329 protein-coding genes, 7 tRNA genes, 4 pseudogenes and 1 other annotated feature (1 of these 341 running past the window's edge) are annotated in these 340,835 nt (G+C 28.7%); of the genes and pseudogenes, 108 read left to right on the forward strand and 232 right to left on the reverse strand.

Features of this window, described 5'->3' with window-relative positions; genetic code table 11:
• From BQ5450_RS00125 to BQ5450_RS00185, 16 genes and pseudogenes are all read left to right on the forward strand, one after another.
• Positions 1-110: the 3' end of an ArsR/SmtB family transcription factor gene (locus BQ5450_RS00125; protein ID WP_071125585.1), read on the forward strand. The gene continues 202 nt to the left of window position 1, outside the view; only the last 110 of its 312 coding nucleotides appear in the window; the start codon falls outside the window, past its left edge; it ends in the stop codon at positions 108-110.
• Between the two features lie 62 nt (positions 111-172).
• Positions 173-1,221 (forward strand): annotated as a pseudogene (arsB, locus tag BQ5450_RS00130) (ACR3 family arsenite efflux transporter).
• A 26-nt stretch (positions 1,222-1,247) separates the two neighbouring features.
• Positions 1,248-2,243: a permease gene (locus BQ5450_RS00135; protein WP_071125586.1), complete on the forward strand. Its 996-nt coding sequence runs from the start codon at positions 1,248-1,250 to the stop codon at positions 2,241-2,243.
• Positions 2,244-2,327: 84 nt separating this feature from the next.
• Positions 2,328-2,729: a thioredoxin family protein gene (locus BQ5450_RS00140; protein ID WP_010242482.1), complete on the forward strand. Its 402-nt coding sequence runs from the start codon at positions 2,328-2,330 to the stop codon at positions 2,727-2,729.
• 1 nt (position 2,730) lies between these two features.
• Positions 2,731-3,153 (forward strand): arsenate reductase ArsC, encoded by a 423-nt coding sequence (locus BQ5450_RS00145; protein WP_010242481.1) that lies wholly within the window; start codon positions 2,731-2,733, stop codon positions 3,151-3,153.
• A gap of 826 nt (positions 3,154-3,979) precedes the next feature.
• Complete coding sequence (locus BQ5450_RS00150) at positions 3,980-4,363, forward strand: hypothetical protein (RefSeq protein ID WP_010242480.1); 384 nt, start codon at positions 3,980-3,982, stop codon at positions 4,361-4,363.
• A 142-nt stretch (positions 4,364-4,505) separates the two neighbouring features.
• Entirely contained in the window at positions 4,506-5,483 is a 978-nt protein-coding gene (locus BQ5450_RS00155) for a choloylglycine hydrolase family protein (RefSeq protein ID WP_071125587.1), read from the forward strand.
• Positions 5,484-5,964: 481 nt separating this feature from the next.
• Positions 5,965-6,426, forward strand: a complete 462-nt coding sequence (locus BQ5450_RS00160; protein ID WP_071125588.1) for a flavodoxin — start codon at positions 5,965-5,967, stop codon at positions 6,424-6,426.
• 279 nt (positions 6,427-6,705) lie between these two features.
• Positions 6,706-7,077 carry a helix-turn-helix domain-containing protein gene (locus BQ5450_RS00165; RefSeq protein ID WP_010242474.1) on the forward strand — a complete coding sequence of 124 codons (372 nt, stop codon included), beginning with the start codon at positions 6,706-6,708 and terminating at the stop codon, positions 7,075-7,077.
• Between the two features lie 2 nt (positions 7,078-7,079).
• On the forward strand, positions 7,080-7,439 hold the full coding sequence (locus BQ5450_RS09220; RefSeq protein ID WP_234346967.1) for a hypothetical protein: 360 nt from the start codon (positions 7,080-7,082) through the stop codon (positions 7,437-7,439).
• Positions 7,440-7,481: 42 nt separating this feature from the next.
• A complete protein-coding gene (locus BQ5450_RS09225) occupies positions 7,482-7,865 on the forward strand; it encodes an ImmA/IrrE family metallo-endopeptidase (protein ID WP_234346979.1) in 384 nt (127 codons plus the stop codon).
• Positions 7,866-7,937: 72 nt separating this feature from the next.
• Positions 7,938-8,102 (forward strand): hypothetical protein, encoded by a 165-nt coding sequence (locus BQ5450_RS09080; RefSeq protein WP_002834910.1) that lies wholly within the window; start codon positions 7,938-7,940, stop codon positions 8,100-8,102.
• A 333-nt stretch (positions 8,103-8,435) separates the two neighbouring features.
• Positions 8,436-8,954 (forward strand): sigma-70 family RNA polymerase sigma factor, encoded by a 519-nt coding sequence (locus BQ5450_RS00175; protein ID WP_071125589.1) that lies wholly within the window; start codon positions 8,436-8,438, stop codon positions 8,952-8,954.
• Positions 8,942-9,103, forward strand: a complete 162-nt coding sequence (locus tag BQ5450_RS09020; RefSeq protein WP_158309957.1) for a hypothetical protein — start codon at positions 8,942-8,944, stop codon at positions 9,101-9,103. Before BQ5450_RS00175 ends, BQ5450_RS09020 begins: the two co-directional genes overlap by 13 nt.
• A gap of 516 nt (positions 9,104-9,619) precedes the next feature.
• Positions 9,620-9,790, forward strand: coding sequence for a hypothetical protein (locus BQ5450_RS09085; RefSeq protein ID WP_199820629.1), 171 nt, complete (start codon positions 9,620-9,622; stop codon positions 9,788-9,790).
• 84 nt (positions 9,791-9,874) lie between these two features.
• Complete coding sequence (locus tag BQ5450_RS00185; protein ID WP_071125755.1) at positions 9,875-11,251, forward strand: aldehyde dehydrogenase; 1,377 nt, start codon at positions 9,875-9,877, stop codon at positions 11,249-11,251.
• A 131-nt stretch (positions 11,252-11,382) separates the two neighbouring features.
• On the opposite strand, the gene BQ5450_RS00190 is transcribed toward BQ5450_RS00185, so the two are convergent.
• From BQ5450_RS00190 to BQ5450_RS00200, 3 genes are read right to left on the reverse strand one after another with little or no spacing between them, the layout of a single operon-like run.
• Entirely contained in the window at positions 11,383-12,099 is a 717-nt protein-coding gene (locus BQ5450_RS00190; protein ID WP_071125590.1) for an ABC transporter permease, read from the reverse strand.
• Between the two features lie 10 nt (positions 12,100-12,109).
• Positions 12,110-12,865, reverse strand: coding sequence for an ABC-2 family transporter permease (locus BQ5450_RS00195; RefSeq protein WP_071125591.1), 756 nt, complete (start codon positions 12,863-12,865; stop codon positions 12,110-12,112).
• Positions 12,866-12,872: 7 nt separating this feature from the next.
• Positions 12,873-13,766 carry an ABC transporter ATP-binding protein gene (locus BQ5450_RS00200; RefSeq protein WP_071125592.1) on the reverse strand — a complete coding sequence of 298 codons (894 nt, stop codon included), beginning with the start codon at positions 13,764-13,766 and terminating at the stop codon, positions 12,873-12,875.
• A gap of 136 nt (positions 13,767-13,902) precedes the next feature.
• On the opposite strand from BQ5450_RS00200, the gene BQ5450_RS00205 reads away from it, so the two are divergent.
• Positions 13,903-14,598 (forward strand): response regulator transcription factor, encoded by a 696-nt coding sequence (locus BQ5450_RS00205; protein WP_071125593.1) that lies wholly within the window; start codon positions 13,903-13,905, stop codon positions 14,596-14,598.
• Between the two features lie 4 nt (positions 14,599-14,602).
• On the forward strand, positions 14,603-15,898 hold the full coding sequence (locus BQ5450_RS00210) for a sensor histidine kinase (protein WP_071125594.1): 1,296 nt from the start codon (positions 14,603-14,605) through the stop codon (positions 15,896-15,898).
• 120 nt (positions 15,899-16,018) lie between these two features.
• Here BQ5450_RS00210 and BQ5450_RS00215 read toward each other — a convergent pair whose 3' ends face one another.
• Entirely contained in the window at positions 16,019-16,549 is a 531-nt protein-coding gene (locus tag BQ5450_RS00215) for a hypothetical protein (protein ID WP_071125595.1), read from the reverse strand.
• A 471-nt stretch (positions 16,550-17,020) separates the two neighbouring features.
• Here BQ5450_RS00215 and BQ5450_RS00220 point away from each other — a divergent pair, with 471 nt between their 5' ends.
• The 9 genes from BQ5450_RS00220 to BQ5450_RS00260 are packed head-to-tail and all read left to right on the forward strand — an operon-like array spanning position 17,021 to position 25,255.
• Entirely contained in the window at positions 17,021-17,746 is a 726-nt protein-coding gene (locus tag BQ5450_RS00220; protein WP_010242447.1) for a YebC/PmpR family DNA-binding transcriptional regulator, read from the forward strand.
• A complete protein-coding gene (gene deoC / locus BQ5450_RS00225) occupies positions 17,746-18,405 on the forward strand; it encodes a deoxyribose-phosphate aldolase (RefSeq protein WP_071125596.1) in 660 nt (219 codons plus the stop codon). Before BQ5450_RS00220 ends, deoC begins: the two co-directional genes overlap by 1 nt.
• Positions 18,402-19,163: a prolipoprotein diacylglyceryl transferase gene (lgt, locus tag BQ5450_RS00230; RefSeq protein ID WP_010242445.1), complete on the forward strand. Its 762-nt coding sequence runs from the start codon at positions 18,402-18,404 to the stop codon at positions 19,161-19,163. The genes deoC and lgt overlap by 4 nt, the downstream gene beginning before the upstream one ends.
• A gap of 40 nt (positions 19,164-19,203) precedes the next feature.
• Positions 19,204-19,815, forward strand: coding sequence for an epoxyqueuosine reductase QueH (locus tag BQ5450_RS00235; protein ID WP_071125597.1), 612 nt, complete (start codon positions 19,204-19,206; stop codon positions 19,813-19,815).
• The gene (locus BQ5450_RS00240) at positions 19,812-20,996 is read left to right on the forward strand and encodes a CapA family protein (RefSeq protein ID WP_071125598.1); all 1,185 of its coding nucleotides are present in this window, start codon (positions 19,812-19,814) and stop codon (positions 20,994-20,996) included. Before BQ5450_RS00235 ends, BQ5450_RS00240 begins: the two co-directional genes overlap by 4 nt.
• Positions 20,993-21,682, forward strand: a complete 690-nt coding sequence (locus tag BQ5450_RS00245) for a tRNA1(Val) (adenine(37)-N6)-methyltransferase (protein WP_071125599.1) — start codon at positions 20,993-20,995, stop codon at positions 21,680-21,682. Before BQ5450_RS00240 ends, BQ5450_RS00245 begins: the two co-directional genes overlap by 4 nt.
• Complete coding sequence (gene rsmI, locus BQ5450_RS00250) at positions 21,679-22,473, forward strand: 16S rRNA (cytidine(1402)-2'-O)-methyltransferase (RefSeq protein WP_071125600.1); 795 nt, start codon at positions 21,679-21,681, stop codon at positions 22,471-22,473. The genes BQ5450_RS00245 and rsmI overlap by 4 nt, the downstream gene beginning before the upstream one ends.
• The gene (locus BQ5450_RS00255; protein ID WP_071125601.1) at positions 22,470-23,414 is read left to right on the forward strand and encodes a DNA double-strand break repair nuclease NurA; all 945 of its coding nucleotides are present in this window, start codon (positions 22,470-22,472) and stop codon (positions 23,412-23,414) included. The genes rsmI and BQ5450_RS00255 overlap by 4 nt, the downstream gene beginning before the upstream one ends.
• A gap of 8 nt (positions 23,415-23,422) precedes the next feature.
• Complete coding sequence (locus tag BQ5450_RS00260) at positions 23,423-25,255, forward strand: ATP-binding protein (protein ID WP_071125602.1); 1,833 nt, start codon at positions 23,423-23,425, stop codon at positions 25,253-25,255.
• Positions 25,256-25,304: 49 nt separating this feature from the next.
• Here the strand turns inward: BQ5450_RS00260 and BQ5450_RS00265 are convergent, their stop codons facing one another.
• Complete coding sequence (locus tag BQ5450_RS00265) at positions 25,305-25,604, reverse strand: GIY-YIG nuclease family protein (protein ID WP_010242435.1); 300 nt, start codon at positions 25,602-25,604, stop codon at positions 25,305-25,307.
• A 1-nt stretch (position 25,605) separates the two neighbouring features.
• On the reverse strand, positions 25,606-26,211 hold the full coding sequence (locus BQ5450_RS00270; protein WP_071125603.1) for a RecX family transcriptional regulator: 606 nt from the start codon (positions 26,209-26,211) through the stop codon (positions 25,606-25,608).
• Positions 26,212-26,328: 117 nt separating this feature from the next.
• On the opposite strand from BQ5450_RS00270, the gene BQ5450_RS00275 reads away from it, so the two are divergent.
• From BQ5450_RS00275 to BQ5450_RS00480, 42 genes are all read left to right on the forward strand, one after another.
• The gene (locus BQ5450_RS00275; protein WP_010242431.1) at positions 26,329-26,769 is read left to right on the forward strand and encodes an FHA domain-containing protein; all 441 of its coding nucleotides are present in this window, start codon (positions 26,329-26,331) and stop codon (positions 26,767-26,769) included.
• 4 nt (positions 26,770-26,773) lie between these two features.
• Positions 26,774-28,042: an FtsW/RodA/SpoVE family cell cycle protein gene (locus BQ5450_RS00280; protein ID WP_071125604.1), complete on the forward strand. Its 1,269-nt coding sequence runs from the start codon at positions 26,774-26,776 to the stop codon at positions 28,040-28,042.
• Positions 28,032-29,474, forward strand: coding sequence for a peptidoglycan D,D-transpeptidase FtsI family protein (locus BQ5450_RS00285; RefSeq protein WP_010242427.1), 1,443 nt, complete (start codon positions 28,032-28,034; stop codon positions 29,472-29,474). Before BQ5450_RS00280 ends, BQ5450_RS00285 begins: the two co-directional genes overlap by 11 nt.
• 4 nt (positions 29,475-29,478) lie before the next feature.
• Positions 29,479-30,180 carry a 2-C-methyl-D-erythritol 4-phosphate cytidylyltransferase gene (gene ispD / locus BQ5450_RS00290; RefSeq protein WP_010242426.1) on the forward strand — a complete coding sequence of 234 codons (702 nt, stop codon included), beginning with the start codon at positions 29,479-29,481 and terminating at the stop codon, positions 30,178-30,180.
• Positions 30,177-30,653: a 2-C-methyl-D-erythritol 2,4-cyclodiphosphate synthase gene (gene ispF, locus BQ5450_RS00295; protein ID WP_010242425.1), complete on the forward strand. Its 477-nt coding sequence runs from the start codon at positions 30,177-30,179 to the stop codon at positions 30,651-30,653. The genes ispD and ispF overlap by 4 nt, the downstream gene beginning before the upstream one ends.
• On the forward strand, positions 30,654-31,307 hold the full coding sequence (gene fsa / locus BQ5450_RS00300) for a fructose-6-phosphate aldolase (protein ID WP_010242424.1): 654 nt from the start codon (positions 30,654-30,656) through the stop codon (positions 31,305-31,307).
• A 1-nt stretch (position 31,308) separates the two neighbouring features.
• Complete coding sequence (glpX, locus tag BQ5450_RS00305) at positions 31,309-32,274, forward strand: class II fructose-bisphosphatase (protein WP_010242423.1); 966 nt, start codon at positions 31,309-31,311, stop codon at positions 32,272-32,274.
• Between the two features lie 2 nt (positions 32,275-32,276).
• Positions 32,277-33,713, forward strand: a complete 1,437-nt coding sequence (gene rho, locus BQ5450_RS00310) for a transcription termination factor Rho (RefSeq protein WP_026038558.1) — start codon at positions 32,277-32,279, stop codon at positions 33,711-33,713.
• Positions 33,714-33,861: 148 nt separating this feature from the next.
• Positions 33,862-34,065 (forward strand): 50S ribosomal protein L31, encoded by a 204-nt coding sequence (rpmE, locus tag BQ5450_RS00315; protein WP_010242421.1) that lies wholly within the window; start codon positions 33,862-33,864, stop codon positions 34,063-34,065.
• 42 nt (positions 34,066-34,107) lie between these two features.
• On the forward strand, positions 34,108-34,938 hold the full coding sequence (gene prmC / locus BQ5450_RS00320) for a peptide chain release factor N(5)-glutamine methyltransferase (protein ID WP_010242419.1): 831 nt from the start codon (positions 34,108-34,110) through the stop codon (positions 34,936-34,938).
• A gap of 8 nt (positions 34,939-34,946) precedes the next feature.
• Positions 34,947-36,014: a peptide chain release factor 1 gene (gene prfA / locus BQ5450_RS00325; protein ID WP_010242417.1), complete on the forward strand. Its 1,068-nt coding sequence runs from the start codon at positions 34,947-34,949 to the stop codon at positions 36,012-36,014.
• A 110-nt stretch (positions 36,015-36,124) separates the two neighbouring features.
• On the forward strand, positions 36,125-36,667 hold the full coding sequence (locus tag BQ5450_RS00330; RefSeq protein WP_010242416.1) for a rubrerythrin family protein: 543 nt from the start codon (positions 36,125-36,127) through the stop codon (positions 36,665-36,667).
• A 430-nt stretch (positions 36,668-37,097) separates the two neighbouring features.
• Entirely contained in the window at positions 37,098-37,886 is a 789-nt protein-coding gene (gene rpsB, locus BQ5450_RS00335; protein WP_010242414.1) for a 30S ribosomal protein S2, read from the forward strand.
• 72 nt (positions 37,887-37,958) lie between these two features.
• Positions 37,959-38,603 carry a translation elongation factor Ts gene (tsf, locus tag BQ5450_RS00340; protein ID WP_071125605.1) on the forward strand — a complete coding sequence of 215 codons (645 nt, stop codon included), beginning with the start codon at positions 37,959-37,961 and terminating at the stop codon, positions 38,601-38,603.
• A 17-nt stretch (positions 38,604-38,620) separates the two neighbouring features.
• Entirely contained in the window at positions 38,621-39,325 is a 705-nt protein-coding gene (pyrH, locus tag BQ5450_RS00345; RefSeq protein ID WP_071125606.1) for a UMP kinase, read from the forward strand.
• A 9-nt stretch (positions 39,326-39,334) separates the two neighbouring features.
• Positions 39,335-39,892: a ribosome recycling factor gene (gene frr / locus BQ5450_RS00350; RefSeq protein ID WP_010242410.1), complete on the forward strand. Its 558-nt coding sequence runs from the start codon at positions 39,335-39,337 to the stop codon at positions 39,890-39,892.
• A 46-nt stretch (positions 39,893-39,938) separates the two neighbouring features.
• Positions 39,939-40,664, forward strand: a complete 726-nt coding sequence (locus BQ5450_RS00355; protein ID WP_010242409.1) for an undecaprenyl pyrophosphate synthase — start codon at positions 39,939-39,941, stop codon at positions 40,662-40,664.
• 1 nt (position 40,665) lies between these two features.
• Complete coding sequence (locus BQ5450_RS00360) at positions 40,666-41,448, forward strand: phosphatidate cytidylyltransferase (RefSeq protein ID WP_071125607.1); 783 nt, start codon at positions 40,666-40,668, stop codon at positions 41,446-41,448.
• Between the two features lie 10 nt (positions 41,449-41,458).
• Positions 41,459-42,469, forward strand: a complete 1,011-nt coding sequence (rseP, locus tag BQ5450_RS00365) for an RIP metalloprotease RseP (protein WP_071125608.1) — start codon at positions 41,459-41,461, stop codon at positions 42,467-42,469.
• On the forward strand, positions 42,466-43,521 hold the full coding sequence (ispG, locus tag BQ5450_RS00370) for a flavodoxin-dependent (E)-4-hydroxy-3-methylbut-2-enyl-diphosphate synthase (protein WP_083379657.1): 1,056 nt from the start codon (positions 42,466-42,468) through the stop codon (positions 43,519-43,521). The genes rseP and ispG overlap by 4 nt, the downstream gene beginning before the upstream one ends.
• A gap of 4 nt (positions 43,522-43,525) precedes the next feature.
• Positions 43,526-47,773 carry a PolC-type DNA polymerase III gene (locus BQ5450_RS00375; protein ID WP_199820633.1) on the forward strand — a complete coding sequence of 1,416 codons (4,248 nt, stop codon included), beginning with the start codon at positions 43,526-43,528 and terminating at the stop codon, positions 47,771-47,773.
• Positions 47,774-47,875: 102 nt separating this feature from the next.
• Positions 47,876-48,337: a ribosome maturation factor RimP gene (locus tag BQ5450_RS00380; RefSeq protein WP_010242403.1), complete on the forward strand. Its 462-nt coding sequence runs from the start codon at positions 47,876-47,878 to the stop codon at positions 48,335-48,337.
• An 11-nt stretch (positions 48,338-48,348) separates the two neighbouring features.
• Positions 48,349-49,602 carry a transcription termination factor NusA gene (gene nusA / locus BQ5450_RS00385; RefSeq protein WP_010242402.1) on the forward strand — a complete coding sequence of 418 codons (1,254 nt, stop codon included), beginning with the start codon at positions 48,349-48,351 and terminating at the stop codon, positions 49,600-49,602.
• 25 nt (positions 49,603-49,627) lie between these two features.
• Positions 49,628-49,891 carry an RNase P modulator RnpM gene (gene rnpM, locus BQ5450_RS00390; RefSeq protein WP_010242401.1) on the forward strand — a complete coding sequence of 88 codons (264 nt, stop codon included), beginning with the start codon at positions 49,628-49,630 and terminating at the stop codon, positions 49,889-49,891.
• Positions 49,892-49,916: 25 nt separating this feature from the next.
• Positions 49,917-52,160 carry a translation initiation factor IF-2 gene (infB, locus tag BQ5450_RS00395; protein ID WP_071125609.1) on the forward strand — a complete coding sequence of 748 codons (2,244 nt, stop codon included), beginning with the start codon at positions 49,917-49,919 and terminating at the stop codon, positions 52,158-52,160.
• Positions 52,160-52,513: a 30S ribosome-binding factor RbfA gene (gene rbfA, locus BQ5450_RS00400; protein WP_071125610.1), complete on the forward strand. Its 354-nt coding sequence runs from the start codon at positions 52,160-52,162 to the stop codon at positions 52,511-52,513. The genes infB and rbfA overlap by 1 nt, the downstream gene beginning before the upstream one ends.
• Positions 52,506-53,483, forward strand: a complete 978-nt coding sequence (locus BQ5450_RS00405; protein ID WP_071125759.1) for a DHH family phosphoesterase — start codon at positions 52,506-52,508, stop codon at positions 53,481-53,483. The genes rbfA and BQ5450_RS00405 overlap by 8 nt, the downstream gene beginning before the upstream one ends.
• Positions 53,480-54,367 (forward strand): tRNA pseudouridine(55) synthase TruB, encoded by an 888-nt coding sequence (gene truB, locus BQ5450_RS00410; RefSeq protein ID WP_010242397.1) that lies wholly within the window; start codon positions 53,480-53,482, stop codon positions 54,365-54,367. The genes BQ5450_RS00405 and truB overlap by 4 nt, the downstream gene beginning before the upstream one ends.
• Positions 54,364-55,272 (forward strand): bifunctional riboflavin kinase/FAD synthetase, encoded by a 909-nt coding sequence (locus BQ5450_RS00415; RefSeq protein ID WP_071125611.1) that lies wholly within the window; start codon positions 54,364-54,366, stop codon positions 55,270-55,272. Before truB ends, BQ5450_RS00415 begins: the two co-directional genes overlap by 4 nt.
• A 113-nt stretch (positions 55,273-55,385) precedes the next feature.
• Complete coding sequence (gene rpsO, locus BQ5450_RS00420) at positions 55,386-55,652, forward strand: 30S ribosomal protein S15 (protein ID WP_010242395.1); 267 nt, start codon at positions 55,386-55,388, stop codon at positions 55,650-55,652.
• Between the two features lie 43 nt (positions 55,653-55,695).
• On the forward strand, positions 55,696-57,804 hold the full coding sequence (locus BQ5450_RS00425) for a polyribonucleotide nucleotidyltransferase (protein WP_071125612.1): 2,109 nt from the start codon (positions 55,696-55,698) through the stop codon (positions 57,802-57,804).
• Positions 57,805-57,861: 57 nt separating this feature from the next.
• Positions 57,862-58,293, forward strand: coding sequence for a dUTP diphosphatase (gene dut / locus BQ5450_RS00430; protein ID WP_071125613.1), 432 nt, complete (start codon positions 57,862-57,864; stop codon positions 58,291-58,293).
• 39 nt (positions 58,294-58,332) lie between these two features.
• Positions 58,333-60,687 carry an FtsK/SpoIIIE family DNA translocase gene (locus BQ5450_RS00435; RefSeq protein WP_071125614.1) on the forward strand — a complete coding sequence of 785 codons (2,355 nt, stop codon included), beginning with the start codon at positions 58,333-58,335 and terminating at the stop codon, positions 60,685-60,687.
• Positions 60,680-61,996, forward strand: coding sequence for a 30S ribosomal protein S12 methylthiotransferase RimO (rimO, locus tag BQ5450_RS00440; RefSeq protein WP_010242388.1), 1,317 nt, complete (start codon positions 60,680-60,682; stop codon positions 61,994-61,996). Before BQ5450_RS00435 ends, rimO begins: the two co-directional genes overlap by 8 nt.
• Positions 61,993-62,526: a CDP-diacylglycerol--glycerol-3-phosphate 3-phosphatidyltransferase gene (gene pgsA, locus BQ5450_RS00445; RefSeq protein WP_010242386.1), complete on the forward strand. Its 534-nt coding sequence runs from the start codon at positions 61,993-61,995 to the stop codon at positions 62,524-62,526. The genes rimO and pgsA overlap by 4 nt, the downstream gene beginning before the upstream one ends.
• Positions 62,527-62,534: 8 nt before the next feature.
• Positions 62,535-63,767, forward strand: coding sequence for a competence/damage-inducible protein A (locus BQ5450_RS00450; protein ID WP_071125615.1), 1,233 nt, complete (start codon positions 62,535-62,537; stop codon positions 63,765-63,767).
• A gap of 2 nt (positions 63,768-63,769) precedes the next feature.
• Positions 63,770-64,837, forward strand: a complete 1,068-nt coding sequence (recA, locus tag BQ5450_RS00455) for a recombinase RecA (protein ID WP_071125616.1) — start codon at positions 63,770-63,772, stop codon at positions 64,835-64,837.
• Positions 64,838-64,848: 11 nt separating this feature from the next.
• Positions 64,849-65,823, forward strand: coding sequence for a metallophosphoesterase family protein (locus BQ5450_RS00460; protein ID WP_010242380.1), 975 nt, complete (start codon positions 64,849-64,851; stop codon positions 65,821-65,823).
• Positions 65,823-67,274, forward strand: a complete 1,452-nt coding sequence (locus BQ5450_RS00465; RefSeq protein ID WP_071125617.1) for an AAA family ATPase — start codon at positions 65,823-65,825, stop codon at positions 67,272-67,274. Before BQ5450_RS00460 ends, BQ5450_RS00465 begins: the two co-directional genes overlap by 1 nt.
• Positions 67,275-67,508 carry a hypothetical protein gene (locus BQ5450_RS00470; protein WP_010242374.1) on the forward strand — a complete coding sequence of 78 codons (234 nt, stop codon included), beginning with the start codon at positions 67,275-67,277 and terminating at the stop codon, positions 67,506-67,508.
• Positions 67,509-67,513: 5 nt separating this feature from the next.
• Positions 67,514-68,164, forward strand: coding sequence for an ATPase (locus BQ5450_RS00475; protein WP_010242372.1), 651 nt, complete (start codon positions 67,514-67,516; stop codon positions 68,162-68,164).
• A 103-nt stretch (positions 68,165-68,267) separates the two neighbouring features.
• Positions 68,268-68,579 (forward strand): YerC/YecD family TrpR-related protein, encoded by a 312-nt coding sequence (locus BQ5450_RS00480; RefSeq protein WP_010242370.1) that lies wholly within the window; start codon positions 68,268-68,270, stop codon positions 68,577-68,579.
• 21 nt (positions 68,580-68,600) lie between these two features.
• Here the strand turns inward: BQ5450_RS00480 and BQ5450_RS00485 are convergent, their stop codons facing one another.
• The 5 genes from BQ5450_RS00485 to BQ5450_RS00505 form a co-directional block, all read right to left on the reverse strand.
• Entirely contained in the window at positions 68,601-70,319 is a 1,719-nt protein-coding gene (locus BQ5450_RS00485; protein ID WP_071125618.1) for an Rqc2 family fibronectin-binding protein, read from the reverse strand.
• Positions 70,320-70,811: 492 nt separating this feature from the next.
• Positions 70,812-71,450: a copper amine oxidase N-terminal domain-containing protein gene (locus BQ5450_RS00490; RefSeq protein WP_071125619.1), complete on the reverse strand. Its 639-nt coding sequence runs from the start codon at positions 71,448-71,450 to the stop codon at positions 70,812-70,814.
• Between the two features lie 18 nt (positions 71,451-71,468).
• Positions 71,469-72,440, reverse strand: coding sequence for a tyrosine recombinase XerC (locus BQ5450_RS00495; RefSeq protein ID WP_071125620.1), 972 nt, complete (start codon positions 72,438-72,440; stop codon positions 71,469-71,471).
• A 52-nt stretch (positions 72,441-72,492) separates the two neighbouring features.
• The gene (gene rny / locus BQ5450_RS00500; RefSeq protein WP_010242362.1) at positions 72,493-74,028 is read right to left on the reverse strand and encodes a ribonuclease Y; all 1,536 of its coding nucleotides are present in this window, start codon (positions 74,026-74,028) and stop codon (positions 72,493-72,495) included.
• A 123-nt stretch (positions 74,029-74,151) separates the two neighbouring features.
• A complete protein-coding gene (locus BQ5450_RS00505; RefSeq protein WP_071125621.1) occupies positions 74,152-74,448 on the reverse strand; it encodes a LysM peptidoglycan-binding domain-containing protein in 297 nt (98 codons plus the stop codon).
• Positions 74,449-74,650: 202 nt separating this feature from the next.
• Between BQ5450_RS00505 and lexA the strand changes: the two genes are divergently transcribed.
• Complete coding sequence (lexA, locus tag BQ5450_RS00510; protein ID WP_071125622.1) at positions 74,651-75,271, forward strand: transcriptional repressor LexA; 621 nt, start codon at positions 74,651-74,653, stop codon at positions 75,269-75,271.
• Between the two features lie 150 nt (positions 75,272-75,421).
• Here lexA and BQ5450_RS00515 read toward each other — a convergent pair whose 3' ends face one another.
• The 15 genes from BQ5450_RS00515 to der form a co-directional block, all read right to left on the reverse strand.
• Complete coding sequence (locus BQ5450_RS00515; protein WP_071125623.1) at positions 75,422-76,708, reverse strand: methionine gamma-lyase family protein; 1,287 nt, start codon at positions 76,706-76,708, stop codon at positions 75,422-75,424.
• 94 nt (positions 76,709-76,802) lie between these two features.
• Positions 76,803-77,714: a tRNA (adenosine(37)-N6)-dimethylallyltransferase MiaA gene (gene miaA, locus BQ5450_RS00520; RefSeq protein ID WP_071125624.1), complete on the reverse strand. Its 912-nt coding sequence runs from the start codon at positions 77,712-77,714 to the stop codon at positions 76,803-76,805.
• 1 nt (position 77,715) lies between these two features.
• Complete coding sequence (gene mutL / locus BQ5450_RS00525; RefSeq protein ID WP_010242357.1) at positions 77,716-79,590, reverse strand: DNA mismatch repair endonuclease MutL; 1,875 nt, start codon at positions 79,588-79,590, stop codon at positions 77,716-77,718.
• Positions 79,587-82,205 carry a DNA mismatch repair protein MutS gene (gene mutS / locus BQ5450_RS00530; protein ID WP_316054580.1) on the reverse strand — a complete coding sequence of 873 codons (2,619 nt, stop codon included), beginning with the start codon at positions 82,203-82,205 and terminating at the stop codon, positions 79,587-79,589. The genes mutL and mutS overlap by 4 nt, the downstream gene beginning before the upstream one ends.
• Complete coding sequence (gene miaB, locus BQ5450_RS00535) at positions 82,186-83,586, reverse strand: tRNA (N6-isopentenyl adenosine(37)-C2)-methylthiotransferase MiaB (protein WP_010242353.1); 1,401 nt, start codon at positions 83,584-83,586, stop codon at positions 82,186-82,188. Before miaB ends, mutS begins: the two co-directional genes overlap by 20 nt.
• An 80-nt stretch (positions 83,587-83,666) precedes the next feature.
• Positions 83,667-85,043, reverse strand: coding sequence for an NAD(P)/FAD-dependent oxidoreductase (locus tag BQ5450_RS00540; protein ID WP_071125625.1), 1,377 nt, complete (start codon positions 85,041-85,043; stop codon positions 83,667-83,669).
• A 1-nt stretch (position 85,044) separates the two neighbouring features.
• A complete protein-coding gene (locus BQ5450_RS00545) occupies positions 85,045-85,947 on the reverse strand; it encodes an RluA family pseudouridine synthase (protein WP_071125626.1) in 903 nt (300 codons plus the stop codon).
• A gap of 3 nt (positions 85,948-85,950) precedes the next feature.
• Entirely contained in the window at positions 85,951-86,406 is a 456-nt protein-coding gene (gene lspA / locus BQ5450_RS00550) for a signal peptidase II (protein ID WP_010242350.1), read from the reverse strand.
• 9 nt (positions 86,407-86,415) lie between these two features.
• Positions 86,416-87,198: a YlmH family RNA-binding protein gene (locus BQ5450_RS00555; RefSeq protein WP_071125627.1), complete on the reverse strand. Its 783-nt coding sequence runs from the start codon at positions 87,196-87,198 to the stop codon at positions 86,416-86,418.
• Positions 87,192-87,641, reverse strand: coding sequence for a cell division protein SepF (locus BQ5450_RS00560; protein WP_010242348.1), 450 nt, complete (start codon positions 87,639-87,641; stop codon positions 87,192-87,194). Before BQ5450_RS00560 ends, BQ5450_RS00555 begins: the two co-directional genes overlap by 7 nt.
• A gap of 9 nt (positions 87,642-87,650) precedes the next feature.
• Entirely contained in the window at positions 87,651-88,361 is a 711-nt protein-coding gene (locus BQ5450_RS00565; protein ID WP_010242347.1) for a YggS family pyridoxal phosphate-dependent enzyme, read from the reverse strand.
• A 9-nt stretch (positions 88,362-88,370) separates the two neighbouring features.
• Positions 88,371-89,636 (reverse strand): biotin/lipoyl attachment domain-containing protein, encoded by a 1,266-nt coding sequence (locus tag BQ5450_RS00570; protein WP_071125628.1) that lies wholly within the window; start codon positions 89,634-89,636, stop codon positions 88,371-88,373.
• Positions 89,637-89,687: 51 nt separating this feature from the next.
• Positions 89,688-90,695, reverse strand: coding sequence for an NAD(P)H-dependent glycerol-3-phosphate dehydrogenase (locus BQ5450_RS00575; RefSeq protein WP_010242345.1), 1,008 nt, complete (start codon positions 90,693-90,695; stop codon positions 89,688-89,690).
• A complete protein-coding gene (plsY, locus tag BQ5450_RS00580; RefSeq protein WP_071125629.1) occupies positions 90,692-91,282 on the reverse strand; it encodes a glycerol-3-phosphate 1-O-acyltransferase PlsY in 591 nt (196 codons plus the stop codon). Before plsY ends, BQ5450_RS00575 begins: the two co-directional genes overlap by 4 nt.
• On the reverse strand, positions 91,279-92,619 hold the full coding sequence (gene der / locus BQ5450_RS00585) for a ribosome biogenesis GTPase Der (protein WP_071125630.1): 1,341 nt from the start codon (positions 92,617-92,619) through the stop codon (positions 91,279-91,281). The genes plsY and der overlap by 4 nt, the downstream gene beginning before the upstream one ends.
• Positions 92,620-92,726: 107 nt before the next feature.
• Between der and BQ5450_RS00590 the strand changes: the two genes are divergently transcribed.
• Entirely contained in the window at positions 92,727-93,506 is a 780-nt protein-coding gene (locus BQ5450_RS00590; RefSeq protein WP_071125631.1) for a threonine/serine exporter family protein, read from the forward strand.
• On the forward strand, positions 93,503-93,949 hold the full coding sequence (locus BQ5450_RS00595; RefSeq protein ID WP_010242336.1) for a threonine/serine exporter family protein: 447 nt from the start codon (positions 93,503-93,505) through the stop codon (positions 93,947-93,949). The genes BQ5450_RS00590 and BQ5450_RS00595 overlap by 4 nt, the downstream gene beginning before the upstream one ends.
• Before the next feature lie 42 nt (positions 93,950-93,991).
• On the opposite strand, the gene BQ5450_RS00600 is transcribed toward BQ5450_RS00595, so the two are convergent.
• From BQ5450_RS00600 to BQ5450_RS00655, 12 genes are all read right to left on the reverse strand, one after another.
• Positions 93,992-95,143, reverse strand: coding sequence for a TraB/GumN family protein (locus BQ5450_RS00600; RefSeq protein WP_026038549.1), 1,152 nt, complete (start codon positions 95,141-95,143; stop codon positions 93,992-93,994).
• 26 nt (positions 95,144-95,169) lie between these two features.
• On the reverse strand, positions 95,170-96,141 hold the full coding sequence (locus BQ5450_RS00605; RefSeq protein ID WP_071125632.1) for a hypothetical protein: 972 nt from the start codon (positions 96,139-96,141) through the stop codon (positions 95,170-95,172).
• Entirely contained in the window at positions 96,125-96,952 is an 828-nt protein-coding gene (locus BQ5450_RS00610) for a hypothetical protein (protein ID WP_071125633.1), read from the reverse strand. Before BQ5450_RS00610 ends, BQ5450_RS00605 begins: the two co-directional genes overlap by 17 nt.
• Positions 96,953-96,959: 7 nt before the next feature.
• A complete protein-coding gene (locus BQ5450_RS00615; RefSeq protein ID WP_010242332.1) occupies positions 96,960-97,382 on the reverse strand; it encodes a SoxR reducing system RseC family protein in 423 nt (140 codons plus the stop codon).
• An 11-nt stretch (positions 97,383-97,393) separates the two neighbouring features.
• On the reverse strand, positions 97,394-99,175 hold the full coding sequence (aspS, locus tag BQ5450_RS00620; protein WP_071125634.1) for an aspartate--tRNA ligase: 1,782 nt from the start codon (positions 99,173-99,175) through the stop codon (positions 97,394-97,396).
• A gap of 148 nt (positions 99,176-99,323) precedes the next feature.
• Positions 99,324-100,859: a Mur ligase family protein gene (locus BQ5450_RS00625; RefSeq protein WP_071125635.1), complete on the reverse strand. Its 1,536-nt coding sequence runs from the start codon at positions 100,857-100,859 to the stop codon at positions 99,324-99,326.
• 2 nt (positions 100,860-100,861) lie between these two features.
• Positions 100,862-102,190 carry a coproporphyrinogen dehydrogenase HemZ gene (gene hemZ / locus BQ5450_RS00630; RefSeq protein ID WP_010242329.1) on the reverse strand — a complete coding sequence of 443 codons (1,329 nt, stop codon included), beginning with the start codon at positions 102,188-102,190 and terminating at the stop codon, positions 100,862-100,864.
• Positions 102,187-102,813: an MBL fold metallo-hydrolase gene (locus tag BQ5450_RS00635; RefSeq protein ID WP_010242328.1), complete on the reverse strand. Its 627-nt coding sequence runs from the start codon at positions 102,811-102,813 to the stop codon at positions 102,187-102,189. Before BQ5450_RS00635 ends, hemZ begins: the two co-directional genes overlap by 4 nt.
• 7 nt (positions 102,814-102,820) lie before the next feature.
• On the reverse strand, positions 102,821-103,270 hold the full coding sequence (dtd, locus tag BQ5450_RS00640) for a D-aminoacyl-tRNA deacylase (RefSeq protein WP_071125636.1): 450 nt from the start codon (positions 103,268-103,270) through the stop codon (positions 102,821-102,823).
• Between the two features lie 4 nt (positions 103,271-103,274).
• Positions 103,275-105,422: a RelA/SpoT family protein gene (locus BQ5450_RS00645; RefSeq protein ID WP_010242324.1), complete on the reverse strand. Its 2,148-nt coding sequence runs from the start codon at positions 105,420-105,422 to the stop codon at positions 103,275-103,277.
• On the reverse strand, positions 105,406-107,196 hold the full coding sequence (recJ, locus tag BQ5450_RS00650; RefSeq protein ID WP_010242322.1) for a single-stranded-DNA-specific exonuclease RecJ: 1,791 nt from the start codon (positions 107,194-107,196) through the stop codon (positions 105,406-105,408). Before recJ ends, BQ5450_RS00645 begins: the two co-directional genes overlap by 17 nt.
• 186 nt (positions 107,197-107,382) lie before the next feature.
• Positions 107,383-111,522, reverse strand: coding sequence for a CehA/McbA family metallohydrolase (locus tag BQ5450_RS00655; RefSeq protein ID WP_071125637.1), 4,140 nt, complete (start codon positions 111,520-111,522; stop codon positions 107,383-107,385).
• 280 nt (positions 111,523-111,802) lie between these two features.
• Here BQ5450_RS00655 and BQ5450_RS00660 point away from each other — a divergent pair, with 280 nt between their 5' ends.
• Positions 111,803-112,033, forward strand: a complete 231-nt coding sequence (locus BQ5450_RS00660) for a hypothetical protein (protein WP_071125638.1) — start codon at positions 111,803-111,805, stop codon at positions 112,031-112,033.
• 29 nt (positions 112,034-112,062) lie between these two features.
• Here BQ5450_RS00660 and BQ5450_RS00665 read toward each other — a convergent pair whose 3' ends face one another.
• From BQ5450_RS00665 to crcB, 43 genes are all read right to left on the reverse strand, one after another.
• Positions 112,063-112,338 (reverse strand): hypothetical protein, encoded by a 276-nt coding sequence (locus BQ5450_RS00665; RefSeq protein ID WP_071125639.1) that lies wholly within the window; start codon positions 112,336-112,338, stop codon positions 112,063-112,065.
• A gap of 6 nt (positions 112,339-112,344) precedes the next feature.
• Positions 112,345-112,611, reverse strand: a complete 267-nt coding sequence (locus BQ5450_RS00670) for a hypothetical protein (RefSeq protein ID WP_071125640.1) — start codon at positions 112,609-112,611, stop codon at positions 112,345-112,347.
• Positions 112,612-112,750: 139 nt separating this feature from the next.
• On the reverse strand, positions 112,751-114,103 hold the full coding sequence (gene scfB / locus BQ5450_RS00675) for a thioether cross-link-forming SCIFF peptide maturase (RefSeq protein WP_071125641.1): 1,353 nt from the start codon (positions 114,101-114,103) through the stop codon (positions 112,751-112,753).
• A 50-nt stretch (positions 114,104-114,153) separates the two neighbouring features.
• Entirely contained in the window at positions 114,154-114,300 is a 147-nt protein-coding gene (gene scfA / locus BQ5450_RS00680) for a six-cysteine ranthipeptide SCIFF (RefSeq protein WP_010242317.1), read from the reverse strand.
• Positions 114,301-114,308: 8 nt separating this feature from the next.
• Positions 114,309-114,608 (reverse strand): preprotein translocase subunit YajC, encoded by a 300-nt coding sequence (gene yajC, locus BQ5450_RS00685; RefSeq protein WP_010242314.1) that lies wholly within the window; start codon positions 114,606-114,608, stop codon positions 114,309-114,311.
• Positions 114,609-114,677: 69 nt separating this feature from the next.
• Positions 114,678-115,790 (reverse strand): tRNA guanosine(34) transglycosylase Tgt, encoded by a 1,113-nt coding sequence (gene tgt / locus BQ5450_RS00690; RefSeq protein ID WP_010242312.1) that lies wholly within the window; start codon positions 115,788-115,790, stop codon positions 114,678-114,680.
• A gap of 5 nt (positions 115,791-115,795) precedes the next feature.
• Positions 115,796-116,815 (reverse strand): tRNA preQ1(34) S-adenosylmethionine ribosyltransferase-isomerase QueA, encoded by a 1,020-nt coding sequence (gene queA / locus BQ5450_RS00695; protein ID WP_071125642.1) that lies wholly within the window; start codon positions 116,813-116,815, stop codon positions 115,796-115,798.
• Positions 116,816-116,827: 12 nt separating this feature from the next.
• Positions 116,828-117,949, reverse strand: coding sequence for a SpoIID/LytB domain-containing protein (locus BQ5450_RS00700; protein WP_010242308.1), 1,122 nt, complete (start codon positions 117,947-117,949; stop codon positions 116,828-116,830).
• A 1-nt stretch (position 117,950) separates the two neighbouring features.
• The gene (gene ruvB, locus BQ5450_RS00705; protein ID WP_071125643.1) at positions 117,951-118,952 is read right to left on the reverse strand and encodes a Holliday junction branch migration DNA helicase RuvB; all 1,002 of its coding nucleotides are present in this window, start codon (positions 118,950-118,952) and stop codon (positions 117,951-117,953) included.
• Between the two features lie 4 nt (positions 118,953-118,956).
• A complete protein-coding gene (gene ruvA / locus BQ5450_RS00710) occupies positions 118,957-119,541 on the reverse strand; it encodes a Holliday junction branch migration protein RuvA (RefSeq protein ID WP_010242304.1) in 585 nt (194 codons plus the stop codon).
• A complete protein-coding gene (gene ruvC / locus BQ5450_RS00715; RefSeq protein ID WP_026038547.1) occupies positions 119,541-120,035 on the reverse strand; it encodes a crossover junction endodeoxyribonuclease RuvC in 495 nt (164 codons plus the stop codon). Before ruvC ends, ruvA begins: the two co-directional genes overlap by 1 nt.
• Before the next feature lie 38 nt (positions 120,036-120,073).
• Positions 120,074-120,835, reverse strand: coding sequence for a hypothetical protein (locus tag BQ5450_RS00720; RefSeq protein ID WP_071125644.1), 762 nt, complete (start codon positions 120,833-120,835; stop codon positions 120,074-120,076).
• 83 nt (positions 120,836-120,918) lie between these two features.
• The gene (asnA, locus tag BQ5450_RS00725) at positions 120,919-121,914 is read right to left on the reverse strand and encodes an aspartate--ammonia ligase (protein WP_010242298.1); all 996 of its coding nucleotides are present in this window, start codon (positions 121,912-121,914) and stop codon (positions 120,919-120,921) included.
• Between the two features lie 56 nt (positions 121,915-121,970).
• The gene (locus BQ5450_RS00730; protein ID WP_010242297.1) at positions 121,971-122,621 is read right to left on the reverse strand and encodes a zinc dependent phospholipase C family protein; all 651 of its coding nucleotides are present in this window, start codon (positions 122,619-122,621) and stop codon (positions 121,971-121,973) included.
• A 57-nt stretch (positions 122,622-122,678) separates the two neighbouring features.
• Positions 122,679-124,319, reverse strand: a complete 1,641-nt coding sequence (locus tag BQ5450_RS00735; protein ID WP_010242295.1) for a glycosyl hydrolase family 18 protein — start codon at positions 124,317-124,319, stop codon at positions 122,679-122,681.
• Between the two features lie 71 nt (positions 124,320-124,390).
• Positions 124,391-124,738, reverse strand: coding sequence for a 50S ribosomal protein L19 (gene rplS / locus BQ5450_RS00740; RefSeq protein ID WP_010242293.1), 348 nt, complete (start codon positions 124,736-124,738; stop codon positions 124,391-124,393).
• Positions 124,725-125,468 (reverse strand): tRNA (guanosine(37)-N1)-methyltransferase TrmD, encoded by a 744-nt coding sequence (trmD, locus tag BQ5450_RS00745; RefSeq protein WP_071125645.1) that lies wholly within the window; start codon positions 125,466-125,468, stop codon positions 124,725-124,727. The genes rplS and trmD overlap by 14 nt, the downstream gene beginning before the upstream one ends.
• Positions 125,465-125,968 carry a ribosome maturation factor RimM gene (gene rimM / locus BQ5450_RS00750; RefSeq protein ID WP_010242291.1) on the reverse strand — a complete coding sequence of 168 codons (504 nt, stop codon included), beginning with the start codon at positions 125,966-125,968 and terminating at the stop codon, positions 125,465-125,467. Before rimM ends, trmD begins: the two co-directional genes overlap by 4 nt.
• Positions 125,955-126,188 (reverse strand): KH domain-containing protein, encoded by a 234-nt coding sequence (locus tag BQ5450_RS00755; protein ID WP_010242290.1) that lies wholly within the window; start codon positions 126,186-126,188, stop codon positions 125,955-125,957. The genes rimM and BQ5450_RS00755 overlap by 14 nt, the downstream gene beginning before the upstream one ends.
• Positions 126,189-126,209: 21 nt before the next feature.
• Positions 126,210-126,509 carry a 30S ribosomal protein S16 gene (gene rpsP / locus BQ5450_RS00760; RefSeq protein ID WP_010242288.1) on the reverse strand — a complete coding sequence of 100 codons (300 nt, stop codon included), beginning with the start codon at positions 126,507-126,509 and terminating at the stop codon, positions 126,210-126,212.
• A 49-nt stretch (positions 126,510-126,558) separates the two neighbouring features.
• Entirely contained in the window at positions 126,559-127,896 is a 1,338-nt protein-coding gene (gene ffh / locus BQ5450_RS00765; protein ID WP_071125646.1) for a signal recognition particle protein, read from the reverse strand.
• A gap of 11 nt (positions 127,897-127,907) precedes the next feature.
• Positions 127,908-128,264, reverse strand: coding sequence for a YlxM family DNA-binding protein (ylxM, locus tag BQ5450_RS00770; protein WP_010242284.1), 357 nt, complete (start codon positions 128,262-128,264; stop codon positions 127,908-127,910).
• Positions 128,265-128,443: 179 nt separating this feature from the next.
• Positions 128,444-129,940 (reverse strand): signal recognition particle-docking protein FtsY, encoded by a 1,497-nt coding sequence (ftsY, locus tag BQ5450_RS00775; RefSeq protein WP_071125647.1) that lies wholly within the window; start codon positions 129,938-129,940, stop codon positions 128,444-128,446.
• 9 nt (positions 129,941-129,949) lie between these two features.
• Positions 129,950-133,471, reverse strand: a complete 3,522-nt coding sequence (smc, locus tag BQ5450_RS00780) for a chromosome segregation protein SMC (protein WP_071125648.1) — start codon at positions 133,469-133,471, stop codon at positions 129,950-129,952.
• Positions 133,472-133,475: 4 nt separating this feature from the next.
• On the reverse strand, positions 133,476-134,525 hold the full coding sequence (locus BQ5450_RS00785) for an elongator complex protein 3 (protein ID WP_071125649.1): 1,050 nt from the start codon (positions 134,523-134,525) through the stop codon (positions 133,476-133,478).
• Positions 134,518-135,216: a ribonuclease III gene (gene rnc / locus BQ5450_RS00790; protein WP_071125650.1), complete on the reverse strand. Its 699-nt coding sequence runs from the start codon at positions 135,214-135,216 to the stop codon at positions 134,518-134,520. The genes BQ5450_RS00785 and rnc overlap by 8 nt, the downstream gene beginning before the upstream one ends.
• A 4-nt stretch (positions 135,217-135,220) precedes the next feature.
• Positions 135,221-135,448, reverse strand: a complete 228-nt coding sequence (gene acpP / locus BQ5450_RS00795) for an acyl carrier protein (RefSeq protein WP_010242275.1) — start codon at positions 135,446-135,448, stop codon at positions 135,221-135,223.
• Positions 135,445-136,431 (reverse strand): phosphate acyltransferase PlsX, encoded by a 987-nt coding sequence (gene plsX / locus BQ5450_RS00800; protein ID WP_071125651.1) that lies wholly within the window; start codon positions 136,429-136,431, stop codon positions 135,445-135,447. Before plsX ends, acpP begins: the two co-directional genes overlap by 4 nt.
• A 182-nt stretch (positions 136,432-136,613) precedes the next feature.
• Positions 136,614-140,147: a pyruvate:ferredoxin (flavodoxin) oxidoreductase gene (nifJ, locus tag BQ5450_RS00805; protein ID WP_010242271.1), complete on the reverse strand. Its 3,534-nt coding sequence runs from the start codon at positions 140,145-140,147 to the stop codon at positions 136,614-136,616.
• A 205-nt stretch (positions 140,148-140,352) separates the two neighbouring features.
• Entirely contained in the window at positions 140,353-141,276 is a 924-nt protein-coding gene (hprK, locus tag BQ5450_RS00810) for an HPr(Ser) kinase/phosphatase (RefSeq protein WP_010242268.1), read from the reverse strand.
• Positions 141,266-143,128 carry an excinuclease ABC subunit UvrC gene (uvrC, locus tag BQ5450_RS00815; RefSeq protein ID WP_010242266.1) on the reverse strand — a complete coding sequence of 621 codons (1,863 nt, stop codon included), beginning with the start codon at positions 143,126-143,128 and terminating at the stop codon, positions 141,266-141,268. Before uvrC ends, hprK begins: the two co-directional genes overlap by 11 nt.
• Entirely contained in the window at positions 143,129-144,889 is a 1,761-nt protein-coding gene (locus BQ5450_RS00820) for an aminopeptidase P family protein (RefSeq protein ID WP_083379660.1), read from the reverse strand.
• Between the two features lie 105 nt (positions 144,890-144,994).
• A complete protein-coding gene (locus BQ5450_RS00825) occupies positions 144,995-145,225 on the reverse strand; it encodes a hypothetical protein (RefSeq protein WP_083379662.1) in 231 nt (76 codons plus the stop codon).
• A gap of 493 nt (positions 145,226-145,718) precedes the next feature.
• Entirely contained in the window at positions 145,719-145,943 is a 225-nt protein-coding gene (locus BQ5450_RS00835; protein ID WP_071125654.1) for a hypothetical protein, read from the reverse strand.
• 101 nt (positions 145,944-146,044) lie between these two features.
• Positions 146,045-146,218 (reverse strand): hypothetical protein, encoded by a 174-nt coding sequence (locus BQ5450_RS09025; RefSeq protein WP_159052460.1) that lies wholly within the window; start codon positions 146,216-146,218, stop codon positions 146,045-146,047.
• Between the two features lie 53 nt (positions 146,219-146,271).
• A complete protein-coding gene (locus BQ5450_RS00840; RefSeq protein WP_108720818.1) occupies positions 146,272-146,796 on the reverse strand; it encodes a phospholipase A2 family protein in 525 nt (174 codons plus the stop codon).
• Between the two features lie 17 nt (positions 146,797-146,813).
• Positions 146,814-147,158: a TlpA family protein disulfide reductase gene (locus tag BQ5450_RS00845; protein WP_071125656.1), complete on the reverse strand. Its 345-nt coding sequence runs from the start codon at positions 147,156-147,158 to the stop codon at positions 146,814-146,816.
• A gap of 24 nt (positions 147,159-147,182) precedes the next feature.
• Positions 147,183-147,458, reverse strand: coding sequence for a stalk domain-containing protein (locus BQ5450_RS09415; RefSeq protein ID WP_083379675.1), 276 nt, complete (start codon positions 147,456-147,458; stop codon positions 147,183-147,185).
• A gap of 131 nt (positions 147,459-147,589) precedes the next feature.
• On the reverse strand, positions 147,590-148,963 hold the full coding sequence (locus BQ5450_RS00850) for a M56 family metallopeptidase (protein ID WP_010242257.1): 1,374 nt from the start codon (positions 148,961-148,963) through the stop codon (positions 147,590-147,592).
• Positions 148,960-149,343: a BlaI/MecI/CopY family transcriptional regulator gene (locus BQ5450_RS00855; protein WP_071125657.1), complete on the reverse strand. Its 384-nt coding sequence runs from the start codon at positions 149,341-149,343 to the stop codon at positions 148,960-148,962. Before BQ5450_RS00855 ends, BQ5450_RS00850 begins: the two co-directional genes overlap by 4 nt.
• A 150-nt stretch (positions 149,344-149,493) precedes the next feature.
• Positions 149,494-151,575, reverse strand: coding sequence for a sensor histidine kinase (locus BQ5450_RS00860; protein ID WP_234346968.1), 2,082 nt, complete (start codon positions 151,573-151,575; stop codon positions 149,494-149,496).
• Positions 151,572-152,270, reverse strand: a complete 699-nt coding sequence (locus BQ5450_RS00865) for a response regulator transcription factor (protein WP_071125658.1) — start codon at positions 152,268-152,270, stop codon at positions 151,572-151,574. The genes BQ5450_RS00860 and BQ5450_RS00865 overlap by 4 nt, the downstream gene beginning before the upstream one ends.
• 77 nt (positions 152,271-152,347) lie before the next feature.
• The gene (gene crcB / locus BQ5450_RS00870) at positions 152,348-152,710 is read right to left on the reverse strand and encodes a fluoride efflux transporter CrcB (protein WP_010242252.1); all 363 of its coding nucleotides are present in this window, start codon (positions 152,708-152,710) and stop codon (positions 152,348-152,350) included.
• 133 nt (positions 152,711-152,843) lie between these two features.
• On the opposite strand from crcB, the gene BQ5450_RS09230 reads away from it, so the two are divergent.
• The 3 genes from BQ5450_RS09230 to alr all read left to right on the forward strand — a co-directional run bounded on the left by BQ5450_RS09230 (position 152,844) and on the right by alr (position 154,410).
• A complete protein-coding gene (locus BQ5450_RS09230; protein WP_234346969.1) occupies positions 152,844-152,999 on the forward strand; it encodes a solute carrier family 23 protein in 156 nt (51 codons plus the stop codon).
• Between the two features lie 28 nt (positions 153,000-153,027).
• Entirely contained in the window at positions 153,028-153,150 is a 123-nt protein-coding gene (locus tag BQ5450_RS09345) for a hypothetical protein (RefSeq protein WP_010242248.1), read from the forward strand.
• A gap of 102 nt (positions 153,151-153,252) precedes the next feature.
• A complete protein-coding gene (gene alr / locus BQ5450_RS00875) occupies positions 153,253-154,410 on the forward strand; it encodes an alanine racemase (protein ID WP_010242246.1) in 1,158 nt (385 codons plus the stop codon).
• Between the two features lie 105 nt (positions 154,411-154,515).
• Here the strand turns inward: alr and spoVG are convergent, their stop codons facing one another.
• Entirely contained in the window at positions 154,516-154,836 is a 321-nt protein-coding gene (spoVG, locus tag BQ5450_RS00880) for a septation regulator SpoVG (RefSeq protein WP_071125659.1), read from the reverse strand.
• A gap of 163 nt (positions 154,837-154,999) precedes the next feature.
• Between spoVG and murC the strand changes: the two genes are divergently transcribed.
• Positions 155,000-156,382 carry a UDP-N-acetylmuramate--L-alanine ligase gene (gene murC, locus BQ5450_RS00885; protein WP_010242242.1) on the forward strand — a complete coding sequence of 461 codons (1,383 nt, stop codon included), beginning with the start codon at positions 155,000-155,002 and terminating at the stop codon, positions 156,380-156,382.
• 134 nt (positions 156,383-156,516) lie between these two features.
• On the opposite strand, the gene BQ5450_RS00890 is transcribed toward murC, so the two are convergent.
• The 7 genes from BQ5450_RS00890 to BQ5450_RS00920 all read right to left on the reverse strand — a co-directional run bounded on the left by BQ5450_RS00890 (position 156,517) and on the right by BQ5450_RS00920 (position 165,499).
• Positions 156,517-158,790 carry a stalk domain-containing protein gene (locus tag BQ5450_RS00890; protein WP_071125660.1) on the reverse strand — a complete coding sequence of 758 codons (2,274 nt, stop codon included), beginning with the start codon at positions 158,788-158,790 and terminating at the stop codon, positions 156,517-156,519.
• 163 nt (positions 158,791-158,953) lie between these two features.
• Positions 158,954-160,045, reverse strand: coding sequence for a PIN/TRAM domain-containing protein (locus BQ5450_RS00895; RefSeq protein ID WP_026038546.1), 1,092 nt, complete (start codon positions 160,043-160,045; stop codon positions 158,954-158,956).
• A gap of 33 nt (positions 160,046-160,078) precedes the next feature.
• Positions 160,079-160,561 (reverse strand): CarD family transcriptional regulator, encoded by a 483-nt coding sequence (locus tag BQ5450_RS00900; RefSeq protein ID WP_010242236.1) that lies wholly within the window; start codon positions 160,559-160,561, stop codon positions 160,079-160,081.
• 258 nt (positions 160,562-160,819) lie between these two features.
• Positions 160,820-163,303: an ABC transporter permease gene (locus BQ5450_RS00905; RefSeq protein ID WP_071125661.1), complete on the reverse strand. Its 2,484-nt coding sequence runs from the start codon at positions 163,301-163,303 to the stop codon at positions 160,820-160,822.
• The gene (locus tag BQ5450_RS00910) at positions 163,300-163,956 is read right to left on the reverse strand and encodes an ABC transporter ATP-binding protein (protein WP_010242231.1); all 657 of its coding nucleotides are present in this window, start codon (positions 163,954-163,956) and stop codon (positions 163,300-163,302) included. The genes BQ5450_RS00905 and BQ5450_RS00910 overlap by 4 nt, the downstream gene beginning before the upstream one ends.
• Before the next feature lie 83 nt (positions 163,957-164,039).
• A complete protein-coding gene (locus tag BQ5450_RS00915) occupies positions 164,040-164,912 on the reverse strand; it encodes a sensor histidine kinase (RefSeq protein WP_071125662.1) in 873 nt (290 codons plus the stop codon).
• Positions 164,900-165,499, reverse strand: coding sequence for a response regulator transcription factor (locus BQ5450_RS00920; protein ID WP_324609458.1), 600 nt, complete (start codon positions 165,497-165,499; stop codon positions 164,900-164,902). Before BQ5450_RS00920 ends, BQ5450_RS00915 begins: the two co-directional genes overlap by 13 nt.
• A gap of 170 nt (positions 165,500-165,669) precedes the next feature.
• Positions 165,670-165,911, forward strand: a binding site (T-box leader).
• A gap of 106 nt (positions 165,912-166,017) precedes the next feature.
• Between BQ5450_RS00920 and BQ5450_RS00925 the strand changes: the two genes are divergently transcribed.
• A complete protein-coding gene (locus BQ5450_RS00925; RefSeq protein WP_071125663.1) occupies positions 166,018-167,298 on the forward strand; it encodes an O-acetylhomoserine aminocarboxypropyltransferase/cysteine synthase family protein in 1,281 nt (426 codons plus the stop codon).
• 186 nt (positions 167,299-167,484) lie between these two features.
• Here the strand turns inward: BQ5450_RS00925 and BQ5450_RS00930 are convergent, their stop codons facing one another.
• Entirely contained in the window at positions 167,485-168,714 is a 1,230-nt protein-coding gene (locus BQ5450_RS00930; protein WP_010242225.1) for a YkvI family membrane protein, read from the reverse strand.
• Between the two features lie 120 nt (positions 168,715-168,834).
• Positions 168,835-170,112, reverse strand: coding sequence for a bifunctional folylpolyglutamate synthase/dihydrofolate synthase (locus BQ5450_RS00935; protein WP_071125664.1), 1,278 nt, complete (start codon positions 170,110-170,112; stop codon positions 168,835-168,837).
• A 121-nt stretch (positions 170,113-170,233) separates the two neighbouring features.
• Between BQ5450_RS00935 and brnQ the strand changes: the two genes are divergently transcribed.
• Complete coding sequence (gene brnQ / locus BQ5450_RS00940; RefSeq protein ID WP_010242222.1) at positions 170,234-171,532, forward strand: branched-chain amino acid transport system II carrier protein; 1,299 nt, start codon at positions 170,234-170,236, stop codon at positions 171,530-171,532.
• 58 nt (positions 171,533-171,590) lie between these two features.
• On the opposite strand, the gene radA is transcribed toward brnQ, so the two are convergent.
• The 6 genes from radA to fusA all read right to left on the reverse strand — a co-directional run bounded on the left by radA (position 171,591) and on the right by fusA (position 179,671).
• Complete coding sequence (gene radA / locus BQ5450_RS00945; protein WP_010242220.1) at positions 171,591-172,952, reverse strand: DNA repair protein RadA; 1,362 nt, start codon at positions 172,950-172,952, stop codon at positions 171,591-171,593.
• A complete protein-coding gene (locus tag BQ5450_RS00950) occupies positions 172,921-175,389 on the reverse strand; it encodes an ATP-dependent Clp protease ATP-binding subunit (RefSeq protein ID WP_071125665.1) in 2,469 nt (822 codons plus the stop codon). Before BQ5450_RS00950 ends, radA begins: the two co-directional genes overlap by 32 nt.
• Complete coding sequence (locus tag BQ5450_RS00955; protein ID WP_010242217.1) at positions 175,386-176,366, reverse strand: ATP--guanido phosphotransferase; 981 nt, start codon at positions 176,364-176,366, stop codon at positions 175,386-175,388. Before BQ5450_RS00955 ends, BQ5450_RS00950 begins: the two co-directional genes overlap by 4 nt.
• Positions 176,359-176,865 (reverse strand): UvrB/UvrC motif-containing protein, encoded by a 507-nt coding sequence (locus tag BQ5450_RS00960; protein WP_071125666.1) that lies wholly within the window; start codon positions 176,863-176,865, stop codon positions 176,359-176,361. The genes BQ5450_RS00955 and BQ5450_RS00960 overlap by 8 nt, the downstream gene beginning before the upstream one ends.
• An 11-nt stretch (positions 176,866-176,876) precedes the next feature.
• Entirely contained in the window at positions 176,877-177,329 is a 453-nt protein-coding gene (locus BQ5450_RS00965) for a CtsR family transcriptional regulator (protein WP_071125667.1), read from the reverse strand.
• 281 nt (positions 177,330-177,610) lie between these two features.
• Positions 177,611-179,671 (reverse strand): elongation factor G, encoded by a 2,061-nt coding sequence (gene fusA / locus BQ5450_RS00970; protein ID WP_071125668.1) that lies wholly within the window; start codon positions 179,669-179,671, stop codon positions 177,611-177,613.
• A 148-nt stretch (positions 179,672-179,819) separates the two neighbouring features.
• Here fusA and BQ5450_RS00975 point away from each other — a divergent pair, with 148 nt between their 5' ends.
• Positions 179,820-180,464: a DUF655 domain-containing protein gene (locus BQ5450_RS00975; protein ID WP_071125669.1), complete on the forward strand. Its 645-nt coding sequence runs from the start codon at positions 179,820-179,822 to the stop codon at positions 180,462-180,464.
• Positions 180,465-180,543: 79 nt separating this feature from the next.
• Here the strand turns inward: BQ5450_RS00975 and BQ5450_RS00980 are convergent, their stop codons facing one another.
• The 41 genes from BQ5450_RS00980 to BQ5450_RS08845 all read right to left on the reverse strand — a co-directional run bounded on the left by BQ5450_RS00980 (position 180,544) and on the right by BQ5450_RS08845 (position 217,283).
• Positions 180,544-180,879, reverse strand: coding sequence for a cytochrome C biosynthesis protein (locus tag BQ5450_RS00980; protein ID WP_071125670.1), 336 nt, complete (start codon positions 180,877-180,879; stop codon positions 180,544-180,546).
• Positions 180,880-180,891: 12 nt separating this feature from the next.
• Complete coding sequence (locus tag BQ5450_RS00985) at positions 180,892-182,316, reverse strand: hypothetical protein (RefSeq protein WP_071125671.1); 1,425 nt, start codon at positions 182,314-182,316, stop codon at positions 180,892-180,894.
• Positions 182,309-183,730 (reverse strand): sensor histidine kinase, encoded by a 1,422-nt coding sequence (locus BQ5450_RS00990; protein ID WP_010242204.1) that lies wholly within the window; start codon positions 183,728-183,730, stop codon positions 182,309-182,311. The genes BQ5450_RS00985 and BQ5450_RS00990 overlap by 8 nt, the downstream gene beginning before the upstream one ends.
• A 13-nt stretch (positions 183,731-183,743) precedes the next feature.
• The gene (locus tag BQ5450_RS00995; protein ID WP_071125672.1) at positions 183,744-184,427 is read right to left on the reverse strand and encodes a response regulator transcription factor; all 684 of its coding nucleotides are present in this window, start codon (positions 184,425-184,427) and stop codon (positions 183,744-183,746) included.
• A 66-nt stretch (positions 184,428-184,493) separates the two neighbouring features.
• Positions 184,494-185,939, reverse strand: coding sequence for an IMP dehydrogenase (gene guaB, locus BQ5450_RS01000; RefSeq protein ID WP_071125673.1), 1,446 nt, complete (start codon positions 185,937-185,939; stop codon positions 184,494-184,496).
• A 27-nt stretch (positions 185,940-185,966) separates the two neighbouring features.
• The gene (locus BQ5450_RS01005; protein WP_071125674.1) at positions 185,967-186,908 is read right to left on the reverse strand and encodes a CdaR family protein; all 942 of its coding nucleotides are present in this window, start codon (positions 186,906-186,908) and stop codon (positions 185,967-185,969) included.
• Complete coding sequence (cdaA, locus tag BQ5450_RS01010) at positions 186,889-187,719, reverse strand: diadenylate cyclase CdaA (RefSeq protein WP_071125675.1); 831 nt, start codon at positions 187,717-187,719, stop codon at positions 186,889-186,891. Before cdaA ends, BQ5450_RS01005 begins: the two co-directional genes overlap by 20 nt.
• Before the next feature lies 1 nt (position 187,720).
• Entirely contained in the window at positions 187,721-188,281 is a 561-nt protein-coding gene (locus BQ5450_RS01015) for a DUF5317 domain-containing protein (RefSeq protein WP_083379664.1), read from the reverse strand.
• 114 nt (positions 188,282-188,395) lie between these two features.
• Positions 188,396-190,507: a bifunctional 4-hydroxy-3-methylbut-2-enyl diphosphate reductase/30S ribosomal protein S1 gene (locus BQ5450_RS01020; RefSeq protein WP_071125676.1), complete on the reverse strand. Its 2,112-nt coding sequence runs from the start codon at positions 190,505-190,507 to the stop codon at positions 188,396-188,398.
• Positions 190,492-191,079 (reverse strand): lysophospholipid acyltransferase family protein, encoded by a 588-nt coding sequence (locus BQ5450_RS01025; RefSeq protein WP_010242186.1) that lies wholly within the window; start codon positions 191,077-191,079, stop codon positions 190,492-190,494. Before BQ5450_RS01025 ends, BQ5450_RS01020 begins: the two co-directional genes overlap by 16 nt.
• Positions 191,080-191,085: 6 nt before the next feature.
• Entirely contained in the window at positions 191,086-191,706 is a 621-nt protein-coding gene (gene cmk / locus BQ5450_RS01030) for a (d)CMP kinase (protein ID WP_010242184.1), read from the reverse strand.
• Positions 191,707-191,790: 84 nt separating this feature from the next.
• Positions 191,791-192,981 carry a BaiN/RdsA family NAD(P)/FAD-dependent oxidoreductase gene (locus BQ5450_RS01035; RefSeq protein WP_010242181.1) on the reverse strand — a complete coding sequence of 397 codons (1,191 nt, stop codon included), beginning with the start codon at positions 192,979-192,981 and terminating at the stop codon, positions 191,791-191,793.
• 4 nt (positions 192,982-192,985) lie between these two features.
• Positions 192,986-193,531 carry a tRNA 5-(aminomethyl)-2-thiouridylate-methyltransferase MnmM gene (locus BQ5450_RS01040; protein ID WP_010242178.1) on the reverse strand — a complete coding sequence of 182 codons (546 nt, stop codon included), beginning with the start codon at positions 193,529-193,531 and terminating at the stop codon, positions 192,986-192,988.
• Positions 193,528-194,235, reverse strand: coding sequence for a pseudouridine synthase (locus BQ5450_RS01045; protein WP_010242176.1), 708 nt, complete (start codon positions 194,233-194,235; stop codon positions 193,528-193,530). Before BQ5450_RS01045 ends, BQ5450_RS01040 begins: the two co-directional genes overlap by 4 nt.
• Positions 194,232-194,777 carry an SMC-Scp complex subunit ScpB gene (gene scpB / locus BQ5450_RS01050; RefSeq protein ID WP_234346971.1) on the reverse strand — a complete coding sequence of 182 codons (546 nt, stop codon included), beginning with the start codon at positions 194,775-194,777 and terminating at the stop codon, positions 194,232-194,234. The genes BQ5450_RS01045 and scpB overlap by 4 nt, the downstream gene beginning before the upstream one ends.
• Positions 194,728-195,474 carry a segregation and condensation protein A gene (locus BQ5450_RS01055; RefSeq protein WP_010242172.1) on the reverse strand — a complete coding sequence of 249 codons (747 nt, stop codon included), beginning with the start codon at positions 195,472-195,474 and terminating at the stop codon, positions 194,728-194,730. Before BQ5450_RS01055 ends, scpB begins: the two co-directional genes overlap by 50 nt.
• Positions 195,453-196,085: a site-2 protease family protein gene (locus tag BQ5450_RS01060; RefSeq protein WP_010242170.1), complete on the reverse strand. Its 633-nt coding sequence runs from the start codon at positions 196,083-196,085 to the stop codon at positions 195,453-195,455. The genes BQ5450_RS01055 and BQ5450_RS01060 overlap by 22 nt, the downstream gene beginning before the upstream one ends.
• Position 196,086: 1 nt before the next feature.
• The gene (locus BQ5450_RS01065) at positions 196,087-197,388 is read right to left on the reverse strand and encodes a pyrimidine-nucleoside phosphorylase (protein WP_071125677.1); all 1,302 of its coding nucleotides are present in this window, start codon (positions 197,386-197,388) and stop codon (positions 196,087-196,089) included.
• Positions 197,385-198,188 (reverse strand): purine-nucleoside phosphorylase, encoded by an 804-nt coding sequence (locus BQ5450_RS01070; protein ID WP_010242168.1) that lies wholly within the window; start codon positions 198,186-198,188, stop codon positions 197,385-197,387. The genes BQ5450_RS01065 and BQ5450_RS01070 overlap by 4 nt, the downstream gene beginning before the upstream one ends.
• Positions 198,181-198,726, reverse strand: coding sequence for an NUDIX hydrolase (locus BQ5450_RS01075; protein ID WP_071125678.1), 546 nt, complete (start codon positions 198,724-198,726; stop codon positions 198,181-198,183). The genes BQ5450_RS01070 and BQ5450_RS01075 overlap by 8 nt, the downstream gene beginning before the upstream one ends.
• Positions 198,727-200,388 (reverse strand): DNA repair protein RecN, encoded by a 1,662-nt coding sequence (recN, locus tag BQ5450_RS01080; protein ID WP_071125679.1) that lies wholly within the window; start codon positions 200,386-200,388, stop codon positions 198,727-198,729.
• A gap of 7 nt (positions 200,389-200,395) precedes the next feature.
• Positions 200,396-201,196 carry a TlyA family RNA methyltransferase gene (locus BQ5450_RS01085; protein WP_071125680.1) on the reverse strand — a complete coding sequence of 267 codons (801 nt, stop codon included), beginning with the start codon at positions 201,194-201,196 and terminating at the stop codon, positions 200,396-200,398.
• Positions 201,196-202,053: a polyprenyl synthetase family protein gene (locus BQ5450_RS01090; protein WP_010242164.1), complete on the reverse strand. Its 858-nt coding sequence runs from the start codon at positions 202,051-202,053 to the stop codon at positions 201,196-201,198. Before BQ5450_RS01090 ends, BQ5450_RS01085 begins: the two co-directional genes overlap by 1 nt.
• The gene (gene xseB, locus BQ5450_RS01095) at positions 202,037-202,261 is read right to left on the reverse strand and encodes an exodeoxyribonuclease VII small subunit (protein ID WP_010242163.1); all 225 of its coding nucleotides are present in this window, start codon (positions 202,259-202,261) and stop codon (positions 202,037-202,039) included. Before xseB ends, BQ5450_RS01090 begins: the two co-directional genes overlap by 17 nt.
• A complete protein-coding gene (gene xseA, locus BQ5450_RS01100) occupies positions 202,262-203,713 on the reverse strand; it encodes an exodeoxyribonuclease VII large subunit (protein ID WP_071125681.1) in 1,452 nt (483 codons plus the stop codon).
• A gap of 1 nt (position 203,714) precedes the next feature.
• Entirely contained in the window at positions 203,715-204,113 is a 399-nt protein-coding gene (gene nusB, locus BQ5450_RS01105; RefSeq protein WP_010242159.1) for a transcription antitermination factor NusB, read from the reverse strand.
• Entirely contained in the window at positions 204,110-204,496 is a 387-nt protein-coding gene (locus BQ5450_RS01110) for an Asp23/Gls24 family envelope stress response protein (RefSeq protein ID WP_010242157.1), read from the reverse strand. The genes nusB and BQ5450_RS01110 overlap by 4 nt, the downstream gene beginning before the upstream one ends.
• A gap of 274 nt (positions 204,497-204,770) precedes the next feature.
• Positions 204,771-205,139 (reverse strand): transposase, encoded by a 369-nt coding sequence (locus BQ5450_RS09235; RefSeq protein WP_234346972.1) that lies wholly within the window; start codon positions 205,137-205,139, stop codon positions 204,771-204,773.
• A 775-nt stretch (positions 205,140-205,914) separates the two neighbouring features.
• Positions 205,915-206,607, reverse strand: coding sequence for a hypothetical protein (locus BQ5450_RS01125; RefSeq protein ID WP_071125682.1), 693 nt, complete (start codon positions 206,605-206,607; stop codon positions 205,915-205,917).
• Between the two features lie 553 nt (positions 206,608-207,160).
• Positions 207,161-207,892, reverse strand: coding sequence for a tRNA pseudouridine(38-40) synthase TruA (truA, locus tag BQ5450_RS01130; RefSeq protein WP_071125683.1), 732 nt, complete (start codon positions 207,890-207,892; stop codon positions 207,161-207,163).
• Positions 207,889-208,686 carry an energy-coupling factor transporter transmembrane component T family protein gene (locus tag BQ5450_RS01135; RefSeq protein ID WP_071125684.1) on the reverse strand — a complete coding sequence of 266 codons (798 nt, stop codon included), beginning with the start codon at positions 208,684-208,686 and terminating at the stop codon, positions 207,889-207,891. Before BQ5450_RS01135 ends, truA begins: the two co-directional genes overlap by 4 nt.
• Positions 208,679-209,545, reverse strand: coding sequence for an energy-coupling factor transporter ATPase (locus BQ5450_RS01140; RefSeq protein WP_010242143.1), 867 nt, complete (start codon positions 209,543-209,545; stop codon positions 208,679-208,681). The genes BQ5450_RS01135 and BQ5450_RS01140 overlap by 8 nt, the downstream gene beginning before the upstream one ends.
• Positions 209,536-210,360: an energy-coupling factor transporter ATPase gene (locus BQ5450_RS01145; RefSeq protein ID WP_010242141.1), complete on the reverse strand. Its 825-nt coding sequence runs from the start codon at positions 210,358-210,360 to the stop codon at positions 209,536-209,538. The genes BQ5450_RS01140 and BQ5450_RS01145 overlap by 10 nt, the downstream gene beginning before the upstream one ends.
• Positions 210,361-210,415: 55 nt before the next feature.
• Complete coding sequence (locus tag BQ5450_RS01150) at positions 210,416-211,018, reverse strand: DNA-3-methyladenine glycosylase (protein WP_026038543.1); 603 nt, start codon at positions 211,016-211,018, stop codon at positions 210,416-210,418.
• On the reverse strand, positions 211,005-211,172 hold the full coding sequence (locus tag BQ5450_RS09240) for a YkvA family protein (RefSeq protein ID WP_234346973.1): 168 nt from the start codon (positions 211,170-211,172) through the stop codon (positions 211,005-211,007). The genes BQ5450_RS01150 and BQ5450_RS09240 overlap by 14 nt, the downstream gene beginning before the upstream one ends.
• Positions 211,172-211,387 carry a hypothetical protein gene (locus BQ5450_RS09245; protein WP_234346974.1) on the reverse strand — a complete coding sequence of 72 codons (216 nt, stop codon included), beginning with the start codon at positions 211,385-211,387 and terminating at the stop codon, positions 211,172-211,174. The genes BQ5450_RS09240 and BQ5450_RS09245 overlap by 1 nt, the downstream gene beginning before the upstream one ends.
• A 50-nt stretch (positions 211,388-211,437) precedes the next feature.
• Positions 211,438-212,067, reverse strand: coding sequence for an orotate phosphoribosyltransferase (pyrE, locus tag BQ5450_RS01160; protein WP_071125685.1), 630 nt, complete (start codon positions 212,065-212,067; stop codon positions 211,438-211,440).
• Positions 212,067-212,771: an orotidine-5'-phosphate decarboxylase gene (gene pyrF, locus BQ5450_RS01165; RefSeq protein WP_010242133.1), complete on the reverse strand. Its 705-nt coding sequence runs from the start codon at positions 212,769-212,771 to the stop codon at positions 212,067-212,069. Before pyrF ends, pyrE begins: the two co-directional genes overlap by 1 nt.
• A 7-nt stretch (positions 212,772-212,778) precedes the next feature.
• A complete protein-coding gene (prfB, locus tag BQ5450_RS01170) occupies positions 212,779-213,894 on the reverse strand; it encodes a peptide chain release factor 2 (protein WP_071125686.1) in 1,116 nt (371 codons plus the stop codon).
• A gap of 198 nt (positions 213,895-214,092) precedes the next feature.
• Positions 214,093-215,334, reverse strand: coding sequence for an FprA family A-type flavoprotein (locus tag BQ5450_RS01175; protein ID WP_071125687.1), 1,242 nt, complete (start codon positions 215,332-215,334; stop codon positions 214,093-214,095).
• A gap of 11 nt (positions 215,335-215,345) precedes the next feature.
• Positions 215,346-217,283, reverse strand: coding sequence for an acyl-CoA dehydrogenase family protein (locus BQ5450_RS08845; protein WP_083379666.1), 1,938 nt, complete (start codon positions 217,281-217,283; stop codon positions 215,346-215,348).
• A 310-nt stretch (positions 217,284-217,593) separates the two neighbouring features.
• Here BQ5450_RS08845 and BQ5450_RS01185 point away from each other — a divergent pair, with 310 nt between their 5' ends.
• Positions 217,594-218,175, forward strand: coding sequence for a nitroreductase family protein (locus BQ5450_RS01185; protein ID WP_010242128.1), 582 nt, complete (start codon positions 217,594-217,596; stop codon positions 218,173-218,175).
• Positions 218,175-219,194: a PTS sugar transporter subunit IIC gene (locus tag BQ5450_RS01190; RefSeq protein ID WP_071125688.1), complete on the forward strand. Its 1,020-nt coding sequence runs from the start codon at positions 218,175-218,177 to the stop codon at positions 219,192-219,194. Before BQ5450_RS01185 ends, BQ5450_RS01190 begins: the two co-directional genes overlap by 1 nt.
• A 419-nt stretch (positions 219,195-219,613) precedes the next feature.
• Here the strand turns inward: BQ5450_RS01190 and BQ5450_RS01195 are convergent, their stop codons facing one another.
• The 4 genes from BQ5450_RS01195 to BQ5450_RS01210 all read right to left on the reverse strand — a co-directional run bounded on the left by BQ5450_RS01195 (position 219,614) and on the right by BQ5450_RS01210 (position 225,048).
• Positions 219,614-219,880, reverse strand: coding sequence for a GNAT family N-acetyltransferase (locus tag BQ5450_RS01195; protein ID WP_071125689.1), 267 nt, complete (start codon positions 219,878-219,880; stop codon positions 219,614-219,616).
• 76 nt (positions 219,881-219,956) lie between these two features.
• The gene (locus BQ5450_RS01200) at positions 219,957-222,383 is read right to left on the reverse strand and encodes a phage tail tape measure protein (RefSeq protein ID WP_071125690.1); all 2,427 of its coding nucleotides are present in this window, start codon (positions 222,381-222,383) and stop codon (positions 219,957-219,959) included.
• A 14-nt stretch (positions 222,384-222,397) separates the two neighbouring features.
• Positions 222,398-224,452, reverse strand: a complete 2,055-nt coding sequence (locus BQ5450_RS01205) for an efflux RND transporter permease subunit (protein WP_010242122.1) — start codon at positions 224,450-224,452, stop codon at positions 222,398-222,400.
• Complete coding sequence (locus tag BQ5450_RS01210) at positions 224,449-225,048, reverse strand: TetR/AcrR family transcriptional regulator (RefSeq protein WP_071125691.1); 600 nt, start codon at positions 225,046-225,048, stop codon at positions 224,449-224,451. The genes BQ5450_RS01205 and BQ5450_RS01210 overlap by 4 nt, the downstream gene beginning before the upstream one ends.
• Positions 225,049-225,356: 308 nt before the next feature.
• Here BQ5450_RS01210 and BQ5450_RS01215 point away from each other — a divergent pair, with 308 nt between their 5' ends.
• Positions 225,357-226,223, forward strand: coding sequence for a DUF4300 family protein (locus tag BQ5450_RS01215; protein WP_071125692.1), 867 nt, complete (start codon positions 225,357-225,359; stop codon positions 226,221-226,223).
• A gap of 120 nt (positions 226,224-226,343) precedes the next feature.
• Here BQ5450_RS01215 and BQ5450_RS01220 read toward each other — a convergent pair whose 3' ends face one another.
• The 12 genes from BQ5450_RS01220 to BQ5450_RS01275 all read right to left on the reverse strand — a co-directional run bounded on the left by BQ5450_RS01220 (position 226,344) and on the right by BQ5450_RS01275 (position 241,468).
• The gene (locus BQ5450_RS01220) at positions 226,344-227,090 is read right to left on the reverse strand and encodes a gamma-glutamyl-gamma-aminobutyrate hydrolase family protein (RefSeq protein ID WP_071125693.1); all 747 of its coding nucleotides are present in this window, start codon (positions 227,088-227,090) and stop codon (positions 226,344-226,346) included.
• Between the two features lie 88 nt (positions 227,091-227,178).
• Positions 227,179-227,841 carry a YoaK family protein gene (locus tag BQ5450_RS01225; protein WP_071125764.1) on the reverse strand — a complete coding sequence of 221 codons (663 nt, stop codon included), beginning with the start codon at positions 227,839-227,841 and terminating at the stop codon, positions 227,179-227,181.
• A gap of 87 nt (positions 227,842-227,928) precedes the next feature.
• Entirely contained in the window at positions 227,929-229,173 is a 1,245-nt protein-coding gene (gene purD / locus BQ5450_RS01230) for a phosphoribosylamine--glycine ligase (RefSeq protein WP_071125694.1), read from the reverse strand.
• A gap of 8 nt (positions 229,174-229,181) precedes the next feature.
• Positions 229,182-230,693: a bifunctional phosphoribosylaminoimidazolecarboxamide formyltransferase/IMP cyclohydrolase gene (gene purH, locus BQ5450_RS01235; protein ID WP_071125695.1), complete on the reverse strand. Its 1,512-nt coding sequence runs from the start codon at positions 230,691-230,693 to the stop codon at positions 229,182-229,184.
• 1 nt (position 230,694) lies between these two features.
• Positions 230,695-231,297, reverse strand: coding sequence for a phosphoribosylglycinamide formyltransferase (purN, locus tag BQ5450_RS01240; protein WP_234346975.1), 603 nt, complete (start codon positions 231,295-231,297; stop codon positions 230,695-230,697).
• Positions 231,281-232,312 carry a phosphoribosylformylglycinamidine cyclo-ligase gene (gene purM / locus BQ5450_RS01245; protein ID WP_071125697.1) on the reverse strand — a complete coding sequence of 344 codons (1,032 nt, stop codon included), beginning with the start codon at positions 232,310-232,312 and terminating at the stop codon, positions 231,281-231,283. The genes purN and purM overlap by 17 nt, the downstream gene beginning before the upstream one ends.
• A gap of 11 nt (positions 232,313-232,323) precedes the next feature.
• Positions 232,324-232,800 carry a 5-(carboxyamino)imidazole ribonucleotide mutase gene (purE, locus tag BQ5450_RS01250; protein WP_071125698.1) on the reverse strand — a complete coding sequence of 159 codons (477 nt, stop codon included), beginning with the start codon at positions 232,798-232,800 and terminating at the stop codon, positions 232,324-232,326.
• A 9-nt stretch (positions 232,801-232,809) separates the two neighbouring features.
• Entirely contained in the window at positions 232,810-233,490 is a 681-nt protein-coding gene (locus BQ5450_RS01255) for a phosphoribosylaminoimidazolesuccinocarboxamide synthase (RefSeq protein WP_071125699.1), read from the reverse strand.
• A 461-nt stretch (positions 233,491-233,951) separates the two neighbouring features.
• Positions 233,952-235,184 carry a CAMP factor family pore-forming toxin gene (locus tag BQ5450_RS01260; protein ID WP_010242100.1) on the reverse strand — a complete coding sequence of 411 codons (1,233 nt, stop codon included), beginning with the start codon at positions 235,182-235,184 and terminating at the stop codon, positions 233,952-233,954.
• A 182-nt stretch (positions 235,185-235,366) separates the two neighbouring features.
• Positions 235,367-237,508, reverse strand: a complete 2,142-nt coding sequence (gene ppk1, locus BQ5450_RS01265; RefSeq protein WP_083379670.1) for a polyphosphate kinase 1 — start codon at positions 237,506-237,508, stop codon at positions 235,367-235,369.
• Entirely contained in the window at positions 237,486-238,403 is a 918-nt protein-coding gene (locus tag BQ5450_RS01270) for a Ppx/GppA phosphatase family protein (protein ID WP_071125701.1), read from the reverse strand. The genes ppk1 and BQ5450_RS01270 overlap by 23 nt, the downstream gene beginning before the upstream one ends.
• 173 nt (positions 238,404-238,576) lie before the next feature.
• Positions 238,577-241,468: an insulinase family protein gene (locus tag BQ5450_RS01275; protein ID WP_071125702.1), complete on the reverse strand. Its 2,892-nt coding sequence runs from the start codon at positions 241,466-241,468 to the stop codon at positions 238,577-238,579.
• 115 nt (positions 241,469-241,583) lie between these two features.
• On the opposite strand from BQ5450_RS01275, the gene BQ5450_RS01280 reads away from it, so the two are divergent.
• On the forward strand, positions 241,584-243,122 hold the full coding sequence (locus BQ5450_RS01280) for an oleate hydratase (RefSeq protein ID WP_010242092.1): 1,539 nt from the start codon (positions 241,584-241,586) through the stop codon (positions 243,120-243,122).
• Between the two features lie 43 nt (positions 243,123-243,165).
• Here BQ5450_RS01280 and tsaD read toward each other — a convergent pair whose 3' ends face one another.
• The 7 genes from tsaD to BQ5450_RS01315 all read right to left on the reverse strand — a co-directional run bounded on the left by tsaD (position 243,166) and on the right by BQ5450_RS01315 (position 249,064).
• Positions 243,166-244,164, reverse strand: coding sequence for a tRNA (adenosine(37)-N6)-threonylcarbamoyltransferase complex transferase subunit TsaD (tsaD, locus tag BQ5450_RS01285; RefSeq protein WP_071125703.1), 999 nt, complete (start codon positions 244,162-244,164; stop codon positions 243,166-243,168).
• Between the two features lie 4 nt (positions 244,165-244,168).
• Positions 244,169-244,603: a ribosomal protein S18-alanine N-acetyltransferase gene (gene rimI / locus BQ5450_RS01290; RefSeq protein ID WP_010242088.1), complete on the reverse strand. Its 435-nt coding sequence runs from the start codon at positions 244,601-244,603 to the stop codon at positions 244,169-244,171.
• Positions 244,575-245,249 carry a tRNA (adenosine(37)-N6)-threonylcarbamoyltransferase complex dimerization subunit type 1 TsaB gene (gene tsaB, locus BQ5450_RS01295; RefSeq protein WP_010242086.1) on the reverse strand — a complete coding sequence of 225 codons (675 nt, stop codon included), beginning with the start codon at positions 245,247-245,249 and terminating at the stop codon, positions 244,575-244,577. Before tsaB ends, rimI begins: the two co-directional genes overlap by 29 nt.
• Positions 245,230-245,688, reverse strand: coding sequence for a tRNA (adenosine(37)-N6)-threonylcarbamoyltransferase complex ATPase subunit type 1 TsaE (tsaE, locus tag BQ5450_RS01300; protein WP_010242084.1), 459 nt, complete (start codon positions 245,686-245,688; stop codon positions 245,230-245,232). The genes tsaB and tsaE overlap by 20 nt, the downstream gene beginning before the upstream one ends.
• Positions 245,672-246,205: a nitroreductase family protein gene (locus BQ5450_RS01305; RefSeq protein ID WP_010242082.1), complete on the reverse strand. Its 534-nt coding sequence runs from the start codon at positions 246,203-246,205 to the stop codon at positions 245,672-245,674. Before BQ5450_RS01305 ends, tsaE begins: the two co-directional genes overlap by 17 nt.
• Before the next feature lie 82 nt (positions 246,206-246,287).
• Positions 246,288-248,531, reverse strand: a complete 2,244-nt coding sequence (locus BQ5450_RS01310; protein ID WP_071125704.1) for a DUF3160 domain-containing protein — start codon at positions 248,529-248,531, stop codon at positions 246,288-246,290.
• A complete protein-coding gene (locus BQ5450_RS01315; protein WP_010242074.1) occupies positions 248,522-249,064 on the reverse strand; it encodes a hypothetical protein in 543 nt (180 codons plus the stop codon). Before BQ5450_RS01315 ends, BQ5450_RS01310 begins: the two co-directional genes overlap by 10 nt.
• A gap of 154 nt (positions 249,065-249,218) precedes the next feature.
• Here BQ5450_RS01315 and BQ5450_RS01320 point away from each other — a divergent pair, with 154 nt between their 5' ends.
• Complete coding sequence (locus tag BQ5450_RS01320) at positions 249,219-249,791, forward strand: xanthine phosphoribosyltransferase (RefSeq protein ID WP_071125705.1); 573 nt, start codon at positions 249,219-249,221, stop codon at positions 249,789-249,791.
• Between the two features lie 51 nt (positions 249,792-249,842).
• Here BQ5450_RS01320 and BQ5450_RS01325 read toward each other — a convergent pair whose 3' ends face one another.
• From BQ5450_RS01325 to BQ5450_RS01345, 5 genes are read right to left on the reverse strand one after another with little or no spacing between them, the layout of a single operon-like run.
• Positions 249,843-250,964, reverse strand: a complete 1,122-nt coding sequence (locus BQ5450_RS01325; RefSeq protein WP_010242068.1) for a toxic anion resistance protein — start codon at positions 250,962-250,964, stop codon at positions 249,843-249,845.
• A gap of 2 nt (positions 250,965-250,966) precedes the next feature.
• Complete coding sequence (locus tag BQ5450_RS01330) at positions 250,967-252,100, reverse strand: 5-bromo-4-chloroindolyl phosphate hydrolysis family protein (protein ID WP_010242067.1); 1,134 nt, start codon at positions 252,098-252,100, stop codon at positions 250,967-250,969.
• Positions 252,101-252,108: 8 nt separating this feature from the next.
• Positions 252,109-252,942, reverse strand: a complete 834-nt coding sequence (locus BQ5450_RS01335) for a DegV family protein (protein ID WP_010242064.1) — start codon at positions 252,940-252,942, stop codon at positions 252,109-252,111.
• A gap of 4 nt (positions 252,943-252,946) precedes the next feature.
• Positions 252,947-254,293 (reverse strand): phosphoglucosamine mutase, encoded by a 1,347-nt coding sequence (glmM, locus tag BQ5450_RS01340; protein WP_071125706.1) that lies wholly within the window; start codon positions 254,291-254,293, stop codon positions 252,947-252,949.
• 4 nt (positions 254,294-254,297) lie between these two features.
• Positions 254,298-255,620, reverse strand: coding sequence for a CCA tRNA nucleotidyltransferase (locus BQ5450_RS01345; protein ID WP_071125707.1), 1,323 nt, complete (start codon positions 255,618-255,620; stop codon positions 254,298-254,300).
• A 100-nt stretch (positions 255,621-255,720) separates the two neighbouring features.
• Between BQ5450_RS01345 and BQ5450_RS01350 the strand changes: the two genes are divergently transcribed.
• Together BQ5450_RS01350 and BQ5450_RS01355 are read left to right on the forward strand one after the other, a co-directional pair.
• The gene (locus BQ5450_RS01350; RefSeq protein ID WP_010242057.1) at positions 255,721-256,227 is read left to right on the forward strand and encodes a hypothetical protein; all 507 of its coding nucleotides are present in this window, start codon (positions 255,721-255,723) and stop codon (positions 256,225-256,227) included.
• An 11-nt stretch (positions 256,228-256,238) separates the two neighbouring features.
• Complete coding sequence (locus tag BQ5450_RS01355; RefSeq protein WP_071125708.1) at positions 256,239-257,177, forward strand: copper amine oxidase N-terminal domain-containing protein; 939 nt, start codon at positions 256,239-256,241, stop codon at positions 257,175-257,177.
• Positions 257,178-257,228: 51 nt separating this feature from the next.
• Here BQ5450_RS01355 and BQ5450_RS01360 read toward each other — a convergent pair whose 3' ends face one another.
• From BQ5450_RS01360 to BQ5450_RS01370, 3 genes are all read right to left on the reverse strand, one after another.
• Positions 257,229-261,506 carry a 2-hydroxyacyl-CoA dehydratase gene (locus tag BQ5450_RS01360; protein WP_071125709.1) on the reverse strand — a complete coding sequence of 1,426 codons (4,278 nt, stop codon included), beginning with the start codon at positions 261,504-261,506 and terminating at the stop codon, positions 257,229-257,231.
• A 319-nt stretch (positions 261,507-261,825) separates the two neighbouring features.
• Positions 261,826-261,996 (reverse strand): 4Fe-4S ferredoxin, encoded by a 171-nt coding sequence (locus BQ5450_RS01365; RefSeq protein ID WP_010242051.1) that lies wholly within the window; start codon positions 261,994-261,996, stop codon positions 261,826-261,828.
• Positions 261,997-262,262: 266 nt separating this feature from the next.
• Entirely contained in the window at positions 262,263-264,338 is a 2,076-nt protein-coding gene (locus BQ5450_RS01370) for a heavy metal translocating P-type ATPase (protein ID WP_071125710.1), read from the reverse strand.
• A 235-nt stretch (positions 264,339-264,573) separates the two neighbouring features.
• Between BQ5450_RS01370 and BQ5450_RS01375 the strand changes: the two genes are divergently transcribed.
• The 3 genes from BQ5450_RS01375 (at position 264,574) to BQ5450_RS01385 (ending at position 264,832) form a co-directional block, all read left to right on the forward strand.
• A tRNA-Ser gene (locus BQ5450_RS01375) sits at positions 264,574-264,665 on the forward strand.
• Between the two features lie 7 nt (positions 264,666-264,672).
• Positions 264,673-264,749, forward strand: a tRNA-Ile gene (locus BQ5450_RS01380).
• A 7-nt stretch (positions 264,750-264,756) separates the two neighbouring features.
• Positions 264,757-264,832: transfer RNA gene (locus BQ5450_RS01385), tRNA-Phe, on the forward strand.
• Between the two features lie 70 nt (positions 264,833-264,902).
• On the opposite strand, the gene BQ5450_RS01390 is transcribed toward BQ5450_RS01385, so the two are convergent.
• A complete protein-coding gene (locus BQ5450_RS01390) occupies positions 264,903-265,427 on the reverse strand; it encodes a cysteine hydrolase family protein (protein ID WP_010242046.1) in 525 nt (174 codons plus the stop codon).
• Between the two features lie 80 nt (positions 265,428-265,507).
• Here BQ5450_RS01390 and sfsA point away from each other — a divergent pair, with 80 nt between their 5' ends.
• Both sfsA and BQ5450_RS01400 read left to right on the forward strand, forming a co-directional pair.
• A complete protein-coding gene (sfsA, locus tag BQ5450_RS01395; protein ID WP_071125711.1) occupies positions 265,508-266,224 on the forward strand; it encodes a DNA/RNA nuclease SfsA in 717 nt (238 codons plus the stop codon).
• Positions 266,197-266,700 carry a GNAT family N-acetyltransferase gene (locus tag BQ5450_RS01400; RefSeq protein ID WP_010242042.1) on the forward strand — a complete coding sequence of 168 codons (504 nt, stop codon included), beginning with the start codon at positions 266,197-266,199 and terminating at the stop codon, positions 266,698-266,700. Before sfsA ends, BQ5450_RS01400 begins: the two co-directional genes overlap by 28 nt.
• Before the next feature lie 119 nt (positions 266,701-266,819).
• On the opposite strand, the gene mgtE is transcribed toward BQ5450_RS01400, so the two are convergent.
• Both mgtE and BQ5450_RS01410 read right to left on the reverse strand, forming a co-directional pair.
• Positions 266,820-268,157 carry a magnesium transporter gene (gene mgtE / locus BQ5450_RS01405; protein WP_010242041.1) on the reverse strand — a complete coding sequence of 446 codons (1,338 nt, stop codon included), beginning with the start codon at positions 268,155-268,157 and terminating at the stop codon, positions 266,820-266,822.
• Positions 268,144-270,000: an ATP-dependent helicase gene (locus tag BQ5450_RS01410; RefSeq protein ID WP_071125712.1), complete on the reverse strand. Its 1,857-nt coding sequence runs from the start codon at positions 269,998-270,000 to the stop codon at positions 268,144-268,146. The genes mgtE and BQ5450_RS01410 overlap by 14 nt, the downstream gene beginning before the upstream one ends.
• Positions 270,001-270,110: 110 nt before the next feature.
• Between BQ5450_RS01410 and BQ5450_RS01415 the strand changes: the two genes are divergently transcribed.
• A complete protein-coding gene (locus BQ5450_RS01415; RefSeq protein WP_010242039.1) occupies positions 270,111-270,905 on the forward strand; it encodes a nitroreductase family protein in 795 nt (264 codons plus the stop codon).
• A 399-nt stretch (positions 270,906-271,304) separates the two neighbouring features.
• Here BQ5450_RS01415 and BQ5450_RS09480 read toward each other — a convergent pair.
• The 3 genes and pseudogenes from BQ5450_RS09480 to BQ5450_RS01425 form a co-directional block, all read right to left on the reverse strand.
• Positions 271,305-271,444 (reverse strand): annotated as a pseudogene (locus BQ5450_RS09480) (IS256 family transposase); the annotation flags it as partial.
• Between the two features lie 5 nt (positions 271,445-271,449).
• A complete protein-coding gene (locus BQ5450_RS01420) occupies positions 271,450-272,490 on the reverse strand; it encodes a s-methyl-5-thioribose-1-phosphate isomerase (RefSeq protein WP_071125765.1) in 1,041 nt (346 codons plus the stop codon).
• A gap of 1 nt (position 272,491) precedes the next feature.
• Positions 272,492-273,322, reverse strand: a complete 831-nt coding sequence (locus tag BQ5450_RS01425; protein ID WP_071125713.1) for a purine-nucleoside phosphorylase — start codon at positions 273,320-273,322, stop codon at positions 272,492-272,494.
• Positions 273,323-273,424: 102 nt separating this feature from the next.
• On the opposite strand from BQ5450_RS01425, the gene BQ5450_RS01430 reads away from it, so the two are divergent.
• Positions 273,425-274,012 (forward strand): class II aldolase/adducin family protein, encoded by a 588-nt coding sequence (locus BQ5450_RS01430; RefSeq protein WP_071125714.1) that lies wholly within the window; start codon positions 273,425-273,427, stop codon positions 274,010-274,012.
• 97 nt (positions 274,013-274,109) lie between these two features.
• On the opposite strand, the gene phaC is transcribed toward BQ5450_RS01430, so the two are convergent.
• The 5 genes from phaC to BQ5450_RS01455 all read right to left on the reverse strand — a co-directional run bounded on the left by phaC (position 274,110) and on the right by BQ5450_RS01455 (position 278,324).
• A complete protein-coding gene (gene phaC / locus BQ5450_RS01435) occupies positions 274,110-275,180 on the reverse strand; it encodes a class III poly(R)-hydroxyalkanoic acid synthase subunit PhaC (RefSeq protein WP_010242031.1) in 1,071 nt (356 codons plus the stop codon).
• Between the two features lie 15 nt (positions 275,181-275,195).
• Positions 275,196-276,257 carry a poly(R)-hydroxyalkanoic acid synthase subunit PhaE gene (locus BQ5450_RS01440; RefSeq protein ID WP_010242029.1) on the reverse strand — a complete coding sequence of 354 codons (1,062 nt, stop codon included), beginning with the start codon at positions 276,255-276,257 and terminating at the stop codon, positions 275,196-275,198.
• A gap of 119 nt (positions 276,258-276,376) precedes the next feature.
• Positions 276,377-277,042: a hypothetical protein gene (locus BQ5450_RS01445; protein WP_071125715.1), complete on the reverse strand. Its 666-nt coding sequence runs from the start codon at positions 277,040-277,042 to the stop codon at positions 276,377-276,379.
• Between the two features lie 257 nt (positions 277,043-277,299).
• Positions 277,300-277,887 (reverse strand): DUF3793 family protein, encoded by a 588-nt coding sequence (locus tag BQ5450_RS01450; protein WP_071125716.1) that lies wholly within the window; start codon positions 277,885-277,887, stop codon positions 277,300-277,302.
• Between the two features lie 8 nt (positions 277,888-277,895).
• Positions 277,896-278,324 carry a flavodoxin gene (locus BQ5450_RS01455; RefSeq protein WP_010242020.1) on the reverse strand — a complete coding sequence of 143 codons (429 nt, stop codon included), beginning with the start codon at positions 278,322-278,324 and terminating at the stop codon, positions 277,896-277,898.
• Positions 278,325-278,573: 249 nt separating this feature from the next.
• Between BQ5450_RS01455 and gltS the strand changes: the two genes are divergently transcribed.
• Positions 278,574-279,803, forward strand: coding sequence for a sodium/glutamate symporter (gene gltS / locus BQ5450_RS01460; RefSeq protein ID WP_071125717.1), 1,230 nt, complete (start codon positions 278,574-278,576; stop codon positions 279,801-279,803).
• 107 nt (positions 279,804-279,910) lie between these two features.
• Here gltS and BQ5450_RS01465 read toward each other — a convergent pair whose 3' ends face one another.
• Positions 279,911-281,116 (reverse strand): dicarboxylate/amino acid:cation symporter, encoded by a 1,206-nt coding sequence (locus tag BQ5450_RS01465; protein WP_010242016.1) that lies wholly within the window; start codon positions 281,114-281,116, stop codon positions 279,911-279,913.
• Positions 281,117-281,493: 377 nt separating this feature from the next.
• On the opposite strand from BQ5450_RS01465, the gene amaP reads away from it, so the two are divergent.
• From amaP to BQ5450_RS01480, 3 genes are read left to right on the forward strand one after another with little or no spacing between them, the layout of a single operon-like run.
• On the forward strand, positions 281,494-282,042 hold the full coding sequence (gene amaP, locus BQ5450_RS01470) for an alkaline shock response membrane anchor protein AmaP (protein ID WP_010242013.1): 549 nt from the start codon (positions 281,494-281,496) through the stop codon (positions 282,040-282,042).
• 9 nt (positions 282,043-282,051) lie between these two features.
• Entirely contained in the window at positions 282,052-282,387 is a 336-nt protein-coding gene (locus BQ5450_RS01475) for a DUF2273 domain-containing protein (RefSeq protein WP_071125718.1), read from the forward strand.
• 28 nt (positions 282,388-282,415) lie between these two features.
• The gene (locus BQ5450_RS01480; RefSeq protein ID WP_071125719.1) at positions 282,416-282,997 is read left to right on the forward strand and encodes an Asp23/Gls24 family envelope stress response protein; all 582 of its coding nucleotides are present in this window, start codon (positions 282,416-282,418) and stop codon (positions 282,995-282,997) included.
• Between the two features lie 430 nt (positions 282,998-283,427).
• Here the strand turns inward: BQ5450_RS01480 and BQ5450_RS01485 are convergent, their stop codons facing one another.
• From BQ5450_RS01485 to BQ5450_RS01520, 8 genes are all read right to left on the reverse strand, one after another.
• The gene (locus tag BQ5450_RS01485; protein WP_010244664.1) at positions 283,428-285,149 is read right to left on the reverse strand and encodes an ABC transporter ATP-binding protein; all 1,722 of its coding nucleotides are present in this window, start codon (positions 285,147-285,149) and stop codon (positions 283,428-283,430) included.
• Complete coding sequence (locus BQ5450_RS01490) at positions 285,146-286,891, reverse strand: ABC transporter ATP-binding protein (RefSeq protein ID WP_071125720.1); 1,746 nt, start codon at positions 286,889-286,891, stop codon at positions 285,146-285,148. Before BQ5450_RS01490 ends, BQ5450_RS01485 begins: the two co-directional genes overlap by 4 nt.
• A gap of 338 nt (positions 286,892-287,229) precedes the next feature.
• The gene (locus tag BQ5450_RS01495) at positions 287,230-287,670 is read right to left on the reverse strand and encodes an ATP synthase subunit B family protein (protein WP_010244669.1); all 441 of its coding nucleotides are present in this window, start codon (positions 287,668-287,670) and stop codon (positions 287,230-287,232) included.
• Positions 287,667-288,152: a pantetheine-phosphate adenylyltransferase gene (gene coaD, locus BQ5450_RS01500; RefSeq protein ID WP_010244672.1), complete on the reverse strand. Its 486-nt coding sequence runs from the start codon at positions 288,150-288,152 to the stop codon at positions 287,667-287,669. Before coaD ends, BQ5450_RS01495 begins: the two co-directional genes overlap by 4 nt.
• Positions 288,130-288,696 (reverse strand): 16S rRNA (guanine(966)-N(2))-methyltransferase RsmD, encoded by a 567-nt coding sequence (gene rsmD, locus BQ5450_RS01505; protein WP_071125721.1) that lies wholly within the window; start codon positions 288,694-288,696, stop codon positions 288,130-288,132. Before rsmD ends, coaD begins: the two co-directional genes overlap by 23 nt.
• Before the next feature lie 53 nt (positions 288,697-288,749).
• Positions 288,750-290,783: an ATP-dependent DNA helicase RecG gene (gene recG, locus BQ5450_RS01510; RefSeq protein ID WP_071125722.1), complete on the reverse strand. Its 2,034-nt coding sequence runs from the start codon at positions 290,781-290,783 to the stop codon at positions 288,750-288,752.
• A gap of 47 nt (positions 290,784-290,830) precedes the next feature.
• Positions 290,831-292,495 (reverse strand): fatty acid kinase ATP-binding subunit FakA, encoded by a 1,665-nt coding sequence (locus tag BQ5450_RS01515; RefSeq protein ID WP_071125723.1) that lies wholly within the window; start codon positions 292,493-292,495, stop codon positions 290,831-290,833.
• 13 nt (positions 292,496-292,508) lie between these two features.
• Positions 292,509-292,862 (reverse strand): Asp23/Gls24 family envelope stress response protein, encoded by a 354-nt coding sequence (locus BQ5450_RS01520; protein ID WP_010244685.1) that lies wholly within the window; start codon positions 292,860-292,862, stop codon positions 292,509-292,511.
• 180 nt (positions 292,863-293,042) lie between these two features.
• Here BQ5450_RS01520 and rpmB point away from each other — a divergent pair, with 180 nt between their 5' ends.
• Complete coding sequence (rpmB, locus tag BQ5450_RS01525; RefSeq protein WP_071125724.1) at positions 293,043-293,234, forward strand: 50S ribosomal protein L28; 192 nt, start codon at positions 293,043-293,045, stop codon at positions 293,232-293,234.
• Positions 293,235-293,411: 177 nt separating this feature from the next.
• Here rpmB and BQ5450_RS01530 read toward each other — a convergent pair whose 3' ends face one another.
• From BQ5450_RS01530 to nrdR, 19 genes are all read right to left on the reverse strand, one after another.
• A complete protein-coding gene (locus BQ5450_RS01530) occupies positions 293,412-294,050 on the reverse strand; it encodes a thiamine diphosphokinase (RefSeq protein ID WP_010244690.1) in 639 nt (212 codons plus the stop codon).
• The gene (rpe, locus tag BQ5450_RS01535; RefSeq protein WP_071125725.1) at positions 294,047-294,691 is read right to left on the reverse strand and encodes a ribulose-phosphate 3-epimerase; all 645 of its coding nucleotides are present in this window, start codon (positions 294,689-294,691) and stop codon (positions 294,047-294,049) included. Before rpe ends, BQ5450_RS01530 begins: the two co-directional genes overlap by 4 nt.
• On the reverse strand, positions 294,691-295,545 hold the full coding sequence (gene rsgA / locus BQ5450_RS01540; protein WP_071125726.1) for a ribosome small subunit-dependent GTPase A: 855 nt from the start codon (positions 295,543-295,545) through the stop codon (positions 294,691-294,693). The genes rpe and rsgA overlap by 1 nt, the downstream gene beginning before the upstream one ends.
• Positions 295,545-297,521 carry a Stk1 family PASTA domain-containing Ser/Thr kinase gene (gene pknB, locus BQ5450_RS01545; RefSeq protein ID WP_071125727.1) on the reverse strand — a complete coding sequence of 659 codons (1,977 nt, stop codon included), beginning with the start codon at positions 297,519-297,521 and terminating at the stop codon, positions 295,545-295,547. Before pknB ends, rsgA begins: the two co-directional genes overlap by 1 nt.
• A 7-nt stretch (positions 297,522-297,528) precedes the next feature.
• Complete coding sequence (locus BQ5450_RS01550; RefSeq protein ID WP_010244701.1) at positions 297,529-298,245, reverse strand: Stp1/IreP family PP2C-type Ser/Thr phosphatase; 717 nt, start codon at positions 298,243-298,245, stop codon at positions 297,529-297,531.
• The gene (rlmN, locus tag BQ5450_RS01555) at positions 298,245-299,264 is read right to left on the reverse strand and encodes a dual-specificity RNA methyltransferase RlmN (protein ID WP_010244705.1); all 1,020 of its coding nucleotides are present in this window, start codon (positions 299,262-299,264) and stop codon (positions 298,245-298,247) included. The genes BQ5450_RS01550 and rlmN overlap by 1 nt, the downstream gene beginning before the upstream one ends.
• Positions 299,265-299,358: 94 nt before the next feature.
• Positions 299,359-300,657, reverse strand: coding sequence for a 16S rRNA (cytosine(967)-C(5))-methyltransferase RsmB (gene rsmB, locus BQ5450_RS01560; protein ID WP_071125728.1), 1,299 nt, complete (start codon positions 300,655-300,657; stop codon positions 299,359-299,361).
• Complete coding sequence (locus tag BQ5450_RS01565; protein ID WP_071125729.1) at positions 300,657-301,346, reverse strand: zinc metallopeptidase; 690 nt, start codon at positions 301,344-301,346, stop codon at positions 300,657-300,659. The genes rsmB and BQ5450_RS01565 overlap by 1 nt, the downstream gene beginning before the upstream one ends.
• Positions 301,346-302,269 (reverse strand): methionyl-tRNA formyltransferase, encoded by a 924-nt coding sequence (fmt, locus tag BQ5450_RS01570; RefSeq protein ID WP_071125730.1) that lies wholly within the window; start codon positions 302,267-302,269, stop codon positions 301,346-301,348. Before fmt ends, BQ5450_RS01565 begins: the two co-directional genes overlap by 1 nt.
• Positions 302,269-302,748 (reverse strand): peptide deformylase, encoded by a 480-nt coding sequence (def, locus tag BQ5450_RS01575; RefSeq protein WP_071125731.1) that lies wholly within the window; start codon positions 302,746-302,748, stop codon positions 302,269-302,271. Before def ends, fmt begins: the two co-directional genes overlap by 1 nt.
• A gap of 8 nt (positions 302,749-302,756) precedes the next feature.
• Positions 302,757-305,096, reverse strand: coding sequence for a primosomal protein N' (priA, locus tag BQ5450_RS01580; RefSeq protein ID WP_071125732.1), 2,340 nt, complete (start codon positions 305,094-305,096; stop codon positions 302,757-302,759).
• A gap of 29 nt (positions 305,097-305,125) precedes the next feature.
• Positions 305,126-306,319, reverse strand: a complete 1,194-nt coding sequence (gene coaBC / locus BQ5450_RS01585; RefSeq protein ID WP_071125733.1) for a bifunctional phosphopantothenoylcysteine decarboxylase/phosphopantothenate--cysteine ligase CoaBC — start codon at positions 306,317-306,319, stop codon at positions 305,126-305,128.
• Position 306,320: 1 nt separating this feature from the next.
• Entirely contained in the window at positions 306,321-306,623 is a 303-nt protein-coding gene (gene rpoZ / locus BQ5450_RS01590; protein WP_010244727.1) for a DNA-directed RNA polymerase subunit omega, read from the reverse strand.
• Positions 306,620-307,240, reverse strand: a complete 621-nt coding sequence (gene gmk / locus BQ5450_RS01595; RefSeq protein WP_010244730.1) for a guanylate kinase — start codon at positions 307,238-307,240, stop codon at positions 306,620-306,622. The genes rpoZ and gmk overlap by 4 nt, the downstream gene beginning before the upstream one ends.
• A gap of 28 nt (positions 307,241-307,268) precedes the next feature.
• Positions 307,269-308,144, reverse strand: a complete 876-nt coding sequence (locus BQ5450_RS01600) for a YicC/YloC family endoribonuclease (RefSeq protein WP_071125734.1) — start codon at positions 308,142-308,144, stop codon at positions 307,269-307,271.
• Positions 308,145-308,194: 50 nt separating this feature from the next.
• Positions 308,195-310,606, reverse strand: a complete 2,412-nt coding sequence (gene leuS, locus BQ5450_RS01605; RefSeq protein WP_071125735.1) for a leucine--tRNA ligase — start codon at positions 310,604-310,606, stop codon at positions 308,195-308,197.
• Between the two features lie 8 nt (positions 310,607-310,614).
• Complete coding sequence (gene asnS / locus BQ5450_RS01610) at positions 310,615-312,003, reverse strand: asparagine--tRNA ligase (RefSeq protein ID WP_071125736.1); 1,389 nt, start codon at positions 312,001-312,003, stop codon at positions 310,615-310,617.
• 75 nt (positions 312,004-312,078) lie between these two features.
• Entirely contained in the window at positions 312,079-313,380 is a 1,302-nt protein-coding gene (locus BQ5450_RS01615) for a replication-associated recombination protein A (protein ID WP_010244740.1), read from the reverse strand.
• Between the two features lies 1 nt (position 313,381).
• Positions 313,382-313,840 carry a transcriptional regulator NrdR gene (nrdR, locus tag BQ5450_RS01620; protein WP_071125737.1) on the reverse strand — a complete coding sequence of 153 codons (459 nt, stop codon included), beginning with the start codon at positions 313,838-313,840 and terminating at the stop codon, positions 313,382-313,384.
• Positions 313,841-314,048: 208 nt separating this feature from the next.
• On the opposite strand from nrdR, the pseudogene BQ5450_RS09485 reads away from it, so the two are divergent.
• The 7 genes and pseudogenes from BQ5450_RS09485 to BQ5450_RS09425 all read left to right on the forward strand — a co-directional run.
• Positions 314,049-314,844 (forward strand): annotated as a pseudogene (locus BQ5450_RS09485) (IS30 family transposase); the annotation flags it as partial.
• 186 nt (positions 314,845-315,030) lie between these two features.
• Positions 315,031-315,927, forward strand: a complete 897-nt coding sequence (locus tag BQ5450_RS01635) for a dihydrodipicolinate synthase family protein (protein WP_071125740.1) — start codon at positions 315,031-315,033, stop codon at positions 315,925-315,927.
• A gap of 230 nt (positions 315,928-316,157) precedes the next feature.
• A complete protein-coding gene (locus tag BQ5450_RS01640) occupies positions 316,158-316,472 on the forward strand; it encodes a hypothetical protein (protein WP_071125741.1) in 315 nt (104 codons plus the stop codon).
• Positions 316,473-316,513: 41 nt separating this feature from the next.
• A complete protein-coding gene (locus BQ5450_RS09420; protein ID WP_407674881.1) occupies positions 316,514-316,660 on the forward strand; it encodes a transposase family protein in 147 nt (48 codons plus the stop codon).
• Between the two features lie 250 nt (positions 316,661-316,910).
• Positions 316,911-318,086, forward strand: a pseudogene (locus BQ5450_RS09490) (IS110 family RNA-guided transposase).
• A 179-nt stretch (positions 318,087-318,265) separates the two neighbouring features.
• On the forward strand, positions 318,266-318,766 hold the full coding sequence (locus BQ5450_RS01650; protein WP_071125742.1) for a transposase: 501 nt from the start codon (positions 318,266-318,268) through the stop codon (positions 318,764-318,766).
• 8 nt (positions 318,767-318,774) lie between these two features.
• Complete coding sequence (locus tag BQ5450_RS09425; protein WP_159052462.1) at positions 318,775-318,948, forward strand: transposase; 174 nt, start codon at positions 318,775-318,777, stop codon at positions 318,946-318,948.
• Positions 318,949-319,082: 134 nt separating this feature from the next.
• On the opposite strand, the gene BQ5450_RS01655 is transcribed toward BQ5450_RS09425, so the two are convergent.
• The 16 genes from BQ5450_RS01655 to BQ5450_RS01730 form a co-directional block, all read right to left on the reverse strand.
• Positions 319,083-320,000, reverse strand: a complete 918-nt coding sequence (locus BQ5450_RS01655; RefSeq protein ID WP_010247481.1) for an RnfABCDGE type electron transport complex subunit B — start codon at positions 319,998-320,000, stop codon at positions 319,083-319,085.
• A 9-nt stretch (positions 320,001-320,009) separates the two neighbouring features.
• On the reverse strand, positions 320,010-320,588 hold the full coding sequence (gene rsxA / locus BQ5450_RS01660) for an electron transport complex subunit RsxA (protein WP_010247477.1): 579 nt from the start codon (positions 320,586-320,588) through the stop codon (positions 320,010-320,012).
• Positions 320,588-321,184: an electron transport complex subunit RsxE gene (gene rsxE / locus BQ5450_RS01665; RefSeq protein WP_010247475.1), complete on the reverse strand. Its 597-nt coding sequence runs from the start codon at positions 321,182-321,184 to the stop codon at positions 320,588-320,590. The genes rsxA and rsxE overlap by 1 nt, the downstream gene beginning before the upstream one ends.
• A 10-nt stretch (positions 321,185-321,194) precedes the next feature.
• Positions 321,195-321,779, reverse strand: a complete 585-nt coding sequence (locus tag BQ5450_RS01670; RefSeq protein WP_071125743.1) for an RnfABCDGE type electron transport complex subunit G — start codon at positions 321,777-321,779, stop codon at positions 321,195-321,197.
• Positions 321,780-322,763: an RnfABCDGE type electron transport complex subunit D gene (locus BQ5450_RS01675; protein WP_071125744.1), complete on the reverse strand. Its 984-nt coding sequence runs from the start codon at positions 322,761-322,763 to the stop codon at positions 321,780-321,782. It abuts the gene before it with no gap.
• Between the two features lie 12 nt (positions 322,764-322,775).
• On the reverse strand, positions 322,776-324,110 hold the full coding sequence (gene rsxC, locus BQ5450_RS01680; RefSeq protein ID WP_071125745.1) for an electron transport complex subunit RsxC: 1,335 nt from the start codon (positions 324,108-324,110) through the stop codon (positions 322,776-322,778).
• Positions 324,111-324,426: 316 nt separating this feature from the next.
• On the reverse strand, positions 324,427-325,386 hold the full coding sequence (locus tag BQ5450_RS01685) for an ABC transporter permease (protein WP_071125746.1): 960 nt from the start codon (positions 325,384-325,386) through the stop codon (positions 324,427-324,429).
• Positions 325,379-326,506: an ABC transporter permease gene (locus BQ5450_RS01690; protein ID WP_010247464.1), complete on the reverse strand. Its 1,128-nt coding sequence runs from the start codon at positions 326,504-326,506 to the stop codon at positions 325,379-325,381. The genes BQ5450_RS01685 and BQ5450_RS01690 overlap by 8 nt, the downstream gene beginning before the upstream one ends.
• Complete coding sequence (locus BQ5450_RS01695) at positions 326,493-328,025, reverse strand: ABC transporter ATP-binding protein (RefSeq protein ID WP_010247462.1); 1,533 nt, start codon at positions 328,023-328,025, stop codon at positions 326,493-326,495. The genes BQ5450_RS01690 and BQ5450_RS01695 overlap by 14 nt, the downstream gene beginning before the upstream one ends.
• 119 nt (positions 328,026-328,144) lie before the next feature.
• On the reverse strand, positions 328,145-329,242 hold the full coding sequence (locus tag BQ5450_RS01700) for a BMP family lipoprotein (protein WP_010247459.1): 1,098 nt from the start codon (positions 329,240-329,242) through the stop codon (positions 328,145-328,147).
• A gap of 139 nt (positions 329,243-329,381) precedes the next feature.
• A complete protein-coding gene (locus tag BQ5450_RS01705) occupies positions 329,382-330,410 on the reverse strand; it encodes a hypothetical protein (RefSeq protein WP_010247457.1) in 1,029 nt (342 codons plus the stop codon).
• Positions 330,411-330,493: 83 nt separating this feature from the next.
• Positions 330,494-331,537: an ABC transporter substrate-binding protein gene (locus BQ5450_RS01710; RefSeq protein WP_071125747.1), complete on the reverse strand. Its 1,044-nt coding sequence runs from the start codon at positions 331,535-331,537 to the stop codon at positions 330,494-330,496.
• Positions 331,534-332,319, reverse strand: coding sequence for an ABC transporter permease (locus BQ5450_RS01715; protein ID WP_071125748.1), 786 nt, complete (start codon positions 332,317-332,319; stop codon positions 331,534-331,536). The genes BQ5450_RS01710 and BQ5450_RS01715 overlap by 4 nt, the downstream gene beginning before the upstream one ends.
• Entirely contained in the window at positions 332,316-333,152 is an 837-nt protein-coding gene (locus BQ5450_RS01720) for an ABC transporter permease (RefSeq protein ID WP_071125749.1), read from the reverse strand. The genes BQ5450_RS01715 and BQ5450_RS01720 overlap by 4 nt, the downstream gene beginning before the upstream one ends.
• Positions 333,149-334,183 carry an ABC transporter ATP-binding protein gene (locus BQ5450_RS01725; RefSeq protein ID WP_071125750.1) on the reverse strand — a complete coding sequence of 345 codons (1,035 nt, stop codon included), beginning with the start codon at positions 334,181-334,183 and terminating at the stop codon, positions 333,149-333,151. Before BQ5450_RS01725 ends, BQ5450_RS01720 begins: the two co-directional genes overlap by 4 nt.
• A 10-nt stretch (positions 334,184-334,193) precedes the next feature.
• Entirely contained in the window at positions 334,194-334,733 is a 540-nt protein-coding gene (locus tag BQ5450_RS01730; protein WP_010247443.1) for a type II toxin-antitoxin system RelB family anti-toxin, read from the reverse strand.
• 200 nt (positions 334,734-334,933) lie between these two features.
• Here BQ5450_RS01730 and BQ5450_RS01735 point away from each other — a divergent pair, with 200 nt between their 5' ends.
• Positions 334,934-335,635: a heparan-alpha-glucosaminide N-acetyltransferase gene (locus BQ5450_RS01735; protein ID WP_010247440.1), complete on the forward strand. Its 702-nt coding sequence runs from the start codon at positions 334,934-334,936 to the stop codon at positions 335,633-335,635.
• A 1-nt stretch (position 335,636) separates the two neighbouring features.
• Here BQ5450_RS01735 and BQ5450_RS09355 read toward each other — a convergent pair whose 3' ends face one another.
• Genes BQ5450_RS09355 through BQ5450_RS01755 form a run of 4 tightly spaced genes read right to left on the reverse strand, consistent with a single transcriptional unit; the run spans position 335,637 to position 339,350 of the window.
• Positions 335,637-336,446 carry a TPM domain-containing protein gene (locus BQ5450_RS09355; protein ID WP_071125751.1) on the reverse strand — a complete coding sequence of 270 codons (810 nt, stop codon included), beginning with the start codon at positions 336,444-336,446 and terminating at the stop codon, positions 335,637-335,639.
• A gap of 9 nt (positions 336,447-336,455) precedes the next feature.
• Positions 336,456-337,025, reverse strand: a complete 570-nt coding sequence (locus tag BQ5450_RS01745; RefSeq protein WP_010247434.1) for a LemA family protein — start codon at positions 337,023-337,025, stop codon at positions 336,456-336,458.
• Complete coding sequence (thiI, locus tag BQ5450_RS01750) at positions 337,009-338,196, reverse strand: tRNA uracil 4-sulfurtransferase ThiI (protein ID WP_071125752.1); 1,188 nt, start codon at positions 338,194-338,196, stop codon at positions 337,009-337,011. Before thiI ends, BQ5450_RS01745 begins: the two co-directional genes overlap by 17 nt.
• An 8-nt stretch (positions 338,197-338,204) precedes the next feature.
• The gene (locus BQ5450_RS01755; RefSeq protein ID WP_071125753.1) at positions 338,205-339,350 is read right to left on the reverse strand and encodes a cysteine desulfurase family protein; all 1,146 of its coding nucleotides are present in this window, start codon (positions 339,348-339,350) and stop codon (positions 338,205-338,207) included.
• A gap of 122 nt (positions 339,351-339,472) precedes the next feature.
• Between BQ5450_RS01755 and BQ5450_RS01760 the strand changes: the two genes are divergently transcribed.
• The gene (locus BQ5450_RS01760) at positions 339,473-340,384 is read left to right on the forward strand and encodes a ribonuclease H-like domain-containing protein (RefSeq protein WP_071125754.1); all 912 of its coding nucleotides are present in this window, start codon (positions 339,473-339,475) and stop codon (positions 340,382-340,384) included.
• 40 nt (positions 340,385-340,424) lie between these two features.
• On the opposite strand, the gene BQ5450_RS01765 is transcribed toward BQ5450_RS01760, so the two are convergent.
• The 4 genes from BQ5450_RS01765 to BQ5450_RS01780 form a co-directional block, all read right to left on the reverse strand.
• Positions 340,425-340,511 (reverse strand) — tRNA-Leu (locus BQ5450_RS01765).
• Positions 340,512-340,553: 42 nt separating this feature from the next.
• Positions 340,554-340,630 (reverse strand) — tRNA-Arg (locus BQ5450_RS01770).
• A gap of 7 nt (positions 340,631-340,637) precedes the next feature.
• Positions 340,638-340,712 (reverse strand) — tRNA-Gly (locus BQ5450_RS01775).
• A gap of 23 nt (positions 340,713-340,735) precedes the next feature.
• Positions 340,736-340,821 (reverse strand) — tRNA-Tyr (locus BQ5450_RS01780).
• Between the last annotated feature and the right edge of the window lie 14 nt (positions 340,822-340,835).

Below are 340,835 nucleotides of genomic sequence, written 5' to 3' on the forward strand. Positions count from 1 at the left end.
AAAATATATACTACATTGCCAATGAGAAGACTTTGAAGGAGATGCAATCTGACTTAAAGGAAATATTTGATAGCGGAGAGGAATGTATTTGTCACACTTGGACGAAGTAAATTTTTCTGTACAACACATAGAAACATTTAAATGTGTCTATACTAAAGGAGGTAGAAGAACATTGGAAAAAAATAAGAATAAAGAAATTAATGTATTTCAAAAATACCTGAGCTTATGGGTATTATTTTGCATGATTGTGGGGGTACTTATAGGAAAATATATACCTATAATCCCGTCTGCTTTAGGCAGAATGCAAATTGCAGGCATATCTGTGCCGATAGCAATATTAATTTGGATTATGATTTATCCAATGATGATGAAAGTAGATTTTCAAAGTATAAAAAGAGTTAGAGAAAATCCAAAAGGTCTATTTGTAACATGGGCTGTTAATTGGCTAATAAAACCATTTACTATGTTTGGAATAGCTTATTTGTTTTTCTTTATTATATTTAAAAATATCATTCCTAATGATTTGGCCAATGATTATTTAGCGGGGCTGTTTTGCTTGGAGCTGCGCCATGTACTGCGATGGTTTTTGTGTGGTCGACTCTTACAAAGGGTGACCCTGCTTACACTGTGGTTCAAGTAGCCACAAATGATTTAATTATTTTACTTGCTTTTGTACCTATCGTGAAGTTTTTATTAGGCGTATCTAATGTTGTAGTACCCTATAGCACCTTATTTATTAGTGTGTTTTTATTTGTTGCTATTCCATTATTAGGAGGTGCCATCACAAGGAAAATAGTAATTGATAAAAGAGGAAAGGATTATTTTGAAAAAGAATTTTTAAGTAAATTTGACGGAATGACAATAGTTGGACTACTATTGACCCTAATCATTATATTTTCTTCACAAGCAAATGTAATTTTAGAAAACCCATTTCATATTTTATTGATAGCTATTCCACTTACCCTTCAAACATTCCTAATTTTTGCTATAGCCTATGGCTTAAGCAAAAAAGTAGGTTTACCCTTTGAAATAGCTGCACCAGCAGGCATGATTGGAGCTTCAAATTTCTTTGAATTAGCTGTAGCTGTTGCAATAGCAATATTTGGTATAGATTCACCAGTTGCATTAGCTTGCACTGTAGGTGTTCTTACTGAAGTACCAGTTATGTTATTCTTAGTAAATATTGCCAATAATACCAAACACTGGTTTTTAGAAAATTAAGAATCTTAAGTTTAAGGAGGTTAGAGATGGGCAGTTTTATTCAAGATCAAATTCTAGGCATGAAATGGCTCAATAAATTGATAGAAGAAGGATTGACAAATCTTGGCCTTGATATGACTTCAAAACTTGGAGGAAGCTTACAATTTTTCATCTATGATGTTATAAAAATTACAATATTACTTTGCGTGTTGATTTTTATCATTTCTTATATACAAAGCTATTTTCCACCTGAAAGAAGTAAAAAAATTCTGGGACGTTTTGATGGCTTAGGGGCAAATATTATATCTGCTTTGCTAGGCACTGTAACACCTTTTTGTTCATGCTCTTCAATCCCAATATTCATGGGCTTTACAAGTGCTGGGTTGCCTATTGGAGTGAGTTTTTCATTTTTAATATCGTCTCCAATGGTTGATTTGGGTAGCCTTATTTTACTTATGAGTATATTTGGTGCCAAAATAGCCATAGCATATGTAGTCCTAGGGCTAATTATTGCTGTAATTGGTGGTAGCCTCATCGAAAAGATGCATATGGAAAGGTATGTAGAAGATTTTATAAAAAATGCAAGTCAAGTTGATATTAGCTCTCCAAGCTTAACATTAAAAGACAGGGTTGATTTTTCTAAAACGCAAGTTAGTGACACGTTCAAAAAAGTTTTCCCTTATATTTTAGTAGGTGTGGGCATAGGGTCATTGATCCACAATTGGATTCCTCAAACTTGGGTGGAAAATATCTTAGGCAGCAAGAATCCATTTGGAGTGGTTTTGGCAACTATTGTCGGAGTACCAATGTATGCTGATATTTTTGGAACGATACCAATAGCAGAAGCTCTATTGGCAAAAGGCGCCCAACTGGGAACTGTCCTATCTTTTATGATGGCAGTAACAACACTAAGCCTACCATCATTGATTATGTTAAAAAAAGCAGTTAAACCAAAGCTTTTATTTCTATTCATAGGAATTTGTATTTTTGGGATCATTGTTGTAGGATACTTGTTTAACATTTTTAGCCCGATTTTAATTTAATGGGCAAGTAAAATGAGACGATTAGGTAGAAAGCAAAAATATATTCTGTTGTGAAAACAATAGGTATGGATTAAGGAGGAAAAAATGAGATTATTTGGTAAGAAAGAAAAAAGAGAGAACGATTGTACTTGTGGCGGCAATTGTGAACCTGTTAATAATAAGGAAGTTAAAGAAACAAGTTGTTGTGATGTAAATTATTCGTCAGAGAATATAGAAAAAGCAGAAGAAAAGAAAAAAGAGCAGGGGATAAAGATACTAGGTTCTGGTTGCTCGAAATGCCTTGCTTTAGAAAAATCAGCCAGGGAAGCCCTCGCTGAACTTAATGTTGAAGAAAATATAGACCACATTACAGACTTTTCTCAAATCGCAAGTTATGGAGTTATGTCTACTCCGGCATTAGTTATAAACGGAAAAGTTGTATCCTATGGCAAAGTTTTAAACAAGGATGAAGTGAAAGATTTATTAGAAAGGAATGGTATAAATTAAAATGAGAAAAGCAAAAGTTGCATTTATATGTGTGCATAATTCCTGTAGAAGCCAAATTGCAGAAGCCTTAGGGAAAAAATATGCTTCAGACGTCTTTGACTCCTATTCAGCTGGAACACAAATAAAAAACCAGATAAATCAAGATGCGGTCAGATTAATGAAAGATATATACAATATTGATATGGAGAAAACTCAATATTCAAAGCTGATTTCTGACCTGCCAGATATTGATATATCCATTACTATGGGATGTGATGTAGTCTGTCCGATTGTAGAAAATCGATATACAGAGGACTGGAATTTAGAAGATCCAACAGGTCAAGATGATGCGTTTTTTAGGAAAGTTATATCTAAAATAGAAAAAAATATTAAGGATTTAAGCCTTAGAATTAAGAAAAATGAAATTAGTTTGAATGAAAAATAGAAGTTGATTTTTGAATAAACCAATAATTATTTTTTAATAGTTATAATTCCTATCTGGTAGAGAGTTATCATTCCAATGCCGGTAGGAAGAGATAGCTTTTTACATATATTCAATTGTCAAATGAATCTAGACAGAATAGGCTAAACTTATAAACTCTTCCAAAGATGTTTTATTGTTCAATAATATCTTCTTTACGCACAATTTTAAAGTCTGTTTGCTTTGCTAAGCCATCTTTTCTTAAGACCCATTTGAATTTTCCTTAAAATGAAAAGCATAGGATGTTTTTAGAAGTTTCTCAAAAGGGAGTAAAGAAGAAAACAACTTCTTTTAATTCACGATCTATTTCATGAAGGCATAAATTTCTTCAAAACGACACCCAGCTTTATATACATCTTCTTCCTCATTAGAAAATGTATTATCTAAAAATAGAGTTTTATAGCCATTGGGTGAGGTTAAATAATTAACTTGTGATAAAATAATCTTCACATCTTCTGGATGATTGATGTCTAAACCTCTAGTTGATCGTATTCCAATTTCTTCTTCATATTTTATAACAGAACGATCTATTCATTTAAGGTTCTGTAGAAATAAAATTTGTAAGCATGGAAACGACAAAGATATTTAGAGTGGTTTATAATAAAGTAATGAATGGACATATTCCCACATACGAGGCTTCCTTAAAATATTAAATTTTATCCATACTGACCACTCAAGCCACGTGGAGACTGTAGTATTGATGTCAAGAAAATAGAATAGCAAGCTATAAAATTGTTGAAATCAATGGCTTTTAGGATTTTAGAAGAAATATTAAAAGCCATTTTTCTACATGATGTATTTATCTAATAATCCATTTTTAATAGAAGATAAAATTAATTATAGTAAATCAAAGTATAAAGTAATTCCTAGAAAGAGTTTAAATACTTGGATTGATAAATCTGAAGATAATAAAATTTATTTATTTTATGGAAGAGTGAAACTTGAAGTAGAAGAAATAAATGGTAAAGGGTACTACAATTTATTAATTAAAGTTAGAAAAAATAAAGGCTGGAAAGATAAGATAAAAGTATTTAGAGCTAAAATAAAAGACAATATCGATATTGATATAATATATGATATTGCAATATTTGGACGTGTAGAATTCTATAAAGATTATCCACAAATTAAAACGGAAAAATTAAATTCAATTAAATTTAGAATAAGTTCTATTTAGTTATTTTTATATCTTAATAAATATTTCCCTTTGACATAAATTTTTTATTATGTGAATATATTATTAACACTTAAAGGTTACCGTAACCAATATGATAAAATTTATCATAAAGGATTGTAATAACATTTTTTAGGGGGAATAAATGTATCACTCAAGATGGCGAAATAGTCATAAAGAAGCTGGCTATAAGTATGGAGGTATGCTCTACAAGAACGGAAAGAACATTGATTTTGACAAACTATTAGATGAAGAAAAACTAAATTATGGAAGAGGAGTTTATACTATTTATGAAAAGTATTTTCCGAAAATAATTGAAGAAATTAGAGGATTTGCAGAGGGATTAAAGCAAGATTTTGATAAAGTATTTGCTTTTTTAACCAGCATGTATGTTTTTACATATGAAAATTATTGTTCGTGTATAGGTATTTCAAATGACAATGGAATATTCGTAGCTAGGAATAGTGACTTTGATAAGTCTATTGGGAAATTGACTGATAGTGCATTCTATAAGTTGGATAAGGGATATTCATTTATTGCTAATACTACTGCTATGATTCAAATGGAAGATGGAATGAATGAGAAGGGACTTGCATGTGGACTAACTTTTGTATATCCAACAGTAAAAGATCTTGGCTTTAACGCTGGATTTCTAATAAGATATATTTTAGAAAAATGTGCTACAGTAGATCAAGCGAAAAAGTTTTTGGAAGAAGTAGAAGTAGGGTCATCGCAGAATATTATAGTTGCTGATGCAAAAGGAGGCGTGCTTTTAGCTGAACTTAATTCAGAGAATAAATATTTTAAAATAATCTCAGAGGGAGCCTTATTTAGAACTAATCATTTTGTATTCGAAGGTATGCAATCTTTTAAATGTAATTTACAAGATGATATTAAATCACATATTAGATTTGATACTTTAATAAAAGAAGACTATAAAAATTATTCACTAGAAGAGATAAAAAAACTGCTAAGTGGGAAATATGGGTTTATGTGTCAATATGATAAGAATTTATCTTTTGATACTATATGGTCCTCAATTTATGATATAAACAATAAAAAAATATATAGATGTGAAGGAAATCCAAGTAAGAAGAGATTTGAAATTGATAAGAGGTGGTAGTAAGATTTGACATGTTTCTGAATATTTACCAATTCAAAAAGCCCCATGATATGTTGCCAATACGAGGAAAATGCTAAAAAAGCCTATGATATGTTTGTTAAAACGTAAAAAGGAGCTTTTTATCCATAGTGACGACTCGAGGCAGGTTTCATGCAAAGATTTCCCAAGAGAAGCGAACGAATAGGGAGCTTCGATTGGCAGAAATCGACTGCTGAAAGCGTAGTATTGATGTCAAGAAAATAGAATAACAAGCTATAAAACTGTTGAAATCAATGGCTTTTAGGATTTTAAAAGAAATCTTAGAAGCCATTTTTCTATTTGGAAAACTCTCTGTGGAAACAGTTCAAGTGTAGATTATTGCAGGGTGTGTAGACACTATGTATGTTTTAGAGGGAGTGAACAGGATAGATAATATCAGGCTACTTATCATATAATAAAAATGATATAATAGTAATTAAGTTGAATTAAGGAGGTAATTATAATGAGTCCTTTAGTTGTATATTATTCATATTCAGGAACAACAAGAAGATTAGCAGAAGATATTGCGTTGATTATTGATGGAGATTTGAGAGAGCTGAAGCCACAAAAGCCTTATTCATTCTCATATAATACAGCTGTAAAAGAAGCGAGAGAAGAAATTGAAAAAGGATATTGCCCACCTCTTATTCAAGGGGCGGAAACTATTGAAAATGCAGAGGTGATTTTCATTGGTTCTCCTAATTGGTTTAAAACTTTTGCCCCACCCGTGCTATCGTTTTTAAGAACGGTTGATTTAAGTGGAAAGACAATTATTCCGTTTTGCACGCATGGCGGAGGTGGTTTTGGGAGAATGATTGAAGATTACAAAAAGGAATGTAAGAATTCAATTATTAAAGATGGAATAGCGTTAAAAGGAGATTACAGTTTTGATGAACTAAAAACATGGTTAGATAGTAATTTATGAATCCCAGTTTTTAAACTCAAATAACCAAATAAAAGATACAAGATACAATTCATGAAGCAGTAAATCAAATCGGTTTACTGTTTTTTCTTGCCTAAAAGTTAAAATACCTTACAGAAAAAAGCGTCTATAAATATAAAAAGGTACTTGACAAAACGCTTCTTGTGTAGACAGAATAGATATTTATAGAGAGAGTGAACAGTAGGGCTTGACACATCAATTAATAAGTTGTAAAATATAAATAAGTTAGCAGATTAGCTAATAAAGTAATGGGAGGTAATCATGAACAATCACGAACTGACTTTTGGGAATTTTATTTCTCAGAAGAGAAAGGATTTAAGAATCACCTTAAAGGATATGGCGGACAGGCTTAATATTTCCTCACCGTATCTAAGCGATGTAGAGAAAGGAAAAAGAGATTCTTTTGACTTAGAGAGGTTGAATCAAATTGCTAAAATATTAAACTTAGATGAAGAAGAATCATCCATTATGATGGATTTAGCTGGAAAGCAAAGAAATACGGTGGCACCTGATTTGCCAGAGTATATTTTAAAAACTAAAGGCTTAAGCGTAGCTTTGAGAAAGGCTAGAGACTTAGATGTTAAAGAAGAAGAGTGGATAAAATTCATTGAAGAAATTGAAAAAGAGAGGTAGGCATGTATCAATATAACTTCAACAAATCAAGTACAGGTGCTCCATTTATCACTTTAGATCAAATTGAATCACTGACTGAGAATATTCTCAACAAATATTGTCCATCTTCAATTGAGAATTTTGAAGCAGTAGATATTGAAGGACTGGCAGAATTTGATTTAGGGTTTAATGTTGAATATGCCTACTTATCTCATAACGGATGCTATGCAGGGATGATGGTCTTTAATGATGACCAAGTAATACGAACAATGAAAAGCCTAATGCCAAATGTTGAAACTGGACAATGGGAACTAGAATATCTTACAGATAGAGCCAATACTATTCTAATAGATAAGCAATTAGATAATCCAAGAGATAAATGATTTAGAAGATTTACCCTAGCTCATGAATGTGGACATGGAGTAATCCATCCGTGTGTATTCTATAGAGATCCAAACCAACTATCTTTTTTTAATGAAGAAGAAAAGCCTGCTTCGCTAGCTTGTCGAACTGGCGATGTTAATAAGAAGAAAAATAAGCGTTGGGGATTTATGGATACAATAGAATGGCAGGCGAATACATTTGCTTCTTGTCTTTTGATGAATAAAAAAGCGATTATAAAGTATTTATACTATCTAGGTTATGATAAGCACATTAAGGATGAAACTTATCTATTTGATTTCATCATGAAAGTATCAGAGCAATTCCAAGTATCAAAAACAGCAGCATTAGTTCGATTAAAAGTATTAGGCTATGCACCTAATGACTTTGAATTAACAAAAGAACTATATAACGAATTTAGTTTTTAAAATATAGCTTAGCTATATTTTTTTAAGAAAGAAATTATCAAAGAAGCTAACAAGAAAAGATAAGGAGGTATTATGGAACAAATGGCATGTCCAGTCTGTAAAAAGAGATTTTTTGATGTATCAAGAATTCCTCTAGAGAAAATAGAGATAGCAGCAAAATGTCCACATTGTGGGAAAATCTCAACACTGGAAATATCAAACAAAAATAAGAAAAAACCATACCGAGCAAAGAAGTAAATGTAACTATCAAATAGCCGGATGAGTATTCAAAAGGAAACTCATCTGGCTATTTTTATATTAAGGAGGTGATCCTATAGAAATAAGAAACAAAGAAGAAAAAAGAGTCTGTGATATTAGTGAAGACAAGAAAAAGCTAACTATCAGGCGAGGTAAAAGTACAACCATAGCCTATGTAGTTAAAGGCGAAATTAAAATTTTAAATAAGTAAAAGATATCCGCAAGAACGCTAGACGGCAGTCGGAAAACCAAACCATGGTTTTCTATTGCCGTCTTTTTTGTTTTTACGGATGGCCTTCTTGCGGATCTAGAGATTTTGCAAGGAGGCAAAAGATGGCAAAGAAAAGATATTTAGAAATAAATGGCAAAGAAATCGAAGTTAGTGAAGAAGTCTACAAAGAATATATGAAACCAATCTGGAGAGAAAAAAAGAGAATCCAAAGAGCTTATAAGAATTTAGAAGAGCTACAGGATAAAGAAAGAATTAAAACAGTGGCTGAGAAAAATGGAAACTATGTCCAAGCAGGAAGTTCAGAAACAGGCTTTGTCGAAACAAAAGAATATGGTCTTCCCTTATCCCTTGATGTTGCTGAAGAAGAATACGACTTTGAAGTAACTAGCGTTAAAAATACTGAGGACATAGTAACGTACAAACTTCTAGAAGAAGCATTCTTAGAAGTCATTAGTGAATTTTCTGAAAGAGATAAAAAAGTTCTAAAACTACTTTTTCTCTACGAAATGAAAGAAAGAGAAGTCGCAGAAGTAGTAGGAATATCCCAAAAAACAGTTAATAACATCAAAAATAAGCATTTACCAAAGATTCAAGAGAAATTGAGACCTTGGAAAAAATAATTACTCAAAAACTTACTGGATGTCCTAAGGAATATGAGGGAAGAAGTCTTACCCAAATACAAATAGGATGTCCTAAGAAGTATGAGGATATACAACTTACTCAAAATGAAGGCAAATGTCCTAAGGAGTATGAGAGGAGGGAAAAGTAGAAATGAAAAGAATTTTTATAAGTTTTGATATTGAAGATGAAGCTTAAGAAACTTATTAAGAGGGCACTCTCGAAATCCTAATAGTAACATTGAATTTGTGGGTATGTCTGTCAAGCAACCTTGGAATTCTATGTGAAAACAAATTGCAGAACACGAATTAAAGGTTGTGATGGAATGATTTCTATAATTACAAAAAATTCTAAAAATGCATCAGGGCAAATTTGGAAAATGAATTGTGTCAAACAAGAGGCAAGGCGTAACAATAATGACAGCTAGTAATAGAACTTGTTTATATTACATAGTTTTTTAGATAAAAGACTGATACTAACACTAATTGATTTATTTAACAATGTAGGCTATTCTGTATATGTAGATTGGATAAATGACAAAAATTTGGGTAGAAATAATGTATCACCTAAAACGGCTAATGTTATTAAAAATAGAATATCTAATTGTAAAGACTTATCTTATATCGCCACTAGAAATATTGTTAATTCAAAATGATGCCCGTGGGAATTGGGTTTAGCAGATGGTATGTTAAATGGAAAATCATGTATACTACCAGTAATGGAAGAACCTAGTACTTTTAAAGGTCTTGAATATTTAGGTCTTTATCCATACATAGAATATGAAAAAATAAGTGGAAAGAGTACTTGTGAGTTTCTGGGTTATAGATCAAGACTATAGTAGTAGATATGCTTCTCTAAAGAGATGGCTAAATGGAGCTGCACTAGAAAGACATTAAAAACAATAAAGGAAGATATAATAGTGATGAGAAATGAAAGTATAAATCTAAAAAATATAGTTGAAATGCAGAGAAATTTTTTTAATACAAATAAGACAAAGTCAATTGAATATAGAATAAAAATGTTAAAAAGACTAGAAAAAGTAATTAAAGATAATGAAGAGATTATTTTTTCTGCATTATATGAAGATCTTTCAAAGTCAAAGGCAGAATCTTACATGACTGAAATTGCAATGGTTTATAGTGAAATTCACTATATATTAAAAAATATTAAAAGATGGAGCAAACCAAAAAGGGTAAGAGGTTCAAAAAGTACATTCCCTGCTAGAAATTATATTTATAGTGAACCTTATGGTGTTGTGCTTATTATCTCTCCATGGAATTATCCTTTTAATCTTACGATTGCTCCATTAATAGATGCTATAGCAGCAGGAAATTGTGCAATCATAAAATGTTCTGAATATAGTATAAATACTTCTAAAGTAATTGAAAAAATTATAAAAGATACTTTTGATGAAAGTTATATTTATTGTTTAAATCCAAATTTTGATCATGATGAATTACTTAATCAGAAATACGATTATATTTTTTTCACAGGAAGTGCTAGAGTGGGAAAAATTATAATGCGTGAGGCAAGTTATAATTTAACTCCAGTTTCTTTGGAACTTGGAGGGAAAAGTCCTTGCATTATTGATGAAACTGCAGATATAAATCTTGCAGCAAAGAGAATTACATGGGGCAAGTTGCTAAATGCTGGTCAAACTTGCGTGGCAATAGATTATGTAGTGGTGCACAGAAATGTTAAAGATGAGTTTATAAGTGCTCTTCGAAAAGAAATAAAAACTAGGTATCCTGATGTTTTAAATAATAAGGACTATCCAAAGATTATTAATGAGCGTCATTATGAAAGACTAGTTAATCTCATAAAAACAGATAAAGATATAATTGGTGGCAATAAAAATGATAAAGATCAAAAGATTGAACCTACGATTTTTCCTAATTCAGATTTCGATCATGAGATTATGAAAGAAGAAATTTTTGGACCATTATTGCCAATAATAGAATATGATGATATAAATGAAGTAATTGATATTATAAAATCTCGCGAAAAACCTTTGGCCTGTTATATATTTTCACAAGAAAAAGAAAATTCCAATTACATTATTAATAGACTTTCCTTTGGAGGAGGTTGCGTAAATGATGTTATTATTCATCTTACAAATCCTAATATGCCTTTTGGTGGTGTAGGTTACAGTGGGATTGGTTTTTATCATGGTAAATATGGATTTGAAACTTTTAGTCACAAGAAATCAGTGGTTAAAAATACAAGATTTTTGGATATTTCATTTAGATATGCCCCATTTAATGATAAAAAATTAAAGAAAATAAAAAGAATAATGTAATTAATATTTTCCATAATGAGAATTTAAAAGGTAATTAAAAAAATTTAGCATATAAAATTATTTATGCTAAATTTTTTACCTATATTCATAATGAACTTATTTATAAAAATTAAATATGATAATTTCTAGACTTAATCTTCATATTGTAAAGACTTTTGAGATAATCTTAAAAATATTGTAACTTCAAGAATTCCAAAAACAAATATTTTTATTGCTTCACTAAAATTTAATATTTCAAAATTGTTCATTTTAATACCTAGATTGCTTAGGGCAAAAATATTTTGAAGTAAAGGGAAAATATTTTGAGCACGCATTGCAAATCCTGCAATCGAAATCATGACAGATATAAGTACACTTATACCTAGGGATTTTATTTTTATATTTACAAAGGACATTATTATAATTATTGGGATAGAGAATAAAATACTCAAAATAATATAATAAATATATAAATTTAAATTAATTTCTTTAAATCCACAAATAAATTTACCAAAAATTATAAATAAAAATAAAAAGTAAAACTGTGCAATGGCAATTAATATAAATGATATAAATGCCTTTGATATTATAAATTTTATATTTTTTATTGGACAAATCCTTATTAATTTAAGTCCTGCTTTATGCTCTACTGACCACAACGTCGAAACTATAATTGCTATAAGTGGCGTTAAGAAAAACATAAAGTAAAATAGTGAAACTTGTGTCCACAAACTTTTCCAACTATTGGTCAAAAGTTCTCTATTTCCCATAAAATTTATTAATCCAAAGATATTTGCCAAAAGTGGAATTACTAGAATTGTTATCAAAAGATTTGTTACTTTTAATTTTTTCATTTCAATTTTTAACATAAATTTCTCCTTATATTTCTTTATTTAGAATGTATTTTTTATTCTTGATTAAATAAATTACACTTATTGATAAATAAATAAAGCTTATTAATATAGTAAAGTAATTAATATTATATGGCATTTGAATAAAACCAGAGCCATTTTTAATGTAATTTATATTCAACAATGTAGAAAAAAGTGCAAAGGGATTTATTTGCGACAATAAATTTGAAGTAAACATACAGATTATCCCTGACATAGCTCCAATAATTGAAAAGAATAAAGAAAAATAAACTTTTTTACTTCTCATTTCAATTATTATAAAAATTGAAATCATAGATAGATTTATAAATAGTTCACTTAAAAAATAAATAATTATTCTTTTAGTAATTTCAGAATTTATAATAAAGTCATTGTTTTGATAAGAAAGAGTTATTATAATTATCCATTCAACGATTTGCAGTATAAAAAATTTAAAGCTCAAATTTTTAAATTTATTCACTAAAATAGTTGGTATTTTTAATCCAAGGGATAGTTGTAAGTCCCACATATTATTTTTTTCTTCAATTTCTATTACTTTTTTCACAACAGATGAAATAATAATCGGATTAATAATCAAAGCTGTGGCAAAGTATGAATCAAGCAAACTAAAAAGTGGGTATTTTAAATAAAAAAAATCACTGTCTAAATAAACCATGAGTATAGCAAAGAGATGTATTGCAAAAACAATTAGTAAAATAAAATTAATTCCCAAATTTTTGCTTTTTTTAATTTCTAAATTTTTCATAACACACCTACTTATTTGTTTCTTTTATAAATAATTTTTCTAGACTTTCTTTTTCTTCTTCAATCCTATAAATATCAACATAATTATTCAAATATTTTATAATCTTGGCAACTTCTTCTTTAGTCTTGTTGCCAAGGACTAATTTATTCCCAATAATATTTGATGAGTCTATTCTAAGTATTTTGCTAGCTTTAATATTATCAGAAGTTTTTATGACAATTACAGGGGGATGAAGCTTCCTATAATTTTCAAGAGATCCATTGTAAATTAAGTTTCCATTTTTTAAAATTCCAATATGAGTTGATATTTTTTCTATTTCATCGAGTATGTGAGATGAAATCAATATACTTGTATTTGAATTTTTGACAATTGATTTAAATAAATTTCTCATTTCCTCTATTCCTTGAGGGTCGAGTCCATTTATTGGTTCATCTAAGATTAAAAATTTTGGATTGCCAATTAGTGCTATGGCTATTCCAAGTCTTTGTTTCATTCCAAGAGAATATTCCCGAACTTTTTTATTTATGTAGTTTGATAACCCTACATCATTTAAAATATTTTTTATTTCTTTTTTATCAATTCCTTTTAACTCACAAACTATATCTAGGTTTTCACAAGCAGTTAAATGATCGTAAAAAGAGGGGTTTTCTATTAGAGAACCAAGATTTTTATTCATTTCTTTTTGATTCTTTTCAGTAATATTTTTTCCATACAGATTTATAGTTCCAGAATCCCTTTTTATAAGTCCCAAAATAGATTTCATAAGAGTGGATTTACCAGCTCCATTTGGTCCTATTAATCCATAAATTGATTTTTCTTCAATTTCTAGACTAATATTATTTAAAACACAATTTTCACCATAAAATTTTTTTAAATTTTCAATTTCTAAAACTTTTGTCATAATTTTCTCCTCTCTCTGTAATAACTTAATTATAAAAAATTGATATAACATTTAGATTTTTAATAGATTACTTTTACATCACAAAAAGTGTTTTTTCATTTTATTATGTTAAAATGGATTTGAAAGGGGATACAAAATGACTTCCTATAAATATGTGAATTTATTAATATTAGATGATGAAATAGATTTGTTAAATAGTATGTATAACTTTTTAAAAAAGAAAGGTTTTGGAAAAGTTTTGGTGGCAAAAAATATAAAAGAGGCAAAATTTAAACTGGAAAATAATAGAGTTGATCTTATGATTTTAGATATAATGCTGCCTGATGGAAGTGGTTTTGATTTTTTAAAAGAAATAAGAAAAAATTCTAAACTTCCTGTAATTGTTCTTTCTGCACTAGATGGTATAGAGGATAAAAAGGAAGGATTTAGTTTAGAAGCAGATGATTACATAGTAAAACCTTTTTTGACAGAAGATTTATTGTGGAGAATAGAGGCAGTTCTTAGAAGAACTTACAAAAAATACAGTGATAATAAATTGATATTAGATGGATTAATTTTTGATAAAGAGAAAGGCATATTAATTAGAGATGGAGAAGAAATTCCACTCACAGCTAAACAATTTAAAATTTTAGATTATCTGTCTGAAAATATAAATAAAATTGTATCAATTGACCAAATTATAGATAGGTGTTGGGAAGATTCCTTTGGATATGAAAATACACTTATAACTCATATTTATAGATTGAGAGAAAAACTAGAAGAAGATCCTTCAAATCCTAAAATACTTATAACAGTAAAAGGATTGGGCTATAAATTAATTGGAAAAGAGTAGCAAAATGCTTAATTATTTTTTTAAAAGATTAAAGAAAATTATTTGTTTTGTATTAATTTTAATTATATTAATGGTCATCACTATTTTTGGGATATTTTATGCAAGTTTTAAATACTCTTCAGAATATAAAAATCCATCTCATGTATATGAATATATTAAAAATAATAAAATTCATAATATATATTTAACAAAAGACAATTGTAAATTTTTAAAACAAAATGATATATGGGCAGTTAGAATAAATAAAAGTGGGAATGTAGTCGAAAACTACAATAAGCCAAGAGAAGTAAAATATAATTTTGAAATTACTGATGTGGCAAAATTTACGAGATATTATTTAAATGACTATCCAGTTTTTACTTTTATTGCAGGAGACGGTCTTATGGTATTAGGTTATCCAAAAAATTCTTTGGATAAGCTGCCTTCTAATTATTATAATTATGAAAAAATAAAATCCTATATTTTTATATTAATAATTGGTTTTTTTGCATTTTTAGCTGTAATATATTTATTCTATATTTATGAGATAAAAAAGATTTTCAAAAGTTTAGATCCTCTGCAAAAGTCTATTAATAAAATTTTTGATGAAGATTATATATTTTTAGAAGAAAAGGGAGAATTAGAAAATATTTCTAGAACTATAAATGAGGCGAATAGTAATTTTTTAAAATTAAAAAACAGTCAGTCTAGTTGGTTAAGAGGAATTAGTCACGATATAAGGACACCTCTTACAAAATTATCTTGGGGATTAGAAGATATAAAAAATAGTGAAAATAGTAAAGAAATAGATAAGATGAATAAAGAAATATTAAAGATAAGTAAATTAATTGAAGATCTAAATTTGACAAAAAGTTTAGAAACTTTAAGTACAAATAATTTCACAGAAAAAGATCCAATTTATACAATAAGAAAACTACTAGTCACAAAATTAAATGAAAATCCCAGTAAAGAGATTGTATTTACAAATAAATTAAATAGAAATGCAAAAATAAAAATGGACGAGCATTTATTTTACAGAATGCTTGAAAATATTTTGGAAAACAGCATAAAGTATTCAACGGAAAAGACTTTTATAACTTATGAAATTTTAAATCACAAATTGATTATATCAATTCGTGATGAAATAGGTGTAATTCCTGAAAATGTTATAAGAAGATTGTATGAAGAAAATTTATCAGAAGTTAAAATTCATGGTATGGGTCTTTTTATTTCAAAACAAATATGCAAGCTTCATTGCGGAAAAATGGAAATAAAAAATTTATATCCTGGAGTTGAAGTTGTTTTTTTATTTACGATTTAATAAAACTCATTATTGTATTTTCTTTCAATAAAAAGCTAACTATTATAAGTTTTAATCTAAAATACTTATAATAGTTAGCTTAATTTGACATAAAGATTTTTAGCTACTGGCTAAATTAATTTATTCGTAAATTGTAATGCTAGTTACAAAACCATCTTTTACTTCAATATTTATGGCATAACCCAAATCTTTTATTTGATTATAATGTTTAAGAAATTCATCTTCTGAGTAAATTTCTGGGTTAATTGAAGCTCCTACAACTTTATATATTGTGTTATTGTTTGTAGTGAAAAAGTGGGCTCTATTAGCTAACATTTTGTCTACATTTGTTGATTCAGGATTTTTATTATAATCTAAAGTTCCTTTCACAACTAATACATCAGCATATTTAGTTATATCGTAGATTGATGGGCTTTGGAATTCTTTATCTCTCATTCCATTATTCTTAGCGAGAATTTGAGAGAAGTATGACCCATTGGCTTTTTGTAAGCATTTTTCGTCAGAAGTAGGGAAAGTCTTGGATTCAATATTAACCATTTGGTTGATATCTGATTTCCAATTATTCTCACTAGAGGCATTTACTGTACCAACACCAATTCCACATACTAATCCTGTTACTAAAAGTATTTTGTTTAAATTTTTGATGTTCATTGTATCCTCCTAAATTATATTTATATTCTTCTCCTAACATTAAATTCGTAGATTGGAAGAATTTGTTTTGGAGTATATTTTATTTCAAACTAGATAAAGTTTTAATATAAATTTTAAATATATTAATTTTAAATATATTATCGAGAATATTTTAAAATTTATAACCTTTTGAAATAATCTATTAACTCCGCAATTATTTTACTTCAGAAATAAAGTTTAATCAAGTACAAATTATTGTGTAAGTTAATATAACAAAAAGTTTTAAAACTCTGTTTTATATAAATAATTTTGATTGATTTTTTATTGGTAATATAAATTTCTATTATGAAATTGTTAATTTTTTCTATACTTAAGTTATAAATTTTAGTTATAAGAGAGTAATGGACTTCGCTTTCTATTGACGATTTATAAAGATTTGTAATATAATAATAAATATACTAAAAATAGCGATTTATATAGAAAGGTGATTAAATGTCAGGACATTCTAAATGGAATAATATTAAAAATAAAAAAGGTAAAGAAGATGCAAAAAAAGGTAAAATTTTTACTAAACTTGCAAGACAAATAACTGTGGCTGCTAAGGAAGGTGGACTTGATCCAGATTATAATCCTTCTCTTAAAGTTGCAATTGATAAAGCGAAGGCTGAAAATATGCCTAATGATAATATTGACAGAGCAATTGCAAAAGCTGGCGGCGGAGATAATGATGATAATTTTGAAGAAATCGTATATGAAGGTTATGGTCCAGGTGGAGTTGCTGTTATGGTAAATTGTCTTACTGATAATAGAAATAGAACTGCACCAGAGGTTAGACATATTTTTGATAAGTATAGCGGTAATTTAGGACAGCCCGGTTGTGTTTCTTTTATGTTTGACAAAAAAGGATCTCTAGGTGTTTTAAAGGAAGGACTTGATGAAGACGAATTTACTTTAATTGCAATTGATGCAGGTGCAGAAGATGTAATTGATAGAGGAGAAGCTTTCGAAATAATAACAGAACCAGAAGATTATCATAATGTTAGAAAGACTTTAGAAGAATCTGGCCGTTCTTTTGTTGAATCTGATATAACTTTTATTCCTCAAACAACAACTGAACTTACAGATGAAGATGATATTAAAAATATGGATAAATTAATTGATGCACTTGAAGATAATGATGATGTGACAGATGTATATACTTCTTGGGAGAGAGATTAATGGAAATTAATAGAATTATTGATCATACTTTATTAAAACCTGGATCTACTGAAGAACAAGTTGAAAAACTTGTTAAAGAAGCAATAAAATGTAATTTTTATTCCGTTTGTGTAAATCCTATTTGGGTTAAAAAATGTTCAGAGATGTTAAAGGTCACTGAAGTTAAAGTATGTACTGTTATTGGTTTTCCTCTTGGAGCAAATACAAGGGAAACTAAAATTTTTGAAACAAAAAATGCAATTGAAAATGGTGCAAATGAAATTGATATGGTTATAAATATTGGTTTTATTAAATCTAAAAAATATTCTGAAGTGGAAGAAGAAATTTCTGAAATTGCAAAAATTTGCCACAAAAATAATGCAATTTTAAAAGTTATTTTAGAAACTTGTCTTTTAAGTAAAGAAGAAATTGTAAAAGCATGTGAAATTTCTGAAAATTCTGGTGCAGATTTTGTAAAAACTTCTACTGGATTTTCAGATTCAGGTGCAGATAAAGAAGATGTGGCTTTAATGAAAAAGTCTGTTTCTGATAAAGTAAGAGTTAAAGCAAGTGGCGGAATTAGAGATTATAAAAAAGCGATGGAAATGGTTGAAAGTGGAGCTGACAGACTTGGAGTTTCAGCTGGAGTTGAAATTTATGAAAAGAGTAAATCAATATGAGAATAAATCCTGTGGCTTTTAACCTTTTTGGTTTAGAAGTTAGATGGTATGGAATCTTAATAGGTATTGGAGTTTTGTTGGCTGGAGTAGTCATTGAAAAAATGGCTGCGAAAAAAAATTACAAAGATGGTCTTTACAAGGATATTGTAAATGATATTTGTATTTTTGCTGTTTTAATTGGCGTATTAGGGGCGAGATTATATTATGTTGCCTTTGAGTGGAATTATTATAAGGAGCATCTCAATGAAATTTTTGCTATAAGAAATGGAGGTCTTGCTATTTATGGCGGAATAATAGCGGGTGGTCTTGCTATATATTTTTTTAGTAAAAAGAAAAAAATAAAATTTTTGACTTTAGCAGATTGTGTTGCTCCAGGACTTGCACTTGCTCAATCAATTGGTAGATGGGGAAATTATATTAATGGAGAAGCTCATGGTGGCGTTACAGATGTTCCTTGGGCAATTCTTGTCAATGGACAAAGAGTTCATCCAACATTTTTTTATGAATCTGCGGTGAATTTTTTCATATTTCTATTTTTATACTTTTATTTATCAAAAAGGCAGAAGTATGATGGACAGCTTTTTGCTTTTTATACTATTGTATATGGTATTGCAAGATTTTTTATTGAAGGAATGCGAACAGATTCTCTTTATATGGGGACATTTAGAGTTTCGCAAATTGTGAGTATTGGAATTATAATTATAGGAATTATAATTAGTGTAATTGGTAGAAAAAATTTACAAAAAAATAATAATTAAACTTGGACTAGGAAACTAGTCTAATTTTTTAGGTGATATTTTGAATAAAATTAATTACAATTTGGAAATGGAAAAAATAATAAAAAATATTGATATAAAAGATAGACCGAAGCTCTTATTACATTCTTGTTGCGGGCCTTGTTCTTCTGCAGTTCTGGAAAGGATAAACAAATTTTTTGATATAGATGTTTTTTATTATAATCCCAATATAAATAGTGAAAGGGAATTTTATAGACGAGCTAATGAACAAATAGAACTTGTTAAGAATTTAAATTTAGATTATAAAATTTCTGTTGAAGTTGTAGAATATAATCACAATGAGTTTTTAGATTATATAAAAGGTCTTGAAAAATATAAAGAGGGTGGAGCTAGATGTTTTAAATGCTATAAAGAAAGGCTAGAAAAAACAGCAGAATATGCTTCTAAAAATAATTATGATTACTTCACTACAACTTTATCAATATCACCACATAAAGACTCGCAAATAATAAATAGAATTGGGGAATTTGTTTCTAAAGAATACAATGTAAAATATCTATTTTCAGATTTTAAAAAGAAAAATGGATTTAAAAGATCAGTGGAACTTACAGATAAATTTAATATGTATAGACAAAATTATTGCGGATGTGAATTTAGTAGGGGTGAAGATTGAAAAATTTAAAAAATATTTCTATAGCCGTATCTGTACTATTGTTGGGAGTTTTTTTGTTTGTTTTCAATGAAAATAATTTTGATTTTGAAATGAATTCAGATAAGAGTCATATTGATAAATCTAATAAAAGTGAAGAATTAAAAAATGAAATAAAAGAAAACAAATCAGAAGTAGAAATTTTTGCTATGGGAGATATGATTTTCCATCAGCCAATTGTGAAAAATTATAAAACAGAAAATTCTTTTGATTTTACTCCTATTTTTCAAAATATTTCAGAAGATATAAATGAAGCGGATATTGCCATTGCCAATTTTGAAGGTTCTGTAAATTCAAATAGAGCGCTTTCAGGATTTCCACTTTTCAATTTTCCTAAAGAGAGTATATCTTCTCTTAAAAATGTAGGATTTGATGTTTTGTCGACTGCAAACAATCACTGTCTTGACACAGGTATTGATGGATTAGCTGAAACTATATCTGTTATAAATGAAAATAATATGAAATCTTTTGGAACTTTTACTGAGGACATTGACAAAGGAATTGTTGTGGAAGAAAAAGGAATAAAAATTGGACTTATTTCTTTTACTGATACTTTAAATGGTATGGATTCTTTAATGATAGGTAAAGAATATTCTGTAAATAATTTCTCACAAGATGTAGAATCGGATATTAAAAAATTAAAAGATAAATCTGATATTGTAATAGTATATCCTCATTGGGGAAATGAATATCAACTTGTTCCAAATGAAAGGCAAATTTATTTAAAAGAAAAATTACAAGAATATGGAGCAGATATAATTTTGGGATCGCATCCTCATGTTCTTCAAAAATATGAGGTTGAAGAAAAAAATAACAAAAAATACTTTACAATTTATTCTATGGGCAATGCTCTTTCTAATCAAAGAGTTGAAAATCTGAAAAAAAGTGGCGTTGACACAGGTGCAATTGTCAAATTAATTATAGAAAAGGACAATAACACAAAAGATACAAATATAAAATCTTATGGTGTCTATCCTACTTATGTAGATAGATATAGAAAAAATGGGAAACTAAACTACGACATAATAAAACTTGAAGATGTAGTTGAAGGCGGGAAATTAAACAAAGTTACAAGACCAGAATTAAAAAATGTTGCGGATAAAAAACTTAGCGATGCTTTAAGAGTATTAAAAGGAGAAATATGAAAAAAGATATAGTTCCTGGAACTAATTATGTTATTTTTCAAAATGAAGATGAATTTAAGTATACAACTGATTCACTAATACTTTCTTCTTTTGTAAAAAGTGGAAAAAAGTCAATCGATTTAGGTTGTGGAACTGGAATTTTATCTCTTAGAGTTATAGATAGGTTTGAAAAAGTTTATTCTGTAGATATAAATAAAAATGTTATTTGTAGCTTTCAGAAGTCTATTAAAGAAAATAATCTTGAAGAAAAAATAAAAATTATTGAAGAGGATATTTTTAATCTAAAAAATATTTATGAAACTAATTGTTTTGATTCAGTTATTTTTAATCCACCCTATTATAATTACGAAAATATTAAGTTTAATACAATGTCTGCAAAACATTTTTTTGATATGGAAAAGGGACTTTATATAATTAATTATATTTTGAAAAATTCTGGAAAACTCTATTTGATTTATCCTACATATAGACTGGCAGAGATTATTTACAAAATTAATAAAAGTGGTCTTTTTGTGAAAGATATTGTAAATATACATGGAAATAAAAATAAAAAAGCAAAGTCATCTATAATTATTGCAAAAAAACAAGCAAGTTTTGGGAATGATTTTAGAGATTTTTATATAAGAGATGGAAAAAATTATACACTCGAAATGGAAAGAGTTTATAGAAATGAGGTAATACTTTGATTTATTTTTGTCCAACTCCTATTGGAAATTTAGGAGATATAACCTTAAGGACTTTAGACATTTTAAAATCTGTTGATATAATCTTCGCTGAAGATAAGAGAGTTACTATAAAACTTTTAAATCACTTTGGTATAAAAAAAGAACTTAGAACTTACCACAAATTTAACGAAGTTGAGGTGTCTCAAAAGATTATTAAAGAGATTAAAGACAAAGATATAGCAATAGTAACTGATGCAGGGATGCCTGGGATAAGTGATCCTGGAGAAGTTCTTGTAAAAAAATTGATAGAGGAAGATATTGATTTTAGAGTTCTTCCTGGCTCAAATGCAGCTCTTACTGCTTTAGTTTTATCTGGACTAGATACAGAACATTTTCTTTTTTATGGTTTTACTTCAAGCAAATCTTCTGCAAGAAAAAAAGAATTTGAAAATTTAAAAAATTTAAAATTTACTATGATTTTTTATGAAGCACCTCATAGGATAAAAGATTTTTTAAAAGATGTTTATGAAATTTTTGGAAATAGAAATATTTCTATATCAAGAGAAATTACGAAAGTTTTTGAAGAAACAATTAGGTCGAATACATCTGAGATTTTGGGAAAAGAAATAACTGAAAAAGGTGAATTTGTAATCGTATTAGAGGGGAGTAATGAAGAAGTTACTTATGATATAAAAAAACTTTTGTTAGAAGAAATTAATAAGGGAACAAAAAAGTCCCAAGCTGTAAAAGAAATTTCTAAAAAACATAATATTCCTAAAAATGAAGTTTACAAGGAGAGTTTAGATCTATGAATAATATACCTGAACTTGAAGAACAAATAAAAAGTGTAAATTTAAATTTAAAAGGTAAATATGATTTTGTATTTAAAATAAATAATTCAAATTTTAGAGAAAAATTAAATTTAAATGTTGGTAAGATTATAAAAATGAAGAAATTTGAAAAAAAAGATTTGATAAAATATAAAAAGACTGTGGGAGTAGATGGTTCTAATAATATATCTGGTGGTGCGTTCCCACATTTCATCGAGATATTTCAAGGTCTTGCCAAGTCCACAGATGGGAATGAAGTTTATAAAACAAGAGTATACACACCTACTTTAAATGAGAGATATGGTGAAAAAAATTTATCTCAAGAATTTTTGGCAAAGATAGAAATAGAAACAGCCTTGGAATATATAGATAAGTATGATCTTGACTATTTAATGATGGATGGAGGATTCATTAGATATAAAATACATTGTCTTGATTTATTTAAAGAACTTAGAGAAGTTTGTGAAGAAAAAAATATTGTTCTTTTTGGAGTAATAAAAGACATAAAGACAAATGTAATAGCTAGAAGTCTTAATTTTGATAAAAGTATTTATGATAGAGAAATTCTATTTAATAGACTTGGACTTGGAGAGGCACTTTTAATTAGAAATGAAATTAATAAAAAATATATAGAAAATGATTTGGGAGAAGGGTTCTCATCGGCTTTTATGCGAACGTCAAAATTTCCTGGAGCAATAGGTGCTGATATTCTAGATACACAAGAAAAATATTTTGAAGAAGTTTGCAGTTTAATTTATACTTTAACACCGATGTCTTCTCGTGGAGTTCCACTTTGGCTTGATATTGTAGATAAGGAAGTAAAAATAACTGATGAAATTTTGAAAATGCTTTTGGAAGAATATTTAGATAGGGATATTTATGAAAGATTTTTTATTTCTGAGAGAGATAAAAGGACTTTGTAGGAGGAAAAATGAAGGTACTTGGAGTTACAACAACTAGAGAAGTATACATTGGATCAAAAGAAAAAAATTTTAGAAATAATGAATTTTTAATAGTCGAAGATCCAGTTCAAGGGGATATTATCGGAGAAATTGTGGATTCAAAAACTTTTAATAGATTCATTCCTCTTGATATTGGTGGAGATTTTGTAGACAGTGATGTACTTACTTCACTTGGATCTATGGGTTATAATGTTGGAGATGAAACAGTTTATGTTGCAAAGCTTAGATTTTTCGAAGAACTTTTGTATCCACCTATTACGGGAAGTGATTTGAGAACGCCAGAGTTTCATGAAATAAAAAACTTTTTGATTGATACATTGCCAAATAATTCCTTAATTTTAGGGTCAATTAAAAATACAGATAATATTGCAAGTGACATGGATGATATCTACAAAAACTTGTTTCAAACTTTTGAAAATAATAAATTTTTAAAACAAAGAGAACTTCCTTATCTATTTGATTATAAGTCAATGCATCAATACCCTCATATTGGAGTTTTTGGAGGATCTGGAAGTGGAAAGTCCTTTGGACTTAGAGTCATTTTAGAAGAGCTTATGGAAATGGAAGTCCCTACCATTGTAATGGACCCTCATTATGAGATGGACTTTTCAAATAATTCAGAAATTTCAGAAAAAAATTATAATGATAAATTTAAATGTCTTGAAATAGGAATAAACACAGGCATAAAATTTCAGGAGCTTCAAAATAGAGATTTGAAAAATCTTTTGAATGCAGCGTCTCCTTTGACAGATTCAATGAAAAATGTAATTGATGTTATGTTGTCTAAAGGAGCAAGTTTTGATTCTTTTAAAAATAAATTGGAAATGCTTTTGGAAGGTCAAGAAATTGGTTCAAGAGATAAAATAATTTCAGAAATTGCATCAGAACCTGATCCATCCAAACAAAAAAAACTTGAAAAAGTTTTAGATGTCTATGATAGATATGATAAAACATGCAATTCTATGAGTGTGCGTGGAGTTTTGTGGAGACTTATTAATTTACAAAACGAAGGGATTTTTTCTCATAATATAGATGAACTTTTAGATTTATTGAAGAGAAAAAAACTTGTAGTGTTGCAAGGCTCAACTAGGATGATTAATGTATTTTCAACTTATTTACTGGCAAAATTATATTATTTAAGAAAAGAATACAGAGATGAATTAAATAGAAATAATACGAAGGTAGATTATTTTCCTCCTTTTGTAATTATAACTGATGAAGCACATAATTTTGCTCCTAAGGGTTTTGATACACCTTCAAAAAGTATTTTGAGAGAAATTTCTCAAGAGGGAAGGAAATATGGAGTATTTTTAATTCTTGCTACTCAAAGACCTACTTTACTAGATGAAACAATTACAGCTCAGTTGAATACAAAATTAATCTTTAGAACAGTAAGGGCATCTGACATCGATACTATAAAAGAAGAAACAGATCTTTCTGTTGATGAAACAAAAAGACTACCGTATTTAAGTTCAGGGGATGTGTTTGTATCATCAGCTAAAAAGGGGAGGACTTCTTTTGTCAGAATCAGAGCGGCAAACACAGTTTCACCTCATACAGAAAATCCTTTTGATGAACTTACAAGCCATGATAATAAGGAATTTGAAGAGTTTTTTATAAATATAAAAGATTTTCTGCCAATTGATACTTCTAATTTAAATTCAATTTTAATTAATTATAATAAAAAAACTGGAGAAAATTTGTCTTATGATGATATGAAAAATAAATTAGAAGAAGTTTGCAATAGAGAATATATTGAAAAAGAAGAAACTTTTTTAGGTGAAATGTATAAAATTAAATAAAAAAATAAGACTGATCCATTAGAAATTTGGATCAGTTTTTTAGTAATATTTATAAGTTTTCTTTTCTTCTTTTATAATTATCATATAAGTTTTGAAGCTTTAAAGTTTTATTTATGATTTTTATTTTTGTACTTCGTTTAAGCGTTTTTATAAAATATTCTTTTTTTAGAGCATCAGATTTGTCTTTACATTTTTCAGTAAAAACCATTTTTACAGGAAGTCTTGAAGAAGTATATTTTGATGCTTTCCCACTACTGTGAGATTTTAATCTTTTTTCTAAATCATTTGTATAGCCTGTATAAAAAGTTTTGTCGCTACATTCTAAAATATATACATAAGAATCTTTCATTTTAATACACCAAATAATTTTCAATTGCAAGATTTATAATTTCAAATTCAAAACCTCGCCCTTGAAGGTACTTTTTTGCAGAATTTATTTTTTTTAAATCCTTTTCGTCTTTTTCTATTTTTTTCTCTAAGAGATTAAGAGCATTTTCAAGCTCTAACTTATAATCGTAATCAGACATAATATCCTCTATAATATCATTTTTTATTCCCTTAGATTTAAGCATATATATTGTTTTTATTTTTCCATATTTTTTAAGATTTTGAGAATCTTTAATATATCTTGTAGCATAATCCTTGTCATTTAGATATTTTTTTTCTTTTAATATTGGAATTATTAAGTCAATAATATCTTGAGAGATTTCTTTTTTATAAAGATGATCAACTAGTTGTTTTTCTGTTTTATTTCTCTGTAAAAATTTATAAGATAAAAAAAGAGCTTGTGATTTTGCATCTTCAAATTTTAAAATTTCATAAAAATCATCTGGTACTTCTTGTCCTTTGTATAATCCAAATTTAACTAATGTGTCTTCAGAAATATATAAATCTCTAGAATTATCAAAAGTAATATGAAATTTTTTCTTTTCAAAACTAATATTTGATACAATCATTTTATCACCAAATTCATTCTAACATAAAAGTGCTATATTTATCGAGTCTAACAAAATGTGGAAAATTAATATCAAAAAGTATATAATTATATAGAGTTTAAAAGTGAGAGGTGTTATATGTTTGAATTAATCTCCCAAATATTGAGATATATATTTATAATTTTAATCTATCTTTTTATATTTAGTATTTTAAGACTTATGTATCTTGATATAAAAAACATTACAAACAGAGGGGATTCTCTTGATGATGCTTATTTAAAAGTAGTAAATAGACTTGACTCTTTGAATTTTAAGATGCAGGAATATTATGTTATAGATGATAATATGACTCTTGGAAGAAGTTCAAAAAATGATATTGTAATAAAGGATAAATTTGTTAGTAAAAATCATTTAAAAATTATTGTGAAAAACCAAGGATATTATATTGAGGACTTGGGTTCTGCAAATGGAACTTTTTTAAATGGTATGCAAGTTGATCCAAATGAATTAATTGAACTTCAAAATAATGATAAAATTGGTGTAGGTTTTATTCAATTTATATTTGTAGATAAAAGGTGAAATTGTGTTTGATGTTATTTTAAAAAATCGCAAGCCTAGAAATCTTCTTTTAATTTTTGAAATTTTAAGTATTTTACTTTTGTTTTCTTATAACAATAATAATGTAGACAGATACATAGTTATTTTATTTGTGGGCTTGATTTTAATTGTTTATATTTCCAATTTAGTTTTGGGAAAAGTTTCTTCTGGAGATAACTATATATTTTTAATAGTGTCTATGCTTCTAAGTTTAGGTATTATTACAATTTACAGGCTTTCTCCAAAACTTGGACTAAGACAACTTATTTGGGTATTGGCAGGTATATTAGTATTTTATTTAACTTATTTCGCAATAAGAGCTATGAGAAGACTTGAATATATGACAGGACTTTATTTAGGACTTTCTATTATTTTTTTTATAATTACTCTTATTTTTGCACCAGATAAATACGGATCAAAAAACTGGATTGAACTTTCTGAAGGAGTGACAATTCAGCTTTCAGAATTTACAAAAATCTTAATTATATTTTTAATTGCTTCTTTTTACACAACTTTCCAAACAAGACTTAAAAAATTAAATTATAAGCACACTTCATATTACTTAATGGCAGTAATATATATTTTTGTGGGATTTTTGTTTATACAAAGAGATCTTGGAACTGCTGTTATTTTTGTTGCAATTTATACTTTAATTCAATATGTATATGATGAAGATAGGACTTCTCTTTTAGTAAATATTGGTCTTATGTTAATAGGAGGAGTTGCAGGTTATTTTTTATTTTCACATGTTAGAAATAGAGTTGATATATGGCTTAATCCTTGGACGGCAGATAAAGTTATAAATAGTGCAAGACAAATTGTGCAGTCTCTTTTTGGGATTGGTGAAGGTGGATTTTTTGGACAAGGGATTGGTCTAGGTTATCCTAAACAAATTACACTTGCACATTCAGATGTGATTTTTTCTGCAATTTGTGAAGAAATGGGAATACTAACAGGTATAGGAATTATTATGCTTTATATGCTATTAGTGTATAGAGCGATAAAAATTGCACTAAATCAAGAATATTTATTTTATAGAATTTTAGCTCTTTCTGTTGCAATTTTATTTACAGTTCAAGTATTTTTAAATGTAGGGGGAGTAATAAAACTTATTCCTATGACAGGGCTTACACTTCCTTTTGTTTCTTATGGAGGTAGCTCAATGATTTCAAGTTTTATTGCACTTGGAATTCTTCAAGTAACAAGTGAAGATTTGTCCTATAAGTATGATAGGGGAATTGATAATGAAGAATAAAGACAATAAAAGAATTTTAGTCCTTCTGGTTTTTTTAATAATTTTGTTAGTTGCACCAATTGTATATTTAACTTATTTTACAGTTTTTAAAGCAGAGGATATAATTAACCATCCTGCTAATAGAAGAAGTGAACTTAGGGAAAATTCTGTAAAAAGAGGCACTATCTATGATAGAAATCATGAAGTTTTAGCATATTCTAATGGAGAAAAATATAATTATCACAGAATATATAACTATCCTGTTATTTATTCTCATATAATTGGATATTCTGACAAAATAGTAGATAAGTATGGACTTGAAAAAGAAATGAATAACTATTTAGTTGGAAAAGAAGGTTCAAAATTTTTAAAAACAATGAAATCTGTTGTAAATAAAAATTATGATCCATATACTGGTGATGATGTAACACTTACTACTGATACTAATTTACAGGAAAAAACTAGATTAGTATTGTCTAATAAATCTGATAAGGGATCAGTCGTCATTATGAATCCAAAAACTGGAGAAATTCTTTCTATGGTTTCTCTTCCAGATTTTAATTCACAAAATATTGCAAAAGATATGCAGTCTATTAATGAGGCAAATAATGGAGCTCTCTTTAATAGTTCAACTAAGGGGAAATTTGCTCCAGGTTCTGTTTATAAGATAATAACTACTACTGCAATTTTAGAATCAGGTATTTCACAAAAATACACTGATGAAGGTGTTGAAAAAATTGATAATGGTCGTGAATTTAGAAATGCAGGAAATAAAACCTATGGAAGAGTGGATTTAAAAAAGGCTTTTACAAATTCTCTAAACACTTATTTCGTAAGAAAATCTGTTGATATGGGCATCGATGTAATGGCTGAAGTGTCAGAGAGATATATGGTAAATAAAAAAGTTGATTTTGAGCTTCCACTTGAAACATCAACTTGGGACTATAAGAGAAATGGATTTGATAGAACTGCCCTTGGAGCAGCAGGAATTGGCCATGATACTCTTTTGGTTACACCACTTGAAATGTGCATGGTAGCATCTACAATTGCAAATGATGGTGTTATGATGCAACCGCATATTGTAAAAAGAGTTGATTCTTCTGATGGGAAAAATGTTCTTAGAAATACTCCAACTGTTTTAAGTGAAGTAACATCAAAAGAAAATGCAGACCAAATAACAAAATATATGATAAATGTAGTTAATAATGGTACTGGAACTGAAGCTTATGTATCAGGGATAAAGGTTGCAGGTAAAACTGGTACAGCTCAACTTGATCTTAAAGAAGGAACTAACAATGCTTGGTTTGTTGGATTTGCCCCAGCAGATGATCCGCAAGTTGCCATAGCTGTTGTAATTCCTAATATTAAAGATTATGGTTCACAAGCTGCGGCACCAATTGCTGGAGAGTTACTTAAGTATGCAGTTAATAATTTACAAATTGAAGAAGAGTGATTAGATGTTTAATGGTAAATTTGTAACAGCTTTTGTAGCTGCAGCTGGTATGGGCAAAAGAATGAATATGGGAATAAATAAACAGTTTCTGACTATTGATAAAGTTCCTATTCTAGCACATACAATAAAAAAAATAGAAAAATCTAAATATGTAGACTTTTTACTTCTAATTGTAAAAAAAAGTGATTTACCTTATGTTTATGATATTATTGAAAAACATAAAATAAATATAAATTATGCAATAGTATATGGTGGCAAAGAGAGGCAAGATTCTATAAATAATGGTCTTCTAAATATGCCGAAAAAAACTGATATAGTATTGACTCACGATGGAGCAAGGCCATTTGTTTCAGTAGAAAAAATTGATGAAGCCATAGAAAATGTAATGGAAACTGGGGCCTGTGTGCTTGCAAATCCCGTAAAAGATACTATTAAAGTTTCAACTGATGGAAAACTTGTCGATTACACTCCTAATAGAGATAAGTTATGGCAAGTTCAAACTCCTCAAGTTTTTAAAAAAGAAATACTAATTCATGCGTATAAACAAGCATATACTGAAGGTTATTATGGAACAGACGACTGTTCTCTTGTCGAAAAAACAGGCGTAAAAGTAAAACTTATTTATAATTCTTATGACAATATAAAAATTACAACTAGAGAAGATTTATCTATTGCAAATATACTTATTAAGAAGGTGAAAAGTTGAGAATAGGGATAGGATATGATGTCCATAAGTTAGTCGAAAATAGGAAGTTAATAATAGGTGGAGTTAATATTCCTTATGTAAAAGGTCTTTTAGGCCATTCAGATGCAGATGTATTGATTCACGCAATAATGGATTCTATATTAGGAGCTCTTGCACTTAAAGATATAGGTTACCATTTTCCAGATAGTGACAATGAATATAAAAATATTGATTCAAAAATATTATTAAAAAGAGTTTTTAAAATTATGAAAGAAAATAATTTTAAAATAGGAAATATTGATTCGGTAATTGCTTGTGAAAAACCAAAATTAGCACCATACATTGACTCAATGAGAAAAGTAATCGCAGACATTTTAAATACTGATGTAGAAAATATTTCAATAAAAGCAACAACAACAGAAAAAATGGGTTTTGTAGGAAGAGAAGAAGGAATATCTGCTGAAGCTATTTGTTTACTTGAAAGGGATGATTAGATGAAGTTTTTTATTGATACTGCTGATATTGAAGAAATTAGAGAAATTAATTCATGGGGAGTTATTTCTGGAGTAACGACAAATCCAAGTTTAATAGCAAAAAATGGCGGAATATTTGAGGATGTTATTGAAGAAATTACAAAAATTGTAGATGGAGATATTTCAGCTGAAGTTATATCAACAGATTTAGATGGAATATTAAGAGAAGCAAGGAAACTTTCCAAAATTTCGAAAAATATTGTAGTTAAAATTCCAATGATTGAAGAGGGACTAAAAGCTGTTAAAATTTTGAAAGAAGAAGGCATAAGAACTAATGTGACCCTTGTTTTTTCCCTTTCTCAAGCAATTTTAGCGGCAAATGCTGGAGCAACTTATGTCAGTCCCTTTATGGGAAGACTTGACGATATAGGTGATTCAGGAATAAAATTAGTAGAAGATATTTCTGAGGTATTTAAAAATTATAATTATGAAACAAAAATTATTGCAGCAAGTATTCGTCATATTAATCATGTAGAACTTGTTGCAAAAAGTGGTGCTGACATCGCTACTATTCCATATAGAATTTTTAAAGAAATGATAAAACATAATTTGACAGATAGTGGACTTGAAAGATTTTTAGAAGATTTTAAAAATGTAAAGACAAAGGAGATATAGTATGGACAGAAATTTGGCATTAAATTTAGCAAGAGTAACTGAAGCAGCAGCACTTTCAGCTGGAAAGTGGTTAGGAAAAGGCGACAAGAATGCAGCTGATGGTGCTGCAGTTGATGCAATGAGAAGAATGTTTGATACGGTGGACATTGACGGAACTGTTGTTATTGGAGAAGGAGAAATCGATGAAGCTCCAATGCTTTATATTGGAGAAAAAATCGGCACTAAAGTTGGAGAAGAACAAGTAGATATAGCAGTAGATCCAATTGATGGGACAAACTCGATTGCAAATGGAATGGATAATTCTATTGCAGTTTTAGCAGTAGCTCCAAAGGGATGTTTACTTAATGCTCCGGATATATATATGGACAAAATTGCTTGTGGTCCTAAAGCAAAAGGACTTATCAAATTAGATGATTCTCCTACTGAAAATATTAAAAGAGTGGCAAGGGCTTTAAATAAAAATATTGATGATATAGTTGTAGCGGTGCTTGATAGACCTAGACATGAAGAATTAATTAAAGAAATAATTTCTATTGGTGCAAGAGTTAAAAAGGTGTCTGATGGAGATGTTGTAACAGCAATAGAAACTTGTTATGAAGATTCAGGAGTTGATCTTGTAATAGGTCGTGGCGGGGCTCCTGAAGGGGTAATTGCAGCAGCAGCTTTAAAATGTTTAGGTGGAGATTTCCAAGGAAGACTTCATCCAACTGATGAAAAACAAGAACAAAGATGTAGAGATTTAGATTCTGATTTAAATAAAATTTATTCTATTGAAGATTTAGTAAAGGGAAATGAAGTTATTTTCTCTGTAACGGGGATTACTTCTGGAGAGATTCTTGAGGGGGTTAAATATTATGGAGATAATAAAGCTAAGACAGATACATTAGTACTTAGACTTCCAAGTGGAACACAAAGATTTATAAAATCTATTCATTCTTTAGATATGAAACCAGATTATGCAAAATGATTATGAGTAATAATAATGAACTTAAAAATAAATCAAAAGAAGATTTAATAAGAATTTCTAAATCTTTAGGGTTAAAAAATGCAGATAGTTATGATTTAGAAGATTTAAAACATTATATTGTTAGAGGAGAATTACCTGAAAAAAATTTGAAAGATAAACCTGTAAATAGTTTAAAAGTTTCTGAACTTAGAAAAATTGCTAAAGAATATGGAATTGAAAAATCATATAATTTAAAAAAAGATGAATTAATAGAACAAATTGAAGCACAAAGAGAAAGTGAGAAAATTAAGAATTTAGATCTTTCAAAAAATGCAGAGGAAACTCTTGAAAACATGGAGGATAAAAATTATGTAAGCGGAATATTGGAGCTTCATCAAGATGGCTATGGGTTTTTAAGGACTATTAATTATCTTCCAAGCGAAGAAGATATTTATGTATCTCCATCACAAATTAGAAAATTTAAACTTAGAAATGGCGATGAAATACTTGGAATAAAATCACCGCCAAAAGATGGTGAGAATTTTAATGCTTTGTTGTTTATAAAATCTGTCAATGGTGTTCATCCTTCAAAAATTTTAAATAGACCTTACTTTGATAACTTAACGCCAATTTATCCTAAGAAAAAAATAATTTTAGAAACAAAAAAAGAAGATATCGCTATGAGGGTTATAGATCTATTGGCACCTGTTGGTCTCGGACAAAGAGGTCTTATAGTTTCACAACCCAAATCAGGGAAAACTACTCTTCTTAAAAAAATATCAAAATCAATAAATGAAAATTATCCCAACTTACATTTAATAGTTTTATTAGTTGATGAAAGACCTGAAGAAGTTACAGATATGAAAAGATCTGTAAATGGAGAAGTAATTTATTCGACTTTTGATGAAAACCCAAAAAATCATACTAGAGTCGCCGAAATGGTAATAGATAGAGCTAAAAGGTTAGTTGAAAATAAAGAAGACGTTGTTATACTTTTGGATTCATTAACAAGATTATCAAGAGCCTATAATCTTGTAACTCCAACAAGTGGAAAGACATTGTCTGGTGGTCTTGATCCTATGTCATTACACAAGCCTAAGAGATTTTTTGGTGCTGCTAGAAATGTTGAAGAAGGCGGAAGTTTAACAATACTTGCTACGGCACTTGTTGATACAGGATCCAGAATGGATGACGTTATTTTTGAGGAATTTAAAGGTACTGGAAATATGGAACTTCATTTAAATAGGAAGCTTTCAGAAAAGAGAATTTTTCCTGCCATTGATGTTTTAAAATCAGGGACTAGGAAAGAAGAACTTATATTAACTAAAAAGGAACTCGAATTTAGTTATAATTTTAGAAATAATTTAAATGAAGAAAATATAGAAGAAGTTACTGGTAATTTCTTAGACGAAATTTCAAAATCTAAGGATAATAAAACTTTTTTGAATAAAAAATTTTGAGATAATATTCATAAGAATTTCTTTAAATGTTGAATTATAGAGAAAATTATTGTATAATATCTTAGAAAAATAAATAATTTTGTATTATAGTAAAAATTATGTTATAATATAAAAATTGAGTTATAAAATAGTTTAAGGGGGCTAAATAATGAAAAAAGGAATTCATCCAGATTATAAAGAAGCTACTGTAACTTGTGCTTGTGGAAATACTTTTAAAACAGGATCTGTTAAAGAAGATTTAAAAGTTGAAATTTGTTCAGCTTGTCATCCTTTCTTTACAGGAAAGCAAAAACTCTCTGATCATGGCGGAAGAATTGAAAAATTCAACAACAGATATAAGAGAAATAAATGACGATGAGGTTAGCCAGGCTAACCTTTTTTATTACAAAAAATTATGAAAATTAAAGAAGCCTTACTAAAGGGTAAAATTTATTTAAAAAATTCAAATTATACTTATCCACTATATGAAACGAGAAAAATTTTATCTGAATTATTAAAAAAAGATTTGTCGTATTTAATTTCACATGATGATGAATATTTAGAAAGGAATATTGAAAGAAAATATTTTGAGATTTTAAAAAAAAGAGAAGAAGGAGTTCCCCTCCAATATATTTTAGGTTATGAAGCTTTTTTTGGTAGAAATTTTAATGTTTTAGAAAATGTATTGATACCAAGACAGGATACAGAAATTTCTGTTGAAGTAATTCTTAATATTTTGAAAAAGTATAAAATTAGAAATATGTTAGAGATTGGGACGGGAACTGGAATTGTTGGTATAACTATTGATTTAGAAAGTGAAGTTGAAGTAACGGCAACTGACATAAGTGATTATGCAATTAAAAATGCAAAAATTAATAAAGATAAATTAGATTCAAAAGTTAAAATAATAAAAAGTGATTTATTTGACAATGTTTGTGAAAAATATGATTTAATATATTCTAACCCACCTTATATAAAAACAAGAGAAATTGATAAATTGCAAATTGAGGTGAAAGATCACGAACCAAGACTTGCACTAGATGGGGGAGAAGATGGACTTTATTTTTATAAAAAAATAATAAGAGAAGCTCCAGATTATTTGAATAAAAATGGATTTTTGATTTTTGAAATAGGTTATGACGAAACAGAAGAAATTTATAAATTAATGAATTATAAATTTGATTTAAAAGTTTATAAAGATTTAGGTAATTTAGATAGAGTAATAGTTGGACAGTTAAAAAAATAGGAGAAATTATGTACGAAAAACTTTCAATTTTTGAAGAAAAATTGCTAGAACTTGAAAAAGATTTAAGCGATGTTAATATTATTAATGATTCCAAATTATATCAACAAAAAGCTATTGAACATGCGGAAATAGAACCTATTGTAGCAAAGTATAGAGAATACAAAAAAACTTTAGAAGTTTTAAATGAAAACAAAGAATTGATTAAAGAAAAATTAGATGATGAATTTAAAGATTTAGTTAGAGAAGAAATAAATGAAGGGAATAAAAAAGTTGAAGATTTAGAAAATGATTTAAAAATTTTACTTATTCCAAAAGATAAAAATGACAGCAAAAATGTAATGGTAGAAATTCGTGCTGGTGCAGGAGGAGATGAAGCTGCACTTTTTGCTGGTGTTTTGTATAGACAATATGTAAGATATGCTGAAAGATGTGGATTTAAAGTAGAAACAATTTCTTCAAATGAAATAGGAATTGGTGGCTTTAAAGAAGTTGTCTTTATGATTATTGGAAGAGGCGCTTATTCAAGATTAAAATATGAATCAGGTGTTCATCGAGTTCAAAGAGTTCCTGAAACAGAAAGTGGTGGAAGAATTCACACTTCAACTGCTACTGTTGCTGTTTTGCCTGAAGCTGAAGATGTAGATATAGAAATCGACCCAACTGAAATAAAATTTGATGTATTTCGTGCATCAGGAAATGGAGGACAATGTGTAAACACAACAGATTCAGCAGTTAGACTTACACATATACCAACAGGTATTGTAATTTCATGTCAAGATGAAAAATCTCAACTTAGAAATAAAGAAAAGGCTATGAAACTTTTAAGATCGAAACTATATGATTTAAAGCTTCAAGAACAAAATGAAAAAGAATCCATGGAAAGATCTTCTCAAATAGGGTCTGGTGATAGATCAGAAAGAATAAGAACTTATAATTATCCTCAAGGCAGGGTCACAGATCATAGAATTAATTTTACATCTCACAGAATTGATGCAATTAATGATGGAGATTTAGATGAAATAATTGACGCACTTATAACATACGATCAGACACAAAAAATTGAGAATATTGATTAAAATGCAATTAATAAAAATATATTTATTTAGTGTAAATATTTGATTTTTCATAAATAATACTCTATAATGATAGTTGTAATTTTATTATTAAATTTAATGGGGGTAATATTATGAATCAAATGACAAGTAGCAATTTAAGATCAGCATTTGGAGGAGAATCTCAAGCACGTAATAGATATAATATTTGGGGTGATGTGGCTGAAAAAGATGGTTTTAAAAATGTAAAAAGACTTTTTGACGCAACATCTGATGCAGAAAGAATTCACGCATCTCTTCACTTTAATGCTCTTAAAGACGAATCTGGAGATTTTGCAGTAACTTCAATGGCTGGGTTTGGTATTAACAGCACTTCTGAAAATCTTGAAGCTGCGAAGAATGGAGAAATTTTTGAATCAACTCAAATGTATCCTGCTTTCATTGCAGTAGCAGAAATGCAAGGAGAAAAAGAAGCTGTTAAAGCAATGAAATTTGCAACTGCTGCTGAAGAAGTTCACGCTAAAAGATTCCAAGCTGCAAAAGATGCAGTAGATCAAGGAAAAGACCTTGATGTAGAAAAGATTTTTCTTTGCCCAGTATGTGGATATATTACATTTGAAGATGAAGAAAAATGCCCAATTTGTGGATGTGCAGGAAGCAAATTTGTTGCTTATTAATTTTTGTTAAATGAAAGTCTCTCCGAAAGGGGAGATTTTTTTTAATTTGAAAATTTCACATAATACTTTTAGAAAATAGTTTAGTAATTTTTTGTAGTTATATTTTACTTTTTATTAAGATTGTATATGTCATAGATCGAATAAGTATGTTTTTAATATAAGATTTTTATAAATTATATTATATATTATTAAATTTTCATAGAATCTAAGATTTTTATAAATGTATTTTAAATATAAGTTATCCACTTAAGGAAAATCAAAAAGAAAGTTGTAATTAAACATCTTTAAACAAAATATTGATAATTTTAATATCCTGTGGTATACTTTTATCCGGTAACTAATACACACATTTTTTAATAGTAAAAGAGTTGCTACAATGGTCCTTTTACTAGATGATAAAAATGGAGGAAAAAACACGGAGGTGGCTTAAATGTCAGTAATTTCAATGAAAAATTTATTAGAAGCTGGTGTTCACTTTGGACATCAAACTAGAAGATGGAACCCTAAAATGAAGAGATTTATATTTACCGAAAGAAATGGTATTTATATAATTGATCTTCAAAAAACTGTAAAAAAAGTAGAAGAAGCCTATGATTTTGTAAGAGAAGTTGCAGCTGATGGCGGAGAAGTTCTTTTTGTTGGTACAAAAAAACAAGCTCAAGATGCAATTGAAAAAGAAGCTACAAAATGTGGAATGCCTTACATTAATCAAAGATGGTTGGGTGGTCTACTAACTAACTACAAAACTATTAAGAAGAGAATAGATAGACTATATCAACTATATGAAATGGAAGAAAATGGAACTTTTGAGGTTTTACCTAAAAAAGAAGTTGCTCAATTACTTCATGAGAGAGAAAAACTTGAAAAATTCTTAGGCGGAATTAAAGAAATGAATGGTATGCCTAAAGCTCTATTTGTTGTAGATCCTAAGAAAGAAAGAATTGCAGTTAAAGAAGCTCATATTTTAGGAATTCCAGTTATTGGTATTGTCGATACAAATTGTGACCCTGATGAAGTGGATATTCCAATCCCAGGAAATGATGACGCTATTAGAGCAGTAAAACTTATTACTGAAACTATTTCAAATGCCGTTATTGAAGGAAAACAAGGCAGTCAAATTGAAGATAGCGATAATGATGATTATGATGAATCCACTCAAGAAGTTTCTGAAGAATCTAAAGAAACTGTTGATGATGAAAAATCAATTATAGAAGAGTAAGAGATATTTCGAGAGTTCTAAAGTAATCCTTTAAAACTCTCTTTTTTTAAAATAAATAAGGAGTGAATAAAAATGGCTATAACAGCAGCATTAGTTAAGGAATTAAGAGAAAAAACTGGAGCAGGAATGATGGATTGCAAGAAAGCTCTTTCAGAAACTAAAGGAGATATGGACAAGGCAGTTGATTTTTTAAGAGAAAAAGGACTTGCTTCTGTTGCAAAGAAATCTTCAAGAATTGCTTCTGAAGGTATAGTAGATTCATATATTCATGGAGGAAGAATTGGAGTTCTTGTTGAAGTTAACTCTGAAACTGATTTCGTTGCTAAAAATGAAGAATTTAAAACTTTTGTAAGAGATATCGCTATGCAAATTGCAGCAGTTAATCCAAAATATGTTAGTCGTGAAGAAGTGCCAGCTGAAGAAGTTGAACACGAAAGAAAAGTTTTAACTGAACAAGCTAAAAGTGAAAATAAACCTGATCATATAATTGAAAAAATGGTTGAAGGTAGACTTGAAAAGTTTTACGAAGAAATATGTCTTTTAGATCAAGATTTTATCAAAGATTCAGACAAGAAAATTAGAGATATTTTAAATGATTTAATTGCAAAAATTGGAGAAAACATTAAAATTAGAAGATTTGTTAGATTTGAAGTCGGAGAAGGTCTAGAAAAAAGAGAAGAAGATTTTGCAGAAGAAGTTGCAAAACAAATAGGATAACAAATTGGAGAAGTAAAATGCCAAATTATAAGAGAATAATTCTAAAATTAAGTGGAGAGGCTTTGGCAGGATCTAATTCTGTTGGAATTGATATGGAGTATATCAATTTAATTGCTAAACAAGTTAAAAAAATTTATGAATTAGGTGTTGAAACTGGTATTGTTGTAGGTGGCGGTAACTTTTGGAGAGGACGCGATGAAAACAATATTGACAGAGCAACGTCTGATTACATGGGAATGTTAGGTACTGTAATGAATGCATTGGCGTTACAGGATTCTTTGGAAAAATTAGGCGTTATTACTCGAGTACAAACTGCTATTGATATGAAACAAGTTGCAGAACCATATATTAGAAGACGTGCTATTAGACATCTGGAAAAAGGACGAGTTGTTATTTTTTCAGCTGGAGTTGGAAATCCTTATTTTTCAACTGATACTGCTGCTGCTCTTAGGGCTGCTGAGATAGATGCTGATGTGATTTTACTTGCAAAGAAAGGTGTAGATGGAGTATATGATTCTGATCCTAATTTGAATTCCGATGCTAAAAAGTATAGCAACTTAAGTTATAGAGAAATCTTAAATCAAAATTTAAAAATCATGGACGGTACAGCAACTACATTATGTATGGATAATGATATTCCTCTAATAGTTTTTGGAATTGATGAAGAAGATGCTATGTATAAAGTTGTCTGTGGCGAAAATATTGGTACTAATATTAAATAGGAGGATATTATGATATCTGATCTAAAAAAGAATACTGAGTCCAGAATGCAAAAATCTGTTAGCTCTTTATCTGAATCTCTTCAATCGATAAGGGCAGGACGTGCTAATACGAGTTTATTAGACAAAATTTTTGTTGATTATTATGGACAACAAACCCCACTTAATCAAGTTGCAAGTCTTTCTGCTCCAGAGCCAAGACTTCTAGCCATTCAACCCTGGGATGCAAATTTAATTCCTGATATTGAAAAGGCTATTTTAAAGTCTGATTTAGGTATAACTCCTTCAAATGATGGAAAAGTTATTAGACTTGTCATTCCTCAGTTAACTGAAGAAAGAAGAAAAGATCTCACAAAATTAGTTGGAAAAGATGCTGAAGAAGCTAAGGTTTCTGTTAGAAATATTAGAAGAGATGCCATGGAAGATATTAAAAAAGCTGAAAAGGCAAAAGAAATTTCTGAAGATGACAAGGTTTCCTTTGAAGAAGATATTCAAAAGCTAACTGATAAATATATAAAAGAAATAGATAAAGTAGCAGAAAGCAAAGAAAAAGAACTTATGGAAATTTGATTTTTAGCCTTAGATTATTCTAAGGCTATTTTTTTTGAGGAGTTTTATGAATTATTACAATAGATTAGACTTAGATAGAATCCCTAGACATGTTGGAATAATAATGGATGGCAATGGTAGATGGGCAAAAAAACGAAATATGCCAAGAACTCTCGGGCACAAAGAGGGAGCAAAAAGAGTGGTAGATATTGTAGAAACGGCTTATAATTTAAATATTAAATCATTAACTCTATATGCATTTTCTACTGAAAATTGGAAAAGACCGGAAGAAGAAATATCTAAATTAATGGATTTACTTGCATTTTATATAAAAACTCAACTTCAAAGAATAAAGAAAAATAATATTAAAATTAATGTTTTAGGAGATTATAATGTCTTTCCTGAATTAATTGTAAAACTAATTGAAGATGCATTGCAGGAAACAAAATCAAATGATAAAATGATACTAAATATTGCTCTTAATTATGGTGGACAAAGTGAAATAGTTCGAGCTACGAAAAATATCGTGAAAGATATTTTAAACGAAAATATTTTATTAGAGGATATTAACACTCAAAGTTTTAAAAATTATTTGTATACAAAAGGTCAAGATGATCTTGATTTGCTTATAAGACCAAGTGGAGAATTGAGAGTGTCAAATTTTTTATTATATCAATTAGCTTATAGTGAATTTTATTTTTCTAATGTTTTATGGCCTGATTTTAATGAGTATGAATTTTATAAAGCTATTTATGATTTTCAAAATAGAAATAGAAGATATGGAGGTCTATAATTTGACAGATTTGAAAAAAAGAGTTACTACTGGAGTAGTTGGCATTTTACTTTTAATTTTAATTTTTTGTATAGGTTTAAATGCGGTAAAAGTTTTTATATTATTATTGACACTTGAAGCTATAAGAGAGCTTTATAATGCGTTTTTAAAAAAGGGGATTAAATTATTTTTGCCAATTTTATTTTTTGGAGCATTAATTACTTTTTTATGTACTTACTTTAATTTAAATTTAGTTTATGCTCTTATTATTTATTTTGTAGTAAATTCAGTGTTTTCTATAATTATAGAAGATTATAGTGTTGAAAATTATTTATATACAAGTTTTTCTTATTTTTATGCTGTGTTTATGCTTAATGTTTTGGCAAGTATTAATGATATTTATTTAATTATTTCAGCATTTGTAATTTCGTTTTCCACTGATACTTTTGCCTATTTTGTGGGGTCAACATTTGGCAAGCATAAATTAATAGAAAGAATTAGTCCCAATAAATCTGTTGAAGGCTCAATAGGTGGAACTGTATTTGCACTTATTATCACTTCTATTTATTTTATTTTGATGAATAAATATATTACAAATTATAATATTGATTTTTTTGTTATTTTAATTATATTGATATCATCTATTTCAGGACAATTTGGAGATTTATTTGCCTCTAAATTAAAAAGATATGTAGATACTAAAGATTATGCACAAATTTTACCTGGGCATGGAGGTGTTCTTGATAGGTTCGACAGTTTGATTTTTATTAGTCCTTTTATTTTTATTTTATATAATATTATCTGAGGGAGGAATAATGGTTACTTTAATAAGTTCAGTTATAGTTTTTCTTCTAGTAGTAATGCTTCATGAATTTGGACATTTTACAGTTGCGAAATTATCTGGAATAAAAGTAAACGAATTTTCAATTGGCATGGGTCCCAAAGTTTTTCAAAAAGAAAAAAAGGAAACCACTTATAGTTTAAGAGCTCTTCCAGTTGGAGGATATGTTGCAATGGAAGGAGAAGAAGAAAATTCTGATGATCCTAGATCTTTTGACAATGCAACTATTTCAAAACGTATAGCAGTTGTTTTGGCGGGAGCTTTTATGAATTTTGTTTTGGGATTTTTAGCTTTTACAATAATTTTTTTCATCGTTGGATATGGATCGAATGAGATCGATAATGTAATAGATAATTCTCCAGCTATGATTGCAGGTTTAGAAAATAAAGATAAAATATTAAGTGTAAATAGTCTTAAAGTGGATGATATATATGATATAAATTCTATAGTTTCAGCTAGTGATGGAAAAGAATTAAATTTTAAAATTTTAAGAAATGGAGAAGAAAAAGAAATTTTATTAAAACCTAAATATTCAAATGAAAGTAAGAGATATATTATAGGAATAACTGCGAAACTTGAGCATTCCTTTTTTAAGTCAATTGAACTTGGCGCTAAAAGGACTTTTGAAGTAGCAGGAATAATTTTAAAAAGTCTAAAGATGATATTTGATGGTTCTTTTAAGGTGGAATACTTGTCTGGTCCTGTGGGTGTAGTCCAAATGATTGGATCAGAATCCTCAAAGGGTTTTTTATATTTTTTACAAATTTTAGCTTTAATTTCAATTAATTTAGGTGTGTTTAATTTACTTCCTATTCCTGCACTTGATGGGGGAAAGTTTCTATTTTTAATTATTGAAGCTGTAAGAGGTAAACCAATTGATGAAAAAATAGAACAGAGGTTATCTCTAATTGGAATCAGTATTTTATTTAGTTTAATGATTTATGTGACGATTTTTAATGATATTGGAAGGTTGTTTAACAAATGATAGAGAGAAGAAAAACTAAGAAAATTTATGTTGGAGATGTACCAATTGGAGGAAATTCTCCCATAACTATTCAGTCAATGACAAATACAGATACTAAAGACATAGATTCAACTGTTTTACAAATAAAAAAATTAGAAGATGCTGGATGCGACATAATAAGAATAGCAGTTAATGATTTTGAAGACGCATTGGCACTTAAAGAAATAAAAAAATCAATAAAAATTCCTATAATTTCAGACATTCAATTTGATTATAAACTAGCAATAAAAGCTGCCGAAAATCAAAGTGATGCAATAAGATTAAATCCAGGGAATATTGGAGATTCTTGGAAAATAAAAGAAGTAACTAACGTGTGCAAATTTTATGGAATCCCTATAAGAGTTGGAGTTAATTCAGGGTCTATAAAAAAAGAATTTTTACACAAATTTAATGGTGTTAATGCATTATCTATTTGTTTAAGTGCTATGGAAGAAATCGAATTACTTGAAAAAAATAATTTTTACGATATAGCTGTATCTTTAAAAGCATCAAATGTAAATCTAACAATAGAAAGTTATAGAAAATTTGCGGATATGTCCAATTACCCACTACATCTAGGAGTTACAGAAGCAGGGACGCCCAAAAATGGAATAATTAAATCATCTATTGGCATTGGAACACTTCTATCAGAAGGTATAGGAGATACTATAAGAGTTTCTCTTACATCTGATCCAGTAGAAGAAGTTAAAACAGGTAAAGATATTTTAAAGGCACTTGATCTTAAAGAGGATGGCGTCGATTTGATTTCATGTCCTACTTGCGCAAGAACTAAGTTAGATTTGATTAGTATAGTAAATGCTGCTGAGAATAGACTTTACTCTATGGATAAAAATTTAAAAGTTGCTATAATGGGATGCCCTGTCAATGGACCTGGTGAAGCCAAAGAAGCTGATATTGGTATTGCTGGAGGAAATGGAGAAGGAATTATTTTTAGAAAGGGAGAAATAATAAAAAAAGTTCCAGAAGAAAATTTATTAGAAGAACTTTTATCTGAAATAGAAAAGTTAGGGTGATAATTTGATTTTATTAAAAGAAATCTTAAAAAAAATGGATGATTCATCTTTGAGTCTTTCTGATGATATTTTTATCAATTCTATAAAAAGAAATAAGAACAGTGGGGAAGTTTTTTTTACAATTATTTCGAAAGAAAAATTAGAATTAGATGATAAAGATGATATAAAAAAACTTTTCAAAAAAAATCTAAAAGATTATAAAGTATATATTGATTTTAAATCATCTTCTCTTTATGAAAGTGAAGATGATTTAATTTATGGAGAAATTCTAAAGTATAATCCTTCTTCTAAAATTTGGATTGAAAATATTGAGATTATAAAAGATGAAAAATTAAGTAAAATTGAAATAAAATTACCAACAGAAGAAGCTTACTATAATTTAACTAAAAATGGCTTTGGAAATTTTTTGGAAAAGAAACTTTTAGATTTTGGTAAATATAAAGTGGATTTTAATTGTAAGAAAAAGATTATAGAAGAATCTCATATTGAATCTTTTATATCTAAAATAAATGAAGCTGAAGATTCTATTTCTGCAAAGCATGAATTAGAAATAAAAACAAATATAGACAACAAAGAAAAAGAAAGAAAAATAAAAAAGATTTCAAGCTATGGGAAAAAAGATTTAGAAAATATATCAAAACTTATAGATGTAAACTTAAATTCACAGAAAGTAACTGTTGAAGTTGATATTTTTAAAATAGAATCTAGAGAGCTAAAAAATGGGAATTTTTTGATTTCTCTTTCTATAACTGATTATACATCTTCAACTCTTGCCAAAATATTTTTAAAACCAGAGAAAGCTGAAGAATTCTTAGAGAATTTTAGAGAAAAAGACCATGTCCTTATAACAGGAAAAGTTAATTATGACAATTTTTCTAGATGCGAAACAATTATGTTAAATTATATAGAAAAGAAAGACAAGATTATTCGAATGGATTATTCCAATGAAAAAAGAGTTGAATTTAGAATTCACTCAAAAATGTCGCAAATGTCGGGGGTGACTTCTTTCACAGATTTTGCACAAAGGGCAAAAACTTGGGGGCATAAAGCAATTGCAATTGCAGATAATGGTGATGTTCAAGGATTTCCTGAGGCTATGGAGTCTGGTGAAAAAGTAGGGCTTAAAATTTTATATGGGACAGATGTAAATTTTGTAGATGATAAAGAGAAAATTGTGACAAATTTTGATTCTAATAAAAATTATAATTCCTACGTTGTTTTTGATATTGAAACAACAGGGCTTTCATCTAGAAATGATAAAATAACAGAAATTGGTGCAGTTAAGATTGTAGATGGAATAATTGTGGATAGATTTTCACAACTCATCAATCCCGAGAAAGAAATACCACAAGTTGTTGTTGATCTTACTGGAATTAGCAATGCAAAAGTAGAAAATGAACCTACAATTGAAGAAGTAATCCCAAAGTTTTATGAATTTGCTAAAGACTCTGTTTTAGTAGCTCACAATGCAAAATTTGATATTTCTTTCATTAGAAAAGAGTACAAAAATAATAATTTAAAATTTAATCATCCAATTTTAGATACTTTGGTACTTGCCAGAGCTACAATGACAAATATGAAAAGATTTAATTTAGGAACACTCTGTAAAAACCTTGGAATATCCCTTGTTGGGGCTCACAGGGCTGTAAATGATGCCGAAGCTACTGCGGCAATGTTTATAAAACTTATAGGCAGATTTAAAAAAGAAAATAAATTTAACTTTGATGAATTGAATAAAATAGTTCAAAACATAGATTCTAAACGTTTATTCGAAAATTCTCTTCTTATAATAGTAAAAGATGAAATTGGATTGAAAAATTTATATAAATTAATTTCAGATTCTCACATGAAATTTTATAATTTTTCTGCAAAAGTTCCTAGAACTTTATTAGATAAATATAGAGAAGGAATTCTAGTTGGTTCTGGAAATGCAAATTCAGAACTTTTTGATGCTGTTTATAGAATGTGTCCAGATGAAGAATTACTTGAAATTGCAAAATATTATGACTTTCTGGAGATTCAACCTTGTAGTGACAATATTATGGCAATTGAAGATGGTAAATTTACTATAAAAGATATAAAAGAGATAAATGAAAAAATTGTTTGGCTAGGGGATAAACTCAATATTCCTGTAATTGCAGATTCTGAAACATATTATATTGAAAAAGAAGAAGATTTACTAAGAAGAATTGTTTTAAATGGAAAGCCTGGAAGGCCTGATGTTAGAGCAAGTAGAGAGCAAAAATTTTATTTTAAAACTACAGAAGAGATGCTTGAAGAATTTTCTTACTTGGGAGAAAAAAAATCATATGAAGTCGTAATAGAAAACACAAACAAATTAGCTAATGAAATTAAAAATATAAAGCCAATTCCAGATGGTAAATACCCTCCAGTAATTGAAGGCTCAGATGAAGATCTTAGAAATATGACTTATAAGAAAGCTCATGAGATTTATGGAGATAATCTTCCTCAAATTGTAGAAGACAGACTAGAAAAAGAACTTGAATCTATTATATCTAATGGTTATTCAGTATTATATATAATTGCTCAAAAATTAGTAAAAAAATCAAATGACGATGGTTTTTTAGTTGGGTCAAGAGGTTCTGTTGGTTCTTCATTTGTAGCAACTATGTCTGGAATAACAGAAGTAAATCCTCTTCCTCCACATTATATATGTCCAAATTGTAAATATTCTGAATTTTCTGAAGATTTAACTTATGGTTCTGGTGTAGATATGCCAGATAAAATTTGTCCTAAGTGTCACACTCCATTAAAAAAAGATGGACATAATATTCCCTTTGAAGTTTTTTTAGGGTTTTATGGAGATAAAGAGCCTGATATAGATTTAAATTTTGCAGGAGAATATCAACCGAGAGCTCATAAATATACCGAAGAACTTTTTGGCGAAGGATATGTATTTAGAGCAGGAACTATTGGAAAAATTGCAGAAAAAACTGCCTATGGATATGTAAAAAAATATTTTGAAAATAAAAATATTTCACCCATAGAAATAGATAGACTGTCTAAAGCTATAACAGATGGCAAGAGGACAAGTGGACAACATCCTGGTGGTGTAATGATTGTGCCAAAGAGCAACAGTATTTTTGATTTTACTCCAATTCAATATCCAGCAGATGATTCAACGTCTGGAGTAGTAACTACACACTTTGACTATAACTTTATTCATGGTAAAATTTTAAAATTAGATATACTTGGTCATGATGGTCCAACAATAATAAAAATGTTAGAGGATTTTACAGGTTTAGATTCAAGTAAAATTAGACTTGACGATGAAAAAACTCTTTCTATTTTTAATAGTGCAGATATTTTTAATATGGATGAAGATATTTTCACTTGTAAAACTGGAACTCTTGGGATACCAGAATTTGGAACATCTTTTGTAATTTCAATGCTAATAGAAACTAAACCTAAGAATTTTGCAGATCTTGTTAGAATTTCTGGACTTTCTCATGGTACAGATGTTTGGGTTTCAAATGCTCAAGAATTAGTAGATTCTGGACGTGCCGAGCTTAAAGATGTAATTGCAACAAGAGAAGATATTATGGTTTATTTAATAAATGCAGGAGCCGAAAATAAAATGGCCTTTGATACTATGGAAAAAGTTAGAAAAGGAAAAGGTCTAACTGAAGAACAAGAAAAAATAATGAATAATTTAGATTTGCCTGAATGGTATATTGATTCTTGTAAAAAAATTAAGTATATGTTTCCCAAGGCACATGCAGTTGCTTATGTGATGCTTTCTTTCAGAATTGCTTATTATAAGTTAAATTATCCTCTTGCTTTTTACGCAACTTATTTTACAATTAAATTAAATGATTTCAACGGAGAAAATATTATTGAAGGTCCCAATTTTTTAAAAAATCGAATAAAGACATTAAGAGAAATTGAAAAACCTACTGCAAAAGATAAAGGAGAAATAAGAGTTTCTGAAGTTGCACTTGAAATGTATGCAAGAGGATTTGAATTTTCACCAGCAGATTTATATAAATCAAAATCTTCAAAATTTACAATAGAAAATGAAAAAATCAGAATGCCTTTGAGAGCAATACCAGGCATTGGAGAAAATTGTGCAAATAATATTGAAGAAGAAGCACAAAAATCTAAATTTTTATCAATTGAGGATTTTTCAAAAAGAACAAAAGCGGGAAATTCTGTAATTTCTATTCTACAAAAAAATGGGATGTTAGTAGATCTAGATGAAACTAATCAAATTTCTTTATTTAATTTTTGAAAACTTGTAATTCTACTAATTTGTGTTATAATTTAATAAGAAAGATATTTTTAGTAAAGAGTGGGGAGTCCCACTCTTTGTTTTTTAGTAGTGAGGTGTTAAGTGAATAAAAAAGAGTTAAAAGAAAAGATTTACCCACTAGCTGAAGATGTTGCAAGAGAACTTGGATATGAAATTGTAGACATAGAGTTTCAAAATGGTTCAAAGCACGATCTGTTGTCAATTTTTATTTATAAAAAAGAAGGTATTGACCTTGATGATTGTACTGAAATGAGTAGAAATTTAGAAAAAAAATTAGACGATTTAGAATTTTTAAAAGATCCATATTATTTAGAAATTTCTTCCCCGGGACTTGATAGACCTTTAAAAAATAAAGATGATTACAGGAGAAATATTGGGAATGAAGTTGAAGTTAAACTTTATGCTCCGATTCATGGAAAAAAAGAATTTAGTTTTGTATTAGATAAGTATGATGATGAAAATGTATATTTTGAGAGTAAAGGCAAAGGAGTTGCAATACCAATAAAATCAATTTCATCAATGAAACAAACTATAAAATTTTAACGGAGGAATGTATGAACCAAGAGTTTATAGAAGCTTTGAATGAAATCGAGAAAGAAAAGGGGATTTCAAAAGAAATAGTTTTTGAAGCTTTAGAATCTGCTTTAGTTTCAAGCTATCGAAAAAATTATGGAACTTCACAAAATGTAATAGTAAATATGAATAGAGATACTGGAGAAATAAAGTTATATGCGTCTAAAGATATTGTCGAAGAAGTAGAAGACCCACAACTTGAGATGTCAATAGATGAAGCTAAAAAAATTGACTCAAGCTATGAAGTTGGTGATGTATATAATTTAGAAATTCATCCTAAAAATTTTGGAAGAATTGCTGCACAAACAGCTAAACAAGTTGTAATTCAAAGAATCAAGGATGCAGAAAGAGATATAGTCTTTGATGAATATATCGAAAGAGAAAAAGAAATAATAACTGGACTCGTTCAGAGAAAATCTTATAATAATGTATATGTTGACCTTGGAACTACTGAGGGAGTACTTCCTTATAGTGAACAAATAAATAATGAGAAATACGAACATGGCGATAGATATAAAATGTTAATCCTTTCAGTAGAAAAATCAACTAAGGGTCCTCAAATTATTTTGTCAAGATCTCATCCTGATTTAATAAAAAGACTTTTCGAATTAGAGGTACCTGAAGTTAGTGAAGGAATTGTTGAAATTTATTCTATTTCTAGAGAGGCAGGTTCAAGAACTAAAATTTCTGTTTTTTCAAGAGATCCAGAGGTTGATCCACTTGGAGCTTGCGTTGGTTATAAAGGTCAAAGAGTAAATGCTATTGTAGATGAAATTCAAAATGAAAAGATAGACATAGTAATTTATGAGAAAGATACTGCCAAATTTATTGCAAATTCTTTAAGCCCGTCAAAGGTAGAAAAAGTATTTATAAATGAGGATGAAAAGTCTGCCCTTGCAATTGTTCCTGACTATCAGCTTTCTCTTGCAATAGGAAAAGAAGGGCAAAATGTTAGACTTGCAGCTAAATTAACTGGTTGGAAAATTGATATTAAATCACAAAAACAATTCGAAGAATACCTGGAAAAAAGAGATATTACTGAAGAAGAATTACGAGAGGAATTCGAAAATTCAAAAGTTAATAGTAATGAAAGAGATAATACAGCATCTGATAATGGGGATTCTGAATTGCTAGAAGATGATATGTTTGAAATTTCAGACAAAGAATCTGATATAGAAAAAGATTCTAATCTATCTTCTGTTGAAGATGAAGATAAAGAAATAGATGAAATGTAAAATTCTTAATTTAATGAGGTAAAAAATGTCAAAAATTAGGAAAGTTCCTATGCGAACTTGCATAGGTTGTAGAGAGCAAAAACCAAAAAAAGATTTAATCAGAGTAGTAAAAGATAAAGAAAATAAAATTTTTATAGATAAAACAGGAAAGGCAAATGGAAGAGGAGCTTATTTATGTAATGATAAAAACTGTTTAGAAAAAGCAATAAAATCAAAAGCATTAAACAGAGCATTTACAACAGAAATTAGTGAGGAAGTTTATGAAAATCTAATTAATTCTGTAGAATAGGGCTTCTTTTGAGGAGGTGTTCAATTTGTCAAAAATTAGAGTTCACGCATTGGCAAAGGAAATTGGTATCAGCAGTAAAGAATTGATTTTAAAATTACATGAACTAGAGATACCAATAAAAAATCATATGTCAACTTTATCAAGTGCAGATGAAGAAAAAATAAGAAATTTATACACAAAAAATTCTTTTGATAAAAAATCTCCTGTAAAGAATAATAATTCTAAAAATAGAGATGAAAATATAAATATTAGAAATCAAGGCAAAAAAAACTCAAAGAACAAAGAAAAGAAAGAAGAAAGAAATTCTTTAAAAAAACAAAAGTCCAAAAACAGCAAAGTAAAAGATGAAAATATTTCTGAATATGAAGATGAAAAACACAACAAATCAAATAATAGAAAGTCTAACAATAACTTTAAAAACAAAAACTCCTACAATAGAGATTTAACTAAGAAAAAACCAAAGAAAAAAGTTAAATCAAAGCATAAATCGGAAGAAAAAAGTGAAGGAGATGATCCTATAAAAGTAATTGCACCAATAACAGTTAAGGACTTTTCAGACCAACTTGGAGTATCTATTTCCACAGTTATTACTAAGCTTATAGGCCTTGGAATAATGGCAAACCAAAATCAAAGTATCGATGAAGATACTTGCATACTTCTAGCAGACGAGTTGGGAATTGAGATTGATATGGAAGAACCAAATCTTGATGAATCGGTTGAAGAAGAATATGGACTTCTAAAAAAAGATAAAGAAAGAGATTTAAAACTCAGACCACCTGTTGTAACAGTAATGGGACACGTTGACCATGGTAAGACTTCTCTACTTGATTCTATAAAATCCACTCATGTTACTCAGTCTGAAGCAGGAGGGATAACACAACACATAGGAGCTTATACTGTTAATTTATCTGGAAAGAAAATAACTTTCTTAGATACTCCTGGACATGAAGCATTTACTTCTATGCGACTTAGGGGAGCTCAAACTACTGATATAGCTGTTCTTGTTGTTGCAGCTGACGATGGAGTTATGCCTCAAACTGTTGAAGCTATTTCTCATGCAAGATCAGCTGACGTTCCAATAATTGTTGCCATAACTAAAATAGACAAACCTGAAGCAAATCCAGAAAAAGTAAAGCAAGACCTTATGAACGAAAACCTCGTTGCAGAGGAATGGGGCGGAGATACAATTGTTGTCGGTGTTTCCTCTAAGACTGGAGAGGGAATAGATGAACTTTTGGAAATGATTCTTTTAGTTGCTGAAATGAAGGAATTAAAAGCTAATCCTAATAGACGAGCTATTGGAACTATAATTGAAGCGAATCTTGACAAATCAAAGGGACCTATGGCGACAATTTTAATTAAAAATGGAACATTGAGGTTTGGAGATTCTATTGTATCAGGCATTTGTTCCGGAAGAATTAGAGCAATGGAAGATGACAAAGGCAAGAAAGTAAAAAAAGCTGGTCCTTCTATGCCAGTTGTCGTCCTAGGTCTTAATGATGTCCCTAATGCAGGAGATACTATTTATGCTGTAAAAGATGATAAAACAGCAAAAGCCATTGCTGATAAAAATGCAGAAATATCAAGAGAAAAAAGGCTTAGTCAAACAACTAAGATAAGTTTAGACAATTTATTCGAAAAAATTAGTGAAGAAGACGTTAAGGAACTAAATATTGTTGTAAAAGCTGATGTAAAGGGTTCTGTTGAAGCATTAAATCAATCTCTTCTTAAACTGTCTACTGAAGAAGTTAAAATTTCTATTATTCACTCCGGCGTAGGAGGAATCAATGAATCTGATGTTACTCTTGCTTCTGCATCAAATGCAATTGTAATAGGTTTTAACGTAAGACCGAATATGAATGCAATAGAACTTGCAAAAGAAGAAGAAGTGGAAATAAGAACTTACAGAGTTATTTATGAAATAATAAATGACATTGAACAAGCAGCAAAAGGTATGCTCGATCCAGATATTGTTGAAGAAATTTTAGGTAGATGTGAAGTAAGACAAACATTCAAACTTCCAAATAATCAAATGGTTGCAGGGGTTTATGTTCTAAATGGAAAGATTTTGAGAAATGCTAAAGTAAAAGTATTAAGAGATGATGTAGTAATTCATGAAGGTGATATTTCATCGCTTAAAAGATTTAAAGATGACGTTAAAGAGCTTGCCCAAGGCTATGAAGGTGGTCTTGTAATTGATGGATTTAATGATATAAAAGAAAATGATCTTTTAGAAGCATATATATTAAAGGAAGTAGAGAGATCATAATGAATAGCAAAAGGATTAATAGAATTTCTGAAGAAGTAAAAAGAACAATTTCAGATATAGTACAAAACGAATTAAAAGATCCAAGGATTCCATCTATAACAAGCATTTCTCATGTAGAAGTTACAAACGATCTTTCCTATGCTAAGGTATATGTATCTGTTCTTGGAAATGATTTTGACAGAGATGAAGCAATAGAAGGGCTTAATTCTGCCAAAGGATTTATAAAAAAGGAATTATCTAAGAAAATAAAATTAAGAGCTATGCCTGAACTTATTTTTATAAAAGATGATTCAATAGAAAAATCCTTAGAACTTGATAAGCTAATTGATGAGGTAAATCATGGAGATGAATAAATTAGATTCTTTTTCTTGTGAATTTAAAGAATTAATTGATAGAAGCGAAAAAATCGCAGTTGCATCTCATTTAAATCCAGATGGGGATAATTTAGGCTCAGTCACAGCAATGGTCGGAATGTTAAAAAAATTAGGGAAAGAGGCTATTTTTGTTCTAGATGACATTATACCAAACTCTTTCAAGTTTCTTCCAAATCTAGGTTCTGCTAAAAATCCCAGGGATTTAAGAGAAGATTTTGACTTATTTATAGCGCTCGATTCCTCTGATTTAAATAGAATGGGTCCTAATGTTTCAAGAATATTTAAAAATTCAAAAAAAACTATAAATATAGATCATCATTTTAGCAATGATAATTTTGCAAGCTTGAATATTGTTGACGATAAATCTCCAGCAACATGCGAACTTCTTGCAAGAATTTTTGAGTCACTGGATTTTGAGCTTAATAAAAATATTGCAACATCTTTATTTACAGGAATTTCTACTGATACTGGTTCTTTTAAATACGATTCTATAAATTCTAATACATTTATAATAGCATCGGAACTTTTTAAATATGACATCAATATAAATGAAATAACTGTAAACATCTATCAAAGTAGAACTAAATCTAAAACAGATTTGTTAATTAAATCAATGAATTCTATTGAATATTTTTGTGATAATAAAATAGCTGTTGTTTATGTCACAAAAGATGATATGACAAAAACAAATGCAGAAAAATCTGATGCAGATGGAATTGTCGAATTTGTTAGAGATATTGATACCGTTGAGCTTGCAGTTTTATTAAAGGAAAAAGATGATTGTATTAGGCTTTCTCTAAGGTCTAAATCAAAAATTGATTGTACTAAAATTGCTTCTCAATTTAATGGTGGAGGTCATGTTAGAGCATCTGGAGGAACTATTAATCATTTAAACTTAGAAAAAGCTAAAAATGATGTAATAGAAGTGGCAAAAAAACAATTATTATGAATGGCTTAATAATTTTTGATAAAGAAAAGGGAATTACTTCTCATGATTTAGTCTACAAAGTTAGAAAAAAGACAGGGATAAAAAAAGTTGGTCATGCAGGTACTCTTGATCCCATGGCAACTGGTGTACTCATTATAGCAATTGGCAAAGCTACAAAAGTGAACGAGTATTTACTTTTAAAAGACAAAAAATATATTGCAAAGATAAAACTTGGAATCTTAACAGATACTTTTGATATAACAGGAAATATTTTAGAGAAAGAAAATGTATCTGTATTAAAAAAAGATATAGAAGAAGTTTTGAAAAGATTTACAGGTAAGATGAGCCAAACTCCTCCAATTTATTCCGCATTAAAAGTTAATGGAAAAAAGCTTTATGAATATGCTAGAGAAGGTAAAGAAGTTAAAATTAAAAATAGAAATATTGAAATTTTTGAAAATAAACTAATTGATTTTAATGGAAAAGACGAGTTTTCTATTGAAATTGAAGTTTCTAAAGGTACCTATATAAGATCAGTTGCTTATGATATTGGAAAAGCAGTAGGGACTTATGGTACTATAACTGAACTAAGAAGAATAAAGAGTGGGAATTTTGATATAGAAAATTCCATAAAAATCTCTGATTTTGAAAATATGAGCTTAGACGAATTAAAATCAAATTTGATTCCCATGGAATTAGCTTTAGAAAATTTAAAAAGAATCGAAATACCAAAAAGCTTTAAACAAAACTTTCTAAATGGACAATTTTACAAGCTACAAGATAAGTGTGAAATTGAAAATTACAGAGTTTATTGTGAAGACTTGTTTTTAGGAATTGGTGAAATTCGAATAGAAAATGGTAGTTTTTTTCTTAAAATGAAGAAAAAATTAATAGGTGATTTATGAGAATAATTGAAATTGATTTAAATTATGTTGCAAGTGAAGAATCAGTAATTGCCCTTGGAAATTTTGATGGACTTCACAAAGGGCATATAGAACTTATAAATAAAGCGATTAAAGATGCACAAAAATTAAATATTAAGTCAAGCCTCTTACTTTTTAAAGAGCACACTGATAATGTTATAAAAGTTGGTAAAAAAGATATACTAACTACAAATAAGACGAAGTTTGAAATACTTGAAAGTCTTGGAGTAGACATAGTTTATTTAATAGATTTTACAAAAGAATTTATGACTTATAGTCCTATTAATTTTTTAAAAGATTTTTTATCTAAAAATCTAAAAATTAAAGGAGTTGTAGTAGGGTATGACTATACTTATGGTTATAAAAAATCAGGAAATATTGATTTTTTAATAAAAAATAAGTATCTATTTGACTCTGTTTATATTGTTGACCAAATAAAATTCAATGGCGAGAAAATCTCATCATCTCATATAAGAGAATTAATTGAAAAAGGAAGAATAGGAGAAGCAAATTTATTGCTTACAAGACCTTATAAATTAATTGGAAAAATTATTCATGCTAAAGGTCTTGGGAAAAAAATGGGTTTTCCAACTGCAAATCTAGAACTAATAGATAATTTTGTAATACCAAAACATGGAGTTTATGATACAAATATCTTAATTGACGGAAAAAAATACAAGGCTTCTACAAATATTGGAACCAATCCAACAGTTGAAAATAATGGAGTAAAAATCGAATCACATATTTTGAACTTTAATCGTGATATATATGGAAAACTTGTTGAACTTGAAATTTTAAATTTTGTAAGACCTGAGCTAAAATTTAATAATGTAGAGGAATTGTTTGAACAAATTGCAAAGGATGTTTTAATTACAAAAAACAGATAACTTTACATTAATATAAATTCATGGTAAGATATATAAGGTTAAATAGCTATTCACAGTTCGACGCTCCTCGACGTGTACTTTGATTAGCTTTATTAAAATTTAGGAGGAAAAATATGTTAGAAAAAGAAATGAAACAAATTATTATTGATGAATTCAAGACTCATGAAGGTGATACTGGATCACCAGAAGTTCAAATTGCAATTCTTACTAGAAGAATTAACGATTTAAATGAACATTTAAGAACTCACAAAAAAGACCATCATTCAAGAAGAGGGCTTCTAAAAATGGTTGGTAAAAGAAGAAATTTATTGAGATATTTAAAAAATAAGGATATAGAAAGATATCGTACACTTATTAAAAAATTACAAATAAGGGGATAATAGGAGCGGTAATTCCGCTCTTTCTTATTAAAAGGAGGAAATAATGGAAAAAGTTTATACAATGGATCTTGCTGGTTCCCAACTAAAGGTAACAATTGGAAAAGTTGCTGAACAAGCAAATGGCGCTTGTTTAGTTCAATATGGAGAAACTGTTGTACTTGTTACAGCCACTTCTTCTTCAAAGCCGAGAGAGGGAATCGATTTTTTTCCTCTAAGTGTTGATTATGAAGAAAAAATGTATGCCGTTGGTAAGATTCCTGGTGGATTTATAAAAAGAGAGGGAAGACCAAGTGAAAAGGCTACACTTTCTGCAAGATTAATTGACAGACCTCTTAGACCTCTTTTCCCTGAAGGATATAGAAATGATGTTCATATTGTTGCAACTGTCCTAAGTGTTGATCAAGATCATTCTCCAGAGATAGCTTCAATGATAGGATCATCCATTGCACTTTGCATCTCAGATATTCCTTTTGACGGGCCTACTGGATCTGTTGAAGTTGGGTTTATTGATGGGAAATATGTTATAAATCCAAGTGAAGAGGAAAGGAATAAATCATTAATTAACCTTTCTCTTTCTGGAACAGAATCTGCAATTATGATGGTTGAAGCTGGAGCACAAGAAGTAAGTGAATCTGAAATGTTAGAAGCAATTTTAGAAGGACATGAAGTCATAAAAGAAATCTGCTCTTTCATTAAAGAAATCACAAATGATATTGGAAAAGAAAAATCAGATTATGAAGTCTTTAAAGCTGATGAAGAAATTGTTTCTAAGGTAAAGGAATATGGACAAGAACTTCTTATAGACGCAATCAGGCAAAAAGATAAAGTTGTAAGAGTTGAAAAAACTAATGCCGCAAAAGAAAATATTCGTGAACATTTTAAGGATTTAATGGAAGAGAATGCAAATGACATTGAAGCGGCCTTAGAAGAAATTGAAGTTACTGAAGTAAGACGCGGCATTTTAGAAGATGAAAGAAGACCTGATGATAGAAAGTTAACTGAAATAAGACCACTTTCATCAGAAGTCGGAATTTTACCAAGAACTCATGGTTCTGGACTATTCACTAGGGGACAAACTCAAGTACTTTCAATTGCAACTTTAGGGGCAATATCTGAAGAACAGGTTATAGATGGACTTGGCGATGATAAACCTAAAAGATATATACATCATTACAATTTCCCTGGGTTTTGCGTAGGAGATACTAAACCATCAAGATCTCCTGGAAGGCGTGAGATAGGACATGGTGCTCTTGCTGAAAGAGCTTTGATTCCAGTAATTCCTGACAGTGAAACTTTTCCATATACTATTAGGGTTGTATCTGAAGTATTATCTTCTAATGGATCATCTTCACAAGCCTCTATATGTGGTTCTACACTTGCACTTATGGATGCAGGAGTTCCTATAAAAGCACCAGTTGCAGGTATTGCCATGGGATTAATAGAAGAAAATGGAATAATAAAAATTTTAACAGATATACAAGGACTTGAAGATCACTTCGGAGATATGGACTTTAAAGTAGCTGGAACTAGAAAAGGTATAACAGCTATTCAAATGGATATTAAAGTTGAAGGAATAAAAAAAGAAATATTAGAAGTTGCTCTTGAAAGAGCTAAGGTTGCAAGATTTGAAATTCTTGATCACATCGCAACTACAATAGAAAAACCAAGAGAAGAACTTTCTAAATATGCACCAATAATTCATATGATTTCAATTGATCCTGAAAGAATTGGAGAAGTTATAGGTGTTGGTGGAAAAATTATAAATAAAATCATCGAACAAACTGGTGTTAAAATCGATATTGATGATGATGGAAGAATTTCCATACTTTCCGATGATGATGATAAGGCAAAAGAAGCGATATCAATTATAGAAGATATTGTTAAGGATATAGAAGTTGGAGAAGTTTACACTGGAAAAGTTAAAAAAATTGTGAAATTTGGTGCTTTTGTTGAAATTAAAAAAGGAACGGAAGGACTTTTGCATATATCAGAAATTGCCCATGAAAGAATAAAAAATGTAGAAGATGTTTTAAAAGTTGGAGATACTGTTGATGTTAAAGTAATAGATATTTCTGATGAAACTGGAAAAATTTCACTTTCAAGGAAAGCTATTCTAAAAAGAGAAGATAGTAAAGAAGAACAAGATAAATAGTATAAAAATTCAGTCGCATTAATATATATTTTAATGCGATTTTTTAAAGGAGATTTTATGAAATTAAAAATTATAAATAAAAGTAAGCATCCTTTACCAGAATATGAAACCTCTGGATCATCTGGCATGGATTTGAGAGCTAATTTAGATGACGAATTAATTATAGAACCTTTTGATAGGGTATTAGTTCCAACTGGATTATTTCTTGAATTTGAAAAGGGATATGAAGCACAAGTAAGAGCTAGATCTGGGCTCGCATTAAAAAAAGGTCTGGGTCTTCCAAATGGAATTGGTACTATTGACTCAGATTACAGAGGAGAATTAAAAATAATTTTAATAAATATGAGTAAAGAAACTGTTGTAATAAAAGATGGGGAAAGAATTGCGCAACTCGTATTTATGAAAATAGAAATCCCAGAAATACAAGAAGTTGAAAAAATAAATAACACCAAAAGAAGTGACGGAGGATTTGGTCACACTGGTCTTTAAGAGCACAAATTGTTATAATATTAATGAGGTGCTATCTTCGTGGTAAAAAACAAAAATGTTAAGAAAAAAAGTACAAAAAAAGTAAAAAAAAGAAATAATCGTTCTAGCAGCACTTCTGGCAAAGAAATTATGGGACTATTTTTAATAGTAATTGGAATAGTATTTTTTATTTCTCTTTACAGTCAGAATATGGGATTAATTGGCAGTTTAATTTATAAATTATTTTCAGTTATAGCTGGTTCTGCAAACTTTTTGATTCCGCTTCTTTTAATCTTTTGGGGTATTCTTTTTAATTTAACTTCTACAAAACTTCATATGAAAAGATATATAACTTGTTCTCTTGTAATATTTTTGTGTATTTTAATCTTTTTAGACGGTTCAAAAGACACAGACATGACTTTAATTGACAGAATTATTAAATCCACTGAATATATGGACATAACAAGAAGCGGAGGAGTCATAGGTGCTATCTTTGGATTTTTTTCATATAAACTTTTAGGGTCACTAGGCACTTATTTAGTTCTTGGAATTATAATTATAGCGTCAATTTACTTTATGCTTAAAATAAATATAGATCAAATAATTATGTTTGCAGAAGATATTGGAGAATATTTTGAGGATAAAAAGAAAAATTTTCAAGAAAAGAAATCTGAAAGAGAGCTAAAACTAAAAGAAAAGCAAAGAAAAAAATTGGAAAAAGAAAAATTAAAAGAAAAAGGGAAAAAAAGAAAAGATTTATCAACTTCTGGAACTAATCATTATAATTCAGAAGAAGAAATTTTTACAGAAAATTTAATTATTAAAGATTATTCTGATGAAAGTATTGAAACTAATAAATTAGGAAGTCGAGAAAATAAGAATGTTGACAACAATTTAACAGATTTTCAAGTATTAGAAATAGAAGATGTCAAAGATACTATAAAAGATGATATAGAAAATAAAAATAAAGAAGAATTTATTTATACTTATCCTGATATTGCATTGCTTGACTTTGCAAAGGTAAAAGGACGATTTTCAAAAAATGAAGTAATTGAAAAGGGAAAAATTATTGAAGAAACAATGAAAAACTTTGGTATTGATGCAAAAGTTGTAGCTATAAATCGCGGCCCTGTAATTACTTCATATGAATTAAAACCAGCTCCTGGAATAAAGTTGTCTAAAATTGTAGGATTAAGTGATAATATTGCAATGGCTCTTGCAAGTTCAGACCTTAGAATTGAAGCTCCTATTCCTGGGAAAACCGTTGTTGGCATAGAAGTTCCAAATAAAGAAAAAGATGCAGTTTCTCTTAGAGAACTAATTGATTCAAGAGAATTTAAAAATATTAAGTCAGAAATTCCACTAACTTTGGGTAAAGATGTTGAGGGAAATATTCTATTGTCGGGAATAGAAGATATGCCTCATCTTTTAATAGCTGGAGCGACAGGTTCTGGTAAATCAGTTTGTATAAATTCAATTATAACTAGCATTATTTATAAATCATCGCCAAAAGATGTAAAACTAATGTTAATTGACCCTAAAGTTGTCGAACTTAGTGTTTATAATGGAATACCTCATCTCTTAATTGATGTAGTAACTAATCCAAAAAAAGCAGCTTTTGCTTTAAATTGGGCTGTTGATGAAATGGAAAAAAGATATGAGTTATTTGCAGAAAATCATGTTAGAGATTTGAAAGGGTTCAATATAAAAATGACAGAACAAGGTAGGGAAGATGAAAAATTACCTAAAATTCTGATTATAGTAGATGAACTTGCTGATCTTATGATGGTGGCGTCAAAAGAGATAGAAGAATATATTGCAAGACTTGCACAGAAAGCAAGAGCCGCCGGTATGCATTTAATTTTGGCAACACAAAGACCTTCAGTCGATGTAATAACAGGTACAATAAAAGCAAATATTCCTTCCAGAATTGCTTTTGCTGTGGCATCTTCTGTTGACTCCAGGACTATCCTAGATATGGGAGGAGCTGAAAAACTCTTAGGCAAGGGGGATATGTTATTTTATCCTAGTAAGTACCCTAAACCAAAAAGAATTCAAGGTGCTTTCATAAGTGATGCTGAAGTTGAAAGAGTTGTAGATTTTGTTAAAAATAATAATCAAATAAAAAACAACGTGGAATCTAAAATTGAAAAGGCAATTGAAAACAAAAAAGTTAAAATTGATGATGATAAAGATCCTCTTTTCAAAGAAGCCGTTGAACTTATAATTAATGATGAACAGGCATCTATATCTTATATACAGCGAAAATTAAAAGTTGGATATTCAAGAGCTGGAAGAATTGTAGATCAAATGGAAGAAATGGGAATAATTGGTCCTCATGAAGGATCAAAGCCTAGAAAACTTTTAAAAACTAAGGATGAAATAGAAATAATTTTAGGTGATAAAGATGAATAATGTGCATATAGTTACACTCGGATGTTCAAAAAATGAAGTGGATTCTTCTATGATGTATTCTCTTCTGAATAGAGATAAATATAAAATGGTAAATAATCCAAATGATGCTGATATATTGATAGTAAACACTTGTGGATTTATTGATGCTGCTAAGGAAGAATCTATTGACACTATTTTGGAATCTATTGAATATAAAAAAAGTGGAAAGTGCAAAAAAGTTCTACTTTCTGGTTGTTTGGCACAAAGGTATCCTGAAGAACTCTTGAAAGAAATACCTGAAATTGATGGAATTATTGGGACTGGTAACATAAATTATATTAATGAACTTTTAGATAGAAGTCTTAAAGGAAATATTTTTGTAAAAACTGACAATTTAAATTCAGCATATATTGAAGGTGTTAAAAAAGAGATTGTTAATATTACAGAATATGTAAAAATATCTGAGGGATGTAACAATAATTGTTCTTATTGTATAATTCCATCACTTCGAGGGAAGAATAGATCTCGAAAAATTGAAGATATTTATTCCGAAGTTGAATACTTAGTAGAAAAAGGTACAAGAGAGATTATTCTAATAGCACAAAATACTACTGATTATGGTATTGATCTTTACTCTAAATATTCTCTTGCAAAATTAATTAAAGAAATTTCTAAAATAGAAAATCTAAAATGGATAAGAGTTATGTATTTATATCCGGATCATTTTACAGAAGATTTAATTGAAGAATTTAGAGATAACGAAAAGCTTTTAAAATATGTCGATATGCCATTACAACATATTTCCGATAATGTTTTAAGAAATATGGAAAGAAAAACTAATAAAGATCATATAATAAAAACAATTAATGAATTGAGAAAATCAGTACCAGAAATTATAATAAGAACAACACTTATTGTCGGATTTCCAGAGGAAAGTGACAATGATTTTAAAGAATTAGTTGATTTTGTAGAAAAAACAAAATTTGATAAATTAGGAGTTTTTGAATATTCTAAGGAAGAAGGGACAAAAGCTTCACTTATGAGAAAACAAATAGATGAAAATACTAAAAAAACTCGAAAAGAAGAAATAATGTATATTCAAAGTGAAATTTCAAGAGAACTACTTTCTAAAAACTTAGGTAAAAATTTAGAAGTTTTAATAGAAGAAAAAATTGATGAAAATAATTATGTTGGAAGAACATACATGGATGCACCAGAAATTGATGGAGTTACCTATGTTTTTTCAGATAAGAATTTAGAAATTGGAAATTTTATAAATGTAAATATTGTAGATACTTTAGATTATGATTTAGTAGGTGATGTAATATGAATACTCCAAACAAATTGACACTTTTGAGAACTCTTATGGTTCCTATTTTTATAATATTTATGTATTTAGATTTTAATGGTTCAAGAATAATTGCAACTTTAATATTTGCGATTGCTTCTTTTACAGATTTTTTAGATGGATACCTTGCAAGGCGTGATAATTTAGTAACTAATTTTGGAAAATTTGCAGATCCTCTTGCTGACAAAATTCTTGTATGCTCCGCAATGATTATGCTTGTTAGTTTTGATGAGATACCTGCATGGGCAGTAATTATAATAATTGCAAGAGAATTTACTATAACTGGTTTTAGGATTATAGCTGCATCAGAAAATATTACGATAGCTGCAAGCCCCCTTGGAAAATTTAAAACTGTTACTCAACTAATTTCTAATATTTTACTTTTAACGGGAGTTCAATCTCTAAGACATACAGGAATGGGTATATTTTATTTAGCAGTTATTTTTACAGTAATATCCGGAGCAGATTATATTATTAAGAATAAAAAAGTTCTTGATTTGGATAATATTTAAGGTGATTTATGAAAGCTTCAATATTGACAATAGGAAAAGAGATTTTAATAGGATCTATTTTAAACTCAAATTCAAAATATATATCGGAAAAATTAACAGATATCGGAATAGAAATTATTAGACAAGTTTCTGTTGATGACAACTTAGATGAGATTGTAAGAGAACTAAATTATTGCACTAAAAATTCTGATTTAATAATTATTAGTGGAGGTCTAGGTCCAACTGAGGATGATATTACAAAAGAAGCAGTGGCAAAATTTTTAAATAGACCCATCTATGTAGATGAAGAAGAAAAATTGAAAATGGAAAATAGATTCTCAAAGTATAGAAGTACAATGACTCCTAATAATTTAAAACAAGTTATGTTAATTGAAGGCTCTGAAAAAATTGAAAACAATTGGGGTGTTGCTCTAGGAGAATCTATTGAATTTGAAGGTAAAAAAATAATTTTATTACCTGGTCCGCCTAATGAAATGGAACCTATGCTTGACTTTTATCTTTCAAATAAATCTTTTACTGAAGATAATATAATCGTAAAATCAGTAGACATTATTGGTCTTGGAGAGTCTATAATAGAAGATAGAATTAGAAAAATGAACTTTGACAGAAATGTAAGTATAAATACATTTGCTCACGGAACTTACACAGAAGTCAAAATAATTGGAAAAGATAAAGAAAAAGACATTTTAACTACATCAATTCAAAAAGTTGTAGAATCCCTTTATTCTGAATTTAATACTCATGTATATTCTGAAAATAATGAAGATGTATCTGAACAAATTGTTAGAATTTTGAGAAAAAATAATTTAAAAATTTCCTTTGCAGAATCAATTACTGGAGGAATGCTTAGTTCAGCAATAACTGATATAAGTGGGGCTTCAAAGGTCATGGAAACTTCTTTCGTTACTTATTCTAATGATTCAAAAAATAAAAATCTCTCTGTTCCTACAAAAACTTTAAAAGAGCATGGTGCCATTAGTTATGAAACAGCTTATGAGATGGCAAAAGGAATAAAAAATAAATCTGGATCTAATATAGGTGTTGCAACAACTGGAGAGGCTGGGCCAAACTCTTCTGAAACTGAAGTTGGAAATGTATATACATGTATTTATTTTTCAGATGATGACTATTATGTTAAACATTATTTTTTTAATGGAGATAGAAATAAAATAAGAATGAGCACTGTGAATAGAGTATTATCACAAATACTTTTTGTTCTTAGAAAAAATTTTAAGGAGTAAATATGAAAAATAATAAAATTGATAACGAAAAACTAAACAAAGAAAAACAAGATGCTCTACACAATGTTTTATCAAAAATTGAAAAACAGTATGGTGAAGGATCTGTCATGATTCTTGGAGATGATGTGAGGCTTGATATTGATTCTATACCAACAGGCTCTCTCGCTCTAGATATAGCTCTTGGCATAGGTGGTATTCCAAAGGGAAGAATTATTGAGATTTATGGACCAGAATCTTCTGGAAAAACTACTTTAGCTCTTCATATGCTTGCTGAAGCACAAAAAATGGTGGGAACTGGAGCCTTTGTAGACGCTGAACACGCACTTGATCCTGGGTATGCAAAAAATTTAGGTGTAGATATTGAAAATTTAATTATTTCACAACCAGATACAGGAGAACAAGCTCTAGAAATTACAGAAGCTTTGGTTAGATCAAATGCTGTTGAATTAGTAGTTATTGATTCTGTTGCAGCACTAGTTCCTAAGGCAGAAATTGATGGTGAAATGGGTGCAACACAAATAGGTCTTCAGGCACGACTTATGTCTCAAGCACTTAGAAAACTCACTGGAGCAATTAATAAGTCTAAATGTACTGTAGTTTTTATAAATCAACTTAGAGAAAAGGTTGGAGTAATGTTTGGCAATCCTGAAACTACAACAGGTGGAAGAGCTTTAAAATTTTATTCTTCAGTTAGACTTGACATTAGAAGGTCAGAAAACATAAAAAAAGGTGACGAAATAGTTGGAAATAGAGTTAGAGTAAAAGTTGTAAAAAATAAAATTGCTCCACCATTTAGACAAGCGGAATTTGATGTAATGTATGGGAAAGGTATTTCAAAAACAGGCAATATTTTAGATGTAGCTGCAGAAGCAGATATAGTAAAAAAAGCTGGAGCTTGGTATTCTTACGAAGAAGAAAGGCTTGGACAAGGAAGAGAAAATGCAAAAGATTATTTAGAAGAACATCAAGACCTTTTAGATGAAATTGAACATAAAGTGAGAGTTCATTACAATTTATTAGATGATGAAAATGATGAAACTGCTTCTGAAAATTTTCTAGATGGTGAATAAGGCGTGATTTCTTGAAATTACTTTATTTTACAGATACTCATATTAGAGGTACTAGTCCTCAAAATAGACTAGATGATTATCACGAAACTTTAAAAGACAAATTAAATGAAATTTCTAATATTGTAAAAGAAGAAAAAATAGATTTTGTTCTACATGGTGGAGATTTATTTGATAGGCCAGATGTTTCTGTCAGTATAGTTTCTGAATTTGCAAAGATATTTCAAGATTTTAAAGCTCCCATATATATAATAAGTGGGAATCATGATATTTTTGGCCATAATCCTGATACATTAGATAGAACAATGCTTGGACTTTTGTGCAATCTTGGAGTTATGAATTTGGTAAATTATAAAAAAATAATTCTAGAAAAAGATATTAGAGTCCAACTCACTGGTTCGCCTTATGTTTATTCTATGGACGAAAAAGAAAATCGTAAAAATTACATTATTGATGAAGTCGATAGTTCTTGTAAATATTCTATTCATATGACTCATGGCTTTCTCATTGATAAACCTTTCATTAAAGAAGTTTCTCACACTTTAATTGATGATATAAAAGACACTAAAGCTGACATTACTTTAGCTGGACATTATCATTTTGGATTTAATACTGTAAAAATAGATAACAAATATTTTGTCAATCCAGGGGCTTTGATGAGGATTTCAAATTCTAAGGCGGAAATTTCACGAAAACCTAAAGTGAATATTATCACTTTAAATGATGGTATAAAAATAGAAAATAGATATTTAAAATCTGCTAAACCAGGAGAAGAAATTCTAGACAGATCCGAGATGGAAAGGCATCAATTTAAAGGTATAAAACTCGCTGAATTTAAAGAAATTATTGATTCTACTTCAGATTATAGAAGTTTAGATATTTTTGATTTGCTTTTAAAAATATCTAAGAGCGAGAATATTTCTGATAATGTAAAAAAAGAAGCCTTAAAAAGAGTGGAAAAAGCTCAAATAGATGGAGCTGACTATTAATGATATATATAAAAAAAGTTGAACTTAATAATTTTCAGTCTCACGATTATACAGAAATGAGATTTGATCGAGGATTAAATGTAATTTTAGGAAATTCTGATGTAGGCAAAACTGCAATATTGAGAGCTATAAAATGGGCTTTATATAATGAACCTAAGGGTGACTATTTTATTAGACAGGGAGAAAGAGATGTTTCTGTTAAAGTCGTTTTTTCCAATGGAGTTGTGGTTCAAAGAAAAAAGACGCCTTCAAAAAACTCTTATTATTTATTAGACACTTCAGGAAATGAAAGGCTTTTTGAAGGATTTGGAGTTGACGTTCCAAAAGAAATATCTGATATTACTAATATGTATAAGGTGACTCTCGATAGTTCTAATAGTAAAGTTATTTTAAATATAGCAGAACAACTTGATGGTCCCTTTCTTTTAAATGAACAACCTTCATTTAGAGCTTCTGCAATTGGAAGACTTCTTGGAGTAAATTATTTAGATGATGCTCTAAGAAGTGTTGTCAAAGATAATAAAAGAATAAGACAGGATATTGATTCTCTCAATTTATCTAAAAAAGAACTTGAAAACAAAATAAAAGAATTTGAATATATTGAAAATTATAAATTAAAATATGAAAAAATTTTAAAAATTAGAAATAATATATATGAGCTTCAATCTAGATTGGAAAATGTTTCTCACTTAAAAAAGGTTTATAATACTAATAAAAGTGAAATAAAAGAGAATGTTAATTTAATTAACAAACTAAAGAATTTAGAGAATATAGACTTAATATATGAAAAACTTAAAGTATATACTTTGAAGAAAAATAATTTTGAAAATCTTTTATATAAATATAATAATACTGATACTGAAATTATTTCTGTAAAAAATGATTTAAATAAACTAAAAAACTTAGAAAAATATTCTGATGTTATACACGCCATAAATAGAAAAAAAGATAATTTGGCATTATACGAAAGTTTAAATAAAACTTTTACTAAAATCTCTAAATCTATTTATAAGACAAATACTGAAATTGAAAATTTTAAAAATGCTGAAAAAATAGAAAATTTAATAAAAAAAATTGAAACTAATTTAAATGAATACTATTTAATTCATAATAATAGTGAAAATTTGAAAAAGATTCAAACTAGTTTAGACTGCGGAAAAGAATATATAAAGAATTTTACAAATAATGAAGCTTTAGATGAAATTTTCCAAAAGATTACTGCCAATGTATTATTATTAAATAGTTTAGAGAAATTATTAAATGATTTAGATAATAAATCTATTGAAATTGAAAGAGAAAGAAAAACTATTAATAAACTAAATTATGATATAAAAAATAACACTGATATTTATGAAAAAACAATTTTAGATTTGGGAGTTTGTCCTTTTTGTTACAGTACTATAACTAAGGATTCAGCACAACATATTAAAAACCATTTGAGGAATGATTAAATGAATTACGAAGAAAATTTAAAGAATTTAAAAGACCAATTAGATAGATTAAAAAACATGAAGTATAAGTCTGAAGCAAGACTTGAACAATTAAACACACAGAAGAAGGATTTGCTAGAAGAGATTGAAAAACTTGGTATAAAACCTGAAGATCTCGAGAGTGAAAGTGAACGTTTAAAAGACGAAATAGATAATCTATTTAAACAAGCCGATGATTTAATGCCTAGGTTGTGATTTTTTTGGATTTAAAAGAGCTTGATTTAAAATTAAATAAATTAAACAATAAAATTGTAAGTGAAGAGGGCAAAGTAGAAATTTTAACTGAACAGTTAAATAAAATCAATGATGAATTAGAAGAGAAGCAAAAATACGAAGATGTACTCACGCAAGTTTCACTTTTATTTCAGAAAACATCTGAATTTGCAAGAGAACAATCTAAAAGACAAATAGAAGATACTGTAACAAAATGTCTCCAATTTATTTTTGAAACTGATATTGAATTTTTAATAGAGCTTTCAGAATCTCGATCTGTGCCTGTTGCAGAATTTTTTGTCAGAAGTAATTATCCAGAAGGGTACAGTGTCAAGACAAAACCTGAAATAGCAAGAGGTGGTGGAATTGTAGATGTTATTTCACTTGCGCTTAGAATTGCTTTTGTTGAATTAAATCAACCAAAATTATCTGGTCCTTTAATTTTAGATGAACCTGGTAAGCATGTGAGTGATGATTATATTTTTAATTTGGGAGAGTTCTTAAAAAAATCTAGCAATTTATTTGATAGACAAATAATTATGGTTACACATAATTCTCATTTATCTCAAATATGCGACAAAGCGTTTCAAGTTAAAAATAAAAAAGGTATAAGCGAAGTAAGTGTATATAATCAATGATTTTAATCTTGACTTTAGTTAGTAAAATTGTTAATATATTAGTGGAAATACTAATTGTTCATATATTTTAGTATATTTACTTTAAGTAGGAGGAGAAAGTGTAATGATTTACGACTCAAAAATAAAAAGTAGAGATGTAGATGGCTTATTTGAAGCTATTTTACTTTTAGAAAATGTAGAAGAATGTTATAGATTCTTTGAAGATATTTGTACTGTAAAAGAATTACAAGCAATTGCACAAAGACTAGAAGTTGTGAAATTACTTGTAAAGAATAAAACTTATCATGATATCGAAAATGAAACTGGTGCATCTACTGCCACTATTTCAAGAATTAATAGATCTTTAAATTATGGGGCAGATGGTTATAAATTAGTTCTAACTAGACTTAATATATTAGACGAAGATGAAGAATAAGGGAAGCACCTTATTCTTTTTTTATAGATTTATATTTATTGTTTTATAACTTGTGTAAGTAACAAGACCAGGTTTTTTTGCTGGGTGTCTTTTTACATTCATTTTAAAAGTGTAATCAACGGGGATATTTTGCGATTTAGAAAGAGAACTATATTTTGCTGCAAGTTTTGCAGCACTTAAAAGTGCTTTATTTGAAAACTCTCTATTATCATTTTTCAATATCACATGAGAACCTGGGGCATCTTTAACATGAAACCAAAGGTCATTTTTATTTGCCTTTTTTAAAGTTAAATAATCATTTTGTATATTATTTTTACCTATATATATATCAAAACCATCATCTGTTTTTATTTTAATATAATTTTCTTTTGAATCTTTTTTCTTATTTTTCTTATTTTTATTTTTCTTTTTTAAATATCCAGATTTTTCTAATTCCTCGTAAAGTTCATCTATTTCATCAGGTGTTTGTGCAAAATCTATGTTTAAAAGTATAGATTTTAGATAATTTATTTCAGAGTTTCCCATTTCTATTTGTTCATTTAAAAAAATTGCTGCATTCTTAAGTTTTGAATATTTTTTATAGTATTTAGAAGCATTGGATGGACCATCTAATTTCGGATCAAGAGGAATTTCTATAGATTCCATTTCATTATAAAAATTTTCAACAACAACAGAATTATCTCCTTTTTTTATTTTATGAAAATTAGAAGATAATAAATCTGCATAGACTTTAAATTGCTCACGATTTAATGCAATATTTAATTCATTAGATTGGTTAGAAACTTTTTTAGATAGTTTATTAATTTGTTTGTTTATAGATTTTCTTAGCTCACTGCTTTTAGAACCTAATGAATCTCTTAAAAATTTAGAATTATAAAATTCTTCTAATAGAGAAGAGATACTATCAACCTTTATTTTGTCTTTAGCGCTAATTGATTCTAAATCAATTGAATAGAAGTCTTTAAAAATACCGTCTCTATAAATTTTTATTGGAGTAAAATTATTATTTTTAACTTCTCTAAAAATTTGCAAAAACGTATTATCTATATTAATTATTTCATTTTCAGATAGAGATGCTAAAGTCCTTTTAAAATCTATGTAACATCTACTTTCAATTTCTGTACACATTTGAGGACTTATACCAGTAAAAGACTTTATAAAAAAAGACTTTAAGTTCAAATTTTTTTCAGATTTTGTAATTACATTAGCAATATTTTCAGTTTTAGTTGGATCAAATCCATTTGATATATCTTCTGGATTATAAAATAGTCCTGGAAGAATTTCTCTTACTCTAGACACATTGAAATTCACTCTAATAAGAGAATCAATTATTTTTTTAGAATCGTTATCAATTAAAATAACATTTGAATGTTTTCCCATTAATTCTATAACTAAAGCTTTTTCACTAAATTCACCTAATTCATCCTTGGATTTAACTAAAATTTTTATAATTCTATCCATTTTATATTGGCAAACACTGATAATTTGGTTATTTTCAAGGTGTTTTCTAAGAAGCATACAAAAAGCTGGAGGATTTTGTGGACTATCAAATAATTCGTTACTAAAATACATTCTTGGACTTCCAGAAAGGGAAATAAATAGCCTCTTTTTTTCTCCATGAGCCCTAATATTTATAAGTAAGTCATTATTTTTTTGATATATTTTATCAATTCTTCCATTTACAATTTCATTTTTTATTTCATAAACTAAATTTTTTATAACAGTACCGTCTAAAGACATTTAATCACCTAAAAATAATTATAACATAATTTTATAAGTTAGAAAATAAATTTTAGAACAAATGCACTAAACGTACATTTCACTTAAAGATAAATTTGAATACAGATGGTATAATAAAATATATAATTTAACATTATTAAATAAGAACAACAATAGTTTTTAAGTTACAAAAGAATATTCATAACATAATTTAATTTGAGTTTTGAGATTAAACTAAAAAATAATTTTTATGTTATAATTATATTACATTGAATAAATATTAATCTAATGTAATTTTATAATTATTAAAATGATTAAGATACATGGATTAATTGTAGTTTTATAAAAATTACATAAAAAATAGTCACAAAATTATCATTTTGTGACTATTTTTGGACTTTATATTTAAAATTTTATTTATAATGAACTCATCTCTTCTATCAACTATTGTTTAATTCATCAATTATATAAATTTATAATTACTAAATCATTAACTATAAATTTTATTAGTTTTTAATCAAATAATGAATTTGAATTATCTTTATTATTTTTTTCTTCTATCTTTTCTAATTTATTAGATACTTTATTTTTGTCATTATTTTTTATTTTTGAATCTCCAGAGGATTCCACGCTGTTTTCTTCGTGCCCATATCTAGCTCCTTTTGTTTTAAAAGATCCAGAGATATAAACAGAGTCATTTTTCCACTCTACATCAAGACCAAGAGTTTCAGAGATAAATCTTATTGGAACATAAGTCCTACCATCACATAATATAGCGGCAGAATCGAGATTTACAATTGATTCTTGACCATTTTTATTAACTTTAGCTTTTGTAGAATCTATATCAAGCTCAACTAGTACATCTATTGCTCCTATTAAAATCCCTCTAGTATTTGATTGATTTTTTTGATAAAAATTTATTTTTGCTCCTAAATTTTCAGAAATGTATCTTATTGGAACCATAACTCTATCAGTATTTTTGTCTAAATACGCTCTTCCCATATCTTCTGGTATAGACTGCAAAGAATTATTAATATATATATTTACATTTTGATCTAAAGCACTTTTTGGAAGTTTACCTGCTGCAAAAACAGATGTAGATAGAACAACTGACATAATTCCTATTGACAATAATGATCTTAATTTTTTCATTTTTTCCTCCTGATTTGACTATTTATTATTTTCATCTTTAATATTTGCAAGTGGATTAGACTCTACCATTTTTTTCAATGATTTTTTATTCACATGAGTATAAATTTCAGTTGTATTGACAGACTCGTGTCCCAAAATTTCTTGAAGAGACCTTATATCGGCATTGCCATATTCATATAAAAGTGTTGCCGCAGTATGCCTTAATTTGTGAGCAGAATATTTATTTGTATCAAGACCAGAATTTTTCATATGTTTTTCAATCATATGCTGAATTGATCTATTGCTCATTCTCTGTTCTCTCATTGAAAGAAATAAAGCATCATCCTCAATTTGAGGTCTTAACTTCAAATATTCTTGAATTGCATATACTGAAGCCTCATTTAGATAAATTGTCCTCTCTTTATTACCTTTTCCTATTACTTTTAAAGTATTATCTTCTTTTAGATGTGAAATATTGATTCCTGAAAGTTCAGAAAGACGCATTCCGCAATTTAAAAATAAAGTAACTATTGCATAATCTCTTTTCTTATAAACTAATTTCATTTTAGATTTTTCAATGGTTTTCAATAGATTTAAACTTTCATCTAAGGTTAAGTAAACTGGAAGTGTCTTTTCAATTTTTGGCATGTCAATATCTATAATTGGATTTTTCTTTATAACTTCAATCTTTGAATATAAATAATTATAAAAACTTCTAACAGAAGATATTTTTCTAAATTTAGATCTATTGGAAATTTTTCGTTCTCTTTCCAAAAAAGCATTGTAAGCATAAATATCTTGTTTAGTTACACTTTCTAAAATCTCTGGAGTAATATCTTCAACAGGTATATCATCAAAATTTTCTATTCCTTCTGCAAGATTTTTTCTTCTTTTTATAAATCTTACGAAAATTCTAAGATCATAATAATATTCTCTAATTGTATTATCAGAAGAGCCTTTGGTAGCTTTCATATAGTCTAAAAAATCGTCTATTAAATTCGAATTAATCAAATTTTATCACCTCCAAATACAAAACAAAAACCTGACAAATGTCAGGCTTTCTTTATTTAGCGTATTCAACTGCTCTAGTTTCTCTTATGACATTGACTTTAATTTGTCCAGGGAAATCTAGCTCAGATTCTATTCTTTTTACAACTTCTCTAGCAGTAATAGTAATTTCTGCCTCAGAGATTTTTTCAGGTTTTACTATTATTCGAATTTCTCGACCAGCTTGAACAGCATAAGAATTTTCAATTCCTTCAAATTCATTCGCAATTTCTTCAAGCTTTTCAAGCCTTTGAATATAAGATTCAACAGTTTCTCGTCTAGCTCCTGGTCTTGCAGCAGAAATAGCATCAGCTGCTTGAACTAGTACAGATTCTACACAATTAGGCTCTACATCTCCATGGTGAGATTCTATTGCATTAATTACATATTCAGATTCATGATATTTTCTTGCAATTTCAACTCCTATATCTACATGAGGAGCATCAAGATTTCTATCAATTGATTTTCCTAAATCGTGAAGAAGACCGCCTCTTTTAGCAAGCTTAACATCAGCTCCAATTTCGCTAGCTAAAATTCCAGCAATTTCAGAAACTTCGACAGAGTGTTTAAGATTATTTTGTCCGTAACTTGTCCTATATTTAAGTCTTCCAAGATATTTAATAATTTCTGGATGAAGTCCATGCACGCCAGCATCATAAGCTGCTTGTTCTCCTGACTCTTTGATAATTGTTTCAACTTCATTTCTTGCTTTTTCAACAGTTTCCTCTATCTTAGTAGGATGAATCCTTCCATCATTTACTAATTTTTCAAGAGCCACTCTTGCAATTTCTCTTCTAATTGGATCAAAACAAGATAAAACCACAGCCTCTGGAGTGTCATCTATAATAAGATCAACTCCAGTTATTGATTCAATTGCTCTAATATTTCTACCCTCTCTGCCAATAATCCTTCCTTTCATCTCATCATTTGGAAGACTAACAACGGCGACAGTAGACTCAGCAACTTGATCAGCTGCACATCTTTGAATAGCTTGTGCAATTATATTTCTTGCATATTTTCCAGATTCTTCTCTTATCCTATTTTCATTTTCTTTAATAATAAGTGCTGACTCATTTGTGATTTCTTTTTTCAGTTCGCTAAGTAAGATTTCTTTACCTTCATCTTTAGTAAGACCGGCAACTCTTTGAAGTTCTTCTTCTCTCTTTTTAATAAGTTCATCAGCTTGATCTTCTTTTTCTCTTAAGCCTTCCAATTTCTTATTAAGTTTTTCATCTTTTCGTTCAACTTGATTTGATTTTTTATCAAGTGACTTTTCTTTAGATAAAATCCGATTTTCTAATTCTTTGATTTCTGCTCTTCTAATTTTAGCTTCATTTTCTTGTTCAGATCTTAACTTTTGAATTTCTTCCTTAGCTTCTACAAGTAAAAGTTTCTTTTGTGTTTGAGCTTGATTTTCAGCATCATAAATCATTTTCTTAGATAATTCTTCAGCATTTTTTATTTTTCCTTCAGAAATATATTTTCTAATGGCATAACCACATGCTACACCAATAATACCAATAATAATAGATATTAAAGTACTAAAACCCATTCATACACACCTCCTATTTAGTTTTCATGTTTCAATTTAAAATCATATTTAGGCATAAGCCTTAAAATAATTGTATATCTTTTAAAAGAATAAGTCAAACAGAAAGATGTGTGTAACTATAATCTATTTATTTTCATAAATAGGTATTGCTATTTTATACCCAGGCTTTAATTCATAAGAAGTTATATTATTTAATTTTTCAATTTCCATTACAAAGTTCATTTTATTGTTATATTCATATCTATCAGATATAGTCCAAAGTGTATCTCCTTTTTTTACAGTATAAACATCATAAGTTAAATTAGAATCATCTAAATAATTCATATATTCTGAATCTATAACCATTAAGCCTGAATTAAATATAAATATTAACAATAAAAATAACAAAACTTTTTTCTTTTTGATAATAATTTTTTTCATAAAATCTCCTCAATAAAAATATTTTGTTTTAACTAAAGTTTAAACCTTTATTTCGAACAAAAGTATCAAATAACAGTTCTAAACAAATGTTACAACTTTAGTTCTATTTTGTCAATAGCTCATTTTTATTTATTTAAACTTTAGTTTGAAATACCTGTTTAAATGTGATATTATTATATTAATATAAATAAGGAGGAAATCTATGTACGAAGATTTAAACCAAAGAGAACTTGAAATTTTATTTTTTATTAAGAGATTTATTGAATCAAAATCCTATCCCCCAACTGTTCGTGAAATTTGTTCAGGATGTAATATTAAATCTACTTCTACTGTTTATTATGCTCTTGAAAAGCTTGAAAGTACAAATTATATAAAAAAAGATGCTTCAAAAACTAGAGCTATTGAAATAGTTCCTCAAGATGATGACATTTTAATGTTAAAGAAAAAAACTGTTGATGTTCCCATAGTAGGAAAAGTTACAGCTGGTGCACCTATATTGGCAGTTCAAAATATTGAAGATACAATGCCTCTTCCTATTGAATTTGCAACAGATAAAGAATTATTTATTTTAAAGGTTTCTGGGGAAAGCATGATTAATGCAGGAATTTTTGATGGAGATTATGTAATAATTGAAAAATGTAATTCTGCGAGAAATGGAGAAAAAGTTTTAGCTTTAATAGATGATGAAGCAACTATTAAAACATATTATAAGGAAAAGAATAGATTTAGATTGCAACCTGAAAATGATTCAATGGAGCCTCTTTATTTTGATAAAATTGATATATTAGGAAAAATTGTTGGACTTTACAGAAAAATAAATTAAAAAATAACCTTGCTGTTATGATACAGTAAGGTTATTTTTTTATACATTTTTATATTATTCAATTAAATTTAGTAATCAAAATGAAAATAAAAATACTAAATTTGACTTAATTTTAGAATATGAGAAACCAACAAAAACATTTTAACACTATTAAATTACAATTAAATTTTCTTTATCAAGGGCATTTAATAAATGAATTAGTGCAAATTTAATATGATAGTAAGAGAGTCCTCCTTGAAAGTAAACATAATAAGGTTCTCTCATTGGCCCATCTGCTGAAAGTTCAATTGATGATCCTTCTATAAAGTCTCCTGCTGCCATTATTACTTTGTCATCATATCCTGGCATATCCCAAGGCATTGGTGTAAATTCTGAATCAACAGGAGAAGAAAATTGAATATATTTGCAAAAAGTTTCTAGTATATCTGGATTTTTAAGTTCAATTGCAGTTACAATATCACTTCTTTTATCCACACTTGATGGAATTGTCTTAAATCCTAATTCTTCAAAACATTTTGAAAAAAGTGTGGCTCCCCTTAATGCATCTTCAACAATTTTTGGCGACATAAATAATCCTTGAAGTATTTGTCTAGTCATTCCAAAGGTAAGTCCACAGTCCTTGCCTATTCCTGGTGCAGTTAAAATATTTGCAGCACGATTTACAAATTTAGATTTTCCAGTTATATATCCTCCTGTGTATGCAATTCCACCACCTGGATTCTTTATAAGTGATCCTGCCATTAAATCTATTCCAATTTCACTTGGTTCTATTAACTCTGTAAACTCTCCATAACAGTTATCTACAAAAATTTTTATATTTCTATTTATTTTTTTAACTTCATCTACAGCCTCTTTAAGTTCATCAACTGTAAAAGCTCTTCTATTTGAATATCCAGTTGATCTTTGCATTATTACAAGAGTTGTATTTTCTCTTATATAATTTCTAATATTTTTTACATCAATCTTATTATTTAAAAGAGGCACTTCAGAATATTCATAACCTCTATTAATAAGCGAATCAGGATTATCTCCACGAAGACCGATTACTTTTTGAAGTGTATCGTAAGGAGTTGATGTGACAGATAAAAAATGATCACCTGGATTTAAAATTGATTTAATTGCAATTGTTATAGCGTGAGTTCCTGAAACTATATTTGATCTTACTAAGCTATCTTCAGTTTTGAAAATTTTCGTATAAATACTTTCGACTTTATCTCTTCCAACATCTCCATAGCCATAACCAGTAGTCCAATTAAAATCTGTAGACTTTAATTTTTCAGCTTGCATAGCTTTTAAAACTTTAACTTGATTGTACTGAGCAATGTCACTAAATTTTTTGAAATCTTTTCGAAGTTTTTCTTCATTTTTATTTACAAAATTTATTATCTTTTCATCTATATTGTATTCGTTTTTAAATAAATTATTATATATTGTCAATTTTATCTCCCATTTATTATTTTTATTTTATTTTAATATTAATAAGCACTTAGTGCAATGAAAAAAGACGACGAAGTCGCCTAATTAAATGTTTTTAATTTTCTAATTTAGATTCTATATATTCTTCTAATAATTTTAAAATATTCTCAGATTCTCTGTCAAACCACTTTATTCTGTCATCTCGTCTAAACCAAGTTAGTTGTCTTTTTGCATAGTGTCTTGAATTTTTCTTTATTAATTCAATCATTTCATCATAGGAAATCTTACCATCTAAATACCAAATAACTTCTTTATATCCAATAGCTTTAAGCGATTGTGAGTTTTTATCAAGTCCCTTTTCAATTAAACTTTTCACTTCTTTCACAAGACCCTTATCTATCATCAAATCAACTCTATTATTTATCTTTTCATAAAGTTTATCTCTATCCATATTAAGTCCAATGTAAGTTAAGTTATAATCATCATTTTCCTCTCTAAATTTATCTTCTTTTTTATTTCCATTTTTTAAAATTTCAAGAGCTCTAATTATTCTTTGACCATTGTTTTTATGGATTTTTTTTGCCATACCTTCGTCAATTTCAAAAAGCTTATTATATAAAACTTCACTACCATTTTTCTCTAATAAGTGATTTAACTTAATTCTATATTCATAATCTGGCTCAGTCTCTGTAAAGTTTAAATTATAAACAATTGAATTTATATAAAGTCCAGTTCCTCCAACTAAGAATGGTATCTTTCCTCTTGTATTAATATTACTAATAATTTTTTTTGTTTCTTTTTTGAAATCAGCAACAGAAAATTTATCTTCTGGATCAATTATATCTATCATGTGATGAGGTATATCCGTTTTATTCAAATCAATTTTCGCTGTTCCAATATTTAATTTTTTATAAATTTGCATAGAATCTGCTGAAATAATCTCTCCATTATATTTTTTCGCAAGTTCAAGTGACAATTCAGTTTTCCCAATTCCAGTGGGGCCTGTTATTATTACTAAATTTTCCATTTTATTCCCTCAAAAATAATTTTGAAATAGTGTGCTTTGAAACTTCTATAACTGTTGGTCTTCCATGAGGACAAGTGTAAGGATTTTCACAATTTTTTAAATCTCTTATAAGAGCTTCGACTTCCATATCTGAAAGATCATCTCCCGCTTTTACAGATGCTTTGCAGGCCTTTTTCATTATTTTATATAAATCTGCTTCATAATTTGATGAGATGTCTTTATCAAGAGAATCTATAATATCTCTTATAAAATTTACATAAGTTGGAAGTCCAAAAATCATGGGAACTTCACGCAAAACTATTGTATTGTCTCCAAAATCTTCTATTTTAAATCCAAGTTTTACAAATAAATCTAAGTAATTTTCTATTTTATCGTATTCAACTTGATTTAATTCAATTATTTCTGGCTTAATTAAGATTTGTGAAGCAATATCACTATTTAAATACATATTTAAAAATTTTTCATAATTTACTCTTTCATGTGCTGCATGTTGGTCTACAATATAACAAATTGAATCTCTTTTATTCTCTAAAAGTATATAGGTTTTAAAAAGTATTCCCACAATTTTTGTATTTAAAAGTTTTTCATCAATGTGACCTTTTTCATTAGGTTCTAAAAAGCTTTTTTCCTCATTAGCAAAGTCTTTATCTGTAAAAGTCACCTTGTTGAAACTATCCTTTTTATATAAAACATCGTCTTCTTTAAAATTACTTAGACTATTTAAATTTTCTTCTAAAGATTTACCTTCAATATCCCAAAGACTCCTTAAATTTGTAGTTTCCGCTGTATCAGTGTCATTTGGAATATCACTATCTAATTCTTTACTTTCGTTAAAAATATCAAAAATATTTATATTTTTCTTCGTATCTTCGATTTCTATCTCTCCAATACTTCTATTAGGAAAAATTACTTCTTGTACAACTTCAGATAAAAGAGCTGTCAAAATATTTTCATTAGAAATTTTTACCTCATTCTTCTTAGGATGAATATTAACATCAATTAGTTTAGGATCAATGTCAATATATAAAATAAATACAGGATATCTATTTAGTGGAATAAGTGAATTATAATTTTTTTCAACTGCTTTAGAAATATTTATATTCCTGATGTAGCGACCATTTATAAAAATATATTGACTATCTCTATTTGATCTAAATAATTTATTATCAGAAAAAAATCCCTTTATCTTATAATTTTCTGACTCAAAAAATCCTTCATTTAAAGAAGACGCAATTTCTGAACCTAAAATACTAAAAATCCTATTTATATAATCTTTGTCATTACCTGTATTTAAGATTGTCTTGCCATCGCGAATAAGTGTGAATTTTACATTATTGTTACTTAAAGCAATTTTTTGCACAATATCAATTATATTATTAATTTCAGAATTATTTTTTCTTAAAAACTTTTTTCTAACAGGTGTATTATAAAAAACATCAGTAACTATAAATGTAGTTCCTCTTGGCATTCCTATTTTATTATTTTTTATAATTTTCCCATTTTCAATTAAAAGAGAATTTCCTGCTAGTTCATCTTCTGTCTTAGTCATTAATTTTATTTTTGAAATATTTGAAATGCTTGCAAGTGCTTCTCCTCTAAACCCAAGAGTTCTCAACTTCTCTAGATCTTCTATTTTTTCAAGCTTAGATGTTGAGTGACGCAAAAAAGCAAGATTAAGGTCTTCCTCTGAAAAACCAGAACCATTATCTGATACTTTTATAAAATTCGTACTCTCGCCTCTTATTTCAACCAAGATATCATCAGCACCTGCATCTATGGAATTTTCTACAAGTTCCTTTACAATAGAAGCTGAATTTTCTATTATTTCACCTGCTGCAATTTTTGATATTGTTGAGTCATCTAAAAGTCTAATCATTCTAACTCCTTAGATTTATTTATAATTTCATTTAATAAATTAAAAGCTTGCATTGGACTAATCTTCAAAATATCTATTTCTTTTAATTTATTTACAAAATTTATAATTTCTTGATTTGTACTTTCTTGTCTTATATATTCTTTATTTACATCAATACTTATATCTTTATTTTCTCTTTCTATTACATCTAAAACTTCCTTTGCCCTGTTTATAATCACATTGTCAATCCCCGCAAGTTTTGCAACATCTATTCCATAGGAATTATTTGTAAATCCATTTATAATTTTTCGAAGAAATATAATATCATCGTCTTGTCTATCTACAGCAATAGTAAGATTTTTTATACAATCATATTTTTCTTCTAGATTCACAAGTTCATGATAATGAGTAGCAAAAAGTGTTTTGGCTTTAATATTTTCTGCAATGTATTCAACTATTGCATTTGCAATTGCAAGACCATCAAATGTACTAGTACCTCTTCCCACTTCATCTAGTATTAAAAGAGATTTTGACGTTGCATTTTCTATAATATCAGCAACCTCTTTCATCTCAACCATAAATGTCGACTGACCCTTAGAAAGATTGTCACTTGCACCAATTCTAGTAAAAATTCTATCAACTAAAGAAATATCTGCACTCTCTGCTGGCACAAAGGATCCTATATGAGACATAATCGTAATAAGTGCAACTTGCCTCATATAAGTCGATTTCCCTGCCATATTAGGCCCAGTTATTATGTGAATCATTTCTTTTTTATTATCTAAATATGTGTCATTTGGAACAAAAAAATCATCATTCATGTAAGATTCAACTATTGGATGCCTTCCTGATTTTATTTTAATTATTCCTTCTTTGTTAAATTGTGGTTTAACATAATTATTTAAACTTGCAACTTTTGATAAGGATAATAATGCGTCAAGACTTGATAACTTTTCAGACAAAATCTGAATATTATAAATTTCCTTTGCAATATATTCTCTTAACTCATTGTAAATCCCATATTGAAGTGTCAAAGCTCTATCCTTAGAACCTATTAATTTTCCCTCCATGTCTTTTAATTCAACAGAGAAAAATCTTTCAGACCCAACTAAAGTTTGTTTTCTAATATAATCATCAGGAACATCATCTAGATAAGATTTTGTTACTTCAATAAAATATCCAAGAATCTTATTGTGTTTTACTTTTAATTTTTTTATCCCAGTTCTTTCTCTTTCTCTTTTTTCAAAATCTAAAAGCCAATTTTTCCCTTCCAGTGAAACTTTAAAAAGTTCATCTAAATCTTTAGAATATCCCTCTTTTATTATTCTATTTTCTTCTATCACTACTGGAGGATCTTCTATTAAGATAGAATCTATTTTATTATAAATATAAGTTAAATCAATAAAGTCTTCTGTAAATTTTATTAAATATTTATTTTCAGATTCTCTTAACATATTTTTTATCTTTATCGAATTTATTATCGTACTTTTCAGTGAATAAATTTCACGAGGATTTATGCTTCCCTTTGAAATCTTTACTACAAGTCTTTCAATATCATAAACTTCTTTTAAGATTTTTTCTATTTTATCTTCTAATATTAAATTTTTTGTAAAAGATTCTATTATATTTTGTCTTTCAATTATCTTATCTAAATTTATAAGTGGACTTTCCACCCATTTTTTTAATTTTCTAGAACCCATTGAAGTGTTACATTTATCAAGGACTTCCAAAAGAGATCCCTTTTTAGTAAAAGTATTTAAACCTCTTACTAGCTCTAAAGTTCTCTTTGAACTTTCATCTAGAACTAAAAAATCAGAACTATTATAATATTTAACAGTATTTATATGTTTCAAATTTATTTTTTGTGTAACTATCAAATATTGAAGCAACTTTTTAAGAGAAGTAAAATCAGACAAATTATTTCCCATAAATTCATTCAAATTATTTTTAAAATTATCACTAAAAAATTCTTTAAAACCTTTTAATAAGTCTAAATCTTTTAATTCTTCAGAAATATAAGAATTTATAAATACATTATCCTTCTTTATTTTTTCTTTGAAAAAAGGAATTGCTTCTTCATTTAATAAGATTTCATTGGGACTTATCCTATCAATTTCATCTCTTAGAAAATTATAAGGATCATCTTTAGATAAAAAAGTTTTTTCTGTGAAGTATATTTCTCCAGTGGAGTAGTCAGAATAAGTAAAATTAAGTGAGTATCCATCTATAAAAATTGAAAGAAGGTAATTATTTAAATCACTTTTTAAATATTCAGTATCTGTAAAAGTTCCTGGAGTTATAATTTGAGTAACTTCTCTTTTTACAATTCCCTTTGCCAGCTTTGGATCTTCAATTTGGTCACATATAGCAACTTTATATCCTTTGTCAATTAATTTTGATATATAACTAGAAGCAACATGATATGGAACGCCACACATTGGCGCCTTTTCATCCAAACCTGCATCTCTTTTTGTAAGAGTGATTTCAAGTTCTCTTGAAGCCAAAAGAGCATCCTCGAAAAACATTTCATAAAAATCACCAAGTCTGAAAAATAAAATAGCATCTGGATTTTCATCTTTTACTGCTAAATATTGTTTCATCATGGGAGTTAATTTTTCACGATTCAACTTTTTCACCTACTAAAGAAAAACTATTTGCATCTTTAACTTTGACTTTTAAAATTTTTCCAATATCACTTTTATTTCCTTTAAAATTTATTAACTTAAATTCATCAGTTCTTCCACTTACATTAGTGCTATCTTTTTTAGAAAAATCTTCTACAAGTACATCTACATTTTTACCTATAAACTTTCTGTTTTTCTTTTCTTGTATTGGATACAAAACATCTAATAATCTTTCGAACCTTTCGTGTTTTACTTTATCTGGAACTTGATCATCTCTTTTGGCAGCTGGTGTATTTTCGCGAACCGAATAAATAAAAGTAAAAGCTGTGTCATACTCAACTTTTTTAGCCAGATCCAAAGTATCTAAAAAATCCTCTTCACTTTCCCCAGGAAATCCTACCATAATATCTGTTGAGAGTGCAATATCTGGATTTATACTCTTAATTTTATCGATCTTTTTTAAATAATCTTCCTTTGTATATTTTCTATTCATCATCTTTAAAACTCTAGACGATCCAGCTTGAACTGGCAAATGTAAAAAATTACAAAGTTTATCTAAATTATTAAATGAATAAATAAGTTCATCAGAAATATCTTTTGGGTGAGATGTCATAAATCTAATTCTTTCAACACCATCTATATCATTAATTTGTTCCAATAAATCTGCAAAAGAAAATTCATCTTCAAAAGTTTTCCCATAAGAATTTACATTTTGACCAAGAAGTGTAACTTCTTTTGTGCCTTTTTTAGTCAAATTTTCTATTTCTCTAATAATTTCAACAGGTCTTCTACTAGTTTCTCTTCCTCTAGTATAAGGAACTATACAATAAGAACAAAAATTATTGCAACCATACATAATATTTACATAGGATTTAAAAGAATAAAGCCTATTTGCTCCTAATGTGTCATCAAAATTAACAGGGTTTTCTTCAATATCTATTGCAAGTTTTTTCCCATTGTAGGACATAGACAGTAATTCTGGAAGCTTCCAAATATTATTAGTTCCAAAAATTATATCTACATTAGGAAATTTTTCAATAACATAATTTCTTGATTCTTCCCTTTGCATCATACATCCACATACTGCTACTTTAATATTTTTTTTCTTAGACTTTAAATTTTTTAAATTTCCAAGTTGTCCATAAACTTTATCTTCCGCAGAATGTCTAACTGAACAAGTATTTACTATAACTAAATCAGCATCTTTTATATCTTTTACTAAATCATATCCCATTTTTTCTAAAAGCCATTCTATTTTTTCAGAATCATGTTCATTCATTTGACATCCGTGAGTTATAACAATAGCTTTTTTATAATAAATGTTTTCTTTTATATTTCTAATATATTCATTAATATTAATATTTATATCATTAATCAATTCTTTATTTTCCATTTACATCCTCATTTCATATTTCTATATTATACCTGAAAAAACACTTAATTATCAAGAAAAGAGTATGCAAATACATACTCTCAAACTATAAGATTATTAATATATCTGGCAACATATACACCAGAAGCTGACGCTTGTGAAAGTGAATGTGTTGCTCCTCCTCCATCTCCTACTACAAAAAGACCTGGCACAGAAGTTTCAAAATTAGAATCTGTTTCTACCCTTGAATTATAAAACTTAACCTCTACTCCATAAAGAAGTGTGTCATCATTAGCAGTACCTGGTGCAATTTTATCAAGTGCATAAATCATTTCAATAATAGAATCAAGTTGTCTTTTAGGTATAACTAAAGAAAGATCTCCTGGAGTTGCTTTTAATGTTGGTTCTGTAAAACATTTAAGCATTCTTCTTTCATCTGACCTTCTTCCTTTAACTAAATCTCCAAATCGTTGAAGAAGAACTCCTCCACCTAGCATATTACTAAGTTTTGCAATAGATTCGCCATATTCATTAGAGTCCTTAAAAGGTTCTGTAAATTTATTACTAACTAATAGTGCAAAATTTGTATTGTTAGATTGAAATTTTGGATCTGCATAGGAATGACCATTTACAGTTATAATTCCATTAGTATTTTCAGCTACAACTTGACCATAAGGATTCATACAAAAAGTTCTTACTAAATCATTATAACCTTTTGTCTGATAAACTATCTTAGACTCATATACCGCATCTGTAATGTGTTTAAATACTTCTCCGGGAAGTTCAACTCTAACTCCTATATCCACTTGATTCGAAAAAAGATTTATATTAAATTTTTTACAAATTTGTGAAATCCACTTAGACCCGCTTCTTCCAGAGGCAAGAACAAGCTTATCGCATTGAAATGTTTCTCCTTTGTCAGTCCTTAAAATAAAATTATCATTTTTATCAACATCTACAATAGTTGTGTTAAAAATCATATCAACTTTATCTTTTGTCCATTCATATATTTTTTCTAAAATTTTTACATTTCTATCAGTACCAAAATGTCTAACTTTTGCATCTAAAAGATGAAGATCATGTTTTAAAGCAAGCATTTTTAAATTTGAAGTAGTGGTATCATACAATTTAGAATTTCCACCATCAAATTCGCATAAAACTCCATCTACATATTCCATAAGTTTTAACGATTCATTTTTCCCAATGTAATCATGCATTTGACCGCCAAATTTTGTAGTTATATTATACTTTCCATCAGATAAAGTTCCAGCACCACCATAACCGTTCATAATATTACAAGGCTTGCATCCTATACAATTATCCACTAGGCCCATTTTTATTGGACATTGTCTTTTATATATAATATTACCTTTATCTATTACTAAAACTTTTAAATTAGAATTTAACTTTTTAAATTCATAGGAAGCGAAAACTCCACTTGCTCCTGCTCCAACTATTATAACATCATATTTATCCAATTTATTTCTCCTCACTTAAAAATTCAATAAATTTTCTAAATCTACTCGGAAATTCATCTGTTATATCTAAATATTCTCCAGTTATAGGATGAGTGAATTTAAGTTTATAAGAATGGAGTAATTGTTTATTAATTTTAAATTCATTTTTAATGCCATAAACACAATCACCGACAATAGGATGTTTAACATATGATAAATGAACTCTTATCTGATGAGTTCTACCAGTATGAAGATGTGCATCTAAAAGAGTAAACTTATTAAAGTTTTTTAAAATTTTAAAACTCGTCAATGCATTTTTAGAATTTTTATCTGTAACCTTCATTTTAACCCTGTTATTTGGATCTCTTCCAATTGACTTATTAATTTGAAAGTCTTTATAGATATTTCCATGAACAATTGTTAAATAATGTTTCTCTATTTCACGATTTTTAAACATTTCTACAAGTTTATAATAAGCTTCATCTTTTTTTGCGATAATCATAAGACCTGAAGTATCTTTATCTAATCTATGAACTATTCCAGGTCTTTGTTCGTCAATTGGATTTGACAAATTTTCAAATTTATTAAGTAATCCATTTACAAGAGTACCATTTTTATTACCAGCACCAGGATGTACTACAAGATTTTGAGGTTTAGAAATTATGGCTAAATATTCATCTTCATAGATAATTTTAAAATCAATATCCTCAGGCAATAATTTAAACTCATCTTCGTAGGCGACAGATATTTTATCCTTCTCTTTTAAACTATATCCTGCCTTTACATTTTTTTCATTTACCAAAATACTTTCAGATTTAATATATTTCTTTATTTGTGATCTATTAATTTCAAGTTTACTTTCCAAAAATTTGTCGAGCCTATTTCCTGCATCTACTGATTCTATTGTAAAATTATTTTTATACATAAATCACCTATTATTGTCATGAAGTATAATTCCAATTGAAATTAGAACTGTTCCCACAACAATAAAGACATCTGCCATATTAAAAATAGCAAAATCATAGGAAAAAAATCTCATACTTACAAAATCAACTACATAATTAAGTCTAACTCTATCAATAAAATTGCCAATTGTACCCCCAATTAAAAAGCTAAAACTTATAAGATAGATATGAGGAAGTTTATTATAATTTTTAAACAAAAATATCATTAATATTAATAAAACAGCAATAGTTATAAATGTAAATAAAGATTTAAATCCTTGTAATATCCCAAAAGCTGCCCCTCTATTTTCTATATAATAAAGTTTTAAAAAATTATCAATTAAAATTATAGGACTTTTTCCCGCAATATTTTTAACCACTAAATATTTCGTAAATTGATCTATAATAACTAAAATGATGCTAAATATGGCAACAAACATAAAATCTCCTTATTTATTTAATCTTACTTCAATGACAAAATTTCCTTTTCTTGTATTTCCTCTTACATTAAAAACTCTAAAACGTCCAAAATTTCTAAGAGAAACTAAATCTCCACATTCAAGTTCAAAATGCGGCCTATTTTCTTTCGTAAAATTAACTTTCACAAGTTCAGAATCAATCATTTTTTTTGCTTTTCCCCTTGATAAATTAAATACCTTAGAAATTAAATTGTCAAGTCTAAAAGAAGAAGCGACAATATCTTTATAATAATACTCTCTTTTGGGTAGATCACAGGGTTTTGCCTCTCTTGATAAATTTATATTATATTTTGAAATTTTTGTAAGATTTATTTCTATGAAATTTGCGACTTCTCTTTTAACAAAAAAATAAGTGAATTTTTTTCCAATCAAAATATCACCTATTTTTCTTCTATCAATACTAAGAGCTAATAAAGCTCCTAGTACATCACTATGTTTAATTTTTTCGTTAGATTTAAACTTTAATGCTACAATATCATCTATATCCCCTTCATACTTATAACTTGGGTAGATGTATATTAAACTAGCTTCACTATCTTCGTAGCCTCCATCTATTTCATAAGAAATTTTATCTTTAAATCTATTCAAAATGGAAATAGATAAATTAATCTCATGAGGATTTAAAAAATTTGTAGAAATAGTTATATGATTATTAATAACACTTTCAATTTTGTCTATAACTTGTCTAATTGAAGTCCTGTCCTCTACTCTATTGATATGATTAACTAAATCTATTCTATCTAATTTTACCAAGGAAATATTCCATCATTTTTTAATTGTTCTTTGAGTCCATCAATTTCTACATTATTAGGTGCTAAAATAAAAATATCTTTATTTACTTTTTGCATTTTTCCATCAAGAGCATAAAGTGCACCACTAACAAAATCAAAAATTTGTCTTTTAACATCAACATCAAGTTGTTCAAAATTAAGTACTACCGCTTTATAATCTCTTAAATCATCAACTATTAGAGGAGATTCGTCATAAGAAAGTGGTTCGTGAACGGTAATCACCATATTGTTTCCTGATACCTTAGGTTTAGAACTTTTATGTGTAATACTTTTTGCTGTAACTACTGGTTCAACTACCTCATTATCATTAACATCATTTTCAAAATCGTCATCAAAATCCTCATATTCATATTCATCTGCAAACCCAAAAATTTTTTTAAGTTTATCCATAGTTTTTTCTGCCATAATATCCTCCTAATTATAATTTCTATTTCCAAATAACTTAGAGCCAACTCTAATCATATTTGATCCTTCTTCTATAGCCAATTTAAAATCATGACTCATACCCATAGACAAATATTTCATCTCTACACCTTCATAATGTTTATCTGAAATATTTTCAAACATAATATCCATTTTTTCAAATAACTTTCTAAGTAAAAGCTCATCTTCTGTGTTTGGAGCAATTGCCATAAGTCCTTTTACATTAATATTTTCATATTCTAAAAGTTCATATATAAATTTCTCTGTTTCCTCATATCTTATACCAGATTTGCTATCTTCTTCTCCAATATTTATTTGAACTAATACATCTACATGAATGCCATCTTTTTTAGCTCTCTTATTTATTTCTTTTGCCAATTTAACTCGATCAAGTGACTGAATTAATTTTACTTTGTTATAGATATATTTTACTTTATTTGTCTGCAAATTTCCAATTAAATGAAAATTTATTTTATTATTTTTAATCTTTTCTTCTATTTCATTATCTTCCATTTTGGATACAAGTTCTTGAACTTTGTTTTCTCCAAAATCTACTACCCCTAATTCATTAAAATCTTTTATCATATCAACTGGATGAGTTTTAGAAACTGCAACTAAGTTTATGTTTCTATTAAAATTTGAATTCTCTTTTGCAATTTCTATATCTTCATAAAGTTTTTTTAAATTATCATTTAAATCCAAAATATCACCTCAATTTAAAATTCTAGATTCATCAACAGTTTTTGGATTTATTACCAAAGCGTCATTAACAGTTACTGTCTGATAACTTTTTTCTCCAATATTAATTACTGATTGTTTATTACCTTTATTAATAAAAACACTCTCATTAGACTCACTTATAATGTCAACAGGAACAAACTTAACAAGCCCCTTTATTTCTTCAACATATACACCTATTAAATTATTTCTTTCAATTAATGTAGATTTAGGAATTTCGAATACTTTAGTTTTATTAACAATAATTTTTCCTTCATGAATTCTATTTGAATACATATTCTCGAAGTATCGATCTAAATTTACAATAATAACTGCATGATTACTATCCTTATTAATTCTTTCTACTCTACCATAAATATCTTGCATATCAGGAATTTGAATTTTTACAGAATCTCCAATGTTATAATTAGATATTTGGGACACATCAATTATAGTGCAAGCTAGTTTCCAATTTAAATTATTAATGATTTTAAAAAGAGGATCTCCCTTTTTAACTTGTGTTTCCATTTCTATATTTTTAAAATCATAATTTTTATTTAAATATTTATAAGTAAACTTATCTAGATTATCTAGTTTAAAATGTTTTTCATTGCCATCAATTTTATAAGAAACTATACCGCTGAATTCTGCAAGATAAGAATAGTTATACTTTGAAATTTTATTTTCCAAATCAGATTTTTTATTGAGCAAGTTTTCCTTAGACATTTCTAAATACTCTTTTAATTCCGACTCATTTAAATTTGGATTAAAATCATTATCTGGAGAATTTATATCAAAATACAAATTCTGATAATCCTCGTTTTTTATTGAGTCCTGAATATTCTTAGTGAAACTTTTAGGATTTTCTTTTTCGTGAGGTTCTATTCCATTTTTTATTTTTATAGCTGAGTTTACTTTATTTAATTCATCTTTTAAAGAAGATACATCTTCCATTAAATTTAAATTTGCAACCTCATATCCTAAAGGTACTTTTTGCCCTTCACTTGTATGAAAAACAGCTATTCCATCTCCCTTTGCAAAATAAGCTTTTTCCTCAAAAAGATTATAAATTTTAGTATCAATATCTTTCTCATATGTGGTCAAAGTTGGAAAAATTGTTTTATAGTTATTTACACGATTTGCCCTTATTAAATTTGTAAAAAACATGAGTAAAAGTAAAAAAATCAGAAGAGCAAATAATCTCCTTCGCAAAAATTTATTTTTTTTTGAATTTTTATTTTTTTTTAAGTTATTGTTCAAAAAACCACCTATTTAATAAATAATTATAACATAAACATTTTTAATATGTTGTTATTCAAAAAAAATTTGCTCTATTTCATCCTTGTTCTTTCGTGTCATTAATTCATAAACTGCTTTTCTTGGATCGTAATTTTTATATAATATTTCATATAAGACTTTTGTTATTGGCATTTCAATATTATAAATTTTAGAAAGTTTATAAGTAGATTCAACAGTTTTTACACCTTCTACAACTTGTCCTACTTCTTTACATGCATCTTGCATAGACATACCCTTTCCAATTAAAATACCTGCACGTCTATTTCTTGAGTGCATACTTGTACAAGTTACTATTAAATCTCCTATTCCAGAAAGTCCGTTAAATGTATGAGGATTAGCTCCAAGTGTAATTCCAAGCTTACTCATCTCATAAACGCCACGAGTCATAAGAGCTGCTTTTGAATTATCTCCATAATTAAGACCATCATTCATTCCAGCTGCAAGAGCAATTATATTCTTAAGAGCTCCTCCAATTTCAACTCCAATTAAATCTGAATTAGTATAAATTCTAAAAATTGGAGTCGAAAATTCCCTTTGAATAATTTTAGAAGCATCTAAATTTTCAGAAGAAGCTACTACTGTTGTAGGTATGTCTTTACCTACTTCTTCTGCATGTGACGGTCCTGAAAGTGCCACAAAAGGATTTCTTGGTAAAATTTCTTTAGAAATTTCAGAAATTCTCTTCAATGTATCAACTTCAAAACCCTTAGATAGGTTTACAATTATTACATTTTCACCTAAATAATTTTTTATTTCTTCTAAAATTTCTCTAGAACTTGTAGTTGGAACAGCTAAAACAAATATATCTATATCCTTTAACACGCTTAATAAATTATTAGTTAAATTAATCTCATTTTCAAATTTAGCTCCTGGAAGATATTTCGAATTCTCTTTATTTTTTTTAATATCATAAATCACTGATTTATTCCTGATGTAAAAGTTTACATCATGTCCTTTATTTGATAAAAGCCTTGCTATTGCAGTTCCCCAACTTCCACCACCACATAATGTGATTTTCATTTTTTTCCTCCTATTTTATTTTCATTTCCATTAATAATTCTCTTTAGATTTTCTTTATGTCTTACAATTCCTAAGACTGCAACTATAGTTATTATAAAAATATTTAAAAACGATAATTGTGACATTAAAGTATAAACTATAATTAAGGAAATAAAAAATAAAATCGAACCAATAGAAACTATTTTTGTTAAAAATGTGCCCAAAAACCAAACTACAAAACAAATTAAAGTTAATGGGAGATTAAAAGCAGATAATGCCCCTAAAGTCGTTGCAACTCCTTTTCCGCCCTTAAAATTCATATAGAAAGGAAAGTCGTGTCCTATAACAGCTCCAAGTATTCCAATAGGTACATAATTTTTACCAAAAATTTTACCAATCAAAACTGTAACGATAATTCCCTTTATAAAATCAATTAAAAAAGTCATTATACCTGCTTTTTTCCCAAACACTCTCATTGCATTTGTTGTGCCGGCATTTCCGGATCCAAATTTTCTAATATCTTTGTTTAAAAGAACTTTTCCAATTATATAGGAACCAGAAATTGAACCTATAAAATAAGATATTATAAAAGCTAAAATATAATTCATCTTCTAGGACCCTTGTCTTTTCTTTCACTCCCACGATTTTTAAGATCTAAAATTATTGGAGTTCCGTCAAAAGGATAAGTTTCTCGAATTTGGTTTTCAATATACCTAATATAAGAAAAATGGAATAAATCTTTATCGTTAACAAATAATAAAAATTTTGGAGGTCTAACACTAACCTGTGAGCCATAATATAACTTTCCTCTTTTTCCCTTGTCAGAAGGAGGTTGATTCATTAAAACTGCTCTATTTAAAATATCATTTAATACTCCTGTTTGAATTCTATGATTGTAATTGTTATTTACAATTTCTATTAAATCTAAAAATTCATTTACTCTTTGGCCTGTCTTGGCTGAAATAAAAATAATTGGAGCATAAGGAACAAAAGGAAGTTTAATTCTTATATCTCTTTCAAAATTCTTCATTGTCTTTGTTTCTTTTTCCAATGCATCCCACTTGTTAACAGCAATAATTATTGCCTTATTGTTGTCATGAGCATAACCAACAATTTTTGAATCTTGTTCTGTTACACCTTCAAGTGCATCAATCATAAGTACACATACATTTGACCTTTCAATCGCAGTAAGAGTTCTTATTACAGAATATCTCTCAACTCCAGGAACTATCTTTTTCTTTTTTCTAAGCCCTGCTGTGTCTACAAAAATATATTCATTATCCTTATATTTTATCAAAGAGTCAATGGAATCTCTTGTTGTCCCTGGTATATTTGTAACAATAGATCTTTTTTCTCCAGTCAAATAATTTAAAAGTGAAGACTTTCCAACATTTGGTTTTCCTATTAACGTAACCCTTATATTGTCATCTTCTTCAATAGCATCAACTGGAATCATATCTTTTACTACTTCATCTAAAAGATCCCCAACTCCTGTACCTTGCTCTGCGCTAATACCGACTGGATCTCCTAAGCCAAGTTCATAAAAATCAAAAATGTTTTCCTTGGTTATTTTTGAATCATACTTATTTACTGCTAAAACTACTTTTGTTTTAGACTTTCTTAAAAATTGTGAGATTTCTCTATCCGTCGGGCTCAAACCTTCCGCTCCGTCAACTAAAAATATTACAACATCGGATGTTTCAAGAGCCATATCAATTTGAGCTTTTATGCTAGACATAAAAATATCTTCATCTTTTAAATCAAGTCCACCTGTATCTACAAGTAAAAATTTATAATTAAGCCAAGTTGCCTTCTGATAAATTCTATCTCTAGTTACCCCTGGAGTATCTTCAGTTATTGAAACTTTTCTGCCAACAATTTTATTAAATAAAGTAGATTTACCTACATTTGGTCTACCAATTATTGAAACTATGGGCATTTCCATATAATCACCCCTATCTTAATCATTATAACAAATTAAATTATTAGATTCAATTTACTATTTCCGTTGAGAATGTAAAATCTCAATAGTATAATTAACTTGGTGATAAAATGGCTAAAGTTTTAAATAATATAAAAGAAGCTAAAGATTTAATGAATTTATCTTTATATACAGGTGCTCTTTTAATTCAAAATGGAGCAGAAAGTTATAGAGCAGAGGATACAATTGAAAGAATTTGTAAATCAGTTTCAAATATTTCCAATGTTTCCGCATATGCTCTTCCTTCAGCTATATTTATTTCTATGGAATTTGAAGGAGAAACTCTAAGTAATTTTAGAAAGATTACTATTGCTGATACAAACTTATATAAAATAGATAGAGTAAATTCTTTTTCAAGAGAATTTGTTTCCAGTGACTTTTCCATAAAAGAAGCCTATGACAAACTTTTTGAAATTGATAATACAGAAGAAAAAAAAGAAAAAATTTATTTGTCTGGAGGAATAGCTGCCTCTTTTTTCTCTGTACTATTTGGCGGAGATTTAAAAGATTTTTTTGCAAGTTTTTTTATTGGGATTTTAATTCCTATTATTTTGGATAAATTAAGTCACTTTAAACTTTCTTTTTTTATAAATAATATTATCTGTGCTTTTATAACTTCAATACTTGCAATTACTTTTGTTCATTTTAATTTTGGTTCAAATATCGATAATATTATAATTGGTGTTATTATGTTATTAGTACCTGGTGTAGCTATAACAAACTCTGTAAGAGATATTATGAGTGGTGAATTTATAACAGGTGCAATTACAATGATTAAAGCCTTCTTTATTGCCCTTGCTATTGCCTTTGGAGTTGGTGTAGGACTTAAAATAATGAGGTTTATATTATGAATAATTTAATACAATTTTTTTTATCAACTTTCGCAACTTATGGATTTACGATTTATTTTAAACTTCCAAGAAATGTTCGCCTCATCACTTCTGCACTAAGTGGATTTTTATGGGTTTTATACGAATATTTATTTGACTTTAGCGGAAATTATATGATTTCGTATTTAATTACTTCTTTTCTAATTGGAATTTTTTCAGAAACTTTTGCAATGTACTTTAAAAAACCTGCTACTGTTTTCACTTTGCCATGTCTAGTTCCTCTTGTTCCAGGAGCAGGAATGTATTATATTATGTATTATTTTATTGAGTCAAACTATGTATTAATGCGTGAACAAGTCATAAAAACAACTTTAACAACATCAGCTCTTGCACTTGGTATAGTTCTTTCTCAAGGTATTTTCAGAATAATTCGTGAAATTATAAAAAATTCAAAACTTAAATGAACTAAAAAAGGTAATGGACAAATCCCATTACCTAAATTTTTATTAAATTATACTTTGTATTATTTTACTGCCTGCAATTATAGTCCCTATGGATGATCCTAGATTTGCTAGAATTACAACTAAAAGTGCTTTTAAAAATTTATTCTTTATCCATCTTTTAATGCTAAAAACATCATCAGGAATATTATTCACATCTTCAACTGTTGGTTTTTTTAAAGTTGCCTCTACAATTCCCGCAAACCATCCACATGCAAGCATAGGATTCATTGATGTAAAAGGGGCCATTACAAAAGCCGTCAATATACTCAGTGGATGTGGCAAACAAAGTGCTGTAAAAGCTCCAGCAAAAACAGAATTAAACAAAAACCATGATTTTATTTGATCAACTCCAGTATCAGAATTTTGTCTAAATCCAATAGCAATTAGTACAATAATTAATATTGGAATTATCCAAGGAATAATTTTACTAGAAAGACGTTTTGGTGGAACTTTATTTAACTCTTCAATATCTTGATCTTTAAATATTTCTTTCTCTACACCTGGTGTATGTGCTGCTCCCAAAATTGCAATGACTTTTTTACCTGGAGCATTTTTTATATTGTAAGCTAAATATTTATCTCTTTCGTGTAGAAGAGTTGCTGCTATCTCAGGATAATCCTTACCCATATTTTCTATTGCAAGCTCAAGATTATCTCTTTCTATTAACTTTTGCAAATCTTCTTCAGAAACCTCTTCATCATCATCTACTGCCATTAAAGAAAAAAAAAGTTTTATTCTTTCAAAAAATCCCATTTTTCTCCATATACGCATAAAAGTTTTTTGAATATCTCTATCAGCTAGCACTAAATCTTTTCTCATTTCCTCTGAAGCCTTAATTCCTTCAACCATCTCTTGACCTGGTTTTGTTTTAAGTTTTTTTGCAATATTTTTTTGATAAGAAGAAAGAATTAAATTTGCAATTAAAAGAGTAACTTTTTTTTGTTTGATTATATCAATAATATTTGTATTTTTCCAAGCATCTGGATTTTTTAAGTTTTTATACCTTTGATCGTCTAGCTCAATGCAAATTGAATCAGGGTCTTCTTCTTTTATAGTTTCTCTTACTAAGTCTGCACTCTCAGAAGATACATGTGCTGTTGGAATTAAAATTATTTCTTTCTCATTATAATTTAATCTAATTAATTTATCTTTCATTTTTCTCCCATTTAAGAATAATGGCATCATTCTTTTTCTTCTGTAATCACATAAAAATTATTACTAACTTTGTTATGATAAGTAGTAATTTTATCTTTGTGGTTTATTTTTTCTTGCATCATTACAAAATCTTTGTTTCTCAAGATTTTTTCATCATTTGAATCTACAATTTCAAAATTATATAAATAATTTACAGATGAATTTAAAATATCTATACATAAGGCGTTCAAAACTTTAAAACTATCTTCGTCTTCAACTTTTATATTATAACTTTCAAGATATTCATCAGCTTTATCAATAAAATATTTTGAATCATTAGAGTTTTCAAAAATATTTTTATAAACTAAAAAAAATTGAAACTCATCTTTTAAAATATTATCTTTTCCATCCTTTAATTTTGAAATTTTTGAATTATCATTTAAAAGAATTGACTTTAAAAAATAATTATTTCCATTTTTTAAATAATCAATAATTCCTAACATCTCAAAACATTTAACATTGTGCTTTGCAATATTTCTATTTAAATCAAAATTAATATAAGAATTAACTATATAAGGAGTAATAATTAAGTTAGAGTTAACTTCATCTTCATTCAAGTTATTTGCTATAAAATTTCCAGAAAGAGGCTTAAAATTACTTAATTTCTTATCTGACATTTTATAGAAATTATCAAAATTATTTTTTTGAAAAGGAACTATAGATTCACATACAGATTCATTGACTTCATCTATCTCCATGGATTTATCTTCTATAATATCAAATTTTTTCAGTTCATTATCTATTGTGTCAATCTTAGATCTCTTATTGTTCAAATCATCACTTAAAATTCTTAATTTTTCTTCCGATTTGCTTTTTTTTTCAACAAGAGAAGAATTTTCTCTTGAAAGATTAAAATAAGATTTCTTTAAATTTTTCAAATTAGAAAAACCAATGATTGACAAAAATATTCCAAGAGCAATAAAAACAAACGAAAATACGATTTTAGTTGATTTCTTCATTTTTATCACCATTTTCTAATGTTTTTAATATTCCAAGATTTTTATAATAAGAAGATATCTTTTCTTCTAAATTATTTTTTAAATAAATCAAATTTTCGGCACTTAAATTTCCTGTATTATAACCTTTTTTTTCTATCTCTGTATAAATATTTAATAAATTATTTAAATCAGCATAAACATCTGATAAAGAAGACTTTTCACCATTTAAAAAAGAATTTATATTTGAACTATAAATTGAAGCATAAAAAAGCAAAACTTTTAACTCCTTAGAATCTTTATTTTTAACCAAAATATTCTTAGAAAATCCAGAAGATTTTTCTATATAATTTTCAATTTCAAGCTCATCATAAATATCTCTATGTTTTTCCAAATTATCTTCATTCGCCAATTCTAAAAAATCATTAATGGATTTCTCATAACCTTCTTTTTCATAAATGTTTGATTCAAAATAAGCCCCATATGCTTTTAAACTTTCTTTTATTTCTGAAATAAGAATTTTATTCTTATCTTTATATTCTTCAATTAGTCTTCTTATTTCATCAGATTTATTTGAATCAAATTGATAACCATATTTTTCATAAAACTCTTGAGATTTTAAATTAAACTCTATTTCTAGTGAATCTATATCTTCTTCAATAACTTTAGATTTATTTTCAATTAGATTTATATCGTTTTTAATCTTTTCATTTTCTAAAATTAATTTAGAAGAGTATTTTTTATTTGCAACTGAATATATAAAAAAGATTAGAGATAAAATAAATATAATAATCGAAAAAATATATAGAATCTTATACCAGCTTTTGCTATTCATTTTTCACCTACATTTTTTGAAGAAAAATAGCACCTTTACTTGATTTTTGGAATTTATAATCAGCTTTTTTTAAAATAAAGCGTGAAATTAATAAAGATAAAACTCCAATCAATAGAGAAATAAGATCTTTATTTTCTACTGAAGTATTATTCAACAGAAAATAAGACGCACTCACTGTTGCCATAAACAAAACTAGTGGAAGTCCGTAAACTAAAAATTTATAGGAAAGCACGGACTTATCGTCAGTTTTTAATTTTACTAAATCCCCTATATTTGCAGATATCGTATTTGGAAATTCGAAAAGTTCTGTCTTTGACTCAGCACATTTTGCACTGCAAGTAGCACAACTCTCTCCACATGCACTCTCTCTAGTGAATTCAACAAATATTTTATTATTATTTTTTGCTCTAACAATACCAATACTTTCCATTTAAAACCACCTTACTCTTTATCTTCAACTACTCTTATATGAACTTCATCTAATTGTTTTTCTGATAATTCAGTTGGTGCTCCTGTCAATAAACAAGTTGCCGCTTGAGTCTTTGGAAATGCTATTACATCTCTAATACTACTTGCTTTTGTAAATAACATAACAAGTCTGTCCAAACCATATGCAAGCCCACCATGTGGCGGTGCTCCATATTTAAAAGCTTCAAGCAAGAATCCAAACTTTTCTTTTGCATCTTCTTCAGATAAACCAAGAGCTTTAAACATTTTTTCTTGAACTTCTGGATCATTTATCCTTATACTTCCACCGCCCATTTCATCTCCATTTATTACTATGTCATAGGCTTTTGCTCTTGCATTTTCTTTATCTATTTCAAGTTTATCTATATCTTCATCTAATGGACTCGTGAAAGGATGGTGCATTGCAACATACCTTCCCTCATCTTCATCATATTCAAACAGAGGAAATTCTGTAATCCAAAGAAGTTTATAATCATCTTCATCTATTAAATCCATATCTCTTGCAACCTTGTTACGCAAATTTCCAAGTCCGCTGTACACAACAGAATTTTTGTCAGCTAGTATTAAAATTAAATCACCTTTTTTGGCACCAAAAGATCTAATTATTTCATCCATTTTATATTCTGAAATAAACTTTGCAATAGGAGAGTCAATTTTCTCATCCACTCTAATCCAAGAAAGACCCATGGCCTTATAATCTTTTACAAAAGATTCTAATTTTTTAACTTGTTTTTTAGAATAAAAATCACTTCCACCATCAACCTTTATTCCTCTAACAGATTTTCCTTTTTCGCAATTTCCTTCGAATACTTTAAAACCACAATCTTTAACTATTTCAGAAATGTCATTTAGTTCCATTCCAAATCTCAAATCTGGCTTGTCAACACCAAATCTATCCATTGCTTCAAAATATTTCATTCTCTTTATAGGGAGTTCAATATCTTTATCTAAAATTTCTTTAAATAATTTTTGTAGAAATCTTTCATTTAATTCCATCACATCTTCTTCATCTACAAAACTAAGTTCCATATCAATTTGTGTGAATTCAGGCTGTCTATTTGCTCTTAGGTCTTCGTCCCTAAAACATTTTGTAATTTGTATATATCTATCTAATCCAGAAACCATTAGAAGCTGTTTCATAAGTTGTGGTGACTGAGGAAGTGCATAAAATTCGCCTGGATTTACTCTACTGGGAACTAAATAATCTCTTGCTCCTTCTGGAGTTGGTTTTGTGAGCATTGGAGTTTCCACTTCAATAAATCCATTTTCATAGAAAAAGTCACGAGTTATTTTATAAATTTCTGATCGAATCATAAGATTTTTTTGCATACTTGGCTTTCTTAAATCTAAAGTCCTATACTTTAGTCTCATATTTTCAGAAACATTGTCATTATCTTTTATATAAATTGGTGGAACATCAGACTCACTTAAAATTTTAAGTTCGCTTGCCAATACTTCAACTTTTCCCGTTTTAAGTTCTTCATTTATTGAAGATCTTTCTCTAATTTTTCCTTTTACTGCAATTACAAACTCTCCACGAAGTCGATTCGCCTTTTCCAAGAGTTCTCTATCTGAAGTATCATCAAAAACAATTTGTGCTATTCCACTTCTATCTCTTAAATCTACAAAAATTATTGATCCAAGAGATCTCTGTTTTGCGACCCATCCCATTAGCGTAACTTCTGTTGAAATTAAATCTTCGGAAATCTCATTACAATAATGAGTTCTCTTTAGATTTCCCATTTTTTCAGCCATATTTCCTCCTAAAAATTAAACTCCAAGCCTCAAATGGTTTGGAGCTTAGTCGTTAATAATATAATAATAACAACTAGTTATCTATTTAATTGGTTTTCATCATAATTTTCTAGTTTAATTATAAAACAAGAAATTTAAAAATTCAACTTTAACAGACTCTATTGTCTATCCTATCAGTAAACTGTCCTATATTTTTAACTTTATTTTCTTTTAAAAGTTTCTCTTTAACAAATTTTGCACCTTTATCCATTCCTTGACAACCAGCAAGTAAAAGAACATCTTCATCTTTTACTTGATCAATAGAATTATATACTGCTTCTTCTAAATTATCATAAATTTTATATTTTATATTATTTTTTTCTAAAACACTTTTAAAAACATTTAACTCTTCATCAGTAACCCTGTCTTTTTCAGAAACAGTATCCTTTGATAAAGTTGCAGAGAATGTCTTAGGTTTTAGAATATTTATCCATTTTACAAGTCTTTCTGTTATTTCTCTATTTACTTCAATGCCCCTTTTACCTCTTATCGCATATAAAATATTTAAATTTTTGTATTCCATTTCTTTCAATGTTTCCATAGTGGCATCAATATTTTTTTCATTTGCAAAGTGATCATCTAAAATTTTAAACTCTTCATCATAAATAAGTTCGAATCTTCTTTCAACACCTTTAAATTCCAAAAGAGATTTTTTTATTACATTTTTTTCAATTCCAAGACATAAAGCAACTATTATTGCTACAACAGAATTCATCACAGATGAATAGCCAACTGAACCTAATTTTACATCAAAATCTGATTTTTTTATTACAAATTTCCCTAAATCTATATCTCTATTTATTTTAAAAGTAAAATTTCCCTTTCCTGTTGACAAATCCAAATTAGAAATTCCAAAATCTGCATCATTATTTTCTAAGGAAAAGCTCAAAACTTTTGCTTTTGTATAATCTTTAAGCGAATAAATTTTTTCATTATCCTTATTTAAAATAACTACTGCATCTTTTTTTGCATGTCTTATTAATCTTGATTTATAGTGAAAATAATTTTCAAAACTTCCATGCTGATCAATATGTTCTCTACCCAAATTATTAAATGTAACAATATCAAAATCAATGTTCTTATTTCTAAATAGTTCTTGAGCAGAAGAAGAAACTTCCATTGTTACATCTGTTATCTCTCTATCTTTCATATCTCTTAGATAGGATTGTAAAACTAAAGATTCTGGTGTAGTTAAAACAGATGGAATTTTAATATCATCGTATCTAGTTAAAACAGTCCCAATAATTCCTGTTTTTCTCTTGTCACGCTTTAGGATAGAGTCAATCATAAAGGCTGTAGTTGTCTTTCCATTTGTCGCTGTAATTCCAATTATATTCATTTCCTTTGAAGGGTTTTTATAAAAATTTGTTGCCATATCAGCTAATGTAATTCTTGAATTTTCAACTTTTATTTGTTTTATATCTACATCGACAAAATATTCTACAATTGCAACCTCTGCACCTAATTCTTTTGACTTTTCTATAAACCTATGTCCATCTGTAACATATCCTTTTATAGCAACAAAAATAGATCCCTTTTCTACATCATCTGTATGAAAGGCAATCTTTTCTACATCCTTATTCTTATCTAATTTAAAATTTGTATCTATAATTTCTACATTATTTAAAATTTCACTTAATTTCAAAATTAACCCCTCTTTAAATAATCTTCTAAATTTTTAGAATTTAAATCTCTTTTAAAATTTCCCTTAGAGTTTAAAATCTTTGTACTTGCACCTAATCCAAATCCAATAATATTCTCAAGTTCTTCCATCATCACGATATTATAAATAGATTCATGACCTAGTTTAGAATATCCAATATTTTCAGAACTAATGATAGACTTTTTCTGCCTGTACATATAATAAGGTTCATAACCAGCGTTAGACATAATCCATTTAGAATCTTTAATTAAATTAGTGTAACTTTCTTTACTCGCGTAATTATTTTCAAAAAGTTTCGAACCATTTTTTAATGCCAAAGTATGAATAGTAATATTTTCCGCACCAAAATCAGTTGCTTTTTTTATGGAATCTATTATACTACTTTTATCTTCTCCTGGAAGACCCATAATTAAATCCATATTTATAACTTCAAAACCAATATCTTTGGCAGTATTATACCAATATTTCATATTCTTATTAGAAATACGATTTAAATTACTTAAAACTTCTTCATTAAAAGTTTGAGGATTTAAGCTTATTCTATTTACACCTTTTGACTTTAACATTTCTAAAACTTCAATGCTAAGACTATCTATTCTTCCACATTCAACGGTAAATTCTTGGGAATTCCCAAACTTTTTAATAACCGCATCTATAATTCTTTCTAAATTCTCTATTCCAATGGATGTTGGCGTACCTCCACCTATGTAAATAGAATGCGGATTCGTTTCAAATTCTAAATTGTAATTATAAATATCATAAACTATATTTTCAGTATAAAGCATCATTTTGTCTTTATTCTCCAAAGTTGTGTCAAAGGAACAATAAGAACATCTACTTGGACAAAATGGTATATGAACATATACATTGTAATTATTTATATTGGAATAATTTCTAACTTTATTCTGATTTTTGTAAACTTTAAATAAAAACTTAGTATCTTCTCCATTTACTCTATATTTTTCAAATATTATTTTAGAAGAATCTTCAAAACTATTTTTATCAAAAATTTTTGCAATAAGTTTTAAAGGTCTAACACCTGTGAGTATACCAAAACTACTGTCAAAATTTTCATAGTCGCAAAATAAATCAAATAAATATCTCTTTATTAAAAAATGAGTTTTCTCTTCATTAATAATTAATTTATCTTTTCTATCTAATCCTTTACCTTTTATTTCAATCAAAATTAATTTATCATTAACCTCAATTTTTAAATCTAAGTCTAATTTTTCATAATCTTGTGGTAATTTCATCCTAAAGAACTCAAAAATAGATTTTTTTAAGGCTTCATTATTATTTTCAATAAAAATCATAATCTTCTAAAATAAGGATTTGAATTTTTTTCATAATTCATTTGCGATTCAGGGCCATGTCCAGATAAAACAAAAATATCATCATCAAGATTTTTTAATTTCTTTAAAGATTCCATCATTAGATTATGATCCGATTCTGGAAAGTCAGTTCTTCCAATTGAGCCATTAAAAAGAGTATCACCAGAAAACAAAAGATTTTTAAAAAGGTAACAAACTGATCCAATTGTATGTCCAGGAGTTTCTATAACTTTTATTATATCTTGAGAAAATTTTATTTCATCTTTATCTTTTACAAAATAGTCAACTTTAGCAGGTTCTATTTGAATTCCAAAGGCAGATGCTCTAACTTCTTCTGGTTTCTCTAAAAAGTTTTTATCTTTTTCTGATAAATAAATAGGGACATTATATTTCTCTTTTAATGCAGCTACTGCACCAACATGATCAAAATGTCCATGAGTTAGCAAAATAAATTTTATACTTAAATTATTTTTTTCAATTACATTTATAATATTTTTACTTGAATCGCCTGGATCAACAATAAAGGCATCTTTATTTTCATCAAAAAGAATAAAACAATTTTCCTGAAGATCTCCAACTACTAATTTTATAATTTTATATTCCATAATTCACCTAAAACTTTTTACTTGAATCTAACAAAATAGTCACAGGTCCATCATTTACAAGAGCTACATCCATATCTGCTCCATACTCTCCATGCGAAACTTTTAAATTCATCTTTTCTAATTCTTCAATAAATTTTTCATATAAAACAATCCCATCATCAAATTTTGCAGACCTGACATAGCTTGGTCTATTGCCTTTTCTAACATCACCATAAAGAGTAAATTGACTTACAACTAAAATTTCAAGATTATAATCAATTAAAGATTTATTCATAACTCCATCTTCGTCATCAAAAATTCTAAGTTTAGTAACTTTTTTTAAAATATATTCTAAATCTTTTTCATCATCATCTTCTTCAACTCCGAGAAGAACCATAAGTCCTTTTTCTATTTCTGAAATTATTTTTCCATCCACAGAAACACTTGAACTTTTAACTCTCTGAACTACTGCTCGCATTATATCACGCCTTTATCCTATATACTTCTAAAACATTATTAATTCTTTTTAATTTTTCCATGAGCCTTTCTAACTCTTCACCATCGGTAATTTCAACAGTGATGTCAATAATCGCATCACCATTTTTTGTAGTCTTTGCGTTTAAATAAGAAATACTCAATCTAGAATCATTAACTCTATTTGCAACATCACCTATTACATTTGGTTTATCAAAAGCCCTGATTTCAATTGAAGCACTATAATTTGTAGAATTGCTATTTTCCCACTTAACTTCAACAAGTCTAGATGGATCGATATTATTTTGCATATTTTTACAATCTTTTCTATGGACAGAAATGCCTCTTCCAATTGTAATATATCCTATAATTTCATCTCCCGGAACAGGGGTACAACATTTTGCAATCCTAACATTTACGCCATCTGCACCTTTAACCTCAATGCCTTGATTATTATAGCTCTTTTTCGATTTTACTATGTCTTCTACATCTTTTTGGCCTTTATTATAAAATTTATTATAAGAGTCAACTAATTTTGCAGTAACTTGCATTGTCGTTATAGTTCCAAAACCAACAGCTGCATACATTTCATCGAGGCTTATCATATTTAACTTATTGCGAACATCTTCTAAGAAATCATCTCGTAAAATTTTGTGAACTTGATATCCTTGTTTTTTAACTTCACGCTCAATGGCTTCTTTTCCTCTTTCAATATTTTTTTCTTTGTCTTTAACTTTAAAATATTGAGATATCTTTTTTCTAGCTTGAGGACTTTTTACAATATTTAACCAATCAAGTGATGGACTTGTGTTAGGATTTGTAATCACTTCAACAATGTTTCCGCTCTGCAAAGTATAATTTAATGGAACAATCCTTCCATTAACTTTTGCACCGACACAAGTGTTACCAACTTGAGAGTGAATTCTGTATGCAAAGTCTATTGGCGTTGATCCCTCGGGCAAGTTAATTACATCTCCCTTTGGCGTAAACACAAAAACTTCATCAGCAAAGAAATCTATCTTTAATGTATCCATAAAATCTCCAGGATCATTTAAGTCTTTTTGCCATTCCAAAAGTTGTCTTAGCCAAGTTAAATTTTCATCAAAAGCTGTTTCTTTTGAAACTCCAGCTTTATATTTCCAATGAGCTGCAATACCATATTCTGCAGTTTGATGCATTTCATAAGTTCTAATTTGAACTTCAAAAGTTTCGCCATTGTTGTCAATTACAGTTGTGTGCAAAGATTGATATTTATTTGGTTTAGGCATTGCAATATAATCTTTAAATCTTCCAGGTATTGGTTTGAAAAGTGTGTGAACTACTCCAAGTGCACCATAGCAATCTTTAACAGAATTAGTTAAAATTCTAACAGCTGATAAGTCATAAATTTCATCAAAAACTTTTCCCTTTTTCTTCATCTTTTTATATATTGAATAAAAGTTTTTTGGTCTTCCTTTTATTTCACATTTAATGCCAACTTTATCTAAATTTTCTTTAAGAACTTTAATAATATGATTTATTAAATCTTCTCTTTCATTTCTTCTCTTGTTGACCATTTCCACTAGTTCGTAATATCCATCTTCGTCTAGATATCTTAGAGATAAATCTTCAAGTTCCCACTTGATTCTACTCATACCAAGTCTATCTGCAATTGGAGCATATATTTCAACTGTTTCCGTTGCTTTCTCAACTTTCTTAGCATCAGTCATATATTCCAAAGTTCTCATATTATGAAGCCTATCAGCAAGCTTTACAATAATAACTCTAATGTCCTTTGCCATAGCAAGAACCATTTTTCTAATATTTTCCGCTTGCTTTTCTTCTTTGTTCTTATAATTTAATTTTTTTAATTTAGTGACACCATCAACTAAATCAGCTATCTCTTCTCCAAATTCATTTTTAACATCTTCTAAAGTAACATCAGTATCTTCCACAACGTCATGAAGAAGACCTGCAACAATAGTTGCAGTATCCATATTCATATCTGCAAGAATCAAACTAACATTTAAAGGATGTATTATATAATCTTCTCCAGAATTTCTTTTTTGTCCTTTATGATGTTCTTCCGCCATTTTATATGCACGCATAATAAGATCTATATCTGCATTTTCATTATAAGATTTGACTTTATTTATTAATTCATCTATTAACAACATTTTCTTCACCTGTAACTCGATAGTTTTTAATCTTCAACTGAATATTTGTATTTCCATTAAAACTATTTAATTCTAAATTGAAGACTATATCTATTGAGATATTTGAAGGCCTACCATTTATTAAGGCCAAAATTTCTTCCCTTCCATAAAACTTCGCTAAATTATTTAAAAATACATTTGAATCTTCGAATAAAATTGCTGTATAACTTATATTATCTTCAGACAAAGTCATCTTTAAAAAATTTTTATTCTTTCCAAGTATATTTAAAGTCTTTACTTTTAAATTTTTAGTCCCAAATTTTGGAGCTAAATTTCCATTGCCAAAAGGTGCCAATCTTTCTATATTCTTAACTAAATTCATAGAAATATATTTCAGTTTCAAATTACCATCTATATATACTTTTCTAATTAAATCACTTTTAGTTAAATTTTCTTTTTTATCCACATCATCTATAAAAGAGTCTAAATTATTGGGGACAATGGACAAACCACAAGCCATCTTATGTCCACCAAAAGAATTTAAAAAATCTTTAGATTTAGAAAATTCTAAAAACATATTGTATTCATCAATACTTCTTCCTGACCCTTTAATTAAATCTTTAGAATCACTTAAAACAACAGTTGGTCTATAATATTTCTCTTTTATCTTACCAGCAACAATTCCAAGTATTGATTCGTTCAAACCTTCATTATAAATAATTAAAACATTATGCCTATCTAAAAGATTTTCTTTTTCAATTTTTTTATCTATTATTTCAAAAGCCTTATTAGTAAGTTCTTGTCTTTCATAATTAAGCTCTCTTAGACCTTTTGCCATTTCAAATGCCAAATTGTAATCTTTCTCTAAGAATAACTTTATAGAGTTTTTTGCAGAATCAAGCCTTCCACTTGAATTAATAGTAGGCCCAATTATAAATCCTAAATGATATACATCTAATTTATCTTTGTCAATATCGCACGCATTTATCAGTGCATTTAACCCTACGTGTTTAGTACTTTTAAGATATTTCAATCCCTCAGACACTATAATTCTATTTTCATCTATTAAAGGCATTACATCGCATACAGTGGCAAGTGCTGCAAATGGCAAAAATTCTTCATAAAGTTCTTCTTTATCAATTCCCTTAATCAAAAAAATGTATTCTATTAATTTAAATGCTACAACTGCACCGCAAATTTCTTTAAAGGGATAATTGCATTCTTTCTGCTTTGGATCTATAACTGAACTGGCATCCGGAAGAATCTCCACTTCTTCTTTTTGAATCATTTTTTTTGGGACTTCATGGTGATCAGTTACAATAATATCTATTCCCTTAGATTTAGCATAATTCACACAATCTCTTGCAGCTATCCCATTATCACATGTAATGATAATTTTTACATTATCATCAAAAGCTTTGTCAATAAGATTATTATTTATTCCATAACCATCTTCTACTCTATGAGGAATATCATAACTTACATCTGCCCCAACTCTTTTTAGCCCCGTATAAAGTATATAAGTAGAAGTTACACCATCAACATCATAGTCACCAATTATTCTAACTTTTTTTCCCTTAGATATGCAATTTAAAATAATATTAGATCCTTTTACCATATCTCTTAAAAGGATAGGTGAATTTAAATTTGAAAGATTAGGCTCTAAAAAATTTTTTATACTTTCTTCTGTATTAATTTCTCTATTTAGTAAAATTTTATAAATTACATTATTTATTCCAAGTTTTTTATAATCAATTCCTGGATCACTTTTATTTTTTATAAACCATCTTTCCATTTAATCACCACTTTATATAATAAACAATTATAACAAATATTATGATTTAGGTAAAATTATTATTAATTTAATATAATTTATGTTTGATTAAACTAACAATATTTTTAGTAATTAATAAAAAAATCTCAAATTGACATTTTAGTTAATTTGAATGCCTCTTTGAGATTTTTCTTTTATTCAACTTTTTTATTTAATTTTATGGAAATCTGAAATTATTTTTGCAAGCTCTGCCCTCGTAATACTTTTTTTAGGTTTTAGCGTTAAGTCTTCGTAGCCTGTAACTAAGTTATTTTTTACAGCCATACTAAAGGCATCTTTTGCATAATCGGATATTTCTTCTGAATCTTTAAACTTTTTCAAATCTTCATTTTGTTCTAGATTCGTATTTTTATATAAACTATATCTATAAATTAAAGTTACCAATTCTTCTCTCTTTAAATTTTCATCTGGCCCAAATTTATTTTCTGTGATGCCCTTTACAATATTATTTTCATAGGCCCATTTCAAAGCATTAATATAATAAGCATTCTCATCGATATCATCAAAAGGTAGATCTATATTCTTTGAATTTTCTCCAGATAATCTGTACAATACCTCGACTATCATAACTCTTTTTACATTATCTTCAGGACCAAATTCGTTTTTTGAAGTCCCTACCATCAATTCATTTTTATAAACATAATCTACATAATTTGAAAACCAATCTGATTTTTTTACATCCCTAAAATTAGGATTTGATTTTTTAACTTCATTTTTACTTTCTTGTAAAATCGATTTTTCTTCTGATTTTGTATTAGTATTTACATAGTAAACCTTACTCTTAGATCTGTGTTTTTTGATGCTATGAGTGCTTGATGAACTATTACTGTTAGAACTTTTTTCAATCTTATCATCTGTATTATTTTCTTCACTTGATTTTTCATAAGGCTTTTCGTTTGGTTTTTCTTTAGGATTTTCATTTGGTCTTCCTTCAGGATTTTTATCTTGATTTTCATTAGAATCTTTCTTATTTAAATATTCAATATCATCTCTATTTCTAATTCTTATTCTATTCCCTTCTGGATCTATAGAAGATAAACCAGTAGTTTCTATTTCCTCTCCAATTTTATAATTAGGCATAGACTTATCTTCTGATTTGAATCTTCCTATATAACCATCGATAAATACTCTAATATCGCCACTTCCATCATTTATAATTATTGATTTTATTAAATCATTTTCTGTATCTATTTTCTTAATAATTCCATTAACTTTTACAAGAAAACCTAAATTTTTAGGAACATCACCAGTATTTATTTTTTTAGGATTTATCTTTTCTATATTTTCATCAATAACTTCAATACTTGAAATATCAATTTGATGTTCTCCTTGATAAGATGAAGTATATCCTTTTATTCTAACTTTTTGACCTTCCTCATACTTTCCAGAAATTGGGAATATATTAATACCTCCTGACTCATCTTCTACATAAGCTGAGTCAAAAAAGGCTGTGTTTTTATCAAACCCACTAGCATTTGATGTCAATCTTCCTTCAATCATAACTTGTTTATTTTCATCTAATTTGAAAACTTCTTCAATTTTATTAGTCTTCATATCCTTAGGATATACATTTACTTTTATAGATTTAGTATAAGGTTCATCTTCTCCCTCTAAGAATACCTTCATTTCTAATTCGTATATCCCCTCTTCTCTAAATATAATCTCTTCGTCAATATTATTTTTACCAGCATTTAATGTTTTATTCATACTAACTTCTTTAATTACATTTCCACTTGATTTATTTATATATTGAATTTTAGAAATTTTCTTTCCTTCTTCACTATTAAATACAGTATTAATATGTGTAGCTTTGCCAACTTCTTCAATCTCTGTATCTTTATTTATTGAGTCAATTCCAGTATTTTTAATCTCTCCTGTCCACACTGGAGATGTCACTGCAATATCCCCATCTTTTTCAGTTAACTTAAGATAATAATAAGTTCCGCTATTATTAACTGTTACTTCATCATTAATTGAATTTGAATTATTCTCTTTGGAGTAAACTACATTTCCTCCGTTTGAAACAATCTCAATTTTTGAAATTATATCATCTTCATCTGGATCATGTGCTTCTATCCTAACTTTTAAATTATTAGTTGGTTCAATCTTTGACCCCATAATATTTTCGTTCACATAATAATCTATTCTAAGATTATTATCTTCAGTGGAATACCATCTATTATTTTTCACTGCATCAAGTATTTCATCATAAGTTAAACTTCTAGCTATGGCAACATTTCTTGCAGTATTTGCGTTCCCCCATTTACCTTTGTGATTATCCTGATTGTTCGAAGGAGATAGTTTCCATCCTTTATCAAGTGCTTTAGTATATTCATTTATGGATCTAAAATATCCATTGGATCCAATTTGACCTTCCCCATTTCCAACTTCGACAAGTTTAATATTTTCGTTGTATTTTTCATCAAAATGTCCAAAGTCATCAAAAGTTCCAAAAATACTTCCTGGATGATTAAATTGTGAGAAAGTATTTTCATCTAAACTTGCCAATAAATCATAATATTTCAAAAGTCCCTTAGAATTTTGTTTGTCATTATATTCTGGATCATTTCTTGATATAAATCCTGTCGTATTATAAGTATTGATATGTCCATAATTTGCACCAGTTTTTGTCCAAGTCATCTCATAACCATAAATTGGCAAGAAATCATCTGTTTTATAACTTTGTATAATATTTTTATAATTTTTCCATTTTGATTTTATTCCTGAATTTTCATCATCAATTCTTCCTAAATTATCTTCTGTATCAAAATAATTTGAATGATCTGTAATTGCAAAGAAATCAATTTGTTCTGCATTTTTAGCATATTCTACTGCTTCTTCTGGAGTGCCAGCTCCATCTGAATAATTTGTATGAGAGTGAAGTTGTCCATAATAATGTTTGAATTCTGAACTTCCTACATAAAAAGACCATTTAAATTCTTCTGAAAGTACCCCATCTGACCTTTTAATAGTGATTATTGGAGAAATCTTACCATCTTTTAAATTTTTTTTAGGAGTGAACGTAGCAGTTGATCCATCTACTTCCATATTTTCCTTTTCGCCATTAATTTCTATTGTTACTTCTGGATTTTCTCCTTGATTAAATAGATTAGCCTTAATGACAGGTCTTTTATTTTCTTTAGTTTCAAATCCTGATTTTGGCTCAACACTTTCTACGAAAGGTTTATCATCTACTTTTATTTCTATTGGAAAATCTAATTTTTTACTTTCACCATACACAAAAGGATTTTCATAATAGCCATCTGATACATTGTCTGATCCATCAATTGCTTTAATATTTAACTTTAAAGTTCCCTTGGAATTTATAAAACTTGCAGGGATTTTACCTTCCCATCTTCCCTTTTCTAGTTTTTCAGTTAATTGAACTTGTCCCTTTGTTCCATTTAATTCATAGTTACATAATACATTTTTTATGGTAGTATTTTCCTCAATATTTACTGCAAAATTGTAGTCTTTATTTAAAATTGCATCTTGAAATTGATTAACTACAACAAATGGAGCTAATGTATCATTTTTCAAAATATAACTTTTTTTAGAATTAATTGAAATTTGATAATTTTCATAATGTTTGTTCCCAATCGCTATTATATCAACTTTATCACCAGCATTTGATCCAATAGGATATTCAGGGGCTCTATATGAAGAAATTTTATTTCCATCCTCAGATTCAAAAGAAATTGCACCTTTTCCTCCATCGTATTCTGGTAATATTAAATCATTAATTCTAATAAGTTCATTGACATATTTATTCCCATTAATATTGAATTCTTTAGCTGTTATTATTTGTGGATCTGGTGCATCAGTTTCTCCCACTATTTTCATATTTTCTATATTACTCATTTCAGGTAGTCCATAGAAATTTGTTACTTTTCCTTCTGCAACAACAATATCTCCAGGTTTAGTTTCAATTGGAGGGCCAAATATTTGATATCCAACTACTTCCCCATTTACAATATCTTGGATAATTAAATTATTGCCTCCTCCATACCAACCTGCTACCACTCCAATAACAGTAGTATTTTCTCCTTCATTCATGTTTAAAACTTCTGGTATTAATTTTGCATTATTTTCTTTTATTAAATTATCATCTATAATATCAGAATTATAAATCTTTTCTTCTTGGTGACCATTTTTTAAAATTTTTATATCATCACTATTTATTATAATTAATTGTTCTTTTTTAAACATTGAAGCTGTTGCTTTGATATCAATTGTATCATTTGGTGCTAATTCATTAGGTCTATTTAAACTATTTTTATCAAACACAACAATGCTTTTTCCATCTTGTGAAATCGGTATATTCCAATCACTTGCTTTATAATCTAAAACTTTAGCACTCTTTATTAGAATTTTTCTAGATTCATATTTATCAAAATTATTTAAAAGTTCCTCAATAGTAACTTCTGCTGGCTCTATAATATTATTACTTGATAATACTTTTACTTTGGGGTTTTGTATTTGTTTAAGTCCATTAAATTCACCACGAACTCCAGAAACTTCTACTTCATCATAAAGTTTAGCTCCATTTAAACTTTCTTGAGGATAAATGGCAATTCCTCTATCTGAATCTTCTATAAAAACAGAATTACTATCAATTGCAGTAATTATGCCCTTAGTCGTAACTTCTTCATTAACATCTTTTTCTCTAACTTCTTCTATAGTTAATAAATTTGTGTCTTTTTCTAAATCAGTTTTTGAGTCATTTGGACTTACTCGCTCTTCTAAATTTTTAGGAATTGTTGTCTCTTTAGAAATGTCAGCTTTATCACTATCATAATTAGTCCATCTAATATTATCAATTGTAACTTATGCACTAGATGTATTAGGGTTTATTCTTTTAATCTCAACTGTAACAGGTCCTTTTTTATTTACATCTGCAAAAAGATTTACTACATCGCTATTTTCCTCACCAGAATTAGGAACTTCAATTTGTGAAGAAAGTTCTCCATCAATATATAAACCATAATTCCTTTTAGTTTTTCCTTTGTATGCTTTTCTAAGATCAACTTTTATTCTTCCAATTCCCTTTGGAAAAGTAGCCTTAATAAAAGAATTGTCTTCTTCTTTACTTCTTAAAATCACACCTCTTTAATCAATTTGATAAGTATCTTGATCTCTTGATCCATTTGTTTCCCAATGAATATCATTCACACCAGTAAAATTATAACTAGTATATTTAATTCCACTTCCAGGAAAATTATCAAAAGTTTCAATATTATCCCATTTTTCACTTTCCTCTTGTGACATTAATGTCAAAAAAGGTTCTTCCATTGCAAATGTAGGTGTCAATACGCTTGTAATTAATAAAAAAATCCCTAGCAAAAATGCAATACTCTTGTTAATCTTTTCTTTCATTATTAATCCTCCATTATTATTTTTATTCATATCTTCATTCATTATAAATTACAATTATAGAAATTTTGTAAACAAAACGACTATAATTGGTAAACTTTAAATAAAAAAAGAACCCCTACGGGTTCAAAGTAATGATAAATTATTCTTCATTTGCTAATACTGATATTGCACATTCAATTCTCTTTTTTTCCATTTCACAACCAACTTTATAAGGCTTATTCAAATCATTATTGCTATAATATGCATTTGCATGACATCCACCTGAGCAATAATATCTTGCCCAACAGCTTGGACAACTTTCATTTGTATACACATTTGAATTTTTAAAAGTATTTCTGAGCTCTGTATTTAAAATTCCATCATCTACATTTCCAAGCAAAAATTCTTCTTCGCCTACAAATTGATGGCAAGGATAAATCTCTCCTTGAGGAGTTATTGCCACATATTCTGATCCAGCTCCACATCCAACAGTTCTCTTTACAATACAAGGACCTTGTGATAAATCAATTATAAAGTGGAAGAAAGAAAAATCTTTATCTTTTTTTCTAATCTCGATATAATCTTTACTCATTTTTTCATACTCATCTAAAATTCTATCGAGGTGTTCTTCTCTTATTGCATAACTTTCTTTTTCATCAGTGACAACAGGTTCAATGGAAGTCTTTTTAAATCCATTTTCATAAAAATCTCTTAAATCTTTAGAAAAATCTAAATTTTCATTAGTAAATGTTCCTCTGATAAAGTAATCTTTATCTCCTCTTTTTTCAATTAATTCCTTAAATTTTGGGACAATTACATTGTAAGAACCTTTTTTATTTATAGTTGGACGCATTTCATCATTAACTTCTTTTCTTCCGTCAATAGAAAGAACCACATTGTCCATATTCTCATTAATAAAATTTTCTATTTCTTCATCTAAAAGCATTCCATTAGTTGTAATTGTAAATCTAAAATGTTTGTTGTATTTTTTTTCTTCTTCTCTACCATACTCAACAAGTTTTTTAACTAAATCAAAATTCATAAGTGGCTCTCCACCAAAAAAATCCACTTCTAAGTTTTTTCTATTCCCAGAATTTTTAAGAAGGAAATCTAATGCTTTCTTTCCTGTTTCAAAAGACATCAAACTTCTATCTCCTTTAAAATCACCTTGAGAAGCAAAACAATACTTACACCTTAAATTACAATCATGAGCAACGTGAAGGCAAAGTGCCTTGACAACATTTTGGGGATTATACTTTGGAAGTTTAAAATGCTCATCTTCTGAAAACAAAAGACCTTCCTTAGTTAAGTAATCTATTTCTTCATAAGCTTCTACTACATCTTCTTTATTATATAGTTTTGAAAATTTATTTATGATTTCATCTTTACGTAAATTTTTATAATCATCTATCATATCATATACAATCTTTTCTACTACATGAACTGAACCACTTGCAATATCAAGAACTATATATTTATCATTTAAATAAAATTTGTGAATTCTTTCTACCATCTCTTCACCCTCTGCACTTTTTAAATAAAATAAAGCAAGGTTTCCCTTGCTTAGTTTTCAGAATTTTCGCACTTTTGATTTCCAACTGTGCAACTAGTTTTACAAGCTGATTGACAAGATGTTTGACATTCTCCACATCCGCCTTTTTCATAAGTTTTCTTTAAATTTTTATTAGTAAGTGTTTTTATATGTTTCATAAATTCTCCTATTCTTCTTCACTATCTTTAAGTTCTTTATTATTTTTGTAAGTACCGTTAATTCCCCACTTCATTATTTCAATTTTAGTATTGTCAGTTGAAGTTTCAATAACTAAGTAATCTTCTTTTACAAGAACAATCTTTCCAATTATTCCACCTATTGTTATTACTTTATCTCCCACTTTTAAATTTTCACGCATAGCGCTAACTTCATTTGCTTTTTTCTTTTGTGGTCTAATTAAGAAAAAGTAAAATATAACAAACATAATAATTAGAGGAATAAGATTTACCATTGCATTTTGATTCATTGATAACCTCCTTTTTATATCATCATTTATAATTATATTATACATATAATTTAAAAACTTCACAAGAAATTATTTGTATCCATATTTTTTGTAAAAATCATTTTTATACTCTAAAAAATAATCTCCCTTTATAGACTCTCTAATATTTTTCATCATATCTAATAAAAAATATAAATTGTGAATTGTCGCAAGCCTCATGCCAAGAATTTCATCTACATTAAATAGATGTCTAATATATGCTTTAGAAAAATTTTTACAAGTGTAGCAATCACATTCTTCATCTAGTGGAGAAAAATCATCTTTATAAATTGCATTTTTAATTGCCATTTTACCCTTATGAGTTAGCACTGTTCCATTTCTTGCAATCCTTGTTGGAAGTACACAATCTGCCATATCAACACCACGTTCAACAGCTTCAAATAAATAATCTGGACTTCCTACTCCCATTAAATATCTAGGCTTGTTTTCTGGCATAAAATTAGTTGTATGATCTAAAATTTCATTCATTAAGTCAATGGGCTCTCCAACTGAAAGTCCTCCGACAGAATATCCCCTAAAATCCATATCAGCCATCTCTCTTGCAGAAATTTCTCTTAAATCTTTATACATTCCACCTTGAATAATTCCAAAAAGAGTTTGATTATCTATGTTTTTATGATGTTCTTTACACCTTTCTGCCCACCTCAGCGTTCTTTTCATAGAATTTTCAATATATTCATAACTAGAAGGATATGGTGCACATTCATCAAATGCCATTATAATGTCTGATCCTAAAATATTTTGTATATCAATTGACTTTTCTGGAGAAATAAACATTTTACTTCCATCAATATGGCTTCTAAAATATACTCCTTCTTCTGTTATTTTTCTATTGTCCGAAAGAGAAAAAACTTGAAATCCTCCTGAATCAGTTAAAATTGGTTTATCCCAATTCATAAATTTATGAAGCCCTCCAGCTTTTTCGATAATTTCAGTACCTGGCCTTAAATATAGATGATAAGTATTTGATAAAATTATTTGTGACCCTATTTTTCTAAGTTCATCAGGTGTCATTGTTTTTACTGTTGCTCTCGTTCCAACAGGCATAAAAATTGGAGTTTCAATTTCTCCATGATTTGTTGTTATCTTACCAAGTCTTGCTTTCGAATTTTTATCTGTCTTTAATAGTTCAAACTTAAACATATAACCTACCTTATAAACATTGCATCTCCAAAACTAAAGAATCTATATCTTTCTTTTACAGCTTTTTTGTATGCATTTAAAATAATTTCTCTAGATGAAAGTGAAGATACTAACATTAAAAGTGTTGATTCTGGCAAATGAAAATTCGTAATAAGTGCATCTACACATTTAAATTTATATGGCGGGTAGATGAAAATATTTGTAAAACCACTTTTTTCGCGAACTTTTCCACTTTCATCTGCAATTGATTCCACTGTCCTTACACTAGTAGTCCCAACTGCTATAACTCTATTTCCTCTTTCTTTTGCAGAATTAATTTTATCTGCAACTTCTTCAGTCATTATATAAAATTCAGAATGCATCTCATGTTCATCAATATTTTCAACTTTTACAGGTCTAAAAGTTCCTAGACCAACATGAAGAGTTATATAACAAATTTCCACACCTTTATTTTTAACTTTATCAAGAAGTTCCTTTGTAAAATGAAGCCCTGCAGTTGGAGCTGCAGCCGATCCTTCTTCCCTTGCATAAACAGTTTGATATCTATTTTTATCTTCTAATTTTTCTGTAATATAAGGTGGAAGTGGCATTTCACCAAGCTCATCTAAAATTTCTTCAAATATTCCATCATATTCAAACTTCAAAAATCTTGAACCATCATCAGATATATCAACTACTTCAGCAGATAATTTGTCGCTAAAAATAATTTCCGTTCCAATTTTTGCTTTTTTGCCAGGTTTAGATAGACATTCCCATACGTCATTTTTTCTATTTAAAAGAAGAAATTCAATTTTTTCTTCTTTATCTTTTCTATGACCATAAATTCTTGCAGGCATTACCTTTGTGTCATTTAAAACTAAAACATCGCCTTCATTTAAATAATCTATTATGTCATAAAAATGTTTGTGCTCCATTTCTCCAGTTTTTTTATTTAAAACAAGGAGCCTAGAGTGATCCCTTCTTTCAGTAGGATGTTGTGCTATTAATTTCCTTGGTAAATCATAATAAAAATCTTTTGTCTTCATTTTGTCCTTCTATCAATTTAATTTTTCAATATTTGTTCCTGGAAAATAAAAATCAATGATTTTTTTGTAATCTTGTCCTTTTTTTGCCATTTCAACTGCACCATATTGACTCATTCCAACACCATGTCCATATCCATTGCCAGAAACAAGCACTTTATTTCCATCAACCTTTATATCAAAAAGTGTGGATTTTATAATAGTATTCCCAATTTTTTTTCTAAAATCATTTGCTTTTAATTTCACATCACCTTGAGAAGTATTAAAGATAATATTGTCTACTCTTTTTGAATCTTTAAAACTCTCCACATTAACGCTATTTATACCAGATATTCCAAGTTTTTCAAAATCCTTATCCTTTAATTCATATTTCCATGGATGAGTTGAATATGGATCTTCATGTGTTATTAAATAAGGAACAGAATTTCCGCCCCAAGCTTCATCCGATGCCACAGTAAAACCTCCAGAAGATGCACAAAAAATAGTTTCAGCAACCTTTCCATTATATTTTATAACTTCATTTAAAGTAGAATCCACTGCTTTATTTGTTTTTTCATCTTCTACATCTTTTCCAAAGTAAACTTGTGAACTTGTTGTATCGTCTAAATTGTATCCTTTTTTAATAAATTTATTGTAATTATTTATTGCAAAAGATCTTGAGCAAAGGGCTTGTGCTTTTAAAGATTCCATTGGAAACTCTGGGCTCATTTCTTTTGGCAAAACTCCCTTTAAGTAATCATCCATATTCACATTATTTATAATGTCTAATTTCCCATTATTTATTCTAAAGCTAATAGACCCCCTATAACTTCTTTTTATCTTATCAATATAAATTGGTGATTCTGAATTTATCAAGAAAGCTCCATCTTGAGGAAATTTTTTTATTTCAAAATTTTTTCCTTCTACATTAATATCCTTGCCATCAAATAAAATAGTTATTTCTTTATTCTTTGTATCATTTACTATTTGGTCATCAGAAGTTATAATTTTTAAATCAATTAAAGACTTTAACTTCACTTCTTCCTTTGCTTTAACAGAATTTCCTATCTTTATATCTAGTTTGTCATAATTTTCTTTTGCGAAAATATTTAATGGCAATAGTATTAAAAAAATAGTCAAAAATAAAAATTTTTTCATATCAATCTCCTTTATACTCTATACCGAAATGGTCATAAGCTCTTCTAGTGGCTATTCTCCCTCTTGGGGTTCTCGTTATAAAACCTATTTGCATTAAATAAGGCTCATATACATCTTCAACAGTAACCTTATCTTCTCCTATTGCCGCAGAAATAGTATCTATTCCTACTGGTCTTCCATCAAACTTTTCAATCATAGTCAAAATTATCCTTCTGTCTATATTATCAAGACCAAATTTATCAATCTCAAGAAGATTAAGACCTTTAATTGCTACTTTTGTAGTTATAACTCCATTTTCTTTTACTTCTGCATAATCTCTTACTCTTTTTAAAAGTCTATTTGCAATTCTTGGAGTTCCTCGAGATCTTTTTGCTATTTCTCTTGCTCCCTTACTTTCAATAGGTATATTTAAAATATTAGCAGACCTCATAATTATTTCCACTAAAGATTTCTCATCATAAAGATCTAATTTTAACATTACACCAAATCTATCTCGAAGAGGAGAAGTTAGCATTCCAGCTCTAGTAGTTGCACCAATTAATGTAAAAGGTGCGAGATCTAGTCTTATTGATCTTGCAGAGGGGCCTTTACCTATTATTATATCTAGTGCATGGTCTTCCATAGCTGGATATAATATTTCTTCTACAGACTTGTTGAGTCTATGAATTTCATCTATAAATAGAACATCGTCATTATTAAGATTTGTGAGAATACTAGCCAAATCTCCTTGTTTTTCTATTGCAGGTCCTGAAGTAACTTTAAGATTAACTCCCATTTCATTTGCAATAATTCCAGCAAGAGTAGTTTTACCAAGTCCTGGTGGACCACTTAATAATGTATGATCAAGTGGTTCCATTCTATTTTTTGCAGCTTCAATAAAAATTTTTAAATTGTCAACTACTTTTTCTTGACCAATATATTCATCTAGCCATTTTGGCCTTAAACTAATTTCTTTGGTATCGCCATCAATAAAGTCAGGCTCAACTAGTCTATTTTTATCCATAATATCAACCCATCAATTTTAATGCTTCTTTAATTCTTTCAGATATATCAAGAGAAGCATCTACTTTTTCTAATGATTTTTTTGCATCATATACATTATAACCCAATGAAATAAGTGCCTCAACAGCTGGATCCTCATTTTTTTCAAAAATTAAAGACTCATCTTTTTCACATTTGAAACTCAAATCTAACTTTTCAACTTTATCCTTTAATTCCACAATAATTCTTTGTGCAGTTTTTTTTCCCACTCCTGGCAACTTAGTCAAAGACTTTTCATCTTTTGATAAAATATATTTTGCAATATTATCTACATAGTCCCCGTCTAAAATTCCCATAGCAAGTTTTGGTCCAATTCCCGAAACAGTTGTTAGAAGATCAAAAAATTTTCTAGTTTCACTATCTTTAAAACCATATAAAGTAGCTCCATCTTCTCTAAGAATAAACCTTATATTAATAAAAACTTCTTCATTGTCATAAAAAGTATGAAGTTCTCGAGATATCATATTTACAATATATCCAATTTTATTTGATTCTAAGACTAAATATCCATCCTCAATAGAATGAACACTGCCTCTTAAAAATTCAATCATTATACCATCCTAAAACTTTCTTTAAATTTTATAGAACTTCCATGTGTTATTGCTACAGCTAGAGCATCTGCAACATCATCTGGTTTAGGAACTTTATTTAAGTTTAAAATAATTTTAACCATATCTTGAATTTGCGATTTTGTTGCTCTTCCATATCCTACTAAGGCTTGCTTCACTTGAAGAGGAGTATATTCATATAAATTTGCTCCGCTTTTTTTTGCTGCTAAAACTTCTACACCTCGAGCTTGTGCGACTGTTATGGCAGTTTTAACATTTTTATTAAAAAATAATTCTTCAAAGGCAATATCTTCTGGTTTATATTGATTTATCAAATCATTCATTTCTTGATAAATCAAATCCAATCTATCTGGTAAAGGTATCTTTGCCTTAGTAGTTATAGCACCATAATCTAGAACCTTATAAGAATTCCCAAAAAGTTCTACAAAGCCATATCCAACAATTGCAATTCCTGGATCAACTCCCATTATTATCAAATTACCACCACTTTAAAAAGGATAGCACAAAACTATCCTCATTTATATCTCTTTATAACTCTATCATTTATTCCATCCCAGAAACCATTTCTAAAAATTCTAAATCCATCTATGTAAAGAAATTTAAAAATTTTATTATTTAGGATTTCTATCTCACTATCAGTTAAATAGGAATCTAGCTCTTCAATTTGTACGTCATTGTCTTCGCTTTTAAAAACAAGTTGTAAATCAAGATGATCATTAATTTTATTAATTTTATCATCAATTAATTTTTTCTTTACATCTGTAACTGTATTTCTTATAAAAACCCTAATTTGCCTGTCTTTTCTAATTTCTTTAAAGATTAATTTCTTAAAAGATAAAACTTCTTCATTTTTAAATTCATATTGGAAAAGCTTTTTCCTATTATAAAGTTCATCAATAGTTAAATATTTCAAAGCTATCATTTCAAGAGTATTAATATGCTTTTTAGAGTTGAAACCCAACCTATATCCCTCTAAATACAAATAAAGTTCTAATCTATTGACATCATCATGTATTAAACTAGATAAATTTCTAGCAATAAGCTCAATTCCATCTTTTTGTCTGTAAATTTTTATTATATCTTTTCTCAAATTTTCAAGGGTAACATATCTTGGATAAATATTTTCAATAGACTCGTAAATGTTGTAAATATTTAAAAGAATATTTATACTATCCAAATCCCCTTTATATAAGAAATTCGCAATTAGGTATTTTTTTATATCTTTAAAGGCAACAGTTTTTAAAGGTTTTTGATTTAATTTTCGTGCCAATTCCATAAAAAAATCCTCCGATAGTTCGTATAAAAATATTATACTATAACTTCAAGAGGATTTAAATCTAATTTATAAATTTATTAGAATTATAATAACTTTATTTTATTTTCTTTACAAAAATTCAAACTGTTTTCGTCCCAAACCCCAACTTGCACTTCTCCTATATGACTTTTTTCTAAAAAGAACATGCAAATTCTAGATTGGCCTATTCCTCCTCCAATTGTGTAAGGAAGCTTTGCATTTAAAATGTCACTGTGATAAGGCAACTGAAATCTATCAGTAGTATTTGTTTTTTCGCATTGATCCTTTAAAGAGTTTTCATCAACACGAATACCCATACTTGAAACTTCTATTGAGTTTTTTAACACTTCATCCCAAAGTAAAATATCCCCATTTAAATTCCAATCATCATAATCAGGACTTCTATCGTCGTGTGGTTTTCCAGAATTTAACTTATTTCCAATACCCATTATAAAGACAGCACCTTTGTCTTTACAAATCAATTTTTCTCTTTCTTTAGAAGTTTTATCAGGATATAAATCTTCTAATTCCTGAGAAGTTATAAAGAAAATTTCATCTGGTAACTTTTTTGACAAAATATAAGGATAAGTTTGATTTATATACTCTTCTGTCCTTTTGAACACAGAATATATTTCTTTTACAGTTAAAAAAAGATATTCTTTATTCCTATCAGATTTATCAATTATTTTTTCCCAATCCCATTGATCAACATAAGATGAATGAATTTCATCAAGTTCTTCTTCTGCTCTTATGGCATTCATATCAGCATAAATACCTTCATACATATTAAAATCATATTCCTTTAAAGCGTTCCTTTTCCATTTTGCCAAGGATTGTACAATTTCAACATTTATGCCATATTGTCTAAGATTGAAATCAACTGCTTTTTCTCCATTTAAATTGTCATTTAGGCCTGTTTCTGGTCTTACAAAAAGTGGTGCAGAAACTCTTTGAAGGTTTAAAGTATTTGCCAAATCTCTTTGGAAATAATCCTTTACAGATTTTATTGCTATCTGAGTTTCTCTAAGGTCTAATTCTGTCGCACTCGAATTGTTTCTCATCTTTTTCCTCCATAATTTTAAAAAAACTTTCACCCATAATGGATGAAAGAATTTTATCAAATAAATTGTATATCTAATTCCTCGCCGTAATCAAGTATTGATTCTATTACTAAAAGCGAAATATTTGTAGACAAATTTAATGCAAAGTTTAAATCATTATCAAAACTATGATTTGAACTTTTATATTCTTTTATTACCTCAACTAAATAATTCTTTATTTTGAGTTCTAATTTTTGGTCTATATTTGCAAAGAAATTAATATTTTCGGATTTAATTGTATCAATAAAATGTTCTTCTAAATACTTATTCTCTCTTGCATAAATAGCTAAATCTTGTTCATATTTGACATGTTTTCTAAAATTATCTACAAAAGTCATTCTATAAGCATGAGGATAACAAACAAAATCACATAGATAATGCATAATTATCCCAAGTTTTTTACTGATATAATTAATAAATAATTTACTTTCATTTCCTTCAGAATATGAGTACCTTGAAAAATAAATTAATTTACTTATTTCCCTTGCAATATAATCTCCAGACTCATCAAAATAATGTCTTTTAGTTTTATAATAAGGGAGCACATCAGGAGCTATTGAACCCCAAAGCATTTTTTCTAAATTTAAATTAATTTCGTATTTCTCTTTTATTCTATCGTGAACAATTTTTGCCACAATTTTGTGTGTATCAGGTAAAATTTTAAACACATCCTATTAAAAATATTGTTAAATACATCTTAATTCTATACTTATAAAGCGAAATTGTCAATTTTTATTTGTTTTATCTAATTCTTTTGATATTACATCCCAAATATTATTAGTTTCAAATCCAAGTCTCCAACTTCCAACTCCAGCTAAATTATATTTATTTACCAAAGAAACTTTTTTCTCAATAGAATTTGCATCTTCAATCCAAATTTTATAAGTTGAACCATTTTCTTCATATTCAATATAATTTTGTTGAGATTCCTTATCCCATGTTGGTTTTAAATCTTTTGAAGCAATTAAATTTGCCACATCATCCATAGAAATTGTTTTAGATGTAACTTTTCCACCACTTTCTTTCCAAAGTCTAGTGTAAAGAGGAACGCCTAAAATCATTTTTTTGTTAGGAATATTTTTGAATAAAACATTTATACTACCTTCAACCCATTTATATTGAGCAACTGATCCTGATTCATCTGATGAAGCCCAATGTTGATCATAAGCCATTACAACAATATAGTCAGAAATTTCTGAAAGGGCTTTTCTATCATATGGCTCTTTAGTCACATCAGAAGATATTTGTGGTGTAACATCAACGGTAATTATAAAATTATCTCCAGCACTTTCTCTTAATTCCTCTACAAAAGCTGTTATATTATCTCTATCATCTACATAGGTATGTTCGAAGTCTATATTGATTCCTTTCATATTATATTTATTACAAAGTTCTAAAGTTTTATTTATAATCTTTTTTCTAGTTTCTTTGTTTGACAAAGCCTTATGGGTTATATCTGGGTCAAAAGAATTATCAAGGTATGCCCAAACATCTACTCCCATCTCATTATATTTCTTAATATAATTTTGATTTCCTCTGTCAATCATATCCCCATTTTCATTCCTTATAGAGAACCATGTAGGGATAATCACATCAAGTCCATTTATATTTTTTATACTTTCAATTTTTTTATCAGAATGTTCTGCATAAGTATAATCCCAAGTTAAATTGATTAAATCTGTTGAAATATTTTTATTTGATGTTTTTAAAACTTTTTTTTCAAAATTTTCATCTACATCTTCCTTTGATACATAACCAACATAACCTTCTACCATTCTAACTTTATAAGAATTTCCTTTTTCACCATAAACATATAGTTCTTCTTTTTCAGGTAGTTTTTTTATTATAGGACTTCTCTTAGAACTGTCTTCTCTAAGAAGAGTTTCTTTTTTAGTCTTAGTTAAATTATATTCTTTATCTTTATAATCCAATAATAGAAGTCTAATATCTTTGTTGTATCTTAGATTAACATCGTAATCATATATAAATGCTTCAATTGGAAGCATAATTTTGCCATTTTTTTTGATAACAGGAGATCTCAAATCAATCTCTCCATTATTAAATTTTGCCTTGTATTCATTTATTTTTAAAATTTTATTAGCATGATCGTTTTTAAGTTTTACTTCATCTGTTGATTTATCATAGCTAATATTTTTATCTAAATATTTTTTAATATAGTCGTAAGAAAGATAAATCATTCCATCTTCAATGCAGAAATCATCTTTGTCTATATCTCTATCTTCTGTTATAAAATTAAAGTCATCGTATTTTGTGGAAATTTTAGTAGTTCCTCTATTTTCAACAAATAAAAAAGCACCTACCGCCAAAATTAAGATCAAAAAAATTCCTAGAAAAAGTTTTTTCATAAATATCACCCTTTTTTTTAATTATTTGTTCAAAATAAAAGATACTAAAAATAGGACTTAAAGTCCCATTCTCAGTAATTATTTCTTTCTTTAACTTTTGCAGCCTTACCTTGTCTATCTCTGAGATAGTAGAGTTTAGCACGTCTTACACTACCTTTTCTTGTAACAACAAGATCTGCAATTCTTGGAGAATTAAGAAGGAAAGTTCTTTCAACTCCAATTCCGTAAGAAATTCTTCTAACTGTAAAAGTTTTTCTTGAACCTTTACCTTGAATTTTTAATACAGTACCATCAAAAACTTGAACTCTTTGTCTTTCGCCTTCAATGATTTTGTAGTGAACACTTACAGTATCTCCAACATTAAATTTTGGTAAATTTTCATTTATTTGTTCATTTTCAATAGCTTTAATATAATCCATTGTCTTTACCTCCTTCCAATAAATCTTTTAATATATCTTTTTCTTCATCATTTAAGTTTTTATTTTCTAATAAATCTGGCCTTTTCTGTAAAGTATTTTTTATAGATTCAATAAGTCTATATTTTCTAATTTTCTCATGATCTCCACTTAAAAGAATATCCGGGACAGTAAGCCCTCTAAATTCTTTAGGTCTAGTGTATTGTGGATGTTCCAATAATCCATTGTAGTGAGATTCATCTTTAAAAGATTCATCACTAGAAAGAACTCCATCTAATAATCTAGATACTCCATCTATTACAACCATAGATGCCAATTCTCCACCAGTTAATACATAATCTCCAATAGAAATTTCTTCATCAACATAATTTTCAATAACCCTATTGTCTATTCCTTCATAATGACCATTTAAAAGTATTATATGTTCTTCTTCTTTTAACTCTTTTAATTTTTGCTGAGTTAAAACTTTTCCCTGTGGCGACATATAATAAACTTTAGAATTATTCTCTTTTACAGATTCTATTGCTTCTACTATTGGTTTTACTTGCATTAACATACCAGGTCCACCACCATAGGGATAATCATCAACTTGAAGATACTTATTTATAGCAAAATCTCTTATATCAACCGTTTCAAGATCTAATTTTCCTTCTCCAATGGCCCTTCCTACAATAGAAAAATCTCTAATGTGATTAATGAAATCTGGAAATAATGTCAAAACACTAATCTTCACAAAATCATTCCTTCTATTAACTTTATAGTTATTGTGGAATCTATTTTTTTAACAAATTCTTTAACTGCAGGTATCTGATAAATTTCTTTATCATCACTTTCAATTAAAAAAATGTCATTAGCTGGATATTCAAGAACATTTTTCAAAACTCCAATATAATTTTTATCAGTATCATAAACCTTTTTTCCAATTATATCAGAAATGTAGTACTGATCTTTTTTTAAAGTTAGTCTATCTTTATCATTAATGTAAATTTCACTACCCTTTAAATTTAAAACTTCATTTATATCTTCATAGCCCTCAAAGGTTATATAAATAAAATTATTTATCCGAGCTTTTTTTATATAAAATTCTTCTAAATTATCCCCAACATAAACATTTTTTAACTTTAAAAATCTTTTGTTATCAAAAGTATAAGGTTCAACTTTAAGTTCTCCCTTTATGCCATGAGTGTTTATAATTTTACCAATACAGGTAATTGAATCTTTAATATTCTTCAATTTCTAAATTAACCTTTACATTTTCTTTAAGTGAAACAGCCTTTATAATTGCTCTAATTGCCTTTGCAATTCTACCTTGTTTACCAATAATTTTTCCCATATCACTTGATGCTACTTTAAGTGTAATGTTAATAACATCACCATTTTCTTCACTTTTTACATCAACTGAAGAAGGATCATCAACTAAAGATTTAGCAATATATTCAATTAATTCAACCATTTTGGTCCTCCAAACATACTGTTATTCAGTAGCTTCTGATTCACTTGTTCCTGTTGTATTTTTAGAATTTTCATTTGAACTATAAACTGAATTTTCTCTAAAAAGTCTATCAACTGTATCAGTAGGCTTTGCACCATTTTTAATCCAATTATTAGCCTTTTCTGCATCTACAACAACTTTCTTAGGAGAAGTTAGCGGATTATAATAACCAATCTCCTCAATGAACTTTCCATCTCTAGGGCTTCTAGAGTCTGCTACAACTATTCTATAAAAGGGTTTTTTCTTAGCACCCATTCTTCTTAATCTAATTTTAACTGACAAATTATTCACCTCCAAAATAAAATTTATATATTAAAATATATAAGCTACTTTAAAAGGAAAAAGGTAGTTTAAACTTTCTTCTTCCCATATTTTTAGACATGTTACTAAATTGTTTCATCATTTTTCTCATATCTTTAAACTGTTTAATAAGTTTGTTGACATCTGCTGGACTAGTTCCAGAACCTTTTGCAATTCTTTTTCTTCTTGAAGAGTCAATTATTTCAGGCTTTAACCTTTCTTTCTTAGTCATAGAAAGAATTATAGCTTCAACCTTTGCAAACTCATTTTCAGGAAGATTTATATTTTTTAAAGCTTTGTTGTCAACTCCTGGAATCATTCCAATAATATCTTCAAGAGGTCCCATATTTTTCATTTGTTGCATTTGATCTAAGAAATCCTCAAAAGTAAAAGTTGACTTTCTCAACTTTTCCTCAAGTTCTTTAGCCTTTTTATCATCAACTGCATTTTGTGCTTTTTCGATTAGGGAAAGCACATCTCCCATTCCAAGTATTCTGGATGCCATTCTATCTGGATGAAAGACTTCTATATTATCCATCTTTTCTCCACTGGCAATAAACTTAATTGGAACATCTGTAACTGACCTAATTGATAGTGCCGCACCACCTCTTGCATCTCCATCAAGTTTAGTAAGTATTACACCAGTAAGCTTTAGCATATCGTCAAAAGTGTCTGCAACATTAACTGCATCTTGACCAGTCATTGCATCAAGAACAAGAAGAACTTCTGAAGGATTTATTTCCTCATGAATATCTTGAAGTTCCTTCATTAATTTTTCGTCTATGTGAAGTCTACCTGCGGTATCAATGATAACTACATCATTTCCATTTTTCTTTGCATGTTCTAGTGCTGCTTTAGAAATGTCCACAGGAGAAATTTTATCTCCCATAGTAAAAACTGGAGTGTCTACTGATTTGCCAACAACTTGTAACTGCTTTATGGCAGCTGGTCTGTAAACATCACAAGCCACTAAAAGAGGTCTTTTTCCATCTTTTTTTAATTTATTTGCAAGTTTACCACTAGTTGTGGTTTTACCTGCTCCTTGAAGACCGCACATCATAATAACTGTCGGTTTTTTAGAAAGATCCAATTTGACTTCATTTGTTCCCATTAAGTTTGTGAGTTCTTCATTTACAATTTTTATAACTTGTTGGCCTGGAGTTAAAGATTCTAAAACTTCTTTTCCCAAAGCTCTTTCTTTTACAGTTTTTACAAAATCCTTTACAACTTTAAAATTAACATCAGCTTCAAGAAGAGCAAGTTTCACTTCTCGCATAGCTGCGTCAATATCTTTCTCGTTTAACTTTCCTTTGCCTGTCAAGTTTTTTAAAGTATTTTGCAATTTATCGGATAAACTTTCGAATACCAAAAATCCACCTCCTAGTCAATAAGTATTTCTTTAAGTTCTTTAATTTTTAAGATATTATTTTTTGTTAAAGAATCCTCTTCAATACTTTCTAAAATAGTTTCAATTTTTTTTCTTTTTATTTCTTTATTTTCTTCTTCTGTCTTAGAATTTTTTATTAATTGAAGTTTCTCTTCAAATTCTTCTAAATTATTCTCAGCTCTTTTTAAATTGTCAAATACTGCTTGTTTAGAAATGTTTAACTCATCTGATATTTCATTTATAGTACAATCATAAATATAGTACATATAAGCAGCTTTCTTTTGCTTTTCTGTAAGAAGATTTCCATAAAAATCAAGTAAGCTGTTCATCCTAAAAAATTTTTCATCCATTTATATCACCATTTTTCTAGCGAGGTCAACCTTTTTACTTGACCTATATTATTTTAACTAATAGATTTTAATATGTCAACAAATTTTTTAATTATTTCTTAACCGATTTTATTACTAATAACTAAAAAAAGTAGGCATCAAAACCTACTTATAATAATTTTTAAATTTTATTTTTATAATCAACTAAAAATTGTTTCTAAGAAATTATCAATGTCAAAATCTTGCAAATCGTCAATTCCTTCTCCCACTCCTATTAATTTTATCGGAATATTAAGTTCTGATTGAAGTGCAATTACAACTCCACCTTTAGCAGTGCCATCAAGTTTAGTGAGTGCAATTCCAGTTATGTCTGTCACTTCTTTAAAAGTTTTTGCTTGATTAATTGCGTTTTGTCCTGTAGTTGAGTCTAAGACTAATAAATTTTCACGATTCGCTTCAGGAAATTTATTTGAAATAATTCTATTAATTTTTTCGAGCTCCTTCATTAGATTAGATTTATTGTGAAGTCTACCAGCAGTATCTACAATTAACACATCAGTACTCCTAGCCTTGGCTGCTTCAATAGCATCAAATACAACAGATGCAGGGTCAGAGCCTTCATCATGACTTATAACATCTACATTCGCTCTATTGCCCCATTCTCTTAGTTGATCAATAGCAGCTGCTCTAAAAGTATCCGCCGCACATACTAATACAGATTTATTTTCACTTTTAAATCTTGCAGAAAGTTTTCCAATAGTTGTTGTTTTTCCTACGCCATTAACTCCTACTACTAAAATTATAACAGGTGGGTCTGTATTTATAGGAGTATTGAGTTCTGGGTTCATAAGTTTCTTAGCTTCTTGCATTAAAAGTGGTTTAACTTCCTCTGGGTCGTTAATCTTTTCCCTTATAATAGTTTCACGAAGATTATCAATTAATTTCATCGTGGTTTCCATACCAACATCAGCTGAAATTAAAATATCTTCCAAATCTTCCAACATTTCATCATCAATTTTTACATAAGAGCCAATTACAGTATTTATTTTTATTCCGACTTCTTTTCTAGTTTTATCTAATCCCTCTTTTAATCTTTGGAATAAAGAAGTCTTTTTCGGTTCTTCTTTTTCTTTTATCTCTTCACTATTATCTTCTTTAATAAAATCTGTATTTTTATCTAAATTCTCTTCTTCACTTGTTGTTTCTTTATCTTCTAGATTTTTATCTTCAATAGCTTCATCTTTGTTCTCTAAATTTTCTTCTTGAGTTTCTTTTTCTTCTTTTATATTACTTATAGCATCAGTTTCTATTAATGAAGGCTCTTTTAAATTTTCTACATCATTAGAAATATTAATCTCATCTATTTCTTCCTCTTGTATTTCTATATTTTCTAATTCTTCTTTTATATTATCTTCTTTAGTAGAATTTTCTTCATTTACTACTTGTTCTTCATCTTTTTCAATTTCATCAGTTATTAAGTCCTTCTCATTACTTTCTGATGTTTTAAAATTTTCGTCATTCTCTTTTTTTAATTCATCCTTATCTTCTAATTCAGAATTCTCGCCATTTCCCTCTAAAGGATCATCTATTTTTATTTTCTCGATACTCTCTTCTACATTTTCCTCTAAATTATCATTTTCTGCATTTTCTTTTTTATCTTCTTGTTTCTTTAATTTATCCTTTAACCACTCAAACATTTTTTTCTCCTAATCTTTTAATTTCACAGAATATAATTTACTTATTCCTTTTTCTTCCATTGTAACACCATACATAGTATTTGCAATCTCCATTGTCAATTTTCTATGAGTAATAATTATAAATTGAATATCCTCTAAGGTAAGAAGATAATCAGCATATCTCTTAATATTCGCATCATCTAAAGCTGCGTCAATTTCATCGAGAATACAAAAAGAAGCTGGTCTATATTTTAAAAGTGCAAACAAAAGTGCCACCGCTGTTAGAGATCTTTCTCCACCTGACAATAAAGAAAGTGATTGAAGCCTTTTGCCAGGAGGAGAAGCTTTAATTTCAATACCAGAACTTAAAACATCTCCTTCAATACTTATCTCTGCACGTCCCCCATTAAATAGAATCTTAAAAATTTCTGTAAAATTATTTGAAATTTCTTCCATTGCTTCATTAAATATTTTTTTCATTTCAATATCTAATTTGCCAAGTATTGATTTTATTTCTTCTTTTGAATTTATTAAATCATCTCTTTGAGAAGCATAAAAGTCTAATCTCTCTTTTACAAGTTTATACTCATCAATTGAAGAAATATTTACTTCTCCATAATCTCTCACTTTCTTCTTTAGCTTTTTTATAGAACTTTCGGAGATATCTACTAAACTTTCATCTATAAAATCGTGATAATCGCAGATATTGTATTCATCATTAAGCCTTTCAATTTCATTAGATATTTTATTTTTATTAACATCTATTTTAAGAGTTAGCTTTTCTATTTCAGAATTTAGAGTAACAGACCTTTCTTTTAAATCGCTTAAAACATCTTTGTTCTCAAAATAAATTTTATTATTTTTCTCCAAAAAATCTTTGTTATCACTAATTTTAAATTTTAAATCTTCAATATTTTTGGTTATTTTTTGTAACGTTATACAGTTTTTTTCATGTAATATATTTTTTTCATAAATGGCCTTATTTTTTTCTTCTAAAAGGTCAAAATTATTTTTTAACCTTTTTTCTGTATTTTCTATTTCAAAACTTATTCTTTCTATTTCTTTTATATTATAGACTAACTTTTCACTATTTTCTTTCTCTACTAATTGAATTTCAACTTTCTCATTATTTAGATTGTCCAATTTTTCTGAAAGTTCCTTTAATCTCGTACTATTATCAACTTCTTTTTCCATTTCATTTAAAATCAGATTTTTTTTATTAATCTCTGATTCATTGTATTCCAAATTAGAAATATCTATTTTTATATTATCCTCTAAATCTAGCTTTTCCTTTTCATATTTATCTAAATAATTAGTATTTAAGTTTCTATCATTTTTATTTTTATATAAATTCTTTTCAATTTCATTAATTTTAAAAATATACGAATTCTTTCTTTCAATAAAAGAATCCTTTGAAATATTTAAATCTTTAATTTCTTTTTCTAAATCTAATTTTTCCTTTTCAAGTTTTGAAACTTCTTTCAAAATTTTTTTCTTTTTTTCTTGTAGATCGTTAATTTCATTTTTACGCAAAATAAAGCTACTATTATAATTATTTAAACTACCACCAGTGATTGCTCCAGATGGATTGAAAACCTCTCCCTTTAATGTTACAACTTTTAATTTATATTTTTTAGAAATTAGAGTAGCGTTTTTAAAATTATCTACAATCAACACTCTTCCCAATAAATTATAAAAGATATCTTTAAACACTTTATCAAAAACAATTAAATTACAAGCCACTCCAATAATTCCTTCATCTTTATAGTTAATATTTATTTTATTGCCCACGACCCTATCTAAAGGTAAAAAAGTAGCCCTTCCCATTTTATTTTTTTCTAAAACTCTTAACATTTCAGACGTTTCACTTGTCGAAGATACAATAATATTTTGAGACATGGAACCTAGTGCCACAGAAATTGCCTTTTCATACTTTTTTTCAACATTAAATTTTTCAGCAACAGGTCCATACAAAGAGGTCGTGAATATATTATTTTTTGAAGTGAAATTCATAAAAGATTTTACAGTTCTGTTATATCCTTCATAATTAGACTCCATATTTTCGAGAATTTTTAATCTAGCAATAATTTCATTTGCACTATTTTTTCTTTCATTAATATATTCATCTTGTTTTTTTAATTTTTCTTGTAAATTTTCTAATTTTTCGTCTATATTTTTATAATCTAAATTTTCTTTTTCTAAACTGTTCCTTAAACTTTCTATTTCAGAAGAATCCTTTGAAATAATTTCTATAAATTCATTTTCATTTTTCCTAAAATTTTCAATACTTTTTTCTAAACTAATTTTTCTATTATTTTTTTCTTCTATTATGTCCTTTAAAGTTTGATTTTTAAAATCTAAATTTTCGATCTCATTTTTTAATTTATTTTTATTTTCAAAATTTAAATTTCCAATCTCTTCTAAATTTTTTAATTCATATTCTAATTCTTTTATTACTTTAATCTTTTCAGTAAGATTATCCGCTATTTTTTTCTTTTCACAATTTAGATCTTTCTCATTAATTTCTAAATGTTCAATATTTTCTTTATATTCTGAAAGAATTCCTTGTAAACTTTCTATTTCTATTTGAATTCTTTCCACATCTCTTTTAAGGGAATTAACTTTTTCATTTTCTAAATTAATCTTTAAATTTAATTCTTCATACTCCCCTTTGTAATTATTAAATCTCTCATTTAAATTATCATTTTCCACAGAAATGTCAGAAATTTTTTCTTTTGATTTTCTTAAATCTTCTGTTAATACCTCCCTTTTATTCAAAACTTCTTTAAATTCTTCTTTTAATATATCAATACTTTTTTCTAGTTCTCTTATCTGAATTTCTCTTTTATCAATATCTTTACAAGCCAGGTTTATATCTTGAACTCTTAAAAGTTCATAATCTTTTAAATAAGATTTAGCTTTATCAGATTGTGCTTTTAAATTTTTTTCCTGCATTTTAATTTCAGATAAAATATCTTCTATCCTTATTAAATTTTCTTCAGTTTTTAAAAGTTTATTAGTAGATTCAATCTTTTTATATTTGTATTTTGAAATTCCTGCCGCTTCTTCAAAAATATTTCTTCTGTCCTCTGGCTTTGAACTTAAAACAGATTCAATTTTTCCTTGACCTATTACTGAATAGCCATCTTTTCCAATTCCAGTGTCCATAAAAAGTTCTTTTATGTCTTTCAATCTGCACTTTTTATTATTAATTAAAAATTCACTTTCAAGAGATCTATACATCCTTCGAGTTACAGAAACTTCATTGTATGGAAGATTTAGAGATTTATCACTATTGTCGAAAACTATTGTGACTTCAGCCATTCCAAGTGGTTTTTTTGTATCTGTACCAGAAAAAATAACATCTTCCATTTTATTTCCTCTTAGATTTTTTACAGAAGTTTCTCCAAGAACCCAAGTTATTGCATCCGTTATATTACTTTTCCCACTCCCATTTGGTCCTACAATAGCTGTCGTCGTCTTATCTAATTCAATTTTAGTTCTATTTGCAAAAGATTTAAATCCTTGCATTGTAACTGCTTTTAAAAACATCCACTCACCTATAATAATTTCTTATATCGATAACTTCTTTATACATTGCCTCTATTTGTACTTCAAAATTCCCTAAACCTTTTTCTCTTAAATTCAATTTTTTTATATTTAAATTGGAACATATTTCTTTTTTATTCTTTGATTTCTGTCCACTAATATTCGATATATTTTTCCCATTTGCATAAATATAAATTTCATCACTTAAATTTTTTGATTCTTTAAAATAATTTAGAAGTCCCTTCTTAAAGTAAAAAGATTCTACTAATTGTCTGTATGCAGGGTGAAAAGCCCCTGCTACAATATCCCCATCATAATTAATATTATCTGTCGGTTGGAGTCCAACTCTAATAACATTAATATTATTTTTATAATAAATATTAAGTAAATCAGATACGAATTTTATAGACTCATCTAAATCTAAAGATTTATAATCTCCACTCCTCAAGCTATTATAAAGTTTTGTTTCCTTTATAACAAGAGTTGGGTAAATTCTAACACAATAGGGCTTAAGTTTTACAAATTCTTTTGCCGTATAAATTGATTTCTCTAAATTATCTCCTGGTAAACCAACCATCTGTTGTAGACCAAGTAAAAATCCATATTCTTTAATTAAACTTGCCGAATCATAAACACAATTTACATCATGGCCCCTATTAGAAAGTTTTAAAACATCGCTATCCAAACTTTGGACCCCAAGTTCAACAATATCAACTCCATATTTTTTTAAATTTAATAAAATCTTATCATCTATTGCATCTGGTCTTGTGGACAGCCTTATGTATTTTACAAAACCATTTTTCTTATATTTGCAAGCAACTTGCAAATATTCAGATTGTTTTTCTAATGGAATTGCAGTAAAACTTCCACCATAAAAAGCAACTTCTACATTATCTTTCCTTTTAAAATAAGAAAGATATTCCAAAATAGTCTTTTCAACGTCACTATTTGAAATATCTGTAGATACTCCTGTAATTTTTCTTTGATTGCAAAAAACACAGTCATTAGGGCATCCATAATGTGGGATAAAAATTGATATAATATTTCTTTTAGACAATTTTATCCATCCCCTTAAATGCTTCCTTTGCCGCCTCTTGCTGAGACTCCTTTTTCGTTTTACCTTTACCTTTGCCTACTAAAACTTCATCTAAAAATAATTCAGTATAAAAAGTCTTATTATTATCAGGTCCTTCTTCTCTAACTAATTTATATTCTAATTTCTTCCCAGATTTTTGAACTTTTTCTTGTAATTTAGTTTTAAAATCTATATTAAAAAGTTTGTATCTATCTTTTTCTAAAAATTCTTGAAATAAATATAAAACTATTCTTTTTGCTTCATTAAAATTTGAGTCCAAATAAATTGCACCTATCAAAGCTTCCAATGCATCAGCAGAAGTTGATTCTCTCATTCTTCCACCATTTTTAATCTCACCTTTGCCAAATCTAATAGAATCTCCAAGATTTAAATTCTTAGATATAAAAAAAAGGACCTTTTCATTTACAGAATCCGCTCTCATTTTACTCAATGAACCTTCTAAATCTTTTGGATAATTGATATAAAAATATTCTCCAATTATAAGTCCTAAAACTGCATCTCCAAGATACTCTAGCCTTTCATTACTTTCATAAGGTTTCATATTATTCTCGTTTACATAAGAGCTATGAGTTAGTGCTTTTTTTAATAATTTTATATCTTTAAACTTATAATTTAATTTCTTTTCGAGAAGTTCTAAATTAGTAAAAGACATGAAATCACTGTTCCAAATCTTCTACATAATCAATTACATCTCCAACAGTTTTTAACTTGTCAAGATCATCTTCAGAAACTTCAGTATCAAACTCTTCTTCAATAGTCATTACAAGTTCTACAAGTTCAATTGAATCAGCATTTAAATCATCTTGAAAGTTCATATCTTCATCAAGTTCATTTACATCCATATTAAATTGTTCAGCAATGATTTCTAAAATTTTATCTTTCATTTTTTTTCCACCTTCTCTTTAATTTTTTTTACTATATTAGATTCTACTATATCTATCGCATATTTTGCAGCATTTTTTATCGCTTCACTATTAGAATTACCATGAGCTTTTATTATATTTCCATCGATACCCAAAAGAAGAGTTCCACCAACTTTTTTTGCATCTAAATCTTTAAAACTACTCATTAAATTTTTATTTAATTTATTTTTGATTTCATTATCAAAATTAGATTTTTCAATAGTTTGTAAAATATTTTTTATGGAAAACTCCACAACTCCTTCAATAGATTTTAACAAAATATTTCCATCAAATCCATCACAAACTACAAGATCTAAATCATTATTTGTGATGTTTCGTGCTTCGATATTTCCAACAAAATTTAACTCGGAATTTTTTAATTCTTCAAATGTTTCTTTTGATAAACTATTGCCTTTTCCTTCCTCAGTCCCAACGTTTAAAAGACCAACCTTAGGACTTTCAATTTTATAATACTCCCTTAAAAATATATCTCCAAGCATTGCAAATTCTTTTAATAAATCTGCATCAGTATCCATATTTGCACCAGAATCAATTATCATAGTGTTGGATTTTAATCCTGGAATTACAGTTGGAAGAACTGCTCTTTTTATTCCCTTAATCCTTCCAACAATAAAAATTCCTCCTGCAAGTAGAGCACCAGTACTACCTGCAGAAATTATTGCATCAGCTTTTTTAGATTTCAATAATTCCATTGACTTTACAATAGAAGAATCTTTTTTTCTTCTAAGAGCAAAGGCAGGATCTTCATTATTTTCTATATTTTCTTTTGCATCAACTATTTCTATTTTATTTCTATCGTAATTTAGTTCACTTAGATTTTCACTTATAAAATCTTCTCGTCCAACTAATATTACTTCAACATTAAATTCATTAGAAGCTTCAATCGCTCCTCTTATAATTTCAGACTTATTATCTCCGCCATTTATATCAAATATTAATTTCATTCCTACCTCCCACAGCTATTTTAATATATCTCATAGAATTAAAAAAATCAATATTTATAATTTAAAAATAATGAATAAGAAAATATTTGATATTATTAAAATTTAAAATGACTTTTTAATTAATCTAAAAAAAATCTCGCCTAGTTTCCCAAGCGAGATAAATCATTCTTTTTATTTATAAATTATTCTTCTTCTGAGAGAGTTAAATAATTTTCATATCTTTCTTTAGCATTTTCTTCTGCCACTTCATAAAGTTTTTCTGCTCTTTCAGGGAATAACTTTTTAAGTGAAGTATATCTTACTTCTCCATCAAGGAAATCCCTAAATGATTTTGTAGGTTCTTTAGAATCTAAAATAAATGGATTCTTTCCTTGTGCTTTAAGCTCTGGATTAAATCTATATAAATGCCAATAACCAGTTTCGACAGCTTTCTTTTCTTCTTCAATAGAGAATCCCATACCAACTCTAATTCCGTGGTTTATACATGGTGCGTAGGCAATTATTAATGATGGTCCATCATAAGCTTCTGCCTCTTTAATTGCTTTAAATGCTTGAGCTTTGTCTGCACCAAGAGCAATTTGAGCAACATATACATATCCATAAGTTGTCGCCATTAAACCAAGATCTTTCTTCTTAGTTAATTTACCAGCTGCTGCAAATTGTGCAATGGCAGCAGTAGGAGTAGACTTAGAAGCTTGTCCACCAGTGTTTGAATAAACTTCTGTATCAAGAACTAAAACATTAATATCTTCTCCAGATGCCAAAACATGGTCAAGTCCACCATATCCAATGTCATAGGCCCATCCATCTCCACCAATAATCCATTGGCTCTTCTTAATTAAGAATCTTTCAAGACCTTGTAATGTATCAATTATTTCGTCAGCTTTATCATTTCCAAATTTCTTGTCAAGAACCTTAAGAACTTTTGCACTTGCTGCCTTTGAAGTCTTGTAATCATCTTTTCCTTCGATCCAAGCTTTAAATGCTTCATTTGCATCATTATCTACATTAAGTTCAATAAATTCATTCATTAGTTTTTCAATTCTATCTCTTGTTTGACCTTGAGATATCGCCATTCCATATCCATATTCAGCATTATCTTCAAATAATGAATTTGCCCAAGATGGTCCATTTCCACATTCATCTGTACAATATGGCATTGAAGGAGCAGATCCACCCCAAATTGAAGAGCATCCTGTTGCATTAGCAATACTCATTCTATCTCCAAATAATTGAGTTACAAGTTTTACATAAGGTGTTTCTCCACAACCTGCACATGCTCCAGAAAATTCAAGATATGGAGTTTGGAATTGACTGTTTTTAAAATTGTTAGGTTCGATATTTTCTTCCTTAGATTTTATATTTTCAGATGCATATTCCCAATTAACTGCTTGTGTGTCAATTTCATCTTCATAAGGACTCATAACTAAAGCTTTTTCTTTAGCTGGACAAACTTGAGCACAATTTCCACATCCAGTACAATCTAATGGAGAAATTTGAATTCTATATTCATAATCTTCAAATCCCTTGCCATTTGCTTTTTTAGTTTCAAAACTTTCAGGTGCATTTTTCTTTTCATCTTTATCGACTAAGAAAGGTCTAATTACAGCATGAGGACAAACAAGTGAACATTGGTTACACTCTATACAATTTTCAATCTTCCAGTGAGGAACATTTACTGCAATACCTCTCTTTTCATAACGACTTGTTCCAGCTGGAAATGTTCCATCTGGCATATCAACAAACGCAGATACAGGAAGATCATTTCCCTCTTGTCTATTCATTGGAATAAGCATATTATTAATAAATTCTGGTGCTCCATTTATATTGAAATCTCTAGTTGTGTCTGAATCCTTCCAAGAATCTTTTACTTCGATTTTCTTTATGGCATCAATTCCACGATCAACGGCATCATAGTTCATTCTAACTATGTCATCACCTTTTGCACCATAATCTTTTACAATTGCTTCTTTTAAAAGTTTTACTGCTTGATCAATTGGAAGCACTTGAGAAAGATTAAAAAATGCTGCTTGCATTACCATATTAGTTCTTCCACCAAGCCCAACTTCTGCTGCAATTTTTGTAGCATTAATTGTATAAAATTCAATTTCATTATCAGCGATATATTTCTTCATATATCCTGGTAGATGCTCGTCAAGTTCATCTTCATCCCAAATAGTATTTAGTAAGAACTTTCCACCTTTTTTAAGACCTCTAAGTAGGTCATAAGAATATACATAGGATTGTTTTGAGCAAGAAATAAAATCAGTTTCAGTTAATAGATAAGTTGACGTAATCTTATTTTTACCAAATCTCAAGTGAGACATTGTGACTCCGCCAGATTTCTTAGAGTCATAGTCAAAATAACCTTGAGCATACATATCTGTATTATCACCTATAATTTTTATTGCTGATTTATTTGCTCCAACTGTACCATCAGATCCAAATCCCCAAAATTTACATCTGATAGTTCCTTCTGGTTCAGTTGTAATAGTTTCTTTAATTGGAAGTGATTTGTTAGTTACATCATCTACAATTCCAATTGTAAAATCATTTTTAGGGTTTTCGTCTTTAAGATTATCAAACACAGAAAGAATATCTGTTGGATTAGTATCTTTCGAACCCAATCCATAAATTCCTCCAACTATAAGTGGCTTTTTGTCAGATTCATAAAAAGCATCTCTTATATCTAAATATAGAGGTTGTCCCACTGCTCCTTTTTCCTTAGTTCTATCAAGAACAGCAATTCTTTCCACTGTTTTTGGAATTGCTTCCATTAAGTGTTTAATAGAAAAAGGTCTGTAAAGATGAACTTTTATAAGACCAGTTTTTTCTCCTTTTGCATTTAAATAATCTACAACTTCTTCAATAGTTTCTGTTACTGAACCCATTGCTACAATAATATCTGTGGCATCTTTAGCTCCATAATAATTAAATAAATTATACTCTCTTCCTGTTAATTTAGAGATATCTTTCATATAGCCTTCTGTCACATCAATTATGTCTGTGTAATAATTATTTGAAGCTTCTACTTCTTGAAAATAAATATCAGGATTTTGTGCAGTACCCCTAACTTTAGGTCCATTAGGATTTAGAGCTCTTTCTTTAAATTCTTTTACTGCATCTTTATCAACTAATTTTTCTAAATCATCATAATTAAGTACTTCTATTTTTTGAACTTCATGAGATGTTCTAAATCCATCAAAAAAATGAAGAAAAGGAACTCTTCCTTTAATTGAGGATAAATGAGCAACTCCTGCCAAGTCCATTGATTCTTGAACTGAACCTGATGCTAAAAGAGCAAATCCTGAAGCTCTTGCTGCCATAACATCTTGATGATCTCCAAAGATTGAAAGTGCATGAGATGCTAATGCTCTTGCTGCTACATGGAACACACCAGGAAGCAATTCTCCAGCTATCTTATACATGTTAGGTAACATAAGTAATAAACCTTGAGAAGCTGTGTAAGTTGATGTAAGTGATCCAGCTTGAAGTGCTCCGTGAACAGCTCCTGCAGCTCCCCCTTCTGATTGTAACTCCTTAACCATTACTTCTTGTCCAAAAATATTTTTTCTTCCATGAGAAGCCCAAGCATCAATGTGTTCGGCCATTGGTGAAGATGGAGTTATGGGATAGATACAAGCAACATCAGAAAAGGCATAAGCCACATGAGCGGCTGCTTCATTACCATCCATAGTTTTAAATGTTTTTGACATATTAGCCTCCTATTATTAATAATATAAATATAAATTAATCATACTGTTTATATTATATGACTTTATTTAATAAATTTCAATAATATTGTTAATAAACATTGTTTGAATATTTAAAAATAGCGAACTACGAAAGGCGTTTCATATAATGGAATGCAAATTTTGAATAAATTTATTTTATAACCATTCATAAAAATAAATAAACAAATTATTGGGATCTCGATTTTTTATTCTTAATCATTCTTTCATTTAGAGCTAATGCCGGATTATAACCCAATTCTTTTTGTTTGTAATTCTTTGTAGCCACTTCTACAATAAGTGCAGTGTGTCTGCCAGGTTTTACGGGAATATCAAATTTTGCAACATTTATTCCTAATATTTCTTGATAGTTATTTTCTAACCCAAGCCTTTCATATTCCTTTGACTCATCCCAATCTTCTAAATTTATAATTATCTCAATAGATTTTTCTTCCATTACAAACCCAATACCAAACATTTTTTGTATATCAATTATTCCGACGCCTCTTATTTCCATAAAATATTTTGTTATATCAGGAGATTTTCCAATTAATTTATTATCAATATTTTTTATTATTATAGAGTCATCTGAGATGAGTCTTGCTCCATTTGATATTAAATCTAGTGCAGTTTCACTTTTACCTATTCCACTTCTTCCTGTTATTAATACTCCAATTCCTGAAATATCTAAAAGAACTCCGTGCATTCTTGTAGTAGGAGCAAGAGCTTCATCTACTAAAGAAATAATTTTGCTGAAAATTTTAGAAGTTGAATCTGGGCTTCTTATAATTGTCACATTGTGCTTCTCTGCCAAAACTTTAGCCTGTGGAAAAATTTCATTATTCCTTGAAAAAACTACTACTGGAATATCGTATTTAAATAATTTCTCTAAAGATTCATATCTTTCTTTTCCGCTTAAGGAGTTTATATAATGCCATTCTTGTGTTCCAATTAATTGTATTCTGTCTTTTACAAATTTTGAATAATATCCGCAAAGTTGAAGACCTGGTCTATTTATATCACTACTATTAATTTCTATATTTTCAAAATCCGTGGACTTGTGAACTATCTCAAACTCTAATTCTTCAACTATATATTCTAACTTAACTGCCATTTTTTACACCTCTAAAATGCTTATAAAGAGAATTAGCACTTGCTTCATTCATTGACTCTACTTCCATAAGTTCTTCTACACTTGCTTTTTTTATCTTATCTATGGACTTAAAATGTTTTAATAAACTTTCCTTTCTTTTTGGTCCAATTAATTTAATATCGTCAAGTTCAGATTTAAACATGGTTTTTGATCTTAAATTTCTGTGATAATTTATTGCAAATCTGTGAGCTTCTTCTTGAATTTTATAAATCATTTTGTAAGCTCGTGAATTTAATTCAACATTATACTCCTTATTATTGTAAATAATTCCACGAGTTCTATGAAAATCATCTTTTACAAGACCACAAATTTCTAAATTCAAATTTAACTTATTTAAAATTTCCTTTGCAGCATTTACTTGACCTTTTCCTCCATCCATCATTATTAAATCAGGAAAGCTTGAAAAAGAAGTATTTTTATTAGCTTTCTTCTCCTCCACTCCCCTAATAAATCTTCTTTCAATAACTTCTTTCAAGCTTGAATAATCATCTGGTCCAACTACGCTTTTGATTCTGAATTTTCTATAATCGCTTTTCTTTGAGTCCCCATTTTCAAATACAACCATAGACCCAACAGATTCAACTCCAGAAATATTAGAAATATCGTAAGCTTCAATTCTTCTTGGCATTTCACTCAAACCAATTAGATCTCTTATTTCTTCAAGAGCAAGTTTATTTGACTCTGCACGTTTTTTATACTTATCTCCATATTTTTCAATCATATCAAGAGCATTTTTCTTAACCATTCTAACTAATTCTTTTTTATTTCCCTTTACTGGGACAGTTATAGTGACTTTACCTTCTCTTTTTTCAGATAACCACTTTTCTAAAAGTTCTATATCACTTGGTTTTTCTTCTATTATTATTTCTTTGGGTATATAACTTGCTCCAATATAAAACTGTTTTATAAATGACGAAAATATTTCTTCATAGCTGTCGTTGTAATAATCTCTAATTATATAATGTTCACGACCAATAATTTTTCCATTTCTAAAAAAGAAAATTTGAATCAAAACTTCATCTATACCTTTAGCTAGTGCAATAATATCTTTGTCATCATGTGCCTCGGGATCACTTATCAATTGCCTTTCTTTTAAATATTCAAGATTTTTTATTCTATCTCTAATATCTGCAGCATTTTCATAGTCAAGTTTTCTTGAATAACCCAACATTTTACTATGAAGTTTATCTATTAATCTTTCATCAGAACTAGAAAGAAAATTTAAAACTTCTTTTACCATCTCATTGTAATCATCATCAGAAACATTGCCAATACAAGGGCCTACACACTTTCCAATATAATAATTTAAACAAGGTCTATAACTTTTCTCTTCTACATTTTCTAAATTTAAATTGCAAGTCCTAAGTGGGTAAACTCTTTCAAAAGTTTCAATTGAATCATTTACTGCAAAAACATCGGGATAGGGTCCAAAATATTTTGCCCCGTCTTTTAAAATTCTTCTAGTCTTCATGACTCTTGGGTATCTTTCATTTACTTTAACTTTAATGTAAGGATATTGTTTGTCGTCACGTAGTAAAATATTATATTTTGGAAGATTATCCTTTATCAAGTTTGATTCAAGAACAAGGGACTCCACTTCGTTTTCAACAATAATATATTCAAAGTCGTGAATTTTAGATACCATGTTGGAAACTTTTTTCGAACTCTTTCCGTAAGACCCAAAGTACTGTCTAACTCTTTTTCTAAGAGATTTAGCTTTCCCAACATAAATTATCTCATCTAATTCATTTTTCATAATATAAACTCCTGGTTTATCTGGGAGTTTATCAAGCCTTTCTCTTAAATCTATCAATTATCTTCTAACCTCTCTCGTAGAATTTTTAAGATCTTCTAAGATTTCTCCTTCAAAATAAGGACTTAACTTTTCATAAACTTCTTTGTGATAAGAATTTAAAACTTGAAGTTCCCTGTCAGTGAGTAAACTTATATCAATTGCGTCTAACTCAAAAGGGCAAAAACTAATTGTTTTAAATTTATAAAAAACTGAATCCACAGTTTCAGAGTCAAACACAACTCTTAAAATATTTTCAATTCTTATACCATGTTTACATTCTTTGTAAACACCTGGTTCATTAGAAACAATCATATTAATCTCCATCTCTGTAGCAGGAAGGCCACGTGATATCCTATGAGGTCCTTCGTGAACTGATAAAACAAAACCAATTCCATGACCTGTTCCACATTTGTAATCTTGTCTGTCTTGCCACAAAGCATATCTGGCAATCCCATCAAGTGTAATATCATAAGTTCCTTTTAAAAACACAGTATCCATTAAATCTAAATGAGATTTTAAAGTTAAAGTATAATCTCTAATCTCTTCATCTGTAAGTTCTCCCATGGCAATAGTTCTTGTTATATCTGTTGTTCCAGAAAAATATTGTCCACCAGAGTCAACTAAATAAAATCCCTTCGTTTTTATCTTTGCATTTTGTTCTTTTGTTGCATTATAATGCATCATAGCAGCATTTTCCCCATAGGCAGAAATTGTTTCAAAAGAATTGGAAATATAAAGAGGATCCTCTGCCCTAAAACTGTCGAGTTTCATTGCAGCCTCATATTCATTTATCTCTTTCTTTTTAACATTTTCCTTTAACCAGTGAATGTATTTAAAAAGATAAGCTCCATCTCTTATATGAGTCTTTTCAATATTTTTTATTTCAATATCATTTTTAACAGCTTTTAATTTTTCAGAAATATTTTCTCCGAAAACTATTTTATTTTTTTCGTAAACACTTTTATAAATTCTTTCATTAATAGAATTTCCATCCAAATAAATTTTTTTATCTTTGTAATTTTCTAAATAATCATAAAATTCAAAGTAATCCCTTATCTCAATAAAATCACAGATTTCATCTTCAATATTTTTAATTTTTGATTTATCAATAAATAAAATTACTTTCTCGCTTTCAATAATCATAAAAGAAATTAAAACTGGTGTGTCCTTTATATCCATACCTCTAATATTTAAAGTCCAAGCAATATCAACAAGCGAAGAAACTATTGTCATATCAGCCCTTTTGTCCTTTAAAATCTTTCTAATTTCAGAAACTTTATCTTCACGAGATTTACCAGCATACTTCACATCAAGAATAAAGGCATCTTCACTTGGAAGAGGATATCTATCTTCCCAAAAATCTTTTATTAAATCTACATCTAAAATTTTTACATTTTTATCTTCTACTTTTTGTGATAGAGAATTATAACTATTATGGGAAAAATATTCTGTGTTTAAAGCTAAATTCATATTTTCCTTTATATTTTCTTTTATCCATTCATCATAATTTAAAACTCCAGCAAGTCCTTGTTTTTTTAATTTAAAACCAGAATCTTTTATTTGGTTTTCAGCCTGAATAAAATATCTTCCATCAGTCCAAAGATAAGCCTCATCCATTGTAATAACGGCAGTCCCTTGTGAACCAGTAAAACCAGTTACAAACTCTCTTTCTTTAAAATAATCTGGGAGATATTCCGAACCATGAGGATCATTAGTTGGAACAATATAAAAATCAATATTTCTTTCTTTCATTTTTTCTCTAATTTTATTTAAAATCACATAATCACATCCTAAAGATATATTATCACAAGGATAAAATAGAGCAAAGAAAAAAGTCCGGCAAAATAAATTTTTAACCGAACTTTCTTATATTTTTAAATTTTCTTATTTATCTGATTCAGTATAAATTTGCGTAGGTCCATTAGCCCCACCAATCATTTCTACCTCACCATCTTGAGTCATTTTATTCCACTCCTCTTTGGAAATTTCTCTATTAAGTAATTTTTCCATTTGAGTTTTTGTCAAGCCCTGATTTTTCTTTGCAATAGTATTATTTACGAAAAATCCAGCAAAAAATGACAAAAATATAAGAAAAATAGCTAAACCTTTCTTCAAAATTTCACCTCCCTTTATGGAATTCTAGCACTAGTAGTCATTCTAAATTATCTGATTTTTCTACAATATTTTTAAAATAAAAAATAATATGCAATACCCCACCACGTGTAACTAATATATACTAAAAAAAGTAATAGTATCAGCAGGATAATTTTAATAATTAAAGCTTGATTGTCCTTGAAATTTTTCTTAATAACATAAAAATCTATAGTTTTATATCCTCCAAATAAAATAGGAATATTAATTATAATGCACATTAACTTTAGATAAGTATTTATAAATTTATCGGAACCTAAAAAGTCAATATTATATTTACTGCCTAAGTATTTAAGCCCAACTAATAATATTAAACTTATTATTGAAATTCCATACATAGTTCTTTTTTTATTTGTGCGTCTATTTAATAAATAAACTAAAATTAAGTATATTATTATACTTATAATATATATTAAAAGCTGTTTTGTCCTCAACTTATATCTCCCTTTAATATCTATTAATCAGTCCACATTCTTCCATCACTGACATATAAGGAAACACTGTATCCACTATGGTTAGCTGTATATTGTGTTGATGAAGTTGTAGTAAAATAACCACCTCTTTTCCTATTCAAAGTAATATCATATCCTCTTAAAATTTTGTTTCCATTTCCACACTTCGGATCTACCAAAGCAACATCTGCTGTAAATTGAATTCTATTACCATCAATCTCTTTGTACACATAAAGACCTCTTACATTAGAGTAACATGTACCAGAATCCCAGCTCCCTCCACTATAATCATAAGACTGTATTTCAGGAAGCAGAATAGCACCTGATTCAACTATTGTTCCATCATTAATGTATCTTGCTTAACAAATTTATTTTCATTTTCTTCTAATATTATAGTTTCTACTACTTCTGAATTATCATAGTTTTGAATAGTTTGATCATCTTTTGCTAATGTTACGTTTGGAATTAATATTAAAACTAATAATAAGCTAATAATTTTTTTCACATATATCACCTCTACATTTAAAAATACCTATTTTATATTTACTTTTATTAATATTAATTACAAAAAATTAACTTAGCAGCCCTTGCATAATTAATCTTTGCAGTTCCACTTCCATAATTAATTATTTCCTCCAATGCATTACAAAACCTTTCATTGCAAATAGTATTGTCTCCTCCCCAGACATAACACCTATCATGGTTTTGGCATGCTGCATCTAACTCATCAATTGGAGTTTTATCCCAGCCATCATTACCTTTACCGCAATAATGACCATATCTACCTAAACTACTTGAACTTTTAAAAGAATCTAATCTTAACCCCTTACTATTATAAATAAAATCATTATTTTTATAGCTTTCGGTAATTTCATTTACTATTTTTCCAACTTCTATTACATCTCTAGAAGCTTTATCTTTTTGAGCTTTTTGTATATCAAAATATACATATCCTTCTTTATCCTTTAAAATATAGTTCTTAGCTTGCTTAATAATTAAATCTTCTTGGTCATAAAGATCAGCATTTGTAGAAGATGCAAATACCATGTTATTAAAAATAAATATGAAGCTGATTAAGAACATCAAGTTTATTACTAATATTAATTTTTTCTTATAAATGCTTTGAAAGTTTCCTTTTTTGGATCATTCATAGCTATAAAATGATTGGATTTTTGAGGGATACTATCAATACTAATAGTAATTATTTTTATATTACTCATATCTTTAATATTATGATTTTCTAAATAATTTATTACTTCATCACAATTTGGACACCAAGAAGCCCAAAATATTATTATTGTTTTGTTATTTTTATCCAATATATCGTAAAGATCATGGATTTCATTATCTTTTACATATATAAAATTTGGCACTCTACTACCTTTTTTTAAATTTAAAAATCTTTTATCTTTGTAAGCTATTTGAATCTCCCTATTAAGATCCATATTACTAATAAACTTACTTTTTTTTTAATCTTTCAAATTAAAGTATGCTTTGTTACCTAATAAAATAATATTATTTTTAGAAGTTTCTTTTCCAAAAACAAATATTACATTTTCTTTTTCATCTATAATATAAACATCTTTTGTTTTAGCATTCCATCTAACTTCATAACCACTTTTTTCAAAAAAATCTCTAACTGGTACTAATACCTCTTTATTGTTAATAGTATCATTTGCAAAAACATTAGCACCAATAAAAAGACAACAAAATATAGTGATAATAAATAAGCATATTTTTTTTATAAAATCTCCTCCTTAAAATAAAATATCAATTGTATGACCAATATTTTGGGTTATTATATAACATCCTAATAGTAATCTTTCTAATTTCCATTCTTATACCTCTGTGGATTCAAATATCTCATATACTCCTCCTATCTTACATAACTACTTATGTTTATTTTATAAGTCAATGGATTCTCAGACTCATTATCTATAATAACTCTATAACTACTTCCAACAAAGGCTTTAATTTTTAAATTTACTCCTTGATAATATCTTGATTCATATATTATGTTTCCATTTTCTTTTATTACTATTCTATAATCTACACCGCCTCTACAATACATTTCACTCGTTCTTATAGTAAATCCATTATGGTCTTTTCCAAAAATTGAATTCATGTTGAATGTATAAAAATCACTTGAAGCTCCTGCTAATTTTCTATTTTCATCTATGTTAGCTGATCTTAAACCATTAGTTGGGATTTCATATAAATCTAACTTCTCATACTCTTCATCTGTTATTTCTTTAACTCTATTGTCCACATTTACATAAACTTCTTCTATTCCTTTTGTATCTGATATAACTTCATTTTCGTCTACTACTACGGCATTTGTAATTACTGGTATGTATAACATTAATAAAAATACTAAAGTAAATGTACCTGACATTGTTTTTTTCCAATTTTTCATCGTCAACATCCTTTCCTTAGTTGGACTTAAATTTAAGACAAATTTATCATTTTCTCTTTGCCTTTCTATCAATTTAAGCAGTGACTGGCAATAATTTTTCCTATTTTCTAAGCTATCTCCTATTTTTCCTATAACTATTTGGTCGCAGTTTATCTCTATATCTTCTTCAAAATATCTTAAACTAATTATTAAAAAAGGATTATACCAGTAAAGACATATTATTAAATTTTTTAAGTGACTAAGTAAAATATGATATTTTTCTATATGTACTAGCTCGTGAGTTAATACATGGTCTAATAAATCCCAGTCTTTCAAAATGCTTTTTTGTAAAATTATTTTAGGTCTAAATATTCCATAAGTTATAGGGGTGTCTATTTCATCATTAATATAAACTTTCACTTCTCTTTTTATATTAAATTTTTTTAGAGATTCATTTAAATGAGTCCTGTCTTTTAGTTCAATAGAATTGCTTATAACTCTTTTAAATTTTATAAATTGATATACTGTATAAATAATAACTAAAATTGAGCCTACTATCCTATTAATCCATGATAATGATGGAAATTTATATGTAATATTTATTACTGCTTGATTTATCAAAATTGATGGTGCAAAAATTATTTTTATAAATTTTGATCCTTCATAGGTTTCTAAACTGAATAGTATATCTTTTGGAAATATTAAATATATTAAGAGAAGAGTCCATAATATGGTATTGGCACCTTTAATACTTTTTAAATTTAATCTCTTTCTAAAAATTAAAATTATAAATATTATTAAAATAGACTTTAAACTTTTATAAAGAAGTGCTGAACTTACTAGACCTATTCTCATTTTTCTAACTTTTCAAAATCTTTAATTATATTTTTCATCTCTTGAACTTCTTCTTCACTTATTTTTTTATCCTTTAAAAATGTTTTACAAAAACTTATAAAAGAATTTTGAAATAATTTATCTATGGCTTCTTCTCTTTGTTTTTCCAAAGCTTCTTCCCTTGTGACAATTGGTTTTATTGTGTATTTAGGATATCTTCTGGTTATTGCTCCCTTTTCTAAGAGCCTCCCAAAAAAAGTGTAGCAAGATGTTTTACCCAAGTCATATTTTTCCTTTAATACTTTTGATAATTCTAGAGCTTGGATTTCTCCATTTTCATCTAAGCATTCACCTTCCCATAAAACTTCCATTACCATTAATTCTCCATTTGATAGTTCCATTTTTCTCACCTCTTATTATTTATTATTGCTAGCATTTATATTTTCGCCTTGAGTATAGAGTATTGTTTTACCTTTGTCAAGTTTTAATAATAGAAAAAAGTCCGGCAAAATAAATTTTTAACCGAACTTTCCTTTAAATCTTGTTAAATTTTAAAATTCTATTATTACTTTAAACAAATCTCCATCAATATTTATATCAAAACTTGCTCCATGAGCTCTTACAAAGGAAGATGCTATTGAAAGTCCAAGTCCTGAACCAGATGTAGTCCTAGACTTTTCTCCACGAGTAAATCTTTCCATTAATTCCTCTGAGGAAATATTTAGCGGATATTTAGAAATATTTTTTATAGTTAATTTTATATTTTCACCATTTTTTAATTCCACATATACTCTTGAGTTTTCAAGTGCATACTTTGATATATTTGAAAATAAATTGTCCAAAACTCTTGAAAATTTTTGTCCATCTATATCAAGAATTACTTTTTCCTGTGGAAGATTTTGAATTATTTCTATATTCTTTTCTGCAATTTTATCTTCCCACTCTCCAACAGATTGTGCTACAAGAGAATTAAAATCCAATTCTTGTCTATTTAATTCAATATTATTTGATGCTGCCTTTGACACTTCAAATAAATCTTCTATTAAAATTTTTAGTTTATTAGACTTTTCGTTTATTATTTTTGAATATTCTTCTATTTCATCCTTTGTATTATTTTTCTTTGAAAGTAAATCAGAATAATTAATTATTGAAGTAAGTGGAGTTTTTAAATCATGACTCACATTTGTGATTAGTTCCGTCTTTAATTTTTCAGATTTTATTGCTTCTTCAACTGCCACATTTAAATTTGATCCTATGTTATTAAAGTTATTAACTATTCCTTCATAAAGCCCCTCACTTCTTGATATTTCATGAGAATAATTTCCCTTCACAATTTCACTAGATTCTATATTAATTCTTGCAACTTCATTAATGTTTTTAAGAAGTATATAGTAAATAAAAATTCCAAATAATATCATTGGGAATATTATTCCTTTATTTGTAGAACTAGGGATGCTTGCCAAGAATAAAAATAATATAAAAAGTACTAAACAAATCCCAAAATAAATCATGGTAAATTTAGTTTTTGCATTTTTTATTTTTTTATAAGATTCATCACCTAATTCATTTTCTGAAAATTCCGCAAGTAAACCTTTAAAAATCCTATTAATTATAGAATTTTTCACTAAATAATTATCAGTATCTTTATTAAATATACTTTTTAGTAAAATTATGAAATAAGAAACTGTAAGAGATATTATACATAGTCCTATGAAGTACAATGAATAAAATAAATATAAATTTGAGTAAAGAAGATTTATATCAAGCACCCTTAGGCCAAAAATTAAAAATATTATTAGAAGTAAAATTACAGCCTCTATTGGAAATTTGAAAACTTTTTTTAATTTCTCAACTTTATCTATCTCTTCGACTTTTAAGAAAAGTGAAAATACTAATGACAATATTGACGCAAAAACTATGCTTATTGAAATTTCTTCAAGAGAATTATCTCTAAATATATCTCTATCAATACTGTTAAAAACTTCATCACCTAGAGATGTATAGTAAGCAAACTTCATATTTTTAATATTGTATTTTCCATTTATATTTCTAAGATTTTCATTTAATTTATTTACAAAAGATTTATCTAAAAATTTGTACTCACTGTCTTTAAGAGCTTGACTCTTTTCCACCTTATCAATTTTTACTTTATTATCTTTTACAGTTCCTGTTATTAAAAGATCATTATCTCCAAGTTTTAAATCCAAGGGTTCAAATTCACTTTTTTCATAATTATTTGTAAGATAAAAAGTCTTATATTCAGATTTTATTTCTGGATTAGATACCATCCAATCTTCCAAATACTTTTCGGGATCAAGTCCTCTTTCCCTTAAGTCATCTTTTTTCTTTTGTACTTCAATGCTATCTGGGTCTGTGACAACATTTCCGTCTTTATCAAAATATTTTAACTTGTATGACTTAATGGCATAATTAAAAATTTCATTATATCCATAATCATCTTCAATTAATGAACTATCAATAGTTTGATAAATAATATTCTCTGTATAGTTTTTACGATACACTGAATCTTGTTTTTCTGGAGATAAAAATGCAACAACAAGAATTGATATTAAAGAAATTAATGCAATTGCCAAAACAAAATAACTAAGTTTGTAAGAATTTTTTTTCATCATTTTCGCCTCAAATCTTCAAATTTGTAACCCAAACCCCACTGAACTTTTAGATACATTGGCTTTTTAGGGTTAACTTCTACTTTTTCTCTTATTCTTCTAATGTGAACTGTGACAGTCTTTGCCTCCATTGCAGGCTCATTCCACACGCTTTCATAAATTTCTTCAATAGAAAAAACTCTATTTGGATTTTTCATCAAAAGTTCCAAAATTTTAAATTCGATAGAAGTTAAAGTGACAGGCTTCTCATCTACGTAGACCATTTTTTCTGAAAGGTCTAATCTTATATTTCCTATTTCAATAAAATTTCTTTCATTTTTTAAATCATAGGCATAGAATCTTCTAATATTGCTCTTAACACGAGCAATAAGTTCCATGGGACTAAATGGCTTTTGAATGTAGTCATCAGCTCCAATATTAAGTCCAAAAATTTTGTCAGTGTCCTCTGATTTTGCAGATAAAATAATTATTGGGACAACAGAAATTTCTCTAAGTTTTACAATCGCCTCTTCCCCAGTTAATTTTGGCATCATAAGATCCATTATAATTAGGTCAATTTTTTCACTTTTAAAAACTTCTATTGCTTCTAGTCCATCATATGCATAGAAAATATTAAAATTTTCATTTTTTAAGTAAATTCCAATAGATCTGGCAATTTCTTTGTCATCTTCTGCAACTAAGATATTATAATTTTCCACTTCATCCCTCCTTGTGTAAATATAATAACAAACAAAAATTACAAAAAACCGAACAAAATTCTTACAAACTTATTAAATTAAAATCTTCCAAAAATAATATATTTTGCAAGATAAATTAAAATAATTGAGAAAATTATACTTGCAAGGGGATAAAAAATTGTAAAAAATATATTTCCATTCTTCTCTAAATTAAATATTTCAAAAGCAAATGTAGAAAATGTTGTAAATCCTCCACAAAATCCAACTTTTAAAAATAAAACCAATCTGCTGTCTATTTTATTTTTTTCTACATAAAATGAAATAAGTGCAATTAAAAATGCTCCAAACAAATTTATGATAAAAGTTGGAAGCGGAAAATTTCCTCCATCTTTTATATTACTACTTAGAAAGTATCTAAACATTGAGCCTAAAGCTCCTCCTAATGCTACAAATAAATACATTATACCTCCATTAAATTTATCGTCAGTGATTTTTATATATACTAAAATTTATTTACTATAATTATAGTAGATAAATTGACATTAGAAAAGGAGTTTGCTTTGAAAAAGTACAATACAATGAAACTTGAATATAATGAGTTTTTGTCCAAAACTTGAAACTCTAGTTTCAATTATGCCTACACCAATACTTGGTGGTGCAGGAATTTTAATGTTTGGAACAATTTTGGCATCTGGAGTTCAATCTTTAAGTCGTGCAAAATTTTATACAAAAAATATTATAATAATCTGAAGGAATTGGAGTTGGAATTGGAATCACAATGCGACCAGATATTATTTCAAAACTTCCAACAATTATAACTTCACTTCTTTCTTCGGGCATTTCTGGAGGAACAATATTAGCCGTAATTTTAAATATACTGCTTGTTGAAAAAGAATATTAATTTATGACTTCCTTTTGGCAGTTTTTATTTTTTAAATTTTTGTATTCTTCAATGTGATATAATGTTTAAAGATTATAAACAAAGAATGGAAAGGAAATTAAAATGAAAGATTTTCTAACAAGACCAGCATGGATTGAAATAGATCTTGATGCTTTTGAAAACAATATGAGAGAAATTTTAAATAAATTAAGTCCAAATACAGAAATTATGAGTGTAGTAAAAAGTGATTCTTATAAATTGGGTGCAAATCCTTTAAGCCATGTATCTTGCGACCTAGGAATAAAATATTATGCAGTTGCAACTTTAAATGAAGCTTTAGTTTTTAGAAAAGAGTTCCCTAATGTAAATATACTAATCCTTGGATACACTCCTCCATATTTATTTGAAGATTCAATTAATAACAATATAACTCTTACAATTTATTCTCTCGAAGATGCTCTTAAACTAAATGAAACTGCAAAAAAATTAAACAAAAAAGCTACAATTCACATTGCAGTTGACAGTGGAATGTCTAGAATAGGATTTTTTCCAAAGGACGAGTCAATAGACGAAATTTTAAATATTTTTAAATTAGAAAATATTTATACAGAAGGAATTTTTTCTCATTTCGCAGCTTGTCACTCTGATAAAGAATTTACTAAAAAACAATTTGAAATCTTTAAATCTTTTACAGATCAACTTATAAAGAATGGTTGCTACTTTAAATATAGACACATAGCAAATTCTCTTTCTATTTTATTTCACAGAGAATACGATCTCGATATGGTAAGACCTGGTATAATCCAGTATGGCTGTACAGATGTCGAAAATCTTCCAGAAGAATTTAATTTAAAAGAAATACTTTCAATAAAAGCACAAATTGCTTCAATAAGATATGTAAAAAGTGGAGAAACCGTTGGTTATGAAAGATATTATAAATGCGAAAAAGATACAAAAGTTGTAACCCTTCCCCTTGGATATGCTGATGCATTTCCAAGAATTTTGTCAGGGAAAATTGAAGTTTTGATTAATGGCAAAAAGTGCAAGCAGATTGGTTTAATATGTATGGATCAGATGATGGTTGATGCCACTGGAGTAGATTGTGAAATTGGCGATGAAGTAGTTTTAATTGGTAAACAAGGTAGTGAAGAAATAAAAGTTCGAGATATTTGTGAATACTCTGGGGATTGCGAAACATCTTTTATAAGTCATTTTAATAGACGACTTCCTAAATATTATTACAAAAACAATGAAATAGTTTTTGTTAGTGATATAAATTAAAATTTAATTAAAGAATTTTTTAAAGGTTAAGAAAAAACTTCAATTCTTAACCTTTTTTAATTAAAAAGAGAGAGATAAACTCCCTCTACGCCTTTAAACATACTATTAAATTAATTCTTCTTTTTCTTCGGGAATGCTTTCCTCAAATTTTTCTTCTTCAGAATCTAGCTTTTCTTTTACTTCATAATATTCTTTGAAAATTGCATCTTCAAGTTCTTTTCTTGCTTCAGAATTAATAGGGTGTGCGATATCTCTGTATTCTCCATTTGAAAGTCTTCTACTTGGCATTGCTAAAAATAAAGATTCATTGCCCTCAATTATTTTTATGTCATGAAGCACAAATTCGTCATTAAAGGTTACAGATACTATTGCTTTAAGCTTCCCTTCTGTTGGTAATTTGCGAAGTCTAACATCTGTTATGTTCATACAAGTATCATCCTCTCTTTCTTTATCATATTATAGCACAAAATAAATATATATTAAATATATTAGTTAAAAATCTAACCTTATTTTACTTAATTTTTGAGATTTATTATTTATTTTCTTTATGAAATTTATGTTATAATTATAAAGAATTGGAGGAAGTAAATTGTTTGAAATAAATATAGATAAAAGTACTTATAAAAATATATTTTTTATAGGAATTGGTGGAATAAGTATGTCTGCCCTTGCAGAACTAATGCTTGAAAAAGGCTACAATATTTTTGGAAGCGACAGAAGTCCTTCCGTTAATACAGAAAAATTAGAAAAAAATGGAGCTACCATTTATTATGAACATAAAAAAGAACACATAAAGGGAATGGATTTAGTTATCTTTACAGATGCAATTAGTTTTGACAATGAAGAATATAGAGAAGCTGTAAAAGAAAAAATTGATCTTGTAGACAGGGCCACTTTTCTAGGTGCTATAATGAAAAATTATAAAAAATCTATTGCTGTTTCTGGAACTCATGGCAAAACTACTACGACTTCAATGATTACAGAGATTATAAAAGATCTTGAAATAAATCCGACTATTATGCTAGGTGGTCAATTAAAAGATATAAATGGAAATATAAAAATTGGCGATTCAAATCTATTTTTAACAGAAGCCTGTGAATATAAGGCAAATATTTCGAAATACTTTCCAACTACAGAAATTATTTTAAATATTGATGAAGATCACCTCGACTTCTTTGACAATATTGATCATATAATTCGAACTTTTAAAACTTATGTTGATAATCTTAAAAAAGACGACTATGTAATTTTAAATATTGACGATGAAAATGTAAATACTCTTTTTCCGATAAATAATTGTAAAGTTGTAAGTTTTGGTATAAATAATGATGCCGATTTTATGGCAAAAAATATTAAATTTGATAAATTTGGTTTTCCTTCTTATGACTTATACCTAAAGGGTGAAAAAGTTAATCGTGTTGAACTTTCTGTTCTTGGAAAGCATAATATTCTAAATTCTCTAGCAGCAATTGCCGCAACTTATGTAAATAATATTTCATTGGAGGATACAATCATAGGAATAAAAAATTATAAAGGCGTAGAGCGAAGACTAGAAGAAAAAGGTTTCTATAATGGTGTTAAAATAATGGACGACTATGCACATCATCCAACTGAAATCAAATCATCTGTTCACGCAATTAAAAGAAGTTGCAAGGGCAAATTATATGTAGTTTTCCAACCTCATACTTTTACAAGAACTAAACTTTTATTAGACGCATTTGCTAATTCATTTGATGAATCAGATGTTATTATAATAACAGATATATATGCAGCTCGAGAAAAAGATTATGGAGATATACATTCAAAAACATTGAGAGATGCGATTTCTTCCCACAGAGAAAATGTCTTTTATATTTCAGGATTCGAAGATATTTTAAAATTTTTAAAAGAAAATACTAAAAAAGATGATACCATTGTCACAATGGGTGCTGGCGATGTTTATAAAATTGGTGAAATGATATTAGAAAATTAAAAAGAGAAACTACTTTAGAGTTTCTAAGTTTAATAATAGACCCAGGAAATTTTCCTGAGTCTATTTATTTTACTATTATTATGTTCTATCTACTTTTTTAGCATATTATAGTAAGATCTACCAAAAGAATGTCCTTAGTTAAATGAAATCACATTATTAGAATCATTATCTTCATTAACTAATTTATCATTATTTTTTCCATCATTATTTAAATTATTTTTAGAATTAACCTCTACATTCTCAACTACATTTTGGTTTTCTTCCACTTGATTTTGGTTTACACTATTTTTATTTTCTAATTTATTCTCTTCTTGATTCATATCTAAGACATCAACTTCATTTTTGGTTCCGTAAGAAGATATCTCAATTTCACGAGTTTCATTTATATAATTTACACTCATATCCAAATTTTCTGCAATAAATCTAATTGGAACATAAGTCCTGTCGCCCTTAATTATGGCAGGTTGATCTATTTTAAAGCTTTTGCCATTAATTTTTATTTCATTTGAATCAATTGTAAGTTCAATAACTTTTCCATTATTATTAACTGTAACGACTCTACTTTCGCCATTCCAATTAACTTCTCCGCCAATTGCTTCTACAATAAATCTAAGTGGAACTAAAGTCCTTGAATTTCTTATAAAAGGTTTGGCATCCATTTTTTTAGAGATTCCGTTTATTTTATAATTCACATCATCAACTTTCATCTTTATTAATTTTGTATTTTCATCATATAGTGAAAGAGTTGAAACTTTATTTCCAATTTTTGCAATTATTTTTGGATTTTTACCATAATCTTTTATATTGATATTAAAATTATTAGGATCGACACTTGCGTTTAAATCTTCAAAGGAATAATTTATTACTCTTGGAGAAATATTTACCTTTCTGCCATTATATTCTCCAGTAGCATTAATTTTTAAATTCATTCCCCTTTTTATAATGTTATTTTCTGTTGTAATATCAAATTTACTATAATTTGAAGCATCAGCTACATTTATTTCTTTTGTGAAACTTTCTCCTTTATTTGTTTTAAGAGTAATAGGATATTTTCCTGGGACTTTTGATAAATAAGTAGATCCATTTAAAATATTTTCACTTTTTTGATTTTCAGAGATACTATACGTTCGATCTTTAATACCAATTGGATTTAAAAATTCATCCCATGCTGATTTTAATTTTAAGTTAATTTGTTCTCCAACAATTGTATTTAAATCGCCTTCAAATTTTCCATCTACAATTATTCCTGTATTATTTGTAGTATTAAAAACTCCAAGACCATTTACAACTTTTCTCTCTGTCCCATTTTTTTCAGGGTTTGTTACTCTAGTTCTTTTAATATCACCTAAATTTCTAACAGACATCGCAGTTGAACCGCCACCATCTAAATTCATAGCTTTATATGAACCAAGTTCTAACATGAATTGTGATAGTTCATCTAGCGAAAGTCCTGCTGATCTACTAGTCCTTCCTTCCGAGGTAACAATATAAACAGTTTTTCCATCTTGACTAATTCCTACTGCAGTCCTAGCTCTAACTCCGCCAATTGATGTAACATCTTTTGTATATTTTTTTATGGCACCGTCATCGACTAAAAGAGCATGTCCGCCTATCATCATTTTCCAATTTCTATTGGGCTCAATATTAGTTTTTATTTCTAATTTATCTCCAACTTTCACATTATCTCTCATAAATCTTTCAGATCCACCGCTTACCTGTAAAATTTTCTTTCCATTAGGTATTTTCATATCTAAATTTTTTCTATATACAATTTGTTCTACAACATTATTTTCTGAAAGGAGAATTTCTCCAGCAGTGCTATCTCCCCTTGATTTAGATGTCCAAAAAGAATCATACATTTGAATTTTTGATTCATGAGAGTATTCCTTTGATGGTTGATACCAATAATATGTCTTATTGAGTCCATCAATTGGATAAGATTTTCCATTTGGTGCAGTAACTACTCCAACAAATTTTGTACTATCTATAAAAGCTGTATTGTTTGAATCAATTCCAAAAGACCAAATATCAGTTAAAACTGCAGGAGAAGATTTGATTTCTCCATCAATTATAGAAGCACCAAGAGGCACTCCTTGAAGCTGCATAGTAAAAAAATCTCCATTTACAAGAGCAACTGCATTAGTTCTATCTGCCATTTGTGAAACAGTTGCTCTGTTTGTATAAGTCCCTCCTCCTGCAACTGTATTTATTTTTATATGTGGATTATTTAAATCTACTGTAACTACATTTGCCTGAGCACTTTTTTTATTTTTATGAATTTCATATTTATACCTGACAACTCCTGGAGCAATTGGCTCTTGAAATAATAAGCTATTATCCGCAAAAACCTCTGTCATAAGAGTTAGCATAAATAAAATCATAATAAGACTAATTCTTTTTTTATTCATTTTATCAACCTCACTTACTTAAAAAGTATAAATCATGTGAAAACTTTTCTCAAAGCCTTTTTACATTTGTAATAAAAACTTAATTATAAAGTACTATACTATTAAGAATAAAAATTATTTATAAAAAACTCTGCACAAATTTATATTGCACAGAGTCATTAAATTAATATTTTAATTTTGCAAAAATCATTTTACCTGCAGAAGTTTGAAGTGCACTTGTTACAATAACACTTACACTTTGACCAATAAAGTCCTTTGCATCTTCAACAACAATCATAGTTCCGTCATCTAAATAAGCAAGACCTTGATTTTGTTCTTTACCTTCCTTAACAATTAAAATATTCATTTCTTCGCCTGGAAGATATAGTGGTTTAACCGCATTTGCAAGTTCATTTACATTTAAAACTTCTAAATTTTGTACTTTAGCAACTTTATTTAAATTAAAATCATTAGTAACAATCTTCCCACCTAAATCAGTCGCAAGTTTTAAAAGTTTCGAATCAACTTCTGGAATTTCTTCTATTTTTCCTTTATATATAATAACTTCCACATTTTTAAGCGCTTGTATTTCTGCAACTGTATCGAGTCCTCTTCTACCTCGATTTCTCTTTAAACCATCAGCAGAATCTGCAATATGTTGAAGTTCTTCTAAAACAAAAACTGGAACAACAAGAGGTCCTTCAATAAATCCAATCTTAGCAATATCTAAAATCCTTCCATCAATAATAACAGAAGTATCGAGTACTTTTGGAATGCCTTCACCTGTTTTTATAACTTCTTTGGCTTTATTATTTCTTTTAACTGCCAAAGAATTTAAATCTTTTACCTTTTCTGAAATAGTGTCCCTGTTAGACATTCCAATACTTAGACCTAAATATCCAAGCATTCCATATAAAAGTATAGAAATTATTGCACCTACATAGGGAATTGGAATCTTGTATATAGGTTGAGAAATTAAAAACGCTATTATAAGTCCAAGAATAAGACCTACCGCACCAAGGATAATTTCTGTAATAGATTTCTTTTGAATTCGTCTTTCCCAAAAAGCCAAAAGATCTTCCAAAGCCTTAAAAACTTTTGAAGATAGTAAAAAAAATATAAATCCAAATGATAATATAACAACAGTATTTATTGCTGTAACAAATCTTTGACTTCCAATGTTCTTTACAAATTCAATTTCTGATAAAATCGATACTACAAAAACACCTAATAATGCTCCCAATAAAGTAAATAGCACTTTAAATATTCTGGACACAATTCTTTGGTTCTTGCTAATAAAAATCCCTCCTTAACCAAAAATGGCATTATCAACTAATTTAGTTACTTCTTCCACCTCTTTATCAAAAACAAGTGCCATTTCTGAAATAATAATTTGCCTTGCTTCTGTCAAAATTTTTCTTTCTCCTGTCGATAAGGATTTTTTGCTATCCAAACTTTCTAAGCATTTTATAACATGAGCAATTTCTATCAAATCTCCTGATTTAATTTTTCCCAAATTAAATCTATATCTTCTGTTCCAATTTTTGGGCATAGAAACTTTTTCATCAGAAGAAAGCACTTCTAATATATTTTCCATAGTTTCTGTATCAGAAATTTCTCTTACTCCTATTTCTTCTGCATTTTTTACAGGTACCATAACCTTAAGTTCGTTAATTGGAAGACGCATTATGTAGTATTTGTGAACATTGCCAAGAATTTCTCTTTCCTCTATCGCAATTATTTCACCTGCACCATGCATAGGATATACAATCTTATCACCAATATTAAACATATTTTACCTCCTATTGTCCCTATTATTAGTATATCAAACAATTTTTAGAAAGTAAAATATTTTACTATATCATAGATTTTTATATTATGCAAAGACTTTTTTTAGAAAATCTTTATTTTTCAATTTATTAATTTAGTATAAAATTATATTGTGAAATCTAATAAAGATTTATGTGAAATTTTTAATCAAAATTATAAATTTATAATATTTTTAAATACTAAAAATAAATAAACCGAAGCAATGCTCCGGCTAAATAATTTATAAATCTCTTATTCTATCAACTAACGATTCTTTTGTATTCTTCTTATAAAAATATATTGTAAATAAAACTCCGATTAATATATTTGCTATATTTACTATAACAAGTGGCATTATAGTAAATTTATATTCAGCCCAATTAAAAGAGTTGAATAAATATCTCAGAATAAAAGAGTCAATTAAAATCATTAAAATAATTGAAAATACAAAGGAACTAATAGAGTAAATAAAACTTTTTTTAATCAGATATTTTTCAATATCTCTACTAGTCATACCAATAGATTCTAAAATCGAAAGATTAATTTTATTCTTCAAAATTTCTGTAGAAATAATATTTATAAAATTTAAAATTGATATTAAAAATAAAATTGACGAAATACTTAAACCAACAAACTCTACTAAATTTTTCATATTTTCAAAGGAATTTATCTGCCTATCTCTTGAATCATACGAAAAATCTGGATTATTTTCCAAACTGCTTAATAGTGAATTAAATTTCTTCTTATCTGACTCTTTCACATCAAATCCAAAACTCATTATATTATTATTTTTCATAAAATTTTTATAATTTTCTGGAGAAATATATACATATAATTCTTCTAACTTTTTATTTTTCTCAGTTATCTCTGATGTTCCATCCTCTCCTATTATTGAGAAATATCTAAGTCCATTGGCAAAATTGTAATTCATCTTTCCCATTACTTTTAAAATAATTTCATTTCCCGAATAATTTAATTTAATCTCGTCCCCGACTTTACATTTAGATTTTTTATTTTCAAGTTCCCCTATTAATGCATAATTTCCACTATTCCATTTCTCTTTGTCAAATTCTCCTTCAACAAAGTTTTCCCTTTCGATTAAATAATCATCAATTCCAAATACTATTGGAGAAAGTTTTTTCTTTTCTATTTTTATTTTAGGATAATTGATTTCACTTCCAGCTGAATATATTAAACCTCCGCCAATATAACCCTCTTCATTTTTAATCTCTTCAATATATTTTTTATCTAACTTACCCTCACTATCATAATACATATATCTAAAATATCTAGGAGTCGCAACATTATAATCAGTAATTATTACATCAGAAAGTCCTTTTTTTATATTTATGTTACTTGTGTATGAAATAACACTATTTAAAATAATTGATGAAAGTGCCATTGATAAAATTATGGAAACAAATCGAAACTTGTTTGACAAAATCTGCCTTCTTACAAGTTTATTAATAGAAATATTCTTACTTTTTATATTTTTTATTTTCACATTCTCTGCACTTCTGCTTGCTTCTATTGGACTTATCTTCTCAGCTTTTTTTGCAGGTCTATTTGAAGAAATAAGAACTGTAATAACTGAAAATAAAATTGAAAAAATTATTACCAATAAATAAATTTTTAAATCAAAATTTATACTTGCTAACATAAAATTATTTTCAAAAACTTTTTTCAAAATAATTTTTCCTAACAAAAATCCCGCTAAATTCCCAATTACAACAGAAGGAACTAATAAAATAACACCCTGTAATTTTACAAGTTCTTTGGTCTGTTCTCTTGTCATTCCAATAGTTTTTAAAAGTCCATAAAATTTAATATCTTCATTAATTGAAATCTCAAAAATATTATTTATTATTAAATATCCTGATAAAAATACAATAAAAACAAAGAATAAGATTGGCAAAAATATTTTATAATCAAAATTATCATCATTAGAAAAATATGCAAAATTTACACCAATTTTTAATTCCTTTTTATTATCATCTGACATATCATTCACAACATTATATCCACAATTATTTGCAATTTTTGTAAGTTTTTCTCTTATTCTAAAAGAATTTTTTAACATAACTTGCATATCTTTTGAGTTGCTCGGCAAATTTAATGAATCTGCGTAATCTTTTGAAACATAAAATTGTCCAACACCAACATTTGAATCAATAGAATTTTCAAAAATTCCCGAAACTATAAACTCATCAGATTTTTTCTCCAATACTTCAAATCTATTAGGTTCTAAAATTTCATAATTTAATTTTATTTTTTCTCCAATTTCCCCTTTATATCCCAATTTTTTCAAGGTATTTTTATCTGCAAAGATCTCTTTAAAATTTTTAGGAGGTCTACCCTCTACATTTTCTATTAAATCCCATTTAAATCCCAAATCATCTTGATTTGAAATTTCTGCCATAATTTTATTATCATCAATTATTCCAACTTTAGTCCTAATAGAATAATTTTTTATATCAGAATTTTTTGAAATAATTTTTATATCTTCATCTCTTAAATTTTTAAAAGATCCATGGCTAATTGTGCCAACAGATTTCATAGTTTCAAATTCCATGCTCTTTAAAATTCCAAATACGACTGCAAAGATAGTTGTAAATAAAATTGAAGTTAAGATAATAGCAATCATTAATATATTTCTTCTAATCTTATTTTCCTTCAAAATATTCTTCGCAATTTTTCTTATAAAACTTTTATTATTTACTTTCATAACAACTTACCATCTTCAATTCTTAAAATTTTTTCCGCCGATTGAGCTACTTCATCATCATGAGTAATCATTAAAATTGTATTTCCTAGTTCTTTGTTTATTTTTTTAAGAAGGAATACAACTTGTGAAGACGACTTTGAATCAAGGTTTCCTGTAGGCTCATCTGCCAAAATAACTGATGGTTTAGTAACTAGTGCCCTTGCAATTGCCACTCTTTGCTGTTGCCCTCCTGAAAGTTCATTTGGCATTTTATAAATTTGATCTTTTATCTCCAAAATATTAATTACATAATCAACATAATTTTCATCAATCTTTTCTCCATCAAGTCCAAATGGCAAAACGATATTTTCATAAACATTCATCATTGGAAGTAAGTTATAATTTTGAAATACAAAACCAATATTTCTTCTTCTAAAAATTGTTCTCTCGTCATCTTTTAAATTATAAATATCTACATCATCAATAAAAACTTTTCCACTTGTAGGATAATCAAGTCCCCCAATTAAATGAAGTAATGTCGATTTACCTGAACCTGATGCCCCAATTATAGAAATAAATTCACCATTTTTAACTTCAAAAGAAACTCCATCTAATGCCTTTGTGATCACTTTATTTTTTTCATAATATCTCTTTAAATTTTCTACCTTTAACATATTTCACCTCACTTTTATTCTAGCAGCCATTTCTTACAAAACTCTTTCAAAATTTCTTACAAAATTGTAAGAAAAAAGACTTCTCACAAAGGGAAGTCCACTTCAAATTTTATTTTATTACTATCTAATATCGACTTTATAGTTCCACCTTGTTTTTCAATTATTTCTCTTGTGATAAAAAGCCCAAGACCAAGTCCATCTTTTCCAATTGAATTTTTTCCTCTGTAAAATCTTCCAAAAATTTTTGCACTATCATCTTCATTTAATTTATCACAATAATTTTCTATATCAAGATTATAATTTAAATAGGATTTATAAATTTTTATATCAATTTCAGAATTTTCTGGTGTATATTTAATCGCATTTTCAATTAAATTGTGTATAGCTTCCTTCATCCATCTCTTGTCGACATTTAACCTTAACTCTTCAAAATAAAAATTAATTTTTAAATTTTTTTCATCAGTAAAAGCTTTTAATTCATCTATGACCTCTGCAACCAAATTAGCAAAATCCTCTTCCCTCTTGCACAAATTTATAATATTTGACTCAAGCCTCGAAGACTTAACTAAACTTTCAATTAAAAATTCTAATTTCCTCAACTCTTCATCCATGATTTCCATATACTCAAGTTTATTTTCTTTTTTCATTAAATTATTATACAAAACTAAATTTGCTATTGGTGTTTTTGTCTGATGTGAAATATCAGAAATCAATTTATTAGTTTTTTCTTTTTCATCATTAATTTTACTTTCCCGAACTGCATTTGCTCTTAAAAATTTAAGCACTTTGCTCTTTAATTTTGAAATTTCTTTTTCATCAAATCCAAAAAAATCAAAATTATCACCTTCAATATCGTCAATAAACTTAGAAAAGTCTTTTAATTCTCTTCTAAGTTTTAAGTCATCAAAAGTTAAAAATAAAACTGTAAACATTAAAATAACAATCAAAATTTCCACTTGTAACCAACTCCAAATATAGTTTCTATGGGATTTAATGGTTTTAATTTTGATCTGATTCTACTAATATTCACACTAAGAGTATTTTCATCTACAAAATTAAAATCACTATCCCATATTTTTTCAACTAAAATTTCCTTAGCGATTATTATATTTTCATTTATAGTTAAGTAATAAATTAAACTTCTTTCTATTGGAGTAAATTCAATTTTCTTATTATCTTTCATAAAAATGTTTTTAGAAAAGTCAAAATAAAGAGATTTCTTGCTATAAACTTTTTCGTCAAAAGTCTTATTTTTCTCTATTAATCTTGCAATCTTTGCCTGTAAAATTCCCAGAGAAAATGGCTTTGTCATATAATCGTCTGCGCCAAAATTAATTGCAGATATTATATGTGTTTCAAAATCAATTGCAGACAAAACAATAATAGGTGTACTTGAAAATGTCCTCATATATCTTATAAATTCGAGCCCATCTCCATCAGGTAAATTTAAATCAAGCAAAATCAAATGAACTTCATTTAAAAAATTTTTCGCATCTGCAACTGTAAAAACAGACTTTACATCATAACTTTCTTTTAAAGCAATTGAAAGCCCTCTATTAAATTCTTGTCATCTTCAATAATTAAAATCTTTTCCATAATCTCACTTCTTTTATTATCTATAAAACAATTATAACATTTAATCTTAGATAAATTTTTAAAATTCATATTTTATATTTAGGCTTGACAAATTTTAAAAACTTATTTATAATCCAATCATAGACTTTGAAGAGGAGAGTACATTGTAAAAGTTTCTACAGAGAGGTTTCGTTTGGTGAGAGAAATCGAAATGGATACTTTGGAACATGGCCTTGGAGTCTTCGCACCGAGACTTTTGTTTAGACTGCGACAGGTACGCCTGTTATAGCGTTCGGAGTATGTTGGTACTCTATGAGGTTATTTTAGCGATAAAATAATAAAAAAAGGTGGTAACACGAAGTTTAGCTTTCGTCCTTTGTTGGACGGAAGCTTTTTTATTTCAATAAAATTTTTCACCTTAAATATTTTTTTAATCCTCTTTGAGATGCCGATATAGTTTTATAATTAAACTTTAGGAGGAAAACTATGACAAAGAAAAATTTAGGAACAATATGTGTTCAAGCAGGATATGAACCTAAAAATGGAGAACCAAGAGTTCTTCCAATAATTCAATCTACAACTTTTAAATACGATTCATCAGAACAAATGGGAAATTTATTTGATCTAAAAGAATCCGGTTATTTTTACACAAGACTTGCAAACCCAACAAATGACGCAGTTGCAAATAAAATCGTAGCACTTGAAGGCGGAGTTGCAGGAATTTTGACATCTTCAGGACAAGCCGCAAACTTTTATGCACTTTTAAATATTTTAAAATCAGGCGACCACATTATTTCTTCTTCAGCAATTTATGGTGGCTCTTACAATTTAATTGCCCACACTATGAAGGATATGGGAATTGAATCAACTTTTGTTGATCCAAACATTTCTCTAGAAGATTTAAATAAAGAATTTAAAGAAAATACAAAAGCTGTATTTGGAGAAACTCTTTCCAATCCGTCATTAAAAGTTTTAGACATAGAAACTTTTGCAAAGGCAGCACATGAACATGGAGTTCCTCTTATTGTGGACAATACTTTCCCTACACCAATATTTTTAAGACCTATTGAATGGGGTGCTGATATTGTAACTCACTCTACTACAAAATATATGAACGGTTTTGCAAATTCAGTTGGTGGAGCAGTAATAGATTCTGGCAATTTTGATTGGTCAAAATATAAAGAAAAATATCCTGGACTAACTGAACCAGATGAAACTTATCATGGAGTCACTTACACTGAAACTTTTGGAAAAGCTTCATACATTACAAAAATGACTACAACATTAATGAGAGATCTTGGAAGTATTCCATCTCCTCAAAATTCTTTTTATTTAGGAATTGGACTTGAAACACTTCATCTAAGAATGCCAAAACATTTTAAAAATGCCCTTGTTGTTGCTAGATTCTTGGAAAAAAGCGAAAAAATTTCTTGGGTTTCTTTCTCTGGTTTAGAAAATGATTCACAATATAAATTGGCTCAAAAATATCTTCCAGATGGATCTTGTGGTGTAATTTCCTTTGGAGTAAAAGGTGGTAGAGATGTAGCTACAAAATTTATGGACAACTTAAAACTTGCATCAGTTGTAACTCATGTTGCTGATTCAAGAACCTGTGTACTTCATCCTGCAAGTACAACTCACCGACAAATGAATGATGAAGAACTTTTACAAGCAGGAGTAAAACCTGATTTAATTAGATTGAGCGTTGGTATAGAAGATGCAGAAGATATAATAAGAGATATAAAACAGGCACTAGAAGTACTTTAATTAGATTTAATAATTTAAAAATTATAAGCTTTCTTCGACTATAATAAAATTACTAAAAAATAATAATATTTGTATTTTTACAGATTTTAAGATAAAAATCTGTAATTAATTAAAACTTTGAAATCAAAAAAAGACGGACTATAATTCTTTTTTATAAACTATAGCCCGCTTTTTATTTTTTATATTTTAACTATTTTTTTCCTCTTCAAGTTCTTCTTTTACAGCTTTCTTTATTTTTTCATTATCTATTATTGAAGATTCTGCAAGCTTGTCTAATTTTTCTTTCTCCTTTTTACCAAAATTTTCATCATCATCTAACTTTTTTCTAGTTAAATCACTTATCTTAGACCTCTTTTTATTCTCATGCTTTATTTCATCTCTTTCTTTTGACCATTCTATTACAAGAATAATTATTAGAACAAGACCTAAATATCCAAGTATAGGATATAAAATTGACATTAATTTTTTAAATCCGAAAAAAGAAAGACCAAAACCTAAAAGAGTAAATATAATTAAATTTCTTTTGAACTTTTCTTCTGTTAACGAAAGCCTTCTAGCAGCTGAATAAAAAAGCGAAATAGATGTGTTAAATATCATCCCAAAAATAATAAAAGACATTGCTATTCCCATATAGGGATTGACTTTATTTAGTATAATTTGCATTGGAATGTCTGCATCTTTTACGTCGTTAATTGAAAGAAAAAGTGTAATTCCAACAAGTCCAGTTAGGATTGATACTAAAGCACCGCCTAACATTCCTCCAACTCTTGCTTGAGAGGAATCTGTTTTGCTACCGCCTAATACAAATGCCATAGAAACGCTGCTTATCATGCAAAGTCCAAAGTAATTTATAGTAGATAATACTACATTTGGAAGTGGTGAACTTACACTTTTACATATAGCATCTAAATTTTCAAAATTTGGATTCGAATTTACAATTGTAAAAATCGCACCAATTAATGTGAATACTAATACTAATGGAGTGAAAGATCCAATGACTTTAGTCACTTTATCGAAATCAAGCATACCAACTACAATAATTAAAATTGTACATATTAATGAACCTACCCATGGCTCTAATCCAAATTGTTGATTGAGATTTGAACCTGCTCCTGCAAGCATTACAAATCCCATTAAAAAGCAATTTAGAATTAGTGAAAAATCCATAAACTTTGTAAATGATTTTCTAGAAACTTCTTCTAGTACATCAATATGACTTTTTGCTATAAAATGACTTCCAAGTTGCAAAATAATTCCACCAACAAATATGTGAAGTATGGCAATGCCAACTAATCCAAAAAATCCTGACTTTCCAAAAGATGTAAAATACTGCATAATTTCTTGGCCACTGGCTAGTCCTGCTCCTGTTAGAACTCCTACATAGGCAAATATTATGCTAATTGTTTTTTTATTCATGAATTCTCCTTAATTTTTCATTTGCATTTAACTTAACTTTTACATATTATCACAAATTTAATATTTTACAAACTTTTGTCAATTTTAAAGCAATATAATAAACATACTTATATTTTTAAGCTAATTTATTTCATCCAAAATTATTTTTCTTATATCTTTTATCAAATAAAGTGAACCACACCAAAGAATTAAATCTCCTTTTTCTGCAATTTCAAAAGTTTTTTTCACTGCCTCTCCTCTATTTTTAATAGCAAATACTTCTTTATCTGAAATCTTTTCAAATTCACTATAAAGAGATTCTACATCTGTAAATCTTTCATTATCTATCTCTGTCAGAACTATTTTATCTGCAATATTCTCAACTTTCTTTAATATATTCAAATGGTCCTTATCTTTTAAAAGACTAAATCCTAAAATTAACTTATTGTACTTAAACTTTTTTATATTTTCTACCAATTTTTCAATTGAATCTAAATTATGCGAGCCATCAATAACAATTAGTGGGTTTTTTGAAAGACATTCGATTCTACCTAAATTTTTTGCTTTTTTTATACCCAATTTTATTTTTTCATCATTTAAATTATATTTTTCTTTTAATGAATCTAGAACCATTAAAGCAAGAGATGCATTGTAAATTTGATGCTCTCCAATTAAACTTATTTCTACATTTTTATAATCTCTAAAGTTAAATTTACTTCCAAACTCATCAGAACTTAAAATTTCAATTTCATTTTCTTTGAATTCATTAAAAATAGAATTTTTTTCTCTACATATTTTTTGAAGTTCTTCCTTTGCTTTCTGATCTTGGGGGTAACTAAACACATTTGAATTTTCTTTTATTATTCCCCCCTTCTCGCGGGCAATTTTTCCAACTGTATCTCCTAATATATTTGCATGATCAAGAGAAATATGAGCAAAAACTGGAATTGATTTTTTCATTACATTAGTGGCATCAACTCTACCGCCCATTCCAACTTCCATTATAGCAAAATCAACGTCTTTTCTTACAAAATAAATATATGCAATTGTAGTTAGTATTTCAAATCCACTTACAAAAATTTTTTTCTTATCTAATAATTCAACTTTTTCTTTTACTTCCTCTGCTATTTTTGCAAAATCCTTCTCTGAAATTTCTTCACCATTTATTTCTATTTCTTCACAAATATTTGTAATATAAGGAGATGTAAATTTACCAACTTTATAATCATTTTCTTTTAAAGAAGATGATATAAAACTTGCAACTGAACCCTTCCCATTAGTTCCTGTTATGTGAATAATATTTAATTTATCTTGAGGTTTTTGAAAAAATTTCAAAAGTGTCCTAATATTATCAGTAGTAAATTCACCAAGAGGTATATTTCTGTTTTCTAACCAATCAACTAATTTCTTGTAATCCATTAATACCTTCCTTTCATTATAAAAATATTATCAAAATTTTTAATAGTAATCAATATTTTAGTGTGTCAAATTCTCTTTAAATGTGGTAGAATGTTAAAAATAACTAAATGGAGGTAAAAAGATGAACAAAGAAATTCGTGCGAAAGATTTATTTGTAATTGGCTTTGCACTTTTTGCAATGTTTTTTGGAGCCGGAAATTTAATCTTTCCACCTTACTTAGGTTTAATATCAGGTCACCAATGGTGGGTTGGATTTTTGGGATTTACAATAACAGATGCAGGTCTTGGACTTCTAGCAATTATTGCTCTTTCTAAATATGATGGTAATTTAAATGCCTTGGCATCAAGAATCAATAAAACTTTTGCAATTATTATTTCAACTGCTATTATTTTATGTATTGGACCTTTTTTGGCAACACCAAGAACTGCTGCTACTACTTATGAAGTTGGAATCCTTCCAATTTTTGGAGAATCTGTTAATAGATATTTATTTTCTGTAATATTTTTTATCGTAGTTTTTCTTTTAAGTATTAGGTCAAGTAAAGTAGTTGACATCATTGGCACATTTTTGACTCCATCTTTACTTATTTGCATGATAATACTTATCATAAAAGGAATTATAAGTCCAATAGGAAAAATTTCTGAAACTTCAATGATAGATAATGTTTTGCAAAGAGGTATCACTGATGGATATCAAACTATGGATGCTTTAGCTGGATGCATGTTTGCACTTGTAGTTATAAATGCTGTAAAAACAAGAAATTATTCTTCACAAAAAACGGAAATAAAAGCAACTATACTATCTGGTATAATTGCTGCTGTGTTTTTAGCACTTATTTACGGAGGACTTCTATACTTAGGTGCACAAACTTCTACACTTGGAATTTATGATGTGAGTACTGATAAAACTAGTCTTCTTGTAGACATCACGAATACAACTTTAGGTGGCGTTGGTGTTTATATTTTAGGAATTATAACTGCTCTTGCATGCCTTACAACTGCAATTGGATTAATATCTGCTACCGGAAATTTCTTCCACGATTTAAGTAAAGGAAAAATTTCCTATGAGGCTGTTGTAATTATCTGTTCAATTGTATCTTGTATAATTTCTATGCTTGGAGTTAACCAAATTATAAATATATCCGCTCCAATACTTGAAGTTCTCTATCCTTGTACTATGACAATTGTGCTTTTAGGATTATTCAATGAAAAAATAAAAGATGATATAGTTTTTAAAATCCCTTCATTAGTTTCACTAATTTTTGGTTTTTTATTTGTACTTCAAGAAAAGGAACTTCTTGGAAAATTTGGTCAAACTTTAGAATCTTTTCCACTTCAACAATTTGGATTAGGATGGGTTTTCCCAATGCTAATTGGGCTCTTAGTTTCAATAATTATAGCCAAATCTAAAGAACTTTAATAATTTTAATAAAAAAGATCTGTTATAGTTTTTTTTCTACAACAGATCTTTTTTTAGCTTAAAAAATCTTTTGAATTAATTCAGAAATATTTGATACTTGTATAATTTGTAAATTTTTATAATTTTCTTTTTTTACATTTGCATATTTAGAAATATAAGCTTTTCTAAAACCCATTCTCTCAGCTTCTCTAAGTCTAATATCTAGAGCTGGAATATTTTTAAGTTCTCCTGTAAGGCCAACGTCTGCAACAAAAACTGTGTTAGACTCAACTGGCTTATTAAAAGTTGATGATACAATAGATACCATTACAGATAAATTTGATGCTTGTTCTTTTAATTTTATTCCACCTGTGGATTTAACTACAATATTCTTATCTAAGAATTTAATTCCTGCTCTTTCTTCTAAAATCGAAACTAAAGTATTCAAATGTTCTCGTCTTATACATTCAGAAATTCTAGATGGATATGGCAAAAAAGTTTTTGATGCCAAAGCCTCAGTTTCAAGTATAATTGGTCTTGTTCCCTCTCTTATCACTGAAAGTGATGACCCTGCAACTTGTTCATTTGTTGCTCTTTTTGTCATAAAATATTCAGAAGGATTGTCAATTGAAATCATTCCTTTTTCTGTCATAGAAAAAAATCCAATTTCTCCAGTAGAACCATATCTATTCTTTGTAGCCATAAGAGATCTCAAATCTTCTGAAGAATCCCCTTCAATTAATAAGACTGTATCCACTAAATGTTCTAGACTTCTAACTCCAGCAAGTTCATCTTGTTTTGTCATTTGTCCCACTAAAAAAACCATCCTAGGTTTATCTATATTTTTTGCAACTTCAGTCATCTTATAAGCACATTCCATAGTTTGAGTTGGTGTACCAGGCCTTTGGGAAAACTCATCGAGAGTAAATGTTTGTATTGAATCAATAATTATAAACTGAGGGTCAATCTTTTCAACTTGATCTAACACTGAATTTAGAGAATTTACAGAATAAACCCAAATATTATCTGAAAGTTTATTCAAAATTCTTTCAGCTCGCATTTTTATTTGAGTTTCAGACTCTTCTCCAGAGGCATAAAGCACTCTTATTCCCTTCTCTGCAAGATCATTTGCAACTTGCATAAGTAAAGTTGATTTACCTGATCCAGGCTTTGCAGTCAAAATACTAACAGAATCATGGACAATTCCACCGCCCATGACTCTATTAAACTCCTCAATACTTGTTACAACTCTTTCATCTGAAGAAGACTTAACAGACTTTAATTTAAGAGCATCTTTTTTTATTTTTTTATTTCTAACTGAATCTTTCTCATCTTCTTTTTCTTCTAGGGTATTCCAAGAATTACAGTTTGGGCATTTGCCAAAAAATCCTTGTGAAATATATCCGCATTTACTGCACTGATACACTATTTTCTTTTTCATTTTTAGATTTTTTATTCCTCTTTACTTTATTTATCTGAATTTTTTTGTACTTTACATCTACTGATATTTCATCGCCTGATTTTATATTTCCCTCTAAATATTCATCAGCAACTTTATCTTCAATTAATTTTGTAATAGTCCTTTTAAGTGGTCTTGCTCCAAATACTTTATCATAACCTTCTTCAACTAAGAAATTAATTAATTTATTTGTATAACTTGATTTAATTCCCATTTCAGATAATCTTACATTTAAATCTATAAGCATATTATTAACAATTTCTTTTATTTCAGTCTTTTCTAAAGTTTTAAATATTACTACATCGTCAACTCTATTTAAAAATTCTGGTCTAAACTTTTCCTTTAAAGACTCATTTATAATATTTTTCATATTCTCAAATTCACTTTTCTTTTCAGATGAATCAGAAGTAGAAAAACCGAGCACTGAATTTTTAGCAAGTAAATTTGCACCAGCATTAGAAGTCATAATTATAACCGTATCTTTAAAACTAACTGTCCTGCCCTTTGAATCAGTAAGTCTTCCTTCGTCTAAAATTTGCAAAAGTATGTTGAAAATATCTGGATGAGCTTTTTCAATCTCATCAAGTAATATTACTGAATAAGGATTAGTTCTCACTGCTTCAGTTAATTCTCCACCCTCATCATATCCAACATATCCAGGAGGAGATCCAACAAGTCTTGATACCGTAAACTTTTCCATATATTCAGACATATCAAATCTGATCATATTTTCTTCCATTCCAAATAAATTTTTAGCAAGACTTTTTGCCAAGAAAGTTTTACCCACACCTGTTGGCCCAACAAAAATAAAAGAGCCAATTGGTTTATTTGGATCTTTAAGTCCAATTCTTGAACGTTTAATTGCTTTAGCAAGAGTTTTTACAGCATCATCTTGTCCCTTTACATCTTCTAAAAGTTTTTTGTCCAAATCTCTTAACTTTTCTGTTTCTTCTTCAGTCATATCTGTAACTGGAACTTTTGACCACTCTGAAACAATATTTGCAATGAGATCAGGTGTAACTTCCTTTTTAGATTCTTTTTCTTTAAACTTTTCTATTTCTTCTTTATATTTTTCTTCAACTTTTCTTTGCTCATCTCTTAAATTAGCAGCAAGTTCATAATCTTGATTTTTTACAGCTTCTGATTTTTTATTTTCAATTTCTTGAAGTTCTTCTCTAAACTCATCTTCAAATTCTGGAACTTTAAAAGATTCAATTTTTAATTTAGAACTTGCTTCATCAATTAAATCAATAGCTTTATCAGGTAAAAATCTATCATTTAAATATCTATCAGAATATTTTACAGCAGCTTCTATAGTTTCCTTTGGTATAATAACATGATGATGCTCTTCATATATATCCTTTAGCCCTTCTAAAATTTTTATAGAATCAGATACACTTGGCTCATCTACCATAATTGGCATAAGTCTTCTTTCAAAGGCAGTATCCTTTTCAATTTTTTGTCTATATTCAGAAATTGTTGTGGCACCAATGACTTGTAAAATTGACTTAGTTAGCATTGGCTTTAAAATATTTGAAGCATCCAAAGAACCTTCTGCTGAACCTGCCCCAATAATAACGTGCATTTCATCAATAAATAAAATTATATTTTTATTTTTGCTGGCTTCATTTGTTACATTCTTAAGTCTTTCTTCAAAATCTCCTCTATATTTTGAACCTGCAATAAGAGCAGAAATATCTAAAGTTAAAATAACTTTATTTTTCATAACTTCTGGAACATTTCCTGCCACAATTTCTGCAGCAAGTCCTTCTGCTATGGCAGTCTTACCAACACCAGGTTCTCCAATTAAAACAGGATTATTTTTAGTTCTCCTAGATAAAACTTGAATAATTCTTTTTATCTCTTTATCTCTACCTATGACTGGATCAATTTTTCCTTCTTCAGCTTTTTTGTTTAGATTCGTAGTATATTTTTCAAGTTCTTCAGAAGAAAATCCTAAATCCTCTTCATAATCATCATAATCTTCCATATTATTTAAAATATCATTTTCAAGACTCATTATATCTATACCAAGTCTTTTTAAAACTAATATAGCAACACCTTGTCCTTCACGCAAAATTCCAAGCAAAAGATGTTCTGTTGAAACTGTAACTTCTCCCAAATCCTTTGAAATGTCAAATGCTAATTCAAATATTCTCTTAGTTCTAGGCGTATATGCTATACTTGAAACAACAGGACCTTGACCACTACTAACTATATCAAGAGTCGCTTCCTTTGCCTTTTTATAATCTATTCCCAACTTTGAAAGTATATGAGCTCCATTGTCAGTCCCTTCTCTGATAATTCCAAGAAGGATGTGCTCAGACCCTATATATGAATGTTTTTGCTCTCTTGCCTCCTGTTGTGCAAATAAAATAGCTTTTTGGGACTTCTCACTAAATCTACCAAACATACTCATTTGAAAACCTCCTTCATGAGAGCTCTCGATTTATTTGCCCTTAAAATATCTCTAGACTTCAGGTCTAAAATCGAGCCTCTCTCAATTTGCAAATGTCCATTTCTAAGTTTCATAATCTCATCATAAAAATCAAAATCTTTCTTTGATTTTAATATTGAAAGCTCAATTCCAAGATTAATCATACTCATGGACTGCATCATCTCTTCTTCCGATAAAACTCTTGCATTTGCAAGAACTCCAAAGGATCTATTTACCATATCCTCAAGAGTAATAATATGATCTAAATAAAGTTTTTTCCTATTTTCCATTTCAACATCTGAAATTTCCTTTGTTATAACTTTTAATTTCTCTATATAAGACTTTTCTTCTTCTCCAAAAGTGGATTCAAAAGACAAAGTATAGATACTTGCCAAGGCTCTATTAGAACTATCTCTATAAGAACCTAAAACATATCCAAGTCTTGAAAGTCCTCTTGCCATTTCATTTATTCCAAAATAATTTATTGCCGGCAAATACATTATAGTAATTGGTTTAAATCCAGTGCCAGAATTTAAGACGTTTGAACTTAAATACCCAAAATTTGAATCAAAAGAAAAATCAATATCATCTTCTAGTTCAGATTCCAAATCATCAATTTCTTTATACAAATCATCAATAGAATCAGTCCTCGAAAATTTAGAAATTTCAATATGTTCCTCAGAATTAACTAAAATATCAGGAAAATCTTCTTTTTCATAGAATCCAATATTCTTACCATCAACAAAATTTTTACTAAATCTTCCTTCTTCAATATATTCTAATTTTTTTAGCGAAGATGCACTTTCTATTTCAGTTTTTTTATATCCTTGTTTTTGAATAATAGGATCTAAAAAATCCAAGTTTCCTTTTAATTCATCCTCATTCATCTTATTAACAAACTTCTTGCCATGTATATTTCTGTATAACTTTATCTTGTTTCCTAAAATAATTTTAGACACTTACATCTTCCTTTAATTTTTTTATTTCATCTCTTAACTCTGCAGCTTTTTCATACTCTTCCAAATTAATTGCAAGTTCTAGTTTAGATTTTAAATCATCTAACTTTCTGTTGTAAATTATATAAGATTCTGCATTCTTAGGTATCTTTCCTCTATATCTAAAATCTATATTAATTGTTTTTAAATATTTCTTTATTTCTTCGCCAAAAGATTCATAGCACTTTGGGCATCCTAAAGTTCCAGTATTTTTCAATTCTGAAAATTTAGTTCCACAAAATTCACAAGCTATATCTTCTTCATCATAATAATTGGCAGTAAACTTAAATATATTTTTAAGAGCATTTTCTAGTTGTGGAATAATATTCTTATACCCTTGAAACTCCTTTTTTAATTTCTCTTCAGCGCAAACCTCGCATAGATGCACCTCTTCAATTTTATTATCATTTATCTTTGTATAAGAAATAACTGATTCTCTCTCTTTACAATTGTCACATAACATAAAAATTCCTCCTAACTGAAAATAACAAGCAGCATATTTTTTAACAAATCTGCTCTAATCTTATTTTTATTTTCACATTGACTAAGTGCTCTATCTGAAAGTGCAACTTTCATAAGCTCAAATTCTTTCTCAGTCACTTTCTTAAGTCTTAAAAGCTCTTTCAAAAGGTCATCAGAATTATTTTTTGTAATTGAATCGCCTATAAAACTTAAAAAAGTATCTAAAGTGTCATCATCATCTTCAAATTTTACTTTTACTATTCTAATATATCCACCCCCACCTCGCCTGGACTCAACATAATATCCCTTTAAAGGTGTAAATCTAGTAGTTAAAACATAATTTATCTGTGAGGGAGCACAATTAAAATGATCTGAAATTTTCGATCTCTGTATCTCAACTACTCCACCAGATTCAAAAATAAGTTCATTTAAAAAATCTTCAATGGAGTTAGAAAGTTTTGCCATAGTACCATTCCTTTGACTATCTTTGTCTTTTACTTTATAAAAGTTTGACTATCTTTTACTAATTACAGTTTAATATAAATCACCCTTTTTGTAAAGTATTTAGTTTCTAAGTTTGCGCAAGTGAATCTTTCAATCAAAAAACAAAATATTAATAATAAGTTAATCCTATTTATATAATAAATGATACAATAATTTTAAAACTCAAAATTAAAAATATTTAAAAATTTAAAAGTAATTATAAAAAAGACTGAGCTATGCCCAGTCGAAAAATTTATTTAAATTTATTTTTCTGATTTTCTTTCTTCAACAATCTTTTCTGCAATATTTTGTGGAACATCTTCATACCTTACAAATTCCATACTAAATGTTCCTCTACCTTGAGTAAGAGATCTAAGGTCAATGGAATAAGTGAAAAGTTCTGCTTGTGGTGCTTCGGCAATTAAAACTTGTGTGCCATCATTTTGTTGATCCATTCCAAGAATTCTGCCACGTCTTTTGTTCATATCACCCATTACATCTCCGAGATATGCTTCAGGAATAGTTACTTCAACTTTCATTATTGGTTCAAGTAAAACAGGATTTGCTTCTTGCATTCCCTTTTTGAAAGCTAAATTTGCAGCAAGTTTAAAACTCATCTCATTGGAATCTACATCGTGATAAGATCCATCGTATAAAACTGCCTTAAAATTAGTCACAGGATATCCTGCGAGCACTCCTTTTTCTTTAGATTCTATAATTCCCTTCTCTACTGCAGGAAAATAATTTTTAGGAACTGCTCCACCAAATACTTCTTCGTCAAATTCGAAATCTTTTTCAGATGGTTCAAATCTAATCCAAACATCTCCATATTGACCTGCACCGCCTGATTGTTTCTTATGTTTTCCCTGTACACTTGCTGTCTTTCTAATTGTTTCTCTATAAGGAATTATAAATGGAACAATTTCTACTTCAACTCCATAAGTGTTCTTTAATTTTTCAAGAATTACATCAAGTTGAACTTTTCCTTGTCCACCAATTGTCATTTGTTTAGTTTCTGAATTTCTTTCTATTGAAAATGTTGGATCTTCTTCAGCAATTTTTTTAAGTGATTGAGATAATTTTTCTTCATCGCCCTTAGTCTTAGGTTCAATTGCGTAATATAAAACTGGAGTAGAATATTTTAATTTTTTATACTCAACTATATGATTTTTGTCGCATAAAGTATCTCCTGTAATTGTCCTTACAAGTTTAGTTGTAGCACCAATATCTCCAGCGTGAATCTCATCTATTTCAATTTGTTCTTTACCTCTCATTACATAAAGACCGCCAAGTTTTTCACTTTCTTCTGAATTTACATTATATATAGGTGTATCTTTCTTTAAAATGCCAGATATAACTTTAAATATTGAAATTTTTCCAAGGAATGGATCAGAAATAGTTTTAAATACTACTGCTGCAAGAGGATCTTTTTCAGAAACTTTTCTTTCTTCTCCATCTTTATATCTAAATCCTAAATGCGCACGAGTATCATCTGGTGATGGCATATAGTTTACAATTGTATTTAATAAAATATCAATGCCAATTCCCTTTTCACCACTTCCAACAAGTAGAGGAACTGCATCACCTTCAAGAAGAGCAGTTGTAACTCCTCTCAAAAGATCTTCTCTTGTAAATTTTTCTCCAGAAAAATATTTTTCCATTAAAACTTCATCAGATCCTGCAACAACTTCTGCAATTTCCTCATACATCCTTTCAGTTGCCTTTACTTGATCATGATTTAATTCTGTTTCTTGCGGAGCTGAATCGACATATTTATAACCTTTTTGAAAAATAACATCAGTTACGCCTACAAAATTTTCTCCTTCACCAATTGGAACAGAAAAAGGAATTACTTTTTTACCAAAAGCAGCTTCAAGTTCATCCATTAACTTTCTAAAGTTGACATTTTCACCATCAATTTTATTTATAAAAATAATTCTTGGAAGTCCAATTTTTTCTGTATACTTCCAAGTTCTTTCAGTACCGACTTCAATTCCCTTTGTTGCATCTATAACCATTATTGCTGCTTCACTTGCTCTTAATGCACCATGAGCTTCTCCAACAAAATCTAGAAATCCTGGAGTATCTATTACATTAACTTTGTAATTTCTCCATTCAATAGGAATTATTGATGTTCCAATTGATGTTCCTCTTTCCTTTTCTTCTTTTGAAAAGTCTGAAACTGTATTCTTATTAGAAACATTTCCAAGTTTTTTAGTTGCTCCACTCTGGAATAACATAGCCTCAGTTAGGTTAGTCTTTCCAGAGCCAGAATGCCCCACAAGAGCAAGATTTCTTACCTTATCTGTTGTATAAACTTTCATTGTTCTCCTCCTAATATGTAAATTTTTTGAAATCGTTTCTATAAATAAATTATAACACAGATTTTACTATTTGAAAACTGTGTAAAAATATCAATTTAGGGTATTAAACTTTTGAAATTATTATTTATTAAATAGAAGTGTGATATAAATGAATTTTAAATTTTTTAAAAAAGATAATATTGTTTACATAATTATTATTGTTTTATTTTTAATAATTGGATATCAATATTATGAAAATAAAAACTATGAGAAATCAGAATTTCTAGATATTAATACTGCTGAATTGTCTTCTAATAAAATTAAAAGTAAAAATTCTAATGAAGTTCTAATTGGAAAAGAAGAAGAAGAAAATAAGGAAATAATAATTCATATTTCTGGTGCAGTAAAAAATCCTGGCATATTAAAAATGGACTCTTCTAAAAGAATAGTAGATGCAATCGAACTTGCTGGAGGAGCAACTAACGATGCAGACCTAGATAGAGTTAATCTTGCTGCTAAACTTCACGACGAAGAAAAAGTTTATATACCAAAATTTGGAGAAGAAAATAGTAATAATTTAGTACCAACAACGTCAAGTGTGAATTCAAATCATAATGGCACAGAAAAAATAAACATTAACAGTGCCGATTCATCAGAACTTCAAAAGATTCCTGGAATTGGCGAAAAAACTGCCCAAAAAATTATAGATTATAGATCTAACAATCCTTTTTCATCAATAGAGGATATTAAAAATATTGATGGCATTGGAGATAAAAAATTTGAATCTATGAAAGAATATATCTCTATATACTAAATTTATCTTACTTTTAAACTCAAGATATTAAATAAAAAAGAAGCACAAAGTGCCTCTTAAAAATTAAATAATCTTGAGTTTATTTTTTTCTATTATTTTTTGGATATCTATTTTTGTCTGAACTTGCAATTCCAATAATAAGAGCAAAAATAAGTGATACAAGACCAGATGAAACCCCAACTACAAAAACTATAATATTATCAAGACTACTTGGATCGAAAAGTTTATTTATCACCATAAATAGAGAAATTATCCCTACAAATACTAGAGCAAGTCCTGGTAAATACTTAATAAACTTTAAATCTTTTGCTGCAAAATTTACTATAAATGTTAGAAAAATTCCTATTAAAATTGCACCAACAGTTAGGAGCAAATAAGTTGAATTTTCCATCACTATTTCCATAATTTTATTCATTCTACACCTCGTTTATTTAGATGACAATTCTTTTTGCCAAATATTTGAATAGCGACCTGTCGCCCATTCTGTCATAATAGTTGAAGCTTCATTTCCAATTTCTCTTTCAAAAATTGGTTTAGGTAAAATTTTGTTGTCCTCTATATTATATATTCTAATGAAATTATTTTCCAATGTTATTAAAAAATTACTGTCAGGAGATACAAATCCATCTTTGATATTTGATTTAAAATTTTTAATATCTGACATGGGAATATTTATCTCATTGTATTTATTAACTTCATATGGTAGAACTAAATTTAAATCAAAATCGTTAAATTTATTATTTTCTAAATTTACTCTACCTTTTAATTTCCAAAATCCATTGTTTCTATAAATACCAACATTATAGGGATCTTTCTTTAAAGCTTCAATTTTTTTGCCTTCATGTTCTAGAGTTTCTTCATTTAAAAAGTCCATATAACTTAATGGCTTGTTATCTTCTAAATTATCTACCCTATAAATTCTAAGATTTCTTTCATTTGTATCCCTATTTAAGCTTTCTATATTGATAAAATTATTAGTAATAAAATTTATTGTCTTTAAAGTATTATCTTCTTTTAATTCTTCAGTATCTGCTTTTACAATATCTAAATCCTTATTTTTTACTTTGGAATTATTAAAATCTTTTACTATAACTCTATCGGAAGTTTCATCACCTTTAGATTCTCTTTGAACGCTTATCTCCGAAAATCTATCTTTTCTTGGCAAAATTATATTGTTCATTTCATACACATTTTCCAATTTTAAATCAGAAAATTTTATATATAGAGTTTTGTAATTCCAATTTGGTACAGTTAAATCATTTCTAATTTTAAAGCCAATTAAAAATCCTTTATCGCCAGTGTAATCAAATAAATTTCCCCTAGATAATACATCGTCTTTTTTTGAAAGAATATAATTATTAATTTCATCATTTTTTATCTTATTATCAACAAGTTTAATCTCAAGCATTATTCCATTGTCAAATAAAAGAGCTGTATTATCACTTGTCTTTATAACTTCATAATACACATCCCCATTTGAATTTGAATCATATATATATGTCGTATATACATTTCCATCTTCTATACCCAAATTTTTGTAATCTATATTAAATTTTTTGTATAAATATTCTGAGAGCTTTACATATTTAGTCTTATAACTTACATCTTCAATATAATCATTCGCAAGAAGAACCTTATCATTACTAAAATACAAGTCTTCTCCTATTATATCTTTAAATAAAAAATTGTCTTGATTGATTTTTTTATTGTAAATAAATTTTGTAATTGTCCACTTTCCATAAAGAGAAGGTTGCCCTACCTCTGGTCTTTCAATATTAGTCCCTTGAGGGGTTAAAAAAGAGCAGCCTGTCAAAAAAATAATTAAAATTAAAACTATAATTTTTTTATTCAACTTTTTCACCCTCTCCCTTAGGAATTTCTATTGGTATTGAAACTTTTACAGTAGTCCCTATTTTTTCCTCAGAAAATATTTCTAGACTTCCATTGTGAAGTTTAGTTATTTCATCGCTAATAGAAAGACCAATACCACTGTGGCTCTTGGAATGCTTTCCCTTATAAAATTTTTCTTTTACATGAGCAATTTCTTCTTTTGTCATTCCCATTCCATTGTCAGAAACTAACATGATGACATTTTGATCTTCGCAATACATTTGAAATTTAACCCATCCCTTATCTGATGTGAACTTTATAGCATTATCCAATAAATTTATTAAAAGTTGTTTTATTCTGTTTTCATCAGCATACAAAAGTACAACCTCTTCTGGAAATTCAGTTATAAATTCAATATTATTTGACTTTGCCCGAGGTTTCATCTGTTTTGAAATATCTATACATGTTTGTGAAATGTCAAAAACATCTTTGTCTAAAGTTATTCTTCCAGAAATATATCTAGAGAAATCCAACAATTCTTCAACCATTTTTGCAAGTCTATCTACTTCATTTTCAATTATATTTAGTCCATCTTCGATTAAATCCTTTTCATCATCTTTTGCATCTTTTAAAACAACGGCCCAACCTTTTATTGATGTCAAAGGAGTTCTAAGTTCATGTGAGATAGATGAAATAAAATCATTTTTTATCCTATCTTTATTAATTATTTCATCACTCATAGCATTTAAAGTTTCTGCCAACTCTCCAATTTCGTCATCTCTATAAATTTTTGCCTTTTCTTCATAATTTCCTTTTAACATCTTTTTAGCTACCTCAGTAAGTTCCAAAATTGGTTTTACTATTGATTTAGAAATTAAAAGAGATACCATTGCAGTTATAAATGCAACAAATAAAGTAAAAATAAGAAGAGTTATAACAGTTTTTAAAATAGCTTTATTTGCTTTTTCCATTGAAGAAATAAATCTAAGGTACCCAACATTTTCTCCTTTATTATTTTTTATAGGACCAGTAACTGCCATTATAGACTCTCCAGTTTGAGAATCTTCACCACGCCAAGTCTTTATCTCACCCTTCTCTGCTGCTAAAATATCTGACGTATTGATTTCATTTGGTGATACTCTTCCAATAGAATCTAAAAGAATTACTCCATCATTATCTAAAATTTGGACTTCTGCATTTGTGTTGGAAAAAAATATATCACTGTCTTCGTAGATTAAATCTTCAATTGATTTATCAGAATAATCTCTTCTATAAATTTCTAGAGATAATTCCATTCGAGAAATAAGTTCCTTAGAAATATTATTGTAATAATAATAACTAAAAACAAAGAGCAAAAATATATCTATAATTGAAATTGTAATTAAAATAACTATTAAAAAGCTTTTAACTAGCCTTTTCCCAATTTTATTTTTCAATTATAGACACCTCTTATTTCCATCTATATCCTGTTCCCCAAACTGTTTCAATATAATCTGGCTTTGCTGCATTACCTTCTATTTTTGATCTGAGTCTTCTAATATTTACATCAACTATTTTCGAATCCCCCAAGAACTCATCGCCCCAAACAAGTTTTAAAATTTCATCTCTTGTCATTGCTTTGCCTGGATTAGTCATAAAAATTTTTATTATTTGATACTCTGTTGGTGTTAGTTCAAGTTCTTCATTATCTTTATAAAATTTCCTTGAATAAGAATCAATTTTAAAAGGTGGATCTATTATTAGATTACCTTCTTTTTCTTCTTCCGGTTCAAGTCTTCTCTCGATTGATTTTATTCTAAGCGTAAGCTCTGTTGGATTAAAAGGTTTTGTAAGATAATCATCTGTTCCATATTGTAAACCCATTATCTTGTCATAATCTTCTGCTTTAGCAGTAAGCATTATAATTCCAAGAGATGGAAACTCTCCTCTTAAAGCTTTGCAAACTTCAAAACCATCAATTCCAGGAAGCATTATGTCTAAAACTACAATATCAGGTTTTTCACTTCTTGCAATATCTATTCCTTCTTCTCCACTTCCAGCTTCAAAAATTATGTATCCTTCTCTTTCTAAATTTATTTTTACAAATTTTCTTATCGATTCTTCATCTTCAACTAGTAACACTTTAGTTTTCAAAATATCACCTCTCAATGTTAATTATAAATAAAATCCACTTCAAATTCAATTGAAGTGGATTTATCATTAATAATAATTTGGAGCTTCTCTTGTAATTGTTATATTGTGAGGATGTGACTCTGTAAGTGAGGCTTGAGTAATCTTAACATATTTTGCAGTAGCTCTTAATGTTTCTAAATCCTTGGACCCAAGATAACCCATAGCGGATTTTACTCCTCCAACAAGTTGGAATACAATGTCCCCAACAAAACCTTTATATGGCACCCTACCTTCTACTCCTTCAGGTACATATTTAGTAGTTCCACTTTGGAAATATCTATCAGATGAACCTGCACTCATAGCACCAAGAGAACCCATTCCTCTATACGCCTTAAATCTTCTTCCTTCAACAAAAATTTCTTCTCCAGGAGATTCATCAGTTCCTGCAAAAAGTGAGCCCATCATAACAACATTTCCTCCAGCTGCAAGCGCCTTTGCAACATCACCAGAGAATTTAATGCCCCCGTCTGCAATAATTGGCACTCCATATTTTTGAGCAGCTCTATAAGCTTCCATAATTGCAGTAATTTGTGGAACACCAATACCTGTTACAACTCTTGTAGTACAAATTGAACCAGGTCCAATACCAATTTTTACACAATCAGCACCAGCCTTAATTAAATCTTCTGTGCCTTCATAAGTTGCAACATTTCCTGCAATCAATTGAATATCAGGAAAAGCATCTTTAATATTTTTTATTGTATTTAGAACATTTTTTGATTGACCATGTGCTGTATCAATTACAAAAACATCAGCCTTTGCCTTTACAAGAGCTTCGATCCTATCAAGTACATCCTTTGTTGCACCAACTGCTGCTCCAGCAAGAAGTCTTCCAGAATTATCTCTAGCAGAATTAGGATACTGTTCATGTTTTTCAATATCTTTAATTGTAATAAGACCTTTTAATACATTATCTCTATCTACTAATGGCAGTTTTTCTATTTTATATCTTTTCAAAATTTTAAGAGCTTCATCGAGGGAAATATCAGGAGAACCTGTTATTAATTTTTCAGAAGTCATTACTTCACTTATTCTCTTAGAAAGATCAGTTTCAAACCTAATATCTCTATTAGTTATAATACCTTCTAAAACTCCCTTTTCAGTTACCACAGGAACACCGCTAATTCTATATCTTTCCATGAGTTCTGAAGCATCCTTAATTGAGTGATTTTTAGTTAAGGAAAATGGATCAGTGATAACTCCATGTTCTGATCTTTTAACTCTATCAACCTCAAGAGCCTGATCTTCTATGGACATATTCTTGTGAATAATACCAATACCACCTTCCCTAGCCATAGCTATTGACATTCTGTGCTCTGTAACTGTATCCATGCCTGCAGACATTAAAGGTATGTTTAACTTAATCTTTTCTGTTAAATTTGTAGACAAATCAACTTCGTTAGGCAAAATTTCTGATTTTGCTGGCACAAGTAAAATATCATCAAATGTTAATCCTTCTCCAAAAAATTCCATATTACCTCCTGATTTTTAAATACACTATTATTCATTAGTTCTTTCTTTTTCTTTTAACTTAAAAATTGTATTTTCATCGACTAATGTAACCCTATCTGGCAAATTTAATTTAACTTCATATACACCACTTTTTATATTGTTGAAATTAATAGGCTTAGTTTCAATAAAGTCTATAGATTCAATCACATCAGAATTTCCTCTAATTGTAACAGAAGATGGCTCAATTGAAAAGTCATTTGGCACAATATTTTCTATTGTTTTTTCATCATATACTACCTTAATAGGAACAGTCTTGCTTTTTAAAATTGGGATATTTACTTTTATATTGCTAGGATCTATTTTAACTCCCTGAACAACCTTTCCCTCATCATCATATGCTAAAACTTCAACATCTAAAGTAGAAGACTCTGTAATATCGGAAATATCAATATGAGATTCAACATTACTTATCTTGTTCAAAATTGTACTTGGTCCTGAAACACTAACATTAAAATCTCTATCAATATCCCCCACAGATAACCCTTTTAAAGGTTTATTTTTTATAATTACATTTGCTTTCATATCCTCTTTAATTAATTTATCAATTCTAAAGGGAATTCTTCTAGGTGAAGTATTAGTAACAGTTATACCTAAATCCACATAAGAAACATTTACAGGTACAGAATGCTCTCCTTCTTTAAGTCTACTTAAATCAACTTTTGCCACAATACCATCTTTAGTCACATTTCTCATATAAGAATTATATCCTTGAAGCTTTACATCAACTGTTGCTTCCTTTGGCGATATAACCACTAAATTATTTTCTTTTAAATCAGAAAGACCTTCATAAGTAACTTCAACATTTTTAAAATTAGTTGAAGTAATAAAATTTGCTTCTTCTTTTACATATGACCACAATATAATTGCAAAAATAAGAGATGTAATTTTCATAATGATATTTTTATCATCTTTAAAATTTATCTTTTTCATTTTTACCTCCAAATTTTTTCAAAATTTGTTTCTCTTTATATTCTGGACTATATATTTCAAGGAGTTTTGCTTCAAGAGTTTCTATATCTAAATATCTAGAAAGCACTCCATTTTCAGCAGTCGATATTGTTCCATTTTCTTCTGAAACCATTATACTTAAAGAATCTGCTCTTTCAGAAATTCCAATACCTGCTCTATGTCTAGTTCCAAGTTCCTTAGATATTTTTTGATTATCTGATAAAGGTAAGAAACAAGCCGCTGCTTTTATTTTAGCTCCTTTAATTACAACGGCACCATCGTGAAGTGGGGTGTTTGGTATAAAAATATTTATAAGAAGTCCACTGCTTACATTTCCATTTATTTCTGTTCCAGTTTCAATTATTTCATTTAATCCAACTTCATTTTCAATAATGATAAGTGCACCTATTTTTTGTCTAGCAAGAGATGCCACAGCAGAAATAATTTCCTCAACTGTTTCAGGAACATTTTCTTTATTTTGATTAAAACTATTTTTAATATTTGATGTGAGTCCTAAATATTGAAGTCCTCTTCTAATTTCAGGTTGAAACAAAACAATTATAGCTACAATGCCGTCATTTATAAAACGGGCAAAAATCCAATTAACCGTATAAAGTTGAAAGAATTGAGAAATTTTTATAAATAATAAAATTAAAAGTATTCCCTTAAAAACTTGTTCTGCTCTAGTATTTCTTATTAACTTTAAAATGTAATAAATTAAAACTGTAACTATTAGTATGTCAACAACATCTCTAAAATTTATAACATTAAGTAAATTCCCAAAATTTTCCAATCTATGCACCTCTCTTCTTTGCTATAATTATAACTCCCCAAATTAATCCCAACGATATAATAATATCACCAATACTTACAACTGTTGAACTTCCTATTAACTTATAGAAAGGAATAATATCTGATAAAAAATAAAATTTAGGATTTTCAAAAATTCCATGACTTAAACTTTTATTATTTAATAAAATATAAATTACTCTTTTATTTTGTGTCTTAATAAGAGCATTTAAACTCACAGGCATTTTTCCATTTGCTATAACAGGAATTATGTTTAAAAATGTTCCAACACCACTTAATAAAAGACCCTTATTATAGCAATTAGATAAAAAAGAAACCCCAATAAGAGAAATAGAAACAATATGGAAAATCATAAAATTTTTTATAAAAAAATCTGTAATCTTTCCAAAATCTTTTTCTGTTATAAAATTTATAAATAACATTAAAAAAATTCCAAGAAAAGCCCAAAATATATTATTAAACTTAAAATTTATTAAATTATTTAAATTTTTATCTTTTATAAAAAATAAAATAATTGCAGCAATAATGCCTGTTTCCAAAATCATTTTACCACCATAATTTATAATATCACAAATAATTTACATTGACATTAAAATTATAAAATTGTAATAAAAAAAGATCCAAACCTAAGTCTGAATCTTTTCCTATTTAATTTTTAATTATTCTTCTGTATCTTCTTCAGATTCTTCTTTTTCTTCGCTATATGAAATTTCTTTTTCATCTGCGATAATTTCAGAATCTAAATTTGCATCAGAAAAATTAAGTCCTAGCATTTCTCCAATAGTCATGTTAAAGTCATCTTGTTTAGGTTCTTCGATTCTCTTTTCTCTTTTTGGAGCTTTTCTTTCTCTTCTAGGTTTTCTTTCTTTTGGTTTAGATTCTTCTTTTTCTTTTTCTTCAGGTTCAATAAGAGCCTTTATAGAAAGAGAAATCTTTTGGTTTTCTTCATCAATATCAGTTACTTTAACTGTAACTTCTTCGCCAATAGAAAGTTTATCTTGTGGTTTTTCAACATGTTCTCTTGAAATTTGAGAAACGTGAAGAAGACCATCTACACCTTGTTCAAGTCTTACAAAAGCACCAAAGTCAAGAAGATTTACAACTTTACCTTTAACAACATCTCCAACTTTAACTTCTTTAGTAAATACATCCCATGGTTTTTCCATAGTTTGTTTTAGTCCAAGTGCAATTCTATTTTTTTCTTTATCAACATTAAGAACTTGTACATTAACTACATCTCCAGGTGATACTACATCTTGTGGATGTTTTACTCTATTCCAAGAAAGTTCAGAAATGTGGATAAGGCCATCTACGCCTCCAACATCTACAAACGCACCAAAATTAGTAAGTCTTTGTACAGTTCCTTCAATTACATCTCCTTCATGAAGATTTTCATATACTTCATCACGTACTCTATCTAACTCTTCTTGAAGTACATTTTTTCTTGAAAGAACAATTCTTTTCTTTCTTTTATCAAAATCAATTATTTCAGTTTCAAATTCTTCACCAATGAATTTGCTCAAATCTTTTTGGAATCTAACAGAAACATGAGAAGCTGGAATAAAAGCATTTAACCCATTGTAATCTGCAGTAAGCCCACCTTTAACTTGATTTTTAACAGTTACAGTTATATTTTCTTTGTTGTTATAAAGTTCTTCAACTTCATCCCAAACTTTCATATCTGCAACTCTCTTTGTTGAAAGGACTACATTGCCATCTCCATCATCCATCTTTAGAACATAAACTTCAATTTCTTGTCCTTGTTCATAAAGATCTTGAGGATTTACATCAGGTCCTCCTGCAAGTTCATCTTTTGAAATGATACCATCTGATCTATATCCAAGATTCACCATTACCTCTGAATCAGTTATATATAAAACTTCTCCAGTTACTACTTCGCCCTTTCTAATTCTTTTAAAAGAATTATCAATGGCTTCCATCATCTCACCTTTGTCAAAATTTTCCATCCTACTAACAGCCTCCTTGATTACCGAATCCGGTGTGGATGCTCCGGCGGTAATACCTATTTTATTAAATTTTTTAAATATATTTAAATCAATATCATTGATTGACTCAATTAAAAATACATTTTTACAATTTAATTTTGCAATTTCTGCAAGCTTTTTTGTATTAGAACTTTTTTTTCCACCAAGTACAATTATGGCGTCAACTTTTTTTGATAAATTTCTAACACTTTCTTGTCTTTTGAAAGTTGCATTACATATAGTATTATAAACTAAAACTTCATCTTTGGAAATATCTTTTATAACATTTATTGCATTTTCAAAAAAATCTACATTGCTTGTAGTTTGTGAAACCACTACAATTTTTCCATCTGGAATCTTAATATCTTTTAAGCTAGATATTATTGTCGCAGAATCATTGCATCTGGAATTAATTCCTATTACTTCAGGGTGTCTATTATTCCCAATAATTACTATATTATAACCTTTTTCGTAAAAATTATCTACTATATTATAAATATTTTCAACTTTCGGACATACACAATTTATAATTTCATTATTTCTTTTTTTTAAATCATCTAAAATATTTTTGTGAACTCCATGGCTCCTTATTATAACTTTAGAATTTTCAATATTTGTGTCATCAATTTCTTCTACACCTTTTCTTTGTAATTCATCTACAACAAATTCATTGTGTACCAAATCTCCATAAGAGTAAACGCCTTTATCTGCATTATCAAAAGCCATCTTTACGGCTCTTTTCACTCCACCACAAAATCCATATACATCAGCTACAATAATTTCCATTTTACTTCTTCACCATATACTATTCTCATAACATCTTGAGAGATGTTTTCTAGATCTTCATTTGAATATTTTATTTCTTTATTTATCTTTACAGGTTCTCTAAAATAGATTTTATTCTTTCTAAATAATTTATAGTTACCTTCAATAAAAACAGGTAAAATCTCTGAATCAGTTTTTTGTGCAATAAGTGCCACTCCTGATTTTACTCTATTATAATCAATTTCTTTAACTCTTGCTGCCTCTGGAAATATTCCAAGAACTTTTTCACTTTTTAAAATTCTAAGAGCTTTTTTCACTGCCTTCAAGTCATTATTTCCTCTGTCAACTGGAAATGTTCCAAGTTTTGTGAAAAATGCGGCAGATAACTTATTGTTAAAAAGTTCTTTTTTTGCCATCCAACAAATTTGTCTTTCAAAAACAGCGGATATTGCAACGGGATCTAAATTGCTTTTATGATTTGCACATATTATAAGTCTTTTCTTTTCAGCAGGTATATTTTCTTCTCCAATAACTTCAATTCTATAAAAAATTTTCACAAAGACGCTAACAATAACTTTTACAAAATTATACAATATAAATCACCTTTTTATATAACTTAAAATTTTATCAATTGTTTCTTCAGCATCCATATTAGTGCTGTCAATTAATATAGCATCGTCCATCTTTATAAGTGGAGAGTTTTCTCTGTGACTATCGTTATAATCTCTTTTTTTGAGATCTTCTAATATTTCATCAAAATTATCTTTTCCACTATCAATCTGTTTAAATCTTCTCATGGCACGAGTCTTAACATCAGCTGTCAAAAAAAATTTATATTCTGCATCAGGAAGAACTACTGAACCTATATCTCTTCCTTCCATAACCACATCTTCTTCCTTTGCAATTTCTCTTTGCATCTTAACTAAATAATCTCTTATAATCTTTTTCTTTGAAAACTCTGACGTCTTGTTGGATATTTCATTTTCTCTAATCTTTTCCGAAACATCCTCTCCATCTAAATAAACTTTATCATCTTTAAAACTTACCTCTGTTTTTTTTAAAACATCTTCAAAATCTTTTTCATTAATATTTAAGAGTTTAAGAGTAATTGCACGATACATTGCACCAGTATCTACATATAGAATCTCAAGTCTATTTGCAACTTCTCTTGCCAAAGAACTCTTGCCTGATCCTGCTGGACCATCTATTGCAATTTTCATTTTTTACCTCCAAAAAAAATCACTACCATCGTAGTGATTAGTATAATTATATTTTAATTTCTCTAATAAGTAAAGCTAAAGGAATTACAAATTAATCCCACAATTATATCCTGTAGAGTTTGCAATTTGAATATTAAAGCCACCTGTAAGTGCATCAACATCTAATACTTCGCCAATAAAATACAATCCAGAAACTTTTTTGGATTCCATTGTCTTTGGATCAATTTCATCTATACTAACTCCACCACTAGTTATTATTGCCCTATTTATATCATCCAAAGAATCAAATAAAAGTTTAAAATTTTTAATACTCTTAATTAAAATATCTCTTTCCTCTTTTGTAATTTGATTTACTTTTTTATCTCCCCTAATATTAGCATAATTTAAAATATAAAAGATTAAATCTTGTGGAAGAAGTAATTTCAAAACATTTTCTATATTTTTATTTTGATTATTATTAAAATCTCTAAGAATCCTGTTGTCAAGTTTTTCATAAGTCAAAGCTGGCTTTAAATCAAGATACATTTGAAAATCGCTTAATCTATTAATTTTACTAGACGTAGTTAAAACAATTGGTCCGCTAATTCCTTTATGAGTAAAAATCATTTCACCAAATTCACTTGAAATTATTTTTTTATTTTTCATAATCTTTAATTCTACATTTTTTAAGCTTAATCCTGCTAACTCAAAATTATTTAAAAGATTTATCCCTATAAGTCCAGGCTTTAAATCAATAACTTTGTGCCCAAAATTTCTAGCAAATTTATATCCATCTCCTGTTGAACCTGTTAACTTATAAGAAATACCACCAGTTGCAATTACTACTTTATCAAACTTATCTTTATCATTTAAAATAAAAAAGTTTCCTTCCTTTTTTATACTTTTTATTTCTGTATTGAGTTTTATATTTACATTATTTTCCCTAAGCTTTTTTTCATAAATTTTTATAACATCAGAAGATTTGTCGCTCTTGGGAAAAACTCTGTTTCCCCTTTCTACCTTTAGTCTAAGACCCTCTTCTTCAAAATAATAATAAGTCATAAAAGGTGAAAAAGTGTAAATTGATGAATACATAAAACTTTTATTTCCTACTACATTTTTTAAGACTTCGTTTTCATCAGTATAATTTGTGAGATTACATCTACCCTTACCTGTTATAAAAAGTTTTTTCCCTAGTTTTTCATTTTTTTCAAATAAAAATACTTCATGATTCTCTGCTGCCTTTATAGCACACATCATGCCAGCAGGTCCTGCTCCAATTATTGCAATTCTCATTTTTTCACCTTTTTTCGATTAAATAAACTATTGGCGGGTTGTGCTTTTGATTGTAAAATTCTCTTTTTTCAACTCTAAAAATTCTTTGATCAAGCTCTTTTAAAAATTCATCCACAGCAACTCTTTCTTCAAAAGAATTTTCATGGCCCAAATAGGACACCACAATAATAATTCCGCCTTTATTTAAAATTTTTGTAGATTTTTCTAGCGAAATAATCGTAGATTCTTTTAAAGTAGTAATTTTTTTATCAGAACCTGGAAGAAAACCCAAGTTGTAAATAATTAAATCTGCTGCACCAATTTTATCTATATGTTCGTGACTTTCTAAAAAAAGTTTATAATTATTAAAATCCTTTAATAAAACCCTCGTCTTTTCTATTGCATCTTCTTGAACATCAAATCCATAGACAAAACCATTCTCACCTACAACTTTTAAAAGTTTTAAAGTATCGTTTCCTTTTCCAATTGTAGCATCTACTGCAACTTTACCTAAAAAATTATGAGATAGCACTTCATCTACTATCTCAAAATATTTTTCTTTAACAATCATTTTAATCCCTTTAAATATTTTATCTCTTTCTCACTCAGATATCTATAATTTCCAACATCAAGATTTAAAAGTTCAATCTCTCCCATAGAAATCCTCTTTAGTTTCTTTACTTTGTGACCTATATAGTCAAACATTCTCTTGATTTGATGATTTTGACCTTCAAAAATTTCAATTTCTATAATAGAATCTTGTTTAAAACTTTTTAGGATTTTTACATTTGCAGGAGAAGTTTTTAAATCTCTAATATCAAGACCTTCTCTTAAAATTGAAAGTTCTCTTGCATTAGGAGTTCCCTCTACTGTGGCGATATACTTTTTACCAATTTTATATTTTGGATGCATCAAAATATTGGCAAGTTCTCCATCATTAGTTAAAAATACTAAACCAGTAGTATCAATATCAAGTCTTCCAACTGGATAAACTCTATAATCATCAGGAACAAGATCTGTAACAGTTTTTCTATCTTTTTCATCACTAGCACTTGTTACAACTCCTATTGGCTTATTTAAAATAATATAAATTTTTTTATTTTCAAGAGTTAGCCTTTTTCCATTTAAATAAACTCTATCTACATTGGGATCAATTTTTGTACCAAGCTCTGTAACAATTTTATCATTTACCTTTACTAAACCAGATTTTATAAACTCTTCACACTTTCTTCTAGATGCAGCTCCACAGTGAGCCATATATTTCTGTAATCTCAATTAGATTCCTCCTCTAATCCTTTTAAATCAGGCAACTCCTCTAAACTTTTCATTCCAAATTTTTGCAAAAATTTATCTGTGGTTCTGTACAAATTTGGATGGCCGATTCTATCTAATTTTCCAGAAACTTCAATTAAATTAAAATCAAGAAGTCCCTTTATTGTACTATCACAATTTACCCCTCTTAATTCCTCAACTTCTATTTTCGTTACAGGCTGTTTGTATGCAATTATAGAAAGAGTTTCAAGAGCCGGTTTAGATAAATTTTTTTCATTTTTTTCTTTAATTAAATTTTTTAGATAGGGTTCATTTTCCTGTTTAGTTCCTATTTGAAATTTTCCATCAATTTCTCTAAGTCGAAGACCTGATGTATCACATTTATAATTTTCTTTCATTTCTAAAAGAATTTCTCTAGTATAGTCTTTTTTAAGTTCAAGAGTATTTGCAATATCTTCTAAGCTTATAGGATCTCCCCAAATAAAAAGTATGGATTCAATTATTGATTTTAACCTGTTCTTGTCCATTGTATTTTCGTTTTTCAATTAATATATCACCAAAATTATCCCTTTGATTTGCAATTACAAATTCATTTTTAATAAGTTCAAGCATTCCCAAAAAATAAGTTATAACATCTACCTTATATACAATATCTATCAATAATTCACTAAATTTTAGCTTTTCATTTTTAATAATTTCTTGCTTTATTTTTCTAGAGGCATCTTCAACTTTAAAGTATTCTCTATCAATATCTACTATTTCCTTATCTTTATACTTTTTTAAAATATTAAAAAAGGCTAGAGAAAGTTTATCCACACTAGATTCCTTCAAAAAATCCATTTCATTCATAGAAAATATTTCTGTTTTTAACTTGTAAAAAGATTTTGACTCATAATCCTCTTGAATTTTTAAAATTTCAGAGGCTTCTTTATATTTTTTATACTCCAACAAACTTTCTACTAAATCTTTTCTAGGATCCTCTTCGTCTTTATCTTCATTACTTAATTTTTTTGTTTTAGGTAGAAGCATCTTTGATTTTATCTCAAGAAGAGTTGACGCCATCAATATAAAATCTGAAGTTAAAGTTAAATTTAGCTTTTTCATATTTTCGATATATCTTAAAAATTCTTCAGTAATAGTAAAAATTGGAATATCATATATATCTATCTCGTTTTCTTTAATTAAATCTAAAAGAAGATCCATAGGACCTTCATAAGTTTTTAAAACAATATTGTATTCCATAATTTAATTCCCAAAGAAAAAATCCAATTTATAATATTTACAATTATTGGTTCTATAAATTTATTTACTGCACCAGAAAAAATCATAATGACAAGTACAAAATAAAAGTATTTCTCGTATTTATAAAATTTCATTTCTAAGCTTTCTGGCAAAAGTGTAGCCAAAACTTTTGAACCATCAAGAGGAGGTAATGGCACGAGATTAAACACTCCAAGCATCACATTATACCAGAAAATTGAAGAAAATAATGATATTAGATTTGAAGATTTATATTCTAAATAAACTAAAATAATTCCTGAGATAATTCCCAGTATAAAATTTGTAAAAACTCCTGCAAGAGATACTAAAAGAGAATCTACTTTTCTATTTCCTTTAAATCTATTAGGATTAATTGGGACAGCTTTAGCCCACCCAAATTTAAAAATAATCATAGAAATTAAACCCACAGGGTCAATATGATTTAGTGGGTTTAAACTAAGTCTTCCATCGTCTTTTGCAGTTGTATCTCCACACAAATAGGCAACATAACCATGAGCAATTTCATGTGGTATAATCGCTATTAAAAGTGCAACTATATTAATTGCAATTGATGCAATATCTAAATTATTCATCTCAATCAATCTCTTCTATAATTAATTTATAATCTTGCCTTTTATCGGAAAAAGAATAAGCTTTTGTAATCTTTTCTATTACACCTTCTACTTCATTTTCTTTTTCAGTGTAGATTGTGGCAATTTTTTCTCCCTTTTCTACAAAATCTCCAACTTTTTTGTGCAGATAAACTCCTGCATTTAAATCCAAGACATCATCTTTTTTATGTCTGCCTGCACCTAAATCTCTTGAAGCTATTCCTATTTCAATTGCCTCAATTGATTTCACATAACCAGATTCTTTTGAATAAATATCTTTTATTATGCTCGACCTTTTAAACTTATTTGTATCATCTATATAGGTCGCATCTCCACCTTGTAGAGTTACCATTTCTTTAAATTTTTCTATTGCAGAACCATCTCTAATTTTTTCTTCTAAAATAGACATGGCTTCTTTTTCACTGCTTACCATATTTTCCATTATCATAAATTTTGATGCAATTTTAAATGAAATTTCTTTTAAATGCCTTGAACCATTTCCCTTTAAAACATTTATAGCTTCTATCACTTCAAGACTATTACCCACAGCATCTCCAAGAGGTTCGTTCATACTCGTTATCATAGCTTTGGTTTTTCTTCCAAATTTTTTCCCAAGGCTTACCATTAACTTTGAAAGATTAACTGCAGACTCTACATCTTTCATAAAAGCACCGTTTCCAACTTTTACATCAAGAACTAAGGCATCTGTTCCAAGTGCTATTTTTTTTGAAAGAATGGAAGATGCAATTAAGCTAACATTATCTACTGTTGCAGTTGCATCTCTAAGTGAATACAAAAGTTTATCAGCTGGAACAATATTTTCACTTTGACCTATAACCGCAATATTGGATTTGTTTAGAATTTTAATAAAATTTTCGCTATCTATATTTATATTAAATCCTGGAATGGATTCAAGTTTGTCAAGGGTTCCTCCTGTGTGACCAAGTCCTCGTCCACTCATTTTGGCAAATATAAATCCAACAGATGCGAGAAGAGGTCCCAATATAAGTGTAACTGTATCACCAACTCCACCAGTTGAATGTTTATCAACTTTTATACCTGAAACCTCTGATAAATCAATTACATTTCCTGATTCAATCATAGCCCTTGTAAGATAATAAGTTTCATCTAAATTTAATTTATTAAAATAAATGGCCATCAAAAACGCAGAAACTTGATAGTCTGGAATCTTTCCATTTACATAATTTTTTATAAAATAATTTATTTCTTCTTCTGTTAAGATTCTATTTTCTTTTTTCTTTTGTATGATATCTAAAAATTTCATACAATCTCCTCAATTATTTTATCTAATAGTTCCTTAAATTTTTCAGAAACTTCTTTCCCAACTTCCATAACTTCTTTATGGTCAAGTGGCTTGTCCAAAATTCCTGTTGCCATATTTGTCATTGTAGAAATGCCTAGAATCTTAAGACCTCTGTGTCTTGCAGCAATTACTTCTGGAACTGTACTCATACCAACAGCATCAGCACCAAGCACGCCTGCCATTCTAACTTCTGCTGCAGTTTCATAACTTGGTCCTGTAAAATACATATAGACACCTTCTCTAATATTAATATTTAATTTTTTTGCACTTTTCTTTGCAACTTCAATTAAATCTCTGTCATATAAATTTGTCATGTCTAAAAATCTTGGACCAAGATTGTCATCATTTGGACCTATAAGTGGATTTTTACCCATTAAATTTATATGATCAGTTATTACCATAAGATCTGCTGGGTTAAAATCTTTATTAACAGCACCAGCTGCATTTGTTACAATTAAAGTTTTTATTCCAAGAGAAGCCATTACATTTATTGGGTAAACGACATCAGAAATATCATATCCCTCGTAATAATGAATTCTACCCTTCATTATACAAATATTTTTAGAATGAATTTTCCCAAAAACTAATTTCCCATCATGACCTTTTACAGTTGAAACTGGAAAGCCCGGAATATCTTTGTAATAAATTTCAATTTGGTCTTCTACTGAATCCGCAAAATCTCCTAAGCCCGACCCTAGAATAATTCCAATCTCAGGCGTATCTTTTATTTTTTCCTTAATATAATTTATTGATTTATCCATTTTTTCTCCTAAAACTATTGTAATATAAAATCCCAGCAACTGATTTTGAATCAATAATTTCTCCAAGATTAATTAACTTTATAGCTTCATCAAATTTTATTTTTTCAACTGAAAGATTTTCAAATTCATCTAAATCTTGTTCACCCAAAATTAAATCTTCAGCATAAAAAATAAATATTTTTTCATTTGTAAAACCTGGAGAAGAATAAGTTTCCAATAAATATTCTGATTTCTTTGCGTCAAAACCAGTTTCTTCTTTCAATTCACGAAGAGCTGCTTTTTGAGGTTCCTCTCCAAAATCAATCATACCTGCTGGAATTTCGTAAATTTCTTTGTCTATAGCTTTTCTATATTGCTTAATCAAAATAATTTCATCATCTTGAGTTATTGCAACAATCCCAACAGAAGAAGTCCTTTCTACAATTTCTCTTTTTGTGTACTTCTGACCTTCCATCTCAACTGTATCAACTCTAAGTTTTAGAACTTTTCCATCAAAAATTTTTGTCGACTTCATAGTTCTCTCTTCATAATTTTGCATTTAATCACCAATCATTTCTTTTGCTGTTTCTATTGCAACTTCGCTTAAATTCATTCCACCAATTAATCTTGCCACTTCTTCTACTCTCTTATCATAGCTTAATTTATCTATTGTAGATATTGTACTATTGTTTACAAAATCTTTTTTTATTGCAAAGTGAGTATCCGCAAGTGCCACAATTTGTGGCAAGTGAGAAATTACTATTACTTGCCTATCTTTTGCCAGTTCTTTTATCTTGTTACCAACAATTTGTGCCGTCTTTCCACTTATACCTGTATCAATTTCATCAAAAACAAGAGTTGGAATATTATCTTTTTCTGCAATAATACTCTTAAAACCAAGCATTATTCTGCTCATTTCACCACCAGATGCAACCTTTGCTAAGGGCATTAAATCTTGGCCAAGGTTTGGAGCAATTAAAAATTCTATACTGTCTACTCCATTTGCACTAAGACTTTTTTCATTTATTTCTATTTTAAATTTTGCATCTCTTATATTTAAATTATTTATTTCATCTTCTACTCTTTTTTCCAAAATTTTCGCAGTGGCTTTTCTATTTTTACTAATTTTTCTAGCAATTGTCAAAGCTTCTTCTTCTAGCGATTTAATCTTTTCAGAAAGTTTATTTAAATTATCCTCATAATTCTTTAAAAAAGAAAGTCTATTACTTATATCTTCGTAAAAAGAATTAATTTTAGAAACATTATTTCCATATTTTAACTTTAAGTTATTTACTAAATCAATTCTCTCTTTTAAATAAACGAGTTTCTCCTCGTCTACTTCAGAAGAGTTAATATATCTATCTAAATCAGAGGCAATATCAGAAAGTCTGAATCTTATATCTTCTAAATCTTCTTCTGTTTCTTTTAAATCCTTATTGTATTTTGTAACATCTACAATATTTGCTATAATTTTATCTAAAATATCTTCCACAGAGTTATTTTCATATCCCTCATTGATAAGAGATTTAGATTCAGATAATTTTATTATTGTGTCTGTCATATTATTTAAAATATTAAAATCATCATAAAGTTCTTCATCGTCATAATCACTTAAACCAGCATCTTCAATTTCATTAATTTGATATTCTAAAAGATCTATTTCTCTATCTTTATTTTTTTCAAGCATAGATTTTTCTTCATATTCTTTTTTTAAGTCATTAATATTGGAAACAATCTCTTTTAATTTTAAAATAAGAATTTTGTGATCCCTTCCAGAAAAATCATCAATTAAGTTCATCTGATTTTTATTGTTCATAAGTGCAGTTGACTCGTGTTGTGCAAAAATATCTATCAAATGCGTGGAAATTTTTGATAAAATTTGAGATGTAACAGTCCTATTGTTTATCCTAGTTATGGAAGGCCCCTTTTCTTTAATTTCTTTGGATATTATAATTAAATCTCCCGTTTCAATTCCATATTCTTTGAGAAATTCTTTAGTTTCTTCATCGTATGAACTAAATACTGCCTCTATAAAGGCTCTGTCCTTTCCTTTTTTTATTACATCTTTGTTAACTCTTTGACCGAGAACAAGTCCAAGAGAATCTATGATAATTGACTTACCAGAACCAGTTTCACCTGTCAGAACATTTAAACCACTTTCAAACTCAATCTTCATATTTTCAATTATTGCAAAATTTTCTATATTTAACTCCAAAAGCATATTTCACCTATTCACTTAAATTTTTATAAGCATTTTCTACAATTTTCTTAGAATCAAAATTACTTGAAACTCTACTTTCCTTTGATAAATAAATTAAAAACTCAATATTTCCACTTGTTCCCTTTATAGGAGAATTTGTTATTGCGATAATATTAAAATTTAAATCTCTTGCAAGATTTATTATTTTATCTATAACTTCAATATGTACTTTTTCATCTCTAACAATACCACCCTTTCCAACTTTTCCCTTGCCAGCTTCAAATTGTGGTTTTATTAGTGCAACAATTTTTCCTTCCCTACTTAAAATTTCTTTGGCAACAGGAAGAACAAGTTCAAGAGAAATAAAAGAAACGTCAATAGAAATAAAATCCACATCTTCTAAAATTAAATCGGTATCAAAATACCTAATATTCGTTCTTTCAAGAGATACAACTCTATCATCAGTCCTCAATTTATAATCAAGTTGATTATATCCAACATCAATGGCATAAACTTTTTTTGCTCCATATTTTAGCATACACTCAGTAAATCCACCAGTAGAAGCACCAATGTCGACACAAACAGAATCTCTCAAATCAATATCATAATCTTTTATCATTTTTTCAAGCTTGTGCCCGCCTCTTGAAACAAAAGTATTTTCAATTCCCTTTATATAAATTTTTACATCTTCTTTTAATTGTTCCCCTGGCTTTGCAACTCGATTAGTTCCAATAAAAACTTTTCCTTCCATTATAAGTCTTTTGGCTTTTTCTCTAGAATCTATTAAACCTTTTTCAACTAACAATACATCTGCTCTTTTTTTTGCCATTAATTGCTCCTATTTATTAATTTTGCAACAAAATTTTTTAGTAAATTTTCTTTTAATAAAAGACTATCAATTGTTTCATACCCCGAATTTGTAAGTTCAATAATTTCTTCTCTAAGTTCATCTTTATTTTTAAACATCAACATATTGACTTCACCACTATCTGGGTCTTTATCTTCATCTAAAAGATCATCCTCAAGTTGATATGCAACACCAATAGATTCAGCAAACTTGGAAAGTTTTGTTATAACATCGGCTGGTGCTTTGGCAATTATTGCACCAGAAACAACAGATGCTTTTATTAAATCTGCTGTCTTTAACTTATACATTGATTCGCAGATTTCCTCGCTATAACAAGACACATCAAAATCTATATCAATAGCTTGTCCACCAATCATTCCTCCAACTCCAGTTGCATTATAAATATATTTCATTGCCTTAACTGCAAATTTTAAATCTTCAGGATCTTCAATAGTTTCAATATGTCTTAGTAAAACTTCCATAGACATATTCAAAAGACCATCTCCTGCTAAAATTGCAATTCCTTCAGAATAAACCTTGTGATTAGTTGGCTTTCCTCTTCTAAAATTATCATCGTCCATAGCTGGAAGGTCATCATGGATGAGTGAATAAGTGTGTATCATCTCAATTGCAGCAGCAAAGGGAAGAACTTTTTTTATATCCTCATCAGAAAATTCACAAAACGTTATTAGGCATAAAAGAGGTCTGATTCTCTTTCCCCCAGAAAATAATGAATACTTCATAGAATCAATAACCTTTCTTTGTGCACTATCTGTATACTCAAGAAGGGAACTCAAATAGGCATTGAATTTTTCTAATAAACTATCTATATTTTCCATCTTTATCGTCCTCTAAAAAATCAGAATTTTCTTCTGCAATAGTTTTTATCTTGCCTTCATAAGCCTTCAAAGTTTTATTTAAATATTTATAAAGCTCAATTCCCTCTTCATATTTTTTTATGGAATCTTCCAGACTAATGTCCTTAGACTCAAGTTCCCTTATAATTTTTTCAAGCTCTCTAAAAGAACTTTCATAATCTTTATCCATCTAATCCCTCATTTTCACATCAAAAATCTTAGATTTTATATTTCCATCTTTTAATCTTAAGGAAATAATATCCCCAATATTTACATCTTTAATGGATTCTAATTTCTTTCCATCATGTGTAATTATCTCAATCTTATTTATTTTATCAAAAGCAGAGCCTAATCTTATATTTAAATATTCTAATTTTCTTTTTTCCAACAAAATTTTATTTTTCAAATCATAAGACTCTAAAAATTTACCAAATTTATTAAGATTTGAAACTTTTTCATCAATAAATAAATTAAAATAATAGTTTAAAAATTTATTTTGAAGGTCTAAATTATTAAAATATCTATCTAATTTTCTATTTGAATTTAATTCAATATTTTTAAGTCTATATCCAAAACTATCCAATTCTCTAGATTTATTTAATTTAAAATTTGTCAGATAAAACTTACTTTTGCTTAAATAACTTCTATTATCTTCCAAAATTTTTTTCATAGAATTGTTTAACAAATTTTCATAATAAATAAGTTCACGAGTCATAGAATTAATTTTATAAACTTGATTTTTAATGGAAATACTTTTGTAGAGATTAAATAATTTTAGTTTTTCCAAATCAACTTTTCTCTCGATTAAATTATTTAATGAGTTTTTCTTATTTAAAAGCTCCCCAAAAATCTCATTTTCACTTGTTGTAGCAAGTTCAGCTGCATTAGTCGGTGTCGCCGCTCTAAGATCACTTACAAAATCACAAATAGTGTAATCAATTTCATGCCCAACAGCAGAAATAATTGGAATATTAGAATTAAAAATTTCTCTTGCAAGACTTTCGTCATTAAAAACAAAGAGATCCTCAAAACTACCTCCACCTCTTGCAATAATAATGGTGTCAACATTTTGGGACTCATTAAAATATTTTATACCCTTAATTAAATTTTCACTTGCCATATTACCTTGCACAAAGCTTGGAAATACATAAATATCACAAATTCTATTTCTCTTTCTAAAAAGATTAATGACATCCTTTATAGCAGCACCACTTGTCGATGTAATAAGTCCAATTGAACCAGGAAACTTTTTGATTTCCTTTTTATGGGAAAGATCAAAAAGGCCTTCCCTTTCAAGTTCATCTTTTAGATCTAAAAACTTTTGATACAAATTTCCCTTTCCATCAAGTTCAATTTCACTGATATATAGAAAAATTCTGCCACTTCTATCGTAATAAGTAACAGTTCCCTTTGCCATGATACTTGCCCCATCAAATAGTTTTACATTGACATCTTTAGCACTTATCATGGCATCAATTCTTGAAAAATTATCCTTTAACGAAAAATAAATATTTCCATTAGAATGAATATTTAAATTAGTAACTTCACCAGTTATACTAATATCTCTTAAAATATAATCCATGGAAACTAGCTTTTTGATGTAATTATTTAATTCACTTACATTAAAAGCATTGCTCTTCAAATCAAAAACTCCTGTAAATACTTCCTAAAATCCCATTTATAAACTTGGGAGAATCATCAGATCCATAAATTCTCGCAATCTCAACAGCTTCATTAATAGAAACTTCAGGAGGTATATCATCTTTATATAAAAACTCATAGACGGCAATGCGCAGAATCTGTCTATCAACTTTAGCAAGTCTTTGAATAGTCCATCCCTTTAAATTCTTTTCAATAGTACTATCAACTACATCCATTTTGTCCAAAATATCAGGGACAACTCTATTTATATAATCGACTTCATCTCCTAGAAATAAATTATTTTCCATAAATAAATTTAGACTTTCAATAGAAAAGTCATCATTTATATCCATAGAGAATAAAGCTTGCATAGCGCCTATTCTTGCTTTCTTTCTGCTCATTTCACAATCGTCTTTTCAGAATCTTTTACAGCAATTCCACTTATATGAACATTTACTTCTACAACATCAAAATCAGTCATATTTTCAATAGCTTCCTTGACTTGTTCTTGAACTTTTTCAGAAACTTCTACAATTTTAATTCCATACTCAATAGTAATATAAACATCTACAATAGTTTCTTTTTCGCCAATATTAACCTTCACACCTCTAGCAAAATTTTTTGTATTTAAAATATCACTCATTTGAGATTTAAAATTAGTAGAAACTTTTACAACACCGTCAACACTTTCAGCTGCAACAGAAGCAACTGTAGCGATAACATCTTCAGAAATTTTTACCTTTCCTTCAGCTTCATTACCATTAACAAGATATTTATTATCCACTGTTCCACCTCCAAATTAACTAAAATAATTATACCAAAAACTATTTATATTATCAATTTATTGGATTTTCGCAAAATCCTAAAGTCTTTGAAATAAAAAATAATTTAAAGATTGCAAAATAAATTTTTAAAATAATTTTTACTGCAAAACCTGCCAATAAAAGTCAAGCTTAACCTGAAATTAATTTTAGGTTATTTGATTCTTTGAGTAATTAAATTAGTGCATGGCAAACAAACCGAACGTAATCAACTTATCTTTAATGCTTTTCTAAATGTTATGCTACTTTTAATTCTCTATTCTTAATTTTTAACTTCATGACTCTTGTATAGTATACTCTTAGGAATTTGTTTAATCCTGCAAATGTGCAAACTTTTTTCGTTTTTCCTTCTCTTTCTTTTTTTATCATGTACTTATATATTTCGTTTTCTTCGTCCTTCGCACTCATCATACATTTCATTGCCTGGTAGCCTACATTTCTTAGCATTGAGTTTCCTCTTTTGGTCATTTTTATCTGATCTGCTTTAAAGTTTCCTGATTCATAGGGTGTGGAGTCTATTCCTACAAAGGATATTAGAATTTTTTTGTTTTTAAATTTTGATAGGTTTCCAAATTCTGCTACTATTGGTACTGCTAGTTTGCTCAATATGCCTAAGAATTTTTTTACTTTTTTGATATTCTTCTAAGATCTCGGATATTTCTATCATTCGTGTTAAAATTCTATTTAGAATCTGATTTATTTGTTTTATCAGTTCTATTCCTTCTCTGATATTCGTTTGTCATTTTTACTTCTTCTTTTAATTTTTCTAGTTTCTCTAAAAATTCCTTTACTTTGGTTTTATTTAGATATATATCAAAGGGCCTCCAAATTATTTTACTTTCTTATTCTAATGCACAGGCTGTAAACTTTTCTTTTGATATGTCTATACCTATTGATATTATATTTTTCCTTCTTTCTTTTTATTTTGTAGTTTCTACCTGAACCATTACACTCTTTTTTAGCTCGTGACACGGACATTTTGTCCAACCTACTTAACCGAATATGAATAACGAAGACATAGTCGACAGCTTTTATCATGGATATTTTAACCTTAAAACAGACTTATCTTACTACTACTTCTTCATTATACAAAAATAGTGTAAGATAGGAATCATTTCCTATCTTACACTATTTTGGGTACTAAAAAGCACCTACCATTTTGTAATATAGTTGTCGAAATTCATTATTTAACTTTTTAATTTTTTAATAACCAATAATCCAATTAGAACAGTTAACCAATAACAAACCTCAGCTAAAAATATCATTAATAACATTTCTTTTGTATGAGTCTTATTTATATCATATTTCAAAAAATAAAAAACACCCATAATAAAAAGTCCAATGATATTATACATTAAGGCTCTTAAGAGCGCATTTTTCATTAATGATATCCCCTTTTACTCCAATGTAAACTCGTAATATATTCTCCGTCAGTGGTATAAAAATCTCCATAGAATCTTGTGTAATGTTTTCCTGTTCTATAAGGACTTGAATATACATCTACACTTGCTCGAACATTCCATGGCATAATACTACCTGCCCCTAGTAATCCAACAGAAGTAGCTGCCGCTACAAATTTCCCCCCAAGCGAAATCCCGACCTCAGGGGCTATTGCAAAGACTCCAGCTAATATAGATCCTACTACAAGAGCTGTAGCTTTTTTCCCAGTTAGATTTATCGTATATTCTTCGTGTCTTAAAAATTTCCCACGATCATTGGAATAAGTAACAAATACATCATGTGTCTCTTCATCAGATTCTGTTAGTTCTAAAATTTGATCAAACCTATAGCTTTCTGAGTTTATAAGCTCTTGATCTGAATTCCTGTTTTCAAAGTAAACAATACCAACTGATCTATCGACAGTTGTAATCTGAGTTTCTATTAATACTCCTTCATCAGTAAAAAAATTAGAAGTAGTTTTGATTTTATCTTCTCTAGATATCAAATCTTCTTCAACTTTATATCTTTTTCCATTTTCTACAAAAGTTGCCTCACTATGTTTAACATAATCTGAATACTCAGAGGCTTGAGCATAGCATGGAGACAAAATTGTAGCTACCATTACAAATGACATCAATAAACTTACTATTTTTTTAATTTAACTCTCCTTTCTTTTTTATTGGTATTGGTTATCAATTTCATTCTAATGCTTCAAGCATTTATTTGTCAATATCTCTCTAAAATTTATCAAAGTCTTCTTGTGTTGCTACTTCCTTGTATTTATATTCATCATTATTTTTTTCTGTAAACATATCATTTACAATACCAATCGTTAGAAGTTATAAATCAAAAACAAAAAGACCAAGTTCTACTGCCCTTAAAAGGAATAAGGGCGTAGTCATTGGTCTTTCTTTTTTTTAGGAACTTCTTCCGACTTTATGCTAAGCCCCCATAATTCAATTAGCTGAGATAAAATTTGGTAAATTGAAAAAGTAGAGAAATTATCTAACCATTCTTCTGGACTATAAGGGCGATTTCTAAATCTCTGTCATATCCCAATTGCTTGAAATAGTATAGTATTCAATTCCATCTGCGTAAAAGCTTTCTGGCTCTCCGTTTGTATCTAATGAAATTGAAACAGCACCCCCAATATTTGAGGCATAGAGCTATAAAAAAAGCCCGAAGACTTAATATTTTACATCTACTAGATATAAACCACAAGCTGGGGCTGTTGGTCCTGCTGCTTTTCTATTTTTTTCCTCCAAGGCCTTTCTCATGTATTCAATTTCTCTTTGGCCTCGTCCTATTTCCAATGTTGTTCCTGCAACTATACGAATCATATTTTTTAGAAAACTTTTACCAACGAAATCAATGTATAAAAATTTTCCATCTTCTATTACATCAATACTATTTATCGTTCTTATTGAATCCTTTACTATTGCTCCCTTTCCCATAAATGAATTAAAATCGTGTTCACCTATTAAATAGTTTAGGGCTTCTTGCATTCTTTTTGGGTCAACTTCATATGGATATTCGTAGGCTCTATTGTATAAAAGGGAATTTCTATATCTTGATCTATAAATTACATAGCGATATTTTTTTGATTTTGCATCATATCTTGCGTGGAAGTCATCTGTTACATATTTTGCATCAACCACTGATACATCTTCTGGCAAATTAAAATTAATAACCTTTGGGAGATTTCCTATGTCAATTGTTGTGTCAGAATAAAAATTTGCATACTGACCTAGTGCGTGAACTCCTCTGTCTGTTCTTCCTGCATAAAAAACTTTTACCTCTTCTTTTAACGTTTTTTTTAATGCTTTATTTAGTTCTCCTTCAACTGTTCTTTCATCTGGTTGAACTTGAAATCCATGGAATTTTGTACCATCGTAAGTTATTTTTATAAGTATATTCATATTTTTGAAATTATTATCACTACAGTAAAGAAAATTAAATTTCCAACAAAAATTACTACATCTTTTTTTACAATTTTTGATGTATTCATTTTTGTCCTTCCATCTCCACCTCTGTAACATCTTGCTTCCATTGCTGTTGCAAGTTCTTCTGCCCTTCTAAAAGAGTTTATAAAAAGTGGCACTAAAAGAGGTACTAAGTTTCTAGCACGCTTTGCTATATTTCCAGATTCAAAATCTGCTCCTCTCGCCATTTGTGCCTTCATTATCTTATCTGTTTCTTCAATAAGTGTTGGAATAAACCTAAGTGCAATTGTCATCATCATAGCTATTTCATGACTAGGTACTCCAATTTTTCTAAATGGCTTTAAAAGTGATTCTATTCCATCTGTAAGTTCAATTGGTGATGTTGTGTAAGTTAAAAGGCTTGTGCCTAAAACTAAAAGAACTAATCTTATTCCCATAAATACTGCTAAATCTATTCCTGCCTGAGAAATTTTTAAAAAACCTATAGTATATTTCACTTCTCCCGGTGTAAAAAATAAGTTTATTATAAATGTGACAAGAATTATCCATCTAAGAGGCTTTAATCCTCTAAGGACAAGTCCAACTGGTAGTTTTGCTACTTTTATTATTAAAAGTAAATAAATAACAATGGGAACATACATAAAAACTGAATGTACAAAAAACAATGATGCTATAAATAGAATCATTGTAAGCATTTTTAACTTTGGATCATATTTATGTACAAGTGTATCTCCTGGAAAATACTGTCCTATTGTAATATCTTTAAACATGAGAAACACCTCTCAAATACTTTTCCAAAGATTCTTTTGCTTCTTCTACTGTTATTGCATCTTCATTTATGTCAAGTCCCTTTTTCTTTAATGTCCTCATAAGTGAAGTTATTTGTGGGATACCAAGTCCTACTGAAAGAAGTTTATCCTCATTTCTAAAAATTTCTCTCGGATTTGAATCTAAAAATAATTTTCCTTTATCCATAACTATAATTCTTTCTGCAATCTTTGCCACATCTTCCATAGAATGGGAAACTAAAATTACAGTTATTTTTCTCTTCTCGTGAATACTTTTTATTTCACTTAATATTTCGTCACGACCTCTTGGATCAAGTCCTGCAGTTGGCTCATCAAGTATTAAAACTTTAGGTTCCATTGCTAGCACTCCTGCAATGGCAACTCTTCTCTTTAGCCCTCCTGATAAGTCAAAGGGAGATTTGTCTTTATATATTTCATAATCTAGACCAACTGAATCCATAGAATTTTTTACTCTTTTTAAGACTTCCTCTTCACTTAATTCTAAATTATTTGGTCCAAAGGCAATATCTTTTTCAATTGTTTCTTCAAACAATTGATATTCTGGATATTGAAATACAAGGCCAATTTTTTTTCTGAGTTCTGTCAAATTTGTTCCAGATTTGTCAATTTTCTTACCATCTATTATTATTTCTCCAGAACTTGGTTTTAATAGACCATTTAAATGCTGTATAAAAGTAGATTTGCCTGAACCTGTGTGACCTATAAGACCAATAAATTCGTTTTCTTCTATTTTTAAATTTAAATTATCAATTGCTCTTTTTTCAAAAGGCATACCTTCACTATAAATATGCGTCAAATTGTTAATCTCTATTAGCGACATATTTCTTTCACCATTTCTTCAATATTTAAAACTTCTGTTGAAATTTCAAAACCATCTTTTTTAAGTTCATTTGCAAGTTCCGTTACCTGTGGAACGTCAAGACCTAATTTTTTTATTTCATCCACATGAGAAAAAACTTCTCTAGGTTTTCCTGATAGTACAATATCTCCATCTTCCATTACAACTACCCTATCACTTATTGCAGCTTCTTCCATATAATGAGTTATCAAAATTATTGTCTTATGCTCTTCTCTATTTAATTTTATAAGAGTATCAATTACTTCACGTCTTCCACTTGGATCTAACATTGCAGTTGGCTCATCAAGTATTATATATTTTGGACTCATCGCAAGAATTCCTGCTATGGCAACTCTTTGTTTTTGTCCCCCAGAAAGAAGATGTGGTGCATTTCTTTTATAATCACTCATTCCAACATCTAAAAGAGCTTTGTCCACCCTCTTTCTAATTTCTGAGGGATCTATACCTAAATTTTCTGGTCCAAAAGCAACTTCATCTTCAACAACTGTTGCAACTAGTTGATTGTCAGGATTTTGAAAAACCATTCCTGCAGTTCTTCTTATATCCCAAATGCTCTCTTCATTTTTTGTGTTCATTCCATCTACTAAAATGTCACCTTCGCCTGGCTCTAAAAGTCCATTTATAAGTTTTGCAAGAGTGGACTTACCAGATCCATTGTGTCCAAGAAGAGCAATAAACTCACCTTCATAAATTTCTAAATCTATATTTTTTAAAATTTGCTTTGCATTTTCATCTTCATAATCATATTTAAAAGACAAATTTCTTATGCTAATCATCTTATCACCTGTTACATTAACCTATTATAAATCATAAGTTAACTAAAATCTATGCTTATTTTTTAGATACAAATTTATTATCTCCTATATAAAATCTAAGAGGAAGTTCTGCATCTTCTCCTGCATAATCTATTCCTACTCTTTTATCCACAACAATTTTCTTTGGAACTTCAAAATCTTCAATATACAAATAATCTTTAGATAAAACTTTTCCATTTAAGTTTCTGTCAATTGCCATTCCCATTGTAAGTTTCCCAGGGCCATTTGTAAGATTTTTCTTTTGATAATTTGAAAGATCTTCGTAATTTCTGTTAAACCTATTATTTGCAAATTTATCTAAATTATCAATAGGTTCAACTGCTCTTATAAGTACTGCTTCAGGTTCTTTTTCAGTCCTTGTCACTATATTTAAAAGATTATACATTCCATAAATTAAATATACATAGATGTAACCGCCGTCTTTATACAAAATTTCATTTCTTTTTGTAATATTGCCACCATAACTATGACAAGCCTTATCATCTAAGCCTAAATAAGCCTCAGTTTCAACTATTTTTGCACAGAAAAAATTACCAGAAATATTTCTGATAATTTTTTTCCCTAGCAAATTTTTTGCAACATCTGATGTATCTTTTTTAAAAAAATCACTTTTCAGCATTTCTTCTCCACTCATCATATTTTCCCAATTGTTTATCCAACTTCTTCACAATAAATTTAAGGACACTTAAATCATCAATAAATCCAAAAAATAAAATATAATCTGGTATTATATCTGCTGGGTTAAGAAGATAAAGTAAACCTGCAATTATCATTATAATGTCGGCTTTTTTACATCTCTATAATTTCCTCTCATATAGTCTGTTAAAAGTCCAAACATAAGCTTCAGTTCACGAGAAATCTTTTTAAATAATTCTATTTTATCAGTCTTCTCAATTGATTGTTGAACAACTCTGTTAAATCTGTTTTTGTCTTTATAAACCTCATTAGCGTAAGGAATCATCCTTCTTAGAATTTTATAATAATTCAAAAACTCTCCCCCTAATTTAAATTACAATTCTTCTTTACCCAAAATTGTATTTAAACATTCATCCAACTTGCGTCCTTTGGATTTTCTCTAAATAACTTTAATTTTTCTATTTCATTTTTTTTAATATATTCCATTTCATGGGCAACTTCAATAAGCTCGTCAAAGTTTGTAAGAGATTCGTTAGAAAACCCTGCTTCTTTAAAACTATCAGAAGCTTTTTTCATGTTATATGTGAAAATACTTATTATTCCAAGAACTTCATATCCTTCATCTTGCAATGCTTTTGCTGCTTCAATTGATGAGCCACCAGTTGAAAATAAATCTTCAATTACAACAACTTTTGCCCCAGATATTTTTGCTCCTTCAATTTTATTTTGTTTACCATGATCCTTATTAGAACTTCTAACAAACCCCATTGGAAGAGATAATTTGTCTGCAATTATTGCTGCATGAGGAATACCAGCCGTTGCTGTTCCCATAATATATTCTGCCTCAGAAAATTTTTTCTTAATTAAATTGACAAGACTATCTTCTACAAAATTTCTTTCTTTTGGGTAAGATAAAATAAGTCTGTTATCACAATATATTGGAGATTTTATCCCTGAAGCCCAAGTATATGGATCTTCTGGTGAAAGAGTTACAGCCTTTAATTCTAATAAAATTTTTGCAATTTCTTTCATTATTTACCTCCTAAAAATTCTCTTTTTATTTCCTTGTATTCTTTTAAAGGATCTTCTGCCTTAGTAATAGGTCTTCCCACAACAATATAATCCGAACCTAAATCTCTCGCTTCGCTTGGCGTTACAACTCTCTTTTGATCGTCATTATTTTTAACTTTTCTAATTCCAGGAGTTACAGTAATAAAATCTTCACCAAGCTTTTCTTTTATCTTTGGCACTTCAAGTGCAGAACATACAATTCCTGATAAATTTGCATCTTGTGCAAGTTTTGCATAAGAAAAAACAACATCTTCCAATGATTTATCTTTATTTATTTGAAGTTCATCATACATGGTTTCTTCATCTGTTGAAGTTAACATTGTAACTCCAAGAGTTATCATCTCAGGCTTTTCTCTACTAACTATTTCACTTGCTTCACTTAACATTTTCTTGCCACCAGCACTATGAAAATTAATCATATCAACATCAAGTGAAATCAACGAATTTGTTGCTCCCTTACAAGTATTTGGAATATCGTGAATTTTAAGATCTAAAAATATCTTGTGCCCAAGTTTTTTTATCTCTCTTACAATACTGGGACCTTCTTTATAAAAAAGTTCCATTCCAATTTTTACATAAACACTTTCGCCTTCAAACTTTTTCAAGAAATCTAGTGCTATCTTTCCGCTTGGAAAATCAAGTGCAATTATTACATCCTTTGCCATTTTTACCTCAACTTTCTCCAGTTGCCTTATCTTGTAAATAGGCATTTATAAACACATCTAAATCTCCATCCATTACCTTTTCCACATCTCCAACATCTATATTTGTCCTATGATCTTTTACCATTGTGTAAGGTTGGAATACATAAGATCTAATTTGCGAACCCCATGCAATTTGTGAATAATTTCCTTGAAGATCTTCGATTTTTTCTTTTTTTTCCTCTTCAGCAAGGGCAATTAATTTTGCCTTTAACATATTCATTGCTTTTTCTCTATTTTGAATCTGGCTTCTTTCATTTTGACATTGAACTACAATCCCCGTTGGTATATGTGTAATTCTAACAGCCGAATCTGTTGTATTTACGTGTTGCCCACCTGCTCCAGAAGATCTATAAGTATCTATCTTTAGTTCTTCTTCTTTTATTTCAACATCTGTGTCATCGTTAAGCTCTGGAAAAACATCAACTGATGAAAAAGATGTGTGCCTTCTCTTATTTGAATCGAACGGAGAAATTCTTACAAGTCTGTGTACACCCTTTTCGCCCTTTAAATAACCATAGGCATTATCTCCAGAAATCTTAAGCGTAACAGACTTTATTCCTGCTTCATCTTCCTTTAGAATATCTAGAGTCTCGATTTTAAATCCCTTATTTTCTGCATACCTAGAATACATTCTTAAAAGCATGCTTGCCCAGTCTTGCGCTTCAGTTCCACCTGCACCTGCATGAATAGATAAAATTGCATTATGAGAATCATATTCTCCATTTAAAAGTGTATTTAATTTAAACTCAGCAGTTTTCTTTTCGATCTCTTCTACTAAATTTCTAAAATCATCATATGAAGAATAATCTTCTTCTATTTCCATAAGTTCTATTAAATCTTCTGCATCAGTAATTAGTTTATTAAGTTCATCATATTGATCTATCTTTTTTTGATATGAATTTGTTTCATTTATAATTTTTTGGGCACTGTCGTTATCATCCCAAAAACCTGGTTCCATTTGTTTTTTATTCAACTCTACAACTTTATCCTTAAGAGAACTTATCTCCAGTGAATCTCCCAAAGCTAATGTAGTATTTTTGGAATTTTCCAGACGCTCTTTATCTAAATAGATATTTTGCTCCATAAAAATCCTCCTTTGTTTTGCTTATTTTAGTATAACACAGTTGTTATTCATGTTCTAATATAATTTCTTGTAAAGAAAATTTATTTTGAAATTAAATAAATTCTTCTAAATTGCAACAATAAATCTAAAAATTTTTATAAAAAAATTCGGTCATATCAAAAGATACAACCGAATTTAACATCCACAATAAATTTTTTATTATTTGTCCTCAGATTTTTCTTTAACTTCTCTAATTTTTTCCATAGACTCGATAATTGAATCAGCAAGAGCTTCCATATCATTTTCATTAGCCCTGTTAAGTGAAGAATTAAGAGTTACTCTTTCTCCTAAAACGTCAAACATTTTAAGATTTTCGTCAATATATTCTTCAATCTTATCTCCAACTGTACAAGCCCAAGTTCCATTTTCAATAATACCAACAGTTCTATTTTGAACATTTAAAGCTTCAAGATCCATCAAAAAATTCTTCATTACTGGATAAATACCTAAATTATAAGTTACTGATGCAATTACAATGTGAGAATACTTAAATGTATCGGAAATTAGGTAAGACATGTGAGTATTACTTACATCGTGAACTACTACATTAGTCATTCCCTTGTCACAAAGTCTTGATGCAAGAGCTTGTGCAGCACGTTCAGTATTTCCATACATTGATGCATAAACAATCATTACGCCTTCTTCTTCTGGTTCATATCTTGACCATTTATCATATTTATCAATAAACCATCCAAGATTTTCTCTCCATACTGGTCCGTGAAGTGGACATATATATTTAATATCAACAGTTGAAGCTTTTCTTAAAATATCTTGTACGAATGGACCATATTTTCCTACAATATTAGTCAAATATCTTCTTGCACTGTCTAGCCAATCTCTTTCAAAATCAACTTCGTCAGCAAAAAGTTTGCCATCTAGAGTTCCGAAAGTGCCAAATGCATCAGCAGCAAATAAAACTCCATCAGTTGTATCAAAACTTACAAGAACTTCTGGCCAGTGAACCATAGGTGCTTCTAAAAATACAAATTCGTGTTTCCCAAAGGATATAGTATCTCCTTCTGCAACTATAATTTGTTGTTCTTCGCTTACATGGAATCCATATTGATTCATGAATTCAAAACCCTGTTCACTTGCAATTATTTTAACATCAGGGTATCTCAATATTATCTCATCAATGGCAGCAGCATGGTCTGGTTCCAAGTGGTGAATTACTAAATAATCAAGGTCTTCACCATCAAGAACTTCAGAAACATTTTCTAAATAGTCTTTTACGATTGACCAGTCAACTGTATCAAATAAAACATTCTTTTCGTCTTTCAATAAATATGAATTATAAGTTACTCCCTCAGGAATAGGAAATATATTTTCAAATAATTCTAGTCTATGATCATTGCCACCAACATAGTAAAGATCATCTGTAACTTTTCTAACAGTATACATTATATCCTCCTTTATTTTCTATCAGCAGGGAAATCAGCTTCAATAAAGTTTTGTTTTTCTTCTTGACATTCTGGGCAAGTCCAATCATCTGGTAATTTTTCAAAATCAGTACCAGGATCAATTTCGCCTTCTGGATCTCCATAGTTTGGATCATATTCGTATCCGCATCCTGGACATACCATAACTTTATAGTTTGGGGCTAATTTTCTAGGTTTAGATCTTCTTACTTTTTTCATTGGAGGTGCTGGTTCTTTTTCTCCAGTTCCAAATGCTTCTGCAAGTAGTGGCATAATTTCAAACATATCTCCAACTATTCCGTAATCGCAATTTTTAAATATAGGTGCACCAGCATTCTTATTTATTGCAACAATAGTTGATGCGTTCTTAATACCTTTCAAATGTTGATTTGCGCCTGAAATACCACAAGCAATATACAAGTTTCCGTTGAACTTTTGTCCAGACATACCAACATATCTTTCAAGAGGTACTAATTTCATTGTTTCAGCAACAGGTCTTGAACTACCTAATGCAGCACCAGCAGCATGAGCAAGATCTCTTGCAATATCCATGTTTTCTTCTCCGCCGATTCCTTTACCAACTGAAACTACTCTTTCTGCATCATAAATAGGAGTATCTATATCAATTCCTACTGAAAAGTCGTATCCGTCTTTTTTTAAATTTTTAACTAAAATATCAACAGCTTCTTCTGCTGTGTCAGCTTTAATTATTTCTCTTTTTCTATCTCCAGTTATGGGTCCTGCCTTTTTATCTATTACAGCAGCTTTACCTTTTTTCTTAGGAGCTTTTCCAATAAGATTACTTGCAACAACAACTCTTTGAATTTCAGAAGTACCTTCATATATAGTTGTAATCTTAGCATCTCTGAAAAATCTTTCTACATCCATACCCTTTAGATATCCATTACCGCCATGGATTTGAAGAGCTTCGTTAACAACCCACATTGCAACTTCAGATGCAACAGTTTTTGCCATTGCAGCTTCCATTGAGTAATTTTCATGATTTTGTTTCATTTCAGCAGCAGAATAAACCATAAGTCTTGCGGCTCTAATTTTTGTAGCCATATCTGCAATCTTAAACGCAACAACTTGTTGTTGAGCAATAGGTCTTCCAAATTGAATTCTTTCTTTTGCATAAGCAAGAGCAGCTTCATAAGCACCTTGTGCAATACCTAATGCTTGAGATGCTATACCAATTCTACCGCCATCAAGTGTTTGCATTGCAATTCTAAAACCTTGACCTTCTTTACCAAGTAAATTTTCTTTAGGAACTTTAACATTGTTAAATTGAAGTTCAGCAGTAGTTGAAGATCTAATACCTAATTTGTCATAGTGATCTCCAAATGTAAATCCATCCCAACCTTTTTCTACAATGAAAGCAGAAATTCCATGAGTACCGATTCCTGGTGTAGTAACTGCATATACAACATAAGTATCTGCAGCAGGAGCATTTGTAATAAATATTTTATTACCATTTAAAATATAATAGTCACCATCAAGAACAGCAGTTGTTTCAGTTCCTCCAGCATCAGAACCTGCATTAGGTTCAGTAAGTCCAAAAGCACCAAGTTTCTTTCCTTGAGCAAGAGGTCTTAGATATTTTTCTTTTTGTTCTTTTGTACCAAAAGCTTGAATTGGATAAGATCCTAATGATGTATGTGCTGATAAAACAACGCCAACACCTGCATCTACTCTTGATAATTCTTCAACAGCAATTGCATAAGAAATAACGTCTTTACCTGCTCCACCTTCTTCTTCAGGATAAGGAAGCCCCATCCAACCATTTTCGCCAATTTTCTTAATGATTTCTTCTGGAAATTCATTGTTTTGATCAAGACCAAAAGATAATGGCTTAATCTCTGCTTCTGCAAATTCTCTCACAGCCTTACGAAGAGCTTCATGTTCAGCAGTAGTCTTATACATATTTGACATATTTTCCTCCTTTTTAATTAAAAATAATTACAAATATTTTCCATCGCAATAATGAAATATTAAATATACACCAAGGTGGTATACAATATCTAAAGTATACAACAACTTCTCTAAAGTGTCAAAACATTTTCATTAAAACAAAATAATTTTTTAAATTTTTTGCTCTTTAAATTATTATTTTCTTAACTAAGTTACTTATACCCATTTTTAATAAAAATAATATATCTTATTAAATATTGTAAAATATTATTTTTATTATACAATATTAACAAATGAAAAATTGTACTTTGTATTTATGAATGGAGGTATTATGGAAGTTAAGAATTTATTAAATTGGCGAAGAAGTTACAGAAAATTTGACGAGTCTAAAAAAATTTCCAAAAAAGATAAAGACGAAATTTTAGATTCAATTAAATTTGCATCTTGTGCAAACAATAGACAGACTCTAAGATTTATTTCTGTGGAAAGTGAAGAAAAAGTTTTAGAAATTTTTGAAAATACAAAATGGGCTGCTTCCCTTTCCAATGAAATTGGCCGCCCTAAGATTGGTGAAAGACCAGTTTATTTTATTGCAGTTTTAACAAATGAAGATAAAAAATTGAAATTTAACGGAATTGATGAAGGTCTTGTTATATCAAATTTAACTTTAATAGCTGCAGAGAAAGGCATTGGTTCGTGCATAATTGGAAGTGTTAATGATAATAAAATGCGTAAAATCTTAAATTATGAAAATAACTTTTCTTGCGAAGTAGTCATCGCTTTTGGATATCCAAAAATTAAATCTACAATAAAAGAAATAAATACTAAAGAAGATCAATCTTATTATTTAGATGAAGACAAAAATTATATAGTTCCAAAATATAAAGTCGAAGACATAGTAAGGAGAATGTAGTGACAAAAGAAAGCTTTAACGAAAAATTAAAAAAGAAATCAAAGTTATATTTTATTGATGCTCTAGGTGCAATGGCTTTTGGTCTTTTTGCAACCTTATTAGTTGGAACAATTTTAAATACAATTGGAAAAACTTTTAATATTTCCTTTTTATCTGAGGTATTGTGGCCTCTTGCTCAAAAAGCTACGGGGCCAGCCATAGCTGTTGCAATAGCAAGCTCAATGTCTGCTCCAAGTCTTGTAGTTTATGCATCAACAGTAGTTGGGATCGCTGGTAATGAACTTGGTGGACCTATGGGAGTTTATATAGCTACAATTTTTGCAGTTGAATTTGGAAAACTCGTTAGTAAAAAGACAAAAATAGATATAATTGTAACTCCTGTAGTCACAGTTTTAGTTGGCGTTTTTATTGCAAATTTTGTTGGTCCTTATATAAGTGCCTTTATGAATTTCCTCGGCTTAATTATTATGAATGCAACAGAAAAAGCACCTTTCTTTATGGGAATAATTGTATCTGTAATCGTTGGAATAGTTTTGACACTACCAATATCATCTGCAGCACTGTGTATGATGCTATCACTTTCATCACTTGCAGGTGGAGCTGCAACTATTGGCTGTTGTTGTCAAATGATTGGATTTGCAGTTATGTCATATAGAGATAACAAAATGGAAGGTTTAGTTGCACAAGGTTTAGGAACAAGTATGCTTCAAATGCCAAATATTGTTAGAAAACCAATAATTATTTTGCCACCTATTATTTCTTCTGCGATATTAGGACCTGTTTCAACTATTATTTTTAAACTTGAAAATACTCCTTTAGGCTCTGGTATGGGAACAAGTGGACTTGTTGGTCAAATTTCTACTTTTACAGCAATGCCTCAAGTTCCTTTCACAAAACTTTTAGGAATAGTAATTTTAATGCATATTATTTTGCCAGCTATCTTAACTTTTTCAATCTATGAAATTTTTTATAGAAAAGGTCTTATTCAAAATGGTGACATGAAACTTTACTTTAATTAATTTTATTTATTGATTTTAAAAAAGACGAGGATTTTTATTTTCCTCGCCTTTTTTACTTTGATATTTTGAAACGTCCCTGTTTCATTAATTTTATAGTTTTCAGCCTGCTCTAAAACCATGTTAAGCACTTCTTCGCTCCATTAAGGAAGATATCCCTCTTTTTCAACCAAGGTTTTGACTTTATCATATTCCTTGAATCTCATTAAGTTCTGCTATTTCTAATAGTTTTATAAGAAATTAATTTAAAATCTAACTCTTAAAATCTTAAAATTTACATTAACTATTTTTAAAGCTAAGGGACAAATCGAAAAGCCACTTACAAATAATCCGCCTCGTTTATAGAGAAAATTGACATTTAAAAATCGGCACAAAGGATAATACCTTCATGTCGATTAAATTTTAAGGAAATAAACCCCTAATTATACTCTAACATCATCAAACTCACTTGACGCAATTTTCTTTTCTACATAAGAGCAAGTTGCCTTAATTTTTTTATTGTTATCTCTTGCATCAGAAACAAGTTTATCTACAAGTTCTCCTGCAAGACCTTGTCCACCATACTCAGGTTTTACAATTGTGTGAAGTGCATCGATAATATCCCCTTTGTCTTCATATTGTAATATCCCTTTATAGTCTTCTTCACTCTCTCCTATATAATAACAATTCTTTCCTTTTTTTACTTCCATTAATTATAACCTCCTATCTTAATCTTTTTTATATTTTACCCAATTAAGATAGAATATTACATTTTTCATAGCTTAATTATTTTATTTTTTCAATAATTCTATACTTAGTGTCAAAACCTTCACTTGTACCTGTGAAAGAAGATTCTTCTTTAGCTAAATCAGACATAGTGTCCACAATTTCTTTGAATTCTGGAAGTTCTTCTGTCTTTTCATCAAGTTCATCTATACCTTTTTGTTTAAATTCTGCTAATTTTTCAGCAAAAGTCTTCATGTTAGAATCTATTAAATCCCCACCATCTTTTAATTCTACTGTTCCAGAATTTAATTCTTCAATTCCATCATTCAGCTTTCTAATTCCATCTCTCATAGGAGCAACACCTTCAGTTTTTAATCTTGGAAAATCTTTAAAAAGTTGTGACTTATCTCTAAATTCTAAAAGACCTTCAGATAAATCTGATGCTCCAGAATTTAATTTTGATGAATTTGAATCAAGTTCTTCTATTGCATCTGTAAACTTATTTACACCTTCTTCACTTTTTTCAGTTCCTTCTCTTAATTTTGATGATCCGTCTTTTAATTTTCCAGTTGCATCATCAAGTTTAACTAAAGAATCTGAAAGTTTCATTAATTGTGAAGTATCCATTTTTGATGCTGCTTCTGACATTGCCTTTTCAAGAGAATTATAGATTTGATTTGAACCATTGTATAATTGTTCTGATCCTTGTTGTAATTGTTCAAGTCCACCAGGAAGTTGTGACATACCAGCGTTTATCTTTTCTGAATTTGCTGCTAATTTATTCATTCCTGCTTTTAACTCATCAAGTTGTCCTAATTGTTCAGACATTCCACTTAGCCCCTTTAATGCTTGAAGTTGTACTCCTACTTTTTGAGTTTTTGCTCCAATATTTTGTGCATCAGCTCCTAAATCTCCAGCAGAATCTTGTAAAACAGCCATGGCTTGTCTAACTAATTCATTATCTGCTACTCCAGATTCTTGAAGCATTTTAATTGCTTGTCCAATATCTCTAGTTGATGCTGCAACTGATTGTGCACTTTGACCAATACTTTGAAGATCTCCTTCTACGTTAATATTTTCAAGTCCAGATAAATCTGGTTTTTTAATTTGTTGAACTTGTGCATTCATTTTTTGCATTCCGTCATTAAACTGATCTTCTCCTGCTGCAAGTTTACTTGCACTTTCATAAGCTTTTGTAGCACCATCATTTAATTTACTTGCTCCAGCAGATAGCTTACCTATTCCTTCTTTTAATTCAAGCATTTTTGCCAAAGCTTGTTCCTTTAATTCGTCAATCTTACTTAATTTACTAGAACCTTCTCTAAGTTGAGCTGTCGCATCTTTTAATTTTCCTAGACCATCATCAAGTTCAGCTGAACCATCTTTTAGTTTTTTTGCTCCATCTCTCATTTCGCCAGTTTTTTCATTCATTTTTCCAACAGCTTCAGTATAATCACTAATTCCAGAAGTTAACTTACTTCCACCTTCATACATTTCTTGTGCTGCTCCTGGAACTGGTTCAACTTTGTCTATTACTTCATCTAATTTATCTTCAAATTCGCCAGATTTATCATAAAGTTCTTCTGAACCATCTTGTAACTTTTCTGTTCCATCACTAAGTTCTATAATTCCGTCGTTTAATTCGTGTTGAGCATCAGAAAGTTTTACAGAAGCGTCTACTAATTTTTCTGAATTGTCTTCCAATTCTCTAATTCCATCACGCATAGTATCAATTTTTTCTAAATCAGCTTCATTTTGGAAAAGTTCATTTGAAACTACTGAATAAATTTCAATTGGTTCATAATCTTTTATATCCATTTCAATTATTGCTTCGTTTCTAAACTCTTCCATTTGTCTATCTTCTAAAATACTTTCAAAGTTTTCTTTAAGACCTGGAGTTAGAACTGAAGTTACAACTTCATTTTTACCATCTTTTGCAATTTTTGCATCATCTGATTCAATGTTTGATACATTTTCTTGTGGGAAAGACATTGCAGTTACAACAGTATAAGGTGCATAAACTTTTGTATTTTTTCCACCAATCTTTTTTATCACATATTTATTATTTTGTGCTGATAGTACAACTTTTAAATGCCCTGATTTTCCTTTAAGCTTACTATTTTCTGTCTTTTTCCCATCAAGATAATATTCTATATTAACATCTATAGGTATATCTGCGTCACTTTTACCTTGATAATAAATATCTTTGACATTTTCATCCCAATAAATATATCCATTATTATTCTTTAATTTCTCATCTGTCTTTAAATTTTTAATATTTTTTAGATTTGTCTTGTCCTTACCCTTTATATTCTCTTCAGAATTTAGCCAAACAGAAACAGTCTTATCTTTAATATTTTCATCTTCTTTTAAAACATAAACTGTTTCACTTTTGTTTACTACATTTTCCGCAGCAAAAGCTGTATTAGTTAAAATCATTGAAGATAAAACAATCGATATTACTTTTTTCTCCATTTTTTTATTCATTTCTTATTCTCCTTTTAATCTAAACCTTTAGTAGTTTTCCTTACAAATGGAAAACTTATTGATATTATGGCTGGAAGCAAAAATATAATTACAGACATACTTATAATCGCTCCTCTAGCCAAGAAAATACAAATAGTAGATACAATTTCCATTTTTGAATATATACCTACACCAATAGTCGCTGCCATAAATGATAAGGCAGAAGTTACAATAGACTTTGAAGTTTCTTTTACAGAAACTCTTATTGATTGATCTACATCTTTTGTTTCTTTATATTCTAATAAAAATCTATCAGTCATTAATATTGAGTAGTCAATAGTTGACCCTAGCTGGATAACTCCAATTATTATAGATGTAATAAAAGGAATTGTGTGATTTAAATAGAATGGTATTCCCATATTAATTTGTATTGCAAGCTCAATTGCTGCTATTAACACAACTGGTATCCCAAAAGATTTAAATACAATTGCAATTATTAAAAATACAACTGAAATTGAAATTATATTTACAACTTTAAAGTCTCTATCTGAAATAACTGTAAGGTCATCAGTCAATACAGCTTCACCAGTTAAATATCCATTTTTATCATATTTATTTACAACTTTTTTCAAAGTGTTTACTTGTTTTTTTACTTCAGGCGATGCAGTTTGGTATTTTGAATTCGCCATTATCATTTGATAACCACCCTTTGAAAAATTATCTTGAACTTTATCCGGCAAGAATTCTGATGGAAAAGTAAATCCAGTCAACGAACTTACACTAAGAACTGAATTAATTCCATCAGTTCCCTTTACATCGTTAATCAGCCCATCTAAATCAGAATTAGATAAATCATCTTTTACAACAATAAAATGAGTACTTGCCATGTCATAATCTTTTTTCATTTTATTTAAAGCTACAATTGAATCTAAGTCTTGTGGAAGAGATCTATCCAAATTGTAATAAAGTTTAGTATTTATTGAACCATACATAGATGGTAAAAATAACACAAGAAAAATTGTAAATAGTTTCTTTTTATTTTTTACAGTAAATTCAGCAACTTTATCAAATTCAGGAAGCAACACTCTGTGATTATATTTATTTACTAGCTTTTCAACAACCAAAAGCATTGCTGGAAGTACAGTTATAGTTGCAATAAGTCCTATTAAAACTCCCTTACTCATTACAAGACCAATATCCTTACCAAGTCCAAGTCTCATTGCTATAAGAACAATAAAACCTGCAAAAGTTGTAAGTGATGATGCAAACAAAGAAGATATTGTCTTTTGAACTGCAACATCCATAGCATCATACTTATTATCAAAATTTTTCTTTTCATCAACATATTTATGATACAAAAATATTGAGTAGTCCATGGTTACAGCAAGCTGTAATACAGCCGCTATTGCTTTTGTAATGTAAGAGATTTCTCCCAGAAATACATTCGTCCCAAAATTATATAAAACTGCATAACCAATTGTCAAAAGAAAAACAAATGGAACTATTGTAGATTCATTCGTAATAGATAAAACAATAAGACCAAGTACAACAGCAAGGACAACATAAATTGGAGTTTCCTCGTCTATTAAATCTTTTGTGTCTTTTACAAGTGAAGAAATACCACTTAAATATTTTGGTTTTGAACCAATATCTCTTATTTTATCAATAGCATTCATAGTAGTTAGTGAAGAAGAAGATTCACTAAATTTTACTATCATAAGGGTAGAACCATCTGCATAAAAAATATCTTTTATTTCATCTGGTAAAAATTCACTTGGAATCATATCTCCAACAGTAGATGATTTTGAAATTACATCTTCAACACCATCAATCTCTAGAATTTTTTCTCTCAGAACTTCTGCATCATGATCCGACCCCTCTAAAATAAGCATCCCTGTCGCTGCATTCTTAAATTCTTCATCAAGAATTTGTTGCCCTTGAGTTGACTTTAAATCATTTGGTAAGTAGGACAAAATATCATAATTTACTCCCGTTAGTTTATACCCTATTATTGATGGAAAAAGTAGAAAAGTCATTACAAGTAAAACAAATTTAGGTCTATGTGATATAAATTTTGTAAATTTTTTCATGGTTGCACTCTTCCTATTATCTTTTCCACAATTTTATAAAGAACTGGTTTCATTTCGTCTATTGTCAAAACAGAATCATCCATAAGTGCTGATTCACAGGTTGAAAGAACAATGTGAATAGTTAAAGACAAAATAAATAATCTCTCTGAATTAGAAAGCTTAATTGGAAATAAATTAGAATACCTATTTAGCACAAAATCAAGTGTCGTTTCAGCTTCCCTAAATCTGTCGTCATTTTCAATTTTTGCATATAATGCCCAATTTAAATTCTTAGAAATAAGTCTAAGTTCTAAGGGATCATTTACCAAGTAATCAATTATATAATTTATAAAAGAAATATATTTATCCTCTAAATCCTCTCCAGTACATTTGCTATTAGCTTTATAAAATAAATCTGTCATTATATCTAAAACTATTTTTTCTTCAAGATCCTTTTTATCTCTAAAATATAAATAAAAAGTCCCTAATCCAAAATCAGTCTTGTTCATAATATCTCTAATAGAGGTCCCTTCTATACCTTTATCTCTAAAGGAAGAAAGAGCTGCCTCAGTAATTTTTTCTTCTTTTTCCTTTTTTCTTTCCTCAGATTTTAACATAAAACCTCCATCTAATTCTCAATTGAACAACGTTCACTTTCGAACAAATGATATGATACCCCTTTTTTAATTAAAGTTCAACTCTTTTTTGTTTTTTATTTCAACAAAAATTTTACATAAAACAAAGTCCAAAATCTTATAATCTCATCTTATTATTTATCTATAAATTTAAAACTTTTCCTACTAATTAATTAATAATAAACTTTTTATATGTGATTTTTTACATCAATCTCTAATATTTATTTTTTACAAAAATTATGTATTATTGTATAATTTAACTTAATATTTTTTATAAAATTGGAGGAAAAATGAAAAGAAAAATTATAATTCTTTTAGCTTGTCTTGCTATTTTAGTTTCGGGATGTGCTAAAAATAATTTACAAAATAAATATACTAAGAGTTCTATTAATAAAGAAAGTATTAAAAAAATAAACGAGCCACTCTATTCTAATTTAAATGACAAGGATTGTATTTCATTTGTAAAAAAATCTATTGAAAACAATTTAAATAGTAAAAATGCCGAAACTTTTACAAAACTTGTACAAGATTACAACAAGTCAATACCAAAAGATTTACTCAGTGGAAAATTTAATAAAAATTCATTTGATGAAAAAAATTCTGGAGAAATCATGGATCTAAGATATAAAACAAAGCACATCTATCCTGACACAAATTGTAGAATAAATTCATTTTTACTTTTAAAAGATGATATGAAATTTAATTCAAACACAAAAGTTGATGATTATATGCTATTTATGGATGAAGATTCCATAAAAACTTCAAATTTATTTGACGACGATGAGTTTAATAACTTTAAAAAATTATTTTCAAGGGTTGAAACAAAAAATAGCAAAGATCCAAAAGTCCAAGGAGAAATTATGTCTTCTTATTTATCAAATTTCACTTTCCCGGAAAAAGCAAAAATGATTTCTCTAGTACTTCACGACAACTTAGATGGCGATTATCTTTTTATCGGCCATGTTGGAGTTCTTCTAAATATAGATGAAGGCTATCTCTTCTTGGAAAAAATTTCTTTTGAAGAACCCTATCAAGCTATAAAATTCTCTGACAAAGAATCTTGTTACAAATACCTAAAAGAAAAATATAATGACTATACAGACCCTGAAGTTGCTCATCCTTTTATAATGGAAAATAATGAGTATATAGATATTTAACTTACAGAGCTTCTTATATTATAATTTCACAAGTTTTAAAACAAAAAATCTGACAAATAACTAATATCAATATTTGATACTTAAAGCAAATATCAAAACTAGTCTAAGTCAGATTAAAAACTAATTAAACTTTTTACAATTCATCACAAAATCAATGAATAAATTTTTGCAAGCTTCATCAATATCATACATAATTTCAGGATGCCACTGAACTCCAATAATATTATAGTTATCGTCAATCCTTTCCACAGCCTCAATTATATTATCTGAGGATTTAGCAGATACTTTAAGTCCATCTCCAACATTTCCAATTGCTTGATGATGAATGGAATTTACAAAAATATTTTTCTTTTTTACAATTTCTCTTAACTGAGAATCTTCCACTATATCAACGCTATGAACTGCTTTATATCTTGGGATTTTATTTTGTTTGTGCTCAATTTTAGAATTTATATTTAATATTAAAGTCCCACCAAAGTAAGCATTAATTATCTGGGTTCCCCTACAAATACCAAGAACAGGAATACTCCTTTTCTTAAAAACATAATTTAAAATATCAAGTTCTTGATCATCTCTTCTACAAGTAAGTGAACCTGTAAACTCATCGGCACATTGTCTGCATATAACAGGATTAATATCATTCCCACCAGAAAGAACAACTCCATCTAGCTTATCCATAATAGAATACGTATCTTCGCTAGAATTTGGCGTAGGTAAAATTACTGCAATTCCACCTGACTTATTAATTGCATTAGCATAATCTCTAGTAATAAAATTATAAATTTTCCGTCTGTTCTCTTTTTCTTTTATTGTGATATCTTTTTCGTCAGCTTTGTAACCAGCTGTGATTCCTATAACAGGTTTCAAAAAAAATCTCCCCTTACATCATTTAAAAATATGTACTTAATAGTATACAACATATTTTCAAATAAACAAGTTACATGACTTCTTTATCTTAATAACCTCTTTCTTCAAAAAACAATATTACAAAGGAAACTGTAAGTAAAATTGCCGCTATAAGTATAGATTTTAAACCAACTAGTTCTGAGGTAATATAACCTAGTGCTGCACCCATTCCAAATATAAATATAACTGTATAATATTTTTTTGCATTTTCTAAATAATCTTTATTCTTTGTTATATGATACTTTGAAAGATTTTCTGTGGCACTCCTAAGATTTCCTATGCACATTGTAGTAGCAAAGTTAAGACCATAAATTTTTTTAAATGCATACACTTGCATTGCACAAGAAAAAGATAACAGAGCGTTGGCAAGGTCATTTAAGTTTTCTGGTATGATTGATACTGTAATCATTATAATAACCTCTAAGATTATTATATATTGCCTCCAATGTAAGACTCTCTTATCTATGGCATCTTCAAATCTTACGGCTATATACACACCAAGTGCAAAAGAAATAACAGGTATTAAATAAGAAAGTGCTGTTCTAAAATCAAGATCAACTACATTTTTAAATAAAAGTACAATGTTCCCCGTCTGAGCATTTGCAAAAACTTTTCCCCTCATTAAATAAGAATAAGCATCTTGAAATCCGCCCGCAATTGTAATAAATACTAAAACTAAAAAAGTTTCGTGTAAATTTTCATAAGATTTCATCTTCAATTTAATCACCTCTTTATAGTTTAATACAAAAGTAATTTTTTACAAGAAAAAAGGCAGGTTTCCCTACCAATTTAAATTATTTTATTTTATTCCAATATCTTTTCTAAAATATGCTTTATCAAATTTTATTTTTTCTACATTTTTGTAAGCTTTTTCTCTTGCCTCTTTCAAGTCATTGCCAAGAGCTGTTACAGATAAAACTCTTCCACCATTTGTATAAATTGCATCAGTCTTTTTAGTTCCATTGTGAAATACTATTATATCTTTTTCTATATCATTTAATCCTGTGATTTCCTTTCCTTTTTCGTAGGATTCTGGATATCCTCCAGAGCACATAATTACTGTAAGACAAGTTTCTTTTTTCCATTTTATATCTTCTTTTTTAAGTTTTCCATCAATTGTCCTGTTTAAAATTTCAAAAAGATCACAGTCAAGCCTTGGCATTAACACTTCTGTTTCTGGATCACCAAAGCGCACATTAAATTCTAAAACTTTTGGCTTATCTTTTTCTATCATAAATCCAATAAATAAAATTCCTGAATAACTTAGTTTTTCAGAATCAAGGCCATTTTCAATTTGTCTATAAATTTTTTCAAGATTTTTTTCAAGCTCCTTGCTTGCTTCTACTGGAGAATAAGTTCCCACTCCACCAGTGTTTGACCCCTTATCTCCGTCATAAATTTGCTTGTGATCCTTTGCTCTTTCAAGTGGAAATAATTTGTTATTTGAAACAAGACATAGTACAGAGGCTTCTTCTCCACGCAAAAATTCTTCGACTACAACAGTACTGCCTTCTTCTCCAAAAATTTTATCTTTAAAGATTTTACTTAGTGCATTTTCTGCTTCCTCTTTATTTTCACAAATAGTTACACCTTTTCCAAGGCAAAGCCCATCTGCTTTTACCACTAGAGGATAACCAAAATTTGAAATTCCTTTTATTGCATCTTCGTAATTTTCAAAACTTTCATATTTTGCAGTTGGGATTGAATATTTTTCCAAAAATTTCTTTGTAAATTCCTTTGACTTTTCAAATCTTGCACATTCTTTATTTGGTCCAAAAATTTTAAGTCCCTTTTTATTAAATGCATCAACAATTCCCATGCAAAGAGGATCTTCTGGTCCAACAACTGTGAGATCTATTTTTTTATCTTCTGCAAATTTTAAAAGTTCATCAATATTTTTTGGATCAATATCTAAATTCTCACAAAAGCTTTCTGTGCCACCGTTTCCCTTTGCTACATAGACTTCATCAACATCTTGACTTTCTTTTAGTTTCCATGCAAGTGCGTGTTCACGTCCACCATTTCCAATTACAAGTACTTTCATTTGTCCTCCTAGTGTCTAAAATGTCTTACATTAGTAAATACAAGACATATATTATGCTCATTAGCATAATCAATTACTTCACTATCTTTTACAGATCCACCTGGTTGTGCTATCATTTCTATACCAGCTTTACTTAGAAGTTCAATTGTATCTCTGAAGAAAAAACCATCTGATGCAAGAACTGCACCTTTTGCCTTTTCTCCTGCTCTTTCAATTGATTCTTCCACTGCCCAAGATCTTTTTGTTTCTCCTTGGCCTAAAGCTAAAGTTCCACCATTCTTTGAAATAACAACAGAATTAGAAAAAGTAGATTTGCAACAAGTAAACGCAAATTTCAATTCTTCAAGTTCCTTTTCAGTTGGCTTTCTGTTTGAAACAAAGGAAATATTTTCTTCATTCCAAACTATATCGTCAGAATTTTGGACTATAATTCCATTTAGAACTTGTTTAAATTTTTTACCATTTTTATAGAGCCTTTTAAATTCAGGAATTTCTATAAGTCTAATATTTTTCTTTCTCGAAAGAATCTCAAAGGCCTCTTTAGAAAATTTAGGTGCAACAATAATTTCTAAAAATATTTTTGAAAGAAGATTTGCTGTATTATCATCAACTTCACGATTAAGAGCAATTATTCCACCAAAAATTGATTCATCATCGCACTCATAAGCCTTTGTAAAAGCTTCCTCTAAAGTTTCACCTGTTCCAATCCCGCAAGGATTTGTATGTTTTATTGCAACAGCGGCAGGTTTTTCAAAGTTTATAACTGCATTTAAAGCAGAATACATATCATTTAAATTATTATAAGAAATTTGCTTTCCATGTAAAACATTATAATTAATTTTATCTGGATAATAAGAATCTTCGTAAAAGGCAGCCTTTTGGTGAGGGTTTTCTCCATATCTCAATTTTTCTGAAAGCTCATAACTCTTATTTATATATTTAGGAAATTCTTCTGGCATTCTCTTTAGAAAATAATTTGAGATTAAAGAATCGTAATGTGCTGTATAAGAAAAAGCTTTTTTTGCAAGATATTCTCTGTATTCTAAATTGTCGCCATCTAAATTATTAAGTACACCTTTATAATCCCTTGGATCAGTTACAATAAAAACATCTTTATAATTTTTTGCAGCTGCTCTAATCATTGAAGGTCCACCTATGTCAATATTTTCTATCATTGTTTCATGATTAGAATCTTCTAATAATTTTTCTTCAAAGGGATATAGATTATTTACAACCATGTCGATTGGTATGATTCCTTCATCCTTTAAAGTTTCCATATGTTCTTTTATGTCATGTCTTGCAAGAATTCCTCCATGAATTTTAGGATTTAATGTTTTTACTCTTCCATCTAAAATTTCTGGAAATCCTGTCACGCTGTCAACAGATATTACATCAATGCCCGCTTCTTTTAATTTTTTAAAAGTACCGCCAGTAGAAATTATTTCCCAATTTTTATTAATAAGTTCTTTCGCAAATTCGACAATTCCATCCTTATCAAAAACCGAAATAAGTGCTCTCATATTAACCCCCAATCATAACTTTTCCATCAACAACTTTAAGTTTATCTTCACAAAAATATTTCACAGACTCAACTAAAATTTCATGTTCAAGTTTTAAAACCTTTTGTTGAAGTTCCTCTGGATTTTCATTTTTAACTTCTGTAATTTTTTGCATAATAATAGGACCTTCATCTGCACCTTCATTTACAAAATGAGTTGTGGCACCAGTGTATCTAACACCTTTTTTGATGACGGCCTCATGAACCTTTATACCATAAAATCCCTTTCCACAAAAAGAAGGAATTAATGATGGATGTATATTTATTATTTTATTTTCATAAATTTTTGTAAGCTTTTCCGGCAAAATTTTTAAATATCCAGCAAGAACAATTAAATCAATTTCATTTTCTTTTAAAGATTTAATAAGAAGGTCGTCATCATTTATGACAACGGCCTTTAAATCATTATTTTCTGCCCTAACAAGTCCATAGGCATTCTTTTTATTTGAAATGACAATTTTTATATTTCCATTAATATAATTATTTTTAGTATTATCTATAATGGCTTGAAGATTTGTTCCACCACCTGAAATTAAAACTGCAATATTTTTAGAAGTTAAGCTCAATTTTATCTTCTCCAGACACAACTTTTCCAATTTCATAAAGTTTTACATCGCTATTTTCAAAGAAATCATGAACTTTTTCTTTATCTTTTTCTGAAACTACAAAAGTAAAACCAACACCCATATTAAAGGTAGAGTACATATCTTCGTCTTTTAAGTCAGCCCACTTCTTTAAAAGTTTAAAAATTTCAGGAGTTTCAATAACAGAGGCATCAATTTTTGCACAAAGTCCATCTGGTATCATTCGTGGAATATTTTCATAAAATCCTCCACCGGTTATATGACTCATGCCCTTTATATCAATTTTTTTTAGAAGTTCAAGGATTTCTTTTACATAAATCTTTGTTGGCTTTAAAAGTTCTTCTCCAAGAGTACAATCAAGTTCATCAAATTTTTCACTTAATTGAAAATCACAATGGTCAAACACAATTTTTCTAACAAGAGAATAACCATTAGAGTGGATGCCATTTGATGAAAGCCCAAAAATAATATCTCCTTCATTAATACTGGATCCATCAATAATTTTATCTCTGTCAACAACGCCGACACAAAATCCAGCAAGGTCGTATTGTTCTTCTTGATAAACTCCAGGCATTTCTGCAGTTTCTCCGCCAATAAGTGAAGCAGAAGACTCTATGCATCCTTCGGCAACGCCCTTTACAATTTCTTCCATTTTTTCAGGAACAAGTTTACCAGTTGCAATATAATCTAAAAAGAAAAGTGGTCTCGCACCTTGACACAAAATATCATTGACACACATTGCAACGCAGTCGATACCAATAGTGTCGTGTTTATCAAGCTTATGTGCTAAAATAACTTTTGTTCCAACACCATCAGTTCCACTTACAAGAACAGGATTGTCAATTTCACTTAAATCTAAATTAAAAAGGCCTGAAAACCCGCCAAGAGATGACAATACATCTTTTGACTGAGTTCTAGAAACAATACTTTTTATTAACTCAACTTCTTTTTGACCTGCATCAACATCTACGCCTGCATCTTTATAATTAATTGCCATTTGCACTCCTTCTACCCTTCATAAACATAATCGGTGTTTGCAATTTTTTCTGACATATCAGATCTAAATTTCTTTAATTTTTCTCTAAGATTATCATCTTTAATAGCCAGAATTTCAGCAGCTAAAATTGCTGCATTTTCTCCGCCATTAATTGCAACAGTTGCAACTGGAACTCCACTTGGCATTTGAACTGTTGAAAGAAGTGCATCGAGTCCATCAAGAGTTGAACTCTTAACAGGAACACCTATTACAGGTCTAGTAGTAAGAGCGGCAATTACACCACCAAGATGTGCAGCTTTTCCTGCAATAGAAATGAACACTTCACTTTCATTTTCAGCGTTTTTAACATAATCTTGCAACTGATTTAAGGCTCTATGAGCAGAAATTACTTTGGCTTCGTAATCAATTCCAAATTCCATTAATTTTGCAACAATTTTATCTGCAATTTCTCTATCAGAAATTGACCCCATTATAATTGATACTCTCATTTTTACTCCTTATATGTCTAAATACTTTGAAACTTCAAGTGGCTCTACATATTTTCCATCTTTATAAGCTCTCATATTTCCACCACTTACTTCGTCAATTAAAACAATTTCATCTGAACCTTCAAGTCTACCATATTCAAATTTAATATCGTAAAGATCAAGTCCATTTTCGGCTAAAATATCTTTAACAATATTTGCAATTTTTCTATTCATTTCTACAATCTTGTCATATTCTTCTGGCTTTAAAATATCTAGAGCAACAAGACCTTCTTTAGTGATAAGTGGATCCTCTCTGTCGTCATCTTTTAAAGTTATTTCAGTATATTCAGGAAGATCAGCACCTTCTTCAATATAAAGACCATATCTTCTATAGAAAGAACCAACAGCTTTAAATCTTGTAATAACTTCAAGACCTTTTCCGAAAACCTTTGCTCTTTTAACTTCCATTAAATTATTATCAACATCTGAGGAAATATAATGAGTGTTAATCCCAGCTTCATTAATTTTTTCAAAGAAAAATTTTGTAACTTTTAAGCACTCTTTCCCCGCACCTTCAATACTACCAGCTACTTGGTTTCCACCAGTATCAAAAACTCCGTCAGTTCCTGTCATGTCATCCTTAAATTGTAAATAACATCTTCCATCTTCTTCTAAAACATTCTTAGTTTTTCCTTGATAAATAGTCTTCATAATTCCTCCAGTAAAATTAAATAAAGCCCAAAGAGGCAGATTTCGTAAAACCTACCCCTCTGGGCTTTTTTCCCTAAGGTGTGATACTAAAAAAAGTATCCGTACCGCTCGGTCCTTGGCAAAGCCCGGATCCCTAGGCACACTTTCACTCAAAATGAGCTCTCATACAATTAAATCTTAACAATTAACACTTTGATTGTCAAGATTATCTATTTAAATATTTAATAGCAATTAAAAATTATTTTGAAGTTCCTATAATTAAAATTAATATTAAATTATAAATTATTTATTGTTAATAACAATTATTTTATAGAGTTTTATTTTAAAATTCTAATTCTAAAAATTTTCAAATATTCCAAAAAAACTCTGAGATTTCATAAATCCCAGAGTCTTAATATAAATATTATTTAGTTTTATATTATAAAGAATATATTTTTACAAATAACTTTTTATCTATAAAATTATTCAACAACTTCTACTAAAGCTTCTTCTACTTCATCAGCTGGTTGTTCAACTTCATTATTATTATCTTCAACTGGAGTAGTTTCATCTTGAGCTGCTGAGTCTTCTTCCGGAACAACTGGAGTTTCAGGTTCAACTGCTGGGTCTTCTTCTGGAACAACTGGAGTTTCAGGTTCAACTGCTGGATTTTCTTCTGGAACTACATTTATAGCTTCTCTTGCAATATTTGTAGCTTCTACAATTGCTTTGTCAGCTTCTTGAACTTCATTTACAGTTGATCTATTATTCTTTAAAACTCTTTCAGCACTAGATATAGCTTTACTTAATTCTTTTATAACTGAAGAATCAACTTTTCCTTTTAGTTCTTTGCGTACATTCTTAGCAATCTTAATATCTTTTTCTAATTCAACTTTTGTACTCTTACTTGCTATTCTTTCTCCTTCAGGAATAGAATTATAAGCTTCTTCAATTTTAGCATTAAGTTCATCTGCTGCTTCTGCTACTTCTTTTACAGTAGCTTTATTATTTCTTTTTACATCTTCAGCTTTTTTAATAGCCATGTCAACTTCTGCCAACATAGTAGCATCTAACTTATTACGTAATTCTTTATTTCTTGCTCTTTTTGCATCATTAATTGCTTTATTTAATTTTTCTAAATTATAGTGTGTTCTAACTGAGTCTTCTGTTTGTTTTGGAACTGCTCTGGCTCTATCTAAAGCTGCTGTCAAATCGCTTGATGCTTTCTTTAGTTCGTCTGCTGTTTCAAATGGATCAACAGCTTTTACTACAGCACGTGTTACTGCAAAACCTATAATTACATGTGCTTGTTGTTGACTGTCTGAAAGTTCAGTTGCATCTGCTGTAATTGTTTCAGCAATATTTATTAATAAGTCAATTCTTGGAATAACTTTAGCCCTTAATTCAGCTATATTTCCTACACCTTTTTCAAGACCTTCAACAATTTTACTAATAGCTTTATAGGCTTCTTTTAATTCCTTTAACCAACCTAGTTCTTGACCAGTTAAATCACCAATCTTTTCAATTCCATCAATCAAATCACCCAAATAATCTAATTTGGAATTTGCTTCATTTAATGCTGCTTCATTTGTTTGGGCATAAATAGCTGTATTTGGAACAGAATAAGTTCCTGATGCAGCATACACCATTGGCATTGCTGCATTTGATAATAATGTTACTGCCAATACTCCAACTAATTTGTTTTTTCCTTTCATAAATAATTACCCCCTGTTATTTAATTTACTTTTTAAATAAACTAACCGCAGTAAAATGATTTCATAATTTATCTAGATTTTATATTACTACTATCATTTACTACGACTTTAGTATAAATCCTCTTTCTTATGATGTAAATAAATTTCTGCAAACTCTTTCTTTTAGTTAATTTAATTACCCGTTAATCTCTATTATTTTTTAGAAAACCAAATATTTTTTCCAAGAAGGACTTCTTCTGTTTACTATTTGTTTTTTCAATATTATTTTTATTGTTATCTCCCTTCTTCATTCTATTCTTTCTAGCTTCTGCCTCTTCTATAAAATACTTTTGAGAGGCTAATCTATCATTATCTATACTAATCTTTTCATATTCTCCAGAACTGTTCATAGTTCTAGCTCCAACATTGTCTTTCAATTGAATTTCTAAATAATTTAAAATTCTATTTTTTATTTCCTCATCCAATATTGGCGTTGCAATCTCCACTCTATTTTCAGTATTTCTAGTCATAAGATCTGCCGAAGAAATATACATTACTGGGTCTTCTTTTCCAAAAACATATACTCGTGGATGTTCCAAAAATCTTCCAACAATAGATCTAATTCTTATGTTCTCACTTTGATTTTTTATTTCAGGCAACATGCAGGAAATTCCTCTTATAATTAAATCTATTTTTACGCCTTTTTGTGATGCTTCTACAAATTTATCTATAAAATCTTTATCTGTAAGAGAATTAAATTTGCAAAGAATATATCCTTTTTCTCCTTTTTCAATTTCTCTTTCAACAAGATGCATTAAACCAGTTTTAAGAGATGTAGGAGATTGCAAAAGGTGCATATATTTCCCGTTTAAATTTCCAAGGGACATATTTTTGAAAAAATCTGTTGCATCTAGTCCAATCTCTGGATTAGCTGTCATAAGAGCAAAATCTGTATATTGCTTTGCAGTTGATTCGTTGTAATTTCCCGTTCCAATTTGTGTTATATAATTTAAATTTTCTGTCTTAGGATTTCTAAAAGTTATTAGACAAATCTTTGAGTGAGTTTTATATTTATTAAATCCATAAATAATATTGCAACCTTCTTCATACAATATATTTGCATAATTTATATTTGATTCTTCATCAAATCTTGCCTTAAGTTCAACAAAAACTGTAACTTCTTTTCCATTTTGGGCTGCTTGTGTCAAATATCTTACCACTTTTGAATTTTTTGCAAGTCTATAAATAGTAATTTTTATAGATTTACAGTTTGGATCATTAGAAGCCTCTTTTAGAAGTTCTAGAAAAGTATCCATGCTGTCATAAGGATAAGATAAAAGCCTATCCTTTTGTCTAATATCTTCTATTACACTTCTTGTGAAATCTGCTGGATTATATTGAATTAAATCATCAAAAAGAAGTTTTTTCTTCATCGCATTTGGTATATCATCAATTAATTCAAAAACGTATTTCATATTTAATGGAGATTCTATTGGAAAATAAGCATCTTCTCTTAATTCAGTTTTTTCAAGCAAAAATTTAAGAGAAGATTTTGAAAGCTTTCCTTGAGATTCAAGTCTTACAACATTTAATCTCTTTCTCTTTTTCAATATGCTTTTCATATATTCTCTATAATCATCAAATTCTTCCCAAGTATCTCTATCATCAACAAAGTCTGCATTTCTTGTAACTTTTATTATATTTTTTGATAAAACTTTATAATCTTTAAAAATTTGATCGATTTGATTTAAAATAATCTCTTCAATCAAAATATATTCCACATTTTCTCCTGGTAAAAGTAAATACTTTGGATATGTATTTCTAACAGGAACTATTCCAAATACCTTTTCTTTATTTTTTTCTAGTTGAGCAAAAGCATACAGTTTTGTGTTTTCTAAAAATGGAAAAGGATGATTTAAATCCACAATTTGTGGTGAAACTAATTGATCAATTCTTTTCATATAAAAATCTTCTACAAATTTTTTTTGTTCCAAATTTAAATCCGAATATTTTAATTCTTTTATATTTGATTTTTCTAAATCCTTTGAAACTTTCTCAAAAATTTCATCTTTTTCCTTATACATTTGTGGAAGAGTTTTTAAAATTGCAGAAATTTGTTCCTCTGCATTCATTCCAGTCTTATTATCTATTACTTCTTTTTTTAACAAAGAAAGATCATATAAAGACCCAACTCTCACCATAAAAAATTCATCTAAATTTGAAACAAAAATACTGACAAATTTTAATTTTTCAAGATCTGGGACACTTTCTTCTGTCGCTTCTAACAAAACTCTTTCATTAAATCTCAGCCAAGAGAGTTCTCTATTTTGAAAATATGATTTCATTATTACCATCCAATACTTTATAAATTAAATAACCTTCCCTAAGTCCATTCGAAGAAACTTGTATTTCATACATTCCAAATTTCTCCATAACTGTCCTTAAAATTATAATTCCAGGAACTATTGTATGAATTCTCGCAGGATTTGTCCTTATAATTGACCTAATAGCTTCTGTATTTCTATCTTTTATGAGATCCAAAAGTTTATAAACATCATCTAGGGTAAAATTTTTTTCGTCTTCACCCCAAAGATCTCCAATAACTTTTCCAGTAGTTCTTATAGTTCCGCCTATCCCTATTAATTTATCTGCTTTTTGTGAAAATGAATAGGACTTAATTTCACGTTTAATAGATTTTTCTATTGAACGAATTTCTTTTTTCTTTGGCAAAATCGTGCTTACATTTTCCCCAAAAAGTAGAAGTGAGCCTGTCTTTAAATTTATAAAATCAGAGGGCCCATCTTCTTCAAAATAAACAATTTCTGTACTGGCACCTCCTATATCAATAGTTATACCTTCTTTGATGTCTATTTCACTTCTAATGCCAATATTTCCAAGAAAAGCTTCTTCAACTTGTTCTAAAACATCAATTTTTATTCCCAAACTTTTTTGTACTTCTTCTAAAACTTCTTCTGTATTATCTAAATTTCTAAGAGAAGCTGTTGCAAAGGGCGTGAAAGAATCCACACTTAATTCTTCTACAATATTTTTAATACTAGATAAAGTTTTTATAAGCTTTTTTATTCCCTTTCTTGAAAGCTCACCATCATGAACATAAGTAATAAGACCTGCTGTGTACTTTTTGTTTAAAATTTTTTTAAAACTTCTGCTATTTTCTTCTACATCAAAAACGATTAATCTAATTGTGTTTGATCCTATATCTACTATTGCATTTCTCATAATTTTCCTCATATTAATCGTAAACTTAAATTGTAAATTTTTTGTAAAATTTTTACTTATAATTTGTAATTTTTCTTCTATATTATTTGTATCCTGTACTGCTCTTTATATTCTATTTTATTAAAAAAGTCAACTGTCCTTTGACAACTGACTTTTTTTAATAATTTTTAATTTTATCTCAAACTTTTTATTTCTTTAAAAAGATCCTTGCCATCTCTAATTATATTTTCACTTCCGAAAGCTGCAATATAATTCTTTTCCATTGCTTTTTTAAATATTTCTCCATAAGAGTTTAGTTTTTCAATTCTTGTGTTTAATGCCTCTTTTTTAAATTTTTCAAGGTCATCTTTTTTCAAGCCTGTTATATATCTTGAAAGATTGACGTCACCAATTTGTCCTGGTGATAATAGTGGATCAAAAGCATTCATTGATCCAATAATAAAACCTTTTAAATCTTCATTTGAAATTTTCAGATTTTCAACAAATTCACCAATGTTGTCGTAAACTCTCGCTGTATTTTTTAAATTTGGATCTCTATAAGAATATGTTGCCATTTCTCCAGTGCGCGCAATTGTTATTCCTGCACCATAAGCCCCGCCCTTTGCTCTTATCTCATTGTGAAGATAATAGGAATTTAAAATATTTGCAAGAACTGTTAAATCTCCTGAATAATTTAGTCCAAGCTCTCTTAAATTATATCCTTTAGAAACATATACAACATTAGAAGTTGTATATAGTCCTTCATTCTTGTTTGTATTTTCAAATTCATATTTTGGTTTAACCAGTTCATTGTTTTTTAATTCGTTAATATAATTTTCTAATTCATCTTTAATATTATTTAGATCAGAAATATTTCCTGATGTTGAAATAATCAGATTATCTTTTGTAAATAGCTTTTCATAAATATTTTCAGCAGAATTTTTAAAACTTTCCCATTTTTCTTCAAAATTTTCTGTAAGATCTTTCATATATTGATAATAATAAAGCCCGCCAACATGTGACTCAAGATCTGACACTTCTGAATAATATGATTTTAAAATTGACACAATAAATTGGTGTCCATTTTGAAGCATTGTCGATTCAATTCTTGATCTTAGTATGTTCAAAACTTCTTTAACTCTATTTTTTGAATCAACTACTGAATTAGTTATGATTTCTTTTACTATTTCAAGACCTCTACCAACATTTTCTGCAGTTGACTTCATCTTTACATTCATTCTAAGAGAATATTTCTCTGGATTCTTTGAGTCAACATAAACTGTTGGAGTAATAGTTATTCCACCAGTTGATTTGTAAATTTCATTATTTAATTTTTCATAAGAATAATTCTTTGTATCAATTAAGCCAATTAATGAAAGAAGAATCGACATTGTTTCAAGTTCTTCTTTTTTTATAAATGAAATGTCATGTGATATTGTAGTGTAGACAATCCTATTTGTGTCTTGATTTGATTTTAAATAAACTACATCTCCTATTTTATCTTCTTCAAAAGGATAATCGGTAACTTCCTTTTCTATATCAGATAGCTTAAGGGAAGGAATTGTGTCCTTATCTTTTATTGTGTCTTCTTCTGTTTGGTACCTATCAAGATCAATACTTTTCTTTATTATTTCTCTTTTTTCTTCATTAGACATTTTTTCTTTTAATTCTAAAAGTTCTTCTTTTAGTTTTTTGTCTTGTTTTTCATCTTTATTTAGTTCTGGAGTTGCAGACAAAATAACAGAATAATTATTATCAATTAACTTTTCTTTAATATAGTTTTCCACAAAATTGTCATTTATTTTTTCTTTTACTTCATTTAAAATGTCGTTATAATAAAGTGCATCTAAAGGCGACTTATCATAGAGCCAAGAATTTAATGCCCTTATATAATAGACTACTGCTTTTTGTGTGCCTCCACCTTCTCTAAAAATAAATTCAAATTTATTTAAAGTGGCTTCTAAAAGATCTCTATCTATTCCATTTTTCACCAAATCATTTAAAGTTTCATTTAAAATTTTCAAAAACTCATCTTTTTTATTAGCATCAGTATTTTTCAAAATTATTGACAAGTCTAGAGGCAATGAAGAAGAAATTTCTGAATAAACATCTTCCGCAAGACCAGATTTTAAAATAGCTTTTTTTAAAGGAGCACCTTCAGCATCTATTAAAAGTTCAGCCAAGAAATCTCTCATAAATACATCTAATTTAGAATTTGCATAACCAATTGTCCATCCTTTTGCAAGATAATCAATTTTTTCTTTCATTTCTTCCTTCGAAGCAGAGAAAGTCATATGAACTTCCTTAGTTTCTTTTAATTCTTCATTTAAAATAATTTCAGAATTAATTTCCTCTTTTTCAAAGCTTGAAAGATAATTATTGTCTATAAAATCAAGAACCTTTTCCATATCTTGATTTCCATAAATATAAATATAAGAATTAGATGGATGATAGTACTTTTTGTGATAATCTTTAAACTCTTCATAGCTAAGGCTTGGAATAAGTTTTGGATCTCCACCAGAATCAACTCCATAAGTAGAGTTTTCGTGAAGAGAAAAACTCATGCCATCTGCAACAATATTTTCTGAAGAAGAATAAGCTCCTTTCATTTCATTGTAAACAACACCATTATATTTTAATTCATCATCTTCACTTTTTAAATCGTAATGCCATCCTTCTTGTAAAAATATTTTTTCTTCCTCATAAATTCTTGGATAGAAAACTGCATCGAGATATACATCCATTAGATTATAAAAATCCTTTTCATTTCTACTTGCCACAGGATAAATTGTCTTGTCAGGAAAAGTCATTGCATTTAAAAAAGTTTGAAGAGATGACTTAATTAAATCCATAAAAGGTTCTTTTGTCCTAAATTTTCTAGAACCAGATAGCACACAATGTTCAACAATATGACACACTCCGTTGCCTTTTTCTGGCGGCGTTCTAAATCCAATTCCAAAAGCTTTATTTTCATCGTTATTTGAAAGGGTAAGAACTCTTGCGCCAGTTTTTATATGAGTATAAACTTTACAATTTGACGCAACTTCATCTATATATTTTTCTTCGATTAATTTATATTTTTCCACAAAAATACCTCCCTCTAAAAATTTATTTCTCCTCCTATTATACTTATAAAAAAACAATTTAACAAACTTTAATTTATGAAGTAAAAATTGGGTAAAAACATTATGAGGTGAGGTTATGTCAAAAAAAGATGACATTAAAAAAATGGCACTTGCAGCTGCCACAATTTCTGCTGCGTTTTTTGCTGCAAAAAAAGTTTCAAAAGATGAAGAAGTAAAAATTTTGTTACCAAATCGAGATGAAAATACAAAAGCCTTTTTACTTGGTGATGGATTTGGAAATTTATCTCTTGCCTTTGCTTTAATTAACCATGCAAATTTAGATCCTTCTAATATAAACATTTACACAAAATATTTCAATGAGTTCACAGAAATAGAAGATTCAGAAAATACTTATCCAACCTTTGACAATAGATTTTCAAAATTTAATTTTCAAAATACTTTAGAAATGCTAAAAAATATTTTAAGTAAAGAAGAACTAAAGGAAATTTATAAGAAAATAGAAAAAAAAGAAAAACCTGTACTCTTAAATTTATCTGGAGAAATTTATCCCAAATTGACAAAAATAGATGAAGAAAGTAAAAAGAAAATATATAAACTCTTATTGCATCCAATTGACTTTTCAAAAGATGAAAAAAAAGATAAAGAAACTATTGAAAAATATTTTTTATTTACTGACTTTTTAAATACAAATTTATACTACTACTTGGCTTCTTTATACAATTTAAAATCTACTAGCCCAATATCAGAATTTAAAGAAGCTTTAATTGACTTTATCGGATCTGAATATTATTTTGATCTTGATACAGATAAAATTTATAAAAAAGTAAAAAACTATTTAAAAGATTTAGGGGTTAATTTTTATGAAAACTATAAATTTGTGAATTTTAATGCAAAAGAAAACTATGTTGAGAATTTAATTTTTGAAAAAGATAACCAAGTAGAAGATATTTATACTGATGTCAAAGACATTATTTCAATTGAATCTCCATCTTATCTTGATAATTTATACATTGGCAATTTAAAAGAGTTCCCTAAAAATATTTTAAATACTTATTTTTCTAAAGAAATATATAATGAATCTAAAAATATTTATAGAGAAATTGAAGGAAGAACTTTTGATAAATCAATTATTTATGTTAGACTTGACTTTTCTGATGCTTCTTTTGTAAATAATTTAAAGAAAGACTTAAAAGATAAAGATTTCTTTATTTTTAAAGTAAAATCAGGAATTTCTGTGAAAGTTAAAGATAATCATGTATTTCTTAAAATTTTAGATCCAAATAAAAATTCAATATTTGTTGGAGATAATTTTAAATCAATGAGTGGCGACGACTTTTTCTTCGAAATTATAAAATTATTTAATTTAGAAAATTATTATGGAAAACTCCGATTTAATTTAGAAAATGTCAGCATATCTATACTAGAAGATTACAAAAAAAATCCAAAAGAAATTTACAACAAAAATATAAATGGAATCTCAAATTTATTCTTTATTTCTTCAAAAAGTCCTGAATTTGGAGAAAATTACTCTGTGGAAAAATTAGTTTCTCAGGGTATAAAAAATGCCCACGAAATTATGGGCATAGATCATTTAGAAGTCTTTGAAAAAAATATTTCAAAAATTGAGATATTAAAATTTATAAATAATTTATAAAATAAAGTTTTTACTCTCTTTACCTTAAATGGCAAAGAGAGTTTTATTTTAATCCTAAATTTGGATTTGCAAAATTTTCTTTTTCCACTTTACCAGAAATATAATTATAATAAGCAGCAGACGCAATCATTGCTGCGTTGTCTGTACATAACTTTAAATCAGGATAAAATATTTTAATATTCTCTTTTTTTCCTTTTTCAACAAAAGCTTCTCTTATTCTTGAATTTGCAGAAACTCCTCCAGATAAAACAACTTTATCTAATTTTTTTTCCTTTGCAAGTCTAAAAGTTTTTTCTAATAGAACATCTACAACTGCCTCTTGAAATGACTTGCATACATCTTCTACAACTATTTCTTCACCACGAAGTTTAGAACTGTTTAAATAATTTAACACAGCCGTCTTTAAACCGCTAAAAGAAAAATTATAGTTTTCGTCTTTTATCATAACTCTTGGAAATTCTATTGTTTCTTTTCCTTCTTTTGCAAGTTTATCTATTACAGGCCCGCCTGGATAAGGAAGGCCCAAAGACCTAGCAACTTTATCAAAAGCTTCTCCCACTGCATCATCAACAGTTCTTCCATAAAGAGTAAAATCGATATAATCTTTTACTTCAATTAAATAAGTGTGTCCTCCAGAAATAATTAAGCCAACAAAAGGTGGTTCTAAATCTCTTGAAGAAATATAATTTGCACAAACGTGCCCCTCAATATGATTTACTCCAACAAAGGGTTTGTTTTCTGCAAGAGCGAGAGCCTTTCCTGCACTTAATCCAACTAAAAGAGCTCCAATAAGTCCGGGTCCCTTTGTAGCTGCAATCAAATCTATATCATCTAAATCTACATCAGCTTCATCAAGACCTTCTTTTAAAACTGTATTAATAGCTTCTACGTGCTGCCTTGATGCAATTTCTGGTACAACTCCTCCAAATTTTTTATGCGTATCAATTTGCGATGCAATTACATTAGAAAGAACTTCTCTGCCATTTTCTACAACTGCAACAGAAGTTTCATCACAAGATGATTCGAATGCCAAAACTTTCATCTAATCACTCCCTCCACATTATGTAAGCATCTTGGTCAATGCCATAATAATTTTTTCTATCTCCAACTATTTTAAATCCATATTTTCTATACAAATTAATTGCAATTTCATTTTTTTTATTTACTTCAAGAGTCATTTTAAAATTTTCATTGTCTGCAATTTTTGTCACCACATCAAACAAATCATTAGAAATTTTCCGGCCACGAAAATCACTTCTCACTGCAACATTTGCAATGTGCATTTCATCAAAAATTTTCATATAGCCAATATATGCTGCAATAATTCCATCAATTTCTGCTACATAAACGTCTGAAAGTTCATCATCTACAATTTGCATCTTGATTGATTTTTTAGACCATGGTTCATCAAATGTGTCTACTTCAATTTTATAAATTGCATTCACATCTTTTTCAGTTGCTTTTCTTATTATCTTTTCCATATTGTGCTTCTGCCTGAGAAATTTTTAAATAATTTGGAACTAAATTAAAAATATCATCGCCACCATTTTTCTTATAATTAATTAGTCCAAGTTTTGCAATATTTGTGCCCTTAATATTTAAATTTTTAGAAAGTTTTGCATTTTTGATTTCATGAAAAAATTTCTTTCCGTCAATCCCTGTAATACAAATACTCTCATATTTATTTAATTCTCTTTTCAAATCTTCAAAATTTACTATATTATCTTCAAATAAAACTTCAGGTTCTTCATCATTTTTTATAATTGATGCGTAAACATTTCCTCTTCTTGCATCAACTATTGTTGCAACAACTCCTGCATCTGACATACCATTTGCAATAAGAGATGAAACTCCAATTACTTCCTTTTTTAATGCAAAGGCCATAACTTTTGCAATTGTAATTCCAATTCTAAGCCCTGTAAAAGAACCTGGTCCGATTCCTACTGCAATTAAATCAATTTCTTCTATATTGAATTCAAATTTTTCAAATATTTCTTCTATCATATCTGTAACAGATTCTGAATGGGAAACTCGTCCTGTCAAATTATATTCAGCAAGAACTTCATCGTCATCAATAAGTCCAATAGCCGTAGTCTTTGTTGAAGTATCAATCCCCAAAACTTTCATTTAACTTCTCCTTAAGTTTTTCAAATCTATCGCCAATAAAATTAATTTCAAGTTCACGTGTATTTTCTTTTAGCGAAATATTTATCTCAATATATTCTTCTGGAAGTGCATCTCTTATTTTTTCTGCCCACTCAACAATTGTAACTCCATCAGAGTAAAAATACTCATCAAATCCCAAGTAATCCACATCTAACTTTTCATCTAGTCTATATGTGTCAATATGATATAAATTTATCTTCCCATAATACTCATTTACAATTGAAAAAGTTGGGCTAGTTACATAATCTTCTATTCCTAATCCCTTTGAAATACTTTTTGTAAGAGTGGTCTTTCCCGCACCCAAATCTCCATTTAAACAAAGGACATCTCCAGGATTTAAATTTTCGCCCAAGAACTTTCCAAATTCTTTAGTTTCCTCTAAATTATTTAACTTTATCATGCAAGTCCTCAAATACATTTTCAGAATATTCAAAGGGAATTTTATCTGATTTTTCTTCTGCAGGATGGCCAATTCCTATTACACATTCCACGTTAAACTTTTTTTCTAAATCAAAAAATTTGTGCAAAAATTCCTGTGAACTTATTCCACTTTCATGCTTAGCATCAACTACATTTGCCCAAGTAGCTCCAAGATCTAAATCACTTGCTGCGAGTAAAATAAAAGTTGCAGCAATAGACGCATCTTGATGATTTGTATTTGGTGCAATTTCACTATCTGTCACAACAGCAATTGCCACATCTGCATGAGCAAGAAATTTTGCTCCACTTTCTTTATAATCAGATAATTTATTAAGTCTTTTTTTATCTCTAACGACAATATATCTAACTGGATTCCTATTTTTTGCCGTAGGTGCGTGAAGTGCAATAGTTAAGATTTCTTTTAAATCTTCATCACTTACCCTCTCATCAGTAAATTTTCTAATACTTCTTCTCTTTTCAACTAATTCTAAAAGCATATTATCACCTCAAAATATTATAACATATGTTAATTTTAAATTTGAAATTTTACAATAAAAAAGAGGGACTTACCCTCTTTAACTATTCTTTATACATCTCTTCCTCGTAATCTAAATCATTCACAGAATATTCTATTTCTTCTTTTTCTTCAGTCACAATATCCTTGTACCACTTTGGAAAATCAGTTTCTTCATCATAAATCATTTTTTGCCACTCTTCATCAGTTAGCCTTTCCTTATTTAAAAATTCATAATAAGAAAAAGTTGCTCCTCTGCCCATATAAAGTTTTCCCTCGTGAGGATAGATGACAAAAATTTCCATTGGCTTTCCTGTTCCTATATGAGAAATTTCTCCTTCTGGAAGTCCTACATTATTTTTTACAACTCTCATAAGATCAACTACAACTGGCATTCTCCTATCTGTTGAATTTTCTATTTCATACCAATTAGAAATCTCAAATTCATCAGTTGACTCTACAAAATCCACCATAATTCTTTCCATTTCTCCACCAATATAAAATAAATCTAAAATTTCATCTTCTGTAAGAGGTTCATTTTGAAGTTCTTTTATAGAAATATCTCTTAACTTCACAACCATGTTTTGAAAATTATTTATCTTTTCTTCGTACTTTTCATTTAACATCTCACGATTTTTTAAATTCACTTTTGTAAATTCAAGTAGCCAGTTTAACTTTTCATAAAGTTCAACATTAGGTTCAACATAAGATTTTGGAATTTCTCTATTTTCATCTCCACCCATTTCTGCCACAATTGCCTTACCATAAAGAAGCGTATCGTGTTTTAATTCTGCAAAAGAACCTAGCGCAGATACTAAGTCCTTTTCCTCCCAAGCATCATTACGCATAAACATTGGATATCCCTTGTCAAATTCTTGATTATAGGACTCTAACATCCACAACCATCCTCTATACATATTCTTTTGCCAATCTAAATCATTCATTTTTTTCACATAAGAAATATTTTCTTCTGTTCTTTCTTCATACTTATCCCAGTGAGAATTATAAGGATCTTCCTTTTGAATTTCTCTAGCTTTTTCGTTGCCAAAAGCAGTCATAAGGTCAAGCCCTGTATAAATTGGTCTATCTGATGGCTTTGATTCACTTGAAATATCAATAACATTTTGCAAAAGGACATTATCCATCACAGCTCTTTGTGGCATAAATCTAAATGACTTTCCAAGAAAACCTGCAATCTTTGGATCAGGATATCCCTTCAAAATTTCATAAGCCATATTCAAATTTTCTTTTTCGTCTAATTCATTTATGTCTACATCTTTACCATAAATTCCATAAAGTGTTCTTGCATATTCTCTAATTGAAAGATCATCAGCATTTTCGACTAAAAAATCAATTGGTTCGACTAAATCTTCCCAAGTTCTTAAAATTTCTGGATTCTTATAAACAGAATGTGTAAGCATTAAACTTTGCAAAATTGCTTCTTCATTTACTTCGCCATCTTTTTCAATAAAAAGTCCAAGTTGACCCAAGTACATTGTCCCCTTAAAATATTTTTTTAAATTTTCATCTCTAGTGTAGTGACCTCGCGGAATTAATTGTGAATAATCAAGTTCTTTGTTACTTATAACGCTTTCAGAAATATTTTTATTCTCTACATTTTTTAATTCCTCTTCTACTAAAGTTCTCGCTTTTTCAGGAATATTTTCAGGTTCTTCTCCAAGTAGTTTAAGATCCGTAGCTACAAGAGCAATATTTTTTAACTCTATCGCTTTCAATTTTTCATTATTAATTTCATTATAAAGTTTTATATTTTCTGCAAGTAAATTTTTATTTAACTCAATTGCCTTTGGATAAAGTTCTTCTTTTTCCAAATTTCTCAAAAATCCATCGTAAAAAATATGAAAAATGTGAGTTACAGAATCTGTCGTAACAAAATTAGGTATATATTTATATTCATTGTCCTCGTAAATTTGGTGAATTTGATCAAATCGATAATCCCATCCATCATCACTATAAATAACATATTCTGAATTTCTTGGCTTTGTAATTACAAAGAAATTTTTCCTTAACATTTCTTTTTGCCTATCTGTAAAATCTCCAAAATTATTAATATTTTCCACATTTGAAAAATCGTCTGCAACTTTATAATCAGAAACCTTTGGTGAAAATTCAGAAACTTTATAATCAATATAAGTTGTTTTATTCTCCATCTCATCTAAAAATTTCGTGTCTTGTAGTTCAATTTTTGCAGTATCTTTCTCCAATTCTTTTTTTTCACTTTTATTACAAGATGTTAAAATTAAAAGCGTTAAAATAGAAAAAATTATAAGTTTTTTATTTACTTCCATTTTATTTCATCTCCTTCTAAAAATAATTCATATCTTTTACCAGCAATCTCAATTTGTTTTTCTTTATCCAAGAACTTAGGCTTATTTTTTAAATTTTTACTTCCATAATTTCTTTCAAATGAAAAATTTGACCAATCATAAACTCCAAATAAATAATTTCCATCTATATTTTTTTCAATGGCAATTATCTCGTCAAAAGTATCGCCGTCAATATCACAAAGATTAAAATCTTCTATTGGATTATAAAGTCTTGATATCCTAAACTTTGGCTTAAGTATCTTGTTTTTTAAATCTATATTGTATAGAAAACATCTTTTTGCATACTCTTGGTGGAATGGAGTCTTTTTATAAACACCAATAGCTAACTCTTTTTCACCTCCATCAACATTACAAAAATCAATTTTCCAAGGTTTAATATCTTTTACATCAATAAAAAATTCTTCGCCATCATTATTTATTTTTAATTCACTTCCATACCTGCCATCAATAGAAATAATTTCAGCAGAAATATTTTCTACACTTGAACTGTCCAAAACTTTCTCTCCTGTGCATGATGTCAAAAAAATAAGTAAAAATATTATGTACTTCATATCTTTATTATAACATAGTAAAATTTTGTTTTATGAATAATATTCTTCAACTTGATTAGTTTTTGTAAATATCTTAAAATAAATTACGAGGTGTAAAATGAAATTATTAGAAGATAGAATTATTAAGGATGGAAGAATTTTAGATGGAAATATTGTAAAAGTAGATTCTTTTTTAAATCACCAATTAGACATAGAATTTTTAGATAAACTTGCTGAAGAGATGGCAATTCATTTTAAAGATAAAAAAATAAATAAAATACTTACAATTGAAGCAAGTGGAATTGCTCTTGCAACTGTTGCTTCAAAACACTTTGACAATGCAAAAGTTGTATTTTGTAAAAAACAAAAAACCCTAAACATTGGAGATGATATCTACGAATCAAAAGTAGAATCTTTTACAACAAAGAAAAATTATACTATCACAGTTTCAAAAAGATTTTTATCAGAAGAAGATAATATTCTTATAATTGATGACTTTCTTGCAGAAGGAAATGCACTAAAGGGTTTAATTGACGTTGCAAATCAATCAGGATCAAAAATCTCAGGAATATCTGTTGCAATAGAAAAAGGCTTCCAAGATGGTGGCAAAATTATTAGAGATATGGGTTACGACCTTCTTTCTCTTGCAATTATAGATTCAATATCAGATGGAGAAATAAAATTTGGATAAAATAAAAATAAGCCGAGAACTTTTATATTCTCGACCTTTTTAATTAAAATTTTATTTATTAGCAATTTCAACTAATGAAGATTTTAAATTTTCTTCAATTTTTCTAAGTTCAATTGATGCTTCTTCACGTTTTTTGTGCCCATCTATTTGAATTTCTCTAACTTCATTTAGAGCAGATATAAGTTGTTCATTCGTATGTTTTATTGTATCAATATCAACTATTCCCCTCTCAGAAAGTTTTGCAGTATCAACAGTAGTTTGCTTTAATGTTTCTGCATTTTTTCTAAGAAGTTTGTTTGTCAAATCTGTTACTTCCTTTGTAGTTCTTGCCGCCTCTTTTGAATGATTTGCTCCAAGTGCAATCACCATTTGAGATTTCCAAAGTGGAATAGTGTTTACAATTGTTGACTGAATTTTTTCAACCATTACAGTATCTGAAGATTGTACCATTCTTATTTGTGGTGCCATTTGAATTGAAATCATTCTAGTTAAGTCTAAATCGTGCAACTTCTTTTCAAATCTATTTATCATATTCACATAATCATTGGCACGCTGTGCATCAATTGGTAAATTTGTTTCTCCTGCCTTTTCTTGCAATCTTGGAAGTTCCACATTTGTTGCTTCTTCTAACTTTTTTTTGCCCGCTAAAATATACATACTGAGTTCTTTGTAATAAGATTCATTTAATTCATACATCTGATCAAGCATAGCAATATCTTTCATAAGAGTCACTTGATGATCTTCCAAAGTTTTTATTATATTATTTACATTTTTTTCTGCACTGTCATATTTTGTCTTTACAGAAGTCATACTATTAAACTGTTTTTTAAAAAATCCAACAAGCTTTTTGTCTTCTTCATCAATATCAAAACTCTTTAACTCATTTACAACTCCAGAAAGTAAATCTCCAACTTCACCAAGATCTTTTGTCTTTACTGTTTCAAGAGTTCTTTCTGAAAAATTAGATATCTTTCTTTGTGCTCCAACGCCATACTGAAGTATAATATTAGAATTTGTTATGTCAATAGATTTTGCAAAATCATCAACTTGTTTTTCTTCTTCTGGTGTCAACTTGACTTTATCATCATTAATGACCTCATAAACTTCTTTTGAATCTTTATCTTTTAAATCATCAAAATCATCTGTAAGAGATAATTTTATTTCTCTATCCATTTTTATCCCCCAATTTTAAATTCATCTTCATCTAAAAGTCCTTCTTGTCTTAACATTGATTTTAACACACTCATATCACTTGATATATCCATAATTTTTTCTTCATAAAGATTGTCTAAAATTTTTAGAAAAGCATCATTTACAGTATCCATTGTATTTTCTATTTCTAATAAAGAAGACTTAACAGACTCTGTCGGTTTTTCACTTATTTTTATATAAGAGTTTGCAAGTTTTACTGTTGTTGGCAAATAATAATTTATAGCTTTACTTAAGTCTTTTGCAGTGTTTGGATTTTCCCTTAGAAGTTCAAAAATCTTTCCAACTATTTGTAAAAGTTCTTTTATCTTCTCTTCCATTGGACCAGAAACTTTAGTTGCAATTTCTGTAAGCTCTGTAACTTCTTTTTTTACTTTCTCTGCAAGTTCATCAGCAAGCTCTATATTGTTTTTATCTTCAATTTCTTGATATCTTTCCTTTGGATCTTTTAACATTTCTTCTTTATAAAGTTTATAAGTCTTTGAATCTAAAATGAAAAGTTCTCCATTTTCAACAATCCTTGCTTGTCTATAATAATCTTTGTCAATCATATTTAAAAGATCTGATATTGTAAAATCAATTGGCTTTGCAGCTATGGCAGCAAGATCTGCAACGGGAATCACAGTATTATTTCCAATTTCACGATTGTATTTTCTAAATCTAATAATCTGATCCTTGCTTTTTTTTATTCTATAATTTCCATAAAAAGAAACAATAAGTGCAGGAATTATCCAAAAAATTAAAGCTGGTAAATCTTCTCTTATTGAACCATAAGTATCAAACATATCCATTAGAAACCAAAAAAGAGCAATAAGATGACATACTATAGAGGTTTTAGCAAGAGATCCTAAGTGCTTAACTCTCTTTACAGTTTTTGGATTTTGGTTTATTATTCTATCGTCATTTTGCACACTATAAGGAAGATTGTGTTGAACTTTATTTTTATTTACAAATCTTTTAATTGAATCCTTTGTGACATTTATAGCATTATCAATACTCTCTCCAATAATATCTCCAATTTCTTTAAAATTTTCTTCTCTAAAGGCGTCATCTATTTTTTCATCAAATTTATCTTCAATTTTTCTATTACCTTTACTCATACTTCACCTCAAAAAGCTATTACAATACCTCCTATATCTGCATAACCAGAAGAAAGACCATTAGTATGCCTTATATGAACTTTAACATCGTCATATAATTCTTCTATTTTTTCCTTTAAATTTTCAGCACGCTCTTTATTCTTCACATAAGAAATTGTCACAAGATTAGATGCACCAACTTTGCACTCTGTTTCAATTGCTTTAATCATTTTATCTAGAGATTTTTTTACTCCACGATTTATTTCAAATAATTCTATCTCTCCATTATTTGAAATCATAATAGGCCTTATATTTAAAACATTTGCAATGAGTCCTGCTGTCTTTTTAATTCTCCCATTCTTAATAAGGTTTTTCATACTTTCTAGTACAAACATAGTTGTTTCATTTTCAACTTCTCTATCTATTAAAGATACAGTTTTTTCAAAGTCATTATCCTTTACAAAATTTAACAATTTTAAAACAATTCGAGTATGTCCAGCGGAAGCTGATTTAGAATCTATTACATGAATTTTTATATCGTCATATTTTTCTCTTGCCTCTTTCTCGGCTATTTTAGCAGAATTATAAGATCCTGAAAGTTTTCCAGAAATTGTCACAATATAAATATCTTTATCTATACTTTTTTCTATAATATTTAAATAATCAAAAGGTCCAGGACAAGCTGTTTTTATTGGCTTTTCTGTCTTTTCCATATTAATTAAATACTCACTTAAATTTAAACTTTCATCATCAATATAATCTTTATCATCAATAGATATTTTAAAGGGCACATATTCAATCCCCAAATCCTTTATCTCTTCTTTTGTTAGATCACAACTTGTGTCTGATATTATTTTATACATTCAATTATACTCCCAGTTTGTCTTCGATAACTTCTACTAATTTTTCTGCATCTTCAATTAGCTTTTCCTTATTTTCACCTTCAATCATGACACGCACAAGTGCTTCCGTACCAGAAGGTCTTATTACAACTCTACCACTTCCATTATAATTGTCATCAACATTTTTTATTGCATCTACAATTTCAGGAAATTCATTATATTTATTTTTGAGATCATCTCGAACTTTTGCATTTCTTAAAACTTGAGGGTAATCTCTCATAAGTTCATTAAGTTGTGAAAGTTTATTTCCACTTTTTTTCATTATTTCCAAAAGATGTATGCCAGTTGCAAGTCCATCTCCCGTAGTGTTGTAGTCAAGGAAAATAACATGACCAGATTGCTCTGCGCCAATTACATAATTATTTTGTAGCATATTTTCTAGTATATATCTATCTCCAACTTTTGTTTCCACAAAATCTACATCAATACTTTCCAAATATTTTTTAAGTCCCATATTAGACATTACAGTTCCAACAACTGCATTATTTTTTAATTTATTATCTCTCTTTAAATATGTGGAACAAATTGCTAAAATGTGATCTCCATCAACTATATTTCCTTTCTCGTCTACTGCAATAATCCTGTCAGCATCACCATCAAAACTCATTCCAATATCTGACTTTTCACTTTTTACGAGTTCTTCAATTAAATTAGGATTAGTTGAGCCACAATTGTCATTAATATTTTTCCCATTGGGCTTGTCATTTATTATCTTAACTTCTGCACCATAAGATTCTAAAACTTCTTTAGCAATATGTGACTGAGCACCGTTCCCTGCATCAACAGCAATTTTCAATCCATCAAATTTTTCTTCTGACAAAGTTTTTAGATAATCTACATATTTTTTTGTAAATTGGGAAGATCTATTAATTTTACCTATATCTTCCCCAGTCACATCTTTATAAATCTTCGTGCCTGAAAGAACTTTTTCTTCTATATCATCCTCAACAGAATCATCTAGCTTTAAACCATCACTTGAGAAAAATTTAATCCCATTGTATTCAAAAGGATTGTGTGATGCAGAAATAGAAACTCCACACAAGTAATCTCCAGTTCTTGTAAGATAAGCAACTCCTGGAGTTGGAATAACGCCAGCAATATCAACATCTAGACCAATACTCATAAATCCAGCTACAAGAGCTGATTCAATTAAATCACCTGATAGTCTTGTATCTCTTCCCACTAAAACTTTTCCACTTTTATTTTTTGCAAGCACAAAGGCTGCAGCTCTTCCAATATCATAGCATAAATTTGGAGTTAGCTTTTTATTTGCAATCCCACGAACTCCATCAGTTCCAAATAATCTTGTCATTATATCACCTGTAATTATTTTCTATATATTTCATTAAGTATTCTCTATTGTTTTTACTCGGATCATCAAGAACTAAACCCTCTAAATCAGATAAAATTTCTCCAATAATCCGTCCTTCTTTAAATCCCATTGACTTTATAATGTTTCCATCAATATCCAAAAACTTTTCAGTTTTCATCTCTTTTTCTTCTAATAATTTTTTTACCCTATTTTTTCTATTTATAATAAAAGACGCATCTCGATCTGCTCTTGTACATTTACAATCTGCAATCAAAAGATCGTAGAGGTCCTCTACATTTTCTCTACCAACTCTTTTTATCTGTCTTCGCAAAGCTTTATCGGACATTTCGCTGTGTACCTTCATATGATCTAAAATTAAAATTCTAACTTTATCAATTATTTTATTAGAAACTCTATATCTTTTTAATATTTCAGCAACTACATCTGCTCCTAAAATTTCATGACCATAAAAATGTCCTCTGCCATCATCCCCAATAGTAAGAGTATCAACTTTTGATATGTCATGAAAAAGTGCAGCCAGCCTAAGTGTTAAATCAGGCTTTACTTCATTCATTACGCATAAAAGATGATCAAATAAAGTTTTATCGTGAAAAGGGCTAAACTGATTGAACCCAACTGTTCTTTTAAGTTCTGGAAAAATCACATCTAATACCCCAGTTTCTTCCATAATTAAAAGATAACTTGATGGTCTGTCAGATGTAATCATTTTAGAAAATTCTTCAAAAATTCTTTCAGGAGGAATTTTTTTCAAAAGTTCTCTTTCAGTACTAATTGCATCAAAAAGTTCTTCGTCAATGTAAAAATCCAGCCTTCCAGCAAAACGTATTGCCCTCATTATCCTTATTGCATCTTCACGAATCCTTTTTATAGGATCTCCCACTGCTCTTATAGTTTTTTCCCTTAAATCATCTTTACCACCAAAGGGATCATAAACTTTTCCACTTTCATCAATTGCCATAGCATTAATAGTGAAATCTCTTCTCTTTAAATCCTCAGTGAGATTGTCAGAAAATATTACACTTTCTGGTTTTCTAAAATTTAAATATTTTCCATCTATTCTAAAAGTTGTAATTTCATAAAGTTTTTTATTTATTAAAACGCCAACTGTACCATATTTTTCCCCAATTAAAATATTTTTAAAATCTCTAAAAACTTCTTTTATTTCCTCAGGTTTTGCTGAAGTTGTTATATCGTAATCCTCAGGTTCTACCCCAATAAATTTATCTCTTACACATCCTCCAACTATATATGCTTCAAATCCCTTTTCTTTTAATTTTTTCAAAATAAATAGTACATCTTTTGGCATTCTATCACCCTTCTTATTATATCATATTGAATTTAATTTAAAATTATATAATTCTCATTTAAGTTATTTATGATATAATTAACTAAAAATGGAGGTAATTATGAAAAAAAATTTTATTATTTTAATATCTTTATTTTTAGTGCTAGGTCTTGTTGGCTGTGGCAATAAAAATTCTAAAAATCAGAAGACAGAAGACACAAAAGTTTCTACAACAAATAAAAAAGAAAAAGACACAATGACCACTTCTAATTTTGACAAGGAAGAACTTGACGAATTAATTAAAAATTCTGATTATATATCAAGAATCAGAATTCAAACTTCCACTGCTGAAGGAATGAACACATCTTTTCTAATAGATTATAAAGGTGACCTTTCAAAAATTGTAATTGATATCCCAAAAACTTTAAGTCCAAATAGTGAATATATAATTTTTTATAGAGATGATGAAAATGGAGAAGTTACTCCAACTACTAGAGATGGATCTTTTATAGAAATACAAGGAGATAAGGACAGCAACCTAGCCTATGTAGAAAAGGTTTTTAATCTAAATACTCACAATAATTTAGATGGTGACAGTATTCTTAAAGAAAATAATAAAGATAAATAATGGAGGTAATTATGAGAAAATTTAAATCAATTTTATTTTCGCTAATTTTATTAGCTTTTTTAAGCACAAACGTATTCGCAAACAAAACGCCTACAATCGAATATAATGGAAAAATTATAAAATCAGATGTATCACCCTTTATTGAAAACGACAGGACTCTTGTTCCGATAAGGTTCATATCCGAAACTTTGGGATACAAAGTTTTATGGGATAATGACTCTAGAAAAGTTACTATTTCTGGAAATGATGTAAATATCGAATTAAAAATAGATTCAAAAAATGCAAAAGTTAATGAAAAAGAAGTAGAACTTGATGCTCCAGCTTTGATTAAAAATGAGAGAACTTTCGTCCCTCTAAGATTTGTTGCAGAAAATTTAAAAGCCGATGTTAAGTGGGACAAGGATAACTTTAAAGTAATAATAAATAATCTTTCTTCCAACTTAAATTTAAATGTTGAAGAAGAAAAATATGTACAAGATGTTAAAATTTTACAAAACAGTTTAAATAAGTCCATGTCAAATTTAAAAACTAGCTTTTTTGAAAATGCAGCCAATCTTTCTGACGATGAATTAAATGCTTCTTACGAAAAAGCAAATGCTGAAATTAATTCAACAGTAGATAAAATTAAAAATTTAAATGTACCTCAAAAATTTAAAAGTTCTCACGAATATACTTTAAAAGCAAGTGAAAAAGCTTTAGAAGTTTTACCAGAATTTAAAGAAACTATTATGTATAAAGATGAAGAAGCTGCAAAAAAACTTATAAAAGATTTAACTGATTTTCAAGTCCAAATTGAAGAAGCAAAAGATTCCTTTGAATGTGCAATGAATGGTAAAGACTATAAAGCACAAAAAGACATAGCAGTTTACAATGATGAAAAAAAGAAACAAGACAAAACAGAAAATTTAATGCAAGATGAAACTTTGAAAAATATCTTCAAAAGAATTTAATTTTATAATAATTTACACATAAAAAATCCCCTCTAAGTGAGGGGGATTTTTTTAATTTTTTACACTTGCAGCTTTCTTTAAATATCCTTTTTCGTACTTACTATTTCCTTCTTCCATATTCTTCCTTGCTTGTGAAAGCATAAGCTTTATTCTATTAAATTGGTTTACCTCTGATGCCGATGCATCATAATCAATTGGAATTATATTTGCTTTTTCATAAGAGTTTCTAAGTGCTTTTATAACTCCCTTTCCTGTAATATGATTTGGAAGACATCCAAAAGGCTGTACACAGATAATATTTTCTACGCCTGACTCAATTAATTCAACCATTTCACCAGTTAATAGCCAACCTTCTCCATATTGATTTCCAAGATCTACATACTTCTTTGCATAATCTATTATCTCTTCAATTTTTTCTGGTGCGTCAAATCTTGTTGGTTCAAGTGCTTCTCTTATATATTTTCTATAAGATTCAACATAATAAATTCCCATTTCACATATAAATGCAGTAAGTTTTGATTTTGAAAGTTCTTCAGACTTTGCTCTTGCATTTTTAAATGAATACATCATAAAGTCAGTGAAATCAGGAATTACAACTTCTGCACCTTCTTTTTCAAGAAGATCTGCCACATAATTATTTGCTGCAGGGTCATACTTAACTAAAATTTCTCCAACTATTCCAACTTTCGGTTTCTTTTCATTAGTTATTTCAAGTCTATTAAATTCAGAAACCATTTTATTTACATTGTCTATAAATGATTTCTTGCTATAATTTAAATTTTCTGAAGTAACTATGTCAATCCATCTATCTCGCAGTATATTTGAAGATCCTTTTATAACTTCATAAGGTCTTGTAGCTTGTGTAAGTTTCATAATTAAATCTGCATAGAGCATGCCTTGTACCATTTTCTTGCCCATTCTCGCAAGTTGTTTTTTTTCAAATTCAAATCCACTATGTTTTTCAATTTGTTGGAAGGAAAGTCCTATAACTGGAACATGACCATAACCAGCATCCTTTAAAGCTTTTCTAATAAATCCCACATAATTTGAAGCTCTACAAGCTCCTCCAGTTTGACTCATTAAAAGTGCCAAGTGGTCAGTGTCATATTCTCCAGATTTTACAGCATCTATAAATTGACCTACAACAAATATCGAAGGATAACAAGCATCATTATTTACATATTTTAGTCCTTCATTTACAACTTTATGCCCAGAATCCTTTAATACTTCTACATTTATTCCTTCTTGCCTCATTATTGGCTCAAAAACACTAAAATGAAGTGGTGCCATCTGTGGCATAAGAATAGTATAATTTTCTTTCATTTCCTTAGTAAACATTACTGGATCATCATCTAGTAATCCTTCTAATTCTGCATCAATTTTTTCAAATTCTCTTTTTTCTGCTGCTTCGATTAAAGATCTTATTCTAATTTTTACTGAACCTAAATTTGAAACCTCATCAATTTTTAAAACAGTATATATTTTATTATATGATTCTAAAATATGTTGCACTTGATCTGTCGTTACGGCATCTATACCACAACCAAAGGAATTTAATTGAACAAGTTCCAAATTCTCATGTTCTCCAACAAATTTTGCTGCTCTATAGAGTCTTGAATGATAATTCCATTGGTCTAAAACTCTAAGTCTTGAATCAATCTCTACATTTCTTGCAATTGCATCCTCTGAAATAACTGCAAGTCCTAGACTATTTATAAGTTCAGGTATTCCATGATTTATTTCTGGATCTATGTGATATGGTCTACCAGACAAAACTATTGCCCTTTGGTTCTTATTCTTTACTTCTTCTAAAATTCTATTCCCTTCATTTAAAACATCAAGTCTATATCTATCTTGTTCTTCATAAGCCCTTCTAACTGCTTTTTTTACTTCATTTGATGGAATAAAATCAAATACATTAGATAATCTTTTTTCCAGTTTTTTTCTATTATCAAAGGAAATAAAAGGATTCATAAATTTTACTTTTCCATCTATTATGTCATCCACATTATTTTTTATAACTTCAGAATATCCTGCCACTACGGGACAATTTAGAGTATTGTCTGCATTTTTAAATTGCTTTTCTTCATAAAAAACCGCAGGATAAAATATAAAGTCAATTCCCTTTTCTATTAAGTCTTCTATATGTCCATGAGTAATTTTTGCAGGATAACAAGCTGTTTCACTTGTAATTGTTTCAATTCCCTTTTCATAAACCTCTCTTGATGATTTCCCAGAAAGTACAACAGAGTATCCAAGTTCTGTTAAAAAGGTATGCCAGAAAGGATAGTTTTCATAAATATTTAGAACTCTTGGTATGCCAACTACTCCACGCTTAGCTTCTTTCTCTGGAAGAGATTTATAATCAAATACTCTTTCATATTTGTAGCGATACATATTTGAGAGCTCATCTTCTTTACTCTTTACGTGTCCTGCTCCCTTTTCACATCTATTTCCTGTGATATATCTCTTTCCATTTGGAAACACATTTACAGATAGTGCACAATTATTTGTGCATTGTCTACAATTTGTTGAGATTGATTTATACTCAAAGTTTTCTAACTCTTTTTCAGATATTATACTTGACTTGCCACTTGATTTTTCTTTAGCTATAAGTGCCATTCCAAGTGCTCCCATTAGCCCTGCAATGTCTGGTCTTGTAACTTCAACATCTGTTAAATTTTCAAAAGCCCTTAAAACTGCATCTGATAAAAAAGTTCCTCCTTGCACAACTATATGATTTCCAAGTTCCTTAGGATCTCTTACCTTTATTACCTTTTGAATTGCATTTCTAATTACAGAATATGCAAGTCCTGCAGATATATCTGGAACAGATGCTCCTTCTTTTTGTGCTTGTTTCACATTTGAATTCATAAAAACTGTACAACGAGAACCCAAATCAACAGGCGCTCTAGATTTTGTAGCTTCATTTGCAAATTCTTTTGCACTCATATTAACTGAACGAGCAAAGGTTTCAAGAAAAGATCCACATCCTGCTGAACAAGCTTCATTTAATAAAATAGACTCAATTACTCCATCCCTTATTTTCATGGATTTCATATCCTGTCCGCCAATATCTAAAATAAAATCAACTTCAGGATCGAAATATTTAGCAGCAGTAAAATGAGCTATGGTTTCAACTTCTCCAAAATCTAAATTAAGAGCAGCCTTTAAAAATTCTTCTCCATACCCTGTTGTGCCACAACCTGCAAAATAAGATTTTGAATTTTTCTCTTTATAAATTTCTTTTAAATTTTCAATTGCAATATCTAGAGGATTTCCTTTATTTGATCCATAAAAACTATATAGAATTTCATTTTTATCAGTAATTGCAACAAGTTTTGACGTAGTAGAGCCTGAATCAATCCCAAGATAAATTGGTCCTTCATAATCTTTTAAATCAACTTTTTTAAGTGATTTTGTTTTATGTTTTTCTCTAAAAAAATTAACTTCTTCATCACTTTTAAAAAGAGGAAGCATCACATCATTTTCTTTTATATTTATATCTTTCTTTGCATTTACTCTTTTAAATAATTCCACAAAAGAAATAGGTTTAGAATCAAAACTTGAAAGTGCAGCTCCAAGTGCAACAAAAATTTGTGAATTTTCTGGAGCAATTATCTCATCTTCACCTAAGTCTAGTGTTTCAACAAATCTTTCTTTGAGCATTGGCAAAAAGTGTAGGGGCCCTCCTAGAAATGCAACCTTACCTCTTATAGGTCTTCCACATGCAAGATTTGAAATTGTCTGATTTACAACTGATTGAAACACAGAAACAGCAATATCTGATTTGCTGGCACCTTGATTTATTAGAGCTTGTACATCTGTCTTTGCAAACACTCCGCATCTAGATGCAATAGGATAAAGTTTTTCATATCCCTTTGCCATTTCATTTAATCCTGAAGCATCTGTTTGTAAAAGAGAAGCCATTTGATCAATAAAAGCTCCTGTCCCTCCAGCACAAATACTATTCATTCTCTGTTCAACAGACCCTCTTAAATATGTTATCTTAGAATCTTCTCCTCCAAGTTCAATTGCCACATCAGTTTGAGGTATGAAGCATGATATTGCTTCTCTTCCTGCAACAACTTCTTGAATAAAATCTATATCTAAAAATTGATGAACAGAGAGTCCACCGCTTCCTGTTACATTTACTGTAACTGTATCATATTTAAAATCATCATAAACTTCATTTATAACATCTCTTACAGTTTTTCTTACATCAGAAAAATGTCTTCTATAAGTTTGATACAAAATATTTAATTTTTCATCTAAGATTACAAGTTTTACCGTAGTAGAACCTACATCTAATCCCATATGAATTAGCATACTTTTCTTTCCCCTTTCAAAAATAAAAGCCTACTGTATGTTTTAAATTAAAAAATAAAAAATTATTTAAAAGTTAAATATCTAATAAAATTAAATTTATTCTTAGTTAATTTATCTTGTCGTGGAAGTTAATTATCACACTTCACAACTATTTATTCAATACCTTTTTAAATTTATATTTGATTTTTATTAAATAGCTCTTAACTTTTTCTTAACATTTGCATTATCATTATAAACTATTTTTATGTTCTTATTATGATAAGAATAAAAATTGGCATAAAAAAAAAGATAGGCCCATACCTATCTTCTTCTAAACTAATTAGTCTTCTGGATTTGGAGCTCCAACTGGACAAACAGCTGAACAGCTACCGCAATCTATACATTGATCTTGATCAATTTCATAGATATCTCCTTCAGAAATACAGCCAACTGGACATTCAGGTTGACATGCACCACAAGCGATGCAAGAATCGTTAATTACATATGCCATTTTATTTACCTCCATAAAAATATACCAAAATTTATGAATTTTTATATTCATATCTTCTTTTGTTATATTAACATAATAATTTTAATTTTTCAATAATTATTATAATTTTTTTATGATAAAATTTTTATAACTTTAGTTTAAATAAACTAATACTTGTATTTTTACACACTTTTTCAATGTTTTTTATATTATAAATCTAATAAAATCACTAAAAATCTCTGTATACTATTTATTAAAAGTAATAAATCGCAGTTTTTTACTGTGCTTTATTTGCTTCTAAATACCCTAAGAGAATTCAATATACATATTAAGGCAACACCTACATCAGCAAAGACTGCAAGAGGCATTGAAACATAACCTATTGCACCAAGGACAAGAACTAAAACTTTTACACCCAAAGCTATAAAAATATTTTGATATGCAATTTTTTTTACTCTCTTTGCAATATCAATTGCTGTAACTACAGAGGAAATTTCATTTCTTAATAACACAATATCTGAAGATTCAATTGCAATATCAGATCCACTTGCCATGCTTATACCTAGATAGGCACTTGCAAGTGAAGGTGCATCATTTGTTCCATCACCAACAAAAGCAAGTTTCTTATCCTCTTCTATTTTTTTTATTTCTTTTACCTTGTCTTCTGGAAGGAGTGAACCCTTAAAATAATCTATGCCAGCTTCTTTTGCAACTTCCGCAACTACATTTTCTTTGTCACCGGAAAACATATAAGTTTTAATATTTCTATTGTGAAGATCAGCTATACTATCTTTTACTCCCTCTTTTATTTCATCTTTTAATTTAATTATACCTAAAATTTCTTTTTCATTTGTATTTGCAACAAAAACATCTATACAATTTGAATTGGACTTCCTATCCAATTTCAAATTAAAATCATCCATTAATTTCTTATTTCCAACTAAATAATTTACCCCATCAATATCAAATTCAATTCCTTTTCCACCTATATTATTAAGATGCATAGGAATTTTTTTTGTTTTATGACTTCTCGCAATAGCTTTCCCTAGTGGATGAGTAGAGTACATCTCTCCAGCAGATGCAATTTCTAAAATTTTATTTTTGTCCTCTTTTATTGCTTCAACTTCTGCAATAGAAAACTCACCCTTAGTCACTGTTCCTGTTTTATCAAAAGCAATTGAATCAATATCTGTAAGTGCCTCAATAGAATTTCCACCCTTTACAAATATAGATTTTTTGGAAAGAGAACCAATTCCTGCAAATATTGTCAGTGGAACTGAAATAGCAAGAGCACATGGACAAGATATTACTAAAAATATAGACGCTCTATAAATTGCATTCTTAAAAGTAAAATCTTTTAAAAAAATCAAAACTATAAATAAAACAACTGCAAGTAAAATTACAATTGGTGTATAAATTTTAGCAAAACGAGTGATAAATTTTTCAACTTTTGCTTTATTGGTGCTAGCATCTTTAACCATATCAATTATATTTGCAATAGTTCCTTCTTTATATTCTTTTGTGACTTCAACTTCAAGAGAAGAATCTAAATTTACAAATCCAGAAGTTATTTCATCTCCAACTTCTAGAGAAATTGGAGCAAATTCTCCAGAAATATTTGATGTGTCCACATTTGATACCCCTTTTATAATTTTTCCATCTAAAGGTACTTTTTCTCCTGGTTTAATAATTATCCTTTCTCCAACAGAAACATTTATTGGATCAACTTTAATAATCTCCCCATCCTTTAATAAATTGGCAAAATCGGGCTTTAATTTTAAAGCTTCCTCAATAGACTTTTTTGAAGAATCTACTGCTTTGTCTTGAATAATTTCTCCAACAGTATAAAATAGCATCACAGCAACAGCTTCTTTATATTCACCAGATACAATGGCTGCAATTGAAGCAATTGTCATAAGAAATCTTTCATCCATAAAATTTCTCTTTATAATTTTGGTAACAGAAGATTTTACAACATCAAATCCAATTATTATGTATAAAACAATATAAAAAACAAAAGTATATTTCTCACTTATATTTACAAAGTTTAAAATTATTAGAGTTATAAGAACAAAAATAGATTTATATATAGAATAATCTTCTTCCTCTTCTTCCTCTTCTTCATGTTCATCTAGTTCTTTTTTGTCTTCTATCACAATGACTCCCGGTTCAATGGAATCTACAACTTTTTGTATTTCTTTTTTTAACTCATCTAAATTTCTATCAGATTCAAAAACTAGCTCATCATTAAAAAAATTATATCTCAAATTTTTTAAATAATTTTTTTCAGACAAATTTTTTTCAATTTTTGAAGCACAATTTGCACAATTTAGTCCCTTCAAATGAAAAGTATATTTATTCATAAAACACCTTGCTTCCTATTTAGTTTAATTGTTGTTCATGTATTCATTATACATCATTTGTTTTCTGTGTCAATAGAAAATATTTTTCTCTTTATTTTCTTATTAATTTATGAGATAATACTTGAAACGTAGAAAATATAAAAATTTTTTAAATTTCTTGTAAAAATTAGTTGACAAATTTAAAAAATTCCTTTAGAATAGTTAAAGTAAGTTGCTAAAGAGTGACCTTCAATTTGGAGAAATACTCAAGTGGCTGAAGAGGCTCCCCTGCTAAGGGAGTAGGTCCCGATTAGGGTCGCGAGGGTTCAAATCCCTCTTTCTCCGCCAATGGTGAGGGCCTTTAGCTCAGTTGGTTAGAGCGCCCGGCTCATAACCGGTAGGTCCCGGGTTCAAGTCCCTGAAGGCCCACCATTTACCTGCCCAGATAGCTCAGTCGGTAGAGCAGAGGACTGAAAATCCTCGTGTCGCTGGTTCGATTCCGGCTCTGGGCACCATAAAAGAGAGTATCAAATGATACTCTCTTTTTTAATCCCTTTTTTACTTAAAAAGGATAATTTTAATATTTTAGATAATTTTTATATGACAAGATTCCAAAACGTCAAGTGCTGATTGTTTTTTCTCATCTGTCAAACCCTCTGTCAAATCTTTATATAAGTAAATATTTTTTTCTGGCAAGAATCCTTTTACCATTAAAATATTTGAAACTACACAAATATCTGCAACAAGACCAAGAAAATAAATATTATCTATATTTTCTTTTTCATCCAATTCTTTTAAATATTTTCCAAGCTCAACTGAAGCAAAAGTATTCTTTTCTATCTTCTTTGCACCTTTAAAAGATCTTGTATTCTGTAATTTCTTTGCAATCTCATGTCCTTCTGTTCCCTTTATACAATGCTCTATTGGAAGATTTTTTCCTTCATTTGTTTTTAAATAATCTTTCCCATGAGTGTCCAAAGTGTAAATTATTTTTCCATTAAATTCATTTACCTTATCCACTACTCTATCTAAAAGAATATCTCCATCTTTACTTTTAAGTGATCCACTTACAAAATCATTTTGCATATCTACTACAACTAAAATGTCCATATTATTTCCTCCCCTTTTCAATATGATATAACAAATTTTACATAATTTAAAGTTGAATGTATAATGTTTCAGGGTGAATTATGAAATACAATAGCGTTTTAAAAGCAGAATTTTTATACAGAAAAAATAGATTTATCTCAATTTGCAAAAAAGGTTTTAAAATTTTAACAGTATACGTACCAAATACTGGCAGATGCAAAGAGCTTTTGACAAAAGGTGTCACAGTTTTTGTTACTTATAACGACAATCCAAATAGGAAAACTTCATACACTCTTATTGCTGTAATTAAAGGCGATAAAATTATAAATATAGATTCTCAAGCCCCAAATGAAGTTGTTTATGAGGCTCTTTTAAAAAATAAAATTGACCTTGGATTTAAGCCTGATTTTATAAAAAGAGAATTTACTCATGGAGATTCACGCTTTGATTTTTATATTGAAGGTGAAAATAAAAAAGCATTAATGGAAGTAAAGGGTGTTACACTTGAAGATGATGGTATTGTTGCCTTTCCTGATGCTCCTACAAAAAGGGGACTAAAACATATAAATGGACTTATAAATTCCAGAGATAACTACCTTACTTACATTTTATTTTTAATTCAAATTAAAGACGTGAAATTTTTTACACCAAATTATTTCACAGACATAAATTTTTCAAAAAGTCTTTTAAAGGCAAAGGAATGCGGAGTAAAAATTCTTGCTTACGATTCTTATGTCACAAGAAATTTAATTGAGATTGGTGAAAATGTGCCAGTTGTTTTGGAGGAAACATGGAATTTAGACTCGCAAAAGAAATAGATAAAGAAAAAATAGAAAAAATTTATGAAGATGGATCAGAAAAATTAAAATCTCTTAGGATAGACCAGTGGCAAGGTGAAGACAAACCAAATCTAAATAATTTTTCTAATTTAATAAAAAATAAAAATATTTATGTGCTAGAGGACAACGGAAAAATTGTGAGCACTGTTATAATCTATAAATTTGACTATGATTACGAAAATAATTTAGATAGTAGTTGGACTTCAAATGGATCTTATGTAGCACTCCACAGAATTGGAACTCTTTCAGCTGAATGTGAAAAGGGCTACGGAAGAAAAATAATTGAATTTGCAGAAAAGTTTGCAAGGGAAAATAATTTTAATTCTGTTCGTATTGACACACATAGAAAAAATATAAAAATGCAAAACCTTTTAAAAAATCTACATTATAAATATGTTGGATTAGTATACCTCAATGGGAAAAATGAAAGACTTGCCTTTGAAAAATTAATTTAAAGAAATTATATAATTTCAAAACTAGAATTTTGTAAAAATCATCAATTATTAATTAGATAAAATTTATAGAAAATTACACACCTTTAAAAAGGTGTGATTTTTTTCTGTAAAATTTAATTTTAAATTAATTTTGGTAAAAAAATTGTAGCAAGACCTAAAAATATAAAAAATCCAAAAACGTCTGTAAAAGTCGTTAGAAAAATTGACGATGCAATTGCCGGATCCACCTTTAATTTATCTAAAATTAAAGGAATTAAAAATCCCATTGAGCAAGCAATTATCATATTTAATATCATCGCCAAAAATAAAATTAAACCGAGATAAATATTTTTATGCCAAAAAACAAAAACTGTTGCCGCCAAAATTCCTATTATTGCTCCTTCAAAAAGTCCCAAAAATATTTCCTTAAAAACTAATTTATAATCTTCCTTTAGCGACAATTCTCCTCTGGCAAGAGATGTTAAAATTATGGAAAGAGTTTGAGATCCTGCGTTTCCTCCCATTCCTGTTACAATTGGCATTGCAGCAGAAAGCACAACAACTTGTGAAATTGTCGATTCAAAACTTTTTACCACTGATGACGCTAAAAAAGCTGTAAGCAAATTTACTATAAGCCAAGGTATTCTACTTTTAAAAGAATCAACCCAATTTGAGTCGTATTCTTCGTCTGCATTTACACCATGCATCTGCAAAATATCTTCATTGTGTTCTTGATCTATAACTGCAATAATATCTTCTGATGTTATTACTCCTAATATCGCCATATTATTATTTACAACAGGCAGTATATCTAGCTCATATTTGCTAAACAAGTTTGCTGCAACTTCTTGATCATCTGTTCCGAAAACATAAAAATCCACTTCTTCTAAAATATCTTTTAGTACTGTCTTTGCACTAGAAACTAAGAGATCTCTTAATGTGACAATTCCCCTAAGTCTGTGATAATTATCTGTAACAAAAATTTCATCAATTATTTCTGTTTCAGGAGAAATTGTTCTAATTTTTTTTATTGCTTCTTCTGCCGTAAGATTTTCACGAAGAGAAATAAAATTTGTAGTCATTATACCGCCAGCAGATTCTTCATCAAAAGAAAGAATCATCTTTAATATGTTTTGGTCGGCACTTTTCATTAGAGATAAAATTGACTTTCTCCTTACAGTTGAAAGAACTCCCAATAAATCCGCAACTATTGAATGCTCCATATGAGTAAAAATTTCTATTAGTTCATCATTGGTAAAAAAACTCATTATCTTAGCATCTAATTCTTCTTCTGAAGATTCTAAAAGAAGTGCCAAGTTTTCATGTGTAATATTTTTTACAAGTATTCTTAATTCATCCTCTTCTAAATCTTCTGATTCTATGCCAAGATCCACAGGATGATATTCTTCAAAAAGATTATTTAAAAGATTTTTATCTTGAACACTTATTATTTTTTTCATTTCTTCAATTAGTTCCATTTTTTTCACCTGCCAAAGTTTCTAAATCAGATACAAAAGATGAAAGTTCATTTTTCATTCCATTTGTGTAGTTAGAATACATAAGATAAAGTTCTCTTTTTGCTCTTGTCATTGCCACATAAAAAAGTCTTCTCTCTTCTTCAAAAAGACCTTTATCTTCACTTAAAGAATCAATGCTTGAACTAGAAGGGAGTCTACCTTCATAGAGGTCTACAACAAAAACTTTTGAAAATTCAAGTCCTTTTGCAGAGTGAATTGTCGAAAAAGTGAGTTTTGCATTTGAATCTTTAGGTTTTAATAAATCATATTCAAGTGATTTTAATCTTCCAATAAAAAGTTCTAAGGATTTTGTACTTTTCGCAATTAATTTCAAATAATATAAATATTCATTTAAAGTTTCTACTGTTTCCATAAATCTCTTTGCATTTTCTCTAAGATAATTCCCATAGCCCATTTCTTTGTCTATATAATCAATAGCTTCATACACGTCTACTCTTGAAATTTTTTTAAATCCAGTTAAAAGTTTATTTATATTTTTATTATAATAATTTGGAAGATCTGGATAATCTTTTAAAATATTAAAAATATTTTTTCCTCTGTGTTTTTTCAAGTACTCAATATGTCTTTTTGATATATATCCATCTAGTTTAAAATAAAACTTCTCATACAAATCTATATTTGAAAGATCCTTAGAAAAATTTAAAATATCTAAAATATCCTTTGTAATAAAATGAGAGAAAAATTTCGTTTTTTTATCTTTTATATTAAAATTATAATTTTTCCTTTCAAAGTATTCCACAAGTCCAATGCTAGATAGATTGTTTCTATATAAAACTGCTACATCTTCGTCACCTTTTGAAATTTCTTTCTCTATAAAAGTGTACTGGTCTTTTGGATCCTTTACCTTTATAATACTCACAGGTTTATTAAATGGATTGTCTGTTACAACAGTTTTATCAAATCTCTTTTCATTTTGTGCAATAAATATATTTGCAATATTTACAATATTTCTTGTAGATCTAAAATTTTCTTCCATGTAAAAAGTTACAATATTGGGATATTCCTCTTGTAATTTAAAAAGTTCTTCGGTATTTGCACCTCTAAAACCATAAATAGACTGATCGTCATCAGCAACAACAAATAAGTTGTCCTTCGGTTTGGCAAGATATTTTAAAACTTGAAACTGACTTTTACTAGTATCTTGCCCCTCATCAAGTTGAATAAATTTAAATCTATTTCTGTATTTATTCCTAATTGCTACATCATTTTTTAAAATTTCATAGGACATATTTATCATGTCATCAAAATCAATTAAACTTTTATCTCTTTTAAACTTCTCATAGCTTTCATAAAATTTTACAAAATTGTCTGTATCGCATCTTTTACTTTTTGCAAAGGAATTTGGACTTATCATCATATTCTTACAATAGCCAACTTCAGAAATTGCAGTTTCAACTCTCTCCTCTGTTGGATAAATTTTATTGACATCTCTATAAATATCTCTAAGAATTTCATATTTCTTTTTCATATTAGAATCAATTAAACTTAAACTTTTACCTGCCTTTTTAGAATAATCTCTTACAATAGAATAGCAAAAAGCGTGAATTGTAGAAAAATGAACATTCCTATCATCACCCATACTCCTATAACGCATTTCAATATCTAGAGCCTGTGCCTTAGAAAAAGTAATAGTTAAAATACTTTTTGAATCAACACCACACTCTATTAATTTTTTTGTTCTATGTAAGATCATAGTTGTCTTCCCTGCACCTGGAACTGCAAGAACAATTGCCGGCCCTTCAAAATGTTTTACAGCTTTTAATTGACTTGATGTTAAATTCAAAATATCCCTCCAATTTTAGTTTAAACTATTTCACAATTATTTTAAATCTATTTTTTTAGTTTTGCCAATGTGATATAATTTAATATATAACTGGTTTAGGGGGTATTAATATGTTAATGACAAATTTTTTACAAAAAAGAAAATCTGTCAGAAATTTTAAAAATGACATCGTACCAAGAGATGTCTTGGAAAATATAAAATTACTTATGGACGAATTGGATAGAGAAGAAAGCGATATAAGTTTTTCACTTTACGAAAATGGAAAAATCGTAGCAGAGGGGCTAAAAGGAAAAGCAGGCTATGCAGGTGTAATGATCGAAGCCCCTCATTATATAGCACTTGATATATCTGATGATAAACCACTTAATATATTAAAAGGTGGATATTGTCTTGAAAAACTAAATACAAAAATTGTCGATCTCGATTTAGATACTTGTTGGATCACAGTAGATGAAGTTGATGAGGCAACAAAAAAATCTATTTTTGGAGAAAATGGAACAAAGATAAATTATTTAATTGCATTTGGATATGGACAAAAGAAAAAACTTTTTGACCCAGAAGTAACAAGTTCAAGACTTGATGTAAATGAAATTGTATTTTCTGAAAATTTAGGCGAACCAATTTCAATAGAAACTTTAGAAAATTATGGAATATTTGATGTATTCTCATCAGTTAGATACGCACCAAGCCACAAAAACTTTCAACCTTGGAGATTCGTTTTGAAAGGAACAGATGTAGAAGCTTATATGGTAAAATCTGATGAAGATGATAGATCACTTATTGACATGGGTGTTGTATTATTTTACATGGAAGAAATGTTAAAAACTATTGGCATAAATAAGAAATGGACAATTGATCTAAAAGATGCAGGAAAATATTATTATATAGGTTCTTTCACATTATAAATTATATCAATATATTAAAAAGAGTAGTGTTGCAGAATAGTTTAATTAGGATATGTTAAAAGGTATGTAAAAAGTTTTGTGTATCAGCTCCTCCCGATAGGTTGTGAGCTGATATTTTTTTTAATTTTTTTTAATATACTTTTATTACTATATTCTGAGAGTTCAGATATTTGTAATCTAATTTTGGCACAATTAAACTAGAAGGCCAAGATTCTTCTAAAAATCTCTCTTCTTGCCTAATTGTATATCTTAAAAATTTGAAGATTTCTGTCAAGAGCTGATCCTTAGATCAGGGCTATGCCTTTACTCTTGATTGAAAAATTCAAATTTTTATTATGCTAATGGCAAAATTTAGATTCTGCCTTCAAAAAATATTGATAGTTGTGATAATATTTGATCTTATCCTCTTATTCTACTTGTACATTTAATTGAAGCATCTACCATCGCTAGATGCAAGCTTTTTTGTAGGACGTAGTCGCTTGGAAATATTGTTTTGTTTTTGTTACTTTTCTAAGTTGTCTATTAAAATTTTCCAAAGAACCTTTTAATAATAACTTGTGTGTTCTATATCTAAATAATTTTTAAGTTCTCTTGGTTTATAGATTCCCTTATCTGTTACAAAACCTGTTATAAGTTCTGGTGGGGTTATATCAAAGGAAGGATAGATTGCCTTAACTCCTTTTGCTGTGTGATTTCCTAAAACAAGAGATGGATCTCTAAGTTCAATTACTATATCATCTCTACCCTTCTTTTCTCCGTCTGGCATACCTGTAACATAGTAAGGAACATTGAACTCACGAGCAACAATTGCAATTTGATGTGTTCCTACTTTATTTGCAACATGACCATCAACTGTAATCGTATCTGTTGCAGATGTAAATACATCTATCCCTATATTTTCCATTGTGTAAGCCACCATATTGTCAGTTATAATTGTGGTGTCAAAACCCATTTCACTTATACAAGTTGCAGTTAATCTTGCACCTTGATAGTATGGCCTTGTTTCTGCACAATAAAATTTTACATCTTTATTTTGTTCTTTTAAAGTCCTAGTTATTGTTCCTATTATAGTTTCTCCAAAACATTGAGTTAAAACTTTCCCACCATCAGGTATAACTTCGCAAAGATTTTTTGCGACTTCATCCATTGCACTATATCTTCTGTTTAAAGATTCAATTGCTTCTTCAAAAACTTTTTCTACGACATCTTCTCCATTTTCAATTGCCTTTTTTGCCGCTTTTATTGAACCTTTAGTAACTTTTTTTAGTCTTGTTGATGTAGTTGGTCTTGCAGTTGAAATTGTATTGGCAGCTTTTTCTAAGAATTTAATTAAATCTTCATCACTCAAATCTCTAGCTTCATAGGCAGCAAGAGCCATTCCCATCCCAGCAGCAGTATAAGGCCCTGCTGACTGTGTGACCATATCTGTTATTGCCCTTGCAACTTCCTTGTGAGTTTTACAAATTTCAAATCTAACTTCTTTCGGATAGACTCTTCTATCCAAAATTTTTACTTCTCCATTTTCATACCATGCAATGTTTTCATATTTAAGCATAAAAGGCATGTCATAATCTTGTCTTTTCATTTTAATCATCTAACTCCTTTACTATTTCTATTATCAAATTTTTTAATTTTGGCGAAACTTCTCTTGCAACATCTTCAACTTCACTCCCATCCATATTTTCAATTCTATCAGAAGAATAATTTGTAGCAACAGACATTGCAAGAACTTTCATATTACAATGAGCTGCTGTCAAAGTTTCTGTTATAGTTGACATCCCAACTAAATCTCCGCCTAATGTCCTAATTGCTCTAATTTCTGATGGCGATTCAAAAAAAGGTCCTACTGTAAAAAAGTAAACTCCCTCTTTTAATTCAAATCCCAATTTTATTGCAGATTTTTTTGCCAAATCTCGAAATTCTTTATCATACAATTTGTCAATTGGATAAAATCTTTCTCCAAATTCATTTAAATTATTCCCCCTAGTTGGACTTGCCCCTGCAAAATTTATGTGGTCTGTTATTAAACAAATATCTCCTGGATAAAAATTATAATTGACAGCACCAGCTGCATTTGTAAGTATTAATTTTGAAACTCCAAGGAGTTTTAAAACATAAACTGGCATTGCAAGTTCATTGAAATCATATCCTTCATAATAATGAAATCTTTTAGTCATACAAATTACATACTTACCGGACAATTTCCCAAAAATAAATTTTCCACCATTGTCACTAACAGTAGAAATTAAAAAATTTGGCACATCCTTATAATTAATTTCTATTTTGTCTTCAATTTCATCTAAAAGTTTTTCAAGCCCTGTGCCTAGTATAATTGCTATATCTGGTTTTATCTTTATCTTATTTAATATAAAATCCGCACTTTCTTTATAACTTTCAAATATTTTTTCTTTTAGCATATTTACCTCTCAAATTAATTTATATTTTTAGTCTAACACAGGATAATCAATTGTCAATTAAATGAAAAATATGATAAATTATATTATATTGCGAGGTGTAAAATGAATTATAGAAAACTTTTAGTTGATTATGGTAAAAAACTTTTAGATAAAAATTTGGTGGCTGGCACAAGTGGAAATTTAAGCATAAGAGGAGAAGATGAAAATACCTTTTATATAACCCCCAGTGGAATTGACTATTTAGAAATAACCGAAAAAGATATTGTAAGAATAAATTCTAAAGGAGAATCCCTCGATAAATTTAGAAAACCTTCATCTGAATGGAGAATGCACATTGAAATTTACAAAAGCTATCCCAATTACAATGCCGTAGTTCACACACATTCAACTATTGCAACAGCTTTTTCAGTTTCAAGAAAAAAAATTCCACTTATTTTGATTGAGATGAAACCTTTTTTAGGAGGAGAAATAAATGTAGCTCCTTTTCATGAAGCAGGTTCAAAAGAACTTGCAGAATCTATTATTCCTTTCCTAAAAAATTCAAATTCTTGCTTGATGGCAAATCACGGTGTAGTTTCTTGTGGTAAGGATTTAGAAAGTGCCTTCCTTTCTGCAGAGTATGTTGAGGATGCTGCAAAAATTTATTATTACTCTTTAAATATTGGGAATCCAAAAATTATTTCAGATTAAACAATTTGCATATAAATTTAACAAATTTAGTTTTAATCAAAAAGCAAAAAACCGAGCAAATTAAATATGCCCGGCTTTTTTATTTGATAGTTTTATATTATTTTGATTTTTCTGTCAAAAATTCATTTATCTTTGGTGCGACTTCTCTTTGACTTCTTCCTGATACAAATAATCCAATGTGACCAGTTTCTACTTCAACTAATTCAACATCATCAGTTCCAACAGCTTGTGGGATTGGTCTAGTTGCATTAGGAGGAACTTGATTATCTTTCGTTCCTAAAATTGCAAGTACTGGACATTTAACATCTTTCAAATCGACTCTCTTGCCGTCTAAATAAAATTCTCCTTTAATCAAACTATTTTTGTGGTACATTTCTTCTTGAAATTCTTCATAAGCTCTACCTACTTGATCTGGAGAATCAAAAATCCAATGTTCCATTCTAAGAAAATTTGCAAGTTTATTTGGATCATCAAGTTGGTCTATTACTCCCACATATTTATCCATCATAAGGTCTATTGGTTTCAAGAAAACAAAACCTGAATTCATAAATTCTCCTGGCACGTTTCCAAAAGCCTTAACCATATTATCTGGGTTTAAATATTTTCCCCACTTAAATAAAAGCCCATCATCAGTTGAAAAATCAATTGGAGTTACAAGAGATACATAGGAATTTACTTTTTCCCCATGTAGTGCAGTGTAAATAAAGGAGAAAGTACCCCCTTGGCAAATTCCAATAAGATTTATTTTTTCTAAGTTGTGTTTTTGTCTAATTATCTCAACACAATCATCAATATATCCGTTAATATAATCTTCTAGTCCAAGATATTTATCATCCATTGTCGGATATCCCCAATCTATTATATAAATATCTTGTCCGCCTTCTAGTAAACTTTTTATAAGAGATCTATCTTCTTGTAAGTCCATCATATATTGTTTATTTACAAGAGCATAAACTATTAATGTTGGAATTTTATTTGGATCTTTTACCTTAGGCTCATAGTGATAAAGTTTCATCTTATCTTCGTGAAAGATAAGTTCCTTTGGCGTTGAATCATATCCACTGTAATCTACATTCATTAAAGTGTCTACACCTTTAACAAGTTTTTCATATGAATCAACCATATCGGACATTGATTTTACATAATCTATTCCTAATACGCTTTTCAAATTAATAACCTCCTACTATTTATTATCCCTTTTATCTTCTTCGTATTCTTTATCTCTAATGTATCTCTTCAATTCTCTAACTTCTTTTTTTAAATCATAAACACTTTTGTAAAGAGAATCCATATCTGAATTTGTTGGAATTGGAATCCATTTTAACGATTCTTCCACAACTTGGTCTAAATTAATTTTTAAAACCATTAGAGAATCTACAAAGTTTCCTAAAAATTCAGCAAATTCATCAGAAAAGAATAATTTATCAAATTCATTAGAAGTTGTAGTCTTCCAAAAATCATAAAACTCTTCAAAAGTCTTAGGAGATTCTCCTTCTTTAATAAGTTCAAAACTTTTCTTTACAACATCTTCAGTAGATTCAACAATTAGATTGGAAATCATCATACTTAATTCTGAATAATTTCCCATAAAAGTTATTAACTTATCTATAGTTCTCATGTGCATTTCATAAGTGTTTCTGTCAATTCCAAATTGAGGAGAATTTAACATTTTTCCAAAAGTTTCTTCATAACTCTTTTTCCAAATTTTAAAAAATTCTTGGAATTCCTTAGGATCTTGGAATGCCCCTTTCATAATTGAATCTAATAAGTCCACAGAATTATCCATCCAAGGGCCATAAACTGTAGTAAGCATATTTTTATAACTTTCAGATGCACCCATGCATTGTTTAATTAAATTTTGAAGATCACTTGGAATGTAAGGGAATAAATAATTATTAATGTATTGCAAAGACCCTTCTTTATACTGTTTCATAATTCTTTCAAAATTTTCCTTATTAGGTTCTATTGCTTCATCATAAATATTCTTATAAAGCTCATAAATACTATAATAAATCTTAGAAGTGTCCTTTATTTTTTTTGCAATTTCACTAGGCCCACCATGAAAATTAAAAAAATCTGCAGTTCCATACTCATCAAAAATACTATTCACACCTTTGAAATATTCTGCATTAAAAGGATTGAAATCTCCACCACCAAAAGTTTTTGCATAATCCTTCCACATATTCATCATTTTCTTTTGTGAATCCATATACTCATCAAAAAAGTTATATCTGTTATTATCCAAAATTTTTCCTCCTCTTTATATAAACACTAAAAATCTCATAATTTACTTATATTATACCCCTAAAAGAAATATTATTAACAATTTATAATCTTATTTCTTTTTCATACTAAATTAATTTATTATTTTACCTCAGCTTCTTTAAATAAAATATTTCCATCTCCATCTACTGATACACCATAGAAATTTTCAGAAATAGCTTTTTTAATTCCTTCTAAATCTTCACAGAAAATTATTTTTTCTCTCCCTGTAAAATTAAATTGAATATCTTCTGACTTTAGTATTATAAACCTATCGTAACCTTCTTCTGAAAATTCGTCTGGATATTTTTTTTCAAGAGAAACAATTTTATATCCAGAAACTAAAGTATTTTTGTAAGAATAATAATTATTTGGAGATACAGTACCTATCTTATTTGTAAATTTTGAGCCTTCAAACTTTTCTCCAATTTTTTCTCTAGTAATATTTTGAAGGTTTCTGCCTCTATAATCTTTTAGAACAACGACAGTATCATTTACTAAAACTGTATTAGGATCTACATAAAAATTAAACTTGGAAACATAATCTTCATCTTCATGTGGCACCTTTATACTTCTATATGCAACAAGTTTATTGTCATCATAAACCCCAATGAAAGCACCACCATTATCTATTACATCTTCTAAGTATTCTTTAGAATCATGTGAAAAAATTTCTTTATTTTCAATTCCCTCGTAAACTTCAGTTGTGAGATTATATATTTCATCAATATTTTCTTTATCTAAAAATTTAAAAACTAAATTATCCATAAGCACCTCTATCATATTCTATAATTTTCTTACTTAAATATATTTTTTGTAAAAAATTTGTACATTTTTATTTCTTTAGTGTATTAACACAAATGATATGTTTTTTATATTCTACCTTAAACAAAGTAAATAATCTACTTTATTTATAAAACTTAGAAATATTTTAGTCTTATAAATTTATATATTCTTAAACTTCTATATTTTAAATTCACAAAAAAATTTACTTTCTTAAAACAAAAGACTGCCCAAAAGCAGTCTTAAATGTAAATACCTTCTACAATTTTTTTCATCTCTATAACTTTAACTTCATCAAACCTCTTGAAAGCTTCTATTGAACTTTTATCATTGTTAAAACATTTCCAATATCCAGTACATTTACAAATTTTTTTGTCCCTATATTTAAAGTCAATCACATCTTTAAGTGGATAACCCAAAAAAATTCCAATTTCATCGGGACAAGTTTCTGTAAATCTACTTTCTAAAAAATATAGATAATCTTCTACAGATCTACATTCTTCATATCCTTCAGAATTTAAAAATTCAATAATTTTCTGTTGTTTAAGTTTTTTCTCAAGTCTTTTTTTCTTAAAGAAATAAACTAATACAGAATCTTCTAAAATTCTTAATTCATAAAAATCAATGTCTAAAACATCTTTTAATAAAAATTTATTCTCCATCCAACTATCTCTTAGATTTCTCTCTCCATTTTTTAAATTCATCATAGTTCCAAGCTTTAAATCGCTTAAAGTTGGAGCAATTGTAGATTTTATTAAAGCCAGTAGATATTCAAAATCCTTAAAATTTTCAATATAACTTAAAAATTCAATGAAAACACTTTTGTACATCTTTAATATTAAGCTCTTGCTAAATCTTTTCCAAGAGCTTCGCATTCATCAATTGCATCTTCATCGGGATTATCATAAGCAGCAAATCCATCTGCAATTAATTTTGCTCCAGTTCCTTCAACTTCTTCTTGCCAAGTTTTCATCCATTCACCATCAGCCCATTCATATGAACCAAATAGTACAACATTTTTTCCAGAAAGAAGTGGATTTACTTTATCCATAAAGGGTCTCATTTCTGTTTCTTCTAATTCTTCTGCTCCCATAGCAGGGCAACCAAAGGCAATATTATCTACATCTTTTACATCTTCTTCAGTGGCATTTCCTACTGGAATTAGTTTTACTTCAGCACCTTCACCTTCTGCTCCTCTAACTATTGCTTCTGCCATTCTTTCTGTGTTTCCTGTTCCTGACCAATAAATTACATTTACTTTACTCATAATATCTCCTCCCAATTTTTATTTTTTTGAAATTATTTATCATTTAAATATATTGTATTAAACTTTACGAATTATATTTATAAAAAATTATAATAATTATTTAAAAATACAATTTAAAATAAATTTTAATCATTTTCTATTTTTCATAATCTAATGCGATAAAATTATAGTTGCAATATGAACATATCTAATGATATTATTTAATTCGAAAGATAATATGCAATAATAAATTTCAAAAAGGAGGATTCTATGGAATTTGTGAGAGAAAATGGTATCTTAACAATTAATTTAGATTCTATTTTAACTTTAGCCTTAGCTGTAATTGTGCTACTTGTTGGCTATGGAGTAAAAAATAAATCAGAGTTTCTTAGAAAATATTGTATTCCCGCACCAGTAGTCGGTGGATTTATATTTATATTTATTACATTTATAGGATATAAAACAAATTCGTTTAACTTTGCTTATGAAAATATTTTTCAATCTACGTTTATGTTGGCTTTTTTTACAACAGTAGGACTTGGTGCAAATTTAAAAATTTTAAAATCAGGTGGTAAACTATTAATTATCTATTGGCTACTATGTGGTCTATTATCACTTATCCAAAATACAATTGGTGTTGGAGTTGCAAAAGCAGTTAATCTCGAACCAGCTTATGGAATGCTTGCATCTTCAATTTCAATGATTGGTGGACACGGTGCAGCAATGAGTTATGGAAACACTTTTGCCAAAATGGGCTATGAACAAGCTCCAGTAGTTGGTGCAGCAGCAGCAACATTTGGACTTATCTTTGGTGTATTAATAGGTGGCCCCCTTGGAAGAAGACTAATAGTTAAAAATGATTTAAAACCTGATAACGATGATTTCGATTCATCTGCTCTTGATAATTTATTTAAAGAAGAAAAAATTGAACTTACTAATCTAGATGTCATTAAAAACGTTTCAGCAATAATTATATGTATGGCACTAGGCACTTTAGTTTCAAAACAAATTGGAAAAGCTATAAAAATGGACTTTCCTGATTATGTTGGGGCAATGTTTGTTGCCGTTATTCTTAGAAATATAAATGAAAAAGCAAACTTTTATAAATTTAGTGCACACTCAGTAGACGGAATTGGGGATGTAATGTTAAATCTTTACTTAGCTCTTGCCCTTATGACATTAAAACTATGGGAATTACAAGACCTAATGGGAGGAGTACTAATCGTTCTAATTTGTCAAGTAGTATTTATGCTTTTTTATACTTACTTTATTGTATTTAAAGTCCTTGGCAAGAATTACGACGCTGCTGTAATGTGTTCAGGATTATGTGGTCATGGACTTGGTGCAACACCATCTGCAATTGTAAATATGACTGCTATTAACGAAGAATATGGAATGAGTAGAAAGGCTATGATGATTGTTCCAATAGTTGGTGCATTCTTAGTGGATATTATCTACCAACCTATTGTTCTCACATTTATTAAAACATTTGTAAAATAAAAATTTATTGCATTTTATCTTATACAACTTAATAATTTCAAAAGACCAAAACTTTTCATTAAGCTTTGGTCTTTTTTTATAATTATATTATGAAATTTAAACTCTTTTTAATTTTGAGCTACTTTTACTTCAGGATTATCCCCTCTTCCAGGGACTTTTTTAAATATTCCTGTCACCATAAGTGCTATTGCACCATCTGTTGTAACATTACAAGCTGTTCCAAAACTATCTTGTAGTGCAAATATAGATAACATAAGAGCAGTTCCTGTATCATTAAAACCAAGCACAGATGTTATAAGACCAAGGGACGCCACAACAGTTCCTCCAGGAACTCCAGGTGCTGCTATTGCAAAAATTCCAAGTAATAAAATAAACGCAATCATATTTGCAGTTTCTGGAAGTTTACCAGTTAATATTTGCGAAACTGTCATTACAAAAAATACTTCTGTTAAAACTGAACCGCAAAGATGTGTATTAGAACAAAGCGGAATCGCAAAATCTCTAATTTTTGGATCAAGTGTCTTAGATTTTCTTGCACACTTTAATGCCACTGAAAGAGTTGCTGCAGATGACATTGTTCCAACTGCTGTCAAATATGCTGGAACATAATGTCGAAAAACTTCTTTTGGATTTGTCTTTGAAACTGCTCCTGCAATTGAATACATAAGAGTCATCCAAATAAAATGTCCAATAATTACTATTACAATTACTTTTAAGAAAACTGGAAGTTCATTTACTATTACTCCTTCATATGATAATCCTGCAAATGTAGTAGCGATATAAACGGGAAGTATTTTTATTACAACATTATTTACTATAAATAAAATTATTTTATTTAATTCTAAAAGCAAATTCTCCCAAGTATTTGATTCTGTAACTATAACTGCAATACCAAATAAAATTGAAGTTACAAGTGCTGTCATAACTGGCATAATTGGATCTATTGAAAGATTAAATATAGATTCTGGAATGGAATTGCCACCTCCAACATTTGAAGCAATATTTAAATTAGGAATAATTGCTTTTCCCGCTAAAAAACTCATAGTAGCTGCACCAACAGAAGAAGCGTAACAAATTATAAGTGTAACACCTAAAACTTTTCCTGCATTTTCTTTTAATGATACAATTGCTGGAGTTATAAATCCTAAAATAATTAATGGAACTATGTAACCTATTAAACTTCCAATTACTCTTTTTATAGAATCAATTATCCTTATTGCAGTAACATTTGAGATATTTCCAACAATAATTCCAATAATAATTCCAAGTATTAATTTAAATACTAAAGAGTTAAAAAATTTCTTTTTTTTCATTTCATCCTCCTAATGATTATTTTAAAAATCAACCTAGATTTTATTAATATTTTACCACCTCATAAATATAAAAGCATTAAAATAATAAATTTTCATCACTTCATTTAAAAAAATATATTTTTTTGTAAATTTTTTATAAATAATTTTTTTGAACATTGTTCATATACTACAAAATACTTTTCTCTATTTTTCAACACTTTCATCAATTAGTAACATTATTTCTTTTTTAGAAAATACATTTTTTTTATTTCACATTTAACAAATTTTTAAAAATTTTCACTTTTTATGTGTAAAATAAAGTTTCTAGGATATATATATTTATGCAAGCGGTTTAATTAATAATTTAATTAAATTAATCATTAAAAGGAGGAATGAGATTGAAGAGATGGCGAAAATGGGTTAATGTTATTTTTGCTATCGCCCTACTACTTGCTATATTTTGTTCATATTTCTTGATGTTTGACTATGGTAAGGTAACAAATACACTAGCTGGTTATTATGGACAAGGATGGTTTTTCTATTTCTTGACTATTGTATCAATTTTAGGTGCATTATTTGCTTTATTCATTTTTATTCAAGCTATTGCTCTTCCTACAATTAATAATTATTTAATTGATAAAGATGATTCTGGCGAAATGCTTATAACATCTAAAGCCATTGAAAATAATGTGCTAACAACTGTAAATAAGTATCCCGGAGTCAAAAACTCAAGTGCAATTGTTAAAGTGAACAATGGAAAAAAAGCCCATAAGATAAATACTAAAGTGACTTGTGGCGTATATGAAGGCGAAGATTTAAATTCCCTTGGTAATACAATTAAAGAAGATGTAGCTAATAATTTAGAAACTTTCACTGGTTATCCTGTTGATAAAGTGGATGTTAAATTTTACGATATCAAGAAAGATTCTAATAAGAGAGTGGTTTAGGAGGTTCATATGATTAATAATTATGGAAATTTTCCGGATTATCAAAATAATTATGAAAACTCAAATAAAAACCCTGAAAATGAAAAAATAGTTGTAGTCGAAAAGAAAAAAGAAAGAGAAGTTTCTACTTTAAAAAACAAATTTAAAAACTTCACTAGATTACACTGGAATGAGTTTAAGTACACTATATTTGGACTAATCATTTCAATATTATTTTTGACAATAGGTTTTTTTAGAACACTTTTAATTATAATCTTTTATTTAATTGGCAACATTTATGGCAAGTACAAAGATGGTGATCCGAAAGCATTATTTTTGTTAGAAAAAATTTTTAAAAACTATTAACTAAAATTAACTAAAAAGGAGAAATATTATGGCAAACGAAGCTAAATACAATGAAATTGCAGGCGTAAACAAAAAAGAACAAGAAAAAATTGAAAAAGAACAAGAAAAAAGAGAAAAGGAACAAGAAAGAGCCCAAAAAAGAGAAAACTTTGTAGACAACTTACAAGACAACTTCAAAGATAATTTCAAAGACGACGAAGGACAAGCTCATGAATCAAAACTTACTTTTGAAGATTCTGTTATTGAAAAAATAGCAGCAATTGCTTGTCACGAAGTTCCTGGCGTTCTAGATATGAAAGGTGGATTCTTCTCTGGAATTTCTGAACAATTTGGCGGATATAGCTTAACTAAAGGTATTTCTGCAGATGTTGGAGAAAAAGAAGCTGCAATTGATGCTTCAATTATTCTAGAATATGGTCATTCTGCTCCAAAAGTTTTTGAAGAATTAAAAAGAAATATTGCTCAATCTGTTGGACAAATGACTGGTCTTAAAGTTGTTGAAGTTAACGTAAAAGTTGATGATGTAATGACTAGAAAAGAATTTGAACTTAAAAAAAGAAATGACAAAAATGAAGCTCCACACTATGAACAAGGACCTTCATTAAGATAATTATTTCAATAAATATAAATTTTATATAATTTTTTTAGAAGCTCGCATGCGGGCTTCTTTTTATAGTTTATAATAATTAAGCTGTGAAATAGTTTGTGTATGAACAAGGTGCTGTTGCAAAATAAAACAAAAAAAACGGCTCGCATATGCAAAAGCCGTTTTTTTGTTTTTGATAAAATTAAGGTATGAACAATTCATTAATTTATCAAAATAAGCTTACCTTAAATCGTTCAACTTTGCAACTAAGTTTAAACTTTACCTCACAAACTTGCTTTGATGATGACGGAAAAGTTGGTTTAATACAAGATTTAATGTAAAGGATGGATTTAAATAAATTAATAAAATCATACTCCAATTTAGTAAGAAAATTAGCCGTCGACCCAGTCACAATGCTTCAAGTTTTAATCTACAGCTATTTAACTAGCTTATCTCAATAAATAAAGTCTTCAGATTTTTTTGATGAATCAATCATTTTCTTATACGTTTCACTTGTTCTAATGAGTTCTTCATGTTTTCCAAAAGCTTCAATTTTTCCATCTTTCATTACTATAATTTGGTCTACTCCCTCAATAGATTTCATTCTATGTGATATTATCATCACAGTTTTATTTTTTGTCAGTTTATTTAGTGACTCTTGTATAAATTTTTCATTTTCTACATCAAGAGATGCTGCAATTTCATCCAATAAAATTATTTCTGCATTTTTCAAAAAAGCTCTTGCAATAGAAATTCTCTGCCTTTCTCCACCTGATAATTTTGAACCATTTTCTCCTATTTCTGTATCATATCCTTTAGGAAGCTTTTTAACAAACTCATCACATCCTGCAAGCTCAGCAGCTTTCAGAACATCTTTATCACTTGCCTTTGAATTTCCAAGTCTAATATTTTCCATAACAGTTCCATTAAATAAAATTACATCCTGAAATACCATTGAAATATGTTTAAAAAGATCTTCTGTCCTTGCTTTTTTTATCTCTTTATCATCTACTAAAATTTTTCCAGAATCATAATCGTAAAGTCTTGCAACAAGTTTTAAAAGTGTACTTTTTCCACATCCAGAAGGTCCAACCAAAGCAGTAGTCTTACCTTGAAATGCCTTAAAAGAAATACTTTCTATTACTTTCTTATCATCTAAATAAGAGAATTCTACATTTTTTCCAACAATATCAAAAGTCTTAAATTCTTCTTTGTCTCCACTTTGAACTTCTGCATTTTTAAGTGATTTTATTTTTTCAACAGGTGAATCAATATACATTAGCTCTCCATAAAATTCATTAAAAGCTGCAACTCCATCAATAAGCCTTGCCGCTGCAAATAAATATCCTGCAAAATATAAAATATTAATCTCTCCATTTGTAAGACCCTTTAGACCAAAATAAATTACAAGTGCAAGAGATAAATTGGCGACGACATTTGCCCCACATACAGGAATTACTTGCCCGATTTCTGATTTTATATGTTGTTTTTCAAGATTTTTTACAAAATTAATTGAATCTGTCATCTTTTTTTCAGTTAAATTATAAGATTTTATTTCTGTAGATAAGTCAATTAATTCTTGAAACATCCTTGCAGATTTTCTCTGTTCTTTGTAATAAGATTTAGTGGCTTTAGTTTGCATTTTTTTTGACAACAAACTTAAAATCACCGAAAAAAGTATGGGTATAATAACAGCAAGCCCAAGTTTTACATTTCCAATTAAAAGTAAAATTGAAACAATAATAAAACTTATTATAAAACCATAAAATCCTGGGACTGCATGGCTAAGTGCGTGCTCAATAGTTTCCACATCCTTCATAATTGTTTGAGATAAATCTGTTAAATCATGTCTTGAATAAAAAGAAAGTGGAAGTTTCTTTATTATTTCAGAAATTTCAATTCTAAGATTTGCCGATTCACTATATGTTTCGTTGTATGTCGTGATATAATCTTTATTTAGTACAAGTACCATTAAGACTGCAATTATTACAAAAGAAATTACTGCAACTTTTACACTAAAATCTCCCATTCCAAGTAGTCCTTGTATAACATACATCAATAAAAACATTGGGAGCATATAAGAAAGACTTTTTAAAGTCGAATATTTAATTGCTACTACTTCGCCTTCTGCACCCTTGTCAGTGAGCGCAAATCTATTTTTCAAATAGTTTTTCATGACACCCTCCATTCATTTGCAGATTCATACAAATTGACAAATTTTTTATAAGAAGTTTCAGATTCCATTAATTCCTTATGAGATCCTCTTTCTATAATTTTTCCATTTTCAACAAAAAGAATTTCATCTACACCTCTTATTGAAGAAAGCCTATGAGCAATCATAATTGTTGTCCTGTTTTTTATCAAATCTTTAAAAGCAACTTGAAGTTCAAACTCATTTTCTGGATCTGCTGCAGCAGATGCTTCATCTAAAATTATTATTCTAGGATCTTTTAAGAAAATTCTTGCAATGGAAACTCTTTGAGTTTCTCCACCTGATAAATTTATTCCATCTGCTCCAATAACTGAATCATACTTATCCTTAAATTTATTTATAAACTCATCACACCTTGCAAGTTTCAAGGCCTTATAAACTTCCTCATCACTTGCATCTTCTTTAGCAAGCTTTACATTTTCAAAAATAGAAATTCCAGAAAATAATTTTGGATTTTGAAAAACTATTCCAATATTTTGCATAAGAATTTTCTTTTCGTAAAAAGAAATATTTTTATTCCCAATTAAAATCTCGCCTTTGTCAACAGGATAAAGTCCAGAAATTAACTTTGCAATAGTTGACTTGCCAGAACCAGATGAACCGACTAAAGCATAAACTCTATTTTCATCAAATTTAAAAGAAAAATTTTCCAAAATTTTATTTTCTCCGTCATAAGAAAAATCTACATTTTTAAATTCAATATTATTATTTTCTATAACTTCATCACTTCCAAATTTAATTTCCTTATCGCCCATTTCAACAAATAAATTTTCGAGATTATCTACTGCTGAATTTGCTTGGAAAACATACATGGAAACATACATTATCTTCATTGTAGTTGTAAAAAACATCCCCATAAAAAGCGTGAAAAATAAAACTTTTGCACTCCAAATATAAGCATCCCCTCCATGGCTAACCATAAATATTGCAATAAAAATTGGTGCGACAATAAAAATATTTAAAAGCCACTGAAAAATCACAAAGGGAACTTTGCAAGACATAGAATATTTATAAACCATATCCTTATACTCAAGTATTGAATTATAAAGCTTTTTAAAACCAATTAATGGTGCGTTAAAAACTTTTACAACTGGCATTGCCCTCACAAATTCAACAGCTCCTGCATTCATTTCATCGAGTTTATCCATATAAACTTTCATAAAGCTTTGGTCGCCCACCATTTTTTTTATCACTATAAGGCTTAAAAGAATTATTAATACAAAAAATAATCCAAGATATAAATCAACTTTAAAGACTAAAATAAGCATTAAAATTGGCGTCAAAAAAGCCGCCGTTTGGTCTGCTATTAAATGTGCAACGATCATATGAGTTTGCTCAACATTGTTGTCTATAATTTTTCTAACTTCTCCAGAATCGTGTACATCAAAAAAATTATTTGACGCATTGAGTAAATTTTTAACTCCTTTTTCACGAAGCTTAGTTTCAAGCCTAAAACCAGCAAGGTGACTCATCCAAGTACCTAAAAAATATAAAAGACCGTAAGCAATAAATAAAATTAAAATTTTTATTACTAAACCACTAGCATTAACTAAATTTCCTTTAGAGAATACACTTTTTAATAAAATCCAAATTAAATAGTATCCATAAAATTCTAAAAATATGCCGATAGCAGTAAAAAAACTTGCTAAAAAGCCATTTACTTTCTTCTCAGGCATATATGAAAATAATTTTTTATATAACTTCAAATTAAAAACTCCTTATTCTATAATTTTTAATAAATTTAAGCAAATTATCTTTATTGTTCCAAAAAATTTTGACCTTATTATTTATCAAAAATTCTGTTATATTAATAATTATTAAAATAGTCCTAGAAATATTTTATATTAAGATCTTATCTATATTTAAACTTTTAAAGAGAATTTATTGAATCTAAAATGTTATATAATCTAAATTTATAAAAATATAATCTGTTTCGCAAGCCTCTAAAATGTTTATAATAAATACTTTGTTTACTGAGTATTTTAAAATTTTACACTAAAAAAGACTCGATTTAACGAGCCTCTCAATATTTTATAAATTATTTTTAACCTCTTAATTCTTGTCTATTTTCGTTAAGCATTTTGATTATTTCTGATAAATTCACTTGTGTATTTTCAAGTAACTCATCTGCGTAATCTCTTGCTCCTTCTCTAATTTGTGTTGATTCTTCTTTTGCAGATTTCAAAATTTCTGTTGCTCTTTCATTTGCTTGTCTAACAAGTTCATTTTCGTCAATAATTTTTTCTGAATGAGCTCTTGCAGCTGCAATAATTTTATCCGCTTCATCGTGAGCTCCATTAATTATATCATCTTTGTCTTTAGCTATTCTTTGAGCTTCTGAAATTTCTCCAGGAGTTTTTTCCTTTATTTCATTTATAATTTCTAAAAATTCATCTCTGTCTACCATAACCTTATTTGTAAGTGGTAACTGTGATGATGTTTCTACAAGATCTTCCAATTCTTCAACTAAATCAATTAAATTCATATTTTCCTCCTAAGTAATTTTTTCTTCATTGCTTCTCCTACAACAGGAGGCACGAATAAATCTGTATCTCCATCAAAAGTGGAAACTTCCTTTGCAAGCGTTGAACTGACGAATAAGTTTTCATTAGACGACAACAAAAAAACTGTTTCTACGCCATCTTTGTAGTGCATATTTGCCATTGCCAACGTGTATTCATTAAAATAATCAGAGGCAGATCTAAGACCTCTAACTATTACATTGCAATTTTTTTTCTTTGCATAATCTACTAAAAGTCCGTCAAAAGAATCAATTTCTATTCCTTCCATTCCATCTAGAACTTTATGTAATAACTCTTTTCTCTCTTCAACTGTAAATAATCCTTTTTTTGAAGTATTATCTAGCACTGCTACGATGACTTCTCCAAAAATATCCTTTGCTCTTTTTATAATGTCCAAATGTCCATTAGTCACAGGGTCAAAGCTACCCGCATATATTGCTTTCATTTACATCCCATCCGCATATAGAAATCGAAGTATTTCCATATTTTTTATTTTTTATTTCTACAAAACCTTGTCCTATTAAAAGCGATTTATCTGAACTATGTTCCACAATTAATTTTCCCTCTGATTTTAAAATTTTATTTTCCCTTATAAGCTTAAAGGATTTTTTATACAAATCACCTCTATCAAAGGGTGGGTCAATATAAATGTAATCAAATTTTATATCTAAATTTTTAATTGCCTTGTTCATATAATTTTCTATAACAACAGCCTGATTTAAAAATCTTGTTTTTTCTAAATTAGATTTAACACAGTCTATTGCTTCTTTTGAATTATCAACAAAGTAAACTTTTTCTGCTCCTCTTGATATAAACTCAATTCCATTTGCCCCACTTCCGCAGAACAAATCCAAAACTATATCTCCATCAAAGTTTTGTCCGAGAATATTAAAAACTGACTCCTTAACTCTGTCTTCAGTTGGTCTTGTATCCATGCCTTTTGGTGCTTTTAATTTTAATCCTCTTCTATTTCCCGAAATAATCCTCATAAAGCCTCCAAATTAGTTTTATTTTACCATAAGTCAATAAATATTAAAAGATATTAGTTCAAATCAGAGTAAAATTCAAGTATTTCTTTATTTAAATAAAAGTATTCTTTGCTTTCTAAATTTGGATCTTCTTTTAAAATAATTTTCACATCATCTGCTGCATATTTTAAAATCATCTCATCTCTAAAAGGATCTGCAAGTCTAAGATTTGGCATACCTGATTGTCTAGTTCCCAAAATATCTCCAAAGCCACGTAGTTCTAAATCTTTATTTGCAATATAAAATCCATCACTAGAATCTGTCATTATTTTCATTCTTTCCCATGAAATTTCACTTTTTGAAAGATTATATAAAATACAATAAGACTGATTATCTCCCCTTCCAACTCTTCCTCGAAGTTGATGCAGTGTTGAAAGACCAAATCTCTCTGCATTGTAAACCATCATTACAGTTGCATTTGGAACATTTACCCCAACTTCTACAACAGTTGTTGAAACTAATAAATTTATTTTATTAGTTGCAAAATCATCCATTATTTTATTTTTTTCATCTGCTTTCATCTTCCCATGAAGAAGTCCAACTTTATAATCAATAAAAAATTTTGAAAGTTCTTCATAAACTTTTTCTACAGCCTGCAAATTTTCATAATCTTCATTTTCTTCGATCAAAGAACAAATAACATAAGCTTGTCTACCCTTTGAAAGTTCAGATTTTATAAATTCAAGAGATTTACCTAGCATATTTTCATTTATTGCAATTGTCTTTATTTGCTTTCTGCCCTTTGGCATAGTTTTTATTACAGAAATATCCAAATCAGCATAAAGAACTAAACTAAGACTTCTAGGTATAGGCGTTGCTGACATTACAATTGTGGCTGCATCTTTATTTTTATTTTGAAGCATATTTCTCTGCACAACTCCAAATCGATGTTGTTCGTCAATTACATTTACTCCAAGTTTTCTAAAAATCACATTTTCTTCTATTAAAGCGTGCGTTCCTATTAATATATCAATTGAACCCATTTGAAGATTATCTAAAATATCTCTCTTTGCTTTTTTTGTCGTTGATCCAATTAAAAGTGCTACTCTAACACCAAGAGGTTCTAAAAATTCAACAAAAGATTCAAAATGTTGCTTTGCAAGAATTTCTGTCGGTGCCATAATTGATGATTGATATCCATTTAAATAGGACAGATACATTATTATAATTGCAACAATTGTCTTTCCACTTCCAACATCGCCTTGAATTAAACGATTTATTGCTCTTCCACTTTTCATGTCTGTAAAAATTTCATTTACAACATTTTCTTGACCTTCTGTTAATTTAAAAGGAAGATTATTCATAAAATCAAAAATTTCATCTTTAATTTCAAATTTTATTGCATCTCGTCTTTCATTTTGAAATTTATTTTTTAAAATGGAAAGTTCGAAGAGAAACAATTCTTCATAAATTAATCTCTCCCTAGCTTTTATATAATTTTTTCTGCTTTTCGGATAGTGAATATTTTTTATAGCTTCATTTTTATCCATGAAAGAATATTTCTCCAAAACTTCTCCAGGAAGATTTTCTTCAAATAAATTCAAATCAATAACTTGATCTATTAAATTTTCGAAAGCAAAATTATTTAGTCCTTCAGTTAAACTATAAACAGGAGAAATTTTTCCAAGTTTTTTTAAATTATGTATTTCCTCAATTTCAGGACTCGAAATGCTCACTCTACCTCTGAAAAAATCAACTTTACCATAAACTAAATATTCTCTTCCAATTTTTATTAATTTATTTAAATAAAATGCATTGAAAAATGAAATCTCCATTTCTCCACTTTCATCTTCTGCAAGAAAACTTGTGAGAGTTAGGCCCTTTCTTATTCTTCTATTTTGAAGTTTTGATATAATTTTTACTTTAAAAGTATTTTTTTCTCCAATTTTAGCACCTGAAATTTTTACAATTTTCGAACTGTCCTCGTATTTTCTGGGATAAAAAAATAAAAGATCTTCTACGCTATAAATTCCAAGTTTGTGAAAAAGTTCTTCTCTTTTGGGGCCAACTCCCTTCAAATTTTTAATAGAATCCTTTAAATTAACCATAATTTCTCCTATTATAAAAGCCCAAAGCGAAAACTTTGGGCTAAAATTTATTCTAATGAAATAATATAATAATAAATAGGTTGATCACCTTTTATCACATCAATGTCAATATCTGGATATTTTTCTTCAATTGCTTCTTGTACCTTTTCTGCATCTTCTTCTTTCACGTCTTCCCCATAAAATAAAGTTACAAGAGAAATATCCTCGTTCATAAGTTTTTCCACAGTTTCAACTACAACATCATTTACTTTTTTTCCACTTGAAACAATGTCCTTTGAAGCAATACCAATTATGTCATCTTTGTGAATTTCTTTTTCACCCATTGTAGTATCACGAACGGCATAAGTTACAGAAGCGTCAATTACACTTCCTATTGCGTCTATCATATTTTCTTTATTTTCTTCCTTTGAAGCATTTTCACTAAATGCGAGCATCGCAGCAATACCTTGTGGCACAGATTTGGATGGAATCACAATTATTTCCCTATCTGAAATATCTCTAGCTTGTTCTGCAGATAAAATTATGTTGCTATTATTTGGAATTAGATAAATTACTTTCCCGCCAACTTTATCTACTCCCTTTAACAAATCTTCTGTCGACGGATTCATTGTCTGTCCGCCAGCTACAACATAATCGACTCCAAGAGATTTAAAAGTTTCAGTCATTCCACTGCCCATAGAAACAGTTATAAAAGAATAATCCTTTTCTTTTATTGTTTCTTCCTCTTCTTCTCTCTTTTTAGCTTCAAGGACTTCGCTGTCATCAAACAAAATTTCCCTATGTTGATATCTCATGTTGTCAATTTTTATATCTTGAAGAAGACCAAGCTCGCAAGCATGTTGCAAAACAATTCCAGGATCATTTGTGTGAACATGAACTTTAATAATGTGACTTCCGCCACCACCCACAACAAGAAGACAATCTCCAAGAGGAGAAATTTTTTCTCTAAAAGCATCTATATCTTCATAATCTGTATTAATAATAAACTCAGTGCAATATCCATATTTAAGAGATTTATCAGCCTCTGTAAATTGAATTTCCTTTTGTGCTTTTCTCTTTAAAGTTTCATCTTCACTTTGGTCATCAATATTTTCTCCCTTTAAAACTTTAAGTGCACCTTCGAGCAAAACGACAAGACCTTTTCCGCCTGCATCAACTACTCCTGCTTCTTTTAGTACAGAAAGATGATTTGGCGTGTTATCAAGAGATTTATTTGCTTCTACAATTACATCTTCTAAAAATAAAACTATATCTTCAGACTTTTTATAATGTCTAATTGCAAAATCAGCAGTTTCTCTTCCAACTGTCAAAATTGTTCCCTCAATAGGCTTCATAACAGCTTTATAAGTAGTTTCACTCGCTTTTTTAAAAGCATGAGCAACATCAGAAGTACTGGCTTCATCACATTCATCTAGACCTTCGGCAAAACCTCTTAAAAGTTGAGAAAGAATTACGCCACTATTACCTCTTGCTCCCATAAGTGCTCCACGAGCAGCCGCAGATGAAACATCACTTACCGAAAATTCACCTTCTAAACCATCAATTTGTTTTAAGGCAGATTTTGAGGTAAGGCTCATATTTGTTCCTGTATCTCCGTCTGGAACAGGAAACACATTTAGAGCATTGACCTCTTCCTTTCTGGATATTAGATAATTTACAGCCCCTTTAAAAACTTCTCTTAACAAAGGACCATTAATTTTATTTATTTCCAAAATCTTACCTCCACTACTTCAGTCTAATACCTTCCACCAAGACTTCAATATTATCTACTTCAAGTCCTGTCAAATTTTGAATATTAAACTTAACTCTTTCTATAATATTTTCACCAACAGTAGAAATCTTCACTCCATATTCTAGAATTACGTGAAGTTCTATTCTGATTTCATTTTCTTCAGTATTTACAACTATTCCCTTTGAAAGATTTTCGAATCTCAAAAGCTCAAAAATACCATCTGCGGCATTTTTTGATGCCATTCCAACAATTCCGTAACTTTCCATAGCTGAAATTCCAGCTATATTTGCAAGTACGCTATCCTCTATTACAATATTTCCAAGTTCTCTATTAATAATTGCCGGCATTAGGGCACCTCCTTATCTTTTTTATTATATCAGAAATTTTAAAAGATTAACAGAATTTGAGGAATTACTTTGTAAAAAATAATAAATTAGTGTAAAATAAAAACATATCGAAAAAATATTTGCACTTAGCAACAATTTTTGATAAAATATTGTTTGCTTAATAACTAAAGGAGGTGCGTTATGGCTAAAAGATGTGAAATTTGTGGAAAAGAAAAAACATTTGGAAATAAAATTTCTTTCTCTCACTCTCGTTCTAACAGAAGCTGGTCTCCTAACCTTAGAAAAGTTAAAGCTATCGTTAATGGATCACCTAAAAGAATATATGTGTGCACTAGATGTTTAAGATCTGGTAAAGTTGAAAGAGCTATATAAATTAGGGTCTTAAAAAAAGATCCTTTTTTATACTCCAATTTTCAAAATCTTTATTTTTAATTTAATTACATAGTATTTTAATCTTCCAAATTTATTGGGGGATTTTTTAATTTATATAAAAATCAATAAAAAAGTTGTGCTTAAAAGTAACACAACTTCAAACAAATTTATTTAGTTTTAATCTATGGACTTAATTATAAAAGCAGAACCACTATTTATTATAATAGTTGCCTCATCTTCTAAGATTTCATTGCTCACTGCACGACCTGGATTGTAATTATTTATTTTCAAATTTTCAACTTCATAAAAAAGTCCTTTTGTAGAAAAATTTAAAGATTCTCCTGCATTTATTAGAGAAAAATATTTTTTGTCTGACTTTTTAAATTTATATTCTCCTTCTTTAACATAAATCACTTCATTATTGTCATCAATTATTTTTGCACAAATTCCTTTATTATAAAGTTTTTTTAGAAGAAAAAGATTCGCTAATTCGTGATCAAGCCTTGTCCCAAGTGCCCCTAAAATCACTATGTCCTCATATTTCTCATTAATCAAATAATTAATGCATAATTCTGTGTCAGTCGCTGCTTTTTGCGAAGGAAATTTTAAAAATTTTATATTGTTTTCTCTAACATATTTAAGAGATTCATTTCCAATGGAATCTAAATCCCCTAGTAAAAGATCCCCCTTTAAATTATATTTTCTAAGAAGTCTTGCACCTCCATCTGCAACTAAAACAAAACGATTCTTTTTATACTTTTTTATTAAATCTTTGGAAACCTCTCTACCACCAGTTATTAAAAGAGCTCTTTTCATAAAATTTCCTTAAAAGATTTTATATTTCCTCTAGTTTTATCTTTTTCAAAAATTGCAGACCCAGCAACTAGAATATCTGCTCCTGCATCCAAAATCTCTTTTGCATTATCAAGTTTTACTCCACCATCAACTTCAATTAAAGTTTCTAAATTTCTTTTTTCAATTATTTTTTTTATCTCTTTAATTTTTCTAAGAGAAGATGGAATAAATTTTTGTCCACCAAAACCTGGATTTACACTCATTACAAGAACTAAATCTAGTTTTTCCAAATTATAATCTAAAACTCCTAAGCTATCTCCAGGATTGAGTGCAAGCCCTGTTTTTTTACCAAAAGATCTTATTATAGATAAAGTTCTATCTAAATGTTTTGTTGTGCTTGGATGAATTGTAATAATATCTGAACCAGATTTTACAAATTCTTCAATATAATTTTCAGGTTTTTCAATCATAAGATGTGTATCAAAGGGTATTTCTGTTAAAGGTCTTAAACTTTTTACAATCCCTGGACCATAGGAAATATTTGGCACATAATTGCCATCCATTATGTCTAGATGAATGAAGTCGACTTTCTCCTCATTCAAAATTTTAAATTCTTTTTCTAAATTTGTAAAATCTGCTGAAAGTAGTGAAGGTGAAATCATTAGTATTCTCCTCTTTCTTTTAATTCATTGTAAATATACTTGTAATTTTCGTATCTTGACTTTTCTATCTGTCCCTTTTCAACTGCGTATTTTACAGCACATTTAGGTTCTTTTATATGATTACAATCGTTGAATTTACAATTACTATAATCTTTAAATTCTCTAAAATAATTTTTAAGTTCTTCCTTGTCTATATCTAATTTCAATGAAGAAAAACCTGGTGTATCGAAAATATAAATGTCATCTCCATATAAGATTTCTGTATGCCTAGTTGTATGTCTGCCTCTCTTAGTCTTTTCAGAAACTTTTCCAACTTCAACATCTCTATTTAAAATTAAAGATGTTATTGTAGATTTTCCAGCACCACTTACTCCACAAAAAGCAACAGTTTTTCCCTTTAAATATTTCTTTAACAAATTTACACTTTTCTCGTCATCTTTTGAAATCAAAAAAGTTTTAAATCCAGAATTTTTATAGATTTTTTCTAAATTATCTGCATCCTCTTTATTTAAATCACATTTATTAATTGCAATTGCAACATCAATTCCTTGGTGCTCTGCTTGTACTATAGTCTTATCTATTATCATAAAATTGTATTTTGGATCCATTACTGGTATCACTATGAGAGCCAAATCTACATTGCTAACTTTTGGTCTTGTGAGTATATTTTTTCTGGGATATACTTTTTCAATATATCCCAGAGTTTTTTCTTCATATTTAAATTCTACATCATCGCCTACTATTGGTTCTACTTTTAAATGTCTAAAATTTCCTCTAGCTCTAGTTTCAAAAATTTTATCTCCAGACTTAATATAGTAAAATCCTCCAGTGAGCTTTATAATTTTTCCTATCATTATTTTATCGTCTCTGTTTTAGCAATATTGCCATCAACGTAAATATTGTATTCGCCTGGACCAATTAGTTCAACAGTTGTCGTTTCACCAGAATCTATATTGTAATTCCAAACAGACTGTGCACTAATTTTATTTCCCTTTGCATCTTTAACTCTTTCTGCAGTAACTTTGTGAGTTTCTCCATCATCGGGAACTTTAACTTTTACATTATTTACTTTATTGTATCCATTTTCATTTTCTTCAGTAGTATCTTCATTTTCTTCTTCATCATCAGATGCACCCTTTGAAATATATAGAGTAACTGTTGAACCCTTTTCAACTGTTTCTCCTGCTTTAGGATCCATATCATAAACTTGTCCTTCGGCAACCTTATTGCTATTTCCATTTTCAATTACAACTGTAATTCCTAAACTCTTTAATTGATTTACAACTACGTCTTGATCCATTCCTTTGTAATCGCTTAATACAACTGGAGTTTTGTCAACTCCTTTAGAAATTATAACCTTTACAGCTGTACCTCTCTTGACAGAATATCCTCCATCAGGATTTGAATAAATAACTTTTCCTTCTTCAACTTCTTCATTAAATTCTTCTTCAACAGAACCGAGCTTTAATGAATTTTCTTTTAAAGTTTTTTCTGCTTCTTCCTGTGTAAGACCTTTTAATGGTGGAACTGGAACAGAATCTGGAAGTTCATTTATTGCTAGTTTAACAGTAGAGCCTTTTTCCACTTCGCTTCCCTTTTCTGGATTTTGTTCCAAGACAACTCCATCTGGTTTATTTTCATCTTCTACTGTACTTACATCTAATACAAGACCTTGTGCTTCAATTAATTCTTTTGCTTCTTCTCTAGTTTTTCCTATATAATTTTCTACAACAATTTTTTCAACTTTATCATCACTTTTCATTCCTTTAATAGCCTTTGGCACTACGTAAATTAGAAGAGCAATAATAATTATTGCCGAAAAAACTCCAAGTATTGCAGGTGCAACTGATTTTTTCTTTTTTACAACTTTTTTTGGTTTGCTTTTTTTATTATTATCTGTTCTTTTTAAATTATTTCTTTCCGATCTTCTACTTATTGGTGGTGTAACAACAGTTCTATCATCATCTTCTTCATAACTTCTATTTACAGTAAAAGTTTTTGCACCAATAGTATAATCCTTAATATCTCTAATTAAATCAAAAACATCTTCGTATCTATCATTTGGATCTTTTTCTGTCATCTTTAAAACAAGTGCATCAACAGAAGGATCTATACTTTTTATATAATCAGAAGGCTTTGGCATCTGTGATTGAACTTGCATAAGTGCAACAGAAACAGGATTGTCTGCATCAAAAGGAAGTCTTCCTGTCAACATCTCAAAAAGAACAATTCCAAGAGAATAAATATCCGATCTATTGTCAACTTTAGCTCCTCTTGCTTGTTCTGGTGAAAAATAATGGACAGACCCCATTACAGCATTAGTCGCAGTTACAGTAGTGTTGTCTGCTACTCTTGCAATTCCAAAGTCTGTAACTTTTATTCTATCATCTCTAGTTACCATTATATTTTGTGACTTGATATCTCTATGGACAATATGTTTTGAATGGGCAACTTTTAATGCTTCTGCAATTTGAATACAATAATTTAAAGCTCTCTTTTCAGAAAGTCTACCTTCGTCATTTATTAAATCTTTTAAAGTTTTACCATCAATATATTCCATTACAATGTAGTGAACTTCTTTGTCATCTATTTTCTCAGTTCCAACATCATAAATACTTACAATGTTTGGATGAGAAATGCTCGCAGCAGCAAGAGATTCTCTCTTAAACTTCCTTATAAAGTTATTATCCTCATTGTACTCCAATTTCAAAACTTTTATGGCAACAATTCTATCTAACTTTCTATCGTGAGCTTTAAAAACATTGCCCATGCCGCCTGTTCCGATCTTTTCTAATATTTCATATCTATTTGCTAAAATTTTATTTATCATTGTACACCTACTCATTAAATATTAAAATAAATGTAATATTATCTAAGCCACCATTTTCTAGTGCAAGATTAAGAAGAACATCCTTTGCAACTTCTGGAGTATTCTCTTTTACTATTTTAAAAATTTCTTCATCAGAAATCATATTTGTAAGCCCATCAGAGCAAAATAAAAATATGTCATCTTTTTCTATTTTCAAGGTATTGACATAAACATCCAAAGTTTCTGTGGTTCCAAGAGCTTTTGTAAGTACATTTTTCTTGGGATGATTTTTCGCTTCTTCTTCAGTTATATCTCCTATTTCGATTAAGTAATTTACAAAGGAATCATCCCTTGTCAACTGTTCAATACCTTTATTTATTTTATAAATTCTTGAATCTCCAATATTAGAATACACTAAAACATCTTCAAGAACAAAACCAGCTGAAACTGTTGTCCCCATGCCTCTGTAATCTTCATTGTTTTCTGAACTTTCAAAAATTTCTTTATTTGCATTTTTTATTGAAGACGATAAAATCTCTATTACATCTTCCGTCTTTCTTATATTTTTATTTTTTTTGAAATGTGACGCTATAATATCGGTTGCCATTTTGGAAGCTTTTTCACCCGCCAAATGGCCGCCCATTCCATCAGCTAATATATATAAATTTTTTGAATCATTCACAAAATAACTGTCTTCATTATTTTTTCTATAATTTCCAACATTTGTTGCTGACACTACTCTCATTATTTCACCTCAACTTTGCGCCTTAGTTGTCCACAAGAAGCGCTAATGTCCTTCCCAAGTTCTCTTCTAATAGTCACATTAAAACCTTTTTTTTCAAGTTTAGTCTTAAACTCTATTATCTCAAACTTAGAAGGTCTTTTTTCATCAAATTCATCAATAGGATTAAGTGGTATTAAATTAATATTACATTTAATATTTTTAGCAAAATCATAAATTTCTTCTACGTTTTTATCATTATCATTTTGATTTCTTATAAGGGTGTACTCGAAAGTAATCCTATTGTTTGTCTTGTTAACATAATATTCCAAAGAATCCTTTAATTCTTTTAAATTATACCTTTTATTTATTGGCATTAAACTAGATCTCTCAAAATCGTTTGTTTGATGCAAACTTACGGCAAGATTTATTGGAATGTTTAAATCAGCCAATTCATAAATTTTATCTGCAACTCCACAAGTCGAAATTGTTATATTTCTATAACTTGTATTGTGCCCCTTTTCATCGTGTAGAATTTTAATAAATCTTATAACTTCATCAAAATTGTCAAGCGGCTCTCCACTTCCCATTAAAATAAAATTTGAAACCTTTATATTTAATTTATTTTCAATTTCATAAATCTCTCTTAGCATCTCTGCTGCAGTTAAATTTCTAATAAGTCCGCTTTTTGTTGAAGCACAAAAATCACATCCCATTCTACATCCAACTTGAGTAGAAATACACTGAGCATAGCCATATTTGTACCTCATTAAAACTCCTTCAATTAAATTTTTATCTTTTAATTTAAATAGAAACTTTTTAGTATCATCAAGCTTCGAATCATAAATTTTATAAATTTCTGTATTATTTATTTCTTCCTTTTCTATTATAGAGAGAGCCTTCGCCGAAAGATTTGAATTTTCTACATCAATCCTCTTTTTATCATGAAAAAATGTAAAAAGTTGTGTCCCTCTAAAAGACTTTTCACCATTCTTTTCAAAAAAATCGCAAAGTTCATCTAAGTACATAGAATTTAATTCCATTAAATCACCTATTCATTTATTTATTATATCATTAGATATGAACAATAAAAATAGATTTAATAAAATTAATTATATACAAAAAAGGCTGTGAAAATCACAACCCAATTTTTTCTAGAAGTACAATTGAAAATCCATCTGTATCATCAACAGAAGGAAATAATTTTAAAACTTCTTTATTTCTTAATTTTTTTATTTTAAAATTTTCATTTTCTTCTAAAAATTTATAGACTACATCTTCATTTTCTATTTTTGAAAGAGAACAAGTAGAATATACTAAATGTCCACCCAACTTTAAATAATTTTTTGCATTTCCTAAAATTTTAATTTGAATTTCTGAAAGATTTTTTAAATCTTTTATGTCCTTATTCCACTTTATATCAGGTTTTTTTCTATAAAGTCCCGTTCCAGAGCAAGGTGCATCCACTAATACATAATCAAATTTATCCAAAAAATCTTTATTTAAAATTTCTGCATCATTTATAAATGTTTTTATGTTTTTAACGCCAAGCCTTCTTGCGTTTTCTTCAATTAATTTAATCTTCTTTTTTGACTTATCACAAGCTACTATTTCTCCTGTATTTTCCATTATTTCAGCAAGATGAGTGCTCTTGCCACCTGGCGCTGCGCATAAATCTAAAACTTTTGAGTCTTTACTTGGATTTAAAAAAGTTGAAACTAAAATAGATCCCAAATCTTGAACATAAAATTCTCCATTTTCAAAATATTTTGTATCAATAATTCCCCTTGGATTTAAAATATTTATCGCATTCTTAAAATTTGTATCTTCTATCTCAAATCCATCATTAGTTAAACTTTTTATCAATTCTTCTCTATTTGTCTTTAAAGTATTTACTCTAATCGTAAAAGAAGGCTTTTCATTATTTGCCTTCAAAAGCTTTTTCGTAAAGTCTTCTCCATAATTATTATAAAAATACTCTGTATAAAATTTTGGATGAGAATAAAATGTAGACAAATTGTCTATACTGTTTTTTATCTTTACTTGTGGTACATCTTCTTTTGAAATAGCTCTAAGAATTCCATTTGTAAAAGCTATCGATCCCTTATTTCCATAAATTTTTGCAAGATTAACAGATTCATCTACAATAGAATATTCTGGAACTTTGTCCAAAAAATACATCTGATAAATTGCCATTTCTAAAATAGAAAGAATTATCCTGTGAATTCTATTAAATTTTATTTTAGAATTTATTTTTATCACATAATCTAAATAACTTCTATTGCGAACTACTCCTGTAGTTATCTCCTTTACAAAATTATAATCCCTCTCATCAATTCTTGATTTCTTTAAAATTTCAAGAGATTCTTCTAAAAATGCCCCCTTATAGAGGACATCGTTAAGTATTAATAATGCTTTTTCTCTTGTGCTTTTCATCAATCTCTTCTTCCAAAAATACTTAAAAGTCTTAAAAATTGTCCTATTGCTACAATTGTTGATGCAACATAAGTAAGTGCTGCTGCATCTAAGACTTCTTTAGTTCCAACTAAATCTTCTTCTGTTATTATTCCATTTGCAAGTTCTTTCTTTGCTCTGTTAGATGCGTCAAACTCAACTGGAAGTGTTACAATTTGAAATAAAACTGCAAAGAAAAATAAAGCTATACCCAACTTTGTAAAAAATACTGAAAAGAAAAAACCAAGTATTATTAATATAAAGCTAAGTTGTGTCCCTAGATTTGCAAGTGGAACTAATGCAGCCCTGAACTTTAAAGGTACATATTCTACTGAATCTTGAATTGCATGTCCAACTTCATGTGCTGCAATAGAAACTGATGCAACTGAATTTTTGTAATATACATCTCTCGATAAATTTAAAGTTTTATCTCTTGGATCGTAGTGATCAGACAATTCTCCATCTACTAAATTTATCTCTACAAAATTAAGTCCATTTCTATCTAAAATTTTTCTAGCAACTTCTGCTCCACTTAAATTTGTGGATGATCCAATTTTTTTGTATTTTTCATACGCAGAACTTATCTTAGCTTGTGCATAAAAAGCAAGTATTAGTCCTGGTAAAATATAAATAAAATAACTGTAATCATAGTAATAATACGACCCAAACATTATTTCCCTCCTATTAAATAATTTTCTTCAAACTTATTTCCACGCAAGAAATCTTCTATTGCCATGACTCTTTTCCCTGGAGCTTGTATTTTTTTTACAGATATTGCTCCATCGCACGTTTTTATTACAAGTTCATCCTTCGCCTTTAAAATTTTCCCTGCTTCTTTTTCTAAATTACATGAAACAATTTCTGCGTCAAAAACTTTATAAACTTTGTCATTGTAACTAAATTTTGCACCGTAATGAGGAGAAAGGCCTCTTACTTTATTTACAATATTTTTTGAAGTATCATCAAAATCTAATTTTAAATCATCCTTTAAAATCTTATGAGCATAGGTTTTCTTAGAATCATCTTGCTCTTTGAATTTAACTTCTCCTTTTTCAACTTCTTTTATAAACTCTTCTAAAAGTTCTGAACCCATTTTGGAAAGCACTTTTTCTAACTTTCCAGCATTCATTTTATTTATTTTAATTTCTTTTATGGAAGAAACTGCCCCAGAATCAAGTCCTTCTTCAACTTTCATAAGGCTAACTCCACTTTTTTCATATCCTTCCATAATTGCCCTATTAATTGGAGCTGCCCCTCTAAGTTTTGGCAAAATTGATGCGTGAATATTTACAATATATTTTGGGATTTCTATTAACTCCTTTGACAAAACTTGTCCATAGGCAACTACAACAATTATATCAGGGCTTACTTTTTTTATCTTTTCTAGAGATTCTTTAGAATTAACATCATGAGGTTGAAAAACTTCTATGCCAAGTTCTTCTGCTTTTACTTTTACAGCTGTCTTTGTAACTTTCTTTCCTCTTCCCCTTTTTTTATCTTCTTGAGAAATTACAAGAGAAATATCTCCAAGACTATTTAATTTTTCTAAAATAGGAACAGAAAACTCAGGCGTTCCCATAAAAATAAATTTCATTAGTCCTCCTCATCTTTAGCTTCATACATTTCTATTGCTTTATCTGTGTATAAAATTCCATCGAGATGATCCATTTCGTGTTGAATTATGCGAGCAAGAAAATCTTCTGCTTCCATTATTTTCTCTTTTCCAGTCAAATCATTGTACTTAACTTTTATATTTTTTGCTCTTTTTACAATTCCTTGTTTTCCTGGGATAGAAAGACATCCTTCCATAGAGATTTCTTCTCCTTCTTTTTCCAAAATAACTGGATTTAACATATAGAATCTTTTGTTTTCTTCTTCATCTCTATTATCAACTACAATTAATCTTTTTAAAATTCCAACTTGAGGAGCAGCAAGTCCAACCCCATAAGCTACATCCATAGTTTCATACATATCATCAATTAAAACTTCTAATGTATTATTAAAATTCGCAACTATCTTTGACTTTTTTCTAAGTATTGGATCTTCATCCGTTCTTATTTTTCTTATTGCCATTTAATCACCTAAAACTCTATATTTAAAAATATTTTACTATCGTCATTTATTTTACTATTAATAATTACCCTTTTCAAAACTTCTATTAACAGATTCATATCCTTTGGCTTTACTTTCACAGAAAATTTTGTCCTGTTTATTTTTTTTATCTTTGGAAGTTTTATAAAATTCGTCACCATTAAATCTATATTTTTTATATCATTTTTCATTTGTTTTAAAAATCTCTCTGCCCAAATATAAGTCAATTTTTCTTCATAAGAAGAAAATTCAAACTCAATTAATTTCATATAAGGTGGGTACAAAAATAACTTTCTCTCAGAAATTTCATATTCATAGAAATCTTTATAATAACCATTTGCAGAATATTTTATAATTTCACTATCTGGACTATAAGTTTGAATTATTACTTCCCCTTTTTTTGAAGAACGACCAGCTCTTCCTGCCACCTGTGTTACAAGCTGAAAAGTTTTCTCTTTTGCCTTGTAATCAGAAATATAAAGGGACAAGTCTGCAGCAACTATCCCAACGAGTGTAACATTTTCAAAATCAAATCCTTTTGACACCATTTGAGTTCCAATAATTATATCTGCTTCTCTATTTTTTACAATATCATAGAAATTTTTAAAAGAATCTTTCTTAGTAGTTGTATCTCTATCCATTCTCACAACTCTAGCTTCTGGAAATAATTTGTTTACTTCTTCTTCAACTTTTTGTGTACCAATTCCAAATTGTTTTATAAACTTCGACCCACAGTTTGGACAAACTTTTGGTACTTCTTTTGTACTTCCGCAATAATGACAAATTAATCTATTCTTTGATTTGTGATAAGTCATGGAAATATCACAATTATCACATTTTATAACCTCTCCACAAGATCTACACGAAATAAAATTAGAAAAGCCTCGTCGATTTAAAAATAAAATAATTTGTTCTTTTTTTTCTAATTTATCTTTTATTGCATCTCTTAATTCCCTGCTAAAAATAGAAATATTCCCCATTAAAAGCTCATCTCTCATGTCCACAATTTTCGTATTTGGAAGAAAGGCTCCCTTTTTCGCCCTATTTTTCAATTCACAAAGATTGTAATAACCTTTTTTTGCATAAAAATAACTTTCAATAGACGGTGTTGCAGATCCAAGTAAAACTTTACCTTTCCCTTTCATTCTGTGTATAGCGACCTCTATTGTGTCATATTTTAAATTGTCGTGAAATTCATAAGAAGAGTCGTGAGATTCATCTACAATTATCATTTTTAAATTTTTAAAAGGCACAAAAACTGCACTCCTAACTCCTACAACAACTTTAACATCACCATTTAAAACTTTTCTATACTCATCGTACCTCTCTCCAGAAGAAAGTTTTGAGTGAATGATTGCAACATTTTTTCCAAATCTTCCTTTAAATCTCTCTATCATTTGAGGAGTCAATCCAATTTCTGGCACTAAAACTATTACTTCTCCACCATTTTCTATAACTCTTGAAGCAATATTTAAATAAACCTCTGTCTTCCCACTTCCTGTTAGTCCATGAAGGAGTGTCACAACTTTTTCAGTTTTTTCTATACTTTTTAATGCTCTTTGCTGTTCTTCATTTAGAGATATATTTTCAGAACTAAAATTATTTTCATCTGGTTCTCTTTTTATTTCTTTTTTAAATTCAGTAATTATTCCTTTTTTTATTAAAGTCTTTATAGGTGAATAAGAAATAGAAAGGCTCGTCATGACTTCTATTCTTGAAACTTCTTTCTTATCTTTTATAAAATTAAATACAGTTCTCTGTTTCTCACTTATATCTTCTAAAAACTTAGAACTAAAATTTTCTGATATCTTTAAAAAATTTTCCCTTTTAGGCTTTACTAAAACTAAAGAATCATATTCATATTTTAAAAATCCTTTGGAATGTAATTTTTTTACAATTTTCTTTTGATCAATATTCAAATCTTCATAATATTTATTTAGGTCAATAGAATTTAATAAAATTAAATCTTCTCCTGTTGGATAATCTTCTATAATAATTTTTTTCTTAATCTTTTGCAAATTTCCAGGAGGAAGAATTGGAGAAAACGCTTTTGAATATCCTATTAAGTATCTATTTTTCATCCACAAACCAAGTTCAATTAAATCCTTAGATATAATTGGTTCGTCGTCTAAAACAGAATCTACTTCTTTTAAACTTTTCCCATGTTCTCCTGAATAATCTTTATACAAAAAAAGTATGATGCCAACTCTGTAACTATTGCCAAAACTTACAAGAACTCTCATACCTTCTTTAACATCATCTTTTACAATGTAAGTATAAAGTTTATCAATTTTTTGAAAATTATTTTCTATAAAAATATCTGCAAACAATCTATCACCTACAAAAGAGCTAGATTTCTCTAGCTCATAAGTTTTTTTACTCTATCTAAAATTTCTGTTGCGAGCTCTTTTTTGTCCATTATTTCTAAATCATCAACTTTCTCTTTGCTGATAATGGAAACAATATTTGTGTCAGAACCAAATCCCGCACCTTTTTTCTTAATATTATTTACAACAATCATATCAAAATTTTTCTTTATAAGTTTTTCTTTTGCATACTCGTAAATATTTGTAGATTCAGCAGCAAAACCGACAATTATTTGATTTTTTTTAATACTTCCAAAATGAGCTGCAATGTCAGGATTTTTTTCCATTTCTATTAGATTCATTTGACTGTCATTGCCCTTTTTTATCTTTTCTTCACTGTAAGTCTTTGGTCTATAATCACTTGGCGCGGCAGCTTTTATGAGAACGTCACAACTATCAAAATATTCTCCAACTACATCATACATATCTCTAGTTGTCTTAACTCTTACAAAATTATCAACTTTTGGCACATTTATTTTTGTGGGTCCAGATATTAAAGTTACCTTTGCTCCACGTTTTTTTGCATTATCAGCTAAAGCATAGCCCATTTTGCCCGAAGAATAATTCGAAATAAATCTCACAGGATCTAGAGGTTCAACAGTAGGTCCAGCCGTTATAACGACATGCTTACCTTCTAAATCTTTTTTTGTGAGTGCTCTATCTATCTCATCTACAATTTCACTTGGTTCAAGCATTTTACCACTACCATAGTCATTGCATGCTAGAAAATCTTCTTTCGTATCTAAGATAACTATCCCTCTTTTCCTAAGAGTTTCCATATTTTTTTGATTTGCATCTGAATTTAGCATAACTGTATTCATTCCCGGGGCAAGTATTACCTTTGATCTAGATGCCATCAGAACAGTTGTAAGCATATCATCTGCTATTCCATTTGCAAATTTTCCCATCAAATTTGCAGTTGCTGGTGCTATTACAATAATATCTGCCCATTTTGCAAGAGAAATGTGTTCCACATCCATATTTTGAAGTTGGTTAAACATTTCACAGTGAACTGTATTATTTGACATAGTTTGAAAAGTGAGAGGTGTCACAAATTCTGTTGCATTTTTTGTCATAACAACTTTAACTTCTGCCCCCATCTTTCTAAGAAGGCTACAAATACCAGGTGATTTATATGACGCTATACCTCCTGTGACTCCAAGGAGAATTTTTTTATCTTTTAACATTTTATTCCTCTTCGAGATTTTCTTCCTTTAACCTATCAATTTTTTCTTGTTTTATTTTTTCAATTAATTGTTCTTTTTCTTTTGATATTACTTTATTATATTCACTGTCAGTTAATTTTTCTCCAAACTTAACTTTACCTGCCATTACTTCTTCAATTGCAATTGTAACAGGCTTTTCGCTATTAGTCTTTACTAGTGGTGGGTTGTCATCAATTAATTTTCTCGCTCTCTTTGAAACTAAAATTGCAAGTTCGTATCTTGAATCAGCAACTTCTTTTAATTCTTTAAAAGATGGTATAATCATTTATCTCTCTCCTCTTCTGCCTGAACTTCCTTTTTTATATCTTTATGCCTCTTAACTCTAAGTTTCTCAGCAGCTATAATATTTTCTATACTACTTACTGCATTTTCCAAGACATCATTAATTACAAAGTAATCATATTCGCCCACAAAGTCAAGCTCTTTAAAGGCATTTCTATATCTTGTTTCTATTTCATCTTCAGTTTCTGTATCCCTTTTCACAAGTCTTGATTTAAGCTCATCCATAGTAGGAGGGATTAGAAAAATAAAAACAGCTTCTTTATATTTTTCTTTAATTTGAAGAGCTCCTTGTACATCAATCTCTAGAAGTACAATTTCCCCCTTCTCTATCTCATCAAAGACAAATTTTTTAGGTGTCCCATAATAATTTGTATGCACAAAAGCATATTCTAAAAGTTCTCCCTTTTCTACCATTTCTTCAAACTCTTCTCTTGTAGCAAAAAAATAATTTTCACCATTAACTTCACCTGGTCTAGGTGTTCTTGTTGTTACAGAAGTTGAAAAAATAATATCATCATTGTTTTTCATAAGAGCTTCACTTACAGTTCCCTTTCCGGAACCAGAAGGCCCTGATAAAACTAATAAGAATCCACCGTCCAAATCATCACCCTCCTAATATATAAAAAATTTATTCAACATTTTGAACTTGTTCACGCAACTTTTCTATTTCAGATTTTAACTTTACAACTGTATTTGTTATTTCAATATCATTCGATTTAGATCCAATTGTATTAACTTCTCTATTCATCTCTTGAATTAAAAAATCTAATTTTCTTCCAATTGATTCTTCTGACTCAATTATATCATTAAAATTATCTATATGTATTTTTAATCTAGTGATTTCTTCATCAATAGAAAGTTTATCTAAGATAATCGCAATTTCTGTTAAAATTCTAGACTCATCAATTTTTGTAGCATCTAAATATTCAGAAATTCTATTTCTAAGTCTTTCCTCATTTTCTTTTAAAGTTATTGGAGCTCTTTTTTCAACAAAATCAGTTAACTTTTTAATTTCGGATAATTTCTTTTTGAAATCCTTTTTTATTTCTTTTCCCTCGATTTGTCTGGAAACTACAAGATTATTGAGTGATTTTTCTGCAACTTCTAAAATTTCTTTTTTAACTAAATCTACTTCAAAATCATCTTTTTGAGATTTAAAAATATTCGGATCTCTCATAAGTTCTAAGAAAGAAATATCACTTTTTACTCCAAAATTTTTCTCTAAATCTTTACTTATAATAATATACTTATTTAAAAGCTTATAGTCAACATCAATTTTAACATCTTCAGAGTTTAAACATTCAAAATTTATAAATACATCGACCTTGCCTCTTTTAATTTTACTTTTGATTAAAGACTTAACAGATTCTTCAGCATAAATCAAAGAATTTGACATTCTCATATTGATATCCAAGTATCTGTTATTTACTGATTTCATTTCAATTTTAATATAAAAATCATCGTTTCTTTTTTCAAAAAGGCCGTAACCTGTCATGCTATTCATAAAAAAAACTCCTCATAAAGAACAAAAAGCACTAAAAAGTGCTTTTCATTTTATTTTACAACTATGTTTACAATCTTATTTGGAACATAAATCTTCTTTACAACTTTTTTAGTTTCAATATTTTTTGCATAAAGTTCATCTTTTTCTAAAATTTCAAAAACTTCGTCTTGATTTGAGTCCCTAGATATATTTATCGTAAATCTAACTTTTCCATTAAACTGAACTGGAATTTCTATTTCATCATCTACTGTAAGCTTTTCATCAAATATTGGCCACTCTTGTTCTGACAAAATTCCACCTAAATCGCAAATTTGCCATAATTCTTCTGTAATATGTGGTGCAACTGGATTTAACAAAATTAGGAAAGTTCTAAAATCTTCTTTTGTAATTTTTCCAGCATCATTAAATTCATTTGAAAGGCCCATAAGTTGTGCTATTGCAGTATTTGCTTTTAAATTTTCATAATCTTCTGTTACCTTTTTTATAGTTTTATGGATTTCTGTTACAAGTTTTTCTGAATAATTATCTTCATCAACTATAATAGTTTGAAGATTCCAAACTCTTTCCAAAAATCTTCGGCAACCTTTTACTCCATTTTCTGACCAAGGCACTGGCTTTTCAAAATCACCAATAAACATTTCATAGCATCTTAAAGTATCTGCACCATAATCTCTTACAATATCATCAGGATTAACAACATTTCCTCTTGACTTAGACATCTTTTCATTATTACTTCCCAAAATCATTCCATGAGAAGTTCTCTTTTGATATGGTTCTTTAGTGGGAACTACACCCATATCATATAAAAATTTGTGCCAAAATCTTGAATAAAGCAAGTGAAGTGTTGTATGTTCCATACCACCATTGTACCAGTCAACAGGAAGCCAATACTTTAAAGCTTCTTTACTTGCAAGTTCTTTGTCATTATGTGGATCTGTATATCTTAAGAAATACCAAGATGATCCTGCCCACTGTGGCATTGTATCAGTTTCTCTTTTAGCTGGACCGCCACATTTAGGACAAGTTGTATTTACCCAATCAGTCATTTTTGCAAGTGGTGATTCTCCAGAATCTGTTGGTTCATAATTTTCAACTTCTGGAAGAAGTAAAGGTAACTCTTCTTCTGGAAGTGCAACATAACCACATTTTTCACAGTGAACTATTGGAATTGGTTCCCCCCAATATCTTTGTCTAGAGAAAACCCAATCTCTTAACTTATAATTAACTTTTCTGTCGCCTAAATTATTTTCAACTAAATAATCTATTATCTTTGAAATAGCATCTTTTACTTCAAGTCCATTTAAAATTCCTGAATTTATCATCTTTCCAGAACTTGTTTCAGTGTTTGCATGTTTGCTTACATCACTGCCTTCAATTACAGGAATTATTTCAAGACTAAACTTTTTCGCAAAGTCATAGTCACGATCATCGTGAGCAGGAACTGCCATTATGGCTCCAGTCCCATAAGTCATTAGAACGTAATCAGAAATCCAAATTGGAATTTCTTTATTAGTAAGCGGATTTATAGCTCTAATTCCTTTGATTTCAACGCCAGTCTTATTCTTTTCAAGCTCTGTTCTTTCAAAATCACTTTTCTTTGAAACTTCTTCTCTATAAGAATTTATTTCAGCTAAATTTTCTATTTTATCTTTATATTTATCAATAAGTGGGTGTTCTGGTGCAATTACCATATAAGTTGCCCCAAAAATTGTATCTGGTCTAGTCGTAAAAACTTCAAGTTTCTCATCTAAATCTTTTAGAGAAAAGTTTACACTTGCACCTTCACTTCTTCCAATCCAATTTTTTTGTTGAGTTACAACTCTGTCAATAAAGTCGAGATCATCAAGGTCTTCTATAAGTCTATCCGCATAATCCGTAATTTTTAGCATCCATTGACTCTTAACACGTCTTACGACTTCGTGTCCACATCTTTCACATTTTCCACCTACAACTTCTTCATTTGAAAGTCCAACTTTACATGACGGACACCAGTTTATAGGCATTTCCTTTTTATAAGCAAGTCCATTTTTGTAAAGTTGTAGAAAAATCCATTGAGTCCACTTATAATATTCTGGATCAGTTGTATTTATTTCTCTTGACCAATCGAAAGAAAAACCAATTGATTTTAATTGCTTTTTAAAATGTTCTATATTATTTTTGGTTACAATTGCAGGATGAATCTTATTTTTAATTGCATAGTTTTCTGTTGGAAGACCAAATGCATCCCAACCCATTGGATATAAAACATTTAATCCTTGCATTCTTTTCATTCTCGAAACAATGTCAAGAGCTGTATATGGCCTTGGATGACCAACATGAAGTCCCTGTCCAGATGGATAAGGAAATTCTACAAGAGCGTAAAATTTCTCTTTATCTGAGTTATCTTCACATACAAAAGATTCATGTTCATCCCAAAAATCTTGCCATTTTTTTTCTATCTCGCTCGGCGTATATTTATTCATAACAACTCCTAAAATTCTGCATTCCCAACAGTTCTTGGAAAAGGTATTACATCTCTAATATTCTTCATTCCAGTTATATACATTACAGCTCTTTCAAAACCAAGCCCAAAGCCAGAATGAACAACTGAACCATATCTTCTAAGATCAAGATACCAATCATAAGTATCCATGTTCATTCCAATATTTTTCATTTTTTCTTCTAAAACATCAAGTCTATGTTCTCTTTGTGATCCACCAATAATTTCTCCAACTCCAGGTACTAAAAGATCCATTGCAGCAACAGTTTTTTTATCCTCATTTTCGTACATATAAAATGCTTTTATTTCCTTTGGATAGTCCGTCACAAATACTGGTTTTTTGTAAACTTCCTCTGTTATATATCTTTCGTGTTCAGTTTGAAGATCTATTCCCCAGCTAACTGGATAATTGAATTCTCTATCAGCTTTTTCTAATATTGCAATAGCTTCTGTGTACGTTATTCTCGCAAACTCATTGCCAACAACATTTTGAAGTCTTTCTAACAAGCCTTTATCAATAAAACTATTGAAAAATTCCATTTCTTCTTTTGCATTTTCAAGAACATAATTTATGATATACTTTAGCATTTCCTCTGAAACATCCATATTTACATTTAAATCTGCAAAAGCCATTTCAGGCTCAATCATCCAAAACTCAGCAGCGTGTCTTTGTGTATTTGAATTTTCTGCTCTAAATGTTGGACCAAAAGTGTAAATATTTTTGAAAGCTTCTGCAAAAGCTTCTGCTTCAAGTTGCCCTGAAACTGTCAAATGAGTTTTTTTATTAAAAAAGTCTTTTGTATAGTCCACTTCTGTTGGCTCTGATTTTGCAATAGAATCAATGTCTAAGGTTGTAACTTGGAACATTTCTCCTGCACCTTCTGCATCAGATGTCGTAATAATTGGAGCGTGAACATATACAAATCCTTTCTCTTGGAAAAATTTGTGGATTGCATAAGCAATTAGAGATCTTACTCTAAAAACAGCATTAAATGTATTTGCTCTTGGACGTAGATGAGAAATTGTTCTCAAATATTCCATAGTATGTCTTTTCTTTTGAAGTGGATAAGATGGATCTGATGAACAAATTGCAACAATTTTATTTGCTTGTAGTTCAAAAGATTGATTTTTTCCAGGTGACTTTACGATTTTTCCACTAACTTCTAATGATGAGCTAATTGGAAACTTTTCAATTTCATCAAAATTATCAAGCTCTTTTCCATAAACAACTTGAATTGGTTTAAAATGAGTTCCATCAGTAAGTTCGATAAAACCAAAATTTTTTGACGCTCTACTTGTTTTTACCCAACCGCTTAATACTATTTCTTTATCTAAAAATTCATCGGAATTTTTAAAAATATCTCTAATGCTAATTGACATAATTCCTCCTATTTTTCATTCTTATACATAATAGTAAAGTATATTATTAAATAAACCTTTTGTCAATTTAAAGGCTTATTTCAAACTATCAAGATGTCTTTTTATCTCTATTTCGTAGCCAATATTTTTAGGCTCATAATATTTTTCTCCAGAAAAATTCTCTGGCATATAATTTTGATTAATATAAGCATTTTCGTAATTATGCGGATATAAATACTTTTTATTTGTTTCATTTTGTGGATTGTGTTTATCTCTAATATTTTTTGGGATGACAACATTATTGGATTTTTTAACATCTTCTATTGCCTTATTTATTCCAAGATAACTTGCATTAGATTTCTCTGTAGTTGCAAGATAAGTTACAGTTTGTGCCAAAATGATTCTAGCTTCAGGCATACCTACTACATCTATACTATTAAAACAAGAAGATGCCAATATCATTGCCTGCGGATCAGCATTCCCCACATCTTCTGAAGCAAAAATAATAAGACGTCTTGCTATAAACTTAATATCTTCTCCGCCCTCAAGCATTTTCGCAAGATATATAAGAGCCGCATCGGGATCACTTCCCCTCATAGACTTTATAAAAGCAGAAATGGTATCATAATGTTCACTATCATTTTTATCGTACTTTATATTTTTTACTAAAAGAGAATCTTCTATTACCTTTTCATCAATATTTATAACCCCATCAATTTCATCAGTAGAAAGAACAGCAATTTCCAAACTATTTAATAAAAATCTTCCATCTCCATTAGAATTTTTTACAAGAACTTTCTTTGCAAAATTATTCATTTCAATATTTTTGTTTCCAAAACCACGTTCACTATCAGAAAGTGCAGTATCCAACAATTTAAAAAGATCTTTATCATCAAGCGGCAACAAATTTATAATTTGCATTCTAGATAGAAGTGCTCTATTAACTTCAAAATATGGATTTTCTGTCGTTGCACCAATTAAAGTTATAATCCCCCTTTCTACAAAGGGAAGAAGGGCATCCTGTTGAGTTTTATTAAATCTGTGAATTTCATCAATAAAAACAATTGTAGAAACATCGTGAAATTTCATAGAGTCTTCTGCCTTTTTCAAAACTTCTCTTAGTTCTTTTAAATTAGAAGTAACAGCAGATAATTTTACAAAATTTTTATTCGTAGTCTTTGCTATTATTTCAGCCAAAGTTGTCTTGCCAACTCCTGGAGGACCATAAAACAAAATAGATCCAATCCTATCGCTTTTTATCAAACGAGATAAATATTTTCCATCTCCAATTACATGATCTTGACCAACAAATTCATTTAGATTTCTCGGTCGCATTCTATCGGCAAGAGGAGCATTGTTTTTTAAGTTTTTTTGCATGCTAAATTCAAATAAATCCATATTAATTCTTCTTTTTCACAAAATTCTTTAGCTCATCCATAAAAGACTGTAAATCTTTAAATTCTCTATAAACAGAGGCGAATCTAACATAAGAAACTTCATCCAAGTCTTTAAGCTCGTCCATTACCATATCGCCAATCTCAAGGGAAGTAATCTCTTTTCGCATAGAATTTTCTATTCTCTTTTCTATATTATTTACAGCATTTTCAATTTCAGATATAGAAACAGGTCTTTTTTCGCAAGACTTTATCATTCCTCTAATAATTTTTTCTCTATCAAAAGCTTGCCTGTTTCCATCCTTTTTTATAACCATTATCGGAGACTTTTCTATTTTTTCATAAGTAGTAAATCTTTTTTGACAACTTAAACACTCACGGCGGCGTCTAATTGTATAACCTTCATCAGTTGGTCTAGTATCCAAAACTTTTGAATCATCACATCCACAAAAAGGACATTTCATATTTATCACCCCAATTTAAATAAAGGTCCATCTGGACCTTTTAAGTTTATAACAATATTATCATTTAACTTTTCTTTATTCAATAGTTAAAGATAACCATAAGCCAATATATAAATTGTATATTTAAATTAGCCACCTAAGAACATAAAAAAGCATCTCTAGGGTACAATGTAATAAAACAAAAAAATACAAAGGAGTACTCATCAAGATGCAAGATAATAATAACACAAAAGGAAAGCATTTAACATACACTGAACGATTATTAATTGACCGTTGGAAAAATAAAGATAAAAAATCAAATAGAGAAATTGCTAAGCTACTTGGTAAGGCTCCTCAAACGATTAATAATGAAATAAATAGGGGTCTAGTTGATTTGTCTTTTAATGGTGGATTTGTAGAATATTCTGCCGATATGGCTCAAAACCATTATGATTGGAATCGAATGGCCGTTGGTAAGACTAGTGTTTGGTCTCCTGAAAAAGATGAAATTATAAGAGCAGGTATCTTGAATAAGTTATCTCCTGAAGTTATTTCTCAAAAGAAAGGTATACCTTGTTTTTCGACTATTTATTCCTGGATAGAAAAGGGATGGATTAAAGGTATTTGTAAAAAGGATTTAATCTATCCTAGGAAAAGGAAAAAGACTTTTCATAAAAAAAACAAAGGATATTCGAAAAAGGGGTGGGCTCTCTATTGATTTGCGTCCAAAAGTTATTGAAAATCGTGAAGAAGTTGGTCATTTTGAAATTAACTTAGTGATTCTTAACAAAACCAAGGGAGAACAATTACTCACGTTAACAGACCGTAAGACTAGGTATGAAATTGTCCGTTTAATTAAAGATAAGAGAGCTGAAAGTGTTCATGAAGTATTAAAGAAATTATCAGAACAGTATAACTTTAAATCCATTACAGCAGATAATGGATCTGAATTTATGCGTTTAGAAGAAGTTATGGATTGTCCTATTTATTATGCCCATCCTTATTCCTCTTATGAACGAGGAACTATAATTTACAATAATAAGCTAGATATTTTTAAATATTAAAGTAAACTAAGTAATATTATGATATTAAGTCTAACTTTATGGTCCCAGAATATGTTATTAATGTTCCATTGACATTGAGTGATGATATGTTATACTGAATTTAGTAAATAATTCTGATAAAGTAATAATGCTAAGGAGAATATTATTATGAAAAATTTATACAAGCCAAAGGGAATCATACCTGCACCACCTACACCCTTTACAAGTGAAGATATTATCAATGAAAAAGAGTATAAACGATTATTAAATTATGATATCGAAAGAGGTGTACATGCCATTTGTATTGGTGGTAGTACAGGCGAATGGTCTACAATGTCTATAGAGGAACGTAAACAACTTTTTAAAATCGCAGTAGATGCCATTGAAAATCGAATTCCAAAGATAGCAACTACAGGATGCCACAGTTTAAATAAGACTCTTGAACTAACACAGTATGCTGTTGACTTAGGTTATGAAAGTATTCTTTTAGTTACGCCACATTATTTACAACCAGGTTTTGAAGCAACGAAAGATTATTACCGAACAGTTGCAGAAACTTTTCCTAATTTAGCTATATGTATATATAACGTTCCAAGAAACACAAATGTAGAGATGCCAATTGAAGATATTATTGAACTAGCAAAAGTTCCAAATATTACTGGGATGAAACATTGTACTGATCCAACACTTACAAATAAAATTATAGAAGGCACAAAAAGTGACTATTTTGAAAGTGCAACAGGTCGTGAGAATATGATTTTAGCTAATCTATGCCAAGGTGGAAGTGGCGGAATAGGAGTTATGTGTACAATTGTTCCACAAGAATTGGTAAAGATGTATGATTTATTAATGGAAAACAATTGGAAAGAAGCATTAAAAATTGATAAATCTTTGAGAAAGTTATCTATTCTAATTGAGTCTGAGCCAAATCCTGCTCCAGTAAAAGAAGTGTTAAATTTGTTAGGTTTTAGTTTTGGGGTACCTCGTCTTCCATTGGTTCCTTGTAGTTCAGAGCTTAGGGAAGAACTTAGTAAGGAATTGATTAAGTTGGGTTATTACGTTTAATTAAATTTTTTTATCTTATGAATTGCAAATAATATTGCTACATATATCAAAACTAAGTTCATATAAAAATAACTCAAATGAAATTTGATAATTTAGATATTTTGGTTCTATAATAAATAGTGTTGGTGAGAAATCATCAGCACTATTTTTGTATGGATTGTACAAAAAATAGACATAGAAATCATATTCCTATAAAATATAGTTGCTACCAAATACCAAGGAGTGATTCTATGTCCATTAATAATTATATAAAAGATTTGTTGAACATTAAAGATAAAAATATAGTAATTGATACTGAAAATATTATTGTAAAGAAAGTTAAATACATAGATACTAAATTTATTTATGGGAAATTAACTTATACCCCAGAGATTTGCCCATGTTGCGGTCATGTTAATGAATCTTTTAATATTATTAAATATGGTACTAAAACTTGTAAGATTAAACTTCCTAATATTTCTAATATACCGACTATTCTTTTCCTAAAAAACAAAGATTTTTATGTAAAGAGTGTGGTTCTACATTTAGTGCTAAAACCGATATAGTTAATGAATATTCTAATATTTCTAATGATGTTAAAAGAAAGATTGCCCTAGACCTTACTAAAATTTCATCCTTTAAGTCTATTGCTGAATCTAATGGTGTTAGCCCTAATACCGTTTTTAGAGTTTTTAAAGAATGGAATAAATCCTTTAAGCAGGATTTTTCTTATCTTCCACCTCGTATATTATAGTTGTAGTAATAAATACTACATCTTCTTTTCTATCCCATTTTCTTATGGGATAATAATTGCATAGATAGAGGTCGTAGCTTTCCTCCTTGAAGCTCGTCTTCCTAATTTAGGGTTACGCCTCTTCTTTACGTCTTTATCAGTATGAGCTTGATAGCACATTCCGTTGCTGTATGTCTAACGAGGTTTGATTGGCGCAAAGTTCTTGAGGGCTCTTTCTCTATCTAAATTTATATTAAAGCTAGGTGATTTTATGTTTTTTGTTGGTGTTGATATTGCAAAGTTTAACCACGAAGCTTCAATTATTGATTCTAATGGGAAACTTGTTTCTGAGTCTTTTTCTTTTTCTAATTCTATTAAGGGTTTAGATAAGTTTCAGAAACGTATTTTTTCTTTTTGTCTAACTTCTGATAATTGTATTATCGGTATGGAAGCTACTGGGCATTATTGGTTAAGCCTTTATTCTTTCTTAGTTGATTTAGGCTTTTTTTGTGTTGTTATTAATCCTATTCAGTCTGATGCTTTTAGAAAGATGTATATTAGAAAGACTAAAAATGATTCTGTTGATTCTTTTGTTATTGCTCAAATTTTAAGGTTTGGTGAGTTTTCTGTTTCTCATTTTTCTGATGAGAATACTTTTGCTCTTAGAAATCTTTCTAGTACAGGTTTGCTCTTGTTGATGAAGTTTCTGATTGGAAGAGAAAGCTTGTTGCTATTTTAGACCAGATTTTTCCTGAGTATTCTTCGCTTTTTTCTAATATTTATGGTGTTACTTCTAAGGAGCTTTTGAGTAGGTATCCTTTACCTGAGGATATGATTTCTATTCCTGCTGATGAGCTTGCTAAGATATTGTCTAAGTGTAGTAAGGGTAACTTTGGTATTGATAAGGCTAAAAAGATCCAAGAGAAGGCTTCCAATTCTTTTGGTGTCAAGTTTGCTTTAAAGTCTTTTTCTTTTCAAATTAAACAGATTATTGCTCAAATTTCTTTTCTTGAAGATCAAATAGAAGATATTGAAGTAGAAATTTCTTCTATGATTAATTCTTTATGACCTGTTATTACTTCTATCACTGGTATTGGTGATGTCTTAGGTGCTGCTATTTTCTCAGAAATTGGTGATATTTCACGCTTTGAGAAAGCTAATCAGTTAAGTTGCTTATGCTAGTTTAGATGTTGCTGTTAAACAGTCTGGCAATTTTAATGCTACTGATACTAAGATATCTAAAAGAGGTTCTCCTTATCTCAAACGAGCCATTTGGCTTGCTGCTAGTGTTGCTGCTTTTAAAGATCCAGCTTTGTCTGTGTATTATCAAAAACTTAGACAAATGGGTAAGGCTCGTGGTACAGCTATTGGTGCTGTTGCCAGAAAACTTACTAACATAATTTTTGCTGTTTTGAGGGATAACAAAGCTTACATACCTAATATTTAGTTGCTATCCAATTATTATTTAATTTTTTAAGCCTAAATTTTAGGCTTGTTTGACGTGCCTTAATTTTCAAGAATAATTATTTTTTATTTTCTCTTGACATTTGATAGTTGGTCTATATTATCTATAGACGAATTTAAGTCTACTAAAAATGTGTCAGGTGCCATACCCATAGGGCACACATGAGTTTTATTTGTACCAATTCCATTACTGGTGAGATCATTGATATTCTTCCTGATAGGAGATTATTTAAATTAGATACTTATTTTCTAAGATTCCCAAGAAAAGTTAGAGTTCAAGTTAAAATTGTTGTTTGTGATATTTACTCTCCCTATATGGAACTTGTTAAAAAGGTTTTTAAAAATGCTTGTATAGTTCTTGATAAATTTCATATTGTTCAGAATTTTACTCGTGCTTTCAATATGGCAAGAGTTCAGCTAATGAAGAAGTTTAAAACAGACTCGCATGAGTATAGGTGCTTAAAAAGGTACTGGAAGTTCCTATTGCTCCCTAAGGCTAAGTTAATATCAACATATTTTAAGAGTTTCCCTTATTTTAAAGAATTCACCTCTCAAAAAGAAATAGTTGAACATATTTTAGATTTTGACCATTCTTTCAGGATGATTTACGACCTAATCCAAAATATTTTATTTGCTATTAGAGAAAAAATTTTAACACTTTAAAAACTATTTTGCAGGAATTTAAGCCTGATGAGTTTGGCGAAATATACAACAAAATTAAGACAGCGATAAGTACAGCTATCAAATATTTAGAAAAGATTAAGAATACCTTAAATACTAATTACAACAATGGAAAAATTGAAGGTATTAACAACAAGATTAAAGTTATTAAGAGTTTCGTATGACTATCGTTCTTTTGACAATTTTAGATTGAGAATTTTTTATGTTTTTACCATAAAAAAATATATGGTTTAAGCCATAAAACATAAACCATATATTTTTAATTTTTATTCATCAACACTATTGACAAAGAGCCTTTTTAAACATTAGCATTTTCTTTTTCAGCTGCTTCTTTTTTTAGCTTTGCTTCTTCAAGTTTTGCTTGTTTTTCTTTTTCTTTCTTTTCTTTTTCCTTTTGTTTCATTTTTTCCACTCTTTCAGGATACTCACAATAAATTGCTCCTGTTGGACATTTTGAAACACAAATTCCGCAGTTGATACATTTATCATAATCAATTGACGCAAGATTATTTTCCACATGTATTGCATCCTTTGGACAATTCTTTTCACAAAGTCCACAAGAAATACACCCAATTGAGCAGTTGCTTCTAACAACTTTTCCTGGATCAAAAGATTTACATTTTACAACTGTTTTAGATTTATATGGTCTAAGTGAAATAATTTTCTTAGGACAAATGTTGATACATTTCATGCAAGCAACACATTTTTCTTTATCCACTACTGCTACTCCATTTACCATATGAATTGCGTCAAATTCACAAACACTTACACAAGTGCCTCCTCCACAGCACCCATAGGTACAAGCCTTTGCACCTTGTTGATAGTCAGATATAAGTCTACAATCTTTTAAGTCATTATATTCATATTTATTTTTTGCCTTGTCACAATCTCCTTGACAAAGAACTACTGCTATATTTCTCTCTACATTTTCTGCATTGACTCCCATTACTTGGCTGACTTTTTCAGCAGTTTCTGCTCCACCAATTACACAGCCATTTACTGGTGCCTTTCCACTTGCAATTGCTTCTGCAAGTCCATCACATCCAGGAAATCCACAAGCTCCACAGTTTGCCCCTGGAAGAGAATCTCTTACTTCTGCAACTTTAGGGTCTACTTCTACATAAAATACTTTAGATGCTATTGAAAGAATTACTCCAAAAAAAGCTCCTGCAATTCCTAAAAACAAAACTGGGGTAAGTACTGTACTCATTTCCATAATTACCTCCTATACCAATCCGCCGAAACCTGAGAATGCTATGGCCATTAAACCTGCACTCACAAGTGCAATGGGAACTCCTTGAAGTGCTTTAGGTACATCTGCAAGCATTAATTTTTCTCTTAGTGCTGCAATTAATACTAGCGCAAGTGTAAAACCTACTGAAGCTCCAAATCCACTAAATATTGTTTCTATTAAGTTATATCCATTTTGAACATTTAAAACTGTTACGCCAAGTACAACACAGTTTGTTGTAATAAGTGGAAGATATACACCCATTGCTTGATAAAGTGAAGGTGATGACTTCTTTATAAACATTTCTACGAATTGTACTAATGATGCAATTACAAGTATAAATGCAATTGTTTGTAAATACTCAAGTCCAAATTTATCCAATACAAATCTTTGAATTAGCCAAGTTATAGCAGACGCAAGTACAACTACAAAAGTTACTGCTACTCCCATTCCAAGAGCTGTTTCTGTCTTTGATGATACTCCAAGAAAAGGACAAATCCCCAAGAATTGAGCAAATACATAGTTATTTACAAGTATTGTCGAAATTAAAATTGTAATAATACTTTCTAACATCAGTCTGCCCTCCTATTAAGCAATAATTTAAATCCTGCTATCAAAAATCCAAGAAGTATGAAAGCGCCTGCTGGTGCTCCCATAATTCCAATTCCTGGATAGGATTCTGGTAAAATTTGTTTTTCAAATAATGTTCCATATCCAAAGAATTCACGAACAAGACCCATTGCAAGTACAGCAATAGTATATCCAACTCCTGTTCCAATTCCGTCTACAATTGATGGAATTAATGCATTTTTATAAGCAAAACCTTCTGCTTCACCTAATATACAACAGTTAACTACTATAAGTGGTAAGAAAATACCAAGTGCTGCATAAATTGATGGTGAATAAGCTTGAAGTATCATTTGTACTAATGTTACGAAAGTGGCAATTACTACAATAAAACAAGGAATTCTTATTTTATCAGGTATTATCTTTCTAAGTGCAGATACTACTGTATTACTCATTATAAGTACAAAAGTAACTGCTATACCCATTGCCAATGAATTTGTCAAACTATTTGTAATAGCCAGTGTTGAACAAAGCCCTATAAGTTGAATGAACACGGGATTGTTTTTAAAAGCACCGTCTAAAAAAACTCTAGATAATTTCATTTAAGCCTCCTTATTCATTCTTTAGAACTTCATTATAAACTTTTATGGCATCATTAGAACCTGCTAAAGCTCCTTTAGATGAAATTGTTGCTGATGTAAGCCACATAACTTCATCTTCTGCTTTTGGATCTTTTGATAATTTTAGAGGACCTGCTGCAGATTTCCCTTCGTAAGAAGGATAATATTCGTCAGTTGTTATTCTGCTACCAAATCCACTTGTTTCTCCATTAGATATATTTCTAAATCCAGCAATTTTATCGCCATCAAGTAAGAATCCAAGAGCATTTGTCATCGCTCCGCCATATCCATTTGATTTTACATTTACACCATAACCAACTACATTGCCATCTTTTTTGGCAACAAATATTTTTTCAATATTTGGATAATTTTCTTTTATATCTTTTAATTTAGCTTCATCATATTCTTCAAAGCTATCTGCATTATCACCAAAAATAACTTCATAGGATGCAAGCGTGTTCTTTAGTTCGGCTTCTGCAATTACTGGAGCAGTAAAACTATTTACAACTGCCAAAAGTCCTGCAGATATAGCACAGAAAACTAATAGTATAATCCCAAATTTTACTGGTTCTTTCATTTACTTCGCCTCCCCGTATGCACTTGTAACTGTAAGTTTATCAATTAACGGTGTTGCAAGATTCATAAGACATATTGCATAGGAAACTCCTTCTGGAAGTGATGCTTTTACTCTTATAAGAGCAGTAAGAAGCCCACATCCAATTGCAAAAATAAGTCTTCCTTTTTTATTGATAGGATTTGTTGTATAATCTGTTGCCATAAAAATAGCACCAAGAAGTAATCCACCTGCTAAAAGTTCATAAGGAACAAGGTTTGCAGGAATACCAAATATTATTAAAAAAACAGCTGTTGTAGCTACATATATTACAGGTATTTCCCAAGAAATAACTTTTCTAATTACTAAGTATACAAATCCAATTAAAAGTGCAATTGCAGAAGTTTCTCCAATTACTCCTCCAATATTTCCCATAAACATATCTTTCAATGCAGGAAGATTAGTCAAATCTCCACTAGAAATAATTTGAAGAGGTGTAGCAGATGAAACTGCATCTACACTACCTTTTAAAACGTCAGGTGAAACATAATCAGTGATTTGTTTTGGCCAAGAGGCCATTAACACAAGTCTTGCAGCAAGTGCTGGATTCATAAAGTTAAATCCTATACCACCAAAACACTCTTTAACAATTAATATCGCAAAAACTGATCCGAAAGCAGCCATCCAAAGTGGAAAAGATTGTGGCATATTTAGTGCAATTAAAATTCCAGTTACAACTGAAGATAAATCTTTTACTTGAATAGTCTTTTTTAGTGCCTTTTGCGTAATATATTCAGTTAAAACAGAAGATATTACACAAGTTGCAATAAGTGCAATAGATCTCATTCCAAAAAAATACACCGAAGCTATCATTGCAGGAATAAGTGCAATAATTACATCAAGCATAATCTTTTTTACAGAATCATTTGATCTAATGTGCGGAGCAAGTGAAACAAAACGAGCTTCGTTTTTTGTCATCGGATCTTTATTTATTTTATTATTTTCCAAAATTGATCCCTCCTATTTCTTTTGATTAGCTCTAATTTCACGTTTGGCTAATTTTACAGATGCGCTTAGATGTCTTTTTGCTGGACAAACAAAGGAACATATTCCACATTCCATACATTGATCAGCATGAAGATTCATGCATAAATCTACATTTCCTTTTAAAATTGCATGATTAATATCAGTTGGATTAATATTTGCAGGACAATGATCTACACATCTTGAACATCTAATACATGGAGATTCAATTCTTTCAGTAACTTCTTCTTCAGTAAAAACTAAAATACCAGAAGTTGTTTTTGTAATTGGTGCATCTAAACTAAAGACTGATTTACCAGTCATAGGACCACCACATATAATTTCTTTAAAGTTTTCTTTTACTCCTCCACAGAAATCTAAAATATCTCCAACAGGAGTTCCAACTTTAACTAAAATATTTTTTGGCTCATTAATACCAGAACCACTAACTGTTATTACTCTCTCATAAGAAGGCTTTCCTTCTATAACTGCTTCATAAAACGCAAGAGTTGTACCTACATTAGTAAGAAAAACTCCAACATCATTTGTTACTCCATTTTGTGGAACAATTCTTCCAACAACAGCTTCAGAAAGTCTTTTTGAATCACCTTGTGGATATTTAGTTTGACATCCAACAACTTTTAAATGCTTCCAGTTAGGATTTTTTGCAATTACTTCTTCCATCTTTGCAATTGCATCAGGTTTATTTTCTTCAATTGCCATGTAAGAAGATTCTCTATTATAAAAATGTGAAAAAATATCTAAACCTTCTAATATTTCTTCAGTTTTTTCAAGCATAATCCTGTGGTCGCAAGTTAAGAATGGTTCACATTCTGCACCATTTATTATACATTCATCAAGAACTGGATCTTCACCTTTTAACTTAGCGTGAAGAGGAAAACCAGCTCCCCCCATTCCGACAATCCCCTTTTCTTTAATAAAAGGAATTAAATCGTCAATAGGATGATCCTTATAATCTTTAAGATCTTTTAAATCACTTGTGATTTCATCTTTGCCATCGTTTTCAATAACTACACAATCGCAATACCTTCCATCAGCAGTGTACATTTTTTTAATTTCTTTCACTGTACCTGATACAGATGAATGTATAGCTGCTGATATGTAAGCATCAGAATTTCCCACAATTTGTCCAACTTTGACAGAATCTCCCTTCGAAACAACAGGTGAGCAAGGTGCTCCAATATGTTGTGACATAGGTATGTAGCAAATCTTAGGACTTGGCATCCTTTCAATTGCAATTTTCTCAGTCAAAGTTTTGTGCTCGTCCATATGAACTCCACCTACTGAAAAAGTGAGATTTCTTGAACTCATAAAACTTCACCCCTTATTTGGCCTAAGCCTATTTTTTTAACCTTTGTTATAATTATAACACTAAATTTAATTAAAGTATATGATTCTACTTAAAAATTTGACAGGAGGAAATCTTTCCCAATCTCTATTTTGTATAAACTTTTAACAAAATTATTTTCCATAAATTTTTAAATTAAGACTTATTATTTTAAATTTCATGATTAATCTATAAAAATTATTCATTTAGAAAATTTCCATAAATTATAGATTATAAATTTTAATTTTACATAATAAAAAAATCTCACGCCTTTACGTAAGATTTCTTATTGTTTTCATTTTATTTATTTCTTTCATAAGGAATTCCATCAGATGATGGAGCTCTTGATCCTTTAACAAATAATATCAATACCACAAGGGTGATAACATAAGGTATCATTGAAAGCAAATTTGTGTCAATATTTATTCCTCTTGAACCAAGAAAAACTGAAAGTCCCTGTGCAAATCCAAAAAGTAAACAAGCAAGCATAGCTCCTTGTGGTTTCCATCCTCCAAAAATTACTGCAGCAAGGGCAATAAATCCCTGTCCTGAAATTAATGTTTCTCTGTAATTTGAAACTACTGCAAGGGACATTGACGCTCCTCCAAGACCTGCGAAAAAACCTGATGCTAAAACACAAATATATTTTATTTTATAAGCATCTACTCCTAGAGTTTCTGCTGCCTTTGGATATTCTCCAACTGCTCTTATTCTAAGTCCAAACTTTGTTTTATATAAAACAAAATAAACTATTAATACAAGAATAAAAGCTAAATAAACTGATGCATACTGTGAAAAAACAATATCTAAAAATCTTGCAAATCCGCTGGAACTACCTGATCCTTTAAATATTTTCCCAAATAAAATTGGAAGCTTATTTTCGTAAGGAATTGATTTGGACATAGCCGCTCCATCAAAAAATAATCTGCAAAGAAAGATTGAAAGTCCTGGTCCAATTAAATTTATTGCAATACCACTTACCACATGGTCAGCTGCAAAATTTATTGTTGCAACTGCATGAAGAAGTGCAATTAACATTCCTCCAAGTCCACCACATACAAACGCAATCCAAGGATTTCCAACATAGTAACCAACAATAGAACCTACTACTGCACCTATGGCCATCATACCTTCAAGTCCAATATTTACAACTCCTGCATTTTCAGATAAAATTCCTCCAAGTGCTGTGTATATTAGAGGCGCTGAATATAAAAGTGTAATAGATAAAATACTTGCTAAACTTAAAAGTGAACTATTCATTTGCTCCTCCTTTTCTTATTTTATCTGAATCTTTATTTGACCACTTTTTAAAGAAAAATCTAATCATATCCAAAAGTTTTGGCATAGCTATAAATAAAATCATTATTCCAACAATTATGTTTACTATTTCTGAATAAGTTCCAATTGTAGTAAGCTTTCCTCCACCATAAGTTAATCCTGCATAGAGAATTGCTGCTGGAATGGTTCCCAAGGGATTATTTCCTGCTATTAGTGCAACTGCCATTCCATCAAACCCATATCCTTCTTGTGCTGCCATCATTCCTATATTTCCAGATACTCCAAGAACTGTAATTGCCCCTGCAAGCCCTGATAATATTCCTGCTATTCCCATAGATTTTACAATAGATTTATTTATATTTATTCCCCCATATTCTGCAGCTTTTTCATTAAAACCAACTGCTCGGAGTTCATAGCCTAAAGTAGTTTTCTTTAATATATACCAAATTACAATTGCAGCTATAATTGCTATTATTATTCCAAAATTTACAGGTGGATTTAAAATATCTCTCAAAAATTTATTTTGTGCTAAATAAGCCCTTCCACTTTTGCTTGTTTTCCACGCTCCTGCAATTTTTATGCTGGCACTTTCTTTTATTGAATAAGAGTTATCTGATTCGATATTTCTAATTAGCGGAAAGCTTAACAAATAGTTGCTAAAATAAAAGGCTATCCAATTCATCATTATAGACGAAATAACTTCATTTACATCAAACTTTGCTTTCAAAATCCCAACAAGTGCTCCCCAAATATATCCACATAAAGCTCCTGCAAGAAGTGCAACTATTCCATGTATAACTGGTGGCAAATCTAAAAGTAAACCTACAACCAATGCTCCAATAGAACCTACAATATATTGCCCCTCTGCTCCTATATTAAAAAGTCCTGTATTAAATGCAAAAGCTACGGAAAGACCTGTTAAAATAAGTGGTACTGATTTAACAATAGTCCATGAGATATATTTAGGCTTTCCAAAAGCCCCAACAAAAATAACTTTGTATGCTTCCATTGGACTTGTTCCACTTATTAAAAGTATTATAGAGCCAATTATTATCCCCAAAATAATGGCAAGCATTGTATATAAAAATCTATTTCTCTTCATTTTTACCTCCTGCCATATAAAGCCCTATCTCTTTTTCATTAGTTTTATCTGCATCAAATGTCTTTAAAATCTTTCCGTTGTAAATAACAGAAATTCTATCAGAAAGTGCCATAATCTCATCAAGCTCAAAGGAAATTAAAAGAACTGCCTTTCCTCTATCTCTTTGATTTATTAAAAAATTCCTAATATATTCAATTGCTCCAACATCAAGACCTCTTGTAGGTTGTGCCGCAATCAAAAGATCTGGATCTCCAGAAATTTCTCTTGCCAAAATTACTTTTTGTTGATTTCCACCAGATAATTCTCCTGCAAATTGATTTATATTTCTAGGTCTAATATCATAATCATCTTCAAGTCTTGTGGCATTTTCTTCTATGTTTTTAAAATTTAAAATTCCTTTTTCAGAAAATTTTTCTTTATAATAATTTTTTAAAATCATATTTTCAGAAACTGTAAAATCTAAAACTAATCCGCGAAGTTGTCTGTCTTCTGGAATCGAATTTAATCCCTTTTCAATTATTTCTCTTGGACTTTTATTTAAAATTTCGTCTCCTTTGAAAATTACAGAACCACTTTCTGCCTTTTTTAACCCAGTGATGATTTCAATAAGTTCAGATTGACCATTTCCATCTACACCAGCAATTCCATGAATTTCCCCAGCCTTGACATCTAAATTAAGATCATCTAATTTCTTTACATTCCTAAAATCTTTTGCACATAATTTTTCGATTCTTAAAATAGTTTCTCCTGATTTTACGTCCTTTTTGTTGACATCTAAATGGACTGATCTTCCCACCATCATCTCTGCAAGTTCTGATTCAGTAACTTCTGAAACATTTACCGTATCAATCTTTTTACCACGCCTAATAATTGTGCATCTATTTGCAACTTTTTTTATTTCTTTTAACTTGTGAGTGATAATTATAATTGATTTTCCTTCTTTGGCAAGATTTTTTATTATTTCCATTAGCTCTGTTATCTCTTGCGGAGTTAAAACTGCAGTAGGTTCATCAAAAATTAAAATATCTGCTCCTCTATAAAGTACCTTTAAAATTTCAACTTTTTGCTGCGTCCCCACTGAAATATCCTGTATTTTTGCATCTGGATCAATCTTAAAACCATATCTATTGGAAAGTTCTATAACATCTTCTCTCGCTTTTTTTATGTCTACTTTTACTCCATTCATTGGTTCCATTCCAAGAACAATATTTTCTACAACAGTAAAGGGCTCTATAAGCATAAAATGTTGGTGAACCATTCCAAGACCTGCTTCTATTGCATCATTTGGGTCTTTAAACTCTTTTTTTTCATTATTTATATAAATATCACCTGAAGTTGGAGAACTCATACCATAAAGCATATTCATAAGAGTAGTTTTACCAGCTCCATTTTCTCCAAGAAGGGAGTGAATCTCTCCTTTCTTTATATCAAGATCAATTCCATCGTTTGCAACAAAATCTCCAAATTTTTTTGTAATACTTTCCATGCAAACGACTAAATCTTTTTTATCAATTTCCAAGATGAACGCTCCTTTTCATTATTAAATAAATTATATCAAAGATTTAATAAATTTTGAAATAATTTAAAATAAAAAGTCACCTCTTATGAGATGACTCATTGAGATGACTTTAATATTTATTATTTATATTCGTTGTAAGTTTCTTCATTGTAAGGAACTTTAATTTCACCAGAAACTATTTTTTTAGAAATTTCATCCACATTTTTTAAGATTTCTGGTGCAACATTTTTATCTGAAGTTGGTGCAATACCTACTGCTCCACTATCAGCAAGACCAAATTCAATAGTCTTTCCACCTTCAAATTTTCCTTCTTTCATTTCTTCTACTACTTGGTAAACAGCAACATCTCCATTTTTCATTGCAGATGTCAATACATTTTCAGGAGCTCTGTCGCTTTGATCTCTGTCAACACCAATTACCCATTTATCAGCTTCTTTTGCAGCTTCTATTACGCCTTCTCCTGCTCCACCAGCTGCGTGAAATACTACATCAGCACCATTTTGATACATTGTTGAAGTAATTGATTTGCCCTTTTGTGCATCAGAAAAGTTTCCAACATATTGACTTAAAACTTCTATTTCAGTTCCCTTTTCTTTCGCTGCATAGTCAACACCAGCTTTATATCCATATTCAAATCCCCAAATAATATTTCCTTCTTGTCCACCAACAAATCCAACTTTGTTAGTTTCAGTAGTCATTCCAGCAATATATCCTACTAAGAAAGATGGCTCTTGTGATCTAAACATTATTCCAAGTAAATTAGATGGTGCTTCTACTTTGTTTCCATCTTTATCGACAGTTACATCAACATCAACTATTGCATAATTTGTTTCAGGATACATAGCTGCAGCTTCAGCAATTGCTCCACCCATTTTAAATCCTGCACCAATAATTAAATTCTTTTCTTGATCTGCAAAAGTTTCTAGGTTTGGAGTATAATCTTTTGTGTCTTTTGATTCAATGTAATCAGCACTTACTCCCATTTCTTTTTTTGCCTTTTGAAGTCCTTCCCAAACACCTTGGTTAAAGGATTGGTCATTAACTCCGCCTTCATCAGTTACAAATCCAATATTTAGATCTGTTGTTTTAGCTTCTTCAGTAGTTTCTTTTTTGGTATCGTTTGTAGCATTATTATCTTTTTTGTTTCCCCCTCCACAAGCAACAAGTGTTATTGAAATTAATAACACTGAAAAAAGTAAAGTAAATTTTTTCTTCATAAATAAATCCTCCTATTATTATTTAATTAAATTATATATTATTACAATATTTATTTCAATTAAGTAAATTTTTTTCGTATAAAAGTAAAAAAAACTCAACAAAATAGTTGAGCTTTTCTTAATTAAATTCAATTTTAAATCAACCTACAAAGACTCTAGGTATCATAAATAATACTACTGAAATTACAAAATAAATTAACAAAAAAGCAATAGATTGTTTCATCTCATTTTTTCCAAAAGTTTTTTCTTCTTCAGATGACATAAATCTAGCTGCAATTGATGCAATACATCCCAAAATTGGATACATTATTAAAATTCCTAAATTACTAGTTCCCTTGTCTATAAATCTATAAAATGTTGGAATCATTATAAATAAAGCACCTAAATAAATTGGAAAACTCCCCTTGTCAAACCAAATAAGAGCTATTACACCAAGTGTTAGTATTAAAAATACAACTGTACTCATTGTATTTAAAAGTGAAATTTTATTTATTAATTTTTGATTTATAAGTTCTAATTTGTTTATATAATATCCTGAATTTGTATAAGCCTCTTTTACACTGTCAGTAGTTTTTGTGCTTTCAGTCCAATTTTCTACTTTTGCATTAGTTACAAATACTGAGGCATCTTCAACTTTTTGACCGCCTGAAAAATAAAGTGGATTTGGATCATAATAAATTTGAAATTCATATTCCCCAACTTTTTCTGAAAGATCCATTTTTACTTCACTTACTGCAGAAAATTCTTTGTTTTCTGTCTTATTATAAAAATCTTTAACTTTTAATTTTAATTTTTCTTCAAAAAGAGATTTATTTATTTTATCAAAGTCCCCTTTTAATTTTACTTTAGATTTCCTGTAAGTAGCTCCTTCTCTAAAAAAGATTTGTCTCGCGGGTGTGCCCATTATTCTTGCAGTTGAATCTTCACCTGTGTAATTAAATTTTATATCATATTTTATAAGTTTTTCTCCTCTATCATTTGACACAGATCTTGCAATTTGAAGATTTTCTACACCATCAGAATCATTAAATATAATTCCATCAAATTCTCTATTTACATTTGAATTTGGCCACAAAAGAGACTTACTAAAAAAAGCAGTTAGAGAAGCTAAAATAAGTACTACTAAGAAAACTGCAAATATCACAAGCTTTTTTATTCTCTCGTTCATTTTAAACCTCCATTATGAAAACATTTCGCTTATACTATATGATATCACATGAAGGTTTTAAAATAAACAAATTTATTAGCATATTAAAGATTGGAAGCATTTATTTCTGTCCAAAGTCTATCATAAACTTTTATAAAATCACCAAGATCTCTAAAGAATTCTAGTGGTGGAAGTTTTTCTATATCTGGATAAGCTACCTTTGAATTTTTTATTTCATCAGGTAAAAGTTCTTTTACACCTTTAACTGGTGAAGTATATCCGACACAATACTCCGCATTTTTGGCTTGCACTTCTGGTCTTAACATATAATCTATAAATTTTTCTGCTCCAGAAACATTCTTTGCATTTTTTGGAATCACCATAGAATCGTACCAAATATTTGATCCTTCTTTTGGAATTACATAATCTAAATCTTCATTTTGATCCATCATAAGTAGTGCATCTCCTGAGTACATGACAGATAAATTGGCATCTCCTTGCACTATTACATCACGTCCATCGTCATCTAAATAAGCATAAACAAGTGGTTTTTGTTCTATTAAAGATTTTTTTGCTTCTTCTAATTCTTTCTCATTTGTAGAGTTAAGAGAATATCCAAGTCTTTTAAGTGCAACTCCTATTGTATCTCTTTGTGAATTATACATAATGATTTGATCTTTATACTTTTTATCCCACAAAATATCCCAGGAGTCAACCTTATCTTTAACTTCAGCTTTGTTGTAGACAATTCCAACTGTTCCCCAAAAATATGGAACTGAATATTTATTTTCAGGATCAAATGTAGGATTTTTTAATTTGTCTTCTACTCCATCAAAATTTTTTATATTTTCAAAATTAATTTCTCTTATCAAATCTTCTTTTATAAGTCTTTCAATCATGTAATCACTTGGCACTACTACATCGTATTTGTCTTGTGATTGAGTAAGTTTTATATACAAATCTTCATTTGACGCATAAGTATCATAATTTACTTTTATCCCAGTTTCCTTTTGAAAATCTTTCAAAATTGATGGGTCTATGTACTCTCCCCAATTATAAACGCTTATCTCTTCTTTAGATTCCTCTTTTCCACAAGCTGTCAAAGTAAAAACCATAAGTAAAGACAATACTAAAACTATTTTTTTCATAAAATCACCTCAAGTTTTCTATTTTTTTCACTTCTCTTATTTATTATCACAAGAAGAATTAAAAGTGCAATTAACATTAATGTTGAAACAGCATTTATCGCAGGATTTATTCCCTTTCTTGCCATTGAATAAATTGTAATAGATAAATTTGAAACTCCCTGTCCTGTATTGAAAAAAGAAATTACAAAATCGTCAATGGATAGTGTAAAAGCCATGAGTGCGCCTGTTAATATAGCTGGCTTAATTTGTGGTATCACTACATGTAGTATCGCATAAGTAGGAGTAGCTCCAAGGTCAAGTGCTGCTTCAACTGTATTTTTTTGAAGCTGACTTAACTTTGGAAGAATTGACAAAATAACATAGGGAATACAAAATACTATGTGTGAAAGTATCATTGTAGTGTAGCCCATTTTTATATTTAATAGTCCAAATAGCCCCATCAATGCAACTGCTGTAACTATATCAGGATTAATTACTGGCAAATAATTTATATTTAATATAATGTCTTTTTTAACTCCACGAAGTTCATTTATTGCAATTGCAGAAATTGTTCCCACAACAGTTGATATTATAGTTGCAATTATCGCCACAATTAATGTTGTCCAAAGTGATGATAAAATCTTTGGGTCACTAAATAAATTCCTATACCATTTTAGAGTAAATCCTGCCCAAGAACCTCTTAGTTTTGAATTATTAAAACTAAATACTACAAGTATTATTATAGGAGCATACAAGAATAAAAATATTAAAAACAAATAAATTTTATCAATTATTTTTTTCAAGACAATCCTCCTCCAATTGCATCTCTAGTTTTTATTTTTCTATTAAATAATTTTGGCAACAATAAAATTAAAAGCATTATGATTATTAAAACCATGGAAATCGCAGACCCAAATCCCCAATCTCCTGTAAAAGTAAACTGCTTTTCAATTAAATTTCCTATTAAATAAAAATTATTGCCTCCAAGTAGGTTTGGGACAACAAAAGTAGAAATTGCTGGTATAAAAACCATTGTTATCCCTGTATAAATTCCCGGCAGTGATAGAGGCAAAATAACTTTTACAAAAACTTCAAAATCATTTGCCCCAAGGTCTTTTGCAGCTTCAATTAATTTTTTATCCATTTTCAAAAGTGCCGTATAAATTGGAAGAACCATAAAGGGCAAAAAGTTATAAACCATACCTATCATAATTGCCTTTGAATTGTACATCAAATCCCATGGTCCAAGCCCAAAATGTGCGATAAATTTATTTATAAGCCCCTTGTTACCAAGAAGAGTTAGCCACGCATAAGTCCTAAGAAGAAAATTCATCCACATTGGAATTATAAAAATTAAAATCATATTATTTCTAACTTTATCTTTCATTTTTGAAATAATATATGCAACAGGATATCCTATTATAAGGCAAAGAATAGTTGAAAGTGCCGCAAGAACAATTGATGTAATTAAAATTTTTACATAAAGTGGTTCAAAAAATCTTGAAAAATTATCAAGTGTAAATACGAAATTAGACAAATCACTATTTGCACTTAATGAGTGAAAAAGTATTAAAAATAGTGGGAGAACAATGAAGACTATTCCCCAAAATAAATATATAAGCGAAAATTTTTTCATATCAACCTCATTACGTGAATAAGATCTGGCTTTATAACTATTCCAATCTTTTCCCCAACTTCTTTCTTTTCAGTTGACTGCACAAGCATACTGTATCCATCTACATCGACAGTCATTTCATAGTGAACGCCTTTAAATACAAGACTTGTAACAATCCCTCCAACTTGGAAACCATCATCAACTAAAAGCACATCTTCTGGTCTTACAACAACTTCAACATTTTCCATTTTATTAAAACCACTGTCGACACAAGGAAAATCATAATCCAAAAATCTTACCTTATAATCTTCTAGCATTTTTGCCTTAATAATATTTGACTCTCCAATAAAATCTGCAACAAAAGCATTTTTTGGCTCGTTGTAAATATTAATAGGACTGTCCATTTGCTGAATTTCACCATTATTTAAGACAACAACAGTATCGCTCATAGAAAGTGCCTCTTCTTGATCATGAGTAACATAAATAAAAGTTATACCAACACTTTTTTGAATTTTCTTTAACTCAATTTGCATAGCTTGTCTTAATTTTAAATCAAGTGCTCCAAGTGGTTCATCAAGTAAAAGTACTTCTGGTTCATTTACAAGAGCTCTCGCAATGGCAATTCTTTGTTGTTGTCCACCTGATAAAGATTCAATTTCTCTATTTTCAAAACCTTCTAAATTTACAAGTTTTAAAACTTCACTAACTTTTTCTTTTATTACATTTTTCTCCATTTTTTTTATATTAAGACCAAAGGCAATATTTTTGTAAACATTCATATGAGGAAAAAGAGCGTATTTTTGGAAAACTGTATTAATTTTTCTCTCATAAGGTTCTTTATTTGTAATATCTTCTCCATTGAAGAGAATCTCGCCTTCATCTGGCTCTTCAAAACCACCAATAAGCCTTAAAATTGTGGTTTTCCCACAACCGCTCGGTCCCAAAATTGTCAAAAATTCATTTTTTTTAACCTTAAAATCAAAATTTTTTAAAATTACATTGTCACCAAAACTTTTGATAATATTTTTAAGTTCAATTACATAATTTTCCATAATTCACCGCCTAAAAATTTGGTGGAGATGATATCCACAAAACCTCTGCTACACTTTTACCTTCATTTTTTAAATAATGAGAACTTTTCGCCCTAAAATAAAAGGTTTCTCCTTTTTTAACTTTATGCTCTTCATTTCCCATTACTAAAACAATATTTCCCTTTAAAATATATCCAAATTCTTCTCCCTCATAAGGCTGAATTTCTTTAGAAGAGCCACCAGGATTTATTTTTATAAGCATTGGTTCAATTTCATTTTTTTGTGCATTTGGCACTACCCAATCTAAAGTATATCCAAACTCTTCATTTATGTTTTCAAAATAATCTTCATCTCTAAAAATTATTTTTTCATTTTCATTTCTTTTAAAAAAATGCGAGGGCTCTGTTCCCAGTGCCTCTAAAATATCCAAAAGAGAATCCACAGATGGCGATGTCAAATCTCTTTCAATTTGAGAAATAAATCCCTTTGTGAGTTCCGACCTATCAGCCAGTTCTTCTTGAGTAAGACCCTTTTCAATTCTCATCTCTTTTATCTTATTTCCAATGTCCACTATATCACCTATAATATTAAATAAATTACTTAAATTATTAAACTCATTAGAGTATAAGCGTTAAAGATATTAATGTCAATAGTATAATGTATTTATCTTATTAATTATATGTAAATATTTTTAAAAAACTAATTTTAATAAATCCAATAAAATATTTACTTAAAAATTTTTATAATGTTATAATCTCTTTGAGGTGTTAAATGAATATTATTGAGAAAAGATACAATGCCATTGACTTTTTGCGTGGCTTCACTATTATAAATATGATAATTTTTCACAGTTTATTTGATCTTGAAAATTTTTATGGGTTTGATTTTTCCTATAATTTTTATTATTATCAACAATTTATCTGCATATCCTTTATTTTAATTTCTGGATATTGCACAAATTTCTCAAATAATTTTAAAAAGAAAACTTTAATTTTAACAAGTATTTCTCTTTTAATAACCACTGGATCTTATATTTTTTCAAAAGAAAATACTGTTTATTTTGGAGTAATTCATTTCTTTGCTCTTGTTACATTGATTCATAATTTATTAAAAAATTTCATAAAAAAAATAAATCCAAAACTTGGACTTATTTTTAATTCATTATTATTTTTAGTTACAAAAAATATTTATCAAAGAAATATTTTATTTGGAAAAATTGTTCTCCCTAAATCTATTTACGACCTAAATCTTTTTATTTTTGGATTTCCAAATGAAAATTTTTCTTCTGGAGATTATTTCCCAATAATTCCTTGGATCTTTTTATTCTACATAGGGTACTTTCTCTATAATTTTGTAAAATTTACAAAAAAAGAAGCCTCCCACAACATTGTAAATATCATGGGAAGGCATTCTCTATTACTTTATTCTTTACATCAAATTTTTTTAATTGGAACTTTTTCTCTCATCTTTTGAATTAGATTCGTCCACTAGCACCTCCGCCACCAGACGAACCTCCACCGCCGAATCCACCAAATCCACCTGATGAACCACCAAAGCCACCAGATCCGCCGAAACCTCCAAAGGTACCAGGTCCCCAATATATTACTGGTCTTCGTCTTCTGCCTCCTGGACCACCTCTGCCAGACCCTCCTGAGGAATTTCTAAAAATTAATGAAATTATAAAAATAATTATAATAATTCTTACAATTGAAGCAAAAGGGTCTTCATCATAATCCTTAGAATAATCAATTTTTTCTTGTGGCTCTCTTGCCACAATGTCTACATTATATTCCTTCTCATATAATTTTATTATCTGAGCATATCCTTCTAAAGTTGCCTTTTCAAAAGGTTTATCATCTTCATTTTCTGATACAACTTTGCCCATTGTCCTTATAATTCTTGAAGCATAAGCATCTGGTATAAAGCCTTCCGCACCATAACCTGGCTCAATTTTAACAAATCTATTTTCGTCATCTAAGAGTGCAATTAATATTAAGACTCCATTGTCCTTATCCTTATCTCCAATTTTTATATCATTAAAAATCTTTGTGGCATATTCTTCCAAAGATAAATCTTCCAAATTATTTACAATAACAACAGCAATCTCTCCACCTGTTTTCTTTTTAAGATCATAGGTAGTCTTATTTAAATAATCTATTGTTTCTTGACTAAGTGTATTAGTTTCATCATAGACATTGTAAGACATATTATTTTTATCAAAGGCTGCATAAACATTTAAGATGAGAGTAAATACAAAAAATATACAGGCAATTCTCTTTTTCATATTTATCTCCTAAAATTTAACTTCTGGTACCTCTTTGTCTTTTTCTGAAACTTCAAAATAATCTCTCTTTTCGAATCCCAAAATTTTTGCAATTATATTTGTTGGAAATCTTCTCACTTTTTGATTGTAAGTTTCTACTGTTTTATTATATCTCATTCTTTCAGTTGCAATTCTATTTTCTGTGCCTTCAAGTTGAGCTTGCAAATCTAAAAAGTTTTGATTTGCCTTTAATTCTGGATAATTTTCCACAACAACATTGAGCTTTTGAATAGCTTCTGTCAACTCATCATTTGCTTCAGCAAGTTCTTTTGGATTTTTTGCCTCAGAAACTCCAGCACGAGCCTTTGTTATTTCTGTAAAAGTTTCTTTTTCATGACTTGCATATCCTTTTACAGTTTCAACTATATTAGGTATTAAATCGGCACGTCTTTTTACTTGGTTTTCAACTTGTGCCCAAGCACTGTTAACATCTTCATCAAGTTTAACTAAATTATTCCACTGTCCTCCAAAAAATATTACAAGAACAACAACAATAGCAATAATTGCTATGCCAGCAGCTCCTTTATTTTTTCTTTTCATCGTTTCCTCCTATTTTTGTAATGCTCATTTTACTTATAGCTTCTTCCACAAGTTTATCACATTGAAGTGGCTCTTCTGATTTTTCTATACCTTCAACAGTAGGAGTTAACAAAGGATGCTTCGGCAAAAATACTGTACAACAATCCTCATAAGGAAGAATTGAAGTTTCATAAGTATCAATATCCTTTGCAATATCAATGATATTAATTTTATCCATACCAATTAAAGGTCTAAACACAATCTTATCAGTAATATTATCAGTTACTTTCAAACCATCAATAGTTTGTGATGCAACTTGCCCAAGATTTTCTCCTGTTATAATACAGTCATAATAATTGTCTTTTGCAATTTCATCTGCAATTCTCATCATAAATCTTCGTGAAATAATTGTCATCTCATCTTCAGGACAGTTTTTGTTTATTTCCTTTTGAATATCCAAAATATTTACAGAATAGAAAGTTAGGTCATCAGAAAAGCTAGATATATCCTCTGCAAGTTTTTTCACTTTTTCTTCTGCCCTTTCAGATGTAAAAGGATAAGAATGAAAATGCAAACAATCCACAAGAACTCCTCTTTTTGCCATTAAAAAACCTGCAACTGGAGAATCAATTCCTCCAGATAAAAGAAGTAATCCTCTCCCATTTGTGCCAGTAGGAAGACCACCATGAGCCTTAATTTTGTCTACATAGATATAAGTATCCTTTTTTAAGTCACAGTAAACATAAAAATCAGGATCATGAACATCAACTTTTACATCAAAGTTCTTTAACACCATTCCACCAATTTTTGCACTAATTTCCATAGAATTAAGTGGAAAAGATTTGTCGCCTCTAGTAGTTTTTACCTTAAAAGTTTTAAAATTTGGATTTTCCTTTAAGGTTTCCTCCACAACTTTTATAACAGCTTCTTCTATTTTTTCCCAATCAGTTTCTACAACATAACAAGGTGCAATATAAACTATTCCAAAAACATGTTTTAATCTATTTATAAGTTTTTCTTCATTGTCACTTACAACTTCAACATATACCTTGCCCATATTGTGAAAAATTTTTCCATGATCAATTCCTCTTAAATTTCTCTTAATATCTTTTACAAGTTTATTTACAAATTTGTATCTATTTTTCCCTTTTAAGACCAGCTCTCCAAGTGAGAGTGCCATAACTTTCTTCATTCTATCACCTATCTCATTATTTTTCTAATCTCATTTACATATTTCACAAGCTTTTCTACAAAAATATCAATATCTTCCCTTGTAGTATCCTTAGAAGTACAAATTCTAATAGTTCCCTCAGAATATTTATCAGAAAGACCAATTTTCTCTAATGTATTTGACTTGTGCGTACCATTTGATGTACAAGCAGAAGCCGTAGAAATATAAATATCATCCCCCTCAAGATAATGTAAGAGAACTTCTGCTCTTATATCTAAAATAGAAAGAGAAATTATAAAATTTGTAGAATTTTCAGGCGTATTTATTTTATAATCATCTAAATTTTTATCAAGTCTTTCTAAAAGATATTTTTTGATTTCTTTTGCATGAACAAGTCTTTTTTCCAAATCTCTATTAGTAAGTTCACAAGCCTTTCCAAATCCCAATATACCCGGTACATTTTCTGTCCCAGATCTAAGACCTTTCTCTTGCCCTCCACCAATTACAAGACTTTCTATGTTTAAATCACGCTTTTTGTAAAGAGCACCCATTCCCTTTGGACCATAAATTTTGTGTGAAGAAAAAGAAAGAGTATCACATCCTAAATCCCTTACATTGACAGGAATTTTCCCAACAGCTTGAACTCCATCAACATGACATAAAATATTTTTATTTTTAGATTTCACAATTTCAAAAATTTCCTTGACGTTATTTATAGTTCCAAGTTCATTATGAACATAAATTAAAGAAACTAAAATAGTGTCATCATTTAATTCCCTTTTAAACTTGTCAATATCAACTCTTCCAAATTCATCTACATCAAGATAACACACATCGTATCCAAGATCTCTATAATGTTTAAATTGGTCGTAAATAGAAGCGTGTTCTATCTTTGACGTAATTATCTTTTTTCCCATTCTTTTATTTTTCAAAATTGCACCATGTACAGCAATATTGTTGCTCTCTGTACCACCAGATGTAAAATAAATTTCATCAGCATTTGCACCAATAAGGTCTGCCGCACTCTTTCTTGCAATGTCAATTTCTTTTTCAACTTTAAGTCCAAAACTATGAAGAGATGAAGGATTTGCAAAATCATCAGTTAAAGCCTTCATCATAACTTCAACAACTTCCTTATCAGGTTTAGTCGTTGCACAATTGTCTAAGTAAATCATATATCTTCCTTTTTATATCTATTTAAAATAATTTTAAAACTTTCTAATTCATTATACTATATTTTTCGTATTTCTAATAATTTTAATCTTTTTTAAATGATATACTTATAAAGGTGATATTTATGAAAGTATTAAAGACAAAAATCCCTAAAGTTTCAAAAAACTATTTGAAAATAGAAACATCAGGACTTTCAAAAGAAAAAGATACTATAATAACAATTGGAATAATTGAAAAAGATAGTAAAGAATTAAAAAATTTTTATATAGAAAATCTAAAGGATGAAGAAAAATTATTAGAATATACTATTCCTTTAATTGAGAATAAAGAATTTGTAACCTTCAGTGGCAAAAATTTTGACTTTCCCTTTTTAAATTCAAAATCAAAATTTTATTTTGACAGAGAAATAAACACGCAATTCATTGACTTGCAAGAAGTTTCAAAAAAATATAATTATTTATTTAATCTTAGCTCCCATTCAAATAAAAGTCTATTGAATTATTTCTTAAAAGAAAGTATAGAAGAAAATAATTATAAAGGCATAAAAATAAAAAATCTTTTTAAAAATTTTGTTGAAGGAAAGGAAACATCACTATTAAAAATAGTTGATTACAATATATCAAATTTAAAAAATTTAATTTTATTAGATTCAAAAATAAATTCTGAATTAGAAAAAAATTTATCCTTAAAAGTTTTCGATTGTAAATTTTTAATAAAAAAAATGAATTTGATAGAAAATACACTAGAAATACAAGGAGTAACAAATTACGACAAAAAATATTTCTCAACAAATAATCTATACACACTAAACATAGACAAAATTTTTAATATAAAAATAAACACAGAAGACGCTCTTTATGACAACAAAAATAAATGCTTCTATACATTAAAAAAAGACTTTCCCTTTATACTTGAAAATGCAAGCAAAATAGAAAGCCCATCACAGATTTTAATACTCTATTATAAAAATCATTTATTTGAAAACGAAAAATATTTAATTCAAAAAATTCTAGAATTTGAACTTAAAAACTTATAAAAAAAGAACTTAGAAATCTAAAAATCTAAGTTCTTTTATCTGGTGCAGAAAGAGGGACTTGAACCCTCACGCGATTCCTCGCACATGCCCCTCAAACATGCCTGTCTGCCTATTCCAGCACTTCTGCATAAAACAAAAAAGCTTGTAATTCAACATTACAAGTTTTTCTTGGCGTATCCTAGAGGATTCGAACCCCCGACCTTCTGGTCCGTAGCCAGACGCTCTATCCAGCTGAGCTAAGGATACAAAAAAATGGAGCGGATGACGAGATTCGAACTCGCGACCCTCGCCTTGGCAAGGCGATGCTCTACCACTGAGCCACATCCGCATAAATAATTTTATTAAGTTATTTGGTGGAGGAGAGTGGATTTGAACCACTGAAAGCTAAGCTAACGGATTTACAGTCCGTCCCCTTTGGCCAACTCGGGAACTCCTCCATGTGATTTCCCAT

Source organism: Peptoniphilus lacydonensis, assembly GCF_900106515.1.
Taxonomy (GTDB): domain Bacteria; phylum Bacillota; class Clostridia; order Tissierellales; family Peptoniphilaceae; genus Peptoniphilus_A; species Peptoniphilus_A lacydonensis.

Coding starts and splice junctions, on each gene's coding strand:
- ftsY (WP_071125647.1), bottom strand. CDS start 129,940: ATGTTTGAGTGGTTAAAGGATAAATTAAAGAAACAAGAAGATAAAAAA.
- der (WP_071125630.1), bottom strand. CDS start 92,619: ATGGAAATGCCCATAGTTTCAATAATTGGTAGACCAAATGTAGGTAAA.
- ruvA (WP_010242304.1), bottom strand. CDS start 119,541: ATGATTGAATTTTTAAGAGGCAGTGTTCATTCTATTGAGGATGGATAT.
- gltS (WP_071125717.1), top strand. CDS start 278,574: ATGGAATTTGTGAGAGAAAATGGTATCTTAACAATTAATTTAGATTCT.
- BQ5450_RS00605 (WP_071125632.1), bottom strand. CDS start 96,141: ATGAAGAAATCAACTAAAATCGTATTTTCGTTTGTTTTTATTGCTCTT.
- BQ5450_RS00960 (WP_071125666.1), bottom strand. CDS start 176,865: ATGTTATGTGACAATTGTAAAGAGAGAGAATCAGTTATTTCTTATACA.
- BQ5450_RS01015 (WP_083379664.1), bottom strand. CDS start 188,281: ATGATTTTGGAAACAGGCATTATTGCTGCAATTATTTTATTTTTTATA.
- BQ5450_RS01705 (WP_010247457.1), bottom strand. CDS start 330,410: ATGAACGAGAGAATAAAAAAGCTTGTGATATTTGCAGTTTTCTTAGTA.
- hemZ (WP_010242329.1), bottom strand. CDS start 102,190: ATGATTTTTATTGAAAATAATAATGAAGCCTTAAAAAAATCTATTTTT.
- BQ5450_RS01345 (WP_071125707.1), bottom strand. CDS start 255,620: ATGCCAAAAGATGTACTATTTATTTTGAAAAAATTAAAAGAAAAGGGA.
- BQ5450_RS00270 (WP_071125603.1), bottom strand. CDS start 26,211: ATGATTGTATCAAATATTAGTTTTGAAAAGAAAAAATTTCATATTACT.
- BQ5450_RS01255 (WP_071125699.1), bottom strand. CDS start 233,490: ATGAAGACTATTTATCAAGGAAAAACTAAGAATGTTTTAGAAGAAGAT.
- BQ5450_RS00910 (WP_010242231.1), bottom strand. CDS start 163,956: ATGTTAAAGGTAGAAAATTTAAAGAGATATTATGAAAAAAATAAAGTG.
- BQ5450_RS00610 (WP_071125633.1), bottom strand. CDS start 96,952: ATGAATAGCAAAAGCTGGTATAAGATTCTATATATTTTTTCGATTATT.
- rpmE (WP_010242421.1), top strand. CDS start 33,862: ATGAAAAAAGGAATTCATCCAGATTATAAAGAAGCTACTGTAACTTGT.
- BQ5450_RS01760 (WP_071125754.1), top strand. CDS start 339,473: ATGAAAGTATTAAAGACAAAAATCCCTAAAGTTTCAAAAAACTATTTG.
- ppk1 (WP_083379670.1), bottom strand. CDS start 237,508: ATGAAATCATATTTTCAAAATAGAGAACTCTCTTGGCTGAGATTTAAT.
- BQ5450_RS01520 (WP_010244685.1), bottom strand. CDS start 292,862: ATGCCGGCAATTATTAATAGAGAACTTGGAAATATTGTAATAGAGGAT.
- BQ5450_RS01280 (WP_010242092.1), top strand. CDS start 241,584: ATGTCAAAAAAAGATGACATTAAAAAAATGGCACTTGCAGCTGCCACA.
- BQ5450_RS00210 (WP_071125594.1), top strand. CDS start 14,603: ATGCTTAATTATTTTTTTAAAAGATTAAAGAAAATTATTTGTTTTGTA.
- BQ5450_RS01070 (WP_010242168.1), bottom strand. CDS start 198,188: ATGGATAAATCAATAAATTATATTAAGGAAAAAATAAAAGATACGCCT.
- BQ5450_RS00220 (WP_010242447.1), top strand. CDS start 17,021: ATGTCAGGACATTCTAAATGGAATAATATTAAAAATAAAAAAGGTAAA.
- BQ5450_RS00185 (WP_071125755.1), top strand. CDS start 9,875: ATGAGAAATGAAAGTATAAATCTAAAAAATATAGTTGAAATGCAGAGA.
- rplS (WP_010242293.1), bottom strand. CDS start 124,738: ATGGATTATATTAAAGCTATTGAAAATGAACAAATAAATGAAAATTTA.
- BQ5450_RS01260 (WP_010242100.1), bottom strand. CDS start 235,184: ATGAAAGGAAAAAACAAATTAGTTGGAGTATTGGCAGTAACATTATTA.
- pyrF (WP_010242133.1), bottom strand. CDS start 212,771: ATGGCAAAGGATGTAATAATTGCACTTGATTTTCCAAGCGGAAAGATA.
- rsxC (WP_071125745.1), bottom strand. CDS start 324,110: ATGAGTTCAAGAAATCTCACTTTTTCAGTAGGTGGAGTTCATATGGAC.
- BQ5450_RS00590 (WP_071125631.1), top strand. CDS start 92,727: ATGGCTAAAGTTTTAAATAATATAAAAGAAGCTAAAGATTTAATGAAT.
- BQ5450_RS00465 (WP_071125617.1), top strand. CDS start 65,823: ATGATATATATAAAAAAAGTTGAACTTAATAATTTTCAGTCTCACGAT.
- BQ5450_RS09355 (WP_071125751.1), bottom strand. CDS start 336,446: ATGAAAAAGAGAATTGCCTGTATATTTTTTGTATTTACTCTCATCTTA.
- BQ5450_RS00850 (WP_010242257.1), bottom strand. CDS start 148,963: ATGAGAATAGGTCTAGTAAGTTCAGCACTTCTTTATAAAAGTTTAAAG.
- BQ5450_RS01655 (WP_010247481.1), bottom strand. CDS start 320,000: ATGGAAATGAGTACAGTACTTACCCCAGTTTTGTTTTTAGGAATTGCA.
- BQ5450_RS00205 (WP_071125593.1), top strand. CDS start 13,903: ATGACTTCCTATAAATATGTGAATTTATTAATATTAGATGATGAAATA.
- BQ5450_RS00485 (WP_071125618.1), bottom strand. CDS start 70,319: ATGTCTTTAGACGGTACTGTTATAAAAAATTTAGTTTATGAAATAAAA.
- prfA (WP_010242417.1), top strand. CDS start 34,947: ATGTACGAAAAACTTTCAATTTTTGAAGAAAAATTGCTAGAACTTGAA.
- rpmB (WP_071125724.1), top strand. CDS start 293,043: ATGGCTAAAAGATGTGAAATTTGTGGAAAAGAAAAAACATTTGGAAAT.
- tsaB (WP_010242086.1), bottom strand. CDS start 245,249: ATGAAAGTTTTGGGGATTGATACTTCAACAAAGACTACGGCTATTGGA.
- BQ5450_RS01065 (WP_071125677.1), bottom strand. CDS start 197,388: ATGAAATTTTTAGATATCATACAAAAGAAAAAAGAAAATAGAATCTTA.
- rny (WP_010242362.1), bottom strand. CDS start 74,028: ATGGGTTTTAGTACTTTAATATCTATTATTATTGGTATTATTGGTGTA.
- coaBC (WP_071125733.1), bottom strand. CDS start 306,319: ATGTTAAAAGATAAAAAAATTCTCCTTGGAGTCACAGGAGGTATAGCG.
- rimI (WP_010242088.1), bottom strand. CDS start 244,603: ATGGAAAAGATAATAAGAAAAGCAACTGAAAAAGATGTGAATGCAATT.
- asnS (WP_071125736.1), bottom strand. CDS start 312,003: ATGTCAATTAGCATTAGAGATATTTTTAAAAATTCCGATGAATTTTTA.
- purH (WP_071125695.1), bottom strand. CDS start 230,693: ATGAGAGCACTTATTTCGGTTTTTGATAAGGATGGAATTGTCGAATTT.
- BQ5450_RS01225 (WP_071125764.1), bottom strand. CDS start 227,841: ATGAAATCTTATGAAAATTTACACGAAACTTTTTTAGTTTTAGTATTT.
- truA (WP_071125683.1), bottom strand. CDS start 207,892: ATGAATATACTTATAAAAATAACTTACGATGGTACAAAATTCCATGGA.
- BQ5450_RS01550 (WP_010244701.1), bottom strand. CDS start 298,245: ATGAGAGTAGTGTCAGCAACAAATGTTGGAAATTATAGAAAAAATAAT.
- BQ5450_RS00195 (WP_071125591.1), bottom strand. CDS start 12,865: ATGAAAAATTTAGAAATTAAAAAAAGCAAAAATTTGGGAATTAATTTT.
- rpoZ (WP_010244727.1), bottom strand. CDS start 306,623: ATGATTATACCATCTTTTAAAGAATTAAAAGAAGTTGCTGATTCAAGA.
- BQ5450_RS01020 (WP_071125676.1), bottom strand. CDS start 190,507: ATGGAAATTATTGTAGCTGATGTATATGGATTTTGTGGTGGAGTGAAA.
- BQ5450_RS00480 (WP_010242370.1), top strand. CDS start 68,268: ATGATTTACGACTCAAAAATAAAAAGTAGAGATGTAGATGGCTTATTT.
- BQ5450_RS00755 (WP_010242290.1), bottom strand. CDS start 126,188: ATGGTTGAATTAATTGAATATATTGCTAAATCTTTAGTTGATGATCCT.
- lgt (WP_010242445.1), top strand. CDS start 18,402: ATGAGAATAAATCCTGTGGCTTTTAACCTTTTTGGTTTAGAAGTTAGA.
- rlmN (WP_010244705.1), bottom strand. CDS start 299,264: ATGGAATTAAATTCTATGTACTTAGATGAACTTTGCGATTTTTTTGAA.
- BQ5450_RS00900 (WP_010242236.1), bottom strand. CDS start 160,561: ATGTTTAATATTGGTGATAAGATTGTATATCCTATGCATGGTGCAGGT.
- tgt (WP_010242312.1), bottom strand. CDS start 115,790: ATGTTTAAGTTTGAACTATTAAAGACAGATAAAAATTCGAAAGCAAGA.
- asnA (WP_010242298.1), bottom strand. CDS start 121,914: ATGAGAAACAATTCGAGTGCGACAGAATTAGACCTTAGAGAAACTCAG.
- BQ5450_RS00145 (WP_010242481.1), top strand. CDS start 2,731: ATGAGAAAAGCAAAAGTTGCATTTATATGTGTGCATAATTCCTGTAGA.
- nrdR (WP_071125737.1), bottom strand. CDS start 313,840: ATGAAATGTCCTTTTTGTGGATGTGATGATTCAAAAGTTTTGGATACT.
- BQ5450_RS00600 (WP_026038549.1), bottom strand. CDS start 95,143: ATGAAAGATAAATTAATTAGATTAAATTATAATGAGAAAGAAATAATT.
- BQ5450_RS01480 (WP_071125719.1), top strand. CDS start 282,416: ATGGCAAACGAAGCTAAATACAATGAAATTGCAGGCGTAAACAAAAAA.
- BQ5450_RS01060 (WP_010242170.1), bottom strand. CDS start 196,085: ATGAATAATTTAGATATTGCATCAATTGCAATTAATATAGTTGCACTT.
- mutL (WP_010242357.1), bottom strand. CDS start 79,590: ATGATTAGACTTTTAGATGACTCAACAATATCAAAAATTGCAGCAGGT.
- glpX (WP_010242423.1), top strand. CDS start 31,309: ATGGACAGAAATTTGGCATTAAATTTAGCAAGAGTAACTGAAGCAGCA.
- recJ (WP_010242322.1), bottom strand. CDS start 107,196: ATGGAAAGATGGTTTATAAAAAATAAAAGTGATCCAGGAATTGATTAT.
- BQ5450_RS00845 (WP_071125656.1), bottom strand. CDS start 147,158: ATGGATCTTAATAGGGAGATTCAAATAGCTTACAAAGATAAAAGATTT.
- BQ5450_RS01310 (WP_071125704.1), bottom strand. CDS start 248,531: ATGGAAGTAAATAAAAAACTTATAATTTTTTCTATTTTAACGCTTTTA.
- BQ5450_RS00255 (WP_071125601.1), top strand. CDS start 22,470: ATGAATAATATACCTGAACTTGAAGAACAAATAAAAAGTGTAAATTTA.
- BQ5450_RS01420 (WP_071125765.1), bottom strand. CDS start 272,490: ATGAAAAGACAAGATTATGACATGCCTTTTATGCTTAAATATGAAAAC.
- BQ5450_RS01125 (WP_071125682.1), bottom strand. CDS start 206,607: ATGTCATTTGTAATGGTAGCTACAATTTTGTCTCCATGCTATGCTCAA.
- BQ5450_RS00935 (WP_071125664.1), bottom strand. CDS start 170,112: ATGGATTACAAGAAATTAGTTGATTGGTTAGAAAACAGAAATATACCT.
- BQ5450_RS00265 (WP_010242435.1), bottom strand. CDS start 25,604: ATGAAAGATTCTTATGTATATATTTTAGAATGTAGCGACAAAACTTTT.
- rsxE (WP_010247475.1), bottom strand. CDS start 321,184: ATGAAATTATCTAGAGTTTTTTTAGACGGTGCTTTTAAAAACAATCCC.
- BQ5450_RS00160 (WP_071125588.1), top strand. CDS start 5,965: ATGAGTCCTTTAGTTGTATATTATTCATATTCAGGAACAACAAGAAGA.
- fusA (WP_071125668.1), bottom strand. CDS start 179,671: ATGAAAGTTTATACAACAGATAAGGTAAGAAATCTTGCTCTTGTGGGG.
- BQ5450_RS00735 (WP_010242295.1), bottom strand. CDS start 124,319: ATGAAAAAACTTTTTCTAGGAATTTTTTTGATCTTAATTTTGGCGGTA.
- BQ5450_RS00890 (WP_071125660.1), bottom strand. CDS start 158,790: ATGAATAAAAAAAGAATTAGTCTTATTATGATTTTATTTATGCTAACT.
- BQ5450_RS00165 (WP_010242474.1), top strand. CDS start 6,706: ATGAACAATCACGAACTGACTTTTGGGAATTTTATTTCTCAGAAGAGA.
- BQ5450_RS01445 (WP_071125715.1), bottom strand. CDS start 277,042: ATGGATAATTTAGTTTTTAAATTTTTAGATAAAGAAAATATTGATGAA.
- BQ5450_RS01465 (WP_010242016.1), bottom strand. CDS start 281,116: ATGAAAAAAAAGAAATTTTTTAACTCTTTAGTATTTAAATTAATACTT.
- BQ5450_RS01710 (WP_071125747.1), bottom strand. CDS start 331,537: ATGAAAAAAATAGTTTTAGTATTGTCTTTACTTATGGTTTTTACTTTG.
- BQ5450_RS01755 (WP_071125753.1), bottom strand. CDS start 339,350: ATGATTTACTTAGACAATTGTGCAACGACTAAACCTGATAAGGAAGTT.
- BQ5450_RS01035 (WP_010242181.1), bottom strand. CDS start 192,981: ATGAGAATTGCAATAATTGGAGCAGGACCTGCTGGCATGATGTGTGCT.
- scfB (WP_071125641.1), bottom strand. CDS start 114,103: ATGGTAGAAAGAATTCACAAATTTTATTTAAATGATAAATATATAGTT.
- BQ5450_RS01485 (WP_010244664.1), bottom strand. CDS start 285,149: ATGAAAAACTATTTGAAAAATAGATTTGCGCTCACTGACAAGGGTGCA.
- lexA (WP_071125622.1), top strand. CDS start 74,651: ATGTACGAAGATTTAAACCAAAGAGAACTTGAAATTTTATTTTTTATT.
- BQ5450_RS00490 (WP_071125619.1), bottom strand. CDS start 71,450: ATGAAAAAATTAAGATCATTATTGTCAATAGGAATTATGTCAGTTGTT.
- BQ5450_RS01455 (WP_010242020.1), bottom strand. CDS start 278,324: ATGAGTAAAGTAAATGTAATTTATTGGTCAGGAACAGGAAACACAGAA.
- BQ5450_RS00595 (WP_010242336.1), top strand. CDS start 93,503: ATGAATAATTTAATACAATTTTTTTTATCAACTTTCGCAACTTATGGA.
- BQ5450_RS00615 (WP_010242332.1), bottom strand. CDS start 97,382: ATGGAAAGTATTGGTATTGTTAGAGCAAAAAATAATAATAAAATATTT.
- BQ5450_RS00635 (WP_010242328.1), bottom strand. CDS start 102,813: ATGGAATATAAAATTATAAAATTAGTAGTTGGAGATCTTCAGGAAAAT.
- BQ5450_RS01370 (WP_071125710.1), bottom strand. CDS start 264,338: ATGAATAAATATACTTTTCATTTGAAGGGACTAAATTGTGCAAATTGT.
- dtd (WP_071125636.1), bottom strand. CDS start 103,270: ATGCGAGCAGTAGTTCAGAGAGTTAAAAGTTCAAGTGTTTCTGTGGAT.
- BQ5450_RS01145 (WP_010242141.1), bottom strand. CDS start 210,360: ATGATTAGCATAAGAAATTTGTCTTTTAAATATGATTATGAAGATGAA.
- BQ5450_RS00415 (WP_071125611.1), top strand. CDS start 54,364: ATGAGAATAATTGAAATTGATTTAAATTATGTTGCAAGTGAAGAATCA.
- BQ5450_RS01720 (WP_071125749.1), bottom strand. CDS start 333,152: ATGAAAAAATTTTCGCTTATATATTTATTTTGGGGAATAGTCTTCATT.
- BQ5450_RS01700 (WP_010247459.1), bottom strand. CDS start 329,242: ATGAAGAAAAAATTTACTTTACTTTTTTCAGTGTTATTAATTTCAATA.
- acpP (WP_010242275.1), bottom strand. CDS start 135,448: ATGAAAGATAAAATTTTAGAAATCATTGCTGAACAATTTAATATGGAT.
- alr (WP_010242246.1), top strand. CDS start 153,253: ATGAAAGATTTTCTAACAAGACCAGCATGGATTGAAATAGATCTTGAT.
- purE (WP_071125698.1), bottom strand. CDS start 232,800: ATGAGAGTATCAATTATAATGGGGTCAATTTCTGATAGAGAAATTGCA.
- aspS (WP_071125634.1), bottom strand. CDS start 99,175: ATGGCTGAAAAAATGGGAAATCTAAAGAGAACTCATTATTGTAATGAG.
- queA (WP_071125642.1), bottom strand. CDS start 116,815: ATGAAGACAAAAGATTTTTATTATGATTTACCAAGGAAATTAATAGCA.
- BQ5450_RS00425 (WP_071125612.1), top strand. CDS start 55,696: ATGGAAAAAGTTTATACAATGGATCTTGCTGGTTCCCAACTAAAGGTA.
- scfA (WP_010242317.1), bottom strand. CDS start 114,300: ATGAAACATATAAAAACACTTACTAATAAAAATTTAAAGAAAACTTAT.
- BQ5450_RS00560 (WP_010242348.1), bottom strand. CDS start 87,641: ATGGCAGAAAAAACTATGGATAAACTTAAAAAAATTTTTGGGTTTGCA.
- BQ5450_RS01210 (WP_071125691.1), bottom strand. CDS start 225,048: ATGTTAAAATCTGAGGAAAGAAAAAAGGAAAAAGAAGAAAAAATTACT.
- BQ5450_RS01330 (WP_010242067.1), bottom strand. CDS start 252,100: ATGAGTAAAGGTAATAGAAAAATTGAAGATAAATTTGATGAAAAAATA.
- BQ5450_RS01270 (WP_071125701.1), bottom strand. CDS start 238,403: ATGAGAAATGCAATAGTAGATATAGGATCAAACACAATTAGATTAATC.
- fsa (WP_010242424.1), top strand. CDS start 30,654: ATGAAGTTTTTTATTGATACTGCTGATATTGAAGAAATTAGAGAAATT.
- BQ5450_RS01365 (WP_010242051.1), bottom strand. CDS start 261,996: ATGGCATATGTAATTAACGATTCTTGCATCGCTTGTGGTGCATGTCAA.
- BQ5450_RS00285 (WP_010242427.1), top strand. CDS start 28,032: ATGAAGAATAAAGACAATAAAAGAATTTTAGTCCTTCTGGTTTTTTTA.
- ruvB (WP_071125643.1), bottom strand. CDS start 118,952: ATGGATAAAAATAGACTAGTTGAGCCTGACTTTATTGATGGCGATACC.
- BQ5450_RS01320 (WP_071125705.1), top strand. CDS start 249,219: ATGAAATTATTAGAAGATAGAATTATTAAGGATGGAAGAATTTTAGAT.
- BQ5450_RS01090 (WP_010242164.1), bottom strand. CDS start 202,053: ATGGAAAATATAGATAGTTTATTAGAAAAATTCAATGCCTATTTGAGT.
- BQ5450_RS00980 (WP_071125670.1), bottom strand. CDS start 180,879: ATGAATAAAATTATGGAAATAGTGATGGAAAATTCAACTTATTTGCTC.
- BQ5450_RS01335 (WP_010242064.1), bottom strand. CDS start 252,942: ATGTATAAAATAATATCAGACACAAGTTGTGATCTAACAAAAGAAGAG.
- BQ5450_RS01530 (WP_010244690.1), bottom strand. CDS start 294,050: ATGAAAAGAGCTCTTTTAATAACTGGTGGTAGAGAGGTTTCCAAAGAT.
- BQ5450_RS01200 (WP_071125690.1), bottom strand. CDS start 222,383: ATGAATAAAAAAATGGAGAAAAAAGTAATATCGATTGTTTTATCTTCA.
- BQ5450_RS01360 (WP_071125709.1), bottom strand. CDS start 261,506: ATGCTAATTCATATGGGATTAGATGTAGGTTCTACTACGGTAAAACTT.
- glmM (WP_071125706.1), bottom strand. CDS start 254,293: ATGACAAGATTATTTGGAACTGATGGAGTTCGTGGGATTGCAAATAAA.
- BQ5450_RS01140 (WP_010242143.1), bottom strand. CDS start 209,545: ATGTCGCTAATAGAGATTAACAATTTGACGCATATTTATAGTGAAGGT.
- BQ5450_RS01390 (WP_010242046.1), bottom strand. CDS start 265,427: ATGGACATTTTAGTTGTAGTAGATATGCAAAATGATTTTGTAAGTGGA.
- rnc (WP_071125650.1), bottom strand. CDS start 135,216: ATGTCTTTTACTAATTTAGAACTTCTCGAAAAGAAATTAAATTATAAG.
- BQ5450_RS00700 (WP_010242308.1), bottom strand. CDS start 117,949: ATGAAAAAATTTTTATTTTTGACTATTTTTTTAATACTATTGCCATTA.
- hprK (WP_010242268.1), bottom strand. CDS start 141,276: ATGGCAGTTAAGTTAGAATATATAGTTGAAGAATTAGAGTTTGAGATA.
- rsmD (WP_071125721.1), bottom strand. CDS start 288,696: ATGAGGATTATTTCGGGAAATAGAAGAGGATTAAAATTAAAAGCACCA.
- BQ5450_RS00155 (WP_071125587.1), top strand. CDS start 4,506: ATGTATCACTCAAGATGGCGAAATAGTCATAAAGAAGCTGGCTATAAG.
- radA (WP_010242220.1), bottom strand. CDS start 172,952: ATGAAAAAGAAAATAGTGTATCAGTGCAGTAAATGCGGATATATTTCA.
- BQ5450_RS00855 (WP_071125657.1), bottom strand. CDS start 149,343: ATGGAACTATCAAATGGAGAATTAATGGTAATGGAAGTTTTATGGGAA.
- BQ5450_RS00470 (WP_010242374.1), top strand. CDS start 67,275: ATGAATTACGAAGAAAATTTAAAGAATTTAAAAGACCAATTAGATAGA.
- rpsO (WP_010242395.1), top strand. CDS start 55,386: ATGTTAGAAAAAGAAATGAAACAAATTATTATTGATGAATTCAAGACT.
- BQ5450_RS09345 (WP_010242248.1), top strand. CDS start 153,028: ATGCGACCAGATATTATTTCAAAACTTCCAACAATTATAACTTCACTT.
- BQ5450_RS01135 (WP_071125684.1), bottom strand. CDS start 208,686: ATGTTTAAAGATATTACAATAGGACAGTATTTTCCAGGAGATACACTT.
- cmk (WP_010242184.1), bottom strand. CDS start 191,706: ATGAAAATTGCAATAGATGGTCCAGCAGGATCAGGCAAGAGTTCTTTG.
- recG (WP_071125722.1), bottom strand. CDS start 290,783: ATGGTTAATTTAAAGGATTCTATTAAAAATTTGAAGGGAGTTGGCCCC.
- BQ5450_RS00950 (WP_071125665.1), bottom strand. CDS start 175,389: ATGAGTATGTTTGGTAGATTTAGTGAGAAGTCCCAAAAAGCTATTTTA.
- rsxA (WP_010247477.1), bottom strand. CDS start 320,588: ATGTTAGAAAGTATTATTACAATTTTAATTTCGACAATACTTGTAAAT.
- nifJ (WP_010242271.1), bottom strand. CDS start 140,147: ATGTCAAAAACATTTAAAACTATGGATGGTAATGAAGCAGCCGCTCAT.
- BQ5450_RS00975 (WP_071125669.1), top strand. CDS start 179,820: ATGAATTTTAAATTTTTTAAAAAAGATAATATTGTTTACATAATTATT.
- BQ5450_RS01205 (WP_010242122.1), bottom strand. CDS start 224,452: ATGAAAAAATTTACAAAATTTATATCACATAGACCTAAATTTGTTTTA.
- BQ5450_RS01650 (WP_071125742.1), top strand. CDS start 318,266: ATGAGTTTTATTTGTACCAATTCCATTACTGGTGAGATCATTGATATT.
- BQ5450_RS00670 (WP_071125640.1), bottom strand. CDS start 112,611: ATGAAAGAAAAGATTAACAAGAGTATTGCATTTTTGCTAGGGATTTTT.
- plsX (WP_071125651.1), bottom strand. CDS start 136,431: ATGAAATTAATATTTGATATAAATGGCGGAGATAATAAGTCTGAAATT.
- miaA (WP_071125624.1), bottom strand. CDS start 77,714: ATGGAAAATTTAGTAATAATAACAGGCCCCACTGGAATTGGGAAAACT.
- BQ5450_RS01075 (WP_071125678.1), bottom strand. CDS start 198,726: ATGCAAAATTATGAAGAGAGAACTATGAAGTCGACAAAAATTTTTGAT.
- dut (WP_071125613.1), top strand. CDS start 57,862: ATGAAATTAAAAATTATAAATAAAAGTAAGCATCCTTTACCAGAATAT.
- rsgA (WP_071125726.1), bottom strand. CDS start 295,545: ATGATAGGAAAAATTATAAAGCTCACTGGAGGATTTTACTATATTAAG.
- BQ5450_RS01600 (WP_071125734.1), bottom strand. CDS start 308,144: ATGAATAGCATGACAGGTTACGGCCTTTTTGAAAAAAGAAACGATGAT.
- ispD (WP_010242426.1), top strand. CDS start 29,479: ATGTTTAATGGTAAATTTGTAACAGCTTTTGTAGCTGCAGCTGGTATG.
- BQ5450_RS00245 (WP_071125599.1), top strand. CDS start 20,993: ATGAAAAAAGATATAGTTCCTGGAACTAATTATGTTATTTTTCAAAAT.
- coaD (WP_010244672.1), bottom strand. CDS start 288,152: ATGAAAGCAATATATGCGGGTAGCTTTGACCCTGTGACTAATGGACAT.
- BQ5450_RS01735 (WP_010247440.1), top strand. CDS start 334,934: ATGAATATTATTGAGAAAAGATACAATGCCATTGACTTTTTGCGTGGC.
- BQ5450_RS01400 (WP_010242042.1), top strand. CDS start 266,197: ATGGAATTTAGACTCGCAAAAGAAATAGATAAAGAAAAAATAGAAAAA.
- BQ5450_RS01565 (WP_071125729.1), bottom strand. CDS start 301,346: ATGTTTGGGTCGTATTATTACTATGATTACAGTTATTTTATTTATATT.
- plsY (WP_071125629.1), bottom strand. CDS start 91,282: ATGAATTATATTTTAGCTTTTATAATATCTTATTTTATAGGTTCAATT.
- tsaE (WP_010242084.1), bottom strand. CDS start 245,688: ATGATAAAGTTAAATAATTTAGAGGAAACTAAAGAATTTGGAAAGTTC.
- BQ5450_RS01150 (WP_026038543.1), bottom strand. CDS start 211,018: ATGCTGAAAAGTGATTTTTTTAAAAAAGATACATCAGATGTTGCAAAA.
- pgsA (WP_010242386.1), top strand. CDS start 61,993: ATGAATACTCCAAACAAATTGACACTTTTGAGAACTCTTATGGTTCCT.
- BQ5450_RS01725 (WP_071125750.1), bottom strand. CDS start 334,183: ATGGAAAATTATGTAATTGAACTTAAAAATATTATCAAAAGTTTTGGT.
- BQ5450_RS01355 (WP_071125708.1), top strand. CDS start 256,239: ATGAGAAAATTTAAATCAATTTTATTTTCGCTAATTTTATTAGCTTTT.
- tsaD (WP_071125703.1), bottom strand. CDS start 244,164: ATGAAAGTTTTGGCATTCGAATCATCTTGTGATGAAACTTCTGTTGCA.
- BQ5450_RS01670 (WP_071125743.1), bottom strand. CDS start 321,779: ATGAAAGAACCAGTAAAATTTGGGATTATACTATTAGTTTTCTGTGCT.
- BQ5450_RS00260 (WP_071125602.1), top strand. CDS start 23,423: ATGAAGGTACTTGGAGTTACAACAACTAGAGAAGTATACATTGGATCA.
- BQ5450_RS00840 (WP_108720818.1), bottom strand. CDS start 146,796: ATGTTCTTAATCAGCTTCATATTTATTTTTAATAACATGGTATTTGCA.
- deoC (WP_071125596.1), top strand. CDS start 17,746: ATGGAAATTAATAGAATTATTGATCATACTTTATTAAAACCTGGATCT.
- frr (WP_010242410.1), top strand. CDS start 39,335: ATGATATCTGATCTAAAAAAGAATACTGAGTCCAGAATGCAAAAATCT.
- ispG (WP_083379657.1), top strand. CDS start 42,466: ATGATAGAGAGAAGAAAAACTAAGAAAATTTATGTTGGAGATGTACCA.
- thiI (WP_071125752.1), bottom strand. CDS start 338,196: ATGAAGAAAGTTATGGCACTCTCACTTGGAGAGCTGGTCTTAAAAGGG.
- BQ5450_RS01175 (WP_071125687.1), bottom strand. CDS start 215,334: ATGTATACTGTTAGAAAAGTTACAGATGATCTTTACTATGTTGGTGGC.
- rbfA (WP_071125610.1), top strand. CDS start 52,160: ATGAATAGCAAAAGGATTAATAGAATTTCTGAAGAAGTAAAAAGAACA.
- BQ5450_RS00190 (WP_071125590.1), bottom strand. CDS start 12,099: ATGTTAAAAATTGAAATGAAAAAATTAAAAGTAACAAATCTTTTGATA.
- leuS (WP_071125735.1), bottom strand. CDS start 310,606: ATGAATAAATATACGCCGAGCGAGATAGAAAAAAAATGGCAAGATTTT.
- smc (WP_071125648.1), bottom strand. CDS start 133,471: ATGTTTTTAAAAGCAGTTACAATGCAAGGATTTAAATCTTTTGCAAAT.
- guaB (WP_071125673.1), bottom strand. CDS start 185,939: ATGGAATTTTTTGGAGAAGGATTAACATTTGATGATATTTTACTTGTG.
- pknB (WP_071125727.1), bottom strand. CDS start 297,521: ATGATAAATAAAATTTTAGCAAATAGATATGAAATATTAGAAAAGATC.
- rimO (WP_010242388.1), top strand. CDS start 60,680: ATGAATAATGTGCATATAGTTACACTCGGATGTTCAAAAAATGAAGTG.
- lspA (WP_010242350.1), bottom strand. CDS start 86,406: ATGTTTGTTGCCATATTTAGCATCATTTTAGTTATTATAGATCAATTT.
- BQ5450_RS00720 (WP_071125644.1), bottom strand. CDS start 120,835: ATGGAATTGGCACGAAAATTAAATCAAAAACCTTTAAAAACTGTTGCC.
- BQ5450_RS01475 (WP_071125718.1), top strand. CDS start 282,052: ATGATTAATAATTATGGAAATTTTCCGGATTATCAAAATAATTATGAA.
- BQ5450_RS01305 (WP_010242082.1), bottom strand. CDS start 246,205: ATGCTTTTAGAATTAGTTGAAAAGAGAAGAAGTATTAGAAAATTTACT.
- BQ5450_RS01495 (WP_010244669.1), bottom strand. CDS start 287,670: ATGAATTTAATTGATTTAGTTGAAGAATTGGAAGATCTTGTAGAAACA.
- BQ5450_RS09220 (WP_234346967.1), top strand. CDS start 7,080: ATGTATCAATATAACTTCAACAAATCAAGTACAGGTGCTCCATTTATC.
- crcB (WP_010242252.1), bottom strand. CDS start 152,710: ATGTATTTATTTGTAGCATTAGGAGGAGCTTTAGGCTCAATGTTTAGA.
- BQ5450_RS09230 (WP_234346969.1), top strand. CDS start 152,844: ATGAGTTTTTGTCCAAAACTTGAAACTCTAGTTTCAATTATGCCTACA.
- recN (WP_071125679.1), bottom strand. CDS start 200,388: ATGCTTTTGGAGTTAAATATAGAAAATTTTGCAATAATTGAAAATATG.
- rpe (WP_071125725.1), bottom strand. CDS start 294,691: ATGATTTCACCTTCACTACTTTCAGCAGATTTTACAAATTTAGAAAAA.
- nusB (WP_010242159.1), bottom strand. CDS start 204,113: ATGAGCAGAAAGAAAGCAAGAATAGGCGCTATGCAAGCTTTATTCTCT.
- BQ5450_RS01040 (WP_010242178.1), bottom strand. CDS start 193,531: ATGATTGTTAAAGAAAAATATTTTGAGATAGTAGATGAAGTGCTATCT.
- BQ5450_RS00175 (WP_071125589.1), top strand. CDS start 8,436: ATGGCAAAGAAAAGATATTTAGAAATAAATGGCAAAGAAATCGAAGTT.
- BQ5450_RS00660 (WP_071125638.1), top strand. CDS start 111,803: ATGGCAATTCCTCTATCTGAATCTTCTATAAAAACAGAATTACTATCA.
- BQ5450_RS01615 (WP_010244740.1), bottom strand. CDS start 313,380: ATGGATTTATTTGAATTTAGCATGCAAAAAAACTTAAAAAACAATGCT.
- BQ5450_RS00925 (WP_071125663.1), top strand. CDS start 166,018: ATGACAAAGAAAAATTTAGGAACAATATGTGTTCAAGCAGGATATGAA.
- BQ5450_RS01450 (WP_071125716.1), bottom strand. CDS start 277,887: ATGTACAAAAGTGTTTTCATTGAATTTTTAAGTTATATTGAAAATTTT.
- prfB (WP_071125686.1), bottom strand. CDS start 213,894: ATGGAGCAAAATATCTATTTAGATAAAGAGCGTCTGGAAAATTCCAAA.
- BQ5450_RS00575 (WP_010242345.1), bottom strand. CDS start 90,695: ATGAAAATCACATTATGTGGTGGTGGAAGTTGGGGAACTGCAATAGCA.
- BQ5450_RS00355 (WP_010242409.1), top strand. CDS start 39,939: ATGAATTATTACAATAGATTAGACTTAGATAGAATCCCTAGACATGTT.
- BQ5450_RS01635 (WP_071125740.1), top strand. CDS start 315,031: ATGAAAAATTTATACAAGCCAAAGGGAATCATACCTGCACCACCTACA.
- BQ5450_RS00135 (WP_071125586.1), top strand. CDS start 1,248: ATGGGCAGTTTTATTCAAGATCAAATTCTAGGCATGAAATGGCTCAAT.
- BQ5450_RS01005 (WP_071125674.1), bottom strand. CDS start 186,908: ATGAAAAAGATAAATTTTAAAGATGATAAAAATATCATTATGAAAATT.
- purM (WP_071125697.1), bottom strand. CDS start 232,312: ATGGCAATTAATTATAAAGATGCAGGCGTAGATGTTGATGCAGGTCAA.
- BQ5450_RS00930 (WP_010242225.1), bottom strand. CDS start 168,714: ATGAATAAAAAAACAATTAGCATAATATTTGCCTATGTAGGAGTTCTA.
- BQ5450_RS00405 (WP_071125759.1), top strand. CDS start 52,506: ATGAATAAATTAGATTCTTTTTCTTGTGAATTTAAAGAATTAATTGAT.
- BQ5450_RS01185 (WP_010242128.1), top strand. CDS start 217,594: ATGGAAGTTAAGAATTTATTAAATTGGCGAAGAAGTTACAGAAAATTT.
- BQ5450_RS01690 (WP_010247464.1), bottom strand. CDS start 326,506: ATGAAGAGAAATAGATTTTTATATACAATGCTTGCCATTATTTTGGGG.
- rnpM (WP_010242401.1), top strand. CDS start 49,628: ATGTCAAAAATTAGGAAAGTTCCTATGCGAACTTGCATAGGTTGTAGA.
- BQ5450_RS00140 (WP_010242482.1), top strand. CDS start 2,328: ATGAGATTATTTGGTAAGAAAGAAAAAAGAGAGAACGATTGTACTTGT.
- BQ5450_RS01685 (WP_071125746.1), bottom strand. CDS start 325,386: ATGAATAGTTCACTTTTAAGTTTAGCAAGTATTTTATCTATTACACTT.
- tsf (WP_071125605.1), top strand. CDS start 37,959: ATGGCTATAACAGCAGCATTAGTTAAGGAATTAAGAGAAAAAACTGGA.
- BQ5450_RS01425 (WP_071125713.1), bottom strand. CDS start 273,322: ATGCTAAAAGAAAAAATATTTGAAAGTTATAAAGAAAGTGCGGATTTT.
- BQ5450_RS08845 (WP_083379666.1), bottom strand. CDS start 217,283: ATGTCAAATATGTATAAGACTACTGCTGAACATGAAGCTCTTCGTAAG.
- xseB (WP_010242163.1), bottom strand. CDS start 202,261: ATGGATAAAGATTATGAAAGTTCTTTTAGAGAGCTTGAAAAAATTATA.
- prmC (WP_010242419.1), top strand. CDS start 34,108: ATGAAAATTAAAGAAGCCTTACTAAAGGGTAAAATTTATTTAAAAAAT.
- BQ5450_RS00965 (WP_071125667.1), bottom strand. CDS start 177,329: ATGGCAAAACTTTCTAACTCCATTGAAGATTTTTTAAATGAACTTATT.
- BQ5450_RS01195 (WP_071125689.1), bottom strand. CDS start 219,880: ATGGAAGTAAAAAAAGGAAAGAATTGTTATTATATAGGAGAGAGTGAA.
- fmt (WP_071125730.1), bottom strand. CDS start 302,269: ATGAAATTTATTTTTATGGGAACGCCTGAGTTTTCTGTTCCTATTTTA.
- BQ5450_RS09080 (WP_002834910.1), top strand. CDS start 7,938: ATGGAACAAATGGCATGTCCAGTCTGTAAAAAGAGATTTTTTGATGTA.
- BQ5450_RS01085 (WP_071125680.1), bottom strand. CDS start 201,196: ATGGCAAAAAAAAGAGCAGATGTATTGTTAGTTGAAAAAGGTTTAATA.
- BQ5450_RS00450 (WP_071125615.1), top strand. CDS start 62,535: ATGAAAGCTTCAATATTGACAATAGGAAAAGAGATTTTAATAGGATCT.
- pyrE (WP_071125685.1), bottom strand. CDS start 212,067: ATGAAAGAAATTGCAAAAATTTTATTAGAATTAAAGGCTGTAACTCTT.
- rpsB (WP_010242414.1), top strand. CDS start 37,098: ATGTCAGTAATTTCAATGAAAAATTTATTAGAAGCTGGTGTTCACTTT.
- recA (WP_071125616.1), top strand. CDS start 63,770: ATGAAAAATAATAAAATTGATAACGAAAAACTAAACAAAGAAAAACAA.
- def (WP_071125731.1), bottom strand. CDS start 302,748: ATGGCAATAAGAAAAATAAGAACGGATGAAGATCCAATACTTAGAAAA.
- miaB (WP_010242353.1), bottom strand. CDS start 83,586: ATGGAAAATAAAGAATTGATTAATGATATAAATATTAATATTAATGAA.
- rho (WP_026038558.1), top strand. CDS start 32,277: ATGAGTAATAATAATGAACTTAAAAATAAATCAAAAGAAGATTTAATA.
- ylxM (WP_010242284.1), bottom strand. CDS start 128,264: ATGGATGAAAAATTTTTTAGGATGAACAGCTTACTTGATTTTTATGGA.
- spoVG (WP_071125659.1), bottom strand. CDS start 154,836: ATGAACATAACAGATGTTAGACTTCGCAAATTACCAACAGAAGGGAAG.
- BQ5450_RS00150 (WP_010242480.1), top strand. CDS start 3,980: ATGATGTATTTATCTAATAATCCATTTTTAATAGAAGATAAAATTAAT.
- rsmB (WP_071125728.1), bottom strand. CDS start 300,657: ATGAAAAGCACAAGAGAAAAAGCATTATTAATACTTAACGATGTCCTC.
- BQ5450_RS01745 (WP_010247434.1), bottom strand. CDS start 337,025: ATGAAAAGAAAAAATAAAGGAGCTGCTGGCATAGCAATTATTGCTATT.
- BQ5450_RS00215 (WP_071125595.1), bottom strand. CDS start 16,549: ATGAACATCAAAAATTTAAACAAAATACTTTTAGTAACAGGATTAGTA.
- BQ5450_RS00200 (WP_071125592.1), bottom strand. CDS start 13,766: ATGACAAAAGTTTTAGAAATTGAAAATTTAAAAAAATTTTATGGTGAA.
- mgtE (WP_010242041.1), bottom strand. CDS start 268,157: ATGGAACTAATTGAAGAAATGAAAAAAATAATAAGTGTTCAAGATAAA.
- purD (WP_071125694.1), bottom strand. CDS start 229,173: ATGAAAGTACTTGTAATTGGAAATGGTGGACGTGAACACGCACTTGCA.
- yajC (WP_010242314.1), bottom strand. CDS start 114,608: ATGAATCAAAATGCAATGGTAAATCTTATTCCTCTAATTATTATGTTT.
- BQ5450_RS00645 (WP_010242324.1), bottom strand. CDS start 105,422: ATGTTGTTAATAGATGAATTAATAAATAAAGTCAAATCTTATAATGAA.
- nusA (WP_010242402.1), top strand. CDS start 48,349: ATGAACCAAGAGTTTATAGAAGCTTTGAATGAAATCGAGAAAGAAAAG.
- BQ5450_RS01430 (WP_071125714.1), top strand. CDS start 273,425: ATGAATTATAGAAAACTTTTAGTTGATTATGGTAAAAAACTTTTAGAT.
- BQ5450_RS09240 (WP_234346973.1), bottom strand. CDS start 211,172: ATGATAATTGCAGGTTTACTTTATCTTCTTAACCCAGCAGATATAATA.
- truB (WP_010242397.1), top strand. CDS start 53,480: ATGAATGGCTTAATAATTTTTGATAAAGAAAAGGGAATTACTTCTCAT.
- BQ5450_RS00330 (WP_010242416.1), top strand. CDS start 36,125: ATGAATCAAATGACAAGTAGCAATTTAAGATCAGCATTTGGAGGAGAA.
- BQ5450_RS00860 (WP_234346968.1), bottom strand. CDS start 151,575: ATGATGAAAAAAAATTCTTACAAACTTAGTTATTTTGTTTTGGCAATT.
- sfsA (WP_071125711.1), top strand. CDS start 265,508: ATGAAATACAATAGCGTTTTAAAAGCAGAATTTTTATACAGAAAAAAT.
- BQ5450_RS01055 (WP_010242172.1), bottom strand. CDS start 195,474: ATGGAATACAATATTGTTTTAAAAACTTATGAAGGTCCTATGGATCTT.
- BQ5450_RS01415 (WP_010242039.1), top strand. CDS start 270,111: ATGTTAATGACAAATTTTTTACAAAAAAGAAAATCTGTCAGAAATTTT.
- BQ5450_RS01350 (WP_010242057.1), top strand. CDS start 255,721: ATGAAAAAAAATTTTATTATTTTAATATCTTTATTTTTAGTGCTAGGT.
- BQ5450_RS01640 (WP_071125741.1), top strand. CDS start 316,158: ATGTCCATTAATAATTATATAAAAGATTTGTTGAACATTAAAGATAAA.
- BQ5450_RS00545 (WP_071125626.1), bottom strand. CDS start 85,947: ATGTATAAAAATAATTTTACAATAGAATCAGTAGATGCAGGAAATAGG.
- BQ5450_RS01215 (WP_071125692.1), top strand. CDS start 225,357: ATGAAAAGAAAAATTATAATTCTTTTAGCTTGTCTTGCTATTTTAGTT.
- BQ5450_RS01325 (WP_010242068.1), bottom strand. CDS start 250,964: ATGGATAGAGAAATAAAATTATCTCTTACAGATGATTTTGATGATTTA.
- BQ5450_RS00275 (WP_010242431.1), top strand. CDS start 26,329: ATGTTTGAATTAATCTCCCAAATATTGAGATATATATTTATAATTTTA.
- pyrH (WP_071125606.1), top strand. CDS start 38,621: ATGCCAAATTATAAGAGAATAATTCTAAAATTAAGTGGAGAGGCTTTG.
- BQ5450_RS00905 (WP_071125661.1), bottom strand. CDS start 163,303: ATGAAAGTAAATAATAAAAGTTTTATAAGAAAAATTGCGAAGAATATT.
- rseP (WP_071125608.1), top strand. CDS start 41,459: ATGGTTACTTTAATAAGTTCAGTTATAGTTTTTCTTCTAGTAGTAATG.
- BQ5450_RS00505 (WP_071125621.1), bottom strand. CDS start 74,448: ATGAAAAAAATTATTATCAAAAAGAAAAAAGTTTTGTTATTTTTATTG.
- brnQ (WP_010242222.1), top strand. CDS start 170,234: ATGAACAAAGAAATTCGTGCGAAAGATTTATTTGTAATTGGCTTTGCA.